434 protein-coding genes, 3 tRNA genes and 10 pseudogenes (2 of these 447 only partly in view) are annotated in these 447,045 nt (G+C 63.5%); 257 read left to right on the top strand and 190 right to left on the bottom strand.

What is annotated here, in order from left to right; genetic code table 11:
- Together AC3EMP_RS04495 and AC3EMP_RS04490 are read right to left on the bottom strand one after the other, a co-directional pair.
- Positions 1-815, bottom strand: the 5' portion of a protein-coding gene (locus AC3EMP_RS04495; protein ID WP_023673185.1) for a putative bifunctional diguanylate cyclase/phosphodiesterase. The gene continues 535 nt to the left of window position 1, outside the view; the window shows 815 of its 1,350 coding nt (coding positions 1-815); it begins with the start codon at positions 813-815; its stop codon lies beyond the left edge, outside the window.
- Positions 816-915: 100 nt separating this feature from the next.
- Complete coding sequence (locus AC3EMP_RS04490) at positions 916-2,715, bottom strand: hypothetical protein (RefSeq protein WP_023755347.1); 1,800 nt, start codon at positions 2,713-2,715, stop codon at positions 916-918.
- Between the two features lie 124 nt (positions 2,716-2,839).
- Here AC3EMP_RS04490 and AC3EMP_RS04485 point away from each other — a divergent pair, with 124 nt between their 5' ends.
- The 3 genes from AC3EMP_RS04485 (at position 2,840) to gshB (ending at position 5,256) form a co-directional block, all read left to right on the top strand.
- The gene (locus AC3EMP_RS04485) at positions 2,840-3,844 is read left to right on the top strand and encodes a glycosyltransferase (RefSeq protein ID WP_023710382.1); all 1,005 of its coding nucleotides are present in this window, start codon (positions 2,840-2,842) and stop codon (positions 3,842-3,844) included.
- 3 nt (positions 3,845-3,847) lie between these two features.
- Positions 3,848-4,222, top strand: coding sequence for a GtrA family protein (locus AC3EMP_RS04480; protein WP_023710381.1), 375 nt, complete (start codon positions 3,848-3,850; stop codon positions 4,220-4,222).
- 80 nt (positions 4,223-4,302) lie between these two features.
- On the top strand, positions 4,303-5,256 hold the full coding sequence (gshB, locus tag AC3EMP_RS04475) for a glutathione synthase (RefSeq protein WP_023687497.1): 954 nt from the start codon (positions 4,303-4,305) through the stop codon (positions 5,254-5,256).
- Positions 5,257-5,348: 92 nt separating this feature from the next.
- Here gshB and AC3EMP_RS04470 read toward each other — a convergent pair whose 3' ends face one another.
- Positions 5,349-6,422, bottom strand: a complete 1,074-nt coding sequence (locus AC3EMP_RS04470) for a glycosyltransferase family 2 protein (RefSeq protein WP_196814800.1) — start codon at positions 6,420-6,422, stop codon at positions 5,349-5,351.
- 184 nt (positions 6,423-6,606) lie between these two features.
- Here AC3EMP_RS04470 and AC3EMP_RS04465 point away from each other — a divergent pair, with 184 nt between their 5' ends.
- Positions 6,607-7,671 (top strand): glycosyltransferase, encoded by a 1,065-nt coding sequence (locus tag AC3EMP_RS04465; RefSeq protein ID WP_155929503.1) that lies wholly within the window; start codon positions 6,607-6,609, stop codon positions 7,669-7,671.
- 247 nt (positions 7,672-7,918) lie between these two features.
- Positions 7,919-9,451: a YifB family Mg chelatase-like AAA ATPase gene (locus AC3EMP_RS04460; RefSeq protein ID WP_023673178.1), complete on the top strand. Its 1,533-nt coding sequence runs from the start codon at positions 7,919-7,921 to the stop codon at positions 9,449-9,451.
- Between the two features lie 205 nt (positions 9,452-9,656).
- Here the strand turns inward: AC3EMP_RS04460 and AC3EMP_RS04455 are convergent, their stop codons facing one another.
- Both AC3EMP_RS04455 and AC3EMP_RS04450 read right to left on the bottom strand, forming a co-directional pair.
- Positions 9,657-11,828, bottom strand: a complete 2,172-nt coding sequence (locus tag AC3EMP_RS04455) for a malate synthase G (RefSeq protein WP_023744874.1) — start codon at positions 11,826-11,828, stop codon at positions 9,657-9,659.
- Between the two features lie 124 nt (positions 11,829-11,952).
- Positions 11,953-13,974, bottom strand: a complete 2,022-nt coding sequence (locus AC3EMP_RS04450) for a hydantoinase/oxoprolinase N-terminal domain-containing protein (RefSeq protein ID WP_023741340.1) — start codon at positions 13,972-13,974, stop codon at positions 11,953-11,955.
- A 193-nt stretch (positions 13,975-14,167) separates the two neighbouring features.
- Between AC3EMP_RS04450 and AC3EMP_RS04445 the strand changes: the two genes are divergently transcribed.
- The 3 genes and pseudogenes from AC3EMP_RS04445 (at position 14,168) to AC3EMP_RS04435 (ending at position 16,151) form a co-directional block, all read left to right on the top strand.
- Positions 14,168-15,145: a threonine ammonia-lyase gene (locus AC3EMP_RS04445; RefSeq protein WP_023673293.1), complete on the top strand. Its 978-nt coding sequence runs from the start codon at positions 14,168-14,170 to the stop codon at positions 15,143-15,145.
- Positions 15,146-15,153: 8 nt separating this feature from the next.
- Positions 15,154-15,534 (top strand): annotated as a pseudogene (locus tag AC3EMP_RS04440) (nuclear transport factor 2 family protein).
- Between the two features lie 17 nt (positions 15,535-15,551).
- Positions 15,552-16,151 (top strand): DNA-3-methyladenine glycosylase, encoded by a 600-nt coding sequence (locus tag AC3EMP_RS04435; protein WP_023681283.1) that lies wholly within the window; start codon positions 15,552-15,554, stop codon positions 16,149-16,151.
- Positions 16,152-16,155: 4 nt separating this feature from the next.
- On the opposite strand, the gene AC3EMP_RS04430 is transcribed toward AC3EMP_RS04435, so the two are convergent.
- Genes AC3EMP_RS04430 through AC3EMP_RS04415 form a run of 4 tightly spaced genes read right to left on the bottom strand, consistent with a single transcriptional unit; the run spans position 16,156 to position 19,860 of the window.
- A complete protein-coding gene (locus tag AC3EMP_RS04430) occupies positions 16,156-17,292 on the bottom strand; it encodes an ABC transporter permease (RefSeq protein ID WP_023681282.1) in 1,137 nt (378 codons plus the stop codon).
- The gene (locus AC3EMP_RS04425) at positions 17,289-18,209 is read right to left on the bottom strand and encodes an ABC transporter ATP-binding protein (protein ID WP_023673289.1); all 921 of its coding nucleotides are present in this window, start codon (positions 18,207-18,209) and stop codon (positions 17,289-17,291) included. The genes AC3EMP_RS04430 and AC3EMP_RS04425 overlap by 4 nt, the downstream gene beginning before the upstream one ends.
- Positions 18,206-19,159 (bottom strand): HlyD family secretion protein, encoded by a 954-nt coding sequence (locus AC3EMP_RS04420; protein ID WP_023739818.1) that lies wholly within the window; start codon positions 19,157-19,159, stop codon positions 18,206-18,208. The genes AC3EMP_RS04425 and AC3EMP_RS04420 overlap by 4 nt, the downstream gene beginning before the upstream one ends.
- Entirely contained in the window at positions 19,156-19,860 is a 705-nt protein-coding gene (locus tag AC3EMP_RS04415) for a CerR family C-terminal domain-containing protein (RefSeq protein ID WP_027048731.1), read from the bottom strand. Before AC3EMP_RS04415 ends, AC3EMP_RS04420 begins: the two co-directional genes overlap by 4 nt.
- A 92-nt stretch (positions 19,861-19,952) precedes the next feature.
- On the opposite strand from AC3EMP_RS04415, the gene AC3EMP_RS04410 reads away from it, so the two are divergent.
- From AC3EMP_RS04410 to AC3EMP_RS04400, 3 genes are all read left to right on the top strand, one after another.
- Positions 19,953-20,450 carry a CYTH domain-containing protein gene (locus AC3EMP_RS04410; protein ID WP_352710550.1) on the top strand — a complete coding sequence of 166 codons (498 nt, stop codon included), beginning with the start codon at positions 19,953-19,955 and terminating at the stop codon, positions 20,448-20,450.
- A gap of 86 nt (positions 20,451-20,536) precedes the next feature.
- Positions 20,537-21,475 (top strand): CHAD domain-containing protein, encoded by a 939-nt coding sequence (locus AC3EMP_RS04405; RefSeq protein WP_352710548.1) that lies wholly within the window; start codon positions 20,537-20,539, stop codon positions 21,473-21,475.
- 41 nt (positions 21,476-21,516) lie between these two features.
- Positions 21,517-22,344 (top strand): C40 family peptidase, encoded by an 828-nt coding sequence (locus AC3EMP_RS04400; protein ID WP_023687509.1) that lies wholly within the window; start codon positions 21,517-21,519, stop codon positions 22,342-22,344.
- Between the two features lie 50 nt (positions 22,345-22,394).
- On the opposite strand, the gene AC3EMP_RS04395 is transcribed toward AC3EMP_RS04400, so the two are convergent.
- Together AC3EMP_RS04395 and AC3EMP_RS04390 are read right to left on the bottom strand one after the other, a co-directional pair.
- Positions 22,395-23,771, bottom strand: a complete 1,377-nt coding sequence (locus AC3EMP_RS04395) for an adenylate/guanylate cyclase domain-containing protein (RefSeq protein WP_023687510.1) — start codon at positions 23,769-23,771, stop codon at positions 22,395-22,397.
- A 174-nt stretch (positions 23,772-23,945) separates the two neighbouring features.
- A complete protein-coding gene (locus AC3EMP_RS04390) occupies positions 23,946-24,746 on the bottom strand; it encodes a helix-turn-helix domain-containing protein (RefSeq protein WP_023687511.1) in 801 nt (266 codons plus the stop codon).
- Positions 24,747-24,861: 115 nt separating this feature from the next.
- Here AC3EMP_RS04390 and AC3EMP_RS04385 point away from each other — a divergent pair, with 115 nt between their 5' ends.
- Positions 24,862-25,719 carry an NHL repeat-containing protein gene (locus AC3EMP_RS04385; RefSeq protein ID WP_023687512.1) on the top strand — a complete coding sequence of 286 codons (858 nt, stop codon included), beginning with the start codon at positions 24,862-24,864 and terminating at the stop codon, positions 25,717-25,719.
- An 18-nt stretch (positions 25,720-25,737) separates the two neighbouring features.
- Here the strand turns inward: AC3EMP_RS04385 and AC3EMP_RS04380 are convergent, their stop codons facing one another.
- Together AC3EMP_RS04380 and AC3EMP_RS04375 are read right to left on the bottom strand one after the other, a co-directional pair.
- Positions 25,738-27,459 (bottom strand): SulP family inorganic anion transporter, encoded by a 1,722-nt coding sequence (locus AC3EMP_RS04380; RefSeq protein ID WP_352710544.1) that lies wholly within the window; start codon positions 27,457-27,459, stop codon positions 25,738-25,740.
- 79 nt (positions 27,460-27,538) lie between these two features.
- Complete coding sequence (locus tag AC3EMP_RS04375) at positions 27,539-27,808, bottom strand: helix-turn-helix domain-containing protein (RefSeq protein WP_023673276.1); 270 nt, start codon at positions 27,806-27,808, stop codon at positions 27,539-27,541.
- A gap of 79 nt (positions 27,809-27,887) precedes the next feature.
- Here AC3EMP_RS04375 and AC3EMP_RS04370 point away from each other — a divergent pair, with 79 nt between their 5' ends.
- The gene (locus AC3EMP_RS04370) at positions 27,888-28,079 is read left to right on the top strand and encodes a hypothetical protein (protein ID WP_155923589.1); all 192 of its coding nucleotides are present in this window, start codon (positions 27,888-27,890) and stop codon (positions 28,077-28,079) included.
- 16 nt (positions 28,080-28,095) lie between these two features.
- On the opposite strand, the gene AC3EMP_RS04365 is transcribed toward AC3EMP_RS04370, so the two are convergent.
- Both AC3EMP_RS04365 and AC3EMP_RS04360 read right to left on the bottom strand, forming a co-directional pair.
- Positions 28,096-28,806, bottom strand: a complete 711-nt coding sequence (locus AC3EMP_RS04365) for a phosphatase PAP2 family protein (RefSeq protein ID WP_352710541.1) — start codon at positions 28,804-28,806, stop codon at positions 28,096-28,098.
- Positions 28,807-28,810: 4 nt separating this feature from the next.
- Positions 28,811-29,152 carry a hypothetical protein gene (locus AC3EMP_RS04360; RefSeq protein WP_023673273.1) on the bottom strand — a complete coding sequence of 114 codons (342 nt, stop codon included), beginning with the start codon at positions 29,150-29,152 and terminating at the stop codon, positions 28,811-28,813.
- Between the two features lie 240 nt (positions 29,153-29,392).
- Here AC3EMP_RS04360 and AC3EMP_RS04355 point away from each other — a divergent pair, with 240 nt between their 5' ends.
- Positions 29,393-29,617 carry a hypothetical protein gene (locus AC3EMP_RS04355; protein WP_023736970.1) on the top strand — a complete coding sequence of 75 codons (225 nt, stop codon included), beginning with the start codon at positions 29,393-29,395 and terminating at the stop codon, positions 29,615-29,617.
- A gap of 118 nt (positions 29,618-29,735) precedes the next feature.
- Here AC3EMP_RS04355 and AC3EMP_RS04350 read toward each other — a convergent pair whose 3' ends face one another.
- The 3 genes from AC3EMP_RS04350 to AC3EMP_RS04340 all read right to left on the bottom strand — a co-directional run bounded on the left by AC3EMP_RS04350 (position 29,736) and on the right by AC3EMP_RS04340 (position 32,441).
- Complete coding sequence (locus tag AC3EMP_RS04350; RefSeq protein WP_023703859.1) at positions 29,736-30,416, bottom strand: GNAT family N-acetyltransferase; 681 nt, start codon at positions 30,414-30,416, stop codon at positions 29,736-29,738.
- A complete protein-coding gene (locus AC3EMP_RS04345) occupies positions 30,413-30,898 on the bottom strand; it encodes a MarR family winged helix-turn-helix transcriptional regulator (protein WP_023736971.1) in 486 nt (161 codons plus the stop codon). The genes AC3EMP_RS04350 and AC3EMP_RS04345 overlap by 4 nt, the downstream gene beginning before the upstream one ends.
- Positions 30,899-31,292: 394 nt before the next feature.
- Positions 31,293-32,441: a flavin-containing monooxygenase gene (locus AC3EMP_RS04340; protein WP_352710537.1), complete on the bottom strand. Its 1,149-nt coding sequence runs from the start codon at positions 32,439-32,441 to the stop codon at positions 31,293-31,295.
- 187 nt (positions 32,442-32,628) lie between these two features.
- On the opposite strand from AC3EMP_RS04340, the gene AC3EMP_RS04335 reads away from it, so the two are divergent.
- On the top strand, positions 32,629-33,660 hold the full coding sequence (locus AC3EMP_RS04335; protein ID WP_488494588.1) for a phosphatidylglycerol lysyltransferase domain-containing protein: 1,032 nt from the start codon (positions 32,629-32,631) through the stop codon (positions 33,658-33,660).
- Positions 33,661-33,693: 33 nt separating this feature from the next.
- On the opposite strand, the gene AC3EMP_RS04330 is transcribed toward AC3EMP_RS04335, so the two are convergent.
- Together AC3EMP_RS04330 and AC3EMP_RS04325 are read right to left on the bottom strand one after the other, a co-directional pair.
- Positions 33,694-34,455, bottom strand: a complete 762-nt coding sequence (locus AC3EMP_RS04330) for an ABC transporter permease (RefSeq protein ID WP_023681263.1) — start codon at positions 34,453-34,455, stop codon at positions 33,694-33,696.
- On the bottom strand, positions 34,452-35,378 hold the full coding sequence (locus AC3EMP_RS04325) for an ABC transporter ATP-binding protein (RefSeq protein WP_023687524.1): 927 nt from the start codon (positions 35,376-35,378) through the stop codon (positions 34,452-34,454). The genes AC3EMP_RS04330 and AC3EMP_RS04325 overlap by 4 nt, the downstream gene beginning before the upstream one ends.
- A 269-nt stretch (positions 35,379-35,647) precedes the next feature.
- Between AC3EMP_RS04325 and AC3EMP_RS04320 the strand changes: the two genes are divergently transcribed.
- Together AC3EMP_RS04320 and AC3EMP_RS04315 are read left to right on the top strand one after the other, a co-directional pair.
- Positions 35,648-37,009, top strand: coding sequence for a cytochrome ubiquinol oxidase subunit I (locus tag AC3EMP_RS04320; protein ID WP_352710534.1), 1,362 nt, complete (start codon positions 35,648-35,650; stop codon positions 37,007-37,009).
- A gap of 108 nt (positions 37,010-37,117) precedes the next feature.
- Entirely contained in the window at positions 37,118-38,122 is a 1,005-nt protein-coding gene (locus AC3EMP_RS04315; protein WP_352710531.1) for a cytochrome d ubiquinol oxidase subunit II, read from the top strand.
- Between the two features lie 166 nt (positions 38,123-38,288).
- Here AC3EMP_RS04315 and msrA read toward each other — a convergent pair whose 3' ends face one another.
- The 3 genes from msrA to AC3EMP_RS04300 all read right to left on the bottom strand — a co-directional run bounded on the left by msrA (position 38,289) and on the right by AC3EMP_RS04300 (position 40,191).
- Complete coding sequence (gene msrA / locus AC3EMP_RS04310; protein ID WP_023714439.1) at positions 38,289-39,014, bottom strand: peptide-methionine (S)-S-oxide reductase MsrA; 726 nt, start codon at positions 39,012-39,014, stop codon at positions 38,289-38,291.
- A 111-nt stretch (positions 39,015-39,125) separates the two neighbouring features.
- Complete coding sequence (locus tag AC3EMP_RS04305; RefSeq protein WP_352710528.1) at positions 39,126-39,410, bottom strand: hypothetical protein; 285 nt, start codon at positions 39,408-39,410, stop codon at positions 39,126-39,128.
- A gap of 79 nt (positions 39,411-39,489) precedes the next feature.
- The gene (locus AC3EMP_RS04300) at positions 39,490-40,191 is read right to left on the bottom strand and encodes a DUF1223 domain-containing protein (RefSeq protein WP_488494587.1); all 702 of its coding nucleotides are present in this window, start codon (positions 40,189-40,191) and stop codon (positions 39,490-39,492) included.
- A 194-nt stretch (positions 40,192-40,385) separates the two neighbouring features.
- Here AC3EMP_RS04300 and AC3EMP_RS04295 point away from each other — a divergent pair, with 194 nt between their 5' ends.
- The 8 genes and pseudogenes from AC3EMP_RS04295 to AC3EMP_RS04260 all read left to right on the top strand — a co-directional run bounded on the left by AC3EMP_RS04295 (position 40,386) and on the right by AC3EMP_RS04260 (position 47,437).
- The gene (locus AC3EMP_RS04295) at positions 40,386-40,757 is read left to right on the top strand and encodes an endonuclease domain-containing protein (RefSeq protein WP_023681256.1); all 372 of its coding nucleotides are present in this window, start codon (positions 40,386-40,388) and stop codon (positions 40,755-40,757) included.
- Positions 40,758-40,896: 139 nt separating this feature from the next.
- Positions 40,897-42,702 carry a translation elongation factor 4 gene (gene lepA / locus AC3EMP_RS04290; protein ID WP_023701927.1) on the top strand — a complete coding sequence of 602 codons (1,806 nt, stop codon included), beginning with the start codon at positions 40,897-40,899 and terminating at the stop codon, positions 42,700-42,702.
- Positions 42,703-42,959: 257 nt separating this feature from the next.
- Complete coding sequence (locus tag AC3EMP_RS04285; protein ID WP_352710524.1) at positions 42,960-43,616, top strand: hypothetical protein; 657 nt, start codon at positions 42,960-42,962, stop codon at positions 43,614-43,616.
- A 542-nt stretch (positions 43,617-44,158) separates the two neighbouring features.
- Entirely contained in the window at positions 44,159-45,010 is an 852-nt protein-coding gene (locus AC3EMP_RS04280; protein WP_352710521.1) for an NUDIX hydrolase, read from the top strand.
- A gap of 112 nt (positions 45,011-45,122) precedes the next feature.
- A complete protein-coding gene (locus AC3EMP_RS04275) occupies positions 45,123-45,635 on the top strand; it encodes a hypothetical protein (RefSeq protein WP_352710518.1) in 513 nt (170 codons plus the stop codon).
- A gap of 294 nt (positions 45,636-45,929) precedes the next feature.
- Positions 45,930-46,277, top strand: a complete 348-nt coding sequence (locus AC3EMP_RS04270; protein ID WP_352710515.1) for a hypothetical protein — start codon at positions 45,930-45,932, stop codon at positions 46,275-46,277.
- A 319-nt stretch (positions 46,278-46,596) separates the two neighbouring features.
- The gene (locus AC3EMP_RS04265; RefSeq protein WP_352710512.1) at positions 46,597-46,968 is read left to right on the top strand and encodes a hypothetical protein; all 372 of its coding nucleotides are present in this window, start codon (positions 46,597-46,599) and stop codon (positions 46,966-46,968) included.
- A 96-nt stretch (positions 46,969-47,064) separates the two neighbouring features.
- Positions 47,065-47,437 (top strand): annotated as a pseudogene (locus AC3EMP_RS04260) (endonuclease domain-containing protein).
- Between the two features lie 111 nt (positions 47,438-47,548).
- Here the strand turns inward: AC3EMP_RS04260 and AC3EMP_RS04255 are convergent.
- Positions 47,549-47,869 carry a hypothetical protein gene (locus AC3EMP_RS04255; RefSeq protein WP_023728762.1) on the bottom strand — a complete coding sequence of 107 codons (321 nt, stop codon included), beginning with the start codon at positions 47,867-47,869 and terminating at the stop codon, positions 47,549-47,551.
- Between the two features lie 164 nt (positions 47,870-48,033).
- On the opposite strand from AC3EMP_RS04255, the gene mbfA reads away from it, so the two are divergent.
- Positions 48,034-49,017, top strand: coding sequence for an iron exporter MbfA (gene mbfA, locus AC3EMP_RS04250; RefSeq protein ID WP_023728761.1), 984 nt, complete (start codon positions 48,034-48,036; stop codon positions 49,015-49,017).
- A gap of 159 nt (positions 49,018-49,176) precedes the next feature.
- On the opposite strand, the gene AC3EMP_RS04245 is transcribed toward mbfA, so the two are convergent.
- The 3 genes from AC3EMP_RS04245 to AC3EMP_RS04235 form a co-directional block, all read right to left on the bottom strand.
- Positions 49,177-49,521 (bottom strand): antibiotic biosynthesis monooxygenase family protein, encoded by a 345-nt coding sequence (locus AC3EMP_RS04245; protein ID WP_023825845.1) that lies wholly within the window; start codon positions 49,519-49,521, stop codon positions 49,177-49,179.
- Positions 49,518-49,874, bottom strand: coding sequence for an NIPSNAP family protein (locus AC3EMP_RS04240; RefSeq protein ID WP_352710509.1), 357 nt, complete (start codon positions 49,872-49,874; stop codon positions 49,518-49,520). Before AC3EMP_RS04240 ends, AC3EMP_RS04245 begins: the two co-directional genes overlap by 4 nt.
- A gap of 85 nt (positions 49,875-49,959) precedes the next feature.
- Positions 49,960-50,163: a DUF1127 domain-containing protein gene (locus AC3EMP_RS04235; RefSeq protein ID WP_352710507.1), complete on the bottom strand. Its 204-nt coding sequence runs from the start codon at positions 50,161-50,163 to the stop codon at positions 49,960-49,962.
- 69 nt (positions 50,164-50,232) lie between these two features.
- Between AC3EMP_RS04235 and AC3EMP_RS04230 the strand changes: the two genes are divergently transcribed.
- Positions 50,233-50,907: an ArsR/SmtB family transcription factor gene (locus tag AC3EMP_RS04230; protein WP_023687541.1), complete on the top strand. Its 675-nt coding sequence runs from the start codon at positions 50,233-50,235 to the stop codon at positions 50,905-50,907.
- Between the two features lie 219 nt (positions 50,908-51,126).
- Here the strand turns inward: AC3EMP_RS04230 and ligD are convergent, their stop codons facing one another.
- The gene (gene ligD, locus AC3EMP_RS04225) at positions 51,127-53,637 is read right to left on the bottom strand and encodes a DNA ligase D (RefSeq protein ID WP_352710504.1); all 2,511 of its coding nucleotides are present in this window, start codon (positions 53,635-53,637) and stop codon (positions 51,127-51,129) included.
- Positions 53,638-53,648: 11 nt separating this feature from the next.
- Positions 53,649-54,515, bottom strand: a complete 867-nt coding sequence (gene ku / locus AC3EMP_RS04220; protein ID WP_352710501.1) for a non-homologous end joining protein Ku — start codon at positions 54,513-54,515, stop codon at positions 53,649-53,651.
- 344 nt (positions 54,516-54,859) lie between these two features.
- Between ku and AC3EMP_RS04215 the strand changes: the two genes are divergently transcribed.
- From AC3EMP_RS04215 to AC3EMP_RS04205, 3 genes are all read left to right on the top strand, one after another.
- The gene (locus AC3EMP_RS04215) at positions 54,860-55,009 is read left to right on the top strand and encodes a hypothetical protein (protein ID WP_196813601.1); all 150 of its coding nucleotides are present in this window, start codon (positions 54,860-54,862) and stop codon (positions 55,007-55,009) included.
- Positions 55,010-55,188: 179 nt separating this feature from the next.
- Positions 55,189-55,614 (top strand): thiol-disulfide oxidoreductase DCC family protein, encoded by a 426-nt coding sequence (locus tag AC3EMP_RS04210; protein WP_352710498.1) that lies wholly within the window; start codon positions 55,189-55,191, stop codon positions 55,612-55,614.
- A gap of 61 nt (positions 55,615-55,675) precedes the next feature.
- Positions 55,676-55,930, top strand: coding sequence for a hypothetical protein (locus AC3EMP_RS04205; protein WP_023736991.1), 255 nt, complete (start codon positions 55,676-55,678; stop codon positions 55,928-55,930).
- Here the strand turns inward: AC3EMP_RS04205 and AC3EMP_RS04200 are convergent.
- On the bottom strand, positions 55,893-56,279 hold the full coding sequence (locus tag AC3EMP_RS04200; protein WP_023699214.1) for a RidA family protein: 387 nt from the start codon (positions 56,277-56,279) through the stop codon (positions 55,893-55,895). The genes AC3EMP_RS04205 and AC3EMP_RS04200 overlap by 38 nt on opposite strands.
- Positions 56,280-56,587: 308 nt before the next feature.
- Here AC3EMP_RS04200 and AC3EMP_RS04195 point away from each other — a divergent pair, with 308 nt between their 5' ends.
- Positions 56,588-56,956: a YciI family protein gene (locus tag AC3EMP_RS04195; RefSeq protein ID WP_023681239.1), complete on the top strand. Its 369-nt coding sequence runs from the start codon at positions 56,588-56,590 to the stop codon at positions 56,954-56,956.
- Positions 56,957-56,963: 7 nt separating this feature from the next.
- Positions 56,964-58,208, top strand: a complete 1,245-nt coding sequence (locus AC3EMP_RS04190) for an RNA polymerase sigma factor (RefSeq protein ID WP_286462506.1) — start codon at positions 56,964-56,966, stop codon at positions 58,206-58,208.
- Positions 58,209-58,216: 8 nt separating this feature from the next.
- Here AC3EMP_RS04190 and AC3EMP_RS04185 read toward each other — a convergent pair whose 3' ends face one another.
- From AC3EMP_RS04185 to AC3EMP_RS04175, 3 genes are all read right to left on the bottom strand, one after another.
- Positions 58,217-58,843: a glutathione S-transferase family protein gene (locus AC3EMP_RS04185; RefSeq protein WP_023698057.1), complete on the bottom strand. Its 627-nt coding sequence runs from the start codon at positions 58,841-58,843 to the stop codon at positions 58,217-58,219.
- A gap of 183 nt (positions 58,844-59,026) precedes the next feature.
- Positions 59,027-60,001 carry a cysteine synthase A gene (gene cysK, locus AC3EMP_RS04180; RefSeq protein ID WP_023698058.1) on the bottom strand — a complete coding sequence of 325 codons (975 nt, stop codon included), beginning with the start codon at positions 59,999-60,001 and terminating at the stop codon, positions 59,027-59,029.
- Positions 60,002-60,178: 177 nt separating this feature from the next.
- Positions 60,179-60,796: a LysE family translocator gene (locus tag AC3EMP_RS04175; RefSeq protein WP_023698059.1), complete on the bottom strand. Its 618-nt coding sequence runs from the start codon at positions 60,794-60,796 to the stop codon at positions 60,179-60,181.
- A gap of 178 nt (positions 60,797-60,974) precedes the next feature.
- Here AC3EMP_RS04175 and AC3EMP_RS04170 point away from each other — a divergent pair, with 178 nt between their 5' ends.
- Complete coding sequence (locus AC3EMP_RS04170; RefSeq protein WP_031355655.1) at positions 60,975-61,880, top strand: hypothetical protein; 906 nt, start codon at positions 60,975-60,977, stop codon at positions 61,878-61,880.
- Between the two features lie 24 nt (positions 61,881-61,904).
- Here AC3EMP_RS04170 and AC3EMP_RS04165 read toward each other — a convergent pair whose 3' ends face one another.
- From AC3EMP_RS04165 to hrcA, 3 genes are all read right to left on the bottom strand, one after another.
- Positions 61,905-63,254: a PQQ-dependent sugar dehydrogenase gene (locus AC3EMP_RS04165; RefSeq protein ID WP_023698061.1), complete on the bottom strand. Its 1,350-nt coding sequence runs from the start codon at positions 63,252-63,254 to the stop codon at positions 61,905-61,907.
- 109 nt (positions 63,255-63,363) lie between these two features.
- Positions 63,364-63,564 carry a hypothetical protein gene (locus AC3EMP_RS04160; RefSeq protein WP_023672050.1) on the bottom strand — a complete coding sequence of 67 codons (201 nt, stop codon included), beginning with the start codon at positions 63,562-63,564 and terminating at the stop codon, positions 63,364-63,366.
- Between the two features lie 36 nt (positions 63,565-63,600).
- Positions 63,601-64,686: a heat-inducible transcriptional repressor HrcA gene (hrcA, locus tag AC3EMP_RS04155; protein WP_023681233.1), complete on the bottom strand. Its 1,086-nt coding sequence runs from the start codon at positions 64,684-64,686 to the stop codon at positions 63,601-63,603.
- A 155-nt stretch (positions 64,687-64,841) separates the two neighbouring features.
- Here hrcA and rph point away from each other — a divergent pair, with 155 nt between their 5' ends.
- The 7 genes and pseudogenes from rph to AC3EMP_RS04120 all read left to right on the top strand — a co-directional run.
- Positions 64,842-65,558, top strand: coding sequence for a ribonuclease PH (gene rph / locus AC3EMP_RS04150; RefSeq protein WP_023672052.1), 717 nt, complete (start codon positions 64,842-64,844; stop codon positions 65,556-65,558).
- A 190-nt stretch (positions 65,559-65,748) separates the two neighbouring features.
- On the top strand, positions 65,749-66,159 hold the full coding sequence (locus AC3EMP_RS04145) for a VOC family protein (RefSeq protein WP_352710492.1): 411 nt from the start codon (positions 65,749-65,751) through the stop codon (positions 66,157-66,159).
- Positions 66,159-66,806 carry an RdgB/HAM1 family non-canonical purine NTP pyrophosphatase gene (gene rdgB, locus AC3EMP_RS04140; protein WP_023822354.1) on the top strand — a complete coding sequence of 216 codons (648 nt, stop codon included), beginning with the start codon at positions 66,159-66,161 and terminating at the stop codon, positions 66,804-66,806. Before AC3EMP_RS04145 ends, rdgB begins: the two co-directional genes overlap by 1 nt.
- Positions 66,806-67,963, top strand: a complete 1,158-nt coding sequence (gene hemW, locus AC3EMP_RS04135) for a radical SAM family heme chaperone HemW (RefSeq protein WP_023822353.1) — start codon at positions 66,806-66,808, stop codon at positions 67,961-67,963. The genes rdgB and hemW overlap by 1 nt, the downstream gene beginning before the upstream one ends.
- Positions 67,964-68,034: 71 nt before the next feature.
- Entirely contained in the window at positions 68,035-68,403 is a 369-nt protein-coding gene (locus tag AC3EMP_RS04130) for a hypothetical protein (RefSeq protein WP_155921660.1), read from the top strand.
- Positions 68,404-68,406: 3 nt separating this feature from the next.
- A complete protein-coding gene (locus tag AC3EMP_RS04125) occupies positions 68,407-68,712 on the top strand; it encodes a low molecular weight protein tyrosine phosphatase family protein (protein ID WP_031197422.1) in 306 nt (101 codons plus the stop codon).
- A gap of 205 nt (positions 68,713-68,917) precedes the next feature.
- Positions 68,918-69,052, top strand: a pseudogene (locus AC3EMP_RS04120) (EamA family transporter); the annotation flags it as partial.
- Between the two features lie 79 nt (positions 69,053-69,131).
- Here AC3EMP_RS04120 and AC3EMP_RS04115 read toward each other — a convergent pair.
- Positions 69,132-69,317 carry a hypothetical protein gene (locus AC3EMP_RS04115; RefSeq protein ID WP_023687558.1) on the bottom strand — a complete coding sequence of 62 codons (186 nt, stop codon included), beginning with the start codon at positions 69,315-69,317 and terminating at the stop codon, positions 69,132-69,134.
- Positions 69,318-69,490: 173 nt separating this feature from the next.
- Here AC3EMP_RS04115 and rsmI point away from each other — a divergent pair, with 173 nt between their 5' ends.
- Both rsmI and AC3EMP_RS04105 read left to right on the top strand, forming a co-directional pair.
- Entirely contained in the window at positions 69,491-70,399 is a 909-nt protein-coding gene (rsmI, locus tag AC3EMP_RS04110; protein WP_023816139.1) for a 16S rRNA (cytidine(1402)-2'-O)-methyltransferase, read from the top strand.
- Positions 70,392-70,768 (top strand): annotated as a pseudogene (locus tag AC3EMP_RS04105) (YraN family protein). The gene rsmI and the pseudogene AC3EMP_RS04105 overlap by 8 nt, the downstream one beginning before the upstream one ends.
- A 176-nt stretch (positions 70,769-70,944) precedes the next feature.
- On the opposite strand, the gene AC3EMP_RS04100 reads toward AC3EMP_RS04105, so the two are convergent.
- Complete coding sequence (locus AC3EMP_RS04100; RefSeq protein WP_023745885.1) at positions 70,945-71,751, bottom strand: undecaprenyl-diphosphate phosphatase; 807 nt, start codon at positions 71,749-71,751, stop codon at positions 70,945-70,947.
- Between the two features lie 169 nt (positions 71,752-71,920).
- Between AC3EMP_RS04100 and AC3EMP_RS04095 the strand changes: the two genes are divergently transcribed.
- The 9 genes from AC3EMP_RS04095 (at position 71,921) to AC3EMP_RS04055 (ending at position 80,963) form a co-directional block, all read left to right on the top strand.
- Positions 71,921-72,613 carry a glutathione S-transferase family protein gene (locus AC3EMP_RS04095; RefSeq protein ID WP_023672063.1) on the top strand — a complete coding sequence of 231 codons (693 nt, stop codon included), beginning with the start codon at positions 71,921-71,923 and terminating at the stop codon, positions 72,611-72,613.
- Positions 72,594-73,748, top strand: a complete 1,155-nt coding sequence (gene queG / locus AC3EMP_RS04090) for a tRNA epoxyqueuosine(34) reductase QueG (RefSeq protein ID WP_023816138.1) — start codon at positions 72,594-72,596, stop codon at positions 73,746-73,748. The genes AC3EMP_RS04095 and queG overlap by 20 nt, the downstream gene beginning before the upstream one ends.
- Positions 73,745-74,674 (top strand): SDR family oxidoreductase, encoded by a 930-nt coding sequence (locus tag AC3EMP_RS04085; RefSeq protein ID WP_023710340.1) that lies wholly within the window; start codon positions 73,745-73,747, stop codon positions 74,672-74,674. Before queG ends, AC3EMP_RS04085 begins: the two co-directional genes overlap by 4 nt.
- A 46-nt stretch (positions 74,675-74,720) precedes the next feature.
- Positions 74,721-75,803 carry a penicillin-insensitive murein endopeptidase gene (gene mepA / locus AC3EMP_RS04080; protein ID WP_460221917.1) on the top strand — a complete coding sequence of 361 codons (1,083 nt, stop codon included), beginning with the start codon at positions 74,721-74,723 and terminating at the stop codon, positions 75,801-75,803.
- A 152-nt stretch (positions 75,804-75,955) separates the two neighbouring features.
- Positions 75,956-76,975 (top strand): glucokinase, encoded by a 1,020-nt coding sequence (locus tag AC3EMP_RS04075; RefSeq protein WP_023752811.1) that lies wholly within the window; start codon positions 75,956-75,958, stop codon positions 76,973-76,975.
- A gap of 278 nt (positions 76,976-77,253) precedes the next feature.
- Positions 77,254-79,113, top strand: a complete 1,860-nt coding sequence (locus AC3EMP_RS04070) for an ABC transporter ATP-binding protein (RefSeq protein WP_023681221.1) — start codon at positions 77,254-77,256, stop codon at positions 79,111-79,113.
- The gene (gene dapB, locus AC3EMP_RS04065) at positions 79,110-79,931 is read left to right on the top strand and encodes a 4-hydroxy-tetrahydrodipicolinate reductase (RefSeq protein ID WP_023747442.1); all 822 of its coding nucleotides are present in this window, start codon (positions 79,110-79,112) and stop codon (positions 79,929-79,931) included. Before AC3EMP_RS04070 ends, dapB begins: the two co-directional genes overlap by 4 nt.
- A 27-nt stretch (positions 79,932-79,958) precedes the next feature.
- Positions 79,959-80,579, top strand: coding sequence for a 2,3-bisphosphoglycerate-dependent phosphoglycerate mutase (locus AC3EMP_RS04060; RefSeq protein ID WP_352669535.1), 621 nt, complete (start codon positions 79,959-79,961; stop codon positions 80,577-80,579).
- 299 nt (positions 80,580-80,878) lie between these two features.
- Positions 80,879-80,963: transfer RNA gene (locus AC3EMP_RS04055), tRNA-Leu, on the top strand.
- A gap of 101 nt (positions 80,964-81,064) precedes the next feature.
- Here the strand turns inward: AC3EMP_RS04055 and AC3EMP_RS04050 are convergent.
- From AC3EMP_RS04050 to AC3EMP_RS04040, 3 genes are all read right to left on the bottom strand, one after another.
- The gene (locus AC3EMP_RS04050; protein ID WP_023672069.1) at positions 81,065-81,409 is read right to left on the bottom strand and encodes a low affinity iron permease family protein; all 345 of its coding nucleotides are present in this window, start codon (positions 81,407-81,409) and stop codon (positions 81,065-81,067) included.
- Positions 81,410-81,609: 200 nt separating this feature from the next.
- Entirely contained in the window at positions 81,610-81,918 is a 309-nt protein-coding gene (locus tag AC3EMP_RS04045; RefSeq protein ID WP_352710486.1) for a DUF1236 domain-containing protein, read from the bottom strand.
- Between the two features lie 47 nt (positions 81,919-81,965).
- Complete coding sequence (locus AC3EMP_RS04040) at positions 81,966-82,196, bottom strand: hypothetical protein (RefSeq protein WP_033001362.1); 231 nt, start codon at positions 82,194-82,196, stop codon at positions 81,966-81,968.
- 206 nt (positions 82,197-82,402) lie between these two features.
- Between AC3EMP_RS04040 and AC3EMP_RS04035 the strand changes: the two genes are divergently transcribed.
- From AC3EMP_RS04035 to AC3EMP_RS04015, 5 genes are all read left to right on the top strand, one after another.
- On the top strand, positions 82,403-82,702 hold the full coding sequence (locus AC3EMP_RS04035) for a DUF1236 domain-containing protein (protein ID WP_023681215.1): 300 nt from the start codon (positions 82,403-82,405) through the stop codon (positions 82,700-82,702).
- 74 nt (positions 82,703-82,776) lie between these two features.
- On the top strand, positions 82,777-82,983 hold the full coding sequence (locus AC3EMP_RS04030; protein WP_023681214.1) for a hypothetical protein: 207 nt from the start codon (positions 82,777-82,779) through the stop codon (positions 82,981-82,983).
- A 928-nt stretch (positions 82,984-83,911) separates the two neighbouring features.
- Positions 83,912-87,055, top strand: coding sequence for an amino acid permease (locus AC3EMP_RS04025; protein WP_488494586.1), 3,144 nt, complete (start codon positions 83,912-83,914; stop codon positions 87,053-87,055).
- A gap of 234 nt (positions 87,056-87,289) precedes the next feature.
- Positions 87,290-88,957: an FAD-dependent oxidoreductase gene (locus AC3EMP_RS04020; protein WP_023710335.1), complete on the top strand. Its 1,668-nt coding sequence runs from the start codon at positions 87,290-87,292 to the stop codon at positions 88,955-88,957.
- Entirely contained in the window at positions 88,957-89,262 is a 306-nt protein-coding gene (locus tag AC3EMP_RS04015; RefSeq protein WP_023672079.1) for a UBP-type zinc finger domain-containing protein, read from the top strand. Before AC3EMP_RS04020 ends, AC3EMP_RS04015 begins: the two co-directional genes overlap by 1 nt.
- Before the next feature lie 29 nt (positions 89,263-89,291).
- Here AC3EMP_RS04015 and AC3EMP_RS04010 read toward each other — a convergent pair whose 3' ends face one another.
- The 5 genes from AC3EMP_RS04010 to AC3EMP_RS03990 all read right to left on the bottom strand — a co-directional run bounded on the left by AC3EMP_RS04010 (position 89,292) and on the right by AC3EMP_RS03990 (position 94,314).
- Positions 89,292-89,483, bottom strand: a complete 192-nt coding sequence (locus tag AC3EMP_RS04010; RefSeq protein ID WP_196814107.1) for a hypothetical protein — start codon at positions 89,481-89,483, stop codon at positions 89,292-89,294.
- A 131-nt stretch (positions 89,484-89,614) separates the two neighbouring features.
- Positions 89,615-90,796 carry a trans-sulfuration enzyme family protein gene (locus AC3EMP_RS04005; protein WP_023698084.1) on the bottom strand — a complete coding sequence of 394 codons (1,182 nt, stop codon included), beginning with the start codon at positions 90,794-90,796 and terminating at the stop codon, positions 89,615-89,617.
- Positions 90,793-92,226, bottom strand: coding sequence for a pyridoxal-phosphate dependent enzyme (locus tag AC3EMP_RS04000; RefSeq protein WP_023755923.1), 1,434 nt, complete (start codon positions 92,224-92,226; stop codon positions 90,793-90,795). Before AC3EMP_RS04000 ends, AC3EMP_RS04005 begins: the two co-directional genes overlap by 4 nt.
- Before the next feature lie 227 nt (positions 92,227-92,453).
- Positions 92,454-93,821, bottom strand: coding sequence for an FAD/NAD(P)-binding protein (locus tag AC3EMP_RS03995; RefSeq protein ID WP_352710480.1), 1,368 nt, complete (start codon positions 93,819-93,821; stop codon positions 92,454-92,456).
- 16 nt (positions 93,822-93,837) lie between these two features.
- Entirely contained in the window at positions 93,838-94,314 is a 477-nt protein-coding gene (locus AC3EMP_RS03990; protein WP_023672084.1) for an RrF2 family transcriptional regulator, read from the bottom strand.
- Between the two features lie 800 nt (positions 94,315-95,114).
- On the opposite strand from AC3EMP_RS03990, the gene tauA reads away from it, so the two are divergent.
- The 4 genes from tauA (at position 95,115) to AC3EMP_RS03970 (ending at position 98,192) form a co-directional block, all read left to right on the top strand.
- The gene (gene tauA / locus AC3EMP_RS03985) at positions 95,115-96,128 is read left to right on the top strand and encodes a taurine ABC transporter substrate-binding protein (RefSeq protein ID WP_023710332.1); all 1,014 of its coding nucleotides are present in this window, start codon (positions 95,115-95,117) and stop codon (positions 96,126-96,128) included.
- 152 nt (positions 96,129-96,280) lie between these two features.
- On the top strand, positions 96,281-97,072 hold the full coding sequence (locus AC3EMP_RS03980) for a taurine ABC transporter ATP-binding protein (protein ID WP_352710477.1): 792 nt from the start codon (positions 96,281-96,283) through the stop codon (positions 97,070-97,072).
- Positions 97,069-97,929: an ABC transporter permease subunit gene (locus tag AC3EMP_RS03975; RefSeq protein ID WP_023702434.1), complete on the top strand. Its 861-nt coding sequence runs from the start codon at positions 97,069-97,071 to the stop codon at positions 97,927-97,929. The genes AC3EMP_RS03980 and AC3EMP_RS03975 overlap by 4 nt, the downstream gene beginning before the upstream one ends.
- An 80-nt stretch (positions 97,930-98,009) precedes the next feature.
- A complete protein-coding gene (locus AC3EMP_RS03970; protein ID WP_023672089.1) occupies positions 98,010-98,192 on the top strand; it encodes a hypothetical protein in 183 nt (60 codons plus the stop codon).
- 136 nt (positions 98,193-98,328) lie between these two features.
- On the opposite strand, the gene AC3EMP_RS03965 is transcribed toward AC3EMP_RS03970, so the two are convergent.
- Positions 98,329-98,616, bottom strand: coding sequence for a GIY-YIG nuclease family protein (locus AC3EMP_RS03965; RefSeq protein WP_023710330.1), 288 nt, complete (start codon positions 98,614-98,616; stop codon positions 98,329-98,331).
- A 286-nt stretch (positions 98,617-98,902) separates the two neighbouring features.
- Between AC3EMP_RS03965 and AC3EMP_RS03960 the strand changes: the two genes are divergently transcribed.
- The 4 genes from AC3EMP_RS03960 to AC3EMP_RS03945 all read left to right on the top strand — a co-directional run bounded on the left by AC3EMP_RS03960 (position 98,903) and on the right by AC3EMP_RS03945 (position 102,679).
- Complete coding sequence (locus AC3EMP_RS03960) at positions 98,903-99,856, top strand: sulfonate ABC transporter substrate-binding protein (protein WP_352710475.1); 954 nt, start codon at positions 98,903-98,905, stop codon at positions 99,854-99,856.
- 69 nt (positions 99,857-99,925) lie between these two features.
- Positions 99,926-101,095 (top strand): FMNH2-dependent alkanesulfonate monooxygenase, encoded by a 1,170-nt coding sequence (gene ssuD / locus AC3EMP_RS03955; RefSeq protein ID WP_023672092.1) that lies wholly within the window; start codon positions 99,926-99,928, stop codon positions 101,093-101,095.
- Positions 101,092-101,868: an ABC transporter permease subunit gene (locus AC3EMP_RS03950; protein WP_352462797.1), complete on the top strand. Its 777-nt coding sequence runs from the start codon at positions 101,092-101,094 to the stop codon at positions 101,866-101,868. The genes ssuD and AC3EMP_RS03950 overlap by 4 nt, the downstream gene beginning before the upstream one ends.
- 7 nt (positions 101,869-101,875) lie before the next feature.
- Complete coding sequence (locus AC3EMP_RS03945; protein WP_352510733.1) at positions 101,876-102,679, top strand: ATP-binding cassette domain-containing protein; 804 nt, start codon at positions 101,876-101,878, stop codon at positions 102,677-102,679.
- A gap of 233 nt (positions 102,680-102,912) precedes the next feature.
- Here the strand turns inward: AC3EMP_RS03945 and AC3EMP_RS03940 are convergent, their stop codons facing one another.
- Positions 102,913-103,098, bottom strand: coding sequence for a hypothetical protein (locus AC3EMP_RS03940; protein WP_023710328.1), 186 nt, complete (start codon positions 103,096-103,098; stop codon positions 102,913-102,915).
- A 310-nt stretch (positions 103,099-103,408) separates the two neighbouring features.
- Between AC3EMP_RS03940 and AC3EMP_RS03935 the strand changes: the two genes are divergently transcribed.
- The 4 genes from AC3EMP_RS03935 (at position 103,409) to AC3EMP_RS03920 (ending at position 106,673) form a co-directional block, all read left to right on the top strand.
- Positions 103,409-103,768, top strand: a complete 360-nt coding sequence (locus tag AC3EMP_RS03935) for a septal ring lytic transglycosylase RlpA family protein (protein ID WP_023672096.1) — start codon at positions 103,409-103,411, stop codon at positions 103,766-103,768.
- 252 nt (positions 103,769-104,020) lie between these two features.
- Positions 104,021-105,298: a polyhydroxyalkanoate depolymerase gene (locus AC3EMP_RS03930; protein WP_023672097.1), complete on the top strand. Its 1,278-nt coding sequence runs from the start codon at positions 104,021-104,023 to the stop codon at positions 105,296-105,298.
- Between the two features lie 192 nt (positions 105,299-105,490).
- Positions 105,491-106,108, top strand: coding sequence for a transglutaminase-like cysteine peptidase (locus AC3EMP_RS03925; protein WP_023706944.1), 618 nt, complete (start codon positions 105,491-105,493; stop codon positions 106,106-106,108).
- 358 nt (positions 106,109-106,466) lie between these two features.
- Positions 106,467-106,673, top strand: a complete 207-nt coding sequence (locus AC3EMP_RS03920; protein WP_023672099.1) for a hypothetical protein — start codon at positions 106,467-106,469, stop codon at positions 106,671-106,673.
- Positions 106,674-106,768: 95 nt separating this feature from the next.
- Here the strand turns inward: AC3EMP_RS03920 and AC3EMP_RS03915 are convergent, their stop codons facing one another.
- The 4 genes from AC3EMP_RS03915 to AC3EMP_RS03900 form a co-directional block, all read right to left on the bottom strand.
- On the bottom strand, positions 106,769-107,137 hold the full coding sequence (locus tag AC3EMP_RS03915) for a helix-turn-helix domain-containing protein (protein ID WP_023672100.1): 369 nt from the start codon (positions 107,135-107,137) through the stop codon (positions 106,769-106,771).
- Positions 107,137-107,655, bottom strand: a complete 519-nt coding sequence (locus AC3EMP_RS03910) for a Smr/MutS family protein (protein WP_352710473.1) — start codon at positions 107,653-107,655, stop codon at positions 107,137-107,139. Before AC3EMP_RS03910 ends, AC3EMP_RS03915 begins: the two co-directional genes overlap by 1 nt.
- Positions 107,652-108,752: a murein transglycosylase A gene (mltA, locus tag AC3EMP_RS03905; RefSeq protein ID WP_488494723.1), complete on the bottom strand. Its 1,101-nt coding sequence runs from the start codon at positions 108,750-108,752 to the stop codon at positions 107,652-107,654. Before mltA ends, AC3EMP_RS03910 begins: the two co-directional genes overlap by 4 nt.
- 79 nt (positions 108,753-108,831) lie before the next feature.
- A complete protein-coding gene (locus AC3EMP_RS03900) occupies positions 108,832-109,536 on the bottom strand; it encodes a Tim44/TimA family putative adaptor protein (protein WP_023672103.1) in 705 nt (234 codons plus the stop codon).
- Positions 109,537-109,732: 196 nt separating this feature from the next.
- Between AC3EMP_RS03900 and AC3EMP_RS03895 the strand changes: the two genes are divergently transcribed.
- Both AC3EMP_RS03895 and secB read left to right on the top strand, forming a co-directional pair.
- Complete coding sequence (locus AC3EMP_RS03895) at positions 109,733-110,233, top strand: FxsA family protein (RefSeq protein ID WP_023747432.1); 501 nt, start codon at positions 109,733-109,735, stop codon at positions 110,231-110,233.
- A gap of 142 nt (positions 110,234-110,375) precedes the next feature.
- Positions 110,376-110,876, top strand: a complete 501-nt coding sequence (gene secB, locus AC3EMP_RS03890) for a protein-export chaperone SecB (protein WP_023672105.1) — start codon at positions 110,376-110,378, stop codon at positions 110,874-110,876.
- A 263-nt stretch (positions 110,877-111,139) separates the two neighbouring features.
- Here the strand turns inward: secB and dnaQ are convergent, their stop codons facing one another.
- The 5 genes from dnaQ to AC3EMP_RS03865 all read right to left on the bottom strand — a co-directional run bounded on the left by dnaQ (position 111,140) and on the right by AC3EMP_RS03865 (position 114,997).
- Entirely contained in the window at positions 111,140-111,844 is a 705-nt protein-coding gene (gene dnaQ, locus AC3EMP_RS03885) for a DNA polymerase III subunit epsilon (protein ID WP_352710471.1), read from the bottom strand.
- Between the two features lie 124 nt (positions 111,845-111,968).
- Positions 111,969-112,553, bottom strand: coding sequence for a dephospho-CoA kinase (gene coaE / locus AC3EMP_RS03880; protein ID WP_352710717.1), 585 nt, complete (start codon positions 112,551-112,553; stop codon positions 111,969-111,971).
- A 27-nt stretch (positions 112,554-112,580) separates the two neighbouring features.
- Positions 112,581-113,408 carry a shikimate dehydrogenase gene (locus tag AC3EMP_RS03875; protein WP_352710469.1) on the bottom strand — a complete coding sequence of 276 codons (828 nt, stop codon included), beginning with the start codon at positions 113,406-113,408 and terminating at the stop codon, positions 112,581-112,583.
- Positions 113,401-114,000 (bottom strand): Maf-like protein, encoded by a 600-nt coding sequence (locus AC3EMP_RS03870; protein WP_023685039.1) that lies wholly within the window; start codon positions 113,998-114,000, stop codon positions 113,401-113,403. The genes AC3EMP_RS03875 and AC3EMP_RS03870 overlap by 8 nt, the downstream gene beginning before the upstream one ends.
- Positions 114,001-114,058: 58 nt before the next feature.
- Complete coding sequence (locus AC3EMP_RS03865; protein ID WP_460221915.1) at positions 114,059-114,997, bottom strand: pyruvate, water dikinase regulatory protein; 939 nt, start codon at positions 114,995-114,997, stop codon at positions 114,059-114,061.
- A 283-nt stretch (positions 114,998-115,280) separates the two neighbouring features.
- Between AC3EMP_RS03865 and hemE the strand changes: the two genes are divergently transcribed.
- From hemE to yddG, 4 genes are all read left to right on the top strand, one after another.
- Entirely contained in the window at positions 115,281-116,312 is a 1,032-nt protein-coding gene (gene hemE / locus AC3EMP_RS03860; RefSeq protein ID WP_352710466.1) for a uroporphyrinogen decarboxylase, read from the top strand.
- Positions 116,312-116,854: a protoporphyrinogen oxidase HemJ gene (gene hemJ, locus AC3EMP_RS03855; RefSeq protein ID WP_352710464.1), complete on the top strand. Its 543-nt coding sequence runs from the start codon at positions 116,312-116,314 to the stop codon at positions 116,852-116,854. Before hemE ends, hemJ begins: the two co-directional genes overlap by 1 nt.
- 163 nt (positions 116,855-117,017) lie before the next feature.
- Positions 117,018-118,283: a transcription termination factor Rho gene (rho, locus tag AC3EMP_RS03850; protein WP_023672113.1), complete on the top strand. Its 1,266-nt coding sequence runs from the start codon at positions 117,018-117,020 to the stop codon at positions 118,281-118,283.
- A gap of 170 nt (positions 118,284-118,453) precedes the next feature.
- Positions 118,454-119,407, top strand: coding sequence for an aromatic amino acid exporter YddG (gene yddG, locus AC3EMP_RS03845; RefSeq protein WP_352710462.1), 954 nt, complete (start codon positions 118,454-118,456; stop codon positions 119,405-119,407).
- 247 nt (positions 119,408-119,654) lie between these two features.
- Here yddG and AC3EMP_RS03840 read toward each other — a convergent pair.
- Positions 119,655-119,779, bottom strand: a pseudogene (locus AC3EMP_RS03840) (DUF255 domain-containing protein); the annotation flags it as partial.
- A 36-nt stretch (positions 119,780-119,815) separates the two neighbouring features.
- On the opposite strand from AC3EMP_RS03840, the gene mnmE reads away from it, so the two are divergent.
- From mnmE to AC3EMP_RS03815, 5 genes are all read left to right on the top strand, one after another.
- A complete protein-coding gene (gene mnmE / locus AC3EMP_RS03835) occupies positions 119,816-121,138 on the top strand; it encodes a tRNA uridine-5-carboxymethylaminomethyl(34) synthesis GTPase MnmE (protein WP_352710460.1) in 1,323 nt (440 codons plus the stop codon).
- Between the two features lie 332 nt (positions 121,139-121,470).
- Positions 121,471-123,345 carry a tRNA uridine-5-carboxymethylaminomethyl(34) synthesis enzyme MnmG gene (mnmG, locus tag AC3EMP_RS03830; RefSeq protein WP_352710458.1) on the top strand — a complete coding sequence of 625 codons (1,875 nt, stop codon included), beginning with the start codon at positions 121,471-121,473 and terminating at the stop codon, positions 123,343-123,345.
- Positions 123,342-123,974 carry a 16S rRNA (guanine(527)-N(7))-methyltransferase RsmG gene (gene rsmG / locus AC3EMP_RS03825; protein ID WP_031197487.1) on the top strand — a complete coding sequence of 211 codons (633 nt, stop codon included), beginning with the start codon at positions 123,342-123,344 and terminating at the stop codon, positions 123,972-123,974. Before mnmG ends, rsmG begins: the two co-directional genes overlap by 4 nt.
- A gap of 65 nt (positions 123,975-124,039) precedes the next feature.
- The gene (locus AC3EMP_RS03820; RefSeq protein ID WP_023726720.1) at positions 124,040-124,837 is read left to right on the top strand and encodes a ParA family protein; all 798 of its coding nucleotides are present in this window, start codon (positions 124,040-124,042) and stop codon (positions 124,835-124,837) included.
- Positions 124,838-124,898: 61 nt separating this feature from the next.
- On the top strand, positions 124,899-125,786 hold the full coding sequence (locus AC3EMP_RS03815) for a ParB/RepB/Spo0J family partition protein (protein ID WP_023805865.1): 888 nt from the start codon (positions 124,899-124,901) through the stop codon (positions 125,784-125,786).
- Between the two features lie 273 nt (positions 125,787-126,059).
- Here AC3EMP_RS03815 and holA read toward each other — a convergent pair whose 3' ends face one another.
- Positions 126,060-127,103 carry a DNA polymerase III subunit delta gene (holA, locus tag AC3EMP_RS03810; RefSeq protein WP_488494585.1) on the bottom strand — a complete coding sequence of 348 codons (1,044 nt, stop codon included), beginning with the start codon at positions 127,101-127,103 and terminating at the stop codon, positions 126,060-126,062.
- A 510-nt stretch (positions 127,104-127,613) separates the two neighbouring features.
- Here holA and AC3EMP_RS03805 point away from each other — a divergent pair.
- The 5 genes from AC3EMP_RS03805 to AC3EMP_RS03785 all read left to right on the top strand — a co-directional run bounded on the left by AC3EMP_RS03805 (position 127,614) and on the right by AC3EMP_RS03785 (position 133,960).
- The gene (locus tag AC3EMP_RS03805; RefSeq protein WP_352713008.1) at positions 127,614-128,846 is read left to right on the top strand and encodes a 3-methyl-2-oxobutanoate dehydrogenase (2-methylpropanoyl-transferring) subunit alpha; all 1,233 of its coding nucleotides are present in this window, start codon (positions 127,614-127,616) and stop codon (positions 128,844-128,846) included.
- 2 nt (positions 128,847-128,848) lie between these two features.
- Positions 128,849-129,862 (top strand): alpha-ketoacid dehydrogenase subunit beta, encoded by a 1,014-nt coding sequence (locus AC3EMP_RS03800; protein WP_023672171.1) that lies wholly within the window; start codon positions 128,849-128,851, stop codon positions 129,860-129,862.
- A gap of 2 nt (positions 129,863-129,864) precedes the next feature.
- Positions 129,865-131,268: a dihydrolipoamide acetyltransferase family protein gene (locus AC3EMP_RS03795; RefSeq protein ID WP_023698106.1), complete on the top strand. Its 1,404-nt coding sequence runs from the start codon at positions 129,865-129,867 to the stop codon at positions 131,266-131,268.
- 235 nt (positions 131,269-131,503) lie between these two features.
- Positions 131,504-132,892: a dihydrolipoyl dehydrogenase gene (gene lpdA / locus AC3EMP_RS03790; RefSeq protein ID WP_352713005.1), complete on the top strand. Its 1,389-nt coding sequence runs from the start codon at positions 131,504-131,506 to the stop codon at positions 132,890-132,892.
- Between the two features lie 201 nt (positions 132,893-133,093).
- On the top strand, positions 133,094-133,960 hold the full coding sequence (locus AC3EMP_RS03785; protein ID WP_023707473.1) for a glycosyltransferase: 867 nt from the start codon (positions 133,094-133,096) through the stop codon (positions 133,958-133,960).
- 160 nt (positions 133,961-134,120) lie between these two features.
- Here AC3EMP_RS03785 and AC3EMP_RS03780 read toward each other — a convergent pair whose 3' ends face one another.
- Positions 134,121-135,224: a saccharopine dehydrogenase family protein gene (locus AC3EMP_RS03780; RefSeq protein WP_352713002.1), complete on the bottom strand. Its 1,104-nt coding sequence runs from the start codon at positions 135,222-135,224 to the stop codon at positions 134,121-134,123.
- A 149-nt stretch (positions 135,225-135,373) separates the two neighbouring features.
- Between AC3EMP_RS03780 and AC3EMP_RS03775 the strand changes: the two genes are divergently transcribed.
- Positions 135,374-135,802, top strand: coding sequence for an Lrp/AsnC family transcriptional regulator (locus tag AC3EMP_RS03775; protein ID WP_352597710.1), 429 nt, complete (start codon positions 135,374-135,376; stop codon positions 135,800-135,802).
- 298 nt (positions 135,803-136,100) lie between these two features.
- On the opposite strand, the gene AC3EMP_RS03770 is transcribed toward AC3EMP_RS03775, so the two are convergent.
- The 6 genes from AC3EMP_RS03770 to AC3EMP_RS03745 form a co-directional block, all read right to left on the bottom strand.
- The gene (locus tag AC3EMP_RS03770; RefSeq protein ID WP_352597636.1) at positions 136,101-137,075 is read right to left on the bottom strand and encodes an IS5 family transposase; all 975 of its coding nucleotides are present in this window, start codon (positions 137,073-137,075) and stop codon (positions 136,101-136,103) included.
- A gap of 78 nt (positions 137,076-137,153) precedes the next feature.
- Positions 137,154-139,187, bottom strand: coding sequence for an aldo/keto reductase (locus tag AC3EMP_RS03765; RefSeq protein WP_352597635.1), 2,034 nt, complete (start codon positions 139,185-139,187; stop codon positions 137,154-137,156).
- A 29-nt stretch (positions 139,188-139,216) separates the two neighbouring features.
- Positions 139,217-140,296 carry an ABC transporter ATP-binding protein gene (locus AC3EMP_RS03760; protein ID WP_352597634.1) on the bottom strand — a complete coding sequence of 360 codons (1,080 nt, stop codon included), beginning with the start codon at positions 140,294-140,296 and terminating at the stop codon, positions 139,217-139,219.
- A gap of 12 nt (positions 140,297-140,308) precedes the next feature.
- Entirely contained in the window at positions 140,309-141,145 is an 837-nt protein-coding gene (locus AC3EMP_RS03755; RefSeq protein ID WP_023672164.1) for a carbohydrate ABC transporter permease, read from the bottom strand.
- A 13-nt stretch (positions 141,146-141,158) separates the two neighbouring features.
- The gene (locus AC3EMP_RS03750; protein ID WP_023672163.1) at positions 141,159-142,019 is read right to left on the bottom strand and encodes a carbohydrate ABC transporter permease; all 861 of its coding nucleotides are present in this window, start codon (positions 142,017-142,019) and stop codon (positions 141,159-141,161) included.
- Positions 142,020-142,222: 203 nt separating this feature from the next.
- Positions 142,223-143,491, bottom strand: a complete 1,269-nt coding sequence (locus tag AC3EMP_RS03745; RefSeq protein WP_023685055.1) for an ABC transporter substrate-binding protein — start codon at positions 143,489-143,491, stop codon at positions 142,223-142,225.
- A gap of 106 nt (positions 143,492-143,597) precedes the next feature.
- Between AC3EMP_RS03745 and AC3EMP_RS03740 the strand changes: the two genes are divergently transcribed.
- Positions 143,598-144,467 (top strand): helix-turn-helix domain-containing protein, encoded by an 870-nt coding sequence (locus AC3EMP_RS03740; protein ID WP_023831916.1) that lies wholly within the window; start codon positions 143,598-143,600, stop codon positions 144,465-144,467.
- Between the two features lie 192 nt (positions 144,468-144,659).
- Here AC3EMP_RS03740 and AC3EMP_RS03735 read toward each other — a convergent pair whose 3' ends face one another.
- The 3 genes and pseudogenes from AC3EMP_RS03735 to AC3EMP_RS03725 all read right to left on the bottom strand — a co-directional run.
- Positions 144,660-146,048 carry a HAMP domain-containing sensor histidine kinase gene (locus AC3EMP_RS03735; protein ID WP_023692904.1) on the bottom strand — a complete coding sequence of 463 codons (1,389 nt, stop codon included), beginning with the start codon at positions 146,046-146,048 and terminating at the stop codon, positions 144,660-144,662.
- A 56-nt stretch (positions 146,049-146,104) separates the two neighbouring features.
- Positions 146,105-146,776, bottom strand: a pseudogene (locus tag AC3EMP_RS03730) (winged helix-turn-helix domain-containing protein).
- Positions 146,777-146,896: 120 nt separating this feature from the next.
- Positions 146,897-147,266 (bottom strand): annotated as a pseudogene (locus AC3EMP_RS03725) (hypothetical protein); the annotation flags it as partial.
- 56 nt (positions 147,267-147,322) lie between these two features.
- On the opposite strand from AC3EMP_RS03725, the gene AC3EMP_RS03720 reads away from it, so the two are divergent.
- On the top strand, positions 147,323-147,955 hold the full coding sequence (locus tag AC3EMP_RS03720) for a methyltransferase family protein (RefSeq protein ID WP_023687613.1): 633 nt from the start codon (positions 147,323-147,325) through the stop codon (positions 147,953-147,955).
- On the opposite strand, the gene AC3EMP_RS03715 is transcribed toward AC3EMP_RS03720, so the two are convergent.
- Both AC3EMP_RS03715 and AC3EMP_RS03710 read right to left on the bottom strand, forming a co-directional pair.
- A complete protein-coding gene (locus AC3EMP_RS03715; protein WP_023672157.1) occupies positions 147,949-148,164 on the bottom strand; it encodes a hypothetical protein in 216 nt (71 codons plus the stop codon). The two genes, AC3EMP_RS03720 and AC3EMP_RS03715, sit on opposite strands and share 7 nt — an antisense overlap.
- Positions 148,161-148,916, bottom strand: coding sequence for a COG4280 domain-containing protein (locus AC3EMP_RS03710; RefSeq protein ID WP_023692903.1), 756 nt, complete (start codon positions 148,914-148,916; stop codon positions 148,161-148,163). Before AC3EMP_RS03710 ends, AC3EMP_RS03715 begins: the two co-directional genes overlap by 4 nt.
- 59 nt (positions 148,917-148,975) lie before the next feature.
- On the opposite strand from AC3EMP_RS03710, the pseudogene AC3EMP_RS03705 reads away from it, so the two are divergent.
- Both AC3EMP_RS03705 and AC3EMP_RS03700 read left to right on the top strand, forming a co-directional pair.
- A pseudogene (locus AC3EMP_RS03705) lies at positions 148,976-149,161 on the top strand (ABC transporter permease); the annotation flags it as partial.
- A 90-nt stretch (positions 149,162-149,251) separates the two neighbouring features.
- Positions 149,252-150,253: a LacI family DNA-binding transcriptional regulator gene (locus AC3EMP_RS03700; RefSeq protein ID WP_023692902.1), complete on the top strand. Its 1,002-nt coding sequence runs from the start codon at positions 149,252-149,254 to the stop codon at positions 150,251-150,253.
- Between the two features lie 6 nt (positions 150,254-150,259).
- Here AC3EMP_RS03700 and ocd read toward each other — a convergent pair whose 3' ends face one another.
- A complete protein-coding gene (gene ocd, locus AC3EMP_RS03695; RefSeq protein ID WP_352712998.1) occupies positions 150,260-151,321 on the bottom strand; it encodes an ornithine cyclodeaminase in 1,062 nt (353 codons plus the stop codon).
- A complete protein-coding gene (gene rocF / locus AC3EMP_RS03690; protein ID WP_023754932.1) occupies positions 151,318-152,253 on the bottom strand; it encodes an arginase in 936 nt (311 codons plus the stop codon). The genes ocd and rocF overlap by 4 nt, the downstream gene beginning before the upstream one ends.
- A gap of 146 nt (positions 152,254-152,399) precedes the next feature.
- Here rocF and AC3EMP_RS03685 point away from each other — a divergent pair, with 146 nt between their 5' ends.
- The 4 genes from AC3EMP_RS03685 to AC3EMP_RS03670 all read left to right on the top strand — a co-directional run bounded on the left by AC3EMP_RS03685 (position 152,400) and on the right by AC3EMP_RS03670 (position 157,025).
- Positions 152,400-152,840, top strand: a complete 441-nt coding sequence (locus AC3EMP_RS03685; protein WP_023685065.1) for an Lrp/AsnC family transcriptional regulator — start codon at positions 152,400-152,402, stop codon at positions 152,838-152,840.
- Between the two features lie 579 nt (positions 152,841-153,419).
- Entirely contained in the window at positions 153,420-154,634 is a 1,215-nt protein-coding gene (locus AC3EMP_RS03680) for a glycosyltransferase family protein (protein WP_023672150.1), read from the top strand.
- A gap of 1 nt (position 154,635) precedes the next feature.
- Positions 154,636-155,880 carry a glycosyltransferase gene (locus tag AC3EMP_RS03675; protein ID WP_023692899.1) on the top strand — a complete coding sequence of 415 codons (1,245 nt, stop codon included), beginning with the start codon at positions 154,636-154,638 and terminating at the stop codon, positions 155,878-155,880.
- Positions 155,877-157,025, top strand: coding sequence for a glycosyltransferase family protein (locus AC3EMP_RS03670; protein WP_352712994.1), 1,149 nt, complete (start codon positions 155,877-155,879; stop codon positions 157,023-157,025). The genes AC3EMP_RS03675 and AC3EMP_RS03670 overlap by 4 nt, the downstream gene beginning before the upstream one ends.
- On the opposite strand, the gene AC3EMP_RS03665 is transcribed toward AC3EMP_RS03670, so the two are convergent.
- The gene (locus AC3EMP_RS03665) at positions 157,003-157,674 is read right to left on the bottom strand and encodes a class I SAM-dependent methyltransferase (RefSeq protein WP_081725482.1); all 672 of its coding nucleotides are present in this window, start codon (positions 157,672-157,674) and stop codon (positions 157,003-157,005) included. The genes AC3EMP_RS03670 and AC3EMP_RS03665 overlap by 23 nt on opposite strands.
- A 262-nt stretch (positions 157,675-157,936) precedes the next feature.
- Between AC3EMP_RS03665 and AC3EMP_RS03660 the strand changes: the two genes are divergently transcribed.
- From AC3EMP_RS03660 to AC3EMP_RS03650, 3 genes are all read left to right on the top strand, one after another.
- Positions 157,937-160,651: an ABC transporter transmembrane domain-containing protein gene (locus tag AC3EMP_RS03660; protein ID WP_023732839.1), complete on the top strand. Its 2,715-nt coding sequence runs from the start codon at positions 157,937-157,939 to the stop codon at positions 160,649-160,651.
- 34 nt (positions 160,652-160,685) lie between these two features.
- Positions 160,686-161,153 carry a cyclic nucleotide-binding domain-containing protein gene (locus AC3EMP_RS03655; protein ID WP_023672144.1) on the top strand — a complete coding sequence of 156 codons (468 nt, stop codon included), beginning with the start codon at positions 160,686-160,688 and terminating at the stop codon, positions 161,151-161,153.
- A gap of 111 nt (positions 161,154-161,264) precedes the next feature.
- Positions 161,265-162,116 carry an MBL fold metallo-hydrolase gene (locus AC3EMP_RS03650; protein ID WP_352520726.1) on the top strand — a complete coding sequence of 284 codons (852 nt, stop codon included), beginning with the start codon at positions 161,265-161,267 and terminating at the stop codon, positions 162,114-162,116.
- A 1-nt stretch (position 162,117) separates the two neighbouring features.
- Here AC3EMP_RS03650 and AC3EMP_RS03645 read toward each other — a convergent pair whose 3' ends face one another.
- On the bottom strand, positions 162,118-162,876 hold the full coding sequence (locus tag AC3EMP_RS03645; protein WP_023672142.1) for a polysaccharide deacetylase family protein: 759 nt from the start codon (positions 162,874-162,876) through the stop codon (positions 162,118-162,120).
- Complete coding sequence (locus tag AC3EMP_RS03640) at positions 162,873-163,961, bottom strand: glycosyltransferase family 4 protein (RefSeq protein ID WP_023672141.1); 1,089 nt, start codon at positions 163,959-163,961, stop codon at positions 162,873-162,875. The genes AC3EMP_RS03645 and AC3EMP_RS03640 overlap by 4 nt, the downstream gene beginning before the upstream one ends.
- 74 nt (positions 163,962-164,035) lie before the next feature.
- On the opposite strand from AC3EMP_RS03640, the gene AC3EMP_RS03635 reads away from it, so the two are divergent.
- The 7 genes from AC3EMP_RS03635 (at position 164,036) to AC3EMP_RS03605 (ending at position 173,669) form a co-directional block, all read left to right on the top strand.
- The gene (locus AC3EMP_RS03635) at positions 164,036-165,214 is read left to right on the top strand and encodes a DUF3095 domain-containing protein (protein ID WP_031196755.1); all 1,179 of its coding nucleotides are present in this window, start codon (positions 164,036-164,038) and stop codon (positions 165,212-165,214) included.
- 303 nt (positions 165,215-165,517) lie between these two features.
- Positions 165,518-166,858, top strand: a complete 1,341-nt coding sequence (locus AC3EMP_RS03630) for an adenylate/guanylate cyclase domain-containing protein (protein WP_023672139.1) — start codon at positions 165,518-165,520, stop codon at positions 166,856-166,858.
- Positions 166,859-167,009: 151 nt separating this feature from the next.
- Positions 167,010-168,905 carry an ABC transporter ATP-binding protein gene (locus tag AC3EMP_RS03625; RefSeq protein ID WP_023710305.1) on the top strand — a complete coding sequence of 632 codons (1,896 nt, stop codon included), beginning with the start codon at positions 167,010-167,012 and terminating at the stop codon, positions 168,903-168,905.
- A complete protein-coding gene (locus AC3EMP_RS03620; protein WP_023692891.1) occupies positions 168,902-170,800 on the top strand; it encodes an ABC transporter substrate-binding protein in 1,899 nt (632 codons plus the stop codon). The genes AC3EMP_RS03625 and AC3EMP_RS03620 overlap by 4 nt, the downstream gene beginning before the upstream one ends.
- 2 nt (positions 170,801-170,802) lie before the next feature.
- Positions 170,803-171,801: an ABC transporter permease gene (locus tag AC3EMP_RS03615; protein ID WP_023672136.1), complete on the top strand. Its 999-nt coding sequence runs from the start codon at positions 170,803-170,805 to the stop codon at positions 171,799-171,801.
- Positions 171,798-172,979 (top strand): ABC transporter permease, encoded by a 1,182-nt coding sequence (locus tag AC3EMP_RS03610; RefSeq protein WP_031196756.1) that lies wholly within the window; start codon positions 171,798-171,800, stop codon positions 172,977-172,979. The genes AC3EMP_RS03615 and AC3EMP_RS03610 overlap by 4 nt, the downstream gene beginning before the upstream one ends.
- A 210-nt stretch (positions 172,980-173,189) precedes the next feature.
- Positions 173,190-173,669 (top strand): class I SAM-dependent methyltransferase, encoded by a 480-nt coding sequence (locus AC3EMP_RS03605; protein ID WP_023726700.1) that lies wholly within the window; start codon positions 173,190-173,192, stop codon positions 173,667-173,669.
- 15 nt (positions 173,670-173,684) lie between these two features.
- On the opposite strand, the gene AC3EMP_RS03600 is transcribed toward AC3EMP_RS03605, so the two are convergent.
- A complete protein-coding gene (locus AC3EMP_RS03600) occupies positions 173,685-175,100 on the bottom strand; it encodes an adenylate/guanylate cyclase domain-containing protein (protein ID WP_023685078.1) in 1,416 nt (471 codons plus the stop codon).
- A 297-nt stretch (positions 175,101-175,397) separates the two neighbouring features.
- On the opposite strand from AC3EMP_RS03600, the gene AC3EMP_RS03595 reads away from it, so the two are divergent.
- From AC3EMP_RS03595 to AC3EMP_RS03585, 3 genes are all read left to right on the top strand, one after another.
- A complete protein-coding gene (locus tag AC3EMP_RS03595; protein WP_352712988.1) occupies positions 175,398-176,219 on the top strand; it encodes a hypothetical protein in 822 nt (273 codons plus the stop codon).
- A 136-nt stretch (positions 176,220-176,355) separates the two neighbouring features.
- On the top strand, positions 176,356-176,877 hold the full coding sequence (locus AC3EMP_RS03590; protein WP_023685080.1) for a GNAT family N-acetyltransferase: 522 nt from the start codon (positions 176,356-176,358) through the stop codon (positions 176,875-176,877).
- A complete protein-coding gene (locus AC3EMP_RS03585) occupies positions 176,877-178,250 on the top strand; it encodes a hypothetical protein (protein WP_352712985.1) in 1,374 nt (457 codons plus the stop codon). Before AC3EMP_RS03590 ends, AC3EMP_RS03585 begins: the two co-directional genes overlap by 1 nt.
- 20 nt (positions 178,251-178,270) lie before the next feature.
- On the opposite strand, the gene AC3EMP_RS03580 is transcribed toward AC3EMP_RS03585, so the two are convergent.
- Positions 178,271-180,034, bottom strand: a complete 1,764-nt coding sequence (locus AC3EMP_RS03580) for an adenylate/guanylate cyclase domain-containing protein (protein ID WP_023687631.1) — start codon at positions 180,032-180,034, stop codon at positions 178,271-178,273.
- 290 nt (positions 180,035-180,324) lie between these two features.
- On the opposite strand from AC3EMP_RS03580, the gene AC3EMP_RS03575 reads away from it, so the two are divergent.
- Both AC3EMP_RS03575 and AC3EMP_RS03570 read left to right on the top strand, forming a co-directional pair.
- On the top strand, positions 180,325-183,609 hold the full coding sequence (locus AC3EMP_RS03575) for an adenylate/guanylate cyclase domain-containing protein (RefSeq protein ID WP_023672128.1): 3,285 nt from the start codon (positions 180,325-180,327) through the stop codon (positions 183,607-183,609).
- A 19-nt stretch (positions 183,610-183,628) separates the two neighbouring features.
- A complete protein-coding gene (locus AC3EMP_RS03570) occupies positions 183,629-184,309 on the top strand; it encodes a redoxin domain-containing protein (protein WP_023672127.1) in 681 nt (226 codons plus the stop codon).
- Positions 184,310-184,329: 20 nt separating this feature from the next.
- On the opposite strand, the gene AC3EMP_RS03565 is transcribed toward AC3EMP_RS03570, so the two are convergent.
- Both AC3EMP_RS03565 and AC3EMP_RS03560 read right to left on the bottom strand, forming a co-directional pair.
- Complete coding sequence (locus AC3EMP_RS03565) at positions 184,330-186,357, bottom strand: SAM-dependent methyltransferase (protein WP_352712980.1); 2,028 nt, start codon at positions 186,355-186,357, stop codon at positions 184,330-184,332.
- 323 nt (positions 186,358-186,680) lie between these two features.
- A tRNA-Gly gene (locus AC3EMP_RS03560) sits at positions 186,681-186,755 on the bottom strand.
- A gap of 216 nt (positions 186,756-186,971) precedes the next feature.
- Between AC3EMP_RS03560 and AC3EMP_RS03555 the strand changes: the two genes are divergently transcribed.
- The 4 genes from AC3EMP_RS03555 (at position 186,972) to AC3EMP_RS03540 (ending at position 189,614) form a co-directional block, all read left to right on the top strand.
- Complete coding sequence (locus AC3EMP_RS03555; protein ID WP_352597629.1) at positions 186,972-187,469, top strand: prolyl-tRNA synthetase associated domain-containing protein; 498 nt, start codon at positions 186,972-186,974, stop codon at positions 187,467-187,469.
- Positions 187,470-187,549: 80 nt separating this feature from the next.
- The gene (gene trxA, locus AC3EMP_RS03550) at positions 187,550-188,557 is read left to right on the top strand and encodes a thioredoxin (RefSeq protein WP_023736734.1); all 1,008 of its coding nucleotides are present in this window, start codon (positions 187,550-187,552) and stop codon (positions 188,555-188,557) included.
- Between the two features lie 112 nt (positions 188,558-188,669).
- Complete coding sequence (locus AC3EMP_RS03545; RefSeq protein WP_023703197.1) at positions 188,670-189,341, top strand: LON peptidase substrate-binding domain-containing protein; 672 nt, start codon at positions 188,670-188,672, stop codon at positions 189,339-189,341.
- A gap of 30 nt (positions 189,342-189,371) precedes the next feature.
- Positions 189,372-189,614, top strand: coding sequence for a Trm112 family protein (locus tag AC3EMP_RS03540; RefSeq protein WP_023672122.1), 243 nt, complete (start codon positions 189,372-189,374; stop codon positions 189,612-189,614).
- Positions 189,615-189,734: 120 nt separating this feature from the next.
- On the opposite strand, the gene AC3EMP_RS03535 is transcribed toward AC3EMP_RS03540, so the two are convergent.
- The 3 genes from AC3EMP_RS03535 to AC3EMP_RS03525 are packed head-to-tail and all read right to left on the bottom strand — an operon-like array spanning position 189,735 to position 195,476.
- Positions 189,735-193,007, bottom strand: a complete 3,273-nt coding sequence (locus AC3EMP_RS03535) for an error-prone DNA polymerase (protein ID WP_023672121.1) — start codon at positions 193,005-193,007, stop codon at positions 189,735-189,737.
- A complete protein-coding gene (locus AC3EMP_RS03530; protein ID WP_023736736.1) occupies positions 193,004-194,482 on the bottom strand; it encodes a DUF6504 family protein in 1,479 nt (492 codons plus the stop codon). Before AC3EMP_RS03530 ends, AC3EMP_RS03535 begins: the two co-directional genes overlap by 4 nt.
- Entirely contained in the window at positions 194,424-195,476 is a 1,053-nt protein-coding gene (locus tag AC3EMP_RS03525; protein ID WP_023747409.1) for an ImuA family protein, read from the bottom strand. The genes AC3EMP_RS03530 and AC3EMP_RS03525 overlap by 59 nt, the downstream gene beginning before the upstream one ends.
- Positions 195,477-195,705: 229 nt before the next feature.
- On the opposite strand from AC3EMP_RS03525, the gene AC3EMP_RS03520 reads away from it, so the two are divergent.
- The 3 genes from AC3EMP_RS03520 (at position 195,706) to AC3EMP_RS03510 (ending at position 196,805) form a co-directional block, all read left to right on the top strand.
- A complete protein-coding gene (locus AC3EMP_RS03520; protein ID WP_023673918.1) occupies positions 195,706-196,128 on the top strand; it encodes a metallopeptidase family protein in 423 nt (140 codons plus the stop codon).
- A gap of 65 nt (positions 196,129-196,193) precedes the next feature.
- Positions 196,194-196,514, top strand: coding sequence for a type II toxin-antitoxin system RelE/ParE family toxin (locus AC3EMP_RS03515; RefSeq protein WP_023673919.1), 321 nt, complete (start codon positions 196,194-196,196; stop codon positions 196,512-196,514).
- 9 nt (positions 196,515-196,523) lie between these two features.
- Positions 196,524-196,805, top strand: coding sequence for a helix-turn-helix domain-containing protein (locus AC3EMP_RS03510; protein WP_023673920.1), 282 nt, complete (start codon positions 196,524-196,526; stop codon positions 196,803-196,805).
- 30 nt (positions 196,806-196,835) lie between these two features.
- On the opposite strand, the gene AC3EMP_RS03505 is transcribed toward AC3EMP_RS03510, so the two are convergent.
- Positions 196,836-197,042: a DUF1737 domain-containing protein gene (locus tag AC3EMP_RS03505; protein WP_023673921.1), complete on the bottom strand. Its 207-nt coding sequence runs from the start codon at positions 197,040-197,042 to the stop codon at positions 196,836-196,838.
- A 39-nt stretch (positions 197,043-197,081) separates the two neighbouring features.
- A complete protein-coding gene (locus tag AC3EMP_RS03500; RefSeq protein ID WP_023673922.1) occupies positions 197,082-197,963 on the bottom strand; it encodes an HpcH/HpaI aldolase/citrate lyase family protein in 882 nt (293 codons plus the stop codon).
- 614 nt (positions 197,964-198,577) lie between these two features.
- Here AC3EMP_RS03500 and AC3EMP_RS03495 point away from each other — a divergent pair.
- Genes AC3EMP_RS03495 through AC3EMP_RS03480 form a run of 4 tightly spaced genes read left to right on the top strand, consistent with a single transcriptional unit; the run spans position 198,578 to position 203,577 of the window.
- Positions 198,578-200,104 carry a DUF4153 domain-containing protein gene (locus AC3EMP_RS03495; RefSeq protein WP_352596789.1) on the top strand — a complete coding sequence of 509 codons (1,527 nt, stop codon included), beginning with the start codon at positions 198,578-198,580 and terminating at the stop codon, positions 200,102-200,104.
- 4 nt (positions 200,105-200,108) lie between these two features.
- Positions 200,109-200,804, top strand: coding sequence for a response regulator (locus tag AC3EMP_RS03490; RefSeq protein WP_352596791.1), 696 nt, complete (start codon positions 200,109-200,111; stop codon positions 200,802-200,804).
- Complete coding sequence (locus tag AC3EMP_RS03485) at positions 200,792-202,387, top strand: sensor histidine kinase (protein ID WP_352712976.1); 1,596 nt, start codon at positions 200,792-200,794, stop codon at positions 202,385-202,387. The genes AC3EMP_RS03490 and AC3EMP_RS03485 overlap by 13 nt, the downstream gene beginning before the upstream one ends.
- A gap of 23 nt (positions 202,388-202,410) precedes the next feature.
- Entirely contained in the window at positions 202,411-203,577 is a 1,167-nt protein-coding gene (locus AC3EMP_RS03480) for an NAD(P)/FAD-dependent oxidoreductase (RefSeq protein ID WP_031209772.1), read from the top strand.
- Between the two features lie 202 nt (positions 203,578-203,779).
- On the opposite strand, the gene AC3EMP_RS03475 is transcribed toward AC3EMP_RS03480, so the two are convergent.
- Together AC3EMP_RS03475 and AC3EMP_RS03470 are read right to left on the bottom strand one after the other, a co-directional pair.
- Positions 203,780-204,511, bottom strand: coding sequence for a DUF72 domain-containing protein (locus tag AC3EMP_RS03475; protein ID WP_352712974.1), 732 nt, complete (start codon positions 204,509-204,511; stop codon positions 203,780-203,782).
- A 144-nt stretch (positions 204,512-204,655) separates the two neighbouring features.
- The gene (locus AC3EMP_RS03470; protein WP_352712972.1) at positions 204,656-205,015 is read right to left on the bottom strand and encodes a GNAT family N-acetyltransferase; all 360 of its coding nucleotides are present in this window, start codon (positions 205,013-205,015) and stop codon (positions 204,656-204,658) included.
- A 229-nt stretch (positions 205,016-205,244) separates the two neighbouring features.
- Between AC3EMP_RS03470 and leuD the strand changes: the two genes are divergently transcribed.
- The 6 genes from leuD to leuB all read left to right on the top strand — a co-directional run bounded on the left by leuD (position 205,245) and on the right by leuB (position 210,476).
- Positions 205,245-205,850: a 3-isopropylmalate dehydratase small subunit gene (leuD, locus tag AC3EMP_RS03465; RefSeq protein WP_023730275.1), complete on the top strand. Its 606-nt coding sequence runs from the start codon at positions 205,245-205,247 to the stop codon at positions 205,848-205,850.
- 64 nt (positions 205,851-205,914) lie between these two features.
- Positions 205,915-206,838, top strand: a complete 924-nt coding sequence (locus tag AC3EMP_RS03460; protein ID WP_352712971.1) for an Ivy family c-type lysozyme inhibitor — start codon at positions 205,915-205,917, stop codon at positions 206,836-206,838.
- Positions 206,839-207,077: 239 nt separating this feature from the next.
- Positions 207,078-208,160, top strand: coding sequence for a transposase (locus AC3EMP_RS03455; protein ID WP_352712969.1), 1,083 nt, complete (start codon positions 207,078-207,080; stop codon positions 208,158-208,160).
- Between the two features lie 316 nt (positions 208,161-208,476).
- Positions 208,477-208,860, top strand: coding sequence for a RidA family protein (locus AC3EMP_RS03450; RefSeq protein WP_023683820.1), 384 nt, complete (start codon positions 208,477-208,479; stop codon positions 208,858-208,860).
- Positions 208,861-208,873: 13 nt separating this feature from the next.
- A complete protein-coding gene (locus AC3EMP_RS03445) occupies positions 208,874-209,224 on the top strand; it encodes a VOC family protein (RefSeq protein ID WP_023740123.1) in 351 nt (116 codons plus the stop codon).
- Between the two features lie 148 nt (positions 209,225-209,372).
- A complete protein-coding gene (gene leuB / locus AC3EMP_RS03440; RefSeq protein ID WP_023706813.1) occupies positions 209,373-210,476 on the top strand; it encodes a 3-isopropylmalate dehydrogenase in 1,104 nt (367 codons plus the stop codon).
- 8 nt (positions 210,477-210,484) lie between these two features.
- Here the strand turns inward: leuB and AC3EMP_RS03435 are convergent, their stop codons facing one another.
- The 4 genes from AC3EMP_RS03435 to AC3EMP_RS03420 all read right to left on the bottom strand — a co-directional run bounded on the left by AC3EMP_RS03435 (position 210,485) and on the right by AC3EMP_RS03420 (position 214,442).
- Entirely contained in the window at positions 210,485-210,883 is a 399-nt protein-coding gene (locus AC3EMP_RS03435) for a MarR family winged helix-turn-helix transcriptional regulator (protein ID WP_245259985.1), read from the bottom strand.
- A gap of 49 nt (positions 210,884-210,932) precedes the next feature.
- Positions 210,933-211,361: an SRPBCC family protein gene (locus tag AC3EMP_RS03430; protein ID WP_023694553.1), complete on the bottom strand. Its 429-nt coding sequence runs from the start codon at positions 211,359-211,361 to the stop codon at positions 210,933-210,935.
- A gap of 191 nt (positions 211,362-211,552) precedes the next feature.
- A complete protein-coding gene (locus AC3EMP_RS03425; RefSeq protein WP_023683826.1) occupies positions 211,553-212,275 on the bottom strand; it encodes a DUF805 domain-containing protein in 723 nt (240 codons plus the stop codon).
- Between the two features lie 325 nt (positions 212,276-212,600).
- Positions 212,601-214,442: a DEAD/DEAH box helicase gene (locus AC3EMP_RS03420; RefSeq protein WP_352712966.1), complete on the bottom strand. Its 1,842-nt coding sequence runs from the start codon at positions 214,440-214,442 to the stop codon at positions 212,601-212,603.
- A 422-nt stretch (positions 214,443-214,864) separates the two neighbouring features.
- Between AC3EMP_RS03420 and AC3EMP_RS03415 the strand changes: the two genes are divergently transcribed.
- Both AC3EMP_RS03415 and AC3EMP_RS03410 read left to right on the top strand, forming a co-directional pair.
- A complete protein-coding gene (locus tag AC3EMP_RS03415; RefSeq protein WP_023671698.1) occupies positions 214,865-215,899 on the top strand; it encodes an aspartate-semialdehyde dehydrogenase in 1,035 nt (344 codons plus the stop codon).
- Between the two features lie 180 nt (positions 215,900-216,079).
- Entirely contained in the window at positions 216,080-216,532 is a 453-nt protein-coding gene (locus AC3EMP_RS03410) for a GNAT family N-acetyltransferase (RefSeq protein ID WP_023671699.1), read from the top strand.
- Between the two features lie 3 nt (positions 216,533-216,535).
- Here AC3EMP_RS03410 and AC3EMP_RS03405 read toward each other — a convergent pair whose 3' ends face one another.
- Entirely contained in the window at positions 216,536-216,943 is a 408-nt protein-coding gene (locus tag AC3EMP_RS03405; protein WP_023671700.1) for an ACT domain-containing protein, read from the bottom strand.
- 356 nt (positions 216,944-217,299) lie between these two features.
- Between AC3EMP_RS03405 and AC3EMP_RS03400 the strand changes: the two genes are divergently transcribed.
- From AC3EMP_RS03400 to AC3EMP_RS03390, 3 genes are all read left to right on the top strand, one after another.
- Positions 217,300-217,710 carry a DoxX family protein gene (locus AC3EMP_RS03400; RefSeq protein ID WP_023687655.1) on the top strand — a complete coding sequence of 137 codons (411 nt, stop codon included), beginning with the start codon at positions 217,300-217,302 and terminating at the stop codon, positions 217,708-217,710.
- A 14-nt stretch (positions 217,711-217,724) separates the two neighbouring features.
- On the top strand, positions 217,725-218,252 hold the full coding sequence (locus AC3EMP_RS03395) for an SRPBCC family protein (RefSeq protein WP_023805919.1): 528 nt from the start codon (positions 217,725-217,727) through the stop codon (positions 218,250-218,252).
- A gap of 152 nt (positions 218,253-218,404) precedes the next feature.
- Positions 218,405-218,668 carry a YMGG-like glycine zipper-containing protein gene (locus AC3EMP_RS03390; protein ID WP_023683830.1) on the top strand — a complete coding sequence of 88 codons (264 nt, stop codon included), beginning with the start codon at positions 218,405-218,407 and terminating at the stop codon, positions 218,666-218,668.
- A gap of 87 nt (positions 218,669-218,755) precedes the next feature.
- Here the strand turns inward: AC3EMP_RS03390 and AC3EMP_RS03385 are convergent, their stop codons facing one another.
- The 7 genes from AC3EMP_RS03385 to AC3EMP_RS03355 form a co-directional block, all read right to left on the bottom strand.
- A complete protein-coding gene (locus AC3EMP_RS03385; protein WP_352712964.1) occupies positions 218,756-219,601 on the bottom strand; it encodes an acyl-CoA thioester hydrolase/BAAT C-terminal domain-containing protein in 846 nt (281 codons plus the stop codon).
- A gap of 87 nt (positions 219,602-219,688) precedes the next feature.
- Complete coding sequence (gene rpsP / locus AC3EMP_RS03380; RefSeq protein WP_023671705.1) at positions 219,689-220,090, bottom strand: 30S ribosomal protein S16; 402 nt, start codon at positions 220,088-220,090, stop codon at positions 219,689-219,691.
- Between the two features lie 104 nt (positions 220,091-220,194).
- Positions 220,195-220,521, bottom strand: coding sequence for a chorismate mutase (locus tag AC3EMP_RS03375; RefSeq protein WP_023671706.1), 327 nt, complete (start codon positions 220,519-220,521; stop codon positions 220,195-220,197).
- Between the two features lie 7 nt (positions 220,522-220,528).
- Entirely contained in the window at positions 220,529-222,091 is a 1,563-nt protein-coding gene (gene ffh / locus AC3EMP_RS03370) for a signal recognition particle protein (protein ID WP_352712962.1), read from the bottom strand.
- A 383-nt stretch (positions 222,092-222,474) separates the two neighbouring features.
- Positions 222,475-223,425 carry a CPBP family intramembrane glutamic endopeptidase gene (locus tag AC3EMP_RS03365; protein WP_023726016.1) on the bottom strand — a complete coding sequence of 317 codons (951 nt, stop codon included), beginning with the start codon at positions 223,423-223,425 and terminating at the stop codon, positions 222,475-222,477.
- A gap of 147 nt (positions 223,426-223,572) precedes the next feature.
- The gene (locus AC3EMP_RS03360) at positions 223,573-224,172 is read right to left on the bottom strand and encodes a DUF1236 domain-containing protein (RefSeq protein WP_023683834.1); all 600 of its coding nucleotides are present in this window, start codon (positions 224,170-224,172) and stop codon (positions 223,573-223,575) included.
- Between the two features lie 62 nt (positions 224,173-224,234).
- Complete coding sequence (locus AC3EMP_RS03355; protein ID WP_023730269.1) at positions 224,235-225,332, bottom strand: zinc-binding metallopeptidase family protein; 1,098 nt, start codon at positions 225,330-225,332, stop codon at positions 224,235-224,237.
- Positions 225,333-225,625: 293 nt separating this feature from the next.
- On the opposite strand from AC3EMP_RS03355, the gene AC3EMP_RS03350 reads away from it, so the two are divergent.
- Positions 225,626-226,423, top strand: a complete 798-nt coding sequence (locus AC3EMP_RS03350) for a lytic murein transglycosylase (RefSeq protein ID WP_023694544.1) — start codon at positions 225,626-225,628, stop codon at positions 226,421-226,423.
- A 100-nt stretch (positions 226,424-226,523) separates the two neighbouring features.
- On the opposite strand, the gene AC3EMP_RS03345 is transcribed toward AC3EMP_RS03350, so the two are convergent.
- The 3 genes from AC3EMP_RS03345 to AC3EMP_RS03335 all read right to left on the bottom strand — a co-directional run bounded on the left by AC3EMP_RS03345 (position 226,524) and on the right by AC3EMP_RS03335 (position 228,814).
- The gene (locus AC3EMP_RS03345) at positions 226,524-226,802 is read right to left on the bottom strand and encodes a hypothetical protein (protein WP_023671712.1); all 279 of its coding nucleotides are present in this window, start codon (positions 226,800-226,802) and stop codon (positions 226,524-226,526) included.
- A 215-nt stretch (positions 226,803-227,017) separates the two neighbouring features.
- Positions 227,018-227,440, bottom strand: coding sequence for a hypothetical protein (locus AC3EMP_RS03340; protein ID WP_245260090.1), 423 nt, complete (start codon positions 227,438-227,440; stop codon positions 227,018-227,020).
- Positions 227,441-227,590: 150 nt separating this feature from the next.
- Positions 227,591-228,814, bottom strand: coding sequence for an argininosuccinate synthase (locus AC3EMP_RS03335; RefSeq protein WP_352712960.1), 1,224 nt, complete (start codon positions 228,812-228,814; stop codon positions 227,591-227,593).
- Positions 228,815-229,041: 227 nt separating this feature from the next.
- On the opposite strand from AC3EMP_RS03335, the gene AC3EMP_RS03330 reads away from it, so the two are divergent.
- Positions 229,042-229,683, top strand: a complete 642-nt coding sequence (locus AC3EMP_RS03330; protein ID WP_352712958.1) for a LysE family translocator — start codon at positions 229,042-229,044, stop codon at positions 229,681-229,683.
- On the opposite strand, the gene AC3EMP_RS03325 is transcribed toward AC3EMP_RS03330, so the two are convergent.
- From AC3EMP_RS03325 to AC3EMP_RS03305, 5 genes are all read right to left on the bottom strand, one after another.
- Entirely contained in the window at positions 229,655-230,128 is a 474-nt protein-coding gene (locus AC3EMP_RS03325) for a hypothetical protein (RefSeq protein WP_352712956.1), read from the bottom strand. The genes AC3EMP_RS03330 and AC3EMP_RS03325 overlap by 29 nt on opposite strands.
- Positions 230,125-231,357, bottom strand: a complete 1,233-nt coding sequence (gene rlmN, locus AC3EMP_RS03320) for a dual-specificity RNA methyltransferase RlmN (protein WP_352712954.1) — start codon at positions 231,355-231,357, stop codon at positions 230,125-230,127. Before rlmN ends, AC3EMP_RS03325 begins: the two co-directional genes overlap by 4 nt.
- 110 nt (positions 231,358-231,467) lie before the next feature.
- Positions 231,468-231,971, bottom strand: a complete 504-nt coding sequence (locus tag AC3EMP_RS03315; RefSeq protein ID WP_023671718.1) for an invasion associated locus B family protein — start codon at positions 231,969-231,971, stop codon at positions 231,468-231,470.
- 314 nt (positions 231,972-232,285) lie between these two features.
- Positions 232,286-232,648 (bottom strand): YkvA family protein, encoded by a 363-nt coding sequence (locus AC3EMP_RS03310; RefSeq protein WP_023824371.1) that lies wholly within the window; start codon positions 232,646-232,648, stop codon positions 232,286-232,288.
- A gap of 119 nt (positions 232,649-232,767) precedes the next feature.
- On the bottom strand, positions 232,768-233,064 hold the full coding sequence (locus AC3EMP_RS03305) for a 4a-hydroxytetrahydrobiopterin dehydratase (protein ID WP_352712952.1): 297 nt from the start codon (positions 233,062-233,064) through the stop codon (positions 232,768-232,770).
- Positions 233,065-233,168: 104 nt separating this feature from the next.
- Between AC3EMP_RS03305 and AC3EMP_RS03300 the strand changes: the two genes are divergently transcribed.
- Positions 233,169-233,690: a low molecular weight protein-tyrosine-phosphatase gene (locus AC3EMP_RS03300; RefSeq protein WP_352712950.1), complete on the top strand. Its 522-nt coding sequence runs from the start codon at positions 233,169-233,171 to the stop codon at positions 233,688-233,690.
- On the opposite strand, the gene thpR is transcribed toward AC3EMP_RS03300, so the two are convergent.
- From thpR to AC3EMP_RS03285, 3 genes are all read right to left on the bottom strand, one after another.
- Positions 233,594-234,190 (bottom strand): RNA 2',3'-cyclic phosphodiesterase, encoded by a 597-nt coding sequence (thpR, locus tag AC3EMP_RS03295; protein ID WP_023683839.1) that lies wholly within the window; start codon positions 234,188-234,190, stop codon positions 233,594-233,596. The genes AC3EMP_RS03300 and thpR overlap by 97 nt on opposite strands.
- Before the next feature lie 42 nt (positions 234,191-234,232).
- Entirely contained in the window at positions 234,233-234,376 is a 144-nt protein-coding gene (locus AC3EMP_RS03290) for a hypothetical protein (protein WP_352712948.1), read from the bottom strand.
- 85 nt (positions 234,377-234,461) lie between these two features.
- A complete protein-coding gene (locus AC3EMP_RS03285; RefSeq protein ID WP_488494584.1) occupies positions 234,462-235,124 on the bottom strand; it encodes an arylesterase in 663 nt (220 codons plus the stop codon).
- An 86-nt stretch (positions 235,125-235,210) separates the two neighbouring features.
- Here AC3EMP_RS03285 and AC3EMP_RS03280 point away from each other — a divergent pair, with 86 nt between their 5' ends.
- From AC3EMP_RS03280 to AC3EMP_RS03265, 4 genes are all read left to right on the top strand, one after another.
- Positions 235,211-235,912, top strand: a complete 702-nt coding sequence (locus AC3EMP_RS03280) for an ABC transporter ATP-binding protein (protein WP_352712947.1) — start codon at positions 235,211-235,213, stop codon at positions 235,910-235,912.
- On the top strand, positions 235,912-238,461 hold the full coding sequence (locus tag AC3EMP_RS03275) for an ABC transporter permease (RefSeq protein WP_352712945.1): 2,550 nt from the start codon (positions 235,912-235,914) through the stop codon (positions 238,459-238,461). Before AC3EMP_RS03280 ends, AC3EMP_RS03275 begins: the two co-directional genes overlap by 1 nt.
- A gap of 239 nt (positions 238,462-238,700) precedes the next feature.
- Entirely contained in the window at positions 238,701-239,441 is a 741-nt protein-coding gene (locus AC3EMP_RS03270) for a Bax inhibitor-1/YccA family protein (protein WP_023742100.1), read from the top strand.
- A 117-nt stretch (positions 239,442-239,558) separates the two neighbouring features.
- The gene (locus tag AC3EMP_RS03265; RefSeq protein WP_023671727.1) at positions 239,559-240,149 is read left to right on the top strand and encodes a GNAT family N-acetyltransferase; all 591 of its coding nucleotides are present in this window, start codon (positions 239,559-239,561) and stop codon (positions 240,147-240,149) included.
- Between the two features lie 110 nt (positions 240,150-240,259).
- Here the strand turns inward: AC3EMP_RS03265 and AC3EMP_RS03260 are convergent, their stop codons facing one another.
- The 3 genes from AC3EMP_RS03260 to acnA all read right to left on the bottom strand — a co-directional run bounded on the left by AC3EMP_RS03260 (position 240,260) and on the right by acnA (position 245,146).
- Positions 240,260-240,646: a DUF2794 domain-containing protein gene (locus tag AC3EMP_RS03260; RefSeq protein ID WP_352497732.1), complete on the bottom strand. Its 387-nt coding sequence runs from the start codon at positions 240,644-240,646 to the stop codon at positions 240,260-240,262.
- Between the two features lie 609 nt (positions 240,647-241,255).
- A complete protein-coding gene (locus AC3EMP_RS03255) occupies positions 241,256-242,035 on the bottom strand; it encodes a DUF1223 domain-containing protein (RefSeq protein ID WP_352512819.1) in 780 nt (259 codons plus the stop codon).
- A 420-nt stretch (positions 242,036-242,455) separates the two neighbouring features.
- Positions 242,456-245,146 carry an aconitate hydratase AcnA gene (gene acnA, locus AC3EMP_RS03250; RefSeq protein ID WP_352512817.1) on the bottom strand — a complete coding sequence of 897 codons (2,691 nt, stop codon included), beginning with the start codon at positions 245,144-245,146 and terminating at the stop codon, positions 242,456-242,458.
- 285 nt (positions 245,147-245,431) lie between these two features.
- Between acnA and ccmA the strand changes: the two genes are divergently transcribed.
- The 4 genes from ccmA to AC3EMP_RS03230 all read left to right on the top strand — a co-directional run bounded on the left by ccmA (position 245,432) and on the right by AC3EMP_RS03230 (position 247,875).
- Complete coding sequence (ccmA, locus tag AC3EMP_RS03245; protein ID WP_352713012.1) at positions 245,432-246,040, top strand: heme ABC exporter ATP-binding protein CcmA; 609 nt, start codon at positions 245,432-245,434, stop codon at positions 246,038-246,040.
- Between the two features lie 229 nt (positions 246,041-246,269).
- Positions 246,270-246,935, top strand: coding sequence for a heme exporter protein CcmB (ccmB, locus tag AC3EMP_RS03240; RefSeq protein ID WP_023687678.1), 666 nt, complete (start codon positions 246,270-246,272; stop codon positions 246,933-246,935).
- Between the two features lie 122 nt (positions 246,936-247,057).
- Positions 247,058-247,297, top strand: coding sequence for a heme exporter protein CcmD (gene ccmD, locus AC3EMP_RS03235; protein WP_488494583.1), 240 nt, complete (start codon positions 247,058-247,060; stop codon positions 247,295-247,297).
- Positions 247,294-247,875: a DsbE family thiol:disulfide interchange protein gene (locus AC3EMP_RS03230; RefSeq protein ID WP_352713015.1), complete on the top strand. Its 582-nt coding sequence runs from the start codon at positions 247,294-247,296 to the stop codon at positions 247,873-247,875. Before ccmD ends, AC3EMP_RS03230 begins: the two co-directional genes overlap by 4 nt.
- Positions 247,876-248,061: 186 nt before the next feature.
- On the opposite strand, the gene AC3EMP_RS03225 is transcribed toward AC3EMP_RS03230, so the two are convergent.
- The gene (locus AC3EMP_RS03225) at positions 248,062-248,229 is read right to left on the bottom strand and encodes a hypothetical protein (RefSeq protein WP_023687680.1); all 168 of its coding nucleotides are present in this window, start codon (positions 248,227-248,229) and stop codon (positions 248,062-248,064) included.
- 286 nt (positions 248,230-248,515) lie between these two features.
- On the opposite strand from AC3EMP_RS03225, the gene AC3EMP_RS03220 reads away from it, so the two are divergent.
- Positions 248,516-249,436, top strand: a complete 921-nt coding sequence (locus AC3EMP_RS03220; RefSeq protein ID WP_023671738.1) for an SMP-30/gluconolactonase/LRE family protein — start codon at positions 248,516-248,518, stop codon at positions 249,434-249,436.
- Positions 249,437-249,598: 162 nt separating this feature from the next.
- Complete coding sequence (locus tag AC3EMP_RS03215; RefSeq protein WP_352538682.1) at positions 249,599-249,805, top strand: tautomerase family protein; 207 nt, start codon at positions 249,599-249,601, stop codon at positions 249,803-249,805.
- A gap of 83 nt (positions 249,806-249,888) precedes the next feature.
- Here AC3EMP_RS03215 and AC3EMP_RS03210 read toward each other — a convergent pair whose 3' ends face one another.
- From AC3EMP_RS03210 to AC3EMP_RS03175, 8 genes are all read right to left on the bottom strand, one after another.
- Positions 249,889-250,437 (bottom strand): NADPH-dependent FMN reductase, encoded by a 549-nt coding sequence (locus tag AC3EMP_RS03210; protein WP_023683853.1) that lies wholly within the window; start codon positions 250,435-250,437, stop codon positions 249,889-249,891.
- Positions 250,438-250,495: 58 nt separating this feature from the next.
- Complete coding sequence (locus AC3EMP_RS03205) at positions 250,496-251,116, bottom strand: pyridoxamine 5'-phosphate oxidase family protein (RefSeq protein WP_352626048.1); 621 nt, start codon at positions 251,114-251,116, stop codon at positions 250,496-250,498.
- 60 nt (positions 251,117-251,176) lie between these two features.
- Positions 251,177-251,848 (bottom strand): septation protein A, encoded by a 672-nt coding sequence (locus AC3EMP_RS03200; RefSeq protein WP_023687683.1) that lies wholly within the window; start codon positions 251,846-251,848, stop codon positions 251,177-251,179.
- Positions 251,849-251,909: 61 nt separating this feature from the next.
- Positions 251,910-253,901, bottom strand: a complete 1,992-nt coding sequence (gene ftsY, locus AC3EMP_RS03195) for a signal recognition particle-docking protein FtsY (protein ID WP_023671743.1) — start codon at positions 253,899-253,901, stop codon at positions 251,910-251,912.
- 12 nt (positions 253,902-253,913) lie between these two features.
- Positions 253,914-255,233, bottom strand: a complete 1,320-nt coding sequence (gene mtaB / locus AC3EMP_RS03190) for a tRNA (N(6)-L-threonylcarbamoyladenosine(37)-C(2))-methylthiotransferase MtaB (RefSeq protein ID WP_352713020.1) — start codon at positions 255,231-255,233, stop codon at positions 253,914-253,916.
- Positions 255,233-256,117 carry a diaminopimelate epimerase gene (dapF, locus tag AC3EMP_RS03185; RefSeq protein WP_023671745.1) on the bottom strand — a complete coding sequence of 295 codons (885 nt, stop codon included), beginning with the start codon at positions 256,115-256,117 and terminating at the stop codon, positions 255,233-255,235. The genes mtaB and dapF overlap by 1 nt, the downstream gene beginning before the upstream one ends.
- A gap of 73 nt (positions 256,118-256,190) precedes the next feature.
- The gene (locus AC3EMP_RS03180; RefSeq protein WP_023671746.1) at positions 256,191-256,352 is read right to left on the bottom strand and encodes a DUF1328 family protein; all 162 of its coding nucleotides are present in this window, start codon (positions 256,350-256,352) and stop codon (positions 256,191-256,193) included.
- A 98-nt stretch (positions 256,353-256,450) separates the two neighbouring features.
- Positions 256,451-257,017, bottom strand: coding sequence for a hypothetical protein (locus tag AC3EMP_RS03175; RefSeq protein ID WP_023671747.1), 567 nt, complete (start codon positions 257,015-257,017; stop codon positions 256,451-256,453).
- Between the two features lie 434 nt (positions 257,018-257,451).
- On the opposite strand from AC3EMP_RS03175, the gene AC3EMP_RS03170 reads away from it, so the two are divergent.
- Entirely contained in the window at positions 257,452-257,991 is a 540-nt protein-coding gene (locus AC3EMP_RS03170) for a protease inhibitor Inh/omp19 family protein (protein WP_023687689.1), read from the top strand.
- 30 nt (positions 257,992-258,021) lie between these two features.
- Positions 258,022-259,206, top strand: a complete 1,185-nt coding sequence (gene zapE / locus AC3EMP_RS03165; RefSeq protein WP_352713024.1) for a cell division protein ZapE — start codon at positions 258,022-258,024, stop codon at positions 259,204-259,206.
- Between the two features lie 207 nt (positions 259,207-259,413).
- Here the strand turns inward: zapE and AC3EMP_RS03160 are convergent, their stop codons facing one another.
- Entirely contained in the window at positions 259,414-259,842 is a 429-nt protein-coding gene (locus tag AC3EMP_RS03160; RefSeq protein ID WP_023670542.1) for a GNAT family N-acetyltransferase, read from the bottom strand.
- A 234-nt stretch (positions 259,843-260,076) separates the two neighbouring features.
- Between AC3EMP_RS03160 and mdh the strand changes: the two genes are divergently transcribed.
- The 11 genes from mdh to lpdA (AC3EMP_RS03105) all read left to right on the top strand — a co-directional run bounded on the left by mdh (position 260,077) and on the right by lpdA (AC3EMP_RS03105) (position 271,959).
- A complete protein-coding gene (mdh, locus tag AC3EMP_RS03155; protein WP_023670541.1) occupies positions 260,077-261,045 on the top strand; it encodes a malate dehydrogenase in 969 nt (322 codons plus the stop codon).
- 33 nt (positions 261,046-261,078) lie between these two features.
- A complete protein-coding gene (gene sucC, locus AC3EMP_RS03150; protein WP_023726041.1) occupies positions 261,079-262,272 on the top strand; it encodes an ADP-forming succinate--CoA ligase subunit beta in 1,194 nt (397 codons plus the stop codon).
- A gap of 6 nt (positions 262,273-262,278) precedes the next feature.
- Positions 262,279-262,650, top strand: coding sequence for a cupin domain-containing protein (locus AC3EMP_RS03145; RefSeq protein ID WP_023706740.1), 372 nt, complete (start codon positions 262,279-262,281; stop codon positions 262,648-262,650).
- A gap of 3 nt (positions 262,651-262,653) precedes the next feature.
- The gene (locus AC3EMP_RS03140; protein ID WP_352713027.1) at positions 262,654-263,145 is read left to right on the top strand and encodes a DUF1579 family protein; all 492 of its coding nucleotides are present in this window, start codon (positions 262,654-262,656) and stop codon (positions 263,143-263,145) included.
- 12 nt (positions 263,146-263,157) lie between these two features.
- A complete protein-coding gene (gene sucD / locus AC3EMP_RS03135) occupies positions 263,158-264,063 on the top strand; it encodes a succinate--CoA ligase subunit alpha (protein ID WP_023805930.1) in 906 nt (301 codons plus the stop codon).
- Positions 264,064-264,191: 128 nt separating this feature from the next.
- Complete coding sequence (locus AC3EMP_RS03130; RefSeq protein WP_023670536.1) at positions 264,192-267,179, top strand: 2-oxoglutarate dehydrogenase E1 component; 2,988 nt, start codon at positions 264,192-264,194, stop codon at positions 267,177-267,179.
- A gap of 48 nt (positions 267,180-267,227) precedes the next feature.
- Positions 267,228-268,520, top strand: coding sequence for a 2-oxoglutarate dehydrogenase complex dihydrolipoyllysine-residue succinyltransferase (gene odhB, locus AC3EMP_RS03125; protein WP_352713031.1), 1,293 nt, complete (start codon positions 267,228-267,230; stop codon positions 268,518-268,520).
- 16 nt (positions 268,521-268,536) lie between these two features.
- Positions 268,537-269,274 carry a DUF4241 domain-containing protein gene (locus AC3EMP_RS03120; RefSeq protein WP_050485860.1) on the top strand — a complete coding sequence of 246 codons (738 nt, stop codon included), beginning with the start codon at positions 268,537-268,539 and terminating at the stop codon, positions 269,272-269,274.
- Positions 269,271-269,777 carry a hypothetical protein gene (locus tag AC3EMP_RS03115; protein ID WP_023736766.1) on the top strand — a complete coding sequence of 169 codons (507 nt, stop codon included), beginning with the start codon at positions 269,271-269,273 and terminating at the stop codon, positions 269,775-269,777. The genes AC3EMP_RS03120 and AC3EMP_RS03115 overlap by 4 nt, the downstream gene beginning before the upstream one ends.
- A complete protein-coding gene (locus AC3EMP_RS03110; protein WP_023683871.1) occupies positions 269,774-270,529 on the top strand; it encodes an SDR family oxidoreductase in 756 nt (251 codons plus the stop codon). Before AC3EMP_RS03115 ends, AC3EMP_RS03110 begins: the two co-directional genes overlap by 4 nt.
- Before the next feature lie 23 nt (positions 270,530-270,552).
- Positions 270,553-271,959, top strand: coding sequence for a dihydrolipoyl dehydrogenase (gene lpdA / locus AC3EMP_RS03105; RefSeq protein ID WP_352597651.1), 1,407 nt, complete (start codon positions 270,553-270,555; stop codon positions 271,957-271,959).
- A gap of 861 nt (positions 271,960-272,820) precedes the next feature.
- On the opposite strand, the gene AC3EMP_RS03100 is transcribed toward lpdA (AC3EMP_RS03105), so the two are convergent.
- Both AC3EMP_RS03100 and AC3EMP_RS03095 read right to left on the bottom strand, forming a co-directional pair.
- The gene (locus AC3EMP_RS03100) at positions 272,821-273,885 is read right to left on the bottom strand and encodes a TraB/GumN family protein (protein ID WP_023736768.1); all 1,065 of its coding nucleotides are present in this window, start codon (positions 273,883-273,885) and stop codon (positions 272,821-272,823) included.
- 74 nt (positions 273,886-273,959) lie between these two features.
- Complete coding sequence (locus AC3EMP_RS03095; protein ID WP_352713036.1) at positions 273,960-274,898, bottom strand: tyrosine recombinase XerC; 939 nt, start codon at positions 274,896-274,898, stop codon at positions 273,960-273,962.
- Positions 274,899-275,016: 118 nt separating this feature from the next.
- Here AC3EMP_RS03095 and rimM point away from each other — a divergent pair, with 118 nt between their 5' ends.
- Positions 275,017-275,616 carry a ribosome maturation factor RimM gene (gene rimM / locus AC3EMP_RS03090; RefSeq protein ID WP_023814767.1) on the top strand — a complete coding sequence of 200 codons (600 nt, stop codon included), beginning with the start codon at positions 275,017-275,019 and terminating at the stop codon, positions 275,614-275,616.
- Positions 275,613-276,311: a tRNA (guanosine(37)-N1)-methyltransferase TrmD gene (trmD, locus tag AC3EMP_RS03085; RefSeq protein WP_023670527.1), complete on the top strand. Its 699-nt coding sequence runs from the start codon at positions 275,613-275,615 to the stop codon at positions 276,309-276,311. Before rimM ends, trmD begins: the two co-directional genes overlap by 4 nt.
- On the opposite strand, the gene AC3EMP_RS03080 is transcribed toward trmD, so the two are convergent.
- On the bottom strand, positions 276,293-277,045 hold the full coding sequence (locus tag AC3EMP_RS03080) for a sulfite exporter TauE/SafE family protein (RefSeq protein WP_023683874.1): 753 nt from the start codon (positions 277,043-277,045) through the stop codon (positions 276,293-276,295). The genes trmD and AC3EMP_RS03080 overlap by 19 nt on opposite strands.
- A 326-nt stretch (positions 277,046-277,371) precedes the next feature.
- Here AC3EMP_RS03080 and rplS point away from each other — a divergent pair, with 326 nt between their 5' ends.
- The 8 genes from rplS (at position 277,372) to leuC (ending at position 283,414) form a co-directional block, all read left to right on the top strand.
- A complete protein-coding gene (gene rplS, locus AC3EMP_RS03075; RefSeq protein ID WP_023670525.1) occupies positions 277,372-277,932 on the top strand; it encodes a 50S ribosomal protein L19 in 561 nt (186 codons plus the stop codon).
- Between the two features lie 154 nt (positions 277,933-278,086).
- A complete protein-coding gene (locus AC3EMP_RS03070; RefSeq protein ID WP_023694503.1) occupies positions 278,087-278,515 on the top strand; it encodes an organic hydroperoxide resistance protein in 429 nt (142 codons plus the stop codon).
- Positions 278,512-279,009, top strand: a complete 498-nt coding sequence (locus tag AC3EMP_RS03065; protein ID WP_023683877.1) for a MarR family winged helix-turn-helix transcriptional regulator — start codon at positions 278,512-278,514, stop codon at positions 279,007-279,009. Before AC3EMP_RS03070 ends, AC3EMP_RS03065 begins: the two co-directional genes overlap by 4 nt.
- A gap of 237 nt (positions 279,010-279,246) precedes the next feature.
- A complete protein-coding gene (locus AC3EMP_RS03060) occupies positions 279,247-280,047 on the top strand; it encodes a transporter substrate-binding domain-containing protein (protein ID WP_352713038.1) in 801 nt (266 codons plus the stop codon).
- A 169-nt stretch (positions 280,048-280,216) separates the two neighbouring features.
- Positions 280,217-281,032, top strand: a complete 816-nt coding sequence (locus tag AC3EMP_RS03055) for an amino acid ABC transporter permease (RefSeq protein WP_023710216.1) — start codon at positions 280,217-280,219, stop codon at positions 281,030-281,032.
- A 58-nt stretch (positions 281,033-281,090) separates the two neighbouring features.
- Positions 281,091-281,726, top strand: a complete 636-nt coding sequence (locus AC3EMP_RS03050; protein WP_352666545.1) for a class I SAM-dependent DNA methyltransferase — start codon at positions 281,091-281,093, stop codon at positions 281,724-281,726.
- Positions 281,723-281,932, top strand: a complete 210-nt coding sequence (locus AC3EMP_RS03045) for a hypothetical protein (protein ID WP_197031338.1) — start codon at positions 281,723-281,725, stop codon at positions 281,930-281,932. Before AC3EMP_RS03050 ends, AC3EMP_RS03045 begins: the two co-directional genes overlap by 4 nt.
- 72 nt (positions 281,933-282,004) lie before the next feature.
- Entirely contained in the window at positions 282,005-283,414 is a 1,410-nt protein-coding gene (gene leuC, locus AC3EMP_RS03040; protein WP_023670518.1) for a 3-isopropylmalate dehydratase large subunit, read from the top strand.
- 95 nt (positions 283,415-283,509) lie between these two features.
- Here leuC and AC3EMP_RS03035 read toward each other — a convergent pair whose 3' ends face one another.
- Positions 283,510-283,821: a hypothetical protein gene (locus AC3EMP_RS03035; protein WP_023670517.1), complete on the bottom strand. Its 312-nt coding sequence runs from the start codon at positions 283,819-283,821 to the stop codon at positions 283,510-283,512.
- A gap of 163 nt (positions 283,822-283,984) precedes the next feature.
- On the opposite strand from AC3EMP_RS03035, the gene AC3EMP_RS03030 reads away from it, so the two are divergent.
- Entirely contained in the window at positions 283,985-285,181 is a 1,197-nt protein-coding gene (locus AC3EMP_RS03030) for a GGDEF domain-containing protein (protein ID WP_352666543.1), read from the top strand.
- A gap of 37 nt (positions 285,182-285,218) precedes the next feature.
- On the opposite strand, the gene AC3EMP_RS03025 is transcribed toward AC3EMP_RS03030, so the two are convergent.
- A complete protein-coding gene (locus tag AC3EMP_RS03025; protein WP_023687709.1) occupies positions 285,219-285,590 on the bottom strand; it encodes a hypothetical protein in 372 nt (123 codons plus the stop codon).
- Between the two features lie 253 nt (positions 285,591-285,843).
- Between AC3EMP_RS03025 and AC3EMP_RS03020 the strand changes: the two genes are divergently transcribed.
- The 6 genes from AC3EMP_RS03020 to AC3EMP_RS02995 all read left to right on the top strand — a co-directional run bounded on the left by AC3EMP_RS03020 (position 285,844) and on the right by AC3EMP_RS02995 (position 290,805).
- Positions 285,844-286,314, top strand: a complete 471-nt coding sequence (locus AC3EMP_RS03020; protein ID WP_023687710.1) for a hypothetical protein — start codon at positions 285,844-285,846, stop codon at positions 286,312-286,314.
- Between the two features lie 240 nt (positions 286,315-286,554).
- Positions 286,555-286,974: a succinate dehydrogenase, cytochrome b556 subunit gene (sdhC, locus tag AC3EMP_RS03015; protein ID WP_023683884.1), complete on the top strand. Its 420-nt coding sequence runs from the start codon at positions 286,555-286,557 to the stop codon at positions 286,972-286,974.
- Positions 286,974-287,372: a succinate dehydrogenase, hydrophobic membrane anchor protein gene (gene sdhD, locus AC3EMP_RS03010; RefSeq protein WP_023710213.1), complete on the top strand. Its 399-nt coding sequence runs from the start codon at positions 286,974-286,976 to the stop codon at positions 287,370-287,372. Before sdhC ends, sdhD begins: the two co-directional genes overlap by 1 nt.
- Before the next feature lies 1 nt (position 287,373).
- Positions 287,374-289,203: a succinate dehydrogenase flavoprotein subunit gene (gene sdhA / locus AC3EMP_RS03005; protein ID WP_023687711.1), complete on the top strand. Its 1,830-nt coding sequence runs from the start codon at positions 287,374-287,376 to the stop codon at positions 289,201-289,203.
- A 40-nt stretch (positions 289,204-289,243) separates the two neighbouring features.
- Complete coding sequence (locus AC3EMP_RS03000; RefSeq protein ID WP_023670510.1) at positions 289,244-290,023, top strand: succinate dehydrogenase iron-sulfur subunit; 780 nt, start codon at positions 289,244-289,246, stop codon at positions 290,021-290,023.
- Positions 290,024-290,175: 152 nt separating this feature from the next.
- On the top strand, positions 290,176-290,805 hold the full coding sequence (locus AC3EMP_RS02995) for a YceH family protein (protein WP_023683887.1): 630 nt from the start codon (positions 290,176-290,178) through the stop codon (positions 290,803-290,805).
- A gap of 209 nt (positions 290,806-291,014) precedes the next feature.
- Here AC3EMP_RS02995 and AC3EMP_RS02990 read toward each other — a convergent pair whose 3' ends face one another.
- Positions 291,015-291,440 carry an OsmC family protein gene (locus AC3EMP_RS02990; RefSeq protein ID WP_023807689.1) on the bottom strand — a complete coding sequence of 142 codons (426 nt, stop codon included), beginning with the start codon at positions 291,438-291,440 and terminating at the stop codon, positions 291,015-291,017.
- 219 nt (positions 291,441-291,659) lie between these two features.
- On the opposite strand from AC3EMP_RS02990, the gene AC3EMP_RS02985 reads away from it, so the two are divergent.
- On the top strand, positions 291,660-291,875 hold the full coding sequence (locus AC3EMP_RS02985) for a hypothetical protein (protein ID WP_023698372.1): 216 nt from the start codon (positions 291,660-291,662) through the stop codon (positions 291,873-291,875).
- Positions 291,872-292,228, top strand: a complete 357-nt coding sequence (locus AC3EMP_RS02980) for a YciI family protein (RefSeq protein ID WP_023698373.1) — start codon at positions 291,872-291,874, stop codon at positions 292,226-292,228. The genes AC3EMP_RS02985 and AC3EMP_RS02980 overlap by 4 nt, the downstream gene beginning before the upstream one ends.
- Positions 292,229-292,240: 12 nt before the next feature.
- Here the strand turns inward: AC3EMP_RS02980 and AC3EMP_RS02975 are convergent, their stop codons facing one another.
- Together AC3EMP_RS02975 and AC3EMP_RS02970 are read right to left on the bottom strand one after the other, a co-directional pair.
- Entirely contained in the window at positions 292,241-293,848 is a 1,608-nt protein-coding gene (locus tag AC3EMP_RS02975; RefSeq protein WP_023742127.1) for a GMC family oxidoreductase, read from the bottom strand.
- Positions 293,845-294,435 (bottom strand): annotated as a pseudogene (locus tag AC3EMP_RS02970) (FGGY-family carbohydrate kinase); the annotation flags it as partial. The pseudogene AC3EMP_RS02970 and the gene AC3EMP_RS02975, both read right to left, overlap by 4 nt.
- A 197-nt stretch (positions 294,436-294,632) precedes the next feature.
- On the opposite strand from AC3EMP_RS02970, the gene AC3EMP_RS02965 reads away from it, so the two are divergent.
- Both AC3EMP_RS02965 and plsY read left to right on the top strand, forming a co-directional pair.
- Positions 294,633-295,163, top strand: coding sequence for a hypothetical protein (locus AC3EMP_RS02965; RefSeq protein ID WP_023698376.1), 531 nt, complete (start codon positions 294,633-294,635; stop codon positions 295,161-295,163).
- A 16-nt stretch (positions 295,164-295,179) separates the two neighbouring features.
- A complete protein-coding gene (gene plsY, locus AC3EMP_RS02960) occupies positions 295,180-295,818 on the top strand; it encodes a glycerol-3-phosphate 1-O-acyltransferase PlsY (protein WP_352713043.1) in 639 nt (212 codons plus the stop codon).
- A 22-nt stretch (positions 295,819-295,840) separates the two neighbouring features.
- Here the strand turns inward: plsY and AC3EMP_RS02955 are convergent, their stop codons facing one another.
- Positions 295,841-297,097 carry a ubiquinone biosynthesis hydroxylase gene (locus tag AC3EMP_RS02955; protein WP_023826894.1) on the bottom strand — a complete coding sequence of 419 codons (1,257 nt, stop codon included), beginning with the start codon at positions 297,095-297,097 and terminating at the stop codon, positions 295,841-295,843.
- A gap of 112 nt (positions 297,098-297,209) precedes the next feature.
- Here AC3EMP_RS02955 and tesB point away from each other — a divergent pair, with 112 nt between their 5' ends.
- The 6 genes from tesB (at position 297,210) to xth (ending at position 304,942) form a co-directional block, all read left to right on the top strand.
- Positions 297,210-298,085 (top strand): acyl-CoA thioesterase II, encoded by an 876-nt coding sequence (gene tesB, locus AC3EMP_RS02950; protein WP_023687727.1) that lies wholly within the window; start codon positions 297,210-297,212, stop codon positions 298,083-298,085.
- Between the two features lie 218 nt (positions 298,086-298,303).
- Entirely contained in the window at positions 298,304-298,642 is a 339-nt protein-coding gene (locus tag AC3EMP_RS02945) for a P-II family nitrogen regulator (RefSeq protein ID WP_023670499.1), read from the top strand.
- 31 nt (positions 298,643-298,673) lie between these two features.
- Complete coding sequence (locus tag AC3EMP_RS02940) at positions 298,674-300,104, top strand: ammonium transporter (protein WP_352713046.1); 1,431 nt, start codon at positions 298,674-298,676, stop codon at positions 300,102-300,104.
- 346 nt (positions 300,105-300,450) lie between these two features.
- A complete protein-coding gene (locus tag AC3EMP_RS02935) occupies positions 300,451-303,120 on the top strand; it encodes a DNA translocase FtsK (protein WP_352713049.1) in 2,670 nt (889 codons plus the stop codon).
- A gap of 138 nt (positions 303,121-303,258) precedes the next feature.
- Positions 303,259-303,939, top strand: coding sequence for an outer-membrane lipoprotein carrier protein LolA (locus AC3EMP_RS02930; RefSeq protein WP_023670496.1), 681 nt, complete (start codon positions 303,259-303,261; stop codon positions 303,937-303,939).
- Positions 303,940-304,135: 196 nt separating this feature from the next.
- A complete protein-coding gene (gene xth, locus AC3EMP_RS02925) occupies positions 304,136-304,942 on the top strand; it encodes an exodeoxyribonuclease III (RefSeq protein ID WP_023670495.1) in 807 nt (268 codons plus the stop codon).
- Between the two features lie 164 nt (positions 304,943-305,106).
- Here the strand turns inward: xth and AC3EMP_RS02920 are convergent, their stop codons facing one another.
- Together AC3EMP_RS02920 and AC3EMP_RS02915 are read right to left on the bottom strand one after the other, a co-directional pair.
- A complete protein-coding gene (locus AC3EMP_RS02920; RefSeq protein WP_023730228.1) occupies positions 305,107-305,562 on the bottom strand; it encodes a cyclic nucleotide-binding domain-containing protein in 456 nt (151 codons plus the stop codon).
- Positions 305,563-305,739: 177 nt separating this feature from the next.
- Positions 305,740-306,423: a response regulator transcription factor gene (locus AC3EMP_RS02915; protein ID WP_023670493.1), complete on the bottom strand. Its 684-nt coding sequence runs from the start codon at positions 306,421-306,423 to the stop codon at positions 305,740-305,742.
- A gap of 145 nt (positions 306,424-306,568) precedes the next feature.
- Between AC3EMP_RS02915 and AC3EMP_RS02910 the strand changes: the two genes are divergently transcribed.
- Positions 306,569-307,105 carry a L,D-transpeptidase family protein gene (locus AC3EMP_RS02910; RefSeq protein ID WP_196813612.1) on the top strand — a complete coding sequence of 179 codons (537 nt, stop codon included), beginning with the start codon at positions 306,569-306,571 and terminating at the stop codon, positions 307,103-307,105.
- Positions 307,106-307,232: 127 nt separating this feature from the next.
- On the opposite strand, the gene AC3EMP_RS02905 is transcribed toward AC3EMP_RS02910, so the two are convergent.
- Complete coding sequence (locus tag AC3EMP_RS02905; protein ID WP_023670491.1) at positions 307,233-307,472, bottom strand: hypothetical protein; 240 nt, start codon at positions 307,470-307,472, stop codon at positions 307,233-307,235.
- Between the two features lie 135 nt (positions 307,473-307,607).
- Between AC3EMP_RS02905 and gcvA the strand changes: the two genes are divergently transcribed.
- On the top strand, positions 307,608-308,528 hold the full coding sequence (gene gcvA / locus AC3EMP_RS02900) for a transcriptional regulator GcvA (protein WP_352713052.1): 921 nt from the start codon (positions 307,608-307,610) through the stop codon (positions 308,526-308,528).
- Between the two features lie 15 nt (positions 308,529-308,543).
- Here gcvA and AC3EMP_RS02895 read toward each other — a convergent pair whose 3' ends face one another.
- From AC3EMP_RS02895 to tsaD, 6 genes are all read right to left on the bottom strand, one after another.
- On the bottom strand, positions 308,544-308,963 hold the full coding sequence (locus AC3EMP_RS02895) for a DUF1761 domain-containing protein (protein ID WP_352713055.1): 420 nt from the start codon (positions 308,961-308,963) through the stop codon (positions 308,544-308,546).
- Positions 308,964-309,068: 105 nt separating this feature from the next.
- Positions 309,069-309,767: a class I SAM-dependent methyltransferase gene (locus AC3EMP_RS02890; RefSeq protein WP_023702382.1), complete on the bottom strand. Its 699-nt coding sequence runs from the start codon at positions 309,765-309,767 to the stop codon at positions 309,069-309,071.
- Positions 309,722-310,147, bottom strand: coding sequence for an EVE domain-containing protein (locus tag AC3EMP_RS02885; RefSeq protein WP_023670487.1), 426 nt, complete (start codon positions 310,145-310,147; stop codon positions 309,722-309,724). Before AC3EMP_RS02885 ends, AC3EMP_RS02890 begins: the two co-directional genes overlap by 46 nt.
- A gap of 87 nt (positions 310,148-310,234) precedes the next feature.
- Positions 310,235-310,531 (bottom strand): YciI-like protein, encoded by a 297-nt coding sequence (locus tag AC3EMP_RS02880; RefSeq protein WP_023687732.1) that lies wholly within the window; start codon positions 310,529-310,531, stop codon positions 310,235-310,237.
- Between the two features lie 24 nt (positions 310,532-310,555).
- Positions 310,556-311,572 carry an NAD(P)H-dependent glycerol-3-phosphate dehydrogenase gene (locus AC3EMP_RS02875; RefSeq protein ID WP_023730225.1) on the bottom strand — a complete coding sequence of 339 codons (1,017 nt, stop codon included), beginning with the start codon at positions 311,570-311,572 and terminating at the stop codon, positions 310,556-310,558.
- On the bottom strand, positions 311,569-312,654 hold the full coding sequence (tsaD, locus tag AC3EMP_RS02870) for a tRNA (adenosine(37)-N6)-threonylcarbamoyltransferase complex transferase subunit TsaD (RefSeq protein WP_196813717.1): 1,086 nt from the start codon (positions 312,652-312,654) through the stop codon (positions 311,569-311,571). The genes AC3EMP_RS02875 and tsaD overlap by 4 nt, the downstream gene beginning before the upstream one ends.
- 120 nt (positions 312,655-312,774) lie before the next feature.
- Between tsaD and hemC the strand changes: the two genes are divergently transcribed.
- The 8 genes from hemC to AC3EMP_RS02830 all read left to right on the top strand — a co-directional run bounded on the left by hemC (position 312,775) and on the right by AC3EMP_RS02830 (position 320,058).
- On the top strand, positions 312,775-313,698 hold the full coding sequence (hemC, locus tag AC3EMP_RS02865; RefSeq protein WP_023747363.1) for a hydroxymethylbilane synthase: 924 nt from the start codon (positions 312,775-312,777) through the stop codon (positions 313,696-313,698).
- 1 nt (position 313,699) lies between these two features.
- Positions 313,700-314,413, top strand: a complete 714-nt coding sequence (locus tag AC3EMP_RS02860) for a uroporphyrinogen-III synthase (protein WP_352713059.1) — start codon at positions 313,700-313,702, stop codon at positions 314,411-314,413.
- A 112-nt stretch (positions 314,414-314,525) separates the two neighbouring features.
- A complete protein-coding gene (locus AC3EMP_RS02855; RefSeq protein WP_352713062.1) occupies positions 314,526-316,016 on the top strand; it encodes a COG4223 family protein in 1,491 nt (496 codons plus the stop codon).
- 10 nt (positions 316,017-316,026) lie between these two features.
- Positions 316,027-317,628: a heme biosynthesis protein HemY gene (locus AC3EMP_RS02850; RefSeq protein ID WP_352713065.1), complete on the top strand. Its 1,602-nt coding sequence runs from the start codon at positions 316,027-316,029 to the stop codon at positions 317,626-317,628.
- A gap of 76 nt (positions 317,629-317,704) precedes the next feature.
- On the top strand, positions 317,705-318,184 hold the full coding sequence (locus AC3EMP_RS02845; RefSeq protein ID WP_023702389.1) for a tellurite resistance TerB family protein: 480 nt from the start codon (positions 317,705-317,707) through the stop codon (positions 318,182-318,184).
- A 14-nt stretch (positions 318,185-318,198) separates the two neighbouring features.
- A complete protein-coding gene (locus AC3EMP_RS02840; RefSeq protein WP_352713068.1) occupies positions 318,199-318,915 on the top strand; it encodes a glutamine amidotransferase in 717 nt (238 codons plus the stop codon).
- Between the two features lie 187 nt (positions 318,916-319,102).
- Positions 319,103-319,366, top strand: a complete 264-nt coding sequence (locus AC3EMP_RS02835) for a YMGG-like glycine zipper-containing protein (protein ID WP_023670477.1) — start codon at positions 319,103-319,105, stop codon at positions 319,364-319,366.
- Positions 319,367-319,422: 56 nt separating this feature from the next.
- Positions 319,423-320,058 (top strand): LolA family protein, encoded by a 636-nt coding sequence (locus AC3EMP_RS02830; protein WP_023828722.1) that lies wholly within the window; start codon positions 319,423-319,425, stop codon positions 320,056-320,058.
- Between the two features lie 30 nt (positions 320,059-320,088).
- Here the strand turns inward: AC3EMP_RS02830 and AC3EMP_RS02825 are convergent, their stop codons facing one another.
- The 9 genes from AC3EMP_RS02825 to AC3EMP_RS02785 form a co-directional block, all read right to left on the bottom strand.
- Positions 320,089-323,292, bottom strand: a complete 3,204-nt coding sequence (locus tag AC3EMP_RS02825; protein WP_352597696.1) for an efflux RND transporter permease subunit — start codon at positions 323,290-323,292, stop codon at positions 320,089-320,091.
- Positions 323,289-324,395, bottom strand: coding sequence for an efflux RND transporter periplasmic adaptor subunit (locus tag AC3EMP_RS02820; protein WP_050591550.1), 1,107 nt, complete (start codon positions 324,393-324,395; stop codon positions 323,289-323,291). The genes AC3EMP_RS02825 and AC3EMP_RS02820 overlap by 4 nt, the downstream gene beginning before the upstream one ends.
- Before the next feature lie 361 nt (positions 324,396-324,756).
- Positions 324,757-325,998 carry an MFS transporter gene (locus AC3EMP_RS02815; protein ID WP_023670472.1) on the bottom strand — a complete coding sequence of 414 codons (1,242 nt, stop codon included), beginning with the start codon at positions 325,996-325,998 and terminating at the stop codon, positions 324,757-324,759.
- 158 nt (positions 325,999-326,156) lie between these two features.
- Positions 326,157-327,257 carry an aminotransferase class I/II-fold pyridoxal phosphate-dependent enzyme gene (locus AC3EMP_RS02810; protein WP_023736801.1) on the bottom strand — a complete coding sequence of 367 codons (1,101 nt, stop codon included), beginning with the start codon at positions 327,255-327,257 and terminating at the stop codon, positions 326,157-326,159.
- A 133-nt stretch (positions 327,258-327,390) separates the two neighbouring features.
- The gene (locus AC3EMP_RS02805; protein ID WP_023687743.1) at positions 327,391-327,855 is read right to left on the bottom strand and encodes a Ros/MucR family transcriptional regulator; all 465 of its coding nucleotides are present in this window, start codon (positions 327,853-327,855) and stop codon (positions 327,391-327,393) included.
- 214 nt (positions 327,856-328,069) lie between these two features.
- Positions 328,070-328,774 (bottom strand): ROK family protein, encoded by a 705-nt coding sequence (locus tag AC3EMP_RS02800; RefSeq protein WP_023736802.1) that lies wholly within the window; start codon positions 328,772-328,774, stop codon positions 328,070-328,072.
- 117 nt (positions 328,775-328,891) lie between these two features.
- Complete coding sequence (gene zwf / locus AC3EMP_RS02795) at positions 328,892-330,265, bottom strand: glucose-6-phosphate dehydrogenase (protein WP_023736803.1); 1,374 nt, start codon at positions 330,263-330,265, stop codon at positions 328,892-328,894.
- Between the two features lie 23 nt (positions 330,266-330,288).
- Positions 330,289-331,302 (bottom strand): phosphogluconate dehydrogenase (NAD(+)-dependent, decarboxylating), encoded by a 1,014-nt coding sequence (gene gnd, locus AC3EMP_RS02790; protein WP_023683928.1) that lies wholly within the window; start codon positions 331,300-331,302, stop codon positions 330,289-330,291.
- A 41-nt stretch (positions 331,303-331,343) separates the two neighbouring features.
- The gene (locus AC3EMP_RS02785) at positions 331,344-333,764 is read right to left on the bottom strand and encodes a glucan 1,4-alpha-glucosidase (RefSeq protein WP_023736804.1); all 2,421 of its coding nucleotides are present in this window, start codon (positions 333,762-333,764) and stop codon (positions 331,344-331,346) included.
- Between the two features lie 204 nt (positions 333,765-333,968).
- Here AC3EMP_RS02785 and AC3EMP_RS02780 point away from each other — a divergent pair, with 204 nt between their 5' ends.
- The 8 genes from AC3EMP_RS02780 (at position 333,969) to AC3EMP_RS02745 (ending at position 343,584) form a co-directional block, all read left to right on the top strand.
- Positions 333,969-334,982: an ABC transporter substrate-binding protein gene (locus AC3EMP_RS02780; RefSeq protein WP_023736805.1), complete on the top strand. Its 1,014-nt coding sequence runs from the start codon at positions 333,969-333,971 to the stop codon at positions 334,980-334,982.
- 48 nt (positions 334,983-335,030) lie between these two features.
- Positions 335,031-336,548, top strand: coding sequence for a sugar ABC transporter ATP-binding protein (locus AC3EMP_RS02775; RefSeq protein ID WP_352597691.1), 1,518 nt, complete (start codon positions 335,031-335,033; stop codon positions 336,546-336,548).
- A gap of 1 nt (position 336,549) precedes the next feature.
- Entirely contained in the window at positions 336,550-337,521 is a 972-nt protein-coding gene (locus AC3EMP_RS02770) for an ABC transporter permease (RefSeq protein WP_023687749.1), read from the top strand.
- A gap of 2 nt (positions 337,522-337,523) precedes the next feature.
- A complete protein-coding gene (locus AC3EMP_RS02765) occupies positions 337,524-338,471 on the top strand; it encodes an ABC transporter permease (RefSeq protein ID WP_352597689.1) in 948 nt (315 codons plus the stop codon).
- 126 nt (positions 338,472-338,597) lie between these two features.
- Positions 338,598-339,623: a BMP family protein gene (locus AC3EMP_RS02760; protein WP_023670460.1), complete on the top strand. Its 1,026-nt coding sequence runs from the start codon at positions 338,598-338,600 to the stop codon at positions 339,621-339,623.
- Between the two features lie 174 nt (positions 339,624-339,797).
- Positions 339,798-341,309 carry an ABC transporter ATP-binding protein gene (locus AC3EMP_RS02755; protein ID WP_352597687.1) on the top strand — a complete coding sequence of 504 codons (1,512 nt, stop codon included), beginning with the start codon at positions 339,798-339,800 and terminating at the stop codon, positions 341,307-341,309.
- A gap of 281 nt (positions 341,310-341,590) precedes the next feature.
- Positions 341,591-342,643: an ABC transporter permease gene (locus AC3EMP_RS02750; protein WP_352597685.1), complete on the top strand. Its 1,053-nt coding sequence runs from the start codon at positions 341,591-341,593 to the stop codon at positions 342,641-342,643.
- Positions 342,640-343,584, top strand: a complete 945-nt coding sequence (locus tag AC3EMP_RS02745) for an ABC transporter permease (protein WP_352713075.1) — start codon at positions 342,640-342,642, stop codon at positions 343,582-343,584. The genes AC3EMP_RS02750 and AC3EMP_RS02745 overlap by 4 nt, the downstream gene beginning before the upstream one ends.
- A gap of 72 nt (positions 343,585-343,656) precedes the next feature.
- On the opposite strand, the gene AC3EMP_RS02740 is transcribed toward AC3EMP_RS02745, so the two are convergent.
- Positions 343,657-344,424: an SDR family NAD(P)-dependent oxidoreductase gene (locus AC3EMP_RS02740; RefSeq protein ID WP_352597747.1), complete on the bottom strand. Its 768-nt coding sequence runs from the start codon at positions 344,422-344,424 to the stop codon at positions 343,657-343,659.
- A gap of 233 nt (positions 344,425-344,657) precedes the next feature.
- Between AC3EMP_RS02740 and AC3EMP_RS02735 the strand changes: the two genes are divergently transcribed.
- Entirely contained in the window at positions 344,658-344,813 is a 156-nt protein-coding gene (locus tag AC3EMP_RS02735; RefSeq protein ID WP_023670454.1) for a hypothetical protein, read from the top strand.
- A gap of 158 nt (positions 344,814-344,971) precedes the next feature.
- Positions 344,972-345,928, top strand: a complete 957-nt coding sequence (locus AC3EMP_RS02730; protein ID WP_352597745.1) for an LLM class flavin-dependent oxidoreductase — start codon at positions 344,972-344,974, stop codon at positions 345,926-345,928.
- Positions 345,929-346,173: 245 nt separating this feature from the next.
- On the opposite strand, the gene AC3EMP_RS02725 is transcribed toward AC3EMP_RS02730, so the two are convergent.
- Positions 346,174-346,848 (bottom strand): cysteine hydrolase family protein, encoded by a 675-nt coding sequence (locus AC3EMP_RS02725; RefSeq protein WP_352597749.1) that lies wholly within the window; start codon positions 346,846-346,848, stop codon positions 346,174-346,176.
- A 344-nt stretch (positions 346,849-347,192) separates the two neighbouring features.
- On the opposite strand from AC3EMP_RS02725, the gene exbB reads away from it, so the two are divergent.
- The 12 genes from exbB (at position 347,193) to AC3EMP_RS02665 (ending at position 360,181) form a co-directional block, all read left to right on the top strand.
- Positions 347,193-348,170, top strand: coding sequence for a tonB-system energizer ExbB (gene exbB / locus AC3EMP_RS02720; protein ID WP_352597743.1), 978 nt, complete (start codon positions 347,193-347,195; stop codon positions 348,168-348,170).
- 6 nt (positions 348,171-348,176) lie between these two features.
- Entirely contained in the window at positions 348,177-348,635 is a 459-nt protein-coding gene (exbD, locus tag AC3EMP_RS02715; protein ID WP_352597741.1) for a TonB system transport protein ExbD, read from the top strand.
- Positions 348,632-349,591, top strand: coding sequence for an energy transducer TonB family protein (locus AC3EMP_RS02710; protein WP_023713408.1), 960 nt, complete (start codon positions 348,632-348,634; stop codon positions 349,589-349,591). The genes exbD and AC3EMP_RS02710 overlap by 4 nt, the downstream gene beginning before the upstream one ends.
- Before the next feature lie 171 nt (positions 349,592-349,762).
- Positions 349,763-350,857: a transporter substrate-binding protein gene (locus AC3EMP_RS02705; protein ID WP_023698725.1), complete on the top strand. Its 1,095-nt coding sequence runs from the start codon at positions 349,763-349,765 to the stop codon at positions 350,855-350,857.
- Complete coding sequence (locus AC3EMP_RS02700; RefSeq protein ID WP_023693236.1) at positions 350,854-351,453, top strand: ANTAR domain-containing response regulator; 600 nt, start codon at positions 350,854-350,856, stop codon at positions 351,451-351,453. The genes AC3EMP_RS02705 and AC3EMP_RS02700 overlap by 4 nt, the downstream gene beginning before the upstream one ends.
- The gene (locus AC3EMP_RS02695) at positions 351,431-352,333 is read left to right on the top strand and encodes an ABC transporter permease (RefSeq protein ID WP_023693235.1); all 903 of its coding nucleotides are present in this window, start codon (positions 351,431-351,433) and stop codon (positions 352,331-352,333) included. Before AC3EMP_RS02700 ends, AC3EMP_RS02695 begins: the two co-directional genes overlap by 23 nt.
- A 13-nt stretch (positions 352,334-352,346) precedes the next feature.
- Positions 352,347-353,267: an ABC transporter permease gene (locus tag AC3EMP_RS02690; protein WP_352712178.1), complete on the top strand. Its 921-nt coding sequence runs from the start codon at positions 352,347-352,349 to the stop codon at positions 353,265-353,267.
- Positions 353,268-353,343: 76 nt separating this feature from the next.
- On the top strand, positions 353,344-354,939 hold the full coding sequence (locus tag AC3EMP_RS02685) for an ABC transporter substrate-binding protein (RefSeq protein ID WP_488494722.1): 1,596 nt from the start codon (positions 353,344-353,346) through the stop codon (positions 354,937-354,939).
- A complete protein-coding gene (locus AC3EMP_RS02680; RefSeq protein ID WP_023668593.1) occupies positions 354,929-355,873 on the top strand; it encodes an acetamidase/formamidase family protein in 945 nt (314 codons plus the stop codon). Before AC3EMP_RS02685 ends, AC3EMP_RS02680 begins: the two co-directional genes overlap by 11 nt.
- Positions 355,874-356,060: 187 nt before the next feature.
- Positions 356,061-357,842 (top strand): ABC transporter ATP-binding protein, encoded by a 1,782-nt coding sequence (locus tag AC3EMP_RS02675; protein ID WP_023698727.1) that lies wholly within the window; start codon positions 356,061-356,063, stop codon positions 357,840-357,842.
- 127 nt (positions 357,843-357,969) lie between these two features.
- Positions 357,970-358,920: a hypothetical protein gene (locus AC3EMP_RS02670; RefSeq protein ID WP_352597738.1), complete on the top strand. Its 951-nt coding sequence runs from the start codon at positions 357,970-357,972 to the stop codon at positions 358,918-358,920.
- A gap of 49 nt (positions 358,921-358,969) precedes the next feature.
- The gene (locus AC3EMP_RS02665; protein ID WP_352597736.1) at positions 358,970-360,181 is read left to right on the top strand and encodes a hypothetical protein; all 1,212 of its coding nucleotides are present in this window, start codon (positions 358,970-358,972) and stop codon (positions 360,179-360,181) included.
- A gap of 48 nt (positions 360,182-360,229) precedes the next feature.
- Here AC3EMP_RS02665 and AC3EMP_RS02660 read toward each other — a convergent pair whose 3' ends face one another.
- The 3 genes from AC3EMP_RS02660 to AC3EMP_RS02650 all read right to left on the bottom strand — a co-directional run bounded on the left by AC3EMP_RS02660 (position 360,230) and on the right by AC3EMP_RS02650 (position 364,832).
- Positions 360,230-363,655 (bottom strand): acyl-[ACP]--phospholipid O-acyltransferase, encoded by a 3,426-nt coding sequence (locus AC3EMP_RS02660; RefSeq protein WP_023753216.1) that lies wholly within the window; start codon positions 363,653-363,655, stop codon positions 360,230-360,232.
- Between the two features lie 91 nt (positions 363,656-363,746).
- Positions 363,747-364,034 carry a YiaA/YiaB family inner membrane protein gene (locus AC3EMP_RS02655; RefSeq protein ID WP_023668598.1) on the bottom strand — a complete coding sequence of 96 codons (288 nt, stop codon included), beginning with the start codon at positions 364,032-364,034 and terminating at the stop codon, positions 363,747-363,749.
- Between the two features lie 111 nt (positions 364,035-364,145).
- Complete coding sequence (locus AC3EMP_RS02650) at positions 364,146-364,832, bottom strand: PspA/IM30 family protein (protein ID WP_023710178.1); 687 nt, start codon at positions 364,830-364,832, stop codon at positions 364,146-364,148.
- Between the two features lie 107 nt (positions 364,833-364,939).
- Between AC3EMP_RS02650 and AC3EMP_RS02645 the strand changes: the two genes are divergently transcribed.
- Entirely contained in the window at positions 364,940-365,548 is a 609-nt protein-coding gene (locus tag AC3EMP_RS02645) for a TetR/AcrR family transcriptional regulator (protein ID WP_352712181.1), read from the top strand.
- A 104-nt stretch (positions 365,549-365,652) separates the two neighbouring features.
- The gene (locus AC3EMP_RS02640; RefSeq protein ID WP_081839891.1) at positions 365,653-367,614 is read left to right on the top strand and encodes an acyltransferase family protein; all 1,962 of its coding nucleotides are present in this window, start codon (positions 365,653-365,655) and stop codon (positions 367,612-367,614) included.
- Between the two features lie 96 nt (positions 367,615-367,710).
- Here AC3EMP_RS02640 and AC3EMP_RS02635 read toward each other — a convergent pair.
- Positions 367,711-367,786 (bottom strand) — tRNA-Ala (locus AC3EMP_RS02635).
- A 148-nt stretch (positions 367,787-367,934) separates the two neighbouring features.
- Between AC3EMP_RS02635 and AC3EMP_RS02630 the strand changes: the two genes are divergently transcribed.
- The gene (locus tag AC3EMP_RS02630) at positions 367,935-368,225 is read left to right on the top strand and encodes a YggT family protein (protein ID WP_023668602.1); all 291 of its coding nucleotides are present in this window, start codon (positions 367,935-367,937) and stop codon (positions 368,223-368,225) included.
- A 13-nt stretch (positions 368,226-368,238) separates the two neighbouring features.
- Entirely contained in the window at positions 368,239-368,553 is a 315-nt protein-coding gene (locus AC3EMP_RS02625) for a DUF167 family protein (protein ID WP_023755958.1), read from the top strand.
- 3 nt (positions 368,554-368,556) lie between these two features.
- On the opposite strand, the gene AC3EMP_RS02620 is transcribed toward AC3EMP_RS02625, so the two are convergent.
- Genes AC3EMP_RS02620 through AC3EMP_RS02610 form a run of 3 tightly spaced genes read right to left on the bottom strand, consistent with a single transcriptional unit; the run spans position 368,557 to position 371,327 of the window.
- Complete coding sequence (locus AC3EMP_RS02620; protein WP_023681445.1) at positions 368,557-369,438, bottom strand: MurR/RpiR family transcriptional regulator; 882 nt, start codon at positions 369,436-369,438, stop codon at positions 368,557-368,559.
- Between the two features lie 48 nt (positions 369,439-369,486).
- Entirely contained in the window at positions 369,487-370,554 is a 1,068-nt protein-coding gene (locus AC3EMP_RS02615) for an ABC transporter ATP-binding protein (RefSeq protein ID WP_352712183.1), read from the bottom strand.
- 2 nt (positions 370,555-370,556) lie between these two features.
- Complete coding sequence (locus AC3EMP_RS02610; RefSeq protein WP_023688835.1) at positions 370,557-371,327, bottom strand: SDR family oxidoreductase; 771 nt, start codon at positions 371,325-371,327, stop codon at positions 370,557-370,559.
- A gap of 178 nt (positions 371,328-371,505) precedes the next feature.
- Between AC3EMP_RS02610 and AC3EMP_RS02605 the strand changes: the two genes are divergently transcribed.
- The 4 genes from AC3EMP_RS02605 (at position 371,506) to AC3EMP_RS02590 (ending at position 376,261) form a co-directional block, all read left to right on the top strand.
- Positions 371,506-372,738: an ABC transporter substrate-binding protein gene (locus AC3EMP_RS02605; protein WP_023736814.1), complete on the top strand. Its 1,233-nt coding sequence runs from the start codon at positions 371,506-371,508 to the stop codon at positions 372,736-372,738.
- A gap of 331 nt (positions 372,739-373,069) precedes the next feature.
- Positions 373,070-373,939: a carbohydrate ABC transporter permease gene (locus AC3EMP_RS02600; RefSeq protein WP_023681441.1), complete on the top strand. Its 870-nt coding sequence runs from the start codon at positions 373,070-373,072 to the stop codon at positions 373,937-373,939.
- Complete coding sequence (locus AC3EMP_RS02595; protein WP_023668609.1) at positions 373,936-374,760, top strand: carbohydrate ABC transporter permease; 825 nt, start codon at positions 373,936-373,938, stop codon at positions 374,758-374,760. Before AC3EMP_RS02600 ends, AC3EMP_RS02595 begins: the two co-directional genes overlap by 4 nt.
- Before the next feature lie 25 nt (positions 374,761-374,785).
- Complete coding sequence (locus AC3EMP_RS02590) at positions 374,786-376,261, top strand: M81 family metallopeptidase (RefSeq protein WP_488494582.1); 1,476 nt, start codon at positions 374,786-374,788, stop codon at positions 376,259-376,261.
- Between the two features lie 31 nt (positions 376,262-376,292).
- Here the strand turns inward: AC3EMP_RS02590 and AC3EMP_RS02585 are convergent, their stop codons facing one another.
- From AC3EMP_RS02585 to AC3EMP_RS02560, 6 genes are all read right to left on the bottom strand, one after another.
- Positions 376,293-378,347, bottom strand: a complete 2,055-nt coding sequence (locus tag AC3EMP_RS02585; RefSeq protein WP_023688838.1) for a M3 family metallopeptidase — start codon at positions 378,345-378,347, stop codon at positions 376,293-376,295.
- A gap of 88 nt (positions 378,348-378,435) precedes the next feature.
- The gene (locus tag AC3EMP_RS02580) at positions 378,436-378,849 is read right to left on the bottom strand and encodes a hypothetical protein (RefSeq protein WP_023688839.1); all 414 of its coding nucleotides are present in this window, start codon (positions 378,847-378,849) and stop codon (positions 378,436-378,438) included.
- Positions 378,850-378,916: 67 nt separating this feature from the next.
- Positions 378,917-379,561, bottom strand: coding sequence for a carbonic anhydrase (locus AC3EMP_RS02575; RefSeq protein ID WP_023668613.1), 645 nt, complete (start codon positions 379,559-379,561; stop codon positions 378,917-378,919).
- A 149-nt stretch (positions 379,562-379,710) separates the two neighbouring features.
- Complete coding sequence (locus tag AC3EMP_RS02570; protein WP_352712185.1) at positions 379,711-380,475, bottom strand: DUF429 domain-containing protein; 765 nt, start codon at positions 380,473-380,475, stop codon at positions 379,711-379,713.
- On the bottom strand, positions 380,472-381,356 hold the full coding sequence (gene pdxY / locus AC3EMP_RS02565) for a pyridoxal kinase PdxY (protein ID WP_023681436.1): 885 nt from the start codon (positions 381,354-381,356) through the stop codon (positions 380,472-380,474). Before pdxY ends, AC3EMP_RS02570 begins: the two co-directional genes overlap by 4 nt.
- 133 nt (positions 381,357-381,489) lie before the next feature.
- Complete coding sequence (locus AC3EMP_RS02560; protein WP_023681435.1) at positions 381,490-381,741, bottom strand: hypothetical protein; 252 nt, start codon at positions 381,739-381,741, stop codon at positions 381,490-381,492.
- A 163-nt stretch (positions 381,742-381,904) separates the two neighbouring features.
- Here AC3EMP_RS02560 and AC3EMP_RS02555 point away from each other — a divergent pair, with 163 nt between their 5' ends.
- The 7 genes and pseudogenes from AC3EMP_RS02555 (at position 381,905) to ppa (ending at position 386,955) form a co-directional block, all read left to right on the top strand.
- On the top strand, positions 381,905-382,537 hold the full coding sequence (locus AC3EMP_RS02555; RefSeq protein WP_023681434.1) for a LemA family protein: 633 nt from the start codon (positions 381,905-381,907) through the stop codon (positions 382,535-382,537).
- 239 nt (positions 382,538-382,776) lie between these two features.
- Entirely contained in the window at positions 382,777-383,547 is a 771-nt protein-coding gene (locus AC3EMP_RS02550; RefSeq protein WP_196813610.1) for a TPM domain-containing protein, read from the top strand.
- A 49-nt stretch (positions 383,548-383,596) separates the two neighbouring features.
- Positions 383,597-384,052 (top strand): annotated as a pseudogene (locus tag AC3EMP_RS02545) (TPM domain-containing protein); the annotation flags it as partial.
- Between the two features lie 35 nt (positions 384,053-384,087).
- Positions 384,088-384,978: a TPM domain-containing protein gene (locus AC3EMP_RS02540; protein WP_023824318.1), complete on the top strand. Its 891-nt coding sequence runs from the start codon at positions 384,088-384,090 to the stop codon at positions 384,976-384,978.
- Between the two features lie 6 nt (positions 384,979-384,984).
- Positions 384,985-385,623, top strand: a complete 639-nt coding sequence (locus tag AC3EMP_RS02535; RefSeq protein ID WP_023668621.1) for a TPM domain-containing protein — start codon at positions 384,985-384,987, stop codon at positions 385,621-385,623.
- 168 nt (positions 385,624-385,791) lie between these two features.
- A complete protein-coding gene (locus AC3EMP_RS02530) occupies positions 385,792-386,298 on the top strand; it encodes a GNAT family N-acetyltransferase (protein WP_023668622.1) in 507 nt (168 codons plus the stop codon).
- Positions 386,299-386,421: 123 nt separating this feature from the next.
- The gene (gene ppa / locus AC3EMP_RS02525) at positions 386,422-386,955 is read left to right on the top strand and encodes an inorganic diphosphatase (protein ID WP_023668623.1); all 534 of its coding nucleotides are present in this window, start codon (positions 386,422-386,424) and stop codon (positions 386,953-386,955) included.
- 219 nt (positions 386,956-387,174) lie between these two features.
- Here the strand turns inward: ppa and AC3EMP_RS02520 are convergent, their stop codons facing one another.
- The 3 genes from AC3EMP_RS02520 to AC3EMP_RS02510 form a co-directional block, all read right to left on the bottom strand.
- A complete protein-coding gene (locus AC3EMP_RS02520) occupies positions 387,175-387,768 on the bottom strand; it encodes a hypothetical protein (protein ID WP_023745364.1) in 594 nt (197 codons plus the stop codon).
- A 26-nt stretch (positions 387,769-387,794) separates the two neighbouring features.
- Positions 387,795-388,238 (bottom strand): hypothetical protein, encoded by a 444-nt coding sequence (locus AC3EMP_RS02515; protein WP_023681428.1) that lies wholly within the window; start codon positions 388,236-388,238, stop codon positions 387,795-387,797.
- 76 nt (positions 388,239-388,314) lie between these two features.
- A complete protein-coding gene (locus AC3EMP_RS02510) occupies positions 388,315-388,932 on the bottom strand; it encodes a TetR/AcrR family transcriptional regulator (protein WP_023681427.1) in 618 nt (205 codons plus the stop codon).
- A 73-nt stretch (positions 388,933-389,005) separates the two neighbouring features.
- On the opposite strand from AC3EMP_RS02510, the gene AC3EMP_RS02505 reads away from it, so the two are divergent.
- Both AC3EMP_RS02505 and AC3EMP_RS02500 read left to right on the top strand, forming a co-directional pair.
- Positions 389,006-390,289: an MFS transporter gene (locus AC3EMP_RS02505; protein WP_031198487.1), complete on the top strand. Its 1,284-nt coding sequence runs from the start codon at positions 389,006-389,008 to the stop codon at positions 390,287-390,289.
- A 273-nt stretch (positions 390,290-390,562) separates the two neighbouring features.
- Complete coding sequence (locus tag AC3EMP_RS02500; RefSeq protein ID WP_023704969.1) at positions 390,563-392,137, top strand: alkaline phosphatase D family protein; 1,575 nt, start codon at positions 390,563-390,565, stop codon at positions 392,135-392,137.
- 47 nt (positions 392,138-392,184) lie between these two features.
- On the opposite strand, the gene AC3EMP_RS02495 is transcribed toward AC3EMP_RS02500, so the two are convergent.
- On the bottom strand, positions 392,185-392,517 hold the full coding sequence (locus AC3EMP_RS02495; protein WP_023704968.1) for a hypothetical protein: 333 nt from the start codon (positions 392,515-392,517) through the stop codon (positions 392,185-392,187).
- Positions 392,518-392,660: 143 nt separating this feature from the next.
- Here AC3EMP_RS02495 and typA point away from each other — a divergent pair, with 143 nt between their 5' ends.
- The 3 genes from typA to AC3EMP_RS02480 all read left to right on the top strand — a co-directional run bounded on the left by typA (position 392,661) and on the right by AC3EMP_RS02480 (position 395,739).
- Positions 392,661-394,490, top strand: coding sequence for a translational GTPase TypA (gene typA / locus AC3EMP_RS02490; protein WP_352712187.1), 1,830 nt, complete (start codon positions 392,661-392,663; stop codon positions 394,488-394,490).
- A gap of 243 nt (positions 394,491-394,733) precedes the next feature.
- A complete protein-coding gene (locus AC3EMP_RS02485) occupies positions 394,734-395,480 on the top strand; it encodes a M48 family metalloprotease (protein WP_352712189.1) in 747 nt (248 codons plus the stop codon).
- 52 nt (positions 395,481-395,532) lie between these two features.
- Complete coding sequence (locus tag AC3EMP_RS02480; protein WP_352712190.1) at positions 395,533-395,739, top strand: hypothetical protein; 207 nt, start codon at positions 395,533-395,535, stop codon at positions 395,737-395,739.
- A 17-nt stretch (positions 395,740-395,756) separates the two neighbouring features.
- Here AC3EMP_RS02480 and AC3EMP_RS02475 read toward each other — a convergent pair whose 3' ends face one another.
- On the bottom strand, positions 395,757-396,383 hold the full coding sequence (locus AC3EMP_RS02475; protein WP_352712192.1) for a DUF1062 domain-containing protein: 627 nt from the start codon (positions 396,381-396,383) through the stop codon (positions 395,757-395,759).
- 339 nt (positions 396,384-396,722) lie between these two features.
- A complete protein-coding gene (locus AC3EMP_RS02470) occupies positions 396,723-397,757 on the bottom strand; it encodes an L-idonate 5-dehydrogenase (RefSeq protein ID WP_023815290.1) in 1,035 nt (344 codons plus the stop codon).
- A gap of 141 nt (positions 397,758-397,898) precedes the next feature.
- Between AC3EMP_RS02470 and AC3EMP_RS02465 the strand changes: the two genes are divergently transcribed.
- Positions 397,899-398,513 carry a LysE family translocator gene (locus AC3EMP_RS02465; RefSeq protein WP_023818262.1) on the top strand — a complete coding sequence of 205 codons (615 nt, stop codon included), beginning with the start codon at positions 397,899-397,901 and terminating at the stop codon, positions 398,511-398,513.
- Positions 398,514-398,538: 25 nt separating this feature from the next.
- Here the strand turns inward: AC3EMP_RS02465 and AC3EMP_RS02460 are convergent, their stop codons facing one another.
- Complete coding sequence (locus AC3EMP_RS02460; RefSeq protein ID WP_023736823.1) at positions 398,539-398,979, bottom strand: hypothetical protein; 441 nt, start codon at positions 398,977-398,979, stop codon at positions 398,539-398,541.
- A 3-nt stretch (positions 398,980-398,982) separates the two neighbouring features.
- Positions 398,983-399,546, bottom strand: a complete 564-nt coding sequence (locus AC3EMP_RS02455) for a peroxidase-related enzyme (protein ID WP_023736824.1) — start codon at positions 399,544-399,546, stop codon at positions 398,983-398,985.
- Positions 399,547-399,677: 131 nt separating this feature from the next.
- On the opposite strand from AC3EMP_RS02455, the gene AC3EMP_RS02450 reads away from it, so the two are divergent.
- Positions 399,678-404,468, top strand: coding sequence for an NAD-glutamate dehydrogenase (locus AC3EMP_RS02450; RefSeq protein WP_352712194.1), 4,791 nt, complete (start codon positions 399,678-399,680; stop codon positions 404,466-404,468).
- Positions 404,469-404,729: 261 nt separating this feature from the next.
- Positions 404,730-406,112 carry an MFS transporter gene (locus AC3EMP_RS02445; RefSeq protein ID WP_352712196.1) on the top strand — a complete coding sequence of 461 codons (1,383 nt, stop codon included), beginning with the start codon at positions 404,730-404,732 and terminating at the stop codon, positions 406,110-406,112.
- Positions 406,113-406,156: 44 nt separating this feature from the next.
- Here AC3EMP_RS02445 and purH read toward each other — a convergent pair whose 3' ends face one another.
- From purH to AC3EMP_RS02430, 3 genes are all read right to left on the bottom strand, one after another.
- Positions 406,157-407,773, bottom strand: a complete 1,617-nt coding sequence (purH, locus tag AC3EMP_RS02440; RefSeq protein ID WP_352712198.1) for a bifunctional phosphoribosylaminoimidazolecarboxamide formyltransferase/IMP cyclohydrolase — start codon at positions 407,771-407,773, stop codon at positions 406,157-406,159.
- Positions 407,774-407,879: 106 nt separating this feature from the next.
- Positions 407,880-409,604 (bottom strand): heparinase II/III family protein, encoded by a 1,725-nt coding sequence (locus AC3EMP_RS02435; protein ID WP_352712200.1) that lies wholly within the window; start codon positions 409,602-409,604, stop codon positions 407,880-407,882.
- Between the two features lie 217 nt (positions 409,605-409,821).
- Complete coding sequence (locus tag AC3EMP_RS02430) at positions 409,822-410,679, bottom strand: helix-turn-helix transcriptional regulator (RefSeq protein WP_444848998.1); 858 nt, start codon at positions 410,677-410,679, stop codon at positions 409,822-409,824.
- Positions 410,680-410,778: 99 nt separating this feature from the next.
- Here AC3EMP_RS02430 and AC3EMP_RS02425 point away from each other — a divergent pair, with 99 nt between their 5' ends.
- Positions 410,779-411,690, top strand: a complete 912-nt coding sequence (locus AC3EMP_RS02425) for a phytanoyl-CoA dioxygenase family protein (protein WP_488494581.1) — start codon at positions 410,779-410,781, stop codon at positions 411,688-411,690.
- A gap of 19 nt (positions 411,691-411,709) precedes the next feature.
- Here AC3EMP_RS02425 and AC3EMP_RS02420 read toward each other — a convergent pair whose 3' ends face one another.
- Entirely contained in the window at positions 411,710-413,095 is a 1,386-nt protein-coding gene (locus AC3EMP_RS02420) for an RsmB/NOP family class I SAM-dependent RNA methyltransferase (RefSeq protein WP_023827108.1), read from the bottom strand.
- Positions 413,086-414,111: a zinc metalloprotease HtpX gene (gene htpX / locus AC3EMP_RS02415; protein ID WP_352596774.1), complete on the bottom strand. Its 1,026-nt coding sequence runs from the start codon at positions 414,109-414,111 to the stop codon at positions 413,086-413,088. The genes AC3EMP_RS02420 and htpX overlap by 10 nt, the downstream gene beginning before the upstream one ends.
- Positions 414,112-414,216: 105 nt before the next feature.
- Here htpX and AC3EMP_RS02410 point away from each other — a divergent pair, with 105 nt between their 5' ends.
- Positions 414,217-414,423: a DUF1674 domain-containing protein gene (locus tag AC3EMP_RS02410; protein WP_023688862.1), complete on the top strand. Its 207-nt coding sequence runs from the start codon at positions 414,217-414,219 to the stop codon at positions 414,421-414,423.
- 126 nt (positions 414,424-414,549) lie between these two features.
- Here the strand turns inward: AC3EMP_RS02410 and AC3EMP_RS02405 are convergent, their stop codons facing one another.
- Positions 414,550-415,215: an HAD-IA family hydrolase gene (locus tag AC3EMP_RS02405; RefSeq protein WP_023684076.1), complete on the bottom strand. Its 666-nt coding sequence runs from the start codon at positions 415,213-415,215 to the stop codon at positions 414,550-414,552.
- A gap of 180 nt (positions 415,216-415,395) precedes the next feature.
- Between AC3EMP_RS02405 and AC3EMP_RS02400 the strand changes: the two genes are divergently transcribed.
- A complete protein-coding gene (locus AC3EMP_RS02400; protein WP_352596772.1) occupies positions 415,396-416,265 on the top strand; it encodes a transglutaminase-like domain-containing protein in 870 nt (289 codons plus the stop codon).
- 387 nt (positions 416,266-416,652) lie between these two features.
- Positions 416,653-417,921 carry an SAM-dependent methyltransferase gene (locus tag AC3EMP_RS02395; protein WP_023726117.1) on the top strand — a complete coding sequence of 423 codons (1,269 nt, stop codon included), beginning with the start codon at positions 416,653-416,655 and terminating at the stop codon, positions 417,919-417,921.
- 66 nt (positions 417,922-417,987) lie between these two features.
- Here AC3EMP_RS02395 and AC3EMP_RS02390 read toward each other — a convergent pair whose 3' ends face one another.
- Together AC3EMP_RS02390 and acs are read right to left on the bottom strand one after the other, a co-directional pair.
- Complete coding sequence (locus AC3EMP_RS02390) at positions 417,988-418,725, bottom strand: MOSC domain-containing protein (RefSeq protein ID WP_023726118.1); 738 nt, start codon at positions 418,723-418,725, stop codon at positions 417,988-417,990.
- A gap of 9 nt (positions 418,726-418,734) precedes the next feature.
- Positions 418,735-420,690, bottom strand: a complete 1,956-nt coding sequence (gene acs, locus AC3EMP_RS02385) for an acetate--CoA ligase (RefSeq protein WP_023726119.1) — start codon at positions 420,688-420,690, stop codon at positions 418,735-418,737.
- 305 nt (positions 420,691-420,995) lie between these two features.
- Here acs and AC3EMP_RS02380 point away from each other — a divergent pair, with 305 nt between their 5' ends.
- Positions 420,996-421,268: an usg protein gene (locus tag AC3EMP_RS02380; RefSeq protein ID WP_023668649.1), complete on the top strand. Its 273-nt coding sequence runs from the start codon at positions 420,996-420,998 to the stop codon at positions 421,266-421,268.
- Positions 421,269-421,328: 60 nt separating this feature from the next.
- On the opposite strand, the gene AC3EMP_RS02375 is transcribed toward AC3EMP_RS02380, so the two are convergent.
- Both AC3EMP_RS02375 and AC3EMP_RS02370 read right to left on the bottom strand, forming a co-directional pair.
- Complete coding sequence (locus AC3EMP_RS02375; protein WP_023736831.1) at positions 421,329-422,363, bottom strand: aldo/keto reductase; 1,035 nt, start codon at positions 422,361-422,363, stop codon at positions 421,329-421,331.
- 43 nt (positions 422,364-422,406) lie between these two features.
- Positions 422,407-423,588 (bottom strand): MFS transporter, encoded by a 1,182-nt coding sequence (locus tag AC3EMP_RS02370; protein WP_023749346.1) that lies wholly within the window; start codon positions 423,586-423,588, stop codon positions 422,407-422,409.
- A 127-nt stretch (positions 423,589-423,715) separates the two neighbouring features.
- Here AC3EMP_RS02370 and AC3EMP_RS02365 point away from each other — a divergent pair, with 127 nt between their 5' ends.
- Positions 423,716-424,624: a LysR family transcriptional regulator gene (locus AC3EMP_RS02365; protein ID WP_023736833.1), complete on the top strand. Its 909-nt coding sequence runs from the start codon at positions 423,716-423,718 to the stop codon at positions 424,622-424,624.
- A 51-nt stretch (positions 424,625-424,675) separates the two neighbouring features.
- On the opposite strand, the gene AC3EMP_RS02360 is transcribed toward AC3EMP_RS02365, so the two are convergent.
- From AC3EMP_RS02360 to AC3EMP_RS02345, 4 genes are all read right to left on the bottom strand, one after another.
- Positions 424,676-425,725 (bottom strand): aldo/keto reductase, encoded by a 1,050-nt coding sequence (locus AC3EMP_RS02360; protein WP_023736834.1) that lies wholly within the window; start codon positions 425,723-425,725, stop codon positions 424,676-424,678.
- 132 nt (positions 425,726-425,857) lie between these two features.
- On the bottom strand, positions 425,858-426,259 hold the full coding sequence (locus AC3EMP_RS02355; RefSeq protein WP_023728699.1) for a type II toxin-antitoxin system VapC family toxin: 402 nt from the start codon (positions 426,257-426,259) through the stop codon (positions 425,858-425,860).
- The gene (locus AC3EMP_RS02350) at positions 426,259-426,513 is read right to left on the bottom strand and encodes a type II toxin-antitoxin system Phd/YefM family antitoxin (RefSeq protein ID WP_023684084.1); all 255 of its coding nucleotides are present in this window, start codon (positions 426,511-426,513) and stop codon (positions 426,259-426,261) included. Before AC3EMP_RS02350 ends, AC3EMP_RS02355 begins: the two co-directional genes overlap by 1 nt.
- 89 nt (positions 426,514-426,602) lie before the next feature.
- Positions 426,603-427,265 carry a YggS family pyridoxal phosphate-dependent enzyme gene (locus AC3EMP_RS02345; RefSeq protein ID WP_023736835.1) on the bottom strand — a complete coding sequence of 221 codons (663 nt, stop codon included), beginning with the start codon at positions 427,263-427,265 and terminating at the stop codon, positions 426,603-426,605.
- A gap of 148 nt (positions 427,266-427,413) precedes the next feature.
- Between AC3EMP_RS02345 and leuS the strand changes: the two genes are divergently transcribed.
- Together leuS and AC3EMP_RS02335 are read left to right on the top strand one after the other, a co-directional pair.
- Positions 427,414-430,041 (top strand): leucine--tRNA ligase, encoded by a 2,628-nt coding sequence (gene leuS, locus AC3EMP_RS02340; protein WP_023737919.1) that lies wholly within the window; start codon positions 427,414-427,416, stop codon positions 430,039-430,041.
- Positions 430,028-430,624 carry an LPS assembly lipoprotein LptE gene (locus AC3EMP_RS02335; RefSeq protein ID WP_352596766.1) on the top strand — a complete coding sequence of 199 codons (597 nt, stop codon included), beginning with the start codon at positions 430,028-430,030 and terminating at the stop codon, positions 430,622-430,624. The genes leuS and AC3EMP_RS02335 overlap by 14 nt, the downstream gene beginning before the upstream one ends.
- Before the next feature lie 89 nt (positions 430,625-430,713).
- On the opposite strand, the gene fsa is transcribed toward AC3EMP_RS02335, so the two are convergent.
- Positions 430,714-431,370, bottom strand: coding sequence for a fructose-6-phosphate aldolase (gene fsa, locus AC3EMP_RS02330; protein ID WP_023698236.1), 657 nt, complete (start codon positions 431,368-431,370; stop codon positions 430,714-430,716).
- A 90-nt stretch (positions 431,371-431,460) separates the two neighbouring features.
- On the opposite strand from fsa, the gene AC3EMP_RS02325 reads away from it, so the two are divergent.
- The 4 genes from AC3EMP_RS02325 to AC3EMP_RS02310 all read left to right on the top strand — a co-directional run bounded on the left by AC3EMP_RS02325 (position 431,461) and on the right by AC3EMP_RS02310 (position 437,802).
- Positions 431,461-433,644 (top strand): primosomal protein N', encoded by a 2,184-nt coding sequence (locus AC3EMP_RS02325; RefSeq protein ID WP_023698235.1) that lies wholly within the window; start codon positions 431,461-431,463, stop codon positions 433,642-433,644.
- 280 nt (positions 433,645-433,924) lie between these two features.
- Entirely contained in the window at positions 433,925-436,129 is a 2,205-nt protein-coding gene (locus AC3EMP_RS02320) for a TonB-dependent receptor (RefSeq protein ID WP_352596764.1), read from the top strand.
- A gap of 15 nt (positions 436,130-436,144) precedes the next feature.
- Positions 436,145-436,519 carry a hypothetical protein gene (locus tag AC3EMP_RS02315; protein WP_155923829.1) on the top strand — a complete coding sequence of 125 codons (375 nt, stop codon included), beginning with the start codon at positions 436,145-436,147 and terminating at the stop codon, positions 436,517-436,519.
- The gene (locus AC3EMP_RS02310; protein WP_352596762.1) at positions 436,516-437,802 is read left to right on the top strand and encodes a RhtX/FptX family siderophore transporter; all 1,287 of its coding nucleotides are present in this window, start codon (positions 436,516-436,518) and stop codon (positions 437,800-437,802) included. The genes AC3EMP_RS02315 and AC3EMP_RS02310 overlap by 4 nt, the downstream gene beginning before the upstream one ends.
- A gap of 11 nt (positions 437,803-437,813) precedes the next feature.
- Here the strand turns inward: AC3EMP_RS02310 and AC3EMP_RS02305 are convergent, their stop codons facing one another.
- Positions 437,814-438,980: an MFS transporter gene (locus AC3EMP_RS02305; RefSeq protein WP_352596760.1), complete on the bottom strand. Its 1,167-nt coding sequence runs from the start codon at positions 438,978-438,980 to the stop codon at positions 437,814-437,816.
- Positions 438,981-439,100: 120 nt separating this feature from the next.
- Between AC3EMP_RS02305 and AC3EMP_RS02300 the strand changes: the two genes are divergently transcribed.
- From AC3EMP_RS02300 to AC3EMP_RS02280, 5 genes are all read left to right on the top strand, one after another.
- Positions 439,101-440,888, top strand: coding sequence for an IucA/IucC family protein (locus tag AC3EMP_RS02300; RefSeq protein WP_352596758.1), 1,788 nt, complete (start codon positions 439,101-439,103; stop codon positions 440,886-440,888).
- A complete protein-coding gene (locus AC3EMP_RS02295; protein ID WP_023824299.1) occupies positions 440,885-441,934 on the top strand; it encodes a GNAT family N-acetyltransferase in 1,050 nt (349 codons plus the stop codon). Before AC3EMP_RS02300 ends, AC3EMP_RS02295 begins: the two co-directional genes overlap by 4 nt.
- Positions 441,931-443,751: an IucA/IucC family protein gene (locus tag AC3EMP_RS02290; protein ID WP_352712207.1), complete on the top strand. Its 1,821-nt coding sequence runs from the start codon at positions 441,931-441,933 to the stop codon at positions 443,749-443,751. Before AC3EMP_RS02295 ends, AC3EMP_RS02290 begins: the two co-directional genes overlap by 4 nt.
- A complete protein-coding gene (locus AC3EMP_RS02285) occupies positions 443,748-445,082 on the top strand; it encodes a lysine N(6)-hydroxylase/L-ornithine N(5)-oxygenase family protein (RefSeq protein WP_352596756.1) in 1,335 nt (444 codons plus the stop codon). Before AC3EMP_RS02290 ends, AC3EMP_RS02285 begins: the two co-directional genes overlap by 4 nt.
- A gap of 110 nt (positions 445,083-445,192) precedes the next feature.
- The gene (locus AC3EMP_RS02280; RefSeq protein ID WP_352596755.1) at positions 445,193-445,888 is read left to right on the top strand and encodes an aspartate/glutamate racemase family protein; all 696 of its coding nucleotides are present in this window, start codon (positions 445,193-445,195) and stop codon (positions 445,886-445,888) included.
- 16 nt (positions 445,889-445,904) lie between these two features.
- On the opposite strand, the gene AC3EMP_RS02275 is transcribed toward AC3EMP_RS02280, so the two are convergent.
- Complete coding sequence (locus AC3EMP_RS02275; protein WP_023693181.1) at positions 445,905-446,093, bottom strand: hypothetical protein; 189 nt, start codon at positions 446,091-446,093, stop codon at positions 445,905-445,907.
- Between the two features lie 138 nt (positions 446,094-446,231).
- On the opposite strand from AC3EMP_RS02275, the gene AC3EMP_RS02270 reads away from it, so the two are divergent.
- Positions 446,232-446,627, top strand: coding sequence for an AGROH133_08824 family phage infection protein (locus AC3EMP_RS02270; RefSeq protein ID WP_023684099.1), 396 nt, complete (start codon positions 446,232-446,234; stop codon positions 446,625-446,627).
- A 246-nt stretch (positions 446,628-446,873) separates the two neighbouring features.
- Positions 446,874-447,045, top strand: partial view of a F0F1 ATP synthase subunit delta gene (locus AC3EMP_RS02265; protein ID WP_352596753.1) — the 5' portion only. It continues 389 nt past the right edge of the window; the window shows 172 of its 561 coding nt (coding positions 1-172); its start codon is at positions 446,874-446,876; its stop codon lies off the right edge, out of view.

The raw sequence follows: 447,045 nt of genomic DNA, 5'->3' as shown, positions 1-447,045 counted from the left end.
GGCCAGCTGCGCGCCGCTTCGGCCGCCTTGCGCAGCACCAGCTGCGACAGCGGGCCGATGATGCCGCGCTCTTCGGCGATCGGGATGAACACGGTCGGCGGGACGACGCCGAGGTCGCGATCGGTCCAGCGCGCCAGCGTCTCGAAGCCGATGGTGCGGCGGGTGGTCAGATCGACGATGGGCTGGAAATGCGGCTCGACCTCACCGGCCGAGACGGCGCGGCGCAGCGCCTGTTCGATGCGGGTGACGCGCTTGGCCGCCTCTTCCATTTCGCGGGTGTAGACGACGACGCGGCCACGGCCCGAACGCTTGGCGTGGTAGAGCGCCGTTTCGGCCTTGTTGACGAGGATTTCCGTGGTTTCGTCGCCGGAATAAAAGAGCGAGCAGCCGACCGAGGCCGAAAGCCTGGCGGTGCGTTCGCCGACATCGTAGGGCGCCGACAGGATTTCGATCATCATGCGCGACTTCTCGGCCGCCGCCTCCTCCGAGAACACCATCGGGTAGAGGAAGGCGAATTCGTCGGCGCCGATGCGGCAGACAGTAGAGTGGCTGTCCATCGAGGCGCGCAGCCGCATCGCCACCTGGATCAATATGTCGTCGCCGGCCTTGTGGCCGAACAGATCGTTGATCGGCTTGAAGCCGTCGAGGTCGAGAATGCCGACCGTGAACGGCGCGGGATCGTCTGCACGGTCGCTGATCAGGCGATCGACCTTGTCGAAGAAGCGGCGATGGTTGCCAAGCCCGGTCAGCGCATCGGTGAACGCCAGATCCGAGTTTTCCCTGCTTGCCTGCCCGGTGCCAAACGTCGTTTGCATCGGTATCCCTGTTTGTGACGCCCGAAATTTAGGCTGAGACTGGCAGCAAAGCGTTTAGGAAGCGTATCGCGAAATCGATTTTTCGCTGGCGAATGATGCTTTAGCGGACGCGGTAGAGTTCGACCGGGGTTCCGCGCGTTTCGGCCACCGGTTCGAGCCAATCGGGGACGCTTCCCTGCATCAGCCTGGCCAGGAAGCCTTGCGGCGCCTTGGCGGCAAGCATCTTGCTTTCGGCGCTGCCGCGGCAGAGCGCCATCAGGCCGACGTGGTGAGCCGCCGCGATCGTCCTCGCCTGGTCCGCCGATCCGAGGAAGGCATCGAGCGCAAGCAGGTCGCCGGCGATGTTGCGATGATAGGGGCCGGCAAAGACGCGGTGCCCGGAATAGGCCAGGATGGGCGAGCCGAGATTGGAAATGGCAAGCACCGTGGTGTCCGGCAGCCGGGCCAACGCCGCGAAGGAGGCCTTGCGCTCGCAGGACGGATCGCTGTCGGTGTCCTGTGCCTCGACCGAGACCTTGTTGGCCTCGAACACGCTCGACGTCGCGGCGGCAGCGCCGGCCCAGACGGCATTCACCGACACCACCCAGACCGCCGCCATGCGCAGCGATACGCTGCGCGCAGGGCTGATCCTCGCCCGTTCGCGCCAGCTTGCGATCCAGGCCGACAGCGGGATGACGGCAAAGGCGATCGAGAATGTCGAGCCGCGGACCTGCCAGGCGCTGACGATGAAGGCGCCGACCAGCAAGGCGCCGACGAGGCTGTCCTGGCGGCGCCATGGTCCGCGCAGGCGAAGCGCCATCAGCGCGATCGCCACCAGCGGCGTGACATAGCGCGCCGCCAGCGAGGCCGGCTCGCTGGCGGCAATACTGAACAGCGACTGCGCCTCGTCGATGTGATCGAGCCACAATTCCTTGAGGCGCGGATCGAGAGTTGCGTAGGGAGCCGCAAGGCATTGCGGAAACAGCGCCGCGACAACGGCGCCCAGCACAAGCGCGAGCAGGCCGAGCGAAATCAGGCGGCGTCCGGCCGTGCCGTTGGACACCTTGAGCGACGTCACGGCGGCAAGGCCCAGTCCGGCGATTGCCGCGACGACGAATTGTACGGCCGAGAAGGCATCGCACTGCGCCTGGCCCCACGCCGATGGCGGGATGGTGCTGACGAAGACCAGGGCTGAAACGCCGGCAAAGCCGAGACCGAAATCCCTGGCGATCCGGCGTTCGCCGCCGGGATCGACGACGAACAGCAAAGCGATGCAGGCGCCGATGGTGGCGACATAGGGCGCGGTTTCCATGCCGACGGCCAGCGTCAGGGCCGCACACAGCCCGGAAATCAGCGCCGCCCAGCGACGCGCCGGCGCCTCGAGCAGCAGGCTGAGGCTGGCCATGGTCAGCGTCAGCTGGACATTGTGATGATCGAGCGCACCCGGCAAGAAAATGCCGATGAAATGCAGCGCCGCCGCGCCGATAACGACCGCCGGCAGCACCGCGCCGACGCCGGCGAAGCTGCGCGCCGCACGGGCGAGGAAGAACACCGCCAGGCAAAACAGCAGCGCCGGCCACAGCACCTGCGCGATCGCTTCGGCCATGGCCATGCTGCCGGTCAGCGCCGAGGCGGCGAGGATGATGGCGGCGAGCGGTGCGTCGACCAGCCGCGACCAGTGCATGACGAAACCGCCTTCCGGCCCCATCCTGTACTGATGCAGGTCGAACCAGCCCTGGCCGGCCAGCATGTCGCGAACCTCGACCAGCCGCAGCAGGCTGTCATTGTCGCCGCCGGCATTGCTCAATTCGCGAAAGCCCGTGGCGGCATTGACGGCCAGCACCACCAGCATGGCAAGCAGCGCCAGCGTCATATCGGACTTCCAGGAGGAAGCACCCGCCTTGGCTGCGTTCATCATCATGACCTTCGTCGGAAAGACTGCGGCCTTAAACCTAGCCTTAACAGCTTCAATAAATAGTAAAGTCGCCTGAGCGAGGCCGCATATGAGCGCGGCCGGAGGCTCCGCCGGGCGTCGGGAGACGGAAATGCCGCACGAAGTCCGCCATGAGCCGGCCATTGCCGTGCTCCTGCCTTGTTACAATGAGGAACTGACCATCGCCGAGGTGGTGCGGCGCTTTCGCGAGACGCTGCCGTCGGCCGAGATCTATGTCTATGACAACAATTCCAGGGATTTGACCGCGCTCAAGGCGCGCGCAGCGGGCGCCATCGTCGTCCGCGAGCCGCGCCAGGGCAAGGGCAATGTCGTGCGGCGCATGTTCGCCGACATCGATGCGGACATCTATCTGATGGCCGATGGCGACGGCACCTATGCGCCGGAAGATGCCTCGCTGCTGATCAACATCCTGCAGACCGAGCGCTGCGACATGGTGGTAGGCACCAGGCGCGGCGTCACCGACGATGCCGGCCGTTCCGGCCATGCCTTCGGCAACCGCATCTTCAATAGCCTCTACAAGCGGCTGTTCGGCGCCGACTTCACCGACATCTTCTCCGGCTACCGCGTCTTCTCGAGGCGTTTCGTCAAGAGCTTTCCCGCGGTTTCCGGCGGCTTCGAGATCGAGACCGAAATGTCGGTGCATGCCTCGCAGCTCAAACTGCCGGTGAGCGAGATCGCGCTCGATTATGGCCGCCGGCCTGAGGGATCGTCGTCGAAGCTGTCGACCTATCGCGACGGCGCCAGGATCCTGTGGATGTTCGCCATGCTGATGAAGGAAACGCAGCCGCTGCGCTTCTTCGGCGCCTTCGCGATTTTCTTCCTGGCGTCGAGCCTTGCCCTGATGACGCCGGTGCTGATCGAATTCGCCCAGACCGGCCTCGTGCCGCGCATGCCGACCTGGGTGCTGTCGGTCGGCCTGCTGCTGCTCTCGATGCTTGCGATGGTGACCGGATTGATCCTCGATTCGGTATCGCGCGGACGCGCCGAGCAGAAGCGCATTTTTTATCTCTCGGTGCCGTCAGGCCGGGTCGAACGGCGCGAACGCACTGGTGAAATCCCGAAGGCCGAACCGGGCAAGACGCCCCGGGCCGCCTGAGCCGTGAGCCGGCTCGCCCGCTTCGTCCTGGCAGGCGGCGTTGGTTTCGTCGCCGATGCCGCGGCGCTCTGGCTGCTCTTGGCGCTGACGCCGCTCGGTCCCTTCGTCGCCCGTGTCCTGTCGATCGGCTTTGCGCTGTGCGTCACCTGGCAGATCAACCGGCACCTGACCTTTTCGCCGTCGAGCCGCGGCGTGGCGCAGGAGGGCGCGCGCTATGGCGGCGTCGGCATCGCCACCAGCATCGTCAACTATCTCGTCTACTGCGCCATCCTGTTTGCGCTGCCGGCGCTGCCGCCGCTGGCGGCACTTGCCGTCGCCTCGCCGGTCGCCATGGCGCTGTCGTTCCTCGGTTACTCCCGGCTGGTCTTCGACCGTTAAAGGTCTGGGCCAAGCAAGCGCGATTGGCAGAAGCCGCCAAGTTCCGTATATCGGCGACAGAGCCTGCTGGAGACCGGAAGATGCCCCTGAAGATCGCCGTCCAGATGGACCATGTCTCCACCGTCTCGATCGCCGGCGACACGTCCTTTGCGCTGTCGCTGGAGGCGCAGCGGCGCGGCCACCAATTGTTCCACTACACGCCCGACCGGCTGTCGATGCTGGGCGGCAAGGTGTTTGCCCGCATCGAAGAGATGAAGCTCCGCGACGAGAAGGGCAATCATTATACGCTGGGCGACAAGGTGCGCACCGACCTGTCGGAGATGGATGTGATCCTGCTGCGCCAGGATCCGCCCTTCGACATGAATTACATCACCACCACGCATATTCTGGAGCGCATTCACCCGAAGACATTGGTCGTCAACGACCCGGCCTGGGTGCGCAACAGCCCGGAAAAGATCTTCGTCACCGAATTCCCCGATCTGATGCCGGAAACGCTGATCACCAAGGATCCCCAGGAGGTCGCCGCCTTCCGCAAGGAGTTCGGCGACATCATCGTCAAGCCGCTCTACGGAAATGGCGGCGCCGGCATCTTCCATCTCAAGGAAGACGATCGCAACCTCGCCTCACTGCTCGAAATGTTCGCCCAGCTGTCACGCGAGCCGTATATCGTCCAGCGCTATCTGAAGGATGTGCGCAAGGGCGACAAGCGCATCATCCTGATCGACGGCGAGGCGGTCGGCGCCATCAACCGCGTGCCGGCCGACCACGATTCTCGCTCCAACATGCATGTCGGCGGCCGCGCCGAAAAGACTGAGCTGACGGAGCGCGAACGCGAGATTTGCGCCCGCATCGGCCCGTCGCTGAAAGAGCGCGGCTTCATCCTGGTCGGCATCGACGTGATCGGCGACTACATGACCGAGATCAACGTGACCTCGCCAACCGGCGTGCGCGAAGTGCAACGCTTTGGCGGCGCGGATATCGCCAGCCTGTTCTGGGACGCGGTGGAGGAAATGCGGCGCAATTCGGCCGCGTAGTGTGCGTTGCTACGGAGGACTTTGGTGGGTCCAGAGAAGCATCGAAGGATGCTCTTTATCGGGTAAGACTGCCGAGCAAGCGGCTCATCAAATCAAACTATGTCCCGGAAGCGCCGAGGCCTCAGTTTCGGAGGAAGGAGACCGATAAGTCTGGTCTGCAATTTTCGCTGTGGTGTTGCCCAGTCTTTCAGCAGAAAACCCGCATCGGAGTTCTTTTCCAGCAATGCGAAAGCCGCAGACAGTCCGATCAGGTCGACCAAGGTCCTGCGCATTGAGTGGCGGGAGATTAAATGCTCCAGTCCCGGCGCCACTTCGCACCAACGATTGGCCAGTGCCCGCCGTATCGCTATTTCAGTATCAGGCGACATCCTGCCGAGGCCAACTCCGGTACCCAGGATGCGCCCGTCCGCCCAGCCATTGCCGCCGTGAAGCCGATAACTGCCAAGAGCCCGCCCAATCCTCACGGTTCCGCCGATCATATGGGCGGCACGAGCCATATAACCATCGGCACATATCTTTATTTCGTCCGGATCGGATGGACGCATGATTTCAAGCGGAGCTCGACGAAACATCATCCCCGATGTGGTTGACCAAAACCAACCCACGGTGCCCCGATCAATAAATAATAATGTCGGGTCAGCTTCGGTGTCGACATGCAGGTAGCCGCTCATTTTCGGCATCGATCGCGGGTCATTCAGGTGGAATACGGGATGACCGCCCGCAAGCAGTTTGCCGGCCGTATCTATCACCACCTCATCGGAGCTCGACATCGCCGCGATACGGGTGTGGCTGAGATGGGCTCTCACATGGCATTCTATGAAGTCAGGATGCCATGCATCGTCACCGTCAAGAAAGGAGATCAGGGGCCCGGCTGTCGCGTCAAGCCCGGTCATCATTGCTGTCAACTGCCCGCCATTTTGCAGTCGGGGCAGAAAGCGGAAACGACTGTCGCCAAGCTGGGACAGACACTCTTCAATCCTTCGGCGGGAACCGTCGGTCGAAAAATCATCGACCACCACGCATTCGAACGCAGTGTATGTCTGCGCCGCTACGGATCGGATCGCAGTGTCGATGAATGCCTCTTGATTGAAACAGCCTACGCAAACGGATACGGTTGGTAGCGCGATGTGAGAACCAGCTCCGCTTGGGACGATGTTTTCTTTCAAGAGGCGCTTCTCCGTACACCAGATTTGATCGCCTGAGATATTCCGTCGATCAACTGGCGGTGTTTCTTTGCCAAATTTCTCTCTATCGAAGCGAGTTTTTCTCCGCACTCAAGATCGCAATTGCCGCATGTTGACCCTACAGCACGGGTATCGCCCTCCTACCAAATTCGAGATTGTCAGAGCCATGCTGCGTCATGGCCACAACCTCAGAAAAGGGCACCCTTCCGCGAAGTCGCAACCTGCTCTTCAGGCCAGTTTGCTGTCGGACGATCCGTTCATATCCTATTCGGGAATGTCCGGTACGCCGCTCGGATTAGCAAGTCATATGCCTTTCCGTCCACGCAGCCACCGCGCCTGGTTTCTCATCTCGCCAACCTGGTCCATCGAAAACAGTGCTAGCGTCAAAACCATCCGGACCTATGCCGTTCTGCATAGACTCAAGAACCCCCGTCACTCGCTAATCTTCCTTTCCAACACTCAGCCAGAGGCTGATCTGTTGAACCAGTCCGGCGAGGCCGCCGTCCTGCACAACAAGACGTCAACAACCTCCGAACACATATTCAGGCCTCTCGATGACGTCCCTGTAGAATTTGATGCAATCTACAATGCGCAGCTGGCTCCGTGGAAGCGCCATGACTTGTCGCTTGGCATCCAGCGTTGCGCATTTGTCTTCTATCGAGATTCAAGCGGATCCTCCACGACGGAGTCGGAAAGAGCGCGAATAAATCGGCATAGGGAGCTCGCGCCGCATCACGTCTTTATCAACGAGTTTGACGGCACCGGCAAGCCTGTCCGATTGGCACCGGCTCAGGTGAACACGCATCTAAATCGTGCAGCCGTGGGAATCTGTCTCTCTCACCTGGAAGGACCAATGTTCGCCAGCACGGAATATCTTCTCGCGGGCCTTCCAGTGGTCACGACGCCGAACCATGGCGGCCGAGACCTTTATCTGGATGACGACTATTCGCTCACAGTTCCACCCGATCCTCGATCCATCGCGGAGGCTGTCTTAGCGCTGAAGGAGCGACGAATTCCCCGGGATTACATTCGTTCGCAAACTTTGAAACGAATCGAACGAGACCGCGGGCGGTTCATAGACCTTGTAAACGAGATTTTTCTGGAGAGCGGCTCTTCGCGCCGGATCGCCCTGCCTTGGCCTTTCAGATATCCTGTCATGGAGTGGCTTCCACCGCAGGTCGCGATCGATCGATCGCTTTCAGGTTCGGTCGATGCCTTCATCACCGCTTAGAAGCAACACCCTCAGATCGCCGAAGGGCCTAGTCGCCCTTAAACGCGGTCGAGGAGGCGGAGCAGCCGTTCCATTTTGCTTGGCCATCTTCCTTTTTTGCAACCGGCACAGCGCGCTGCAGCCACCACGAATGCATGTTCCTGTAATGTTCTTGCCTTGGCCTGAAATCTATGGTTGTCTTGTCCTGACGTCGCTCGCGGTCTGAACCACAAGGCCGAGGCGAGCCGATATCCGGGGGCAGAGCAAGATGGTGGCGCGGGTTCGCACGGTTGCTTTCCAGGGCATCGAGGCCGTACCGGTCGATGTCCAGGTGATGATCGCGCCGGGCAAGGTCGGCATGCAGATTGTCGGCCTGGCCGACAAGGCGGTGGCCGAAAGCCGCGAGCGGGTGCAGGCGGCGCTGCACGCTTCGGGCCTGTCGATGCCGTCGAAGAAGGTGACGGTCAACCTGGCGCCTGCCGACCTGCCCAAGGAAGGGAGCCATTACGACCTGCCGATCGCGCTCGGCCTGATGGCGGCACTCGGCGCCATTCCGGGCGATATGCTGGCGTCTTATGTCGTGCTGGGTGAATTGTCGCTCGACGGCACCATTGCCGCGGTGGCCGGCGCGCTGCCGGCGGCGATCGGCGCCAATGCCGAGGGAAAGGGCCTGATCTGCCCGTTCGGCTGCGGGCCGGAAGCGGCCTGGGCGGGCAAGGATTTCGACATATTGGCGCCGCGCAGCCTGATTGCCATCGCCAATCATTTTCGCGGCACGCAGGTGCTGTCGCGGCCCGAGCCCGGCATCCATGTCTCGGCCCGCGACCTGCCCGACCTTTCAGACATCAAGGGCCAGGAAAGCGCCAAGCGGGCGCTGGAAGTGGCGGCGGCCGGCGGCCACAATCTGTTGATGGTCGGGCCTCCCGGCTCGGGAAAATCGATGCTGGCGCAGAGGCTGCCTTCAATTCTGCCGCCACTGGCGCCCAAGGAACTTCTTGAAGTCTCGATGATCGCCTCGGTGGCCGGCGAGCTCGGCGAAGGCAAGCTCACCGACCGGCGGCCGTTCCGCGCCCCGCACCATTCGGCTTCGATGGCGGCAATGGTCGGCGGCGGCATCAGGGCGCGGCCGGGCGAAGTATCGCTTGCCCATAACGGCGTGCTGTTCCTCGACGAGTTTCCCGAATTCACGCCGCAGACCTTGGATGCGCTGCGCCAGCCACTGGAGACCGGCGACTGCATGATCGCGCGCGCCAACCACCGCGTCACCTATCCAGCGCGCATCCAGCTGGTGGCGGCGATGAACCCGTGCCGTTGCGGCATGGCCGGCGAGCCCGGCTATCGCTGCCTGCGCGGTGAGCGCTGCCGCACCGACTACCAGGCGCGCATTTCCGGCCCGCTGCTCGACCGCATCGATCTCAGGATCGAGGTGCCTGCGGTTTCGGCCGCCGATCTGATCCGGCCGGATCGGGCGGAGAAAAGTGCCGCCGTTGCGCAGCGCGTCGCGCGCGCCCGCACCATCCAGCGCGAACGGTTCGAGCGGCTCGGCGTGACCAGCGCGACCACCAACGCGCATTGCTCGCCTTCTGTTATCGAGGACATCGCGATGCCGGATGCCGCCGGCCTGTCTCTGTTGAAGGACGCCAGCGAAAAGCTCGGCTTTTCCGCGCGCGCCTATCATCGGGTGCTGAAAGTGGCGCGCACGCTGGCCGATCTCGAAGCGAGAGAAACCGTCGGCCGCATTCACCTGGCCGAGGCGATTTCCTACCGCATGATGTCGGAGCGGGTGGCGCAGGCGGCGTAACGCTCCTCCTTGAGGGGAAGGTGGCCCCGAAGCGGCAGGGTGGGGGTCGCCGAAGAATGGTCGATCTTTTTGGAGCCGAGCCGAGAAAGGGCCTCTGCAATGACATTGCTTGTAGTGTCGTCCGAAGGGAGTCGCCGCACTTCACGCAGGACCCCACCCGGCCCTTCGGGCCACCCTCCCCTCAAGGGGGAGGGAAATGCAGGCGCTAATTCGCCCGCTCTTTCGCCTTCAGCTCCAGCCGCCGTGCGTGCAGCACCGGTTCCGTATAGCCATTCGGCTGTTCGCGGCCTCTAAACACCAGGTCGCAGGCGGCGTGGAAGGCGATGGAATTGTCGAAATCGGTGGCCATCGGGCGGTAGAGCGGGTCGCCGACATTTTGGAGGTCGACGATCGCTGCCATGCGCCGCAGCGAATCCATCACCTGGATCTGCGAGCACACCTTGTGGTGCAGCCAGTTGGCGATGTGCTGCGAGGAGATGCGCAGCGTGGCGCGGTCTTCCATCAGGCCGACATCGTTGATGTCGGGCACTTTCGAGCAGCCGACGCCCTGGTCGATCCAGCGCACGACATAGCCAAGAATACCTTGCGCATTGTTGTCGAGTTCGCGCTGGATCTCGTCGGGGGTCCAGTTCGGCCGCACCGCCACCGGCACCGACAATATATCATCGAGCTTCGCCTTCGGCCGGCTCTTGAGCGCCGCCTGGACGGCATGGACATCGACCTTGTGATAGTGCGTGGCGTGCAACGTCGCCGCCGTCGGCGACGGCACCCAGGCGGTGTTGGCGCCGGCCTTGGGATGCGCGATCTTCTGTTCCAGCATCGCCGCCATCAGATCCGGCATCGCCCACATGCCCTTGCCGATCTGGGCGTGGCCGGCCAGACCGCATTCCAGCCCGGTGTCGACATTCCACGCCTCATAGGCGGAAATCCAGGCGGCCTGCTTCATGTCGTCCTTGCGGATCATCGGCCCGGCTTCCATCGAGGTGTGGATCTCGTCGCCTGTGCGGTCGAGGAAGCCGGTGTTGATGAACACGACGCGTTCCTTCGCGGCGCGGATCGCCTCCTTGAGGTTGACGGTGGTGCGCCGCTCCTCGTCCATGATGCCCATCTTGATGGTGTTTGCCGCCATACCGAGCAGCGCTTCGACGCGGTCGAAAATCTCGACTGCGAAGGCGACTTCCTCCGGCCCATGCATCTTCGGCTTCACCACATACATCGAGCCCGCGCGGGAATTCATCCGACGCCCGTTGGCGCCGACATCGTGCAGCGCGATCAGCGCCGTCAGCGCCGCATCCATGATGCCTTCCGGCACCTCGTTGCCATCGCGGTCGAGGATGGCCGGATTGGTCATCAGGTGCCCGACGTTTCTCACCAGCATCAGCGAGCGGCCGGGCAAGCTCAGCGCGCCACCACTGGGCGCGGTCCAGGCGCGGTCCGGATTGAGCTTGCGCGTGAAGGTTTTGCCGCCCTTGCTGATTTCCTCCGCCAGATCGCCCTTCATCAGGCCGAGCCAGTTGCGGTAGACGATGACCTTGTCCTCGGCATCCACCGCCGCGACCGAATCCTCGCAGTCCTGGATGGTGGTCAGCGCCGATTCCAGGATCACGTCGGCAATGCCGGCCGGGTCGGTGCGGCCGATCTGGTTGGTGCGGTCGATGAGGATCTCGATGTGCAGGCCGTTCTGTACCAGCAGGATGGCTTCCGGGTTGGCGCCGTCGCCGCGATAGCCGGCAAATTGTTTCGGGTTGGCCAGCGTGGTGCCGCCGGCGCCGGCGCCGAGCCGCAAGGTGCCACCCGAAACCGTCAGCCCGTTCACGCCGGCCCATTTGCCCGAGGTGAGCGGCACGGACTCGTCTAGAAAACTCTTCGCCCAGGCAACCACCTTGGCACCGCGCACGGGGTTGAAGCTTTTGCCCTTCTCGGCGCCACCGGTCTCGGCAATGGCGTCGGTGCCGTAGAGCGCATCGTAGAGCGAGCCCCAGCGAGCATTGGCGGCGTTGATCGCATAACGCGCATTCATCACCGGCACCACCAGCTGCGGCCCGGCAACGCTGGCGATCTCGGGGTCGACATTGTCGGTCGACACGGAGAAGGCCGGCCCTTCGGGCACGAGATAGCCGATCTCACGCAAGAAGCTTTTGTAGGCCTCCATATCGATGGGCGCGCCATTGGCGCGGTGCCAGGCGTCGATCTGTTCCTGCATGGCGTCGCGTTTGGCCAACAGCGCTCGGTTCTTCGGCGCCAGATCATGCACGATGGCCGAAAAGCCGTTCCAGAAAACGTCCGCGGCAATACCGGTACCCGGCAGCGCTTCGCCGACAAAGTCATGCAGTTCGCGGGCAATCCGCAATCCGGCGATCTCGACGCGATCGGTCATCAGGGCTTCTCCAGATGAAAGGCTTTGCGGCCTTTGGCATGTCAGGGGTGAAGGGTCAATTCAGCTTAGGGTGAAGCCGGGGATTTTGAAGCTGCGGATCTCCCCCCTCGTGGGGGAGATTACCCTAAACCGCAATCCTCGGCCGACCCGATGCAACCGCCACCACATGCGCTTCGATAAACATCCGTTGGGCCTCAACCGTAGACACCTTGAACTCGGTCGAAACGTCGATCTCGGCATTATCCGTGCCGGCATCCTTCGCGCGCGCGGCTACGATCGCCCGCACATCAGCCTCCGCTGCCGCGATCGCCTCGGCCTCGTCCGTGAAGTCGCGCACCGTTTGCCCCGACGCCAAACGAAACAAACCTTCCTTAGGCTGGCTGACGCGGGCTTCGGCGGAGACGCGGACCTGGCCGACGACGGCGCCGAGCGCGTTGGCGACATCGGTATCCTCCGGCACCACGCACTCATTACCGACCAGCTCGGCCAAGCCGGCATAGTGCAGCGGCGCCGAGGCGCCGAGGCCAATGACCGGACGATCGAGCGCGACGCTGAGCCTTGCGATGCCGGGATGGGAATCGACGGCGCGCTGCACCAGCGCATGCGCGACGGTGGCGGCGCCATCCAGCCCATCCTCGGCAAAGGCTGTCTCCAGAATGTATTCGGCCGACCAGCGCGTGAGCGTCAGTAGCACGCGTTCGGAAATCACCTCCGGAGACGGCGCGATGTACTGGCCTCGCCCATCACGCTTGCGGGCAAACAGTTCGGCGGCGAGCCGGGCCGCAAGCGGGTCCCAGTTGGCCTGCTTGCCGAGCACATGGGCGGCGTCCGAGGGGGTGAAGCCCGAGATATGCACAAGACCGCGCGAGACCAGCCGGTTCAGCGTGGCGTTCTGGGCGTTCGAGGTGAGCAGCCTGTCGATGGCGAGCGGCACGGCACCAATCAGTTCATACAGTTTCGCCTCGGGCGCGGTCAGGCCGGCGGCGAGCCTGTCCGGCACGCCGGTGCGCAACGCAAAGCGGCCGTCCATGCGGCCGGGGTTGGGCGCCCTGAGCTGGCGCTCGAGCTCCGATGTCACGGAAACACCATGCATCATGCCGGCCAGCGCCAGTGGCACCAGGCGGCGCGGCCCGAGCAGGATTTTCGGGTTGAGCGCGCCATCTTCCAGCGCCACTTCGGAATCGCCGCCGAGGCCGAAGGTGCGCATGGCGACCGCCTCGACCATGGTGCGGAAGCCGCCGACAGTGGCGCCTTCGGGATCGAGCCGAGGACGGCCGCCGTCGAGCACGGCGACATCGGTGGTGGTGCCGCCAATGTCGGACACCATGGCGTTGTCCAGGCCCGTCATGTGGCGGGCGCCGACCAGGCTGGCGGCCGGGCCGGAGAGGATGGTCTCGATCGGCCGCTGGCGGGCAAACGCCGCCGAAACCAGCGCGCCATCGCCGCGCACCACCATCAGGGGCGCTGCGATGTTGCGGGCTTCCAAAAATCCTTCGGTTGCCGCCACCAGCCGGTCGATCATCGAGATCAGCCTGGCGTTGAGCAAGGTGGTGAGCGCGCGGCGCGGGCCGCCGAGCTTGGCCGACAATTCGTGGCTGGCGGTGACCGGCAGGCCGGTCTTTTCGCGGATGAAGTCGCGCGCGGCGAGTTCATGCGCCGGGTTGCGGGTGGCGAAATAGGCGCAGACGGCAAAGCCCGACACCGAGGCGCCGAGTTCAGGGATCGCCGCTTCCAGATCCGACAGATCGAGCTTGGCCGCATTGCCGTGCACGTCATGGCCGCCCGGACAAAACACCACCGGATCGGTGCCGAGCGCGGTCTTCAGCCCGTCGCGCGCAAGGTCGGCCCCGGTAAAGCCGATCATGATGAGCGCCACACGCCCACCCTGGCCCTCGACCAGCGCATTGGTGGCGAGCGTCGTCGACATCGACACGAGTTTGATGGCGGCCGGATCAGTGGCCGATTTTTCCAGCACCGCATCGACCGCGCCGGAAATGCCGACGGCAAGATCGTGCCGCGTCGTCAGCGCCTTGGCCTTGGCCAGCACATTGCCTTTTGGCCCGCCTTGTTCCGACCACAGCACGGCATCGGTATAGGTGCCACCGGTGTCAATACCGAGGAACAGGGGTTTTGGCTTGGCGGTCATTTCTGGCGGTCCGGAATTCTGCTCCCCGCCCTTAGCCGATACGGCCCGGCGGATAAAGGCGGGAGAGGTGGGCCAGTTTGACCTCGTCGCCGCTCATGCCCGCCAAACTTTGTAACGGTCACATTTTTTCATTGGTGCGTGGCCTGCCTTTGCGTGCACCATGCTCCGAACTCATCGCTTTCAGGACTTCGCCATGACCACGCTTCCCGGCATCGCCGACATCCATGCCGCCGCCGCACGGCTCTCCGGCCTGATCGCCGAAACGACCTTGATCGAATCGCTGGAACTCAACAAGCGCTTCGGCGGCCGCATCCTGTTCAAGCCGGAGACGCTGCAGCGCACCGGCTCGTTCAAGTTCCGCGGCGCCTACAACAAACTGTCTTCGCTGAGCGAAGAAGAGCGCAGCCGCGGCGTCGTCGCCTTCTCCTCCGGCAACCATGCTCAGGGCGTCGCCGCGGCGGCTGCCATGTTCGGCGTCAAGGCGGTCATTGCCATGCCGGCCGACGCGCCGGCGATGAAGATCGCCAATGTCCGCAAGATGGGCGCCGAAGTGGTGCCGTTCGACCGCTTTCGCGACGACCGCATGACGGTGGTGCGACCCTACATGGACAAGGGCATGGTGCTGGTGCCTCCTTTCGACGATCCGGCCATCATCGCCGGCCAGGGCACGATCGGTCTCGAACTGATGCGCCAGGCAAAAGCGCTCGGCGTCAGCCTCGACGCGGTCGTCATTCCCTGTGGCGGCGGCGGCCTGACGAGCGGCATTTCGATCGCCGTCAAGGATGCCTCGCCGGCCACGGCAGTCTGGGCCGTCGAGCCCGAGCATTTCGACGACACCCGCCGCTCGCTGATCGAAGGAAAAAGGGTTTCCAACGAGCCCGGCCACAGTTCGATCTGCGATGCGATCCTCACCGCAGAGCCCGGCGCGATCACCTTCGAGATCAACCGCAAGAACCTCGCCGGCGCCATCGCCGTCTCCGACAAGGCGGCCGCACAGGCGGTGCGCGACGCCATGGCCCATCTCAAGCTGGTGGTCGAACCCGGCGGCTGCGTGGCGCTGGCGGCGCTCTCGTCAGGCGAGATCGAACTGTCGGGCAAATGCGTCGCCGTCGTGCTGTCAGGCGGCAATGTCGATTTCACCACCTACGCCGAGATCATGGCCGCGGCCTGAGAACCGATATGGCAGACGCTGAGATAAGGGCGGCTCTCGATCGCCATTGGGCTGCCTCCGATGCCAATGATTTCGAGACGGAGCATCAGATTTATCGCGACGACGCGGTGCTTGACTATCCGCAGTCAGGCGAGCGCATCAGCGGACGGCACAACATCCAGTCGTCGCGCGCCACGCAGCCCAACCGGAAGCGCTTTGCCGTGCGGCGGATCACCGGGTCAGGCGACCTCTGGATCACCGAATATGTCCTGACCTATGACGGGATTCCGTCCTATACGGTGAGCATCATGGAGTTCGTCGATGGCTAGGTGGTTCGCGAGACCCAGTATTTCGGCGATCCGTTCGAGCCGGGGCAGTCGCGCGCGCAATGGGTCGAACGGATACCTTGAAACACGGCGGCGGTAGCATGACCGGCCACCATCCGCTCGATCGTGCCGAACTGCCTGATGATACGGCCGATCTCGCCCGCTATCTCATCGGCAAGCTCGTGGTGCGGGAGCTGCCGGAAGGCATCGTCAGCGGCCGTATCGTCGAGACCGAGGCCTATGTCACCGGCGACGCCGCCGGGCACGGCTATCGCGGCATGACGCCGCGCAACCGTTCGCTGTTCCTCGGGCCCGGACACGCCTACGTCTACCTCGCCTATGGGGTCTCCTGGATGCTCAATGTCTCGAGCGAGGGGCCGGGCACCGGCACCGGCGTGCTGATCCGGGCGCTGGAGCCGCTCGAAGGCATCGCCATCATGCGGCTGAACCGGGGCGTGGAGCGCCTGCGCGACCTGGCGCGCGGGCCGGGGCGGCTCGCCCAGGCATTGCGGATCGACCGTTCGCTGGACGGCCTCGACCTGTGCCGCCAAGGCCCGCTATGGCTGGCAGCCGACGAGCACGAGCCCGGCGACATCGGCCAAGGCATCCGCATCGGCATCACGAAGGATGCGGACCGCCCGCTGCGGTTCTATGTCAGGGGCAGTCCGTTCGTCAGCGGTCCGCCATCGCTCAATTCCTGAACGCTCAGTCGAGCGTGCGCCTGAACCGCACCAATGCGACGCCGGCAAACAGGGCCACGAACCCGACCAGCCAGGCGATCTCGCCCGCAACCGCCGGCAGTTCGGCGCCCTTCAGCATCACCGCGCGGGTGATGCGCAGAAAATGCGTCAGCGGAAAAATCTCGCCGAAGGTCTGCGCCCAGCCCGGCATGCCGCGATAGGGGAACATGAAGCCGGACAGCAGGATCGACGGCAAGAAGAAGAAGAAGGTCAGCTGCAGCGCCTGCATCTGCGTGCGGGCGATGGTCGAGATGGTGTAGCCAAGCAGCACCAGCGCCAGCACGAACACCAATACGGCTGTAAGCAGCAGCGACATGGAACCGGTGAAGGGGATGGCGAACAAGAGCTTCGACGCCGCCAGCACCACCACCACCTGGACGCCACCGACCACAAGATAGGGCAGCACCTTGCCCAGCATGATCTCGAACGGGCTGGACGGCATGGCGAGCAGGTTTTCCATCGTGCCGCGCTCGGTCTCGCGGGTCAGCGCGATCGAGGTCATCATCACCAGGGTCATCTGCAGGATGACGCCGAGCAGGCCGGGCACGATGTTGTATTGCGAGATGCCTTCCGGATTGTAGCGCTGGTGCACCACCACATCGAGCTGGCCCCTGGCGGCCTCACTCGCCGCCTCCTGCATGCCTTGCGCCCGAAGCAGCGCCTGGCTGGCCACTTTGCTTAGCGTCGAGATGGCGCCGCTGGCGGCGGCCGGGTCGGTGGCGTCGGCCTCGATGAGTATCTGCGGATTGTCGCCGCGCTCCACCCGGCGGCCGAAATCGGCCGGGATGGTGACGACGAAGGCGACATCGCCGCGCGCCATCAGGAATTCGGCAGCCTCGGCACTTTGCGCAACATGGTCGAAGCGGTAGTAGCCGGTCGTCTGCAGGGCCGCGACAATGGCGCGGGTGTAGGGGTCGTTGCTGGTCGCCACCAGTGCGGCAGGCAGGCTTTTGGGATCGTTGTTGATGGCGTAGCCGAACAGCACCAGCTGCAAAAGCGGCACGCCCAGCATCATGGCGAAGGTGATGCGGTCGCGCCGCATCTGGATGAATTCCTTGATCAGCAGCGCACCGAGCCTGGCGAAGGAGAAGACGCTGTTCATGCCATATTGTCCTTCGAGCCGGACATGAACTGGATGAAGACGTCCTCGAGGCTGGTCTCGCCGGGTTTTACGCTGACGCCCTTGTGCTCCTTCTCGACATCGGCGAGCGCCTTTTCGAGCTTTGCCTTGTCGGAGCCGACGACATGCAGCGTCGCGCCGAACGGCGCCACCTGGTCGACGCCGGGCCGGTCCCTGAGTGCATCGGCGACCTGGTCGAGGCGCGGTCCCTGCAGCACGAAGGTGGTCAGACCGGCATTCGTCACCACCTCGTCCACCGTGCCGGTGGCCAGCATCTTGCCGTAGGAGATGTAGCTGATTCGGTGGCAGCGCTCGGCTTCGTCCATGTAGTGGGTGGACACCAGCACGGTCAGACCGCCGCTCGCCAGCCGGTGGATCTCGTCCCAGAATTCGCGCCGCGCCTTCGGATCGACGCCGGCGGTCGGCTCGTCGAGCAGCAGCAGCTTCGGCTTGTGCATGATGCAGGCGGCCAGTGCCAGCCGCTGCTTCCAGCCGCCCGACAGCGTGCCGGCGAGCTGGTTGCGGCGGCTCGTCAGGCCAAGCTCTTCCAGCGTTTTCGACACATGCTCCTCGACCGGTTTCAGCCGGTAGAGCCGCGCCACGAATTCGAGATTCTCGCCGATCGTCAAATCCTCGTAGAACGAGAATTTCTGCGTCATGTAGCCGACTTCGCGCTTGATGCGGAGCGACTCGGTGCGGATGTTGAAACCCAGCACCGTACCTTCGCCCTCGTCGGGCGTCAGCAGGCCGCACATGATGCGGATGGTCGTCGTCTTGCCGGACCCGTTGGGCCCGAGAAAGCCGACGATCTCGCCCTCGGCCACCGTCATCGTCACATGGTCGACGACAGTCTTGTCGCCGAAACGCTTGACCAGGCCATGAACGTCGATGGCGTTCATTTTGCGGAGGCCGCCAGCTCGACATCGACGATCTGTCCCGGCTGCAGCGCTTGCGCCTTGCCCTCAGGCCGCGCCTCGACGAGGTAGACCAGCTTCTGCCGGTTCTCGAGCGAGTAGATCACCGGCGGGGTGAATTCCGGGTCGGGCGAGACATAGCTGACGCGCGCCTTCACCTCCGGCCCGCAGCCGTCGCAATGGACGACAAGCAGCGTGCCGACCTTGATCGACGAGAACGCACTTTCCGGGACATAGACGCTGAGCTTTACCGCACCGTCCGGCAACATCGAAATGACAGGCGCGGTCGGACCGGCGGTGTCGCCGGGATTGCGGATGACGTCATTGATGCGGCCGGGCGAGGGTGCCGCCAGCACGCGCTTCGATAGCCGCCACTCAGCCTGTTCCAACGCCGACTGTGCCTGTTTGACCTGATTGTCTGCCGCCTTGATCGTTTCGGGACGCGCAGGCAGACCGCCGACGGCGAGGTTGGCCTGCGCCTGGCCGACCTGCGCATTGGCGGTCTCCAGCGTCGCGGCGGCGGTGTCGTAGTCGGCCTGCGTGCCGGCGCCGCGCTTGAACAGGTCGGCGGCGCGGTCGTATTTGCGCTTGGCATCCGTGGCCTGGGCCTTGGCCATGTCGACCTCGGCCTTCAGCACCGCGATCTCCTCCGGCCGCTTGCCGATCTGCAGGTCGGCCAGCTGCGCCTGCGCCTGGGCGAGCGCGGCCTCTGCCTGGGCGACGGCGATTTTTGCGTCGGCGCTTTCGAGAGTCACCACCGGCGTGCCTGATACAACACGGTCGCCGCGCTTGACCGCGACGGTCTCGACCTGCGCCACTTCGATCGGCGCCAGCAAGACATAGTCGCCCTCGACATAGCCGACGGCAAGCGGCGCTGCCGGCGCGCAGGCGCCGAACAGCTGGGCTGCGAGCGGCAGGGAACAGAGAAAACTCATCGCTTGCTCTCCTTGCGGGCGACCGGATTTCGGGCCGCCAGTATGGCGCCAAGATTGCTTGTGACCGCCGCCACCACCTTGGCGGCTTCGGTGTTACCGATCTCGCGCCAGCCCATACGACGCATCACTGCTTCGCGGCCGATGCGGAAATAGATGACCTGGCCGATCAGCGTGAAGACCACGAGCTTGGTGGCCTCGCTTTCGGCCGGCTCGCCCGTCGCCTGTTCCCAGATCTGGCAGAGGCGGCGATGCGTCGGTTCGAACACCCCGTCATAGATGCGGTCGAGGGCGGCCGTCGGATGCGACAACTCTCTAAGTACGAATTGTACGATATCGCCCGCCTCCGGCCGGGCGACGATAAATCCTACCATCCGCTCCAATGCGGTCGTGAGCTGCGCCCGCGCCGTCTCTGAACTGGCTTGACCTTGCAGCTGCATGCCGCCGAGCGCCTGGCCGGCAACCGCCTGGATAGTCTCGACGATGTGGTCGGCGGCGGCCCCGCGGAGCCCTTCCTTGCCGCCGAAATGATAGGCGATGGAGCCGATGTTGGCCTTCGCCTCCGCCGCGATCTCGCGCGTCGAGGTGCCGTCGAAGCCCTGCCGCCCGAACAGTTTGAGCGCGGCCAGCACCAGTGCGGCGCGCGTCTGCTCGGCGGGCGATGTCTCCTGGCGGGGCATTTTGTCGGGCGCGGATTTGATCATGTCGGCGTGTTTAATCAATCGATTGATTAAAGTCAAATTGATTATCTACGGCCGCTTGCCATGTCGGGCCGCAGACGCTTTAGTGCGCGGCCATGGGCAAGGAAGTCGAACGCAAGTTCCTGGTCTCCACCGCCGAATGGCTAGAAATGGCCGAGGCGAATATACGCATTCGCCAGTTCTACCTTGCCGCAGCACCTGACCGCACCGTGCGCGTGCGCATCAGCGACGGCAGTTCGGCGAAGCTGACGCTCAAATTCGGCAGCAAGATCCGCGAGCGTGACGAATACGAATATGAAATTCCACTGGCGGACGCAGAGGAGATGCTGGCCTTCGCCGTCGGACATGTCATCGAGAAGACACGCCACCATGTTAGGCATCGCGGCTATCTCTACGAAGTCGATGTTTTCGGCGGGATTCTAGCCGGCCTTGTGGTGGCCGAACTGGAGACGCCGGAGGATGTACCTGACGAAATGCTGCCTGATTGGCTCGGCCGCGAAGTGACCGGCGAGCAGAGATTTTACAACGCGTCGCTCGCCCTAGAGCCGGATGATTTTAGGTCGGGTCGACCTAAAATCGGAATCCGGCTCTAAATCAAAAGAGATGGACCATGATGTCGTCCGAAAACCGCTTCACACTTTTCGGCATCATGCTCTAGGGGGATTCCGGAGATCGCCGCATGAGCTTTCGCATCGATCCGCGCCTGCCGCTGACCGGCGAGGTCAGGCGTATCCTTGGCGAGGAGATCGGCAAGGCGCTTGCCCATCTGGCCGTCGCGCGCGACCAGCCGGAGCAGGCATTGCACAAATGCCGCAAGCGGCTGAAGAGCGCGCGCGCCTTGCTGCGGCTGGTCCGTTCCGGAAATGAAACATTCTGTCGGACTGAGAACCAATGCTACCGTCAGGTGGCGGCGCTGCTTGCCGGGCCGCGCGAGGCGACCGCGCTGGTCGAGACCGTCGACCGGCTGGCAGCCGCCTTTCCCGAGCAGGTTGCCGGCGGCGGCCTCGACAGCGTGCGCGACCGGCTGATTGCCCGCCAGCATGAAACGCATGCCGGCGCCGGCCTCGACGCCGCCATAGGCGCGGCCACCGCCGCCTGCGAGGAAGGCCTCATCAGGATAGAGCGGCTGCTGCTCCCCGATCTGCCTGAGCATGCAGCCGATGTGCTTGCGGAAGGCGCTCGCAAGACCTTGCGCCGTGCCAGGAAGGCGCTGGACCGGGCGGGATCGCGCGGCGAAGCAGAGGATTTCCACGATCTGCGCAAGGCTGCCAAGACCCACTCGATACATTTGTCGCTGCTCGGCCGGCTGTGGCCGACGCCGATCAAGGTGCGGCGCAAGGCGGTCGACGAACTGGGCGAAAGGCTCGGCGAACTGCACGACGTCTTCGTCATGCGCGTGTTGCTCGAGGCCGACGGTGAGCCGCTCGGCGATGCGCAGGATACAAGGCTTCTTGGCAAGCTTTTGAAGCGCTCGGAAAAAAGCCTGAAGAAGAGCTGCCTCGCCGGAGCGGCCGAGCTGTTCGGCGACAGCCCCAAGCGCTCGACAAAGAAACTCGCGCGCAATGCGCGCGACGACCTCGCCGGCCCGGTATTGTCGAAAGAGGTCCCGGTCGGTTGATCATGGCCGAGGACGTCACCTCGTGCTAGTCACACTTTGCCATGACCGCGCCGCGCGACACGCTTCTCGACCGACTTGGCCGCTGGCTTGCCGGCCGGCTGCAGGACGAATCCTCGGGCTATGAGCCCTACACGCCGTCCGACGCCGAGACGTTGCGGCGCACGCTCGAACCCGGCGACATCCTGCTCATCGAAGGCAACCAGAAGATCTCCGCGGCCATCAAATACCTGACACAGTCGACCTGGTCGCATGCGGCCTTCTATATCGGCGATGCGTTGTCCGAACCGGAGGACGGATCGGAACGGCGTCGGCTGATCGAAGTCACGCTCGGCGAAGGCTGTGTCGCCGTGCCGCTGTCGCGCTACCGCACCTACAACACCCGTATCTGCCGGGCGAGCGGGCTGGCGCCGGAAGACCGCGACCATGTCGTCGCCTTCATGATCGGCAAGCTCGGCCTGAAATACGATCTCAAGAACATCTTCGACATGCTGCGCTTTTTCCTGCCGACGCCACCGGTGCCGGTGCGCTGGCGCCGCCGCATGCTGGCTTTCGGTTCCGGCGATCCGACGCGCGCCATTTGCTCGACGCTGATCGCCGAAGCCTATGGCGAGATCCGCTACCCGATCCTGCCCGAGATCACCCGCGCGCCCGGCCGCGCCTCGGCGCAGTCGAACTATTCGCGCCGCGAAATCCTGCACATCCGCCACCACTCGCTCTACACGCCGCGCGACTTCGACCTGTCGCCCTTCTTCCGCATCGTGAAACCGACGCTGGAATTTGGTTTCGACTACCGGGCGGTGACCTGGGAGGACAAGGCAGGCACCGACGCCGCAGCCGCGAAGGCTGGCGCAATCGCCTCAGACACGTGATGGCTTCGGCCTGAGTCATGAGGTGCAGGCGTCTCACATGGCGGCCTGCATCACGCCGAAACCGCAATAGCGCCCTGGTTTTCGGCTCTGTGTTCGACCCAGACATGGACCGGTTCGTCCCGGCCGCGGATGCTAACCGGTCCATGATCGCGCGCATTCAGCTGTGTCCCGAGCGATTCCGCCTTCGCGGCCTCGATCAGTCGTGACCCAAAGCAAATATTCGCCTGAAGCTCCCGGCAGAGCGCCTGCAAACGGCTGGCGACGTTGACGGTGTCGCCCACCACCGCGAAGGACAGGTTGCGCTCGCTGCCGACCGCGCCGAGGACGACGGCGCCATATTGTGCACCGATCCGAACGTCCAGCGGCGGATATCCCCTGGACACACGCTGGACATTCCAGTCTTCGATAGCGGCGATCATCGCTTCAGCGCACCGGATGGCCCGGGTTGCGTCGTCATGGCTGGCTTGCGGAACCCCGAAGGTCGCCATGATGCAATCGCCGATATAGTTGTCGACGGTGCCATGGTGGTCGAAAACGACCTGCTCCATGCGACGGTGGAACTGACGCAGTAGTTCGAACACTGCTTCGGCCGGATGATCCTCGGAATAGTGTGTGAAGCCGACGATGTCGGCGAACAGCACCGCGATATCCTGCCGGCGGACCGGACCGAAGGGCTCGTCATCCGAGGCGAGCTGGTCGACGACATTGGGCGAAAAATGCCGGGCGAGATTGGCGCGGGCGCGCTCCGCCTTGACATAGTCTTCCGACAGATGCCGGGAACGGGAGACGACCAGCGCCATGATCGCGCCGATAATCAGGACAACCAACACATTGGTCGCCTGCGCGAACGTATCGACGAAATTGGGGTTGAGATAGAGATTCAGTCGCTCTGTCATCGGCAGCGAATAGAGGTTCGTTGCCGGAATGACGGTTCCCGCATGAAAAACCACCCATCCCACCCCGATCGTCCACGTCAAGGCCGCGAGCGCGCCGAGATAGAGCGCCAATCGTGTCGAAAGGGTCAGCGCGCCAAGGCATACGAAAATCAGCAGGAATTTGAAGCTGCCCTCGCGCAGTTGCATCGCGGCCGGCGCGACCTCGAGGGAAAACGGGTTGGGCGTTACCAGCAGAACGGTCAACAGAATGATGTCCAGCGTACCGACGAGGTAACCGATCCACCATGGCGCGTTACGACGGCGCGCAAAGCGAAACTGGATCAGGCCGACGAGTTGGAACAGCGCGAGGCCCGCCAGCACGAAGAGCAGCGAGGCATCCCAGCGGCTGATCAATGAAAAGAAGCAGGAGATCACGGCGAGCGATGCCGTGCGCGCCCAGAACTGCAATGCAGCACCTTGGCGTTCTGCGCGCTCCCGCAAATTTTTCAGGCGCGAATAGCGGCGAAGTTCAAGTGTTGGCGCGGTCGGCATAGGATCACTTCGATTTTGCGGGGACGGTCACGCATTCGGCAAACCCGCCCCGTACAGTCTGGCAAATCAGCGCGCGAACTCTATCATGAATGTGGCTTCATTTTTGAAGCACCTCCGGACTGGAGCGCGACAAGCTCAGCCGCCAGATGCAATCCTGCTCGGATGATTGCCCACTCAAGCCGGCAAAGGACGGCGTCCCTTTGCAGCAGCGGTGGGCCGGTCTGACGCCCCGGCATCCCTGGGGTGCGGGCCGATCGGCATGATCGCCGGAAACGGGGTTGCGCCAAAAGCAAATGTCCATTTGTAGCCGGTCAGCCCGTCTTCCGGCGTCGTGTGCTGGTCGTGATGGGCGAGCAGTTTGGCGCGCTCGGCCAGTTCCTCTGCCTCGCGCTTCACCATCTCCGCCGTCTCCGGCCGCATCCGCCTGGAGAAAGAGACGAAGGTCGCTTCCCGCTCCAGATGGGTGATCGCCCAGCCGATGAAATTCTTGTTTGTCATCTCGAACAGCGGCCTGAGCGGCCCTTCGAAATTCCACTGGATCGGTGTGTCGACCAGCAGCCGTGCCGACAGCCCGCTGCCCAATGCGATCAGACCGAGCGCTTCGAGATCGCGCAGATAGAGGAACATCGAGGCTTCGCTCAAGCCTTGCGAGCGCATGACGCCTTCGGGCGTGAACTTCTCCGACAGCATGACGAAGATGAACAGCAGCGCCGGCCGTCCCGCGAGCTTGCGCTCGATCTCCGGCGCGATGCGATTGACCGGTCCCGGCCCCCTGTTCATCGATCCGAGCACGTTTTCCAGCTCGACGCCGGCGGCGGCGCAGATCCCGACGAGACGGTCGAGCTTGCAGTTGCGCTCGTGGAAGATGCGCTTCACCGTCGGCTCGGAAATGCCCATACGCCCGGCTAGCTCACGATAGGTGACGCCCTTGGCCTTCATCGTCCGCTTCAGCGCCTCGAAGATCAGGCCGTTCATGGAATGCACCTCTTTTGCGCCATTTCGTATCGAATTTCGATACTAGCTCGAATCGTCCTTCCGGAAAAGTATCGAAACTCCTAGCTCTCCGCTATCCATCACAGGAGACCTGGCCATGAAAACCCTCATCACCTCGATTTGCGTCGCCGCCTTCGCTATCGCGCTCGCACCTGCGGCCGAGGCCGCCGAACTCTGGCGCGCCTCGGGCTTCGAGCAACCGGAAGCGGCGCTGTTCGACGCCGCCAACAATCGCATCATCGTCTCCAACATCGTCGGCAATCCCGGCGAGGCCGACGGCAACGGCTATCTCTCGGTGCTGTCGCTGGACGGCAAGGTCGTTAGCCGGCACTGGACCGCCGGCATGGATGCACCGAAGGGCTCGGCGATCTCCGGCGGCAAGCTCTACGTCGCCGACATCACCAAGGTGCGAATCGTCGATCTCGCCAGCGGCAAGCTGGTCTCGACCATCGATGTGCCCGGCGCCGTCTTCCTCAATGACGTGACATCGGACAGTTCGGGCAAGGTTTATGTCACCGACATGCTGGCCGATGCGATCTACCGCATTGACGGCGACAAGCCGGAACTGTTCGTGAAGGATGCGAAGCTCGCCGCACCCAACGGCATCTTTGCCGATCGCGACCGGCTGATCGTGGCGTCCTGGGGCAAGGGCATCAAGCCGGACTTCAGCACTGCCGCGCCCGGGGGCCTGCTGTCGGTCGATCTCGCGACGAAAGCCGTGACGCCGCTGCCTGGCGCACAAAACTTTGCCGACCTCGACGGCGTCGTCGCCATCGGCGACAGCATCTACGCCACCGCCTTCATGACCGGCACGCTCTATCGGTACAAAGTCGGCGAGGCGCCGGAGGCTGTAGAGCAGTTCAAGCCGGGCAGCGCCGATATCGGCACAGACGGCACGCGGATTTTCGTGCCGCTGATGAACGAGGGCGAGATCGCGGTGCTGAGCCTGGACTGACGGCGCACACTTGCCGGCTCAGCCAGCGGGCGCGGCTTTGAGTTGCGCCCGCGAATCCTTGATCGAGGCGGCAAAGGTCACCAGCGGCCGCTTGACGCCGTGGTTGATCAGCATGCGCCGTGTCTGCGGCGAGGCACCGGCGATGATGAAACGCACCCCTGCGCGCTTCGCCTTGTGCGCCGCGCCCTCGATGACATTGGCCGCGGTGGAATCGAAGAACGGCACCGCCGAACAATCGAGGATGAAGTTCTTGCGCTGGTCGGCGATGCGGTCGAGCACCGTGCCGACAGTCGAGGCGGCGCCGAAGAAGAAGGCGCCGGAGATGCGATAGACGACGGTGTCGGCGTCGCTTGCCTCGCTTGCATCGTAGGCGCGGCCGCTGCTGTCGGCGACATCGTCCTGCACCAGCGGCAAATCCGCCTCCACGGCGATCGACTTGGCCATACGATCGATGAACAGGATCGAGCCTAGCGCGAAACCGACGACGATGCCTTCGGTGAGGTCGCGGAAGACGACGATCAGGAAGGTTGCCATCAGCACCAGGGCGTCGCCGCGCGAAGCGCGCAGCAACGTGGCGAAGGCCTGCTTCTCGAACATGTTCCAGCAGACAACCGCCAGCACACCCGCAAGGGCGGCAAGCGGGATGTAGCTGGCCAGCGGTGCGGCCACCAGCATGAAGACCAGCAGAAAAAGCGAATGCAGCATGCCGGAAACCGGCCCATGCGCGCCGGCCCGCACATTGGTGGCGGTGCGGGCGATGGTGCCGGTGGTGCAGATGCCGCCGAACAGGGCAGACGCGATGTTGGCAAAGCCTTGCGCCACCAGTTCGCAATTGGAACGGTGACGCCGCCCGGTCATGCCATCGGCGACCACGGCCGAGAGCAGCGATTCGATGGCGCCGAGCAGCGCAAAAGCCACCGCATCCGGCAGCACCGCAAGCGCCTTGTCGAGGTTGAGTGCCGGCAGTGCCGGCAACGGCAGGCTGCGCGGAATGCCGCCATAGCGGGTGCCGATCGTTTCCGCCGGCAGCGAAAGCAGCGCCACGACAAGGGAGGCCAGTCCGACGGCGATCAGCATGCCCGGCCAGCCGGGCCGCCAGCGCTTCACCCCGACGATGGTGGCGATGGTCAGCGCCGCCACCAGCGTTGCCGAGATATTGAGCGTGCCGGCCGCGTGGCCGATCGCCATCAGCTTCGGCAGCAGCGGCCCGGGCTCCGGCCCGGCAAGCCTCAGCCCGAACAGTTCGACGATCTGGCCGGAGAAGATGATGACTGCGATGCCGGCGGTGAAGCCGACCGTCACCGGGTAAGGGATGAATTTGATATAGGTTCCGAGCCGGAGATAGCCGATGGCGAGCAGGAAGATGCCGGCCATCATCGTCGCCAGCAGCAGTCCGTCAACGCCTTCGCGCTGCACCGTCGCCGCCACCAGCACGATGAAGGCGCCGGCCGGGCCGCCGATCTGGAAGCGGCTGCCGCCGAGCGCCGAGACGATGAAGCCGCCGACAATGGCCGTGAACAGGCCGCGCTCCGGCGTCACGCCCGAAGCAATCGCAATCGCCATCGACAGCGGCAACGCGACAATAGCGACGGTCAGCCCGGCCATGAAGTCGGCCTTGAACTGCGGCAGGCGGTAACCTTCGCGCCAGACCGTCACCAGCTTGGGCGTGAACAGCTCTGAAAATGTCGGCTTTGCCGACTTCTGGGCCGGTTGATGCACTGCCCGCCGGATCTGATCCATGGACTGCCTTCCGCTTGCGTGAAGGCGGCGGGATCGTCGGCAGGACTGTCGGCGGTCGCCGTCGCGACTATATGCCGGCTCAGCCTTGCGGGTTCGGCGGCGCGACCGGCTTGAGGCGCACGCCCCGGCCGCCGCGCTCGCTGGTCTGGTTCTCGCCGATGAGCTCCACCCCGGCCTCGTCGAGAGCCTGGATAACCTTCATCAGCGTATCGACCACACCCCTGACCACGCCGTCACTCGCTTCCATGCGCTGGATTGTCGGAAGCGAAACGCCGGCACGCTCGGCGAGCGTCTTCTGATCGATGCCGGCCAGCGCCCTCGCGGCGCGCATCTGCGCGGCAGTGATCATCGGTCGGAACCCCCGTCTGAGTCTGCGGAGACGACGTGTAATACAATCATAGTGATGTTTCAACCATCATAAAGCATACATGAAACATGATCTCTCCACAAAGCCGGATGGCGGGATACGGGATGAGCATGCTACGCTACCGCCTTGGCTCTTACTGGCGGGGAAATATCAGTTGAAGATTTTCAGGACCTTGACGACTTCGGCAGCCTTGCTGTCGGCGGTTTTTCTGCTGGCAGGCTGCGGACACGGGCTGATCAACCGGCTGATTTGAATGTCGCTCCGGATCGTCAGTCTTCGGGCTCGTTGCCATCGGCCACCGCCTTGTTCCGCTGCAGCATTCGCGCCGCCAGCCAGCACAGCGTCGCCCAGGTGAAGCCGGCGCACCATCCCGCCAGCACGTCGGAAGGCCAGTGGACGCCGAGATAGACGCGGCTGACGCCGACCAGCAGCGTTACCAGCACCGCCAGGCTGAGGACATAGATTTTCGTCGTTCGTCCCGGCAGGAAGCGCGCTGCCAGCGAGCCCAGCGTGAGATAGGTCACCCCCGACAGCATGGCGTGGCCGCTGGGAAACGACAGCGACGTCTCGTTGGCCAGGTGCGAGACAAGATCGGGGCGCGGCCGGTCGATGCCGGCCTTGAGCAAGGTCGACAGCAGCTGCCCGCCGGCCACCGCGACAAAGATCAGCAGCGCCGTCCTCGGCCTGCGGATCAGCAGGAGGTAGACGATCACCGCCGTTACGATCAGCACCAGCACGCTGGAGCTGCCGAGGCTGGTGATGTCGCGCATCGCGCCTTCCAGCCATGCCGGGCCGACGGGAACATCCGGCTGACCCACTTTTCGGAAAGCGAGCAGGATCTCAGTATCGAAAGCGTGCGGCGTGGTGGCCCGCGCCACCTCCATCAGTTCCTCGAAGCCCCACAGCCCGGCGGCTATCACCAGCCCGGCCAGCAGCACCGGAAATTCAAGCCAGTTGGTGAACGCACGCGGGGTCTTCATCGGATTACAGTCGCCCCTGCAGGTAAGGCCCGAGCGAGATCAGCACCACCGCCGCGATGGCCAGCACGATGCCGGTCGCTTGCAAGGCATTGACGCGTTCGCCGAAGAACACCAGCGCCACCACATTGACCGCCACCAGCTGGATCACCGCCGACAGGCTGAACGACACCGACATGCCGAACTCACGAACCAGCCGCAGCATCATCAGATTGCCCGCCGTATACAGCGCCAGTGTCAGCACGATCTTGCCAAGGCTTGGCGCCAGCCCCCATTGCTTGGCCGCGATTGCCGCCAGCAGGAAAATCACCGTCGAAACGACGAGCTGCGCCAGTCCCCAGAAACTCACTTTTGTGCCTCGCTGTCGTTTGTGGCAGCCCTTGTTTCGCAAGCGCGCCGACACGTCAAGCAGACTGCGGCGAGACAGGCCCGACGATGACGAGAGGTGGCTGAATGAATGGCAGCACGATCGCGGTCTGATTGCAACGCTCGGGCCGGATTAACGCAAACCCAGGCAGCTGCCCACCCAAGCCCCGGAAAAGAATGGACATTTAAACATGGCGCCCTACGTCTTCTGGAGGAGAGTGCCATGCCAAAGTCCGTCTATGACCGTGGCCTGCTGAAACCCGACGACATCGCCAGGCTGCAACGCGTGTTCGACGAAGCCTGCCGCAGGCGCGACGTGCATCCCGATTCGGCGGAGGCGCGGGAGATCGCGCTGAACCTGCTTGCGCTCCACAATGCCGGCATGATCGAGGAAGATATGCTTATGGAAACCGTGGGTTTCCGCAGGTTGGAGCCGAAATCAGCCTGAGGCCCGCAAGGCGGCCTGGAGCAATTCCAGGAAAAGTGTGAAGCGGTTTTCCGTCCGGAATTGCGTAAAAATAAAGGCCTAGGAGCGGTTCGCCGTTTCCGTGAAACGGTGAAACGCTCTAGCCGGCGCGCTGCACGACGGCCACATTCATCTCTGCCCGCAGCCTGAAGCCGATGGATTCGTACAACCCAACCGCGCCGGCATTGCTGGCATAGGCATGCAGGTAGGGAACTTCGCCGCGCGCAAAAATTCGGTTGGCCACGAACACCGACAGCAGCCGGCCGAGGCCGCTGCCGCGAAATTCGGGATGCGAGCAGACGCCGCTGAGTTCGCTGTAGCCGGGCTGCTTCATGCGCTCGCCGGCCATCGCCGCCAGCCGGCCGTCGATCTTCACGCCCCAGAACTCGCCGAGGCTCAGCGCCTTGAGCGTGAACGGGCCGGGCTTGGTCAGTGACGCCAAAGCAAGCATCTCGGCCGCGTCGTCCTGCGTCAGCTGCTGTACACGCTCGTCCGACACGGAAGGCAATGGCGCCTCGGCAACCATCTGAACGCCGAAGGCGGTCACGGTCGCGGTCAGTTCCGGCGGCAAGGCAATGGGGTCCGCCTGGAGCATGAACACGCTCTCACCTGCAGGAATGAGGCTTGCGAGCGCCTGCAGGCTCTCAGCGTCGTCTGCCCCGGAAGCCGCGAAGGGGACGATCGAGGAGGGATAGCGCCTGGCGAGCCTGTCGCCATACGCAAAGATCCGATGCCGCGTGTCGAGCGCGCTCCAGACCGGACGATCGAGGACATGGCTCATGGCGCGACATCCTGTTTCACACGACGGTCGAGCGGGGCCGCCGCCAGGCCGTCCTCTATTGCCGAGAGTTGTTCGAGAAGCGGCCCTGCAAGGTCTTTGCACAAGTCGGCAACGGCGTTCTCGATGCGCGGCCAAACGTCCCGCTTCGCCCTATCGACCAGGCGCTGGCCGTTCGCGGTCAGCGAGATCATCCTGCGGCGCTGGTCGTCGTTCGATGGCGCGGCCTCGACCAGCCCCAACTCGGCCAGCAGCGCCACGCTGCGCGTCACCCCCGGCTGGGTGATCCCCAGTGACTGCGCCAGTTCGCCGACAGGCAGCGGCCCAAGCCGGTCGAGCGCGGCCAGCAGAGGATACTGGCTGGACTGCACCGGCACCTCCAGCCCATCGAGCATGCGCTGCGTATCGGCCTGCAACTGCTCGCCGATGCGCTTCAGCCTGCTGCCGAGGGTGAGGTAGCCAAGGGATCGAATGATGTCTTCCATGGGTGGTCCGTCTCCTGGATAAGTATAACATGTTATATAATGATGCAATGAACGAGTTCAAGCGCCTGCTTTGGAGGTTGGCCGCAAGCATCTCAACTTCGTCGTCCTTGGGCGAAGCAGGAGCGAAGCTCCGTCGCGGAGACCCAGGGATCATGCCTTGGCCGTGGAAGCAGCGGAGCAGAACCTGCAACGCAGCGTAGTTCAGAAGTCACGGCATGGATCCTCGGGTCTGCGCCGTCGCTACGCTCCTTGCTTCGCCCGTGGATGACGACGGGATCGGCGTTTCAGCCAATCGCCAGGATATTCGATCCGTCTTGCAGATGCGTTGAACCACTAGTCCGCGCCATAGCAGCAGCCCGAAGTGCGCGGTGGTTCTCCGTCCAGAAGCGCTCGTCTACAACCCCTTGGCGATCTGACGGGCAATCGCTTCGGCCTGCAGGCCGGCGCTGTGAAAATAGCTGGTCAGGCTTGGCCGCATGCCGATGAACCACAGGCCGGGCTGGCCGCTCGGGGTGCCGCCATTGGCCTTCGGCACGCCCTTGGCGTCGAGCACGCCGAGATCGCCCAGCATGGCCTCCAGGCCGGTGCGATAGCCGGTTGCCGCGATCACCACATCCGGCTCGAGCACCGTGCCGTCGTTCAGCCGCACGCCGGCGCCTTCGAAAGCCGCCACCGGCGCCACCACCGAAATCCGTCCGGCCTTCAGCGCGGCGACGGCGCCGTCGTCGACGGCAATAGCGATCTGCTCGACGCCGAGCCGGCTGGCGCCGCCCTTCGGCGCCGGCGGCAGGCCGAAGCGGGCGAGGTCGCCGAACATCAGCCGCTGCGTCGCGGCAATCGCGGCATCGGCAATCCACGTCGGCAGCATCGCCATGAAACCGCCGAAGCGCGCCACGGCGACCTTGCCGATCCGTTTCGGCATCAGCGACGGACCCTGCCTGGCTGACAAGCAGATGGCCTTGGTGTCGGCGCGGACGAGGTGGTTGAGCACGTCGAAGCCGGAATTTCCGGCTCCGACCACCAGCACGCTTTTGCCCACATAGTCCTGTGCTGTGCCGAAATCGGCGGCGTGGACAAGTTTGCCGGTGAAAGTCGCCTTGCCTTGCCAGTCCGGCGTCCATGGCAAGCGGTCGCGGCCGGTGGCGATGATGACATTGCGGGCGCTCAGCGTTTCCCGGCCCGTATGGACGAGCCAGCCATTGCCTCTGCGTTCGATCCGCTCGACGGCGGTGCCGAATTCGACCCTTATGCCGCGCGCGCGGGCAAAATCCTCGAGATAACCGACGATGGCATCCTTGTTCGGAAAGGCGGCGGTGCGTGGCGGATAGGCAAGGCCGGGCAGGGCCGATAGCGCGCGATGCGTGTTGAGGGTCAGCTTCTCGTGCCGCCCTCGCCACGGTTCGGCGATCCGCGGCTCCTTTTCAAGCACGACGACTCGCACGCCGCGCCGGCCAAGCGCGTCGGCGGCCGCCAGCCCCGCAGCTCCGGCGCCGATGACGGTAACCGTATCGTCGAGTCCTTTCGGCCCCAGGACGATAGGCATCGTTTCGCTTGTCGTAGCCGCCATTCGGTCGAGATTTCCTTTTAGGTGCGCCATGGGGACCCGTCCAATATGGCACGTCCCATATGGCACAGGGGCGATATGATCGATAATGAGGTCGCGTCAATGCGACTGATTCGAGGCCTTGGGGGCAAGCCTCTGTTTATCATCGGCACGCGGAAGCTCGACCATGCCCTCCTTGCGCATCTTTCTCGACAGACTGCTGGAGGGCGCCGCAGCCAAGGTGCCGCGCCAGGATTTTTCGCATGTCGAGCGGCTGGCGCTTGTCCGCCAGCACGGCGACTTCTCGCTGGCCTATTCGACCGCCGTGCAGCAAAAACTGTCCTATTTCGGCGACGCCGACGGCTACATCGCCTTCGGCACCAAGATGAAGCACCATTTCGCGCTAGGTGACCCGGTGGCCCATCCGGCCGATCGGTCCGACTATATCAGGCGCTTTGTCGAAGCCGCCGACAGCCCGTGGTTCGTGCAGATCGGCGAACCGACGGCGCGCGTGCTGTCCGGGCTCGGCTACCAGGTCAACCGTCTCGGCGTCGACACGCGGCTGGAACTGCCGGCTCACGATTTTTCCGGCAAGCGCAACGAAACCGTGCGCTATTCCGAACGCTGGCTCTTGAAGAAGGGGTTTTCCTTTGGCGAAGGAGCGGTCTATCTCGACGAGGTCCAGCGCCTGTCGCAGAACTGGCGGGCAGACCGCATCGTCAAGCGCTGGGAGATGGCGTTCCTCAACAGGCCCTTTGCCGATCATCTCGGCATCGATATGCGCCGTTTCGTGCTCTACAGCCCGGAAGGCGAGCTCGTCGCCCTGCTCGATTTCGATCCGATGTTCAGTGGCGGCAAGGTGATCGGCTACACCACCTCGTTCAAGCGCAAGCACATCGATGCCTCGCCGCATGCCGAAATCGGGCTGACCAAATTCGCCGTCGACCGGTTTCGCAATGAGGGCATTTCTGTCGTCACGCTCGGCCTGTCGCCGATGCTCGACGTCGGAGCCAACGGCTTTGCCGAATCGAGCTTCTGGCGCAACGCCTTCGAGCGGGCCTATAAGTCGCCCTGGGTCAACCGCAGCAAGTTCAACCTCAAGGGCCAGGCGGCGTTCAAGCGCCGCTTCCACGGCGTCGAGGAACCCACCTACATCGCCTTCCGCCAAGGCAGGCTGATCGAGATGCTGGGGTTGCTGCGCCTCATCAAGGCGATCTAGCAAGAAAACGCGACGCGCTTTAGAGCGGCAGGGTCAGTTGCGCAGCCGGTAGCCGGTGCGGAAGATCCAGGCGACGATGGCGATGCAGATGGCGAGGAACACCATCGTCATGCCCAAGCTGACGGCGACCGAGACATCGGACTTGCCGTAAAAGCTCCAGCGGAAACCGCTGATCAGGTAGACGACCGGGTTGAACAGCGTCACCGTGCGCCAGGTCTCGGGCAGCATGTTGATCGAATAGAAGCTGCCGCCGAGGAAGGTCAGCGGCGTGATGATCAACAGCGGCACCAGCTGCAATTGCTCGAAGCTTTTCGCCCAGATGCCGATGATGAAGCCGAACAGGCTGAAGGTCACCGCCGTCAACACAAGGAAGGCCAGCATCCAGAACGGATGCTGGATGGTGAGCGGCACGAACAGCGAGGCCGTCGCCAGGATGATCAGGCCGAGGATGATCGACTTGGTCGCGGCGCCGCCGACATAGGCGATGACGATCTCCAGATACGACACCGGCGCCGACAGGAGCTCGTAGATGGAGCCGACGAATTTCGGGAAATAGATGGCAAAGGAGGCGTTGGAGATCGACTGCGTCAACAGTGAGAGCATGATCAGGCCGGGCACGATGAAGGCGCCGTAGCTGATGCCGTCAATCTCGGTGATGCGCGAGCCGATGGCCGAGCCGAAGACGACGAAATAAAGCGATGTCGAGATCACCGGCGAGACGATGCTCTGCAGCACGGTGCGGAACGCACGCGCCATCTCGACCCGGTAGATCGCCCATACTGCTCGCCAATTCATGGCTCTTGCCTCAACAAATTGACGAAGATCTCCTCGAGCGAGCTGTTTTGCGTGTCCATGTCGCGGAACTGGATGCCGGCCGTCTCGAGTTCGCGCAGCAGCGATGCGACGCCGGGGCGTTCGCTCTGATTGTCATAGGTGTAGGTCAGCTGTGTGCCATCGCCCGACAGCTCCAACGCGTAGTGCGAAAATGCATCGGGAATGGCGGGGAGCGGGTTGCGCAATTCCACGATCAGGCGCTTGCGGCCGAGCTTGCGCATCAGTTCGGCCTTGCCCTCGACCAGGATGATCTCGCCGCGGTTGATGACGCCGACACGGTCGGCCATCGCCTCGGCCTCTTCGATATAGTGCGTGGTGAGGATGATGGTGACGCCGTCGTCGCGCAGCCGTCGCACCATCGCCCACATGTCCTGCCGCAGTTCGACGTCGACGCCGGCCGTGGGTTCGTCGAGGAACAAGATGCGCGGCTCATGCGAGAGCGCCTTTGCAATCATCAGCCGCCGCTTCATGCCGCCCGACAGCGTGATCGCCTTGGCGTCCTTCTTGTCCCACAACGACAGGTCGCGCAGCACCTTTTCGACGAAGCCCGGATTGGGCGCCTTGCCAAACAGGCCGCGGCTGTAGGTTACGGTTGCCCAGACGCTCTCGAACGCGTCGATGGTCAGCTCCTGCGGCACCAGCCCGATCAGGCTGCGCGCGGCGCGGTAGTCTCGGTTGATGTCGTGGCCGTCGACGGTCACCGTTCCCGACGAACGGTTGACGATGCCGCAGACGATCGAGATGAGCGTCGTCTTGCCGGCGCCGTTCGGCCCCAGCAGCGCGAAAATCTCGCCGCGTTCGATGTCGAGGTTGATTTCCTTCAGCGCCTTGAAGCCGGTGGCGTAGGTCTTGGTGACCCCGGAAATCGAAATGATGGAAGGCAAATTAGTGGAAGACATGAGGCCGAAAACGACTGTTTGAAAGAGGCGGGGATTATTATTGCGCTGAATGTCGGTGCGCACGGCGGGAAGTCAATGCCGCTGCTGACAATTGTGGACAAACGTTCCCCTTTTGCCGTTTCGTCATGGGGTATCGGGGCACTGACGGATTGATCCCATCTGCTGCGACAACGCGCCCCGCGTGACGCCAAGCCGCTTTGACCGGACCGCATCCGCCGCCTATTCTGCGCCAACAAACAGCAGCCGGAGCCCGCATGGACCCGCTCATCCTGTCGCGAATGCAGTTCGGGGCGAATATCTCGTTCCACATCCTGTTTCCGACCATCACGATTGCGCTTGGCTGGGTGCTGCTGTTCTTCAAGCTTCGCTACAACGCCACCAATGATTCCGCCTGGATGCGCGCCTATCTCACCTGGGTGAAAGTGTTCGCGCTGTCGTTCGCCATGGGCGTGGTCTCCGGCGTCACCATGAGCTTCCAGTTCGGCACCAACTGGCCGGGCTATATGGAAAAGGTCGGCAACATCGCCGGGCCGCTGCTTGCCTACGAGATCCTCACCGCCTTCTTCCTCGAAGCGGCCTTCCTCGGCATCATGCTGTTCGGGTTCCGCCGCGTCTCCAACCGCGTCCACACGCTGGCGACGGTATTGGTCGCCGGCGGCACCACGCTGTCGGCCTTCTGGATCATTGCGCTGAACTCCTGGATGCAGACGCCGGCCGGCTTCGAGATGATCGATGGCAAGGCGCATCCCGTCGACTGGTGGGCGATCGTCTTCAACCCGTCCATGCCCTACCGTCTGACGCATATGCTGCTTGCCTCCGGCCTGACGGTGTCGTTCCTGATCGCCGGCCTGTCGGCGCTGCGCTATCTCACCGGCGACCGGTCGGAATCGATGTGGAAGGCGCTGCGCACCGGCGTCTTCACCGCCGCCATCCTGATCCCGATCCAGATCTTCGCCGGCGACCAGCACGGGCTGAACACGCTGGAGCACCAGCCGCAGAAGATCGCGGCCATGGAGGCGAACTGGAACACCGGCCCCAACGTGCCGCTGGTGCTGTTTGCGCTGCCCGACGAGGCGGCGAAGGAAAACAAATTCGAGATCGCCATTCCCGACGGCGCCAGCCTGGTGCTGCGTCACTCCACCAGCGGCATCGTGCCGGGGCTCAACGACTATCCCGGCCTGCATCCGCCGGTCTTCCCGGTGTTCTGGGGCTTCCGCATCATGGTCGGCACCGGCATTTTGATGCTCATCGTCTCGTGGTCGGCGACCTTCTTCCTCAAGCGCCGCCACAGCCTGCCGAGGCCGCTGGCCATGCTGATGGTGCCGATGGCGCTGTCGGGCTGGCTGGCGACGCTGGCCGGCTGGTACACCACCGAAATCGGCCGCCAGCCCTGGCTGGTCACCGGCGTGCTGAAAACCGCCGACGCTATCGGCCCGGTCGCCGGCAGCCATGTCGCGCTGACGCTCGCCATCTATCTCATCCTCTATGTGCTGCTGCTGATCGCCTATCTTGGCGTGCTGGTGCACCTGGCGCTGAAGGCCGCCAAGGACGGCGATACCTCGCCGCTGCCGGGCGTCATGAAGACGGCGATGTCGCAACCGGCCGCAGCGGAGTGAGGAATGGTCCGCGTAGCGGACGAAAAGCCAACGATTTGGCTTTCCGAATGACGAACGCCCGGAGCCATAGCGAAGGGCAGAACCGTTGATGAGAGGGATGACAGACCGATGAGCTTCGACTGGCCAACCGCGCTGCCCCTGATCTTCGCCGGCCTGATGGGCCTCGCCATCCTGATCTACGTCATTCTCGACGGTTTCGATCTCGGCATCGGCATCCTGTTCTCGGTCGCCGAAGATGCCGAGCAGGACACCATGATCGCGGCAATAGGCCCGTTCTGGGATGCCAACGAGACCTGGCTGGTGCTGGCCGTCGGCCTGCTCCTGGTCGCCTTCCCGCTGGCGCATGGCGTCATCCTCACCGCGCTCTACATTCCGGTCTTCGTGCTTTTGGTCGGCCTCATCCTGCGCGGCGTCGCCTTCGATTTCCGCGCCAAGGTGCCCGCCGGCAAGAAGCATCGCTGGAACCGCATTTTCTTCCTCGGTTCCGTCATCGCCTCGCTGGCGCAAGGCTATATGCTCGGCGGCTATGTGCTTGGCCTCGATGTCGGCTTTGGCGGCATCGCTTTCGGGGCGCTGGTGGCGCTCTGCCTGTCGGCGGCCTATGCAGCGATGGGCGCTGCCTGGGTCATCTACAAGACCGAGGGCGAATTGCAGAGGAAGGCGGTGGCCTGGCTGCGGACAGCCCTGGTGCTGACCGCGCTCGGCATGGCGGCGGTGTCGCTGGCGACCCCATTCGCCAGCCCGCGCATCTTCGCCAAATGGTTCGTCTGGCCCGAAATGCTCTTTCTGTCGCCGCTGCCGATCCTGTCGGCGCTGCTGTTCCTGTGGCTGTGGCGGCAGACCTTCCACCTGCCCAAGCCCGACGACCGCCATGCGCTGCGGCCGTTCCTGACGCTCGCCGCCATCTTCGCGCTCGGCTTTGCCGGGCTTGCCTGGTCGTTCTACCCCTTCGTGGTGCCCGAGAGGCTGACCATCTGGCAGGCGGCGTCGGCGACGGAAAGCCTGGCCATCATCCTCGCCGGCACGGTGGTCGTGCTGCCGGTGATCATCTTCTATTCGTTCTATGCGTATCGGGTGTTTGGGGGCAAGGCGACGGATCTGACGTATGATTGAAGGGGAGCTGATCTCCCCCCTTGAGGGGGAGATGGCCGGCAGGCCAGAGGGGGTCGCCGCGCGTGGAGCGCTAACCTTCTTCTGCCGCAGGAGGTCGCGTCCGGTCGGACCGACCCCCTCTGTCGCCTCCGGCGACATCTCCCCCTCGAGGGGGGAGATTAGGTGCTCAGCTCTTCCCCGCCAGCACGAGCACCGGCTTCTCGCTATACAACCCCGGGAACAGCGCCTTCAAATTCGCCACCTTGGGCAGGTCGTTGTAGACGATGTAGGGGTAGGTCGGGTTCAGCGTCAGAAAGTCCTGGTGATATTCCTCGGCCGGATAGAAGGTTTTGCCCGTCTCCAGCGTGGTGACGATGGGTTTTGAAAACACCTTGGCCTGGTCGAGCTGGGCGATGTAGCTCTGGGCGATCTTCTGCTGCTCGCCATTCTCGGCAAAGATGGTCGAGCGGTACTGGGTGCCCGAGTCCGGGCCCTGGAAGTTCAACTGCGTCGGGTTGTGGGCGACCGAGAAATAGACCTGCAGCAGCTGGCCGTAGGTCACCTTGGACGGATCGTAGGTGATCTCGACCGATTCGGCGTGGCCGGTGCGGCCGCTGCCCACCGTTTCGTAGACGGCGTCATCCTTGGCGCCGCCGGTGTAGCCGGAGACGGCCTTGGTCACGCCCTTGACGTGCTGGAACACGCCCTGCACGCCCCAGAAGCAGCCGCCGGCGAAGATAGCCTTCTCGCTGCCGCTGGCGGCCTTCTCGTCCACTGCCGGCGGCGGGATCACCACCGCGTCCTCGGCCGAGCGCGCCGGGCTCTGCCAGAAGGCGGCCGCGGCGGCGGCGACGATGAGCGCGGCAAGCGCGCTCTTGAAGATCGGCGTTCTCGTCCTTGCAATGCCGGTCATGTCTGATCTCCTTGATGGTGGCGAAGACTATACGACAGAACGTCCCGCCTGGTTTCTCAAATTGCCGTGCGCCGGCCCGGCCACTGTGCGGCCGGGCCATGGGATCAAGCCTTATTGCGCGGGCGCCATGGCGTCCGCCGGCTTCATCGCATCCGTTGCGGGCTTCATGGCATCGGCCGGCTTCATGGCGTCGGTGGCGGGTTTCATCGCATTCGTCGCCATCGGATCGGCTGGCTTCATGGCATCGGTCGCCGGCGCCATGGCATCGGTCGCGGGCTTCATCGCATCGGTTGCCATCGCCGGCTTCATGGCGTTGGTCGCGTCTTCGGCGCGGGCGCCAGCGGCGAAGGCGGTCATCGAAAGCGCAAAGGCGAGTGCGGTCAGGATCTTGGTCATGATGGTATTTCCTCCTTGAAGAGGGCGCGCGGATGCGGGCCCGGTTATGCCGCGCTAGCGGCGTTGCGTAGAAAAAGAATCAGTCGGCGGCTGCAGCCAGGATCGGCCCACCACCCGGCGACTGCACCAGCACCGCGGTGCTCAGCCCGCCGCTTGCCGCCGGCAGCGGCAGTGTGGTGGCGCCGCCGCTCCAGCTGCCGAGTTTCTCCAGCGAGTGCACGACATTGGCATGCGGCAGCGTGCGCCCGGTATTCTCGCCGCGCGCCACCGGCACTTCGATGACGCCCTTGTTGTAGCGGACCAGCCAGACATCGGCGCGGCCGGCCGGCGCGGAACCGGCGCCGATGCTGATCTTGCCGCCGTCGAGCGACAGCATCGGCCCCTTCGTGTGACCGCTCGCGGAAATCAGTTGCTCGATCTCGCCTGATGCCGCGCCCACCGCATCGGCACCGCCATTGACCACCACCTGCGGCGTGAACGGGCCGGAGCGGCCGAGCGACGGCTCATAGCGCACCTGGCGCTGGGTGAATTCCTCGCGGCCGAAAATGTCCTTCCAGCCGAGATAGTCCCAGTAGGTAACGTTGAACGACAGCGCCAGAACGCCCGGCTGGTCCTTGACCTTGATCAGATTGGCATTGGCCGGCGGACAGGACGAACAGCCCTGGCTCGTGAACAATTCGACCACGGTGAGCGGCTGGGCAAAGGCGGTGCCGCCAAGCATCATCAGCGCCGCGCCTGCGGCAGCCAGCATCGCGCTGCGTTTTGGGTTAAGTCCAGTCATCGGGGGTCTCCGTTGCGGCGGGTTCATCCCACACTTCGCCGCTGCCCGAGGCTTCGTTACATGGTTCACCGCTTCGTGATTGGGGGCCGACGCGTCGTTGCCTTCTCCCCTTGTGGGAGAAGGTGGATCGGCGCGAAGCGCCGAGACGGATGAGGGGTGTTCCAGCGGAGTGAGACGTTGGTTAATCTAACGTCATGCCACATCAGCCCGTCGCTCCTGCCAAACGAAACTTTGCCCGTTCGCTCCGACGTGAAATGACGGAGGCGGAAGACAAACTGTGGCACGAACTACGTGACCGCAGGCTCGATCGGATCAAATTTCGGCGCCAAGTTCCTGTTGGAAAATACGTCGCCGATTTCGCTTGTCTTGAATCACTCCTCATCATCGAGATCGATGGGAGTCAGCATGCGGACTCAGAGTCAGACCAGGCCCGTAGAACGGAACTGGAGGCGAGAGGCTTTCGTGTGTTGCGCTTTTGGAACGACGATGTCCTGAAAGACATGGACAGCGTCTGCACCACGATAATCGCTTATGTAAGGGATGTCAGTTTGCAGCCATGGCGGTGAAAGAACGCCGGCGTCAAGCTGGAACACCCCTCATCCGTCTCGGCGCTGCGCGCCGATCCACCTTCTCCCACAAGGGGAGAAGGCAAGGGCACCGCCACCCCGCTTGCCCCTGCAACCCGCCCCTGCTAAAGCGCGCGCCATGAGCACGCCTCTCGACCACATCCGCAATTTCTCAATCGTCGCCCATATCGACCATGGCAAATCCACGCTTGCCGACCGGCTGATCCAGTCCACCGGCGGGCTGGAGCTGCGCGACATGAAGGAGCAGGTGCTGGACTCGATGGACATCGAGCGCGAGCGCGGCATCACCATCAAGGCGCAGACGGTGCGGCTGAAATACCGCGCCAACAATGGCGAGGACTATATCCTCAACCTCATCGACACGCCCGGCCATGTCGACTTCGCCTATGAAGTGTCGCGGTCGCTGGCCGCCTGCGAGGGCTCGCTGCTGGTCGTCGACGCCAGCCAAGGCGTCGAGGCGCAGACGCTGGCCAATGTCTACCAGGCCATCGACAACAATCACGAGATCGTCGTGGTGCTGAACAAGGTCGACCTGCCGGCCGCCGAGCCCGAGCGCATCCGCGAGCAGGTCGAGGAGGTCATCGGCATCGACGCTTCCAACGCCGTGCTGATCTCGGCCAAGACCGGCCTCGGCATTCCGGATGTCTTGGAAGCCATCGTCCACCAATTGCCGCCGCCGCGCGAAGGCGATGCGTCAGCACCGCTCAAAGCCATGCTGGTCGACAGCTGGTACGACGCCTATCTCGGCGTCATCGTTCTGGTGCGCGTCATCGACGGCGTTTTGAAAAAGGGCGCGACCATCCGCATGATGGGCACCGGCGCAAAACATCTGGTCGAGCGCACCGGCGTGTTCACGCCGGCCCGCATCAATGTCGACGAGCTCGGCCCCGGCGAGTTCGGCTTCTTCACCGGCTCGATCAAGGAAGTGGCCGACACACGCGTCGGCGACACCATCACCGAGGACAAGCGCCAGACGGCGCATGCGCTGCCCGGCTTCAAGCCGGCGCAGCCGGTGGTGTTTTGCGGCCTGTTCCCGGTCGACGCCGCCGACTTCGAGGATCTGCGCGCCGCCGTCGGCAAATTGCGCCTCAACGACGCCAGCTTCTCCTATGAAATGGAGACCAGCGCCGCGCTCGGCTTCGGCTATCGCTGCGGCTTCCTTGGCCTGCTGCACCTCGAAATCATCCAGGAGCGGCTGGAGCGCGAGTTCAACCTCGACCTGATCGCCACCGCGCCGAGCGTCGTCTACCGGCTGCTGCTCAATGACGGCTCGGTCAAGGAACTGCACAACCCCGCCGACATGCCCGACGTGGTGAAAATCTCGGCCATCGAGGAGCCGTGGATCCGCGCCACAATTCTGACGCCGGACGACTATCTCGGCGGCATATTGAAGCTCTGCCAGGACCGGCGCGGCATCCAGGCCGACCTGTCCTATGTCGGCAAGCGCGCCATGCTGATCTACGACCTGCCGCTCAACGAAGTGGTTTTTGACTTCTATGATCGCCTAAAATCGATCTCCAAGGGCTACGCCTCCTTCGACTATCATCTGACCGACTACAAGGAAGGCGATTTGGTGAAGATGTCGATCCTGGTCAATGAAGAGCCGGTCGACGCGCTGTCCATGCTGGTCCACCGCACGGCGGCGGAAAAGCGCGGCCGCCAGATGTGCGAGAAGCTGAAGGAGCTGATCCCGAACCATTTGTTCAAGATCCCGATCCAGGCCGCGATCGGCGGCAAGGTCATCGCCCGCGAAACCATCTCGGCCCTGCGCAAGGACGTCACCGCCAAGTGCTACGGCGGCGACGTGTCCCGCAAGCGCAAGCTGCTCGACAAGCAGAAAGAGGGCAAGAAGCGGATGCGCCAGTTTGGCAAGGTGGATATCCCGCAGGAGGCGTTTATCCAGGCGCTGAAGATGGGGGACTAAGCGGTCCGGCCTTTTGGCCGGACGCAAGCCTGGGTGGGAAATGCCGGAGGCATTGCCGCAGCCAACGGACCACAAGCTGCACCAAGTTGATTGCAAAGGAAGGTTTGCGGACAATTTGACTCCTGAACGGCAGACCTTCTGTCGGACAGAGCAATGACAGTGTGGCCGACTGATGTGCATCTCATGTGGTTAGAATATCCGCCCCGTTCGCTTTCAGTTGCCTCGCCGAGGGCTGCGATCGAATTCGGCTAGTCCAAGTGAAAGGGCGTATCGGGGAGATAGCGCCCTCCATACTCGGTGACGTCGAGGAGAAGGTCGTTCATCCGAAAAAGCTAATTTACATCCTCAACCACATTGTTTATCTTGATTCACCTCAAGCGAACGCGAATCATATGGCAGAGTTGAGAGATTACAAGCGCCTACAACTGGGAATTAAAGGCGTTGTATTTCTATTCGGCTACTATGCCATTATATCAGCCGCCTCCTTCTACTATACAATTTGTTTCCTAAAATTGTTCTCTGGCGACGCCCAGTCACTCCTCCCCTTGTACGTTGCTATTTCAATGTCGGCTTTGGGATCTTCCATTTTTTATAGTAGGAAGCTGTACAAAGCGTGTATAGATGATAGTTATAGCTTCAAACCCGAGAATGGAGCCAGCTTCCAATACGTTGGCACATTCATGTTCTTTTTGCTTAGGCCAATATTTGCAATCGGATTATCTATGTGCTCTTTCTTTGTATGGAAGGTTGCATTGCTGGCTTCGTTGGAAACTCCCAGCAAGTTTTCGGACAGCCATATTTATATATCGGGCGCGTTAGGCTTTTTCGCCGGGTTTTTGGCGGGGCGGTTGATAGATCGGTTCGAAGAGACGGGTATGCAAGAAATGGATAGGCTCCGGGGCGGGCAGAAATGATATCCGATGCTGAGGTCGAACGACGTATCCAAAACCTTGAAAAACAAGCCAGCCAAGTTCTACGTTTAAAGCGAAGCACGCTTTCTAGGCGTCCTATTGTAATTGAGTTTGCTGGGGCACCAAAGTCTGGAAAATCTTCGTGTATATCGTCACTCGACATATTCTTAAGAAGAAATGACTTTGAAACACGAGTTCTCACGGAGCGTGCTAGTGTATGCCCGATAGAAAACAAGTTCGACCCTCTGTTTAACATATGGAATGGCTGCGCATCCCTTAATCAGCTGTCCGAAATTATCTCTAATCGACCACGCGAGTACGACATAGTCATTCTCGATAGAGGCTTTTTCGACACTCTTTGTTGGTTCGAGTGGCAAAAATCCGAAGGTTACTTGAGGGAAGAGGACTACGATCGATTTAACGGTTTCTTTACGTCGCCGCGCTTCCGTATGATGGTGGATTTGGTCATTTTGTTTGACGCGTCGCCTGCCACTTCGCTAGCAAGGGAATACAAGAACCTTTTGACCCGTAGAGGGGGGAGCGTCATGCGCGAATCCGTGCTTGTAGGATACCGGAACGCCGCCAAGGTCGTTGAGAAAAAAGCAGCGAAGATGTTCCGGCACGTTTTTAATTTCAATACCGACGAATTGGATCAGAATGAGGTTAGCTTCAAAGTAACTAAACTCTGCCTTGAAAAGTTGGAGAGCGTTGCCAAGGAGAAGATCGGGTTTCTACCAAAGAAGGAAATTGAAAAGTTTGATATCGGCGACGTATTTGGTTTTTCGAAGATCGAAAAGCTGGTAGAGTCGCACCTTCAGTTTGATGATCGCGACAAAGTCGAGAAGAATAAGCAGACGGTTCAGCTGATTCCAATAGCATTTATTAAAGACACGGATGACTTGAAGTTTATTGTTGCCAGAAAGCGTAAGGATAACTCACCAGCAGGCTCTCCTGAAGACGGAAAGATACTTCTCTACTTTGGTGGACATGTTAGAGAAGAGGATAAGACGCTTTTCGATAGCCCGAGTAGCATAGAGATACTAAAGCAATGCTTATACCGGGAGGTTAAGGAGGAGCTTGGTATTGACATAAATGGAAGCGACGAGGAGCCGATCTGCGTCTGGATACGAGATGGCAAGAAGTCGGAACAGCACATAGCCGTTGCTTTTTTTGTTGAGCGCGATTTGGACTACACGAAGGTACAGATAGACGATCGCGAGTTCGTTCGTCTTACGAAAAAGGAAAAATACGGCACGGGCTCGAAGATAGACGCAACGGGCATCGCCGAAAATATCGGGAAAATAGATCAATGGTCCAGGCACATTCTCAAAGAGCGATTTTCCCAGCAGCTTGAGTACAGCTCAGCCCAAAAGACATTGTGGGACGCGCGGTCGTGATGCTCGAAACGAACGCCACCATCCGCTTCGAGCCGGCCGCTACCCCTCTGAACAACTGGACCCTTAAGAAGGCTTCCACTCTAGAGTATCCTCCCATCTTGGGAGACACCACATGCGCACCACCTCAGACACCACCGCCGCAATCGGCCTTGCCATCGGAGGCGCCTTTGGCTTGGCCGGCACCTTCGTCGCCAGCGCTCCGCTCCGCGAAACCCTCTGGGCGATCGACGGCGTGGCGCTTGTGGTGGCAACCGCGCTGCTCACCATGAAGTACCAGCGGCTGGGCAATGACTGCATAGCTGCCGGGTTCCTCACCTTCCTCGTCGGCGAGAGCTTGATCATATCAGGCAATGCGGCGGGGCTGGAGGCCAGCGTTCCCTCCTATGTCGGCGGCATCTCGCTGTGGGCGGCGGCGCTCGTTCTGATCGGTGCGGCGAACACGTTTGCTCTGTGGATGCGACTCACCGGGCTCATCGCCGCCATCCTGTTTGTCGTGACCGTGGCCATGGTGCTGTGGGGCGCGCCCTTGCTGCCGACCTCGGCGCCGCTGCCCGCCGCCGGCTATCCGTTTTTGGTGCTGACCTTTGCCGGCTGGATATGGACGTTGCTGAAGTCGCCGAGGTGATTGACGCGATCCGACGGCTGGCGCCGCATGTGAAGTGGGGCAGTAGGGGGCGTAGGGTATCACGAGGCCGCCCCCTCATCCGGCCGCTTCGCGGCCACCTTCTCCCCGCTGGGGAGAAGAGGCGAGCACCAGCGCCGAGCGAGCTCCTCTCCCCTCGGGGAGAGGTCGGATTGCCCCGAATTGCCTTTCGCAATTCGGCTGGCAATCCGGGTGAGGGGGACTTGCCTAGCCGTGGCTCTAGGCCCGGCCCTCGCGGCGTGCGACCCTCGCATCTCCGATTCGGGACCGCCCATCATGCTCCGCCTCACCCTTGCCGCCCTGCTCCTCGCCACCCCCGCCCACGCCGCCGACATGGCGTTCTTCGTCAAGAACCTGCGCAAGCAGGCAGTCGCGGTGGAGCTGTTCAGCCGTGATCGCAAGATGTCGTGGCCGGGCGGCGACCAGGTGTTTCTGATCGAACCCAGCTCGCAGAAGTCGGTGCCGATCTCGTGCAATCCGGGCGAGAACATCTGCTACGGCGCCTGGGTGAATGGCAATGATGCGATTTCGGCCGGCGTCGGGCCGGATAATGACCAGCCTTGCGATACGTGCTGCTTCATCTGCGTGGAGAAGACGACCGAGACGATCGATCTGGTTGAGTGAGGGGCGGGGCGCCGAAGCTGCTGATCTCCCCCCTCGTGGGGGAGATGTCCGGCAGGACAGAGGGGGGCGCGAAGGATCGCCAGCGTACGGATCAGCAAGCCTAAAATTGAAATGGCGCGGCTGCAGGAATGAGAGGTCGGCGGGACAGCGTCCCCCTCTGCCTTGCCAGGCATCTCCCCCACGAGGGGGGAGATCAGCAGCTCCACCAACCTCTCCCAATCCCCCCAAAATCAGTCACGCCCCGCCCTTCAATCTCCGCCGCCATCATGCGATGCTGATTCCCTCGGCCGGGGGGCCGATTTGCCTCGGGGGAAACACCATGTTTTTCACTTGTCTGCGCCGCATCGTCGTTGCGCTTTCGCTTGCCGCGCTGTTTGCGCCGTCGGCCTACGCCGCCGACATCACCTTCGCCGTCAAGAACAGCCATCCCAACGCCATGCGCCTCGAGCTCTACAGCCAGGACCGCGACTATGTCTGGCCGGGCAATGACAAGGATTTCTATCTCGACGATGGCGAGACCAAGCAGATCCCGGTGTCGTGCGACGAGGGCGAGTCCATCTGCTACGGCGCCTGGGTCGACGGCGACGAGGGAACCTATTGGGGCGTCGGCCCCAACAACAAGGAAAGATGCGAGGATTGCTGCTACACCTGCAATGGCGGCGAGACGGAGGAAATTGAACTGACGCCGTAGGAAGTACAGCCAATCTCCCCCCAAGTGGGGGAGATGTCCGGCAGGACAGAGGGGGGCGCCGTAGAGCGCAAGCCTCGGCAACCGCCGAGCATCGTAATGCCGCACACGCCTCTACCGCCTCGACATCGCGCAAACGCCAGATCGATGCGCAAAGTCCTGACGCCAGCCGAACTCAAGCTCTGGAACGAACTTCGTGCCACCGGCTGATGGGGCTTGGCTTCCGGCGACAAATTTCCGATTGCCGCCTACATCGTCGATTTCGCTTGCCCGGAGAAGAAGCTGGTCATCGAAGTCGATGGCTCCCAGCATGCGGACGCCGGCGCGGCTGCCGGTGAAGAAACGCGGACATCGCACCTCGAACAAGATGGCTGGAACCGTCCTGCGGTTCTGGAATGACGACGTCATCCGCGACATCGACAATGTCTGTCAGCATATTGTGATTGCGGCTGGGCTTGGAGGCGCATCCTGAACGGTGCTGGGCTTTAGGGCAGGGAAAGGTCGGCGGGACAGCGCCCCCCTCTGGCCTGCCGGCCATCTCCCCACGAGGGGGGAGATCGGGTTCCGCCTTGGCTTTCGCCAATTATCCCAGCAATGCCCTCTGCCGCTTCGGCCCGCCCGCCTTGCGCCAGGAGTTGAACCGGTGCGTCGCGGCGGCAAACGAGATCTTCATCTGCTGGGCGACCGAGTAGCGCGACCTGCCTTCGTCGAACAGGCGGTAGCAGCATTCGACGCCCTCCTCGGTCAGCTTGCCGTCGGGCGCCTTGTTGTGCGGATTGGCGGGGTCGAATTTTTCGACTTGCTGTTCGACCAGGCCTTTCAGCCGCTGCAAATCGGCCTCGATGCTGGCGATCAGATCGAGGACGGGTTTCGGATCGAAGTGGTCATGCGGCTTTGCCGTCATCTCTTGGATACCTTTCGCTTTGCGTGTCGCGACAATATAGGTGAACATTTGCCGATAATGAAGGGCGCGTTGCAATCCGGCGCTTCAACATTTCTTGACCGGCGATTGACCGCGGAGACTGCAGCGCCTAGTTTAGAATTGTTCTAAACTGGGGTGAATTTCTCATGCTTTCCCGTGTCTTCGGTTTCGGCCGCCGTCCTTTCGAAACGCTGTCGGAACAGGAGATCCTGGCCCTGGCAATTTCATCCGAAGAGGATGACGGGCGCATCTACCGCGCCTATGCCGACGGGCTGGCGGACAGTTTTCCGCAATCGGCGAAAGTGTTCGAGGCGATGGCGGCGGAGGAGGACGGCCATCGCGATTCCCTGATCGAGCTTTACCGCAAGCGTTTCGGCGAGCGCATTCCGTTGCTGCGCCGCGAGCACGTGAAAGGCTATTACGAGCGCAAGCCCGACTGGCTGGTGCGGCCGCTCGGCATCGAGCATGTGCGGCGCCAAGCCGAAGAGATGGAGCGGCAGGCCTACCGCTTCTATGTCGAGGCGGCCAAGCGCACCGGCGATGCTTCGACGCGGAAACTGCTCGGCGACCTGGCCGCGGCCGAGCAAAGCCATGAAAATTCGGCGCATCGGCTGGAACAGAAACTTGTGCCGGGCGAGGTGAAGGACGAGGAAGCCAGCGCCGAGCAGCGCCAATTCATCCTGACCTATGTGCAGCCGGGACTGGCCGGGCTGATGGATGGCTCGGTGTCGACACTGGCGCCGATCTTTGCCGCGGCGTTTGCCACGCACGACACCTGGCAGACGCTGCTCGTTGGCCTCGCCGCCTCGATCGGCGCCGGCATCTCGATGGGCTTTACCGAAGTCGCTTCGGACGACGGCAAATTGTCAGGGCGTGGCTCGCCGATCAAGCGCGGACTGACCGTCGGCATCATGACGACGCTGGGTGGGCTGGGCCACGCGCTGCCTTACATCATCCCGCATTTCTGGACGGCGACGGCGGTGGCGGCCGTGGTGGTGTTCTTCGAACTGTGGGCAATCGCCTTCGTCCAGAACCGCTACATGCAGACCCCGTTCCTGCGCGCGGCGTTTCAGGTGGTGCTGGGCGGGGCGCTGGTGTTTGCGGCCGGGGTGCTGATCGGGAATGCATGAGCGCCAAGCGCCCCCTCACCCAGCCTCCGCTTCGCTCGGCTGACCTCTCCCCGAGGGGAGAGGAGGTTTTCGACGCCTGCGCCAGTCTCTTCTCCCCAGCGGCGAGAGGTGGCCGCGAAGCGGCCGGATGAGGGGGCCTGGCGCGACGCCGATACCTAGTCACCCATTCACCGCCCGGCTGTCGGCCGGCGCTTCATCCCGCTCCGTCAGCCCATAGTCCCGCAGCACATGCGCAATCCGCAACCGGTAGCCGGCAAAGATTCCGCCGCGACCGGCTTTCTGCGCCTGCCGGTGCTCTTCCGTGTTGCGCCAGGCTTTCACCGCTTCCTCGTCGCGCCAGAAGGACAGCGACAGGACGCGGTTCCGGTCGACCAAGCTCTGGAAGCGCTCGATCGAGATGAAACCGTCTATGCCGTCGAGCAGCGGCCGCAACTCGGCGGCGATACCGAGATAGGCATCGCGCTTTCCCTCAGCCGGTTGCACCTCGAAGATGACAGCGATCATATCTCCTCCTTGACCGCGGTCCGGAACAGCTGCCGCGGTCCATGCGGCCCCGACACCAGCTTCAGGAAGATGCGGTCCTCCTTCAAGATGAACTTTTCGCGGCGGGCGAATTCGTAATTGGCCTTGCCCGCCGGATCTGCGGCGAGACGGGCGCGATATGCTTCGTAGGCGGCGAGGCTGTCGATGTTGTAGGCGGCGTAGGCGGTGGTGGCCGAGCCCTCATGCGGGGCGTAGTAGCCGATCAGATCGGCGCCGCAGCGCGGGATGGCCTGGCCCCAGGCCTTGGCATATTGCTCGAAGGCCGGCTTGCCGAACGGGTCGATCTCATAGCGGATGAAGCAAGTGATGGTCATCGTGATCTCCTTGGGTTTCGCGTGGATAGTTCGAGCGGCGTCGAAACGTTGTGCCGCAGGGTCTGCTAAGCAAAAGCGCTGGCGGTCAGGCCTGCCAGAAGGATTTTGCGCATTCGCGGCGCACATCCTCACGGGTCAGGCCGAGATCGCGCAGCAGATGGTCGTCGACCTCCTCGAGGTCTAGCCGCTGCAGATGGCGGTCGTACCAGCGGGCGAGAAGCCGCCGTTGCAGCCAGGTGACGAACGGGAACGGCCGGCGGCTGGCGAGTGGGGCGGAAGCGGTTGGCATCGACGTTCTCCTTGATCCCGCCCGACAATAATGCTTATCTGACGAGAATGCTTCGATGAAGACCTAACTATGCGTGAAGGACCCGACATTGCCCGCATTGCCAGCCTGGTCGGCGATCCGGCGCGGGCAAACATGCTGAATGCGCTGATGGGCGGCACGGCTTTGACGGCGAGCGAACTGGCGCTGGAGGCCGGCGTCTCGCTGCCGACGGCGTCCTCGCATCTGTCGAAACTGATGGAGGGCGGGCTTTTAACTTTGGCCAGCCAGGGCCGGCATCGCTATTACGGCCTCGCCGGGCCGCAGGTTGCCGGCATGATCGAGGCGATCACCGGGGTGGCCGAAGCGGTCGGCCCCAAGCGGGTGCGGCCCGGCCCGCGCGACGGCGCCATGCGCGTCGCCCGTGTCTGCTACGACCACCTCGCCGGCGAACATGCGGTGGCGATGCTCGACCGCCTCGTCGCGCGCGGCATCCTGTTGCGCGACGACAATGAGATGAGGCTGGGGCCAGCAGCAGCCTCGCATTTTTCGGCCATCGGCATCGACGTCGGCGCCAAGCCGCGCCGGCCGGTCTGCCGCGCCTGCCTCGACTGGAGCGTGCGCCGCTCGCACCTTGCGGGAACGCTGGGCGCGGCTATTCTGGACAAGATCCTGGCGGAGAAATGGGCAAGGCGGGAGAAGGACAGCCGCGCGGTGGTGTTTTCACCGCCGGGGAAGCAGGCGTTCGAGCGGGTGTTTTTGGCGTAGAGGTTCGGCAGCGCTAATTGGGCGACGCTGGCGGGAACAGCACCCCCCCTCTGGCCTGCCGGCCATCTCCCCCTCAAGGGGGGAGATTACGCGCTCAACAGCTTTCGCCAATCTCGAACATCGTAAAGGTGAGCTGCGCCTCGAAGCTGCCAATCTCCCCCCTTGAGGACAGAGGGGGGTGTGACGGAACGCTTGCGTAGCAGGTGAGGCGCGCGACGCTCACCCCCGCTTCAGCACCTTCGCCTGCTCGAAGAAATCCGCCCACGGATCGGCCTTCTCCAATTCCTTCAGCGTCGTCTTGTCGCCGATCGGGAAGGAATTCGGCGCTAGCCCCTTCTCAACCTCCGCCCACGTCACCGGTACCGAGACCGTCGCGCCCTTCTTGGCGCGGGAAGAGTAGGGCGCGACGGTGGTCGAGCCCCTGCCGTTGCGCAGATAGTCGACGAAGATTTTTCCGGTGCGCGCCTTTTTCGACAGCGTCGCCGTGTAGCGGTCGGGCGCGGCCTGCTCCAGCGCCTTGGCGAAATCATGCGAGAAGGTTTTGACCGCCTCCCAATCCGCCGACGGCTTCAGCGGCACCAGCACGTGATAGCCCTTGCCGCCTGACGGCTTGACGAAATTCGGCAGCGACAGATCGTCGAGCTTGCCTCTGATGTCGAGCGCGGCCTCGCGCACCGCCTTGACGTCGACGCCTTCGTCGGGATCGAGATCGAAGATGATCTGATCCGGCTTTTCCAGCTCATCGATCTTGCAGCCCCAGATGTGGACCTCGACCACGCCGTACTGGACCAGAGCGGCAAGGCCGTCGAAATCGCGGATGAACAGGATTTCCTCGCCATCGGTCGGGTCCTTCATGCGGGCAATCTTGTCGCTCATGCCGGCCGAAGCATGTTTCTGGAAGAAGCGCGGACCGCCGATGCCATCCGGCGCCCTGACCAGGCTGAGCGGCCGGTTGACGATGAACTGCTCCATGCGCGGCCAGACCAGCGCGTAGTGTTCGAGCAAGTCCTGCTTGGATATTTTTTCCTCGGGCCACAGCAGCTTGTCAGGATGGGATAGTTTTACGCTGGTCGTGATCGTCGCGGGCGCCTTAGCCCCGGCGGCCTTGCCGGCGCCGCCTGCCGCCGGCTTTGCCTTGTTTGCCGCCTTCGATGGCTTTTCCTGCACGACTTCCTCCGCCGGCTTGTCCTCGCGCAGTCCCTGGAACGACGCGTGGCGTATTATACGGTCCGAGGTCCAGCTGCGGAACTCCACTTCGCCGACAAGTTCGGGCCTGACCCAGACCAAACCCTTGCCCTTTGGCACCGCGGCGGCAAACGGCGAGGCGTCTGCCTTCAGCGCATCGAGTTTTTTCTTCAAATCGGTGGCGCTCCTGGCTGTGAAGCCCGTGCCGACGCGGCCGGCATAGTGGAGCTTGCCGCCCTCGTGGTAGCCGACCAGCAGCGAACGCAGGCCGCGGCCGGTCTTGTCCGAGGGCAGATACCCGCCGATGACGAATTCCTGGCGGGCCGTGCATTTCGACTTCACCCAGCTTGGGCCACGGCCGCTGCGGTAGGGCGCATCGGCGCGCTTGGAGACGATGCCTTCAAGGCCCATGCGGCAGGCGTGCTGCAGCATGATCTTGCCGGGCTCGGCGAAATGGTCGCTGAAGCGGACGGCGGCATTTTCGGCCGTCTCGCCGAGCATCTCCTGCAGCGCCTGCTTGCGCTCGACCAGCGGCTCGCGGCGCAAATCCTTGCCGTCAAGCCGCATCAGGTCGAACACAAAGTAGGTGAAGCGGTCGGTTCGATTGGCGGAGAGATCCTGCTGAAGCAGCGAAAAAGACGAAACGCCGCTGTCGGCGAGCACGACGATCTCGCCGTCGATGATGGCGTCGCTGCATTTCAGCTGGGCCAGTTCCGCGACGATCTCAGGGCCGAATTTCTCCGTCCAGTCGAGGCCGGTGCGGGTCAGCAGCCGCACTTCCGTGCCGGCGATCTGCGCCTGCATGCGGTACCCGTCGAACTTCACCTCATGCAGCCAGTCCTCGCCGGGCGGCGCCTCGCGCTCCAGCGTCGCCAGTTGCGGCTCGACGAAGTCGAGGCGCTTGCCGGCTTTCGCCTTGCTGGATGCCGCGGGCTTGTTGGAGTGCCAGACCTTCGGCTTCTTGCCGTCGGCGGTCTTGCCTTCCGCGACCTCTTCGATGGTCAGGCCGGACTTCACCGATTTCGGTGCGTCCTTCAGGATATCCTCGCCGGGGCGGGCGGCGGCATCGTCGGATTTGATCAGCAGCCAGTTGTCGCGCTTTTCGCCCGGGCGGGGTCTTAACCTGACCAGATGCCACCGCCCATTCAGCTTCTGGCCGTTGAGTTCGAAGTCGATATGGCCCTTCTTCATCGCCTTGGCCGGGTCGATCTCTGGCGTCCATGTGCCTTCGTCCCAGACGATGACGGTGCCGCCGCCATACTCGCCCTTGGGAATGGTGCCCTCGAAGCCGGCATAGTCGATCGGGTGGTCCTCGACATGCACGGCCAGCCGCTTTTCGTGCGGGTCGAGGCTCGGGCCCCGCGTCACCGCCCAGCTCCACAACACGCCCTCATGCTCGAGGCGGAAATCATAGTGCAGCCTGGTCGCGTCGTGCTTCTGGACGACGAAGATGCCGCCGGGCTGCTTGCCGCGCGCCACCTTGCCCGCCGGCTCGGCCGTCTTCTTGAAATCGCGTTTGGACTGATATTGTTCGAGGCTGGCCACGGCGCCGACCCTCAAGCCGACTTGCGCTTGGGCGCAGAAGCTTTCGCCTTGCCGCTTTTTGCCGCCGGCTTGGCCTTCTTCGCCGGGCCTTCCGCCTGGCCGCCATCGGACAGGCTCTTCTTCAGCGCGTCGAACAGATTGACGACATTGGACGGCTTGGGCGCGGCCTGCGCTTTCGGCGCCTTCTTGCCGGCCTTCTTGGCGCGGATCAGTTCGAGCAGCGCGTCCTCATACTTGTCCTCGAATGTCGACGGATCGAACTTCCCCTTCTTCTTGTCGATGATGCGTTCGGCCATATCGGTCATCTCCTGGTCGGTCCTCACCGCCTTGATGTCGCCGAAGATGCTCTCCGGCTCCCGCACCGTGTTGCCGTAGCGCAAGGTGGTCAGCACCATGCCTTTGCCGCGCGGCTCGATGACCACGGGCCGCTCGCGGCTATAGAGCACGACGCGCGCCAGCCCGGCCATCTTCTTGTCCGCCATGGCATCGCGAATGACGGCAAAGGCCTCCTCCGACACCTTGTCGGCGGGCGTGACATAATAGGGCGTGTCGAGATAGATCTGCTCTATCGAGGCTTTGTCGACGAAGCCATCCAGCGCCATCGTGTGCGAGGACTCGATCTGCACCGCTTCGATCTCTTCGTCCTCGATATGGACGAACTCACCGGGGCTCACCTCATAGCCCCTGATCTCGTCGCCATCGCCCAGCGGCTTGCCGGTTTCAGAATCGACATAGATGCGCTTGACCGTGTTGCCGGTCTTGCGGTTGAGCACCCGGAACGAAACTTTTTCGGCGTGGGTGACGACGTTGGTCAGTTCGACAGCGCAGGTGACCAGCGACAGTTTCAGATAGCCCTTCCAGGCGGGGCGAGGTGCCATGGCGAACTCCTGCGCGATGCGGTTCAAGCGAGAACGGGCAAGGCCCGTTCCGGTTCCGGGCGCGCAACCAGGGGCATTTCGGCAGCGAGCATGGAAATTTCGAGAGGCTCGCCAATCTGAAACAGAACCGCGCCCAAGCGACATTCAGACGAAACATATGTGATGCAAAAGTCACAATGCCGGAAATGGCGACGAACCACACCGAAAGACCCCCAAACAGCCGCATTCCGGCCACGAAGCATGGGGTTTTCGACCAAAGATTAACATCGTGTTCACCGACTATTCACGCCTCGACGCTATGATCCCCGCAATCGGACGGGACATCCGAAAATCGGGACAGGGACTTGAGTAAAATGAAATTCTGGGGCCACATTGCCGGCTATGCCGCCGCCATCCGCGAGTTCATCGCGCCGACCTATCGGCCGGAGCGCTACTACATGCGCGGCCCGGGTCCGGCCTGCGCCCGTCGCGGCAGCTCGCTCGGCGCGCATTGATCATGACATTCGAAACGCGTCACGACAGCCGGATCTGCAGACCGGAGGCCGATCCCCGCGCAACCACCTATCGCGCCGAGCGCCCCGCGCTGGCCGCGAGAAGCCGTGCGACAACGCCGCGGCTTTGATCCCGCTGCCGGCGGGCTTAGTGTCCGAAGACACAAGCTGCCGGACGTCCCGTGACTTCTTCTCCTGAACCCTTCGATGCCAGCCAGCCATTGATCGTTTTCGACGGCGTCTGCGCGCTGTGCTCGGGCTTCGTACGCACGGTGGTCGGGCTCGACCGCAAAAACCGCTTCCGCTTCGCCACGGCGCAGTCGCCCTTCGGCGAGGCGCTGTTCCAGAGATACGGGCTGCGCACCGACAGCTACGAGACCAATCTGGTCCTTGTCGGCGGCGCTCCCTTCATCCGGCTGGACAGTTTCATCGCGGTGATGGCCGAACTCGGCTGGCCGTGGCGGGCGGCGAAGGCCCTGCTGCTCATCCCGCGCCCCTTGCGTGACTGGCTCTACGAACGCATCGCCAAAAACCGCTATGCCACGTTCGGCCGCAAGGACAGTTGCGAGATCCTGTCCGCCGCGATACGTGCGCGCGTGATCGGCTAATCGCATGTCACCCAAAAGTGACCTCGGTTCCGGGAACGACATACGCAAAAAGAGCGGCGCCATGAGGCTTCTGGTCGTTGGCGGCTATGGCATTTTCGGCGGCCGCATCGTGCAATTGCTGGAGAGCGAGCCCCGCCTGATCCTGCTCGTTGCCGGGCGCTCACTGGCCAAAGCCGAGGCCTGGTGCAACATCCGCACCGGCGCGGCGGCGCAACTCGTGCCGGCGCGCTTCGGTCGCAATGGCGACCTCGCGCAAGGCCGGCCTGTTCGTTCGCGCCTCAGTCCGGCAGCGCCGCGACGGCGACGATCTCGATGACGATGTCTGCCTGGGCAAGCGCTGCGACGCCGATTACCTCCGAAGGCGGCGGATTGTTGTCGCTGCAATGCTTCGGACAATGCTCGGCGAAAAACGCGTCCAGCACGTCGAGACGAAAATTAGGCGAGCTGAGGACGCCGCCGTCGGGAAATGGCCCTTTGACGAAAAAGGTCAGCCTGATGAGATGGTCGAGCCCGCTGCCAAGTTCTTCCAGATCCGATTTGATGTTGCCGAGAACTTCCCGCCACTGCGCCGCGGCATCGCCGGCGAAGCCGCCACCCTTCTTGCCGGCCGGATCGTAGTCAGCCGATGTCGCGGTGTTGCCGCAGATAGACGGTGCCTTTCGCACCGCTGACGACCGTGCCTTTGCCCCATGGCATCAACCGGCCGTTCTTGAATTTCTTGTGGGTCACGAGTTCCATTCTCTCTCCCATGCCTCGTGTGACGTGCCCGCCAACGACATAGGATAGTGCTGGGCGGAGCCACGGCCAGTCCGCTGCCGGTCATCCGCCAGCAGACGGAGGAACATCTGGTCCTTGCGAAATCTCCTGGCGGAGGCGAAAGTTTTTTTCTGAAGCCTGTCGAAATCGGCCGCCGCCGCGCGACATACGTCTGGCCCCGCTAGGACGCGGCCTTCGAAACCACGGGAGAAGACCCATGCGATACATGCTTTTGATCAACAGCGACGAAGCCGCGCAGGCGAACACGCCAATCGAGAAGGCTCAGCAGATGAGCGCAGCATATGCCGCCTATACCGAAGCGTTGAAGAAATCCGGCGCATGGCTCGCCGGCGAACGGTTGCGCCCGACCCAGGCGACCACCTCGGTGCGGATCACAGACGGCAAGACCAACGTGATCGACGGCCCCTATGCCGACACCAAGGAGCAGCTTGCCGGCTTCTACATGATCGAGGCGGCCGATATCGATACCGCCATCGACTGGGCGGCGCGCTGTCCGGCGGCGAGCGCCGGCACGGTCGAGTTGCGGCCGATCTGGGAAATGGCCGACTACATGCCCAAGAAATGACACCGTGATGGACAATCGCCCGGAGATCGCGCGGGCGGCGGCCGAAGCGGCCGCCCGGCAGAGTTACGGCAAGCTGGTCGCCTGGCTAGCGGCGCGCACCCGCGACGTGGCCGGCGCCGAGGACGCGCTGGCCGAGGCCTTCGCCGCGGCGCTGGAGCGCTGGCCACAGACCGGCGTGCCCGACAAGCCGGAAGCATGGCTGGTGGCTGTGGCGCGCCGGCGGCGCGTCGACGCGGTGCGCCGTCGGCTGACCAGCGAGGCGAGCCGCGACCATCTCAAGCTGATGGCCGAGGAGATGGAGGCGAGCATGGAAGACGAAGACCTGCCCGACGAACGTCTCAGGCTGATGTTTGCCTGTGCGCATCCGGCGATCGAAGCCAGCGTGCGGGCGCCGCTGATCCTGCAGACCATTCTGGGTTTCGACGCGGCGACGATCGCCTCGGCCTTCCTGGTTTCGCCGGCGACGATGGGCCAGCGTCTGGTGCGCGCCAAGAGCCGCATCCGCGAGATCGGCATTCCGTTCCGCGTGCCGGATCGCGCCGAACTCGGCGACCGGCTGGAAACGGTGCTGGAAGCGATCTACGCGGCTTTCGCCGAAGGCTGGACCGACCCGGCAGGGACCGAGACGAGAGCGCGCAATCTGGCGACCGAAGGCATCTGGCTCGGGCGGCTGGTGGCATCCCTGATGCCGGACGAACCGGAAGCGCTCGGCCTGCTGGCGCTGATGCTGTTTGCCGAGGCGCGGCGCCCGGCGCGGCGCGATGCGGCTGGAGATTATGTGCCGCTCGCCGACCAGGATTGTCTTCTTTGGGATCACGCGCTGATCGACGAGGCCGAGGCGCTGCTGGGCCACGCCGCCACCATTGGCGTCATCGGCCGCTACCAGCTCGAAGCGGCGGTACAATCGGTGCATGCGACGCGGCGACGGATCGGCCAAACCGATTGGGCGGCGATCCGTAACTTCTACGATGCGCTGTCGGCGATATCAGGCTCGCCGGTGATTTCGATCAACCGCGCCGTGGCGATTGCCGAGGGCGAAGGGGCGGCGGCAGGACTGGCGGCGCTCTACGTGCTGGGCGACGACAAGCGGCTCAACGACTACCAGCCCTACTGGGCCGCCCGCGCCGGCCTGCTGGCCAGGCTCGGCAATGCGGCGCAAGCGGTCGAAGCCTATGACCGGGCGATCGGCCTTGAACGCGACCCCGCCGTGCGCCGCTTCCTGCAGGCGAAACGGGCGATCCTGCGAAATTGAAGCGTCGTTCAGGCCGGCCACATCTCATGCGCGGTGTTGAGCCGTTTCATCAGCGGATGCGCGCGCAGCGCCGACCATAAGCGTTCGATGTTCGGCCAGTCGGCCCGCGCCTTGTCCATGTCGGGGTGCCAGGCCACCAGCATGACGAGGTAGATGTCGGCCAGCGACATCGCGTCGCCGACCAGCCAGCCGCGCCCCTCGAGGGCTGCATCGACAATGGCGAAGCCGCGGTCCATCTCGGCAATGGCTGCCTGCTTGACGGCTTTCTTGCCGTCGGCATCGGTGGTGTAGCGATGGGCATAGTAGAGGCGCAGGATGGCGGGGTAGAGCACCGACGACATGAACGCCATCCAGCGCAGGAAACCGGCGCGATCCGGGGATCCGGCGGCCGGTGCCAGACCCGCCTCCGGATGGCGCTCGGCAAGCAGGATGCAGATCGCCGCCGATTCGGTTATCGATTGACCGTTGGGCAAGGTCAGCACCGGAACCTGATTCAACGGGCTGATGTCGAGGAAAGCCGGGTCCGGCGGATCCTTCTTGGGCACATCGATCTGGTCGAATTGCGCGTTTGCCAGCGCCAATGCGGCCTCGACGACGAAACCGCCACTGCCTGGGCGCGTGTAAAGTCTGTACATGAATGTCCTCCCCGGCCCACGCGGGCCGTTGGAGATTTGCACCGGCAGAGCGCCGCGCTCAAGCGGGTCGGCCCGGTGCCACGCGGTATTTTGTGCGGTCCAGACGGAGCAAGTGCTGGAGGTGTCGGCGGGACAGAAGGAGGTACGGATCGCTACCTATCCGTCCTTCCCGCTCCGCGAAAACTAAGCGCCCAGCCCGTCGAACAGGATCGTCGACAGATAGCGCTCGGCGAAGGACGGGATGATCACCACAAGGTTCTTGCCCTTGTTCTCCGGCCGTGAGCCGACGACGATCGCCGCTTGCAGGGCGGCGCCCGACGAGATGCCGACCGGCACGCCTTCGAGGCGGGCGACGAGGCGGGCATTGGCGACCGAATCCTCGTTGGAGACCTTGACGATCTCGTCATAGATCAAGGTGTCGAGGATCTTGGGCGCAAAGCCGGCGCCGATGCCCTGGATCTTGTGCGGGCCGGGCTGGCCGCCCGACAGCACCGGCGAGGCCTCGGGCTCGACGGCGACGACATGCACCGAAGGCTTGCGCTGCTTCAGCACCTGGCCGACACCGGTGATGGTGCCGCCGGTGCCGATGCCGGCGACGAAGATGTCGACCCCGCCATCGGTGTCGTTCCAGATCTCCTCGGCGGTGGTGCGGCGGTGGATCTCCGGGTTGGCCGGGTTTTCGAACTGCTGCGGGATGACGGCGTCGGGCAAGGTGGCGGCCAGCTCGTCGGCCTTGGCGATGGCGCCCTTCATGCCTTTCGGCCCTTCCGTCAGCACCAGTTCGGCGCCGAGCAGCGCCAGCATCTTGCGGCGCTCCACCGACATGGTTTCGGGCATGGTCAGGATCAGCTTGTACCCCTTGGCGGCGGCGGCGAAGGCGAGCGCGATACCGGTATTCCCGGAGGTCGGCTCGATCAGCGTCGTCTTGCCGGGTTTGATCCGGCCCGACGCTTCCAGCGCCTCGATCATCGAAACGCCGATGCGGTCCTTGACCGAGGCGATCGGATTGAAGAATTCGAGCTTGGCAAGAAGGTTGGCAACGACGCCCTTCTCCTTGGCGAACTTGTCGAGCCGCACCAGCGGCGTGTCGCCGATCGTCTCGGTGATCGAGTTGTAGACACGGCCGCGGCCGGGCACGCGCGCGGAAGGCTTGTTCATTGGTTTCGCTCCCAAATCAGATCAGGCAATTGGCGTCGGCGGACAGAATAAGGCTTTCGCCCGCGCAAGATAGGCTGCCGGCCGAAAATATCGAGTGGGCCGCTTGCTGAAAACGCTTGCCTTCCGAAGCCGCATTTCCGGATGGACCGATCGGCGGAATGAATTGCCTGAACCGATCTACTGACGTGCGGCAATGGCTGCGGCCGCGCCCACCATGAAGCCGGCGGCCGTGCGGTTCAGCGCCTTCAGCGCGCGCGGCGATTTCAGGAACCAGCGCGCCTTGGCGGCCAGCGCCAGATAGGGCACAAGCACCACGAAGAGCACGATAACGGTGAGCGCGACCAGGATGCCGTAGTCGGCGAGCGTGATGGTCTTCAGGTCGACGATGGTCGGCGTGATGGCGAGGTAGAAGATCATCGTCTTCGGGTTGCCCAGCGTAACGGTGAGCCCGGCAAGGAAACTCGAAACCAGGCCGCCCTTGCCTTTCCTGGCCTCGACAGTCTCGGGCGTGATCCCGGCCGTCCAGAAACGCCAGCCGAGGAAGGCGAGATAGGCGACGCCCAGCCATTTGATGGCGAGAAACACCATGCCGAAGCTTTGCGCGACAAAGGCAAGGCCGAGCACCACCGCGGTGAGATAAATGAGGTCGCCGAGCATCAGGCCGAACGACATCGCCAGCGACGAGCGGAAGCCGGAGCCGAGCGCCCGCGCCACAAGCGCGGTGACGCCGGGGCCGGGAATGGCGGCGGCGATGCCCAGCGCAGCACTATAGGCAAGGAAGCCGGTGAGGGTCATGACGGTCGCACCTCGTGAAACGACTCTGATGCCATGAAAGCCTGCAACGGCAAAACGGATTCGATTGCGCCAAGCAGGACATGAAAGCCGGTCATCATCGCCTGAAAGCGAGAGATGGTTCACTTACGCCCCGAAGGCGGTCGGCTATCTCGCATGGCTCCGAACGGCAGGAGCACCCATGTTAGCCAAACGACTTCACATCCAGCTCATGAAGTGGATGCCCAACAACTATTCCGAAGCACGCGGTCACGTCCACGAGCTGGAATGGTATCTGTGGTTCGAGGGGCGTCAGGCTTTCAGCCTGTTCGACAAGGGCGATAGCGATGTCGTTCCGCAGGCTGGATATTTTACCGACAGCCGGAACCATGGCGCCCACCCCGTTCGTCCGATGATCTATCCGCTGGTCGTCAACAACCGCTTCAAGGTGCGGCTGGTGGCGATCGAGCGTGACGGACCGCAAAAGATAGACCCCGACGACACCGCCAAAGGCGAATTCTACATCGACCTCGACACCAAATATCCGCCGGTCTCGGACTGGCGCATCATTGCTGCCGATCCGCGCAATACCGACCTCAACGTGGAAGCGTCGTTCCAGCTGCAATGGCTGGACTATGTCGATACCGCCGAGATTGCCGAGGATGGCCCGCCACGCATCATCGACAAGTCCAACTATCCCTATCCCTGGGGCGCCAATGTGATGGTGTTCGAGCACTGGCTCGGGCTTGGCCGCAAGGCGCCGCTCAAACTCATCGACCCGAACCGCGCATCGCGCCGCGAATACTGGATGATCAATGGCAATGCGGCCCGGCGCATGGTGCAGGACCTCTATCGCTTCAACGTCAACCAGCTTGGCGTCGCCAACGACACCATCAGCAGTGTTTACGTGCCGAAGCTCAATGCCGGCCACGTCACGGTGACGCTTTACGAACACGATTTCAGCGACGGCCGCTTCGCGCAAGGGGCGAAGAAGTCCTTCGGCTCTGTCGGCCTCTTCAATCTCAGGGATACCGGTTTCGATGACCGCGTCTCATCGGCCGAGGTGATCCATACCTATCCCAAGGTGATCCATCGGGACGTGCATTAGGGCCGGATTGCGCTGTTCGCCGGCTCAGGATGGGCCATCGACATGAGTGATGCGCCAGATGGTGCCGTTGCCATCCTCGGTGACGATAAGCGCGCCGTCCTTGGCCACCGCGACGCCGACCGGCCGGCCCCAGACGGCGTCGTCGGAGAGGACGAAGCCGGTGATGAAATCCTGGTACTCGCCGGTCGGCTTGCCGTCGCTGAATCTCAGCCGCACCACCTTGTAGCCGGTCCTCATACCACGGTTCCAGGAGCCGTGCAGGGCGACGAAGGCGTCACCCTTGTACTCTGCCGGGAAATTGCCGCCGTCATAGAAGGCGACGTTGAGCGGCGCCGAATGCGCCTGCATCAGCACGTCGGGCACGGTGACGGAGCCGGCGAGGTCTGGGCGCGCGCCCTCGTGACGCGGGTCCTCGTTGGCGCCGATATAATACCAGGGCCACCCATAGAAGGCGCCATCCTTGACTGAGGTGGCATATTCGAACGGCACATCGTCGCCGAGACCGTCGCGCTCGTTGACGACACACCACAGCGCGCCGGTGGCCGGCTGCACGGTCATGCCCGAACAATTGCGCAGGCCGGTAGCGAGGATGCGGCCATTCTTGCCGTCGGGGCCGAAGGCCAGCACGTCGGCACGGCCATCCTCGGAACCCCAGGTGGCGCCGAGTGGCTGTGATTTTGCCCAGGCGCCAAGGCCGCCCTTCGGTGCCTTCTGCATGCCCTCCGCGACGTTCGATCCGGAGCCGACCGAGAGATACAGCGTCTTTCCGTCCGGCGAGAAGGCGATATCGCGGGTCCAGTGGCCGCCGGTAGGGATGTCGGAGACAATCGTCTCCGGTTCGCCGGAGGCTTTAAGGTCGCCGTCGCGATAGGCGTAGCGGACCACGCTGTCGTTGTTGGCGACGTAGACCCATTGCGGCTTGTCGCCAGGCGGGTAGAAGGCGATGCCATAGGGCTGGTTGAGATTGTCGGCAAAAATGCCCTCTTCGGCCGGCTTCGCGCTACCCTTGGCCAGCCGATAGACGCGGATCTGGTTGGCGTCACTGTCGGCGACGAACAGGTCGCCGTTCGGCGCCACGCGCACGACCCGCGGATTGGAAATGCCGGAAGCAACCAGTTCGGCCGAAAACCCAGGCGGCAGGACGGGCTTCGCGCCCTCGGGCCGATCGCCAAGGCCGGCGCTGTTGGAGGCGGATTCGGTGATGTTGGGCTTTTGCAGATCATCCGGCTTGATCAGCCGGCGCACACCTGGCTTGTCGGCCGTCCAGTCGCCGAAAGCGTCTTTGCCGGTCAGCAGCGGTTGATCGGCCTCCTGGGCGAAGGCGCTGGTGGCCAGAAGCAGGGCAAGGCCTGCCAAGCCGGCAATCCGGATCATGCTGTTCTCCTCGAACTCGCGCCGGTCGGCGCGTCATGCACAAGGGAGATATTGTGCGGCCGCCGCAAAAGAGAAGCGTGCGCGCGCGCAGATTCGACGAGAGAACCGCTCAACTTTCCTCTTCGACGTCGAGATCGTCGTCGAGACGCTTTTCCAATGCGACGAGATCTTCCGGCAGCGGCAAGCCCATGGCGCGCATTTCGCGCAGTTTTTCGCGCAGCTGCTCCTGGATTTCGTGCTCGTCCTCCGGCTGGTTGACCATTTCTTCGAGCAGCATGCTGATCTGGGCCTTGAACGATTCAAGCGCCATTCTGCGCCCTCCTTTACGGTGATCCCGGCTTTCGAATTATCTTAACATCCGGGTAATCAATTGCGCAGTGTAGTCGACCATAGGCACGATGCGGGCATAATTCAGCCTGGTCGGGCCGATGACGCCGAGCGCGCCGACGACGCGGGCGTCCTTGTCGCGGTAAGGCGCCACGACCAGCGACGAGCCGGAGAGCGAGAACAGCTTGTTTTCCGAGCCGATGAAGATCCGCACGCCGGGGCCGTCCTCGGCGAGGTCGAGCAGCTGGATCAGCCCGTCCTGCGTCTCCAGATCCTCGAACAGGTGGCGCAGCAATTCGATATCGGCCTGGGCGGTGACGTTTTCGAGCAAATTGGCGCGGCCGCGCACGATAAGGCGCGCCGGCAGGCCGCTATCGGCGCCGGCCCACACCGCCAGGCCTTTCTCGACCAGATCCTGCGACAGCGTGTCCAGCGCTGCCCTGGTCTCGTCCTTGATGCGGGCGATCTCGATGCGCGCCTCGGCGAGCGTGCGGCCCCTGATATGGGCGTTGAGGAAGTTGGAGGCCTCGTGCAGCTGCGAGACGGTGATGCCGGCCGGCAGGTCGACGACGCGGTTCTCGACATCGCCATTCTGCGACACCATCACCGCCAGCGCCTTGGTCGGCTCGAGCTGGATGAACTCGATGTGCTTCAGCGCCACCTCGTTCTTGGTGGCGAGCACCAGGCCGGCGCCGCGCGACATGCCCGACAGCATCTGGCTGGCCTCGGTCAGCATGTGTTCCAGCGTCGCGCCCGAGCCGGAGGCGCGCACCTGCGCCTCGATGACCCGGCGTTCCTCGTCGGAGAGATCGCCAAGCTCCATGAAGGCATCGACGAAGAAGCGCAGGCCGGTCTGGGTCGGCAGGCGCCCGGCCGAGATGTGCGGGGCATAGATCAGGCCGAGATGCTCGAGGTCGCTCATCACGTTGCGGATGGTGGCCGGCGACAGCGACGACGGCAGGATGCGCGACAGGCTGCGCGATCCCACAGGCTCACCGTCCTTCAGATAGGATTCGACGATGCGCCGGAAAATGTCGCGCGAACGCATGTCGAGCGATTGCAGCGCGGGCGCCAGCAGACTGGGTTCGGTGACTGCCTTGGTCATTCGAGCCAAAAACCTCCGGCTCAAGGATATAGACTTCCATCGCCCCCGCGCAACCCGGCGTCTGTGCCAGATCGCCCGGCCTTTTCCTTTGCGCCATGGGCTGCATGCGTCTACAAGCCGCCGACGCAACCGTAAAAGAACAGAAAGAGGCCTCGATGCGCCCTTCCAAACGCCAAGCCGACGAAATGCGCGCCATCTCGTTCGAGCGCGGCGTCTCCAAACACGCCGAAGGCTCGTGCCTGGTGAAATTCGGCGACACGCATGTGTTGTGCACGGCAAGCCTGGAGGAAAAGGTGCCAGGCTGGATGCGCAATTCCGGCAAGGGCTGGGTGACGGCGGAATACGGCATGCTGCCGCGTTCGACCGGCGAGCGCATGCGCCGTGAAGCCTCGGCCGGCAAGCAAGGCGGCCGCACGCTGGAAATCCAGCGGCTGATCGGCCGCTCCTTGCGCGCCGTTGTCGACCTGCAGGCACTGGGCGAACAGCAGATCACCGTCGACTGCGACGTCATCCAGGCCGATGGCGGCACCCGCACGGCCTCGATCACCGGCGGCTGGGTGGCGCTCTACGATTGCCTGCGCTGGATGGAAGCGCGGCAGATGGCCAGTGTTGCCAAGGTACTGAAGGACCATGTCGCGGCAATTTCCTGCGGCATCCATGACGGCCAGCCGGTCATCGACCTCGACTATATCGAGGATTCATCTGCCGGCACCGACGCCAATTTCGTCATGACCGGCAAGGGCGGCATCGTCGAGATCCAGGGCACCGCCGAGGGCGAGCCGTTCTCGGAAGGGCAGTTCGCGGAGCTGATGGGCCTGGCAAAGAAGGGCATTCAGCGGCTGGTGAGCTTGCAGCAGATGGCTGTGGCCTGATTGAATTTAACGTGATGACGTCGGCGATCCTTCACACCCCCCTCTGGCCTGCCGGCCATCTCCCCCGCAAGGGGGGAGATCAGAGGTCGCTACCGTTTTCGCCAACCATCAACGTTGAGACGCCGAAAGCGGAACTGCCAATCTCCCCCCTTGCGGGGGAGATGCCCGGCAGGGCAGAGGGGGGTGCCTGATGCAACCCTCCGCTATTCTTGAGTCAGCGCTTTACGTCACGGATCTCGCCGCTGCCGAAGCCTTCTACTCCAACGTCCTCGGCCTCCCTCTCCTCGGCAAGGTCGACGGCCGCCATCTCTTCTTCCGCTGCGGCCCGGGCGTGCTGCTGGTCTTCAACGCCGAAGCCACCAAAATCCCGCCGGCGCCCGATGCGCGGCTGAAAGTGCCGCCACATGGCACGGTCGGCGAGGGCCATCTCTGCTTTGCCGCAAGTGCGGATGAACTCGCACAGTGGAAGGCGCAACTTGAGGCGAAAAACATCGCCATCGAAAGCGAATTCGAATGGCCGCAGGGCGGGCGTTCGATCTACATACGCGACCCCTCGTGCAATTCGATCGAATTCGCCGAGCCAAGGATCTGGGGCCTTTGATGCATTCTCTCGATGGAAAGAAGATCGTCGTTGCCAGCCACAATGCGGGCAAGCTGCGCGAATTCGCCGATTTGATGGGTCCGTTCGGCTTCGAGGCGAAGTCGGCCAAGGACTACGGCCTGCCGGAACCGGAGGAGACCGGCACCACCTTCGAGGAAAACGCCTACATCAAGGCCTTCGCCGCGGCTAAGGCGACCGGCTTGCCGGCGCTGTCGGACGATTCGGGCCTGTGCGTCGACGCGCTCGACGGCGCCCCCGGCGTCTACACCGCCAATTGGGCCGAAGCTCCCGATGGCAGCCGCGACTTCAGCATGGCCATGCAGCGCACCGAAGTGGCCTTGCAGGAGGTCGGCGCCGCCAAGCCAGCGCAGCGCAAGGGGCGGTTCGTCGCCGTCATCTGCCTGGCCTTCCCCAATGGCGAAGCTGAATATTATCGCGGCGAAGCTGAGGGAACGCTGGTGTGGCCGCCGCGCGGCGAACTCGGCTTCGGCTACGACCCGGTGTTTTTGCCGGACGGTTTCGAAAAGACGTTCGGCGAGATGAGCGCTGAGGAAAAACACGGCTGGAAGCCCGGCCAGCCGACGGCGCTGTCGCACCGCGCCCGCGCCTTCCAGAAATTCGCCCGCGCCAGGTTAGGCTCAGCTTAATGTCGCTGGACCGCAGCCCGGGCTTCGGCGTCTACATCCATTGGCCGTTCTGCGCGGCCAAATGCCCGTATTGCGACTTCAACAGCCATGTCCGTCACCAGCCGGTCGACCAGGAGCGCTTTGCCCGCGCCTTCGAGACCGAGCTGAAGACCATGAGCGAGCGCACCGGGCCGCGCGAAGTGACCAGCATCTTTCTCGGCGGCGGCACACCGTCGCTGATGCAGCCGCAGACGGTGGCGGCGGTGCTGGACGCCGTGGCGAAGAATTGGACGGTGCCCGACGGCATCGAGGTGACGCTGGAAGCCAATCCATCTTCGGTAGAGGCCGAGCGCTTTCGCGGCTACCGCGCCGCCGGCGTCAACCGCGTGTCGCTCGGCGTGCAGGCGCTGAACGACAAGGATCTGCGCTTCCTCGGCCGGCTGCACAATGTCGACGAGGCGCTGCATGCAATTGGCCTGGCACGGGACATATTCCCAAGACTTTCCTTCGACCTGATCTACGCCCGCCCCGGCCAGACGCTGGACGACTGGCAGGCGGAGCTCGAACAGGCGATCGGCCATGCCGCCGACCATCTGTCGCTCTACCAGCTGACCATCGAGGAAGGCACGCCGTTCCATGCGCTGCATGCGGCGCACAAGTTTACCGTTCCCGACAATGACCGGGCCGCCGATCTCTATGCGCTGACTCAGGAGGTCACCGCGGCGCATGGCCTGCCGGCCTATGAGATTTCCAACCACGCCAGGCCGGGCGCCGAGAGCCGGCACAATCTGACCTATTGGCGGTATGGCGAATATGTCGGCGTCGGACCGGGCGCGCATGGCCGCTTTATCGAGAACGGCCACCGCACCGTGACGATCGCCGAGCGGATGCCGGAGACCTGGGCCAATCTGGTGGAGGCTAGGGGCCATGGCGTCACCGGCGGCGAGATCCTGACGCGCTCCGAAGAGGCCGACGAGTTCCTGCTGATGGGGCTGAGGTTGGCCGAAGGCATCGACCTTTCCCGCTACGAGGCGTTTTCCGGGCGCGGCCTGTCGAGCGCCCGGCTGACCGTGCTGCAGGATGAGGGGCTGGTGGCGCCGATCGGCAATGCCAGGCTACGCGCCACGCCAGCCGGCATGATCGTGCTCGATGCCGTGGTGGCGGATTTGGCGCGGTGAGCCCACAGGGCAAATGGCCGGGCTGTTGGACGATTTATCGGCTTGAGCAAGGATGCTAGAAAGTCGACTTGTTGAACCGCTGGCGTGCCAGCGCCGCATCCGAGGTGACTCCTGCGATGACGTTCCTGATCCACGAGACCTTGATGACATTGAACACGGATGATGTGTTCGAGTTTGGATTGACCGAAATCTTGAGACCTCCAGAGCAAGACGACCTCTTTGAGGCTCAGGCGATTTTCATCAGGAACGCAACGGTCACATCGAAACTAAAATTGACCCACTTGAGCGAATTCAGCGTTGTCCTCAGTTTCATAACATATATTGGAAATAAACTTCGCGGGATCGCCAAGGATGAGTTGCTCGAGTTTGATCTGAATGGACTCACATTTGATCAGTACATCCCTCTCAGCAAAAATCTGCGTAAAATCTGGGATGAGTAGTCGGTGAAGAACGTCCTGTTCGTCTGCAGCCAGAACCGCTTGCGCAGCCCGACCGCCGAGCAGGTGTTCTCCAAACGTAGGGATATCGAGGTCGAGTCGGCCGGCACCAATCACGATGCAGACACGCCGCTGACGCATGAGCTGGTCGCCTGGGCCGACATCGTCTTCGTGATGGAAAAGGCGCACCGCACCAAGCTGCAGAAGAAATTCAAGGAGAGCCTGAAGAAGGCCCGCGTCATCTGCCTCGACATCCCGGATGATTACGGATTCATGGATCCGGAGTTGGTGCGATTGCTGGAGGTGAGGTGACGCGATACCTGGGCTGACTGATGTGGTTGGGGCGTTCCACGCCCGCGTTCGCCATCCTCGGGCTTCACCCGGGATTTGCCGCGAGGTTAAGGCGCTGCAGCGGTTCAGAATTCTGCGCCGCTGCATCCTTCGGCAGAGGTCACGGAATGGATCATAGGGTCTGCGCCGCGTCACTTCGCTCCTTGCTTCGCCCTAGGATGACGATGTTGCACCGATCGACAAACTAAGCGTCGTGCTTGAAGCGGCGCTTGCCGCGGTGTTTCTCGGCATGCGCCTCTCCGGTCCGGGCCGGCTTGGCGTCGCTCTTGTCCCGGCGGACGCTGTTCTGGTCGTTCATCGGATGCGGCGGCGCGCCTTCGCGGGCGCTCTTCGTTTCAAGACGGGTGATGAAGATATCGAAACGATTGGGCATCGTACGGTCAGTGCTCCGTCGTGCTGTCCGGTTTGTTGTCCGAAAGCCTGACATTCGTCGGCAAGGCGGTGGCCGCCCGACTGGCCAGGCCGGTGTCGCTTTCGGCGAGCGCACGCTTGCCCTTTCGCGCAGTGAAGCGCTTGCGCTCGGCATAATAGGGCTCGAAAACGTCCTGCAATTCCAGGCTGTCCATCCTGTCCTCCTCCTCAAGAGACTCAGGTATTCAATCCGCCAGCCACGCTTTCGTTCCCCACTGTGGCAAAGACATGGCCGCCGGGTTACATCGGCGTCAGGTTTGGCTCGATGTTCGGGAGTTTTGCAACCCGGCGCGCGCCGTGCCAAACAGGGCGAAATGGAGAGACCCCGGTGACCGGCGAGAAGCGCAGCTATGTGATCGGGCAGACCGAGATCGCGGTCCGGTCGCTGGCGCCGGCGCTGTATCTGGTGGCGACGCCGATCGGCAACCTCTCCGACATCACGCTGCGCGCGCTGGAGACGCTCGCCGCCGCCGACATCGTCGCCTGCGAGGACACTCGCGTCTCGCGCGTGTTGCTCGATCGCTACGGCATCCGGCGGCGCACCACCGCTTATCACGAGCACAACGCCGGCGAGGCCGGGCCGAAGCTGATCGCGGCACTCGAGGCCGGGCAGAGCGTGGCGCTGATTTCGGATGCCGGCACGCCGCTGATCTCCGACCCAGGCTACCGGCTGGTCGGCGAAGCGCTGGAGCGCGGCCTGCGCGTGGTGCCGATCCCCGGCCCATCGGCGCCGCTGGCGGCGCTGACGGCGTCGGGCCTGCCGTCCGACGCCTTCCTGTTTGCCGGGTTTCTGCCGGTGAAATCAGGGCAGCGGATGACAAAGCTGGAAACGTTCAGGGCGGTGCCGGCAACGCTGATCTTCTTCGAGTCGCCACGCCGGCTGGCCGAAACGCTGGTCGCCATGGTCGAGGCGTTGGGCGGCGCGCGCAAGGCCGCCATCGGCCGCGAGCTGACCAAGACTTTCGAAGAGATGCGGACGGGAACGCTGCAGGCGCTGGCCGATTATTATGCGGCGGCCGATACGCCGAAGGGCGAAATCGTCATCTGCGTCGGGCCCGCCGAGATCAAGGCCGACCAACCCGCCGACATCGACAGGCTGCTGCTGTCGCTGGCCGCCGAAATGCCGGCGTCCAAGGCGGCGGCGGAAGCGGCGAAGATGACAGGCGGGCAGAAGCAGTCGCTCTACCGCCGGCTGCTGGAACTCAGGGATGCGGTTGGAGAAGGCGAAGGTGGCTGAGCGCCCGGCCGCCAGCCGCCAAAAAGCCTATCGGCGCGGCCATCGCGGCGAGTGGCTGGCGGCGGCGGCGCTGATGCAAAAGGTTATCGCATCCTCGCCCGCCGGCATCGCACCCGCTTCGGCGAGATCGACCTGATCGCCAGGCGCGGCGACCTGGTGCTGTTCGTCGAGGTCAAGGCGCGGCGCACGCTGATGGAAGCGATGGAGGCGATTGGCCACGAATTGGAGCGCCGCATCGAGGGCGCGGCCGACATCTGGCTGTCGCGCCAACCGGATTATGGCAGATTGTCGATGCGCTTCGACATGATCGCGGTGCTGCCCTGGCGCTGGCCTGTGCATGTCGAGAACGCGTTTTATGGGAGGAGTTAGCGGCCTTTACCCTCCCCCTTGTGGGGAGGGTCGGTGAGCAAGCGACGCGTCGTTGGCGAAACGGGGCGGGGGTGTGGCGCCGACCCCCACCCCGATCCGCTTTGCGGATCGACTGACCGGGGCGAGCCGCCTGTCTCGCCCGTCCTTCGGACCCCCACAAGGGGGGAGGGTAAAGCTCACCCCCAGATCATCAGCGCCACCAACCCCACAGTGCCCACCACCAGGCGCCACCAGCCGAAGAGCGAGTAGCCGTTGCGCGAGACGTAATCGAGCAGGAAGCGCACGACGATCAGCGCGGTAACGAAGGCGGCGACGAAGCCGATGGCGATGATCGGCAGATCGGCGCTGCTCAGCACGTTGCGGTTCTTGAACAGATCGAAGGCGAAGGCGCCGACCATGGTCGGTATGGCGAGGAAGAAGGAGAATTCCGCCGCCGCGCGCTTGTCGACGCCCAGCAGCAGCGCGCCGACGATGGTCGAACCGGAGCGCGACGTCCCGGGGATCAGCGACAGGCACTGGAACAGGCCGATTTGCAAATAAAGCCTTGTCGGGAAGCGCTCGACGTCGCGGTAGACCGGCTGCAGCTTCATGCGGTCGACGACCAGCAGCACGACGCCGCCGATGATCAGCATGATGCAGATCAGCCTTGGCGATTCGAACAGCACCGTCTTGATGAAATCATGCGCCAGCGCGCCGATGATGGCGGCCGGCAGGAAGGCAATCAGGATGCCGATGACGAAATGCCGCGTCAGCCGATCATGCGGCAGGTCGAGCAGCATCTGCCACAGACGGCGGAAATAGACGCTGAGGATCGCCAGGATGGCGCCGAGCTGGATCAGGATCTCGAACGCCTTGCCGGTGGAATGGAAGCCGAGGAAATGGCCGGCGAGCAGGATATGGCCGGTCGAGGAGACCGGGATGAACTCGGTCAGCCCCTCCAGCAGGCCGAGCAGCAGGGCTTCGACGATGGTGTGGCTATCCATGGCAACCTCGGCATTCAAGGGACGGAAGGAAACGGCTGGCAAAAGGGCTTGCTTGTCACGGCGCGGAAGTCCCCCTATAGGTCGCAGCACCGTGACGGCCGCATGACGGGCCGCCAAGACTTACCGGTGCGGACGGCGATTCGCCAGTGCGCCTTAATATCGCGGAATCATGCTGACGCTTTTCCATCACCCGATGTTCGCCACCTGCCGCTTCGTGCGCCTCGCCTTCGGCGAATATGGCGAGGAGCTGGCGCTGATCGAGGAAAAACCGTGGACGCGGCGCAAGGAGTTTTTGGCGCTGAACCCCGCCGGCACCTTGCCTATCCTGCTGGCCGAAGGCGACGTGCCGATCGTCGGCGCCATGGTGATCGCTGAATATCTCGACGAAACACGTGGTGTCCTGAAGCGCGACAAGCGCCTGTTTGCGGAAGACCCGATGCAGCGCGCCGAAATCCGCCGCCTGACCGACTGGTATCTCAACAAGGCCGAGAGCGAAGTGACCCGGCATCTGGTGCGCGAGCGCGTGCTGAAGCCGGTGATGCCGGAAACGGCGGGCGGCGGTTCCCCCGATTCGGCGGCGATCCGCGCGGCGCGCGCCAACATTCGCCAGCACATGAAGTACACCAACTGGCTGGCCGGCACCCGTCATTGGCTGGCCGGCAGCAAGGTCACCTATGCCGACCTGGCGGCAGCGGCGACGCTGTCGGTGCTGGATTATCTCGGCGAGATCGATTGGCGCGAGCATGCCGCGGCGCGCGAATGGTACACGCGGGTGAAATCGCGGCCGTCGTTCCGGCCGCTGCTCTCCGACCGGGTTCGCGGCCTGTCGCCGGTTTCGCATTATGCGGACCTCGACTTCTAGAAGCCAAACCCTGCGCGCGCTGATCGACGCCGAGGCGCGGCGCGCCGGCTTCGATGCGGTTGCCGTCACCACGCCTGACGCGATCCCGCTGGCGCCGGCCAGATTGGCAGAATTCGTCGCCGATGGTTTTCACGGTTCGATGGCTTGGATTGCGGAGACGCTCCAACGCCGCAGCGAGCCTTCGACGCTGTGGCCCGAGGTGCGCTCGATCATCGTGCTGGCAATGAATTACGGCCCCGACCACGATCCGCGTGCGCTGCAGGCAAGGCGCGATCGCGGCGCGATCTCGGTCTATGCGCAAAACCGCGACTATCACGAAGTGATGAAGGGCCGGCTGAAGGAGATCGCCGGCAAGATCGTCGCGCGGGCCGGCGGCGACGTGAAGGTTTTCGTCGATACGGCCCCGGTTATGGAAAAGCCGCTGGCTGAGGCCGCCGGGCTCGGCTGGCAAGGCAAGCACACCAATCTGGTCAGCCGCGAGCACGGCTCCTGGCTGTTTCTCGGCACCATCTTCACCACGGCGGAGCTCACGCCAGATGCGACCGACGTAGACCATTGCGGTTCCTGCCGCGCCTGCCTCGACGCCTGCCCGACCGATGCCTTTCCGGCGCCCTACCGGCTCGATGCCAGGCGCTGCATCTCCTACCTGACCATCGAGAACAAGGGGCCGATCCCGCAAGAATTCCGCGAAAAGATCGGCAACCGCATCTATGGCTGCGACGATTGCCTTGCCGCCTGCCCGTGGAACAAGTTTGCCCGCGCCGCTTCGGAAGCCAAGCTTGCTGCCCGCGACGAACTGCGCGAGCCGCCGCTGGGCGAGCTGTTGCAGCTAGACGACACGGCGTTCCGGACCTTTTTCTCCGGCTCGCCGATCAAGCGCATCGGCCGCGACCGCTTTGTCCGCAATGTGCTGGTTGCCGCCGGCAATTCCGGCGATGTTTCGCTGGCCGGCCCGGTGCGCGATCTGCTTGGCGATGCCTCGCCGCTGGTGCGCGGCGCGGCGATCTGGGCGCTGTCGCGGCTGGTGCCGGCCGCCGAATTCAACAGGCAGGCGGCGATCTACTCGAACACTGAAACCGACACGACAGTGCGGGGCGAATGGCTGTCCGTATTGCCAATTGAGGCGCACGCATGAGCGAAAAACAGGTTTTTATCTTCGGCGCCGGCTATTCGGGCAAAGCCTTTGCACGGGCCAATGCGGAGGCGATTACGATCTTCGGCACCACGCGCTCGGCCGAGAAATTCGAGGCATTGCGTCAGGCCGGCATCGCGCCGCTGCTGTTTCACGGCGCCCTGACACCTGAAATCGGCGAAACGCTGGAGACCACCACCCATCTTGTCATCTCCGTAGCCCCGGAGGAGGCCGGCGACCCTGTGCTTCTCGCCGCGCGCAAGGCGATCGAGGCGATGCCGGCGCTTCGCTGGATCGGCTATCTCTCGACCGTCGGCGTCTATGGCAATTATGACGGTGCCTGGGTCGATGAAACGGCCGAATGCCGGCCGGTGTCGAAACGCTCGTCGATGCGAGTGGCGGCCGAGCGGGGCTGGCTGCAGCTTGGACTCGAGACCGGCAAGCCGGTGGCCATCCTGCGGCTTTCCGGCATTTACGGGCCGGGTCGCAACGCGCTGGTCAATCTGGAAAACGGCACGGCCAGGCGGCTGGTCAAGCCCGACCAGGTGTTCAACCGCATCCATTGCGACGACATCGCCGGCGCGCTCTGGCACCTCATCGGTGGCAATAGAGGCGGCATTTTCAACATCACCGATGACGAGCCGGCGCCGCCGCAGGATGTCGTCACCTATGCCGCTTCGCTGATGGGCGTCGAGCCGCCGCCGGAGATTCCTTTCGAGACCGCCCAACTTTCGCCCATGGCGCGGTCCTTCTATGGCGAGAACAAGCGCGTCGCCAACGCCGCGATCAAGGCAGCGGGCTACCGGTTCCGCTATCCGGACTACCGCCAGGCGTTCGATCGGATGTGGGCCGACGGCAGCTGGCGCGACGGCGAGCCGCGCAGCCCGATGAAGGTAGATAATCGAAACGCGAGCCCGAGGGTGATATGATTCGATTGTGTTGCGGACTTTTGCAGTGGGGTTCATGACGATTTCGATGCGATCCTTGACCGGCAGACGGCCGTTCCTGACGGCGGCGCTGGCGATCGTGGCGCTGGCCGGGCTGGTGGCGGGCGCAATCACGGCCGAGCCACGGGCAAAAGACCTGTTCGGCGCCAAGAAGCTGCCGGCGGTGGCTGCGGCGCAATCCTTCGGCTTCTATTCAAAGGGCTGCTTCACTGGCGGCGTCGCCATTCCGATGGACGGCCAGAACTGGGAGGTGATGCGTCCCTCGCGCAACCGGCGCTGGGGTCATCCAACGATGATTGCGCTGATCGAGAAACTGTCGCGCGATGCCGCCGCCGACGGCTGGCCGGGGCTTCTGATCGGCGACATTTCGCAGCCGCGCGGCGGGCCGATGCTGACCGGGCACGCCTCGCACCAGATCGGCCTCGACGCCGACATCTGGCTGACGCCAATGCCCGACCGCAAGCTCACCACCCAGGAGCGCGAAAACATCAGCGCCACGCTGATGGTCGACGACAAGACGCATCTGGTGAAGGACAGGCTGTGGAAGCCGATGCATACCAAGCTGTTGAAGCGCGCGGCGAGCTATCCGGAAGTCGAGCGCATCCTGGTCAATCCAGGCATCAAGAAGAAGCTGTGCGACACCGTCACCGGCGACCGTACCTGGCTGAGAAAAATCCGGCCGTTCTGGGGCCATGACTATCATTTCCACATCCGCATCGGCTGCCAGCCGGGTTCGCCCAACTGCAAGGGACAGGAAGCGACGCCCGACGATGACGGCTGCGGCAAGCCGCTGGCCTGGTGGTTTACCGAGGAGCCGTGGCGCCCCAACAAGAACCCGGACGCGCCCAAGGCGCGCGACCTGATGACGATGGCGAACCTGCCGAAACAATGCCAGTTCGTGCTCGACCAGCCCGACGCGGACTCGGCGGAAGCCGTCACCTATCGCGGCGGCGGCGTGCCGATCGCCGCCAGGGCGCCGGAACCCGACGCGCCTCCGCCTATTGCGGGCAATGCGGGCGGCTTGCCAAACGCAGCCAACGCCTTCACCGCCACGCCGGAGATCGGCATTCCCCTGCCAAGGCGACGGCCGCCGGCAAACGTCGGACAGTGATGGCGAACTGACGCTTTCCCTTTCCGGGGCCATGCGCTAGTCAATCGATTGAACACCGGGCGATTGAACACCGGGCGATTGAACACCGGGCGATTGAAAAACCGGGCGATTGAAACGGTCGCAACGGCGCCGCAAAGGGGACGAGCAAGAGCATGTCAGGGGACGACGACACCGCGTTGCGGTTTCCAGTGCTGATCGGCGACATCGGCGGCACCAATGCGCGCTTTTCGATCGTGCTCGACGCAAATTCGGAAGCCGGTGAGCCGCATATCGTGCAAACCGCCAATTTCGCCACCATAGACGAGGCGATCCAGGCGGCGGTGCTCGACCGGTCGTCCATCCGGCCGAATTCGGCAGTGCTGGCGATCGCCGGACCAGTCGATGGCGACGAGATCCCGCTTACCAACTGTCCCTGGGTGGTGAAGCCGAAGCAGATGTTTGCCAATCTGGGCCTGGGCGACATCGTCGTGCTCAACGATTTCGAGGCGCAGGCGCTGGCCGTCGTGGCGCTCGGCGAAGAGCATATGGAAAAGATCGGCGGCGGCACGCCGGAGGAGAATGCCGGACGCGTCGTGCTCGGCCCCGGCACCGGCCTCGGCGTCGCCGGCTTGGTTCATGCCCTCCACCACTGGATCCCGGTGCCTGGCGAAGGCGGCCATATGGATATCGGTCCGCGGACGCCGCGCGATTTCGAGGTGTTCCCGCATATCGAAAAGCTGGACGGCCGCATTTCGGGCGAGCAGATCCTGTGCGGGCGCGGTCTGGTCAATGTCTACCGGGCGGTCGCCAAGGCCGACGGCAAGCCGGCGCCGTTCACCACGCCGGCCGAAATCACCGGGGCGGCGCTGGCCAAGACCGACCCGGTTGCCGAGGAAGCGCTGGCGCTGTTCGTCACCTGCCTCGGCCGCACCGCCGGCGACCTCGCGCTGGTGTTCATGAGCCGCGGCGGCGTGTTTTTGACCGGCGGCATCGCGCAAAAGATCGTTCCGGCACTGAAGGAAGGCAATTTCCGTGCCGCCTTCGAGGACAAAGCGCCGCACAGCGCGCTGATGGCCTCGATGCCGGTCTATGTCATCACCCACCCGCTGGCAGCGCTTCTGGGCCTTGCCGCCTATGCCCGCAACCCTTCGCTGTTCGGCGTCCAGACCGCGGGGCGGCGCTGGCGGGCATGATCCATTTCGTCCCGAAAACGGGTATTTTCTTGGAAATGGCTGCCGCTTTCGTGACCCCAACCTCGGGCCGCGACGAAGTTTCGCCATAGGCAAGCCGTAGCCGGGGCGCTAAGAGGGGGCCAAATTCCAGCCTGGCATCCCTAGATGCCGGTTGATTTCAGATCGAATCGACCTGAAATCATCCGGCTCTAAATCAAAGAGATAGAGCATGATGTCGTCCGAAAACCGCTTCACACTTCTCGGCATCATGCTCTAGCAAACCACGAAGCGCCCGCGATTTGACCGCTCAAAGTCCACTCAAACTGAAAGTCCAGCCAGCTGAGGTCACTGCGGTGCTGCGCCGCATCCTGGCCGAAAACGGTAGTGAATATCGCTGGACCTATGTCGTTGCCGTCGGCTGCCTGCTGATTGTTTCCGCCACCACCGCCTTCACGGCGTGGATCATGGCCCCGATGATCAACGAGATCTTCTACGAACGACGCGGCGACATGATCGTCTGGATCTGCGCCGGGTTCATGGCCGCCTCCGTGCTGCGCGGCTTCGCCGGTTACGGCCAGGCGGTCGCGTTGGCCAAGATCGGCAACAATCTGGTCGCCCGCTACCAGAAGCGCAGCTTCGACCACCTGATGAAGCTCGGCGTCGACTTCTTCAACGATACGCGTTCCGGTCGGCTGGCGGCACAGGTCAACGAGAATGTCGGCGGCGTTCGCGATCTGCTGTCGCTGACGCTGACCTCCATCAGCCGCGACGCGGTCTCGCTGATCGCCCTCGTTGGCGTCATGATCTACCAGGATCCGGTGTTGTCGCTCAGCTCGCTGCTGATCGGGCCGCCGCTGATCTGGGCCGTCGTCTACATCACCCGCCGATTGCGGCGCATCAACCGGGAATCGGTGCTGATCAACTCGCGGCTGAACGGGTCCGTACAGGAGGCCACGCAAGGCATCGCCATCGTCAAGGCCTTCACCCTAGAAGCCGAGCTGGCTCGCCGGATCGGCATCATGGCCGATACGGCCGAGCAGCGTAACAACAAGATCGCCCGGGTCGCGGAGCGGCTGTCGCCGATTTCCGAGATTTTGGGCGGTCTCGCCATTACCTCCGTCCTTGCCTATTCCGGCTACCGGGCGCTGGTGCTCGGACAACCACCAGGCGCTGTGTTTTCCTTCATCACCGCGCTGATCATGGCCTACGACCCGGCACGGCGCCTGGCTCGTACGCAGGTCGGTATGGAACGTGCCCTGGTCAACGCCCGGATGATTTACGAGCTGCTCGACCTGGAGCCTAAACAGGGCGATGCGCCCGACGCGGTCGAAGCCAGGATCACCACCGGCGAGGTTCGCTTCGACAATGTGACGTTCGGCTACAGCGCCGACATGCCGGTGATCAGGAACCTGAGTTTCACCGCCGCGGCCGGCAAGGTTACGGCGGTGGTCGGGGCCTCGGGTGCCGGCAAGACGACGCTCGTGGCGCTGCTGCAGCGATTCTACGATGTCGACAAGGGTTCGATCGAGATCGATGGCCAGGACATTTCCAAAGTCACCAAGCACTCGCTGCGCGGCTCGATCGCCTATGTCTCGCAGGCGCCCTATCTGTTCGAAGGCAGCATACGCGACAACATCCGTTTTGGCCGACTTTCGGCGACCGACGCCGAGATCGAGCGGGCGGCGGTGCTGGCGGCGGCCGACGAGTTCATCCGTCAGCAGCCGCAGGGCTACGACACGCCCGTCGGCGAGGGCGGCTCGACACTTTCCGGCGGCCAGCGCCAGCGCGTCTCGATTGCGCGGGCGATCGTGCGCAACGCGCCGATCCTTTTGCTCGACGAAGCGACCTCGGCGCTCGACAACGAGGCCGAGGCGCGCGTCCAGGAGGCGCTGACCCATGTGATGGAAGGGCGCACCACCATCGTGATAGCGCATCGCCTGTCGACGGTCGTCAACGCCGACCACATTATCGTGCTTGAAGAGGGGCGCCTGGTCGAGGAAGGCACCCATGCCGCACTGATGGCCGATCCAAACAGTGTCTACGCCCGCTTCCACCGCATTCAAGGCAAGAACGGACTGGGGCTTGTCGACGACTCGAAGCCCGTCCAAACTCCGGTCCGGCGCAGCCGCGCCAAGAAGGCGGTGGGGAGAACAGCATGAGCGAATCCAGCGAAATGGGCCTGGTGGTGGTGGGGGCGGCCGGCCGCATGGGCCAGACGCTGATCCGCGCCATCCATTCGATCCCCGGCGCCCGCGTCGTCGGCGCGGTCGAACGAACCGGATCGCCCTATCTCGGCAGGGATGCGGGCGAGCTTGCCGGCATCGGCATCATCAATGTGACGATCGGCGACGATCCGCTGCCGGTGTTCGCCAAGGCCGACGGCGTGCTCGATTTCACCATGCCGGCAGCCACCGTCGAATTCGCAGGCTATGCCGCGCAGGCACGCATTGCCCATGTCATCGGCACCACCGGCTGCTCGGCGGAAGACGACGCCAGGATCGAGGCCGCGGCGCGCCACGCGACGATCGTCAAATCCGGCAATATGAGCCTCGGCGTCAATCTTCTGGCGGTGCTGGTCGGGCAGGCCGCGCGCGCGCTCGGTCCAGAGGATTTCGACATCGAGATCCTCGAAATGCATCACAAGCACAAGGTCGACGCGCCCTCGGGCACCGCCTTGCTGCTCGGCGAAGCGGCGGCGGCGGGACGCGGCATTTCCCTTGCCGGCAACGATGTGCGGTCACGCGACGGCCATACCGGCGTGCGCAAGCCAGGAACGATCGGCTTTGCCAGCTTGCGCGGTGGCTCGGTGGTCGGCGACCACAGCGTCATCCTGGCCGGGACCGGCGAGCGCATCACGCTGTCGCACCATGCCGAGGACCGCGCCATCTTTGCCCGCGGCGCGGTCAAGGCCGCGCTCTGGGCGCGCGGTAAAAAGCCCGGACTTTATTCCATGCGGGACGTGCTCGGCTTGAGCTAAACCATCCATAATTTTGAAGGAGCAAACATGTCGGGAACTCTCGTGCTCGTGCGCCACGGCCAGAGCGAATGGAACCTGAAGAACCTGTTCACCGGCTGGCGCGATGTCGACCTTACCGAGCAGGGCCACAAGGAGGCCAAGGAAGCCGGCCAGAAGCTCAAGGCACGCGGCTTGAAATTCGACATTGCCTTCACCTCGGCGCTGATCCGGGCGCAGAAGACCTGCCAGCACATTCTCGACGCGGTCGGCCAGAGCGATTTGAAGACGATCCGCGACCAGGCGCTGAACGAGCGCGACTATGGCGATCTCTCCGGCCTCAACAAGGACGACGCGCGCCAGAAGTGGGGCGAGGAGCAGGTGCACATCTGGCGCCGCTCCTACGACGTGCCGCCGCCCGGCGGCGAAAGCCTGAAGGACACCGGCGCCCGCGTCTGGCCCTATTACCTGCACGACATGCAGTCGCATGTTCTGAAAGGCGGCACCGTGCTGGTCGCCGCGCATGGCAATTCGCTGCGCGCACTGATCATGGCGCTGGACGGCAAGAGCGGCGAGCAGATCGTCAAGCTCGAGCTCGGCACCGGCGTGCCGGTGATCTACGAGCTCAACGCCGATTCCACTGTGGCGTCGAAGGACGTGCTGGAGGGGTGAGGTTTTCGGCCAACGCATTCGCCGAGTCGGCGCTGCCCCTCATTGCCCTGCCGGGCAGTTCTCCCGGTGTAGTGACGGGGAGAAAGGGCTGGCCGCAGCCTCGGCGCTCTTCTTGTGACGCAGGTGACCGGCGAAAATCATCGATGAGAGCGCCCCTCTCCCCGTCACTGTGCGGGGAGAGGATGCCGGCAGGCAGGTGAGGGGCGGCGCTGACCCCCGGGAAACTAAGCCGGCAGGCAGCGGCCCTCGAAAAAGCGCGTTGACACATATCGTTTGCCCGCTTACATGAGCCCGCACCAGCCCAGATGGCGGAATTGGTAGACGCGCACGGTTCAGGTCCGTGTTCCGCAAGGAGTGGAGGTTCGAGTCCTCTTCTGGGCACCAAATTCCCGTTTCGGATAAGTCCGAAATGATTTAGACGCGAAGCAAAAAAGCCCGGTTCCCGGGCTTTTTTGCTGATGGATGACAGATTGTCCAGCGGAGGGTCAATGCGGCGGGCGAACCGCTTTCATTGCTTCTTCTTCGAGTGTCTGGAGCTTCTCCCGAATCTCCTCCGGCTCGGCATGCTCCAAGCCGACGACATCGTTTCTGGTCTCATTCAGCGAAACGATAATCTCATCAAGCTTGGCGTGAATGGCGGCCGTGTCGCGGTAACCCTGGATCAGCACAACGCCGGTGATCACGATGGCCGCTACCGACAATGCGTAGGTGACCACATTCGTCAGGCCGAATGGCACCAACGCAGTACAGAGCAGCATGGCTACAAGAAGGACATAGAAGCCCGGTGGCCGGGATAGAAAGTCGCCCATCACAAAGAGAAAGCGGTTCATATCCAGGCCGCGGTCAAAAATGCCACGAGTGCGGTGACGGCTACGCAAATTGGAATTGCCGCGAGTAAGGCAGCTTCCAGGACCCAAGTTTCCTTGTCGCTAAACATCAGACATCCTCCCGTTCAGAAAACGGCCGCCCATAGAGCCTTCACAGCGCAGCCAAAGCCCGCCGCTCCTGATCGGAGCGGCGGGCTCGCGCGTTACTCGATGATCTGCACGACCTTGCGCGTGTCGGGATCGACGAGAACCGCGTGATCTGCGACAACCGTATACTTGTAGCGGACATCCGGAACGTCGATTGCGTGGAGCTCGACAGTGTCGGGAAGTGCCGTGCCGACGTTGAGTTCGACGCCGAGCAAACTGACTGAGGCCAGCTTCTGCTTATGGATATATTCGCGAACGACCGTCTGTTGTTCGGGCTTGAGAACAATAACATCCTCGGCAAACGAGGTGCCGATGCCCGCCATAAGGACGAGGGCGCCGGCGGCGCTGACGAAATATCTGGTCATGGGAATTTCCTTTCATAGGTCAGTTCGGAAGCGTGGATACGAGCAGATCAGCCGCCACTCGCAGGGGCTGGGGCAGGTGCCGCAGGCTTTGCGGGTGCAGCCGGAGCTTCCACCTTTGGCGCTTCAACCTTGACGTTGATATCCTTGCCGCCGTCGCCGCGGATATTGATGACGCCGGTAAAAATAAGCAACACTACGACCGCAATAAGTGCAAGAACAACAGCAATCGCAGTGCCGCCGCCACCCCCAGAATTAACAACAGTTGGGCCGTCGGCCATGTGTTCCTCTCCTGTTTTATTTAGTTGCATTTGGGAAACGCCTGCCCCGCTTGAACGTTCCGCCTCGGGACTTGGGTCTTAGCTGATATCCGACTTTGGTCTGGTTCGCCGCGGACTGAAGTCACAGGAACAATCTGGCTGATCTCAAGTTCGGTCCCTCGGCGAACAGGCGTGGTGCCGTCGCCGGATTACGCGAGGAGAAAACCATGAAAATCCACTTTGCAAGTGCCGCTGCAGGCTTGTTGCTTTTGGCTGGGGTCGGCGCCGCCGCAGCTCAGGATGTCGTCATCACACCGGAGCAGGATACGGTCGTCCGCGAATACGTAAAAAAGCAGCCGCTGGCTTCGGTGAAGATCCCGGGCGTGGAGCTGAACGTCGGCAGTGCCTTGCCTGATACGGTCGAGCTGCACGAAGTTCCCAACGTCAAATACCGCTACGTCGTGGTGGACAACCGCACCGTCCTGGTCGATCCCAGCACCCGGAAAATTGTGAAGGTCTACGACTGATCGAATAGCTGCCGCCCGCCGCCGGCCATGGCGGCGGGCAGCGGATTTCACATTGCGCTCCAGGATGATCGAAGATGATCGATGACGTCGAGACATCGCCAGCCCTTGATACCCGCCTGGGTTCTCTCAGGGCGAGAATGCGCGATGCGCGCATAACAGAGGCCGACATGAAGACCTTTCAGAAAGTCGCATCCATCATGGTTGGCGGCAGTGGCCGCATCAGCGGCGATGACCTGATTGCAGCTTCGTTCGTCCTCGAGGACCAGCCGGAAGGCTTGTAAGGGCGAAGTACTCACGTGTGCAGGCTCCCGCAACGCTGATCCCAAGTGTTCTGGTGCTGAACACATTCCTGCTACGGGCCGGCGTCGAAGGCGTGCCCGCTGGCGAGGTCGCGTCGCGCTCAAGCATCGTCCAGAACACCATGTCGCCGCATGTGACGATACCCGGCCATGCTAGCCGATGCGGGCGCCATAGAAAATCACCGCGGCCGGCAGAACCGGGCAGGCCGGTCCAGAGCGTCGCCACGCCTATGGTCAGAAATGTCATCGAGGCCAGTTTGGTGCAGATCGGATGATGGTAGCGAGCGATCGCCATATCGACCGTACGGGCGCCGGCCTGGGAAGGACCCACCAGCGCGCCGAGGCCGACCGCCGCGCCCAGCGTGGTCGGCGCGCTGTTTGCCCTGCAACGCGGGGCTATGCGGCGTGCTCGCACAAGTTAGCTCCAACTTGAGGCACGGCGTGAAGTCTCGGTGCTTGCCCCCACGATGGCGAGGTACGAAGTCAAAAGCGGTCAATGTGATTAGCGATCTACAGTCGATTTCAGCCGCCTTCGGATGATAGCGCCGCAATCACGAGATTTGTCGATAATAATCGATATTAGGCTGTATTCGCGACTATCCCTCATAGTGGGCGATTAGATAAAATTGATATGATATCCCAGATCGGAGAGATCGATCCATTCGGGCCGGCATCAGCATGATTGAACCGCAGCCACCGCAAGTTGACAGTGATCATCAGGCGGATCTGGTTTGGTAGGAAGTCTTAATATGTCTCGCCTATGGTCCAACTTTGACTTGGGAGCGTGACGTTCGACAGACATATCTCCGCAGGTTACATTTCCCAGTCAGACAGCGCTCCGCACTCGAATGGATGTCTCTGAATGCCGGGCCTCACGCCTTCACGACCGCACCCGAGAACCTTGGGATGGATGGGCACGACAGCGCTCGCCATGGGTGGCAGCAATCAAAGCCTGTTTCTGATTGCCGCCCTTTTTGTCGGTCAGGGGAATATTCCCGGTCAAGGAAGCGCTGCGGTTCCTTTGCTCGTTGTTGGTCTGCTTCTAAGCTGGGCCGCCGCGCCTGCGTGGACCGAATTGGTTCTCATGTGGCCAAACCGCGTCGGCGGTATCTCTGCAGCGTGCGCCGAAGCCTTCCGACCTTACAGTCCCGTTCTCTCGGCTCTGACGGGCACCTGCTATTGGTGGGGTTGGGTGCCGACCTGCGGACTGACAGCGGTTCTTTCAGCGTCTGCAATACAGCAATGGTACCTGCCGGGCCTCCCCGTGGAGGCGGTCGCCTGCGGGCTCATCGCATTCTTTACGGCGGTCAACCTGTGTGGAATCAAGTGGGTGGTCCAACTGGCGATCCCGATCGCCACTGCCTCCGCGACGCTTGCGTTTCTCTCATCCCTCGTCCCGGTCATCAGTGGCTCGGTCGACTGGCGGCAGGCGACGGATTTTGCCCTGACCAGCCCGTTTACCGGCCTGTTCGGCGATATCACGTCGGTGATGGCGGGACTGTACCTGATCGGGTTTGCCGCACCGGCATTTGAGGCTGCAGCCTGCCATGTTGGCGAAACCATCGATCCCAACCGCAACATTCCTCTGGCGATGTGGGCCAGCGCCGCAATGGCCGGCGTCTATTTCCTGGTCCTGCCGGTTGTCTGGCTGGGTGTGCTCGGGCCGGAGCCGCTCGGCACCGACCTCGCCATAGCTCTCGGGCCCACCTTTGCGCCCTTGTTGGGGAGTTTCGGCAAGGCGGCCGCCATCTGGCTCATCATGCTGAACATGTTCCATGGAACGTTGCAGCCATTGGCAGGCGCCGCGCGGACCCTTGCGCAACTGAGCGAAGACGGCCTGCTGCCGAGCTTCCTGGCCAGGCGCACCTCAACAGATTGTCCCTGGGCGGCAACGCTGCTCACAGCTGCCGCGGCAATCGGCTTCATGCTGTGCGGGTATCCGCTCTGGATGATCGCCGCGGCCAATTTTACGTACCTGATCAGCATCTGCATGCCAAACATCGCAGTCTGGCTCTTGCGCCGTGATAGTCCCGAAGCCGAGCGACCCTTCCGGGCTCCCAGGGGAACGATCATCCTTGGCGTAGGCGCGGCTGCAATATGGCTGTTGACCGCCATACTGGGATTTCAGCAATTTGGCCTTCCTACCGTCCTGTTCGGTCTGGCTTTGGCATATTCGGGTGCTGCGCTCTACGCCTGGCGCACGATGGAGGATCGATACGCACTCGGTCTACCCTTGCTGCCACATACGCTTCACCTGAAGCTTACCGGAGCCATGCTTTTTGTGCTCGTGCTTGACGGTGCCGGCTATTTCCTGGCGATCGGCAGCGTTCCCCAAGGCGACACTTCATTGGTCGCCGCGCTGGAGGACATTTTTGTCGTTGTCGCGCTGCTGACCATCAGCGTTGGCCTGATCTTGCCGGGCATGATCACCCACTCGGCGACCGAGGTGAGCAACGCGGCAAAGCGTCTGACATCCGGAACGCTGAAGGACTTCTCTCTCGCCATGGTCGCCTTGGGGCGGGGAGACCTCGCGGCGGCGCACGCCTCCGTGAACATCATGCCGGTTACCGTAAACTCTCGTGACGAACTTGGAGAGATGGCCGAAAGCTTCAACCTGCTCCAGGACAAGGTGAGGGAAGCCGCCCACGGCCTGGACGACGCGCGCGAGAACATGAACGTAGCGCGCACCGAACTGATGGCACGGCACGAGGAAATCGCGCATCTCGCGCACCACGATCCGCTTACCGGCCTGGCGAACCGAGCCGCGCTTGCAGCACACCTGGCCACGACGCTCGAGCGCGCAAAAGCAACGCACGCCAGCTTTGCCGTCTTCAGCATCGACCTTGACCATTTCAAAGAGGCGAACGACGTTTTCGGGCACGCCGCCGGCGACGATCTGCTTTGCACCATTTCCCGGCGTCTCCAAACCGCGGCGCCTGAGGCCTTTATCGCGCGCATGGGCGGCGACGAATTCACGGTTGTCCTGGCCATGGATGACCGGTCCGCGAGTGCCAAGGACGTTGCGGACCGTCTGTTCGAATCGGCGGCAGGCAAATTCGAAATCCGGGGCCAGCACATTTCGATCGGGGTGAGCATCGGGGCGGCGATCTATCCGAAAGACGGAGAGAATGCAGCGGCGCTGATGGCAAATGCCGACGCAGCGCTCTACCGGGCCAAGGCGGACGGCCGTCGAATGGTGCAATTCTTCGATCCTGAGATGGATAAGCGGCTAAGAGAGCGCTACGCCTTGCAGCGAGATTTGCGCTCTGCGGTCGGCCATGGCGAACTTGTGCTTCATTACCAGCCGCAAGCCAGGATGGACGGCGAAATCTTCGGCTTCGAGGCACTCGCCCGATGGCACCATCCAAAGCATGGGCTCATCTCCCCAAACGCGTTTGTCTCGCTTGCCGAACAGGATGGCACGATCGTTGAGATAGGTGAATGGACGCTCAGGCAGGCGTGCAGAGACGCGGCCTCCTGGCCCTCACCGCTGCAGATCGCCGTCAACCTCTCTCCCGTGCAGTTCCGTTTCGGGGACCTGGTAGGCCTCGTTCATTCTATCCTCTACGAGACCGGCCTTGCTCCGGGGCGGCTGGAACTGGAAATCACGGAAGGGGTTCTCATCCGCGACCGGGCAACTGCCTTGTCGGTTTTGCGGAGGTTGAAGGCGTTGGGCGTCAGGGTCTCGATGGATGATTTTGGCACGGGGTATGCCTCGCTGTCCTCGTTGCAGGCGTTTCCATTCGACAAGATCAAGATCGATCGCAGTTTTGTTTCGGGTGTCGGTTCGAATGTCCAATCGGCCGCCATCGTGCGCACGATACTCAGCCTGGGGAATGCGCTGGCCTTGCCTGTCATCGCGGAGGGTGTCGAAACAGAGGACGAGCGTGCCTTCCTGATGAGGGAAGGATGTCCCGAAATCCAAGGATATCTGGTGGGGCGCCCGCATCCGATAGCGCTCTACAAAGATGTGACGAATGGGCTTTCGCCGGGATCTGCCTTCGGGGAGCCCGAGGATACCACCGCACCCCAGGCGCTTGGCGTAACGCGATAGCCCGGCGCCGACCGTCGGCGCGCTGCTCTTGCAGCATCCCGGTGAGCGAGGACTGCCGACGGTACTGCTCGGGCTCGCCCTTATAAAGGTCGCACTGGTCGGCGCGCTGTTTGCCTTGCAGCGCGGGGCCATGCGAAGCATCCGAACCAGCTGGCGCGGGAGCCACCTCCCCTTCCGGCCAGTCCCCCAACAAACCACTTCAAACCCGGCGGCCGTGGCGCTACGCTCGCACCTATGGCCCCACCCACCCAGCCGATCACCGTCACCCGCCGCGACCAGATGTTTCCCATCCTGGGCGACGCCGATATCGAGCGCATGCGCCGGTTCGGCGAGGCGAGTTCCTATGCCGCCGGCGAGCATATCGTCACCGCCGGCACCGTGGCGCCGGGGCTGATCGTCGTCCTGTCGGGCACGGTCGATATCACCCAGGATGTCAGGCCCGGCCGGCGCGAGACCATCGTCACTCATGGTCCCGGCAATTTCATCGGCGAGCTGGCGCAGCTTTCCAGCCGGCCGTCGCTGGTCAATGCGGAGGCGGCCGAGCCGGTCGAGGCCTTCGTCATCCCCTCGCAGCGGCTGCGCGACCTGATGGTGCAGGAGGCAAGCCTTGGCGAGCGGATCATGCGGGCGCTGATCCTGCGCCGCGTCGGGCTTCTGGAAAGCGGCTCGAGCGGGCCGGTCGTCATCGGCCCGGCCGGCAATGGCGACATGCTGCGGCTGCAGGGGTTTCTGCGCCGCAGCGGCCAGCCGCACCGCGCGCTCGATTCCGACAGCGACCCGTGCGCCAAGACGCTGATTGAGCATTTTCATGTCGACCCGCACCATCTGCCGATCGTGCTCTGCCCCAACGGCAAGCTGATGCACAATCCCGGCGAAACCGAACTTGCCCGCTGCATCGGCCTGCTGCGGCCGATCGATCCCGACATGGTCTATGACGTCGCCATCGTCGGCGCCGGGCCGGCGGGGCTGGCGGCCGCGGTCTATGCGGCATCCGAAGGGCTGTCGACCATCGTGCTCGATTGCCGCGCCTTCGGCGGCCAGGCCGGCGCCTCCGCGCGCATCGAGAACTATCTGGGTTTCCCCACCGGCATTTCCGGCATGGCGCTGATGGCGCGCGCCTACAACCAGGCGCAGAAATTCGGCGTCGAAATAGTCATCCCCGACGAGGCCAAGCTGCTCGGTGCAGCAGGCGAGGGCTACACGCTTACCGTCGGCGACGGTGAAAGCCTGCGCGCACGCACGGTGGTGATCGCCAGCGGCGCCCGTTACCGCCGCCTCGACATCGCCAAGCTGGCCGAGTTCGAGGGCACGTCGGTGCATTACTGGGCCTCGCCGATCGAGGCGCGGCTATGCACAGGGCAAGAAGTGGCGCTGGTCGGCGCCGGCAATTCGGCGGGGCAGGCGGCCGTCTATCTCGCCAGCCAGGTCCGCAAGGTGACGATGCTGGCGCGCCGCGGCCGCCTCAGGGAAACCATGTCGCGCTATCTGGTCGAGCGTATCGAGGCGCAACCCAACATCGAGGTGCTTGGCGAGACCGAGATCGAGGCGCTGGAAGGCGAAGGCGGCAATCTCACCCAGTTGCGCTGGCGCAACCCCGGCGGCGTCGAGACGCGGCCGATCCAACATCTCTTCCTGTTCATCGGCGCCGACCCCAACACCGATTGGCTGGCTGGGTGCGATATCGCGCTCGACGCCAGGGGTTTCGTGCGCACCGGCGCCGACATAGGGGCGGGCCAGATGGAGACCAGCCGCAGCGGCGTGTTCGCCATCGGCGACGTGCGCGCAGGCTCGGTCAAGCGGGTCGCCGCCGCCGTCGGCGAAGGCGCCCAGGTGGTGGCTGCCTTGCACGCCTATCTCGCGCGACCCAACGCAGCAGCGCCCGAACTGGACAGGAGAGCATAATGGATGAATGCAAACACACGCGCGACATTAAGACGGTGACGCCGAGCGCGCTCGGTTGCGAGGAGTGCCTGAAGAGCGGCTCCATGTGGGTGCATCTCAGGCTGTGCCGCACCTGCGGCCATGTCGGCTGCTGCGACGACTCGCCCAACCGCCACGCCACCAAGCATTTCCACGCCACAAAGCACCCGATCATCGAAGGCTACGACCCGCCGGAAGGCTGGGCATGGTGCTTTGTCGACGAGGCGTTCATCGACCTGGAAGGCGACGTGACGCCTCAGAACGGCCCGATCCCGAAGTTTTTCTGAGGCGGCCGACTGTCGGCCGACCGCTGCGCCTATTTCACCGAGCCAGTAACCGTGCGGTCTATGGCATTGGGATTGTGGTCGTTGCCGGCAAGTGCGGCAATGATCAGAAGACTGGCGACGACCGGGACGAACAGGATGGCCACGCGGGCCTGCACATAAAAAATGGCGCGCCATTCGCTGCGCTTTTCCGGGTTGTTGTCCATCACACTCACTCTCGCCATGCCTCCCCAGGCGGGACATAGCGGCGAAGGGTTAAGCAAAGGCTGCTGAATGTGTTAACGCGCGGCGGATTGGGATTTAATCTCGACGGTCAGCGCCGCCCCTCATTGTCATCGGTACGCATCTGGTACGCCTACCCCCGCAGCGCCTGGTCCAGGTCGGCGATCAGATCATCGCCATCCTCTATCCCCGCCGACAACCGCACCAGCGAATCCGAAATGCCGATTTCCGCGCGCTTTTCCGCCGGGATCGAGCCGTGCGTCATCAGCGCCGGGTGTTCGATCAGGCTTTCGACGCCGCCGAGGCTTTCAGCCAGCGTGAACAATTGCGTCCGTTCGAGGAAGCGTTTGGTGCCGGCGAGGTCGCGGTCGAGGTCGACCGAGATCATGCCGCCGAAGGCATGCATCTGTTGGACGGCGATGGCGTGCTGCGGATGGCTGGCCAGGCCGGGATAGACGACGCGGCGCACATCTTTTCGCGCCTCCAGCCACTGCGCAATCTTCAGGCCGTTCGTGGAATGCCGCTCCATCCTGAGCGCCAGTGTCTTGATGCCGCGCAGCGCGAGAAAACTGTCGAAGGGACCGGAGATGGCGCCGATGGCGTTCTGCAGGAATTTCAGCTGGGCGGCGAGGTCCTTGTTGTCGCCCACGATGGCGACGCCGCCGACCATGTCGGAATGGCCGTTGAGATATTTCGTCGTCGAATGCACGACGATGTCGATGCCGAGTTCCAGCGGCCGCTGGATGTAGGGGCTGCAGAACGTGTTGTCGGCGACCGTCAATACGCCCTTGCGCCTGGCGAGTGCCGCAACGCCTTCGAGGTCGACGATGCGCAGGAGCGGATTGGTCGGGGTTTCAACCCAGAGCAGTTTTGTCTCCGGACGGATCGCTGCTTCCACCGCCGCCAGATCAGTGAAGTCCACAAAACTCACCTGCAGATTGGCCGAGCGCTTGCGCACCCGCTCCATCAGCCGGAACGAGCCGCCATAGATGTCGTCGGTTGCAACGATATGGGCGCCGCTGTCGAGCAGCTCGAGCACGGTCGAGATCGCCGCCAGGCCGGAAGCAAAGGCAAAGGCGGCCGAGCCGCTTTCGAGATCGGCCACCGCGCGCTCGAAGGCGAAGCGGGTCGGGTTTTGGCTGCGGGCGTACTCAAACCCCTTGTGCACGCCGGGCGACTGCTGGCCATAGGTCGAGGTCGCGTAGATCGGCACCATCACCGCGCCGGTCAGCGGGTCATGGCTCTGGCCGCCATGGATGGTGCGCGTGGAAAAAGCCAGGCGGTTCTTGCCCGATGGGGGTGTTTCAGCAGTCATCGTGCGCGCCTCAAATGGTTGATCAGGTCGATACGGGTTATCAGGCCGACGAACTCGTCGCCATCGAAGATGATGGCGACCTCGTTGCGGTCGAACACCGGCAGCAGCGCATCCAGCGTCTGGCTGGCCTGCAGCGTGTGCAGATTGGAGGTCATGGCGGTGCGCACCGGAGCGTTGAAGCGGTCCCAGCGGCCTTCATAGGGGCCGTCGACCTTGGCCAATATATCGCCCTCATCGATAATGCCGACCAGCTTGCCATTGTCCAGCACCGGCAGCTGCGAGACATCGGAGCGGCGCATGCGGCCATAGGCGTTGAGCAGGCTTTCGTCGGGGCCGACATAAACGGTGTCGCCGGTGCGGTGCGAGCGCATGACGAGGTCGCGCAGATCGCCATGCTGTTCCTGTTCGGCCAGCCCCTGCTCGGCCAGCCAGAAATCGTCGAACACCTTGGACAGATATTTGTTGCCGCTGTCGCAGACGAAGGTGACGACGCGTTTTGCTGTCGTCTGCTCGCGGCAATAGCGAAGCGCGGCCGACAGCAGCGTGCCGGAAGACGAGCCGGCGAGAATGCCTTCCTTCGAAAGCAGGTCCCGCACGGCCAGCATGCTCTGCTTGTCTGGGATGGAATAGGCTTTCCTGACCAGCGACAGATCGGCATTGGGCGGCACAAAATCCTCGCCGATGCCTTCGACGGTCCAACTGCCGGCCTCTTCCATCTTGCCGGTCTTGATCAGCGGCGCCAGCACCGATCCGACGGGATCGGCCAGCACCATTTCGGTCTTCGGCGATGTTCTGGCGAAGTAGCGGCCAAGCCCGGTCAGCGTGCCGCCGGAGCCGACGCCGACGACCACGGCGTCGAGGTCGCCGTCGAGCTGGGCAAGGATTTCCGGTCCGGTGGTGGTCTCATGCGCCTCGGGGTTGGCCGGGTTGGCGAACTGGTTGGCGTAGAAGGCGCCGGGCGTTTCCGATGCGATCTTCTCGGCCATGTCCTGGTAATATTCGGCATGGCCCTTGCCGACATCGGAGCGCGTCATGCGCACTTCGGCGCCGAGCGCGCGCAGATGCTGAATCTTTTCGCGCGACATCTTGTCGGGCACGACGAGGATGATGCGGTAGCCCTTGGGGATGCCGACCTGGGCGAGGCCGAGGCCGGTATTCCCGGCGGTCGCCTCGACGATGGTGCCGCCGCGCTTGAGCTTGCCTTCCTTCTCGGCCGCGGCAATCATTGACAGCGCAATGCGGTCCTTGATCGAGCCGCCTGGATTCTGGCTTTCCAGCTTGATGAACAGCCGGCACTTGCCGGTGTCGAATTTGGTCAGTTCGACCACCGGCGTCTGGCCGATGAGGTCGAGCACCGAGGCGTAGGGCGGACGCAGGCGGGATAACGCGCCGTCCGAACTGCCTGGCGCAGCTTTTCCGTGCTCGCTCATATCGATGTGCTCCCTTGAACAAGCGACCGCCTCGGGGGCAGAGCGGCAGCGTAGCTTCTTTTCCGGCCGTTTGCAGTCGGAAAGAAGGTAGATCGTGCCAATCAACCGGCGGGAGGGGGAATGGAATTCCAGTTTTAGGCCGGCTTTGGACTCAAGCCCAACACCCTCCGTAGCGATCCTTCCCACCCCCCTCTGAGGGGCGTGCTATCCCGCCGACGTCAACAGCTTTACCCCAGCAGCTGCTTGCTCAGCCTAGCGCATTGCACGCGGATGTCGGGGATGGCGTCGATCTCGAAGAAGGTGCCGCGGGTCAGCGGCCCGACGGCGAGGATCTTGGCCGATGCGGTGCCGTCGCCGGCGATGATTTCGCATTTGGCTGTGACATCGAGACCAAGCCGCAGCGGGTCGGGCCGCGCCAGGCCGCGGTCGACCAGCGAGCGCACGACGCTGTTCGACGTCGTCGAGATATCGCGGGCGATGCCGGTGCAATCATAGATGCGGGCGACCTGCAGCGTTTCCAGCGCCTTTGTGTGGCGGGACTGGATGCCGACGGTGAATCCATCGCCGGCCTCGATGCCGACGACACGGCCGGCGACCGGACGGATGCGGCCGGTGCGCACCGCTTCGGTGACGCGGGTATGTACCTCGGGCGCCAGCCGATGGCGATGGATGTCCCACCAGGCCTTGGTGTGCTCGACGAAGCGGCGCTTGGCCGAGGACGGCCAGTTCTGCCAGATCTTCTGGTTGAAGGGTCGCAGCCCATCGACGACGTCGCGCCAGTCGATGCCGGCCTTCTGGTTTTCGCGGATCAGGTCGCGGAACCAGCCGACGAAATAGGAGAGCTGCGTGCCGAGCGGAATGTCGGCGACGTCGAGCTTGATCGGGTTGCCCTTGCGGTGCGGCGACGGCAGCAGGCCGCGCCGCGACACGGCGACGATCTCGCCGCGATGGCCGCGCTGCTCGAGCGACAGGAAGGCATCGACCATGCTGAGCCCGGTGCCCAGCACCAGCACGCGGGCTTCAGGATCGAGCGCGGTGTCGGCCTCGGTGCCCATGCGGATGGCGTGGCCCTGGCCGGCGCCGGGCTGCTCGTCATGGCCGGTGGCAAGCACCGCCAGATGCGCGACGACGCTGGTGCCGTTGGCCAGCACCACTTCGACGCCGGACGATGTCGGCGAGATCGACAGGCTTTCCTCGCGAATCAGCCTGAGACGGCCGGTTTCCTTTTCGCGCGCTTCGAGTTCGTCGAGCACTTCCTTGAGGTAGCGGGCATAGACGCTGCGCGGTGCATAGAAGGGTGTCTGCGGCGTCTGTTCCTGGCTTATCAGGCCGCGCCCCTGCAACCAACGCCAGAAATTCAGGGGATCGTCGGCATAGGCGCTCATCCCCGCGGCGCTGACATTCAGCACGTGCGCCGATAAGAGCGTCGAATAGGCGATGCCCTGGCCGAAATGCGGACGCTTTTCGATCAGCGTGACGCGAAGGTCCGGGTTGGGCGACTTCAGCAGATGCGCGGCAAGCACGACGCCGCTGGCGCCGCCGCCGACGATGATGATCGAGCTGCGGATGATCGAATTGGCGCGCGCGACGCTCATGCGAGCACGCTCAGGATCAGGCGGGGACCTTTTGCGCCGGCGCAAGCTCGTCGATGTCCCTCGCGACCGGAAGGTCGTCGAGGACGATGTCGCGCATCTCGGCCAGCGTGCGCTGGTCGAGCACCTCGGCGATCGCCTGCCGGACCTCGAGCATCAGATGTCGGACTTGGCATGTCGCCTCATTGCAGTCTTCACAGCGCTGATACTGGGTGCGGCTGGCGCAGGGGATGGGCGCCAGCGGTCCGTCGAGGACGCGCACGACATGGCCGACCTTGATCTCGTCGGCCGGGCGCGCCAGGCGATAGCCGCCATCCTTGCCCTTGCGGCTCTGGACGAAACCGGCATTGCGCAATTCGCCCAGAATGGCGTCGAGGAATTTCTTCGGGATGTTGTTGCCGCTGGCGATGTCGCCGACGAAGGCGAGCTGTCCCACCGGCAGATGCGCCAGATGGACCAGCGCCTTGAGGCCGTACTTGCCTTTTTTGGTGAGCATAGACCGAATGTTTCTCTGTCAGGCGATGGCCCAAACCATCGGTTGCGAAACGCCTGACGTGCCTCCCCGCCGCGTGCAAGCTGCTTCGACACATAAATTCTACTGACATGATATACAAGCCGAGAAACCTTGATTTTGCTTCGTTTTCACGCCGCAGGGGCCACTTTAGCAAGGCTTTGTGCCGTTAAGGTCACAGCCAGCCGCGAGCGATTGCGGCGATGAGCGGCGGCTCCTGCTCCCAATGTCGATAAGATTACTATACTTACCCTCGAACACGCGGAACGTGTTTTCAAATCAACCGTCTTTTACAGCATGGATTTGCGCCATTTGGGGCTTTGCCGGGAATTTTGGGTCGCAGCCCGCGGATCGGCGAAACATGACTCCCGACAACTCGGGCGCCGCCCTGCGCCCGATATCAGGACGCCGCCTTGCCGCTCTGAGGCCGGGCGGCCTTGGCGGCCACCGGCACGCCGCAGCATCCAGCGGTGGCCGTCGCTGCGGAAGTCGGTGAGGCTCAACGGCTCGACATCGATCCTGCGGCAGGCCGCAAGCGGCGCGCCGAGCACCAAATCAGGCCTCTTCCGTAGGAGGGTTGGCAGGACCACCAACTCTTCAGCACCTTGGGGGCGCCGTTTGCGTTTGCGCACGGTTCGGCACGGGCCGGTCACCGCGCCCGCATCAGCCGGTGGTTTTTTTCTAACAAGTGCTTCTTGCTTGGAAGGATTTAACTCTACAAGAATGATAGAATTAGCTGACTATGAACAGGCATCCGGTTTTTCTCATTTTTCATGGAGCCTTTCATGTCCAGCATTTCGCGACGCATTGTCCTCCTGTCGTCGGCAGCTTTGGCGGGTGCGGCCTTCCTCGGCCCGGCCCAGGCGCAGGACCTCAACATCACCATCGGCTACCAGACGGTGGTCGAACCTTCCAAAGTAGCGCAGGCCGACGGCGCCTATGAAAAGGCGACCAAGGCCACGATCGACTGGCGCAAATTCGATTCCGGCGCCGATGTCATCGCCGCCGTCGCATCCGGTTCGGTCGATATCGGCTATGTCGGCTCGAGTCCGCTGGCCGCGGCCGCCAGCCGCGAACTGCCGATCCAGACCATCTTTGTCGTCGGCCTGATCGGCCAGTCCGAGGCGCTGGTCGCGCGCAACGGATCCGGCATCGAGAAGATCGCCGACCTCGCCGGCAAGAAGGTGGCGGTGCCGTTCGTGTCGACCACGCATTACAGCCTGCTTGCCGCGCTGAAGCACGAAAACGTCGACCCGAAGTCGGTCGAAATCCTTAATCTCAGGCCACCGGAAATAGCCGCCGCCTTCGCCCGAGGCGACATAGACGCGGCCTATGTCTGGGATCCGGCGCTCGGCCAGATCAAGACGACAGGCAAGGTGGTGCTGGATTCCTCGCAGGTTGCCGCCTGGGGCGCGCCGACCTTCGACGCCTGGATCGTGCGCACCGACTTCGCCGAAAAGAACCCGGACGCCGTGCGCGATTTCGTCAAGGTGACCGGCGAATCCTATGCCCAGTTCCTGGCCAAGCCCGAGGCATGGTCGGTTTCGTCGCCGGAAGCGGCCAAGATCGCCAAGATCACCGGCGCCAAACTGGAAGAGGTGCCGCAGCTCCTCAAGGGTTACGTCTTCCCGACATTGGAAGAGCAGGCTTCCGACAAATTCCTCGGCGGCGGCACGGTCAAGGCGATCGAGGCAGCCTCGGCCTTCCTCAAGGAGCAGGGCAAGATCGACGCCGTGCTGCCCGACTATTCGAAATACGTGTCGTCGAAATACGTGACCGAGGCTCTGGCCTCGAACTGACAGCTGAGTTTTAGAGCGTCCTTTTCGTGCCCCAGCGGCACGCGGCGCTCTAGTGCCACGCGCGGTTCTTCTTCCCTGACGCCGCGTGCTGCCTGTCCCGGATCCGCTTAACCGGGCCGGGGCAGGCTGATTTTCTTCCGGAGCCCCTTTTCATGCCGCATCTCGTACTCGACCCGCATCTCGTACTCGACAAGGTCTCGGTTCACTATGACGGCCAAGCAGCGCCGGCGATCGACCGAGTTTCCATCGATGTCGCCAAGGGTGATTTCGTCGTGCTGGTCGGCCGCTCCGGCTGCGGCAAGACCTCGCTGCTCAATGTCGCCGCCGGCCTGGTCGAACCCGCGCGCGGGGTCGCCACGATCGGCGGCAGGCCGATCACCGGCCCAGGCTCCGACCGGGCGGTCGTGTTCCAGAACGATGCGCTGTTTCCCTGGCTGACGGCTCGTGAAAACGTCGCCTTTGCGCTCAGGCTACGCGGCGTGCCGCAAGCCGAGCGGGCGCGCCGCGCCGACCAGTTGCTGGCGCTGGTCAAGCTCGACAGCGTCGGCGACAAACGCATCTGGGAATTGTCCGGCGGCATGCGCCAGCGCGTCGGCCTCGCCCGTGCGCTTGCCGCCGAACCGGAATTCCTGCTGCTCGACGAACCGCTCGGCGCGCTCGATGCGCTGACGCGCGAGCGCATGCAGACGACGCTGCTCGACCTGTGGACCGCAAGCCGGGTTGGCGTGCTGATGGTCACGCATGGCATCGAGGAGGCGCTGGTGCTGGCCACAAGCATCGTCGTGCTCGCGCCGGGACCTGGCCATGTGGTGCGGACATTCGAAACCGGCTTCAGCCGGCGCTATGCCGCAGGCGAGCCGATCCGCGCCATCAAGGCCGATCCAGCCTTTGCCGCGGCGCGCGGCGAGCTGACCGATGCGATCTTCGAAGGAGAGGCGGCATGAGCGTAACCTCCTACAGCGAGCGGCCGGCCACCGGGACCGGCGAGGCCGATGCCATTTCGGTGCCGTGGTCGCGGCCGGTGCGGAAGCGGCGCGGGGTTTCCTCGCGGGCGATCAGCGCCGTCACCATCCTGGCCGTGCTGGCGGCATGGGCGCTGTCTGCGCGCCTGCAACTGGTGTCGCCGGTGTTCCTGCCGTCGCCCGCCGCCGTGTGGACCAAGTTCATCGTGGTGATCAAGGACGGCTTCGTCGACGCGACTTTGCTCCAGCACATCGTCGCCAGCCTCGGCCGCGTGTTCGCGGCGCTGGTCGCGGCCATCATCGTCGGCGTGCCCGTCGGTCTCGCCATAGGCATCAGCACCATTGGGCGCGGCATCTTCGATCCGCTGCTCGAATTTTTGCGCCCGATCCCGCCGCTCGCCTATCTGCCGCTGGTCATCATCTGGTTCGGCATCGGCGAGCCGTCAAAGATCCTGGTGATCGCAATCGCCATGCTGGCGCCGGTGGCGCTGTCGACGGCCTCGGGCGTGCGCGGTGTCTCAAAGGAGCGCATCGATGCGGCCCGTTCGCTTGGTGCGACGCAGCGCCAAGTGGTGCGCCATGTCATCCTGCCCAGCGCGCTGCCGTCGATCCTCACCGGCCTGCGCATCGCGCTCGGCGCCGGCTGGTCGACGCTGGTTGCAGCCGAGCTGGTGGCGGCAACGCGCGGCCTCGGCTTCATGATCCAGTCGGCCGCCCAGTTCCTGGTCACCGATGTCGTGGTGATGGGAATAGTGGTGATCGCGACAATAGCCTTCGTGCTGGAATTCATTATCCGCCGAATCGAGCGTCAGCTGGTTCCGTGGGCGGGAAAGGAATGACAACAAGTTCTGCCGGTTTGACCGGCTGCTTCCCTTCGCAGCACGGCGACCGCCGACCCCGGAACAGAAGGAGTGATGTCATGACCCAGTCCACCGCGGTGCTGTTCGCCCATCTCGGCAACTGGCTGCTCGCCTGGCGGGAGAACTCGTCGTCGCAGCCGCAACCGAAATCGCCGGCCCCGGTGCAACTCGACGCCGAACGCGACCGCCTGCCGCCACGCGACGAGGGATTTTACTGGGCCTGGCAGTATTGGTCGCAGTGAGGTGATGGTGATTAGCGCCAGCCTTCGCGATTTTGTCATCCTAGGGCGAAGCAAGGAGCGAAGCGACGCGGCGCAGACCCTAGGATCCATGCCGAGACGCTGATGCTACGCTCCAGGGGAGCAACAAACCGGGCGCCTACCACCCGGTTCCGCGAAACAGCTCAAACCACTCCGGATTGGCCTTCTCTATCAGTTCGATCTTCCACTGTCTCGGCCATCGCTTCAGCGACTTCTCGCGTTGAATGGCATCGGTGATGTCGAAGAATTCCTCATACCAGACCAGCCGTTGAACACCGTAGCGGCTGGTGAAGCCTGCGCCCTGGCCGGATTTGTGTTCAGGCATGCGGCGGGCGAGATCGTTGGTGACGCCGATGTAGATCGTGCCGCGTTTTTGGCTTGCAGTCATGTAGACGTAGCCGGTCATGGTTTTTTCAGGGTATCGAGCCTCGGTCCGCGCACAAGCGACATTCTGATCCGTTCCACTCTACGGCAAACGTCACGGCATGGATCCTAGGGTCTGCGCCGCGTCGCTTCGCTCCTTGCTTCGCCCTAGGATGACGAGCGCTGGGTTCTGAAGAAAATATTTCCACGTCAAGCAGCCAACTCGCAAAATCGTTTCTCTACTAAATTTATAGACCTACCTAGCCTTGTCTCTCATCCACGGCAGGGAGCCCTTCCCGGCGCCGGTTCGCAGCGAAGGAAGACGGATCATGTTCAGCCTGACCAGACGCGTTTTCGGCATCGGCCTGTTGGCGGCGGGCATTTCCGCCTCGCTCAGTGCCTCGGCGCAGGAGTTGAAGCAGCTCAACATCGGCTATCAGAAGACCGGCCTGCCGGTCATCGCCCGGCAGCAGCAGGTGATCGAGAAGGCGCTGAGCGACAAGGGTGTCGTGGTGAAATGGGTCGAATTCACCGCCGGCCCGCCGCTGGTCGAGGCGCTCAATGTCGGCGCCATCGATGTCGGCTGGACCGGCGACGCACCGCCGATCTTCGGCCAGTCGGCCGGCGCCAACATCGTCTATGCGGCGGCACTGCCGGCCAATGGCGACGGCGAAGCGATCTTCGTCAAGCCGGCATCGCCGATCCAGTCGCTCGCCGACCTCAAGGGAAAGCGCATCGGCGTCGGCAAAGGCACCAGCGCGCACAATCTGCTGGTCGCGGCACTCGAAAAAGCAAACATCCCCTTCGACCAGATCACCCCGGTCTATCTCAGCCCGGCCGATGCCGCGGCGGCTTTCGCCAGCGACCAGATCGATGCCTGGGCGGTCTGGGATCCGTTCTACGCCATCGCCGAGACACGCTACCAGCCGCGCGTGCTGGCGCGCTCCAGCGAGGTGCTCAAGGTGAACACCTATTTCCTCGCCAACAAGGATTTTGCCAAGGCGCATCCGGAGACGATCACCACGACGATAGCGGCGCTCGGCGTGGCGGCGAAATGGGCGGACGCGAACCGCGACAAGGTCGCCGCGGCGCTGCATGAGGTGACCGGCGTGCCGCTCGACGCGCAGACGATCGCCGCCAATCGCACCAAATTCGGCATCTTCCCGATCACCGACGAGATCATCGCCGGCCAGCAGGCGACCGCCGATCGCTTCTACAAGCACAAGCTGATCCCGAATGCGGTGCGCATCTCCGACGCCGTGTGGACCGCACCGGGCAATTGATTTTTCACGTGCGGCGGCGGGCGGAAACGCCCGGCGCCTTTTGCCGTTTCACGCTTCAGGGATTTCGTCATGACCGCTTCATCAAGCCCGCAAGCCGGCCCGCTCGATTTCTTCTGGTTCATCCCGACGCATGGCGACGGCTCCTATCTCGGCTCCGAACAGCAGCAGCGGCCGCCGGAGTTCGCTTACTTCAAGGAGATCGCACAGGCGGTCGACCGGCTCGGCTTTCCCGGCGTGCTTTTGCCGACCGGGCAGAATTGCGAGGATTCCTGGATCACCGCCTCCGGCCTTGCAGCGCTGACGGAAAAGCTCAAATTCCTGGTGGCGCTACGGCCCGGCGTGACGTTGCCCACCTTCGCGGCGCGCCAGACGGCGGCGCTCGACCGGCTGAGCAATGGCCGCCTGCTGCTCAATGTCGTGGTCGGCGGCAACCCGACCGAGCTTGCCGGCGATGGCGTGTTCCTGCCGCATGACGAGCGCTATGCGCAGGCGCAAGAGTTTCTGACCATCTGGCGCGCGCTGGTGTCGGGCGAGAGCGTCAACTTCAACGGCAAATATTACCGCGTCGACAATGGCCGTCTTGATCTTCTGCCGCAACAGGAGCGGCCGCCGCTCTATTTCGGCGGCTCGTCCGATGCCGGCCAGGAGCTCGCCGCCGATCTCGTCGACATGTACCTGACCTGGGGCGAGCCGCCGGCGCAGGTGGCGGAAAAACTCAGCGCGGCGCGCAACAAGGCTGAACGGCGCGGCCGCAAACTGCGTTTCGGCATCAGGCTGCATTTCATCGTGCGCGAGACCGAGGAAGAGGCCTGGCGCGCCGCCGACCGGCTGATCAGCCACGTCACCGATGCCCAGATCGAAAATGCCCAGGCCCGCTTCACCAAGGAAATGGACTCTGTGGGACAGCGGCGCATGGCCGAACTGCATGGCGGCCGCCGCGACCGGCTGGTGGTTTCGCCCAATCTGTGGGCCGGCGTCGGCCTGGTGCGCGGCGGCGCCGGCACAGCTTTGGTCGGCTCGCCCGAGCAGATCGTCGAGCGCATCCGCGAGTATCAGGCGATCGGCATCGACACCATCATCGGCTCCGGCTACCCGCATCTCGAGGAAGCCTACCGTGTCGCCGAGCTTCTGTTCCCGCGTCTCGGCCTGGGCACCAGGCGGGCACGGGCGCATGAGAACATCGCCAATGAATTCGCCGTCGGCTTCCACGGCGCCAACCGCCTGCAGGCCTCGTCGTGAGTTTTGCCCGGCGCGTCAAACAGAACGGCATCGGCTGGCTGCTGCCGGCGCTGGTCATAATTGGCTGGGAAGCCGCCAGCCGCGCCGGCGTGATGCCGGCCAATGTGCTGCCGGCGCCGAGCGCGGTGGCCGAGGCCTTCTGGCGGCTGACGCTGTCGGGCGAGCTGATACAGAACATCGGCGTCAGCACGCTGCGCGCGCTGGCCGGCTTTGCCATCGGCGGCTCGATCGGCTTTGCACTCGGCCTTGCCAACGGGCTGTCGGCGCTCAGCCGCGGCCTGACCGACACGACGCTGCAGATGATCCGCAACATCCCGCATCTGGCGCTGATCCCGCTGGTCATCCTGTGGTTCGGCATCGACGAGGAAGCAAAACTGTTCCTGGTGGCGCTCGGCGTGTTCTTCCCGATCTACGTCAACACGCTGCTCGGCATCCAGAGCGTCGACCCGCATCTGGTCGAGATGGGCCGGGTCTACGGCATGGACCGCCGCGCGTTGTTTTTTCAGGTGATCCTGCCCGGCGCGCTGCCGGCGATCTTCGTCGGCCTGCGCTATGCGCTGGGCATCATGTGGCTGACGCTGATCGTTGCCGAAACCATCTCGGCCAGTTCCGGCCTCGGCTACATGGCCATGCAGGCACGCGAATTCCTGCTGATCGATGTGGTCGTGCTGTCGATCCTGATCTATGCGCTGCTCGGCAAGCTTGCCGACAGCTTCGCCCGCCTGCTCGAGCGGCTGTCGCTCGGCTGGCATCCCGCCTTCCAGAACGCCTGAGGGTTCGATGCCAACCGCCAGCCTGACCGCCATCCGTTCCTTCGTCGCCGCGCCGGAACCGTCACGGCCGGAGGAGGCCGTCGAAAGGCAGCGCGCCTTTGCCTTCAAGGGCATGGAAAAGCGCTTTGGCGACAAGGTCGTGCTCGACTGCATCGATCTCGACGTGCCGGTCGGGCAGTTCGTTGCCGTCATCGGCAAGAGCGGCTGCGGCAAGAGCACGCTTTTGCGGCTGCTGGCCGGGCTCGACCGGCCGACGGAAGGATCGCTGACATTCGGGCCGGAAGCCAAGGCCGGCGCCGGCGAAGAGAGCCGCTTCATGTTCCAGGAGCCGCGGCTGTTGCCCTGGGCCAGCGTGGTGAAAAACGTCGAGGTCGGGCTGACCGGGCTTGCCACCGGTGCGGAAGCCAGGCGGCGCGCGCTCGCCATCCTGGGTGAAGTCGGCCTCGCCGACCGCGCCGACGAATGGCCCTCGGTGCTGTCGGGCGGCCAGAAGCAGCGCGTGGCGCTGGCGCGTGCACTGATCGGACAGCCAAAGATTCTGGCGCTCGACGAGCCGCTCGGCGCACTCGATGCGCTGACCCGCATCGAAATGCAGCAGCTTCTGGAACGCATCTGGCTGGAGCAAAAATTCACCGCCGTGCTGGTCACGCATGACGTCGCCGAGGCGGTTGCGCTCGCCGACCGGGTGGTGGTGATCGACGAGGGCCGCATCGCGCTCGATCTCGACGTGTCGGTGGCGCGGCCGCGCCGGCGCGGTTCGGTCGAGCTTGCCAGGCTGGAGGGAAGGATTCTGGATCAGCTGTTCGGGTAGTGCTGTCGCGGGCAGGGCATTCTATCCGAGCCGGATAGATAGGTAACAGAATGGACCGGCAATATGGGGTGGCTGTTTTCTTGCTCGCCGGGTTGTGCCTGTTTGCGACTGCGGGTTTGACCAGCGCCTTCCCCCACTCCGTCTTTCCTCTCCCCCGTCGATCGGGGGAGAGGTGTCGAGCGAAGCTCGACGGAGTGGGGGTCGATCTGTGTGGGTCGATTTTTCGTCGCAACTCACCCCCGCGAACGGCTCGCCCATACCAGCCCGGCGAAACCGACCAGCATGGTCACGATGCCGATATAGAGCCATTGCGACTGGCCGGTCATGAAACTGCCGCCGACCACGCCAATGCCCTGCAGCGACCACAGCGCGCCAATGGCGAGCACGATCAGCGCCAGCAGATATCTGAACAGTCTCATCGCCAAGATTCCTTTCCGAAGTCGATCGTCAACTGCGCCATGACCGTGATGACAGAGCGAAAGGACGGCGCCCAATCGCGCTCTCTTCTACTTGTACTATAACGTCCTGCCTTGCTCACGGAATCTGTGAAACAGCTCGCAATATCGCCGGAGATACGGCTGCGCCACACGAAAGACGCCTGACAAACTGTTTCCCAGCGACTCCAAACGTGTGCCGGTGCCACGGAACTGCCCGATGCTTGCCGCATTTCCTGCCTTATTCGACACTTAACGGCTGGGGTCTGTCGAAAACGGAGCCAATCCCCCCAACATGAAGAAAACAAACCAGACCGCGCTTGTCGCGGTAACGATCGCGGCTGGCCTAATGGTCGGTGCATCCGCCTCCTCCGCCGCTGGCCAGTGCGGCCGCGCCTCCTGGTACGCACTGCATTCCAGGACCGCCAATGGCGAACGCATGAACCCGTCGGCGCTGACCGCCGCGCACCGCAGCCTGCCTTTCGGCACCAAGTTGAAAGTGACCAACCAGAATAATGGCCGCAGCGTCATCGTGCGCATCAACGACCGCGGCCCGTTCATCAAAGGGCGCGTGCTCGATCTGTCCAAGGGCGCCGCCGGCCAACTCGGCTTCATCGGCTCCGGCCATACCTCGGTGTGCATGGCGCGCGTCTAGATCTGTCCAAGTCCGGCCCGATCGGGCCGGACACATCCTGCCCCGTTGTCCAACAGCCTTGCGTTTTGCAGTGCACATTGAGCCGGCTGCACCCGCCCAACGCGGTTTCTCAATGCCTTGGACGAAAGATTGGCATATGTCACGCCACGTGACGTATTGCATCGCAGCAATATCTTGTTAACCTCCGCGCGAGACATTCAAGGCTCGGCGCTGTCCGTCGTCCCTTCGGTCACGGCAGCTGCGGAGTACCTGATGTTCTACCAGCTCTACGAAATGAACCATGCCGCCCTGCAGCCCGCGCGGCTTTATGCCGATGCAGTGCGGCTGTTCTACACCAACCCGCTCAATCCGTTTTCGCATACGCCGTGGGGCCGCTCGGTCGCCGCCACGGCCGAACTGTTCGAGCGCACGACGCGCCGCTACAGCAAGCCGCATTTCGGCCTGAGCAAGACCGTGGTCGACTGGAAGAGCGTCGAGGTCAGCGAAAAGACCGTGTGGTCGCGGCCGTTCTGCAATCTCACCCGCTTCGAGCGGTCGGTGCCCGCCGGGCGCAAGGCCGACCCCAAGCTTCTCATTGTGGCGCCGATGTCGGGCCATTATGCGACGCTGCTGCGCGGCACGGTCGAGGCGATGCTGCCCTATGCCGACGTGCACATCACCGACTGGGTCGATGCCCGCATGGTTCCGGTGACCGACGGCCATTTCGACCTCGACGATTATATCGACTACATCATCGACATGCTGCATGCGCTGGGGCCGGACACCCATGTGATGGCGGTGTGCCAGCCTTCGGTGCCGGTGCTGGCGGCGGTGGCGCTGATGGAAAAGCGCGGCGATCCCTTCGTGCCCTCGACCATGACCTTGATGGGCGGGCCGATCGACACCCGCCGCAATCCGACCGCGGTCAATCTGCTGGCCAAGGAAAAGGGCATCGACTGGTTCCGCGACAACGTCATCATGCACGCGCCCTGGCCGGTGCCGGGCTTCGGCCGCGAAGTCTATCCGGGCTTCCTGCAGCTGTCGGGCTTCATGAGCATGAACCTCGACCGCCACATCACCGCCCACAAGGACTTCTTCATGCATCTGGTCAAGCATGACGGCGACAATGCCGAGAAGCACCGCGATTTCTACGACGAATATCTGGCGGTGATGGACCTGACGGCGGAATTCTATCTGCAGACCGTCGACACGGTGTTCGTGCGCCATGCGCTGCCCAAGGGCGAGATGACGCATCGCGGCGAGGTGGTCGACACCAAGGCGATCCGCAATGTCGCGCTGTTCACGGTCGAAGGCGAGAACGACGACATTTCCGGTCTCGGCCAGACCCAGGCCGCCCACGATCTCTGCCCCAACATCCCGGCTGACCGGCATGCGCATTACATGCAGCCGGCCGTCGGCCATTACGGCGTCTTCAACGGGTCGCGATTCCGCTCGGAAATCGTGCCGCGCATCGTCGATTTCATCACCAGCTACGGCCGCCAGAACAGGGTTGCGGTGAAACCAAGGCTGGTCCGCTCCGCCAAAAGCTGAGGCTCGATCCGGCTGCAGCGTGCATTGCCCGCAAAAGCGGGGCGATTTTGCGCGCCACAGGCGTTCTGTTGCACAATAGACGCTGTTGGGCGGGCGCGGGTAACCATGCCGAAGAATCTGGCTCCCCTTATAATTGACACGGAGTGTAAATCCCCTTTAACCTTTCGTTAAGAACAAGGGCGAACGGGGACAATGACTTCCTCACCGATGGCACGGACGCTGCGCTTGTGGGCGGCAGCAGGGCTGGCGATCTCTGTGTGCTGGGCAGTGCCGGCACTTGCAGGCGGCGCCATGGCGACGGGCGGCATGACCTCGCAGCCGATCGGCCACTATGATTTCTGTAAAACCCAGCCCGGCGAATGCTCGATCCGGCCGAGCAACCTCAACCCCGCCGCGATGACCGACGCCTTCATGCGCAAGCTGATCAACGTGACGTCAAGGGTCAACGCCGCCGTCAAGCCGATGAGCGACTACGACATCTATGGCAAGGACGAGGTCTGGGCCTATCCCGACAAGGGCGTCGGCGATTGCGAAGACTATGTGCTGGAAAAGCGCCGCCAGCTCTCGCGCTCTGGCGTGTCGCTGGCCGATCTCTTGATCACCGTCGTGCGCAAGCCGGACGGCGAAGGCCATGCCGTGCTGACCGTGCGCACCGACAAGGGCGACTACGTCCTCGACAATCTGACCGACAAGGTGAAGATCTGGGACGCCACCGGCTATCGCTTCCTCAAGCGGCAGGCCATCGACAACACCGGCCGCTGGGTCTCGATCCGCGGCGGCCAGCAGGTACTGGTCGGCGCGGTTCAGTAAGGACACGACGCTTTCGAACGAGCGGGATATCGGCCCGCGCGCCATCTTCAGGATGAGTCAGCGCCGCCCCTCATTGCCCTGCCGGGCATTTCTGCCCGTATAATGACGGGGAGAAAGACACCCTCATCAATAATTTCGACAATGGTCAACGCTGCGGAATAGGTGCCGGCGCAGCGGCTATCTCCCTTCTCCCCGTCACTACGGGGAGAAGGTGCCGGCAGGCGGATGAGGGCAGCGCTGCCCTCGAAATCTTATCTCTCGAAACGCCTCCTCAAAAAATTTCGCTACCTGCGTGAACCAAACCGTCTCCAGCGGCGACACACAGCCGTAAACAGAAACCCAACCATGGAGACTTCAAATGACTGCTTTCCTGCGTAATGCTTTCCTCGCCGCCATCGCGGTATCGTCCCTGGCCGGATCCGCTATGGCCGACCAGACCGGCTGCGCCAAGAACAACCAGTGGGGCAATCGCTGTTGCGATCTCACCTCGGACTGCCTGGGTGGCGGTCGCGGCGGCGATCATGACAGCACTGGCGGCCGTGGCGGCCAGGCCGGCGCGAAGTAATCTCACCATATGCCCGCTGGCTAACGGCCGGCGGGCATCGCCTTCAGGATGAAATGCCGGCGCTATTGATGAGCATTCGTGGCCTTGGCGCCGCCCTACTTACGCCGCTCCAGTGCCGCCCGGATCGAGCCGGTGATGCGGGCAAGCTCGGCTTCGTCCAGCTTCTCGATGTTTTCGGCCAGGAGATTGGCCAACTCGGTGGCGGCAGGACTGAGGCCGGACGTATCGAGTCTCACCCGCGGATGTGAGGCCTCGGCCAGACGCGCCAGCTCTTCGGCATCGTCCCAGATGACGTTGAAATAGCCGATGATCTTCTGGATCAGCGTCCAGGTCGGCGCGCCGCGGCGGCCATGTTCCAGCGCCGACAGATAGGCGGCGCTGACTCCGATCGCCTGCGCCATGTCCTTCTGGCGCAAGCCGCGCTCGGCTCGAAGCGCCCGCAGTTTTTCGCCGAACGGCGTCATCAGCGGGTTCGCCTGAGCCGAACGTAGAGCGCGCCCGAACCGCCGTGGTTGCGGGCGGCGTGATCGTGGCTGGAGACCAGCGGCCGGAAGGCAGGCGTCGACAGCCAGGCAGGCACGGCGCGCCGCAAGACGCCGTCGCCGCCCGACGACGACCCTTTTCCCGTGATGACGAGGACATAGCGGATGCCGCCGGCATGGGCCCGGTGCAGGAACGAAAACAGCAGCGAATAGGCCTCGTCCTGGGTCATGCCATGCAGATCGACGCGGCCTTCGATCGGCAGCCGGCCTTTCCTAAGCTTGTCCAGCGTCGGTTCGTCCAGCGCATGCGAAACATGCTGCGCCTTCGGCTTGGCGGCGAGGACCGGACCGACAGCGACCGGCGTCTGTGCCGGCTTGGGGTCGACGACGATGTCGGGAATGTCGACCGCCATTCTGCCCTTCAGCGGCCGCGCCGTGCGCGCCACCAGGTTCCACAGCACCCGGTCGTCTTCATTGAGTTTATCGGGGCGCTTGCTCATCGATTCGATTCCGAAACGAGAGCGCGTGGAACCAAGGCATAGAAATCGGCCGCGTTGCGAACGACGCCGGCGATCTCGCCGGCCGCATCGCCGGAGCCGGCGAACAGATCGCCCCGCGCCGGTCCGGTGATGGCCGAGCCGGTGTCCTGCGCAATCATCAGCCGCCGGAACGGTTTTCCGTCGAAGGCGGTCAGCGACGGAGCGTCGATGTAGAAGGGGGTACCGAATGTGTGCAGCAGCCGGTCGACCGCGAGCGAACGGCCGGGCGTCAACGGCACCTTGGCGGCGGCGACCGGACCGAGTGCGGCATCGTCGACATCGGCTTCGCGAAAGAAGATGTAGGAGCGGTTCTGCCAGAGGATCTCGTCGACGCGATCCGGATGCGCCCTGAACCAGGCGCGGATAGACTGCATCGTCACTTTTTCCAGTGGGATTTCGCCGAGTTCGGCGAGAATCTTCCCCGGACCGCTGAAACGTTGGCCGGATTTGGCGGCGTAGGTGACGCGGCAAAGCCGGCCGTCCGTCATTTTCAGCCTGGCCGCACCTTGCACATGGATGAAGAAGACGTCGACCTTGTCGGCAAGCCAGGCGATTTCCAGGCCTTGGCCGGCCAGCGCGCCTCTCTCGATCTCACTGCGGTCGAAATACTCCACCAGGCCCCGCGGCGTGTCGCGGGCGAAGGCGAGATAGTCGTCCATGCCCTTGGGGCGGTTGGCGTCATCGATGTCGACGAGGTCGGCCGGTCGCGCCAGAAGCGGCACGGTGAATTCATCCGTGCGCACTGGTGAGGCCTCGGCCTCGGGCTCGTAGAAGCCGGTGACCAGGCCGAGGTTTTCGGATCGAAACTGGACTGGGGCGAAATGGCGCTCGAAAAAAGCCTTGGCCGCCGACCAATTCGCCGGCGAAACGGTGCGCGCCTCGTCATAAGCGCCGGCAAACGCGTCGAACCGGACGCCCAACGAACCGGTGCGGTAGGGCTTGTTCAGGACATGAAAGGCCGAACGGCGGAAGGCTTCGAAAGCGGGCAGATGGTCATCGGAATTCCAACCGGGAAGATCATCGAAGGACTTTTCCACGAAAAGCGGCGAGAGCGACACCTCAGCCTCGCCACTGCCCATGTTTGCCTGCATGTCGCTATCCCAAAAAAGCTGCCCGCACCGGGCGACATGCATAGGCTCAGTCTTCTTCCTCGGTGGCGACCAGCTTCCAGTTCGGATCGCGCGAGCGTGTGTCGCGGGCGAAGGTCCAGACATCCTTGACCTCGGCCACCGTCTCGGGATCGCCGTCGATGACGGCACCCGCCTTGTCGCGGGTCGCCGAAATCAGTTCGCTCACGATGCGCAGCGTGATGTGGGCCTCGCCGCCCTTCATCTCGGCCGAGACGATGTCGGCCTTGTCGATGCCGACGAAGGAGGACTGGATCTTTTCGGCTTTCGCCTCGCGGTCGCCAATCGCGGCAACGAAGCCGTCAAAAACCTCGCGCGACAACAGGTTCTTCAGCGTTTTTCGGTCGCCATCGGCATAGGCCATGACAATCATCTCGTAGGCCATCTTGGCGCCGTCGACGAAGACTTTGGGGTCGAAGGAGGGATCATTATCCTTGATCGCGCGCAGGCCCTTGTTGAGGTCGGTGTCGGGCTTGGCGAAGGCATCGATGGCCGCGTAGGTCTCGGCAGCCGTCTCGCCCGGCATGCGCTTGCGTGGCAGCGAAACCACGTTTTCGGGCTTCTGGGTCGCGTCCTTCTCGGTGCGGCTGGCCGTGTACGGATCGAAGGGCGGGCGCTCGCTGCCCGTGCGGCGGCCAAGCACGTTGCGCAGCTGGAAAAAGATCACCACCGCCGCAATCAGAAAGAAAATGGTGCCGAAGTCGAAGAATCCCATATCTTTCGCCAATCAATCCCTGACCTGGCCGGGACCGCCAGCCAATCGGGCGGCGGTCGCATGGCGTTAAACATGCAAAGCATATAGAACGCATGGCGCAATCATTCAAATCAAAGGCAGGCATACCTATCTAACGGCCTCAGTGCCAGCGGCGATTATGCGCCGCCCGGCAAACATGGAAACGATCGGTCAAGATTTGCGCATTTCCTTCCTTCCTCTGTTCCTGCTTGCGCTGCCGCTGCTGGAAATCGCCGGTTTCGTCATTGTCGGCCGCGAGGTCGGGGCGCTGGCGACGGTCGGTCTGGTGCTGGCTTCAAGCATTGCCGGCGTGCTTCTGCTCCGGCACCAGGGTTTTGGCGTCATGGCGCGGGTCCGCGCCGAGATGGCCGGCGGCGGCGACCCCAGCCGCCAGCTCGCGCATGGCGCCATGATCGTGGTCGCCGCCATCCTGTTGATCATCCCCGGCTTCATTACCGATATTATCGGCCTGCTGCTGTTCCTGCCGCCGGTACGCGACCTTGCCTGGCGCAGGCTCAAGGGCCGCATCGTCGTCGCGACCGATTTCACCGCCGGCGGTTTTCGCCGCAGGTCGCGCGACAAGGTCATCGACCTCGACGACGGCGACTATTCGCGCGAGGACGATTTCAAGCGCGGTCCCGACCATAACTCGCCGTGGCGCCGCCTGAAGGACGACTGAACGTCGCCTTGAGGACGACTGAGGCTACATCGACCCCTTCGGCCTGAAGGCGGCAAACCTTGTCTTGTCATGCCGACCATGCTAGCCAACGCCCGATTTCAATTCGGTCAGCGCTGCTGTCCAGGCAAAAGGAACAAGGCTCATGGCCAGCAAAGATGACGCGCCGGTCGGCGCCGCCAACGGCAACGGCGAAACGGCGCAGCCGTCGCTCAACGTGCTTGCCCAGTATGTGAAGGACCTGTCCTTCGAAAGCCCCGGCGCGCCGAACTCGCTGCGCGGCCGCGACAAGGCCCCAGGCATTGCGATCAACGTCAATGTCAATGCCAACCCGCTCTCCGACAAGCAGTTCGACGTCAATCTGACCTTGAACGCCAAGGCGTCCTTCGACCAGGAAGTGCTGTTCAATGTCGAACTGGTCTATGGCGGCGTATTCGCCATCGCCGGCTTCCCGCAGGAACACATGCTGCCGATCCTGTTCATCGAATGCCCGCGGCTTTTGTTCCCGTTCGCCCGCCAGATCATCGCCGAAGCCACCCGCAATGGCGGCTTCCCGCCCCTGATGCTCGACCCGATCGATTTCGCCCAGATGTTCCAGCAGAAGCTGGCCGAGGACCAGGCGGCATCGAAGGTCAAGGTGAGCTGAAGGCAAGCGTCACGCGCATGAGTTGAAAGCCCGGCTTCGTGCCGGGCTTTTTGTATACTGAGATGCTGGCGGGACAGCACCCCCCTCTGCCTTGCCAGGCATCTCCCCCTCAAGGGGGGAGATTGGCCGTCATCGCGACCTTCGCCAACTTTAGACGTTGCAGGAATGGGCTGGAGCGGCGAAGCTGCTGATCTCCCCCCTTGAGGGGGAGATGGCCGGCAGGCCAGAGAGGGGTGTGACGGAACGCTACCTCCGCGATCCGTTCACCCCGCCGCCACCTTCAGCCACAGCGCCTTTTCGCCCAGCGTCGCCACCAGCCCCGCATGCGCCGCTCGCTCGCCCTCGGTCAGGCGCGGCGGCAGGGCGATTGGCCTGGCGGCGATCGAGATGTCGATGTCGGCAACGTCGCCATTGCTGTTGAGCTGCACCACGACCGCGTCGAGGACAAGTGCGGCCTGCTTGCCGCCGATGAGTTCGATGTAGACTTCGGCCAGGAGCTCGGAATCGAGCAGCGCGCCGTGCTTGGTGCGGTGGCCGTTGTCGATGCCGTAGCGACGGCAGAGCGCGTCGAGCGAATTGGGTCCCATAGGGTGCTTGCGCCGCGCCAGCGCCAGCGTGTCAACGACGCGCCCGGTGTCTATGGCCGGCTGGCCGAGCCGCCCGAATTCCGTGTTGAGGAAGCCGATGTCGAAATTGGCGTTGTGGGCGACGAGCTTGGCGCCGTCGGTGAAGGCGAGCCATTCCTCGGCGATTTCGGCAAAGGTCGGCTTGCCGACGAGGTCGGCGGCGCTGATGCCGTGCACGGTTTGCGCCTCGACATGGACGGCGCGCCCCTGCGGATTGATGAATTTGTGGAAGGTGCGGCCTGTCGGGAAGCGGTTGACCAGCTCGACGCCACCAAGCTCGATGATGCGGTCGTCGCGCATGTCGAGTCCGGTGGTTTCGGTATCGAAAATGATCTCACGCATAGAATCAACCCACTCCTGGAGGAGTAGAATCATGGAGCGGAACAAAATGGCAATCGGTAATGCGACAGCCTGCCGTCAGGAGCCTGATGGGCGCGACTTATCCCCCAGGAGTTAGCAGGCAAGCTCAGCGTCCTGAGAGCTCGGCAATGATCGCGCCGACCGCGGCGCGGGCGGCGTCCATGCCTTCACCGGTGTCGATGACGAAATCGGCCTGCCGGCGTTTTTCGGCATCGGGCACCTGCTTGGCCAGGATGGCCGCCAGCTTTTCCTCGCTCATGTCAGGACGCGCCAGCACACGGGCGCGCTGGATATCGGCCGGCGCGGTGACGACGACGACCTTGTCGACACGGTTGCGGCCGCCGGTTTCGAACAGCAGCGGTATGTCGAGCACGCCGAGCGGCGCGCCGGCGGCGCGGTGCCTTGCCAGAAAGGCATCGGCATCGGCCCGCACCAGCGGATGGACGATCGCCTCCAATGTCTTCAGCGCAGCAGCGTTGCCGAGCACGCGGCGCGCCAACTCGGTGCGATCGACCGAACCGGCAATCACGGTGCCGGGAAAGGCCGCCTCGACGAGAGGTGCTGCCTTGCCGGCATAGAGGCGATGTACGGTCGCGTCGGAATCATGCACCGGCACGCCGGCGTCGACGAACATTTTCGCCGTCGTCGACTTGCCCATGCCGATCGACCCGGTGAGGCCAAGCACGATCATCATTTGGCGCCCATCATTTGCGACCCATCATTTGGCGAGGATGTCGGCGACGATCATCTGTCGCAACTCAGGCGTGACCTGCGGCATCTTGCCGAACCAGCGTTCGAAACCGGGCACAGCCTGGTGCAACAGCATGCCGAGCCCGTCGACCGTCTTCAAATTTCTCGTGCGGGCAGCGGCAAGCAGCGGTGTTTCCAGCGGCACATAGACGATGTCTGCGACAATGGCGTGAGCTGGCAGGCCGGCCGGATCGGCGGCCAGCGTCGCATCGCCATGCATGCCAAGTGCCGTCGTGTTGATCAGCAAGCCGGCATCGCCAAGCAAGTCGCCGACCGCGCCATGCGCCGAGACGCCGGCCCCGAAGCGGTCGGCGAGTTCTTGCGCCCGCGCCAATGTGCGGTTGACGATGCGGATATCTTTGATGCCGCGCACTTTAAGCGCGTGGATGACCGCGCGCGACGCGCCACCGGCGCCGAGCACCACGGCCGGAGCGTTTCTCTCCCAGCCCGGGGCATGCTCGTCGAGATTGCCGGCAAAGCCGATCCAGTCCGAATTGCCGCCCCACAGCACGCCGTCGTCCAGCCACAGCATGTTGACCGCGCCGATCATCTCCGCCGCCTCGTCGCGGCGCTCGACCCGGGCAAAGGCGACTTCCTTGTGTGGAATGGTGACGTTGCCGCCCTGATAGCCATTGGCCTGGAGGGAAGAGAGGAACTCGGGAAAATCGGCCGGCGCGACATCGATCGCATGATAGCTGCCGTCGATGCCGTATGTGTTCAGCCAATAGCCGTGGATCTTCGGCGAGCGCGAATGCGCGATTGGATGGCCGGTGACGAAAGCTTTTTTCTCAACCATCGATGGCTCCGAGCGCACGCAATTCCGCCAGCACCGGTAACAGCGGCAGGCCGACAATGGTGAAATAATCGCCTTCGATCTTTTCGAACAGCTGGATGCCTTCGCCCTCGATCTGGTAGGCGCCGACGCTCGACAACGCCTTGGCGCCGACGCGGGCCAGGTGCCGGCCGACGAAGGCCGGATCGAGCTTGCGCATGGTAAGGCTGGCGATGCCGACGTGACGCCACAGCACCTTGCCGTTGCGGCAGAGCACGGCGGCGCTGTTCAGCTGATGCGTCTTGCCCGACAGCGCCAGCAGATGGCGGCGGGCGCCTTCCATGTCGGCCGGCTTGTGGAACACTTCATCTCCCAGTGACAAAGTCTGGTCACAGCCGAGCACCAGGGCGCCCGGTCTGCGTTCGCTGACCTCGGTCGCCTTGGCTTCGGCGAGTATCAGGGCGACATCTTCCGGCGACACACCGCTGTCCTGCAACGGCGCCTCGAGCGCACGCTCGTCGACATCGGCAGGCACCGCTTCGATGCCGAGCCCGGCATTGATGAGCATTGCTTTGCGGAACGGGCTGCCGGAGGCGAGGATGATTTTTTCGGTCATGGGTTCTGGGCCTGGTCGATAGTGGTTGATTGGGGCAGGAGGTCGCGTTGCCATCCCATCATCTATTCTTCCCCCGCAGGGCAACAATGGCTGCCGCGGTCTCTTCGATCGAACGGCGGCTGACGTCTATCATCGGCCAATTGTGGCGGGTGCAGATCTGGCGGGCATAGGCGAGCTCTTCGGCGATCGAGGCACGGTCGACATAATCGGTCGCTTCGTAGGTGCTGCTGTTGCCGAGCACGCGGTTCTGCCGGACATGCGAGATGCGTTCGGCGGTGGCGATCAGCCCGACGATCAGCGGCTTGGTGGCAGCGACCAGGCTTTCGGGCACCGGCACGCCGAGCACGATCGGGATGTTGGCGGTCTTGATGCCGCGGTTGGCGAGATAGATGCTGGTCGGCGTCTTCGATGTCCTGGAAATGCCGATCAGCACGACATCGGCGTCGTCCATGTTGAGCGGCAGCTGGCCGTCATCATGCTCCATCGTAAAATTGAGTGCGTCGATACGGTGGAAATAATCGGCATCGAGCACATGCTGGGCGCCGACGCGGCGGCCGGCCGGCGTGCCGAGATAGGACTGGAACACGGTGAGGACCGGCTCCAGCACCGAAACGCAGGGCAGCCCCATGGCGGCGCAGCGCTCGTCAATACCGCGCGCCAGCTTCTGGTCGACGACGGTGTAGAGGATGATGCCCGGTTCCTCTTCTATGTCCTCGAAGACTTTCGCCACCTGCTTTTCGGTGCGGATGAGCGGATAGATATGCTCGATGGCGCGCGCATCCTTGTATTGCGCCGAGGCGGCTCGGCCGGCCGCCAGCAGCGTCTCGCCGGTGGCGTCGGAAATCAGGTGCAGGTGAAAGAAGCTCTGGGGTTTGTTCACAGGGGGCGCCTCAGGCTGTGGGCTTGTGTGGATAAACCGGGGCCGCAAAGGCGACCGGCTGGAGGCGACTGTATCAGAAGGCCAGTTGTCCACAATTCGATGCGCTGTCAGCTTCACTGTGCGGTTGGGGACAAATCTGGGGACGGGCGTTTTTGCCAGCGCTTCATCCACAGAGGCGGTTTTTCAGCGGCTACGCCAAACCATTGACTCCAGTGATGGAATCCTGGTCATCCACACTCATTGCCAATCCCGCGGAAGAAACACGCGACAAAATGCTGGCTGGCCTTTTCCAAGGCAAAGCGGGACAGGTGACAACCACCGATACCAACAGACTCTTAGAATCAGAAGATTCTAGAAATAGACTATTTAATTATAGAGAAGGCAGGGAAGAGAGCGCTCAATGCCCGAGAACCGCATCGTGCTGGACGTGCTGAGAGGCGAGGCAGTGTTTCCGCCGCCGCTCTGGATGATGCGCCAGGCCGGGCGCTATTTGCCGGAGTACCGCGAGACCAGAAAGCGCGCCGGGTCCTTTCTCGATCTTTGCTACAATCCTGATCTGGCTGTCGAAGTGACGCTGCAGCCGATCGAGCGCTTCGGCTTCGATGCCTCGATCCTGTTCTCGGACATTCTGGTCGTGCCGAATGCGCTGGGACGCGATGTCCGCTTCGAGGAGGGCCGCGGGCCGCTGCTGACGCCAATCACTGCAGCTGAGATTTCGGCTCTCAACAGTGAAACGTTTCACGTGAATCTCGAACCGGTCTACGAGACGGTTCGCCGGCTGCGGGCAAGATTGCCTGACGAGACCACGCTGATCGGCTTCTGCGGCGCGCCGTGGACGGTGGCGACCTACATGATCGCTGGCCACGGCACACCCGACCAAGCGCCGGCGCGGCTGTTTGCCTATCGCGAACCGACGGCCTTCAAGCATCTCCTGAAAGTGCTCGCCGATCACTCCGCGGCCTATTTGATCCGCCAGATCGAAGCCGGTGCCGACGTGGTGCAGATTTTCGATTCCTGGTCCGGCGTGCTTGATGATGCGTCTTTCGAGCAGTTCTGCGTGCAACCGGTGGCGGAGATCGTCAGGCAAGTTCGTGCGGTTCATCGCGATGTTCCGATCATAGGCTTTCCCAAGGGCGCCGGCGCCCGCTACGAGACCTATCGTGAGAAGACCGGGGTGACGGGGCTGGGGATCGACTGGACCGTGCCCCTGTCGGCTGCGAACGAACTGCAGCATTCAGGGGCGGTCCAGGGCAATCTCGATCCCTTGCGGCTCGTGGCTGGCGGCAAAGCCCTGTCGGACGGCGTCGATGCGATCCTCAAGGCGCTGGGCGACGGACCGCTGATCTTCAATCTCGGCCATGGCATCACGCCGGAGACGCCGGTGGCACATGTCGAGGCGATGGTGAAGCAGGTGCGGAGCGCGACACGCTGATGGCTCAATCGGATAATACGGGCGGCAACAGCACTCGTGGGGCGATGATGCGCATGACCATCGGCATCGGAGTGCTGGTTGTTCTCACCGCACTTTTGTTTTTCTTTGCGCCTGAGGGTTTCTATCCCTGGGCGAAGGCAATCCATATCCTGGCCGTCATCTCTTGGATGGCCGGCATGCTCTATCTGCCGCGATTGCTGGTCTACCACGCCGACGCAGAGAAGGGGTCCGTCCAATCGGAGACCTTCAAGGTGATGGAGCGGCGTCTGCTGCGCGGCATCATCAATCCGGCGATGATCGTCACCTGGGTGTTCGGGCTTTGGCTTGCCTGGAAAGTGTTTGGCTTTCACGGCGGCTGGCTGCACGCCAAGATGGGCTTGGTGCTGTTGCTGTCGGGCGTGCATGGCTATCTGGCCGGTGCTGTCAGGAAATTCGCCGAGGACCGCAATGAAAAAACGGCGCGGCACTGGCGAATCGTCAACGAGATCCCCACATTGCTGATGATCGCCATCGTCATCCTGGTTGTCGTCAAGCCGTTCTAGGCCCATTTCGGTCGACAAAACGCAGCTTGCTCTTTCCCCCGACCGACGATAAAAGACGGGTCTTCCTTCCCGTCATGCGCCGCCCTTGATTGCTTTCGGCCGCGCCCGGCATTTATCGCATCCAGCCGATATATTTTCCCCAAAGCAGATTCAGAGTCCGTCTATGCAAGAAATGAAACTCGCAGAGTTCAAGAACAAGAAGCCGCCAGAGCTGATCGCCTATGCCGAATCGCTCGAAGTGGAAAACGCCAGCGTCATGCGCAAGCAGGAACTGATGTTTGCCATCCTGAAGAAACTGGCCGCCCAGGACGTCGAGATCATCGGCGACGGTGTGGTCGAGTTGCTGCAGGACGGTTTCGGCTTCCTGCGCTCAGCCAACGCCAATTATCTGCCGGGTCCCGACGATATCTACATCTCGCCCTCGCAGATCCGCCGCTTCTCCTTGAAGACCGGCGATACCGTCGAAGGGCCGATCCGCAGCCCAAAAGAGGGCGAGCGCTATTTCGCCCTTCTCAAGGTCAACACGATCAATTTCGACGATCCCGAAAAGATCCGTCACAAGATCCATTTCGACAATCTGACGCCGCTCTATCCGACCAAGCGGCTGAAGATGGAGATCGACAATCCGACCGGCAAGGACATCTCGTCGCGGGTGATCGACCTGGTGGCGCCGATCGGCAAGGGACAGCGCGCGCTCATCAACGCGCAGCCGCGTACCGGTAAAACGGTGCTGATGCAGAATATCGCCCACTCGATCACGGCCAATCATCCGGAATGCTATCTGATCGTACTTCTGATCGACGAACGGCCAGAAGAAGTGACCGACATGCAGCGTTCGGTGAAGGGCGAGGTCGTGTCCTCTACCTTTGACGAACCGGCGGTGCGCCACGTCCAGGTCGCCGAAATGGTCATCGAAAAGGCCAAGCGCCTGGTCGAGCATGGCCGCGACGTCGTTATTCTGCTCGATTCGATCACCCGCCTCGGCCGTGCCTACAACACCGTTGTGCCGTCCTCCGGCAAGGTGCTGACCGGCGGTGTCGACGCCAACGCGCTGCAGCGGCCGAAGCGCTTCTTCGGCGCGGCCCGCAACATCGAGGAAGGCGGCTCGCTGACCATCATCGCCACCGCGCTGATCGACACCGGCAGCCGCATGGACGAAGTCATCTTCGAAGAGTTCAAGGGCACCGGCAACTGCGAAATCCAGCTCGACCGCAAGGTCGCCGACAAGCGCATCTACCCGGCCATGGACATTTTGAAGTCAGGCACCCGCAAGGAGGACCTGCTGGTCTCCAAGCAGGATCTGCAGAAGATCTTCGTCCTGCGCCGCATCCTGGCGCCGATGGGAACCACCGACGCGATCGAGTTCCTGATCGACAAGCTGAAGCAGACCAAGACCAACGCCGATTTCTTCGATTCAATGAACACGTAAGCAGTTTCACTGGATCATCGGTCATGCATGAAACCCCGTTCCGGGAAACCGGGACGGGGTTTTTCATTGCGGGGGCAAACAGGTCGCATTTCCGACAGGGCGTGGCCTTGGGCGGCAATTTCCATCGCTGTCGTCATGCGAGTAATCCCGTCTGGAAGATCGGAGGCCGCATGAAGAAAACAATCCCGACCCTGATCGGCTTGTCGGCCATCCTGACATGGTCGTTCCTGGCGCTGCTTTCGACTGCGGCTGGACCGATTCCGCCCTTTCAGCTGGCGGCGATGACGTTTCTGCTTGGCGGGTTGATCGGCGCGTCGAGCTGGCTTGTCCGTCCGGCGGCGATCAAGTCGCTGCGCCAGCCGTGGCAGGTCTGGGCGCTCGGCACAGCGGGGCTGTGCATCTATCACTGCGCCTATTTCTTCGCCATCCACTCGGCGCCGCCGGTCGAGGTCAGCCTGATCGCCTATCTCTGGCCGTTGCTGATCGTCGTCTTTGCCGCCTTCCTGCCTGGAGAAAAGCTTAGGGCCCATCACATCGCCGGCGTCGTGCTCGGCCTTGCCGGCGCCATTGTGGTGATCACCAAGGGCGGCACGATCGGACTGGCCAATGGTGTGATGAAGGGGCATGTCATCGCGCTGTTCTGCGCTTTCATCTGGGCCGGCTATTCGGTTTTATCGCGCCGCTTTGGCAAGGTGCCGACCGATGTCGTCGCCGGTTACTGCTTCATCACGGCTGCGGTCGCCTTGGTGCTGCACCTGACGCTTGAGGCTACCGTCTGGCCACAGACGGCGACGCAGTGGAGCGCCATCGTCATCTTGGGCGTAATACCGCTAGGCGCCGGCTTTTACGCCTGGGACTATGGCTGCAAGCACGGCGACATCATGATCCTCGGCGCCCTCTCCTACGCGGCGCCCCTCTTCTCGGTCATCGTGCTTCTGCTGGCAGGCTTTGGTGTGTTTCACTGGTCGGTGGCTGTTGCTTGCATCCTGATCACGGTCGGAGCGGTGGTCGCGGCCAAGGATTTGCTGTTCGCGCCGCGGCCGCTATCCATTGATGTGACGCGGCTTCCTTCGGCCTTGGACGGAAACACGGTTCCTACGGATCCGGCCCCACGGGCAGGATAGCCGGTACATAGCTCCGGTCTGCCGGTCTGCGGCCGGATGCCACTGGCCAATGTTAAGTCGATTCGCATCCGTTCCGATCGCGGAGACGATCGGCGTGACGCGGGTCGGGATTTCCGATTCGCAACCGGAACGAGGCTTGCCTCATGGGGAGATGGGCTCCAGCTTCACGGTTCCGGCCAGGAACAGGCATTAACGATGCCGGCCTGCCGTAGGGCTTGCTGGCCCGCCCAGAACTGCTTGGCGTCGGACCCGCCTGCTCGCACATGGATGACCAGGCGGCTATACAGATTTGGTAATGTCCGGCCGCTCCTCGCGATCGACCTTGATATTGACGAACAGCCGGTTCATGACGGCCGCGACACTGTGGGATTGTCGACCGGACAGCTAGGCGACCGGTGAGAAGGGCAAATGATTTCAGGCGATTCGATCGTTGCGCTTTCCAGCGGGCGCCTGCCCGCCGGCATCGCTGTCATCCGCATTTCCGGACCGAAGACTCGATTCGTCGTCGAAACGGTTGCCGGTGGTAAGGTCAAGGACCGGGTTGCAACCCTGCGCAAGCTCCGAACGGTGGACGGTTCGCTTATCGACAACGGCCTGGTGCTGTTTTTTCCTGGGCCGAACAGTTTTACCGGCGAGGATGTCGCCGAGTTCCACGTCCATGGCGGCCGCGCCGTGGCCGGCAAGATGCTGGAGATCATTGCCGGGTTTGACGGCGTGCGTCATGCGGAACCTGGTGAATTTACGCGCCGGGCTCTTCTCAACGGCAAGCTGGATCTGGTTGAGACGGAGGCGTTGGCCGATCTGGTCAATGCCGAAACCGAAGCGCAGCGGCGCTTTGCCGTGCAGAATGCCGAAGGAGTGCAAAGCGAACTCTATCTTGGCTGGCGCCGTCGGCTGATCCATGCACGGGCGATGATCGAGGCGGAAATCGACTTCGCCGACGAAGACGACGTGCCCGGTTCGGTTTCGGACACGGTCTGGTCCGATGTGCGCGCAATGGTGGGCGAGATCGGCCGGCATGTCGATGGCTTCCATGCCGCCGAGATCATCCGTGACGGGTTTGAGGTTGTCATCCTCGGTGCACCGAACGCCGGAAAATCCAGCCTGTTCAACGCGCTGGCCAGGCGTGAGGCGGCGATTGTTACCGACGAGCCCGGCACGACGCGGGACTTGCTCGAAGTGGTGCTGGATCTCCACGGAGTGCGGGTCAGGGTAACCGACACCGCGGGCCTGCGCGAGTCGCCCGGCAAGATCGAAGCGATCGGCATCGAAAAGGCGCGGGCCAAGGCGCACACGGCTGACCTGGTGCTGTTGCTGGAAGATCTGGCGGACCCTACTGCGATCGGCAACATGCCTGTCGAGGCCCCGGCTTTGAGAATCGGCACCAAGGTCGATCTCTTGAAAGGTTCGCCGCGATCAGAGGCGTATGATGCGTTGATATCGACGGTGGACGGCACTGGTTTGGCTGAACTGCTGGCTGAGATCGGCAGGCGCGCCGCGGCTGCTATCGGCGACGCCGGGGACATCCTGCCGTCTCGGTTGCGGTATGTGGAGCTGCTCAATGAGACCAGGCGCTTTCTGATCTCGGCTTTGTCGGGGCAAGAGTGCGGCCAGGAGCTGCGGGCGGAGGAGCTGCGTCTTGCGGCGGACCGGCTTGGCCGGATTGTCGGCGCGGTGGATGTCGAGGACCTGCTGGACGTGATCTTTTCGCAGTTTTGCATTGGGAAGTGACTCACGTGAAACAGGGGGGCGCGCTGTGTGAGTGACTCACGTGAAACACAGGGGGCCGCCCAAGTGCGTGTTTCACGTGAAATGAGACGGTTGGCAAAAGGGCAAGTGGCCGAAAGCCTGCACCGCCCCTCATTGTCCCCGTTCATGGGGAGAAGATGCCGGAAGGTAGATAAGGGGCAGCGCCAAACGAGGCTTCGCTGCTCCTATGACTCACGTGAAACACCTCTGCGACTTTCAGCACTCCGGTCCACGTGAACGAATCAACCTGCAATCCTTGACAGCGTCCTCTCGTGGGGACATGTGTCGGGAAATCTCTGAATCTGGAAGGGACAATGATCGATCGCTATGATGTGGTTGTGGTGGGCGGTGGTCATGCCGGGTGCGAGGCTGCGAGCGCTGCCGCGCGCGCCGGTGCCAGGACCGCGCTGATCACGCTGCGCTTCGACACGATCGGTGTCATGTCCTGCAATCCGGCGATCGGCGGCCTCGGGAAGGGCCATCTGGTGCGTGAGATCGACGCCATGGACGGGCTGATGGGCCGCATCGCCGATGCTGCCGGCATCCAATTCCGCCTGCTTAATCGCCGCAAAGGCCCTGCCGTGCGCGGGCCGCGCACGCAGGCCGACCGCAAGCTTTACCGGCTGGCCATGCAGGAAGCGATTCGGCAGCAGAACGGTCTCGACGTCGTCGAAGGCGAAGTCTTGGATTTCGAGATCGAAGAAGGACGGATCGCCGCTGTGCTCCTGGCCGACGGGCGCCGGTTGGCGTGCGGTGCAGTCGTCCTGACCACCGGCACTTTTCTTCGCGGCCTCATCCACATTGGCGACAGGAAGATTGTCGCCGGGCGGATGAACGAGCAAGCGAGCCTTGGCCTGTCGGCGACGATGAGCCGCGCCGGTTTCGCGCTTGGACGGCTGAAGACCGGCACGCCGCCGCGGCTCGATGGCCGCACCATCGACTGGGCGTCGCTGGAAAGCCAGGCGGCCGACGAACATCCAGTGCCGTTCTCGCTGCTCACCGACACAATCAAGAATCCGCAAATCCATTGCGGCATCACGCGTACGACACCGGCGACGCACGAGCTGATCCGCGCCAATCTCGGCCGCTCCGCCATGTATTCCGGCTCGATAGAGGGGGTCGGACCACGCTATTGCCCGTCGATCGAAGACAAGATCGTCAAGTTCGGCGATCGCGAAGGCCACCAGATTTTCCTGGAGCCGGAAGGGCTGGACGATGACACCGTCTACCCCAATGGCATCTCGACCTCCCTGCCCGAAGACGTCCAGCTCGACATTCTGAAGACGATCCCGGGCCTGGAACGCGCGACCATGCTGCAGCCCGGCTACGCCATCGAGTATGACCACGTCGATCCGCGCGAGCTCGAGCCGACGCTTGAGACCAAACGTATTGCGGGGCTTTTCCTCGCCGGTCAGATCAACGGCACCACCGGTTATGAAGAAGCCGGCGCGCAAGGCCTGCTCGCCGGGCTCAACGCCGCGCGCAAGGCGGCGGCCGACGACCAAATCGTGCTCAGCCGCACCGAAGCCTATATCGGTGTGATGGTCGACGACCTCACCAGCCGCGGCATTGCCGAGCCCTACCGCATGTTCACTTCGCGGGCGGAGTTTCGCCTATCGCTGCGCGCCGACAATGCCGATGAAAGGCTTACGCCGCTGGCAAATCGGCTTGGTATCGTGTCGCCGGAGCGGACGCAGCGGTTCAATCAAGTCACACAGGATCTTGATAGGGCGCGCGAACTCGCAGTTGCGACGACGATGACGCCCAACGAAGCGGCGCGGCATGGGCTGGAGATCAACAGGGACGGCGTGCGCCGCTCCGCTTATGAATTGCTCGCTCATCCCGGCGTCGATATCGCCTGGCTGGCCCGTGTTGCGCCGGCCTTTGGCGCAATCGACGTCAAAACCGCCGAGCGGCTCGAAACGGAAGCGAAATATTCGGTTTACCTTGATCGCCAGCAGGCGGATGTCGGACAGATCCGCCGCGAGGAAAGCCGGTTGATCCCGGCGTCGGTGGATTTCGCCGATGTTCCCGGCCTGTCCAATGAGCTGAAGCAGAAGATGCTAACGCGTCAGCCGCGTTCGATCGCTGACGCGCAGCGTATGGAAGGCATGACGCCGGCGGCGCTGGCCATCATCGTCGCGCACGTCCGCAACGCCGAGTCGGCCGCCCAAAGGGCCGTTGCGTGAGCTCTGCCTCATGGGCGAGCCTGCAAGAGGCTGCGGGACCGGTTTCACGTGAAACATTCGATCGCCTGGTGGCGTTCGAACAGCTGTTCCTGAAATGGAACCGAAGCATCAATCTGGCCGCGCCGTCGACGCTGGACGACGTCTGGGGCCGCCACATTCTGGATAGCGCGCAACTGGCGCGAATCGCACCGCAGGCCAAACGCTGGGCCGATCTCGGCTCGGGCGGCGGTTTTCCGGGCCTGGTGCTGGCCTTCCTGCTGGTCGAACGCGAAGGCGCGTCGATTGATCTGGTCGAGAGCAACCGCAAGAAAGCATCGTTTTTGCAGGCGGTCATTGGCCAGTTCGGTTTGCCGGCACGGGTCGTCGCCCGGCGCATCGACGACAGCTATGCGCTTGTTTCCGCACCGGAAATCATCACGGCGCGGGCGCTGGCCGCGCTGCCGGCGCTGCTTGACCTGTCGGCGCCATGGCTGACCAAGGGGTCACGTGCGCTTTTCCACAAAGGCCGGGATTACCGCTCCGAGGTGGAAGAAAGCACTCACCGCTGGGCTTTCGATCTGGTAGAACATCCTAGCATGACCGACGCCCATGGCGTCATCCTCGAAGTGACCGATCTGCGGACGGCGTAAGCTCTCCTTCGCAACCTTGGCGACGCAATGAATACCTGGCCCACATGAATACCTGGCACAGACCCATGAAAACCGGACCTCGCATCATCACCGTCGCCAACCAGAAGGGCGGCGTCGGCAAGACCACCACCGCCATCAATCTGGCCACGGCGCTGGCCGCGATCGGCGAAAAGGTGCTGATCGTCGATCTCGACCCGCAAGGCAATGCCTCGACGGGTCTCGGTATCGACCGCAAGGATCGCACCGTCTCCTCCTATGACGTGTTGACCGGCGAACTGGGCCTGGAAGAGGCGGCCATTTCGACGGCGGTGCCCGGCCTGTCGATCGTGCCGTCGACGCTCGATCTGCTCGGCATCGAGATGGAAATCGCCTCGGCGCCGGATCGCGTGCTTAAGCTGCGCAACGCGCTGCGCGCCGCCACCGAGCGCGGTGCGCCGTTCGGCTATGTGCTGATCGACTGCCCGCCCTCGCTCAACCTTTTGACGTTGAATTCAATGGCGGCAGCCGATTCTGTTCTTGTGCCGCTGCAGTGCGAGTTCTTCGCGCTGGAAGGGCTAAGCCAACTCCTGGAAACGGTGGAGCAGGTGCGCCGTTCGATCAATCCGGACCTGATCATCCAGGGCATCGTGCTGACCATGTATGACGGCCGCAACAACCTCGCCAACCAGGTGGTGCAGGACGTGCGGGCACACATGGGCGACAAGGTCTACGAGACGATCATTCCTAGGAATGTGCGGGTGTCCGAGGCGCCGTCCTACGGCAAGCCGGCAATCCTCTACGATCTCAAGTGCTCAGGCAGCCAGGCCTATCTGCAGCTGGCGTCCGAAGTGATCCGCCGCGAGCGTAAATTGCGCGCCGCATGATTAGGCAGGGTCGATAAACAAAGCGATCCGGCACCGAAACGATCAAGAATCTGGAATTGAGATGAGCGAAGACCTTTCGAGAAAGAGACTGGGGCGTGGACTGGCGGCGCTGATCGGCGAGATCGACCGCCCGGTGGCAGCCGAAAAGCCGGGCTTGAATGCGGACGGCAAGGTGCCGATAGAGTTCCTGAGCCCGAACCCGAAAAACCCGCGCCGGCACTTTGGCGACGCCGACCTGACCGATCTCGCCCAGTCGATCCGCGAACATGGCGTGGTGCAGCCGGTGGTGGCGCGGCCTTCGCCGACGCAGGCCGGGCGCTATGAGATCATCGCCGGCGAGCGACGCTGGCGCGCCGCGCAGCGCGCCGGGCTGACCGAGATTCCGATCATCGTGCGCGACGTCAACGACCGCACGGCGCTCGAACTGGCGATCATCGAGAACGTCCAGCGCACCGACCTCAATCCGGTCGAGGAGGCGCTCGGCTACCAGCAGTTGATCGACGATCACGGCTACACCCAGGCCGATCTCGGCAATGTCATCGGCAAGAGCCGCAGCCACGTCGCCAACACGCTGCGGCTGCTGAAGCTGCCCGACGTCATCCGAGACATGCTGGTCGACGGCGCGCTGTCAGCCGGTCACGCCCGCACGCTGGTCACGGCGCAGGATCCAGCTGGGCTCGCCAAGCAGATTGTCGAGGAGGGGCTTTCGGTGCGCCAGGCGGAAGCGCTGGCGCAGATGCCGGCGGGCGGCACGCCGCCCAAGGCAAAACCATCACACGGCGTATCGGGCAAGGATGCCGACACGCTGGCGCTGGAAAAGCTGATGACCAACACGATCGGCATGATCGTGACCATCGAGCACAAGGGCAAGGGCGGCGCGATCCGCGTGGACTACCGCAGTCTGGAGCAGCTCGACGAGCTATGCCGGCGGTTGAAGGACGAGCGGTAGAAAGTTGAGGTTGCGCCATATTTAGCCGGCGAATGAAGTTCTGGCTTAGGATGAAGAAAGAGCTTGGCGGTTGCCGGCCCTTGTTTTTATTGGCGATTGCCGAAGGGATCGAACTGCTGATCTCCCCCCTTGAGGGGGAGATGGCCGGCAGGCCAGAAGGGGTCGTCTCGCATCAAGCGCCGACCTCGTTTGTCGTTGCGAAAGGCGCCAGCGCTCCACGCGCCGCGACCCCCTCTGTCGCCTTTGGCGACATCTCCCCCTCAAGGGGGGAGATCACCGCTGCGCCAGCCTCGCGCTCTCCACCGCAATGCCGAGCAGCGCCTGCCGCGCCAGCGCTTCCGACAAATCCGGCCTGCGCCTGGTCTGCAGCACGGCCGATTGCAGCCGGTTCAGCGCGCGGCTGAGCGCCTCGACGTTCCAGCGCTCCAGCGCCTTCTCCACCAGCTTGCGCCGCGAGAAAAACACCGGCGGACGGGCGCCGGCCATGGCCGAGGCGGCGTTGCGGCCGGCGGTGTCCATCTGGCCGCGCATGATTTGAAGCTGCTGCAGCTGCCGCATCGCCGAGGACAGCACCAGGAAAGGATGGCCGCCGGACAGGCAGTGGCGGGTGAAGGCGGTGTCGAAGTCACCGATCCTGCCCTCCAGCACAGCATCGACCGCGTCGTCGAAGGAGGCGCCGGAGACGTCGCCGGACATCGCCCTTACGTCGTCGAGGCTGATGTCCTTCTGGCCGTGGGCATAAAGCACCAGTTTTTCGATCTCACCGCGCGAGGCCAGCCGGTCGCCGCCGAGATTGCGGCGCAGCGCCTGGCGTGCGTCGAGCGCCATCGACATGCCGGCCTTGCGCAACTCGTCGTCGATGACGCTGTCGATGTCGCGCGCTTCATCGGCATAGCATGGCAGCGCCATGGCGTTGTCGGCCGCCTCGACCACGGCGCGCAGCCCGACGCCTTTTTTCAGGTCGCCGGCCTCGATGAGAATGATCGCGTCGCGCGCGGGCTCCGCGGTCAGCGCCTTGACGTCCTCAGCCAGCGGCTTCTGGCCGCTGGCGTTGCGCACCCACAGAAGCCGCCGGTCGGAGAACATCGGCACGGTCCGGGCTTCGTCCAGCAGCCGGCCCTGGTCGCGATCGACCTCCGCGCCATCGAGCCGGACGACTGAGAACGGATCGTCGAGCGACAGGCCGGTTTTCGCGGCAAAGGCTTTGGCCCGCTCGGCGACCAAGCCGCGGTCGGGTCCGTAAAGCAGGACGATCGATATGCGCGCGTCCGGCTTCGCCAGCCACGAATTGACTTCGTATCCTTTTTTCTGCGCCATTAGCGGTGGTTAGCATGGGGAGAGGGCGGAGTGAACGTTCTCCAGAGAGTTCGAGACCCTATTGCCTTCCTCTCCCTCCGGAGGGGGGAGAGGTGGCTCGGCGAAGCCGAGACGGAGTGGGGGAACCACCTGGCAATCGCCGCGAACGGACAAAGGAAGGGCACTATCTCAAGCGTTGCCTAGCGCCCAAGGGTCGACCCCCACTCCGTCGAGCTTCGCTCGACACCTCTCCCCCGATCGACGGGGGAGAGGAAAGCGCCAGTTCGCGTGCCTTGATGCGTTCATCTCTCCCGGAGGCCGTGAAGTGACTATCTGCCGGAAATCCTGCAAAACTTTGCGCCTAATTGCGCGCCGCTCCCCAACATCGACAAGAAATTTCGCCGACCTATCTGCATCTTGCGGTCGCCTGCCGGCCGTGACGCCGGATGGATTGCGGCGCCCCATGAATTGGCGCTGTGCCGGGCGCGCGGATGTGCAAATATCACCGCAGCAAATGGGAGGACCATGGTCATGACCGATGCTGGGATGTTGCGGTTTCATGTGCCGGAGCCGGAAGTGCGGCCGGGCGGAACGCCCGACTTCTCCAACGTGCCTATCCCCAAGGCCGGCTCGGTGCCGCGACCGGACATCGATGTCGATCCGCGCACCATCCGCGACATGGCGTTTTCGATCATCCGCGTGCTCAACCGCACCGGTGAGGCGGTCGGGCCGTGGGCCGGGCTGCTCACCGACGAGGAGCTGCTCGAGGGGTTGCGCCACATGATGACGCTGCGCAGCTTCGATGCGCGCATGCAGATGGCGCAGCGCCAGGGCAAGACCTCGTTCTACATGCAGCATCTGGGCGAAGAGGCGGTGAGCTGCGCTTTCCGCAAGGCGCTGGCGCCAGGCGACATGAATTTCCCGACCTATCGGCAAGCCGGCCTGCTCATCGCCGACGGCTATCCGATGGTCACGATGATGAACCAGATCTATTCCAACGAGGCCGATCCGCTCAAAGGGCGGCAATTGCCGATCATGTATTCGTCGAAGGAGCATGGATTCTTCTCGATCTCCGGCAATCTGGCGACGCAATACATCCAGGCGGTAGGCTGGGCGATGGCTTCCGCTATCAGCAACGATTCGAAAATCGCGGCGGCGTGGATCGGCGACGGCTCGACGGCCGAATCCGATTTCCATTCCGCACTGGTGTTCGCCTCGACCTACAAGGCGCCGGTCATCCTCAATGTCGTCAACAACCAGTGGGCGATCTCGACGTTTCAAGGCATTGCGCGCGGCGGTTCCGGCACCTTTGCCGCGCGCGGCCTCGGCTTCGGCATTCCGGCGTTGCGCGTCGACGGCAACGACTATCTCGCCGTTCATGCCGTGGCCAAATGGGCGGCGGAGCGGGCGCGCCAGAATCTCGGCCCGACGCTGATCGAATACGTGACCTACCGTGCCGGCGCGCATTCGAGCTCGGACGATCCGTCTGCCTATCGGCCGAAAACCGAATCCGACGCCTGGCCGCTCGGCGATCCGGTGATGCGGCTGAAGAACCATCTGATCCTGCGCGGGGTCTGGTCGGACGAGCGTCACGCCCAGGCTGAGGCCGAAATCCTCGAGACGGTGATCGCGGCGCAGAAGGAAGCTGAAGGCCACGGCACGCTGCATGCCGGCGGCAAGCCGTCGACGCGCGAGATGTTCGAGGGCGTGTTTGCCGAGATGCCGCCGCATCTCAGGCGCCAGCGCCAGCAGGCGGGAGTCTGACCATGCCGAGACGGACCATGATCGAGGCGATCCGCGACGCCATGGACGTGTCGATGGCGCGCGACGAACGCGTCATCGTCTATGGCGAGGATGTCGGCTTCTTCGGGGGTGTCTTCCGCTGCACGGCAGGCCTGCAAGCGAAGTACGGCAAGACCCGCTGCTTCGATGCGCCGATCAACGAATCCGGCATTGTCGGCTCCGCCATCGGCATGGCCGCCTATGGGCTGAAGCCATGCGTGGAAATTCAGTTTGCCGACTACATGTACCCGGCTTACGACCAGCTGACGCAGGAAGCAGCACGCCTGCGCTACCGCTCGAACGGCGATTTCACCTGCCCGATCGTTGTCCGCATGCCGACCGGCGGCGGCATTTTTGGCGGCCAGACGCACAGCCAGAGCCCGGAAGCGCTGTTCACCCATGTGTCGGGGCTGAAGACGGTGGTGCCGTCCAATCCTCATGATGCCAAGGGGCTGCTGATCGCGGCGATCGAGGATCCCGATCCGGTGATTTTTCTGGAGCCGAAGCGGCTCTATAACGGACCGTTCGATGGCCATCACGACCGACCGGTGACGCCATGGTCGAAGCATGAACTGGGCGAGGTCGCCGACGGCCATTACACGGTGCCGCTCGGCAAGGCGGCGATCCGCCGGGCGGGCTCGGCCGTCACCGTGCTCGCCTACGGCACCATGGTCTATGTCGCGCAGGCGGCCGTGGAAGAAACCGGCATCGATGCCGAGATCATCGATTTGCGGACCCTGCTGCCGCTCGATCTCGACGCGATAGTCGCTTCGGTGAAGAAGACCGGACGCTGCGTCGTCGTGCACGAGGCGACACTGACCTCCGGCTTCGGCGCCGAGCTGTCGGCACTGGTGCAGGAAAATTGTTTCTACCATCTGGAAGCGCCGGTGGCGCGCGTCACCGGTTGGGACACGCCCTACCCGCATGCGCAGGAATGGGATTATTTCCCGGGGCCGGCCCGTGTCGGCCGCGCGCTTCTCGAAACCATGGGAGCCTAGGGATGGGCGAACACATCATCAAGCTGCCGGATGTCGGTGAAGGCGTCGCCGAGGCCGAACTTGTGGAGTGGCACGTCAAGGTCGGCGACCTCGTGCGCGAGGACTCGGTGCTTGCCGCCGTGATGACCGACAAGGCGACGGTGGAAATACCTTCGCCGGTCGATGGCGAGATCCTGTGGCTGGGCGCCGAGATCGGCGACACGGTGGCGATCGGCTCGCCGATCGTGCGGCTGAAAGTGGCGGGGGAGGGCAATGTCGCCGAAGGCTCGAAATCGTCAGAGGTCACGGCGGCACCGACCCCCACCCCTGCCGGGGCGAGCCACGGGTTTCGCCCGTCCTCCGGACCCCCACAAGAGGGAGGCGTCTCGGCCACGAAATCCGACGCCAAGTCGCCACCACCTGCACCAGCAGCCAAAAGCGCACGGGCAGCTGAGACAGAATCCCCCTCCCCCTTGTGGGGAGGGGCTAAGGGTGGGGGTGCTGCGCCGACATCTAAAGGTGCGGCACCCTCCGGCGCGCCGCGCCCGGAGGGCGAAAAGCCCCTGGCGTCGCCCGCCATCCGGCTCAGGGCGAAGGAGGCGGGGATCGATCTGCGCCAGGTGTCGGGTACCGGCCCTGCCGGCCGCATCAGCCACGAAGATATCGAGGCATTCCTGGCACGCGGACCGCAGGTAGCGAAGGCGTCGGGTCTGGCGCGCAATGACAGCGTCGAGGATATCAAGGTCATCGGACTGCGGCGCAAGATCGCCGAAAAAATGTCGCTGGCGAAGTCACGCATCCCGCACATCACCTATGTCGAGGAGATCGACGTCACAGCACTTGAGGAGTTGCGCGCGGCGCTCAACAAGGAAAAGCGCAAGGGTGTGGAGAGGCCGAAGCTGACGCTGCTGCCGTTCCTGATGCGGGCGATGGTCAAGGCGATTGCCGACCAGCCCAACATCAACGCGCTGTTCGACGACGAGGCCGGCATCATCCATCAGCATGGCGGCGTCCATATCGGCATTGCCGCGCAGACGCCGTCGGGCCTGGTGGTGCCGGTGGTCAAGCACGCCGAGGCGCGCGACCTCTGGGATTGCGCGGCCGAGCTCAACCGCCTGGCCGAAGCGGCGAAGTCCGGCACGGCCAGCCGCGACGAGCTGTCGGGATCGACCATCACCATCACCTCGCTCGGCGCCATGGGCGGCGTGGCGACGACGCCGGTCATCAATCATCCTGAGGTGGCGATCGTCGGCGTCAACAAGATGATGGTGCGGCCGGTCTGGGACGGCACCCAGTTCATCCCGCGCAAGATGATGAACCTGTCATCGAGCTTCGATCACCGGGTGGTCGACGGCTGGGATGCGGCGGTGTTTGTGCAGCGGATCAAGGCGCTGATTGAGACGCCGGCGCTGATATTTGTGGATTGAGGGGCGGAACGACCGAGATGACGGCGGGACAGCGCCCCCCTCTGCCTTACCAGGCATCTCCCCCACAAGGGGGGAGATTGGACGTCACGCAGGGTTTCGCCAATCTCCATCGTTGCAGGAATGAGCGAAGCGAAGAAGCTGCTGATCTCCCCCCTCGTGGGGGAGATGTCCGGCAGGACAGAGGGGGGCGCGAAGGATCGCGACGGAACATTCCCTCGCATCAAAGGGTCACGCCATGAAAGAAATCTCCTGCAAGCTGCTGGTCATCGGCGCCGGGCCCGGCGGCTACGTCTGCGCTATCCGTGCCGGCCAGCTCGGCATCGATACGGTGATCGTCGAAGCTGGCAAACCGGGCGGCACCTGTCTCAATGTCGGCTGCATCCCGTCCAAGGCGATGATCCATGCGGCGGAAGAGTTCGAGAAGGTCGCGCATATGGCCGGCGGCAGCAGTCCGCTCGGCATTTCTGTGGCGGCTCCGGTGCTCGATCTCGGCAAAACGGTTGCGTGGAAGGACGGCATTGTTAGCCGGCTGACCGGGGGCGTTGCCGGGCTACTGAAGAAGGCCAAGGTCAAGACCGTCTATGGCTGGGCGACGTTCCGCGACGGCAAGACCGTCGCGGTCGAGACCGAGACCGGCACCCAGATCATCCGCGCCGAAACGGTTGTGATCGCCACCGGCTCGGCGACGGTGGAACTGCCGTTCCTGCCGTTCGGCGGCCCGGTGATTTCATCCACAGAAGCGCTGGCTCTCGGCGAGGTGCCGAAAAAGCTCGCCGTGGTCGGCGGCGGCTATATCGGGCTGGAACTCGGCATGGCGTTCGCCAAAATGGGCGCCGCGGTGACCGTGGTCGAGGCGCTGCCGCGCGTGCTGGCGCAGTATGATGCGGAACTGACCCGGCCGGTGGTGAAACGGCTGGCCCAGCTCGGCGTCGAGGTGATGCTTGGCGCCAAGGCCAAGGGGGACAAGGGCGACGCGCTGCTGGTCGAGACCGCGGACGGCAAGAGCACCAAAATCGCGGCAGACAAGATCCTGGTCACGGTCGGCCGCAAGCCGGTGACGGAGGGCTGGGGCCTCGATCAGATCGATCTCGACATGGCCGGCAAGTTCATCAAGATCGACGACCAGTGCCGCACCTCGATGCGCGGCGTCTATGCCATTGGCGACGTCACCGGCGAGCCGATGCTGGCGCACCGGGCGATGGCGCAAGGCGAAATGGTGGCCGAGATCGTCGCCGGCCACAAGCGCAGCTGGGACAAGCGCTCGATCCCGGCCGTCTGCTTCACCGATCCGGAGCTGGTGACGGCAGGGCTAACGCCGGAGGAGGCGAAGGCTTCAGGCGAAATCAAGATCGGCCAGTTCCCCTTCGCCGCCAACGGCCGGGCGATGACGAAACTCGGCGAGGACGGGTTTGTTCGTGTTGTCGCCCGCGCGGACAACCATCTGGTGCTGGGCATCCAGGCGGTCGGGCAAGGCGTGTCGGAACTGGCGGCGGCGTTCGGCCTGGCGCTGGAAATGGGCGCGCGGCTGGAGGATATCGCCGGGACCATCCATGCGCATCCGACGCAAGGCGAAGGCTTCCAGGAAGCGGCGCTGAAGGCGCTGGGCCACGCGCTGCATATTTGAAGTGCGCTTACCCCTTGTGGGGAGGGTCGATCCGCGTAGCGGAGCGGGGTGGGGGTCCTCGCCGACCGTCAGCGCTCACCCCCACCCCGTCTCGCCATCTCCGCTTCGCTCCGACCGCGAGCCGACCCTCCCCACAAGGGGGAGGGTGGCCGCTCAGCCGTTGGTTGTCGCAGATCAGCGGAATGTACTAAGTGTCGGTCCATGGACACCGGCCTGAAGAAATACATCGCCATACGCTACAACATCGCCGCTGGCTTCAAGCCAAGCCAGTGGGACGGAAAGGGCCGCGCCAATCTCGACCCGGTCTGGCTGGTCGAGCGCCTGGCGTTGTTCGACACCTATTGCGCGTCGTCGCTCGAAGGCCAGTCGCTGAAGGATTTTACCGTCCTTCTGGCGTTCGATGCCGATACGCACGAGAACTATATTCGCACCGTGTGCAGCTGCGTGGCCGGTGTCGACGTCAGGCCGATCCTTGTCGAGGCGGGCGAGGATTACAATGATCGCTTCAATGCCTTCGTCCAGGCCGATACCGATGCCGACTATGTTTCGCTCACGCGGCTCGACAGCGACGACGCGCTGGCGCCGACCTTCATGGAGCGCGTCGAGCACTACGCGCGCCGGGAGATCGAAAAGCGTGTGGTGGACCTGCAGCCGCTCTACATTGCCTTTCCGGACGGCCAGAATTTCGACACGGCAAGCGGACGCTACACGCACCACGACTATGTCACGTCGGCGTTCGGCACGCTGGTCGAAAGGAGATCGCCGGCGATGAGCGGCGTCTACAGCGAGCACCACGCAAAAATGGCGACGCGCTTCAACACCGTCGTGGCGGCATCGAAGGGCGCGCAATGGTGCATCGTCATCCATGACAACAACGCCGCCAACGTGTTGAGGGGGAAGCCGGTCTCGGGGCCCTCCTTCACGGTGGGCCGACCGGGTGTCGAACCCAAGGTGCCAGCGCGAAGGCAAAGCGCGCCACGACAGGCGACGCAGCCCCGCATGGCGCCGCGGACCGCAGGCAACTTCATCCGGTTTCTGCTCGGACGACCGATGGCTCTGCGGAAGTAGCGGGCGCTTCACCCTCCCCCTTGTGGGGAGGGTCGATCGCGGAGCGGAGCGGGGTGGGGGTCCTCGCCAACCGTCGGCGCTCACCCCCACCCCGTCTCGCCATCTCCGCTTCGCTCCGATTGCGCGCCGACCCTCCCCACAAGGGGGAGGGTGAAGTAGCTCAGCTTGCCAGCCGGCTTACCATCTCGTGCTGCGCATAAGCGCGCCCAAAACGATTGGCGAGAAACGCATCCAGCGCGATGTTTTCCTGCTTGACGAAGCCGGTCGCCGGCAAGGTGCCGTCGGCCAGCATGTCGAGCACGGCGCAGATGCCGGAGGCGGTGGTGATCTGGATTGCGCTGCGCACCTGGTTGCCGATGCGCTGCGAATAGATCTTGTTGGCGTAGGTTTCCTGCAGCAGGCGGCCATTGCGGCGGCCCGAGACGGTGACGAAGACGATGACCACATCCTGCAGCGTTGCCGGCAGGGCGCTCTCGAAGATATCCTTCAGCACGTCGCGGCGGTGGCGCAGGCCGAGGTCGTTGAGCAGCGCCTTCATGATCGCCGCGTGGCCGGGATAGCGGATGGTGCGGTAGTTCAGCGTGCGCACCTTGCCCTTCAGCGTCTCGGCCAGCGTGCCGAGCCCACCGGAGGTGTTGAAGGCCTCATAGGTGACGCCGTCGAGCGAGAACTCTTCGCGCTCCTCCAGCGGCGGCACTTCGATCAGCTCGCCCTCGACGATCGCCTCGCAGGGTTCGCAATATTCGTTGATGACGCCGTCGGTGCTCCATGTCAGATTGTAGTTCAGCGCATTGGACGGGTATTGCGGCAGCGCGCCGACGCGCATGCGAACGCTTTCCAGCGTGTCGAAGCGGCTGGCGAGATCATTGGCGACGATCGAGATGAAGCCCGGCGCAAGGCCGCATTGCGGAATGAACGCGCCCTTGCCCGAACGCGCCAGTTCCTTGACGCGGCGGGTGGAGATGACGTCCTCGGTCAAATCGAGATAGTGGACGCCGGTTGCGGCGGCCGCTTCGGCGATGCGTGTGGTCAAATGGAAGGGCGCGGCGCTCAGCACGGCGAAGGCGCCGGCAAGGGTGGCCTCGAGTGCGCCGGGAGTAGCGATGTCTAGCTCCCGCGACTCGACGCCGGTGGGGAGTTCGGCTGCTGCCAGCTGGGCGGCGGCGCGGTCGACGACAGTGACGTGGTAGTCGGCGGTGTCGGCGAGCATGCCTGCAATGGTCGAGCCGATCTTGCCGGCGCCGACGACGATGATTTTCTTCATGATCCGATCCCTCGTAAAAGCTCTTTGGCCCAGACCGCTGCAGGGTGGGCACCATGCTTCTGAGAATCGCAGCTTGCCTGGCGAAAGGAAGCGTGGAATTGTACGAAACGTACCCTGTCTTTGGCGATAAGACGACAAGGTTCGTCGAAATGCTTAGTGAACCCGAACAAAGACTGCTTTCCCTGCTGCGTGCCAATGCCCGGGCGTCGACCGCCGAACTGGCGCGCCAGCTCGGCGTGTCGCGCACCACCGTGCAAAGCCGCATCGAGCGGCTGGAACAGCGCGGCATCATCACCGGCTATGGCGTGCGGATGGCGCCGGACTACGAGCAGGGGCTGGTGCGGGCGCATGTGCTGCTCACCGTCACGCCCAAGCTCGCCGACAAGGTGGTGCGGGCGCTGCAGGCGCTGCCGCCGGTGAGGACGCTGCATTCGGTGAGCGGCAATTTCGACATGATCGTCATCGTCGACGCGCCGTCGATCAGGGACCTGGATGCGTTGCTGGACGAGATCGGCGCGATGGACGGGGTCGAGCGGACGTCGTCGTCGATTATTTTGTCGACACGGATCGATCGGTAGGTGGAACGCATGAGCCGCTAATCTCCCCCGTGCGGGGGAGATTAGCGGCAGGCCAGAGGGGGTCGGTTCGACTGGGCTCGGCCTACCTGCCGCTGCAGAAGGAGGTTAGCGCTCCACGCGAGGCGACCCCCTCTGGCCTGCCGGCCATCTCCCCCTCGAGGGGCCCGTTGCGTTATAGGTTTTGGGCGTGGAGAGAGACGGCAAGGGCAATGCGAGGTGGTTTCCGGCGCTGGTTTGTGGCCAGATGGGGGTAGGAGTTGGCGTATTCGGCGGATTTCGGGCGCAGTGCGACCCTAGATCAGGTCGCCAGCGTCACCCAGCGACGCATGTTGAAGGCTATGGCGGCGATGAGAACCTGTCCTGCCGCCTTGGCCAGACCGCGATAGCGGATGGCGCAAAGTCGCATGCGGTTCTTCAAGGTGGCGAAGGTCGTCTCGACGGCAAAACGTTGCCGGGCGATCAGTTGGTTGAACTGCTTCAGGCGCGCCGGCAGGCGCGGATGATGCTTGTTGGCCCGCCGCATCAGCCGCGGCTTGATCCCGCGCTGCCTCAGCGACAGCTCGCGCGCCTTGGTGTGATAGGCCGCATCCGCCAGCACCGCGCCTTCGTCGCCACAGATCAGATGATCCGCCTCGACCGTGTCGTTGACGTTGGCTGCTGTCGTCCTCACCCGGCGGATCAGACCAGAACCCTGGTCGACGCCGACATGGGCCTTGTAGCCGTAGGAGGAGCCAGGCTTGCCCTGCCGGCGTGTAAAGCCGGCATCGGGATCGCCGGCATCGCCCGCTTCGTGCGCGGCCCCACTGGGCGGCCGTGCCGCCGCCGTCTCGATCACCGTGGCATCGAGCATCGTGCCGCGCCGCAGGATCAGCCCGGCCTTGTCCAGTTGATGGTCCAGTTCGCCAAACAGCTTCTCCAGAAGCCCGGCCTCCACGAGAAGATTGCGAAAGCGGTTGAGCGTGGTGTGGTCGGGCACCGTCTCCTCGAGCGTCAGTCCAACGAAGCGGCGGAACGACAGCCGATCGGCGAGCGCCTCCTCCAGTTCGTTGTCCGACAGCCCATACAAGGATTGCAGCAGAAGCGCCTTGAACATCACCAGCGAATTGTACGCAGGCCGCCCCGGCCCAGTTGGCGAGCGCAGCCGCGCCAGGATCTTCTCGAAGCGATACCACTTCACCAGCGACGACAGCCGGTCCAGTCGTCCGCTCCGACCAAGACCCTGCGGCAGCAGAGCCTCTACAAAACTGAACTGACCGCTCGGCTTTGTCGTCATCGCAAAATCCCCGTTTCAAAAACAGGGAATCACATCCACCCAATTTTGAAACAGTCCCTCAAGGGGGGAGATTAGCTGCTAAGCCCGCCGCCTTTCCGGCCCGCTATCCAGCCACGCCACATCCTCCGCCGACAGCCTGATATCCAGCGCCTTCAAACTGTCCTCCAACTCGTCCAGCGTGCGCGGGCCGATCAACGGCACCGACGGAAAGGGCTGCGCCAGCACATAGGCGAGCGCGATATGGATCGGACTTTTGCCCAGGCGCTGCGCCAGCTCGATGGCGCGGTCGCGGCGGCCAAAGTTCTTCTCGGAATACCAGACCCGCACCAGCTCCTCATTGTCCTGCTTGTCGCGGCCGGCGCGGTCGGTGAAGAAGCCGCGGCCCTGGCTCGACCAGGCGAAGTTGGGCATCTGCCTTTTCGTCAGCCAGGATTTCCAGTCGTCGGTCGACGAGGTGATGCAGCCGGCCCAGATCGGCTCCAGCATCTCGGCCAGCGAGAAATTGTTGGAGAGCACGCCGGGCTTCTGCTTGCCGGTGCGCTCGGCATAGGCAATCGCCTCGTCCATGCGCGCCATCGTCCAGTTCGAGCCGCCGAACGGGCCACGGATGCGGCCGGCCTTGACCTCGGCGTCCATCGCATCGACGAATTCGCCGACCGGCACATCCGGGTTGTCGCGGTGCATGAAATAGAGTTCGACATGGTCGGTCTGCAGCCGGTCCAACGACTGGGCGAGCTGCTTGCCGATGACATCGGGATAGCAGAGCGGCGAGTGCGCGCCCTTGGCGATGATCACCGACTGCTCGCGCACGCCGCGATTCCTGAGCCACTGGCCAAGCAGCGTTTCGGTGTAGCCGGCGCCGTAGACATAGCCGGTGTCGAACAGATTGCCGCCGGCCTCGAAGAAGGCGTCGAGCAGGATTGCGCCCGACGAGAAGGTGCGGAAATCCTCGAAGCCGAGCGCCACCACGGAGGCCGGCTTCGACAGGCCCGGAATCTTGCGCTTGCCAATGGCCGTGCCGCCGGTGCGCAGCGGCCGGCCCGAAATGGTGTTGGTTCGCTTAGCCGGCTTTTCGATCTCATATTCGAGCCCGACGGCGGCGCGCCATCTGTCGAGGACGCGCAGCGTGCCGAGGCTGTCGGCCCAGCTCATGCCCGGCCAGGCGAACTCCTGTTTGCCGGCCAGGATCGCCTCGCCGGCGGCGTCGACCTCGAAGGAATAGAGATGGCGGGTTTCGTTGACGCTGATGGTATCGCGCGTGTCGTCGGCGAGGATTACATCGATCCGGCCAGGGCCGCCATCGCGGTTGCCGCCGCCGGCGAACCAGAAATCCGGCACTTCGATGCGGCCCTTGGTGCCGAGGATGCGCAGCACATTGTCCTGTTTGAGCGAGATGCTGCAGGATACCTCGGCGACGATGCCACCGGGAAAATGCAGCAGCGCCGAGGCCCATTCGTCGACGCCGGACTTGCCGAGATGGGCGGTGCCGACAACCTTGTCCGGCTCGGCGAAGGGTTTTCCAGTCGCAGCCCCGGCAATCAGCCGCACCATCGAGACGGGATAGCCGCCGACATCGAGGATGCCGCCGCCGGCGAGATCGTTGGCGTAGAGCCGGTGCTCGGGCATGAAGCCCGGCATGGCGAAGCCGAAGCTCGACTTCATCAGCCTGACATCGCCGATGACGCCCGACTTGATGAGTTCCACCAGCTTCGCCGTCTGCGGGTGCAGCCGGTACATGAACGCTTCGCCGAGGAAGGTGCCGGCCTTGCGCGCAGCATGGATCATGGCGTCGGCCTCGAAGGCGGTCAGCGCCAGCGGCTTTTCGCACAGCACATGCTTGCCGGCTTCCGCCGCCTTGATTGCCCATTCGGCATGGCCGGGATGCGGGATGGCGATATAGACGGCATCGACCTCGGGGTCGGCGAGCAGCGCGTCGTAACCGTCGAGGATGCGGGCGCCGGGAAACGTCTCGGCCAAGCCTGCCTTGCCGGGATTGCGGGCGCCGAGCGCCACGATCGTGCCGGTGCGCGAGCCTGCCACGCCGCGGGCGAACGCTTTGGCGATGTCGCCGGGCCCGAGTATCCCCCAGCGGATGGGCGCGGTTGCAGTCATGGTCATTCTCCTTGCAAGGCTGGAAGCGCTCAGCGCAGCCGCTGGCCATTTTCATCGAACAGATAGGATTTGCGGATGGACACGGTGATCTCCTGGGTGTCGGGGACCTTTGCCGCGTCGCGCTGGATCACCAGGTCTTCGCCATGGGCGGTCCTGGCATAGATGAAGCTGGTGCCGCCGAGATGCTCGACCACGTCGATGCCGACTGTGAGGTCGGCGTCGCCTTCGCCGCCATTGCCGAAATGTTCGGGCCGCACGCCGACAATGACCTTGGCTCCTGTTTCTGGCACGGCGCCGGTCAACGGTTGCATAATGCGGGTCTTTTCCTCGCCCACCAGCTCGACGGTGACGCTGCTCGTGTTGCGCCCGACGACGCGGCCCTTGATGAAATTCATCTTCGGCGAGCCTACAAAGCCGGCGACGAACTGGTTGTCGGGATTGTCGTAGAGATCGAGCGGCCGGCCGATCTGCTCGACATGGCCACCGCGCAGCACGACGATCCGGTCGGCCAGCGTCATCGCTTCGGTCTGGTCGTGGGTGACATAGATCATCGTCGTACCGAGCTCCTTGTGCAGGCGCGAGATTTCGACCCGCATCTGGACGCGCAGCTCGGCGTCGAGATTGCTCAACGGCTCGTCGAACAGGAAGACTTGCGGTTCGCGCACGATGGCGCGGCCGATGGCAACGCGCTGGCGCTGGCCGCCGGACAATTGCCTCGGCCGCCGCGCCATCAACTCTGTGATGCGCAGGATTTCGGAGGCCCGCTTCACCCGCCGCTCGGTGTCCTCCTTGGGGTTGCCGGTCATCCTGAGGCCAAAGCTCAGATTCTGCTCCACGCTCATGTGCGGGTAGAGCGCGTAGGACTGGAACACCATGGCGATGCCGCGCTCGGCCGGCTCGACATCGTTCATCACCTTGCCGCCAATGGCGATCTCGCCGCCGCTGATATCCTCCAGCCCGGCGATCATCCTGAGCAGCGTCGATTTTCCACAACCCGACGGGCCGACAAAGACGACGAACTCGCCATCGGCGATATCGATTTTGGCGCCATGGATGATCTCATAGACGCCGAAGCGTTTTACGACATTGGTGAGGGTGACTGCCGCCATATTCTGTTGTCCCTACTTGACGGCGCCGGCGGCGATGCCGGCGATGAAATGGCGCTGCAGCAGAACGAAGACGACCAGCATCGGCACGGTCAGCATGACGGCGCCGGCCATGATGCCGCCCCATGAGACCTTGGTCAGGCCGATCAGCGTGCCGAGCGCCACAGGGGCCGTCATCGCGCCGGGCTGGCTGTTGATCAAAAGCGGCCAGAGATAATTGTTCCACGAGGCGAGGAACAGGATGATGGCGAGCGCCGCCAGCATCGGCCGCGCCAGCGGCAAAGCGACGAACAGGAAGATACGCCATTCCTTGACGCCCTCGACACGTGCCGCGTCGAAAAGGTCGGCCGGCATCATCGAGAAAGCCTGGCGCATGAACAGCACGCCCAGCGAATTGAACAAGGGTGGCACGATCAGCGCAATCCAGGTGTTGGCGAGCTGGAAGTCGCGCGCCACCATGATGAATTGCGGGATCAGCACCACCGCATAGGGCAGCGTGATGGTGCCGAGGATGATCGCCACCACCGCGCCCTTGCCGAAGAACTGATAGCGGGCGAGCGCCCAGCCGGCCATCGAGGTCAGCAGCACCGAGAAGAAGGTGTAGGTCACCGCCACCGCCACCGAAATGCCGATAGCGCCGACGAAATTGGTGTCGCGCTGCAGGTTGTTGAAATTGTCGACGAAATTGCCGTGCGGCAGAAGCTCGATGCCGGGGCTGAAAATGCCGTTGTCGGGCATGGTCGAAAACACCACCATCATCCACAGCGGAAACAGCCAGATCACCGCCAGCGGTGTCAGGACCAGATGCAGCAGGACGCTGCGGCCGAGCCGGCGTTGCGACAGCGAACTCATTTCGGCTCCCCTCTCATTTCGGCTCTCGTGTCAGCCACAGCTGCACCAGCGTGATGGCGATTGCCAGCCCCGCCATGGTGTAGGCGACGGCCGAGGCGTAGCCGAAATTGAGCGAGCGAAAACCCTGGCGGTAGAGCAGCAGGCCAAGCGTCTCGGTGCCGCCGCCGGGGCCGCCGCGCTCCGTGATCAGGAACGGCTCGGTGAACAGCTGCATCGTGCCGATGATCGACAGCACGGCGCAAAACACGATGACCGGCTTGAGCAGCGGCAGCGTTATGTAGAAGAACTGCTTGAGCTTGCTGACGCGGTCGAGCGTCGCTGCTTCATAGACGTCCTCGGGGATCGACTGCAGGCCGGCGAGCAGGATGATGGCGTTGTAGCCGGCCCAGCGCCAGGTTACCGCGATCATGATCAGCGCCATGGCCGGTGTGACGTTGGAGAACCAGTCGATCTTGGCCAGGCCGACGCCGGCGAGGAGCTTGTTGATGATGCCGAAATCCAGGTTGAACATCAGCCGGAACACGGCGGAATAGGCGACCTCGCCGACCACCACCGGAGCGAAGAAGGCAAAGCGGTAGAGGCCACGTGCTTTCAGCAGCGGCGAGTTCAGCAGCACCGCCATGATGATCGCCAGCGAGATCATCACCGGCACCTGGATGACGAGGATGAGCAGCGTGTTCTTCAGCGCGTTGAAGAAAGCGGGGTCGCCGATCAGGCGGCCCCAGTTGAACGTCGGCGCAAAGCGCCAGGGCACCGTGCGCGTCGCCTGGAAGGAAATCATGAACGAGGAGATGATCGGCCACACCCAGAAGATGGCAAAGATCAGAAGGTAGGGCGTAAGGAAGCGATAGGCCGTGGCGTTCTGGTAGCGCATGGTTTCCTCCTCCTTCCTCTTTCCCGGTTGATATCCGGCGTGTTGTTAGCCGGCGGACGCCGCCGGCAATTGGCGAACTGTTGGGCGAGAGCGTCCCTTTCCCCGCCACTATACGGGGAGAGGATGCCGGCAGGCAGGTGAGGGGCAGCGCCAACAGTCCGGCAAATTGCCCTATATCTGGCCCGCCAGCATCACCGCCTTGGTCACTTGATCGGCAGTCCCGTCGCCGAAGCGATCTGGCTGGCGGCGTCGTCGAGGGCGGCCTTGGCATCGGGATAGCCGCCGCCGAGATATTTGGTCTGCACGGCGCGCATGATGATTTCGGCGTCGCTCTGGAACGGCGTGCCGCGGCTCGGCACCACCTTGGGCAGCGTGGCGAGAATGTCCTTCCACACTGCCTGGCCGCCCCAATAGGGCAGGCCCTGCGAGACGTAGGGGTCGTCGAGGGCCGAGATCAGTGACGGCACCAGGCCGAAATCCCTGAGCATGGTGATCTGGCCTTCATTGGTCTCGAGCGTGTATTTCAGATAGGCGTAGGCGGCCTCCTTGTTCTTCGAGGCTGAGGTGATGGCGAGCGACGAGCCTCCGAGATTGGCGGCGCGCGGGCCGTCGGCGGTCAGGCTCGGCATCAGATAGACACCCCATTTGCCGTTTTCGCCGGCGGATTCGGTGCGGATGGTGCCCTCATACCAGCCGCCATAGACCTGGGTGGCGACGGTGCCGGCGGTGTTGTTGGTGATCTTGGTGCCCCAGTCGGCCGACGAGATGATGCCGGCGTCCTTCATGTCCTTGATCTTGGCCAGCGTGTCGACGCATTTCGGCTGGTTGACGGTGATCGACTGCCCATCGGCGGCGAAATAGCCGCAGCCCTGTTCGTTGGAAATCATGCGGAAAAATTCGGTGTCGCCGTTGAAATCGGCATTGGTCATGGTGACGCCGGGATTGGCGGCCTGGACCTTCTTGCCGGCGGCGATGAAATCGTCCCAGGTCTTGATCGAGGCCGGATCGACGCCGGCCTTCTCGTAGAAGTCGCGGCGGTAGAAGGCGGCTACCGGGCCGGAATCCCACGGCATGGCATAGGCCTTGTCGCCGACCTCCAGTTCGGTGCGCTTGAAGTCCGGGAATTTCTTCTGGTCGTCGGCGGTGTAGCCCAGCGTGTGCAAATCGACGAAGCAATCGGGGAACTGGCTCCAGTAATTCTCGGCCTCGCCGTTTTCGATCGAGACGATATCGGGCAGGCCGACGCCGCCGGCCGCGCAGCCGGCGATCGACTTGTCATAGGTCGGCTGGTTGCCGAGATCCTGAACGGTGACCTTGACGTCGGGATGCTGCTTGTTGAAGCCGGCCACCGTCGCCTTCAGCGACGAAGCGGCGATATTCCAGCTCCAGATCGTGATTTCGCCGGACTGCGCCAAAGCCGGGGTTGAGCCCAGGCCAAGCGCCAGCGCGGCACAGATCAGTGTCGTGCGCATTGAAATCCTCCCATTTCATTTGCTCTCTCTTCGCGAGCATGGCTAGACTAGGCGGCGCGGAAGGCTTGTCCCTGACAACGGGAATAAAAGATGGGCGGAAAGTAAGATGCCGGAACGGCCGTTTTACCAGCCTGGCGCCAGCAGCGTCGAAGGCCTGCCGATGGCTTTGCAGATGTTTCACAACCATCCGCTGGTGATGCTGAAGCCGCATTGGCATGCCCAGGTCGAGGTCAATTTCATCGTCCGCGGCAGCGTGCATTACCGCATGAACGAGCACGAGATCGCGCTCACGGCGGGCGACATGTGCCTGTTCTGGGGCGGGCTGCCGCACCAGATGGACGATCTCTCCGACGACGCCATCTATGCCGGCGCGCATCTGCCGCTGGTGCATTTCTTCCGCCTGCATCTGCCGACGGATGTCCGCCACAGGCTGATGACCGGCGCCACGCTGGTGACATCGGCGACCGACCAGGCCGACCATCACAATTTCGAGCGCTGGAACCGCTATTTCCGCTCGGGCGATGCGGCGATAACCGAGCACGCCGTGAACGAGCTGCTGCTGCGGTTGGAGCGGGTGCGCTTCGAGCCCTACCGGCTGGTGCCGGAAACCGCCATCGGCCAGGAACCCGGCGGCCCGTTCGACCAGCAATCGCTGCGCAATGTCGGTCGCATGTGCGACTTCATCGCCGAGAATTTCCTCTACGACATAGACTGCGTCGACATCGCGGCGGCGGCCGACATCCATCCCAAATACGCCATGAGCATTTTCAAGAAATCGACCGGCATGACGCTCAACGAATATATGAATCTGCTGCGGCTGAGCTACGCGCAGGCGCTGCTGATGCATGAAGACGCCAATGTGCTGCGCGTCGCCATGGATTCAGGCTTCGGCTCGCTCAGCGCCTTCAACAAATCCTTCCGCAAGCTGGCAGGGATGTCGCCCTCGGATTTTCGCCGGGGTGCGGTGGGCCGATAGGTTCAACGGTCATCTTGATCAACCCGCAGCCGTTCCGGGTGGAAACATGTGCAAGGCTAATCGCGACCGCCTTTGTCGGATGCGATCATCAACTTGGAGAAAGTTGTCAGCGACTTGGCGTTTCATGAGCGCCTTCCCCCACTCCGTCGCTGCTTCGCTCGACGGAGTGGGGTCGACCTGGCTCTGGCGTTGTCATTTCAAGCCGGGACCGGTGCCCTCCGCCCGAGGAAACCCGACAATTACCGCCAGCCCAGGCCGGCGATCCTCCAGCGCAATCGTTGCACCATGCAGGTCGGCGATTGCCCGCACCAGGCTGAGGCCAAGGCCGCTGCCGGGCGTGGTGCGGCTGGAGTCGAGCCGGTAGAGCCGCTGGAACACTTTTTCGCGCTCCTGCGCCGGGATGCCGGGGCCATTGTCGGCGACCTCAGCCAGAATGCGGTCGCCTTGCCGCCGCACCGATAGAAGGATTGCCGTGCCATCGGGGCAATGCCGCAGCGCGTTCTCAACCAGATTGGCAAACAATTGCGTCAGCAGGTCGCGGTCGCCGTGGACCAGGCATGGGGTGCCGTGGACGATCGTGGCCGACAGCGACTTGCCGTCATCCTCGGCGACACCGGCGTAGATTTCGGCAATGGCATCGATGACGCCGGTGAGGTCGAGATCGACAAAGCGCGACTTGCGGGCGCCGGCCTCGATCTGGGCAATACGCAACAGCGCATCGAAAGTATCGTTGATCTGCAGGCTTTCCCCACGTGCCTCCGCCAGCTCATCGGCAACGGCCTCACCCCGCGCGGTCCTGTCGGCCGCAGCTTCCAAAATCATCTGCAGCCGGTTGAGCGGCGTCTTCAGATCATGCGCGATGTCGGCGCTGACCTGGCGCATGCCGTCCACCAGCGCCGCCAGCCGCTCCAGCGCGGCGTTGACCTGGCGCGAGACGCCGTCAATGTCGTCGCCATTGCCGAGCAGTGGAATGCGGGCGTCGAGCCGGCCGTTGGAGACATCGTCCATGGTGGTGGCAATGCCGTCGAGGCGACGCTGCACACGCGACGCCAGCAAGGCGCCGCCAGCCACCGCCAGCCCTGAAATGATCAGGGTGGCCCAGCCGAAGCTCATCAAAACGATGCGTTCCAGCTCCTCGGTTTCGGAGAGCGAGAAGGCGATTGTCAGGCTGTTGGGCCCGACCGAACCGGTCCAGGCGCGGTACATAGTGTCCGGCGCAACGCCTGGCAGGGAAGCGGCAAAATCCGAAAAGCCATCGGGAAGGTCGGCGGCGGTGAAATTCCCGGCCAGGCGATTGCCGGCGGGATCGGTGAGCGAGAACAGCTGTTCCTTGCTCGGGCTGAGCGCGGCGTGGCTGTCGACTGCCGAAACCAGATCCTCCCGGTCGTTTCCGGCATAGGTCACCGCCACGACCGAATAGGTCTCCTTGACCGACTGGTCGAGCTGCTCGGCAAGATCCGCGCTCATCAGCTGGTAGACGATGGCGCCTGACAGGATGAAGGCGAGCACGAACAGCAAGGCGAAGGTCAGGGCCAGCCGAAACGGCGTGCTGCGCAGCAGGCGAGAGCCTGTCTCAGTCATAGTGCGTTTCAGTCATGGCAAGCTTCAGTCATGGCAAGTTTCTGTCATGCCGCGCCTCAGTCGTGAACACTGTAGCCAGTGTTGCGCACGGTGTGGATCAACGCGGTTTCGAACGGCCTGTCGATCTTGGCGCGCAGCCGGCTGATATGGGTTTCGACGACGCTGGTCTTGGGGTCGAAGTGAAAATCCCAGACCCGTTCCAGAAGCATGGTGCGGGTGATGACGCGGCCCTCGCCGCGCATCAGCACTTCGAGCAGGCTGAATTCGCGCGGCTGCAGGTCGATCGCCTGGCCCTGCCTGGTGACGCGGCGCTGGATCAGGTCCATTTCGAGGTCTGCGATGCGCAGCGTCGTCTTCAGCTCCTGCACCGCAGGGCGACGGCCGAGCGCGTTGATGCGGGCGAGCAGTTCGGAAAAGGCGAATGGCTTGACGAGATAGTCGTCGCCGCCGGCCTAGAGCCCTTCAACCCTGTCGTCGACGCCGCCGACCGAGGTCAGAAAGATCGCCGGCGTGCGCACGCCCGCCGCCCGCACCGCCTTGATCATCGACAGGCCGTCGAGGCCGGGCAGCATGCGGTCGGCGACGATCACGTCATAGGCGTCGCGTGTCGCGGCAAACAGCGCGTCATGCCCGTCGCGCAGCAGATCGCAGACATGCCCGGCTTCGCTCAGGCCCTTGACGACATAGTCTGCGGTCCTGGGGTCATCCTCAACAAGGAGAAGTCGCATCTCTGTTCCGGTCTGTTGCCGAGGCTTTGCCAGAGCGGCATGCTAGCACCGGCGGCGGTCCGTTCCTAGAATATCCGCCGGCGCCTGGTCGCTCGTGGTCGTTGCACATGTCCATAAGTGTCATCCGACCGGATCGCGCGCAGGGACAAGCATCCTGCGCAGCACGGCGTCTTTCAGAATAAAATGATGGAAGAGTGCCGCACCGGCATGAATGCAGATCAGAACGATGAATACCGGCTTTGCCCAAGTATGGACATCGCCCAAGGCAATCGTGGTGGTTTGCAGACGGACGCCCAAATTGTCGACCAGATTGTCGGTGATCAAGGTGCCGACGACGCTGATCAGCACCACCGCCAGCCAATAGGCATGGCACATAACGCTTCTGCGCGAATTGCAGCGCCAGCGCGACGACAAGGATGCCGGTCATGATCAGCGAGGTGACGGTCAGTCCGAAGCCAAGATTGACGGCCAGATAGTCGGCCGCCGTCTCGCTAGTGGGTGGCGAGACACCGGCGCTATGAGCCCTGCCGGGGTGCAGGAACTATGATGAGCTACGCTCCCCCCAAGCCGGCAGCGAAGGCGTTCGACCAGCACAAGCGCCTGCTCGTCATACAAGTGGCGGCAGCCCTCGCCGTCATGCTGTTGCTGTTCACCAAGCCCTTTCTCGTCGAAGGCTCGGACGGGCACGGATACATTGAGGCGCTGGGCATCGGCTTCGTGCTGGTCTGCTTCCTTGGCCGTCTGTGGAGCATTCTCTATGTCGGCGGAAGGAAGAACGACGAGCTGGTCACCATCGGCCCGTTCTCGATGAGCCGGAACCCGCTCTACTTCTTTTCCACGGTCGGCGCGGCGGGCGTCGGGTTGATGTACGGCTCGGTGCTGGTGGCGGCGGCGCTGGCTCTGGTGAGCTACCTGGTGTTCCGGGTGACGGTGCGCAAGGAAGCCGAGTTCCTGTTTGGAAAGTTCGGCCCCGCCTACAGCGTCTATGCCGAACGCACGCCGCCTTTCTGGCCGAACCCGCTGCTGTTTCACGATCAAGCCGAACGCCGGTTCTCGACAAAGGCGTTGCGGCGGACATTCACGGACGGGCTCTATTTCCTGGCGCTGTTCCCGGCCATCGAGACGATTGAGCAGTTGCGGATCAGCGGCATGCTGCCGGTGTTTTTCACCCTCTACTGACCGGAGCGCCGTGCCGCGCGGCGCACGCTGTAGAGCAGGATGACGAGGCAGCCGGGCAGAAGCAGGACGCCGCCGGCAAGCGGCGGCAACGCCAGCAGCTTCACTGCCGCGGCAATCGCTACGATCAACAGCAGCGCCAGCGTCGCAAGGCTGCCGTCGTCGATGAACATGCCGACGAGCTCCTTTAGAATGAGGCGGACGACGTTCATCGAGCAACTCCTTGTGCAGCCTTGGGGTAGCTGGCGCGCAACCAGCGCACCATGGCGAAGCACGCGACGGCGATGATTGCGAAGATGGCCAGCAGCGCCAGATCGGCGCCCGGCCAGTCGGTGCCCAGGCCTTCGCCGGTCCAGAAAATGCCGAAGCTTGTCAACATCAGGCCGACGGCGAATTTGAGCGCGTTTTCCGGCACCCGCGCCAGCGGCCTGTGCACCGCAAGGCCGATGATCGTTACCAGGACGAAGGCTGCCAACGCGCCAAGGCTGGCATAGAAGGTCTGTGCATGCGCGGCGCCGACGGCAATGACGATGAACACCACCTCGACACCTTCGAGCAGCACCGCCTTGAAGGCCGCGAGCCCGGCCAGATAATCGGCGCGGCGGTCATTGGCCTGCTGCTGCAAAGCGGCGGTTTCCTTTGAAAAGGCCGCGTCCTCGTCATGCAGGGCGATGACGCCGACACTGCGCAAAATGGCCTTTCTCAACCAGCGCATGCCAAACAGGACTAGGAGCACGCCGACGACGAACTGCAGCACCGCAATGGGAATCAGCGCCAGCAGCGGTCCGAAGGCCAGCACCAGAGCCGCCAGCACCGCCAGCGCCAGCGCCGCGCCTGTCAGCGCTGGCCGCCAGCTGCGGGTGACGCCTACCGCCAGCACGATGGTGAAGGCCTCGACCACTTCGACGAAGGAGGCAAGGAACGAGGCGGTCACGGTGGAAAGTATGGGCGTCAGGCCGTTCATGAAGGTTTCCTGTCTGCGGGAATCACTAGCCTGAGAAGGATACAGCGCTCCGGCGGAAGGGAGAACGCGCCGGCATCGTCGCCATGGTCTATCTGTTGCGTCAACATCGGTGGCCCGGTCGCCGGCGTCGCTACGAGCTGCTCGGCGTCGGCGACAATTTCAAGCCGATCGTGCTAGGCCTTGTCATTGTGCTCGCCGTCATTCTGGATGCCTATCGGGAAAAGCTGTTGAGGGTGATCCGATAAAGCGCGTCGCGCTTTTTGGTTTTTGTTTTATGGATGTCATTTTCCCAGATCCGCCGGACACTCCGGGCGACATGCACTAGGGGACAAGAAATGACGACGATTGCCGATGTCGCGCGCCATGCCGGAGTGTCGGTCGCAACCGTCTCGCATGTGATGAACCGCACGCGCCATGTCGAGCCGGAGACGGCCGAGCGCGTGCATTCGGCCATCGCCGCCTTGCGCTACAGTCCGAACACGCTGGCGCGCAGCCTGAGGCGCGGCGAGACCAAGACCATCGGCCTGCTGCTGCCGGACAATTCCAATCCGTTCTTCGCCGGCGTGGCACGCCAGATCGAGGATGCCGGCTTCCTTGCCGGCTATACGGTGATCCTGTGCAACTCCGACGGCAGCGCCGAGAAGGAGGAGCGCTACCTCCAGGTGCTGATGGCCAAGCAGATCGACGGGCTGATCTTTGCCGGCTCGTCCGATCATGCGCGGGTGTTCTCCAGCCTTCTGCCCGGCGTCCCGGCGGTGCTGATCGACCGCGAGATCCATTCGGTCAATGTCGATTCCGTGCTGGTCGATCACGATTATGGCGGCTATCTCGCCGGCCGCTATCTGGCCGGGCTCGGTCACGAGAAGATCGGCGTCATCGGCGGCCCGCGCGATTCCAGCTCCAGCCCCGCCCGCCTGCGCGGCTTCGCCAGGGCGCTGCAGGAAGCCGGCCTCGACCTGCCGCCGGCCTCGGTGGTGGATTCCGACTACCACTTCGCCGGCGGCCGCATGGCGATGGAGCGGCTGATGGCGCAGGCGCCGGGGATCACGGCGCTGTTTGCCTGTAACGATCTGATGGCCATGGGCGCGCTGACAGTGCTGCGCGGGCGCGGATTGCGGGTCCCCGGCGACATGTCGATGATCGGCTTCGACGACATACCCTATGCCGTCACCACCTGGCCGCCACTGACGACGATCGCACAGCCGGTCGAGAAGATCGGCACCCGCGCCGTCAGCCTGCTGCTCGAGCGGGTTGCCGAGCCGGCGGCGCATTCGCGCCGCGAAGTGCTCACCCCGGTGCTCGTCGAACGGGAGAGCTGCGCGCCGTTGCGCGGCTGAAGCCCCTCAGGCGGCTGCCGGCTGCAGCGCTGCCCTGAGCAGCATGCCGAAGAGGTCGCGCGGCTCGTCGGGATCGGCGAGCAGGTCGAGCTCCTCGTAGAGGCCGGTGGCCTGAAGCTGGTCTCTGATATAGCGCAGTGCGGAAAAATCCTCGGTGGCGAAGCCGACGGAATCGAACAAGGTGATCTGTTCCGCCGTCTTGCGGCCTTCCGCCTTGCCGGTCATCACCTGCCACAACTCGGTCACCGGATGGTCGGCGTGGAGCTGCTGGATTTCGCCCTCGATGCGCGTCTGCGGCGAGAACTCGACGAAGATGTCGGAGCGCAAAAGGATGTCGCGGTGCAGTTCCGTCTTGCCGGGGCAGTCGCCGCCGACCGCGTTGATGTGCACGCCGGAACCGACCATGTTGTCGGTGAGGATAGTGGCGCACTGCTTGTCGGCGGTCACCGTGGTGATGATGTCGACGCCTTCGACAGCATCCTGGCCCGTTGTGCAGATGGTGATGTCAAAGCCTTTGCCGGCGAGGTTGCGGGCGCATTTCTCGGAAGCCGAGCGGTCGATGTCGTAGAGCCGCAGCCGGTCGATGCCGAGCAGCGCTTTGAAGGCGACAGCCTGGAATTCGGACTGGGCGCCATTGCCGATGATGGCCATCGAGCGCGCGCCTTTCGGCGCCAGATATTTGGCCGCGACAGCGGAGGTCGCCGCGGTGCGCAGCGCCGTCAGGATCGTCATTTCGGTGAGCAGCATCGGATAGCCGGAGCCGACATCGGCGAGCACGCCGAAGGCGGTGACGGTCTGGCGCCCCTCGCGCATGTTCTTGGGATGGCCGTTGACATATTTGAAGCCGTATAGCCGGCCGTCGCTGGTCGGCATCAGTTCGATGACGCCGTCATGGCTGTGCGAGGCGATGCGCGGCGTCTTGTCGAACAGCTCCCAGCGGCGAAAATCCTCCTCGATATAGGCGGCGAGTTCGGTGAGGAACCGCTCGACGCCGATGGTCAGCACCAGCTTCATCATGCGGTCGACGCTGACGAAGGGGACGATGGCAAGGCGGGAAGGCTGGGTCATGCAATGCTTCCGGAATGGCTGCGGGTCGGGCGGTCCATGATGCGCCGGCCCATCAGGCTGGCGGCGAGGTCGACAATCAGCGTGGCGGTGCGGCCGCGCTCGTCGAGGAACGGGTTGAGCTCGACCAGATCAAGGCTGGAGACCAGGCCGCTGTCGGACAGCATCTCCATCACCAGGTGCGCCTCGCGGAAGGTGGCGCCGCCGGGCACGGTGGTGCCGACGGCCGGCGCGATGGAGGGGTCGAGGAAGTCGACGTCGAGGCTGACATGCAGCAGGCCGTTTTCCTTTTCGACGATGGCCAGGAAGGCGCGCAGCAAAGGTGCGACGCCGTGCTCGTCAATGGTGCGCATGTCGTGCACGGTAACCCCCGCTTCGCTCAGCGCCCGGCGCTCCGCCGGATCGACGCTGCGCAGGCCCATGACGCAGATGTGGGCAGGGTCGACGGCGACAGGCAGGTCCGGGAAATAACCGTTGAAGCCCGGCCGGCCGCTGGCATAGGCGAGCGGCACGCCGTGCAGATTGCCGCTGACGGTGGTATCGAGCGTGTGGAAATCGGGATGTGCGTCGAGCCACAGCACGAAGAGCGGCCGGCCGCGTTCGGCGGCGCGGCGGGCTATGCCCGACACCGTGCCGGCCGATATCGCGTGGTCGCCGCCAAGGAAGATCGGCATGGCGTTCCGCGAAGCCGCATAGGCGGTCTCGGCTATCGCCGCCGTCCAGGCGGAAATCTCCGGTAGGGCCTTCAGCGCGAGATTGCCATGGACGATTGCGCGCACGGCGGCCGGTTGCACCGCGCCCCAGTCCTCGACCTCGTGGCCAAGTTCCGACAGCACCGAGACAAGCCCGGCCGTGCGCAGCGCGCTTGGCCCCATCTCGCATCCCATCCTGCCGGCGCCGTCCTGCACCGGCGCGCCAACGATCCTGCAGCGCATGTTTCTTGTTGTCCTTGTAAATTGATTGGGCGGTTGATGCGTGGAATGAACCATCCCGGCCCGGCAGTATGAACAGGCGAAATTGGCATTTCGAGAAGAATGATTTATCAATCCGATAAGTCAGTTTGGTCAAAGTGGATAGAATCATGGACTTGCTCGACGAAAGGCTGGTCACGCTGCTCAGGCATGATGCCCGGCGCAGCATCTCCGATCTCGCGGTCGATCTCGGGGTGTCGCGCGCCACGGTCAGGGCGCGCATGGAGCGGCTGGAAAAAACGGGCGAGATCATCGGCTACACGGTGGTGCTGCGCGCCGACGCGGTCGACCAGCGGATACGCGGCGTGATGATGATCGAGATCGAGGGCCATGCCGCCGACCGCGTGGTCCGGGCGCTCGGCGGCCTCGCCGAGGTTTCGACCATTCACACCACCAATGGCCGCTGGGACCTGGTGGTCGAACTCGGAACGGCGTCGCTCACCGATTTCGACGCGGTGCTTAGGCGGATACGGCTCATCCCGGGGATAACCGGCAGCGAGACAAGTCTGCTGCTGGCGACGCCGCGCACCACAAGGGCAAGGTTGGCGTAGCCGTCGTTCCGGCCGGCGTGTTCACGCAAAGCTTTGTGACGGATCTGGCGAATGGGTCGCCTGCCTGCGAAATCTCATTGAGGGCGGAGCTATCCTCCACGTGACGGAGGAAGCCGGCATGACGCAGCTTGAACGGTGCAAGGACCGGATGCTTGCCACAGGCCAAGGCTGATGGCAGGATAAAAGGCCGCCACGTGCGGCCTCTGGCGGCCGTTGTGTTTCGATGGATTATGAAGCATTTTCCCAAGGTGCGGGTTCTCCTCACAATGTGCGGCAGCCTCGTTTCGCCTTGGTCGCCCTTGATTTTTCGCAATGTGCGCTTTGCCTGCCTCAGGCGGCAGGGCATTTAATTCCACGGGGTCAAGCCTCATGACAGAGATTTGTGCTCGGGCCGTCTATCGTCGGCGAAGACAAGGCATGGCGCCACAATCAGCGCCCCTGGCATTCGTGACCTGGTGAAGAATGCCGTTGCGTACCTCTCGCCCCCATGTTTCAAAACAGGTCGATAGACCCGTGAGAATGGTTTCGAAGCCTGCGGGGTTGCCCACGGTCCGGCGAGAATTCTAAAAGACGTTCACAATGACACAGCACGCAAAAGACGCACGAATTCTCATGTACAGCCACGACACGTTCGGGCTCGGCCATCTGCAGCGCTGCCGAACGATCGCGCATTCGCTGGTCGGGGATTTCCGCGGACTTCAGGTGCTAATCATTTCGGGCGCCACCATCGCCGGCGCCTTCGACTACCGCGCCCGCGTCGACTTCGTGAAGATCCCCAGCGTCATCAAGCTGCGAAACGGCGAATACACCTCGCTGGAAAAGGACATCGATCTGCACGAGACGCTAAGGATGCGGCAGTCGATTATCCGCCACACGGCCGAGAGCTTCCGGCCGGATATCTTCATCGTCGACAAGGAACCGCTGGGGCTGCGCGGAGAGATCGAGGATACGCTGTCCTACCTCAAGACGCGGGGCACCACGCTCGTGCTTGGCCTGCGCGAGGTGATGGACGCGCCGCATTTGCTCGAAGCGGAGTGGGCACGCAGGGATGTGATGCGCAAGATCGGCCTGTTCTACGACAAGGTCTGGGTCTATGGCCCGCCGGATTTCTACGATCCGCTGACCGGCCTGGAGGTGCCGCCGGCGGTCAGGGCAAAGATGAAGTTCGTCGGTTTCCTGCAACGGAGCCTGCAGCAGAACCAGTTGCCCGGCCACCGGCCCGAGGGCGACTATATCCTGGTTACCACCGGTGGCGGCGGTGACGGCGCCGACCTGATCCACAACGTCATCGAGGCCTATCAGCAGGATCCGCGATTGCAGCACCGGGCGCTGATCGTGCTTGGGCCCTACATGCCGGCGCGCAAGCGCAACAAGCTGGTCCGGAAGGGGGCCAAGATCCCCTATGTCAAGATCATCGAATTCGACAACCGGATGGAAGAGCTGATTGCCGGCGCCAAGGCGGTGGTGGCGATGGGCGGTTACAACACCTATTGCGAGATACTGTCTTTCGACAAGCCGGCGCTGATCGTGCCGCGCGTCACGCCGCGCGAGGAACAGCTGATCCGGGCACGGCGCGCAGCCGAACTCGGCCTCATCGAGATGCTTTTGCCCGAGGAGGCCGAGGATGCCCAGCGGTTTGCCGATGCGCTGCAGGTTTTGCCGGGCCGGCCGCGCCCATCGCAGAGCAATGCGCATCTGACGCTGGAAGGGCTGCCTCATATTTCCGAAATCGTCGCGGAACTGCTCGACCGGCGGGCCGGCCATCACCTTTCGGTCATTGAAGGCATGAACTGAGTTGCAACACCGCAAGATCGTCGTGGTTCTGAAGGGCTACCCGCGGCTGTCGGAAACCTTCATCGCGCAGGAGCTGCTCGGTCTGGAGCGTGCGGGGTTCGACCTGATACTTTTCGCGCTCAGGCGGCCGACCGACGCAAAACGTCATCCCGTGCATGACGAGATCAAGGCCCCCGTCCATTATCTGCCGGAATATCTGCACAGAGAGCCGCTGCGCGTGGTTCGATCGCTGTTTGCCTGTCTGCCGCGGCCTGGCTTCTGGCGCGCGCTCAGATCGCTCGCTGCCGATATCCGCCGCGACTTTACCCGCAATCGCGCGCGGCGCTTCGGGCAAGCGCTGGTGCTGGCGGCCGAATGGCCGCAAGATGCCGGATGGCTGCATGCCCATTTCGCGCACACGCCGGCATCGGTGACGCGCTATGCCAGCCAGCTTCGTGGCTTGCCCTGGAGCTGCTCAGCCCATGCCAAGGACATCTGGACGTCGGCGGACTGGGATCTGGCCGGCAAGCTTTCCTCGGCGCGCTGGACGGTCACGTGCACGAAAACCGGCTTCGACCATCTGAAAAAACTCGCCAACGGCAGTTCGTCCGTGCATCTGAGCTATCATGGGCTCGACCTTGACCGCTTCGGCAGTTTCGGCGAGGCGCGAAAACAGCGTGACGGCTCGGCGCCGGCCGAACCGGTCATGATCTTGAGTGTCGGACGCGCCGTTGAAAAGAAGGGCTATGATACGTTGCTGGAGGCTCTTGCCCTCTTGCCTGGCGATCTGGCGTGGTGTTTCGAGCATATCGGTGGCGGCGAGGAACTGAAACGGCTGAAGGCGCTGGCGCAAAGGCTCGGACTGGAGGGGCGCGTCTCCTGGAAAGGCGCGCTGGCGCAGGAGGAGGTGCTTGAGCACTACCGCAGCGCCGACATCTTCGCTTTGGCCTGCAGGATCACCGCGGATGGCGACCGGGACGGCCTGCCGAATGTTCTGGTGGAGGCGGCCAGCCAGCGGCTTGCCTGCGTGTCGACCGATATTTCCGGCGTGCCGGAGCTTTTATCGTCGGATGAAACCGGGCTGCTGATTCCCTCGGAAAACCCGACTGCCCTGGCACAGGCGCTGGAGCGCCTGATCCGCGATCCCGTCCTGCGCGTCCGCCTCGGCGACGCCGCGGAGCGGCGCGTGCGAAGCAATTTCGATCATGTGGCAGGCATTGGACAGCTCAAGGAACTGTTCGAGCGGGAGTGGCGGGCCGCCGAATGAAGCGGCTGCGCGCTTTCTTCTATGTTCAGCACCTGCTCGGCATCGGCCATCTCGCGCGCGCCAGCCGCATTGCGGCGGCTCTGGTCGATGACGGGTTCGACGTCATCGTCGTGACCGGCGGAGCGCCGATCGCGGGATTTCCGGGATCGGGTGTAAAATCCGTGACCCTGCCGCCTGTCACCTCCGGTGACGAAGGATTTTCCGGACTTGTCGACCTGCAGGGCAAAGCCATCGACGATGATTTCAAGAGGCGGCGCTCAGAGATGCTGCTGCAGGCTTTCCGGGATTACAGGCCCGACATCGTCATTATCGAGGCGTTTCCCTTTGGACGCCGGCAGATGCGTTTCGAACTCTTGCCACTGATCGAGGCCATCGAAGCGACATCGCCCAGACCGCTGCTGGCGGCGTCCGTCCGCGACATCCTTCAGGAGCGCGTGAAGCCGAGCCGAAACGAAGAAACGGTCGATCTCGTCAACAGGCATTTCGATCTTGTCATGGTCCATGGCGATCCGGCTTTCGCAACCATCGACAAGACATTTCCGCTGGCTGGGGCGATCAGGGCCGAGGTCGCCTACACCGGGCTCGTTGCCGCGCCGCCGGCGCAAGCGGCCTCAGAGCGCTTCGACGTTCTGGTGTCGGTTGGCGGCGGGGCGGCCGGAAAGAGCCTTGTCAGATTCACCGTCGCGGCGGCGCGAAATGCCGACAACGCCTGGACATGGTGTTTGATCACCGGCCCAAACCTGCCGAAGGACGAGTTTGACGCGATTTCACGCGATGCCTCCCCACGCCTGTCCATCTTCCGGTTCCGCGAGGATTTCGCCAGCCTGCTGACCGGCGCCCGCCTGTCGGTCTCGCAGGCGGGTTACAACACGGTCTGCGATGTCATGCGCGCGGGGTGTCGCTCGCTGCTCGTTCCATTTGCAGCCGGCGGGGAAACCGAGCAGACGCGTCGCGCTCTGATGCTCGAAGAGCTCGGTCTTGCAACGGTGCTGACGGAACAGGACCTGACGCCTGAAGGTCTGGCGCATGCGATCGAGCAGGCGCTTGCGGGACCGCCGCCAGCCTCGCATCGTCTCGATCTGGAAGGGGCGCGGCGCTCGGCGCAAATCCTGCGCGAGCGCTTCAAACAGTTCCAATCAGCATGAAGCGTGTATAATTTTTTGTCGGCAATTCGCCGGAGAACCTGATCTGCCGCAGCGCCGCCATTGCTTCGAAGGCTGCAAGTGACGCCACGCAGTTGATGTGCGTCGGCTCGCTGAAATAGTCGTTCGACTGCAGCAGCACGTTCGTACCCCGCGGAAGCAGGGCAAGCCAGGCGCTGAGATCGGCTATGTGTTCGCAGCTCGTATTGACCACCAGGTCGGGTCGGCCGGCGCCATAGTCGAGTGCGTACATATCTGCCGTCAGTGCTTGAAACCGCTCGCCGGCTTGCCGGTTGAGTGTCCGGGCGACCGCGCCGACTTCGGGATCGATGTCGATGCTGTCGATCGCCCCGATGTCGAAGCGGGCGTCGTTGAAAAGCATCGCCGGCAATACGCCGTACCATCCACCCAGAACCCATATGCGTTCGAACCGGCCGCCGTCGCTTTCGAACAGCCTGTCGAGCGCCCACATCTTGCAGGCGACCTGCTTGTGGTTGAAGGCATTAGCGATATCGGCCTGCGGATGCTTGGCGATGACGCGCGCCAGCCCGGCCACGAGAGGGTGGTCGACGTAGGCGGCAATTCCCCGCGTGAGGTCCAGGGCTTGCTCATGCCCACCCATGCCGGCATTGCGTGGTTGCGTGACATCCATCATATTCGTCTTCTATGTTGGGATTTCCGGCGACACAACGCAATCTTGCCTCTTGCCTGTTCGACTTGCGGACGCGACTGTGCCGCAAGCCGTTTCGCCATTGCCCGGAGGAGGCCGATTGAATTTGTCCGGACCATCGGCGCCCATCCGCCTGGCGCGCAGCTGCCGCTTTGAGCTCGTCGTTGGCGGCGAAGACATGGCCGATACACCATTTGCCAGCAGGTGCCTTTACATTCCGCATCCTTCAAACTGACAATCGCATATGGAAACCAGCCTAGCCCGCTATATCTGGACGCACACCAGGAAGCAGCAGCTCTGGATATTGATGATCGTCGTGCTTTCGATGGTCCCGTATTTCATGTCGTTCGACCTGCCGAAGCTGATCGTCAACGGCCCGATCCAGGGCAAGGGGTTCGAGCAACCGGGCGCGACCCTGCCATTCATGCGGTTGCACTATAACCTGCCGTTCATCGGCGAGGTCCAGTTCTTCTCCGGTTTTCAACTGGACCGCACCTCGACCCTGCTTGCGCTCAGCCTTGTGTTCCTCTTGCTGGTCGTCATCAACGGCTTGTTCAAGCTCTACATCAACACTTACAAGGGCCGGCTCGGCGAACGCATGCTGCGGCGTATTCGTTTCGATCTGGTCGATCGTGTGCTGCGGTTTCCGCCGGTTTACTTCAAGCGGGTGAAATCCGCCGAAGTGGCGACCATGGTGAAGGACGAGGTGGAGCCGCTGGGCGGCTTCATTGGCGATGCCTTCCTGCAGCCGGTGCTGCTCGGCGGCCAGGCGCTGACGGCCATGCTGTTCATCATGGTCCAGAACGTCTGGCTCGGAATGATAGCGGTCGTGATCGTGGCGATCCAGATCGTGCTTATCCCGCGAATGCGGCGGCGGCTGCTCGTGCTCGGGCGCCAGCGGCAGTTGACGGCGCGCGCGCTTTCAGGCCGGGTTGGCGAAATCGTCGACGGCATCGGCGCGGTTCACGTCCACGATACGTCGAACTACGAGCGCGCCGACATAGCAGCCCGGCTCGGGCTCATCTTCAAAATCCGCTTCGATCTTTACCAATGGAAATTCATGGTAAAGTTCCTCAACAATTTTCTCGCGCAGCTCACGCCCTTTCTGTTTTACATGATCGGTGGCTATCTGGTCATCCAGGGGCGGTTGGATGTCGGCCAGCTCGTGGCCGTGATCGGCGCTTACAAGGACTTGCCCGGACCGATGAAGGAACTGATCGACTGGGATCAGGACCGGCAGGATGTCCAGGTCAAATATCAGCAGGTCGTCGAACAGTTCACCGTCGAGAATATCATCGCGCCGGAAATCGGAGCACTGACGGTCGACGATCCCGATCCGATGACCAAGCCGCTGTCGGCGGTCAGCCTGTCGATAGCAGACGATGGCGGCGCAATGCTCCTCAATCGCATCTCGCTCGAGGTCAAGCCGGGTGAGACGGTGGCGCTGGTCAGCACCGCAACAGGGGGAGCGGAGGCGCTTGCGGAAGCCTTTGCGCGGCTGACCTGGCCGGACAGCGGAAGGATCGTTTCGGGCTCCGATGACTTGCTCGATCTCCCCGAAGCCGTGACCGGCCGGCGCATGTCCTACGCTTCGTCGGATGTTTTCCTGTTCCAGGCAAGCCTGCGCGACAATTTGCTCTACGGGTTGAAGCATGCGCCGCTGACATCGGTGACATATGACGGCGCCGCGGCGGACCAGCACCGTTGGAATATCGACGAGGCGCGCCGGTCGGGCAATCCGGATCTCGATATCCGCAGCGACTGGATCAACTATGCCTCCGCCGGCGCCACCGGCCCGCACGACCTCTTTGAAGCCGTGCGCCGGGTGCTCGACGCGGTTCTTCTGTCGCGCGACATTCTGGATCTAGGCTTGCGCTCTTCGGCCGACCTCAAGCGCCACACGAAGCTTGCCGGGCGGATCGTCGAATTGCGTGCGGCGCTGCGAACCCGGTTGGAGGAAGAAGGCCTGAGCGCGCTGGTGGTTCCTTTTGAACCGGGCGCCTACAACAAGGAAGCGACGATCGGCCAGAACCTGCTCTTCGGCGCTGCGGCCGGCCCCGAACTGGCTCACAAGGCACTGGCGTCCAATCCCTATTTTGCTTCCGTGCTGAAGCAAGCCGGCCTCGACCGCACGCTCTACGAAATGGGCATGGAGATCGCCGAACAGGCGATCGAGCTGTTTGCCGACCTGCCGCCCGAACACCAGTTCTTCCAGCAGCTCGCCTTCATGAGCGCCGAGGAGATACCCGCCTACGAAACCTTGCTGCAACGGCTCAAGAATCGCCCCTACGATGCGGTTTCGGAGAACGACCGCGCCATGATGGTCACGTTGAGCTTTGCCTATATCGAGCCCCGGCATCGCTTCGGCCTCTTGACCGACGAGCTGATGAGCAAGATCATCGCTGCACGCAACCAGTTCTATGAAAACCTGCCGGCCGAGCTGGAGAAAGCTGTCGAACGGTTTGACCCTGCCAAATACATCGCCGCGGCCACCGTCATGGACAACGTCCTGTTCGGGCGTGTCGGCAACAACCATCCCGACGCGCCGGACCGCATTCGCTCCATCGTCTATGATATTCTTGACGAACTGGGGCTTTATGCCGAGCTTCTGGATGTCGGCCTGGACTTCAACGTCGGCGCCGCCGGCAGGCGGCTGACCGGCGGACAGCGACAGAAGCTCGATGTTGCCCGCGCCTTGCTCAAGCGTCCCGATTTCCTCATTCTCAATCGGCCGCTGTCGGCGCTCGACCAGCGCGTGCAGGACAAGGTGCTGCGGAATGTGCTCGACGAAGCCAGACGCGACGGCCATTCGCCGGCAATTGTGTGGGTGGTGACGAATCCGGCAATGGCGACGATGTTCGACCGGGTTGTGGTCTTTGACTCAGGCCAATTGGTGGAAGACGGAACACACGAGACACTCTTGGCGGGAAACGGTATCTTCAAGGAACTTGTGTCATAGTCTGGCAAACGCGAATTCAGGAAGGTTTGCGACAATGCTGCTCAAGGATGAAGTTGGAATGCTGCAACGCGTTCCCTTGTTCTCTGGCATCGAGCCGACAAAGCTCAAGCTGCTCGCGTTCACGTCCGATCGCGTGAACTACAGTGCCGGCCAGATTCTTTTCCGGCAGGGCGACGAGGCAGACGCCGCCTATGTCATCCTTTCTGGCAGCGCGGATATTCTGGTCGATTCCGACAATGGGCCGATCAAAGTTGCCGAATTGCTGCCAAATTCGATCGTTGGCGAGATTGCCATATTGTGCAACAGCTCCCGTACTGCCACCGTCAAAGCGGCAAGTGAGCTGGAGGCCTTGAGAATCCGCAAGGACCATTTCCTGAGGCTTATGAAGGAGTTTCCCGAAATGACCATCGAGATATTGCGGGTTCTTGCCGATAGGCTAAGCAGTACGACCGCGGACCTGATCGACGCACGAACGGCCGAGAGCGATTCACAGTTGCACTGAAGCGGCGAGCCGCTCTGTTTCTTTGTTTGGATGCAGTTTCCGGAACCGTGTCACACCTTTCCTGGAACGACTCTGGCAGCAGTTGGTTGGCTACGATGGGCGAAAGGGTGCATGGACGACGATTTCTTCCTTGTCAGGTTTTGGGGCGTGCGCGGCAGCATTGCGGTGTCGGGGCCAGAATTTGCTCGCTATGGCGGCAACACGATCTGCATCGAGATGCAATGCGGCAATCATACGCTTCTGTTCGACGCGGGCTCCGGCCTGCGGCCTGCCGGCAGGACGCTTCGAGCGTCGGGCGTCACCGATTTCGACCTGTTTTTTACCCATTGCCATTACGATCACATCATCGGGCTGCCGGCTTTCAAGCCTATTTATGAACGAGGCATCAAAGTTACGCTTTGGTCCGGGCATCTCGCTGGACGCATGACGACGCGGCAGATGGTCGATGAATTCATTCGGCCGCCATGGTTTCCGGTGACACTCGGTGTCTGCAAGGCGAGCCTCGACTGCCGCGATTTCGCATCCGGAGACCTGCTTCGGCCACGCGAAGGAGTTGTTGTGCGGACCGGTAGTCTTACCCATCCGGGCGGCTGCATCGGCTACCGGGTCGAATGGGGGGGCCGCGTCGTGGCGGTCATCACAGACACCGAGCACGAGCCGGGCAAACTCGATCCGGCGGTGCTCGGCCTGATCGAGAATGCCGACCTCGTCATTTACGATTGCACCTACACCGAGGAGGAAATGGAGCGCTACCGCGGCAACGGGCACTCGACATGGCAACAGGGCGTCAAGCTCTGCGAGGCGGCCGGCGCGCGCGGGCTTGCGCTGTTTCACCACGATCCGGCACGCACCGACGATGAGCTGGACGAGATGGAGAAACTGGCCAAAGACAGATTTGCCGGCGCTTTTGCGGCGCGGGATGGCCAGACGCTCACATTTCCAGTCTTGCACAAAAAGCGCTGAGCTATTTTCCGGCGCTGCGTTCTGTCAGTGTGCTGATCGGAAGCCATGCGCAGCCTTCTGCCCGCGCGGTGATCGTGAACAGCCGTTCGAGGAAAAGCCAGGCCGATTCATCATGGACGAGATGGTGGGTGAGCAGGCCGACCGGTTCGCCGCCGCCGAATGCACGCTGCAATTGCGCGACGATGGCCTGAACCAACAGACCATGATCGCGGCAGCCGCGCGTGCCATGCCAATCCATGATGTCGACATTGCTGTTGATGACCGCCAGGGAAGCCGGCCTTGGCGGCCCGAACACCGACAATGCCGCAAATCCTATCGATCGGAGGTCGGGTACCAGGCCGGCGTCGATCCGGTTCCAGGGCGGCACCAGCATCGGAACCGCACGTGCGCCGTGCAGGCCGCTTACACGCGACAGCCCGCCGGCCAGCTCATCCAGCACCACCTCGCGTGGCCGATGCGCGCCAAGCTCCTGCTTTTTTTGACCCTCGGGCGCATGATTTCGGTGCGCCCAGCCATGAATGGCGACCGTGGCATGCGGCGCCGCGTCAAGCCGGACGACAAGCGTCCCGTCGGTCCGGGCCGGAATGACGGCCAGAGTGACCGGCACCCCGAAGTCACCGGTGAGGTCGAGCAACCGATCGAGCGCCGGCGTCGGATCCACGGCGTCATCGTCGCGCAGCCAGAACTCTGCCTTGCGGCCCGCCCGTTGCCGGTGCGCCAGCTCGTCCACCAGGGGCTGCCAAATCGGGTCGGATGTCATGACAACGGGATCATCTTGAGAAGTTCCGCCAGACGGGCCTTTGCAGCACCGAGAGAGCGTTCTTCGAGAACGAAACGTCTGGCCTCTGCAGCCATGATGGTTCTTTCGTCATTGTTGGCCAGAAGCCTTGCAATTGCGGAAGCGAACGCCGCTACATCGCCTGGCGGGGTGAGAAACCCGGTCTGGCCATGCCGCACGACCTCCGGCACGCCGGCAATGTCCTGAGCCACCACCGGAAGGCCGGCGGCCTGTGCTTCAAGATAGGCAATGCCATAGGCCTCGCCGTAACCCGGCCAGACGTAGATTCCCCCGCGATAGAGGACATCCGGCACGGCGACCGGCTCAATAGCGCCAAGCCATTCGATACGGTCGGCGGGCAAGCCGGCGAATTGCGCCTTTACCTCGTCACGGGCAGGTCCGTCCCCGACGACCGACAGCGTCCAGGGGAGATGGCCGATCAACCCGAGCGCCTGCGCCAGCATGCGATAGCTCAAGACCTTGTCGCCCGGGCGCATCATGGCGACGGTCACGAGGCGCGTCGGATAATCCAGTACCGGCATTTCGTGGAATGCCGATGTGTCGATGAAGGGTGAAAGCATACCGAGAGCGGCGTGGGGAACAGCATCCGCCAGCCCCTGGCGATCCCTTTGCGTGAAGCAGATGTTCAGCGCCGCCTGCTCGATGGCTCGCGCCACCAATGCCTGGCTATCGGCCCACGAACCGGCGTTGCGCCGTTCGGAATAGGAGGCTTCGGCCGTCACATAGGGGATGGCAAAGGCCAACGCCAGCTCGGGCCCGATCAGGTCGGGCGCCTTGTAGTAGGGATGATAGGAGAACCAGAGATCGGGCTTGCCGTCACGGTCCCAAAGCCTTGTCAGTCGCGCGGCTTCGTCCCGGGCCTCGATCATGAGCGCATCGAAACTTTTCGGTTCCGGCTGGCGTAGATAGAAGCGCAACTCCGATGCCAGTTCGACGCTATGCCCGCCATGCTGCAGCGCCTGGACCAGCATCCGTGCCATCTGGCGGTCGCCGGAGACAACGGGATGATTGGGCGACTTCAGCGGGGCGTAGAAGGCAATTCGCATCGCGCGATCCTATCATCGCAAAGCCTGCCCAAGTCAATTTCGAGGCATGATCGACTTCACCTTCAAGCGCTGGAATGTGCTATCTGATGCTTATGGAAACAGCTGTCGCGTCCGACCCGTTCGTCGCTTCTTTGCCGGTCTTCGCAAAGTTCGAAAGCGTTGCCGATATCGACAACTATCGGCCTCTCCCCGATGGCTGGGCGCTGGCCACCGCCGACATCGTCGGCTCGACCAAGGCGATCGAGGCCGGGCGCTACAAAACCGTCAATATGGCCGGCGCCAGCGTCATTTCGGCGCTGCTCAATGCACTGGGCCGGCAAGATCTTCCCTTCGTCTTCGGCGGCGACGGCGCGCTCGTGGCGTTTCCCGGCTCGGCGCTGGAGATCGCCCGTAACGCGCTGGCTTCTGTCCAGAGATGGGTGGCGGACGAACTGGACCTGACCTTGCGTGCCGCAATCGTGCCGATAAAGGACATAAGAGCGCAAGGCCTCGACGTTCGCGTGGCGAGGTTCCAGGCCTCCGAAGCAGCCTTCTATGCCATGTTCGCCGGCGGCGGCGGCAGTTGGGCGGAAGCCGAAATGAAAGCCGGGCGCTACCGCGTCGACCCCGCCCCGGCCGGCGCGCGGCCGGATCTGACCGGCCTCTCCTGCCGCTGGAACCCGATCGAAGCCCGGCATGGCGAAATTGTCTCGATCATAGCCGTGCCGGGGGCATCGCGCGACTTGCGTGGTTTCCAGTTTCTGGCTTCCGACATCATCGCCCTTGCCGGCAGGCAGGAGCGCGATGGCCACCCGGTGCCGGTGGACGGTCCGGCCTACAGCCTCCTGCCCGCCGGCCTCGATGTCGAGGCACGGGCCACGGCGCCGCCAGGGCGGCGGTGGCTGGCCAAGCTGTGGGTGATCTTCCTGATGACGCTTACGGCCGTCACCGACAAATTGGGCTGGACGATCGGCGGTTTCGATCCGAAGGTCTACAAGCGCGAGGTGGCCAGCAATTCGGATTTCCGCAAGTTCGACGACGGCTTGAAGATGACCATCGACGTCGACGCGGATGTGTTGCAGCGGATCGAGAACCGGCTGAAACAAGCGGAAGAGGCCGGCATCTGCAACTATGGCCTGCACCGCCAGAAGTCGGCCTTGATGACATGCCTCGTCATCTCGCCGCTGCAGCGCGATCATGTTCACTTCATCGATGGCGCCGCCGGCGGCTATGCAATGGCTGCCGCAAGCCTGAAGGCGAAGGCGCCGGTCTGATGACGGCTTGGGGAATCGATTTTCCGCAATGCGCCGCGGCCATGGTTCTTGGGACCCGGCGAGCCCAACGGGGCCTGAGCCGACCAATTATTTGCGCGATGTCAGGATCGGGATTGCACTTCGCCGGCAGCCTCGCCACATAGTGTTGCAGGTGATTTGTGCGGTCGACGTCTGCTTGCTTCCTGCAAGGACAGTCATTCGGGATATTCTTCGCCGTCTTCTGCCCCCGAAGCCGGCTTCATTGACTTCGAGAATTTTGCGGATCAAAGGAGATGGCTCGTCTTCGACGGGTTTCGAGATAGCATGAGCACAGCGCAAGCAGAAATTTCCAACATTCTCATGGATAAGGTTGCCGATTGGCTGACCCAGTCGGCGCTGGCGGGCGACGACCTGGAAACATTGGTCAAGGGTTTTTGTGAACGGCTGGCTGCTGCCGGCCTGCCGCTGAAGCGGGTGCATTTGAGCTTTTCGATGCTGCATCCGCTTTATGACGCTCTCGGTTTCACCTGGATTCGCGGCCAAGGCCTGGAAGTGGAAGGCTTCCGGAGTGAGAACGGCGTCCATTCCGACAGATTCCTGACCAGCCCATACTACCATCTGCTCAGCAACAAGCTCGATCATCTGCGGCGCCGGCTCGACCCGTCGGTGCGGTCGGAGTTTCCTGTTTTCGATGAGCTCAGGCTTATGGGCGTCACCGATTACATGGCTTTCGTCCATCCCTTCAACGGCGATACAAGTCAGGGCATGTTGGGGTCCTGGTCCACCGACAGTGCTTCAGGCTTCAGCGACAGCATGATTTCGGCGCTGCTGCGGATCCAGAACCATCTCGCTATAGCAAGCAAGATGGCGGTGCTCACCAAGCTCGCCGACAACATGATGACCACGTATCTCGGCGGTGACGCCGGCAGGCGCGTGCTGGACGGCCAGATCAAGCGCGGCGAGGGCGACACAATCCGGGCCGCGCTGGTGATGGGCGATATGCGCGGGTCGACAAGGCTCGCCGAAACCTCCGGCCGCGAAGTCTATATCGATACGCTGAACCAGTTTTTCGATGCCATCGCAGCACCTTTCAATCGCAAAGGCGGGCAGATCATGAGTTTCCTGGGGGATGGATTCATTGCCGTCTACCCCTGCGAAAGGCACCGGGCGCAGTCAGAGATCGCCTGCCAGGCTGCTCTTGCGGCTGCGCACAAGGCCAGCATGCGCATGATGGAGCTCAATCTGCGCAGAAAAGAGCAAGGACTGGGCGATATAAAATTTGGTATCGGCCTGCATGTCGGCAATGTGATGTTCGGCAATGTCGGGCTTACCGACCGACTCACATTCTCGGTCTTCGGCTCGGCTGTAAACGAGGTCCAGCGTCTCCAGACCCTGACCAAGAAATATCCGCACAGCGTTCTCGCCAGCAAGGACTTCGCCGGTTATTGCGGGGCCAACAGCTGGCTGACGCTCGGCGAGGAGGAACTGGCGGGCAGCAAGCAGAAGCTGACGGTGCTTTCACCCGATCTGTCGGGTGCTCTCGCACTCGATGAAGACGCTGCGCTGCAGCCGTTTCACGATCGGATATCGGACGCCGAGCAGGTCATGCTACTTCATCGCGATGCCGCGCGGCTGTCGGCGGGCGACCGGAGGAAGCTCCAGTAGTCACCACCATCCGATCTGGACGCCCTGGTATGCTGTCCGGCGGCCGGTCGCCGGGGAATTCGTTTCGAATCCAAGTTGCTCTGCGCTGACAATGCGCTAGTCTTGCTTTTTGGGGCCGGTCGGGAGGCGCCAGATTGGGGCTGGTGTGGGAATGGATGCAGGCGTTGATCTGCTGCGGATCGAGGATGTTGGCATCTCTTTTGCCATTGTCGGGGGACCGTTGCATGCCGTCAGGCGGGCAAATCTTCGCGTCCTGCCCGGCAAGGTCACCGCGCTTGTCGGTGAGTCCGGTTCCGGAAAATCGGTTCTCAGCCAGGCCGTGATGGGCATCTTGCCGAACACGGCCCATGTTCGCGGCCGTATCCTGTTTTCCGATCCCAAAAAGCCCGGCACGACGCAGGATATCCTGCAGATGCCGCGAGACGGACCCGAAATCCGGGCGTTGAGAGGCAGCCGCATCGGCAAGATCTTTCAGGAGCCGATGACATCGCTGTCGCCGCTGCACACGATCGGCAACCAGGTCAGCGAATCCCTGCAGATTCATACGCACATGGACCGGACGGAGCGCAAGGCACGGACCGAGGAAATGCTCGGCCTCGTCGGGTTTCCCAATCCCAAGCGCGCCTACGACATGTATCCGTTCGAACTTTCGGGAGGATTGCGGCAACGCGCCATGATCGCCATGGCGCTTATCTGCCGGCCCGCTCTGTTGATCGCCGATGAGCCGACAACGGCGTTGGACGTCACCATCCAGGCGCAAATCCTGCAATTGCTTCGTGGACTCCAGACCAAGCTCAACATGGCAATGCTGCTGATCACACACGACCTCGGCGTGGTTGCCAATGTCGCCGACGAGGTGGTGGTCATGTATCATGGCGAGATCATGGAAGCGGGCCCTGTGGAGGCAATATTCCGCCGGCCAGGCCACCCTTACCTGAAGGGCCTGATGGCAGCCGTCCCGCATTTCGACCTGAAACCTGGCGAAAGGCTGAAGGCGCTCCGCGAGGTGCCGGTGAATGTCGGGACCCTGCTGGGCAAGCAGACGGCGCCGGAAGCGAAGGGGCCGGACGACATTCTGCTGTCGGTCAGGGATCTGAAAAAGGTCTACACCATCCGCAACTCCGGATGGTTCGGCGGGAGCCATCAGACCTCAGTTCGCGCCGTGGACGGCGTCAGCTTCGACATCAGGCGAGGTGAGTGCCTGGGCCTGGTTGGCGAAAGCGGCTGCGGCAAAACCACCGTCAGCAAGATCCTGATGCGGGCCGTCACCCCTACCGGCGGCTCCGTGATCTTCAACGGCCGCGACGGACCGATCGACGTCCTGGAAGCCGAGGGAGACGCCCTGCGCTTGCTGCGGGCGAAACTCCAGATGGTTTTCCAGGATCCGGTCTCGTCGCTCTCGCCTCGCATGACCGTGGAAAACATCTTGAGCGAGCCGCTGGAAATCCATCAACGTGGCAATGCCGCGTCCCGGCTAGCCACAGTCAAGAGCCTGATGCAGGCAATCGGGCTCGATCCGCGCTTCATCCAGCGTTATCCCCACAGCTTCTCCGGCGGGCAGCGTCAGCGTATCGGCATTGCGCGCGCCTTGGCGCTGGGGCCTGAACTGCTGATCTGCGACGAGCCGGTTTCGGCGCTCGATGTCTCCGTGCAGGCGCAGATCCTGAACCTTCTGAAGGACCTGCAGAAGGAACTGGGCCTGACCTACCTGTTCATATCCCACAATCTGGCGGTGGTGGACTACATGGCGGACCGCATCGCGGTGATGTGCGGCGGGCGTATCGTCGAGCTTGCACCGCGCGAAATTCTGCTCAGGAAACCGATCCACCCCTACACGCGCTCGCTGCTCGCCGCAGTGCCCTTCCCCGATCTCGACCGGCCGATGGATTTCAAGACGCTGAAGCTCGGCGGCGCTTCCGACACCAGCGCATGGGGCCCGCAATTCCGCGACGAGGGCGAAGAGGATATGCTGTCGCCGCTCGATCTCGGCGGCGGCCATCTCGTGCTGGCCCGACGTTCGGCCGATGTCAGCGAGTTACGCCATTGATCAGCCGCCGCACTGTCCTTGGTCTCATGGCTTCGGCATTTCTGCCGGGCACGGCGCGCGCCGGCGATCTGGAGCCGGATTTTCTTCAGCCGCAGCTGAAAGCCAGGGCTCTGCCGCCACTCGCGGAGCGCCTGCCCAAAAGCCCGCGCGCGTTGAACCTCGCGGCGATGGGCCGGCAGCCCGGCCAGTATGGCGGCACGCTGCGTACGATCATCGGCAGCCAGAAAGATATCCGGATGATGACGATCTACGGGTATTCCCGGCTGGTCGGCTATGACGAAAAGCTTAACTTTCAGGCCGACATTCTCGAAAGTTTCGACGTAAAGGATGATCGCGTCTTCACGTTCAAGATTCGTGAAGGCCATAAATGGTCAGACGGCAGCCTGCTGACGCCGGAGGATTTTCGTTATTGCTGGGAAGATGTCTGGCTGAACGATGAGCTTTCGCAAGGGGGGCTCGCCCCTGCCCTGCTGGCGGACGGCAAGCCGCCACGTTTCGAGATCGTCGATCCGTTGACGGTGCGCTACAGTTGGGACGCGCCCAATCCCGACTTCCTGCCCAAACTTGCCGCTGCTTCGCCGACACCGCTTGTTTTGCCAGCCGCCTATCTCAAGCAGTTCCACAAGAAATATCAGGATCCATTCCGGCTCGCCGGCCTGATGAAGGAGAACCGGACCGCAAAATGGACGCTGCTGCACATCCGCATGTCGCGGCAGTATCGCCCGGAGAACCCGGATCTGCCGACACTCGACCCCTGGCAGAACCGGACCAAGCCGCCGGCCGAGCAGTTCATCTTCGAGCGCAACCCGTTCTTTCATCGAACAGACGAGAACGGCCGGCAACTGCCCTATGTCGACCGGATCATCATGAATGTCAGCTCGTCGGCGATCATCTCCGCCAAGACCGGTGCGGGCGAGAGCGACCTGCAATGCATGGGAATCGACTTCAGCGATTACTCCTTCCTGAAGGACGCGGAGAAGCGCTACCCGGTGAAGATGCATCTGTGGAAACGCACACAGGGTTCGCGGCTGGCGCTCATGCCCAATCTGAATTGTGCCGACCCGGTGTGGCGTGGCCTTTTGCGTGACGTGCGCGTGCGCCGCGCACTTTCGCTCGCTGTAGACAGGCGCGAGATCAACATGGCCGTCTTCTACGGATTGGCGCAGGAAAGCGCCGATACGGTCTTGCCGGAGAGCCCGCTCTACCGGCCGGAATTCGCGAAAGCCTGGGTCGCCCACGATCCCGACCAGGCCAATGCACTGCTTGACGAGGTCGGGCTTCAGGCCCGTGACGATGACGGCCTGCGGCTACTTCCCGATGGACGCCCGGCGCAGATCATCGTGGAAACGGCCGGCGAAAGCACGCTGGAAACCGATGCGCTCGAACTCATCACCGATCACTGGCGCAAGATAGGCATCGCTTTGTTCATCCGGACTTCGCAGCGCGACATCTTCCGCAGCCGCGCGCTTGGTGGCCAGATCCTGATGTCGATGTCGTCGGGCATCGACAATGGCGTGCCGACCGCCGACATGAATCCATACCAGCTGGCCCCCACCATCGACGACCAGCTGCAATGGCCGCTCTGGGGCGCTTACTATCTGTCGCATGGCAAGATGGGTGAGGCGCCCGATGTTCCTGAAGTGGTCGAGTTGATGGCTTTGCTCAAGCGCTGGAACGGATCGACCCAATCCAGCGAGCGCGCCGAAATCTGGAACTCGATGCTGTCGATCTACACCGATCAGGTGTTCTCTATCGGTACGGTGAACGAAACACTTCAGCCGATTCTGGTATCCTCGCGGCTGCGCAACCTGCCTGACAAAGCACTCTACGGCTACGACCCGACCTCCTATTTCGGTGTCTACATGCCGGACACATTCTGGCTTGGAGGCTCCTGAGCGTGCTTCGATATCTTGTCTGGCGCATCGCCGTGATGGTTCCAACGCTGCTGGTCATATCGGCGCTTGTGTTCACCATCATCGAACTTCCACCGGGCGACTATTTCGACAGCTATGTCGCCGAGCTTCGGGCCCAGGGCGAAGCGGTGGATTCCGACCGCATCCAGATGATGCGCAAGGAATATGGTTTCGACCAGCCGCCGGTCATTCGCTACTTCTACTGGGTGGGCGGGATGCTGCACGGCGATTTCGGCTATTCCTTCGAATATGAGCTGCCGGTTCGCGACGTCGTCGGCGACCGAATGTGGCTGACCGTGCTGGTTTCCTTCGTCACGATCATCTTCACCTGGCTCATCGCCTTTCCGATAGGCATGTACTCCGCCACGCATCAATACAGCTGGGGCGACTACGGCCTGACTTTCTTCGGCCTTCTCGGCCTTGCCATTCCGAATTTCATGCTGGCGCTGATCCTGATGTATTTCGCCAACATCTGGTTCGGCACGTCCATCGGCCACCTCATGGACCAGCAATATCTCGGCGAGCCGATGAGCTGGGCCAAGGCGAAGTCGATCCTCGCCCATCTCTGGATCCCGGTCCTGATCATCGGCACCGGCGGCACGGCGAGCATGATCCGGCGGCTGCGCGCCAATCTGCTCGACGAACTGCACAAGCAATATGTCGTGACGGCGCGCGCCAAGGGCCTGCATCCGTTCAAGGCGCTGGTCAAATATCCGCTGCGCATGGCGCTCAATTTCTTCATTTCCGACATCGGCTCGATCCTGCCGGCCATCATCTCCGGCGCTGAGATCACGGCTATCGTTTTGTCTTTGGAAACGACCGGGCCGATGCTGATCAAGGCGCTGCAAAGCCAGGATATGTATCTGGCAGGGTCATTCCTGATGTTCCTTGCCTTCCTGACGGTTATCGGCGTGCTGATTTCCGACCTGGCGCTGGCGCTGCTTGATCCACGAATTCGTTTGCAGGGTGGCAGCACCAAATGAAGCAGGACTCGCCGCTGCCCGCTCCGGGTGCTCCACTGCAACACTACATTTCCGGCGCGCCCTTCGACCTGCAGTCGGTCGAGGCGATGACGCCGGAGCAATCGAAGGTCTTTCAGGCATCGCAGTTGCGGCTGATGTGGTGGAAATTCCGCAAACACCGGCTTGCGCTTATATCCGGCATATTCCTGGCAGTGCTGTATTCCGGGATACTGATCTGCGAGTTCCTGGCGCCCTACAATCTGCACTCGCGCAACATGGACTACATCTATGCGCCCCCGCAGCACGTGCATCTGTTCCACAATGGCGAGTTCGTCGGGCCGTTCGTCTATGGCCGCCAGATGACGCTGGATATGGACACGCTCAAGCGGAACTACATCGAGAAGCACGACGATGTTCAGCGGCTCCGTTTCTTCTGCAAGGGCGACACTTATCGGTTCTGGGGCCTGATCGAAGGTGACAGGCATTTTGTCTGTCCTGCCGAAAACGGGCAGCTGTTTCTGGCCGGCACCGACAGGCTGGGGCGCGACGTGCTCTCGCGCATGATCTATGGCGCACGCATTTCACTGACTATCGGCCTCGTCGGCATCAGTTTCAGCTTCCTGCTCGGCATCGTCATCGGCGGACTGGCCGGCTATCACGGCGGTATCTTCGACCTGATCGTCCAACGGATAATCGAAGTCCTGCAATCGATTCCCAGCATTCCGCTATGGCTGGCCCTGGCGGCGATCATGCCGATAACCTGGAGTCCGATCCTGATCTATTTCGGCATCACCGTCATCCTCGGGCTGCTCGACTGGACCGGACTGGCGCGCGCCGTGCGTTCAAAGCTTCTGGCCTTGCGCGAGGAGGATTACGTTCTGGCGGCGCAATTGATGGGCGCCGGAAGCAGCCGCATCATCAGGCGGCATCTCATTCCCGGCTTCATGTCGCATCTGATCGCGACGGCGACGCTCTCCATCCCTGGCATGATCCTGGGCGAAACGGCGCTGAGCTTCCTCGGGCTCGGCCTGAGAGCGCCGATCACCAGCTGGGGCATCCTGCTCACAGAGGCGCGCAGCGTCAGCGTGATCGCGTTCTATCCATGGCTGCTTTTGCCGATGCTGCCCGTCATCCTCGTCATCATGGCGTTCAACTTCCTCGGCGACGGCTTGCGGGACGCCGCGGACCCCTACAAGTGAGATCGCCATTCCGCCACGCATAGTGCCGCCGACGCCACCCGGAATGTCGCTTGCCGGCCTCCTGTACGGTTGTTGCACTGTTTATTGTCCGCCCCTATATGTGCCGACTCGCAATCGAGCTTAGCGCGTCAGCTTCGGGATTCACCCGTGAACAATTCTTGTCGCGGGCGTTACCGATCTCTTGATCTGGTTCAGGACACACAATCGCATATGAGTCGCCTCGATAATTTCATCAGCAGGATGACCGCGCAGCGCGACATTCTCAATCGAATCTGCCCCGAGGTGGCGAAGATGGAGGGGCTTGTGCTTGAGCTCGGCCTCGGCAATGGCCGGACATTCCACCATCTGCGCGAGCTTCTGCCCGGGCGCCGGATCGTGGTGTTCGACCGCGAAGTTGGCGCGCACACTAGCTCAATTCCCGAAGCTGAAAACCTCGTGCTCGGCGAAATACGCGAGACGGGCCGCAAGTTCATTGGCATCGAAGCCGCCCTTGTTCATGCCGACATCGGCACCGGCTATGACGATCGCGATGCAGTGACCGCTACCTGGCTTCCCGATCTGATTGCGAGCCTGCTTCGCGTCGGCGGCTTCGCGGTCAGTGGCACGCCGCTCGATCACCCGCTGCTGCAACAGCTCCCGGCGCCCACTTCGGAGCCCGCCGACCGTTATTTCCTCTGCAAGCGCGTGTGAGCGGTAGAGAACTCTTCAGGGGATCGTATAAACCGCAATCTCCCGCTCGATGCCGCGCAGCGAGACCTCGTGCGGCACGGGCGTCAGCGCGTTCCTGTGCAACAAATCGGCAGTGAGATTGTCGTCGACCACCGCACGCGTGGCGAAGATCGCCTGTGCGTTGGCGAGGTTCTGGACCCGCGAAGCAATGTTGACCGTCTGGCCGAAATAATCCTGCCGCTCGTTCATGGACACGGCTATGCAGGGGCCGGCATGAACACCGATCTTGAGCAGAAGGTCCTCGCGCCCGCTTTTGTCATTGAGCGCCCGCATGGCGTCGCGCATCCGCAGCGCCGCGGCAATCGCACGGTCAGGCGTCGCGAAGGTCGCCATCACCGCATCGCCGATCGTCTTCACAACCGCGCCTGCCTCCGCCGCGACGATCTCGTGCAGAACCTGGAAATGCTCGCGCACGAGATCGAAGGCTGAAAGATCGCCCACCCGCTCGTAAAGCTCGGTCGATCCGCGCAGATCGGTGAACAGGAAGGTCAGGCTGGTGATCTTCAGGCGCTGGTTGATGTCGAGCGTATCCGTGCGATAGAGATCCCGGAACGTCTGGTTGGTGAGCAGGCGCTTGGCGGTCACGAAGGGCCGGCGCTTGCCCAGGAAATCATGCAATACCGGGCAGGCGATGAAGACCGTCGGCAGCACGCGCGTGTCGGTCCTGTTTTCCAGCGAAATGCGCAATGGGCCGGGCTGCATCTCCAGCGTCTGGCTCTGGACATGGTCGCGGTCGAAGGCCAGAGAGAGGTTTCGCCGCTCTTTTGCCGGTTCGCCCTTCGCGTCGATGAACTGGGCCGAATGTGTGACCGGCTCGAAGACGATGATGAATTGGGGCGGAAGCTGGATGTGCAGAACCGCCTTTTCACCGGGCGCAAGCTCGATATCTTCCAACGAGAACGCTTCCATCTTTTCCGCCAGATCCTCGTCCGGCAGATCGGCCCCGGACGCCCAGTAGATCTGGCGGTAATATTCCACCAACGGCAGTTCGTGTGGATTGTGGGCGGCAATCCTGCGCACACGGGGACTGACGGTGAATGTCACCTCGACCATCTCGTCGAGTGTCGGCGAATAGCCCTGGGAGCACAGCGCGCAGGTGTATTCGTCCTTCTGCATGGTTTTCAGCGTGGCGTTGGTGTCGAGCACGCCGCCACAGCCGGGGCACAGAACATTCCAGGAAATGTCGAAGATGCCCACCCGCGCCGCATGGAGAAAGGCGCTTATGGTGCGTTCCTCGTCGAGGCCATGCTTGCTGGCGAAGGCGAGCGCATTGATGCGGCAAAGTTCGCGGTCCTTGCCCTCGGCGATGGTTTGCCGGATTGCGTCGATTGCCTGCGGATCGACATCGGTCGATTGCCGCAGAAGCGAGAACAGATCCTGAGCTTCGGTCATCGTGCAGGCTCCGGAAATTGCGCCGCTAGAGCATGATGCCGAAAAGTGTGAAGCGGTTTTCGGACGACATCATGCTCTTCCTGATTCAGAGGCGGATTCAGATTTCAGGTCGGACAGACCTGAAATCATCCGGCTCTAGGCGTGTTGGCCGGACCGATCTTCGACCCGAACGCTCCATCATACTGCTAAACGGACCGGACGGCCATTCGAATGGACAAGCCTGGTGACAGGTCAATTTCCATTTGTTGAATTCCAAACTATGATAGCCCATGGGGCATTCATCTCTGGGGTTTCTCCATGCCGATACGCGACAACCCGCCATTTCCGGCGGCCCTGCGCCTTTTCTCGGCGGGGGTCATCATCGTCCTGATCGTCGGGGCCGGCCTGTTTTTCGCGCCTGCGCTGGTCAAGCCGCGCTGGCCCTGGGCCGTCACGCCGTTCAATGCCCGCTTCCTCGGCGGCTTCTACACCGCCGAAATGGCAGTGATGGCGGCGCTGCTGGTCTGGAATCGCTGGTCGCCCGGCAGGCTCGTGCTGGTCATGGCCTTCATCTTCACCGTCATCGTGTCGGCGGCTTCGTTCATCAATCTCGGTTATTTCAACTTCGAGCGCAAAGCCCCCTGGCTCTGGTTTCTGGTCTATCTTGCGTCAGCCGCGGTATCCGGGCTGTTCCTGTGGCGGGCAAGGGCCCGCCCTTCTGCAAAAGGCGTGATCTTGAACCCCGCATGGCGCGCCTACCTACCGGTGGAAATGACGATCCTCGGGGCCTACGGCGTCGGCCTGTTGCTGTTTCCCCTGACATTCGGTGGCTTCTGGCCATGGCCGATCGATGCCTTCCACGCCCAGGTCTACAGCGCCATCTTCCTCGCGGGTGCAGGCGGCACCTATCTCGTCTGGAGAAGTGCGCCGCGTGAGGAATTGCTGGTGCTCGGCCTGGCGCAGTTTCTGGTTGGCCTGCTTGCCGTCCTTGGCCTCGTCATCACCGACGCCGCCGTGCACCGGATCGACTGGACGGCGGCCGGGACATTGTGCTGGCTCGCCCTTTTCGGCTGGATCGGCGTCAGCGGTATCCTCAAACTCTACGCCGCCCCCCGGCATTTTGCCGCGCAATCGGCATAGGTCGCAGAGACGGCTGGATTTTCAGGTGACGTCCGGTGCATCGTGCCGGGCATATTGCCTCTGTCCTTTGTTCTGACGCAATTCCGGACGGAAAACCGCTCACACTTTTCCTGGAATTGCTGTAGCCGGAAAAGCCATGACCAGCACGACCTCCTTATCCGAGAAAATCCAGCCGCAGCTCCGGGCTGTCCGGCCAAGCGATGCCGAGGCGCTGTGCGCTATCTTCAATATGCCGGGCTTCCGCTGGGGCACGCTCAGGATGCCGTTCGAGATGGTGGAGCAGGTGGAGCGGCGCATCGCCAAGTCCGGCCCGGAAACCACCTGGATCGTTGCCGAGTTGGACGGCAAGGTTGTCGGCCACGGCAGCCTGGTCGCGCAGGGTTCGCCGCGCCGCTCGCATATCGGCGAGATCAATATCGGCCTTGACGATGGTTTTGTCGGCAGAGGCATCGGCTCTGCCATCCTAGGCGCGCTGCTTGACGTGGCCGACAATTGGCGCGCCCTTAAGCGGGTCGAATTGACTGTCTATGCCGACAACGAACCGGCCATCCGTCTCTACACAAGCCATGGCTTCGAGGTCGAAGGCCGGCATGTGAAGGCCGGTTTTACCGACGGGCAGTACCACGACCTCCTGAGCATGGCCCGGCTGCGGTTCTGATGACCGCCGTCCCTGCCCTTGCCCCTCCGGTGGACATTTTGGCCGTGCTGTCGCTGCTCTGCCCGGAGGTCGTGCGTGACATCGAGCAGAACTGGAATGCACCGGTTTCCGATTATGCCCGCCATCTGTGGCGGCCGGTGGCAAGGCCTGGATCGGCCCCGTCGATTGCTGCCCGCTCGATCCTGCGCGACGTCCTGCAGCAGCGCCTCGGTGCGATCGTGCAGCCTGAAGCGATCGGCAAGGCCCTCGACGAATTCGACCACAGACCGGTTATCCAGTCCGGCCTGCACTGCCTGCTTCTGATGGATCGCATCACCTTCGATGCCCTGCTGCTTGCCTGGCTCGGCGCGGTCGAAAACGGGCTGTCGGCTTTTTTCGGCTTCATGGGAACGACCATGACCATGGAGACAACCGGCCGGGAAGGGCCGGGATGGCTCGATGTCGGCGACGACAAGGTCAATTTGTTTGGCATGGGGCGCCACAAACTGTGCCGCAAAAGCGCCTGCGCGGCCGGTCCCGTCGCCCTCAACGGGCGCGCGCTCGAAACGGTGGGCAATGAGACGGATGCCAGAAGCTGGCTGGGCACGCTGCTTGCCAGCCAGGACAAGGTGTTTGCAACCGCCGCCGATGCGCTGACAGAACTCAACGAGGATCTGGTCGCCGATTGGGATCGTTCCGGCATGGCTCGGCCGGTTTTCATCGATGATAGGCTGGCCGCGACTGTCGTGTCGCGGCATCTGGAAGATGAAGGCAGCCTTCTTTCCAGGCTGCTCCTCGAGCCCGCAAGGCGCCGGCGTCTCGACCATGCCTTGCAAGAAGCCGCATCGGGCCCATTTGGCAGGTTCCTGCCCAATGCCACGGACTATTTCTGGGGCATCCGCGAGCAGCGCGTGCGCAAGCTCGTCCTCGAGAACGGGCGGCTGATCGAGCCTGACAGGCCGCATGGTCTTTCCATCCCGTTCGAGCGGCCGCATCTCCAGCAGGCACTGCTGGACGGCCTGCTTTTGCCGGACTTGTTCCTGATGTTCCTTGCCCTTGCCATATTGCCGCGCGTGCGGGTTGTGGGCGGCCTGAGACAGATTGGCTATGTCGCGCTTTTCCACTCGATCCTGCTGGCTGCGCTTGATGAAAACGCGCCAGAAGAGCGCGATCTGGCCGCCGAGCTGCAGGTTCGGGAAAATGCCTGGGGCATGCGGGTCATCGATGAAAAGATCTCGGTCCGCGAGCAGCTTGCCGGACTGCCGGAAGGGGCGCTGTTCCCGGACCTGCTGCGGCAATACCGGTTGCGGACATTTGCCGAGACGACCGATGACCTGAAACCGGTTCGCGAAAACGCCCGATGGCGCAAGATCGGCCGGGCCTCGGGCCTCTGATCCGGCCGGGCTTTAGCCCGTCATTGCACCACGCCGGCCTTGCGGAGCCCCTCTACCATCAGTTCGAAATCGGCAGGGTTCTTGTAAGGCAAGACCTTGCGACGGTGTTCCAGCGAATAGGCGGGATTGACGCGAAGCAGGTCCTGCCATGCCGTATGGGCCTCCTCCAAACGGCCCAGATGGCCGTAGCATGCGGCCAGAAGCGCACGCGAGACGTCGGTGACAGCGTTGCGAGCCAGCCGTTGCAGCAAGAGGTCGACGGCCTCTTCGTACCTTCCCAGTTGAAACGATGTCAAAGCCTGGAAGTGCAGAAGCACATCCGGAAAGTATGGATTCAAGGTCTTTCCCCGGGCGAAACTCTCTAGCGCCTCCGCGGGTCTACCCGAATAATACAGCGCCTCGCCGCGGGCGACGTGCGCTTCGGCGAAGTTCGGATTGAGGGCTATCGCGCGCTCGACCTCGCCGATGGCTTCATCGTGCCGCCGTGTGTAAAGCTTGGCCGATGCCAGCGCCCAGTGCGCCCAGGGATCGCTGTCATCCAGCGTTACCGCTCGCGTTGCTGCCTCTTCCGCTTGCGCCATCGAGTCCGACGCACCCCACCTGTTGAGGTAATCGAGCCCGTACGTGAGGGCTAGGAAAGCGTGGGCAGAGGCAAATTTCGGGTCCAGTTCGATGGCCCGCTGCAAGAGCTCGCGGGCCGCGACGTTCGTGTCCTTCGTCAGCCGGTGCCACAGCTCCCGGCCCCGCAGGAAACAGTCATACGCCTCCGGGTTGCGCTGGTGTTCGGGCGCCAGCCGCAGACGGTCATCCTCGGTCAGATTGAGCGCCAGCGCACCGACGATGTGCTGCGTCACGTCATCCTGCACGGCGAATATGTCAGTCAGATCGCGATCGAACCGCTCCGCCCAAAGATGGCCGCCTGAGATTGCATCGATGAGCTGCGCGGTGATGCGTACCTTGTTCCCCGACTTGCGTACGCTGCCTTCAAGGACATAGCGCACGCCGAGCTTCGTGCCGACATCCTGCACATGGACGTTCTGGCCCTTGAAGATGAACGACGAATTGCGAGCGATGACGAAGAGCTGTGACAGTTTGGACAGCGCCGTGATGATGTCTTCGGAGATGCCGTCGGCGAAGTAGTCCTGTTCGGCATCACCGCTCATATTGGCGAACGGCAGCACGGCGATCGACAGTTTCGGCGGCGCTGCCGCAGCCGGAGGGCTCGTCGGGGTTTGCGAGGTCACGGCCACCTTGGCCCCGGCGCCGACCTGCAGCGAATACACCCGGATCGGCTCGGCGATGTTCTTGAGCTGTGTGCTGCCGAGATCGCTGACCGAGAGGTCAAGCCTGGCCTTGACCTGGCGATAGGCATCCTCGGACAGGCAGATGGCGCCGGGCGCCGCAACGCCCTCCAGACGCGAGGCGATGTTGACGCCGTCACCCATCAGGTCGCCATCGCTCTCTTCGACCACGTCGCCCAGATGGATGCCTATCCTGAACTCGATGCGGCGCTCCTGCGGTACGCCGGCATTGCGCTCAACCATACCGTTTTGAATCTCAACGGCGCAGCGCACGGCATCGACCACACTGCGAAACTCAACCAGTGCCCCATCTCCGGTACGCTTGATAACCCGCCCGTGGTGCACTGCAATGATCGGATCGATCAGGTCGCTGCGCAGTGCCCGCAACCGCGCCAAGGTACGATCTTCGTCCGCGCTCGCGAGCCGGCTGTATCCGACCACATCTGCAGCCAGGATTGCGGCCAGCTTACGGTTCTCGCTCATGGGTCGCCTCCTCATCTCCATCATAGCAGGAAGACGGCGGGACGAGGAAATTTTCGCAAATCACGGCCACGCAGCCGCCCGTATCGGCAGTGCTCCACCGCCGAACCCAGACCGATGCCCATTTGCGCTGCCGCTTGCCGGTTGACGACTATCGGTTCATCCTTGTGAATACCCCGGCCGTGACGAGCGTGGCGAGATCACGCGTCATGGCCCAAGGTCAAAGAGATAGAGCATGATGTCGTCCGAAAACCGCTTCACACTCTTCGGCATCATGCTCTGGTGAGGTGTCCATGAACTGCTCGGGCTGCGGTTTCGAGATCGAGGGCGGTTACGCCTTCTGTCCGAAGTGTGGCCGCCGCCAGCCCGTGCCATGCGCCAGTTGCGGCTACGCCTGCGCACCTGATTTCGAGTTCTGTCCTAAATGTGGGGCAAGCGTCGGTGCGTCCGCAAAAGCTGCCGAACGGCCTGCTCCGACACCAAGCCGCACCATTGCGCAGCCCTCTCGAGCTCCATCGCCGAACATCGAAAGCGAAGAGGGGCCGCATTCCGTCTCCGACGCCGATCGACGAACGGTAACGGTGCTGTTCGCCGATCTCTGCGGCTTCACGACACTCAGCGAGCAGCTCGACCCCGAGGTCATGCAGGCGCTGCAGAACGAACTGTTCAAGGAATTGACGGCGGCCGTGCAAGGCTTTGGTGGTTTCGTCGACAAATTCATCGGCGACGCTCTGCTCGCCTTATTCGGTGCGCCGGTCGCGCATGAGGACGATCCGGAACGTGCGCTTCGAGCCGCTCTCGACATGATCGCCCGGACGGCGCGGCTCGGTGAAAGCACCCGCCACTCCGGCTCGCCGCTGCTGCTCCACATAGGCATAAACACGGGTCCGGTCGTTACTGGCGGATTGGGCATCGGCACCGCCAAATCCTATTCGGTGACCGGCGACACGGTGAATACGGCGCAACGCCTGCAATCGCTGGCTGCACCGGGTGAGGTGCTGGTGGGCGAACTCACGCACAGGCTGACCCGGCATGCCTTCTCGTACGAGTCGCTGGGCGATGTCGTCTTTCGCGGCAAGGCTGGCAGTGTGCTCGTCCACCGACTGGATGCACCGCTTGCGGCGCCGCGTGCAGCGCGCGGGCTCGAGGCGCTCGGCCTCAGTGCGCCCATAATAGGTCGTGATGCGGAGCTCAACAGAATGCTGGCGAGCCTTGACTTGGCGTGCGGCGGCTCGGCCCAGCTTGTCCGCCTCGTCGGCGAAGCCGGTATCGGGAAGTCGCGGTTGGTGAAGGAGTTCGTCGCCCGCGTCGGCGACGAGGATCGTTTTCGCAACGTCGCCGTGCGGCAGGCCACGTGCTCACCGCTGGGTGAACAATCATTTGGCGCCCTGGGTGCAGTGGTGCGCAGCGCTGCCGGGATGATGCAAAACGACAATGGGGACGAAATGCGGGGCAAGCTCGCAGCCTTGCTTGCCGATCTCGGCCTGCAGGGCGAGGAGGCGAAGCGGCTGATGCCTTTGCTCTACCATGTGCTTGGCCTCGGCGACCCCGATGCCACCTTGCAGCATGTCGAGCCCGAGCAGCTGCGGCGGCAAATTCTCTACGCGGTCCGCACAATCATGGAACGGCGGCTTGCGTTGTCGCCGCTGTTGATTGTCGTCGAAGACCTGCACTGGGCCGACTCCGTCTCGCTCGAGGCACTGCGTTTCGTGATGGACAGACTGGAACGCACGCGGCTGATGTTGCTGGTCACGCATCGTCCGGCGTCGGACAACGACCAACTCGACTCAAGTCGGGTCAGCCACACAGCGCTCAGGCTTTCGCCGCTCGACAGCGATGACGGACGCCGCCTGGTGGCGGCGCTTTTCGGCGAGAGCTGGGTAAACGCCGCAGGAGGGCTTCTCGACCAGATCCTCGAGCGCGCGGGCGGCAACCCGCTTTTCTTGGAGGAGATCGTTCGCGGCCTTATCGATCGCGGTGTATTGGTGCGCGAGGGCCAGCAATGGCGGACCGTGGCAGGCGAAGTCGCAACCGGCATCCCCGCCACGATCCAGGCAATGTTGCTTGCTCGCGTCGACCGGCTGCCGCAAGAGGTGCGCCGGTTGGCCCAGGAAGCCGCGGTAATCGGCCCGCGCTTCGATGCCACGCTTCTGAAAGCCGTGGCAGCCGACCCCGGCCGACTGGAAGCGGGCTGCGAACTGCTTTGCGATGCGGAAATCATCGAGGAAGTTGCCGGATCAGGCTCGGTCTCGTCGCAAAGCTACCGCTTTACGCAAACATTGCTGCAGGACGTGATCTACCAGAATCTGCTCCTGCAACGCCGGACCGACATCCACCGCCGGGTAGGTGCCGCCCTGGAGCAACTGTGCGGCGACAAGCCGGAACGGTTCGAGGATCTGGCCGTGCTCGGTCATCATTTCGCTCAGAGCGCCGAGCGGGAGAGGGGCGCGCATTACCTGCAGGCGGCGGGAGATCGCGCTCGCATGATATACGCCAATGACGACGCCCTTCGTTTCTACGAGCGAGCACTGACTGCGTTGGGCGCGATCGGGCAAACACCGCTCAAACTGGCAATTGCAGAGCGCATTGCCGATTTGAGCGGCCCGGCAGGCCGCCGCGAGATTGCACACCGCCACTACGAGGCGGTGCTGCAGGCCTATCGCGAGTCAGCCGATCGTGTCGCGGCGGCGCGCGTTTTGCGCAAGATCGGTCGGCTGTTTTGGGACGTGGGCAAGCGGGACGACGCGGAATCGCGCTACGCTGAAGCGGCAGCGCTCCTCGATGGAGCGGATGCCCCGATCGAGCAGGCGCATCTCTGGCAAGAACGTGGCCGACAGGCGTTCCGCAGCGGAGATCACACTCTCGCGGCAAAATGGGCAGACGCGGCGCTGGATTGCGTACGCTCTCTGACAACGGAACATGTCTCCGATGATGCCACCCTCGTGACCGCCGAGGCACTTAATACCAAGGCTGTTGCGCTGGCTCGCCTTGGGCGAAACCATGAAGCCGTGCGTGAGGTTGAGCGCAGCATTGAATTGGCCGAAGCCGCCGGTCTGCTGGGCGCGGCCTGCCGCGGCTACACCAATCTCGGGGTGCTCTACACGACCATCGATCCGGCGAAGGCGATGGAGGTCTGTCGGCGCGGTCTTGAAGTGGCGCGCCGTATTGGCGATTTGGGTTTCCAGGCGCGCCTCCTCGCCAATCTGGCGGTAGCTTGTTGTACTTTCACGGATCGCTGTCCAACGGAGGGCGTGCCTGCTGCCGAGAAGGCCATCGAGATTGACCGGGCGCTCGACCAGCGCGAGCACCTGCCAGTGCCGTTGATCGTGCTTGGGCAGATCCACCAGTGCAACGGCCATCCGGAACTGGCGATCGGCTTGTTCCACGAAGCACTGGAGGTAGCCCGCGAAACGGGCGAGCCCCAACTGCTGTTTCCGTGCTATGATGGACTCGCAACGCTTAATCTCGACCTCGACAATCTGGCCGAGGCCGAACGCTACTTTTCCCTGGCGCAGGGTATATGCGCCCAGCACGGGCTCGACCCGGAAGCGCTTGTGGTGCTGCCTTTTCTCGACTAGCCGGGATAGGGGGTTGGACATGTCCGCGCCTAGTGGATTGATACCGCTTCAACCGGGCGACCGGGCGCCGAACCTGATACTCGACGCCATTACCCAGGAAGGCAAGATTGCGCTTGACGACTTTCGCGGGCAAAAACCGGTGCTGGTCGGCCTGTTTCGAGGTCTGCATTGTGCGTTTTGCCGGCGCCACATCGCCGCTCAGGCGCGTCTCGATCCGGAGCTGCGCGAAAAGGGCGTGGAGAGCCTGACGGTGGTCAACACGCCGATCGAACGGGCGCGGCTCTATTTCCGCTACCATCCAATGCCGAACCTGCTTGCGGCGTCGGACCCGGAACGCGCTTCACATCGTGCTTTTGGACTGCCCAATCTCGAATTCACCGAGAACGAGACGAACTGGCCGTACAAGGTCGCGATGGCAGCGGCACAGGACATGCGGGTCGACATACCTGGCGAATTGCCCGGTCCCATGGATCCGATGACAGCCGCCGCAATCCTCGACAAGAAGGACCACTACGAACTGACCGAAGCCGACGAGCAGATGATGGCCACGGGACACGGACAACTGGTTGGTCAGTTCCTGCTGGACCGGCAGGGGATCGTCCGCTGGAGCTTCACGGAGGTCCCGGAGGGTGGGCGATACATGTTTGGCGCCCCAAACCCGAAGGAGCTGATGTCAGCCGTGTCGCAAGTCGCCCAATAATGAACTGACAAGTTCACCGTTTATCCGAGCACGGCCTCGACAGTGGCGACAAAGTCATCGAGCGAGCGGTCGCCGCGAATCTCGATGCGCGGAAGGTCGATGAGATCGCTATGGAGGTCCGCCGGCCCGTGCCTGCGGCCGAAGCCTACTCGATAGCCGCACTCCCTAGCCAGCCGGCCAAGCCGTCGGTCGGTGACGGAGAAGGGGGCCGCGAACGCCCTGGTTGGCCGGCCGGTCCAGCGTTCGATGAACAGACGAGAGCGCAGGAGCTCGGCGGCCAGGTCAGCGCTCGACAGACCATCTATGGCGCGATGCGTCGCCATGTGGCTGCCGAAGAAGGCGCCTTCGGCAGCGAGGCGTCGCACCGTCCCGGCGCCCATAAGCGGCGTCGGCGGACCGATGTCGGTGTCCCACTTTGCACTTTCGCCCACCAGGTCCGTCACCAGGAACACTTCCGCGTTCAGGTCGTTGGCGCGCAAGATCGGCCAGGCATGGTCGGCGAAGTTCTGGAAGCCGTCATCGAAAGTGATGAGCACCGGGCGGCCGACGAAAGGCTGACGGTTGGCGATGGATGCTTCCAGCTGCTCGGAGCCAATGGCGTGAAAGCCATTGGCGCGCAGCCATCCCATCTGGCTGGCGAATGCGGCGGGCGTGAGCCGAAAGCGAGCGAGCGCGGCCGGACCTTCATCGGCAACGCCGTGATACATGAGGACAGGGATATGCCGGCGCTGCTCGTTACGTGCGACGTCGCGGCGCAAGGCTCGCGCCCCACCCCAGACGATATTTCGCGCGACGCCGATTTCGATGGGCGCGCGGATCGGCACATGATCGATCACCGGGTCCGTCGCCACATCGCCCGGCGATAGGCGGCGGAAGCGGTCTATGCGGTAGAGCTCGGTCTGGATCGATTGCTCGAGCACCAGGCCTTCGGTCGCTGCCAGCGTCTCGGAGATCGCCTGGGCACCGAATGTGTTCCAGTCGAAGCCCGTCTTTTCGACATTGTCACGCAGCACGAATGCGTGTGCGCTGATGAAACTACCGCCAGGCGCCAACGCCTCGGCAAATTTCTTGGCGATGCGCCGCAACTCGGCGAGATCGTCCAGATAGTAGAGCACCTCCGAACAGAAGATCAGATCCATCTCACCCGGCAGCGTGTCGGCAGCGAAATCGAGTACGCCGAACTCGACATTCGCCTGATTGTTGCATCGGGCGCGGGCTCGCTCGATGGCTATGGCGGAGATGTCGGTTGCGGTCAGATGGCCCACGCGCGGCGCCAGCTGCCGCGTGAAATGGCCCTCCGCACAGGCCAGCTCAAGCGCCCGGCCGATGGGACCGGCAGGCAGGATCTCGATCTGCCGCTCATATTTTTCCTGCTCATAGAGCGAGCTGTAGTTCCAGGGATCCTCGGTCGCGAAATAGCTGTTCCAGAACGCCGTGCGATCCTTGTCGTGCTTGTCCGCGACCCGTGCGCGGCGCGGCGTAACAGGCTCTGACGGTTCAGCGCTCGACCGAACCAGGTCATGCGCCTGTGCGGCCAATTGCGCGAGTTTGCCGAAGTGGCTGTCCTGATCGGGCTCGCTTCCCGCCATGGCAAACGATACCTCGGCTGCAGGCGTGTTTGACGTGGTCGCGCCGGCGCCCTTTTGCGGTGCAGGCGATCCTCCCGCAAGCCGCTCAGCAGGCACTACATCCAGGATCAATTCAATCCAATGATCGCTCGTCACCGTCCCGAGTGCACCGAACTGCACGACAGCCTCGATCCGGCCATCCAGCATCAGATGGGCATAGATCTGATCGATGCCTTCCGGCAGTTCGGTCGCGGTCGGATTGCGAGCGTCGACGCGAATTCCGAGCGTTCGCGCCAGCCTGCGCGGCGTGGCAAGATCGTCGGGTTCGAGAAGCATTTGCTCAAGCTGGTACTGGACGCGGCGAGCCGCTGCGGGATTGTCCCAGATCTTGCCGAGTTCGATGATCAACGCGGTGGTTGCGCTGCCGAACCTCGCCCATCCGGCAGCCAATTGCGCCGGCACCGACAGGCTTCCTGCCATGAGGCCATCGAAGATTACCTTGGCAATCTCATGCGCCCACTTGCGTCCCGCCGGGAGTGCGCCCAGGGGCTGCGGGTCGATCAAGCGCGAGCCTGAGCCGCATTCGGACGCGGCGTTCCGCAACGCCAGCCAAGCAAGCGCTTCAGATGCGGTGCCGCCGTTCGCCGAACTGGAAACCAAGGGATTATTCGCCACGCCGTACTACCCGCGCCTGGTTCTGAGGGAGAACAAGTGTCCCGCAACGCGCTTACATCGCCGGTCTGGAAAAAGCAAAAGGCGCCCCGAAAGGCGCCTCTTCATCGCTTGATTCCCCTAGAGGAAACTGGAGCGGGTGAAGCGATTCGAACGCTCGACCCCAACCTTGGCAAGGTTGTGCTCTACCCCTGAGCTACACCCGCTCACACGGCCCTTTGGCCGCAAGCCGGGCCTATATGGCTGAAGAGCGCGGCGATTGCAACAGGGAAATGACGGGCTTTTTGGTCGCGCCAAATCGGTTGGCGGAACCTTGTCGGCCACGCGGTTGGTTCATCGACTTCCCGCATGACGGTCTTGTCTCGGCGGCATCATTGGCCGTAAACGGCTTTGCCGCGCGCCGATACAGGGGAAGACCACCAATGCCGAAGACCGAAGCCGAGCTTCTCGCCTTTCTTGCCAATCTCGGCATAGACGTGTCGACCGTGCGTCATCCGCCGCTCTATACGGTGGCCGATTCGCAGTCGCTGCGCGGCGAGATACCGGGCGGGCACACGAAAAATCTGTTTCTCAAGGACAAGAAGGACAATTTCTTCCTGGTCAGCGTCGGCGAGGAGGCGGTCGTCGACCTGAAGCAGATCCACACGATGATCGGCGCCGCCGGCCGGGTGTCGTTCGGCAAGCCGGAGATGCTGATGGAGCTGCTCGGTGTCATTCCGGGCGCGGTCACCGTGTTCGGGCTGATCAACGACACCGAAAGACGGGTCAAAGTGGTGCTCGACCAGGATTTGATAGCACATGCGACAGTCAACGCGCATCCGCTGACCAATGAGGCGACGACGTCGATCGCGTCCGCCGACCTCATCAGATTCGTCGAGGCAACCGGACATGATGCTGCTATCTTGAAAGTCTCGGCTTGATCGCCACATGGATGGCGAAAACTGACCTCTAGTTAAGGACGTCGCGCTGCTCCGCTGGGCGCGATCGGAAGGGCGACGACATGAGCGACAACAACAATCCGTTTGGCGGCCAATTCGGCGGCAATTCTGGCCAGTACACCACGTCCGTGCAATATGGCGGCGCCGAGCCGGCCAAGTCGGCACTTGGCCCGACACCCGGCGCAGCACCTGCCGCTGGCGAGCTGATCAAGGACACCACGACCGCCACTTTCGCCGCCGACGTCATCCAGGAATCGCGCAAACAGCCGGTACTGGTCGATTTCTGGGCGCCGTGGTGCGGGCCCTGCAAGCAGCTCACGCCGCTTCTGGAAAAGGCGGTCAAGGCCGCCGGCGGCAAGGTCAAGCTGGTCAAAATGAACATTGACGATCATCCCTCGATCGCCGGCCAGCTCGGCATCCAATCGATCCCGGCGGTCATCGCCTTCAAGGACGGCCAGCCTGTCGACGGCTTCATGGGCGCCATCCCCGAGAGCCAGATCGCCGAGTTCATCACCAAGGTCGGCGGCAAGGGCAATGGTGCGCCGCCGGTGGCCGAAGCACTGGCCGCGGCGGCGGAAGCGCATGCGGCGGGCGATGCGCAGACCGCAGCCGACATTTACGACGCCATCCTGGCGCAAGCGCCGGAGACGATCGAGGCGATTGCCGGGCTGGGCGAGCTTCTGTTCGAGGCCGGCGACAGCGACGGCGCCGAGGCGCTGCTGGCAACGGCGCCGGAGGCCAAGAAAAATGCGCCGGCACTTGCCGCGCTGCGTGCCAAGATGACGCTGGCTGCGGAAGCGGCAGCACTTGGCAATCCAGCTGAATTCGAGCAGCGACTCGCCGCCAATCCCGGCGACCACCAGGCGCGTTTCGACCTCGCCATGATCCAGAACGCCAGGGGCGAGCGCCATGCGGCGGCCGACAATCTTCTGGCGATTATAAAAGCCGACCGGACGTGGAACGAGGACGGCGCCAGGGCGCAGCTGCTGAAACTGTTCGAGGCCTGGGGCATGACCGACGAGGCGACGCTGGCGGCACGGCGCAAATTGTCGTCGCTGCTGTTTTCCTGAGCCGTTTGCCGGCCAAATTGCCGGGGCCGTGGCTGTCGGGCCTTGCGGTCGGCGGCCGCCGCGCCAGATTAGGCCGATAACATCGCACCCGAAGCGGGTCGGAGGAGTGAAGGTGCAGGTCGGAAACGCATTTTACCGGGTCGGCAAGGATCTGCCGGCAACCATTCCGGTGTTTCCGCTTGCCGGCGCGCTGCTGCTGCCGGGCGGGCGCATGCCGCTCAACATTTTCGAGCCGCGCTATCTGCAGATGGTGGATGAGGCGATCGCCGGCGCGCGGCTGATCGGCATCGTCCAGCCCAGCCTCAATGGCGCGTTGCGCGCCGACGGCGAGCCGGAACTGTGCAATGTCGGCTGCGCCGGGCGCATCATCTCGATGGCCGAGAGCGGCGACGGCCGCTATCTGATTTCGCTGCAGGGCGTCTGCCGTTTCCGCATCACCAGCGAATTGCCGGTGAAGACGCCGTTCCGGCAATGCAAGCTGGCGCCGTTCCTCACCGATCTCGCCGAAGACCAGGCGGCAAGCGAGATCGACCGGCCGGCGCTGTTGAAAGCGTTTCGCGCCTATCTGCAGGCCAACGATCTCGAAGCCGATTGGGAAAGCGTCAGCCGCGCCGAGAACACCATGCTGGTCAATGCGCTGTCGATGATGGCGCCCTACGGACCGGCCGAGAAACAGGCGCTGCTGGAGGCGCCCGACCTGAAAGCCCGCGCGGAGACGCTGATCGCCATCACCGAAATGGCGCTGGCGCGCGAGAATGAGGACTTTGGTTCCAGCCTGCAATAAGGGCTGAGCCGATGGCTGAAGGGGGATCCAATGGCTGCGGATGGGCGTGACGGCAAGTCGGTCAATGTCGATCCAAAATTGCTGGAGCTGCTGGCCTGCCCGCTGACCAAGGGGCCGCTGGCCTGGGACCCGGTGCGCGGCGAGTTGATCTCGCGGCTTGCCAAGCTCGCTTATCCCGTGCGCGACGGCATCCCGATCATGCTGCCCTCGGAGGCGCGGACTATTTCGGCGGAAGACGTGCTGTCGCCGCCGCGATTGGGTGGGCCGGGCTGAAGGGCCAGGGGTGGTTCAAACGGACCTCAGCCTAAGAAGCCATTCTGTTGGCGATCCTTCGCGCCCCCCTCTGCCCTTGCCGGCATTAATGTCATGGGCTCCCGACCGCCCTGCACTTGCCTACTGAAAATTCCGCCCCTTGGGCATGACCCTTTCAGCTTTGTCCGAGAGGGTGGCAATGTCGGGCCGGGCAGCCGGCGTCATCTCTTCCAGCAGCACCGTCAGCCACGGCGTCAAATCCTCGATCTTCTCGGCGACGATGTGGATGACGTCGGATTCCGACTGCAGCTTGCCGGTGACCTTGACGAAGCGCGCGCCCATGACGATGGGCCGGAAACGGGTAAAGGTCCGCTCCCAGAAAATGACGTTGGCGACGGCCTTGTCGTCTTCCAGCGTCAGGAAGATCGCATTGCCCTTGCCGGGCCGCTGCCGCACCAGCACCAGGCCGGCGACCGAGACCCGCCTGCCGTCGCGCACCGAGCCGAGATTGGCATTGGGAATGACGCCGGCGCGGTCGAGCCGCTCGCGCAGGAAGGCGACCGGATGCGCCTTCAGCGACAGGCCGAGCGCGCGGTAGTCGTGGATGACGTGCTCGCCGAGCGGCATTGTCGGCAGTTTTGTCTCGGGCTCGAGTTCGCGCAGCCGGATCGCCGGCTGGTCGAACAGCGGCAGCCGTTCGGCGGCGCTCTTGCCATCCAGCGCGCGCACCGCCCACAAGGCTTCACGACGATCGAGGCCGAGCGAGCGGAAGGCGTCAGCCTGCGCCAGTCTTTCGATTTCGCCGACATCGAGGCCCGAGCGCAGCCAGACATCCCTGACGCTTGTATAGCCGGCGCCGCGCCGCGCGGTGAAAGCTTCCATACGCTTCTCGGCCAAGCCCTTGATCTGACGGAAGCCAAGCCGGACGGCGTACCGGGTCTTGATGACACCGCGCATTTCGGCATGGCGCCCCAGGATGCGGCCCGGATCGAATTGGGCTTTCTCCAGGGTGCAGTCCCAGTCGGAAAAATTGACGTCGACGTCGCGGATATCGACGCCATGGTCGCGCGCGTCGCGCACCAGCTGGGCCGGCTGGTAAAACCCCATCGGCTGCGAATTCAGGATCGCGGCGCAGAACACGTCGGGATAAAAGGTCTTGAACCAGCAGGAGGCATAGACGAGCAAAGCGAAGGAGGCGGCGTGGCTTTCGGGAAAGCCGTATTCGCCGAAGCCTTCGATCTGCTTGAAGCAGCGCTCGGCGAAGTCTTTGGTGTATCCCTTGCCGACCATGCCGTCGATCATGCGCTGGCGGTAATTGCCGATGGTGCCGGTGCGCTTGAAGGTGGCCATGGCGCGGCGTAGTTCGTCGGCTTCGCCGGGTTTGAAACCACCGGCGACGATTGCAATATTCATCGCCTGTTCCTGAAACAGCGGCACGCCGAGTGTCTTCTTGAGAATAGCCTCCAGCTCTGGCTTTTGATATTCAGCCGCTTCCTTGCCCTGCCGACGGCGCAGATAGGGGTGCACCATGTCGCCCTGGATCGGGCCGGGCCGCACGATCGCCACCTCGATGACCAGGTCGTAGAATTCGCGCGGGCGTAGACGCGGCAGCATCGACATCTGCGCGCGCGATTCGATCTGGAAGACGCCGAGCGTGTCGGCGCGGCAGATCATGTCGTACACGTCGTTCTCTTCCGGCGGCAGGGTGGCCAGCACATAGGGTCGGCCGTAATCATCCCGGGCCTTCGGATAATGGTCGGTGAGCAAGGTGAAGGCGCGCTTCAGGCAGGTCAGCATGCCAAGCGCCAGAATATCCACCTTCAGGATCTTCACCGCGTCGAGATCGTCCTTATCCCACTCGACCATCTTGCGCGCCTCCATCGCCGTCTTGACGATGGGGACGATCTCGTCGAGCCGGTCGCGGGTAATGACGAAGCCGCCGACATGCTGCGACAGATGCCGGGGAAAGCCCATGATCTCGTTGGCGTGGGCGATCACGTGACGGGTCGAGGTCTCGTTGCGGTCGAGGCCGCCGGCATGCGCCTCCTTCTCGCCGAGCTCCGAGGTCGACCAGCCCCAGATCGAACTGGAGAGCGCAATGCGGACATCGTCCGATAGGCCCATGGCCTTGGCCACCTCGCGCAGCGCCGAGCGGCCGCGATAGCTGATGACGGCGGCAGCCAGCGCGGTGCGCTTGGCGCTGTATTTGGAGTAGATGTACTGGATCACCTCCTCACGCCGCTCATGCTCGAAATCGACGTCGATGTCGGGCGGCTCGTTGCGCTCCTCGGAAATGAAGCGCTCGAACAACGTGTCGATGCGCTCGGGGCCGACCTCGGTGATGCCGATGCAGTAGCAGACGATCGAGTTGGCGGCCGAGCCTCTGCCCTGGCACAGAATGCCCTCATTGCGGGCGAACTGGACGATGTCGTAAACGGTCAGGAAATAGCGCGCATAATTCAGACGCTCGATCAGAGCGAGCTCCTCACTGATGCGCTGCAAGACGGAAGCGGGGACGCCCGCCGGATAGCGCGTGGCGGCCCCCTCCCTGGCCAGACGCTCTAGCTCGGCCTGCGGCCCAAGCCCTGATTGCGTCGGCTCGTCGGGATAATTGTACTGGAGGTCGCTGAGCGAGAAGGTCAGTTCGCCGGCAAAGCGCAGCGTCTCGGCCAGCGCCGGTGGATGGCGGCGGAAGAGACGGGCCATTTCCAGCGGCGGCTTCAGATGGCGCTCGGCGTTGGCCGTCAGCTCCAGCCCGACCTCGGCGACCGGCAAATTGAGGCGGATGGCGGTGAGCACATCTTGCAGCGAGCGGCGCTCGGCGCTGTGATAAAGCACGTCGTTGGTCGCCATCAGCGGCACGCCGGCGATGTCCGCCATGCCCGCCGCCTGCTCGATGCGGAAACGGTCATTGCCGCGATAATCCGGCGCCATGCCTAGCCGCAAATTAGCGCCGAAACGGTCTTTCAGTTGACGGACCAATGCCAGGGGATCGTCGGCATTCGCCGAGAGGTCCGGCAGCACCGCCAGCGACAGCAGGTCGCCCCATTCGAGCAGGTCGCTGCGCTGGAGAAGGGTCGCGCCCTTCTCGTTTTCATCGCGCAAATTGGCTTGCGTCAGCATGCGGCAGAGATGGCCCCAGCCCTTGCGGTTCTGCGGATAGGCGAGAATGTCCGGCGTGCCGTCGCCGAACACCAGGCGGCAACCGGGGTGATAGGCGAGCTTCTCGACCTTGGCCTGCTGCCAGGCGCGCACGACGCCGGCCACCGTGTTGCGGTCTGCCAGTCCGATCGAGGAAAAGCCGAGGAATTTGGCCGCCACCACCAGCTCCTCCGGCTTGGAGGCGCCGCGCAGGAAGGAGAAGTTCGACTGGATGCCGAATTCCGCATAGGGGATGACGGTCAGCGCGTTCATGCGAAGACCCCATGCATGAACCAGCGCGGCGGCACCTGCGGGTTGCCATAGAGGCCTTGCCGGTAGAGCCAGTAGCGGCGGCCGTCGGCATCCTCGATCCGGAAATAGTCACGCGTCGATGTGAGCGGATCGCTTGACGTTTCACGCCACCATTCCGGCGCGATGCGTTCCGGCCCCTCGGCGCGCGCGACCCGGTAGAGCGCGCGGCGCCAGCGGAAATTCATCGGCGGACCCTCAGGCATTTCGGTGGCCGGCACCTCGATCGGCTCGGGCGAACGGAACAGCCGGATCGGCCGTTCCGGCGGGAAGATGGTTGCGCGCGGCGCGTCTTTCGAGCCCGGCTTCCTGAGCGGTGTTTTGCGTTGTGGCGCTTCCGAGAACGGGATGGTGGCGATGGCGCGCTCCGGCAGATGGCTCTCGAGGGCGACCGGTTTCAGCACCGCACTGTCGCCGAGCCTGGCGCGGATGCGGTCGGCAAAGAGTGCCATGTCGGCGCCGTCATCCTCGGTCTCGCCGGTCAAATCGGCCTGCTGCATGTCGAAGCCGGCGGCCGCCAGCACCGAAAGCCGCACCAGGTCGAAGCCGTAGCCGGCATCGATGTCCTGTTCGAGCGCGGCCAGCCGCTCATGGAACAGGCGCTGGATAAGCTTGGGTTCGCGCAACGGTCGCGAGGTACCGACAGCGATGCGGCTGACGGCGCCGTCGACGCGAAACAAAAGCAGCGCCAGCATCCTTGCGCCCTCGCCGCGGCGTTCGAGATCGGCCTTCAGCGTCACCGCCAGCAAGAGCACCAGCCGTTCGATCTCGGCGGTCAGCACGACCGGCTCGGCCAGGTGGCGTTCGACCGAAAGCGGGGCCACGGGCAGGCGCGGCGATACCGCCTCGTCGAGACGGCCGAGCGCCTGGTCGAGCCGCAACAGCAAGGTCGCGCCGAAGCGACGGGCGAGCGGCGCGCGCGGCGCTGCCATGATCGCGCCGGCGGTCCGCAGGCCGACGCTTTCCAAGCTGGCGCGGATATCGGCTTCGATGCGCAGTGCCGCCAGCGGCAAGGGGGCGAGCAGCGCTTCCTCCTCGCCGGAGACAACGATGCGGTTGCCGCAGAAGCGCGCCGCCGCCCAGGCTGCACCCGGCGTCGCGGCCAACCCGGCGCGGACATCGAAACCCTGCTGGAAAAACCGCGCAAGGATGTCGTCCAGCATGGCGCGCTCGCCGCCGAACAGATGCGTGCAGCCGGTGACGTCGAGATAAAGGCCATCAGTACCGTCGAGCGCCACCAGCGGCGTATAGCGATCGCACCAGTCGGCGAGGCCTTCGAGCAGCCGGCGATCGGCGTCCGGATCGGCCTCGACGATGTCGATCGAGGGATGCATGGCGCGCGCATCGGCAATGCCCATGCCAGGCTTCAGATGCAGCGCCTCAGCCCGCTCGTCGAGGGCCGATATGCGCTGGGCGTTGCGGTCGCGATGGCTGATCACGAGCGGTGGGTGAGATGGCGGCAGATGATCCGAAGGCCGGGAACGCCACGACCGTCCCAGGCGCTGGCGCAGGATCCGTTCTGCCGCCAGATGCGGGAACCACAGCGACAGAATTCTCTGCCCGTTTTTCGCGGGGCTTTCTTTCTTCGAATGCGTGTTCATCGGGATTCCACTCCAGTGTGAATTGTCCAGGCAGAGCGGTGCGGCTCTTGCCGATGCTGACGGTGAAGGCAGGCCGGCCGATCGAGCCGGCGAGCGACCCGGCGATCGTCCGGCGGCTCGCCGCTGGTGCAGCCGACACGATGAGGCGCACCGGGGCGGCGGTCGGCTCGGCTTCGCCGGCCTGGCGCAGCAGGAACACCGGCCGGCCGGCGTTTTGGGCGCGCGCGTGCAGCCGGCGCGTCGCGGTGAGGTCGAGCCGCTGCGGGCTGCCACGGATTTCGAGGATGATTGCGGCGAGCGCCGTCATCTTCGCGGCCTCCTCGGCTACCCACAGCGCATCGGTGAGTTTCGGCGCCTCGGAAAACAGCAATTGCTCCGGTGCGATACCGAAAATGCCCTGCAATCCCCTGGCATAGGGAAAGCCGGCCTCCCGAAAAATCTCCGATGTGCCGATCCACAGCACGGGCAAGGGCTGGCCCTTGAGGATCAGGCTGACAAGCGACAGCACAAAGCCGGCGACGGCCCCGGCATTGCGGGTCTCAAGGCCATGGATTTCGCTCAAGGCGGCTTTCGGAAGGCCGCCGCTGAGGGCCGCATCGAGGCGCTCGACGCCGGTGGCCAGGAAAGCATCCGGCGAAGCCACGGCAAGCCCGCGCCGGATGATGGTGACATCGGCATCGGGTTCAGGCGCGGCGTCGAGACCGCCGCCAGGACCCGCGCGCAGCCCCTCGCCAGCCGGCGCGGCCAGGCGCTCGGGCAGCGTTCCCTCGATCTTCGCGATCTGGCGGCGCAGGGCAAAAACAGTCTCCCGCGCCACGGCTGATGTCGCCATGACGGTCAATTTCTCTCACAACTGTTCCTGTTATGTTCCTATAGATTCCAGAGGGTGCCGGAAGAGTCAAGCGGAGTCAGAAGGAATTTATTCCTTGATCAAAGGTGACGAGGCCAACCTTGGACTTTGGTCGCAGCCATTCGGCGCAAAGAAACAGTCATTGGCCAGGTACCCGGTCCATTTGCCGAGTCCGGAGGGAAAGCCTATATGCCGGATCAAAGGACAAAGCATGGCCCGCATCTACAAGACCCGCACCTGGCACGATGAACTCTCGCCTTCGATCGAGGAGATCGAGTTTCTGGCGCTGGAGGCGTACGCACATCTGCCCGACGATTTTCGCAAGCTGACCGGCGAGATCGTCATCATGATCGCCGAATTCCCGACCGACGAGATCATGGACGATCTGTCGCTGGAGACACCGTTTGATCTGCTTGGCCTGTTCGAGGGCCGCGGCATCGCCGAGCGCTGGAACCCGCAGACCGGCGAAGGCCCGAACCGCATCACCCTCTACCGCCGCGCCATCCTCGACTATTGGGCCGAAAACGAAGAGACGCTGGGCGACATCGTCACCCACGTGCTGATCCACGAGATCGGCCACCATTTCGGCCTGTCGGACGACGATATGGAAAAGCTTGAAGAGGCGGCGGAGTAAGGCTGTGCGATATTCAGGTGGCGAGCCTGCTTGTGAAATTATACAAGTTTTGATATAAAGTCTGTATGCCGACCAAGCGACTGGAGTTTCTTGGAGATTCTCTTGCCAAGCTCCGGGCTTTTCCAGAGGCGGTGCGCAAGGAAACGGGCGTTCAACTGCACAAGGTTCAACTCGGATTTGAGCCAAGCGATTGGAAGCCGATGACGACGATAGGCCTAGGCGTACGGGAAATCCGTGTCCGAGACGATGCTGGCGCGTTCCGGGTGCTTTACGTCGCCAGCATAGGTGACGCCGTCTTTGTCTTGCACGCCTTCCAGAAGAAGACGCAACAGACGGCGAAACGAGACTTGGCTCTTGCCGCATCGCGGTTCAGGCAAATTCAGTGAGACATGCTCATGGAACGTCAAAGCTTTGAAAATGTCTGGGATGCGCTGGAAGACACCCCGGCTCAGTCCGCCAACATGACTATGCGCTCCAATTTGCTGATCGCGATCGAACAGCGGGTGCGGAGTTGGGACGTTACCCAAGCCGAAGCAGCCAACCGGCTCGGGATTACCCAGCCACGCCTTAGCGATCTTCTGCGGGGCAGGATCGCGAATTTTAGTCTGGACACCTTGATCAATCTGGCCACACAGGCCGGACTTACAGTGCGTCTTGATATTGCCGAGGCAGCCTAGCGCTGTCTTAGACAGGCTGGCAAAGCTCGCCTACCAATCACTCAGCTTCGTATCCGGCCCGTATTCCTGGCCGTCGATATCCTTCACCACCGCCTGGCCGCAGCGCATCGATTTGGTCTTCTTGTCATAGGCGTAGGTCGGTGAGCCGTACAGGTGCCAGCCCTTGTTCAGCGCCGCGGTGACCTTGTGGCAGAAGGTTGAATCGTCGGGGGCGGACAGAAAGCGGTAAAGTCTCATGGGTCAGATCCTGTCGTGAGTTCGTCTTTTCGGGGCGGATCATGCGCCGATGGCGGCGGCCTTCGCCAGCAGTTTTTCGGCTTGCACCAGGTGCAGCCGTTCGACCATCCTGCCATCCAGCGCAATCACGCCCTTGCCGGCATTTTCGGGCAAGGCGAAAGCCTCTTTCACCGCGTGCGCCTCGGCCAAGGCTTCGGGCGCGGGCGCAAAGGCGCGGTTGGCGGTTTCGATCTGGGCGGGGTGGATCAGCGTCTTGCCGTCGAACCCCATGGCGGCGGCTTCCGTGCATTCGCGCGCAAACGCGTCGAGGTCGCGAAAATCGTTGGAGACGCCGTCGAGTATGTCGATGCCGCCGGCCCGCGCCGCCAGCACCATCTGCATCAGCCAAGGCACGAGGTAGCGCCGATCAGGCGTCGCCAGAATGCCGGTTTCCTTGACCAGATCGTTCGTTCCGGCAACGAAACAATTTAGCCGCGAAGCGCGATCGCGGCCGAGTTCGGCAATGGCGCCGATATTGAGCATGGCCTTGGGCGTCTCGATCATCGCCCAGAGCTTGACGCTGTCGGGGGCAAAATTGTCGTCGAGCACGTCGCCGACTTCGAGGATATCGCGCGGCGTGGCGACCTTGGACAACAGGATGCCGTCGGGCTCGAATTTCGCCGCGGTCAGCAGGTCATCGTTGCCCCATTCGCTGGACAGCGCGTTGACGCGCACGATCATCTCGCAGCGGCGTTTCGGTCGGCTGGCGAAAATGCCGGCCAGTTTGTCCCGCGCGGCGATCTTGTCTGAGGGCGCGACGGCGTCTTCGAGGTCGATGATCACGGCATCGCAGGCCAGCGTCGCGATCCTGGCCAGCGCCTTGTCGTTGGAGGCGGGGACGTAAAGCACCGAGCGGCGCGGGCGGTAAGGTTCGCTTGTCATGGCCGATCTATGCCGCGTGGGGGCGGGTGAGGCAAGCGTCCGACCGGTACCTGATGACGAGCCAACTGCGAAAGCTTGCGCTGCCCCGCCCGTCCCGCAGCAGTTGCGGAAGGGGGGCCTTTCCTCTCCCCCGTCGATCGGGGGAGAGGTGTCGAGCGAAGCTCGACGGAGTGGGGGTCGACCCATGCGCTCAGTGCCCTTCCGATGTCCGTTCGCGGCGACTGCCAGGTGGTTCCCCCACTCCGTCTCGGCTTCGCCGAGCCACCTCTCCCCCCTCCGGAGGGAGAGGAAAGGAGCCTGGCTGGGACAGCGCCAACGTCCGGAAAGATGGGGGGGGAGCGCCCCGGCCGTAAGCACAGGTCCTGCACGAAAACTGCACATCCCTGCGGAAAACCTCCTCCGCTCCGCCCCGCCGTTTCCATGCGAGCCCGCGACAACAGCGGCATGCAACAGCGAAACGCTCACCTTTGGTCCTTGCCCTATCGCCTGCGCAGCGAAAGCTGGTGGTTGGTCGATCCGCCCCGGGCGGCGGCCCGCCCTTACCTGGAAGCGAGCCTGCTCCCTTTTATCCGCCCACCGGCCGAGCGGACCCAGCCCATCAGGAAAATCCGCGCATGACATCGTTTGCAAGCTTTTCCAGCCGCTTCGGCATCGCCGTCCTGCTCGTGGCGCTGGCGGATTTTTTCTTTTACGGCCAGCCCGCCGGGATCACGGTGCTGCTGTTTGCCATCCTGATCGCCGGCGCGGTGGTCGCTGTGCATCCTGCCGCGCTGAAATCCACCCGACCCTGGCTCAAGCCGGCCGCTTTGTTCGTCGCGCTGCTGCCGCTGGCCGAGAACGTCAGCCCGCTGTCGGTGGCGATAGCTGTCGTGGCGCTGGTGGTGTTTGCGCTGTCCCTGTCCGGGCGGCTACGGCACGGCATCGCCCGCATTGCCGGCCAGGTGGCGCTGTTCCTGCTGGCGGCGCCGCTGCGCCTTATCCGTGACTTTTTCCAATGGCGCCGCACGGTGCGCCGGCTTGGCGGCCGCCGCATCCGCCTGGCGTCCATCATCGTCTGGGTCATGCCGGTGACGCTGGGCGCGGTGTTCCTGTTCTTGTTCGGCGCCGCCAATCCGGTCATCGAATACTGGCTGTCGCTGATCGACCTGATGAAGCTGCTCGATCTCATCCAACTGGCGCGGATCGTCTTCTGGCTGTTCGTGATCGCCGGCGTCTGGGCTTTCCTGCGGCCTCGCCTGCCGCGTTTCCCGCGCCGCCTTCCACCTTTGACGCCGCCTGCAGCCGTGGCCGCACCGGCCGCGACTAAACCAGCGACAACGATCGAGGCCGTCGTCTTCGGCAAGGCCGCGATCCTGCGCGCGCTGATCGTCTTCAACACCTTGTTTGCGCTGCAGACCGGGCTCGACGCAGCCTATCTCTGGGGTGGGGTCGCCCTGCCGGACGGGTTGAGCTATGCCGCCTATGCGCATCGCGGCGCCTATCCACTGATCGCCACCGCGCTGCTGGCCGCCGGCTTCGTGCTGGCGGCGCTGCGGCCGGGCAGCGAAACCTCAGGCGATCCGCTGATCCGCCGGCTGGTCTATGCCTGGGTGGCGCAGAACATCGTGCTGGTCATCTCGTCGATTCTCAGGCTCGATCTCTATATCGGCGTCTATGCACTGACCTACTGGCGCATCGCCGCCTTCGTCTGGATGGGGTTGGTGGCGTCAGGGCTTGCACTGATCATTGCCCGCATCGCGGTTGGAAAATCCAACGAATGGCTGCTCTCCGCCAATCTTGCGACGCTATCGGCGACGCTTTATGCCTGCTGCTTCATCAACTTCGCCGCAACGATCGCCAATTTCAATGTCGACCATTCCCTTGAAATGACCGGCGACGGCACGCCTATCGATACCGAATATCTGCGCTCGCTCGGCGCTGCCGCCATGCCGGCGCTGGACCGCCTCTACATGCACCAATTCGGAAACCAAACCACCTATCTGGCCGACCAAATGATGATCGACGACACTATCGCCGAGCAGAAGCAGTGGCGCGCCTGGAGCTTTCGCGGCTGGAGGCTCGTGCAGGTTCTCGACAAGAGAGGTCCGCTCGTGCTTCCTCCACCTACCCAGCCCTCGCAACCTTTAGTGCCGGACCGTTAGATCCATGCCGCATCAGATCCTGGTCGCCGACGACGATCCGCACATACGCGAGATCATCTGCTTTGCGCTGGAAAAGGCCGGGATGAAGACGCAGGCCGTGTCCGACGGCGCCGCGGCCCTGCAGGCGATCGAGCGCCGCGTGCCCGATCTCGTCGTGCTCGACATCGGCATGCCGGAGATGGACGGGCTGGAAGTCTGCCGGCGGCTGAGGCAGCGCTCCGACGTGCCGGTTCTGTTCCTGTCCGCGCGCGACGAGGAAATCGACCGCATCCTCGGGCTCGAAATGGGCGGCGACGACTATGTGACGAAACCGTTCAGCCCGCGCGAACTGGTGGCGCGCGTCAACGTCATCCTGCGCCGCGCCCGCCCGGTGGCGCCCGACCCCGCCGACGACAAGAACTTCGCGCATGGCAAGCTCAGCCTGGCGCCGGCCAGCCACGGCGCCAGTTTCGACGGCAAGGCGCTGGCGCTGACGGCGATCGAATTCTCGATCCTGAAAGGATTTCTGGCGCGGCCGGCGCATGTGCTGGGCCGCGACCTGGTGGTCGCCAGCGCCTATGCCGCCAACATCCATGTCGCCGACCGTACCGTCGATAGCCACATCCGCAACATCCGCGCCAAGCTGGCGGCGGCGGGCTGTCTCGACGCCATCGAAACCGTGCATGGCGTTGGTTTCCGGCTCGGCCGATGCGGCGCCTGAGCGACGCCAAATGGATCGGCACCAAATGGCGGCCAAGGCTGGCCACGGTGGTTCTCGCCATCCTCATCATGGTGCTGGCGCTGCCGCTGGTCGGCCTGTTCTTCTTCCGGCTTTATGAAAACCAGCTGATCCGCCAGACCGAGGGCGAGCTGATCGCGCAAGGCGCCGTCATCGCCGCCATCTATGCGCAGAATATCAGTGACGCCGCCATTGCCCCGGAGAAGCTTGGGGTGCCGATGCAGGCTGACAGCGGCGAAGCCAGCCGCGGCGACGACACGCCTTACCAGCCGATCGAGCCTACCCTCGATCTCGCCTCCGACTATTTGCTGCCGACCCGGCCCGCCGGCATTGCCGCCGCCACCGATCCAGCCTTCACGGCCATCGGCGCGCGACTGTCCGGCATTCTCGACACGACGCAAAAAACCACGCTGGCCGGCTTCCGGCTGCTCGATCCCAAGGGCGTCGTCATTGCCGGGCGCGACGAGGTCGGACTATCCCTGGCCAATGTCGAGGAGGTGCGCGAGGCCCTTGCCGGCCGCTATGCCAGCGCATTGAGGCAACGAATCCCCGATCAGCCGCCGCCGCCGCTCTATTCGGTCAGCCGCGGCACGAAAGTTCGTGTCTTCGTCGCCATGCCGATTGCGGTCGCTGGCCACGTCGCCGGCGTGATCTATCTCTCCCGGACGCCGAACAACATCGTCAAACATCTCTATGGCGAACGCGGCAAGGTGACGCTGGCGGCCATTGCCATGCTGTTCGGCACGCTGCTGATCGCGCTGGTCTTCCTGCGCACCGTCAGCCGGCCGATCTACGCGCTGATGGAGCGCACCAGGCGCATCGCCGCCGGCGACCGCGACGCGATCCGGCCGCTCGACCATCACGGCACGCGCGAAATGGCGGAGCTGTCCGCCGCCTTTCTCGACATGGCCGAAAAGCTGCAAGCGCGCTCCGACAGCATCCAGACTTTTGCCACCCATGTCTCGCACGAGCTCAAATCGCCGCTGACGGCGATCCAGGGCGCGGCCGAGCTGCTGCGCGATTCCGGCGAGGCGATGGATGCCGCCGAGCGCAAGCGGTTCTCCGGCAACATCGTCAATGACGCCGGCCGGCTCAATCTGCTGGTGCGTCGCCTGCTCGACCTGGCGCGCGCCGAAAATCTGGCGCCGAGCGGCGAAAGCACATCGCTCGATGCGGCGCTGGCATTGCTGCCGGTGGACGGCAGGCTGGCTGTGACCATCGAGACGGGCGGCGAAACCGGTCTGCGCATCTCGGCCGAGAATGCGGCGATCGTGCTTGCCAACCTGATCGACAATTCCGCCAGGCACGGCGCGACCCAGGTTTTGCTGGCGGCTGCCAGCGCCGACGGCAAAGTGACGATTGCGATCAGCGATGATGGCGCCGGCATTTCGCCGAGCAACAGGGCGCGCATTTTCGAGCCGTTTTTCACCACGCGGCGCGAGTCCGGCGGCACCGGCATGGGCCTTGGCATCGTGCTGGCCCTCCTGAAAGCGCATGATGGCACGATCGCGCTGGTTGACTCCGGGCGCGGCACGCGCTTCGAGATTTCCTTGCCAGCCGCGTGAGGGCTGGTGGATCGGAGAACAAAGTGCGCTACGACATCGTCATCATCGGCGGAGCCATCGTCGGCTCCTCGGTCGCCTACTACCTTCGCGAGGAAGGCTTTTCCGGCTCCATCGCGCTGATCGAACGCGACCCGCAATTCGCCCATGCGGCAACGACGCTGTCCATGGCCTCGATCCGTCAGCAATTCTCGATTCCGGAAAATATCCGGCTGTCGCAGTTCACGCTCAACCTGTTCCGGCGGCTGAAGGAGACCTTCGGCACCGACGCCGATATCGGTTTTCGCGAAGGCGGCTATCTCATCCTGGCCGGCGACGCCGGGTTGCCGATCCTGAAAGCCAACCACGAGGCGCAGGTCGCCGAGGGCGCCGACATTCTGCTCGAGGACGCCGACCAGCTGGCAAAGCGCTTTTCATGGCTGTCGACCGAAGGCATCAGCGCCGGCGCCTTCGGCCGTACCGGCGAGGGCTGGTTCGACGCTCATGCCATGTTGACGCTGTTTCGCAAGGCATTGCGTGACAGACAAATAGATTTCATCGCCGCCGATGTCACCGGCATTGAGAGGCAGGGCAACCGCGCCGCCGGAGTGGACCTCGACAATGGCGAAAGACTGCAAGCCGGCATCGTCGTCAACGCCGCCGGGCCGAATGCCGGCAAGGTGGCCGGCATGGCGGGACTCGTGCTGCCCGTCGAGCCGCGCAAGCGCAACGTTTTCGTCTTCGAGGCGCGGGAAAAATACGTCGACATGCCGCTGCTGGTCGACCCATCCGGCATCTATGTCCGGCCTGAAGGCTCGGTCTATCTCACCGGCGGCGCCGAACCGGAGGAGGGCGATGGCCCCGCCGACCCCAGGGATTTCGACGTCGACTGGCCGCTGTTCGAAGAGGTGATCTGGCCCGTGCTGGCAACCCGTATCCCTGCCTTCGAGGCGATCAAGCCGACACGCGCCTGGGCCGGCCACTACGACTACAACGCGCTCGACCAGAATGCGGTGATCGGCCCGCATCCCGAGGTCGGCAATTTCATCTTCGCCAACGGATTTTCAGGCCACGGCCTGCAGCAGGCGCCGGCGGTCGGCAAGGCGCTGGCGGAGTTGTTGGTGCATGGCGGGTATCGGACGGTGGATTGCTCGGCGTTTGGGTACGCCAGAGTGGCCGAAGGAAGGGCGTTCCGGGAATTGAATGTGATTTGAGGCGGCAAAAGCTCACTGTCGAGTTCCCGCCCACCCCTCTGCCCTGCCGGGCATCTCCCCCGCAAGGGGGGAGATTGGCAGCTTCGGCGAAGGCGCCATTCTTGCAACGTCGGCGATTGGCGAAAGCGGTCGCGGCATCTGATCTCCCCCCTTGCGGGGGAGATGGCCGGCAGGCCAGAGGGGGGTGCTGTCCCGCGAGCGTCTAAGCAACCATCGCGCTGACAGCCATCGCGTTGCCCAGTGCATGCCCGGCAGCCGTGTTGTCGAAAATGCCCCAGACCTCGGCACCGGAAGCGGCCGCTGCTTCAACTTGCCGCGCAAACCGGTCGAGCGTTTCGGCATCGTAACCCGAATAGTAGATGCGCGGCGCGCCGTGCCAGCGGAAATAGGCAAGGCCGGGCGAGCCACCCGGCCCTGCTGCCTCAGGGACCGGGGTCGGGTCAACGGCAACGCGCGTGATCCGGTTGTCAACAAGGAGTGCGTCGGCCTCGGCGCCGAACCAGCTGGGATGGCGCGGCTCGCATGCCAGCCTTGCCAGGCTACGCCTGCCCAACATGTCGAAGAAGCCGCCGGCGACCTCCGGCTCGAAGGGCAGGCTTGGCGGCAGCTGCACCAGAAGCACGCTCAGCTTTTCACCGAGACCTTCGACCTGCCCGAGAAAGTCCTCTGTCAGCCCCTCGCAATCGGCGAGGCGATGCTCATGGGTCATGCTCTTCGGTGCCTTGACCGCGAAACGGAAGTGCTCCGGCACGGCGTGCGCCCAGCGCTCATAGGTCTCGCGGCGGTGCGGTTTGTAGAAGGAGGTGTCGATTTCCACGACCGGAATGCATTTTGCATAACGTTCGAGATGCGACCCGGGCTGCGGAAAGTCAGCCTTGTATCGAGACGGAATTCCCCATCCGGCGGTGCCTATCAGAGATCGGCGATTTCCCATGCTGCGGATTTGGACCGGATGAAGCGCGGGTCAAGGGCGACAAGGAGGCGTTGCTCCGCGGGGTCCTGAACACCGTTCCGCATTGCCGAGAACCTTGCCCCGCCTTGACTGCCCAACCCGATCGGCAATTGCGCCCGACGCTCGTCAGCCCTCGCGGGAGAACCAGAACGCGTCGGCCATTCGCGTCATGCCAATACGCTCATAGAAGCTGACGGCGTCGGGCATCGAGATCAGGCTGATGGCGACCGAAGGCCCAAGCTGCCGGCGGGCCTCGTCCATCAGGCCCTTGCCGATGCCGACGCCTTGCGCCGATTGCGACACGGCGAGCTCTGAGACGTAGCACACCCAGGAAAAATCGGTGATGGCCCTGATAACGCCGATCAGCGGCCTGCCTTCGATGTCGAGCCGCGCCGTGAGCACCAGGTTCGCGCCCGAAAGCATCGCCTGCAGCCGGGCGTCGTCATCGACGGGGCGTGTTTCGCCGAGCGTGGATTCGACCAGCACGCGGCGGAACTCGGCGACGTCGAGCTCAGGCTCCCTGGCATAGATATCTTCGATTGTGCGGTCATGGGCGCAAGGTGCACCAACGGCAGCCGGTTTTAAAGACGTTTGCCGCCGATCTTTCGATCGGGCCGCGCACCAACAGTTGCCTTTTATTTGCCGGCGGCTTTGTGTAAACCGGGCGCAGCAAACCCTGACGCAACGAATTATCGATCAAGAACGGGCAAAAGCCATGGAAAAATTCACCAAGCTCACCGGCGTCGCCGCACCGATGCCGATCGTCAATGTCGACACCGACATGATCATCCCCAAGGATTATCTCAAGACGATCAAGCGCACCGGGCTCGGCAGCGGCCTGTTCGCCGAAATGCGCTACAAGGACGATGGCTCGGAAAACCCCGACTTCGTGCTCAACAAGCCAGCCTACCGCAAGGCGCAGATCCTGGTCGCCGGCGACAATTTCGGCTGCGGTTCGAGCCGCGAACACGCGCCGTGGGCGCTGCTCGATTTCGGCATTCGCTGCGTCATCTCGACCTCGTTCGCCGACATTTTCTACAACAACTGCTTCAAGAACGGCATCCTGCCGATCACCGTCAGCGCCGAAGACTTGGAGAAGCTGATGGACGACGCCTCGCGCGGCTCCAATGCGACGGTTTCGGTCGACCTCGAGGCCAAGGAAATCCGCGGCCCCGACGGCGGCGTGGTCACCTTCGACCTCGACGACTTCAAGCGCCACTGCCTGCTGAACGGTCTAGATGATATCGGCCTGACCATGGAGAAGGCCGGCGCCATCGCCTCGTTCGAGAAGAAGAACGCTGCCGAGCGTCCTTGGGCCTGAGTGGTACGAGATGGCCCGGCCGCCACAAAGCCGGGTTCGTGGCGGCTGAACGGAGGGGACAGTCATGACACGTTTTCTTCTTGCCGGCGCCTGCGCGCTGGCGTGGATGCTGATGCCGGTGGCCGGCGCGCAAGCACAGACCGACACGGTCCTCGTGCCGGCAGAAGATCCGTCCGCCGCCGATCCGGGCGCGTCGAGCAATGCGGCCCTGGCGGACGATGACAGCCAGGGGCCGGTCCCGTTCGAGGGCGGGCAGCTGACCATTACCGAGCCAGAGCAGGATGGCGAAAAGGTGCTGGCCTATGACGGCAAGCAGCTGGCCAGCAATTACGACGTGTTCTTCGACAGAACAGTCAAGGTCGGCGGCGTCAACGTGGCGCTGGTCGATGTCGGCGACGGCGGCAACCAGTGCGGCCCGGCCAAGGTCATCGTCTGGAAGCCGGAAGGCGGCGAGATACAAAGCCTCAAGGTCGAACAGGACGAATGCGGCGCGCCGCCGGCGGCGGTGGCCGACAACGCCATCTATTTCGTGCCGTATCTGTTGCCGGGCGATACGAAGCAAGCGCTGCAATGGTCACCCAGCGACGGGCTGACGATCTCGGGCGACCTGACCTACGCGCCGGAGCCGGGTACGGACTGGAAGGACGTCGATCCGGCCAAATACCAGAACATCATCGACGCCTTCCACAATGAGGCCGTCTACAAGGCGGCGCAGACGCTGCTCGGCGACACCATGCCCGACATGGCGACCAGCCTGCTGGTCGGCGGCGGCACCGAAAAGACGGCGTCGGGCGCCTTCTACGCCACCGGCTGCGTGCCGCACGCATGCGGCAGCAATGACGGTTTCATGGCGGTCGACCCGGCCAAGCACACGCTCTACTTCGCCCGCCGCGGCGACAATGGCGAGCCGCAGGCCTGGCCGCCGGTGGCGGACTGGCCGGCGGATGTGAAGGAAGCAATGGACAAGGCGCAGGAGTCGGGGAACTAGGGTTTGCGGCAGCGCGGCGAACACTCGGTGTTCATGCTTGTTCCGTCGCGATCCGTCACACCCCCCTCTGCCCTGCCGGGCATCTCCCGCTCAAGGGGGGAGATCAGACGTCACTCTGGCTTTCGCCAATCGCAAATGTGGAAAGCGAGAAAGGCGTCCGAACTGCTAATCTCCCCCCTTGAGGCATAGGCGCTAAGATAGGTATTGCCCTGCGGAATCGGGTGTGATTCTACACTGCGATGACACACGAATCGCTTGTTGATGACGGCTGGGCCGAGACGATTGAGCTTCTCGGCGGCGAAGATTTGCTCACGCAGAGCGCCCGCGAGACGAAGGCGTTCCTGCGCCCGCGCGGCGTCAGGTCGGCGAGCGACCTGTTGCGCCTGACACTGGCTTACTGCCTTGGCAAGGTTGGCATGCGGGGCGTCGTGGCCTGGGCGGCGGCGAGCGGGATAGCCGACATTTCGGACGTGGCGTTGCTTGGCCGGCTGCGCAATGCAGGACCATGGCTGCAGCAGTTGATTGGGCACCTTTTGAAGCGCGAGGATGCAGGTTTGGCCAAAGGCCGGCTGGTTCGCATCCTCGATGCGACAGCGGTTGCCAAGGCCGGTGCGTATGAGAAGAAGAACAATGGTCTTTGGCGCATGCACTGCGCCTTCGAGCTTGAGCGCGAGCAGTTCGACTTCATCGAGATCACCGACCAGAGCGAGGCCGAGCTGATCGACCGCGTGCCGGTGGTGGCGGGCGAGATCCGCATCGGTGACCGCGCCTATCTGCAGGCCGAGCGGATCGCCAAGGTGATGGCGCAAGGCGGCGATGTTGTTGTGCGCGCGTCGTGGAAAAACGCGCGATGGCTCGACGCCAACGGCAGGGCGTTCGATCTCATCGGCTACCTGGAGAGCTGCCGGGAGGAAGTCTGCGAAACGCCTGCCCGGCTGGCACTCAAGAAGGGCGAGCCTGTGAAGATGCGCCTGATCGCCTTGCGCAAATCCGAGGCCGCGGCACAAGAAGCGCGGCGCAAAATCAACAAGGAAGCCAGGGCCAAGGGCAACAAGGTTCAACCGCAGACGCTGATTGCGGCCGGCTTCGTCCTGCTTGTGACCTCGCTTGACCGGGAGGAGTTTCCCGCCGATACGGTCCTCAAGCTCTACCGCATGCGCTGGCGCATCGAACTCGCCTTCAAGCGCCTGAAGAGCCTGATCGGGCTGCGCTCTCCTCCCGCCAAAGACCCAAGGATCGCAAGGTCTTGGATCCTTGCACACTTCCTCATCGCGCTTGTGACCGAACCCCTCTCGCAGGAGTTGGGTGTCTCTCCCCCTTGAGCGACGGGCGCCCGCTACTGTGGCGCGCCACCCGCCAGATCGTCGCCTCTCTGATCGCGACCATCTTTACTCAACCTTCCTTGGCGGCCCTGCGCCAAAATCTCCATGCCTTGCGATATCGCTGGCGCGAACCACCACGAAAGCGCAAATTTCAGTCCATGCCAAAGCTATCTTAGCGCCTATGCCCCTTGAGGGGGAGATGGCCGGCAGGCCAGAGGGGGGTGCTGTCCCGCCGACGACCAAGATTTGCACCTGACTTGGCCCATGGCCTGGCCGGTCCTTTCCTGCAAAGTGTCCGAAACCACAGCGAGGCTCCATGCGCACACTCATCTCCACCGGTTCGCCCTTCGAAAAAACCGCCGGCTATTCGCGCGCGGTGGTGCAGGGCGACTGGTGCTTCGTGTCGGGAACGACCGGCTACGACTATGCGACGATGACCATGCCGGAAACGGTGGAGGCGCAGACGCGCAATTGCCTGGCGACCATCGCGGAGGCGCTGAGGGATGGCGGCTTCGACATGGCCGATGTGGTGCGGGCGCATTACTACATCACAGACCGGGCCATCGTGGACGTCGTCTTCCCCATCCTCGGCGAGGCTTTCGGCGAGATCAGACCGGCGGCGACGATGATCGTGTGCCAGCTCAACAAGCCGGAAATGAAGATCGAGATCGAAGTCACGGCGCTGCGGCGCACGGCTTGAGGAGGCCAAAGCCATGACGGTCCGGCGCATCGTAGCCAATATCGGGACGCAGGACGCGGCGGCGGCGAAACGCTTCTATCAGGACGTGCTTGGCCTCGATGTGCTGATGGATCAGGGCTGGATCGTCACCTACGGGTCCGACGAACGGATGCAGGTGCAGATCAGCTTCATGGCCCAGGGCGGCTCCGGCACGCCGGTGCCGGACCTCTCCATCGAGGTCGACGATGTCGATGCGGCGCTGCAAGGCATGAGGGCCGCCGGCTTTGCCGTCGAATACGGTCCGGCCGACGAGCCGTGGGGCGTACGGCGGTTTTATGTGCGCGATCCGTTCGGCCGGTTGGTGAATATTTTGTCGCACAAGTGATTTGTTCCTCTCCCCCGCCTCTGGCCACGGCGAGGAACCCAGGTCTTGAGAGGCGGGCGCCGTCGTAGCGTTCTTCATCCCCTTGCGCCGCAAGCTCTTGGCGTTTAGCAAGGCCGCGGTTTCTCCAAACAGCATCGGACGGTTCTCCATGGCTTCGAAAAATCTTCTCCTGCTCGCCGGCGACGGCATCGGCCCCGAGGCGATGGCCGAGGTGAAGAAGCTGATCGCGGCCATGAACGCAAAGCTCGGCAGCGGTTTTGCCACTGATGAAGGCTTGGTCGGCGGCTGTGCCTACGACGCGCATGGCGCGGCGATTTCGGATGGCGACATGGCAAAGGCGATGGCTGCGGACGCCGTGCTGTTCGGCGCCGTCGGCGGGCCGAAATGGGACAAGGTGCCTTACGAGGTGCGTCCCGAGGCCGGGTTGCTACGGCTGCGCAAGGATATGGAGCTGTTCGCCAATCTCCGGCCCGCCATCTGCTATCCGGCGCTGGCCGCGTCGTCCTCGCTGAAGCAGGAAGTCGTCGAGGGCCTCGACATATTGATCGTGCGCGAGCTTACCGGCGGAGTCTATTTCGGCGAGCCGAAGCAGATCATCGATCTCGGCAACGGCCAGAAGCGCGGCATCGACACGCAGGTCTACGACACGTTCGAGATCGAGCGCATTTCCGGCGTCGCTTTTGAGCTGGCGCGCACGCGCAAGAACCACGTGACATCGATGGAAAAGCGCAACGTGATGAAATCCGGGGTGCTGTGGAACGAGGTCGTCACCCAGACCCACGCAGCCAGATATGCTGACGTCAAGCTCGACCACATGCTGGCCGATGCCGGCGGCATGCAGCTGGTGCGCTGGCCAAAGCAGTTCGACGTCATCGTCACCGACAATCTGTTCGGCGACATGCTGTCCGACATCGCCGCCATGCTGACCGGATCGATCGGCATGCTGCCGTCGGCCTCGCTCGGCGCGCCCGATGTGAAGACCAGGAAGCGCAAGGCGCTGTACGAGCCGGTGCATGGCTCGGCGCCCGACATTGCGGGACAGGGCATCGCCAACCCGATCGCCATGATCGCGTCGTTTGCCATGTGCCTGCGCTACTCCTTCGGCATGGTCGATGAGGCCGACAAGCTCGAAGGCGCCATAGCCGCCGTGCTCGACGACGGGCTGCGGACGAAGGATATTATGTCCGAGGGCATGACCGAAGTCGGCACTGTCGCAATGGGCGATGCCATCATCGCCAAGTTCCTGGCTTAGCGGCCGACTCAGCGGATCTCGCCGGCCAGCCGTTTCAGCAGGCCGACGAGTTGCGCCTCATCCACGGCTGAGAAAAAAGCAGCGTCGGCGGCTTCGACGGCGACGATAGCGCGCTGGACTGCGGCCGTCCCCGTCGTGGAGACGCGGATCACCTTGGCGCGGGAATCCCGCGGGTTGGTGTCCCGCACAATCAGTCCCTTTGCCTCGAGCCGGGCGACGACGTCCGATGTCATCTTCACCTCGGTGCCGGCCTGGGCGGCGAGCTGCACCTGGTTGGGCGGCTCGCCATAGCGGCCGAGCCACATCGCCGAAGCCAGCAGCACGAACTGGACATGGGTAAGGTCAAGCGGGGCCAGCGCCGCCGTCATGACGCGCTGCCAGCGCATGGTGGTTCGCCAGAGCAGCAAGCCGGGGCTCTCGGATGGTCCGCTGAAGCGCGTGTTCAGATCCCCCCGATCAGCCACCGTTCGCCAACACCCTTGCCTGCTCGAACAGTTTGGCCATCGAAGTGTCGAAATCGCCGCTGATCTGCGGCCCGAGCTCTGGTCCGACCTCGGCGGCCGATGGGCCGGAAATCTCGAGGCGATGAGTCACTTGAGTGCCACCCTCGACCGGCGTCAGCGTATGCCTGAACAGCAGTTTCGTGTCGCCGAACGAGGTCTCGTCGGCATACGTCACAGTGTCGACAAGATCGACGATCGTCGATTCGAAGGTGTCCTGCCCGACGGGCGTTACAGAGACGCGGGTGCCCTTGGCGAACGGGCCGTGCAGCACGAACGTATCGGACCCTTCGTAGGTGAGGCGGCCTTCGTGCAGCGCCTTGAGCGCGTTCCAGATGGCCTGCGCCGAAAGGGGGGAAATTGCGGTGTACTCGTTGGTCCACATTTGTCTTGGCTCCATCATCCGTTTTCGATCGTCGATTTGATGAGTGCACAGATTATCTGTGCGCAGACTAAACGGCAAGAGAAATATTTTGTTCGTCCGGTCAAAACAGCAGCTGCCTTCCTGGCTGCGACCTAAGCCATTGTTAAATCGCGGCTGTCCGCAAACAGCCGGCAGTTCATTTCTGGTGCGGTCTAGGCTCCGCCTCCTCCAGGCACCGGCCCCCACTGGTTTTCGTGGGCCTGGGTCGGGATCAATCCGAGTATCAGCGCGAGGATCAGCGTAGCCGGAGCGAACATGAAGGTGATTGCGAAGTAAGGTATTGCCAGCCAGCCGGTCAGGCCGATGTCGTGCAAGCGGCGCACGACGAGCCCGACCCAGGGCAGGAACGTCGCTAGCCAAAACAGCCCCCAGACGCCGATCATCACAATCGGCCAGTTGCCGGCATCGAAATTGCCGACGGCCTGGTCGGCGAGGGCGCCGGCAATTCCGACCAGGATGAAGCTGACGGTCCAGAACAGGCAGTAGCCCCAGAATTCCTTGCGGCGGGCGCGTTCGGCGAAGTTGATGTAGTTGCGCGTCACGCCTCGCCAGAAATAACCCGGCAGTCCGCTATCGCGAACCGCGCCGTCTTCCGCCAGGCGGCCGAAATGCTGTGGGGCGGCTGAAGCGGCAGCCGCCTTGGGCGGCGCGGCGCTTGCCGCTGGCGCAGCGGTGGCGGGACTGGCGGGCTGGGCGCGGATTGAAAAAACGTCGCGCGCCTGACCGCTTGCCGGCAGAAACTCGACCACAGCGCCGTTCGCGATCACGGTATCACGGCGCAGATCCTCGCGCGCGAAGGTGTAGCGGTTGCCGTCCGCCCCGGTGATGAAGCCGAAACCCTGGGCCTCGTCATAGTGAAGAACTTCGCCGCGCATTTAGCCTCGCCCCCGTGCAGGCACAGACTGTTCAAAGTTGCGGCGGACTGCAAGGGGGTGGACGAAATGGAGGGCGAACGGTTCAGGCATGAGTTGCTTTATTTTCCGGTGCGTTGGCGCTGCCCCTCACCTGCCTGCCGGCATCCTCTCCCCGTATAGTGGCGGGGAGAGGGGTCGCTGTTATCGACGATTCCACCAATCGCCAACGTTGCAAGAAGAGCGCCAAGGCTGCGGTCAGCCCTTTCTCCCCGTCACTATACGGGGAGAAACGCCCGGCAGGGCAATGAGGGGCAGCGCCTACATCTGTAATTGGCCGATAAGAGCCTCAAACCGGCCGCTTCTTCGGTTTCTTGTTCTTCGGCGGTCCAGCCTTGTCGAATTTCGGTTTCCCGGCCCAAGGCTTTGCATCGCCGGGGGGCCGTTCCCGCTTCTCGAATTTCGGCTTGTGTGCGCTTTGCGGCGCCTCGAACGGGCGCTTGCCGCGATGCGGCTTCTTGTCGGGCTTCGGCGCCTGGTAGCCGGCCCGCGACAGGTCGGGCGTGCCGTCCAGGCGCTTCACCGCAATGTTGCCCTGCAATTTCTTGTCGGGGCCGACGGCGGCGAGGAAGCGATCGGCCCAGTCGGCCGCGATCTGCACGTAGGTCTCATCCTGCTGCATCTTGATGGAGCCGATCTCGCGCTTGGAGATGTTGCCGGTGCGGCACAGCATCGGGATCAGCCAGCGCGGCTCGGCATTCTGCTTGCGCCCGATCGACAGCGAGAACCAGACGCTGTCGCCGAAATCGTCGCGGCGGCTGGGCGCTTCGTCGCGGCGTTCGAATTTTTCGCCCGCCGGTCTGTCTCGCGACGGCGTGAAGGCCGCGACCTCCGTCAGTTCCTCGGGCGCCGAGCGGCTGGCGCGGCATTGGCGCACGAAGGCGGCGGCCACCTGTTCCGCGCCATGCTTGGCCAGAAGCGCGTCGATGAAGCCGCGCTCGTCCTCGGCAATCGGCTCTTCGAAGGCTGGATCGGCAAGGATGCGCTCGTCGTCGCGCTTGATGACGTCGTCGGCGGAGGGCGGGCTCGCCCATGTCGCCTTCAGCCCGGCATTCTGCAGCAGCCGTTCGGTGCGCTTGCGGGCGCCGTTGGGCACGATCAGCGCGCTGACGCCCTTGCGTCCGGCTCGGCCGGTTCGGCCGCTGCGGTGCAGCAGCGTTTCGGGATTGGTCGGCAGATCGGCGTGGATGACCAGTTCGAGATTGGGCAGGTCGATGCCGCGCGCGGCGACATCCGTGGCAATGCAGACCTTGGCGCGGCCGTCCCGCATCGCCTGCAGCGCGTGGGTGCGTTCGTTCTGGCTGAGCTCGCCCGACAGCGCCACGACGGAAAAATTGCGGTTGTTGAAGCGCGCCGTCAGATGATTGACGGCGGCGCGGGTGTTGCAGAACACCAGCGCGTTCTTCGCTTCGTAAAACCGCAGCACGTTGATGATGGCGTTCTCGCGGTCGGGATAGGCGACATTCAGCGCCCGGTACTCGATATCGAGATGCTGCTTTTCCTCGCCGCCGGCCGAGATGCGTACGGCGTCGCGCTGATAGCCTTGCGCCAGCGTGGCGATCGAGCGCGGCACGGTGGCCGAAAACATCAGCGTGCGGCGCTGAGCCGGTGCGGCATCGAGGATGAATTCGAGGTCCTCGCGAAAGCCGAGGTCGAGCATCTCGTCGGCCTCGTCCAGCACCACGGCTTTCAGCGCCGACATGTCGAGGGAGTTGCGGGTGATGTGGTCGCGCAGGCGGCCGGGCGTGCCGACGACGATGTGGGCGCCGCGCTCCAGCACGCGCCGTTCGGAGCGCATGTCCATGCCGCCGACACAGGACGCGACGGTGGCGCCGGTCGGCGCGTAGAGCCATTGCAGTTCGCGCATCACCTGCAGAGCGAGCTCGCGTGTCGGCGCCACGGCCAGCGCCAGCGGTGCGCCAGCCTGGTCAAAACGTTCGGCGCTGCCCAGAAGGGTCGGCGCCAAAGCGAGGCCGAAGGCGACGGTCTTGCCGGAGCCGGTCTGCGCCGACACCAGAGCGTCGGACTCGCCGAGCTCCAGCACCGCCTTCTGCACCGGCGTCAGCTCGGTATAGCCGCGTTTTTCCAGCGCCTCTGCCAGCGCAGGAACAATAGCTTCGAAATTGGACATCTCACTCTTTCGGAATTCAGGGTCTGGGCTCATCATGGAGCACATGCCGGGGCTGACGCACGCCAGCCAAACACTATTTGGGCGTTCGTACTTCTTGCGGCCGCTATTGTACAGAGCAGGCGTGTGCCTCCCGCAATTGACTCCTGACGCAAACCGCGTAAAAGCCGGCATCGAACGGGATCATTTTCGATGCGCGGCCTTCTGATGGCTCTTCTTGCATTCGACTTCCCCGGCCACAATCATGGGGCCGGGCGCGTTGGCGCGTCTTACCGTTCCAGCAAAACTATGGCCAAAACCACCACCAAAACGGTGTGATTCCCTTGGCCTAACCACCCTCTCCCGGGTCCGGCCTGGGGGACGAAACCCGCATTGGCCGGCGGGTTTTCTCCAAAAACCAAGCGGAGAGGGACAGGAGATTTCTGATGAGTTTCAAGGTTGCGGTAGTCGGCGCCACGGGCAATGTGGGTCGCGAAATGCTCAACATACTGGAAGAGCGCGGCTTTCCGGTAAGCGAAGTCGTGGCGCTGGCCTCGCGGCGCAGCCAGGGCACCGAAGTGTCGTTCGGCGACCGTTCGCTGAAGGTCAAGACGCTCGACCAGTATGATTTTTCCGACACCGACATCTGCATCATGTCGGCCGGCGGCAACGTCTCGAAGGAGTGGTCGCCGAAGATCGGCAAGCAGGGCTGCGTCGTCATCGATAACTCGTCGGCCTTCCGCTACGACCAGGACGTGCCGCTGATCGTGCCGGAAGTGAACCCGGATGCGATCTCGCTGTTCACCCGCAAGAACATCATCGCCAATCCGAACTGCTCGACGGCGCAGCTGGTTGTGGCGCTGAAGCCGCTGCACGATGTCGCCACCATCAAGCGCGTCGTCGTCGCCACCTATCAATCGGTATCCGGCGCCGGCAAGGAAGGCATGGACGAACTCTTTACACAGACCCGCGCGGTGTTCGTCGCCGATGGCGTCGAGGTCAAGAAGTTCACCAAGCGCATCGCCTTCAACGTCATTCCGCATATCGACGTCTTCCTCGACGACGGCTCGACCAAGGAAGAGTGGAAGATGGTCGCCGAGACCAAGAAGATGCTCGACCCCAAGATCAAGCTGACGGCGACCTGTGTGCGCGTGCCGGTGTTCATCGGCCATTCCGAAGCCGTCAACATCGAGTTCGAAAAGCCGATCACCGCCGACGAGGCGCGCGATATCCTGCGCGAAGCGCCGGGCTGCCAGGTCTTGGACAAGCGCGAGGATGGCGGCTACATCACGCCGCTGGAATCGGCCGGCGAGGACGCCACCTTCATCTCGCGCATCCGCGAGGATTCGACCATCGACAACGGCCTGTCGATGTGGATCGTCTCCGACAATCTGCGCAAGGGCGCGGCGCTCAACGCGGTGCAGATCGCCGAGCTTCTGGTCGAGCGCGGCCTGATCCAGCCGAAGAAGAAGGCGGCATAGCTTATTCGCTCACGGGCCGTATCGCCGCTGCCGCGGCGGGCCCTCCGCGGGGGCGCCGGAAAGCCGGCGGCCCGTAGTCGCGGGCTCGGCCTTCGGCCGAAGCCTTCCTTCTCCCCGTTCACGGGGAGAAGGTCCCGGCAGGGGGATGAGGGCAGCGCTGACCTCTGTTGAGAAACGCCTTTGAACGATCCCACCAAAATCGTGCTGCGCCCCGCCACGGCTTTGGATGCCGCGACCATCGCCATTGTCATGCGGGCCGCACTTGGCTCGTTCTCCTGGATGCCGGTCATCCACACGCCGGATGAGGATCTTGCCTTCATCCGCGAGATCGTGCTGTCCCGGCAGCAGGTGACGGTCGCCGAGGCCGGCACCGGCATTGTCGGCTTCATTGCCCTGAGCGGCGATTGGGTGGAACAGCTCTATCTCGACCCCGCCTGGACGGGGCAAGGCATCGGCAGCCGGCTGCTGGTGCAAGCGACCGCCGCGCTACGGATCGTTAAACTGCATTGCTTCCAGGCCAACACCGGCGCGCGTCGCTTCTACGAGCGCCATGGCTTTCGCCCCGAGGCGTTCGGCGCGGGCACCACCAACGAAGAAGGCCTGCCGGATATTCTCTACGTGCGTCGAGCTTGATATTCAGCCGGCGTTATCCTTGGCCAGTTGGCGCAATAACTCCATCGCTTCCTCGGCCCGCTCAGCGGGCACGAACAGATGGTCATGATAGAAAGCAGAGACCGGATTGACGCCCATGCCGGCGGCGGCCAGCCGGGCGGTGATGGCGGCGAGGAAGCCGACGGCTTCCAGCGAGGAGTGGACGTTCAGGGTGATCATGCGGCAGCGGAACGAAGCGGTCAGCCCGGCCGCCCGTGCCGCGTCCTCGGTCACGATCAGTGTCACACCCTCGCGCTCGCGAAAGACCATCACGGGATCGAGGCCTGCCTGCCGGCTGATTCCAGGTGTGAGCGTAGCGAACACGTAGACGTCCGGCAGCAGTTCCGGCGTCATCGCCGCCAGCAGCTTTTTCAGATCAGTCTCGCCGGCCATTCGCTCGTCTCTCGCCCAGCCCTATCAATAGCCGTGACTGGTGGATGTCGATAGTCCGTCAAGGTGGAGGGACAGCACCCCCCTCTGCCCTGCCGGGCATCTCCCCCGCAAGGAGGGAGATCGGCGGTTTCGATGCTCCGCTCATTCATGGAACATTGCCGAAGCGGTCGAGCGTGTAATCTCCCCCCTTGCGGGGGAGATGGCCGGCGGGCCAGAGGGGGGTGTGAAGGATCGCCACGCAGCGGCTTTTGCTTGCTGCTACCCAAAAAGAATCCGCACCCTGTAGGATCGCCGCCCCATCGCTCGTCCTTGGTCCGAAGCCAGCAAACGGCTCGAACCGCTTAGGAGGGAACACCGTGAGTATTTCTCAAACCATGCCCGTCTCGTCGGGCGCCCTGTGGACCGGCCGCGTGCTCAGCGGCCTCATCATCCTGTTCATGATCTTCGACGGCGTCATCAAGCTGCCGCCGCTCGATGTCGTCACCCAGACCATGGTGCCGCTCGGCTGGCCGGCCGATGTCAATGTCGCGCGCACGCTCGGCATTATCGGGCTGATCTCGACCGCGCTCTATGCGCTGCCCCGCACCTCGGTGCTCGGCGCCATCCTGCTCACCGGCTATCTCGGCGGCGCCATCGCCACAAACATGCGCGTCGGCAGCCCGTTGTTTTCGCACACGCTGTTTAGCGTCTATCTCGGCATCATCCTGTGGGGCGGTCTCTATCTGCGCGACCCAAGCGTGCGCGCCCTGATCCCGTTCAGCCGTTAAGCGAGGAGAAAAACATGCTCAGCACCATTCTCATCATCCTGGTCGTCATCATCGTCGCCGTGCTCATCTATGCGGCGACGAGGTCGAATGATTTCGTCACCGCCCGCACCGCCAGCATCAAGGCCGCGCCGGAAGCGATCTTTCCGCTGATCAACAATTTCAAGCACTGGCCGGAGTGGTCACCCTACGAAAAGCTCGACCCCGAGATGAAGCGCACGCTGTCGGGCGCTGATGCCGGCAAGGGCGCCGCCTACGCCTGGGAAGGCAATGCCAAGGCCGGCAAGGGACGCATGGAGATCGTCAATTCCGTGCCATCCTCGCTGGTGTCGCTGAAGCTCGACTTCGAGAAGCCGTTCCGGGCCAACAACAGCGTCGACTTCACCCTGAAGCCCTCGGGCGACACCACCGCAGTCACCTGGGCAATGCGCGGCAGCCGGCCCTTCATTGCCAAGCTTTTGGGCCTCTTCATGAATTTCGATACGCTGATCGGCAAGGATTTCGAGGCTGGCCTCGCCAATCTGAAGAAGGCCACTGAAAGGTAAAACGTCCTGCATTTCAACAAGCTCGGCGGCGGTCGTTACGAATGTGACAGGCACGCGCACCGGGATCTCTCACGTCTTCGGGATCAAATCAGCTGTCTGGGAGTTAGAGCCGTGGCGGCGAGGACGGCGATCCGCGTGAGAGAGGAACGACAATGAAAAAAGCGATGATCATTCTGGTACTGGCGACCGCACTGGGTGCGTGCTCGCAAACCGAAAAGGGTGCCGCGGTCGGCGGCCTCGGCGGCGCGGCGGTTGGCGCAGCTGTGGCAAATGATCCGGTTCAGGGCGCCGTCGTCGGCGGCGCCGTCGGCGCCGTGGCCGGCGCGCTGATCGGCCGTGCCAGCGAAAGCGGTCAATGTCGCTACCGCGGCCGCAACGGGCGCACCTACATCGCCAGCTGCCCCGACGGTTATTGAACACAGCCAGGTCCAACATCGGAAACCGGCGGCTATAGATCGCCGGTTTCGCTGTTGCCCAAGGCAGCTGGACCATGGCTGCCTGCGCTACAGCAATCCCCGGATATGCTCCCAAGCCAGGCGGCCCAGGCGCGTGTCGGCGTCGTCATTGCCGCCATGGGCATGCAGCCTCGAGCGCGGCGTGATTTCGCCCGGCAGCAGAATGCGGTGGCCGGCGTCGGGCACTGAGACGAGGCAGGTGGTCATTGCGGTGTCCTGGCGACGCCGAACGATCGACTGGGCAAAATCCAGCGATGGCCATAGCGCGTCGTCGCCGCCCCCAACCAGAACAATGTCCGCTGAAATAGCTTCGGCGGGAATGGCAGCCTTGGCCGCTGCGTCCTCGAAGGTTTGCAAGGCACGTAGGAAGAGCCGCCGGTAGGACACCAGACCATCGACATACTCGGCGTTCCAAGCGGGATTGCTTGGGACAAACGGCAAAGGAATCCCCTCGATCGTCCACGACGATCGTTCCGGCCAGCTGACGCCGTCGCGGCCCGGCCCGATATTGCCCCAGACCACCGATGTCGGGCTGATCGCAACCACGAGGCCGATGCGTGGATCGTGAGCCGCCGCAAGCAGGGAGGCCTCGGCGCCTTTCGAGGTCCCGACATAGACGATGCGCCGGCATCCCATCTGGACAAGATAGTCGGTCGCCGCGAAAAACGTTTCGAGCGGGATCTCGCAAATGCCGGGCACCTGACCTTCGCCGCCAAACCATTGCAGCGCGAGAGCGGATGCTCCTTCCTTGGCAAAGAGCCGGGCGCGGGTGACGTCGATGCGGCCGCTCGATCCGCTGAGCACGACGACGCCTGTCGTGGCGCCGGCGCATCGCAACAGCGTTCCGGCTACGCCGCCGAAAAGGGTCTCTTCCGTGACGGTCCGCTCAGTCATCTTTCGTTCGAACGCATATGACATCGCCGCACATTAGCAAAACGGCGGGCACAGGCCCGCCGTTTTGTCGATGCGATGACGCGATGCTTATTCGGCGGTGGCGGCTTCCGCTTCGGCCGGGGCTGCAGCAGCGGCGGCAACGGCGGCGGCAGCGTCTTCCTGGGCCTTCTTCAGCAGAGAGGCGCGTTCCTGCGCCTTCTTGCCGGGCTCGGCCTTCTTCGGGTTGGAGCGGGCTTCGCGCTTGAGGAGGCCGGCCTCATCGAGGAAGCGCAGCACGCGGTCGGTCGGCTGAGCGCCGTGCGACAGCCAATGCTTGACGCGGTCGGCGTCGACCTTGACGCGCTCGCCGTCCTTGGGCAGCAGCGGGTTCCACGAGCCGATCGACTCGATGAACCGGCCGTCGCGCGGCGAACGGGCGTCGGCAATGACGACGTGGTAGTAAGGGCGCTTCTTCGAGCCCGCACGGGCCAGTCTGATCTTCAAGGGCATTTCATTTCTCCTAAATTTCTGATTTCAGTGTTGGGTTAATGGCTTTGTCTGGTGCAGGTCGTTGTCCCAAAACCGCTGCGCACTTTTGGGCGACATGCACTTTGTTAGCCGGTTTTGCTTGCGCCGTTGGACGCGGCGATCTGCTCGTGATGGCGGATCACTTCGCGGACGACGAAGTTGAGGAATTTTTCCGCGAAATCGGGGTCGAGATGAGCGTCCTTCGCCAGCTGGCGAAGGCGGGTGATCTGCTCCTGCTCGCGCGCCGGGTCGGCGGGCGGCAGGCCATGCTCGGCCTTGAGCACGCCGACCGCCTTGGTGCAGCGGAAGCGCTCGGCCAGCATATGAATGAGGGCGGCGTCGATGTTGTCGATCGAGGCGCGATAGCCGGCCAGGATGGTGCGTGCGTCGGCCATGTCTTTTTCTTCGTTCATAGCGTCCTCACTTCTTCTTTCCGAGGCCGGGCAGACCACCGCCGCCAAGGCCGGGAAGCTTCATGCCGCCGGGCAGACCGGGCAGGCCACCGCCGCTCGGGGTGGGCGGGCCCTTCATGCCGCCAAGGCCGGGCATCTGCTTCTGCAAGGCTTCGAGCTGCTTGGGATCCATCTTGGAGAGGTCGGGCATGCCGCCACCCATCATGCCGCCGAGGCCCATCTTGGAGGCAAGGCCGCCCATCATGCCGCGCATCAGGCCGCCGCCTTTGCCCTTGCCGCCCATCGCCTTCATCATGTCGGCCATGCCGCGATGCATTTTCAAGAGCTTGTTGATCTCGGCCGCATCCGTGCCTGAGCCGGCGGCGATGCGCTTCTTGCGCGAATGTTTCAGCATGTCCGGATTGGCGCGCTCGGCCTTGGTCATCGACGAGATTATGGCGAGTTGGCGGCCGAACATCTTGTCGTCGAGGCCGGCGGCCGCCATCTGGTCCTTCATTTTGCCCATGCCGGGCATCATGCCCATGATGCCGCCCATGCCGCCCATTTTCGACATCTGCTGAAGCTGGCCGGCAAGGTCGTTCAGGTCGAACTTGCCCGACTGCATCTTTTTGGCCATCGCCGCCGCCTGCTCGGCGTCGATGTTTTCGGCGGCCTTTTCGACCAGCGAGACGATGTCGCCCATGCCGAGGATGCGGTCTGCAATACGCTTGGGGTGGAATTCCTCCAGCCCGTCCATCTTTTCGCCGGTGCCGATCAGCTTGATCGGCTTGCCGGTGACGGCGCGCATCGAAAGCGCGGCACCGCCACGGCCATCGCCGTCCATGCGGGTCAGCACCAGGCCGGTGATGCCGACGCGCTCGTCGAAGCTTTTGGCAAGGTTGACGGCGTCCTGGCCGGTCAGCGAATCCGCGACCAGCAGGATTTCGTGCGGGCTCGACATCTTCTTGATGTCGGCCATCTCCACCATCAGCGGCTCATCGATATGGGTGCGGCCGGCGGTGTCGAGGATGACGACGTCATGACCGCCGAGCTTGGCTGCCTGGACGGCGCGCCTGGCGATGTCGACCGGGTTCTGGCCCGCAATGACAGGCAGGGTCGCGACTTTGACCTGCTCGCCGAGCTGGCGCAGCTGCTCTTGCGCCGCGGGCCGCCGCGTGTCGAGCGAGGCCATCAGAACCTTCTTGTTCTGGCGCTCGGTCAGGCGCTTGGCGATCTTGGCCGAGGTCGTCGTCTTGCCGGAGCCCTGCAGGCCGACCATCATGATGACGACCGGCGCCGGCGCATTGAGGTCGATGGCGACGCCCTCGGCGCCGAGCATGTCGACCAACTCGTCATGGACGATCTTGACGACCATCTGTCCGGGCTTGATCGACTTGACGACGGCGGCGCCGACGGCCTTCTCGCGCACCTTGTCGGTGAAGGAACGCACCACTTCCAGCGCAACGTCGGCTTCGAGCAGCGCACGGCGCACCTCGCGCAACGCCGCCGAGACATCAGCCTCCGACAGCGCGCCGCGGCCTGTCAGGCCGTTCAGGATGGAGCCAAGGCGCTCCTGAAGTGATTCAAACATTGGTCAACCCGCCGCGCGAGAGCGCCTTGGATTCATGGTGATCCCTGTCGGGCCGATGGCCCTCCACGCCTCTTGTGCGCTCCTGCAGCGATTCAAACATTCCGTTTCCTTTTTCTCAGGCACCCCGATGGTGCCCGAGAGGTAGTGCGTTCGCGCCGCTCATCCAAGCAAAGCTCAAAACCAAAAAGCACCCGGGGGCGCTCAGCGCTGCCGGGTGTTGGCCTCCAGGATCTGTTTACAGCACCCACCTCAAAAGGTTTTGGCGTCCTGGTCGGCTTGCTCGGAGGGATACTCGTCGCGGATTTCGGGGCTGTAGACAGGAAATCGGCCGAAGAGTCAAGACAAGGGCGGCTTCCCGGTCTCTGGATCGGTCCCTGTTTAGTTCACCCTGCATCCCGAGGGTCGGCCGTAACCTTCAGCGGCGAGCGCGGGTGCAGAAGCAGCAGGATCGTCAGCAAGGTGCAGACGATACCGATGGCGGCGATGATGACGGCATCCGCCGTCGTCCAGCCCGGACCTTCCAGCGGCTTGGCGTTGAACAGGGCGAAGGAATTGTAGTTCTCCTGATGCGAGATCAGCAGGAAGCCGGTGAGATTGTTGCCGAGATGGGCGCCGAAGGCGGCGCCGAGATTGCCGGTGACATAAACCACCAGCGTCAACAGCAAGGCGAAGGCGGCGATCGAGGCCAGCACGCAGGCGTTGATGGCGGGGGTCGAGCCCGGGCTCCAATGCAAGGAGGTGAACAGCAAAGCGGGCAATAGCGCCCACACGTAAGGGCTCTCGAAGCGCCTGGCCAGGCCGCGCAGCAGATAGCCGCGAAACAGCATCTCCTCGGACGAGGTCTGCAGCAGGGTCAGCGCCACGATCGGGAGCAGGAACAGCAGCCAGGTCGACAGGTTGATCGTGCCGCGGGCGATTTCGGGCTGTAGCCAGTAGAGCAGGATTTCGGAAAGCGCCGATGTGATCAGCACCGCGACCAGGCCCTTGAGGAAGCCCGACAAGGACACGCGGCGACTGGCGCCGAAAAGCGCCGAGAGCGGCTCGCCATGGACGAAACGCATGGCAAGCCAGAGGCCGAGCCAGATGCCGGTAAACGAGGTGAGTGCGGCGAGTATGCCGATGGGCGAGGCCAGAAAGCCCTGAAGCGGCCCGCGCGGATCGTCCGGCAATACATGCCAGACGATCGCGACATAGGTGCCGCCAAGCACCACAACCAGGGTGATCGCCACCCAGAACAGGACGACGACCGCCGTTCCGATTATCAGCCGCGGCAGGTTCGTCTTTTCGGTGGCCGTGTTGCTATAGCGCTCGAAGGCGGCTGGATCTGATATCACGCGAGTTCCTCTGCCGAACGCATCGGGTCGCATGATCTAGGGGATCGTGGGCTCTCGCGCAATTGCTGCTGTTCAGCGACCCTTTTGCCGCCCTCAGCCTCGGCAGGAGGGCGGCACGAGTTCACTTGTCATTCTTTCCAGGCAAAATCAGCGCACGACGTACATGATGCGCCGTGTCTGCGGGTCGACCAGCGCCTGCTGGCCATTCACATAGACGTAGCGGTAGCGGTAGTCGGGGATTTCGCGCAGTTCGACCGTGTCGGGCAAGGTGGCACCGGTCACCACCTCGCCCTCGAGATAGACAGGATCGAGCCGGTGCGTGCTGACATAGGTGCCGACTTCCGCCGGTGGCCTGTCGATGGCGTCGACGGGGCCGTCGTCGGACAGAATCGCACCGGTATAGGTATCGGGATAATCATCCTGCGGCGGTGTAACCACGGTGATGGCGGCGTCGGCGGGGCGGCGTGTCAGAACGACCCGGTTGCCGCCGAAATCGGCCGTGACATAGTCGGAATAGACCCAGCCCTGGCCTCCGGCTTCGGCAATGGTGCACCATTTGCTGTTTTCGATGCAGCCATTGAGCGTCGCCGACTGGCCGGCGGCGAGCACGCCGATCACAGGATATTGCGGGCCGGGGCCGGCGCGCACATTAAGATCGGTGACGGCCGAGACGGCGGTATCGGCGAGTGCCGCACCCGACATCGCGACAAGCGCCCCGGCGACGGCCGGAAACAATATGCGTCTCATGGTTTCTCTCCCTTTCATGGTCCCTCGCGACACCAAACGAAACCAGAACGCATGCGTTCCGGCTAAAATACCGACGCCAGCTCACGATTTGTTCCGGTTTCTTTCGGCAAACCGGTCAAAAGCTCATGCACGAAGCTGAGTTTCTGCGCCGTCACGTCCGAAATGACGAAGGGATAAAGGTCGGGCAGGCCCATGCAGCGGTTGATCGAGTTGGAGGCTTCCGAGAGTACCAGCCAGCGGGCGAGAATCTTTTCGAAGGGCTCGGGCACGGCGTCAGGTTCCGCGGGCGCCGCCTGCAACCGGCCGCCGGTGTCGCCTTGCGGCAGCACATTGGTCTCCATCGTCTCAAGCTGGCCGAGTGGAAAATTCAGCGCGTGCACCATCTCCAGCGTGTCGGTGATGTGGAGATGGTGCGCCCAGGTCTCGGCCCAGTCTTCCCATGGATGCGACGTCGCATAGGCGGAGATGTGGTTCTGCTGCCAGTCGGGCGCAGCGCCATTGGCGTAATAGGCCTTCAGCGCCTGCTCGTAGTCGGGGCGTTCGTCGCCGAACAGCGCCCGGAAGGCATCGAGCCGTTGCGGCTCGTCGCGGATCAGCCGGTCCCAGTAGTAATGGCCAAGCTCATGACGGAAATGACCGAGCAGCGTGCGGTAATTTTCGCCCATCTCGACGCGACGCCGCTCGCGCTCGGCCGAGTCCGCCTCGGCGACGTTGAGCGTGATCAGGCCGTTGTCGTGGCCGGTAAGGATGCGTTCGCCGCCGGGACCGCCGCCGATCGGATCGGCAATGAAGTCGAAGGCGAGGCCGATTTCGTCGCCGTGCTTGTGCTTGGGCGCGACCGGAAGGCCGAAGGCGAGCAGCGAATAGACGGCGCGCTTCTTGGCCGCCTCGACGCGAATCCAGCGGCGGCGGTTGCCGTCGACGGAGAGGTCGGGGATCAGCTGGTTCAGCACGCAGGCGCGGCAGTAGGTATGACCCGGTTCGGCCATCCAGTTGCAGGCGCATTCATCCGCATTGGTGCAGTGGAAGATGCCGTCGACGTCAGACAAGGCAAAGCGCGCATGCTCAGGATCGTAAAGCACGAGACTCCCGCAATTCAGGCACTGCGCATTCTCGAAGTAGAGGCGGTGGCCGCAATGCGGGCAGTCGAACAGTTTCATGTCGATCTCGATGCGTCAGGCGTTGGCGTATGGCGTCAGAGGAGGAATATGGTGCGGAGCGGCGCCTCGCCCAAACGCCCGCCACGGGCCGCCGTTCCATGCCCCCGTCACCTCTTTTTACCCGAGCAGCGAATTCGCCTGCCCGGCGCCGGGCGTTTCGGCCACAATAAGCACTTGATCGTAAGCAAATTCCGCTGCATTGGCCAGGGTAGCGCCGGGGGTACGGTGACAATGGCGCGTTTCGCTGGCAAGTTCGCAACCGGGACGTGATTCAGGCAATCAGGAGAGAAAGCATGGCATTGCTTGCCAAGGGAAAGATTATTGCTGCCGCGGTGGTCGCGGTACTCGCGCTGGCGACGGGCGCGCAGGCGGCGGCCAGCTGCGGCAAGACCGGCGCGGGCTTCGAAGCGTGGAAGCAGGACTTTGCCGCGCAGGCCAGGTCCGAAGGTGTTGGTGGGAAGGGTCTCGCTGCTCTGGCCGGTGCCAGCTACGCGACAAAGACAATCTCCGTCGACCGCGCCATCCACAAGGCGTTCAGCGGTTCGGTGGACGCCTTCATGAAGCGCCGTGGCGGAGCTGCGATCATTTCCAGGGGCCGTGCGCTGAAGAAGTCGAATGCGGCGATGTTCGACAGGATCGAGAGCAATTACGGCGTGTCGCCGGGCGTGTTGCTGGCCATCTGGGGCATGGAAACCGGCTTCGGAGCCTCCCTTGGCAACCAGAACACGGTCTCCGCCATTCTGACGCTTGCCTATGATTGCCGTCGCCCGGGGTTCTTTTACCCGCATGCCATTGCGGCGCTGAAGCTGGTCGATCGCGGCGCGCTCAGCGCCTCGTCGGTTGGGGCTGCGCATGGCGAGATCGGCCATACGCAGTTCCTGCCCGGCAATGTCCTGAAGTATGGCGTCGGCAACGGAAATCTGCGCGACAAGGCAACGGCCTTGGCTTCGACGGCCAACTTCCTCAAGGCTCATGGCTGGCGGGCGGGTGCGAGCGCGAGTGCGAATATGGGCGCCATCGCCGGCTGGAATTCCGCCAGCGTCTACCAGCAGGCCATCGCCCAGATCGCCGACGCGATCGACGGCAGCTGATAGAAATATCCAGATCGAAGAACGGAAAGCCCGGCCATGCGCCGGGCTTTTCTGCAAGGACTGGAGCTTTTGGCGTTCAAACCGTTCAGCAGCCGAGCGGCTACCCGCCTTTTATGACCTTCCAGATGTCCGTGGACTGGTCGAACTGGAGGCGGTTTATGTCGGAGAAGGTCAGCCGGCCGGTCTTCATGGCATCGACAAGGCGGCGGCACAGCAGTGGCGGCATGCGCTCCAGGGAAACGCCCATAAAAGCGGCGATCTCGTGTTTGGCCGATATATTCGATATGGCCACCTTGCTGACGCAGCGATCGAATGCCGCCTCGGGATCCTGTCTCACTTGCTCCTGCCCAGTCTGGCAACCGGCCAGCATGACGACCATTGCAGGCAGGGCCACAAACCACGGCTTCATTGTCAGCTGCCCCCATCGATTGTGAGGAGGCTAGATAAGGGCCCGAAAAGATCAAGCAGGAAAAGCACTGAGTTCTTTGCCGCCGCTCTATTTCTTTGTTTTTACGCAGTTACGGACGAAGTCGGGCATGCTCTTTCTCGAATTGCTCGATCGTTGGCGCAAATGCCGGCTGAGCGACTGGGCTCTCAATAATGTGCGTAGCCGCTCAACGGGCACTTCTGGGAAATAGGAACCTCGAAGGCGCCTTCAGTACCTTTGCAGCTCCGGAATTTGGAGTTGCGCAGCACCGGCGCGGCCCTGGCAGCCGCCTTTGACTTGCCCTTGATGACCAGCCATATCTCGGTCGGCAGGTCTAGCTGCACTCTGTTCAAATCGGAGTAGCTGATCCGCCCGCTGCGTACACCTTCGGTGATGCGCTGGCAGAACAGGGCCGGCATGCGCTCCTGCGAGACGCCCATGAAAGAGGCGATTTCGTGCTTGAACGTGATGCTCCATAGATGGACGGCGGAGATGCACCCGTCCTGCTCGCGTTTTGCGGCCGCCTGCGAGGACTGGCACCCGGTAAAGACGATGGCCGCCGCAAGCAGGAGAAAAATGGCGTTTTTCACGATCAGAATCCCTCCGTCCCGCGAAGGAATTTAGATTAGGCTTTTAAAAGGTCAAACGGAAACCATGTCAGCCAGCTTGGCCTCTTATATTAGAGGTACCAAATAAAAACCCTGCGTGACCGCCGGGTTTTCCTGGAATAGTATTTGGGCTCAACCCTTGCGGTTGCGCGCGGCCAGCGTCCTCAGCCGCAGCGCGTTGAGGCGGATGAAGCCGGCAGCGTCCTTCTGGTCGTAGGCGCCGCGGTCATCCTCGAAGGTGACCAGCGCGTCGGAATAGAGCGTCTTCTTGGATTTGCGGCCGGTGACCATGACATTGCCCTTGTAGAGTTTCAGGCGCACCGTGCCTTCGACGTCTTCCTGGCTCTTGTCGATCATCGCCTGCAGCATCAGCCGCTCGGGCGAGAACCAGAAGCCGTTGTAGATCAGCTCGGCGTAGCGCGGCATGAACTCGTCCTTGAGGTGGCCGGCGCCGCGGTCGAGCGTGATCGATTCGATGGCGCGGTGGGCGACGATCAGGATGGTGCCGCCGGGGGTCTCGTAGACGCCGCGCGATTTCATGCCGACGAAGCGGTTCTCGACTAGGTCGAGCCGGCCGATGCCGTTGTCGCGGCCAAGATCGTTAAGCGCCGTCAGCATCTCGGCCGGCGACAGTTTCTTGCCGTTCAGCGCGATCGGGTCGCCCTTCAAGAATTCGATTTCGATCTCGGTGACCGCGTCCGGCGCGTCCATCGGCGAGACGGTGCGCTGATGGACGAATTCCGGCGGCTCGCTCCACGGGTCTTCCAGCACCTTGCCCTCGGAGGACGAGTGCAGGAGGTTGGCGTCGACCGAGAAGGGTGCTTCGCCGCGCTTGTCCTTCGCCACCGGGATCTGGTGCTGCTCGGCGAAGTTGATCAGGTCGGTGCGCGACTTGAACGACCAGTCGCGCCACGGCGCGATGACCTTGATGTCGGGATTCAGCGCATAGGCCGACAGCTCGAAACGGACCTGGTCGTTGCCCTTGCCGGTGGCGCCATGCGCAATCGCATCGGCCCCGGTCTCCCTGGCGATCTCGACCAGGTGTTTGGAAATCAACGGGCGGGCGATCGAGGTGCCGAGCAGATAGGTGCCTTCATAGACGGCGTTGGCGCGGAACATGGGGAAGACGAAGTCGGAGACGAATTCCTCGCGAACATCGACGACGCGGATATCCTTGATGCCCATCATCTCGGCCTTCTTGCGCGCCGGCTCCAGCTCGCCGCCCTGGCCGAGATCGGCGGTGAAGGTGATGACTTCGGCGCCGAGTTCGGTTTGCAGCCATTTCAGGATGATGGAGGTGTCGAGACCGCCGGAATAGGCGAGCACGACCTTCTTGACGTCTTTTGTCTTCGACATTGTTGGCGGTTCCGCGACAAGGGTTCTTCGCGGGCGAGGTATCACGGGCTTTCCAGCCAGCGCAAGGGACGAACGCCGATCAAGGCTGGACCAGATGCTGCGGCCGTCAGCGACTGGAAGGGACCCGGCGCCTGAGATATAGGACTGCGCATTCTTTTTGTTTAAGCATCGGATTCTCCCAAAACCGGCTTCCACTTTTGGGTCCGATGCTCTGCCAGGGGCCGCCAATGTCCTTCATTCCCGACACCACAACGCTGATCCAGTTCGCCGTCGCCACCATGATCCTGGCGATCACGCCGGGGCCGGACATGACGCTTTTCGTCTCGCGTACGCTGAGCCAGGGCCGCGCCGCCGGCTTTGCCTCGCTGGTCGGGGCGCTGTGCGGCACATTGATCCACACCACTTTGGTGGCGGTCGGCATCTCGGCGCTGATCGTCGCCTCGCCAATGGCCTTCCTCTTGCTGAAAATCTTCGGCGCCGCCTATCTCGTCTTCCTGGCCTGGCAGGCGCTCACCAAAGGCTCGGCGTTTTCGCCGCAGAAGAAGAGCGAACCGCAGATTTCGCTGTTCCGCAGCTGGGCCGCCGGGCTCGGCGTCAACCTGCTCAACCCGAAGATCATCCTGTTTTTCATGACCTTCCTGCCGCAGTTCGTCTCCGCCCACGATCCGAACGCGCCGGGAAAACTGTTTTTCCTCGGCCTCATGTTCATCGTGCTGTCGATCCCGGTGACGGCGCCGATGGTGTTTGCCGCGGAAAGGTTCTCGGCGGCGATGAAGGCCAGCCCGCGGGTGACGCGGGTGGTCGACTACCTCTTTGCCGGGGTGTTTTCGGCCTTCGCGCTCAAGATCCTGACCGCTCAGGCGAAGTAGCAGCCTGCCACCAGCTTCCGGCCCACCGGCCGGCGGCGAGCCAGTAGAAGATCCCACCGACCATGCCGCAGCCGATCACGGCGGCGATGGCGCGGGGCTCAGTGACGTCGAAATTGATGTCGGCACTCTGGTGGACGAAGCCGAGGAACACCGCGGCCACGATGCCGCCCGCAAGCGCATAGAACAGCCAGTCGCGCCGCCTGAGGATTTCGGAGATCAGGATGACGATCGCCGCCGGCATGAAGGCGAAATAGGCGACGAACAGGGCCACGAAGGGGATCGAAAAATACAGCGACGCGGTTGCCGTCGGGTGGGCGTGCTCCGGCGCGTAACCGAGCGAGGCCAGGAACAGCACGTTGAGAAAGGCGCTCGCCGCCAATGAGGCGACGACATAGCCGAACAGGATGACAGCGAAACGGAGGATATAGGCGAAGAGGCGGCTCACGCCTCGCCATGCCCCGCAATCATCATGGCTTCCAGCGCCAGGCGGTCGACCTTGCGCATGCGTTCGGATTCGGATTTGAGCTGCCCGCAGGCGGCCAGGATGTCGCGGCCGCGCGGCGTGCGGATCGGCGAGGCATAGCCGGCATTGTTGATGTAGTCGGCAAATTTCTCGATCGTCTCCCAGTCCGAGCACTGGTAGTTGGTGCCCGGCCACGGGTTGAACGGGATCAGATTGATCTTGGCTGGAATGCCTTTGAGCAGCTTGATCAGCCCCTTGGCGTCCTCGATGGAATCGTTGACGTCCTTCAGCATCACATATTCGAAGGTGATGCGCTTGGCGTTGGACAGGCCGGGATAGGCGCGGCAGGCCTCGATCAGTTCCTTCAGCGGATACTTCTTGTTGATCGGCACAAGCAGGTCGCGCAGATCGTCATTGGTGGCGTGCAGCGAGATCGCCAGCATGACCCCTATCTCCTCGCCGGTGCGGAAGATCTCGGGCACCACGCCGGAGGTCGAGAGCGTAATGCGGCGCTTCGACAGCGACAGTCCGTCGCCGTCGGAGGCAATCAGCAGCGCCTTCTTCACCGCCTCGAAATTGTAGAGCGGCTCGCCCATGCCCATCATGACGACGTTGGAGACTTTTCTGCCCTCGGCAGGGACGATGGCGCCGTCGGGTGTGTCGCGGTCGGGGAAATCGCCGAGCCGGTCGCGGGCGGTGAGCAATTGCGCCAGGATCTCTTCCGCCGTCAAATTGCGCACCAGCTTCTGCGTGCCGGTGTGGCAGAACGAACAGGTCAGCGTGCAGCCGACCTGCGAGGAGATGCAGAGCGTGCCGCGGCCTTCTTCGGGGATGTAGACGGTCTCGATCTCGACGGGACGGCCGGCACCGCGCGGCGGAAAGCGGAACAGCCACTTGCGCGTGCCGTCGGAGGAAATCTGCTCCTCGACGATTTCGGGCCGGGCGACGGTAAAATGCTTGTCGAGTTCGGCGCGCAGATCCTTGGAGATGTTGAACATGCCGGCAAAATCGGAGACGCCGCGCACATACATCCAGTGCCAGAGCTGTTGGGCGCGCATTTTCGCCTGGCGCTCGGGCACGATGCCGGCACTGATGAGGGCCTCGCCGAGCTCGGTCCGGGTCAGGCCGATCAGCGACGGCTTCTCGGGCGTGGCGCGAGTGCGCAACGCGTCGCGTGCGCCCTCATTGGTGAGATCGAAGGAAAGGGTCATATCAGCGCCAATATAAGCGAATTGCGGCCGATTTCATCCATCGTGCCGAAAAGAAGCGCGGCGCATAGCACAGGTTGCGGCGAGAGTCATGCGGCGGGAACCGCGCCAGCCTACTTGCACTTGGCGATCGACGTCAGCGCGGCCGAGATGCCTTTCAGCGAAAACACATAGGTCGTCGGATTGCCGCGGCCAGACTTCGCCGAGACCTTCATGTCGGTGCCGGTCTTCATGGCGGCGATCAGCACCGGCTCTTCGGCGGCGTTCTCGACCCAGGCCGACTTGCCGCGGGTGAACATCGAGAACGTCTTCTTGTCGATGGTGACGGTGGCCTTGGAGCCTTCCTGGAATGTGTAGCCGGCGATGAATTGCGGCTCGTAGGACACTTGCTGGCCCGGCCGCTGGCTGACGAAGAAGAACATGTCGCCGTGATCGAGCGTCGGCGGCTGCTTGTCGGTCGGCACGGTGAGCACATAGCAGACCTTGCCGCCCTGCGCCTGGTAGCTGTAGGTGCCCCAGGCATTGTGCTGGCCGATCTTGGTCGCCTGCTGCGCCAGCGCCGGCGCGGCAAAAGCCACCAGGACCAGGCTCGAGACTAGTGCAATCAATCCGCGCATCGCTTTTCCCGTATTCCGAATGGTGCGGGGCAGGCCGGCTTGGCGTCCTGCCCGTCGCTTCATTTTGATTTAATCTGGGTTACCAAACGGTGAATTTCCCTCGGAAAAGGACATTCACCCATGGAAACCACCGCCATTTCCGCGCCGCTTCTTGAAAAAACGGCTTTCGCAATGTCCCTGCGGCGACTTGGAGGCCACGAAAGCGGCAAGAGTTTGACTTTTCGAACGGCCGCAGCGGAACCCGAAGCCAAGCCGCTATCGTCCTGTTTGAGCGGAGGATTTCTTCTGAACCCAGTTGCCAACGCGACGCCGATTCAGCTCTTGTCGGCGATCGCCTCCTTGGCGGCCTTGCGGTGCGCAGGGGTGATATGGGCGCTTACCGCGGAGATCGCGGCGGTCAGCACGGCGATGTCGTCGGTGAAGCCGAGGCCGAAGACGAAATCGGGTATGACATCGACCGGCAGCACGAAATAGCCAAGCGCTGCCAGCAATATGCCCTTGGCACGCAAAGGCGTCTTCCTGTCGAGCGCGCAATAATAGCCGGCGACGACCTCTTCCATGAACGGAATCTGCCGGGCGGCCTTCTTGGCCGTGCGCCAGAATTTGGCGCGCACTTCACTCTCGTCGCCGAGCTCGCTGCCGAAGCCGAAGAAATCAAAACCGGGCTGCTGCGCCATCAATCCTCTCCTTGCCGGCCGTCGCGCTACGCGTTGCGCGCGGCCGCCACGGAAAATGTGGTGAAAGTCCCGGTCCACTGCAAGAGGATGGCGCCGATTTGGCGTTGCCGCCCCAGCGTTCAGCGGCCTGCATACCCATTCATCTTCTTGGCCAGCGCGATGTCGAGCGCGGTGACACCGCCGGCATCATGGGTGTTGAGCGTCACGTCGACAGTCTTGTAGACGTTCGACCAGTCGGGATGATGGTCCATCTTCTCGGCGGCCAGCGCGACGCGGGTCATGAAGGCGAAGGCTTCGGAAAAATTCTTGAAGACAAAGCTGCGCTTGATGGAGGCGCCATCGGCTGCCTGCGACCAGCCAGGCAGTTCGGCCAGTGCGGCGGCGATGGCGTCCTTGCTGAGTTTCTCTCTCGTCATGATGATTTCCCGTGCTATCCCAGTTATCGACCCTCACCATAATGCAAGTCGCCCAAAAGTCCTTTGCGTTTTGGGCTTCCAAATGCACGAACGGCGCATATCGAATGAGCGTAAAGCCGATAAATTCCATACTCTTCGTCTGCCTCGGCAACATCTGCCGCTCACCCCTGGCCGAAGGCGTGTTTCGCGCCCCGGAACGCGGCCGCGACATGGTGCTGGACGATATTGTGCTGGACTCTGCGGCGACCGGCGGCTGGAACCTCGGCGAAGCGCCCGACCCGCGCTCGATCGCGATTGCGGCCCGCCACGGCCTCGACATATCAGGGCAGCGGGCACGCAAGGTCAGGCCGGAGGATTTTTCGCGCTTCGACCTGATCCTCGGCATGGATCGGCAAAATGTCCGCGACCTCAAGGCGTTGGCGCCGGCCGGTGCGCGCGAACGTATTCATCTCTTGGCAGAGTTTGCGCAGGGCAAAACCCGCGACGTGCCGGATCCCTATTATGGCGGGGCCGAAGCGTTCGCTTCGGTCTACCGCATGATCCGCGAAGCGTCCGAGGCGCTGGCGACGAGGTTGGTGGCGCGGGCGTCGACGCCGGAGAGCGGCCACGCCTCCTCGACAATGTAGGGACCGCCGCCGACCGAATCGCGCGACGACATCAGCACGAAGCGGCCGACGCGAAACGGCAGCGTCGAAAAATTGCCGCGCGCCGACAGGTACTGGGCGACGTCGAGCGGGCTCGAATTGCGCAAGCGTGCCAGCGTAACATGCGGGGTGAACTTGCGCGGGTCGGCGGGCAGGCCGAGCCGCTGGCAGATGCGGTCGATTTCGCCTTGCAGCGCCGAAAGGTCGGGCGAGGCGAAGACGCCGGCCCAGACGGCGTGCGGCTTCTTCTGGCCGAACGCGCCAACTCCGGACAGGGTGAGCGAGAAGGATGGGCGGTGCACCCGGTCGAGTGCGTTGGCGATTTCGTCGGCGACATGGCCTTCGACGTCGCCGATGAAGCGCAGCGTCAGATGGTAGTTTTCGACATCGATCCAGCGGGCTCCGGGCAGGCCGCCCCTGAGCAGGGACAGCGAAAGAGCGGCGTCACGCGGTATTTCGAGGGCGGTGAAAAGACGCGGCATGGTGAGCCTCCCTTCCTCGAATCGAACTGTGCCCCTAGCGAATCATCGATAGTCAAACGGGGCAAGTGGTTTGTTGGTTGCAGGCATTTTTACGAACAGGCGACCCCGGGCCCTCTGCAGCCCGGTCTTTTGTTTCAAAGTTCGCGCGAGGCGAACAGCGTCCTCTCTCTTGATGATAATGGCCATATGACCCTCCTTTTGGAGGCTATATGTCCTTTTTGGCCACACCGGTCAAAATGATCGCCGCGTGTTATTCTCGTCACGCCGGCGTTCAACCGCCACCCTGAACTGCCGCAATCGCCTTCTCCACGGCGGGCAGGATGCGCTCGACCATCGCTGCGACGCCCTTCGGATTGGGATGCAGGCCATCCTCCAACTGCAGGCCGGACTGCCCGGCGACGCCATCGAGAAAAAACGGATAGAGCGGCACATCGTATTTCGCGGCAAGCTTTGGATAGATCGCATCGAAGGCGTTCTGGTAGTCGGCGCCGAGATTGGGAGCGGCGCGCATGCCGGCCAAAAGCACCGCGATCTTGCGCGCTTTCAGCTTCGCCAGCATGTCGTCCAGGTTCTTTTCCGTGATGCTGGGCGAGACGCCGCGCAGCATGTCGTTGGCGCCGAGTTCGAGGATAACCAGCCTTGTCCCATCCGGCACCGACCAGTCAAGCCGCGCCAAGCCGCCGCTCGAGGTGTCGCCTGAAACGCCGGCGTTGGCGACGGTGACGTCATGGCCTTTGGCGCGCAGCGCAGCTTGCAATTTGTCGGTAAAGCCATCGCCAGGCCCGAGGCCGAAACCGGCCATCAGGCTGTCGCCGAAGCCGACGATGGTGAACGTCTCGGCGCGCACGGACGAAATGGCGCCGCAAAGGGTGACGAAAAGGACGAGCCCTGCGGCATTCAAGCGTTTGAAAGATATCTTGCGTTTGAAAGACATGTGGCAGGCCCCATATACCCGAGGAATTCTTCCGGCGACGGCTTCCGGCAAGCAGAGCCTTCATCCTGATATAGGACGCTTTAATTGTGACAGAAGCCGTCATCGCGCTGAAAGACATATCCCTGACCCTGGGCCAAGGGGCTTCGTCCGTGCATGTGCTGAAAGGCGTCAGCCTTGACGTGACGCTCGGCGAGGCGACCGGCATTGTCGGCCCTTCGGGTTCCGGCAAGTCGACCTTGCTGATGGTGCTTGCCGGGCTGGAGCGGGTCGATTCGGGGACGGTGCGGATCGCCGGCGAATTGCTGAACGGCAAAAGCGAGGACCAGATCGCCTCTTTTCGGGGCCGAAACATCGGCATCGTCTTCCAGTCCTTCCATCTCATTCCCAACATGACGGCGCTCGAAAATGTCGCGGTGCCGTTGGAACTGGCCGGCCATGCCGATGCGTTCGGTGTCGCGGCGCGCGAGCTGGCGGCGGTGGGCTTGAGCGACCGCGTCACCCACTATCCGGGCGAGCTCTCCGGCGGCGAACAGCAGCGCGTGGCGATCGCCCGCGCGCTGGCGCCGTCGCCGCGCATTCTCATCGCCGACGAGCCGACCGGCAATCTCGACCAGGCGACGGGGCGGCAGGTTGCCGACCTTTTGTTCGCCAAGGCGGCCGAGCGCGGCATGACCTTGGTGCTGGTCACGCACGATCCGGCCCTTGCGGCGCGCTGCTCGCGCCAGGTGTCGATGCGCTCGGGCCGCATCGAGGATGCGCCGGTAGCGCAGGTCAAGGTGCCGGCCTGATGCCACTGTCGCAGACGCTGAAGCTCGCGTTCCGCTTCTCGCTGCGCGAGATGCGCGGCGGACTGTCCGGCTTCATGATCTTCCTTGCCTGCATCGCGCTCGGCGTCGCTGCAATCGGCGGGGTCAATTCGGTGGCGCAGGCGATCACCGCAGGCGTTGCAGACCAGGGCCAGACGCTGCTTGGCGGCGACTTGCGCTTCCAGCTCAACCAGCGCGATGCGACGCCAGCCGAAAGCACCTTCCTCGACCGCCTCGGCACTGTGTCGCACAGCGCCAATATGCGCTCGATGGCGCGGCTGGATGACGGCTCCGACCAGGCGTTGGTTGAGGCCAAGGCCGTCGACGACGCCTATCCGCTCTATGGCGCGCTCGAGACCGCGCCGCAGCTTGGCAGAGAGGATTTGTTCGGCGAGAAATCAGGCGTCTTTGGCGCCGCCGCGCCCGACCTGTTGTTCGACCGGCTGAATGTGGAGATCGGTGACCGGCTGAAGGTCGGCAGCGCGACATTCGAATTGCGGGCCAGGCTGGTGAGCGAACCGGATGCGGTGTCGGACGGCTTCGGCTTCGCGCCGCGGCTGATGGTCTCGACGCAAGGGCTTGCCGCGTCCGGCCTGATCCAGCCGGGCAGCCTGGTCGAGAATGCCTACAAGGTTCGGCTGCCGGCCGGCGCCAGCGAGGCCGATCTCAAGGCCATCCAGGATCGGGCGGCGAGCGATTTCCCCGAAGCCGGCTGGTCGATCCGCACCCGCTCGAACGCCGCGCCGGCGCTGTCCTCCAACATCGAGCGCTTCTCGCAATTCCTGACGCTGGTCGGGCTGACGGCGCTGGTCGTCGGTGGCGTCGGCGTTGCCAATGCGGTGCGCGCCTATCTCGACGGCAAGCGCGGCGTCATCGCCACCTTCAAGAGCCTTGGCGCCTCGGGCGGCTTCGTCTTCACCGTCTATCTCGTGCAGATCCTGATGATCGCCGGCCTCGGCATCGCGCTTGGCCTCATCCTCGGCGCCGCCATGCCGTTTGCTGCCAGCGCTGCGCTCCAGTCGGTCATTCCGGTGCCGGCTAAAGGCGGCTTCTATCCCGGTGCGCTGGCTCTTGCCGCGCTGTTCGGGCTGCTGGTGACGCTTGCCTTCGCGCTGTTGCCGCTCGGCCGCGCCCGCGATGTGCCGGCGACCGCGCTGTTTCGCGAAATGGGTTTTGAGGGCCGCGGCTTTCCACGCCTGCCCTATCTTGCCACGGCGGTCGGCATCGCGGTCGCTTTGGCGGCGCTCGCCATCCTGTTTTCCGGCGACCGGCGCATCGCCTTGATCTTCGTCGGCGCGACGGTCTTTGCCTTTCTGGTGTTGCGCCTGGTCGGTGCGCTGGTGCAGTGGGTGGCGCGCAAAAGCCCGCGTGTGCGCTCGGTCGCGCTCAGGCTCGCCATCGGCAACATCCACCGGCCCGGCGCGCTGACGCCGTCCGTCGTGCTGTCGCTGGGCCTCGGGCTGACGCTTTTGGTGACGCTGGCGCTGATCGACGGCAATCTCAGGCAGCAGATCTCCGGCAGTCTGCCGGGACGGGCGCCGAATTTCTTCTTCGTCGACATCCAGAATAGCGAGGTCGATGCCTTCTCGACACTGATCGGCAAAGAGGCGCCGAAGGGAACGCTGGTCAAGGTGCCGATGCTGCGCGGCCGGGTGATGGCGCTGAACGGCGTTAGTGTCGACAAGGCCAATGTGCCATCGGAAGGCGCATGGGTGCTGCGCGGCGATCGCGGCCTGACCTACGACGCCAAACAGCCGGCCAATGCGACACTGACCGAAGGCATCTGGTGGCCGGAGAACTACAGCGGCGAACCGCTGGTCTCGTTCTCCAACGATGAAGGCAAGGCGCTCGGCCTGAAGCTCGGCGATACCATCACCGTCAATGTGCTCGGACGCAACGTGACGGCCAGGATCGCCAATTTCCGAGAGGTGCAATGGGAGACGATGGGCATCAACTTCGTCATGGTGTTCTCGCCCAACACTTTTGCAGGCGCGCCCCATGGCTGGCTGGCGACGCTGACCGAAAAGGATGCCACGGCAGCAGAGGATGCCCGCCTGCTCAACGCCGTCACCCGCGCCTTCCCGGCGGTGACGACAGTTCGGGTCAAGGACGCGCTCGACGTCGTCAACCGGCTGGTCGGCCAGCTCGGCACGGCGATCCGGGCCGCGGCCGGCGTGGCGATGATCGCTTCGGTGCTGGTGCTGGCCGGCGCGCTCGCCGCGGGAAATCGCGCCCGCATCCACGATGCCGTGGTGCTGAAGACGTTGGGCGCCACGAGGCGCACGCTGATCGCGGCGTTTTCGCTGGAATACATGCTGATCGGCCTGGCCACCGCGGTGTTTGCGTTGGCTGCCGGCGGCATCGCCGCCTGGTACATCGTTGCCCGCATCATGACGTTGCCGTCGCATTTCATGCCGGAGGTGGCAGTGGCGACCTTGGTGTTTGCGCTGGTGATCACGGTCGGCATCGGCCTTGCCGGCACCTGGCGGGTGCTCGGGCACAAGGCGGCGCCGGTGCTGCGCGACCTCTAGGCCCAAAACGGCAAGGTTGGCCGAATTTGCCGTTTCCGATTAAATCTTGGTAATGTGCAGTCATGGAAGCCCAAGAAAACCGGCTTCCGGAGATTCACCAAGCGTTGCAGCCCGTTACGGTCTTGTTCTTGACGTCAAGAACCATCATATTTCGCCACAGGCATGCTGGAGCCCCGCCAGCGGCGCCCAGGTCCGAAAGGGCCTGACACCGTACGGGGCAGAAGCAACAGAGGATTCCAATGGCTGAGCCCATTCGCAACTACCAGACTTCGGCCGTGCCGGGCGCGCGCGCCGACATCGACCAAGGCCTGCGCACTTACATGCTCAAGGTCTACAATTTGATGGGGCTTGGCCTCCTCATCACCGGCGTCGCCGCCTGGGGCGCTTTCCAGCTCGCCGTCACCGGCGACGGACAGCTGACCGCTTTCGGCACGCTGATCTATGCCAGCGCCTTCCGCTGGGTGGTCATCCTGGCTCCGCTCGCCGCCGTCTTCTTCCTGTCGTTCAGGATCCAGTCGATGAGCGTGGCCGCGGCGCAAACCACCTTCTGGGTCTATTCGGGCCTGGTCGGCCTGTCGCTGTCGACCATCTTCCTGGTCTACACCGGCGCCTCGATCACTCAGACCTTCTTTGCCACGGCGGCCGCCTTCGGCGCGCTGTCGCTCTACGGCTACACGACCAAGCGCGACCTTTCGGCGTTCGGCTCGTTCCTGGTCATGGGCGTGGTCGGCCTGGTGATCGCCATGCTGATCAACATCTTCCTGCAGTCGTCGGCGCTCGGCTTCGCCATCTCGGCGCTCGGCGTGCTGATCTTCGCCGGGCTCACCGCCTATGACACGCAGACCATCAAGGAAATGTACTACGAAGGCGATCAGGCCGACGTTGCCGGCCGCAAGGCGATCATGGGCGCGTTGAGGCTATATCTCGACTTCATCAACCTGTTCATGTTCCTGCTGCAGTTCATGGGCGATCGCCGCTAGGCGGTCTTCCCATCAGGCAACTGGACCAGCTGATATCAAGAGGGCGGCCAACGGCCGCCCTTTTCTTTTGTGCCGGCCTTTGCTGTCATGGAGGCAGATGAATCGTCTGCATAAATCATGAGCACTATTTCCATCCGCGCGGCCTTGGAAGGCGACCTCGGCCGAATCACCGAGATCTACGGCGATGCCGTGACGCATGGCACCGCGAGCTATGAGCTCGAGCCGCCCAGCCGCACTGAGATGGGTGGGCGCTTCGACAGCCTGACGGCGGGGGGCTTTCCCTATCTGGTGGCGGAACGAGATGGCGCGCTGCTCGGCTACGCCTATGCCGGCGCGTTCCGGCCGCGCCCGGCCTACCGCTTCATCGTAGAGGATTCCGTCTATGTCGCGCCTGATGCGAAGGGCCAGGGCGTCGGGCTGCTGCTGATGCAGGCGCTGATTGAAGCCTGCCGTATGGCGGGCTTTCGCCAGATCGTCGCGGTGATCGGCGACGGCCATGCAGACAGCGCCTCGGTGCGGCTGCATGAAAAGCTCGGCTTTCGCCATTCCGGTCGCCTGGAAGGCTCCGGCTACAAGCATGGGCGCTGGCTTGACACGGTGTTCATGCAGCTGTCGCTGAATGGCGGCGTAACGGTTCCGCCCGATCCGCATTCGCTGCCGGAGCGGAAGTTTCGTGAGAGCCTGAGGAGGGGAATTGAGGAGAACTGAAGAGAACTGAAGAATTGAGGATCCGAATAGCTGAGAACAAATCCTGCGGTATTTCGACCGTTACATCCTCTTTTTTCAATTCTTCAGCTCTTCAATTCCCCAATTTTCAATTAGGCCTGGACAATCTTCAGCTTAGCATCGAAGACGTTGAGCACGCGACCGAGTTCCTGGCCGCGCTTGAGGATTCGGCCGCCGGCGGCGATGACGGCGAAGGCGCCTTGCCGGCGTGCCAGTTTCGGATCCTTGACGATCTGGAACAGCGGCACTTCGCTGGCCCGGCGGAAGACTGAAAACACAGCCCGATCAGACAGATGATCGATGGCATAGTCGCGCCATTCGTTGGCGGCGACCATGCGTCCGTACAGCTTCAGGATCTCGTCGAGTTCACGCCGGTCGAAACGGACCGGCTGGTCGAGGCGTTCGCGTCGCGCCTCGTGCAGCGGGATCAATATTGCGGATGCGTCCCCATCCTCCGTCCCACCGCTGCGATCGGTCATCCCGCGATCCCTTTGAAAATGAATCTCGCTTGCAGAAGTTGGCGTGTTCGCCGTGGAATTGCAAGGCCCGGCTAACCATCCCGGGACCGCGCTGTTTTCGCAACGTCCAGTCACTTTTATAAAACGCGGTGTTTGAATTGGTGATGCCTCGCCACATTTCTGCCTTTTTTTATCCGCGCTCATGCCCCAATGTCCGACGAATTTACCGGCGTTGCCTGAGACGGTTCGGTCCGGCACCGGCTCGTAAACCCCAAGCCCCCCGCCCACGGGTCTGCGTCGGATCGAACCAACCTCGGACTTTCCTCAGGGAGAGACCGGGTGCGACGATCCCAAAGCCTAAATGACCGACGTCAGAAGCAAGCTGACGTCGGTTTTTTTGTTGGGCGGCGCCAGACACTTGTCGTCGTGATCCTTCACACCCCCTCTGTCCTGCCGGACATCTCCCCGCAAGGGTGGAGATCAGATTTCGCGTTTGCTTTCGCCAATCTCAAACGTGGGACAGGATGGCGGATGTGGCGAAGCTGCCAATCTCCCTCCTTGCGGGGGAGATGGCCGGCAGGCCAGAGGGGGGTGCTGTCCCGCCGATATCAAAAGATATGGACCAGCCTCTTAAGGCTTGTGAATAAACGCCGCGCCCAGAATAGGCCCCGGCAGGCCGTCCTTGCCGACCGATTGCAGCAGCACGGCGCAGCCGCCTTTCTTGGCGATCTCGGTCATCGGCAATTCGTAGCGTTGCGCCTTGCCGTGCCACATGCCGGCGGTCTGGATGCCGGTGACGGCGTTCCAGTAGGTCATGCTGCGGCCGGTGTTCTCGCCCTTGGCGATGGTCACCGTCTGCGGTGGTTCGAAATAGACGATGACGACATGGGCGTCGCTGGGGCCGCTACCGGCGTCGCCGGCATCGATCATGACGCGATCGCTGGTGCGGCTGACCTTGACGCTGACCCGCATGCCTTCACCGGATTTCTCCATGCGGCCAAGCGCGCCGTCGACCTCCTTGCGGCTGGCGCCGTTGACATGGCTGCGACCATTGATGACGGCTTGCGGCGTGTAGACGGAGCGGGTGCCGAAGGCGCGCATATAGTCATATTGCCGGTCGGTATTGTCCTTGCTGCTCAGCGTGTCCTGCCAGCCGAGATAGTCCCAGTAATTGACGTGGTAGGCGAGCGCGACGACGTTGTCCTTGGCCGCCAGCTCGGCAAAGAAAGCGTCCGCCGGCGGGCAGGAATTGCAGCCCTGGCTGGTGAACAGCTCGACCACGCCCAAGGGCCTGTCAATCTGCGGTTTGTCGGTCTGGGTCGTTCCCGATTCCTCGGCGAACCCGGTCCCGGCAAGCGCCGAGAAGGCCAGCGCAAAAGCCGCAAGCCGGAGAGGGTGTCGAGGTGCCATGATCGTTCCGATTCCCGCCGGTGACGCCGGCCTTGTTCTGGTTGCCCAGATTTGTGGCAGAAGCGACAGTCAACGGGAAGTCACGTTGCGGTGAAATTTTTGCTGCCGCAACCATGGGTATGGCCATCACAGGGGGAGCACTTCACCGCCCGGTTCGATCGGGAGCATGGCATCAGGAGCGTGGGGCAGATCTTGCTGAGCCCAGCCGGTTTTTACTCCTGTCGTACAGGGCGGGGCTTCGATCGGGTCGGGCAATGCTTTGGAAAGACTGGGAGTAGGGAGTAGGGAGTAGGGAGTAGGGAGTAGGGAGTAGGGAGTAGGGAGTAGGGAGTAGGGAGTAGGGAGTAGGGAGTAGGGAGTAGGGAGTAGGGGATGTCGTTCCCCGCTACCGCCCAATCCCTACTGCCTAAGCCCTGGCCGCTACGCGGCCAGATCGCGCAGCACGTATTGCAAAATGCCGCCATTCTTGAAGTAGTCGAGTTCGTCCAGCGTATCGATGCGGCAGATGATCGGCACGTTCTTCACGGTGCCGTCGCCATAGGTCACCTTGGCGATCATCGTCTGGCGTGGCTTGATGGTGCTTATGCCGTCGATCTCGACCAGCTCGTCACCCTTGAGGTTGAGCGAGGCCCATGAGGTGCCTTCCTCGAAGACGAAGGGGATGACGCCCATGCCGACCAGGTTGGAGCGATGGATGCGCTCGAAGGACTGGGCGATGACGGCACGGACACCGAGGAGATTCGTTCCTTTAGCTGCCCAGTCGCGCGAGGAGCCGTTGCCGTATTCGACGCCGGCGAAGATGACCAGCGGCACGCCTTCCTTTTTGTATCTCATCGCCGCGTCGTAGATCGATTCCTCTTCCTTCGACGGGTAGTGGATGGTGTAGCCGCCCTCGCGGCCGTTCTCGCCCAGCATGTGGTTGCGGATGCGGATGTTGGCGAAGGTGCCGCGCATCATCACCTCATGGTTGCCGCGCCTTGTGCCGTACTGGTTGAAGTCGGCAACGCCGACGCCATGGTCGGTGAGGTATTTGCCGGCCGGGGAAGCGGCCTTGATCGAACCCGCCGGTGAGATGTGATCGGTGGTGATCTTGTCGCCGAACAGGCCGAGCACGCGCGCGCCCTTGATGTCGCCGATCTTGCCGAAACCGGAGGTCATGCCGGCGAAATAGGGCGGGTTCTGCACATAGGTCGAGTTGTCGTCCCAGGCATAGGTCTGGCCTTCCGGCGCCTTGACGTTCTGCCAGTATTCGTCGCCCTTGAAGACGTCGGCATATTTGCGGGCGAATAGCTCACGTGTGACGTTCTTCTCGATGAACTCCTGGATCTCGGCCGAACTCGGCCAGATATCCCTGAGATAGACCGGCTTGCCGTCGCGGCCTTCGCCGAGTGGCTCGGTGGTCAGGTCCTTGGTGACGGTGCCGGCCAAAGCATGGGCTACCACCAGCGGCGGCGACGCCAGATAGTTCGCCTGCACGTCAGGTGAAACACGGCCTTCGAAGTTGCGGTTGCCGGAGAGCACTGCGGCGGCGATCAGGCCCTTATCGTTGATGGTCTTGGAGATCGGCGCCGGCAGCGGGCCGGAATTGCCGATGCAGGTGGTGCAGCCGAAACCAACCAGGTTGAAGCCGATCTGGTCGAGCTCCTTCTGCAGGCCGGACTTTTCCAGATATTCGGCGACCACCTGGCTGCCCGGCGCCAGCGAGGTCTTCACCCACGGCTTCTGCTTGAGGCCGAGCCGGTTGGCGTTGCGCGCCAAAAGGCCGGCGCCGATCAGCACGCTCGGGTTGGAGGTGTTGGTGCAGGACGTGATGGCGGCAATGACGACATCGCCATGACCGAGATCATGCTCGGTGCCTTCGACGGCATAGCGCTTGTGGATTTCGGCAGCCTTCTTGTACTCGGTCTCCATCGCCTTTGCGAAGCCGGCCGGAATGCCTTCGAGCGGAACGCGGCCTTCGGGGCGCTTGGGACCTGCCATCGACGGCACGACGCTGTCGAGCTCGAGTTCGAGCAGGTCAGTGAAGACAGGGTCGGCCGAGCCGGCGTCACGCCACATGCCTTGCGCCTTGGAATAGGCCTCGACCAGGGCGATGCGGCTTTCCTCGCGGCCCGACATTGTGAGATAGCGGATGGTCTCGCCGTCGACCGGGAAGAAGCCGCAGGTGGCGCCATATTCGGGCGCCATGTTGCCGATGGTGGCGCGGTCGGCCAGCGTCATGTTGGACAGGCCCGGGCCGAAGAACTCGACGAACTTGCCGACGACGCCCTTCTTGCGCAGCATCTGGGTGACGGTCAGCACCAGGTCGGTGGCGGTGATGCCCTCCCTGAGCTTGCCGGTAAGGCGGAAGCCGATGACTTCGGGCAACAGCATGGAAACCGGCTGGCCGAGCATCGCCGCCTCGGCCTCGATACCGCCGACGCCCCAGCCGAGCACGCCAAGGCCGTTGATCATAGTGGTGTGCGAATCGGTGCCGACGCAGGTGTCGGGATAGGCGGTCGTTTCGCCGTCTTCCGTGTTGGTCCAGACGACCTGACCGAGATATTCGAGGTTGACCTGATGGCAGATGCCGGTGCCGGGCGGCACGACGCGAAAATTGCGGAACGCCTGCTGGCCCCATTTCAGGAATTTATAGCGCTCTTCGTTGCGCTCATATTCGAGCTCGACATTCCTGGCAAAGGCCAGTGGCGTGCCGAATTCGTCGACGATGACGGAGTGGTCGATGACGAGGTCGACCGGCACCAGCGGATTGATCTTCTGCGGATCGCCGCCGAGCGCCTTGAGGCCGTCGCGCATGGCGGCAAGGTCGACCACCGCCGGGACGCCGGTGAAATCCTGCATCAGGACACGCGCCGGGCGATAGGCGATCTCGACGCCGGCGGTGCCCTTGTCCGTCAGCCAGCCGGCCACAGCCTGGATAGAGTCCTTGGTGACGGAGCGGCCGTCTTCATTGCGCAAAAGGTTTTCCAGCAGCACCTTCATCGAATAAGGCAGCTGGGCAATGCCGGTGAGGCCGTTCCTCTCGGCCTCGACCAGATTGTAATAGACATAGTCCGCGCCACCCACGGTGAGGGTGCGGCGGCAATTGAAACTGTCGAGGGATTTTGACACGTGCGGTCCGTCCTTGTCTGTTCAGCCTGAAAGGGAACGGACGCCGATGGGCATGCAATCACGCGCAAAGGTGCGGGTACGGCCATTTCCGCTGTCCGTTCCCAGCCAACCCGAGCCGTTCAAGGCGGCGCGTGCGCTGGTTCGGCGCAAATTCTGTTCCCGTGCCGACCGCTGGCACGGATGTCCCGCATATAGAGAATTTTCTGGAATAGTTCTAGACAGTTGCGGAGCAAATTTGTGCGATGCGGCAGCTATCGCGCGGTAAAGTTTTCGGGACGGGCAGGCATGCGGCTGATTGCCGAAAATCTGGGCGGCGAACGCGGCGGCGAGACGGTCTTTTCCGGCATCGGTTTTGCGCTCGACAAGGGCCAGGTGCTGGTCGTCACCGGGCCGAACGGTTCGGGCAAATCGACGCTGCTCAGGGTCATCGCCGGGCTGCTGCCGAAGGCGCAAGGCGACGTGCGCATCGAGGGCGGCGGCGAGACGTTTCCGACGATCGCTTCGGCGGTCCACTATCTCGGCCACCTCAATGCAATGAAGACGGCGCTCAGCATGGCGGAGAATCTGCGCTTCTGGCGCGATTTCAACGGCGATGGGCAGTCGGGTGTCGAAGAGGCGCTGGAGACGGTTGGTCTCGGCGGCATCGCCCATCTGCCTTTCGGCTATCTGTCGACCGGGCAAAGGCGGCGCGCGGCAATTGCGAAATTGCTGGTCAGTCATAAGCCGCTGTGGCTGCTGGATGAGCCGACGGCCGGGCTGGACAAGGCTTCGGAGGCGCGGTTTGCGGGGCTGATGACGAGGCATTGCGCAGAAGGTGGAATCATTGTCGCGGCGACGCATTTGCCGCTCGGATTGGATGGGGCGAAGGAATTGAGGATGGGAGCAACAGGGTGATGTCGGCATTCCCGCCCACCCCCCTCTGCCCTGCCGGGCATCTCCCCCGCAGGGGGGGAGATCAGATGTCATGCCGGCTTTCGCCAATCACCGGCATTGAAAAAGAGGCGTCAGCAGTGGAGCTGCCAATCTCCCCCCTTGCGGGGGAGATGTCCGGGAGGACAGAGGGGGGTGTGAAGGAACGCCACCTTCGGCAAGATGGCGATCAAACCGCAGGCGCGGCTTGGCAATGCTAGCCCTCTTCCTGCGCGACATCCGCCTCTCCGTCCGCGCCGGCGGCGGAGCGCTCACCGGCGTCATCTTCTTCCTCGCCGTCATCGCCACCATCCCCTTCGGTGTCGGACCGGACCTGAAGCTGCTCGCCCGCATCGGTCCGGCGATCCTTTGGATCGGCGCTCTGCTCGCCTGCCTGCTCGGCCTCGACCGGCTGTTTCAGGCCGATCGCGAAGACGGGTCGCTCGATCTTCTGGTGCTGGGCAATGACCGCCACATGCTGGCGTTGACGGTGCTGGTGAAGTGCCTGGCGCATTGGGCGGGCAGCGTTCTGCCGCTGGTGGTTGCGGCACCTCTGCTGAGCCTGTTCATGAACATGGAGCCGCTCAGCATCGGCGCCACCGCGCTCACGCTGCTGGTCGGCACGCCGGCGATCACTTTCATCGGCGCGGTCGGGGCGGCGGTGGCGGTGGCGCTGCCGCGTGGCGGGCTGCTGATCTCGGTGCTGGTGCTGCCGCTGACGATCCCGGTGCTGATCTTCGGGGTGTCGGCGAGCTACGGCGCGGTGGCCGATCCTGATCCGTTCCTGCAGCCCTTCCTCATTCTTGCCGCGCTGACGCTGTTTCTTGCCGTGCTGGGTCCGGTGGCGGCAGCACTGGCGCTGCGGCATGGAACGGATTGATATGACCGCTGCGGCGCGACGATCAATTGCGAAGCCCCAGCCGCAAAGCTAAGAAAGCCGCAAAGCTATGGGAAGGCCATGATCGAGCACGACGAAGTGACGGTGGAAGGGGAGCGAAGCGCATGAGTGCACACGCACTCTATGTCGCGGCCGCCTATGGCATCACGGTGATCGTGCTGGCCGGGCTGATCGGCTGGATCCTGCTCGATCAGCGGACCCGCAAGCGCGAACTGGCAGACCTCGAAGCGGCCGGCGTGCGGCGTCGCTCGGACAAAGCCGGTACTGGGGCCAGCACTGGGGCCAGCACTGGGGCCAGCACTGGGGCCAGCACTGGGGCCAGCACTGGGGCCAGCAAGCCATGAGCACGGAAAGCGAAACGCCGGCGTTGCCGCGCCGCCGCCTGATCGTGCTGTTGCCGCTGCTGGTTTTTCTCGGCCTCGCCGGATTGTTCCTGTCGCAGCTTTTGTCGGGACGCGATGAGGCGGCAGTGCCGTCGGCGCTGATCGGCCTGCCGGCGCCGCAGACCAACCTGCCGGCGCTGGAAGGGTCAAACCTGCCCGGGCTGGATTCGAAAGCCTTCGCCGGCAAGGTAACGCTGGTCAACGTCTTTGCATCGTGGTGCGCGCCGTGCCGGGAAGAGCATCCGGTGCTCTTGCAGCTGTCGCAGGACAAGCGCTTCGTCATGGCCGCGCTAAACTACAAGGACCAAGCGCAAAACGCGCGCCGGTTCCTTGGTGATCTCGGCAATCCGTTCCAGGCGATAGGTGTCGACGAGGCCGGCCGCACGGCCATCGACTGGGGCGTCTACGGCGTGCCGGAAACCTTCGTCATCGGCAAGGACGGCAAGATTGCCTACAAGCATGTCGGGCCGCTGACAGGGGAGTCGGCGAGGGATGTTCTGTTGCCGCAGATTGAAAAGGCGCTCGCGGCACCGGGCTGACGTTGGCGCCATGCCCCCTCATCGGGCCGCTACGCGGCCCCCTCCTCCCCGTGGGGGAGAAGAGGGAAGCATCGGCACAGGCTAGCTCCTCTCCCCGGGGGGAGAGGTCGGATTGCCCGAATTGCTCATGCAATTCGGTTTGGCAATCCGGGTGAGGGGGCGGTGCCCCGCTGAGGTCTGAAATGCTCAGCCGTAGATCTGCCTGTGGACCTGGTAGAGCATTTCCGAGCGGTCGGCGCGCAGGTCGGCCAGATCGCGGCTCGTCAGGTTTTCGATTTCCGCGACGAGGCGGTTGTAGTGGCGGCGCTTGGCCATCGAGGAGCGCGCGCGGGAGAAGAGGTTGTCAAAAGCCATAGCAAGGGTCCTTTCGTGCCGCATATCAGCGGTGAATTTGTTCCTCCCTTGGTCGTTCGCACCATGACATAGGAATGGTGCGATGCAAAAATAAGATGTTGCAATGCACCATTGCACAGGGCGCATAGCGGGTTAATACAGCGCTACAGCACCATAAACGGCCGGACAGGCTGGCGGGCCATGCCGGCCAGGCACCTTTTGTCTTACAAATTGCGCCTGCGCCACCTTGCCATCGCGCCCGCAGGCTGGCTTGATCCGCGCGTCACGTGATGCCCGGAGGAAATGCATGGCGACCGCAGACTATTACGAAATTCTGGATCCGCGTTTCGCGCGGCTGTTCAACGGCAACGCCCAGGTGGAAAAGCTGTTTACCGGATGTCAGTGGGCGGAAGGGCCGGCCTGGTTCGCCGCCGGCCGCTATGTCGTCTGGTCCGACATCCCCAACAACCGCATGCTGCGCTATGACGAGACCGACGGCAATGTCAGCGTCTTCCGTCAGCCCTCCGGCAATTCCAACGGCAACACCGTCGACCGCCAGGGCCGACTGGTGACGTGCGAGCATTCCGGCCGCCGCGTCAGCCGCACCGAGCATGACGGTTCCGTCACCACCATCGCGGCCGAATGGAAAGGCAAGCGGCTGAATTCGCCCAATGACGCGGTCGTGAAATCCGACGGCTCGATCTGGTTCACCGATCCGAGCTACGGCATCGACACCGACTATGAGGGCGACAAGGCCGAAAGCGAGATCGGCGCTTGCAATGTCTACCGGGTCGATCCGGATACGGGCGAGGTCGAGGCCGTCATCACCGACATGGTCCGGCCGAACGGGCTTGCCTTTTCACTGGATGAAAGCCAGCTCTATGTCGTCGACACCGGCCGCACCCATGGCGCGCAGAACCCCGCGCATATGCGGGTCTTCAACGTCGGCAAGCACGGCAAGAAGGTCTCGGGCGGGAAGGTGTTCGCTGACTGCACGGCCGGCCTATTCGACGGCTTCCGGCTCGACGAGGCCGGCCGCATCTGGACCAGTGCCGCCGACGGCATCCATTGCTACGATCCCGACGGCACGCTGATCGGCAAGGTCAAGGTGCCGGAAGTGACCGCCAATTGCGTGTTCGGCGGCAACAAGCTGAACTGCCTCTACATCGCCGGCACCACGTCGCTCTACATGGTGCGGCTGATGGTGAACGGGGCGAAGACGTATTGAGGCTGCTGGAAACGCTTCTCTGGCGGCCCTTGATGGCGTTTCTGCGCATGTCCGCGGCGCCTGTTGCGCGGCGGCCGCCGGAACGACCGACAAGCGGTTCGCCGGAGCGGATTTCGGAGCCGCGGCGCGGCGCTATCAGACACAATTCAAGGGGAGGACATCATGCCATTCGTCAACATCCGCATCGTCAAGGAAGTGATCGCCGCTGATCCCGCTGGCAAGAAGGCCGACATTGCCAAAAAGGTCACGGCGGCCATCATGGACGCCACCGGGCTTAGCAATGACGACGTCTGGGTGGTGTTCGAAGAGGTCAACGCGCGCGACTGGTATGTCGGTGTGACCGATGTCGAGACGTTGCGGAAGAGGTAGCACTGCGGCACGTTGGGGTGCGCCGCACCCTTTCGTTCGTCATCCTAGGGTCTGCGCCGCGTCGCTTCGCTCCTTGCTCCGCCCTAGGATGACGAGGCAACGTTTGCGCGTATAAAACTCGCGAAAACCTGCACCGCTTCGCGCATGGCCCGCAGGTTCTCGTCCTCTCCCAGGATCGCTTCTATCTCCGGCGGTTTCTTGCCGAGCAAGGCAATCTCCAGAACCGCATTCTCACAAAGCGCGAACGACATGGTGCGCATGATCTCGGCCAGCGCGGCGCGGGCATAGAGCGAGCGCGCGGAGGCGTGGGCCAGCATGGCGGGCTTGCCGACGGCGGCGTCGCGCGAGACCAGCCAGTCGAGCGCGTTTTTCATGCCGCCGGGCACGCCATGGGCATATTCGGGGCAGGAGACGATGATGCCGTCGGCGCTGGTGACGGCCTCGATCAGCCGCATGGCCTCGGCCGGTGTGCGCTCGCCTTCGTCATCCGGGTTGAAGATCGGCAGCAGGCCGAGCCCGTCATAGACAGTTACGCGGCAATCCGAAGGCGCGTTCGCGGACAGCGCCGCCAGCAGCGCCGAATTGGTCGAGGCGGCGCGCAGGCTGCCGGAGATGGCGAGGAGTTCGATCACGGGGAAACAGGGCTAGGGAAACCAGCAAAGGACCGCAATGGCGAATCGTACGCGAAATTTACCACAGGGTCTTGCTGTAGGCCTCGTCCAGCGAGCGGTCGAAATCGTCGGCAGTTTCGGTATGCGCCATCTGATCGGACAGGATCTTACCCAGCGTCGGCAATGTGGCGCGGTTGTGCCAGCTGTCCGGCTTCCACAATTCGGAGCGCATGAACGCCTTGGCGCAGTGCATGTAGGCGGCCTTGACGCTGACCACGACGACGCTTTGCGGTTGCCTGCCGTCGACGGCGAGGCGATCGCGCAAGGCGGCGTCGACGGTGATGCGGGCATCGCCATTGATGCGCAGCGTCTCGTTCATGCCGGGGATGAGGAAAAGCAGGCCGACCGAAGGATTGAGCAGGATGTTCTCCAGCGTGTCCAGCCGGTTGTTGCCGGGCCGGTCGGGAATGGCGATGGTCCTGTCGTCGAGGACAAGGGCAAAGCCGGGCCTGTCGCCTTTCGGCGTCACGTCGGCATTGCCGGCGCCGTCGGAAGAACCGATCAGCACGAAAGGGCTCTTGCCGATGAAAGAGCGGCAGTGGCCGTCGAGCGCCCTGAGTTCCTTGCGCATCGAGGTGTCGGTCGGCCGCGGCGTCTTGTAGATCGTCCTCAGCTCGTCGCGCGTGGTGACGAATTCCATGGCCGTCTCCGTTTATTCGGACGCAATTCCGGACGGCTTCACACTTTTCCTGGAATTGCTCTACTTGCCGGCTTCTTCCACCTTCTCGGCCTTATCCTCGATCGAATGGTGCAGGATCAGCGGCATCTGGCTGAAGGTGAACAACAGGGTGATCGGCATGATGCCCCAGACCTTGAAGGTAACCCAGAAGTCGGTGGAAAAATTCCGCCACACCACTTCATTGGCAAGAGCCAGGAACAGGAAGAACAGGCCCCAGCGGAAAGTCAGCTTGCGCCAGCCTTCGGCATCGAGGCGAAAGGCCGAATCGAAGACATAGCCGAGCAGCGATCGGCCGAAATACAGACCGCCGAGCAGCACGCCGCCGAACAGGGTGTTGACGATGGTCGGCTTCATCTTGATGAACACGTCGTCCTGCAGATAGAGCGTCAGCGCGCCGAAGATGAAGACGACGACGCCCGAGACCATCGGCATGATCGGCAAGGTGCGCAGCAGCAGCCAGGAGGCGATCAGCGCGATCGCCGTCGCCGCCATGAACAGGCCGGTGGCGACGAAGATCGGCCCGCCGAATTCGGCCAGGACAGGAAATTTCTGCACCAGCCAGGCGCCGCGTGCATTGGCGAAGAAGAACACCATCAGCGGCCCGAGTTCCAGCACCAGCTTGAGCAGCGGATTGACGCTTTCTTTCTTCTTTCGCGGGTCGGACGGGTCGCGTTCGAGGATGGGAGGGTTCATGACTTCCTTCTGACGCATGATCTTGTCCAAAAAAGCCTGCAGCTCTTCGGGATCGTGCTTTTTACGCTACGCCCGCGATCGCCCTGGCGAATTCGCTGGCCGAGAATGGTTCGAGATCGTCGACCTGTTCGCCGACGCCGATGAAGTAGACCGGCAGTTTGTGCTTTGCCGCGATCGCGACCAGAATACCGCCGCGCGCCGTGCCGTCCAGCTTGGTCATCACCAGGCCGTTGACGCCGGCGACATTGCGGAAGATCTCGACCTGATTGAGCGCATTCTGGCCGGTGGTGGCGTCGACCGTCTGCAGCACGGTATGCGGCGCTTCCGGATCGAGCTTGCCCAGCACGCGCACGATCTTTTCCAGCTCCGCCATCAGTTCGGTCTTGTTTTGCAGCCGGCCGGCGGTGTCGATGATCAGCACGTCGGAGCCGGCCTCCTTGGCGCGTTCGAAAGCGTCGTAGGCGAGGCCGGCGGCATCCGCGCCTATCTTCGAGGCGATGACCGGCGACTTCGTCCTCTCGCCCCAGATCTTCAGCTGCTCGATGGCTGCAGCGCGAAACGTGTCGCCGGCGGCCAGCATCACCGACAGGCCACCATCGGTCAGTTTGGCGGCGAGCTTGCCGATGGTCGTGGTCTTGCCGGTGCCGTTGACGCCGACCACCAGAATGACATGGGGCTTGTGCGAGAGGTCGAGCTCCAGCGGCATGGCGACATGGGCCAGCACCTTCTCCACCTCGGCCGCCATGATGGTGCGGACATCCGCGTCGGAGACATCCTTGCCATAGCGGCTGGCGGCGAGCGCATCGGTGACGCGCAAGGCTGTTTCCATGCCGAGATCGGCGCGGATCAGCACGTCTTCGAGGTCCTGTAGCGTCTCTTCATCGAGCTTTCGCTTGGTGAAGACGCCGGCAATGTTGCCGGTGAGTTCTTTCGAGGAGCGGGCAAGCCCGTCGCGCATGCGCTGGAACCAGGAGCGTCGCGGCGCCGGTTCGGGCGCCTTTTGCGGCTCGGCTTTCTGCTCGACCTTTTTGGTGACGGTGACTTTGCCGACTGACGGTGTCGGCTGTGGTGTCGGCGGAAAACCCGGTTCAGGCATGGGCGCAACCCCTGCCGTGGCAGCCCGGACTTCGACCGGCGCGGGTGTGGCTTCGACCGGAGTGCGCTTTACCTCCCCCTCGATGGGGGAGGTCCCAAGCGAAGCTTGGGGGTGGGGGTGATTTGCGCTGGCGTCAGCGCTGTCACCCCACCGCGCCGCTTCGCGTCGACCCTCCCCATCGAGGGGAGGGTGGGTCGCCTCGTCCTTCTCCCCGTGGCTATACGGGGAGAAGGTGCCGGCAGGCGGATGAGGGGCGGCGCTGACCTCTGAGGTAGGCTGTGCGGGAGGCGCGGACGGTTGCGGCACTTCGATCGGGGCGGCCGGTTCTGCGGGAGTCTCGGCAGGCGTCGGCACTTCGACGGGAGCGGGCTCCAGCTGCGGTTCCGGACGCGATGGTTCGATCTCCGGCTCGGCCGGCGCCGGCGGCACTTCTTGGGGCTGCGGCTCGGGAGCCGGCTCCGGAACGGCTGGCGGCGCAGGAACTTCTTCCGGTGCAGGCGGCTCGGGTATCTCCGGCTCAGGCTGCGGTTCTTCTACCGGCGCGGGCTCCGGCAACGGTTCCGGCTCGGATGGGACGACCGGTTCCGGCGCGGGCGGGATGGTCGGCGTGGGTTCGGGCTTCGGTTCTTCTGGCGCCGACTGCGGCGCAGGCTTTACCTCCCCCTCGATGGGGGAGGCCCCAAGCGAAGCTTGGGGGTGGGGGTGAGTGGCGTCGGCGTCGGCGCTCTCACCCCTCCCCGCCACTTCGTGGCGACCCTCCCCATCGAGGGGAGGGTGGGGCGTCGGCGGCTCGGGCTCCTCGCGCTTCAAGAACTCCGGAACGACCTGCTCGGCCGCCGGCTTCAGCGCCTCAAGCGCATCCCATTTGATCGGCGGCAGGGGAGCGGTTTCGTCGATGCGCTCCTCGACGACTTCCTTCTTGCCGAACGAAAATATGTTCTTGAAAAAACCGGCCATGCTTCAATCGTCTCAGGCGGCGCGGGCAGTGAGCGGGGCCGCTATCAGGCGCACGCCGTCATGGCCGGTGATGTCTGCCTCGACGATCTCGCCCGGCGCGCCTGTGCCGAGCCCGGCAAGCGTGAACCCTTCGGTGCGGCCGACGCCGTCGCGCTCGATAAGGATCGTTTGGCGCGTTCCGGGAAGCGACGACAGATGGCGGCGATACGCAGCCTCACCAGCGGCGCGCAGCTGGGCCGCGCGCTGCTTGACCAATTCGCGGCGGACCTGCGGCATGCGCGCGGCGGGCGTGCCTTCGCGCGGCGAAAACGGGAAGACATGCAGGTGCGTCAGCCCACATTCCTCGACGATCTTTATCGAATTCTGAAACATTTCTTCGGTCTCGGTCGGGAAGCCGGCGATGATGTCGGCGCCGAAGACGATTTCGGGGCGCAGCTTGCGCACATCCTCGCAGAAGCGGATCGACTGGTCGCGCAAATGCCTGCGCTTCATGCGCTTCAGGATCATGTCGTCACCCGATTGCAGCGACAGATGCAGATGCGGCATCAGCCTGGGTTCGGTGGCGATGGCGTCGAGCAGATCATCGTCGGCTTCGATCGAATCGATGGAGGACAGCCGCAGCCGCTTCACATCAGGCACCTGCTTCAGGATGGTCTTCACCAGCTTTCCCAGCTTCGGCGCGCCCGGCAGGTCGGCGCCGAAAGAGGTCATGTCGACGCCGGTCAGCACGATCTCGGCATAGCCGTTGCCGGCCAGACGCTTGACCTGCTCGACCACGGCGCCCATCGGAACCGAGCGTGAATTGCCGCGGCCATAGGGGATGATGCAGAAGGTGCAGCGATGGTCGCAGCCGTTCTGCACCTGGACGAAAGCACGTGCCCGGCCCTCAATGGCGTCGACCATGTGGCCGGCGGTCTCGCGCACCGAGAAAATGTCGTTGACGCGCGCCTTCTCGCTGTCGTTGACGCCGAAATCCGGCAGCGCGCGGTAGGAGTTGGCCTTCAGCTTCTCCTCATTGCCAAGCACGAGGTCGACCTCGTCCATGGCGGCAAAATTCTGCGGTTCGGTTTGCGCGGCGCAGCCGGTGACGATGACGCGCGCCGCCGGATTTTCGCGGCGGGCCTTTCTGATCGACTGCCTGGCCTGGCGCACCGCTTCCGAAGTGACGGCGCAGGTGTTGAAGATGATCGCGCCGCCTTTGAGCGCGCCGAGACCTGCGCTTTCGGCCTCGCGGCGCATCACCTCGGATTCATAGGTGTTGAGACGGCAGCCGAAGGTGACGACGTCTATGCCTTGGGAGTTGGGGCCTTTGGTATCGGCAAGTGCAGACATCAGGCAGCGCTTTCGGTGTCGCGGGCCCAGGTGCCGGTCGACGGATCGAAATTGCCGGAAAACTCCCATTCAGCGGCACCGGTCAGGATGACGTGGTCGTCGTCGCGCCATTCCACATGCAGCGAGCCGCCGCCGGGCGTCATCAGCGTAACGCTGCGGCCGGTGCGCCGGGTGCGGGCAGCGGCGACGACGGAAGCGCAAGCGGCCGAGCCGCAAGCCTTGGTCAGGCCGGCGCCGCGCTCCCAGGTGCGGATGATCATCGTCTCCGGCGACGTTACCTGGGCGATGGTGATGTTGGCGCGCTCGGGGAAGATCGGATGGTTTTCGAGCAGCGGGCCGAAACGCTCGAGTTCGTAGGACCAGACATCGTTTTCGACCCAGAAGATGGCGTGCGGGTTGCCCATCGAGAGAGCCGAAGGCGAATGGAGCACCGGCGCGTCGATGGGGCCGATCTGCAACTCGATCATGCGGGTGTCGCGGAATTCCTCGGCCAGCGGAATGTCCTGCCAGCCAAAGCGCGGAGTGCCCATGTCGACCGAGATGGTCCCGTCGGCATGTTCGACGGCGTTGAGGATGCCGGCGCGGGTCTCGAAGGTGAAAGTCTTCTGGCCGGTTTCGGCGGCCAGCGCCTGGACGACACAGCGCATGCCGTTGCCGCAGGCCTGCGCGCCCGAGCCGTCGGAATTCAAGATGTCGATGTAAAAGGCGGTGCCCGGCGTGCGCGAATCGTGGATCGCCATGATCTGGTCGAACCTGGTCGCCGCATCGGCGTTCAGCGCGACAGCCGACGCCGCCGTGACCCTATCGGCACGGCCACGCATGTCGGCGACGATGATTTCGTTGCCGATGCCGTTCATCTTGGCGAAGGGGGCAGTGCCTGCCATGATCTGAGGTAATTCCTGTACGTTTCGCCGCTATATGGCGGAAACGGGCGGGAATTACCAGTGTGGGCTGCGTCTAGGTTACCGCGAAAACGCCGAGTACGATCAGCAGGAAGATGACGAGAACGATGCCGATCAGCAGGCGCGCGCCGGTGGCGGCGGCACCGGCCAGCGCCGGCATGCCGAGCAGGCTGGCGGCGGCAGCAACGATCAGAAGAATGATGATCCATTTGATCATGGACAATGCCTCGCAAATTGACTGGCCTGCAGCCGGCTTAAGAACGCATCTGCCGCGCTCTGGTTCCCTTGCCGCGAGGCTCTTTCCGCCTGGGCGCGCTATTCGGCAATCTCGAAGTCGGTCGTGAAAGGCGCCGTCTTTTGCGAGTTCTCGTCATGCATGAGGAAATCCGCGCGGTATTTGCCGGGGGGAACGCCATCCAGGGAGACGTTTAATTTGAAGAACATCTCTCGGTTATGCGAGCGCGAGGCGAGCTGGACCCGGCCAAGCTTTTCGACGGTTCCCAGCTTCTCGCCCGACTGGGAAAGCACGGTAAGGTCAACGTAAAGCGCGATCTGGTTGTTGCCGAGCCCATCCGAGCCGTAGCCGTAACCGACCGGCTCCATATAAAGCACAATCTCTTCGCCCGGCTTGTAGACATGGTTCGGGCGCTCGGCGTAGGCGCCGAACCCGCTGGCCGACAGGATATGCTTCACATTTTGCACGCCAAGCGGCATCGCTTGCCACAGAGCGTCCTCGGCGCTGCGGAATTTGTCCAGCGCGCCGGCGCCATCACCCGCCTGCAGTGCCTTTTCGGCTTCAGCGGCGCGATCGGAGATTTCGCCCGCGAAAGCGGCCGGCGTCGAAATTACCAGCGCGATCAAAACTGCCAAGATTGATTTCATCTGTTCCCCCTGTTGCGATAGAACATCGGCTAAAACGGCAGTGCCGTAAACGGCCAAATGCAGACTTCAGCCGCGCTCGATCTCGGGAACGTCCCAAAGCTCGCCCGGACGGAAGGCGCGAAACCGCTCACGCGCCAGGCCTTGCGCCTCAAGCGCTTCAGTCAGTTTTGCGCCGGCAGTTGCGCTCGACCGCCGATGCGCCGACCTGCTGCGGGCTCCGGTGCCGCTTTCGCAACCAATGTACCGGTTGGAACCGCGCTAGAGAGAAGACATGCCTTTTGTCCGCCAGCCATTTTGCGACAAATTTACAACAATTCGTGGTGCAAACCCTATTTTAACCATATCGGGTTGAAATTTCGCCACCTTCTCCATCTTGGTGAGGGGTGAGATTGTGCGGACGGCTTCCCCCCCAGCCGGATCCGACGGAGGTTTGAATGATTTTTTCGAGAAGCGGGCTGATGGCCGTATCGCTGGCAGCGCTCGTTGCGAGCGGCTGTTCGACCTCGCGTTTTTCATCGATGGATGACCAGCAGCCCGCCCCGCTGCAGCCCGCGCCCGCCGGCACGGTGAGCGGAAGCCAACTGCCGCCCCCGGCAGCGCCGGGCACCACCGACCCATCGCAATTCCCGACCGCGCCGGCAGGCGCGCAGGTCGCCTCGCTGCCGCCGGACGGATCGGCGCCGGCCGGAGCCTCCGACCTTACCGCTGCGAGCGTTGCCGGCGTTTGGAACGCCAGCGTGTCCGGACAGAGCTGCAAGGTGGCGACGCCGCAGACCAAATTCGGCGCCGGCTTCCGCGCCGGGCCGCTGCATTGCCCGCCGCCCATCGACGGCATCAAATCGTGGAACGTCGCCGGCAAGCAGCTGACGCTCTATGACGAGAATGGCGGCACGCTGGCGCGGCTCTATTCCTCGGGCGGTTCGAAATTCGACGGCCAGACTACCAACGGCTTGCCGATATCGCTTACAAGATAGGCTGCCTATCCCTAGACAGCGACGTGACCGATGCATCTGCGTGACGGCCTCCAGACCCATGCGACCGTCAGGCAGCGCTACGACCATCTGGTCGCAACCGGCGCCATCGAGCGCGATGCGGCGCAGGAGCGCATCGCCGCCGCGCTCGACCGGCTGACAGACGAGATCTCGGTCAAGCGGCTGGCGCACAAGTCGAGCGCGCTCGGCTGGCTGTTTGCCCGCAAGCGCGAGACGCGCGAGGTCGTCAAGGGCCTCTACATTCATGGCGGCGTCGGTCGCGGCAAGACCATGCTGATGGATATGTTCTTCGAGCTGTTGCCGGTCAGGCGCAAGCGCCGCGTTCATTTCAACGACTTCATGGCCGATGTGCAGGACCGCATCCAGAAGCACCGGCAGGCGCGCAAGAACGGCGACGTCAAGGAGGACGACCCGATCCCGCCGGTCGCGCTTCAGCTTGCCGAACAGGCCTGGGTGCTGTGCTTCGATGAGTTTTCGGTCACCGACATTGCCGATGCGATGGTCCTGTCGCGGCTGTTTTCGGCGCTGTTCGCCAATGGCGTGGTTCTAGTCGCCACCTCGAATGTCGCGCCGCAAGACCTTTATCGCGACGGGCTGAACCGCCAACTCTTCCTGCCCTTCATCAGCATTCTCGAGCGCCACGCCCATGTGCTGACGCTTGATGCCGACAAGGACTACAGGCTGGAAAAGCTTGCCCGCACGCCTGTCTATGTCACGCCGGCGGATGTCGAAGCCGATCGTATGCTCGACGAAGCCTGGCAGGCGATGACGCACGGGGCGGCAACGGCCGAGACCGCGCTGACGCTCAAGGGGCGGCAAGTGAGGATACCGGCTGCCGCCGGGGATGCAGCGCGGTTTTCCTTCGCCGACCTCTGCGAAAAGCCGCTCGGCGCACGCGATTTTCTGGCGATTGCCGGCCGCTTCTCGACCGTCTTCATCGATCACGTGCCGGTGCTGGGCGAAGGCAAGCGCAACGAGGCCAAGCGCTTCATCCTCCTGATAGACACGCTCTACGATCATCACACGCGGCTGGTGGTAAGCGCCGACGCCTCGCCGCCTGAGCTCTATACGGCCAGGCGCGGCGTCGAGGTGTTCGAATTCGAACGCACCGCCTCGCGGCTGATCGAGATGCAAAGCCGCGACTGGCTGGAGGACTGGGCGGAACGGCAGAAGGACAACGCGGAAGCGCAGGTCTGAGGGTTCCAAGAGGTCATTATGTAGTGATCCTTCGCCCCCCTCTGTCCTGCCGGAGATCTCCCCCACACGGGGGGAGATCGGCGGTTTCGGCGCTCCGCTCATTCCTGCGGCCATTGGAGATTGGCGAAAGGTCGCGTGACGTCCGGTCTCCCCTCTCGTGGGGGAGATGCCTGGCAAGGCAGAGGGGGGGCGCTGTCCCGCCGACGCCTAAAGCTCATACACATACATCTCAAACGACTCCGCCGGCCCATGCACCTCCCTGCGCGATTCATAAAGCGCCCGCGCTGGAACATTGTCCGGTTCGGTGCCGACCCAGGCTTCGCCGCATCCCTGCTCGCGGCCGAGCGCGAACATGGCGTCGAGCATCTTTCGCGCGATGCCATGGCGCTGGAAGGCCGGCGAGACGCCGACTTCGTCGATGTAGAGTTCGGTCACCTTGTCGGGATGGCGGTGGATGATGGCAGCGCATTGGCCGACGACGACGCCGTCTGCCAGCGCGACAATCATTAAATGACCCGGCGAGGCGAGGTAAGCGGCAAGCCTGTCGGCCCGCACCGGCTCGTCGAACACGTCTTCGGCGATGCGCTTCACAAGGGCGTCATCGCCTGGACAGAGTCTTCTGATTTCCACGTTCATTGTATAAAACCTCTCAAGTCGGCCTACAAACTTTGACGTTTACGTAAACCCCAATGTTTCTAACCGATTGAAATTATTCACTCGAAAATAATCGATTGAATATATTTTCCACCAGGGCTACTGGATGCGGCGAAATCTCGCTGAGACCACAGCATTCCGGCCTCTTCCTCGACGCCGTCAACCAGATCACCAGAGATTTGGGCGTCGTCACAGACAAAGGGAAAATTTCCTCACATGGCACGCAACAAGATAGCGCTTATCGGCTCCGGCATGATCGGCGGCACGCTCGCTCACATGATCGGCCTCAAGGACCTCGGCGACGTGGTGCTGTTCGATATTGCCGAGGGCATTCCGCAAGGCAAGGGGCTCGATATCGCGCAGTCTTCGCCGGTCGACGGTTTTGACTCCCGGCTGACCGGCGTCAATGATTATGCCGGGATCGAGGGCGCCGATGTCTGCATCGTCACTGCCGGCGTGCCGCGCAAGCCGGGTATGAGCCGCGACGATCTGCTGGGCATCAACCTCAAGGTCATGGAACAGGTCGGCGCAGGGCTGAAGAAATACGCGCCCAAGGCTTTCGTCATCTGCATCACCAACCCGCTCGACGCCATGGTCTGGGCGCTGCAGAAGTTTTCCGGCCTGCCCAAGACCCATGTCGTCGGCATGGCCGGCGTGCTCGACAGCGCGCGCTTCCGCTATTTCCTGGCCGAGGAGTTCAAGGTCTCGGTCGAGGACGTCACCGCCTTCGTGCTCGGCGGCCACGGTGATTCCATGGTGCCGATGATCCGCTACTCCACGGTTTCGGGCATTCCGTTGCCGGACCTCATCAAGATGGGCTGGACCTCGAAGGAAAAGCTCGACCAGATCGTGCAGCGCACCCGCGACGGCGGCGCCGAGATCGTCGGCTTGTTGAAGACCGGCTCGGCCTTCTACGCCCCGGCAGCCTCGGCCATCTCGATGGCCGAATCCTACCTCAAGGACAAGAAGCGCGTGCTGCCTTGCGCTGCGCATCTCTCGGGCCAGTATGGCGTCAAGGGCACCTATGTCGGCGTTCCCGTTGTCATCGGCGCCGGCGGCGTCGAGCGCATCATCGAGATCGACCTCAACAAGGCCGAGCAGAAGATGTTCGACGCTTCGGTGGCGACGGTGCAGGGCCTGACCGAGGCCTGCGTCAAGATCGCCCCGCACCTCGCCTCGAAGTAATCCCCCAAAGCAGCCGATCCGGAGACCGTCCAGATGAACATCCATGAATATCAAGGCAAGGCGCTGCTGAAGTCGTTTGGCGCGCCGGTGGCCGAAGGCGTGCCGGTGTTCAAGGCAAGCGAAGCGGAAGCCGCGGCACAAGCGCTTCCCGGTCCGCTCTATGTGGTGAAGAGCCAAATCCATGCCGGCGGCCGCGGCAAGGGGAAGTTCAAGGAACTGTCGCCCGACGCAAAGGGCGGCGTGCGGCTGGCTAAGTCGGTTGCCGAAGTCGTTGCCAACGCCAATGAGATGCTCGGCCACACGCTGGTGACCAAGCAGACCGGCCCCGCCGGCAAGCAGGTCAACCGCCTCTATATCGAGGACGGCGCCGACATCGATCGCGAGCTTTATCTGTCGATCCTGGTCGACCGCTCGGTCGGCCGCATCGCTTTCGTCGTCTCGACCGAGGGCGGCATGGACATTGAAGGCGTCGCCCACGACACACCGGAAAAGATCATCACCCGCGCCATCGATCCGCTGGCCGGCGTGACGACCATCGACGTCGACATATTGGTGGAAGCGCTGGGCCTCACCGGCGATGCCGCCAAGGATGCCGGCACGCTGTTCCCGATCCTCTACAAGGCCTTTGTCGAGAAGGACATGAGCCTGCTCGAGGTCAACCCGCTGATCGTGATGAAAAACGGCCGCCTGCGCGTGCTGGACGCCAAGGTGTCGTTCGACAACAACGCTCTCTTCCGCCACCCCGAACTGATGGAACTGCGCGACACCACCGAAGAGGACGAGAAGGAGATCGAGGCGTCGAAATACGACCTCGCCTATGTCGCGCTCGACGGCAATATCGGCTGCATGGTCAATGGCGCCGGCCTCGCCATGGCGACTATGGACATCATCAAGCTCTACGGCGCCGAGCCCGCCAACTTCCTCGATGTCGGCGGCGGCGCGTCGAAGGAGAAGGTGACGGCGGCGTTCAAGATCATCACCAAGGATCCGGCCGTCAAAGGCATACTGATCAACATCTTCGGCGGCATCATGAAGTGCGACATCATCGCCGAGGGCGTCATTGCCGCAGTCAAGGAAGTCGGCCTGGAAGTGCCGCTGGTGGTGCGTCTTGAAGGCACCAATGCCGAGCTCGGCAAGAAGATCATCAACGACAGCGGCCTGAACGTGGTGTCGGCCGACGATCTCGATGACGCAGCCAAGAAGATCGTGGCGGCGGTGAAGGGCTGAAGGCGAATGCCTCCGCGCAAGATAAACCTGGTCGAGGCGGCGGATCGAACGATCACCAAGGTCTTCGATCCGCATATCGCCGGCGACGTCAATGACAGCCAGGCGAAGGTCGCCAAGTTCGGCGAGACCTTCGACTGGCATGCACATGAGCATGAGGACGAGGCTTTTCTCGTGCTGCGGGGCAAGATCGCCATCGATTTTCGCGACGGCCCGGTCGAGCTCGGCGAGGGCGATTTCATTGTCGTGCCGAAGGGCGTCGAGCACCGGCCGCGGTCGCTGACCGCCGAGCCGGTGGTGCTGATGTTCGAGCCGGCAACGACGCTCAACACCGGCAACGCCAAGAGCGACCTCACCGTCTCCGACCTGAAGCGGCTCTGACCCATGAACGCGTTCTCCTTGCTCTCGGCCGATCACCAGCGCCTGCAGGCGCTGGTCGGCGCGTGGCGCGGCGAGGAAGAGGTGGCGGAAACACAATGGGCCGATGGTGGACCGGCGACGTCGGAAGTGCTGGGGGAGGCACAGTTCGGCGGCCTGTTCGTGGTGCAGCGCTATCGCCAGCGCCGCGACGGCACGGTCTCGTTCGGCTCGCACTCAGTGTTCGGATTCGATCAGCAAAACAGCCTCGTCACCATGCACCAGTTCGATTCCATGGGCTTTGTGCCGGCCTCGCCGGCCACAGGCGCATGGAACGGCAGCGAGCTCACTCTTGATCGGTCGTCGCCGCGCGGTTCCGCGCGGATCACATATATTTTCGACAATGCCGATGCCTACCGCATGCGATTGCATTTCAAACCTGCCGGCAGCGACAGCTGGCAAGACATGGTGAGCGGCGTCTACCGGCGCGTCTCGCCTTCCTCGATCAACGGTTTTTAGAAAAGGGCTCCGATGTCCATTCTCATCGACAAGAACACCAAGGTGCTGGTGCAGGGCCTGACCGGCAAGACCGGCACGTTCCACACCGAACAGGCGCTGGCCTATCACGGCACCAGGATGGTGGGCGGTATCCATCCAAAGAAGGGTGGCGAGACCTGGACCGGCGCCAAGGGCGAAAACCTGCCGATCTTCGCCTCGGTCGCCGAGGGCAAGGAAAAGACCGGCGCCAACGCCTCGGTCGTCTATGTGCCGCCGACGGGCGCCGCCGAAGCCATCCTCGAAGCCATCGAAGCCGAGATCCCGCTGATCGTCTGCATCACCGAAGGCATTCCGGTGATGGACATGGTCAGGGTCAAGGCGCGGCTCGACCGCTCGACCTCGCGGCTGATCGGCCCGAACTGCCCCGGCGTGCTCACCCCCGACGAATGCAAGATCGGCATCATGCCCGGCAACATCTTCCGCAAAGGCTCGGTCGGCGTTGTTTCGCGCTCGGGAACGCTTACCTATGAGGCAGTGTTCCAGACCACAAATGTCGGCCTCGGCCAGACGACCGCCGTCGGTATCGGCGGCGACCCCGTCAAAGGCACCGAGTTCATCGACGTGCTCGAGATGTTCCTCGCCGACGACGAGACCAAGTCGATCATCATGATCGGCGAGATCGGCGGTTCGGCCGAGGAAGACGCCGCGCAGTTCCTCAAGGACGAGGCCAAACGCGGCCGCAAAAAGCCGATGGCGGGCTTCATCGCCGGGCGCACCGCGCCGGCCGGTCGCACCATGGGCCATGCGGGCGCGGTCATCTCCGGCGGCAAGGGCGGCGCGGAAGACAAGATCGCGGCGATGGAATCGGCCGGCATTAAAGTATCGCCATCGCCAGCGCGTCTGGGCACGACGCTGGTCGAGGCGATCAAGGCCAAGTGAGTAGCGAGTAGTGAATAGCGAATAGGGAAAAGAGAGTAACGGCGCGACCCGGGAAAAATCCCTACTCGCTATTCGCTACTCACTATTCGCTTTTGAAAAGGAGACGGAGCCAGGCTCCGCGGACAAAAATGGCAAGACAAGATCAGGCCAACGACCAATTTTCGCTCACCTCTTTCCTCTATGGCGGCAATGCCGACTATATCGACGCGCTGTACGCGTCCTATGAGGATGATCCAGAGTCGGTAAACCCCGAATGGCAGGATTTTTTCGCCGGGCTGAAGGACGACGCCGGCGATGTGCGCAAGAACGCCAAGGGCGCTTCCTGGGCAAAGCCCTCCTGGCCGCTGCAGGCCAATGGCGAACTGGTGTCGGCGCTCGACGGCAATTGGGGCATCGTCGAGAAGCATCTGGAAAAGAAGGTCAAGGACAAGGCGGTCACCAATGGCGTCGTGCTGTCGGATGCCGACGTGCATCAGGCGACGCGCGATTCGGTGCGCGCCATCATGATGATCCGCGCCTTCCGCATGCGCGGCCATCTGCATGCCAATCTCGACCCGCTCGGCATCGCCAAGCCGCTTGAGGACTATAACGAGCTGTCCCCGGAGAATTACGGTTTCACCGCAGCCGACTACGACCGGCCGATCTTCCTCGACAATGTGCTCGGCCTCGAATTCGGCACCATCCGGCAGATGCTGGAGATCCTGACCCGCACCTATTGCTCGACGCTCGGTGTCGAGTTCATGCACATTTCCGACCCCGAGGAGAAGGCCTGGATCCAGGCGCGCATCGAGGGTGCCGACAAGGAGATTTCCTTCACCGCTACGGGAAAAAAAGCGATCCTGCAGAAGCTGGTCGAGGCCGAAGGCTTCGAGCAGTTCATCGATGTCAAGTACAAGGGTACCAAGCGCTTCGGCCTCGATGGCAGCGAAGGCCTGATCCCGGCGCTGGAGCAGATCATCAAGCGCGGCGGCCAGCTCGGCATGAAGGAGATCGTGCTCGGCATGGCGCATCGCGGCCGGCTGAACGTGCTGTCCCAGGTGATGGCCAAGCCGCACCGCGCCATCTTCCACGAGTTCAAGGGCGGCTCGGCCGCTCCTGACGAGGTCGAGGGCTCGGGCGACGTCAAGTACCATCTCGGCGCCTCGTCGGACCGCGAATTCGACGGCAACAAGGTGCATCTGTCGCTGACCGCCAATCCTTCGCATCTGGAAATCGTCGATCCGGTTGTGATGGGCAAGGCGCGCGCCAAGCAGGACTATCTGTTCGGCCGCAGCCGCGAGGAGATCGTGCCGCTGGAAGAGCGCGCCAAGGTGCTGCCGCTGCTTCTGCATGGCGACGCCGCCTTTGCTGGCCAGGGCGTAATCGCGGAAATTCTCGGCCTGTCGGGCCTGCGCGGCCACCGCGTCGCCGGCACGCTGCATTTCATCATCAACAACCAGATCGGCTTCACCACCAATCCGCGCTTCTCGCGCTCGTCGCCTTATCCGTCCGACGTCGCCAAGATGATCGAGGCGCCGATCTTCCACGTCAATGGCGACGACCCGGAAGCGGTGGTGCATGCCACCAAGGTGGCGATCGAATTTCGCATGAAGTTCCACAAGCCGGTGGTGGTGGACATGTTCTGCTATCGCCGCTTCGGCCACAATGAGGGCGACGAACCGGCCTTCACGCAGCCGATCATGTACGCCAACATCCGCAACCACAAGACGACGGTGCAGATCTATGGCGACCGGCTGATCGCCGAGGGCCATATCAGCCAGGCCGAACTCGACAAGATGAAGGCCGACTGGCGCGCCCATCTGGAGTCCGAATGGGAAGTCGGCCAGCACTACAAGCCCAACAAGGCCGACTGGCTGGACGGCGCCTGGTCTGGTTTGCGCACCGCCGACAACCAGGACGAACAGCGCCGCGGCAAGACCGCCGTGCCGGTCAAGGTGCTGAAGGACATCGGCAAGAAACTGACCGAGGTGCCGAAAGGTTTCGAGGCGCACAAGACCATCATCCGCTTCCTCGAAAACCGCCGCCAGGCGATCGACTCCGGCGAAGGCATCGACTGGTCGACGGCCGAGGCGCTGGCCTTCGGCGCCATCCTGCTCGACGGCAATCCGATCCGGCTCTCCGGCCAGGATTCAGAACGCGGCACCTTCTCGCAGCGCCATTCCGTGCTCTACGACCAGCGCGACGAGACCCGCTACATCCCGCTCAACAATCTCTCGGCCGCACAGGCCGGCTACGAAGTCATCAACTCGATGCTGTCGGAAGAGGCGGTGCTCGGCTTCGAGTATGGCTACAGCCTGGCCGAGCCTAAGGCGCTGACGCTCTGGGAAGCGCAGTTCGGCGATTTCGCCAACGGCGCCCAGGTGGTGTTCGACCAGTTTATCTCGTCGGGCGAGCGCAAGTGGCTGCGCATGTCGGGCCTGGTCTGCCTGCTGCCGCATGGCTATGAGGGCCAGGGGCCGGAACATTCCTCGGCCCGGCTCGAGCGTTTCCTGCAGCTCTGCGCCGAAGACAATATGCAAGTCGCCAACTGCACCACGCCGGCAAACTACTTCCACATATTGCGCCGGCAACTGAAGCGCGACTTCCGCAAGCCGCTGATCCTGATGACGCCGAAGTCGCTGCTGCGCCACAAGCGGGCAGTGTCGACGCTGCCGGAGATTTCGGGCGAAAGCTCGTTCCACCGGCTGTTGTGGGACGACGCCCAGCTGTTGCAGAACCAGGCGATCAAGCTCACCAAGGATTCCAAAATCCGCCGCGTCGTGCTGTGCTCGGGCAAGGTCTATTACGACCTGTACGAGGAACGCGAGAAGCGCGGCATCAACGACATCTATCTCTTGCGCGTCGAACAGCTCTATCCGTTCCCGGCCAAGGCGCTGATCACCGAACTGTCGCGCTTCCGCAATGCCGAGATGGTGTGGTGCCAGGAGGAACCCAAGAATATGGGCGCCTGGTCGTTCATCGATCCGTATCTGGAATGGGTGCTGGCTCATATCGACGCCAAGCACCAGCGGGTGCGCTATACCGGACGTCCTGCGGCGGCATCGCCGGCGACCGGCTTGATGTCGAAGCATTTGGCGCAGCTCGCCGCCCTGCTCGAAGACGCGCTCGGCGAATAGAACAAACCCGGCGAATAGAACAGACAGAGAAGAAACGGAACAGGCACAATGGCTACCGAAATCCGCGTTCCCACTCTCGGCGAATCCGTCACCGAGGCGACCATCGGCAAGTGGTTCAAGAAGGTCGGCGATGCCATTGCCGTCGACGAGCCGCTGGTCGAGCTCGAAACCGACAAGGTGACGGTGGAGGTGCCTGCCGCCGCCGCCGGCACGCTGGGCGAGATCACCGCCAAGGAAGGCGAGACCGTCGGCGTCGGCGCGTTGCTGGGTTCGATCTCGGCAGGCGTCGCCACGGCCGCCCCGGCGTCCAAGCAGGAGACCAAGCCGCAAGCGGTGTCGCAGGCTTCGAGCCCGGACGCAGCGCACACGACCAGGCAGGCTGCGGCTGAGACCGCCAAGATAGCCGGCGACGCCGGGCCGGTCGAGCCGCGCACCATGCCGCCGGCGCCAGCTGCCGCGAAGCTGATCGCCGAGAACAATCTGTCGGTCGACCAGGTTTCCGGGTCGGGCAAGCGCGGCCAGGTGCTGAAGGGCGATGTGCTCGACGCGATTTCCAAGGGCGCGCCGTCGCAGCCGGCCGAAATTCCGAAGGCCGCACCGGCTCCGGTCGCCGTGCGTGCGCCGTCTTCGGGCGACGATGCGTCGCGCGAGGAGCGCGTGCGCATGACCAAGCTGCGCCAGACCATTGCGCGCCGGCTGAAGGAAGCGCAGTCGACCGCCGCCATGCTGACCACCTTCAACGAGGTCGACATGTCGGCGGTGATGGCGCTCAGGACCAAGTACAAGGACATCTTCGAGAAGAAGCACGGCGTGAAGCTCGGCTTCATGGGCTTCTTCACCAAGGCCGTCACCCACGCCTTGAAGGAGATCCCCTCGGTCAATGCCGAGATCGACGGCACCGACATCATCTTCAAGAACTATGCCCATATCGGCGTCGCCGTCGGCACCGAAAAGGGCCTCGTCGTGCCGGTGGTGCGCGACGCCGATCAGATGTCGATTGCCGAAATAGAGAAGGATATCGGCCGGCTGGGCATCGCCGCACGCGACGGCAAGCTGTCGGTCGCCGACATGCAGGGTGGTACGTTCACCATCTCCAATGGCGGCGTTTACGGCTCACTGATGTCGACGCCGATCCTCAATGCGCCGCAGTCCGGCATTTTGGGCATGCACAAGATCCAGGACCGGCCGGTCGTGGTCGGCGGCCAGATCGTGATCCGGCCGATGATGTACTTGGCGCTGAGCTACGATCACCGTATCGTCGACGGCAAGGAAGCCGTGACCTTCCTGGTCCGCGTCAAGGATAGCCTGGAGGATCCCGAACGGCTGGTGCTTGATTTGTGATCGGAGCTGATCCGTCATGAGCGGCTGGCTGGCGCGGTTTGGGTTCAAGCTGGGTCGAGTAGCGGGTAGCGTATTGAGGCGTTCCCGGCCGGCGGCTTCCGCCGCCATCTCTCCGCCGGCGACCTCGACTGAATGGGATTCGGCGCCGGCGAGCAGCAATCTCGGTGTCTTCGCTCTCAGCGAAGCCGAAATGGCGGAGCGGAAGATCATCGTCACCGCGATCGGTGAGCTTGAGCTACCGACCGGCGAAATCATCGCTTGCGATCCACTGATTACCGGGCTGGAACGGCCTGTGTTTAGCCGTAAGGTCAGGCCGGGATGCTATCCAGTCACGTTGCTTGAGGCGCAAGGCCGTGTTGCTGCAGCGGTATTGCGGTTTGGCACTGGCTTGCCGGTGCGGTGGGAGTTGGCTGCCTTCGTCCGCGACGTCGGCACATCGTCCTGGAAGTCTGGATTTATTGTCGATGACAATGTTGCTTCGTTCATGGACAAGTCGGTTCTGACGCTGATGTCCGAGCAGGAGGAACTCGACAGCTATCTTGCTGACGTTGCATGCTCGTTCGACAAGTTCCGCATGGATAACCCGGTTGATGGAAATCCGCTTAATATAGCCATGTTCGACACTGGCTTCGGTGATGGGAACTATTATTCCTTCTGGGGACTGGATGCGGCCGGCGAGCCGCTGGTCTTGATGACCGATTTCGAGGTGCTCGAAAACGCCGACGGCCGCGAGAGCAGCCCGAGCAATTCATGACAAACATCGCTTCGCCAATGATCGGATTTATGGCCGGGCTGGCTGTTCTCGCAGCGGGTTACGAGGCGCATGCCGCCTGCCCGCTGGCGCTTGCTGTCTATGGCGATGCCGAAAGCGAGGCCGGCATTGATTTCCGGCCGACGACGGATGCGGTCACCGTCACCAACTCGTTCAAGATGGTGCTCGACAAGGGCATCGTTCTCGACGGCATTGTCATGTGGACATCCGGTGTTTCGCGACCGCAAGGGTCGCTGATGTACAAATGCCCGACCGGCGACGTCACCGGTGACGAGCTTGCCGCCTGCACGGTCTGGCATGGCGTCATCTACAGCGCCGACGACAAGGGCAACATCGCGCTCCTGGCGGCGGAAGGCACGGACGCGCCGCAGAGCCTGATCTTCCCCGATCTCGGGCCGTCGCTGCAGATGTCGACGGCCTTCGGCCCGAACGGTTTCTCAAAACTGCCATGGGACGTGTTTCTGCTGAAAGGTTGCCAGGAATGAGCGCGTCCAAGAAGGTGCTTCTGGTCACCGGCGGCAGTCGTGGCATTGGCGCGGCCACCTGCCGGCTTGCGGCAAAGGCGCGCTACCGGGTCGCGGTCAACTATGCCTCGAACGAGGCTGCCGCCAAGGCGCTGGTCGACGAAATCGAGGCGGCGGGTGGCGAGGCATTTGCCGTCAAGGGCGACGTCGGCGTCGAAGCCGACATCGTCGCCATGTTCGAAGCCGTCGATCGCGCCTATGGCCGGCTCGACGCGCTGGTCAACAATGCCGGCGTCGTCGACGTCAAGGCGCGCGTCGATGAGATGAGCCTGGCGCGGCTGGAGCGCATGATGCGCATCAACGTCATCGGCTCGTTCCTGTGCGCGCGCGAAGCGGTCAAACGCATGTCGAGCAAGCATGGCGGCCAGGGCGGCGCCATCGTCAACATCTCGTCCGCGGCGTCGCTACACAGCTCGCCCGGCGAATATGTCGACTATGCAGCGTCCAAGGCGGCGATCGACACTTTTACGCTCGGCCTGGCGCGCGAAGTCGCGACCGAAGGCGTGCGCGTCAACGCGATACGGCCGGGCATCATCGACACCGAGATCCACGCTTCGGGCGGCCAGCCGGACCGGGTCGAGCGGTTCCGCGACATGCTGCCGATGAAACGAGCCGGCACGGCGGATGAAGTCGCGCATGCCGTTCTCTATCTTTTGTCGGATGAAGCGTCCTACACGACGGGCGCAATCCTGAATGTAAGCGGCGGCCGCTGAGCCCCAAGCTAAGGGAAACGAACATGGCTTATGATGTCGTTATCATAGGGTCGGGACCGGGCGGCTATGTCTGTGCCATCAAGGCGGCACAGCTCGGGCTCAAGGTCGCGGTGGTCGAGAAGAACGCCACTTTCGGCGGCACCTGCCTGAACATCGGCTGCATCCCATCCAAGGCGCTGCTTTATGCCTCGGAGATGTTCGCCGAGGCCGGCCATTCCTTCGATGCGCTGGGCGTCGAGATACCGGCGCCGAAACTCAATCTGAAGAAGATGATGGCGCACAAGGACGCGACCGTTTCGGCCAACGTCAATGGCGTCGCCTTCCTGTTCAAGAAAAACAAGATCGATAGTTTCCGTGGCACCGGGAAGGTGGTTGCGGCCGGCAAGGTGTTGGTGACGGCTGAGGACGGCAAGGTCGAGGAGATCGAGACGAAAAACATCGTTATTGCCACGGGCTCCGATGTCGCCGGCATTCCCGGCGTCAAGGTCGACATCGACGAGAAGGTGATCGTATCGTCGACCGGCGCGCTGTCGCTGGAGAAAGTGCCGGGACATCTGGTGGTGGTCGGCGGTGGGGTCATCGGTCTGGAGCTCGGCTCGGTCTGGGCACGGCTCGGCGCCAAGGTCACCGTGGTCGAATTCCTCGACACCATCCTGGGCGGCATGGACGGCGAGGTCTCCAAGCAGTTCCAGCGCCTGCTTTCCAAGCAGGGTTTCGAGTTCAAGCTCGGCGCCAAGGTGACAGGGGTGACCAAGGCCAAAAAGGGCGCCGCCGTTGCGTTCGAACCGGTCAAGGGTGGTGCGGCCGAGACCATCGAGGCCGAGGCGGTGCTGATCTCGACCGGACGCCGGGCCTATTCCGACAGCCTCGGGTTGAAAGAAGCCGGCGTCGAGGTCGACGAGCGCGGCCGGGTCAAGACCGACGGGCATCTCAGGACCAACGTGGCCGGCATCTACGCCATTGGCGACGTCATCGCCGGGCCGATGCTGGCGCACAAGGCCGAGGATGAAGGCGTGGCGGTGGCCGAGACCATTGCCGGCCAGGCCGGCCATGTGAATTACGACGTCATTCCGAGCGTCGTCTACACCAGCCCGGAAATCGCTTCGGTCGGCAAGACAGAGGAAGAGCTGAGGAAGGCCGGCATCGACTACAAAACCGGCAAATTCCCGTTCACCGCCAACGGCCGCGCGCGCGCCATGCTCCACACGGACGGCTTCGTGAAAATCCTCGCCGACAAAGCCAGCGACCGCGTGCTCGGCGTCCACATTGTCGGCTTCGGCGCCGGCGAGATGATTCATGAGGCGGCGGTGCTGATGGAATTCGGCGGCTCATCCGAAGACCTCGCCCGCACCTGCCACGCGCATCCGACAATGTCGGAAGCGGTGAAGGAAGCAGCGCTGGCGACGTTCTTCAAGCCGATCCATATTTAAGGAAACGCTGGAGGGACAGCACCCCCCCTCTGGCCTGCCGGCCATCTCCCCCTCAAGGGGGGAGATTGGACTTCACCGCCGCGTCGCGAGCTTTCAAGTTTCTCACGTTTCTAACCTGGCGCTGTTCGTGAACTGCCGATCTCCCCTCTCGAGGGGGAGATGTCCGGCAGGACAGAGGGGGCGGTGAAGAATCGCGACGCTCGCCGATAGGTGCCCCAAACAAAACGGCCCGCTTTTCAGCGGGCCGTTCTTGGCTGGAATCAAGATGCCAGATCAGTTGGCCAGATTACGGGCTCGGCGCCGGAGCGGGCGCGGGTGCCGGGGCTGGCGCAGGAGCCGGTGCGGGAGCCGGTGCGGGAGCAGGGGCTGGTGCGGGAGCCGGTTCGGCGGGCTTCATCGGCTCAGCCGGTGCAGGTGCGGGCGCCGGTGTGCTGGCTGCCGGCGGCTCTGCGGGTGCAGGATGTTCGCCGCTTCTGCCGAAAACATAGTACGCGACAATCGCAAGGATGACGACGACCAGCGCAATCAGCCAGCCGCTGCCACCACCCGACCTGGGCGCTGGATCGTTAGGGTTCGCCATAAAAGTGTCCTCCGTGGATGAAAAGCATCAATCAACACCCCTCAACGCGCAACCGTTGAACGGGTTCATACTAGGCCTTCAAATTGACGAACGCAGGAAAATTCTGATTCGCAACCGCTTGTTGGCCTGTATTTCCCCCGCAAAATCAATCACGAACGAGGTAGAACGAGCTTAGCTGGCCTTTTCCGCCAAAAATAGGGCCAACCGCCTCCGCTTTGCGAATCAGTTGCGCACCGCACAGAGCCGGGCTTACGTGATTCGGTATTCAAGACGGGCGCTGCTCAGTCGACGGCGGTGACGGTATAGCCGGCCTTGCGAAAATCCTCGACCAGGCCTTCGGGGCCGGGAAGATGCATGGCGCCGACGGCCATGAAGGCATTGCCCTTGGCCAGGATCGGTGCGGCATGGTCGGCCATGACCTTGTTGCGGCCGGTGATCATCGTCCGGTCGAATTCGGCGTAACCTGCGTCGTCGTCTTCGTCGGGCGAGATCGAACGCAACAGCGGCCAGAAGGTGCCGGTGTCGCCGCGCTGGTAAAGCACGATCATGGTTTCGTTGATGTCGTTTATCTTGTCGCCGAGCTTCAGGGTCTCGACCAGCCCTTTGATGTGGAACGCAATCGGCAGCGAGGCTATGGCGCGCAGCTGGCTGGCAGCGGTCTCCAACCCTTCCACCGGCTTCCCCAAGGCCTTGGCGTCCTGCGCCAGCTTGACGTCCAGAACCGGTGCGCCGCCTGCCTGACGGGCGACCTCACAGACCGGCAGCGCGACCATGGCCGACAGCAGCCACGGCTTCATCTTGGAGACGCTCGCCGGCGGAATGCCGCGCGCATCGAGCCCTTTGTTCACCACCGCCGCATCCTCCGGCGACAACAGCGACGACAACGTCGTGTTGTCGGTGAACATCATCAGCTCGGGTTCCTTGAGCATGGCCTCCATCATCTTCTGCTTGTCGAGCACGTCGGTGGTCTCGATGATGATGGTGCCGGCAGCGTCATAGGCTTTCCTGGCTGCCGGCGGCAGAGTGGTCACGCGCGGGTCGGTCATGTGCATGGTGCCGAACAGGAAGGATGGCTTTTCGCCTGATTTCTCCAGCTTCCACAACAGGCCCTTGCCGTTCAGCGTCGCTGCTGCTTCCGTCTCGATCCTGGAATAGGTGGCGGGGTCTTCCTTCTGCAGGGCCGACAGCAGATCGGCGCCGGCGCAGGCCGGGGCTTCGGCATGCGCCCTGCCCATGGCAAGCAGCAGCACGACGAGAAAAGACAGGCAAAACACGGCGTTGAGCGCGACGAGCAGCTTCAGCGACACAAGGGCCGCGCGATCGGCAATGGCAAGGGCGCGTTTCATGGTGCGGTTCTAGGACTGAAAAGCGGCGAAACGGTTAACCGGCGTGGGGAAATTGTCCTGGACTTATACAGTGGTCACGCGCGGGGATGCGCGGATTCGTAAATCTCGAGCAGTCTTGCGGTGTCGACGCCGGTATAGACCTGCGTCGTTGACAGGCTGGCGTGGCCGAGCAGTTCCTGGATGGTGCGCAGGTCGCCGCCGCGCCCGAGCAGATGGGTGGCGAAGGAATGGCGCAACGCGTGCGGCGTCGCGGTGTCGGGCAGGTTCAGCGCCGAGCGCAGCCTGGCCATGTCGCGCTGGACGATGGCCGGGTTGAGCGGCCCGCCGCGGGCGCCGCGAAACAGCAGGCCCTTGGGATCAAGATGGTAGGGACACAATTTTCGGTATTCGGCGATTGCCCTGAGCGCCACCGGCAGCACCGGCACCAGCCGTGTCTTGCCACCCTTGCCGGTGACGCGCAGCACGGTGTCGGCTTCCGATGCCAGGTCGGCGGCGCTGAGGCCCAGCGCTTCGGAAATGCGCAGGCCCGATCCATAAAGCAGCGTCAGCACGGCGGCGTTGCGGGCGGCGATCCAGGGCTCTTCAGCCAGCTGGCCTTCCACCGACACGACATGTTTGGCATCGCTGGCGGTCAGCGGCTTGGGCAGCGATTTCGGCAGGCGCGGCGCGCGCAACGCAGCGGCACCGGCGGCATTGGCGAGACCGCGCCGTTCGAGGAAGCGCAGCAGCGAGCGGATGCCGGCGAGGCCGCGTCCGAGCGTGCGGGCGCCGGCGCCGGCGTTGCGCCGCGCGGCAAGAAAGCCGCGCAGATCGGCCGGGCGTAAGGTTGCGATGTCGGAAATGCCGGGCGAGCCGCCGCAATGTCCGGTCAGGAAATGCAGGAACTGGCGCGTGTCGCGCTCGTAGGCCTCGACAGTCGCCGGTGACAGCCGACGCTCGCGCGCCAGCATCTTCAGCCAGCTTTCGCGCGCTGCCTGGAGGTCGGGTTTTGCCGGGATGAGAAATTCCTGCATGCCGCCATTGTCAGGCAGCCGGGTTAGGAAGCGGTGAAGAACCTGTCATTGAAATGGCCACGGGCGATCATTGAAATGACGCCGGTAGGGCGTTAGAGCAGGGCAAAGGATATCAGCCATGTCGAAGCCCCAGAACCCCGTGCAAATGGCCGTGATCGGCGCCGCCCACGGCATCAAGGGCGAATTGCGGGTGAAAACCTTCACCGGCGAGCCGCTGGCGCTGGCGGATTATGGCCCGCTCTATGCCAAGGACGGCCGCGCCTTCCAGATCATCGACATAAGGCCGGCAAACACTGTCGTCGTGGTGCGTTTCAAGGGCATTGCCGACCGCAACGCCGCCGAGGCGCTGGCCGGCACGGAGCTGTTCGTCGACCGCTCGATGCTGCCGGACGATGGCGAAGAGGACGAGTTCTACCACGCCGATCTCGTCGGGCTGGAAGTCCGCGACGACACGGATGCGGTTGTCGGCAAGGTGGTCGCGGTACACAATTTCGGCGGCGGCGACATTCTCGATGTCACGCTTGGCGGGCGCAAAGGCGTGCTGATCCCGTTCACGCAGGCCGCCGTGCCGCAGGTGGTGGTTGCCGAAGGTTTTGTCCGTGTCGATCCGGCGGCGGCCGGGCTGGTCGAGGACGAGGATGGCGAGGCGCCGCGCGAAGAAGACTTCGACGCGAAGGGCCGGCCGCGCGGGCCACGCGACGCCGGGGGCAACCGGTGACGTTCAAGGCTTCGGTGCTGACGCTCTATCCCGAGATGTTTCCGGGCGGGCTAGGCCTGTCGCTGGCCGGACGGGCGCTCGAAGTCGGGACATGGTCGCTGGAAGCTATCCAGATCCGCGACTTCGCCAGCGATCGCCATCACACCGTCGACGACACGCCGGCCGGCGGTGGCGCCGGCATGGTGATGCGCGCCGATGTGCTGGCCAAGGCGATCGACCACACCTCGCCGTCCGGCGATCCGCGGCCAAAATTGCTGATGAGCCCGCGCGGCAAGCCGTTGACGCAGGCGCGGGTGCGCGAGCTGGCCGCCGGGCCGGGCGCCGTCATCGTCTGCGGCCGCTTCGAGGGTGTAGACCAGCGATTGATCGAGGCGCGTGGGCTGGAGGAAGTCTCGATCGGCGATTTCATCCTCTCCGGTGGCGAGCCGGCAGCCCTGGTGCTGCTCGATGCCGTGGTCCGGCTGTTGCCCGGTGTGATGGGCAATGCGGTATCAGGCGAGGAAGAAAGTTTTGAGAACGGTCTGCTCGAACATCCGCATTACACGCGACCGCAGGAGTTCGAAGGCAGGCCAATCCCCGACGTGCTGGTTTCCGGCAATCACAAGAAGATCGCCGCCTGGCGCCGCGCAGAGTCCGAGAGGCTGACGAAGGAGCGGCGGCCGGATTTGCTCGCCGCTCAGCCCTTGGCAAAATAGTAGACGGCGAGAAATAGGCCGACGGCGATGACGAAGCCGCGTACTGCGTTTTGCGGCACGCGCTTGGCGATCCAGACGCCGGCATAGCCGCCGAGCGCGCCGCCGGGGATCATGACGATTGCCTGAGGCCAGGCAACAACGCCGCCGGAAACGAAGACCAGTATGGCAACGGCGGCGATGACCACGGCCAGCATGTTCTTCAGCGCGTTCAGCCGGTGATAGTCGCCGGATTGCGTCAGGCCGAGCGTCGCCAGCATCATGACGCCCATGCCGGCGCCGAAGAAGCCGCCATAGATGGCGGTAGCGAACTGCGCCAGCGAACCGGCCAGAGAGCCGACCGTGGCTTCATGCCCAGGCTTCGGCGTTGGTTTCAGCCACGGCCCGGCGGCGAACAAGGCGGTTGCGGCCAGCAGCAGCCACGGCACGAGGGCGCGGAACGACGGATTTGAGAGCGCCAGCAGGATGAGCGCACCAGCCAGCGCGCCCAAAGCCGAGATCAGGCAAAGCAGCAGCGCGCCGCGCCAGAAATGCTTGATGTCGGTCCAGTAAGCCAGCGTCGAGGTGATGTAACCGGGAAACTGCGTTACCGAGGACGTGGCGTTGGCGACGATCGGCGGCAGGCCGGCCAGCGTCATGGCGCCGAAGGTTATGAAGGTGCCGCCGCCGGCAACGGCGTTGACGGCGCCTGACAGAAAACCCGCGAGGAAGAGCAGGACTGCGTCGAAAACAGACATTGTGAGGCCGCCGGACAAGTGTGCTGCTCCCGGATTAGGAAGCTTGAAGGGCCGGCGCAACCCTGCACTGGACGATTGCGTGGTGGCATGCGACCAAAAAAGACAGGGCCAAGGCGTGACAAGTCAGTGAAATAGCTGTATGTGCCCGCCCGTACTGGCGAGAAAAATCTCCCGGACCCGTCAACAATGACGGTGTAGTCGCCCCTGCCCAATGTTTCGAAGACAAGATGTCTCGGGGACAAAGGGCATAGCCGAGCGGTCAATGGAACTGCAAGGCGAGTGTCGGACGCTCTGACTGTCGGAAGAACAAGAAGTGGACTATTGAGATGGATATCATCCGTCAGCTCGAGGCCGAACAGGCCGCCAAGATCGAAGCCAAGCGCAAGCTTCCCGAGTTTCAGCCCGGCGACACCGTGCGCGTGCAGGTCCGCGTGACCGAAGGCACCCGCACCCGCGTCCAGGCCTATGAGGGCGTCGTCATCGCCCGCGCCGGCGCCGGCTTCCAGGAAAATTTCACCGTCCGCAAGATCTCCTACGGCGAAGGCGTCGAGCGCGTTTTCCCGGTCTACTCGCCGATGGTCGAAGGCGTCGAGATCGTGCGCCGCGGCAAGGTGCGCCGCGCCAAGCTCTATTATTTGCGCGACCGTCGCGGCAAGTCGGCCCGTATTTCGGAAAACACCGGCGTGCGCGCCCGCAAGCTGAACGATGAGGAGCGCGACGCGCTGAACGCTGAGAAGGCCCGCATCGAGGCCGAGAAGATCGCCGCCGTGCAGGCGCTGGCAGCCGAGAAGGCCGCGCAGGAAGCCGCCGAGAAGAAGGCCGCCGACGAAGCCGCCAAGGCCGCCGACGAGGCTGCAAAGGCCGCGGAAGCGACCCCGGCCGAATAAGATCTCGACCAAGGATTTTGAAAAGGCGGCTTCGGCCGCCTTTTTTCGTTTCACCAGACTGTGAACGATTGCCGGCCGAGAGTTGCGCCACGGCTGTTGACTCGAATTATCTTGTACACTAAATGATCGGATACAAAGCAAATGGAGAACTGACATGGCACTCTACACCACACAGGCTCGCGTCACCGGCGGCCGCGCCGGCCACGGCGAGACCAGCGACGGCCTGCTGAAGGTCGACCTCGCTTTGCCGAAGGAGCTCGGCGGACAGGGTGGCGCCACCAATCCCGAGCAGCTGTTCGCGGTCGGCTATGCCGCCTGCTTCGAAAGCGCCATCCGCTTCGTCGCGCGCAAGCAGAAGCTGCCGCTGGACGATGCGGCGGTGAGCGCCACCGTCAGCCTGCTTCCCAATGGTGAAGGCTTCAAACTTGGTGTCGCACTGGCCGCGGAGACCAAAGGCCTTGATCAGGCGGCGGCGGAAGCGCTTGTATCGGCAGCGCATCAGATTTGCCCCTATTCCAATGCGATCAAAGGCAATATCGAGGTGGCGCTTTCGACCGTGGCGCTTCCGGCAAAGGCAGCATGACGACGAAGACCGAAACCAGGGCCAGCGAAGTCCCGGCGGACACCGCCGGGAGGATCGCCGTTCCGCGCCTCGACCAGCAGCTCTGCTTCGCGCTCTATTCGGCGAGCGGGCTGATGACCAAGCTCTATCGGCCGCTGCTTGACCCGCTCGGCCTGACCTATCCGCAATATTTGGCGATGCTGGCGCTGTGGCAGCATGCGCCGAGCACGGTCGGCGAACTCGGCGAGGCGCTGGGGCTGGATTCGGCGACATTGACGCCTCTGCTCAAGCGGATGGAAGCGGCTGGTCTCGTCACCCGCCGTCGCGATCCGGCCGACGAGCGCCGCGTGCTGGTCGAACCGACTGCCAAGGGCCAGGCGCTGCGCGCCCGCATCAAGGACGTATCCGCAGGCCTTGCCTGCGCCATGCCGCTGGAAGTCGAGGAGCTGAAGTCGCTGCACCGGACCTTGACCGGATTTGTCGCCAAGCTGCGTGAGGCTACGTCACCATCCTGATCCGTCATCTGACGGGTTCCCGTGTCCAGGAGGGGCCTGGTTTGCCGGCGGCGCAATCACGGAATAAATTCCGACCACGGGGCGTTCTAAAACCGCGTTGGTTGAAGGCATTGGAATCCGCTTTCACCGGACGCTGAGCACCGGACCGGCTTGCAAGCCGTCTGCGGACGGCTAAAGTCGCGCCTGGATTTTCATGCGAGCCCGGCTGCAAGCGGGCTTCTCATCCTGGAGCGTGTCATGACCAAATCGAAGCTGCTGCTGGCCGCCCTCGCGGCCTGTTTCCTCGCGCCCGTCGCTGCATGGGCGGCCGATGCGCTGCCCGATCTCGGCGGCAAGAAGGTCGTGGTGGTGACGGAAAACGCCTATCCGCCGTTGCAGTTCATCGACGCCAAGACCGGCAAGCAGATCGGCTGGGAGTATGACGCGATGGACGAAATCGCCAAGCGGCTGAACTTCAAGGTGGAGTACCAGAACACCTCCTGGGACGCGATGATCCAGGCGGTTTCCGACAACCAGTACAACATTGGCATGACCGGCATCACCATCAAGGACGACCGAAAGGAGAAGGTCGATTTCTCCGACCCCTATATGCGTTCGGAGCAGTTCATGCTGGTGCGCGCCGATGAAAGCCGCTTCACCGACGCCAAGACCTTCGCCGCCTTCAAGGACGGGTTGATCGGCGCGCAGGCCGGAACGACGCCGTTCTACACCGCCGTCTACAGCGTGCTCGACGGCAATGAGCAGAACCCGCGCATCAAGCAGTTCGAGACCTTCGGCGCTTCGGTGCAGGCACTGAAATCCGGCGACGTCGATGTCGTCCTGACCGACGGCACCGCCGGCAAAGGCTATGTCGATGCCTCCGGCGGCAAGCTCAAGCTGATCGGCGGCCCGCTCGGCACCGAGGATTTTGGCTTCATCTTCCCGAAGGGCTCGGACCTGGTGAAGCCGGTCAACGCGGCGATCGCGGCGCTGAAGGCCGACGGCACGATCGAGGCGCTCAACAAGAAGTGGTTTCTCGACTACAAGATGGGGCGGTGATGTCCGACTCCTTACCCTCCCCCTTGTGGGGAGGGTCGATCCGCGAAGCGGAGCGGGGTGGGGGTGCCAGCGCCGGCGCTTTGTCACCACCCCCACCCCGGCTCACCAGCTTTGCGATGCAAAGCTTGTTCGCCGACCCTCCCCACAAGGGGGAGGGTGAAGCGCCCTGATGGCCACGCCCCACGCCTCAACCCCAAAATCCGATTTCCCCTGGTGGCTTGCCGCCGCGATCGCGCTCGCCGTCGTCGCTGCGCTCTCCATTGCCGCCAGCGATCTCTACGCCCAGGTTTTTGCCACCGTCGCCAAAGGCATCGGCATCACCATTCTTGTCACCGTGGTCGCCTTCGCGCTGGCTTCCGCCGTCGGGCTCGGCATTGCGCTGATGGGGTTGTCGGGGTCGCGTTGGCTCAAGCAGATCGCTCGTTTCTATGTCGAGATCATCCGCGGCGTGCCGATCCTGGTGCTGTTGTTCTGGATCGCCTTCGCCGGCGCGCCGGCCTTCGTGGCTGCGTGGAATGCGCTGACCGCGCCGCTGCAAAACGCCGGCTATCTCGGCGAGCTTTTGGTGCGCGACGTGTCGCTGTTGTGGCGTGCGATCATGGCGCTGACCATCGGTTATTCCGCCTTCATCTCCGAGGTCTTCCGCGCCGGCATCCAGTCAGTCGAGAAAGGCCAGATCGAGGCTGCCAAGGCGCTCGGGCTGACGCGCACGCAGCGCTTCCGGCTGATCGTGTTCCCACAGGCGATCCGCACCATCCTGCCGCCGCTCGGCAATGACTTCGTTGCCATGGTCAAGGATTCCTCGCTGGTCTCGGTGCTCGGCGTCGCCGACATCACGCAGATGGGCAAGATCTACGCCGCCGGCTCGTTCCGCTTCTTCGAGACCTATTCGATCGTCGCCTATATCTATCTCATCCTCACTGTCAGCCTGTCGCTGGCACTGCGGGGGCTGGAGCAACGACTGCGGCGGGCGCAGCAGGAATAGAAGTCCGACGCGGGCACGGCTACGATCGCGGAGGACAGGATTCCGGAGGATGCAGGCGATGACGATCGACAAGGCCAATGCGGCGCTGGGCACCGTCTATTCGGCCGACACGCCGGAAGGGCTGGCCAAGGCCTATGCGGACTGGGCCGCGACCTATGACAGCGAAACCGCTTCGCTAGGCTATCTGCTGCCGTTCCTGATCACCGCCTGGGTGGCGCGCCATGTGCAGGTGGGCGATGGACCGCTGCTCGACGCCGGCTGCGGCACCGGCCTGTCGGGCCCGTCATTGAAGGCGCTGGGTTATCACGACATTGCCGGGCTCGACCTCTCCGACGACATGCTGAAGATCGCCGGCAGCCGCAATGCCTATGGCGATCTGAAGCAGGCAATGCTCGGCGGGCCGCTGCCCTGGCCAGACGGGCATTTCCGCGCCTTCTTCTCGACTGGCGTGTTCACCATCAGCCATGCGCCGGCGTCCGGCCTGCGCGAGCTTGTCCGCATCACCAGAAAAGGCGGCCACGCCATCTTCACCGTGCGCGACCAGGTGTTTGACAGCGGCGGCTTCCAGGCCGTGTTCGACGGGCTGGAGCGGGCCGGGAAATGGCGGCCGGCCGAGCAAAGCCCATGGTTCCGCTGCTATGCGATCGCCGAGCCGGACGCGCTGGTGAAGACTTTTGTGTTCGAGGTGCTTTGAGCGCCGCCCTCTTCGCCTTCTCTCACAAGGGGAGAAGCGAAAACACGCCGCAATTGCCGAAAAGCCAAAACATTGGTATGAGCCACGCCATGGAAGAGCTTTTTGGCGATCCGGCCTATAAGGGTTTCGTGCTGCAGGACAGAAAACGCCTGCCGTCGCGTTTCTCTTCGCGCATTTCCGGCGCGCTCACCAGCCAACTTAGCTAAGCCGCTTTCGCCGGGCCGAAGGCTTCGGCGCGTCTGCCCTTCCCCTTTTTGCAAATCGACGGATTTACGCACATGAGCGCACCGCGCACCCTCTACGACAAGATTTTCGACGACCATGTCGTCGATCGCCAGGATGATGGCACCTGTCTGCTCTACATCGACCGCCATCTCGTCCATGAAGTGACCAGCCCGCAGGCCTTCGAAGGTCTGCGCATGACCGGCAGAAAAGTCCGGCATCCGGAAAAGACGCTGGCCGTGGTCGATCACAATGTCTCGACCTCGCCCGAGCGCAAGTTCGGCATCAAGAACGAGGAAAGCCGCATCCAGGTTGAGGCCTTGGCCAAGAACGCTAGGGATTTCGGTGTCGAATATTATTCCGAGAACGATATCCGCCAGGGCATCGTCCACATCATCGGGCCGGAGCAGGGCTTCACGCTGCCTGGCATGACGATCGTCTGCGGCGACAGCCACACCTCGACGCATGGCGCCTTCGGCGCACTGGCGCATGGCATCGGCACCTCAGAGGTCGAGCATGTGCTGGCGACGCAGACGCTGATCCAGCGCAAGGCCAAGAACATGCTGGTGCGTGTCGATGGCCAGTTGCCGGAAGGCGTCACCGCCAAGGACATTATCCTCGCCATCATCGGCGAGATCGGCACCGCCGGCGGCACCGGCTATGTCATCGAATATGCCGGTGAGGCGATCCGCGCGCTGTCGATGGAAGGCCGCATGACGATCTGCAACATGTCGATCGAGGGCGGCGCGCGCGCCGGCCTGATCGCGGCCGACGAAACCACCTTCGCCTATGTCAAGGGCAAGCCGCGCGCGCCGAAGGGCGCGTCGTGGGACGCCGCGCTCGAATACTGGAAGACGCTGCAGTCCGACGAGGGCGCGCATTTCGACAAGGTGATCGTGCTCGACGCGGCCAAGCTGCCGCCGATCGTCTCCTGGGGTTCCTCGCCCGAGGACGTCGTTTCGGTGCAGGGCGTCGTTCCCAATCCGGAAGAGATCACGGACGAGAACAAGCGGACGTCAAAGATCCGCGCGCTCGACTATATGGGGCTGACGCCGGGCACGAAGATCACCGACATCACGCTCGACCGCGTCTTCATCGGCTCCTGCACCAATGGCCGCATCGAGGATCTGCGTGCGGTGGCCAAGGTGGTCGAAGGCAAGACGGTGAGTGCGCATGTCGATGCGATGATCGTGCCGGGCTCCGGTCTGGTCAAGGAACAGGCGGAGGCCGAGGGTCTCGACAAGATCTTCATTGCCGCCGGTTTCGACTGGCGCGAGCCGGGCTGCTCGATGTGCCTGGCCATGAACGACGACCGGCTGAAGCCGCATGAGCGCTGCGCCTCGACCTCGAACCGCAATTTCGAAGGCCGGCAGGGCTTCAAGGGCCGCACCCATCTGGTGTCGCCAGCCATGGCGGCGGCGGCGGCGATCGCCGGCCATTTCGTCGACATCCGCGACTGGAAATAGCGCAGACTGGTTCAAGCCTGATCTACCCCGAACGGCAAAACCGTTCGGGGTTTTGTTTAAAGCGCACCGCTCTAAGACCCTTGGGGTATTATGCCCTAGCCGGCACGCCGGATGATTTCATGAAATTCCTCCCGGCTGCCGGGTTCGTCGGCCGCGACCACCAGCGCCAGTTCGCGCTCGTCGAAGATCTTGAACCACTCGTCCCATTCGACCAGCTCGTAGCCGCCTGCGTTGACCGGGCGTTCAGGTTGATCCTGGTCCTGATAGGCGTGCTGGCCGAAGACGAGCCTCAGCAACGGCTGCGTTCCGGTTTCGGGCGATACATCGACGATCGCCGGAAATCCGGCGCGCCCTGCGGCCCATGAGCGAATTGCTTCGTGGTCGGTCAGCGTGATCGTGTCGGCCATGAATAACTTCTCCTTGATTGCTGTCACGAAACGCCTGCCTCAGGTCCCGGTTCCGTGCAGCAGCTTCATGAGTGGCGACTTGCATATTCGTCCCGGCTTAACCGCTTGTTGGGGCTTGCGCTCTAAGGTCTTCCCTGACGTCAAGCGGGGAAGTCACCGTCCTTTGGACACCGGCCTGTTCATAGCGCTGCTCAATCCGACGATCGCGCTGGCGCTCGGCGCGGCGTTCCTCGTGCTGTGGTTCTACCAGCGCCACCGGCCCTATCTGGCTGTGCTCGGCACGAGCTATTGCGTGTCCGGGCCCGGCTTCCTGCTGCAGTATTTCACGCTGCCCGGCGGCATCGTGCTGACCAAGCTGGTCTCCAACCTCTGCTTCACGCTCGCCGCCTGCTGCCTCGTCGGTGCGATCATCTCGCGCTACGGCAGGCGCGTGCCCTATATCGCGATCGGCATTCTGGCGGGTGGCGGGATGGTCGCATTCTGCTGGTTCCTGTTCGTCCAGCCGGACTTAACTTGGCGCATCCTGTCGATCAATTTCGGCTTTGGCGGCCTCAGCGTGCTGGTCGCCGCCGAGCTGCGCGCCGTGCGCAAGAACGGCCCGACGGAAAAAATCCTGTTCGTACTGTCGCTGCTGTCCGGGCTGAACTTCATCGGCCGCACGCTGCTCGTCGTCATCTCGCACGGGCCGTTCACCAGCTATGACGGGTTTTATGGCTCGTCCTACTGGACGACGGCGCTTTTGACGCACGCGCTGCTGTCGTTGCTGATCGCGCTCTGCCTGTTCTCGGCAGCTGCGCTCGACGTGATGAAGGCGCTGAAGACCGAGACGCACACCGATCCGCTGTCTGGCCTGCTCAACCGCAGGGGTTTCGAGGAGCGCGCCTTGCTGGTGCTGCAGCATTGCGCTGTTACCAAGGTGCCGGTCGCGCTGGTGCTGGCCGATCTCGATCACTTCAAGGCGCTCAACGACAAATACGGGCATGCCGCGGGCGACCAGGTGATCGCCGACTTCGCCGCCAAGCTTCGCGCGGCCGCCGGCACGCGTGCGGTTGCCGGCCGCATCGGCGGCGAGGAGTTCGCCGTGCTTCTGTCGCTGAGCGATCTTGCCACGGCGCGGCTGTTTGCCGAAGCCGTGCGCACGCACTATTCGGCCGGCAGTGTCGACGGGTTGCCGCCGGGCACCAGGGTGACCGCGAGCTTCGGCGTCGCGGCACGCACCGGCGACGAAGGGCTGGAGCCGCTGATGCGGCGCGCCGACGAAGCGCTCTACAAGGCCAAGAAGAACGGCCGCGACAGTGTGCGATTGTCCTATGAGCGGGCGGAAACGGTGTTCGTCCCGGATACAGGCAGCGTCGGTTAGCGTCTCGCTTAAACGGCCTCTCGGCCGTGCCGGATCATCAGCGGCAAGGGCTGAGGTTGGGCATTTCGCCATCGGAGAGGCCGTACATATAGGAGCGGCCCTTCACGAACACCGGCGGCTGGTAGCAGCCACGCCTGGAGATGTGATCCGCCTCGTCTTCATAAAGGACTTCCGGTTCCGCTTCCGGCTGCCCGGCGCTGGTGTAGTCGGACAATTTCTTGGCCAGCCTGCCTTGGCCGACAATGATGCGCTTGTAGCCGGCGGCGCTGTCGATGACGAGATTGCCCAGGGAATCGGCATAGACGCGGTCATGATGGCGCGACCAGGCCATTGCCGGGGCGGCGAAGCCGAGACTGGCTGTCGCCAGCACAAGCGCCGCAAGGCGCGCTCTTCCTGAATTCGAAAGCATGGTGTCCTCTCTGCTGTGGACCCGATCGAATCGGAAATTAACCTTTTCTTAACCTTTGTTAAGAGGGCAGGCGCATCCGGCGGCGATCTCTCGCCAAACATGGTTAATATCCGACGGGATGGAAAACCCGGGCGTCATCATTCGGCCATGCTTGCCCGCACCATCGGCCGCGACGCACACAACTACGCTGACGTCGGGTGAGCTTGATCTTGGTGGAACATCGCGGCTAGTTAGCCGCGCAGGAGGACAGCATATGGCGTTACGCCGGACGTTTCGGGTGACGCTGTTGTCGATCCCCTTGCTGACTGCCGCAGCCTGCGTGCCGCAGAACGGCGCGCCGACGGCGGTGAATACCGTACCACCCACTGTCGCGCCCGCGCCGGCTCAGCAGTCCGCCGCACCTGTGGCGCCCCCGGCTTCCGCAACGGCTCCGACAGCACCTGCCGCACCTTCAGCCAAGATCGTCACCGATCTTACCGCGCCGCGGTCTGCTGTCGGCACGGCAACTTACAGATGCGGCAATGGCGGCATGATCACCATCCAGAACCTCGGCACGGCGTTGCGTGTTGTCAGGCCCGACGGCACGACCGAGGAGTTTGCCGCATCACCCGCCAACCAGTCCAGCCGCTACCAGGAAGCCGCGTCGCATGACGCAATCGTGATCGACGCGCGCGAGGCGCTGGTGATGAAGAGGGGCTCGACACCACAGACCTGCAAACGATAGCCTGGCGTCGATTGCAAAGGAAATGCCGCACTGCAGCGAACGGTGCGCCGGCTTTCGACGGCGGCCAAATCGATTGAAGCGAAACAGCAGCCTTTTGTCAGACTAAATGACGTTTTCAAAACGATTTTCCGGCTTTGACGCGGTGCAAAAAGAGCATTAGAAACCGGCTGTCTGAAGTCATATATCGAGGCGGTGAGTGCCGCTTTCCACCGCGGCTCCGGACATCGAACTGGGGCAGCCATGAGCAAATCACCAGCCACCCGAACCGCCAGACGTGAACGGCCGCTCTCGCCGCACCTGACGATTTACCGCCCACCGATCACCATGACGATGTCGATCATTCACCGCATCACTGGCGGGGCGCTGTATTTCGGCACGCTGCTGGTCGCCGCGTGGCTGATGGCGGCGGCGAGTTCGCAAGGCGCTTTCGATTGGATCAACTGGGCCTTCGGCACCTGGCTCGGCCGGCTCATCCTGTTCGGCTACACCTGGGCGCTGATGCACCACATGCTGGGCGGCGTGCGCCACCTCGTCTGGGACACCGGCGCCGGGCTGGAGAAACACACGGCATCGAAGATCGCCTGGGCGACCCTCGCCGGTTCCATCCTGCTCACGCTGCTGATCTGGGTCGCCGGCTACATGGCGCGGGGAACCTTGTGATGAGCGGCACGAACAACAACGATATGCGCACGCCGCTGGCCAAGGTCCGCGGTCTGGGCTCGGCCCGCGAAGGCACCGGGCATTTCTGGCGACAGCGGCTGACGGCCTTTGCCAACATCCCGCTGATACTGTTCTTCGTCGGGTTCCTGATCGCGCTCAATGGCGCCGGCTTCGCCGAGGTGCGGGCGGCGCTCGCCAGTCCGTTCGTGGCGCTGGTGTTGGCGCTGGTGCTCGTTTCCGGTCTCACCCATATGCGTGTCGGCATGCAGGTCATTATCGAGGATTACGTGCATGCCGAAGGCATGAAGCTGGCGCTGATCGCACTCAGCACGTTTTTCACCATCGCGGTCGGCGTCGCCTCGATCTTCGCCCTGCTCAAACTGGCATTCGGAGGCTGATTTGGCCAAGGACGCGAAATCGGCCACCGGCTATACCTTTGTCGACCACAAGTTCGACGTGGTGGTCGTCGGCGCCGGCGGCGCCGGCCTGCGCGCCACGCTCGGCATGGCCGAGCAGGGCCTGCGCACGGCCTGCATCACCAAAGTGTTCCCGACCCGCTCGCACACGGTGGCGGCACAAGGCGGCATTGCCGCGTCGCTGTCCAACATGGGTCCGGACTCCTGGCAGTGGCACATGTACGACACCGTCAAGGGTTCGGACTGGCTGGGCGACGTCGACGCCATGGAATATCTGGTGCGCGAGGCACCGGCGGCGGTCTACGAGCTCGAGCATTACGGCGTGCCGTTCTCGCGCACCGAAGAGGGCAAGATCTACCAGCGGCCGTTCGGCGGACACATGATGAATTATGGCGACGGCCCGCCGGTGCAGCGCACCTGTGCTGCCGCCGACCGCACCGGTCACGCCATCCTGCACACGCTCTACGGCCAGTCGCTGAAGAACAATGCACAGTTCTTCATCGAGTATTTTGCGCTCGACCTGATCATGGAACCGGACGGCACCTGCACCGGCGTCGTCGCCTGGAACCTCGACGACGGCACTATCCATCGCTTCTCCGCCAAGATGGTGGTGCTGGCGACCGGCGGATATGGCCGCGCCTATTTCTCGGCGACGTCGGCGCACACCTGTACAGGCGACGGCGGCGGCATGGCGGCACGGGCCGGCTTCCCGTTGCAGGATATGGAGTTCGTGCAGTTTCATCCGACCGGCATCTACGGCGCCGGCTGCCTGATCACCGAAGGCGCGCGCGGCGAGGGCGGCTATCTCGTCAATTCCGAGGGCGAGCGCTTCATGGAGCGCTACGCGCCGTCGGCCAAGGACCTGGCCTCGCGCGACGTCGTCTCGCGTTGCATGACGCTGGAGATCCGCGAAGGCCGCGGGGTCGGCAAGAACAAGGACCATATCTTCCTGCATCTCGACCATCTCGATCCGGCCGTGCTGCATGAGCGGCTGCCGGGCATTTCGGAATCGGCCAGGATTTTCGCCGGCGTCGACCTGACCAAGGAGCCGATCCCCGTGCTGCCGACGGTGCACTACAATATGGGCGGCGTGCCGACCAATTACTGGGGCGAGGTGCTGAACCCGACTGTCGAGAATCCTGACCGGGTGTCACCCGGGCTGATGGCGGTCGGCGAGGCCGGCTGTGCCTCCGTGCACGGCGCCAACCGGCTGGGCTCGAACTCGCTGATCGATCTGGTGGTGTTCGGCCGCGCCGCCGCAATCCGCGCCGGCCAGGTCATCGACCGCAATTCGGCGATCCCTTCGCCCAACGAAGCCTCGGTCGAAAACATCATGGACCGCTTCGACCGGCTGCGCCACGCCAATGGCTCGACGCCAACCGCCGTTCTGCGTGAGAAAATGCAGAAGGCGATGCAGGAAGACGCCGCCGTGTTCCGCACACAGGAGTCGCTCGAAAACGGCTGCAAGCGCATTTCGCAGATATGGACCGAGCTCAAGGACCTGAAAGTCTCCGACCGCTCGATGATCTGGAATTCCGACCTGGTCGAGACGCTGGAGCTGGAAAATCTGATGGCCAACGCCATCACCACGGTCTACGGCGCCGAGGCGCGCAAGGAGAGCCGCGGCGCGCATGCGCGCGAAGATTTTTCGGCCCGAGACGACATTATCTGGCGCAAGCATACGCTGGCCCGGCTAAGCGAGGACGGCCAGGTGAGCCTCAGCTATCGTCCCGTGCACACCGAGCCGCTGGTGGCGGAAAAGGACGGCGGCATCAGTCTTGCCAAGATCGCGCCGAAGGCCAGGGTATACTGACCATGGTGCCGAAGCCCGTCATCCGAAAGGATCTGAGGTAATGGTCGAACTCACGCTTCCCAAGAACTCCAAGGTGCAGCCGGGCAAGACCTGGCCGAAGCCGGAGGGCGCCACCAACCTGCGGGAATACCGCATCTACCGCTGGTCGCCCGACGATGACGAGAACCCGCGCATCGACACCTATTTCGTCGACATGGACGATTGCGGGCCGATGGTGCTCGACGCGCTGCTCTGGATCAAGAACAAGATCGATCCGACGCTTGCCTTGCGCCGCTCATGCCGCGAAGGCATTTGCGGCTCCTGCGCCATGAACATCGATGGCTCCAACACGCTGGCCTGCACCAAGGGCTGCGACGACATTTCCGGCGCCGTCAAGGTCTACCCGCTGCCGCATATGCAGGTGGTCAAGGATCTGGTGCCCGACCTCACCAATTTCTACGCCCAGCACGCCTCGATCCAGCCATGGCTGAAGACAGTGTCGCCAGAGCCGGCCAAGGAATGGCTGCAGAGCCATGAGGATCGCGAAAAGCTCGACGGGCTCTACGAGTGCATCCTGTGCGCCTGCTGCTCGACCTCGTGCCCGAGCTATTGGTGGAACGGCGACCGCTATCTCGGCCCGGCGACGTTGCTGCAGGCCTATCGCTGGCTGATCGACAGCCGCGACGAAGCCACGGGCGAACGGCTCGACGATCTCGAAGACCCGTTCCGGCTCTACCGCTGCCACACCATCATGAACTGCGCCCAGACCTGCCCGAAGGGGCTCAACCCGGCCAAGGCGATTGCCGAGATCAAGAAGATGATGGTGGAGCGGCGGGTTTAGTTGAGGCGAGTTCGCTCGCGGCAATCTCGAACGCGGCGATCCTTCGCGCGCCCCTCTGTCCTGCCGGACATCTCCCCCACGGGTGGGGAGATATCCGGTAGGACAGAGAGGTGGGCGCTGTCTCGCCGGCGCTAGAAAGGATACTCAACCCAATGAGCGAAGAGCTTCCAATCCTTAATCCGATCGAAGTCCGTGTGCTCGGCTGCCTGATCGAGAAGAAGGAGCTGACGCCGGATGTCTATCCGCTGACGCTGAATGCAGCACTTGCAGCCGCCAACCAGAAGACGGCGCGCGAGCCTGTGATGGCGCTCGAGCCGACAGAGGTGCATCGGACGCTGAAGCTGCTCGAGCAGAAGGGGCTGGTGCGTCAGATGTTCGGCTCGCGCGTCGAGCGCTATGAGCATCAGATGGCGCAGCGCTTCTCGCTGACGAGGCCGCAGACTGCGGTGATCGGCCTGCTTTTGCTGCGCGGGCCGCAGACGGCGCATGAGTTGCTGGCGCGAGCTGAGCGCATGGCGCGGTTTTCGTCGATCGAAGACCTGCGCGCTGAACTCGACATGCTGATCGGCCGCCGACCGCCGCTGATCCAGGAAATACCGCGCGGGCCAGGCCAGCGCGAGGACCGCTACGTGCATCTGCTCGCAGGACCGGTGGACGTCGCGGCGTTATCGGTGCAGCGGAGCGCGCCGGCCTTGCCTGCTTCCGACCTGGAAGCGAGATTGGAGGCTCTGGAGCAGGAAGTCGCAGCCCTTCGCGCCCGGCTTGATGCGCTGGGCGCCTAATAGTTACCCGAGACGTTGGTGGGACAGCACCCCCCTCTGGCCTGCCGGCCATCTCCCCCTCAAGTGGGGAGATCAGATGTCACGCCGGCCTTCGCCAATCACGAACGTCGAAAGAAAGTGCCAGCTACCGAGCTTCCAATCTCCCCGGGAGATGCCCGGCAGGGCAGAGGGGGGCGCGAAGAATCGCTACCCCGGGCAAAATCGGCGGATCACCCCAGCTTCGCGTCGAGCGACACTGCGATGGCCCCCAGTGCCTTCGAAACCGGGCACTCCGCCTTGGCCTTCTCGGCCAGTTCCTTGAACTTCGCCGCATCAATGCCCGGCACCTTGCCGATCAGGGTGATGGCGCTGCCGGTGATGCCGGTGCCGGGCACCAGCGTCACCACCGCCTTGGCGTCGAGCTCGGTGGCGGGCGTGCCGTTCTCGGCCAGGAAATGCGACAGCTGCATGGCGTAGCAGCCGGCGTGTGCCGCCGCGATCAACTCTTCGGGATTGGTGCCGGATTTGCCGCTCTCGTCCTCGAAGCGAGCCTTGAACGAATAGGGCGTGCCCTTCAAGGTGCCGCTCTGGCTGTCGAGCGTGCCCGTGCCCTCCTTCAGATTGCCTTTCCAGACGGCGTTTGCGGTACGGTCCATAGAATTCTCCTTGATTACAGCGACAGCGCCGGCCACGCGGCGTTCCCTCCAACTATAGCCCGGCGGCAGGGGAAGACCACCGCGCTGTTTCGGCCGGATGCGACGCCGGCGTGCCCTGCAAATTTTTCTGAAAAAATGTGCGTGCAAAAATGTCGACTTGCATCGGCGCCGGCCGTCCTGCGAGCGTCCACGGATTCTCGTGGCGGATGGAGATCCAAGATGAACAATCTGTTTTCTGCCCATTGGAACGACGCCGACAAAAGCGCGCGTCTACACGAGATCGAGTGCTCGCGACCTTCCGGCTTCGGCCGGCTGCTTGCTGCGGTCGCCGTGATCGGCATTGCGGTCTGCGTGCTCGACCACGCTGCTGCCGGCAAGGATGCCGCCGGCGCCGTGATCACCTATGGTTCGTCACAGCAAGGGAGCTGGAAATGAAATATGTCTGTCTGGTCTACGGCGAGGAAAAGGACCTCCATGCCATGACGCCTGAGCGTCTGGCCAAGCTCGACGCCGATTCGATGGCCTATGACCGGTCATTGGACCAGCAAGGCAAGCTGATCATCGCGCAGGCGCTGCAATCGGTGAAGACGTCGAAGACGGTGCGGCGGCGCCAAGGCAAGCGGCTGATCACTGACGGTCCGTTTGCCGAAACCAAGGAGCAGTTGCTTGGTTTCGTCATGATCGAAGCCGACACTCTCGACAAGGCGCTGGAGATCGCCGGCAAAATTCCGCTGGCTGAAATCGGCACCGTCGAAGTCAGGGCGATCTACGACGTGCCGGGGTCATAGGCGGCGGCGACGTCATGCAGGCCGGCGGATCATATCCGCCGCCTTCTCGGCGATCATCACCACTGGCGAGGCGGTGTTGCCGGAGACGATGCGCGGCATGATCGACGCGTCGATGATCCGCAGCCCCTCGATACCGGTCACGCGCAGGTCCGGGCTGACGACGGCGCGGTCATCGATGCCCATCCGGCAGGTGCCGACCGGGTGGAAGATGGTCGTGGCGATCGAGCCGATCTGGTGCAGCAGGTCCTCGTCCGACTGGTGGGCGAGACCAGGCAGGATTTCTTCCGGATGGAAGCCGGCAAGAGCCTTGGCGGTCATGATGCTGCGCGCCTGGCGCACCGAACGCAGCGCGATCTCGCGGTCGCGCGCCGTAGAGAGGTAGTTCAGCCGGATCTCCGGCTGCACGGCCAGCTCGCGCGTCGTAGCGTGCACCGAGCCGACGCTCTCGGGCCGCAGATTGCAGACCGACATGGTGATTGCCGGGAACGGGTGCAGCGGGTCGCCCAGCCGGTCGGTAGACAAGGGCTGGACGTGGTACTCCAGGTCCGGCGTCGCCATCGACGGATCGGATTTCGAGAACATGCCGAACTGGCTCGGCGCCATCGACATCGGTCCCGAGCGGCCAAAGGCATATTGCAGCGCGATCTTCGCCTTGCCGCTCAGGCTGTTGGCTAGCGTGTTGAGCGTCAGCGCCGACGACACTTTGTAGACAGTGCGGATCTGCAGATGGTCCTGAAGGTTCTCGCCGACATCGGGGCTGGCGTGAACCACATCGATGCCGAGCGCGGCGAGGCGATCCGGCTCGCCGACCCCGGAAAGCTCCAGCAGTTTCGGCGTGTTGATCGAGCCGGCGGTCAGCAGCACCTCGCTCCTGGCCTTTGCCTCGATGGTTTGGCCGCCGACGCGATAACAAACGCCGATAGCACGCTTGCCCTCGAACAACACCGTCTCGACATGCGCGTTGACGACCAGCCTGAGGTTCGGCCGTCGCAGCGCCGGGCGCAAGAATGCCTTGGCTGTGTTCCAGCGCACGCCCTTGCTCTGGTTGACTTCGAAGAAGCCGGACCCCTCATTGTCGCCGTCGTTAAAATCCTCGCGCGGCATGATGCCGAATTCCTTGGCCGCCTCCTGCACGGTGTTCAGGATCGGCCACGACAGGCGTTGCCGCGCCACTTTCCATTCGCCGCGGGAGCCATGCAGCTCGGTCTTGCCGCCATGATGGTCCTCGGATTTGAGGAAGTAGGGCAGCACATCGTCCCAGCCCCAGCCGACATTGCCCATCTGCCGCCAGCCATCGTAGTCCGCCGCCTGGCCGCGCATGTAGATCATGCCGTTGACCGAGGTGCAGCCGCCCAGCACCTTGCCGCGGGGATAGACCAGCGAGCGGCCGTTCAGGCCGGCTTCGGGGGCAGTCTTCATCATCCAGTCGGTGCGCGGATTGCCGATGCAATAGAGATAGCCGACCGGGATATGCACCCAGTGATAATTGTCGCTGCCGCCGGCCTCAAGCAGCAGCACGCGCGTCGCCGGGTTTTCGCTCAGCCGATTGGCCAGCACGCAGCCCGCCGTGCCTGCGCCGACGATGATGTAGTCGTAGTCGCCATCGAGCCGTTGGGTCATTGCGGTGGTTTACTCGGCGGTGTTCTACTCGGTTCTGCCGCCTGTTCGGCCCAGAACGATCGCAGCGTATCGGCAAGGCCGCAATAGGCGCGATAACGCCTGTTGTAATGGTCCTGCATGGCCGGGTTCGGACGGTAGGCGGCGCTTGACCGGGTCATGGCGTCAACGCCGGCCTCGTAGTCGGCGAACAGGCCGGCCGCGACCCCGGCGCCGATTGCCGCGCCAAGCGCGCCGGTCTCGCGTGCTTCAGGGACGGTGATCGGCACGCCAAGCCCGTCGGCGAAGATTTGCGGCCAGTGCTCGCTGCGCGAACCGCCGCCGGACAGCACCGCCTTGTCGAAGCTGACACCGGCGTCCTTCAGGACATTGATGTGGCGCCGGTGCTCGAACATCACGCCCTCGAACAGCGCGCGCAGCATATGGCCTTCCCTATGCCAGCCGGCGAGGCCGTAGAAGCCGGCGCGGAACTCCGCCCCTTGTCCCGACCCGTAGAGAAACGGGTGGAACATCGGATCGTCCCAGGTTGGCGTCACCGCGCCGACAGCCGCGTTGCAGTGGCCGAACGGATCGTCATAATGGGCACCGCGCTCGACGCGAAGTCGGCGTTATCGCTAAGCGGTTGCATCATTAGTGCCCGTGACGAGCGACCTGAACCCAGGACGCCCGATCTCGGCGTCTGGATGATTAGGGGGCCAGCTCTGTTTTCTCATCAGATACAATTCTTGCGTGTTGAAGCAACGCCGGAGTTCTCCTATCGTCGCCGCAATTTTCGGGGGAATTCGACATGCCTTTCCTGATTGCTATTCTCGGCGTGCTGGGAGCCGGGGCGTTCTGGTGGTATCGCATGAAGGCCATGAACGAAGCCGCGCGCGAGGTCGCCGACGTCGTCGGCCGCGTCCAGGGCAACATAAGGCGCAAGAAGCTGCGCAAGCAGGCGGCGCTGTCGCCGCTGACGGCGATCGACGATCCGGTGGTGGCGGCAGCAACGCTGATCATGGCAATCGCGGCGGAGCATGGTCCGATCCTGCCGAAGCGCGAAACGGTTATCCGCGAGGTGATCTCGCAGATTGCGGACAACCAGAAGAAGACCGATGAAGCCGTCGTCTACGCCAAATGGGCCGCGGCGCAGATCGACGACACGACGATCGTCATCGACAAGCTGGCGCCCTTCCTGCGCGAGCGCCTCGATCCGCATGAGCGCGAAGACCTGCTGCAGATGCTGGATCGTGTTGCCAAGAGCGGCGAGCAGAGTTTCAAGGTCGCCGACCAACGCATGCTGCGACTGCGGCAGAAGCTGGGGTTTGAGGTCAACTGAGAAACAGCCCGGGCGCATGTCATTCTGGATAGCGAGCGTGGTAGGATCGGCTGCCGCTTACCTTATCGGCTCTACGCCTGCCGGCTATCTGGCGGGGAAACTGTTTAAGGGCATCGATATCCGGGAGCACGGCTCCAAGTCCACCGGTGCGACAAATGTATTGCGCACACTCGGGAAATGGCCAGCATTGGTGGTGCTTCTGGTGGACGTGCTGAAAGGGGCGGCAGCGGTCATCTTTGCCCGTTGGTTTTGTTTCTGGTCTTCCGCAACGCCGCCGTCGGCAACATCTGATATGCCCGTTTGGGCTCCTTGGGTTGTATGCCTGGCCGGACTCGCTGTTTTGCTTGGGCATAGCCGTTCGATCTGGCTGAATTTCACCGGCGGCAAATCGGCTGCGACGGGGTTGGGTGTTTTGTTGGCGATGTCCTGGCCTGTGGGTCTAGGCGCGGCGACGGCATTTGCCGTGGTGTTGGCAGTTTCCCGAATTGTGTCCCTGAGTTCGATGCTGGCGGCGCTCACCGCGGTCGCCCTCGTCGGCGGCATGGAACAACCATTGCCCTACCGGTTGCTGGTCATTGCCGGCGGCATCCACGTGATCGTGCGCCACCGCGCCAACATTGCGCGGCTGATGTCAGGAGCCGAGCCGCGTCTATGACAAAGCGGCACTCATTCCCGGCCTAAATCGCCTCACCCTTGAGCAGCCGTGGTGTGCCGTTGGACAACCCCGATGCCTGGCGAATGAAGAACTCCTTCAGCCTGGGCATCCGTTCGACAAGGCCGAGGCCTATGTCGCGGAGCTGGCGCAGCGGGCCGATGTCGTTGGAAAACAGCCGGTTCAGCACATCTGTGGTGACGCCCATCTGCACCGTGTCGAAGCGGCGCCATTGCTGGTAGCGCTCGAGCACGTCGAGCGCGCCGATATCCTGTCCCAAGCGATCGGCCTCGACCACCACTTCGGCAAGGGCCGCCACATCCTTGAAGCCGAGATTGAGGCCCTGGCCGGCGATCGGGTGGATGCCGTGCGCGGCGTCGCCGGCAAGTGCTACGCGCGGGGCGACGAAGGCGCGCGCGATGGTCAGGCCGAGCGGCCAGGCGCGCGGCTTGTCGGTGACGCGGATTTCGCCGAGCTTCAGGCCGAAGCGCATTTCAAGCTCCTGCTCGAAGACGAGGTCGTCGCCCGAGACCAGCTTCTCGGCATCCTCGGAACGTTCGACCCAGACCAGCGACGAACGGTTGGTGCCGTCCTCGGTCGGCTTGAGCGGCAGCGTTGCAAACGGGCCGGCCGGCAGAAAATGCTCTTCGGCGCGGCCATTGTGCGGGCGCTCATGCGCCACCGTGCAGACGATGCCGGACTGGCCATATTCCCATTTCACCGTCTTGATGCCGGCCATGTCGCGCAATTTGGAATTGACGCCGTCGGCGGCGACCAGCAGCCGCGCCTTAATCGCCGCGCCGTCGGCCAGATGCACGGTGATGCCGGCGCCATTGCCGTCGAACGATGCGACCGCGACACCTTCGATGATGTCGATGCCGAGCTTTTGCGCGCGGCGGCGCAAGGCGCCGTTCAGGTCCTTGTTGGTGACCATGTGGGCGAACGGTTCGCCCGGCGCGACCTCGCCATCGAAGGTGAGAAACACCGGACGCACCGGATCGGCGGTGCGCGAATCGGTGACGATCATCTCGGTGATCGCCTGCGATTGCCCGACGATTTCCTGCCAGACGCCGAGCTGGTCGAGCATGCGGCAGGCGGCGGCGGCGATCGCCGAGGCGCGGCGGTCCTTCTGCCAGACGCCGGCGGGGGCAGCATCAACGACCGCCACGGCGAGGCCCGGCCGCGCCTGTTTCAGCGACACGGCGGCGGCGAGGCCGACATAGCCGGCGCCAGCGACCAGCACGTCGAGCGGGTTTTTTGCGTCCGTGTTGCGGTTCGCCATGTCAATTCCTTTCGAAGTCTCGACCATCCCCGCCCACTGGGGCATTCCGGCCTTGACTGCCCGCCATTCCTGTCGGAAACCGCCATAGCATCTTACGGCGAGGTCACGAAGCATGACGGCGGCCATGGACGAGCTTCTCAGCATTCTCGACCTCGAGCAGCTGGAACACAATCTGTACCGTGGTCGCAGCCCCAAGCTCGACTGGCAGCGCGTTTTCGGCGGCCAGACCATCGCCCAGGCGCTGGTCGCCGCGCAGCGCACCGTCGAGCCCGAGCGCCACGTGCATTCGCTGCACGGCTATTTCATGCGGCCCGGCGACACCAAGGTGCCGATCGTCTACGAGGTCGACCGCATCCGCGATGGCGGCTCCTTCACCACGCGGCGCGTGGTGGCGATCCAGCACGGCCAGGCGATCTTTTCGCTGGAAGCCTCGTTCCAGCAGGACGAGGTTGGCCTTGAGCATCAGCTGCCGATGCCGCGCGACGTGCCGCCGCCCGACAGCCTGTTGTCGCAGCGCGAATTGCTGGGCAAGTTCGGCGAGGCGGTGCCGGACGGCATCAAGCGCTACTGGGAGCGTGACCGGCCGATCGAGATGAAGCCGGTGATGCTGAAGCATTACACCAGCCGCGAAAAGCTGGAGCCGCAGCAGAACATCTGGATCCGCACCACCGGCCCGGTGCCGGCCGACCGCGGCATCCAGGCGGCGGTGCTTGCTTACCTCTCCGACATGACGCTGCTCGACACCTCGACCTTTGCGCACGGCCGCGCCATTTTCGACCGCGACATCCAGGCGGCGAGCCTCGACCATGCGATGTGGTTCCATCGCAGCCATCCGCTCGATGACTGGATCCTGTACACGCAGGACAGCCCGTCGACGCAGGGGTCGCGCGGCTTCACCCGCGGCTCGCTGTTTGCCCGCGACGGCACCCTGATCGCCTCGGTTGCCCAGGAAGGCCTGATCCGGCTGAAGCGGCCGCCTGCGGAATAGGCATTTTCGAAAAATTGCCTACTTTTTAATCAGTGACTGTCCGTTGACAGTGCGCACCGTGGCGCCGGGACTCGAGCGATCCGTTTATTTACAATGAGTTAACACCCTGCTTCCGCAACTGGCACGGAGCTTGAATCCTGTTGGGCACTCTCCGGGCTTTTTGGGATCGGTGAAGGTGTGCAAACGCGGGGGACCGCAACAGCAAAGGGTGAAACCTTATGAAAATCGTGATGGCAATCATCAAGCCGTTCAAGCTCGACGAGGTGCGCGAAGCGCTCACCGCCGTCGGCATCCAGGGCCTGACCGTCACCGAAGTCAAAGGCTACGGGCGTCAGAAGGGACACACGGAAATCTATCGCGGGGCGGAATACGCGGTCAGTTTCCTGCCGAAAATCAAGATCGAAGTCGCGGTTAGCACAGACCTGGTCGACAAGGCCGTCGAAGCCATCACGGCGGCGGCCAAGACCGGCCAGATCGGCGACGGCAAGATCTTCGTCTTCGGCATCGATCAGGCGGTGCGCATCCGTACCGGCGAAACAGACACCGACGCACTTTGAGCGGCGAACACGTATTCCAATGGAGAGTTCAATGAATATACCTTCCACCTTGAAGTCAGTGGCGCGCTCCGCGCTGCTGGGCTCCTTAGCGCTCGGAGCATTGGGCACGGTTGCTGCCTTCGCGCAGGAGGCGGCTCCCGCCGTCGCGGCGGCAGCGCCAGCAGCGCCGGCTTTTACCGTCGACAAGGGCGACACCACGTGGATGATGATTTCCACCGTGCTGGTGCTGTTGATGACCATTCCCGGCCTTGCGCTTTTCTACGGCGGCCTGGTTCGTACCAAGAACATGCTGTCGGTGCTGATGCAGGTCTTCACCATCACCAGCGTGGTCATGATCATCTGGGTCTTCTACGGCTACAGCCTCGCCTTCACCCCGGGCAACGCCTTCGTCGGCGGCCTTTCGAAGATGTTTCTCTCCGGCGTCAACGTATCAACGCTTTCGGAAACCTTCAGCAAGGGCGTCGCCATTCCTGAACTGGTGTTCGTCGTCTTCCAGATGACCTTCGCCTGCATCACGCCCGCCCTGATCGTCGGCGCATTCGCCGAACGCGTCAAATTCTCCGCCTTGATCCTTTTCGTTATCCTATGGGTGACGTTAATCTACTTCCCGATCGCGCACATGGTCTGGTTCTGGGGCGGCCCGAGCGCCTATGCCGACCCGTCCGGCCTGATCTTCAGCTTCGGCGCCATCGACTTCGCCGGCGGCACGGTCGTTCACATCAATGCGGGCATTGCCGGTCTCGTCGGCGCGCTGATGATCGGCAAGCGCATCGGCTACAAGAAGGACATCATGGCGCCGCACTCGATGACGCTGACCATGGTCGGCGCTTCATTGCTGTGGGTCGGCTGGTTCGGCTTCAACGCCGGTTCGAACCTCGAAGCGAACGCCTATGCGGTGCTGGCGATGATCAACACCTTCGTCGCCACGGCGGCGGCGGCAGTGGCCTGGATCGTGCTTGAATCGCTGCTGCGCGGCAAAGCCTCCATGCTCGGCGCTGTTTCGGGCGCGGTCACCGGCCTCGTCGCGATTACGCCGGCTGCAGGTTTTGCCGGCCCGATGGGCGCTATCGTGCTTGGCATCGTTGCCACCTTCGTCTGCTACTTCTTCGTCTCGGTGGTGAAGAACACGTTCGACTATGATGACAGCCTCGATGTCTTCGGCGTCCACTGCGTCGGTGGCATCATCGGTGCGCTAGGCACTGGCATTCTGGTCAATCCCGCCCTCGGCGGCGCCGGCATCGTCGACTATTCGACGGCCGACTTCGCCGCCGGCTATGCCGGCACGGCCACGCAGCTCCTGGCGCAGGGCAAAGGCGTCATGGTAACCCTGCTGTGGTCGGGCATCGGCAGCGCAATCCTCTACAAGGTCGTCGACTTGATCATCGGTCTGCGTCCGACAGCCGACGCCGAGCGCGAAGGCCTCGACCTGACTTCGCATGGCGAAGCGGCCTACCACTCGTAAGCCTTGCGGGGCGGCTCGGCCGCCCCGCATTCTCCCATCCCGTCGTGACGCTCCCGAAAGGAGTTCACGCTTTGAGGCCCGGGTCATTCCGGGCCTCTCTTTTTGGCAACCGTGCTGGCAGGCCTCGGTCCCTGCGCAATCACGTTCTAGTGATGGCCGCCGGCGGGGAGACGTCGACCGGATTGGTTCTGAACTGTTGAGACTGCCTACAGTGGAGTGAGCAAGATCCGTGGCTCTGGGTGCGTATAGTTAATGCGGCCTTAACCTTCCCCCCGATAGTCTGACATCCGAATCTGCCGGAGTGCGTCATGCGCCCGGCCAGTCCATGACAGACGGGGAACGAAGCATGCGTTCAGGGGCTTCAGCACCGCTCGCGCTGACCGATACGGGGCACGGCATCCAGGCATTCGCGCGGCGCCAGGTCGGGCGGCTGGTCGGCGCCGGCCTGTTTGCGCTGGTCGCCTTTGGCGTCGCGGCGCTGGCGACCTGGAACGTCGCCGATCCCAGCTTCTCGCACGCCACCGCCAACATCGTCACCAACGCCATGGGTTATGCGGGCGCGGTATTCTCCGACCTCGCCATGCAGTTCTTCGGCCTTGCCGCGGTCGCCGCCCTGGTGCCGGCGGTGATCTGGGGCTTTCTCCTGTTTTCGGCGCGCGGCGTCGACAGGCTGCCGAAGCGCGGCCTTGCGTGGTTCGGCTTCGCGCTGCTCGCGGCGGCGATGGCCGGCTGCGTGGTGCCGCCCAAGACGTGGCCGTTGCCGACCGGCCTCGGCGGTGTGTTCGGCGACATGGTGCTCAATATTCCGGGCGTGGTCATTGGCGGCTACCCGACCGGCATCGTTGCCAGCATCATTGCCATGGTGCTCATTGCGCCGGCGCTGTGGCTGTTTGCCTATGGCTCGGCGCTGATTGCGCGCAAGAACGGCTTTGCCGTCATGGAGCGCACCGCGGAGCCCGATCCCCGAGAGGACGATCTGCTCTTCGACGAAGACGAGGACGAGGGCGACGAGGGGATACTGGCGCTCGGCGCCGTTACCCACTGGTGGCTGTCTTTCCGCGCCTGGATGCATCGCCGGGCTGTGCGCCGCCAGCAGGAGCGCGACGAGTTCGAGCCGGAGATGGAGCAGCGCTCCACCGCATGGCGCCGCGCCGCCGAACGGGTCGAATCGGCGGAATTCGCCGAAGCGCGGATGAGCCCGGATGGCCGCGCCCGCGTCGAGCCGGAATTCTTCGCCGCCATGGTCAATGACCGCAGCGTTTCCGTCGATCCGGACGATGACGACGTCCTCGATGCCGGTTTCGACAATGGCGACGAGGAGGTCGAACTCGACGACGAGCCGGTCCAGCGCCGTGCCGCGCCGAACGCCAAGGTGCAAAACTTCCGGTCAGATGCGGCGACCCGCGTCGCCGCACCTGCGCCGCGTCCCGCTCCCGGCGCGCGCGTCCAGCGCGAGGCGCAGACCTCGCTGATCGGCTCGGAAACATTCGAAATGCCGTCGCTGCATTTCCTGTCGGAGCCGAAGAACGTGGTGCGCGACGCCAGCCTGTCCAAGGACGCGCTGGAGCAGAATGCGCGCCTGCTCGAAGGCGTTCTGGAGGATTTCGGCGTCAAGGGCGAGATTATCGCGGTACGGCCCGGCCCGGTGGTCACGCTCTATGAACTGGAACCGGCGCCCGGCATCAAATCGTCGCGCGTCATCGGCCTGTCCGACGACATCGCCCGCTCGATGAGCGCCATTGCCTGCCGCGTCGCCGTGGTGCCCGGCCGCAACGCCATCGGCATCGAATTGCCGAATGCCAAGCGCGAGACCGTCTATCTCCGGGAGATCCTGGCCAGCCGCGATTTCGAGACGACCAAGTCCAAGCTGGCGCTGGCGCTGGGCAAGACCATCAATGGTGAGGCGGTGATCGTCGACATCGCCAAGATGCCGCATGTGCTGGTCGCCGGCACCACCGGCTCCGGCAAGTCCGTCGCCATCAACACCATGATCCTGTCGCTGCTCTACAAGCTGACGCCGCAGGACTGCCGGCTGATCATGATCGACCCGAAGATGCTCGAACTCTCCGTCTATGACGGCATCCCGCACCTGCTGACCCCGGTGGTCACCGACCCGAAGAAGGCCGTGGTGGCGTTGAAGTGGACGGTGCGCGAGATGGAGGACCGCTACCGCAAGATGTCCAAGGTCGGCGTGCGCAACATCGACGGCTTCAACGCGCGCGTGCAGTTGGCTGAAAGGAAGGGCGAAAAAATCTCGCGCACCGTGCAGACCGGCTTCGACCGCCAGACCGGCGAGGCGATCTACGAGACCGAGAACCTCGATCTCGAGCCGATGCCCTACATCGTCGTCATCATCGACGAGATGGCCGATTTGATGATGGTCGCCGGCAAGGACATCGAAGGCGCGGTGCAGCGCCTGGCACAGATGGCGCGCGCGGCCGGCATCCATGTCATCATGGCGACGCAGCGTCCGTCGGTCGACGTCATCACCGGCACCATCAAGGCCAATTTCCCGACCCGTATCTCCTTTCAGGTGACGTCGAAGATCGACAGCCGCACCATTCTGGGCGAGCAGGGCGCCGAGCAGCTGCTCGGCATGGGCGACATGCTGTACATGGCCGGCGGCGGCCGCATCCAGCGCGTGCACGGCCCGTTCGTCGCCGACGACGAGGTCGAGAAGATCGTCGCCCATCTGAAGCTGCAGGGCGTGCCCGAATATCTCGACGCCATCACCGAGGATGACGGCGAGGACGATGACGAGCCGTCGGGCAGGGGCGGCGCTGGTGGTGGCGGCAACAGCAATTTCGAGGATTCCGACGATCCCTACGACCAGGCGGTCTCGGTCGTGCTGCGCGACGGCAAGGCGTCGACCAGCTATATCCAGCGCCGGCTCGGCATCGGCTACAACCGCGCCGCCTCGATCATCGAGAAGATGGAGAAGGAAGGCATTGTCGGCCCGGCCAACCATGCCGGCAAACGCGAAATCCTGGTGCCGACCGAGGACGACAAGTTCTGATCAGCCGATACGGCCCGGCGGCAACCTTGAACCTTTTGGCGCGTTACAGCGACTGAGCGCTGTCCGGCCCGCCAAACTTAAGTCTAACTGGGGGTCCACGGACTGCAACGAGACACACACCACACGAGAGTGACCGGCATGAAAAACGATCTTTCCGCGATCAGCGATTTCGCTCCAAACCGTCGCCAGTTGCTCGGCCTTGGCCTGATGCTTGCCGGCGCCGCGGCCATCAACGTCGTGCCGGGGTTCCAGCTCCTGGCCTCGGCGCAGGCGGCGGTGCCGCCGACGGCGCAAAAGATCGCCGACCATTTCTCCTCGGTCAAATCGATGAGCGGCGAGTTCGTCCAGTTCGGCCCCAACAACCAGCAGACCGGCGGCAAGTTCTTCCTTGAGCGGCCAGGCAAGATTCGCTTCAACTATGACGGCAAGTCCAATTTCCGGGTGATTTCCGACGGCAAGTCGGTGGTCATCCTCAACAAGCGGCTGAAAACGTCCGATCTCTATCCGTTGTCGAAGACGCCGCTGAAGCTGTTGCTCGACACCAAGATCGACCTCTCGGGGGGCCGCGTGAAATCGATCAAGGAAGAAAGCGACCTCACCACCATCCAGCTTGCCGACAAGTCGGTGTTCGGCAATTCGAAGATCACTATGATGTTCGATCCGAAATCCTATGATCTGCGCCAGTGGACCATCACCGACGCGCAGGGCAAGGACACCACGGTGATGATCTACAACACCAAGGAAGGCGTCAGCTTCCCTGCGGACACCTTTGCCATCGACTATGCGGCGAACCGCGAGCTGAACACCAACCAGCGCTAGATGCGGTGAGGCCGGCCTGCCAATGGCGATCTCCTGCGCTTCCGGTGCTCACGTGGTTTAAGTACGCTCCGCTCCGGTTCTCGGAGACCGCCATTCGACTCGGCCTGATCTGAATCAGAGCCGCCGCCCGCAAAGGCTGGCTTGTGTTTGTGGCGCTAGGCTGGCAGTAGATCGGCGACCTTGTTCGGACCGCCGCATGCCCTTCTCCATCGCCACCTGGAACATCAACTCCGTGCGCCTGCGCATGCCGATCGTCGAGCGGCTGCTGACGGAGCAGGCGCCCGATGTGCTTTGCCTGCAGGAGACGAAGGTTCCCGACGAGCTGTTTCCGGAAAAGGCGTTCCGCAAGGCCGGCTACGAGCACATCGCATTCCATGGCCAGAAGGGCTATCACGGCGTTGCGACGGTGGCGCGGCGGCCGATCGAGATTGTCGAGAAACGGCGCTTCTGCGAGATCGATGACAGCCGGCATCTGTCGGTCAAGGTGCAGGCCGGCGGCAAGGCAATCCTGGTCCACAATTTCTACGTGCCGGCCGGCGGCGACGAGCCCGATCCGGAGATCAACCGCAAGTTCCGCCACAAGCTCGATTTCGTTGCCGAGATGAACGCCATCCGCGCCGCGCATGACGAGGTGTCGGCCTCGATCCTGGTCGGCGACCTCAACATCGCTCCGCAGGAGCACGATGTCTGGTCGCACAAGCAATTGCTCAACGTCGTCAGCCACACGCCGGTCGAGACGCAAAATTTCGACGCGATGCGGATCGCCGGCGACTGGGTCGACCTGATGCGGCTCGACGTGCCGCCAGAGCAGAAGCTCTACACCTGGTGGAGCTATCGCGCGCGGGACTGGGAAGCCTCGAACCGCGGCCGCCGGCTCGACCATGTCTGGTCGTCACCGAACCTGGTGCCGAGCTTTGCCGGCTATGAGATCCTGCGAGAGGCGCGTGGCTGGGAGCGGCCCTCGGACCATGTGCCGGTGATTGCGCGGTTCGACCTGGATTAGGCGGGCCGATATTCAGGTGAGGCCGGCCTGCAAATGGCCGATACCTGCGCTTCCGGTGCTCGCGTACTTTGAGTACGCTCCGCTCCGGTTCTCGGTATCAGCCATTTTCGACTCGGCCTGACCTGAATCTCGACACACCCAAGCGTGAGCGCGGTCGCGGGGACCTACCCGCCAAACCTTGGCGCCAGCTTCTCGATGCGGGCGATCATGGCCTGGAAATCATCGAGGATGCGCTGGTGCAGTTTCACCGCCACCTCGGGATATTCCTCCAGGATGCGGCGAAACATCTTGCGGCTCAACCTTATCACTTCCGAATCGGTCTCGGCCGAGGCGCTGGTCAGCCGTCTTGAGTCGGCGATCAGCGCCAGTTCGCTGAGGATCGTGCCGGGGCCGGCGGTGCCGATCGGGATGCGGTCGCCATCCTGCTCCCGGTAGAGCACGATGCGGCCACTGACCACGATATAGGCCGAGTCGGCTTCGTCATCCTCGCGGTACAGCTTGCGGTCGGCCTGCAGATGGGTGGCTTCGGCGCCGAAGGCGAGCAGGCGCAGCTGTTCCTGCGTGAAACCCTCAAAGAGCTTCACGGCGGACAGGATGCGGATGTCGTCATCCAGCGCCATCTCTAGCTGCGTCCCCGAACGGTCAGTCCAATCCCTCCCTTAGAGCGCCGCGTGTCCAATTGAACGCGCAAAGGACGCTCTAACACTTCAATCTGCGCAGCGGGCCGATCCAGGCTCCCCCAGCCGGATCCTCCCCGAAACAGTCCCGCCCCGACCGCTTATTGAACAATGAAAAGTTTAAGGAACCAGCTTGTAGCCGCCGCTTTCTGTCACAAGAATTTCAGCATTGGAAGGATCGCGCTCGATCTTCTGGCGCAGCCGGTAGACGTGAGTTTCGAGCGTGTGCGTTGTGACGCCGGAATTGTAGCCCCACACTTCCTCGAGCAGGACGTCGCGCGTCACCACCTTCTGGTCGGCTCGATAGAGATATTTGATGATCGAGGCTTCCTTCTCGGTCAGCCGCACCTTGCCGCCGCGCTGGTCGATCAGAAGCTTCTGGCTGGGCTTGAACGTGTAGGGCCCGACCGAAAAGGTGGCGTCTTCGCTTTGCTCGTGCTGGCGCAGTTGTGCGCGTATGCGGGCGAGCAGCACGGCGAAGCGGAACGGCTTGGTGACATAGTCGTTGGCGCCGGCCTCGAGGCCCAGAATTGTGTCGGAATCGGTATCGTGGCCGGTCAGCATGATGATCGGCGCCTTGTAGCCGCCCTTGCGCAGGATCTTCACCGCCTCGCGGCCATCCATGTCGGGCAGCCCGACGTCCATGATGAGCAGGTCGATGAGCCCGCCGCGCGCCGCGGCGACGCCTTTGGCGGCGGTCGCTTCCTGCAAGACGTCGAATTCTTCGTAAAGGGCCAGTTGCTCGACGAGGGTTCCGCGCAGGTCGTCATCGTCGTCAACGATCAGAATGGTACGTGATGTCATGGATCAATCCATTGTTTTGAAAAGAATTTTCAGTTGACCGCCCCCCATTTATGCGGAAGCTGACCGGCGCAACAGTCCGATCACAGTGATTTGTTCCGTGACACGATCATACAAGAAAAAACGCGATCGCAATGCAGCCGGCGCAATTTTGCCGAAAGGGCTGCGTGTGCTGGTGGTTCGGGCGAGGCCGGGCAACCCCAGCCAGGGGATATTGCAGGCCGGCAGCAAGGTGTTTGCCTGCGCGCTCGGACGCGGCGGCATCTCAGCCAACAAGCGCGAAGGCGACGGTGCGACGCCGCTTGGCGAGATGCGGATTTTGTCAGGATATTTTCGGGGCGATCATTTCGCGGCCGGCCGCAAAACCCGGCTGGCGATGGCGCCGATCGGCGCCGATCTCGGCTGGTGCGAGGTGCCGGACGACCGCAACTACAACCGGCCGGTGAAAATCCCCTATGGCGCCAGCCATGAGCGAATGCGGCGCGACGACCGCCTCTATGACGCCTGCCTGGTGCTCGACTGGAACATGGCGCCGCGCCGGCGCGGCCGCGGCAGCGCCATCTTCTTCCATCTGGCGCGCCCAGGCTTCACACCGACGCAAGGCTGCGTGGCGGTGACAGCGCGGACAATGGCGCGGCTGTTGCCGCTGGTGTCGGACCGGACGGTGGTGAGGGTGGTGAGGTAGGGAGTAGGGAGTAGGGAGTAGGGAGTAGGGAGTAGGGAGTAGGGAATAGGGAATAGGGAATAGGGAATAGGGAGTAGGCTGGTGTCGGCGCCGTTTCAATCCTTCACTACTCACTACTCACCATTGCCTAACGCCTTCTCGGCTTCTGCCACCCAGTGTCCAGCAATCCAAGCCGGCCGAGTTCCCGGTCCACGGCCCGCGTCACGTCCTTGCGCTGCGCGCCGACGTCGCGCAACTGGCGATCCGACAGATCCTCCACGTCCTGGCGCGGCAGGTTGATGGCGACTTTCGCCTGGCGAAGCCAGTCCGTTACGGCATGCAACCAGTTCGAGCGAGCTGCTGGCGAGTTCAAAACGAAGATGGACATGATGCGCTCCCGTGTTCCGCCGGATATCAAATCCGGCTTGATGGTGTTTCGATGGATGCATCATGCCGCATTGAAATCCATGAGAGAAACGAGTAGTTCTTTTCGGATCGTGAAGTTTTATTTGAGGATACGTTGATGTCCCGTCTGTTGCCCGGAACGCGCGCGCTGAGGACTCTGGAAGCCGCCGCCCGCCACCTCAATTTCACCCGCGCTGCCGACGAGCTCGGGCTGACGCCGGCGGCGGTCAGCCACCAGATCAAGGAAATCGAGGATCAGCTCGGGCTGGTGCTGTTCACGCGAACCAGTCGTACCATCCGGTTGACCGAGGCAGGTACGGTGCTGTTCGAGGCCTCGATCGATGCGCTCGACCTGCTCAACCGGGCGGTGTCGCGGGCGCGCAAGCTGACGCGCGGCACGGCATTGCTGAAGGTAACGCTCGACGCGCAGTTCGCGTCAAAATGGCTGATGCGGCGCGTCGATGATTTTCGCAAACTTCAGCCCAATATCGAACTGAGGTTCGACATCGGCTACGAAGTGCGCGATTTCGAACTCGACGATGTCGATGTCGGCATCCGGTTCGGGGTTGGCAAGTATCCGGGGCTTCGCGCCCATCGCCTGTTCGACAACATCCTCATTCCGGTGTGCAGCCCGAGCCTGCTGACCTCCGGCCCGCCGCTGCGCGAACCGCGCGACCTCTTCAACCACACGCTTGCCCATATCGAATGGTCGCGCCAAGGCGTGACATGGCCGAACTGGCGCATGTGGATGGCCGCGGCCGGCATCAACGATTTCGACGACAGCCGGACTATCGTGTTTGGAACCTCTACCGATGCCGTGCAGGCGGCGCTCGACGGCAATGCCGTGGCGCTCGCCGAGTTCGCCATGGTGGCAAACGACCTTTCCCAGGGAAGGCTGGTGCAGCCCTTTGAACTCGGTCTGCGCGTGGGGCCGGAGTTCGGCTACTTCCTGGTCTATCCCGAGAGCACTGCCAACGATCCGCGCATCATCGCTTTCCGTGAATGGATCCTCGAGGAAGTCGCCAGGACGCAGACCTGACGACTTCTGCAGGCCTCAGCCGGCGACCGGCGTCCCGAACCAGCCGATCACCGCGCCGATGATCAACAGCACGCCGAGCCAGTGGCCGCCGTCGATGAGGGTCAGGTCCCAGCCGAAATTCTCATAGCGATGGTTGGCCGTCAGCGTCGTGGCGACGAAACCCAGCCAGAGGACGAAGCCGAAGACCAGCCCTGCGACAAGGACCGGCTCGCCGCCGGTCATCGCGCCGACGACCAAGGCTAAGACCAGCGCCATGATCAGCTCGGCGATGAAGGAGATGATGAAGGGCAATATCGATTTCTTTGACGTTGACGGATCGATCCTGGCCGCCCTCATCCAAAGCTTGCTGAGGGCCGTGTACCAGACGGCGCCAAACAGCCACGCCGCGACGGCCGCGACAACCACCGCCAGCCAGTTCACCACTGAAAAATCCATAAAGTCCTCCCCTCAAGCATGCAGCCCAAAGCCTGACGGTTCTGGGATAACGACATGCGTATTCTTCAAATCAATGCGCGATGGAACGCCTGTTCGGCAATGCCGTCAAGCGAAGCGCCACACCGTGGTGCGCTTGACCAGGGCGTCCTCCAGCGCCCGCGTCACCGCCACTTCGTAGACTGCGAGCGGCTCCAGTCCCGCCTTCGGCATGTAGGAGCGGCCCGGATCGCCGACGAGGATGTCAGCGCCGCGCGCCTTCAGTGTCGAAAACCACGGCATCAGCGTGTCGGCGAAGGATTTGTCGTAGAAGACGTCGCCGGCCAGCACAACGTCCCAGCCGGCGTCGGTGCCGATGCAGTCCGTGCCGCAAAAGTCGATGGCAACGCCATTGGCCTCTGCGTTGAGGCGGATCGCCGTTTCGCAGAACGGGTCGATGTCGGCGGCGATCACGTGCGCCGCACCCGCCTTGGCGGCGGCGATGGCGACAAGGCCGGAGCCGGAGGCGAAGTCGAGCACGCGTTTGCCCCGCACATCCGACGGATTGTCCAGCACGTAACGGGCAAGGCCCTGACCGCCGGCCCAGGCAAAGGCCCAGAACGGCGGCGGCAGGCCGATTTCAATCAGCTCGTTCTCCGTGCGCTGCCAGAGGTCATGCGCTTCGTCGGCAAGATTGAGGACAATCTCCGGCACATGCGGCGGCGACATAAGCGCCGTGTTGTCGAGAATGAACTTTTTCGCGCTGTTCGGCGTGAGGACCGTCACGGAGCCGGCGTCAGGCCGCCCATGCGGCAGACTTCCTTCCATTCGGCCGGCGTCACCGGCTGTACGGAAAGCCGTCCAAGCCGCACCAGCGCCATCTCGGCAAGCTTCGGATTGGCCTTGACCTGCTCCAGCGTCGGCGGGTTCGGCACGTCCTTGAAGGCGCGGATGTCGACGCATTCCCAGCGCGGATCGTCGGTGGTGGTATCCTGATGGGCAAGCGCGCAGACCTCGGCAATGCCGACGACGTTCAGCCCCTCATTGGAGTGATAGAAGAAGCCGAGATCGCCGATCTGCATCGCCTTCATGTTGTTGCGCGCTGCATAGTTGCGCACGCCGTCCCACTGCGTGCCGGCCTTGCCCTTGGCCTTCAGCGCCTCGAAGGAGAAGACCGAAGGTTCGGATTTGAACAGCCAGTAGTTCATGTCTTTGCTCCAACTACTATTTTTGCGCAATTCCGGACGGAAAACCGTTACACACTTTTCCTGGGATCACTCTAGGCGCCGCCGGAACTAACTAGCCGCCGGCTTGTTGAAGGTCCAGTTCCACTGGCGGATTTCGACACTTTCGAACAGCCCGGCCTTGGCATAGGGGTCGGCAGCCGACAGCGCCTGCGCACCGGCGAGGTCGGGCGCTTCCACGACGACGAGGCTGCCATTGGGCTTGCCCTCGGCGTCGAGGAACGGGCCGGCAAAGGCCAGTTTGTTGTCGGCGTTCAGGCGTTCGAGAAAGGCGACGTGGACCGGCCGCGTATCGACCCGCACCTGCAGGCTGCCCGGCTTGTCCTTGCAAATCAACGCAAACAGCATGTTAAACTCCGGTTTGTTTGGGGATCAGAGGTCGGTTTCGGTTTTCAGGGGTCGCGTCATCAGCGCGGACACAGCCTGCCGAATGGTGATCGTGCCGTCCAGTATCGCCGACACCGCAGCGATGATCGGCGCGTCGATGTGGCGCTCGGTGGCGATGCGGGCGGCGATCGCCGCCGTCGGCACGCCTTCGGCGAGCGGCAGTCCGGACAAGGGCTTACCTTGCCCCAGCGCCAGCCCATAGGCGAAATTGCGCGACTGGGCCGAAGAGCAGGTGAGCAAAAGGTCGCCGAGGCCGGAAAGCCCCATCAGCGTCTCCGGCTTGGCGCCGAAGGACGCGCCGATGCGGCGCAGTTCGACGAAGCCGCGTGTCACCATGGCGGCCTGCGCGCTGGCGCCGAGCCCAGCGCCGGTGACGGCGCCAGCGGCAATGGCGAACACATTCTTCAAAGCACCGCCGATCTCGACGCCGATCAAATCGTCGCTGGAATAGCAGCGCAGATTCTGCGCCGAAAAGCGCGAGGCAAGCTCGGCCGCCAAGGCGTCGTCGCGTGCAGCAACCACGACAGCGGTCGGCAGACCCCTGGCGACGTCGGCGGCAAAGCTGGGACCGGACAGGGCCGAAACCGGAGTTTCGGGCAGAATCTCATCAACGATCGCCGACAGCAGCGCGCCGGTGTCGCGCTCAATGCCTTTGGCGCAGAGAACCAGCGGGATGCCTTTCGGCATATGGGGCTTTGCCGTCGTCAGCATGGCGCGCAGCGCCTGCGCCGGCGCCACGGCCAGCGCGCAATCGGCATCGGTCAGGGCCGTGCCGATATCGCTCGTCGCCGCAATGCCTGTTTCAATGGCGATGCCGGGGAGATAACGCGGGTTCTCGCCGCGGCGGATCGCGGAAACAGTCTCTTCGTCGCGGGCGTAGAGCCGGACATCGTGACCGGCGCGCAGCATCGCCAGCGCTAGCGCCGTGCCCCAGGCGCCGCCGCCGAGCACGGCGACGCGCCAGCCGGTTCTGTCCCTGCCGCTTGTGTTGCCGGCGCTCATGCTTTTGCTCCGCGCCGGCCGGAGCCGACCATCGGGGCCGAAATGCTGTCCAGCGGCCAGCGCGAACGCGGCACGAAATCGAAGCCGTTCTCTTGAGACAGGCCTGCCCGCAACCGCTCGATGCCGGCCCAGGCGATCATCGCCGCGTTGTCGGTGCACAGTTTGAGCGGCGGCGCGACAAAGGCGAAGCCGGCCTCGGCGCACTGCTTCTGCAGCGTCGCCTTGATCGCTCTGTTGGCGGCGACGCCACCGGCAACGACCAGCGCCGGCTCGGCCTTGTCCGGAAATTCGTCGCGGAAGCGGGCCAGCGCGCGGGCCACGCGGTCGCCAAGTGCGTCGGCTACCGCCGCCTGGAACGAGGCGCAGATGTCGGCGACATCCTGCTCGCTTAGCGGCTGGATGGCGGTCGCCGCCTGGCGCACGGCGGTCTTGAGGCCGGAGAAGGAGAAATCGGGCTGCGCCGAGCCCCTCATCGGCCGCGGAAAGGCAAAGCGCGTCGCATCGCCCGACATTGCCGCCTTTTCGACGTTCGGGCCGCCGGGATAGGGCAGGCCGAGCATTTTGGCCGTCTTGTCGAAAGCTTCGCCGAGCGCGTCGTCGATGGTCGTCGCCCAGCGCTGGTAGTCGCCGACGCCGCGCACGGCGACGATCTGGGTGTGGCCGCCGGAAACCAGCAGCAGCAAATAGGGAAAGTCGAGCCCGTCCGTCAGCCTTGCGGTCAGTGCGTGGCCTTCGAGATGGTTGATGGCGATCAGCGGCTTGCCGGCGGCCGCTGCAATCGCCTTGGCTGTCATCAGGCCGACGATCAGCCCGCCGACTAGGCCGGGGCCGGCAGTGGCGGCAATGGCGTCGATGTCGGCCAGGGCTACGCCCGAATCCGCAAGAGCGGCCTCGACAATGCCGTCCAGCGCCTCGACATGGGCACGCGCGGCGATCTCCGGCACGACGCCGCCGAAGGCGGCGTGCTCCTCGATCTGGCTGAGCACGATGTTGGACGCAATCACCGGCACGGAATCGCCGTCCAGCGTCACCACGCTGGCGGCGGTCTCGTCGCAACTCGTCTCAATGCCCAGAACGCGGATCAATTCGTCGCTGTCTCCAGAGATTGTGTCGCCGGACTTTCCTAGTTAGTAGAGGCGGGCCTCGCTAGGGAGAGCGCCGGAAACGCAAAGCCAGCCGGGGGTTATCACGGACCGCGCGCCATGCAAACTTTGAAAATAGGAACACGCGGCAGCCCGCTGGCGCTCGCCCAGGCGCATGAGACGCAGGCGCGGCTGATGGAAGCGCATGGCATGCCGGCAGAAGCCTTCGAGGTCGTCGTCATTTCGACCAGCGGCGACCGCATCCAGGACCGGCCGCTGTCGGAAGCCGGCGGCAAGGGGCTGTTCACCAAGGAAATCGAAGACGCGCTGCTGGCCGGCACGATCGATATCGCCGTGCATTCCTCCAAGGACATGCCGACAGTGCTGCCGGTCGGGCTGGAGCTGTCCGCCTTCCTGCCGCGCGAGGATGCGCGGGACGCCTTCATCGGCAAGGCGGTGAAGCGCATTGTTGATTTGCCGCAAGGCGCCAAGGTCGGGTCGTCTTCGCTCAGGCGCCAGGCGCTGATCCGGCGCATGCGGCCGGACCTAGACGTGGTCATGTTCCGCGGCAATGTGCAGACCAGGCTGCGCAAGCTGGAGGAAGGCGTCGCCGAAGGCACGATCCTCGCCTATGCCGGGCTGAAGCGGCTCGGGCTCGGCCATGTCGTCACCGATCTGATGCCGCTCGATGCCTTTCCGCCGGCGCCGGGACAAGGCGCAATCGGCATCGAAACCCGCATCGGCGACAGCGAGGTCGAAAAGATGCTGGTGGCCATCCATGATGTGCCGACAGGCCAGGCGCTGGCCTGTGAGCGCGCCTTCCTGGCGGCGCTCGACGGCTCCTGCCGCACGCCGATCGCCGGCTATGCGACGATCTCGGGCGGCAGGCTGGTTTTCGCCGGGCTGATCATTTCGCCCGATGGCACGCAATCGCATGAGGTCAAAGCCGAAGGCTTGGCGCTGGATGCCGCTGACATCGGCACGGACGCGGCCAGGATGGTGCGGGTCAAAGCGGGCGAAACCTTCTTCGACGGCTGGGTCTGATATGCGTGTCCTGGTGACGCGGCCGCAACCTGGGGCGTCGCGAACCATGCGGCGGCTGCAGGAATTGGGATTTGAGCCGCTCCTTCTGCCGCTGACCGAAACGGTGACACTGCGGGTTGGCGCCGATGCTGCGAGCGACAATGCCGTGGCCGTCGCTGTGACCAGCGCAAATGCGGTGCGGCATGCGCCGAAAGAACTCATTCGTGCGCTCGCCGCCTTGCCTTGCCATGCCGTCGGACGCAGGACGGCTGAAGCGGCACGTTCGACAGGGTTCTTGTCGGTCAGCGAAGGGGCGGGCGACGCCGAGCGGCTGGCCGAGGCGATTGCTGCCGGCCTTTCCGGCAAGGCGGTCGTCTATCTCACAGGGCGCGTGCGGTTTCCGGCCTTCGAGGCGCGGCTGCGAAAGGCCGGCGTCGAGGTCCGCACCGTCGAAACCTACGACACGATTTCGCTCGATTATTCCGATGATGAAATCCGTGCACGCCTGTCCCATCAGGCGGTCGACGCGATGCTGCTCTATTCAGCCAAGGCGGCGGCAGCGTTGCAGGCCTTGACCGACCGGGCGGGGCTGCGCGATCTCTTTGAAAACATGCAGGTTTTTGCGCTCTCCGAGCGCGTGGCAGCGGCGTTTGACAATGCCGCCGGCAAAAAAATACGCATTGCGCGGGAACCGCAGGAGGAGGCGCTGCTTGAGCTGTTGCACCGCGGCGACTGAGCCCCGTGTCATCACGCCGCCCCTTTTCACCTGACGATGATGTGCTAGACCATTTTTCAAACCATCACGCGCCGTCGGGCGCCCAGACGAAGCAGGATTGCGGAGCCCAGGCATGGTCAAGACGCCGAAGATGCGACATTCGAAAAGCCACCGCGAGCCGGTGACCATCGAACTCGAACCCGGCGCTGTCTCGCGCATTGCCGATGCGGATGCCGCCAAGACGGATGTCGCCAACTCGGACGACGTCGAGGCCCCGGCAGGGTCGGTTGCGGCCGAGGATGCGGCTGCCATGGCCAATGCGCAGCCGGAGACGCCTGACGAGCCCGTTCACGCCGATCAAGCCGATCTCGAGCCGTGGGAGCACTCCGATGCCGCGGCGCAGGCCGCTCCCGAAAGCGCCGATGCCAAGGCGTCCACCCAGGCGGAGCAGCCTTACCCCACCGCTTCGGATGCGCCACCGCGCGCCAGAACCTCCGACTACAGTTTCGAGGATGCCTCGCCCAAGCCGGGTGCACCCAAGGAAACCCCAAGGACAGCCGGGAACCAGCCCATGGCCGCGCAACCGAAGCGCACGAGCGGCATTGCCGCCGGCATCATCGGCGGTGTCATCGCGCTGGCTGCCGCCGGCGGGCTGCAGTTTGCCGGCGTGCTTGGCGCTCCGGGCTCAGGGGCGGGCACGGTCTCGCTCGACGGCGTCAATGGCGAGATCGCTTCGCTGAAGCGCGAAATCGCCGACCTCAGGGAAGCCAGCGGCAATAGCGCCGCAACCGCCAAGGTCGACGGGCTGTCTTCGGCGCTGGATCAGGTCAAGGCCGATGTCGCATCGCTGAAATCGGCGGTCGAAAAGGGCGGCGCCGGCGACAATGCCGGGCTTGCAGCGCTTGGCGACAAGGTCAAGCAGATCGAGACGGCGGTTGCCGCCCTTGGCCAGGCCGGTGGTGCAGCGCCCGTCGATCTCGCGCCGCTCAATGAAAGACTGGCGGGCCTCGACGCACTGGTGAAATCGGCCGGCGAGGCAGCCAAGGCGCAGGAAGGCAAGATCGCCGCGCTGGAGCAGTCGGTGACGCAGCTCGCCGGCAAGGTCGATGCGCAGGCCTCGCAGCCAAAGATTGCGATGGCCATCGCCGCTTCGGCCTTGAAGGCGGCGCTTGACCGCGGCGCGCCGTTCGCCGCCGAGTTGGAGACCTTCGCAGCGATCTCGCCCGATGCACCGCAGATTGCGGCGCTGCGCCCCTACGCTGAAAAGGGCGTCCCGACCCGCACCGAGATCGCCGGCGAGGCCGACGCCGCGGCCAATGCGATGGTCGCGGCGGCGACGCCGGTCGATGAAAATGCCGGCTTCTTCCAGAACCTTTTGTCGAGCGCCGAATCGCTGGTCAAGGTCCGGCCGATCGGCGCCGTCGAAGGCGCCGGCGCGCCGGAAACCGTGGCGCGCATCGAAGTGGCGGTCAACCAGGGCGACTACGCCAAGGCGCTCAGCGAATACGCAACGCTGCCGGATGCGGTCAAGGCTGCCGGCGCCGACTTTGCCGGCAAACTGAAGGCGCGCATCGACGTCGAGACGCAGGTCGACGCGCTGATTGCAGGTGCGATGAAGGCATGAGGACGACACGATGATCCGCATTCTCATCTTTCTCGCCGCCGTCTTCGCGCTCGGCCTCGGCTTTGCCTGGCTGGCCGATCGTCCCGGCGAGATGGTCGTCACCTTCAACGGTTACCAATACCAGGTCAGCCTGATGGTGGCGGCGGTGGCGATCGTTGCCGTCGTCGCCGCGGTGATGATCGTCTGGTGGCTGATCAAGTCGCTGTGGAACAGCCCGTACACGATCTCGCGCTATTTCCGCGTCCGCCGCCGTGACCGCGGCTACCAGGCGCTGTCGACCGGCATGATCGCAGCCGGCGCCGGCGATGGCGCGCTGGCCCGCAAGAAGTCCAAGGAAGCCGCCAAACTGATCCGCTCCGACCAGGAGCCGCTGATCCATCTGCTCGAAGCGCAAGCCTCGCTGCTCGAAGGCGACCATGAGGGCGCGCGCGAAAAATTCGAGGCCATGCTCGACGACCCCGAAATGCGGCTGCTTGGCCTGCGCGGGCTCTATCTCGAAGCCGAGCGGCTCGGCGACCGCAACGCCGCGCGTCACTATGCCGGCCGCGCCGCTTCCGTCGCACCGCAACTGGCTTGGGCCGCCGAATCGACGCTGGAGGATCTGACCGGGCGCGGCGACTGGGAAGGCGCGCTGAAGCTGGTGGAGGCGCAGAAGTCGACCAGGCAGATCGAACGCGACGCCGCCAATCGCCGCCGCGCTGTGCTGTTGACCGCCAAGGCGCAGGCGCTGACCGACAGCGATCCCAATGCAGCCAAGGCAGCCGCACTCGAGGCCAACAAGCTCGCGCCCGATTTCGCGCCGGCCGCGGTTGCAGCCGCCAATCTTCTGTTCAAACAGAACGATGTGCGCAAAGGCTCGAAGATCCTTGAGGCAGCCTGGAAGGCGGAGCCGCATCCCGAGATCGCCGAGCTCTACACCCATGCAAGGCCGGGAGATGCCGTGGTCGATCGTCTCAACCGGGCGAAGAAGCTGCAGGAGCTGAAGCGCAACAATGCCGAATCGTCGATGACGGTGGCGCGCGCCGCGCTCGATGCGCAGGATTTTTCCACCGCCCGCCGCGAGGCGGAAGCCGCGATCCGCATGGATCGCCGGGAAGGCGCTTACCTGCTGCTGGCCGATATCGAGGAGGCAGAGACCGGCGACCAGGGCAAGATCAGGCAATTACTGTCCAAGGCGGTCAGGGCGCCGCGCGATCCGGCCTGGGTCGCCGACGGCGTCGTCTCCGAACGCTGGGCGCCGGTATCGCCGGTCAGCGGCAAGCTCGACGCTTTCGCCTGGCGCGCACCGATGGAGCGGCTGGGCCAGCTCATCGACAGCCATGAAGACGAAGCCGATGTGCCGGTGCTTGCGGCACCCGCCAAGCCGGCAAAGGAAGCCGAAGTGATCGATCATCCCGCCGTTGCCAAGACGATCAGCGAGGCGCCGACCGAGCCGAAGCCCGCTGTGGGCGACGACCAGGTCACGCCGGTCACCGCCGCCGCTTTCGCCGCAATACCACCCGATGCCGAACCCGTCGAACCTGCCGAGGAACTGGCGCGGCTGCCCGACGACCCCGGCGTCGACCCCGATGACGAAGCGGAGAAGTCACCGCGCCGCTTCCGCCTGTTTTGATCCCTGAAGCATGATCCCAAAAAGTGGATACCGGTTTTTGGAAAAGATCATGCTCCAATAAAGTGAAGTGAGCACCATGTTCGAACGCGTCCTGGCCTTTCTGAAAGACCTGCCCTCCGGGGCTGGGGCTCGCGCCAATGCGGACGATCCGCGCGTTGCGGCGTCGGCTTTGCTCTATCATGTGATGAATGCCGACGGCGTGCGCCAGGATGTCGAGTGGGAGCGGTTCAAGCAGGTGCTGGCGCAGAGCTATTCGATCAGCGGCGACGAGCTCGATGCACTGGCTGCCGCCGGCGAGCGCGCCGACAATGAGGCGATCGACCTCTATGCCTTCACCAGCGTCTTGAAGCGCCATCTCGACGCCGAGGCGCGCAAGGCTTTCATCGGCCTGATGTGGGAAATCGTCTATGCCGACGGCGAACTGCATGAACTGGAGGACAACACCGTCTGGCGCGTTGCCGAACTGATCGGCGTCGAGCGCCAGGATCGCGTCGAGGCGCGCCGCAAGGCGGCGGCCGCCGCGCCCGGCGCCAGCGGAACGTCGAGCGACGAATAGGATTCCGCCTTTCCATGCCGTCCAGACCGAGCTCGAAACCAAAAATCCTGATCGTGCTGCATCAGGAGACTTCGAGCCCCGGCCGGGTTGGCCACATGCTGCTCGAGGAAGGTTTCGACCTCGACATCCGCCGGCCGCCTCTCGGCGACAGCCTGCCGGAGACGCTGGAGGGACACGCCGGCGCCGTGGTGTTCGGCGGGCCGATGAGCGCCAATGACGAAGATGAGTTCGTCCGCCGCGAGACCAACTGGCTCAATGTTCCGCTAAAGGAGAACCGGCCCGTCCTCGGCATCTGCCTTGGCGCGCAGATGCTGGCCAATCATCTCGGCGGCAAGGTCGAGGGGCATGGCGAGGGGCTGGTCGAGATCGGCTGGTATCCGCTGAAGCCGACCGAAGCCGGCAAAAAGCTGCTGCCCTGGCCCGACATGGTTTACCAGTTTCACCGCGAAGGCTTTTCGCTGCCCAGGGATGCGACGCTGCTGGCCACGGCGGAAACCTACCCCAACCAGGCTTTTCGCTATGGCGACAATGCCTGGGGCATCCAGTTCCATGGCGAACTGACCCAGTTGATGATGCAGCGCTGGGTGGTGCGCGGCGCACACCGTTTCGAATTGCCCGGCGCGCAGCCCGGCCGCGACCATCTCGGCGGCCGGCTGATCTGGGATATGCACCTCAAGCGCTGGCTGAGCGAGTTTTTGAGCCTGATCTTCGGCAAGCCTACTGAGGGATAGAGCAAATCCAACTACTCTGAACGGCCGAGCTTGCCCAAAGACGACTTACCTCTGGGAGGCGTGTACGATGGATCCGGGACCTTAGCCCGTTCCCGCAGATTTGGATTGCGCCCCAAACACTCCGATGGATCGAAAAACTCCGTGGCGCATTTAAGCTTCGGCTAATAACGGCCCCAGGAGAGAACCAATGAAGAAGACGCTGCTCATTTTAAGCCTACTCATTCCGCTCGCGGCATGCTCCCGCACCGAACAAGGCGCTGCCGTCGGTGGTTTGGGTGGCGCAGCTGTAGGCGCAGCAGTGGCCGGCGACCCGGTAAAAGGGGCGGTTGTTGGCGGGGCGGTCGGAGCGCTGGCCGGGGCGGTCATCGGGCACGCCAGCGAAGCCGGCCAGTGCAGATATCGCGGTCGGAACGGTCGAGTTTACGTTGCTCAGTGCCCGGACGGCTACTGATCTCAAAGGCGCGTGATCTCTTTCGATCACGCGCCTGCTCGGGGTAGGATAACTGAATGGCATATAACAGCAAAAGACTGCTGGCTTTCTGGTTCGCCGTTGTCAGCGCTGTCGCGATAAACGCCGAACTTTCGACCGCGGCCTTGGCCGCACCTGTAGAAGCGAAGACGATTGCCGATCACTTCTCATCGGTAAAGTCCATGTCCGGGGACTTTGTCCAGTCGGGCCCAAGAGCGGAAAGGACCAAAGGGAAATTTTTCCTCCAGCGGCCGGGCAAGATCCGGTTCAACTATGCAGGCCAATCAGGGGTCAGCGTAATTGCAGATGGAAAATCCTTGGTGGTCTATAACAAGAAGCTCAAGACATCGCGGCTTTATGCTCTCTCGAAGACGCCGCTCAAGCTGCTCCTCGACAATCAGGTCAACTTTTCCGGCAATCGCCTCAAAAGTATCAGGGACGATGGCGCCCAGGTGATCATCAGGCTGGCCGACAAGTCGGCCTTCGGCAATTCGAATATCACTATGGTGTTTGACAGGGAATCGCTCGATCTACGCAGATGGACCCTGACTGACGAGAGGGGCCTTACCTCGACAGTCACCATATCCAACGTGAAGCAGGGCGTTCGCGCTCCTGCGGGCACCTTCACTATCAACTATGCTGCAAACCGTGAATTCAACACCAAAACGAAATAGTCGGCAGCGCCACGAACTGCCCGTGTAACACTACTCGGCGGCCGTCTCGGACGGCACCTCTGCCGGTGCCGAAGACTCGGCCTCGGCATGCGGCTTGCGCCGTGAGAACAGCGACCTGAGCGTGACGTAGAACACCGGCGTCAGGAACAGGCCGACGAAAGTGACGCCCAGCATGCCGGAGAACACCGCGGTGCCGAGCGACTGGCGCATTTCCGCGCCCGGGCCCGTCGCGATCATCAGCGGCACGACGCCGAGGATGAACGAGAAGGCGGTCATCAGGATCGGCCGCAGCCTGAGCCGGCAGGCTTCGACGGCAGCCTCGGCTGCCGACAGGCCGCGTTCCTGGGCCTGCCGCGCGAACTCGACGATCAGGATCGCGTTCTTGGCGGCAAGCCCGATCAGCACGATGAGGCCGATCTGCACGAGGATGTTGTTGTCCAGCCCTCGGAACGACACGCCGAGCAACGCTGCGAGCACGCCGAGCGGCACCACCAGCACGATGGCGAACGGCAGCACCCAGCTTTCATATTGCGCCGCCAGCGCCAGGAACACGAACAGCACCGACAGTCCGAAGATATAGACAGCGGCATTGCCGGTGTTGCGCTCCTGATAGGCGAGTTCGGTCCATTCGTAGGAGGTACCGGCCGGCAACGTCTGTGCCGTGATCGCTTCCATCTTGGCAAGCGCATCGCCGGTGGAAACACCGGGCGCGGCGTTGCCCTGCAGCGGCACGGAGACGTACATGTTGTAGCGCTGGACCAGCGCCGGGCCGGTGACGTCGCGGATCTCGATCAACGTGCCCAGCGGAACCAGCGCGCCGGTCGCCGAGCGCACCTTCAGTTTCAAGATGTCGGCGCGATCGAGGCGGAACGCCTGGTCGGCCTGCGCGCGCACCTGGTAGACGCGCCCGAAAGCGTTGAAGTCGTTGACGTAGGCGGTGCCCAGATTGATCGACAGCGTCTCGAAGATGTTGGGGATCGGCACGTTCAGGATGCGCGCCTTGTCGCGATCGATCGCCAGGAAGAATTGCGGGCTGGACGCGGAGAAGGTGGTGAACACGCCGGTCAGCCCCGCCGTCTTGTTGGCCTTGCCGGCAATTTCATAGGCAAGCGCCAGGATCTGCCGCATGTCGGCGCTGTTGCGCTCCTGGATCTGCAGCTTGAAGCCGCCGGCATTGCCGACGCCGCGGATCGGCGGCGGCGGCAGTGCGATAATGAAGGCTTCCTTGATGCTTTGCAGGCTGCCGAACAAATTGCCGATGACCTGGGTCGCGGACTGGCCGGCTTCCAGTCGCTCGTCAAACGGCTTGAACCTGGCGAAGATCACGCCCGCGTTGCTGGCATTGGTAAAGGTGGCACCGGAGAAGCCGGCGAAGGCGACCGCGTAGTCGACGCCCGGCGTTTTCTGGATGATCTGCGACGCCTGCTGGATGACGGCATCGGTCCGCGATAGCGAGGCGCCGTCCGGCAACTGGACGACGACGATCGCATACCCCTGGTCGAGCGACGGAATGAAACCGCGCGGCACCGTCTGAACCATATAGACCGTGGCGTAGATGAGGGCCGCGAAAACGGCCAGCGTGGCGGCCATCGCTATCCGCGAGCCGACCAGCACGCGCACGATGCTCGAATACCAATGGGCGACCTTGTCGAAGCCGCCATTGAAGCCGTCGGCGAGCGCCCGTCCGAACCGCGCCAGGAAAAAGCGCGGCGGCGCCGCAGCAGTGTGGTGCGGCTTGAACAGCAGCGCGGCCAAGGCCGGCGAGAGCGTCAGCGAATTGAATGCCGAGATCGCCGTCGACACCGCGATGGTGATCGCAAACTGCAGGTAGAACTGCCCGGAAATGCCGGGAATGAAGGCTGTCGGCACGAACACCGCTATCAGCACCAGCGAGATCGCGATGACCGCCGTTCCGACTTCGTCCATGGTCAGATGCGACGCCGGATTGGGCGCCAACCCCCTGGCGATATTTCGCTCGACGTTCTCGACCACGACGATCGCATCGTCGACGACGATGCCGATGGCCAGAACGAGGCCGAACAGCGTCAGCATGTTGAGGGAGAAGCCGGCGGCGTAAAGCACCGCCAGCGTGCCGATCAGCGACACCGGGATGGCCACGATCGGCACGATCGCCATGCGCCACGATTGCAGGAAGACGATGATGACGATGATGACCAGCACCATCGCCTCGAGGATCGTCTTGTAGACCTCCTGGATCGACTCGGCGACGAACTCGGTCGGATTGTAGACGATGTCGTAGCTCAATCCCTTCGGGAAGTCCTGGGAAAGCTCCTTCATCTTGTCCTGGATCTCCGCGGCTGCGGCGAGTGCATTGGTGCCTGGCCGCTGGAAGATGGCGAGCGCCACCGCCGGTTTGCCGTTGAGATAGGAGTTGGTGACGTAATCCTTGGCGCCGAGCTCGATGCGCGCCACGTCCTGCAGCTGGATCAGGCGGCCGTCTTCGGCCGATTTGACGATCACGTATCGGAAGTCGCGTGCGTCGTTGAAGCGGCCTTGCGTGGTGACCGTGTACTGGAACGCCGTGCCGGTATTGGTCGGCGGCGCGCCGATGGAGCCGCCCGACACCTGGACATTCTGGTCGCGCAGCGCCTGCACCACATCGCCCGAGGTCATCCCCAGGGCGGACAGTTTTTCCGGATCGAGCCAGATGCGCAGCGAATATTCGCGTTCGCCGAAGATGATGAGGTCGCCGACGCCGTCCAACCTGAGCAGTATGTCGCGCACCCGCGAGCGGGCGTAGTTCGAGACGTAGAGCTGGTCGTAGGTATTGTCGGGCGACAGCATGTGCACGACCATCATCAGGTCGGGCGAGCTCTTGATGGTGGTGATGCCGAGGCGGCGGACTTCTTCGGGCAGGCGCGGCTCGGCGACCGACACGCGGTTCTGTACCAGCACCTGCGCCTGGTCGAGATCGGTGCCTAGCTTGAAGGTGATGGTCAGCGCCATCGCCCCGTCGCCGGACGAATAGGACGACATGTAAAGCATGCCCTCGACGCCGTTGATCTCCTGCTCGATCGGCGTTGCCACCGTCGCTGCGACCGTCTCGGCGTCGGCGCCCGGGTACTGGGCGCGAACGACGATGGTCGGCGGCGCGATCTCGGGATATTGCGCGATCGGCAGCTGGGTATAAGCAATCCCGCCGAGGATCAGCAGGACGATCGAAACGACCGATGCGAAGATCGGACGGTCGACGAAGAAATGGGCGAACCTCATTGCTGCAACCCGGCGGTGTCGACCTTGGGCGGCAACGTCACCATCTCGACTTTCACCTTGGTGCCGGGCCTGGCGTGCATCAGCCCATTGACGATGATCGTCTCGTCGCCGGTCAGGCCCGCGCGGATCACCCGGTAGCCGTCGAGAAGCGGGCCGGTGCGCACGGGCTTCGCCGACACCATCCCAGCCTCATCCACCAGGTACACGATGCGGCGATCCTGATCGGCGCCGACCGCCTCGTCGGGCACCAGGACGCCGCTATGCGGCAGCGACCCCGGCACGTTGATGCGCCCGAACATGCCTGGCTGGAGAACGCCGTCGGCGTTGGCAAACCTTGCACGCACCCGCATGGTGCCGGTCGCGTTGTCGATCCGGTTCTCGGCAAAATCGAGCTTGCCCCTGAATACCGCCTCCGCGCGGTCGGCGACGCGAACCACCACCTCGAGCCCGCCGGCGCCTTCCTGCATGCTGCCGCCGCGCTCCTTCGCGTCGCGGGCGTAGCTGAAATACAGGCGCTCATCGACGTCGAAATAGAAGTCGATCGGGTCGCGCGTGACGATGGTCGTCAGCAAGGTGGAATCCGGCTGCACGAGGTTGCCGACCGACACCAGCCGGCGGTCGATGCGGCCGGACAAGGGCGCCTTGATCTCGGTGAACTCCAGGTTCAGGTTGGCCGTCGTCAGCGCCGCCGTCGCGCCCTGCATCTGCGCCTGCGCCGAAAGGTATTCCCGCCGGCGGTCGTCGACCGTCGCGGCCGAGATATTGCCGGTCTTGGCGAGTTCATCGGCGCGATCCAGCTGCATCTTGGAGAATTCGAGCAGGGACTTGGCGACGTCTACTTGCGACTTGGCGGCATCGTAGGCCGCCTGGTACGGACGCTGGTCGATGGTGAAGAGCAGGTCGCCCTTGTTGACCAGTGCGCCGTCCTGGAAGCTGATCTTGTCCAGATAGCCGCTGACGCGCGAACGGATGGCGACCTCGTCGACGGCTTCGAAGCGCCCGACGAACTCGTCGTCTTCGACGATTTCACGCACCACCGGCTTGGCCGCCGTCACCACCGGCAGTTGCTGGTCCTGCGCAAACGCGTTGCTGCTGAAAGCCATGCCGAGCAGGAATGCCACTGGGACGGCGGAGCGGGCCAGCCAGCCGACCGATCGGCTGGGTCGCCCGCTTGCGTCGCGATGCGATTGCCGATTCCCTGAAGTGTCCATTTGCGTCCCCGCTAGCTGGACCCGGAGGTCGGGTGGTTCTCTTCTATATTTAAGGTTTCTCGTCGAGACCAGAGCACTGCAGTATTGTGCATGGCAACATAATCATTTTCCATATGGACTGAAATGTCCACCCTGTGGCTGCCCCGCCATCTGGCTAGTTCGCCCAGAACCGGCCCATCCGCTTCCGGCCCATCTCAGCCGTCATCGGCGCAAGCTGATTTGGACCGAGCGCCGGATCCTGCGGCTTACTCGATCAGTTGCGGCTGTTGAGATGCCGCACCCTTCGCAGTTGCGGAAACAGCACCGCCCACAGTCCGGCGACGGCAATCGCACCGACGCCGCCGATCACCACCGCCGGCACGGTGCCGATCAGCGCCGCCATGGTGCCGGCGCGGAACTCGCCGACTTCGTTGGAGGCGCCGACGAAGACCTGGTTGACGGCGTTGACGCGGCCGCGCACCTCGTCGGGTGTCCACAGCTGGATCAGCGTCTCCCTGATATAGACGCTGAACATGTCGGTGGCGCCGAGGCCGGCAAGGGCCAGGATCGACAGCCAGGTGATGGTCGAGACGCCGAACAGCACGGTGAAGGCGCCGAACCCGGCGACGAAGCCGAGCATGATCTTGCCGGCACTGTCGCGCAGCGGATGCCCGGCAAGCCAGACCGCGACACAGATGGCGCCGATGCCGGGCGCCGAGCGCAGCAGGCCGAGGCCCCACGGGCCGAGTTCCAGAATATCGCGGGCATAGACCGGCAGCAGCGCCGAGGCACCGGACAGAAGCACGGCGAAGAGGTCGAGCGAGATGGCGCCCAGGACGATCTTCTCGCTCCAGATGTATCGGAAGCCGGCAAACAGCGTCTCCATCGTCGGCTTGTCGGTGGCGCTCTGCTGGGCCGGTTTCGGAATGGTGAAGATCAGCAGACCGGCCACCAGCATCAGCACGGAGGCAACGGCGTAAGCGGCTTCGGCCGAGACGCCATAGAGCAGGCCGCCGGCGACCGGGCCGACAATGGTCGCCGTTTGCCAGGCGGACGAGTTCCAGGCGATCGCATTGCCGAAATCTTCCGGCGGAACAAGGTTGGCGAACAGCGACGACGAGGCCGGCCCATAAAAAGCGCGCGCCAGGCCGAACATAGCCAGCACGATGAAGATCGGCAGCGGGCTGACGAGACCGCGCAGCGTGAAGTACAACAGGACAAGCGCACAACCTGCCTCGACTACCGTCGCCAGCGCCATGATCAGGCGGCGGCCGAAACGGTCGGCGACAACGCCGGTGACCAGTACCAGCAGCAGCGACGGCAGGAACTGGACGATGCCGACAATGCCGAGATCGAAGGGATCGCGCGTCAGATCATAGATCTGCCAGCCGACGGCGACGGACACGATCATGGTGGCGAAGGTGGTCAGGAAACGCGCCGCCCAATAGCTCAGGAAGGAGCGATGGCGGAAGGCGGCGTAACGCCGGTCAGGCGGTGTATGGGAATGGGATGTCATGGATACAGGCCCCGTTGCTTGCATTGGCCGGCGGGGCACTTCCCGGAAATGGGCGCTGTTCCGGCCAATGAAACTTATCAAAGTTCGGGGCGCGTATGCGTGAAAATCGGGCCTGGATCAAGTGGTTTTCCAGCCGCTCGCCCGATTGCACGCGGACGTTACTGCCTCAGCGCGGCGGTGATGGCGTCGAGGCCGCCCTGTAATTCCGCCTCTTTCGGCCAGCCGAAACCGACGCGGAAGAAGCGCTTGGGCATATCGAACCAGTGGCCGGGACCGACATAGGTGCCGTGGTTTTCCAAGAGATTGACGTAGAAACGGTCGAGGTCGAAGTCTGGACTGACATTGAGCCTTGGAAATCCGACGACGCCGCCTTGTGGCCGCACCCAGTCGACCAGCGGCTCGCGGTCGATCCAGTCTTGCACGATGTCGCGGCGTTTCGCCATCTCGGGCAGCAGCGCGCCCAAGAAAGCGTCGCGGCGCCCCAGCATGCCGCGCGCAATGCCTTCGTCGATGACGCTGCCGCAAATGCCGATCTGCTCCTTGGCGGCGAGGAAGCGCTCCTGCAGTTCGGCATCGCTGGTGATCAGCCAGCCAATGCGGATGCCGGGAATGCCGAAGGCTTTCGACAGCGACGAGACGCTGATCGCTTTGGGGCTGAGAGAAGCCGCCGCCGGCAGGCGCTGTCCATAGGAGAGGTCGCGATAGGTCTCGTCGACCAGCAGATGGCAGCCGCTCGCTTCGGCCAGCGCAATCAGCGCGTCGAGATCGGCCCGGCCCATCATCGTGCCGGTCGGGTTGTGCGGGCAGGTGACGCTGATCAGCTTGGTGTTCGGTTGCATGCTGGCGGCGACGCGGCCGAAATCGATGGCAAAGCCTGCGTCGAAATCGAGATCGACATAGGAGATGGCGCAGCCGATCGCCTTGGGGGTCTCGATGTTGGTGGCGTAGTTCGGCCGGACGACGACAAGATGGTCGCGCTCCGACAGAAGCGAGGTCGAAATGATGAAGAGCGCGCCCGCCGCACCGGCGGTCACCAGAACATCGTCAGCGGAGATGCCTTTGTCTTGCGCCGCGATCAGCGCCCGCAACTCCTTGTCGCCGCGATGCTCGCCGTAGAACAGCGTGAGATCCGGCAGCGACAGGCCGACGTCGGAGAGTTTCTGATCGGCGATCGAGCTTTCGGAGAGATTGAACCGAATGCGATCGTAGCCGTATTCCTCCGGCGCCTCTTTCTCGATCACCATTCTGGCGTAGTTCATCGCTGCTCCCCCAAAGCAATCTCTGTGGTGTATCCAAGCCACAAAAGCACGAAGCCTGCCAAGGCTCATTCGCCGGCAGGCTTCTGTTCCAGTCGTCCAAACGATTGGCTCAGGGCCGAGGCGCTGATCCCACTCAGGCCGGAACTTTGGCCTTCCGACCCTTGGCTTTCGCCGGCGCGGCCACTGCAGCCTTGCGGCCGAGGCCGATCGACTTGGCCAGCTCGGAGCGCGACGCCGCGTAGTTGGGGGCAACCATCGGATAGTCGGCCGGCAGGCCCCATTTGGTACGATAGGCTTCCGGCGTCAGGTTGAAATGGACGCCGAGATGGCGCTTCAGCGATTTGAATTTTTTGCCGTCCTCGAGGCAGATGATGTAATCCGGCGTCACCGACCGCTTGGGATTGACGGCCGGGATCTGCGGCGCCGCCACTGGGGCTGGCGGCTGGCTGAGCCCGCCGATCGACGCCGCAACGCTGGCGATGAGATCGCTCAGGCCGGCAACGGGCAAGCGGTTCTTCTCGACGTAAGCGGACACGATATGGGCGGTAAGCTCGAGCAGGTCGATGTCCTTGTCAGAGTCGTTGCTGTCGTCGGCCAATTTATCTCTCCGTCGCTAGGGGGGTGGCGGAAACTCCCAGAGTGGTCCCAGCGGAGCCGGAAATCCGCTCTAGTCATTTGTCTTGCCGCATATGTGCGGTTGCGCCAGATGATTCCATCCGGTGCCACCGATCTAATCGCCAAATCTGCGTAACGCAATGACTTCGTATCGCGCCACACGTCATTTTGAACAACTATACTGAATTTTAATACTATCAGACGATCAGCGCCTTGTCGCGCCATAGTCGAAAACCGCCCTCGAAAGCGCGCGTATTGTCGCCGCGCCTGGATGTGGCGGGCAATTCATCCAGTCTGTCGACATTGCCGCCGCCGATGACGACATAATCCGGCTGCAGCGCCGCACGCAGCCGCTCGACGACGTCGACAACGTATTTGCGCCATTTTTTCTTGCCGTATTTCTCCAGGCCGCGCTCGCCGACATAATCTTCGAAACTGCCGCCCTTGCGGTACGGCAGATGCGCCAGTTCCATTGGCTGGCCGACATTGTTGAGGATCATCGCCGCGCCCAGGCCGGTGCCGAGGCCGAGGAACAGCATGCGCCCGCCATCGTAGCTGCCGATCGCCTGCAGCAGCGCGTCGTTGACGACCTTGACCGGCTTGCCGAAGGCGGCGGCAAAATCGTAGCCGTCCCAGCCCTTGCCGAGATTGGCGGGATCGAGCGAAGGCCTGTTGTGCCTGACCGGGCCGGGATAGCCCATCGAGATCACGTCATAGGGCAGCCCTTCGGCCAGCGTCTTCACCGTGGCGACCATCTGCTGCGGCGTCAGATCCGGTCCGGAATCGGCCCGGCGCATCTCGCCGCCTGCGCTGGTGAGGATTTTTACGTGCGAGCCGCCGACATCGATCGTCAGCACGATCGGTTCCGCCTTGGCCTTCGCGGGCCTGGCTGCCTTGGCCATGTCGTTTCCTCCGCTCACTTGGCGCGTTCCCCGTTTCAGGGAAACGGGGGAATGCTCCAACTCTTTGTTTTTACGCAATTCCGGACGGAAAAACCGCTCGCACTTTCCTGGAATTGCTCAAGTCGGATTGATCCAGCCGTTGGGCGGCCCGAAGCTGGCCATGGCGTCGGCAGGCCCCCAGGTCTTCGGCTCATACATATGCGGCGGCGTGGTGTCGCCCAGCACCGGGCCGACGATGCGCCAGGCAAGCTCGCTGGCATCCTGGCGGGTGAACAATTGGCCATTGCCGTTCATGGCATCGCCGATCAGCCGCTCATAGGGCGGCATGTCGCCCTTCGAATCGTCGAGCGCGGTGAGCTCGACCTGCTCGCCGACCATATCGTCGCCGGGCGCCTTGCGTTGCGCGCCGATCGAGATCGCCACCTGCGGGTCGATGCGGAAGCGCACGTAATTTGCGTCGCTGGGCTTGATCGGATCGAAGACGTCGAGCGGCGGCCGCTTCAGCCGCACGATCACTTCGGTCACATGCACCGGCATGTTCTTGCCGGTGCGGATGAAGAACGGCACGTCCTGCCAGCGCCAGGTGTCGACCATGAAGCGCACGGCAGCAAAGGTTTCGACCGGCGAGTTCGGCTTCACGCCGGGTTCAGCGAGGTAGCCGGTGAACTGGCCGCGCACGACGTCGTCCTTGGTCAGCGTGCGGATGGCGCGCAGCACCTGCACCTTCTCGTCGATCAGATCGTCGGCCGAGCGGCCGACCGGCGGTTCCATGGCGAGCAGCAAAAGGATGTTGAGCAGATGGTTCTCGATCACATCGCGGATAGCGCCGACATCGTCATAGAATTTGCCACGGCCTTCGACGCCGAAGTCCTCGGCCATGGTGATCTGTACGCTTTCGACGAAGTTGCGGTTCCAGATCGGCTCGAGAAAGGAATTGGCAAAGCGGAAATAGAGCAGGTTCTGGATCGCCTCCTTGCCGAGATAGTGGTCGATGCGGAAGATCGACTGCTCTTCGAACACCAGATGCAGCACGCGGTTCAGCCAGCGCGCCGATTGGAGATCGTGGCCGAACGGCTTTTCCACCATCAGCCGCGCGCCATGCGCGGTACCGGATTGCTCCAGCCCCTGGACAACGGTCTCGAACATGGTCGGCGGCACCGCCATATAGTGCAGCGGCCGCTGCGCCGAGCCGAGCGCCGTCTTCAGCTTCTCGAAGGTCGCGCCGTCGCGGTAGTCGCCGCTGACATAGCGCAGCAGACTGGCGAATTTGGCGAAGATCTTTTCGTCGATCTTGCCGAGAGCGTTGACGATGCCGTCGCGGGCCCGCGCCTGCAATTGGTTGATGTCCCAGGCATCGAAGGCGACGCCGATCACCGGCTCGGTCAGCGTCCCCTTGGCTACCATCTGGTAGAGGGCCGGAAATATCTTCTTGTGGGCAAGGTCGCCGGTTGCTCCGAAGAGCACCAGCGTGTCGGACCGTTCCGGGCTCATCTTGCGCGTCTCCCCTGCGGCCTTCACTTGCCGGCCTTCGGCTTTTCGACATGGCCGCCAAAGGCATAGCGCATGGCCGACAGCAGCTTGTCGGCGAATTCGGATTCGCCCTGCGAGGAGAAGCGGTCGAACAAAGCCGAGGACAGAACCGGCGCCGGCACGCCGGTGTCGATCGCCGCCTTCAGCGTCCAGCGGCCTTCACCGGAATCGGAGACGCGGCCGCCGAACTGGGCCAATGCCGGGTCGCTCTTCAGAGCGCCGGCGGTGAGGTCGAGCAGCCAGGAGCCGATCACACTGCCATGGCGCCAGACCTCGGCCACCTGCGGCAGGTCGATGTCGAACTGATAGTATTGCGGGTTTTCCAAAGGGCTGGTCTCGGCGTCGGCAGTGCGCTGTCTTTTGCCGGCATTGGCCGATTTCAGGATGTTCATGCCTTCGGCGTAGGCGGCCATGACGCCATATTCGATGCCGTTGTGGATCATCTTGACGAAATGGCCGGCGCCGCTCGGTCCGCAATGCAGGTAGCCAAAGGGTGCGGTCCCGCCCGCCTTGTCGGGCGTGGCGCCGGCATCGGCGCCGGGCGCCAGCGTGGCGAAGATCGGATCGAGGTGTTTGACCGCCGTATCGGGGCCGCCGATCATCAGGCAGTAGCCGCGCTCCAAGCCCCAAACGCCGCCGCTGGTGCCGACATCGACATAGTGCAGGCCCTTGGCCGCAAGCTCGGCCGCCTGGTCGACAGCGTCGTGATAATAGGAATTGCCGCCGTCGATAATGATGTCGCCGGGCTCCATCAATGCTGCCACCTGGTCGGCGATCTTGCCGGTGATCGCCGCCGGCAGCATCAGCCAGGCGCTGCGCGGCTTGGAAAGCTTGCCGACGAACTCCTCCATCGATGCGGCGCCGATGGCGCCATCGGCAACCAGGGCGGCAACGCTTGCCGGGTTGATGTCGTAGACGACGCATTGATGGCCGTCGCGCATCAGGCGGCGCACCATGTTGGCGCCCATCCTGCCCAGTCCCATCATTCCGATCTGCATGGTGTTGTCCTAGTCGCTTGAGGAAAGAAATTGCTGGCGAGTTAGTTCTCAATGCCGACGGTGAAGTCGACATTCTCCCAACGGTCGCCGTCGGGCCAGAAAAAAGTGAAGACGATCGTATTACCTCGCGGAATATCGGTCACCGGCAGATCCGCCATATGGACGCCAAAGACATTCACGGACGTGTTGATTTCATGGCTGGTCTGCCACTGGTCGCCGCTCCAGCGGATCAGTGCCGGCTGCAGCAGTTCAACCCGCAGCGTCTTGCCGGCTTCCATGGTGCGCAGCCTGTTGTTGAAGCGCCATATCCTCAGCGGCGAGCCGGTCTTGTCCCTGACATAGCGCTTGACGCCTTGCGGCGGCATGTCGAAGACGGCGCCGTCGCGGAGCGAGCGCAACAGCTTGATGTGTTCCGAATGCGCCCAGACCAGCGGCATGGCGCTGCCCGACGGCTTGCCCAGCCACAATTCGCGCTCCGGTATGTCGGCGCCGTCCCAGACCTGTTCCGGCAGCAGACCGCCCACCCCAGCCGAAGCCTCGAATGTGTCGAGCAGGCTTGCCGCCTTGTCCTTGCGGCCGGCGGCCAGCTCGTAGTGAGCGCGTTCGCCGGCCAGCAACGGCCAGGGTCGGCCCTGGCCGTTGCCGTCGAAGGGGGCGCCGTCGGCGTGTTCGCCATAACCGTCGCTGGTGTAGCGGTACCATAGAGGCCCTTGCGGCAGGTCGCAGCGCAGTTGCGCGTCGATGATCTTGACCGTGCCGACGATGCGCGGATCGTCCGCGGCCCTGAGGCCGAAGCGGACCAGCGCCAGCGCGTCCGGGCTGACAATCGCTTCGGCCGGCTTGTCGGTATCGCCCGGCGGACGGTTCTTGATCGGTACGAAGCCGTCCTTCGGCGATGCGGCGCCTGAAGCGTCGGCCGGCGCGATGCGGATGTAGTACCCGTCGACGCCAGCCTCGTGGCACTCCGGTGTGCCGCTGACATAGGTCCAGCGCTCGATCTGGTCGTTCCAGCAATCTGCGACCTCGCGCAAATAGTTAGCCGGCTCGGGTTTGCCGTTGACGTCGAACAGATCGGCGGCGCCAAGCAGTGCCGATATTTCGACGGCGAGCGTGAATGGGCTGTAGCCCGCGTCCTCTTCCCAGCGGTCCTGCCCGGTGACGGGGCCATTGCGCACGATATAGGACGCTGCTTTCTCGACCATCGGCATGAAGGCGGCGAGCTTTGCGCGCGGCAGGTGGCCGGCGCGGTGCAGCGCATCGGCAAGCAGCAGCGGGAAGGCGCATTCGTCCATCTGGATGCCCGGCCAATAGAGCGAGCCGTCGAGCCACACATTTTGTGGCCAGTGGCCGTCCGGCTGCTGGATGGAACGGAGATAGGCGAGGATCTCAAGCGCCTGCGCCGGATCGCCGGCGGCGAGGAAGCCGCCCGCAGTTTCGACGAGGTCGCGCGGCCAGACCAGATGATATCCGCCAAGGTCGTCGTCGCCCTTGCTGAACCCCCAGGGGATCGACAGGCTGGCGACGGCCGCACCGGGCCTCGCCAGCGACAGGTGTGTCGCCAGCACCGCTGTGCTGACGCGGTAGGTGTTGAGGCCGGATGCATCATGGTGGTCGAGCGCCGTCAGGCCTGCCTGCCATTTCCGCCATTTCGCGACATAGACCTTTGCCGCCGGCTCAAACCCGCGTTTCAGGCTGGCGGCGGCGTTTTCGGCCGCTTCATCCGGCGTTGCCCCAAACCCAAGCGCAAGCAAGGCTTTGCTGTTGCGTAAGGAAAAGCCGATCTCGCCGGTCAGCGCGACATTGCCGTCCTCCGCCCTTTGGCAGGCCGGATTGAGCCGGCCGGCGCGGCTGAGTTGCTGCCAGCCGTCGGAAAAGCCTGCATAGCCGGCCGAGCAATCACCCCAGGGCAGCGAGGATGCAAGCGCCAGGCAGGTGCCGCGCCCGGACGCGAACAGCATCGGCCTCCCCTTGTGCTCGTCGGTCCAGGCGGTGTTGCCCATGCCGGCATTGACCAGATGCGGCGCCAGCAGGGCGTAGACGCGGTAGTCCGTGGCCACGCCCTCGAGTGCCGTGAAGCTGGTTTCCTGCAGCAAGGCCGGGCGCGCCGGATCCGCCAGGATGCGCTTTTCGATCTGGTAACGCGCCGTCGCGTTGATCAGCCGGTAGGCGGGCACGCCGTCCTCGAACGGCTCGATGGCATGTGTGGCGTCACGCTTCTCCTCGGAAAACCAGCCGCCGGGACCGGTGACCAGCAGTCCCATGTCGCGCGTGCAGGCGCTGTCGAGGCCGGGATAGTAGACTTCATTGACGATGCCATGGCTGAGCGTGAACCAGACGCGGCTCGCCGTCGAAAGCGCGGCACCTACGCCGCTCTTGGCGCTTGACGTCCAGCGCGCCGGAATTCCGGGCGCGCCCATTCTTTTGGGTGCACTGGGGGGAAGGGTCGGCGGCGTCGCTGCCATGCATGGTCTCCTGGGCCCTTCCCTAGACCAGCAGGCGAAGGCTTTTCAATCATCGCACCTGAAGTTGATCGCCAAAGCGTAACCGATCGCAGTTGACAAGCGAGCTCATCTGCATTTGTCTGACAATAGATAAAAAACAGGCAGCCAACGCCAAAACCATCAGCAACAGTCGGCGGGGCCGACAATCCATGGGAGGATTATGACATGAAGAAACTGCTCGTCCTGAGCGCTCTGGCGGCGATGCTCGCCTCGGGCACGGCGCTTGCCGACACCAGCGGCAAGAAGATCGCCTTCTCCAACAATTACGCCGGCAATTCGTGGCGCCAGGCGATGCTCGACAGCTACGGCATCGTCACCAAGAAGGCGGTGGAGGACAAGATCGTCGGCGCCGCCGACATCTTCACCACCGCCGACAAGGAAGTGCCGACGCAGGCTGCCCAGGTGCAGAACCTGATCCTGCAGGGTTATGACGCCATCGTCATCAATGCCGCATCGCCGGATGCGCTGAACGGCGCCATCAAGCAGGCCTGCGATGCCGGCATCGTCGTCGTCTCCTTCGACGGGACGGTCACCGAACCTTGCGCCTACCGCGTCGTCGTCGACTTCAAGGACATGGGCAAGCAGGAAGTCGAGCAGATGGCCAAGTTCCAGCCCAAGGGCGGCAATTTGCTGGAAATCCGCGGCCTTGCCGGCACCTCGATCGACGATGCCATCCATGCCGGCATCCTCGAAGGCGTCGCCGCCCATCCCGAGTTCAAGATCGTCGGTTCGGTGACCGGCGACTGGGACCAGACGACGGCGCAGAAGGCGGTCGCGACGATCCTGCCTTCGTTGCCCGACATCGTCGGCATCGTCGACCAGGGCGGTGACGGTTATGGCGCGGCACAAGCCTTTGCCGCCGCAGGCAAGCCGCGTCCGACCATCATCATGGGCAACCGCCAGGACGAGCTGAAATGGTGGAAGGAGCAGAAGGACAAGGATGGCTACCAGACCTGGTCGGCCTCGATCGCGCCCGGCGTGTCGTCGCTGGCCTTCTGGGTGGCGCAGCAGGTGCTCGACGGCCGCACCGACATTCCGCATGACCTTTTGGTGCCGTATCTCGCCTTTACCCAGGACAATTTCGAGACCGAGCTGCCGAAAATCAAGGAGGGCGGCGTCGCCACCCACGAATACAGCCAGCAAGACGCAATCGCGGCGATCAAAGCCAATATCAAGTGATGCATTGCATTCATTGCCAGCGGCATGACCGACCGGATATCGTTGAGCATGCCTGAGGCCAATACGGACATCATCAGACTGGGCGGCGCCGAAAAACATTTCGGCGCCGCCCATTTGGACATCATCAGGCTTAACGGCGCCGAAAAACATTTCGGCGCCGTTCGGGCGCTTAACGGCGTCGACTTCCATGTTGTATCAGGCGAATGCGTCGGGCTGGTCGGCCACAACGGAGCCGGCAAATCGACGCTGATGCATATGGTGGCCGGTACGCTGCAGCCCGATGGCGGTGAGATCGCGGTGCGTGGCAATGCCGAAACCGACTACTCGGTGGCGCGCGCGCTGAAACTCGGCATACGCTGCGTGTTCCAGGAACTGTCGCTCTGCCCTAACCTCAGTATCGCGGAGAATACGTGCATCAACCATCCGGCGCTCACCGGCTTCGGCTGGCGACGCAAGGCGGCTGCTCTCATTGCCGCCAAGCTGGACGAAATCTTTCCGGATCACGGCATCTCGGCAGACGACATTGCCGGCGATCTCTCCATCGGCCGGCGGCAGATGGTCGAGGTGGCGCGCGCCTTCACGGTGACGCGCGATCCGCTCGACTTGGTCATTCTCGACGAGCCGACCTCTTCGCTGGACGCGCATACTGCGGGCCAGCTGCTTGCCTTCGTGCGCCGTTTCGTAGCCACCGGGGGCAGCTGCATCCTGATCTCGCATGTGCTGGGCGAGGTGCTGCAGAATGCCGACCGCATCGTGGTCATGCGCGACGGCAAGGTGGTCGCCACGGACGTTGCAAAAGCGTTCGACCGCGACCGGCTGGTGGCCACCATGGGCGGCGCGGAAGCGCGCGAGAAGATCGCGGCGGAGATCGCCGCCAGGCCGGCGGCGGGCCCGCTCAGGGTGCGGGCGCGGCCCGAGCGGCAGCAGGACGGCAAGGAGCTTGTCGCTCGCGCCGGCGAGATCATCGGGCTTGCCGGGCTTGCCGGCCATGGCCAGACCGACCTGTTGCTGGCGATCTTTGCCGCCGCGACGCGTAGAAGGCTTGATATCGAGGTGACCGCCCCGGTGGCGCTGGTGGCCGGAGACCGCCAATCGGACGGCATTTTCCCGCAATGGTCTATTGCCGAAAACATCGGCATCCGCTCGCTGGCGCGGCTGCGCAAAGGGTTGCTGATCTCGCCGCAGCGCGAGGCCGAGCTTGCTGAGTTTTGGAAGCAGAAGATCGGCATCCGCACGCCTGACATGACCAACAACATCTTCTCGCTGTCCGGCGGCAACCAGCAGAAGGCGCTGTTTGCCCGCGCACTGGGTTCCGATGCGCAGATCGTGCTGATGGACGATCCGATGCGCGGCGTGGACATCGGCACCAAGCTTGAGGTCTACGATCTCTTGCGCGAGGAGGCGGCCAAGGGCCGGACCTTCCTCTGGTACACCACCGAGACCGAAGAGCTCGACAATTGCGACCACATCCATGTCTTCAAGAACGGCCGCATCGTCGCCAATCTCACGCGCGACGAGCTGACCGAGGAAAAGATCATCCAGTCCTCATTCGGCGACGCGGCCTGAGATGACGGCAATCGCTCCCGGCCCGACGACCTCGCCGCGCAGCAATGCCGCCCGCGCGCGCCTGTTGCGCAGCCTGTTGCCGGCGCTGTCGCTGGCGCTGGTGGTTATCGCCATCGCCTGGCTCAACCCACGCGCCATCAGCTATTTCGGCTTCAGCCTGATGTTGAACCTGGCTATCCCGATCGCGCTGGCGACGATCGCCCAGATGTTCGTCATCGCCGGCAATGAGCTCGATCTGTCGATCGGCACTTTTGTCGGCTTTGTCGGCTGCGTCACCGCGACCTGGCTGAAGGACGCGCCGCTGCTCGGCGTGGTCATCCTGCTCGGCGCCATCGGGGTCTATGCACTGCTGGGCGCATTGATCCATCTGCGCAATCTGCCGTCGATCGTGGTAACGCTGGGCATGAGCTTCGTCTGGCAGGGGCTTGCCATTCTGGTGCTGCCCAAGCCCGGTGGCAAGGCGCCGGACTGGCTCTTGTCGCTGATGGCCTTCAAGCCGCCCTTCATTCCGTTCCCTATCATCGCCGCGCTGGCGATCGCAGCGGTGGTGCATTTTGGGCTGATGCGCACCTCTTATGGCGTCATCCTGCGGGGATCCGGCGGCAATCCGGCGGCGCTCAGGCGCGCTGGCTGGTCGCTGCTTCGAACCAAGATCGTGCTGTTTGCGCTGACCGGCCTATTCGGCGTTCTGTCCGGCATGGCGCTGATCGGCATCACCACCTCGGCCGACGCTAATATCGGCAATGGCTACACGCTGCTGGCGATCGCCGGCGTCATCCTCGGCGGTGGCGAGTTCGTCGGCGGCCGGGTATCGCCGATTGGCGCCGTGCTCGGCGCGCTGACACTGGCGCTGGCGGCATCGCCTCTGCTCACCTTCATGCACATTCCGCCGGATTGGCAGGTCGCCGCCAACGGCGCCATCCTGATCATCGTGCTGGCAGCCCGCGTCCTGATCAGTCGCAGGGAGAGATAGCGATGACATTTGTGAAATCGCTGGCCGCCAAACCCTGGATATGGTCGTTCATCGGCGCGATGTTCGTCTGGCTGGCGACCATCGCTTTCACCGGCGGCTATGGTGGCGGTGGCATGGTCACGGCGGCACTGTCGCTGGCGGTGTTCACCGTCATCGTCGGAGTCGGCCAAATGTTCGTCATCACGCTCGGGCCAGGCAATGTCGACCTGTCGCTGCCGGCCAATATCGGGCTCGCCAGTGCCGTCGCCATGAAGGTCATGGGCGGCAGCGATTCCATGATCGTGGTCGGGCTGCTCGCCGCGCTCGCCTGCGGCGCCGCCATCGGTGCCGTCAACTATCTCCTGATCTGGGCGCTGAGGATCCCGCCGATCATCGCCACTCTGTCGGCCAGCTTCATCATCCAGTCGATCGACATCAGCTATGGGCGTGGCCTGCAGATCAAGCCGCCGCCCGGCTTTGCCGATTTTGCCAACTGGCAAATCCTGGGCATTCCAGTGCTGGCGATCCTTACCGTATTGTTCACCATCGGTGCGGCCATCGCCTTGCAGCGCATGATCTATGGCCGCTCGGTGCTGGCGATCGGCCAGAACATCCGCGCCGCGTGGCTTGCCGGCGTCAATGTCGGCCGCACCCGCTTCCTCACTTACACGCTGTCGGGCGCGCTCGGCGGCATGGACGGGGCGCTGCTCGCCGGCTATTTCCGCGGCGCCAATGTCGATATCGGCAACGAGTACCTGCTGGCCTCGATCGCCGTCGTCGTCATCGGCGGCACCTCGGTCGCCGGTGGCAAGGCCAATGTTCCCGGTGTCTGGGGCGCGGCGCTGTTCCTGGTGCTGCTTCTGACCATGCTCAACACGTTCGGCGTCAGCGCCGGCGTTCGGCTGTTGCTGACCGGGCTGATCATCGTCGGCGTCATCACCGTAGCCGGTGGCGAGAAGGCGGTACGCTAGCGCCCGCTCCTGCCAGCGACACCGCCAAATTTGACCATGTGGACAAAAGTCCGCACCCGTTCCATAGTTCCGCGTCTGATTTCGGAACAGCCGGCTCGACACGGCTGTCAAACAGAGGGGCACTAGATGGAAAACCGGAAAAACAAATCGCAATCGACCGGCCTGTCGCGGCGCGACGTGCTGGAACTCGGCGCACTTGGCCTGGCCGCAGCCATGCTGCCGGGTGCAGCCTTCGCCAAGGACAAGAAGCTGAAGGTGGCGGCGATCTTCGCCACGCCGATCGAGGAGCCGTGGGACAACCAGATTCACGTCGCCCTGCAGAAGGCCGAGAAGGAACTCGGCATCGAATACAAATGGTCGGAAAAGGTGCAGACCGCCGATTTCAGCCGCGTCATGCGCGAATATGCGCAAGGCGGGTATCAGCTGGTGCTGGGCGACGCCTTCGCCGCCGAGCGTGAATCGCGCCGCACGGCAAAGCAGTTCCCGAAGACGGCATGGCTGTTCGGCTCGGGCGCCGGCCCGGCCGAGCCCAATTTCGGCGTCTTCGACAACTGGATCCACGAGCCGGCCTATCTCTCCGGCATGATCGCCGGCAAGATGTCGAAGTCGGGCACGATCGGCGCGGTGGCGGCCATGGGCATTCCGGAAGTGAACCGGCTGGTCAACGCCTTCTTTGCCGGCGCCAAGGAGGTCAATCCCAACATCAAGAAGAAGGTCGCCTTCATTGGCTCGTTCTTCGATCCGCCCAAGGCCAAGGAAGCGGCGGTCGCCCAGATCGATGCCGGCGTCGATGTCATCTATGCGGAGCGCTTCGGCGTCATCGAGGCGGCGGTGGACAAGAAGATCCTCGCCATCTCCAACATGTCCGACCAGTCGAGCCTCGGCCCCGACACGGTCATAACCGGGCCGGTCTGGGACATGTATCCGACGGTCGAGCAGGCGATCAAGCTGGTCAAGGCCGGTGTCTTCACCGCGCAGGACTATGGCGATTTCTCGCGCATGGCCAAGGGCGGGTCGTTCCTGGCGCCCTACCATAAATTCGACAAGACGCTGCCGGCGGATGTGAAGGATCTGGTCGAGAAGAAGAAGGCCGAGATCCTGGAAGGCAATTTCCGGGTGGATGTCGACGAGAACACGCCGGTTTCGGATTAGCTCGGCGTACCCCTCCCCCTTGAGGGGAGGGTGGCCCGCAGGGCCGGGTGGGGTCCTCCGCGAAGTGCTCCATCCTGCTAAGTCATAGGTTGAGGCAGTTGAGGTGACCCCACCCGCCTCGCTTCGCTCGGCACCCTCCCCTCGAGGGGGAGGGGTATCTCCGCAGGAGCATCCTTGTCCGCCCCTCTCATCGAAATGCGCGGCATCACCAAGAGCTTCGGCGCCGTCACGGCGAATGAGGCTGTCGATCTAAGCGTCGCCCCAGGCGAGATCCTTGGTCTGCTCGGCGAAAACGGCGCCGGCAAGACGACGCTGATGAATGTGCTGTTCGGCGCCTATGCGCCGGATGCCGGCGAGATTCTGATCCGGGGCAAGACCGTGCGGATCACCAGTTCGGCGGATGCGCTGGCCGCCGGCATCGGCATGGTGCACCAGCATTTTCATTTGGCGCCAAGGCTGACGGTCCTGGAAAACCTTCTGATTGGCATTCCCGGCAAATCCGGCCGCATCGACCGCGCCGGCGGACTTGCCCGGTTGTCCGACATCAGCCGTCGGCATGGGCTGACGCTGGACCCCAACCTGCCTGTCTCCGCGCTGTCGGTCGGCGAGCAGCAGCGGCTTGAAATCGTCAAGGCGCTGTTTCGCGGCGCCAGGCTGTTGATCCTTGATGAGCCAACCGCGGTGTTGGCGCCGGGCGAGGTCGACGGGCTGTTTTCGGCGCTGCGCTCGATGGCGGCGCAGGGGCTCGGCATCATCTTCATCTCGCATAAATTGAACGAGGTGCGGGCGCTCACCCATCGCTGCACCGTATTGCGGCACGGCCGCGTCGCCGGCCGTGTCGACGATCCGGCGAACACGACATCGGCAGAAATGGCGCAGCTGATGTGCGGCCATGAGATCGTGCCGCCGGCAAGAGGACCTTCGACCCCAGGCGCGGCGGTGCTGACGCTCGACGGTATTTCCACCTCACGGCATTCGGGGACGCCGCTGCGCGATGTATCGCTTGCCGTTCGCGCGGGCGAAATCCTCGGCATTGCCGGGGTCTCCGGCAATGGCCAGCGGGCGCTGGCCGAGGTGATTTCCGGCACGCGCGCGCCCGACGCCGGCGCGATGACGATAGCCGGCAAACCTCTTACGCGGTTCTCGCCGCGCGAGGTGCAGGCGCTCGGCCTTGGCCGCATCCCGGAAGACCGTATGACGACCGGGCTGGTCACCAATCTGCCGCTCGCCGATTCCATGGTGTTGCCGCGCATTGGTACTGCGGCTTTCAGCAGCCGGGGCCTGCTCAAGCCAGATGCGATCCGCGCCTTCGCCGAAGAACAGATCAAGGCCTATGACATCAGGTGCCCCGGGCCGATGACCCGCGCCGGCGCGCTGTCGGGCGGCAATCTGCAGAAGGCGCTGCTGGCGCGCGAACTGGCTTTCGACCCGAAGGTGCTGATCGTCTCGCAGCCGACGCGCGGCCTCGACATCGGTGCCGCCCGCTTCATCCACGAAAAATTCCTCGACATGCGTGCCAAGGGCTGCGGGATCATCGTCATCGGCGAGGATCTCGAAGAGCTGCTGGTGCTCTGCGACCGCATCGCGGTGATGTATGAGGGCCGCATCGCCGGCACGCTGGACAGCGCCGATGCGACCATCGCGCGGCTTGGGCTGCTGATGACCGGGGCGGAGGGCAGAGCCTAGATGGACTTTCTCACTCGGTTCCTCGCAGAAACCTCAAATAATACTGCCCGCTTTTGGCTGACTTTAAGCGTCAGCGCTGCCCCTCACCTGCCTGCCGGCATCCTCTCCCCGTATAGAGACGGGGAGAGGGGCTCTCACCCATGGTTTCGCCAATCACCACAGCTGCAAGAGGGGAGTTGCATAGGGCCCAGATCCCTTCTCCCCGTGTCTATACGGGGAGAAGGTGCCGGCAGGCGGATGAAGGGCGGCGCGACCGTCTGGGCGGCGGAGGGGCATAGCTGATGTTCCGCCTCGAAGCCCGCAGTTCCACCCCCGCCTGGTTCAATCTCGCTTTGCCGCTGCTGGCCATCGGCGCAGCGCTGGTCCTGTGCAGCGGCCTCATCGCGCTGGCCGGCGCCGGCGTGCTTGAGGCCTATGGCGTGATGCTGTCGGCCTCGTTCGGCGACAGCTATGCCATCACCGAAACGCTGGTGCGCGCCGCCCCGATGATCTTCACCGGGCTGGCTGTGGCCGTCGCCTTCCGGGCCAAATTCTGGAACATCGGCGCCGAGGGCCAATTGCTGGCCGGCGCCGTGGCCAGCTGCTTCGTCGGCGCCATCCCAATGCCGGGCGCGCTGGCGATCCTGTCGATGGCGCTGGCGGGCGCTGCTGCCGGTGCCGGGGTAGCGCTGGTGCCCGCGACGCTCAGGGTCAAATTCAAGGTGGATGACGTCGTCAGCTCGCTGCTGCTCAACTCGGTCATCTACTATGCGCTGATGGCGCTGATCGAGGGGCCGTGGAAGGACTCGTTCAGCGGCTATCCGATCTCGCCGCCGATCGAGGATTCGGCGAATTTCCCGGTGCTGCTCGAAGGCACAAGGCTGCATCTGGGTGTCATCGCCGCGTTGATCGCAGCACCGTTGATCTGGTTCCTGATCGTGCGGACCACGCTCGGCTTCCGGATCAGGGTCACCGGCGAAAGCCCGGAAGCCGCCCGCTATGGCGGCATCCACGTCGAGCGGGTGCTGATTTCGACGGCGCTGCTGTCGGGCGCGCTGGCCGGGCTTGCCGGCGTAGGCGAGGTCGGCGGCGTGCATTTCCAGGTGATGAGCGACATTTCGCCGGGCTATGGCTATTCCGGCATCGTCGTTGCCATGCTGGCCAGGCTCAATCCGCTCGGCGTCGTACCGGCGGCGATCTTCCTGGCCGCCGTGATGACCGGCGCCGAAGCGATGTCGCGCGCCACCGGCGTGCCGGCGTTCCTCAGCGATGTCATCCAGGGCACGGCGCTGCTCGCCATGCTGGTGGCGCTGCTGTTCACGGCCTATCGCATCCGCCGCGTCGGCGCCTTATGAGCGCGGTGTTCGAACAGATTTTTCAGGTCGGCTTCCTCGCCGCCATTATCCGCATCGCCACGCCGTTGGCATTTGCCACGCTGGGCGAGATGTTCTCCGAGCGGGCCGGCGTGCTCAATCTCGGTATCGAAGGCATCATGCTGCTCTGCGCGATGACCGGCTTCACCGCCGCCAGCCTCAGCGGCAGCCTGTGGCTCGGCGTGCTGGCCGCGGTGTTGACCGGCATGGCGATGAGCGCGCTGCATGCGCTGTTCACGGTGGCGCTCGGCCTCAGCCAGCATGTCTGCGGCATCGGCGTTACTTTGTTCTCGTCCGGCCTTGCCTATTTCCTCTACCGTCTGACCTTCGGCCAGCAATCGGTGCCGCCCAGCATCAAGGGTTTTCAGACGGTGCCGATCCCGCTGCTGTCGAATATTCCGGTTCTGGGGTCAGCGGTTTTCAACCAGTTTGCGCTGGTCTACTTGGCAATCATTGCCATCCCGCTCGCTGCTTTCGTGCTCTACCGCACGCCTTGGGGGCTGTCGGTGCGGATGGTCGGCGAGAACCCGCGCGCCGCTGATTCCGCTGGGGTCAGCGTCATCGCCACGCGCTTCCAGGCGGTCATCCTCGGCGGTGCGCTGATGGGGCTTGCGGGCGCCTTCCTCACCATGGCACAGTTCAACGCCTTCACCTTTGGTGTGGTGTCGGGCCGTGGCTGGGTGGCGATCGCGCTGGTCGTGTTCGGCCGCTGGGACCCGTGGCGCTCTGCGGGCGCGGCGCTGCTGTTCGCCTTCGTCGATGCGCTACAATTGCGCATGCAGGCGAGCGGCCTCGGGCATATTCCCTATGAGGCGTTCTTGATGCTGCCCTTCATTTTCACCATCGTCGCGATGGCCGTGATGTCACGCAACGCGGTTGCGTCGTCGGCGCTGCTGAAGCCGTTTCGACGAGAAGAGCGGTAAGGCGAGTAGGACTTGGCGCCCTTCCTCTCCCCCGATCGACGGGGGAGAGGAAGGGCGCCAAGCCTGGGATACTCACATCGCCGTAAAACCATTATCGACAAACAGATGCGTCCCGTTAACGAAGCTGGACTCATCGCTGGCGAGGTACAGCGCTGCCTTGGCCACTTCCTCCGGCTCACCGATGCGGCCCTGCTGTGCGGCCAATGCGGCGTCCGACACGTCGACGCCGAGCTTGCCGAGATCGGCGACCTCGCGCAGGCCGTGCGGCGTGCGGATGAAGCCGGGACAGACGGCGTTGCAGCGTATGTTGCGGTCGCGGAATTCGACTGCGATGGCGCGCGCGAACATGTGGCAGGCGCCCTTGGTGGTGTCGTAGAGCACCTCCATGGGTGTGGCCGCCACAGCCGAGATCGACGAGGTGCAGACGATCGAACCGCCACCGGCAGCGATCATGCCCGGCAACACGGCGCGCGTCATCAGGAACATCGAGCGGACATTGACCGCATGCAGCCAGTCCCATTCCTGCACTGTCGTCTCCAGGAACGGCTTTATCACGATGGTGCCGGCATGGTTGAACAACACCGTGGCCGGGCCGAGCCTGGCAGTCGCCGCCTTCACTGCGGCCTCGACCTGCGCCTCGTCCGAGACGTCGGCCACCCAGTGTTCGGCGGTATGTCCCCGCGCGCGTATCGCCGCCGCAGTGGCTGCCGCCGCCTCGCCATTGCGGTCGATGATCGCCACCTTGGCGCCTTCGGCGGCGAACAATTCCGAGGCCGCTCCGCCCATTCCGGTCGCGCCGCCCGAGATGATTGCAATCTTGCCGGCTAGTCTTGTACCCATGTTCTGTTCCCCGTTCCCGATCGAAATAATCCGCATTTACGCCGGAATGGCGATGCTATCGCCTATGCAGACGTCGGCCAAGCTTGTCGCTCGCTTGTCTCCAACAGGGGTCTCCCAGCAATGCCAAACCAAATAATAAGGAATACTGAGAAAATCATTCTACATATCTCCAAAAAATAGCACTCGACAAAGTCTACTGATTTTATAGATTAATCCGCAAGACGGAGGTCGATATGTCCTATATCCAGAACGCCGAGACGGACCGCACCAGCCAGAGGCTGGCCAATAGCCAGGCTTTCCGCCCGGCCTATGCCGGCGCTTTCGCCTATCTCGTCTTTGCCCTTGCGTTCGTGTTCACCGGGGCAGTCGTGCTCGGCTTGATTCCCTGACCGATCAGGCCGAAAGGGTGGCGACCTAGCGCTTTCAGTGAGTGACCGGAGTTGATGAACCGAACGCGGACGCGCTTTGGCGCTGATGCTTGTTTTTACGCATGTCGTCGTCTCAAAACCGGGGGCGACATACATCCAACGTGATGGAGGAGATGGCAATGCCGATCGAGTTCACGCATGTTCCCGGTAAAACGCACGCCGCCGATGCCGGTTCGGCCGTACCGTTCTTCTATGATTTCGTCGAGACGGCGACCAAGCTGTCGCTGATCGAGGATTCCGGCTTCCAGAACATCGTCGTCGACGACCCGGCCGGGCTGTTGACCAATATGGACATCGCCGCCCAGGCGCTGGACCGCACCTCGTCGCTGGAAGTGGTGCTGACGCACTGGGCCGGCGTGATCGCGCCAGCCGTTGCGGCGCGGCAACTGGCGGCGCTCGACGCCAGGAGCGGCGGCCGGCTGGCGCTGAGGATGCTGAGCGAGCCGCTGGATGACGACGATGCCGAGATGCGTCCGGTCGGCCACACCGTGGTCTGGCAGCGCATCGACGAATATCTGGTGCTGCTGAAGCGGCTGTGGTCGAACGACCGGCCCTTCGACCATGAAGGTGCATTCTACAGCATCAAGGGTGGCTATGTGCCGCGCAAGGGGCCGCATGGCGTCGACGTGATCATCCGCATGGGTGGCCAGTCCGGCACCGCGCTCAAGGTCGCCGGCCGCCATGCCGACGTGTTTGAACTCACGGCTGGTTCGCTCGACGAGATCCGCCAGCTGATGGAACGGGCGCGCAGCGCCGCCGCCGAGCATGGCCGCGCCGGCAAGCTGCGTTTTGCGCTTCCGGTCCGGGTCCGCTCGGAGGGTGGCGCCTCTACCGTCGGCCACAAGGCGGTCGAACTTTCCGGACCACCGGCGCAGATCGCCCTGTCGCTGCTGCCCTATGCGGCGCTGGGCATCAGCGAGTTCATGATCGTCGGTGTCGACCGGCCGCGCGAGATCGCCAGCGTCGGCCGCGAGACGATCGCGCTCTTGCGCAACTCGCTGGCACGCCGGGAGGCGGAGGTGCCGCAGCCCGGCGCGTTTGCCTCGCGGGGCGGGTCGGATATTCACGCAGGGTGAATTTGCGGGTGGAATGAAAGCTATTTCGTAGCGTTCCTTCACACCCCCCTCTGCCCTGCCGGGCATCTCCCCCGCAAGGGGGGAGATTGGCAGCTTCGAGGTATCGCTCAGCTCTTCGACGTTGGAGAGTGGCGAAAGCGGTTGAGCACTTGATCTCCCTCCTTGCGGGGGAGATGGCCGGCAGGCCAGAGGGGGGTGCTGCCCCCCCAGCGTCAAATGGTTCCCAACGCCTTCGCTTTGGTAATCTAACCAGCTTTCCCACTCGACCGCTCCAGCGCCTCCAGCACCGCGCCAGATTCCGTCAGCGCACCAAACACCCCGTCCTCCACCGTCACCATATGCAGCGCCGCGTCATGCGCGTATTGGTCGCCGCTGGCGCAGGCGTCGGCGATGGTCAGGCACTGGAAATTGCGGTCGCAGGCCTCGCGCAGCGTCGTGTGCACGCAGACATCGGTCGTGCAGCCGGAAAAGATCAGATGGGTGATGCCGCGTGCGCGCAGCACAAGCTCCAGATCCGTATAGGTGAAGGCGCTGTTGCAGGTCTTGTCGACGATGATGTCGTGCGGCGCGACGTCGATCTCGGCGACGATCTGAAAGCCGTGGCCGGAGCGCAGCAGCACGTCGGTGCCTTCTAGACCCGCCCGCTTGCGGCGCCATCTCTCGTACGGCGTCATGTCGGCCATGTCGCCGCGATATCCCTGCCTGGTGTGAATGATGGTGAGGCCGGCCGCGCGTGCCGCTGATATCAGTCGGTTGACCGTAGGCAGGATGGCGCGCAGCGGCGCGGGGTCATAACCCTTCCTGGCGAAATAGCCGGTCGGCGAGAGGAAATCCTCCTGCAGGTCGATGACCAGCAGCGCGGTGTTTGCCGGCACCAGCCGGCCGTCATAGGGGAAATCGAACGGTATCGCCTTGATCATCGCAGCCTGCCTCAATTGCTGCTCGGCATCGTGGCCCAGCAACCCTGGGCCGTCCATCCCTCGGTGCGACGACACCAGGTAGACCGATGCCAGGACGATGTGCCGTTGAGACATCGCGCCCACAATCGTCGGCCAAAAAGCCATCTTGTTTGTTGACTACAAAGCTCATGTTTTATAGTCAAGCAGGGGCACTCGGCCGCCTGAATTGTTTTCCAGCGGCGGTGCCGCGTTTGAGAGAAGCCAGAATCCGTGGCTGGAGTTTTCGGGGTCGAGATGGGGGTGTTCCCGCATCCCGTCACCGGCCAGCCGATCGGTTACGTGCAATGACGAAGCGAGGACGAAGCGTGTCCAGAAATGGTTTGTTGGCGGCGCTGGCCGCGGTCATGCTGTCGGCCGGCAGCGCTGCTGCGCAAGAGCAGCCAAACACGCAGCCCAGGGTGACGACGGTGCCCGCTGCAGATCCCCAGTCGGCGCCAACCGTAGTCGAACAGCCCGCACCGGCTGCGCCTGTCGCGCCGGCTTCGCCAACTGCCGGGCAGGCGGCGCCGACCGCGCCCCAGCCGGCAAACCAGCCCGGTGCATCCGCGCAGGCCGAGCCTTCGGCAATATCGCTGACGCTGCCGCACGATCTGTCGCCCTGGGGCATGTTCATGGCCGCCGACATCATCGTCAAGGCGGTGATGATCGGGTTGGCCTTCGCCTCGCTCGTCACCTGGACGGTGTGGCTGGCCAAATCGCTGGAGATTCTCTTCGGCAAGCTCGGCGCCCGGCGCGCTGCGCGCGCCATCGGCAATGCCGCCACACTGCGCCAGGCCGGGCGCTCGCTTGGCAACAGTGGCGGCCCCGGTGCGCTTTTGGTGCGGGCAGCCGAGGAAGAGACTGCCCTTTCGGCCGGTGCGCTCGGCCATGTTACCGGCGACGGGCTGAAGGAACGCGTGACGTCGCGCCTGTCGCGCATCGAGGTGGCGGCGGCGCGGCGCATGTCGCGCGGCACCGGCGTGCTGGCGACGATCGGCTCGACGGCGCCCTTCGTGGGCTTGTTCGGCACCGTCTGGGGCATCATGAACGCCTTCATCGGCATCTCGCAGGCGCAGACCACCAACCTCGCGGTCGTCGCGCCCGGCATCGCCGAGGCGCTGCTCGCCACGGCGATGGGCCTGGTCGCGGCTATTCCCGCAGTGGTCATCTACAACCTCTTTGCAAGGTCGATAGCGGGCTACCGGCAGATTCTTGCCGATGCCTCGGCCGGGGTCGAACGGCTGGTCAGCCGCGATCTCGATTTCCGCACGGTGCCGCAGGCGCCCGCGCTGGCGGCGGAGTGATGGGCCATGGCGGCTAGTATTCGCGAGACTATCGACGGCGATCTCGAGGAAAGCCACGAGATCAATGTCACCCCGTTCATCGATGTCATCCTGGTGCTGCTGATCATCTTCATGGTCGCTGCACCCTTGGCGACAGTCGACGTCAATGTCGATCTGCCGGGTTCGACGGCGACGCCAGCACCCCGGCCGGAAACGCCGCTGTTCCTGACGCTGAAGGACGATCTGACGCTGGCGATCGGCAATGACAGCGTGCCGCGCCAGGCTTTTGCCTCCGTGCTCGACGGCAGAACCAAGGGCGATAAGCAGACCCGCATCTTCCTGCGTGCCGACAAGGCGGTCGGCTATGGCGAGTTGATGGAGGTGATGAACCTGCTGCGCGGCGCCGGTTATCTGAAGATCGCGCTGGTGGGGCTGGAGACGGTGCCGGCGGACGCATCCGCGGCGCACCGGGGCGCCGCCCCGTGACGCAACTGGCCGCCGCCGCACCCGCGGCCGACCCGCCACGCGCCGGCCTGCGCGAAATTGGCTTGTGGGCGGCTGCGGCCATTGTCATTGTCGGCGCGCATGTCGCGATCGCCTATGCCGTCCAGAGCTTCAGCCTGGCCAACATGGCCGATGGCGGCCCGCCGCCGGCTGTGGCTATCGAGCTGTCGCCGATGATGGTGGCGCCGGCGGTGCAGGAGGACTCGATGGCCGACGTGGTGACGCCTGAGCCGCCGAACCAGATCGAGGAGGCGGTTGCCGAACTGAAGCCCGTCGTGGAGCCCGAGCCCGGTCAGCCGGGGCCGGTCGCCGAGAAGACGGAAGCGGTTCAACCCGCCGCTCCGATCGAGACGGCAGCGGCCGAGCAGCCCGATCAATCGCCGCCGCTGGATGAGGTGGTGCCCGACATCGTCCCGACCATAGCGCCGGATGTGGTCATTCCGCCGCCCCAGACCAAGCCGGCGGAGACCAAGCCGGCGGAGACCAAGCCGATCGAGAAGGCGAAGAAGGCTGCCGAAAAACCCAAGCCGAAAGCAAAGAAAGAGAAGAAGGAAAAGGCCGCGCCGGCGAAAGCGGTCGTGACCGCCAGTGTCGATCAAAAGGCAGCGGCGAAGGCGTCGGCGCCGAAGGCTTCGCAATCGAGTGGATCATCAGTCAGTGCAAGCAAATGGAACTCCCAGCTGATCGGATGGATCAATCGGCACAAGCGCTACCCGAGCGCGGCAAGGTCGCGGCGCGCCGTGGGTACCGCAAATGTGACCTTCGTCGTCAGCGCTTCGGGCAAGGTGACCTCCGTCCGGCTGACCCGATCTTCGGGGGACGCCGATCTCGATCGCGCCGCGCTCGGCATTCTGCAGGGTGCGACGGTGCCCGCGCCACCGCCTGAGAAGGCCGGTACGGCTGTCGTGGCGCCTTTGATGTTCACGCTGCGGAACTAGAAGCAGCCGGACAAGGCCGATCCCATGACCACGTACTTTCCCGCTTGACTGACCCGCCGGACCGAATACGCTAGCGCAAAATACCGGCCTTGGTCGCCGGGCGGCAAATATGCCTCGTATGCCTCGCCCTCCGGCGCTGGCTGCGGGGCATTGTCATTTCTGAGGATCGGTTTGAAACGGCGTATCGAGATCGGCATCCTGTATTCCCGCTCGGGCAGCTACCAGTTGGTCTCCGATGCGTGCCGGATGGGCGCCACGCGCGCCATCGCCGACATCAATCTCGATCGGAGCTATGGCATCGAACTGGTTCCGGTCGAGCGCGATCCGCAAAGTAATGCCGATCGCTACGCGACTTTGTGCGAGGACATTTTCAGGACCAGCAGCGCGCGCCATGTCGTCGGTTGCGTCACCTCGTGGAGCCGCAAGGAAACCATCCCGGTGCTGGAGAAGGCCGGCGGCATGCTCTGGTATGCCTGCCCCTATGAAGGGTTCGAGGCCAACGAGCATGTCGTCTACATGCACGCCTGCCCCAACCAGCATCTGGTTCCGCTGATGGCGCATGTCGTGCCGCGTTTCGGCGCCAACGGCTTCCTGCTCGGCTCGAACTACATTTGGGGCTGGGAGATGAACCGCGTGGCGCGCGACCTGATCGCGGATGCCGGCGGCAAAGTGCTGGGCGAGCGCTATCTGCGCATCGGCGAGACCGACGTGTCGCGGTTGATCGCGGAAATCCGGGCGACGAGGCCGAGCTTCATCCTCAACAATCTGATCGGCACCTCGTCGTATGCCTTCCTGGCGGCTTACCGCGAGTTGGGCGATGAGGATGCGGCATTCAGGCCGGAAAACTGCCCCGTCATCTCCTGCAACCTCACGGAAGGCGAGTTGCCGGCGATCGGCGAGACAGGGAAAGGGCATCTGTCGGTCGGGCCCTATTTCGCGCCCCGGCCGGCTGCCTTCGCTTCGTCCTTCGAGGCCTCCGCCTATGCCTCGGTGCAGGTGATGGCCGACGTGCTGTCGCGCAACACTGATGCCGGCCCGGCGGAATTTTCCAAGGCCTTCGCCGAGCGGCGCTTCTCCACCCGGCTCGGGCCGATCGCCATCGACGCCCACTCCCAGCACGCGACGCTGCCAGTGATCATCGGCCGGATCGCCGATGGCTTCTTCGAGGTCGTCAGCCAGGAGGATGAGGTCGCGCCGGATCCCTATCTGTCGCGCTACGACCCCGCCAAGACATTCGGCCGTCCGCGTCTGAGGGTGGTGTCATGACGCGGACGCGCATCCCCAATCTCGGCGGCGCGCGGGCTTTCATCCTGCATCGCCCGCATCCGACGGTGCAGGCCATCACCAGGCAATTGTCGGCCATCGGCCTGGCTACGATCGACTGCTGGCCGGAATTGCCGCCGGAAGCTCTCGCCGCCGATTTCGTCTTCTTCGATGCCGATCTCGGTTTCGACGAGCAGTTCCCGTGGGAAGCCGGTGAGGCGCCGATGCCGCTGGTGGCGCTGATCGGTTCCGAGGCGCCGGGGCGTATCGAATGGGCGCTGTCGCACAAGGCCGATGCGCAGCTGCTGAAGCCGGTCGGCAATGCCGGTGTGTACAGCGCATTGCTGATCGCAAGGCAGAGCTTCGAGGCACGCAAGCATTTAGCCGGCGAGATAGCGTCGCTGCGCCAGCGCGTCGCCGAGCGCCAGACCATTGTGCGCGCGGTGACGGCGCTGTCGAAAGGCAGCGATGACGAGCGTGCCTATGCACAACTGCGATCGCTGGCGATGAGCTGGCAGATCAGCGTCGAGGATGCCGCGCGCAGGATCGTGGCAATGACGGATGAGGAAGGCGGCGATGACCAGTCCCATCGCGCCTGATCTCCCGGTACGCATGCCGGCAAAACCGCGCGCCGGCGTCTGGCGTCGGCTGGTCAAACGCCGCCTGGCGCTGCTCGGGCTGGTCATCGTCGCCATTGTTGTCGCCGGCGCCGTGCTGGCGCCCCGGCTGACCGGCTACGATCCCAACGAGCAGATGTTCGACGGCCTGACCATCGAGGGCTCGCCGCTGCCGCCCAGCGCCCAGTATTGGCTCGGCACCGACCTGCTCGGACGTGACCTCTTGACCCGCATCCTCTACGGCGCCCGCACCTCGCTGATCATCGGCATCGTCGCCAATGGCGTGGCGCTTTTGATCGGCACTTTGGTGGGCGTCACCGCAGGCTATTTCCGCGGCTGGATCGGCAGTGCGCTGATGCGCTTCACCGATCTGATGATGGCGTTCCCGGCGCTGCTGCTCGCCATCTGCCTGGCGGCAGTGTTTCAGCCGAGTCTGTGGATCGTCGCCATGGTCATCGCGCTGGTCAACTGGGTGCAGACGGCGCGTGTCATCTACACCGAGACCTCATCGCTGGCCGAGCGCGAGTTCATCGATGCCGAGCGCAGCATCGGGGCGAGTGCGCCGCGCATCCTATTTCGCCACATCCTGCCGCATCTGCTGCCGACCATCATCGTCTGGGGCACGCTCGGCATCTCGACCACGGTTCTGCTCGAGGCGACGCTTTCCTTCCTCGGCATCGGTGTGCAGCCGCCGACCGCGTCGTGGGGCAACATCATTTTCGAGAACCAGACCTATTTCCAGGCCGCCCCCTGGCTGGTGTTCTTCCCCGGCGCCGCAATCCTGGCGTTGGCGCTGGCCTTCAACCTGATCGGCGACGCATTGCGCGACATCCTCGATCCGACGCAAAGGGGCCGGGAATAATGGGGGGCCGGTCATGATCGCCTATCTCGGTCGCCGGCTGATCCAGTCGCTGCTCATCCTGGTTGGCGTCTCGCTGATCACTTTTGCGCTGCTCTACCTCTTGCCGGCCGACCCGGTGCGGCAGATCGCCGGCCGCAGTGCCACGCCGCAGACGGTGGAAAACATCCGCCAGCAACTCGGCCTCGACCAGCCTTTCGTGGTCCAGTACTGGCACTATCTGACGAAGCTACTCAGCGGCGATCTCGGCCGCTCCTACATCCAGCGCTCGGAGGTCACCGAACTCATCGTCTCGCGGCTGCCGGCCAGCCTGCTTTTGATGGTCGGCGCCATCCTTTGCGAATTGCTGATCGGGCTCTCGATGGGGCTGATCGCCGCCGTCAAGCGCGGCTCCGCCACCGACCAGACCCTGATGGTGGCCTCCTTCGTCGGCGTCTCGGCGCCGCAATTCGTCGTCGGCTTGTTGCTGCTCTACGTCTTTGCCGTGCGGCTAAGCTGGTTTCCGATCGGCGGCTACGGCACATGGCGCCATCTGGTGCTGCCGTCGCTGACCATGGGCATACTCGGCGCCGGCTGGTACGCGCGCATGATGCGCTCGTCGATGATTGACGTCCTGCGCCAGGATTATGTCCGCACGGCGCGGGCCAAGGGCCTGGCGCGCAGCGCCATCATATTCCGCCACGCACTGCCGAATGCCATCCTGCCGGTCATCGCCATGATCGGCATCGACATCGGCATCTTCATGGGCGGCATCGTCGTCGTCGAAAGCGTGTTCGGCTGGCCGGGTATCGGTCAGCTGGCGTGGCAGGCGATCCAGCGCGTCGACATTCCGATCATCATGGGCGTCACGCTGGTCTCGGCCTTCGCCATCGTGCTCGGCAATCTGCTCGCCGACATCATCGCGCCGTTCATCGATCCCCGCATCAAGCTCAGATGAAAATGAAACAGAGAAAGGGAACACAACAATGAAAAAGTTTCTCGCATCCACAGTCGCGGCATCGGCCTTGGCCCTCATGCTCGGCATGACAAGCGTCCGCGCCGAAGACACGGTCGATCCCAACGCCAAGCAAGGCGGCGCCATCACCATCACCTACAAGGACGATGTTGCGACCCTCGATCCGGCGATCGGCTATGACTGGCAGAACTGGTCGATGATCAAGAGCCTGTTCGATGGGCTGATGGATTACGAGCCGGGCACCACCAATTTGAAGCCCGATCTGGCAGAAAGCTACGAGATTTCGCCCGACGGCCAGACCTTCACCTTCAAGCTGCGCCATGGCGTGAAATTCCACAATGGCCGCGAGATGACGGCCGACGACGTGAAATATTCGCTCGACCGCGTCACCAATCCGAAGACGCAGAGCCCCGGCGCCGGCTTCTTCGGCTCGATCAAGGGCTATGACGATGTCGCCGTCGGCAAGGCCGAAGGCCTTTCCGGCGTCACCGTCGTCGATCCCTACACGGTGAAGTTCGAGCTGACCCGGCCCGACGCCACCTTCCTGCATGTCATGGCCATCAATTTCGCCCATGTCGTGCCGAAGGAAGAGGTCGAGAAATATGGCGCCGATTTCGGCAAGCATCCGGTGGGCACCGGCGCCTTCAAGCTCGCCGAGTGGACACTCGGCCAACGCATCGTCTTCGAGCGCAATGCGGATTACTGGCACAAGGGCCTGCCACATCTCGACAAGATCACCTTCGAGATCGGCCAGGAACCGATCGTGGCGCTGCTGCGCTTGCAGAAGGGCGAGATCGATGTGCCCGGCGACGGCATTCCGCCGGCAAAATTCCAGGAGGTGATGGCCGATCCCGAGCAGAAGGCGCGCGTCGTCGAAGGCGGTCAGCTGCACACCGGCTACGTCACCATGAACACCACCATGGCGCCGTTCGACAATGTGAAGGTGCGTCAGGCCGTCAACATGGCGCTCAACAAGGCGCGCATCATCCAGATCATCAACGGCCGCGCCGTGCCGGCCAACCAGCCGCTGCCGCCGTCGATGCCGGGCTACGACAAGGAATACAAAGGTTATCCCTATGACGTAGCCAAGGCCAAGGCGCTGCTGGCCGAGGCCGGTCATCCCGATGGTTTCGACACGCAGCTGTTCGCCATGAACACCGATCCCAACCCGCGCATTGCCCAGGCGATCCAGCAGGACCTGGCGGCCATCGGCATCAAGGCCAGCATCCAGTCGCTGGCGCAGGCCAATGTCATCGCCGCCGGCGGTGACAAGGCCGGCGCGCCGATGATCTGGTCGGGCGGCATGGCCTGGATCGCCGACTTCCCCGATCCGTCGAATTTCTACGGCCCGATCCTCGGCTGCGCCGGCGCGGTGCCGGGCGGCTGGAACTGGTCGTGGTACTGCAACAAGGACCTCGACGCCAAGGCGGCCGAGGCGGATTCTGTGGTCGACCCGGCAAAGGCCGGCGAACGCGACAAGATGTGGAGCGCCATCTACGACAAGGTGATGGAAGACGCGCCCTGGGCGCCGGTCTTCAACGAACAGCGCTTCACCATGAAATCCGCCCGAATGGGCGGCGCCGACAACCTCTATGTCGACCCGGTCCATATCCCGATCAACTATGACAATGTGTACGTAAAAGATGTGCAATAGCTGCGACTACACCATCCATGGGCGCCATCACCATTTCGGCTGGGACAATTCCTTTGTCCCGGCCGAGCGGGTGGCGCCCGGCGCGACCATCGAGTTCCAGTGCCTCGATGCCGCCGGCGGCCAGCTGAACGCCGACAGCACGGTCGCCGAAATTGTCAAGCTCGACTTCGCCGGGGTCAACCCGGTGACCGGGCCGATCTTCGTCGAGGGCGCCGAGCCGGGTGACGCGCTCAAGGTGACGATCGAGATGTTCAAACCGTCCGGCTTCGGTTGGACGGCGAACATTCCCGGTTTCGGCCTGCTCGCCGACGACTTCACGGAACCGGCGCTGAACATCTGGAAATACGATGCAGCCGCGCTCGAACCGGCGCTGTTCGGGAAAAACGCGCGCGTGCCACTGAAGCCGTTCGCCGGCACCATCGGCAATGCGCCGGCTGAGATGGGGCTTCACTCGGTGGTGCCGCCACGGCGGGTCGGCGGCAATCTCGACATCCGCGATCTCGCTGCCGGCACGACGCTCTATCTGCCGGTTGAGGTGGCCGGCGCGCTGTTCTCGGTCGGCGATACGCACGCCGCACAAGGCGATGGCGAGGTCTGCGGCACGGCGATCGAGAGCCCGATGGACGTCGTGCTCAAGCTCGACCTTGTCAAGGACGCCAGGCTGAAGACGCCGCGCTTCACCACGCCGGGCCCGGTGACGCGCCATCTCGACGCCAAGGGTTACGAGGTGACGACGGGGATTGGGCCGGATCTGATGGCGGGCGCGAAGGAGGCGGTGGCGCAGATGGTCGATCTGCTCGCTGGGCGTTACCAGATCGATCCGGTCGAGGCCTATATGCTGGCCTCGGTGTGTGGTGATCTGCGCATCAGCGAGATCGTCGACATGCCGAATTGGGTGGTGTCGTTCTATTTTCCGCGTTGCGTGTTTGAATGATGTCAGGTCGGCGCTGCACCCCCACCCCGCTGCTTCGCAGCGACCCTCCCCACAAGGCGGAGGGTAAAGCGCTGCCGCCCTACCTCCCCCTTGTGGGGAGGTCGGACCGGACGTCCGGGTGGGGGGCAGCGCCAAGGTTTGTGCGAATGGTGCGACGGAACCAATCCGTCGCAGGGCTCCACCCACAATGACCCTCGCCGACACCCCCGTCCTCTCCATCGCCAACCTCTCCGTCAGCGTGCGCGGCGAGGACGGCGAGCGCAATGTAGTCTCCAACCTGTCGCTGACGCTGGCGCGCGGTGAGACGCTTTGCATTGCCGGCGAATCCGGCTCCGGCAAGTCGATGACCGCGCTGGCGATCATGCAGCTTTTGCCGCAGCCGGCGGCGCGCATATCGTCAGGCATGATCCGTCTTCGGGATGGGAATCGGGGCGACACCGACCTAGCAACCCTCGACGAACGCCAGATGCGGCGCATTCGCGGCGACCGCATCGCCATGATCTTCCAGGAGCCGATGACCTCGCTCAATCCGGTGCTGTCGATCGGCCGGCAACTGACCGAATCCATCGAAGCGCATACCAGCCTGTCGTCGGCGCAAGCCCGCCAGCGCGCGATCGAGGCGTTGAAGGCGGTGCGCATTTCGGAGGCGGAAAGCCGGCTAAAGCAGTTTCCGCACGAACTCTCCGGCGGCATGCGCCAGCGGGTGATGATCGCCATGGCGCTGGCGCTCGAGCCCGACGTGCTGATCGCCGATGAGCCGACGACGGCGCTCGACGTCACCGTGCAAGGCGAAGTGCTGGAGCTGTTGCGCGACCTGCAGCGCCAGCATGGCACCAGCGTCATCCTGATCACCCACGATATGGGCGTGGTTGCCGAAATGGCCGACCGGGTCATCGTCATGCGCGACGGCCGCATGGTCGAAGAAGGCACGACATCGGATATTTTTGCCCGCCCGCAGGCCGACTATACGCGCGAACTGCTGGCTGCCGTGCCGCGCATCGGCAGTGGTGTCGGTCGACAGAAATCCAGGGATGCGATTGACGTCTTGAAACCGGCCAATGTCGCCGAGGTCAACGACCTGCATGTCCGCTTCGATCTGCGTGGCGGCATCTTTGGCCGGGTCACCCGCCGCGTCCACGCCGTCGAGGGCGTCAGCTTCTCGATCGCGCCCAACGAAACGCTTGCTCTGGTCGGCGAATCCGGCTGCGGCAAGTCGACGACCGCCAAGGCGCTGGCCGGACTGGCGCCGTATAGCGGCGACATCGTCATTGGCGGGCGCAATCTCTCCGGTCTTGGCCGCGACGAGCGCAAGGCGGTGCGCCGTGACGTCCAGATGATTTTCCAGGATCCCTTCGCTTCGCTCGATCCGCGCATGCGCGTCGGCGAGCTCGTCGCCGAGCCGCTGGTGATCCATGGCATCGCCTCCAAGGACGAGCGCCGCGAACGGGTGGGGGCGCTGTTCGAGCGTGTCGGCCTGTCGGCCGACCAGATGGAGCTTTACCCGCACGAATTCTCCGGTGGCCAGCGCCAGCGCGTCTGCATCGCCCGAGCGCTGGCGCTACGACCAAAACTGATCATCGCTGACGAAAGCGTCTCCGCGCTCGACGTCTCGGTGCAGGCGCGTGTGCTCGATTTGCTGAAGGAATTGCAGCGCGAATTCGGCGTCGCCTATCTCTTCATCTCGCACGACATGGCGGTGGTCGAGAACATTTCCGACCGCGTTGCCGTCATGTATCTCGGCCAGATCGTCGAGATGGGCACGCGCGACCAGGTGTTTTCCAACCCGCGCCATCCCTACACCAGGCGGCTGATCGACGCCGTGCCGGTGCCCGATCCGGCGCAGCGCAGAACGCGCTTCGCGCGCCTCGACCAGGAAATCCCGAGCGCCACCCGCAGGATCGGGGAGGCGCCGCTGAAGCTGGCGCTGAACGATGTCGGCGGCGGCCATCTGGTTGCTGCGGAAAGCTGAGCCCGCACTGGCTGGCAGCTGTTCTTTTACTTTGTTGAGTACAACCAAGAACTGCCGTCTCGGGTTTACCGCGTCTTAGGTGGACGGCGGCCACTATACGGTCGGCGTTCTTGCCACGGGGAAAACAGTGCTCAAGGCGGTTCTGCAACTGCTGCCGGGTCGGTTCATGGATGTGCGCATGCGCGTGTCCGAGGGCTACGAGACGCGCGTGGTGGAGCGGCCCGGGCGCTGGATGAAGGCTGCCGAACTGGAGCAGCTGAGCAGCGATCTGCGGCTGGTAGCGTCCAAGACACTGAAGTTCGGCAGCCTGACCTATGGCGTGTTTTCCGGCGACCGCAGCCGGCTGGAACATTCCATCATCACCATTGTCTACCGGCGCAGCGACCGGCAGCCGATCGCCTTCAACTCGCTGGCGCTGATGGAGACATCGCTCGCCGGCAAGCCCTATGAAGTCTTGCACCTCGGTTTGGTCATGATCGATCCCGACGAGCGCAGCCGCGGGCTGAGCTGGATCCTCTACGGCCTGACCTGCTTCCTGATGTTTTTGCGCAATCAACTGCGGCCGATCTGGATTTCCAATGTCACCCAGGTACCCGCTGTCGTCGGCATGGTCGCGGAGGCGTTCAGCAATGTGTTCCCAGGACCGCATGCCGGCGCGCGCCGCTCGCTTACCCATGTGCTTCTGGCGCGGCAGATCATGGCGCGCCATCGCCATGTCTTCGGTGTCGGCCCCGAAGCTGGTTTCGACGAAGAGCGCTTCGTCATCACCAACGCCTATACGGGCGGCTCGGACGATCTGAAGAAGACCTTCGACGAGGCGGCCAAGCACCGCGTCGAGACCTTTAACGAGTTCTGCCGCAAGGAACTCGACTACACGCGCGGCGATGATGTGCTGCAGATCGGACAGATGAGCTTTCAGTCGGCGCGCACCTATCTCGCCGACGCGGTTCCGCGCGGCTCGCTTGCCGCCCTTGCGGTAGCAGGTGCGGCGGCCACGCTGCAGCGGCTGGTTTTGCCGGTGGTACACTGGGCGGATAGCAGCCGCCAATGGAATGTGCTGAGACCATGGACACGCTGATGGCTTCATCCGTGATGATGCCTGGGTGTGAGCTGATGGGCGCTGACCGATGAACCTCGACGACACGCTCGTGGCCGACACCATCACCTCGCTGGCGGCGCTGTTCGGGCTGCTGATCGTGATATCGGTCGTCAGCGGGCGCGACACCGGCGATCCGCTGTCGCGGCGTTTTCTGTTCGGTTTGCGGGTGCTGGCGGTTCTGCTCGCCTGCCGCATCCTCGACTGGACTACCGGCCTCGCACTCTTCCGCTTCGTCACCATCGCGGCGGCGGGCCTGCTGCCGCTGGCCGCACTGCTGCTGACCGAGGGGCTGTTGCGCCGGCATGCGCCGTTTGCGCTAAAGTTCTTTGCCGCCGGCGGCGCCCTGCTGTTTCTACTGCTGGCGCCGATCCCGGAACGCTTTGCCGAGCCATGGCGGATGGCGGTACTACTTGCCTTCCAGTTCGGAGGTTTTCTCGCCGTCGGCTGGCTGGTGATGACGCGCGATCGCGACAGCCTGTCGGCGGCCGAAAACCGCACGGTCGAGCGCATGGCGCTGTCGCTGCTGTTGATCATTCCGTTCATGGTCACCGACTACCGGCCCGGCCTGTTCGAAGTGCCGGTTCGGCTTGGCGGCATCGCCATCCTGTTCCTGTGTTGGCTGACGATCGGCCTTGGACGCGCGAGCCTCGGCCATCGCGACACGATCGGCGCCTTTACCGTGATTACGCTGAGCTCGGTTTTCGCCGGGCTGGCGCTGGGCGGCATCGACGATCTCGGCTGGCGCGGCAGTGTGCAGGGCGTGGTGATCGTGCTGTCGGCGACGCTGCTGGCAGTCATCTACAATGACAGCGTCAGCCTCACCGCGGAGAAGCGCCGCGACTCGTTGCTGAAGCATATGGCCGAGGGCGACCTCACCGATTCGGCGCGCTTCCTGCGCGGCCTGCAGAGCCATATTCTTGTCGACGGTGCGCTGATCCTGCCGGCAGCCGACCTCGGTGATTTCGACCTGAAGGTGCTGGCCCGTGCACTAGAGCAGGAGCCCGTGCGCTCGCTCGCCGATACGCAGCCGGGGGCGCCAGTCGACCAGGATATACGCGAGCAGCTGGCCTGGCTGTTCGAGAAATTTGAGGCGACCCATGTGCTGCTGGCGACGCTCGAGCCGTTGACCGTGGTGGCGCTCAACATGCCGGCGCTGGCATCGTCGCCGGGCGTGGAAATGGAGCTGCGGGCAGTCCAGCGCATGGCGATGCTGATCTCGCAGCGGCATGCGAAGGGTTGATCATACTGAACGGGCCGGCTCTTGCGTCGGCCCGTTGCCGTAGCCGGGTCAGGCGGCCTTGGTCTTCAAGGCCTCTTCGTCGCGCACCATTTTTGTCACGGCGGCGAAGTCGAGCTTGCCGGAGCCAAGGACCGGTACCTTTGAGACCACCCGCACTTCGGCCGGGACCATCAGGTCCATGGCGCCGTTGGCCTTGGCGTAGGCGAGGAATTCCGCTCGTGTGGCGCCGGATGCCTCAGTGATGAGGATCAGCTTTTCGCCCTTGCGCGCGTCGGGCACCGTGGCGACCGCCGACAGCGAGCCCTTCCACAATTCGCCGGCCAGCGCTTCGACAGCGGCGAGCGAGATCATCTCGCCGCCGATCTTGGCGAAGCGCTTGGCGCGGCCGCGAATGGTGATGAAGCCGCCTTCGTCGATAGCGACGACGTCGCCCGTATCATGCCAGCCGTCCTCCAGCGGTTCGAGCACGCCGGGCTTCTCGGCCCGGAGATAACCGGCCATGACATTGGGGCCGCGCACGAACAGCCGGCCGCCTTCGTCGACGCCGGGGACGGGATCGAGGCGGTATTCCATGCCGGGCATGATCTTGCCGACGGTTCCAGAGCGATTGTACATCGGCGTGTTGATGGAGATCACCGGCGCCGTCTCGGTGACGCCATAGCCCTCGAGTATGCGGACGCCGAACTTCTCCATATAGGTCATGCGCGTCGCTGTCTTGACCGGCTCCGCGCCGGCAAAACAATAGCGTATCGAGCGGAAGTCGTAGGGGTGCGCGGTGCGGGCATAGCCGGAGAGGAAGGTGTCGGTGCCGAAGATGATCGTCGCGTTCGAGCCGTAGATCAGTTCCGGCACGAGGCGGTAGTGCAGCGGCGAGGGGTAGAAATAGACCGGCACGCCGGAGATCAACGGCAGCACCGTGCCCGCGGTCATGCCGAAGGAGTGGAAGATCGGCAGCACGTTGAACACCTTGTCGCCCGAATGGAAGTCGATACGCGACGCCGCCTGGGCGGCGTTGGCCAGGATGTTGCGGTGGGTCAGAACGACGCCCTTCGGCGTGCCTTCCGAACCCGAGGTGAACAAGATCACCGCCGCATCGCCGGGCTTGCGTTTCGCGCGCGGCGTCGACTTGCGCAGCAAGCCGAGCAGCTTATCCTTGAGACTGATGGTCTTTCTGAGATCGTCGAGCCACACGATGTCGACCGAGCGACCGAGTTCCTCGACTACAGCGCCGAGCTTTGCCTGTTCGACGAACGCGCGGGACGTCAGCACGGTGCGGACTTCGGCGGCCTTGCAGGCGGACAGAATATTGGCAGCACCTGCGGTGAAGTTCATCATCGCCGGAACCTTGCCGGCGGACATGACGCCGAGCAGCGTCGCGCAAGAGCCGTTGGCGTTGGGCAGCATGATGCCCAGCGTCTGCTGGTCGGCATAAAGGTTCTGGAACTTCTCACCAAGCACGGCGGCAGCCGTGAGCAGCTTGCTGTAGCTGAGAGAACCGGTGACCGGATCCTGAACTGCGAGCTGATTCATGCCGCGTTCGTTCGCCGTCTCGATGATCTTTTCCAGTACGGTCTTGTCGATGTCCTGGGTGCGGAAAACGAGATCCGACATCACCTGGTAGAGCGCGGAACCCGCCGCGGCGCGGCGCTTGCGGCCCTTCAGCTCCTGCGGCACCTCGAGCTTGACCGGTTCCAGAATGGTCACCTTGACCTTCGGGAACAGGCGGCGGCGCACATGCTGCGAGCTCAGTCGCGAGAAGTAGGTCTTCTCCAGCCCGTCGATGCGCACCGGCACAACCATCGAGCCGGTCTTGTCGGCAACCATGGCGGCGCCGTCATAGACCTTCATCAGGCCGCCGGTCACGGTGATGCGTCCCTCCGGGAAGATCACCAGCGGGTCGCCGCCCTGCACGATCTTGATGAGCGTGCGGGTCGACATCGGCTTGGCCGGGTTGAGCGGCAAAGCGCGGGCAAGTTTCATGAACGGCTTCATCCACCAAGCCTGGGCAATGGTGTAGTCGATGGCGAAGACCGGTTCCTCATCGGTCAGCGTCAAGGCGAGCGGACCGTCGAGGAAGCTGACATGGTTGAGCGCCAGGATCGGCGCCTTGCCGGCCGCCTTGAGGTTTTCCATGCCCTCGACTTCGAGGCGCAGGAAAGCGCGAAACAGGATGGAGACGAAGTCACGGAAGGGGTTCGTCGGCAAATATTTCAGCATCAGCCAGGCGGCAATCGCATTGGCCGCGACGAGGCCGAACAGGATGCCGCCGGTCGAGACCTTCGTCTGGATCAGGGCCATGATGATGCCGCCGCCAGTCATGAAGCCGGCATTGACGATACTGACGGCGGCGACGACCCGGGCGCGCCGCGCTTCGGGCGACCAGGCCTGCACGGCGGCGAAGGTCGGCACCACCAGGAAAGCGGCTGCAATGGCCATGCCGGCGAGGTCGATGGCGACGCGGACCGTGTTTGGGCCGGCGAAGAACGCGCCAAGGGTTTCCGCCTGGGGCGACGGCGTCATGCCGGAGATGGTCCAGGCGAGATGCAGGCCGAACAGGGCGAGCAGCGCCGTGCCGACCGGTGCCGGCAACAGCACGATGCGGCCCTGCGACATCCAGGCGGCGATGGCCGAACCGATGGCGATCGAGACGGCGAACACGGCGAGGTAGACGGTGACGGCCATTTCGTTGCCGCCGAGCGAATCCTTGATCAGCACCGGCAGGAGCGAGAGCACGATGGCGCCGATCAGCCAGAACCACGACGTCATCAGGCCGGCGCGCCAGATGCGTGTGTCGGTGCGCAATTCGGCGACCTGGCGCCAGGTCGAGCGGAAGATGTTCTTGTCGATGACAAGGTCGGGCGCCGCCGAACCGGTGGACGGGATGTAGCGGCTGACGAGCCAGCAACCGACGGCGAGCGCCATCATGATCGGTCCGAACACCGCGACACCGATGCCATCGGCGGAAACGACGCCGCCGGCTATGGTGCCGCCGAGAATCGCGGCAAACGTAGCTGACTCGATCCAGGCGTTGGCCTTGGGCAGTTCCTTGCGTTCGAGGTGATCGGGCAGGATGCCGTATTTGATCGGTCCGAACAGCGCCGAGATGATGCCGAACATCAACAGCGCCGTCATCAGCACGGGAATCGACGACAGGGCGATGCCGACGACGGAGACACCCGCCGCGGCGATCTCGGCGAATTTCAGACGCTTGGCTATGAGAGCCTTGTCGAAGCGGTCGGCGAGCTCGCCGCCGAGCGCCGACAGGAGCAGGAAGGGGGCCATGAAGACGGCGCCCGCCAAGGTGACCAGTGATGCCGCCTGGTCCGCCGCCAGCGTGAACAGAATAAGGAACACCAGCGTGTTCTTGAGGAAATTGTCGTTGAAGGCGGACAGGAACTGCGTCCAGAACAAGGGCGCAAAGCGCCTGGACGTCATCAGATGAGCTGTCGGTCGGTTGATCGGGGCGATTTCCATAGCGGCGACTTCCATTGGGCAAGACCGATTAAAATCCTGGCTGGATTGATCAGCGGTCTTGCGCGTTGAGCCTTGTTTAGCGGGAACCCGGTTACACTTCGTTACTGCGGCTGACTTCCATCAGCAACTTCTCGGTCTTGGCGTCTTCCAGCCGGTTGATGAAGCGGCTTGCCTCTTCCGAGTCGCGCAGTGTCTTGGTGATGGTGATCGAGGTGTGCACGAGCATGATGGCGGCCATGGCATAAAACCCCTTGGCGGCGAAGCTCGCCTCCATGAAGTAGATGCCGCCGGCCATCATTGTGGCGGCAACGGCGAAACTGGCCATGGTGAAGGTCTTCCAGGCGCTTGAGTCCTTGGGGGAATAGGTGTTCGGGGTCATCGATATGGTCCTTTCGTTTCAAGGTTAGGTTGGTTGGGCGTGGGTCTGTTTCAGGCTGGATACAATCAGGCTGGATACCATCAGGCCGGATACAATCAGACTGGATAACAATCAGGCCGGCTTGGTCATGGTCTTCGTGAGCCGTTCGAGCACGGCGTCGGCGCTGCTTCTCAGCGGCGCACCGCAGCCGGCGGCCGCAAGCTTCTCTGAGACGGCGGCAGGATCGCCCGACTGTTCCATCTCGGTCATGGCGGCCGCGGTGGCGTCGATCTGCTTTTGCCTGGTGCGCAGGCGCAGCAGCGTCTCCTCGGCGTCCCTGAGCGCCGACAGGCTGGAGCCGGGCGCGCTTTCTCGCAGGCGCTGGGTCGAGTCGACCGCGGCAACGATGCGCTGGCCGCGCTGCAATTCGCGCAGGCGCATTTCGGAGACGCGGATGATCCGCTTGAGACGCTCGATCTCGGTGTCGAAGCTTTTCTGCGCCTCGGCGGAGGCGTCGCGTTCGGCTTCCAGCATGGCGATGGTTTCGGCGGCTTCGCGGGCCAGTTCATTCTGTCCCTGCTCGATGGCGGCGATCGTGCGCTTCTCCAAATCGTCGATGCGGAGGACAAGCTTCTTGAACTGCGCGACTTCCTGTTCGTTCTGGGCGATGGCAATTGCAACCGCCCGGCGGGCGGCCGCGATAGCGTCGGCGCAATCGCGGATCTGCTGGCGCAGGATTATCAGCGCGTTGCGGTCGACGACCGCCTCGGCGGCTTCGTAGCTTCGGCCGCGAACGAGAGCAAAAAACTGTTTCAACATTTCCGTTTCTCCTCTATGAACGTTGTTCATGAGGCAAAGTAGCACATTGTGAACGGCGTTCAAGGAGAAAATGAACGGTGTTCATGATTGCGCATAAGAGAAGGTTAATGACCGCAAAACGGGACGCCAAACGCGAGGACCTCAAAGGCAGGCTGATCGAGGCCGCGCAAGCGCGCATCCAGTCCTCGGGGCTCGCCGGTCTGCGTGCGCGCGACATCACGGCCGATGCCGGCTGCGCGCTGGGCGCGCTCTACACCGCCTTCGCCGACCTGGACGAGCTCATCCTGCACGTCAACTCGATCACGCTGGCAAGACTTGGGGCGGCGTTGGAACAGGAGGCGACCGGCGCGGCCGAGCCAAGGGCCAAGCTGAGGGCTCTGGCCAAAGCCTATCTCTCTTTCGCGCGCGACAATCGCATGGCGTGGAAGGCGCTGTTCGAGCATCGCATGGCGCCAGGCGTGGCGGTGCCCGGATGGCATCTGGCCGAACATGCCGTGCTGATCCAGCATCTCGTCGAGCCGCTGGCGGCGCTGCTCCCGGCGGCGGCAACGCCGGAGCTTTTGGCCCGCGCGCGCACGCTGTTCTCCGCCGTGCATGGGATCGTCGCCATCTCGCTCGAAGACCGTTTCATTGGCCTGGCGTCCACCGATCTCGAAAGTGAGCTGCTGGGTTTCGTCGACACGCTGGTGAGCGGGCTGGAGACGGAAAGGGAATGAACTGCTGCGATCGGCTCTTGCCTCACGGCACTCTGCCCTTATGAAGATCGTGGCGGGGACTGGCCGGTTGATCCAGGCCGGCTGAGACTGTTGGGGGATACCCGGTGACAATCGATCAGAACCGTCGGTTTCAACCCGAAATACAAGGGTTGCGCGGACTGGCCGTCGCTCTGGTCGTCGTCTTTCACCTGTGGCCCCATGCTCTTCCCGGCGGATATATCGGCGTCGACGTCTTTTTCGTCATCTCTGGCTATCTGATCACCGGGCTGCTGGCGCAGATGGCGCTGCGCGGCGGCCGGATCTCGCTGATCGAATTCTATTCGCGACGAATCCGCCGGCTCCTGCCAGCAGCGATCCTGGTGCTATTGGTGACGCTGCTCGGTACGCTGCTGTTCATTTCCAAGGCGCGCTGGGAGGAAACGGCCAACCAGATCATGGCCAGCGCTCTCTATGTCGAGAACTGGCGTCTGGCCCACGAGGCAGTCAGCTATCTCGACGCCGACAATCTGCCGACGCCGGTGCAGCATTACTGGTCGCTTTCCATAGAAGAGCAGTTCTACATCGTCTGGCCGGTGCTCATCACCGGCGTGATCTGGCTGGCGCGGCGATGGCATCTCTCCTTGCGACGATGCTTGGCGACGACATTGTCGCTCGTTTTCCTGGCATCGCTGGCCGCCTCGGTCATCCTGACGAAAACGGATTCGGCACAGGCCTATTTCGTCAGCCATACACGCCTGTGGGAATTGGCGTTGGGCGGCCTGCTGGTGCTTGGCGAGCACCGGTTCCGCCTGGGCGCGGGTGCCAGCCGGGTGATGGCGCTTGCCGGCACCGCCGGCATCCTTGCCTCCGCTCTTCTGTTTTCAGCGGCGACACCGTTCCCTGGCCTCAGTGCGTTGCTGCCAACCCTGGCCACCGTGCTCATCATCCTGGCTGGCGAAGTCCAAGCCGGTCGGTTTCGTGGGCTCGATTTGTGGCCGCTTCGGTTCATCGGCGATAGGTCCTATTCGATCTATCTCTGGCATTGGCCGTTGATCACATTCTTCCTAGGACAGGGCTTTTCGCTGACCTTTGCCAGTGGTGCCGGCCTGATTGCGGTGACCGTGGTCCTGTCGGACCTGTCTTATCGCTATGTCGAACAACCCTGCCGGCAATCCCGGGGTGCCTGGTGGAAGCCGCTGGGGTACGGCACCATCGCTGTCCTGGCATGCGTGGCGGCATCGGAGGGGCTGCTGTATTTCGTGACGACGCAACGCACCGACATTACGCTGATCGGCACGCCGGCCTATCCCGGGCCTGCCGCCTTGCTGACCGGCGCCGCGGTTCCGGACGATGTGGACCTCCTGCCGCCGCTGGCCAGGCTAAGGCGGGATGTGTCGAGGTTGTTCTCGGCGGGATGTCAGCAGAACCTCAAAGGCGCAAAACCGGTGGGATGCGTGCTGGGCGACCCCGCCGGCCCGAAAACCATCGTCCTCGTTGGCGATTCCCACGCTGCCCAATGGGGTCCAGCCTTGAACAAGATCGCCAGGGACCGCAAATACAAGCTGGTTTCTTTCTCGAAATCCGCCTGCGCATTCGCGCGTGCGCCCACCAAGTCGGACGGCAAGCCGTATCCATCTTGCTACGAGTGGAGGGAGAAAGTGCTGGCTGAGATTTTAAAGCTCAGGCCGCTCGCCGTCATCACCAGCCAGTCCAACGCCGGATCGGTTCCGGATGACCTGATGATCGAGGGGCTGCGCAATGTCTGGAGCGAACTGACCGAGGCAGGTTCGCAGATCATCGTCATCCGCAACACGCCCTTGATGCGATTCGAACCCGGCGATTGCCTGAGCGCCACGCCCGCAAAATGCTTCACCAAAAGAAGCGACGCCGAGCTCAACAACCTGTTGGCGCTTGCCGCGGAGGGTCAGAAAAACGTGCGCGTCGTCGATATGACTGACGCTTTGTGCGGACCGGAACTATGCCCGGCGGTCGTCGGCAATATGATCGTCTGGCGCGACACCGGTCATTTGACGGCCACCTATTCGCTTGCGCTCGCGCCTTATCTCGCCCCCAGGCTCGGCCTCTGATGCGATTCCCAAAGCGGGCCACGCGCTTTCCCAAGTTGCTCCAGCAGGCACAGAGTCCAGATATTTTTCGGGACGAGCAAGAAATGGAAATTCCGCTGGTGGAGCTGAGGAGGATCGAACTCCTGACCTCGTCATTGCGAACGACGCGCTCTCCCAGCTGAGCTACAGCCCCGTCCAGCGGATGGCGCATTTATCGAAGGCTGCGGTTTCCTGTCAAGGCGGGGTTTTGCTGAAATCCCTTGTGCCTGGTGCTTGCAGGCGACCGGCCCTTGCCGGTTTCGCGCGCAATGGCTACATGTCGGCAACAATCGGAGACCGGCATGCTCGCCCTCATTCAAACAATCGTCATGGCGCTGGACCTGTACTGGTGGGTCATCATCGCCTCGGCGATCTTTTCCTGGCTCTATGCGTTCAACGTCGTCAACTCGCGCAATCAGTTCGTCGGCAGCATCGGCAACATGCTCTACCGGCTGACCGAGCCGGCGCTGCGTCCGATCCGTCGGTTCATGCCCGACCTCGGCGGCGTCGACATTTCGCCGATCATCCTGCTTCTGCTCCTGTTCTTTCTCAGGCAGCTCATTCTCACCACGATAGCGCCGCTGGTCCTGTGAACCTGACGATGGCATGAGCGCGCCATTCCGCTTGCGCGCCGACGGCATCGACCTGTTTATCCGGCTGACGCCGAAGTCTTCCGTGGACAGGCTCGGAGGCGCCGAAAAATCGGCCGACGGGCGCAGCCATTTGAAGGCGCGCGTGCGCGCCGTGCCGGAGAATGGCGCGGCCAATGCGGCGCTGGAACGGCTGGTGGCCAAGGCGCTGGGCGTTCCGGCATCGGTCGTGTCGGTCATTGCAGGCGGCACGGCGCGGCTGAAGACGGTGCGTGTGGTTGGCGAACCATCGACGCTGGTGAAGAGCATCGAGGCACTGGCCGCCGGATAATCCTCAATCCCCCAGCGGCAACTTTGGATCGTCGACCTTCAGCGTGTTCACGCTCTGCTTGATGCGGCGCAGGTTTTCGAGAACCCTGGGTCCGCGCGTTTCGGCCACGGAGGTGACGATCATGTCGACGATCGACAGCAGCGCGTAGCGCGAAGAGGTCGGCTTGTAGATGTTGCCGTCTTCCAGCGACTGGAACTGGATGACGGTATCGGCGGCCTTGGCCAGCGCTGATTCCGGCGGGGTTACGGCGATGGTGGTGGCGCCATATTGCTGGGCCACCTGAACGGCATCGATCACCGAGCGCGCATAGCCGGACACCGAGAACGCGATCAGCGTCGTCTCCGATGTGGCGACCGCGGCATACATGCGCTGCAATTGCCCGTCGATCTGCGCCAGCACCGGCACGCCGAGCCGAAACAGCCGGTTCTGCATCTCGGTCGCCATCATCGAGGAAATGCCGCCGGAGCCGATGCACAGCACATTGCCCGAACTGACGATGCGCGCGGCCACGCCCACCAGCGTCTTCATGTCGAGGTTTTCGCTGGCGCGCTGGATGGCGGCGATTGCCGCTTCGGTGATGGCCGACGCAATGCGCTGCTCGCGCGCGTCGCGGTTCAGCGGTTCGGGCGACAGATACTGGCCGCCAATGGCAATCGCCTGCGCCAGGTAGAATTTGAAGTCGCGCAGACCCTCGCAGCCGAGATTGCGGCAGAAGCGGGTGACTGTCGGCTCGCTGACGCCGACGCGCGCGGCAATCTCGGAGATTGCCGCCTTGGAGGCGAAGTCGAGATCGGTCAGCACGAGGCCGGCCAGGCGGCGGTCCGATTTGGTGCCGTCCTGCGACATCAGTTGCAGCCGCGTGATGATGTCGGCCGGCGTTTTCATTTCTGGGTTGTCGTCTTCATCGTGGTATTTTCGTTTTCATGCCGGCGCTCATAGCGGCAGGCCTGTCGCCGTGTCGAACAGATGGATGTTGCCCGGCGCTACCGAGACCGGCAGCAGTTCACCCGGCTTGACCTGGATCCGGTCGCGGAACACGGCGCGCACCGTGTCGGCACCGATCGCACCATAGACATGGGTTTCCGAGCCGGTCGGCTCGACGACATCGACCTTGATCGCCAGGGCGTCGACAGCCTCGCCGATGACGAAGTGTTCGGGCCGTATGCCGGCCTCGACCGTGCTGCCAGCCGGCACCGTCTTGCTGCCGAGCGCCAGTCGCCCTCCGCCGGCCGATTCGAACCAGCTTTTCTCGGGCGTCGTCTTCAGGGCGCCGGAGACAAAACTCATCGACGGCGAGCCGATAAAGGAGGCGACGAATTTGTTGGCGGGACGGTCGTAGAGCTCCAGCGGTGCGCCGACCTGCTGGATCTTGCCGCGGTCCATCACCACGATGCGGTCGGCCATGGTCATGGCCTCGATCTGGTCGTGGGTGACATAGACGATGGTCGATTTCAGCCGCTGGTGCAGCGCCTTGATCTCGGTGCGCATCTGCACGCGCAATTGCGCGTCGAGATTGCTGAGCGGCTCGTCGAACAGGAACACCGAGGGTTCGCGCACGATGGCGCGGCCCATGGCGACGCGCTGGCGCTGGCCGCCCGACAGTTCCCGGGGATAGCGGTCGAGATAGGAGAACAGGTTGAGGACGCCAGAGGCCTTTTTCACCTTGGCGTCGATTGCCGTGCGGCTTTCGCCGCGGATCTTTGGGCCAAAGCCGATATTGTCGGCCGCTTTCAGGTGCGGAAACAGCGCATAGGACTGGAAGACCATCGCGATGTTACGCTGCTGTGGCGGCAAATCGTTGGCGCGCACGCCGCCGATCAAGAGGTCGCCTGCGGTGATCGGCTCCAGCCCGGCCAGCATGCGCAGCAAGGTCGACTTGCCGGAGCCGGAAGGGCCGACCAGCACGACGAACTCGCCGCTCTTGATGTCGAGGCTGATGTTTTCGAGGATCTTGTGGCGTCCGAAAGATTTCGACAGGTCGCGGAACTCGACATCGGTCATGGTCAGGCTCCCAATATGTCGTCGATGAAGGGCAGGAAGCCGGCGGTCAGTCCGGCGTCGACCGGCACCACCGCGCCGGTTATCCCCGATGCGCGATCCGAAACAAGGAAGGCCACCGCTTCGGCCACTTCCGTGGCGTCGACGATGCGGCCGAGCGGATAGAGCCGCTTGAGCTTGCCGAGAACATCCGGGTTCTTGGCCAGCCGATGGTCCCATGCGGCGGTGCGGATCGAGCCGGGGCAGACGACATTGGCGCGCAGCCCGTTGCGGCCGAGTTCCACAGCGACCGCTTTGGCATAGGCATTGATGCCGGCCTTGGCCGCGGCATAGGCCGGGTTGCCGAAGTGGGCGATGGCGTTGACGGAAGAGATGAAGACGACGCTGCCCGAACCGCGCGCGGCCATTGCCTTGATCAGCGGATCGGCGAACAGCATCACCCCGGTCAGATTGAGGTCGAGTTCATGCGTGATCTTGTCGGGGGTCAGCGCTGCAAGAGTCTCGGCGCGCGTCCAGCCGGCATTGTTGATCAGGATGTCGGGCACGCCGTCTTTCTCGAGGATCGCCGTGATCGCGGCATCGGTGGAGATCCGGTCGAGAAGGTCGAAGACGTGGCGCGACGCCAGATGCGGACTGCCGAGCTGGTCTTGCGACTGGTCGCAGCCGACGACGCGCGCGCCTCGTTCGGCCAGCAGCGCCACAATAGCCGAGCCGAGCCCGCCGCCGGCGCCGGTCACCAGCACGGTCTTGCCTGCGAATTCGGCCGTTGAAACCACGCTGCGCGCCTCCCTGGGATCTACGATAATCGGAAAACGCTATTTTAAGAAATGTAATTAAGCAACAGGATAATCCGCTTGCACAGCGCGAAATCATGGATAATGTAGGAAAGTCACATAAAGCCGTGGCCGCCTCAAAGCCGCAAGAGTGCAGACGCAATCAAATGGGAGAGATCGAATGAAGCTTGCAAAATGGACTGTCGGCGTGATGGCCGGAATGAGCCTGCTCGCCCTGGCCGCGCAGGCAGATGCCGGCGAGGTGCGCGTAACCGTCGCCGAATACAGCGCCAAGACCGGCCCGTATTTCGAAGCGGTGAAAAAGGAATTCGAGGCAGCCAACCCGGGTATCACCGTCAAGTTCGAAGTTGTGCCGTGGGACGTGCTGCTGCAGAAGCTGACCACCGACATCACGGCCGGTACCAATGCCGACCTGTCGATCATCGGCACCCGCTGGCTGATCGATTTCGTCCAGCAGGATGTCGCCGAGCCGCTCGACGCCTACATCAAGCCAGACTTCAAGGACCGCTTCATCGACACCTTCCTGTCGCCGTCGATCATGGAGGGCAAGACCTATGGCCTGCCGATCGCGGCCTCGGCGCGCGCCATGTACTACAACAAGGAATTGTTCGAGAAGGCCGGAATCGCCAACCCGCCGGCAACCTGGACCGAGTTGCAGGAGGATGCGCGCAAGATCAAGGCACTGGGCACCGGCACGTTCGGCTTCGGCCTGCAGGGCAAGGAGATCGAGACCGACGTCTATTATTATTATGCGATGTGGTCGCAAGGCACCGAGATTCTCAACAAGGATGGCACGTCGGGCCTCGGCACGCCGGGCGCGCTCGAAGCCGCCAAGCTCTACAAGTCGATGATCGACGAAGGCCTGACGGAACCCGGCGTCACCTCCAACAACCGCGAGGACGTCCAGAACCTGTTCAAGCAGGGCAAGGTCGGCATGATGATCACCGCGCCCTTCCTGTCCAACCAGATCAAGGACGAGGCGCCGAACCTGAAATACGGCGTGGCCGCTATCCCCGCCGGACCGACCGGCGCGCGCGGCACGTACGGCGTCACCGATTCCATCATCATGTTCAAGAATTCCAAGAACAAGGATGAGGCCTGGAAGCTGCTCGACTTCCTGTTCACCACCGAACAGCGCGCCAAGTTCACGCAAGGGGAAGGCTTCCTGCCGGTGAACAAGGAAGAGGCCAAGATGGACTATTACGTCAACAATGCCGATCTGGCAGCGTTCACCGCGCTGCTGCCCGACGCCCGCTTTGCGCCGGTCATCCCCGGCTGGGAAGAAGTCGCCCAGATCACCTCGGATGCCATGCAGAAGATCTATCTCGGCGGCGACCCCGAGGCAGGCTTGAAGGAAGCGGCTGCCAAGGCCAACGCCGTGATCAAGAAATAGGGCGTATCTCCCTGCGCCCGGCGCGCCCCTGAGATCGGGGCGCGCCACACTTTCCTCTCCCTCCGGAGGGGGAGAGGTGGCTCGGCGAAGCCGAGACGGAGTGGGGGAACCACCTGGCAACCGCCGCGAACGGACATAGGAAGGGCAATAGGGGCAAACATCACCTCGCCTTGCGCCCCAAGGGTCGACCCCCCGAGCTTCGCTCGACACCTCTCCCCTGATCGACGGGGGAGAGGAAAGGCATTCTTCTGAAGCGCTGCTAAAGACCGATATGCAAGATTGATCCGAGCTGGCGTGCCAGCGCCACAGAACCACGGTACAAAACCGGCCGATGCAAAATCGCTTCTTGCCCTATCTGCTGACCTTGCCCAGCCTGTTGCTGGCGGCGGTCGTCATCTTCTGGCCGGTCTGGGACCTGATCCAGATCTCGACGCATGACGTCAGCCGCTTCGGCCAGCTACGCGACTTCAACGATTTCGCCAATTATTCAGCCTTCCTCGCCGATCCCGATTTCCTGGCGGCACTCTGGCGCACCGGCCTGTGGACGTTGCTGGTGGTCGGCGGCGCGCTGCTGTTGTCGGTGCCGGTGGCGATGATCCTCAACACCGATTTCTACGGCCGCGGCATTGCCCGCGTCATCATCATGCTGCCCTGGGCGGTGTCGCTGACGATGACGGCGGTGGTCTGGCGCTGGGCGCTCAACGGTGAAAGCGGCATGCTGAACTCGGCGCTGATCGGGCTCGGCCTGATCCATGAAAACATCCAGTGGCTGGCGCGCGCCGAGACGGCATTCCCGATGCAGGTGCTGATCGGCATATTGGTGACGGTACCGTTCACCACGACCATCTTCCTCGGCGGCCTGTCGTCGATCCCCGACGACCTCTACGAGGCGGCGGCCCTGGAGGGGGCGACGCCGCTGCAGCAGTTCCGCGAGATCACCTTTCCGCTGCTGAAGCCGTTCATCAACATCGCCATCGTGCTCAACACCATCTACGTCTTCAATTCCTTCCCGATCATCTGGGTGATGACGCAGGGCGGGCCGGCCAACTCGACCGACATATTGGTCACCCATCTCTACAAGCTGGCCTTCCGCATCGGCAAGCTGGGCGAAGCATCGGCGGTGTCGCTGCTGATGTTCGCCATCCTTTTGATCTTCACCATGATCTATGTGCGGCTTGCCATGCGGGAGCAGCGCACATGACGCCCAAGCTGAAGCGTACGATCATCGCCTGGCTGCTGCTTTCGCCGCTGCTCGTGGTGACGATCTTCCCCTTCGCGGTAATGTTTTTGACCGCGGTCAAGCCGCGGCAGGAGGTGCTGTCGCCGACCTGGTGGCCAAGCGAATTCCACTGGTCGAATTTTGCCGACATGTGGGTGGCGACCGGCTTTGGCCAGGCGCTGGCCAATTCGCTCTATGTCTCTGTTATCGCCACCGTCGGCGCCATCCTGATCTCGGTGCCGGCCGCCTATGCCATGTCGCGGTTTCGCTTTGCCGGCTATGGCGCCTTCCGCCAGTTCCTGCTGATCTCGCAGATGATCTCGCCGATCGTGCTGGTGCTCGGCCTGTTCCGGCTGATGGCGGCCTGGGGTCTGATCGAATCCACGACCGCGCTCGGCGTCATCTACATGGCTTTCAACGTCGCCTTCACCGTGTGGATGCTGCAAAGCTATTTCGACACCATCCCGCGCGATCTCGAGGAAGCAGCGTGGATGGAAGGCGCCGGCCGATGGCTGACCTTGCGAAAAGTGTTTCTGCCGCTTTGCCTGCCGGCAATAGCGGTGACCGCCATCTTCACCTTCATCAACGCATGGAATGAGTTCGTCGTTGCGCTCACAATGCTGCGCAGCCAGGAAAGTTACACGCTGCCTATCCAGGTGTTCTCGCTGGTCGCCGGCCGCTACACGATCGAATGGCACCATGTAATGGCGGCGACGCTGCTGGCGACGCTGCCGGTGGCAATCCTGTTCATCTGGCTGCAGCGCTATCTCGTCCGCGGGCTGGCGCTCGGGGCGGTCAAATAACGGCGCCATTCACAACGGAGCTTTCATGCGCATCTTCACCGCCTCGCTGGCGACCGAAACCAACACCTTCTCGCCGGTGCCGACCGACCGGGCGTCGTTCGAGATGGCGTTCTATGCCGGGCCGGGCAAGCATCCAGACACGCCGACCTTGTGCTCCTCGCCGATGGTCGCGCTGCGCCGGCGTGCGGCTGCCGAAGGGCTGACCGTCATCGAAGGCACCGCCACCTGGGCGGAGCCGGGCGGGCTGGTGCAGCGGCAGACCTATAAGTCGTTGCGCGACGAGATTCTCGGCCAGTTGAAGGCAGCCTTGCCGGTCGACGCCGTCATCCTCGGCCTGCACGGCGCCATGGTGGCGCAAGGCTATGACGATTGCGAAGGCGATCTGCTGGAACGGGTTCGCGCAATCGTCGGGCCCGACGTGGTGATCGCGGTCGAGCTCGACCCGCACAGTCATCTGACCCCAAAGCGCGTCGCGGCATGCAATGTCATGGCCTATTTCCTCGAATTCCCGCACACCGACTTCTATGAGCGCGGCGAACATGTCGTCGAGCTTGGATTGGCGGCGGCGCGCGACGAGATCAAGCCGGTGATCTCGACGTTCGACTGCCGCATGATCCAGGTGCTGCCGACCAGCCGCGAGCCGATGCGCTCCTTCGTCGACCGCATCAAGGCGCTGCACGGCAAGGACGGCGTGCTGTCGGTCTCGGTCATCCATGGCTTCATGGCCGCGGACGTGCCGGAAATGGGCACGCGCATCCTGGTCGTCACTGACAATGACAAGGCCAAGGGCGATGCGCTGGCGGAGAGGCTAGGGCACGAGCTTTACGCCATCCGCGAAAGGACGGCGATGACGATGCTGAACACCGAGGACGGCATCGCGCGGGCACTGGCCGTGCGCAAGGAAAATCCCGGCAAGCCGGTTGTGATTGCCGACATCTGGGACAATCCCGGCGGTGGCGTCGCCGGCGACGGTACGGTCGTGCTGCGCGCCATGCTGGAACAGGGCGTGGACAATTTTGGCGTGGCGACGATCTGGGACCCGATCGCTGTCACCTTTTGCCAGGCGGCAGGCGAAGGCGCCGTCATCGACCTGCGCTTCGGCGGCAAGGCCGGGCCGCTGGCCGGCGAACCGATCGATGCGCGCGTCAAGGTGTTGAAAGCCGTCCCCGAGGGCTGGCAGAGCTTCGGGCCGAGCCGGGTGACGCTCGGACCGACGGCGCTGGTGCGGCTCGAAGGCACCGAAATCGACATCATCCTCAACACCAACCGCACGCAGACCTTCGAGCCGGATGTCTTCTCCAACATCGGTGTCGATCCGTTGTCGAAGGACATATTGCTGATCAAGTCAACCAACCATTTCTACGCCGGCTTTGAACCGATCGCGGCGGAGATCATCTATGTCTCGGCGCCGAGCTCGTATCCGAGCAATCCGGCGGTGACGGATTACAGGAAGCTGACGCGGCCGGTGTGGCCACGGGTGGCGGATCCTTGGCGCTGGTGATCTCCCCCTCGAGGGGGGAGATAAGGCGGCGCTATAGCAATCCCCGCTTCACCATCATCGCTTCCGGCGAAGGCATCTTGCCGCGGAACGCCGTGTACAGCTCCTCCGGATCCTTCGACCCGCCAGCGGCATAGATATTCTTCCGAAGCCGTTCCGCCAGCGCCGGGTTGAAGGGATCGCCGGTCTCCTCGAAGGCGGCGAAGGCGTCGGCGTCGAGCACTTCCGACCACATGTAGGAATAGTAGCCGGCTGAATAACCGTCGCCGGAGAAGATATGGCCGAAATGCGGGGTGCGATGACGCATGGCGATGGTGTCGGGCATATCAAGCTTTTCCAGCGTTTCGGCTTCGAAACGCAGCGGTTCCGCCGGCGCATCCGGCCGCGCGTGATACGCCATGTCGATCAGCGCCGACGCTGTGAACTCGACCGTGGCGAAACCGGCGCCGAACGTGCGGGCGGCCAGCATCTTGTCGAGCAGCGACTTCGGCATCGGCTTGCCGGTCTTAACATGCAGCGCATGCTTTTCCAGCACTGCGGGCACCGTCAGCCAGTGCTCGTAGAGCTGCGAAGGCAGTTCGACGAAATCGCGGGAAACCGAGGTGCCCGCCACCGACGGCCAGGTGACGTCGGTCAGCATGCCGTGTAAAGCATGGCCGAACTCGTGGAACAGGGTCTTGGCCTCATCGACCGACAACAGCGCTGCTTCCCCGGCCGGCGGCTTGGCGAAGTTCATGATATTGTAGATCACCGGCTTGGAGCCATCGCCAAGCTTGTAGCCCGACTTCAGCGCGCTCATCCACGCGCCGGAGCGCTTCGAGGACCGGGCGAAATAGTCGGCGAGGAACAGGCCGCGCTCGCTGCCATCGGCGTTCTTCACCACGAAGACGCGCGCGTCGGGATGCCAGGCGGCGATGCCCTTCTTCTCCTCGAAAGTGATGCCGAACAGTTTTGTGGCGACGTCGAAGCAGGCGTCGATGATGCGGTCGAGTTGCAGATAGGGTTTCAGTTCCGCCTCGTCGAAGGCGAATTTTTCGGCGCGCAATTTCTCCTGGTAGAAGCGCCAGTCCCAGGCGGCGAATTTTTCGTTGCTGCCTGCCTTGGTCGCCAGCCGCTCCAGCTCCTTCTGGTCGGCGGCGGCCTTCTCCAGCGCTTTCTCCCAGACCGGGTCGAGGAGGTCGTGCACCGCCTTCGGCGTCTTGGCCATGGTGTCGTCGAGTTTCAGCGCGGCGAACGAGGCATAGCCTAGCAGCCTGGCCTTTTCGGCGCGCAGTTTCAGCATGTCGCGCACCACTGCGGTGTTGTCGCTGGCGCCGCCATTCTGGCCGCGCATGGTGAAAGCGCGGAAGGCGCTCTCGCGCAGGTCGCGGCGTTCGGAGAAGGTCGTGAACGGCTCATAGATAGAGCGCGACAAGGTGACTGCGTAGCGGCCTTTCTGGCCGCGCGTCTCGGCGGCTTCGGCCATCGAACTCTTCACGAAGTCCGGCAGGCCCGCAAGATCAGCCTCGTCGAGGAAAAGCGCCCAGTCGCGCTCGTCGGCCAGCACGTTCTGGCCGAAGGTCGTGCCGAGCGAGGACAGCTCCTCGCTGATGTTGGCCAGCCGCTTCTTGCCGTCGGCGTCGAGTTTTGCGCCCGATCGCACAAAGCCTTTCCAGGTCTTCTCCAGCACCCGCAGCGTCTCGGCGTCGAGTTTGAGCGTCTCACGGCGCTGGTAGAGATCGTCGACGCGGGCAAACAATTTCTCGTTCATCGAGATCGCCGAGAAATGCCTCGACATTTTTGGCGAGATATCGCGCTCCAGCGCCTGGATCGCATCGTTGGTGTGGGCGCCGGCCCGGCACCAGAAGATCGACGAGACATGGTCGAGCGGCTCACCGGCGAGCTCGAGGGCTGCCAGCGTATTCTCGATGGTCGGCGCATCCTTGTTGCCGGCGATCGCATCGATTTCGGCCTCATGTGCCTTCAGCGCCGCGTCGAACACCGAGGAGAAATCGTCGTCGCCGATGCTGGCAAAATCCGGCAGGCCGAGCGGCCCTTGCCATTTGGTCAGCGGATGGGCGGCGAGATCGACGGTTTTCGTGGACGGCATGGGGGATCTTTCGATGATTGGCGGAGCTTGCTGACCGATGTAGGGCGATGACTGGCGCGGCGCAACAGCGCGGCCGTTCAAGCCCGCGTCAGAAGCCGTCGCAATTTTCCGCGATCGCCGCTTGCGAACTGGCGGTGATGCGGTTGCCGGTGACGGCGAACGTCTCCTGCATCAGCATGTCATTGTTGGGGAAATCATAGCAGGCGATGACAGTTGTGACGCCGGCCTCGCTCTTTTCGACGCGATGCCGGATTGCGGCGCCGGCGACCGCGCCCTTCCATTCGTCGATCGACGCGATGAACTCCTGCTTCGACTGTACGACGCCGAGATCGTCGAGCTTGATGCGGACATCGTCGGCGAGCAGGTCCGACAATTCGGTGCGATCGGCGACCAGCAGCGCCGAATACCAGCGGTCGATAATGGCGCCGTCATCGGAGCGGGCAGGGACGAGCGAAATCAGCAGCGCCGCTACGGCGAAAGCGATCGCAGGCCAAACCCGCATTCTTGCCTCCTCTTATTTGACCATGCCCTTATCCGAAAACCGGTTCCCACTTTTCGGGATCATGGGTCTACGTCAAATCCGGCCGCTCGAAGTCGCCGGTGTCCTTGTTCATCACCCAGAGCTCGCCGGTCGAGATGTCGAACCAGGCGCCATGCAGCGACAGCCGCCCCTTGCCTTCGAGGATGGAGACGCAAGGGAAGGTCCTGAGATTGGCGATCGAATAGCGGATGGAAATCCGCTCCAGCGCCGTCTGCCGTTCGGTTGTCGTCATGAACGTGCTGGACGAAACGGTTTCGGCCGCCGGCGCGATCAGGCTCATCCATTTGCCGATGAAGTCGCCGGGCGACAGCGGCGCCGAATTGGTGTCGAGCGCGGCGCGGATGCCGCCGCAGCGGCCATGGCCCATCACCACGATGTTTTTCACCTTCAGGCTCTGCACGGCGAATTCGAGCGCGGCCGAGGTCGAGTGGAACTCGCCGTCCGGCGCATAGGGCGGCACCAGATTGCCGACATTGCGCAGGACGAACAGTTCGCCCGGACCGGCGTCGAAGATCGCCTCGGGGGCAGAGCGGGAATCGCAGCAGGCAACGATCATGGTTTCGGGCGCCTGCCCTTCGCGGGCGAGCTCGCGATAGCGTCCGCTCTCGGTGAGATAGCGGCCATTCATGAAGTTGCGGTAGCCGGTCCAAAGATGTTCGGGGAGATGGGGCATGGGCTAGGGATGAAGCCTTTCGGGGTTAGCGACGGCAGCTCATTTCAAGTTAGAAAGGCTCTAACGGCAAATGCCCGTCGCGGGCAATGCCGAATTGCGGATGGCTTCGTCGCAAATCGCCATGCCGCACGCATGGCTCGCCGCTTGCCTCACGCCCAGATCGCCAGGGGAATGCCCAAACGGTCGGCAAGCGGCGGGTCGGGAAACGGCTTTGCCTCGCCGCCGGCAATGCGTCCGGCAATCAGCATCATCGCTGCGGCGTCGAGGAAATCGTCGGCGGCAGCACCGCGTTGCGGCGGCTGGTCGAGGAAAGCTCTGGTATAGCCGTGCCGGCAGAGCAGTGCCTTGCGCTCTTCCATCCCGGCAGGATTGACTGCGCCCTTGATCTTCTTCGGCAGCGTCATCGGTTCTTCGCCGTTCAGCCGGCAGAAGGCCACTTCGGGGTGCGATTCGAAGACGCGGCGGCGCAGTTCCGGACGCATAATCAGCAGCGCGTCGATCTCGCGGATCTTGGCAAAGATGCCGAAGGCCTGGATCGAGACGCCGCGTGGCGGATCGGAGGTCGCCTTGGCCACCTCGCTGGCGCGCCGATGCGCCTCATACCAAGCCTCGACCGTGGTGAAGTCGCTGATGTCGGCGTAGAGGGCCGCGCGGGACGGGATAGAGAAGATGCTGGATTGCCGTGCTCCGAGCATTGGCCGTACCAAGGTCTCCGGCCCGCGCCCGCCTCTTTGCGAGACGTCCGGCAGGCCGATCGGCATGTCGACGGCCACTGTCGCATCGGCGGGCAAGGCGTCGAGCAGGGCCGCAAAGCTGGGAAAGACGCGGACTGACGGCGCGGCATCCAGATCGCGGCGGACGGCGATCCAGCCGGCCTTGCAGCCGTCTACGCCGACGACCACGGTCGAGGTCACGCCCGGCGGTCCCGCCCCGGATGCGTGAGGTGGCGCAGCTGCACCATCGCCATCGGATGCGACAGGCTCTGGGCATCGGTTTCAAGCTGCAACTCGTCGCCGCCACGCTTGGCGGTTCGCGCCAGGATTTCGTAGACGGCGGCGGTGGTCGATTGCAGCGCCTTGATCGGCGGCTGCCCCGACAGGATGCGGGCGAGGTAGACGGCCGCAGTCAGGTCGCCGAGGCCATTCGGCGGCTTGTCGATGAGGCGGTGTTCGGCCAGCAGCGCCTGGGTGCCGTCAAGCAGCAGATTGCCGGTGCCGCCGGTCATCATCGACTGTGCCGACGTCACCAGCATTGTTGACGGTCCGGCATGGAGGGCGGCCGAGATCACCGATTTCAGATCGGGCAAAGGCGCGCCGGCCATCCACTCCAGCTCATAGCGGTTGGGGGTGGCGATGTCGGCGATCGGCATCAGCCGGTCGCGTATCGCGGCGGCCGTCGGCTCGGGCACATAGAGCCCGCCGGAATCGCCCATCACCGGATCGCATATATAGATCGCGTCCGGCGTCTTGGCCTTGACCGCCGCAACCAGCGAGGCGACGGCCTCGGCCTGGCCGGCCTCGCCGAGATAGCCCGACAGCACCGCGCCCACCTCGCCCAGCCAGGGCGCGCGCTCGAGATCGGCCATCAGCGCCTTGAACTGGTCGAGCGGCGGCACGATGCGCGTGGCGCGGCCATGGCCCGGATGCCAGGGCAGGATGACCGTCGGCACCGCCCACACCGGAAAGCCCAGCGTCTCCAGCGCAAACACGGCGGCGCGGTTACCGACCGAGCCGCGGGCGACATGGCTGGAAATGACGATGACCGCGCGCGGCGCGTCGGCTTTTTCGCTGTTCATGGAAAATCCTAGATACGGATAATTTTTCGTTGAATCGTCATCCTGATCTATCTCTTTGGTTGGAGCATGATCTCCGGACAAAACGGTTCCCGCTTGTCCGAGAAAACCGGTTCCCACTTTTCAGGATCATGCTCTAGCTGCCCCGGGAGACGTAGTACACGAGCCAGATCAAAAGGCCGAGGGCGACGATGAGCCCAAGTGCGCGACCGATGCGGGTGCCCCAGACCTCGATCGGATCGGATCGGTCGGCCTCGGCTGCGGTAACATGATCGCGCGCGCCTTTCGCTGCCCGTGACACCAGCGATGCGCCGCCAAGGCCGCCCTCGTTCGCCACGCGCTCAATAATGCGGCGCGATTCGCTGTCATCGTCGCGGCGTTCCGCCATGATCCTGTCCTGTTTGCCGGCAACCATATCGTGTTCGCGCGATCAATCACAGGGCCTCGCCGGCGCATGAATGCGCGCCAGGAATGCGCGCCAGCGGCAGACATTTTCTTGAGCGCGGATTGTGCTAATGCTTCGCATGCAACTTCTGTCGAGGGACCTCACCATGTTTGCCCAGCGCCTTGCCTTCCCTTTCCGCAGTCTGCCGGCCGTGCTGATGATGGCCGTCGTGCTGCCTCTGCTCGCCGGCTGCGGCTTCAATACCATCCCGACGGCGGAGGAGAACGCCAAGGCGGCATGGAGCGAGGTGCTGAACCAGTATCAGCGTCGGTCCGACCTCATTCCCAATTTGGTCGAGACGGTGAAGGGCTATGCTTCGCATGAAAAGGACACGCTCGATGCGGTGGTCGAGGCGCGCGCCAAGGCAACGCAGATCACGGTGACGCCGGAAACGCTGAAGGACCCCGAAGCGCTCAAGAAGTTCCAGGATGCGCAATCAGGGCTGACCAGCGCGCTGTCGCGGCTGATCGCGGTGTCGGAGGCCTATCCCGACCTCAAGGCCAACCAGAATTTCCTGGCGCTGCAGGCGCAACTCGAAGGCACCGAGAACCGTATCGCCGTGGCGCGGCGCGACTACATCCTGGCGGTCAAGGATTACAATCTGACGCTGAGGACCTTTCCGTCGGTGCTATGGGCAACCTTCTGGTTCCGCAGCAACGAGCCCTTCGCCAACTTCACCGTCGAAGAAGACAAGATGCAGCCGCCGAAGGTCGATTTCGGCACGAAGCAGGGCGGGTGATGACGTCTGGGTGAGCTTGGCCTTTGCCAGCCTTGCGTTCCTTCACACCCCCCTCTGTCCTGCCGGACATCTCCCCCTCAAGGGGGGAGATCAGCTGTCTTCTGTCCTTGCGCCAAATATCAGCGTTGCCGGCTGAGCGTCGGCAGCGAGATTGCCAATCTCCCCCCTCGAGGGGGAGATGTCCGGCAGGACAGAGGGGGACGCGAAGGAACGCCAACCTTGGTGTTCTTCTCGCCTTTCTGGCCGTCTTCCTGCCCCTCACCGCCTTCGCCGCCGACCTCCCCGCGCTGACCGGCCGCGTCGTCGATAACGCCGGCATTATCGACGCGGGAACCAAAGCCGCGCTCACCCAGAAACTCGCCGACTTCGAGACAAAAGGCTCCGACCAGATCGTCGTCGCCACCATCCCCAGCCTCGACGGCGAGGAGATTGAGCCTTACGCCAACCGGCTGTTTCGCTTCTGGAAGCTCGGCCAGGCCAAGGAAAATAACGGCGTGCTGCTGCTGGTGGCGCCGAACGACCGCAAGATGCGCATCGAGGTCGGCTATGGGCTGGAAGGCACGCTGACCGATTTGCACACCAAGCTGATCATCGAAAACGACATGGTGCCGGCGTTCCGCGCCGGCGATTTCTCCGGGGGCATTTCCAAGGCCGTCGACGACATGGTGATGGTGCTGGAAGGCAATCCGGAGGAATTGGAGGCGCGCGGCGAGCGCAACCAGAAGCCGCCCATCAATACCGACAATCTGTTCTTCGGCGTCTTCATCAGCATCTGGGCAATCATCTTCTTCGGCAGCATGGCCGCCTCCATCCTGCCGCCGATCTTCGGCCAAAAACTCGGTCCCGGCCGCTATCGCTGGCTCGGCATGACATTCGAGCCGGGCCGGCGGTCGTCCAGCGGCGGCTGGTCTTCGGGCGGGGGCGGCTGGTCGTCGGGTTCAAGCGGTGGTGGCGGCTTTTCCGGCGGCGGCGGTTCGTCCGGCGGCGGCGGCTCCTCGGGAAGCTGGTGACGAGATGACAACACGCATCGCCAATCCCTGGCATGGCCGCTTCGCCACGATGACCGGCGCTGCCTTGCTGGTCTTGCTCGTCAGCTTCGCGGCGCTGGCGGCGGAACTGCCCGCCCTCACCGGTCGTGTCGTCGACAATGCAGGCATCATCGATGCCGCGACCGAGGCGGCGCTCACCCAAAGACTGGCCGATTTCGAGACCAAAGGCTCCGACCAGATCGTCGTCGCGACGGTTCCCAGCCTCGACGGCGAGGAGATCGAGCCTTACGCCACCCGGCTGTTCAACGCTTGGAAGCTCGGCCAGAAGGCCAAGAACAATGGCGTGCTTCTGCTGGTGGCCGTGAACGACCGCAAGATGCGCATCGAGGTCGGCTACGGGCTGGAAGCCACGCTCACCAACCAGCACGCCACACGGATCATTGAAGGCATGGTGCCGGCCTTCCGCGCCGGGGATTTCTCCGGCGGTATTTCCAAAGCGGTCGACGACATGATCATGGTGATTGAGGACAGTCATGGTGGTTGAGGGGAACTGGTGACGGCATGACAGTACGCGTCTTCAATCCGCCAAGACCTGGCCGCGCAGCCGCGACGATCGGCATCGCGCTGTTGACGATGCTCACCATGCTGTTTGTAGCTTTGGCGGCAGACCTGCCGGCACTCACCGGGCGGGTGGTCGACAATGCCGGTATTATCGACGCCGCGACCAAGGCGGCACTGACGCAGAAGCTCGCGGATTTCGAGACCAAAGGCTCCGACCAGATCGTCGTCGCCACCATCCCCAGCCTCGACGGCGAGGAGATCGAACCCTACGCCAACCGGCTGTTCCGCTTTTGGAAACTCGGGCAGGCCGGCGAAAACAACGGCGTGCTTCTGCTGGTGGCCAAGAACGACCACAAGATGCGCATCGAGGTCGGCTACGGGCTGGAAGGCACGCTGACCGACCTGCACACCAAACTGATCATCGAAAACGACATGGTGCCGGCGTTCCGCGCCGGTGATTTCTCCGGCGGCATTTCCAAGGCCGTCGACGACATGGTCATGGTGCTGGAAGGCAACCCGGAAGAGCTGGAGGCGCGCGGCAAGCGCAACCCGGCCGACCGCAGCACGCCCATCGATCCCGTCGTCGCGGTCTTCCTGATCCTGTGGGCGGCGATGTTCTTCGGCGGCCTGGCGATGGCCTTCCTGCCGCCGATCTTCGGCACCAAGCTGTCGCCGGGCGTGTATAAATGGCTGGGCATGACCTTTCGCTACGGCCAGGGGCCGAGCGGATCGTCCTCGGGCTCCAGCAGCTGGACAACAAGTTCGTCGTCGGGCAGCGGATGGTCATCGGGAAGTTCGGGCAGCAGCTGGTCTTCGGGCTCAAGCAGCGGCGGCGGGTTTTCAGGCGGCGGCGGTTCGTCTGGCGGTGGCGGGTCTTCAGGGAGCTGGTGAGAGAAGATGGCAACACGACCGATCAGCCCACAGGACCATGAGCGCATCGCCACCGCGATCCGCGCGGCCGAGGCCAAAACCGACGGCGAGATCTACTGCGTCGTTGCGCATGCCAGCGACGGCTATTTCTTTCCCGCCGCCTTCATGGCGACATCAGGCATGCTGATTGCCAGCCTCGCCGTCGCTTATGGGCTGGAAGCCTGGTGGCTGTCGATCCGGCTGCCGCATTTCGTCATTGTCCAACTGCTGGCACTGGCCTCGGTGTTGGTGCTTTTGTGGGCGCTGCCGGGCTTGCGCATCCATCTGGTGCCGCGCCGGCAGCGTTATCAGGCGGCACATCACAATGCGCTCAGGCAGTTCCTCGCCCGCAATGTCCACCGCACCACGGCGCGCACCGGCGTGCTGGTCTTCGTGTCGATCGCCGAGCGTTATGCCGAAGTGGTCGCCGATTCGGGCATCGACAGCAAGGTCGGCCAGCATGTCTGGGACGGCGTGGTGCGCGATCTCCTGCAGCATGCCGGTGACGACCGGCTCGCCGACGGCTTCGTCAAGGCGATCGGGCAGGTCGGCGCGGTGCTGGCCGAGCATTTCCCGGTGACGTCGGGCGACGCCAATGAACTGGACGATCATCTGGTCGAGATCTGAAAAGCCAGCAAGCGCTACCCGGACGGACGCCTGATCGCGCCGGCTGGGCGCGTTTTCCAGGCAGGCTTTGCCCATTGTCAGCAGTGTCGCGATCGGCTGTGAGAAAGCGGTCGGCGGGCTGACCTCGAGTCTTGCAAATGGCCGATGCGGGTTTATGGTTAACAAATCATGAATACGCTGAGCATCGACATCAGGAAAGCCGAACCGCGCGACGCCGGCGCCATTGCCGACGTGCACCAGCAGGCTTGGGAGGGCGCCTATTCCGGCATCATCCCGCATCGCTCGCTGACCTCGATGATCAACCGCCGCGGCGCCGACTGGTGGGCCAACGCCATCCGCCGCGCCGCCACCGTTCTGGTGGTCGAGATCGGCGGCACCATCGCCGGCTATGCCACGATCGGCAAGAACCGCGCCCGCGAGCTGAAGCAACAGGGCGAAATCTACGAACTTTACCTGCGTCCGGAATATCAGGGCATCGGGCTCGGCAGCCGGCTGTTCAAGGCGGCGCGGGCGCGGCTTGCCGACCACGGGCTGAAGGGAATGGTGGTGTGGGCGCTGGAAGACAACCAGAACGCACTTTCCTTCTATGCCGGCGCGGGTGGCCGTGACGTCGCCGAAGGCGTCGAGATTTTCGAGCAGAGGGCGCTCAAGAAGGTCGCCTTCGTCTGGGAATGACCGGCCTCGGTTACAAATCATCATAAACCGTGCGCTTCCGTTAGCGCTTCGCACCAATCGCCGCATTGCACCATGCCGCGCCGCCCGCTATCGATCTTGGACATCGAGAGAGGGATTTAAGCCATGCGAATCGAAGCCATTGCCATCGGAAAGAACCCGCCCGAGGACATCAACGTCATCATCGAGGTGCCGATCGGCGGCGAGCCGATCAAGTACGAGATGGACAAGGAGGCCGGCACGCTGTTCGTCGACCGTTTCCTGCATACGTCGATGCGCTACCCCGGCAATTACGGTTTCGTGCCGCACACGCTGTCGGGCGACGGCGACCCGATCGACGTGCTGGTCTGCAACACGCGCGCGCTGGTGCCGGGCTGCGTCATCAATGTGCGGCCGATCGGCGTGCTGGTGATGGAAGACAATGCCGGCCAGGACGAGAAGGTCATTGCCGTGCCCTCGCCGAAGCTGACGCTGCGCTACGAAAACGTCACCGAATACACGCAGCTGCCCGAGATCACCCGCGACCAGGTCCAGCACTTCTTCGAGCACTACAAGGATCTCGAGCCCGGCAAATGGGTCAAGATCGAAGGCTGGCACGATTCGAAATACGCCAAGAAGATGATCGTCGACGCGATCGCACGGGCGAAGGCGGCGAAGTAGCGCCGAGAGAGGCCTGCGTCTCGTTCAAGTAAGCGGCAAACGCCAGCGCGAGGCACCCCCCTCTGGCCTGCCGGCCATCTCCCCCTCAAGGGGGGAGTCGCAACGGCTTTCGTCAATTTTCAGCGCCGAAAGAAAAGCGCCGCCAGCGAAGCTGCCAATCTCCCCCCTTGAGGGGGAGATGCCCGGCAGGGCAGAGGGGGGTGCCTTGCACCCACGTGGCTAGTTATCCACCCGACCAAACGCCGGCACGTTGCCGATGACGGTGTGCTTGTCCTTGCCACAGGCGAAACTCTTCGCCTTTTCGTCCGCCAGCTTGCGCGCCTGGTCGTTGGCCTGAGGGTTGCCGGTGGCGAGCACGAGGCCGATGGTGCAGCCGTCGCGGGCTTCCATCTGGGCGACCTTGGCGACGAGCAGCACTTCGGTCGGCTTGTTCTCATCCTCGGGATTGCTGATCGAGCGGCGGTGGATCACGGCAAAGGGAACGGCAACGTCGCCCTTGGTCTCGATGCGCCATTCGACTTTGGCGCCGGACGAGTTGAAGCCGGAAAAGCTCTCCCAGACCGAGGTCATCTCGCCGCCGGGCGGAAACCCGTAGAATAGCGATTCACGCGCATCGTCATAGGCGATCAGCACGGGATAGCCGCGATAGCCGGAGCAGGCGAGTTCGGCCCAGTCGCCATCGCCTTCCTCGGCCTGCGCATAGGTGACGCAATCCTTTTGCGAGTCGAGGTCGGTGTAGACGCTGGATATTCCGTCGGCATGGGCGACCTGGCAGAGGCCGGCAAGGGCAAGCGAGAGCAGAAGAGCGCGCATGGCGAATAATCCCTGTGGTTATTTCGCTATCGGGCTCTGAGCCTCGCAAAAAAATATAGCGCGTACAAAGCGGAAAACGAAGCGGCTGCAACGAACGCCTGGTAGTCCATCCAGCAGATTGCGAGGAGTGACGCGCAGGCGGCAAGCAGGACGACGGGAACAAAAACATCCAGGTATAAAAATACCAAAGCGACTGCGCTTATCGACGCGATCAGAATGCGCGCCGTTTGGGTAATGCCGTGTGCCTTGCCGTCGAAATACATCCCAACATACATCGCAACCGATGCGACCAAAAACAGAAAAAGCACTCTGCGCAGAACGGCCTCCTTGACCCTGTGCTCGTTCAGGTCGAAGACCGTGGCAATATCCCTCTTTTCCTCGTGCGAGATCAACGCCAGGTCGCCCCGCTTCATGTAATTGATCCCGAACATTTTTTTGAGATCGTCCAAAATCGTCTGAGCAATGTTCAAGTCGTTACCTGCGATTCTGTTTTGATCGCTGACATGACAGCGATATTGCTTGCGGTTGGAATGGATCGCAAGAGGTCTATTTCTTCAAGCTCGCCTCGATCAGCAGGTCGGCGTTGCGGGCGACCGCTGCCGCCGGGCCGCCGAGGCCGAAGAGCTGGCCACTGATATAGGCGCCTTCGATCAACAGCAGCAGGCCGTCGCCGAGCGTCTCAGGGTCTTTAGCGCCCATCGCTGCGGCCATCGCGCGCAGGCGGTGGCGCAACTCCTGCTTGTTGGCCTCGCTGACGACGCGCGCCGGATGGCCATGTTCGGGATATTCCACCGCCGCGTTGGTCATGCCGCAGCCGCGATAGTCCGGCCTTTGCGTGCGCTTGCCGACGCGAGTCAGGAAAGCCCTGAGCTGTGCCCGCGGGTCGCCGGGATGGGCAGCCACGGCTTCGTCGAAACGCTCCCAATACTCACGGTCATATTGCCTGAGATAGGAAGCGGCGAGCTCGTCCTTGGAGGGAAAGCTGCGGTACAGGCTGGGCTTGGTGACGCCGGCGCGCTTGACGATCTCGTCGACGCCGATCGCCCGGATGCCGCGGCGGTAGAACAGGTCGTAGGCCACGTCGAGGATTTTCTTGGCAGCCTTGGGCGGTGCGGCTGCATGACCGTCCTTGATGGTCAGTTCAATATTTTTGTCCGTTGGCATGGTATGACTCGATTGACGTGTTACCGATCGGTACGTATACATGTCCTCACCCTGCAACGTACCGGTCAGTAACATGATAGCTCAATCCCGTCCCTTTGGCCAGCGCTACGCTTTCGTCGTGGTTGGCGTCATCTTCCTTTGCCTGTTGATCGCGGCCGGGCTTCGTTCCGCACCCTCGGTGATGATGCTGCCGTTGGATAAAAGCTTCGGCTGGGGGCGCGATACGGTTTCGATTGCCGCTGCGATCGGCATCTTCCTTTACGGCCTGACCGGGCCGTTTGCCGCCGCATTGATGGAGCGTATCGGCTTGCGCCGCACGCTGCTTGCCTCGCTTGTGATCATGTCGGGCTCGACCGCGCTCAGCCTACTGATGACCGAGCCCTGGCACCTGTTCCTCACCTGGGGCGTGTTTTCCGGCATCGGCTCCGGCGCGGTCGCCACCGTGCTCGGCGCCACCATCGTCAACCGCTGGTTCAAGACCAATCGCGGCTTGGTGATGGGGCTGATGTCGGCCTCCAGCGCCACCGGCCTGTTGGTGTTCCTGCCGCTGCTGGCATCGCTCGCCCAGTCGGGCGGCTGGCAGCCCGTCGCTATCGCCGTCTCGATCGCCACCGCCTGTCTTCTGCCGCTGGTCTGGCTGTTGGTTCCGGAGCGTCCCGCTTCGATCGGCATGGTGCGCTATGGCGCCGGGGCGGATGACGTGCCGCCGGTATCGCCGGCATCGCAAGGCAATTTCCTGGCGCATACGCTGAACACGCTACGCCGCGCTGCCCGCACCCGCGTCTTCTGGTATCTGTTCGCCACGTTCTTCATCTGCGGCTTCACCACCAACGGGCTGGTCGGCACGCATCTGATCTCCTTCTGCGGCGACATGGGCATCCCCGAGGTACAGGCCGCGGGCCTGCTGTCGCTTATGGGCATTTTCGACCTGATCGGGACGACGCTCTCGGGCTGGCTCACCGACCGTTTCGACCCGCGCAAGCTGCTCGGCGTCTACTACGGCATTCGCGGCCTGGCGCTGATCTATCTGCCCTATTCCGGCTTCTCGGCGACCAGCCTGATCATCTTCGCCGTGCTCTACGGTCTCGACTGGATCGCCACCGTGCCGCCGACGCTCAGGCTCGCCAACGAGGCCTTCGGTGACCGCAGCGGCCCGATCGTGTTCGGCTGGATCGTAGCCGGCCACCAAGTCGGCGCCGCCACCGCCGCCGCCTTCGGCGGCACCATGCGCGAATTGCAGGGCAATTACGAACTGGCCTTCCTGATCGCCGGCATGACGGCGATCGTGGCCGCGTGTCTGTCGCTGCTGATCAATACGAGCAGGCCGGCTTTCGATCCGGAGCCGCAAGCGGCGTAAGGCGCTGGGCGCTAATCTCCCCCCTTGAGGGGGAGATGGCCGCAAAGCGGCCAGAGGGGGTCGGTCCGACGGGGCTCAGCGTTCTTTGTGACGAAAGAGGAAGTCGGCGCTTCACGCGCGGCGACCCCCTCTGTCGCCTTCGGCGACATCTCCCCCTCAAGGGGGGAGATCACTCGCCTGTTCACTGTTATCAAAACTTCATCTTTCCGAGATGCGGCTGAAACATTGAAGCAGGACGCTGGTGGCGAACGTTCAAGCCATCAGGAGACAGCCATGAACAAGCTTTCGTTGACCCGCCGCGCTTTCGTCACCTCTGCCAGCGCCGCCGGTCTGCTCGGCGCATCGGGGCTCGCTTTGCCCTATTATTCGCGCGCCAGCCAGCGCCCGGCCTTCACCCATGGCGTCCAGTCCGGCGATGTCGATGCCTCGAGCGGCATGGTGTGGACGCGCACCGACCGGCCTTCGCGCGTCATGTTCGAAGTGTCGTCGACGGAAAACTTCGCCAATGCGACGCGGCTGGCGCCGCTCGATACCTCGCCGGCCAGCGACTTCACGGTCAAGCGCCTGCTTACCGAACTCGCCTCCGACCAGGATATCTTCTACCGGATGACTGCCGCCGACCTGTCGGATATCAACGCCGTTTCCGAACCGATCGTCGGCCGTTTCCGCACAGCACCCGCCTCGAAGCGCGACATAAAATTCGCCTGGTCGGGCGACACGGCCGGCCAGGGCTGGGGAATCGATGAGACCGGCATGAAAACCTACGCCACCATCGCCAGGCACACGCCGGATTTCTTCCTGCATTCCGGCGACACCATCTATGCCGATGGCGCCATGAAGGACGAGGTAGACCTGCCTGGCGGCGGCAAGTGGAAAAACGTCGTCCTGATCGACGGCAAGCGCAAGGTGGCCGAGACGCTGGATGAGTACCGCGACCAGTGGAAATACAACATGATGGACAAAAACGTTCTGGCCTTGAGCGCCATCTGCCCGACCTTCTACCAGTGGGACGATCACGAGGTGCTGAACAACTGGTCGGATTCGAAGAATCTCGGCGCCGACAGCCGCTACACCGAAAAATCCATCCATGTGCTCGCGGCGCGTGCGGCGCGCGCCTTCCATGAGATGACGACGATCCGCTACGAGCCGTCCGAGCCCGGCCGCGTCTACCGCAAGATCGCGCATGGGCCGCTGCTCGACGTGTTCTTCCTCGACATGCGCTCCTATCGCGGCCCGAACGGCGCCGACATGCAGGAGGACATGACGCCGCAGTCACGCATGCTGGGCGAACAGCAGACGAAATGGCTGAAGCGCGAGCTGACGAATTCCAGGGCGACCTGGAAGATCATTGCCGCCGACATGCCGCTCGGCCTCGTCGTCTGGGACGACGGCGCCAAGAAGGTCGGCGCGGAAGCCATCAGCAATGGCGACAATGGCCTGCCCAAAGGCCGCGAGCTCGAGATCGCCGACCTGTTGCGCTACATCAAGACTGCCGGCATCACCAACACGGTCTGGTTGACCGCCGATGTCCACTACACGGCGGCGCACTATTACAACCCCGACAAGGCGCGGTTCCAGGATTTCAATCCTTTCTGGGAATTCGTCTCGGGCCCGATCCACGCCGGTACCTTCGGTCCCAATGATTTCGACATGACCTTCGGCCCGGAGCTGAAATTCATCAAGGCGCCGACCACCGAACAGGGCCAGAACCTGCCACCCTCGGCCGGCCTGCAGTTCTTTGGCCTGGTGGACATTTCAGGGGCGACAGAGCAGCTGACCGTGCGGCTGATGGATCGCGACGACATCGAGCTTTACAAGGTGACGCTCGATCCGGTGCGGTCGGCGTAAGCCTTTGGGCCGGTGCGAAGGATCGCTATGCCTGGAATGGGCAGCCGTCAGTCCGGGTAGCAAACCGTCGGAATCTTCGGCCACACCGCGCTGTCGCAGCCTGCAACCCGCTGCCTCTGCTTGAAAGAGGCGCTGACCGGGCCGGTGACCACGGGGTCGACGCCATCAGGGGCGTCGGCAAACATCTGCTCGGCCGTCCGGTCGGGCGACGAAGCCGGATTGGCTTCCTTCACCGTGGCGGCCGATTGAGCGGCATTGGCCGCCAGCACGGCAGCGAATGCGACCGAAGCGATGAGGGGCCAAAATCGGTTGAGTTTGTCGGTCATGAATTTCGAACTACCCGGGCCCAGAAAGGTTCCCGCCTTGGTTAACAAAACCATCTCACACCGAGATGCTTAAGATTTGATGAGTATTTGGTGGTGCGCCTCCTCTTTCGCAATTGCGAAAAACCCTGTATGAGCCGCGCAACCGAAAGAGGCGGCGCCTTCTGGCCTGCTGCCTGCAACGCTCCCGAGACCACAAAATGAAAATTCGTAATATCGCGATCATCGCGCACGTCGACCATGGAAAAACCACCCTCGTCGACCAATTGCTGCGGCAATCCGGTTCCTTCCGCGACAATCAGCGCGTCGCCGAGCGCGCCATGGATTCCAACGACCTCGAAAAGGAACGCGGCATCACCATCCTGGCCAAGGCGACCTCGGTCGACTGGAAGGACACCCGCATCAACATCGTCGACACGCCCGGCCACGCCGATTTCGGCGGTGAGGTCGAGCGCATCCTGTCGATGGTGGATTCGGCGATCGTGCTGGTCGACGCCGCCGAAGGCCCCATGCCGCAGACCAAGTTCGTCGTCGGCAAGGCGCTCAAGGTCGGCCTGAAGCCGATCGTCGTCATCAACAAGATCGACCGTCCGGACGCCCGCCACGTCGAAGTGGTCAACGAGGTGTTCGACCTGTTTGCAGCGCTTGACGCCACCGACGAGCAGCTCGACTTCCCGATCCTCTACGGTTCTGGCCGCGATGGCTGGGTCTCGGAAAATCCGGAAGGCCCGAAGGACCAGGGCCTGGCGCCGCTGTTCGACCTCGTCATCAAGCATGTGCCGGAGCCGACCGTTCATCCCGGCCCGTTCCGCATGATCGGCACCATCCTGGAAGCCAATCCATTCCTCGGCCGCATCATTACCGGCCGTATCGAGAGCGGCACGCTGAAGTCCAACCAGGCGGTCAAGGTGCTGCACCATGACGGCACCCAGATCGAAACCGGCCGCATCTCCAAGATCCTCGCTTTCCGTGGCCTCGAGCGCCAGCCGATCGAAGAGGCGCAGGCGGGTGACATCGTCGCCATTGCCGGCCTGTCCAAAGGCACCGTCGCCGACACGTTCTGCGACCTGGCGGTGACCGAGGCGTTGCATGCGCAACCGATCGATCCGCCGACCGTGACCATGTCTTTCCTGGTCAATGATTCGCCGCTCGCCGGCACTGAAGGCGACAAGGTGACCAGCCGCGTCATCCGCGACCGCCTGCTGCGAGAAGCCGAAGGCAATGTCGCGCTCAAGATCGAGGAATCGCCCGACAAGGATTCGTTCTTCGTTTCCGGCCGCGGCGAATTGCAGCTGGCCGTGCTGATCGAGACGATGCGCCGCGAAGGCTTTGAAATCGCCGTGTCGCGTCCGCGCGTCGTCATGCAGAAGGGCGAGAACGGTGAATTGCTGGAGCCGGTCGAGGAAGTCGTCATCGACGTCGACGAGGAGCACGCCGGCATCGTCGTGCAGAAGATGTCGGAGCGCAAGGCCGAGATGGTCGAGCTGCGGCCTTCGGGCGGCAACCGTCAGCGCATCGTCTTCCACGCGCCGACGCGCGGACTGATCGGCTACCAGTCGGAACTGTTGACCGACACGCGCGGCACCGCCGTGATGAACCGGCTGTTCCACGCCTACCAGCCCTACAAGGGCGAACTGCCGGGCCGCACCAACGGCGTGCTGATCTCCAACGAACAGGGCGAGGCAGTGGCCTATGCCATGTGGAACCTCGAAGACCGCGGCCCGATGGTCATCGACCCGGGCGTCAAGGTCTATCAGGGCATGATCATCGGCATCCATAGCCGTGACAACGACCTCGAAGTGAACGTGCTGAAGGGCAAGAAGCTGACCAACATCCGCGCCGCCGGCAAGGACGAGGCGGTGAAGCTGACGCCGCCGATCCGCATGACGCTGGAGAAGGCGCTGGCCTGGATCCAGGACGACGAGCTGGTCGAGGTGACGCCGAAGACCATCCGCCTGCGCAAGCTCTATCTCGACCCGAACGAGCGCAAGCGCTTCGAGAAGTCGGCCAAAGTGGTCGGCGCGGCGTAACGGTTTTTGTTTTGGCGAGATGGGGACGACCCAACCCATCGTCTCGCCGAATGGGACAGGCTTCCCACTGGGAGCAGCCTGGCGCCCAGCCAGCCCAGCGGTGTCTCTTCAAAGGACCACAGCGGAAGCTCACAGTGTCATGATATTCTCGTTCCTCTCACTCCTCCGCACGGTATGCTAGCTGTGGGTGGAGGCGAGGAAACGGGTGTGCGAAATGCCGTTCGGGATTTCGTGCGGAGTCTTATGCAAGACGACACGCGGCGAAGGCTCGCAGCCCACAAAAAGCTTGTTGGATTTGGCAACGCGGCACTGCCGGCGATCGAGTATGAGCTGGCAAAGATCGATCTGGGTAAGGTTTCCCATCGCGAAGTTTCAACGGTTGTGGCGGGCCTCGCTACTGCCCTGCACGATATTAACGAAGATGCATCTCGACGATATATTTCGGATTCGCTTGCAGGACCGATAACTCCCCTTATGCGCGCTGCGCTCCGCAGCATCGTTCGCTTTGCGATGGACGACTGGCTGCGGTCTTCAGTTGGCGACATCACTGTTCTGGAGCATGGCAAGCTCGACAGTGGTTTGGAGGCGGCGCGGCACATTGGCCACTGGCTTGCAAATGTACCTGCAGCCGATCTGATTGGCATTTCGCGAATCTATATAATCCCGGAAATCCCCGAACCCGAGTTCGCCGGCACTTACCTCCAGACAGTATCGGTCATCGAGATTGTCTGGCGACGCCCATCCAAACATTGGATTGGCAACGCATTTCGCAGATTCATGATCGAGAAAACGCTCTATCACGAAATAGGCCACCATGCGCTGCAGCATGTCGAAATGGGACAAGACCCCGATCAGGAAAAGCAGGCAGACCGCTACGCATGGAAAATGATGCGCGGGGCACATCCCAATCTATGGATGCTTACTTTTCCTCTGCGGTTCCTTGGCGCGTCTGAACGACGGAAAAATGCCAAGGATTTGGAAGCCGTATAGGATGCGTTTCGAAAGGTCGGCCAAGGTGGTCGGTGCAGCTTAAGGGCGCGCAATGAGCGACAAACTGGTCACGGCTGCGGTATTCGACAATCGGCCCGAGGCCGCGGTCTGCATATCGATGCTTCAAGCCAACGGGATTTATGCATTTTCGGCGCATCTCGATACGAGCGGGCAAAGCCTGACCCATGTGCAGGTCGCCGACAGCGATCTCGAAGCGGCCAAGGGTTTGATCGCTTCGACCTCTGAAGAGAGCGATTAACCCCTGGCCGCAGCGGCTCATCCTCCGGCCGCCGAGATGATGAATTCGCGATCCGCTTCGCCGGCTAGGTCGATGCGGATGGTCGTCCCCTCGCGAGCCGGCTTGCGCAAAGCCTTGGCTCCCTCCGGAAAGACGGTCAACACCAGCTTCTCCTCCAGTGCCTGAAGCCGCGACCGCGAGATGCCGAGTTCGCCGGCGAGCAGACGGTCGAGCCGCAGCGATGTCGGCATTTCCAGCCCAAGCCTGATTTCAAGCGCGGCTGCGGGTCGGCCTTCGCCGCCGAGCCGGTGTTTGTGAACGGCGACATCGGGAAACTCCTCGACGCGACCGACCCGGTTTCGCAAAGCCACGACATCGAAGGCATGGCGGCGGGCGAGGGCCGGATCGTTGCTTTCGAGCGCTGCCAGCAGCGCGGGTTCGATGTCGCGGCGGTTGCAGCGTTCGAAAATGCCGAAATTCCACGAATTGTCGCAGTCGATGCAGCGATAGATCAGCCAGACATCAATGCGTTTGCCATTGGCGTTGACGCGGAATTTGTCGCTGCAGCGATAGGCTTTCACGGCGCTGCAGCGGTTGCAGTGGACCAGGGGTCGAGGCGCGATTTCGGGCGTGATTGCCCAGTGGATAGCGAGATGTTGGGACAAGCCGGAAGACCTTCCAGTGTGGAAGTTCTTCAGGTCGGCAATGGCGAGATGCCCATGCGGGCACGGCGTGGCGAGAGCTAGCTATGTCGGAAATCAGCTGTCACGGGCGGCAAAGCGCGCGACAACGGTTCAGCAGTGCCAAACCGGTCTCGAACCGCCGCCTGAGGAACTCGTGAAATGGAGCAGGCACCGCTTAATGCGGCGCCCTGCCAAGTGTGATCAGGGGAGTTGGCGAGACCGGCGGTTACTGAGGCAAAATGAAGCTCGAAATGAATGTCGGGACGGTTCTTCTAGCGGCAAGATGCCGAGCGGCAAGGTTCATAGGGTGTCTCGCCCTGCTCAGGCGAAGGCGATCTGTACCTTCATCGATTTGTTGCGGTCGCCGGCGATCTCGAAAGCCGCAACCGCCTCGTCCATTGGATAGATGCCGGTCAGCAGCGGCTTAACGTCGACGCGACGGTTGTTGATCAGATCGACGGCCAGCGCGAACTCGTCGTGGAAACGGAAGGAGCCGCGCATTTCGATCTCCTTAGCGACGATGAGATTCTGAGGCAGCGACATGTCGCCGCCTAGGCCGAGCTGCACGAGCACCCCGCGCGGCTTCAGCACATCGAGCCCGGCTCGCACCGCGCGCTCATTGCCGGAGCATTCGAACATGACGTCGAAACTGCCCTTCTCGACATTGTAGCCAGCGAGCTTGTCGGCATCTGTGGCGACATTGATGGTGCGGTCGGCGCCGATCTCGTTGGCCTTGGCCAGAACCGCGTCCATGACATCGGTGACGACGATCTCACGCGCGCCGTGGACACGTGCGGCAAGGATGCTGAGCGCACCGATCGGCCCGCTGCCTGTGACCAAGACCCGCTTGCCGAGCAGCGAGCCGGCGCGGTTGACGGCATGCAGCGTTACCGCGAACGGCTCAGCAAAGGCGGCTTCGTTGATGGAGACATGGTCGGCTATCTTGTGGCACTGCCAGGCCTCGGCGACGAGGCACTGGCGGAAGGCGCCCTGTATATGTGGCATCGGCATGGCGCTGCCGTAGAATCGCATGTCGAGGCATTGGTTCTGCACGCCCTGCAGGCAGTAGCGGCACGCATTGCAGGGCCGGCTGGGCGAAATCGCGACGCGGTCGCCGACGGCGAGGCTGGAGACGCCGGCGCCAAGCGCCTTCACCGTGCCGGCGACCTCATGTCCGAGGATCATCGGCTCGCGCAGGCGCACCACGCCGAAGCCGCCATGATTGTAGTAGTGCAGGTCCGAGCCGCAGATGCCGCCGGCCTCGACCGATATTTCGACCTGTCCGGCGCCAGGCGCGCCCGGATCGGTCTCTTCGATGCGCAGGTCTTTTGCGGCGTGGATGACGATTGATTTCACGGCCGCGATCCTTTCTCAAACCGCTGGCACGGGCAAGTCCGATCTCCGAAATGTGTTGCGTTCGTTGGCCCATCAGGCCGAGGGGTGCCAAATCGCCACCGATCGGATATCATTTGCCATCCAACGCTCGAAGGCTCCGCCATGCACCTCACCTCGCTGCTGATCTTCGCCGCCGCTCTCTTCGTTGCCGCCGGCTCGCCCGGCCCATCGATCGCGGCACTGGTTGCCCGCGTCATCTCGAAGGGCTTTCGTGACGTGTTTCCGTTCCTGCTCGCCATGTGGATCGGCGAGGCCATCTGGCTGTCGCTGGCGGTGTTCGGGCTGGCGGTCGTGGCGCAGACCTTCCATTTCGCCTTCGTCGTCGTGAAATGGATCGGCGTCGCTTACCTCACCTACCTCGCCTTCAAGATGTGGACCGCACCTGTCGACGCAAAAGAAGGCGAGATGCCGCGCGAGGATTCGGCGACAAAGCTGTTCTTTGCCGGCATGGCGGTGACGCTCGGCAATCCCAAGATCATGATGTTCTATCTGGCGCTGCTGCCGACGATCATCGACCTCGCTTCGGTGAGTGTCATCGGCTGGGTCGAACTGACGGCGACGATGGCGGTGGTTCTGATCGCCATCGATCTCGCCTGGGTCGTCGCGGCCTCACAGGCGCGCAAACTGTTGAAGAGCAAGCGTGCGATGAAGATCGCCAACCGCATCAGCGCCACGACGATGGCCGGCGCTGCCGGGGCCATCGCGGCGCGATCCTGACCGCCTTTCTATGGGAACCTCAAAGCTAGACTTTGTCCAATAGATCCATGCTATCAGACGTGCCAACTTTCCAGCCGGCGAAGCATCCCAAAACGCCACAGGCCGCGCATCGTACGCCAACATACAGCCAGCGAACGCCGTCACGTTCCGGGTAGATGGAAAACCCGACGCCGATGTTTGCAGCTTCGGAGCCGCACTCGGTGCACGCCCATCGTTCCGGCTGGGCTTCGTCCCAAAATTCCGCACTGTCGCAGATAAGATGCTCGGATCCGCAGACCGTGCACGTTCGTCGCGCCACACCCTCGTCATCGTCGGCATCGAGGAGAAACGAGATGGAACCGCACTTGCAGCGGGCGAGCCTGAAGTCATGAACCTCGGCGTTGTCGGCGCCATAGGCTTCCAAGTATTCTCCGATGTCAGTGGGCTCGCTGCCAACCCACCACTTGCCTGACGTATCTATCGTCATTGGTCACCTCGCCATGGCGTGGTATTCGTCGTTCGGGCGCATGTCGATGGCCGCCGCCACGCGGTTCGACATGTTGAAGAAGGCGGCGGTCGAGGCGATGTCCCAGATGTCGCGGTTGGTGAAGCCGGCGTTGCGCAGTGCTTCCCTGTCCGCCTCGACGATCTTTGCCGGCTCTTCCGTCAGCTTGACGGCGAATTCGAGCATCGCCGTCTGTTTCGGTGAAAGATTGGCAGCGCGGAAGTTCATCACCATCATCTCGCCGAGAGCCGGATCGCCGGAGATCTGGCGCACCGCCGCGCCATGCGCGGTCAGGCAATAATAGCAATGGTTGATCGAGGAGACGACGACCGCGATCATCTCCCGTTCCAGCTTCGACAGGCCGGATTCACCCAGCATCAGATCATTGTAGGTTTCGGTAAAGGCGCGCAGCTTCTTCTCGTCGAAGGCATAGGCAAGAAGCACGTTGGGAACCAGGCCGAGCTTTTCCTCGCATTTGGCGAAATAGGCTTTTGTCGCCTCGCTCAGTTCCGCGATACCCAAGTCAAGTGCGCTGATTTTGCCGGACATGGGGTCTTCCTCCTCGTTCACCGCCGCCTGACCGTCGAATTCCTGTAATTCTTATCGAGCCGTCAAACCTTTGTCGCCAAACAGCGGTCATCTGCTACCATAGTCGTAAAAGCATGTGACGGGAGGACAACATGGCGAGCGTGAAATCCGCAGCTAAGCCGAAGAAAACAGCCACTGCCGGGGTGAAACCCGACGGGAAGCCGGCCAGGCTCGCCGACTATCTGCTGGCCCGCGCGCCGGCCGAAGACATTGCCGCCTATGACGCCGCCGACCTGGAGCGAGCCGCCGACCTGGCAGGACGTGCGGTCGCCGCCCACAAGAAGGGCCAAAGTGTCGTCGCCGTCGATGCCGGGTCGGGCGTCTCCCGCGAGGGCCGCCCGATGACGATCATCACCGTCGTCAACGACAACATGCCGTTCCTGTTCGATTCGATCCTCGGCGAGATCACAGAAACTGCCGGCGAACCGACTTTGGTCACCCATCCGGTCATCGTCGTGCGTCACGGCAAGGCCGGCGTCGACGAGATCCTCGGCGACGGCAGCGCCCTCAAGGACGATGGCAATCACGACCGCCTGAGCGTCGTCCATGTCCATATTCCGCGCCTGACGGCGGAGCAGGCCGACGCGCTGGCCGACCGCCTGCGCAAGATGCTCAACCAGGTGCGCGCCGCCGTCAGCGACTGGAAGCCGATGCTCGCCCGTCTCGACCAGGCGATTTCCGAATTCCGCTATTCCGCCGTGCCGCTCGACAAGAAGAGCGTTGCCGAGGCCATCGCCTTCCTTGAATGGCTGCGCGACGACAATTTCACTTTCCTTGGCATGCGCGAGTTCAAATATTCCGGCGGCGCGGAGAGCGGCAATCTAGAGCGCGCCGACAAACCCGGTCTCGGCATCCTCGCCGACCCGGATGTGCTGGTGCTCCGGCGCGGCACCGAGGCGGTGACGACGACGCCCGAAATCCGCGCCTTCCTGCATGGGCCGGAGCCGCTGATCGTCACCAAGGCCAACGCCAAGTCGCTGGTGCACCGCCGCATTTATCTCGATTATATCGGCGTCAAAACCTACACCGCCAAGGGCACGCTTGCCGGCGAGTTGCGCATGGTCGGCCTGTTCACCTCGACTGCCTACACGCGCTCGGTGATGAAAATCCCGTATCTGAGGTCAAAGGCCGAGACCATCATCGCCAAGTCCGGCTTCGACCGGCACGACCATTCCGGCAAGGCGCTGATCAACGTTCTGGAGAGCTATCCGCGCGACGAACTGTTCCAGGTGCCGGTGCCGATCCTGAAGAAGCACGCCTCGGCCATTCTCGGCCTGGTCGAGCGGCCGCGGGTGCGGGCGCTGGTGCGCGCCGACCAGTTCGACCGCTTCGTCTCGATCCTCGTCTTCGTGCCGCGCGACCGCTATGACAGCGTCGTGCGCGAGAAGATCGGCACCTATCTCAAGACCGTCTTCGAGGGCCGTTTGTCGGCTTACTATCCGGCTTTCCCCGAGGGCGGGCTGGCGCGTGTGCATTTCATCATCGGCCGCTCCGGCGGCAAGACGCCGAAGGTCGAGCAGGCTGTGATCGAAGCGGCGATCCGCGACATCGTGCGAACCTGGGACGACGCGCTGGCCGAAGCCGCGGAAGCCGTCGGCGGCGATCCATCGCTGAAGGCGATCGCCGCGCGTCTGCCTGAGAGCTATCGCGATTCCTTCAGCGCGGCCGTCGCGCTGAAGGATGCGGGGCGCATCGCCGGCATCAGCACCGCCAACCCGATCGCCATCGACTATTACCGCCATGCCGAGCAGAAACCGCATCAGGCAGCGCTGAAGATCTACCACCACGGCAGCCCGGTAGCGCTGTCGCGTCGCGTGCCGGTGCTGGAAAACATCGGCTTCCGCGTCATCAGCGAGCGCACCTTCGAAGTTGGCGAGGACGGCGGCGACACCGTCTTCGTCCACGACATGGAACTGGAGAACAGCTACGGCAAGCCGATCGACCTCAGCGATGGCGGCGCGCTGTTCGAGGACGCGTTCCTGTCGGTCTGGCGCGGCGACATCGACAATGACAGCTATAACGGGCTTGCCCAGACCGCCGGCCTGTGGTCGGGCGAAGTCAGCATTCTGCGCGCCTATGGCCGCTACCTGCAGCAAGCCGGTATCCCGCAGAGCCAGGATTTCATCGCGGCCGCGCTCAATCGCTATCCCGACATTGCGCGCGGCCTGCATGCACTGTTCGTCGCTCGTCTCGGCCCGACCGCCGAGACGGAAGGCGTGATCGCCGCCAAGCACCTCAAGGCCAAGATCAAGGACGCGCTGGAGGAAGTCCCTAACATTGATGACGACACGATCATCCGCCGCTATCTCAACCTGATCGAAGCCTCGTTGCGCACCAACCATTTCGTTGCGGGAACGAAGGCGCGGGGCCAGTCGCTGGCGATCAAGCTCGATTCGCAAGCGGTCGAAGGATTGCCAGCGCCGCGGCCGTGGCGCGAGATCTTCGTCTATGGTTCCGAGGTCGAAGGCGTGCATCTGCGCTTCGGCCCGGTTGCGCGCGGCGGCCTGCGCTGGTCGGACCGCGCCCAGGATTACCGCACCGAGGTGCTCGGCCTGGTCAAGGCGCAGCAGGTCAAGAACGCCGTCATCGTGCCGGTCGGCGCCAAGGGCGGCTTCTATCCGAAGAAGCTGCCGATGAGCGCCGGCCGCGACGCCATCTTCGAGGCCGGCACCTCGGCCTACAAGAATTTCGTTTCCAGCCTGCTGTCGATTACCGACAATATCGGCCTCGATGGCGTCATACCCCCAGCCGGCGTCGTCAGGCGCGATCCTGACGATCCCTACTTTGTCGTCGCCGCCGACAAGGGCACGGCAACCTTCTCCGACACCGCCAATGCCATTTCGGAGAAACACGGTTTCTGGCTCGACGATGCCTTCGCCAGCGGCGGCTCGGCCGGTTACGACCACAAGAAGATGGGCATCACCGCCAAAGGCGCCTGGGAAGCGGTCAAGCGGCATTTCCGCGAGATCAACCGCGACATCCAGGCCACCCCCTTCACCGTCGTCGGCGTCGGCGACATGTCGGGCGACGTGTTCGGCAACGGCATGCTGCTGTCGCCGCAGACCAGGCTGATCGCCGCCTTCGACCATCGCGACATCTTCATTGATCCCGATCCAGACAGGGTAGCGTCGATGGCCGAGCGCGAGCGCATGTTCGCGCTGCCGCGTTCGTCCTGGCAGGACTATGACAAGACCAAACTGTCGGAAGGCGGCGTCATCGTCTCGCGCAGCCAGAAGTCGATCACGCTGCCTGCGGCAGCGGCGGCGGCGATTGGCCTCGCCAAGACCACCGCGACACCGGCCGAGATCATGACCGCCATCCTCAAGGCGAACGTCGACCTTCTGTGGTTCGGCGGCATCGGCACGTATTTGCGGGCCTCGGGCGAAACCAATGCCGAAGTCGGCGACCGCGCCAATGACGCCATCCGCATCACCGCGCTCGATGTGCGGGCCAAAGTGATCGGTGAGGGCGCCAATCTCGGCGTCACGCAGCGTGCCCGCATCGAATTCGGCATGAATGGCGGTCGCTGCAACTCCGATGCCATCGACAATTCCGGCGGCGTCAACTGCTCCGACGTCGAGGTCAACATCAAGATCGCGCTGGCGTCCGCCATGCGCAAGGGATCGCTGACCCGGCCGGCGCGCAACAAGCTGCTGGCCGAGATGACCGACGAGGTCGCCGGCCTCGTGCTGTCCAACAATTACGAACAGACGCTGGCGCTTTCCATCGCCCGCAAGCGCGGCCTTGCCGACATCGCGCACCAGAGCCGGTTCATGGCGGCGCTGGAGGCTCGGGGCCTGCTCGACCGCGCTGTCGAGACGCTGCCGTCGCCGGCCGCCCTTGCCGAGCGCGAGGCGCGTGGCGAGCCGCTGACCCGGGCGGAGCTTGGCGTGCTGCTCGCCTATGCCAAGATCGTGCTGTTTTCCGACATCGTCGCCAGCGACGTGCCTGACGACGCGCATTTCGACCGCGATCTGATGGGCTATTTCCCTGACCGGATGGCGAAGAAATATGCGGCCGAGATCCATGGCCACCGGCTGCGCCGCGAAATCATCGCCCGCGTCGTCGCCAACGATCTCGTCAATCGCGGCGGACCGTCATTCGTCAACCGGCTGCAGGAAGCCACGGGGCGCAGCGCGGCCGACGTGGTGCGCACCTTCGCCGTGGTGCGCGACGGCTTCGCGTTGCCGGCGCTCTATCGGGAGATCGATGCGCTGGACAGCCACATCGACGGCCAGGCGCAGCTCGACCTCTACCAGTCCGTCAGCCGGCTTATCTTCGTGACCAGCGGCTGGTATCTGAAGAACGATGCCGGCACCGCAGCGCTCGGCCAGCGCATTGCCGAACTGCAAGAGGCGCGCATGGCGCTGGAGCCGAAGCTGCTCTCGCTGCTACCGGCCTTCTCGCGCGAGCGGGTCGAGGAGCGGCGGCACGGCCTCTTCAAGGCCGGCGCCCCGGAAAAGCTCGCCGGGCAGCTGGCAATGGCCGATGTGGCGGGACTGATCCCCGACATCGCACTGACGGCGCGGACGGCCAATGCCGACGTCGTCGCCTCGGCCAAGGCGTTCTTCGCCGTCAGCGATGCCTTCCGCATTCCGCGCGTCGAAGAGGCGGCGCGTTCTATCACGCCGTCGGACTATTACGACCAGCTGGCGCTGTCGCGCGCCACCGACACGATCGGCGCGGCGCGGCGCGGCATCGCGGTGGCGGCTCTCGCCGGCCATGCCGGGACGGCGGATCCTGTGGCGGCCTGGCTGGAAGCCGGCGGCGAGCGCGTGGCGCGCATTCGCGAGCGGCTGCAGGCGCTGACCGAAGGCGGGGATATCACCGTGTCCAGGCTGTCGGTGGCTTCGGGGTTGATGAGCGATCTGACGGGGATGTGAGGCTCGGGACTTTACCCTCCCCCTTGTGGGGAGGGTCGCTGCGAAGCAGCGGGGTGGGGGTGCGGCACCGACCCCCACCCGGACCTTCGGTCCGACCTCCCCACAAGGGGGAGGTAGGGGCGCGGCGCCTTTCTTCGCGTCTCTATGCAGGTAGACAGCGGCGACATCCAGGTGAGGAGCAGCGCGAATCTTTGGCGGTTTGCATGAGCATTCGAAACATGCAGACATGGCGTCCGACAAGCGCGGTGTCCCGGGGGAATCATGATGGCGGCGGTAGAAACAGTGCAGCGGGCATCCGGGCGCGGCATCTGGGGATGGATGTTCTTCGACTGGGCGGCGCAGCCGTTTTTCACGGTTGTCACCACCTTCATCTTCGGGCCTTATTTCGTCTCGCGCATGGCGAGCGATCCGGTCTCAGGCCAGGCGGCCTGGGGCTACGGCATCGCTGTTGCGGGCCTGGTCATTGCCGTGCTGTCTCCCATCCTCGGCTCGATTGCCGACCAGACCGGGCCGCGCAAGCCGTGGATTGCGTTCTTCGCCTCGATCAAGATCATCAGCCTTTGCCTGCTATGGTTCGCCGCTCCCGGCTCGAACCTTTTCCTGGTGGTGCTGTTCTTTTCTCTCGCTTCGGTCGCGGCGGAATTCTCGACCGTGTTCAACGATTCGATGATGCCGCGCCTGGTGCCGAAGAGCGAGATCGGCCACGTCTCCAACATTGCCTGGGGACTTGGTTATCTCGGCGGCATGATCGCGCTGATCTTTGTCGTCGCCTGTCTGGCGGGTTCGCCGGAGACCGGCAAGACGATCATCGGCATCGACCCGCTCTTTGGGCTCGACCCGAAACTCGGCGAGGACGCGCGCGCCACCGGGCCGCTGTCGGCTGGCTGGTATTTCCTGTTCATCCTGCCGATGTTCTTCTTTACGCCGGACGCCATCAAAGGCATTCCGATCGGGCCGGCGGTGCGCGAGGGGCTGTCGGAACTGAAGTCGACGCTGACTGAAGTGCGCCGGCGCAAAGGCATCTTCCGCTTCCTTGTCGCCCGCATGATTTATCAGGACGGCGTCAATGCGCTGCTCGCTTTGGGCGGCACATTTGCGGCAGCGATGTTCCACTGGTCGATCACCGAGATCGGCATGTTCGGCATTATCCTCAACGTCGTCGCCATCGTCGGCTGCCTGGTTGCCGCATGGCTGGACACCGCGCTTGGCTCCAAGACCATCGTGATGATTTCGCTCGTCCTGCTCAGCATCGCCACCATCGGCATCGTTTCGACCGGGCCAGGCTACACGTTGTTCGGCGCCTGGATGATGCCGGGAGCCGATAGTGGCGGCCTGTTCGGCACGGCGGCGGAAAAGGCCTACATTTTCTATGGCCTGTTAATCGGGCTGGCGTTCGGACCGGTGCAGGCGTCGTCACGCTCCTACATGGCGCGCAGCGTGACCGCAGCCGAATCCGGCCGCTATTTCGGCATCTATGCGCTGGCCGGAAGGGCCACGAGTTTCCTGGCGCCGTTCATGGTGGCGTCGATCACGCTCGCCAGCGGCTCGGCGCGGCTCGGCATGGCGGCCATCGTGCTGTTCCTGGGCGTTGGGATCGCGATATTGATCTGGACGCCGTACCCGGCGGATCAGCCGGTGGAATAGCGACGCACTTTTCCTTCTCCCCTTGTGGGAAAAGGCAGAGGCGCTCAATGCCTGAAATGCCTCACGCCGGTAAACACCATGGCGATGCCATGTTCATCCGCGGCGGCGATGACGTCGTCGTCGCGCATCGAGCCGCCGGGCTGGATCACCGCCGTGGCGCCGGCTTCGATGGCTGAGATCAGCCCGTCGGCGAAAGGGAAGAAAGCGTCGGAGGCGACCACCGAGCCCTTGGTCAACGGCTCCGCGAGGCCAGCTGCTTCCGCCGCGTCGAGCGCCTTGCGGGCGGCGATGCGCGAGGAATCGACGCGGCTCATCTGGCCGGCGCCGATGCCAACCGTGGCGCCGTCCTTGGCGTAAACGATGGCGTTCGACTTGACGTGCTTGGCGATGCGGAAAGCGAATTTGAGGTCGGCCATCTCGGCCGCCGTCGGCGCGCGCCTGGTCACCACCTTGAGCTCGAGATCGTCGACCACCGCGTTGTCGCGGCCCTGGACGAGCATGCCGCCAGCGACGGATTTCACAGTGATGCCGCCGGCGTGCGGATCGGGCAGACCGCCGGTGACCAGCAGTCGCAAATTCTTTTTGGCGGCGATGATGCGGACAGCGTCCTCCGACGCGTCCGGCGCAATGATCACCTCGGTGAAGGTTTTTACGATCTCCTGAGCCGCTTCGGTATCGAGGATGCGGTTCATGGCAACGATACCGCCAAAGGCCGAAACCGGGTCGCAGGCCAGCGCTCTCGCATAGGCAGCAGCCAGCGAAGCGTCCTCGGCGACGCCGCACGGGTTGGCGTGCTTGATGATGGCAACGGCGGCGCAGCGGTTGGGATCGAACTCGCCGACCAGCTCGAAGGCGGCATCGGTGTCGTTGATGTTGTTGTAGGACAGCTGCTTGCCCTGCAACTGGCGAGCCGTGGCGACCCCGGGCCGCTTGTCGCCATTGACGTAGAAGCCGGCGCTCTGATGCGGGTTCTCGCCATAGCGCATGACGCTTTCCAGCCTGCCGCCGAAGGCGCGCCAGGTCGGGTGCTCGATCTCAAGCGTTTCGGCGAACCAGCCGGAGATCGCCGCATCGTAGCTGGCGGTGCGGGCAAAGGCCTTGGCCGCCAGCTTCTGGCGGAAATCCAGCGACAGCGAGCCGATGTTCATCTCCAGCGCGTTCAGCACCGAGGCGTAGTCGCCGGGATCGGTGACGATGGCGACATAGGCGTGATTCTTGGCCGAAGCGCGGATCATCGCCGGGCCGCCAATGTCGATGTTCTCGACAACAGCGGCATAGTCGGCGCCGGAACGGCGGACCTCCTCGAACGGGTAGAGATTGCAGACGAGCAGATCGATCGGCTCGATGCGGTGATCGTGCATCGCCTTGGCGTGTTCGGGATCGTCGCGCACGCCGAGCAGTGCGCCATGCACCGACGGGTGCAGCGTCTTGACGCGGCCGTCCATGATCTCGGGAAAGCCTGTCAGTTCCGAGACGTCACGCACCGCCAGCCCCGCCTCGGCGATCGCCTTTGCCGTACCTCCGGTCGAGACCAGCTCGACGCCGGCCGCGACCAGCCCTTTGGCGAAGTCGGTCAGGCCGGTCTTGTCGAAGACGGAAAGCAGGGCGCGGCGGACCGGAACGAGGTCGGGTGCCGGAATGTTCTTAGCGGCGACGGCCATGGGCTGGCGGCCTTTCAGGGCTGATTGGAGAGCGTTGCCGGGCCGTAGCACATGAGGTCAGGAAATCAAGCCGGAAGCTCGATCAAGCCGGCGCCGGCACCGGCGCTCAGCTGTTCTCGGGATAGCCGGCGATGCCGGTGCGCGTGAGCTGCCAATGCACCTCGGCGATCTCCGAGGCCTTGAAGGCGAGCACGATCTGGCGGCTGCGGCGTGGGCCGCCAAGGCCGGCGAAATAGATCGATTCCTCGACCTCCGGCACCACTTCGGTGCAGGTGAACACCCAGGTGTCGGCCTGGTCGGCGGTCAGCACCAGGCGGTCATGCTCGTCCTGCAAAAGGTTGATATCAGGGTGGATATGGAAGCGCACCACGACGAAGTCGCGGCCATTGTTGCGGATCGCCGCACCGCCCGGGCGGAGGAAGCGATCCCTGCCGGCGAGCACATTGCCCTCGCTCGACAGTTTCAGCTCGCGCTCATGCAGGAAGCCAAAGCGCTGCATATAGCCGTCATGGCGGGCGATGAAGCCTTGCGTGCCCTTCTGGTCGATGCGCTTGCAAGGCACATGCTGCGGGCCGCCGAGCAAGGGTGAGCCGAGCAGGTCGTTGACGCGCAGCGAATGGGAAAACCGCGCCGACGAGGTGTCGTTGATGGTGGCGGTCGAATGCGCCGCGGTGGCACGGGCCAGCGGCCGGAATTCGGCGGCGCCATAGGTGTCGATGCCGGCATTGACGATATAATGCTGGCGGCCGGACGAGAGTTCGAAGGCCAGGCACCCGGCATGCGCGGCGTTGGACACATCGACGGCCGGCGACGGGCCGGTATCGGCAATCACCGTGACGCCGCCCATACACAGCCGCTCATAGCCGGAATGCGGCGCGTGCAGCAGCGGCGCGCCGGCGGTGTCGTCGTGGCGCAAGATGGTGGCTATACGGTCGTGGATGGTGGCGCCCATGCCGTTGAAGCGGGCCAGGCTGCCATCCTGATGGCGGAAGAAGCGCAGCGCCGGCAGCATGCGGTCGATGGCGCCCATCAGGGCTGCCGGTGGCGTTTCGGCCTGGTTAGCATAGGTCTGGCGCAGCGGCAGGAGATCGGCGAGCAGTTCGAGAACCGCCATCGGGTTGCGCGAAATATGGCCGCCGTCGGGAAGGATCTGGCGGTCGAGTTCTTCCGCCAGGTTGCGGGTGGCGCCGCGCAGTGCCGAGGCCGGCGCCGGCAGCGACAGCGCGGCGAAGGCAAGCGCGATGCGAGCGCGCAGCCTGTCCTTGCCGTCCGGCATTTCGCGCGCCATCGAGCGGAGATAGCGGATCTGCACGGCGAGCGATTTCAGGAAGGCGCGATAGAACGGAAATTCGGCCCCTTGTAGGACAACCGAGGAGTGTTGCAACCAGGCAATGACTCGCTTGGCGGTGATGCCGGGCTCCCAGGCTATGCCGGAAATCTGGTTGCCATGCATGGCGATCCAGTCGGAGACAAGCGCGCGTGCATTGGCGGCGGCCAGCTCGGTGCCGGCGGCGCGCATATGGCGCAGCCAACGAAAGCCGTGCAGCGTCTTCACCCAGCCGCGATTGGCGACATCGATCTGGAATGGCGATTTGCCGCCGGTCTCGACGAGGTGTCCCGACAGCGGATAGCGGCCATAGTAGATCTCGAGCGCGATCTGCGGATCGGCGAGCCTGAGGTCGGGCGGTGCAATCAGGACGCGTTCGGGCGTGCGCCCGGAATAGCGCCAGCGATAAACTGGCCCCGCGCGAAGGCGCCGGCGCGTCTTGCGCCAAAACTCCTTAGCGACAAGCGTCCACAGACGTGTCGTGCTGCCGGCAGCCAGTGCCAAAACCCCTCCTCGTCGCCTGGAGATAGAGCATGCTGTCGCCCGAAAACCGCGTCACACTTTTCGGCATCATGTTCCGGTACCCCAGCACAAGCTTATATGATTCAAGAACTTATGCGAAGTCGAATTCCGCCGACGTGAAGCGCCTCACGCTGCCGGCCACCGACCCACCCCGAAAAAAGTCAAGCGCTTCGCGGGTTTAAGCCCGGCAATCCTGCACTCACTTGCGGTTGTGGCGAGACCGAAATTCGCTGGGCGAACAGTTTTCGCGGTCGCGAAACAGACGGGAGAAATAGAAGGCGTCGTGGATGCCGACGGCGGCCGCAATGGACTCGATGGGCGAATCGGAGGCGGCCAGCATCTGTTTGGCGCGGTCGAGCCTCGTGCGCAGTTGGAAGGCCTTGGGCGACATGCCGGCTGCCCGCGCAAATCTGCGCCGCAAGGTTGCCGGCGACATCGAGAATTTCGCGGCGAAGGCATCGAGATCGACCGGGTCGCACGCGCAGCGGCGCAATTCGTCGACGATGGGCTGCATGTCGGCGGCATCCTGGAGGCTGGGGTTTCGTTGACGGTTGTTCCAATCCATTGCCTGGCGGGCGGCACGCACGACGATGCGATGCATCGTGGCGGCGGCTTCTGCCTGGCTCAGCATCGTATCGAGCGACAGCTCACCATGCAGCCTGTCGAACAGCCGCTGCATTTTGCCGAGGTCGCGCAAGGGGACGACAGGGGCGTCCTCGGCAATCAGCCGCAGCCGGGTGAAATCGCGTATCAAGGCGCCGTCGAAGAGCGCCCAGCGTTCGAGCCAGCCCGATGCGTCCGGCCCGTAGGAATGCATCCTCCCGGGAAGCAGCCAGAACAGGGCCGGCGCTTGGATCGTCTGCATGCCGGCAGTCCTGGTTTCAAGCCAGCCTTGACCGTTCTCAATCAGCACCACGGCGAATTCCGGCAATTTGCGCGCTTGGATCGCCTGCGTGACGCGATGCCGACCAATCCCTGTAACCGACAGGCCGCCGGCCGCGGCCGGTGCGGATCTGTAGAGTGCGTAAGAGAGATCGTTCATGAGCGAAAAGTCCATGGCTTCGTTACGTCCATGGGCGAGTGTGCAAACAGTATGGCATTTCCAGCTAAGGATGGAAAATCGCAGGTGGCTGAAATGTCAAGCTCAACAGGTGGCATGCAACGACGGAGTCCTGTTGCGTCAATCGATCTGAACGCCAACGGCAAGACATTATCGATGGCGCCGAACCGGTTGGGTCATCTCGTGCCAACCGACGCCGGGATCGGCATCGATGCCATTCGAGGCCTCCTTGCCGAGCAAGGCTATGTCTGGCTGAAAGGTATCCTGCCGCGCCGCGACGTCATGGATTTTCGCGGCTGGGTGTTTTCGTATCTGGCCGACACCGGCTTGCTGCAGCCCGGGTCCGATCCCGCGCTTGGCCTGGCGGCCGGCACGTTCGACCGTCAGCTCGCCGATCGCCGGTTGATGGCGCTGGTTCGCTCCACCGCCTATGAAGGGTTCTGCGCACAGCCCCGGATGGCCCGGCTGATGGATGCGTTCGTCGGCGGGCTGTCCTATTTGCACAAGCGCAAGATCATGCGTTTCACCCAACCGGGCACCACTGTGGCGACGCCGGCGCATTACGACCTCGTCTATCTGCGCGGCGGCACCAGCCGCATCGTCACTGCCTGGATCCCGATCGGCGACGTTCCCGTCGACATGGGCGGCCTCGTCTATCTCGAGGGATCGCACCCCATCGGCCTCGACATGGAGGCCCGGTTCGCCAGGGAAAATGCCGGGCTGAGCCCGCAGGAGCGCATCAGCGCCTACAACAGGAACATGAGCGAGGGCGGCTGGGTGTCGAAGGACCTGCCCGACATGGCGGAGCGGTTCGATACACGCTGGCTGATCGCGGATTTCGAGGCCGGCGATGTCGTCCTCCACTCGCCCTACATGATCCACGCCTCGACGACCAACCAGAGCGCGGAGGGGCGTATCCGGCTCTCCACCGATATCCGCTACCAGAATGTCGATGATGAGATCGATGCAAGGTGGGGGAAGCACTGGTCCTTGGACGACATGCTTTAGGCATGTCGTCGCGTCGGAGTCAGGCCAGTCGTCGCATGCGGGCGGCGAAGAAGCCGTCCAGGCCGGAAACCCCTGGCGAACCAAGGTCAAGATCGGCGGGTGTGGTGCGCAGCGTGCCTTGCGGGGTCAGGAAGGCGTCGATTCCAGCGATTTCGCCGGGCTGCAGCGGATCGTCGGCGACGGTCTTGTTGCCGGCCAGAAAGGCGCGATACAGATCCTCGCCTTCGATCGGGTCCAGCGAACAGTTGGAAAAAACAATCCGGCCGCCCGGTTTGACCAAAGTGACGGCGCGGGCGAGCAGCTTTGCTTGCAGATCGGCTAGCTTTTCGACGTCGGCTAACGTCTTGGTCCATTGCACGTCCGGGTGGCGCCGAACCGTGCCGGTGGAAGAGCAGGGCGCGTCGAGCAGGACGGCGTCGAAAAGCTCCGCCGGCTGGTATTTCAGCAGATCGGCCTGCACGATCTCGGCGGACAGCCCAAGCCGTTCGAGGTTCTGCGTCAGCCGCGCCAGCCGGTTCTTCGAGGTGTCCAAGGCGGTGACTTTGGCGCCGGCAAGGATAAGCTGAGCGGTCTTGCCGCCGGGGGCGGCGCAGAGGTCGGCGACGCGTAATCCTTTGACATCGCCGAACAGCCGCGCCGGAAAACTGGCGGCGGCGTCCTGGACCCACCATGCGCCTTCGCTGAAGCCCGGCAGTTCGGTGACGGAGGCGCTGAGCTTTTCCACTCGCACCGTGCCGGTCGGCAGCACGATGCCGCCGAACTTTTCGGCCCACAATTCGGGATCGGCCTTGACCGTGAAATCGACCGGCGCCTCAACGCGATGCGCCGCCAGGATCTGTCTGGTCATCTCGGCGCCATAGGCGGCCTTCAGCCGGTCGGAGAACCATTTTGGCGCCTCGTCGGTGGCGGCAAGAGCTGCCGGCAGTTCGGTCTCCTTGGCGCGCACCAAAGTGCGCAGCACGCCATTAACGAGGCCGGAAAAGCGCTGCGTGCGTGGGTCCGACTTGGCGTGGGTCACAGCCAAATCGACGGCGGCGCTGTCGGGGATGTCGAGGAACAGGATCTGCGCCGCCGCAACATGCAGGATGTGCGACAAAGCTGTGGCGTTGGGCGGCAGCGGCTTTTCAAGGCGGCGGGCGAGGAGCCCGGCAATGGTCATGCGGTAGCGCAGCGCGGTCACCAGTATGGCGCGCACCAGGCCGCGGTCGCGCAGGTCGAGCACCTTGTATTGCGGATGGCCGTTCTCGTGGTCCGTCAGCCCGTCGAGCGGCGTCTTGGCGTCGATAACGGCGGCCAGCAGCCGCGCCGCTGCCTTGCGCGCGGCGAGGCCGGCGACGAATTCGTCCGAGCTGTTTTCGCGATCGCCTGAATGTGCGGGCCGGGATCTGGCGCCGCTCACGACCACGGACCTTTGGGTCCGGTCGGATTGCGGCCCCACGGATTGGCTTTCGGCTTGGCCGGTCTGGTCGGCGGAGTGGGGCGTGCTGCCTTGCCCCACGGGCCTTGCACGGCATCGGCCGGGAATTCTTCTGTTTGCCCGGGCGTCGGCGCTTGGCGCGGCGCCGGCTGGCGGCCTGCCATGTCGCGCGCCATCGCCTGCAGCGCGGCGATGCGGTTGTCGGTATTCGGGTGGGTCGAAAACAGGCTGTCCATGCGCTCGCCGTGAAGGGGATTGATGATGAAGAGATGCGCGGTCGCGGGATTGCGTTCGGCATCCGGGTTGCGGATGCGTTCGGCGCCGCGGGCGATCTTGTCAAGCGCTGATGCCAGCCAAAGCGGATTTCCAACGATTTCGGCGCCGCGCCGGTCGGCTTCGTATTCGCGGGTGCGGCTGACCGCCATCTGCACGATCATGGCGGCGAAGGGCGCGACCAGCATCGCCACCAGCACGCCGACAAAGCCGAACGGGTTGTTGTTGTCGCGGCTACCGCCGAAGAAGAAGGCGAAATTGCCGAGCATCGAGATGGCGCCGGCGAGTGTCGCGACAATGGTCATGGTCAGCGTGTCTCGATGCTGGATGTGGGCCAGCTCATGCGCCACGACTGCCGCCACCTCCTCATGCGACAGGCGCTCCAGCAGCCCGGTCGAGGCCGCGACCGCGGCGTTCTCGGGATTGCGGCCGGTGGCGAAGGCGTTCGGCTGCGGATTGTCGATCAGATAGGTCTTGGGCATCGGCAGGCCGGCCTGCTTGGCCAACGCCTCGACGATGGCGTGGAATTCGGGCGCGTTCCTGGCATCGACCTCGACGGCGTGGTTCATCGACAGCACCATCTTGTCGGCATTCCAGTAGCTGAACAGATTGGTGCCCGCGGCGACCAGGAAGGCGATCATCATGCCGCCGGTGCCGCCGATCAGAAAACCGACGCCCATGAACAGCGCCGTCATCGCGGCCAGGAGCATGGTGGTGCGTAGCGTGCTCATCATCTGCTCCCTGTGCGGCCGTGGCAAAAAAAGGTCGATCGGGGTGAACTCATGGCTATATGATGGGAAACGCCGCCCTTCGTTTCAATCCGCCCGGACTATCGCATGACCGACCAACCCAGCAAAGCTGATGCCGACCGGGAGAAGGACCTGACGCCGGCGGCCAGCCGGGCGCTGGCTGAAGCCGAGGCGCGCCGTGAAGCGTATCGCCAGAAGGAAGCTGCGTTGCCGAAGGAAATCGGCGGCCGCGGCGGCAAGGAACCCGGCCGCTACGGCGACTGGGAAGTGAAGGGACTGGCTAGCGATTTCTAGGGGTTCAGGAACGGAAGAACTGGGGAACTGGTGAACTGAAGAGTTGAAGAAAAAGGCGCATAGCAGTCCTCCAGTCCTCCAGTCCTCCAGTCCTCCAGTCCTCCAGTCCTCCAGTCCTCCAGTTCCTCAGGCCGCGCTGCGCTGTGCCCCCAGCGTCATCCAGCCGCTGTCATCGATGGCGATGGAGACGGTTTCGTAGCCGCCAATCGAGTTGTGCTGAGTCGTCATTGGATGCTGGTGAGTGGCGCTGATCACCATCACCGACGCGCCCGCTGCTTCCGCCGCCGCGATACCGGCCGGTGCGTCCTCGAAGACCAGACAGTCGCCGATATCGACGCCGAGCCGTTTTGCCGCCAGCAGGAAACAGTCGGGCGCCGGCTTGCCGTGCGACACATCCTCGGCCGCGACCACCAAGGCGGGAACCGGGATGCCGGCGGCCCGCATGCGCAGCAGCGCCAACGGGCGCGGCGCCGAGGTGACGATCGCCCAGCGCTCTGGCGGCAAAGCGTTGAGGAACGGCACGGCGCCGGCGATCGGCAGCACGCCTTCGACATCGTCCGACTCCGCCTGCAACAGCACAAACGCCTCATGCACCGGGTCGACGCCGGGAAGCGCCAGCCTGGTGATGGTCTCGACCGCCCGCACGCCATGGATCGTCGGCAGGAAGGCTTCGACGTCGAGACCGTGCTTAAGCGCCCACGCCGCCCAGACGCGCTCGGCCGAGGCGATCGAATTGAGCACCGTGCCATCCATATCGAACAGGAACGCGGCGAATTTTCTGCCTGCAAACATCAGATTTTCCACGGGGTTAGGGATCGTTTCGGGAGGGTCGAAACATGTCGTGCGACCGTAACGTCGCCACGGCTGCCTGGGAAGCCGCGGGAGAGCCTTTTCGATAGTTCCAGGGAACCATGGTCCCGCCTCTGGCGTTTTGAGCATACTGTTTTCCACGGGATCGAAGGGGCAATCATTGTGCTGATCCGGCTCGGCTACGAAATCGCCATTGAATGCGTCGGCGCCACGCCGGTCATCTCGCTGCTTGATATCCACAGGGATCGTCAGGCCGACATCAAACGGCAGACGCGCGTGCTGACGTCGCCTTCAGTGCCGAGCAAGGTTTATCACGATCTGTTCGGCAATACCTGCCGCCGCTTCACCGCACCCGCCGGCAGTTTCCGCATTCTCTATGACGCAGCCGTCGAGGACAGCGGGGAGCCTGACGCGGTCAACACGCTGGCCAGGGAAGTGCCGGTGGCGGAACTGCCGGACGATGTGCTCGGCTACCTCCTCGGCAGCCGCTATTGCGAGACCGATCATCTGAGCAGTCTGGCCTGGCAGCTTTTCGGCCATGTTCCCTCCGGCTGGGCGCGGGTGCAGGCGATCGTCGACTATGTCCACAACCGGCTGTCCTTCGGCTATGGCTATGCGCGGTCGACGCGCACCGCAGCCCAAGCGCATGAGGAGCAGGTTGGTGTATGCCGCGACTTCGCCCATCTGGCGATCACGCTCTGCCGCTGCATGAACATCCCGGCCCGCTATGTGAACGGTTATCTCGGCGACATCGGCGTACCGGCCGACCCGGCGCCGATGGACTTTTCGGCCTGGATGGAAGTGTTCCTCGACGGCAAATGGTACACGTTCGACCCCCGTCATAATCGTCCGAGGATAGGCCGCGTCGTCATCGCGCGCGGTCGTGATGCCACGGATGTGCCGCTGCTGCACAGCTTCGGCCCACACCAACTCTCGCTGTTCAAGGTCTGGACCTATGAGCAGGAGGGCAAGCTGTTCAATCCGCCCTATCACGGCGTCGACAAGACGGTCAGCGCGCGGATGCTGGCGTGACCGGATTCTGATCCGCTTCGACACACAATCCGGAAATGGAAAAGGCCGCCGCTTCTTGACGAAGCCGGCGGCCTTCCGTGTTTCCGTCCGTGGCGCGGCCAATGGCGGCGACCGAGGTCACCCGCCGCGCTTATCGCGCCTTAACGGGAAGACTGCTTCCCGAAAGTGCAATCCGCTGAGGCCACGTTCTGGAAAACGAAATCACTCGACATCGGATCACCTCCTTTCGATTTGTTGAACACGTACAGATGATGGGGTGCGTTGCAGCAAAAAACAAGATGCCGGTTTGAAATAGCTGGCGAGCCGCCTTTTGCGCCGGGTTGCGAAGAGCCGCGCGGGCGGGCAAAATCCATGCAAGGTGGATTGTCAGGACTCGGGAGGATGGCCATGGAGGCAGCCGAGAAGGCCGCGCGCATCGTGCGAACGGTGATCGAAACGCTGAAGCCGGGTTTTGCGGTCAAGCTGTGGACCGGCGAGCGGATCGGTCCCGCCACCGGGCCCGTGCTCACCATCAACGACCAGGACATCGTCTGGCAGGTGGTGAAGCGGCCATCGTTGTCGACGCTGATCGAGATGTGGATTTCCAAGACGATAGACATCGAAGACGGGACGATTTTCGATTTTTATGCACTGCCGTCGCAAGGCAAGCTCAGGACCAAGCTCAAGTCGCTGCCGAAGCTGGCGATCCTGCGCGACTTGCCGGCGGTGCTCCTGTCACGCAAGCAGATGAGTGCACGCACCGATCTGTCGGGTCGCAACCCCTATGTCAGCGGGTCGAGCCAGGAGGCGATCCAGCATCACTACGACATTTCGAATGCCTTTTACCGGCTCTTCCTCGACGAGCGCATGGTCTACAGCTGCGGCTACTTTAAGGATTTCGCCGATGGCATCGACCAGGCGCAGGCCGACAAGCTCGACCATATCTGCCGCAAGCTCAGGCTGAAGCCGGGCGAAAAGCTGCTGGACATCGGCTGCGGCTGGGGTGCCATGCTGATCCATGCGGCCAAAAATTACGGCGTCGTCGGCCATGGCGTGTCGCTGTCGCAGGCGCAGACCGATCTCGCCCGCGAGCGCATCCGCGCCGAAGGGCTGCAGGACCGCATCACCATCGAAATCAAATCCTATACGGAGCTCAAAGGCTCCTTCGACAAGATATCGTCGATCGGCATGTTCGAGCATCTCGGCCTCGCCAACCACGCCACCTATTTCAAGACCATCCATCGCTTGCTGAAGCCCGGCGGCATCTATCTGCACCACGCCATCACCAGGCGCAGCAAGGGCGACTTGAAGAAAACCTTGCGCAAGGGGCCGGAGTTCAAGGCGCTGCTCAAATACATTTTCCCAGGCGGCGAACTCGACACGATCGGCATGACGCTGGGCAATCTGGAGGCGCATGGCTTCCTGGTCTACGACGTCGAGAATCTGCGCGAGCACTATGCGCGCACCTGCCGGCTGTGGGCCGAGCGGCTACAGGCTCGCTTCGACGAGGCGGTCGCCGAAGTCGGCGAGGCCAAGGCACGGCTGTGGCTGCTTTATCTCACCGGCTGCTCGATCACCTTCGAGCGCGCCTCGGCGCAGATTTTTCAGACCGTCGTCACCAAACGCGCACGCGGGCCGAGCGGGCTGCCGCCGACACGGGCGGATCTGTATCGGTAGGGATAGGATTCGGGGCCGAACCCCACGCTTTCCAAGGTCTGCGATTCGCTGCCTCGCGGTAGAGGCCTACACGAACCGCATCGGCGCGCCGATCTCGACACGGGCAGGCCTGTCCACAGTGCAATAGACGCCAAGATTATGGGCGTTGTGGCGGACCAGATTGCGCAGGATGCCGGGATCGTGGTCAAAGCCGTCCTGGCTGATGATGGTGAAGCCGCAGCGGCGGCACGGCTCCGAGACGGTCACCAGCAGGTCGCCGATGGCAAGCTTGCGGCCAATCCATTCGGTCTCGGGAAACGAGCCTTCGACCGCCGCCATGTCGACGACGATGTTGGGGCGGAAGCGGCGCGGATCGGGAATGCCTTCGGGGTGCAGCGCCTTGAGCCGGGCCAGCGATGCGGTGGTCAAGAGATGGATCGGCGCTTTGCGGTAGCGCGCCGCGGTCAGCGGGCCGGTGTAGCCGGGAGCGTTGTCCTGGCTGAACGGCCGGATCGAGGCGGCGAAGCCGAGATAGGTCGAGACGGCGCTGTCGCATTCAGCGCCCGGCGCTACCAGCCAGTCGCCGTCGGGAACGGCGATCTCCAGCTTGCGGTCCTTGCTCAGCCGGGTGCGGATGCGCGGCACCTTGTGCCACTTGGCGTCGCGGTCGGGCCGCGCGATCTCATTGTCCGAGACATCGACAAGGCCGAACAGCCGGTCGCCGTCGATGGTTTCAAGGCCGACCGAAATGGCGTCCTGGCGTTCGCCGGCAAGCGAACTAGCGGGGTAACGCCAGAGCTCCGTGACTGCGCCCAGTGCAGCCATCAAATCCCCTCAGCCCTTCTTGTTCTGGCGGTTGGCGATCAGATCATCGACCACGGCCGGATCGGCCAGTGTCGAGGTATCGCCGAGCGCGGAAAAATCGTCCTCGGCGATCTTGCGCAGGATACGGCGCATGATCTTGCCGGAGCGGGTTTTCGGCAGTCCGGGCGCGAACTGCAGCTTGTCGGGCGAGGCGATTGCGCCGATCTCCTTGCGGACATGGGCGACAAGCTCCTTGCGCAGTTCCTCGCTCGGCTCCACGCCTTTCATCAAGGTAACGTAGCTGTAGATGCCCTGGCCCTTGATGTCGTGGGGATAGCCGACGACAGCTGCTTCCGACACCTTCTCATGGCTGACGAGCGCCGATTCGACCTCGGCCGTTCCCATGCGGTGGCCGGAAACGTTGATGACGTCGTCGACGCGGCCAGTGATCCAGTAATAGCCATCGGCGTCGCGGCGACAGCCGTCACCGGTGAAGTATTTGCCCTTGTAGGTGGAGAAATAGGTCTGCACGAAGCGGTAATGATCGCCATAGACGGTGCGCATCTGGCCGGGCCAGGAATCGGCGATGCAGAGATTGCCGTCGGCCGCCCCTTCCAGCACCCTACCTTCGCCGTCGACCAGCTGCGGCCTGATGCCGAAGAAGGGCCGCGTCGCCGAACCAGCCTTGAGGTCGGTGGCGCCGGGCAGCGGCGTGATCAGGATGCCGCCGGTCTCGGTCTGCCACCATGTGTCGACGATCGGCACCTTGCCGTTGCCGACGATGTTGAAATACCACTCCCAGGCTTCCGGATTGATCGGTTCGCCGACTGAGCCCAGCACGCGCAGCGACTTGCGCGAGGTCTTCTTCACCGGTTCGTCGCCGGCGCCCATCAGCGCGCGCAGTGCCGTCGGCGCAGTGTAGAAGATGTTGACCTTGTGCTTGTCGATGACTTCCCAGAAGCGCGACTGCGAGGGGTAATTCGGCACGCCCTCGAACATCAGCGTGGTGGCGCCGTTGGCGAGCGGGCCATAGACGATGTAGCTGTGGCCGGTGACCCAACCGACATCGGCGGTGCACCAGTAGATATCACCATCATGGTAGTCGAAGACATATTGGTGGGTCATCGAGACATAGACGAGATAGCCGGCGGTGGTGTGCAGCACGCCCTTCGGCTTGCCGGTCGAGCCTGAGGTATAGAGGATGAACAGCGGATCCTCGGCCTTCATCTTCTCCGGCTTGCAGTCGCCTTTCACCGTGGCGATCTCGTCATGGTACCAGATGTCGCGTCCCTGAACCCAGCCGGTCTTGCCGCCGGTGCGGCGCACGACGACCACCTTATCGACCTTGGTGCCGGCCTTGGCGGCGATTTCGATCGCTCTGTCGGTGTTTTCCTTCAGCGGGATCGGCTTGCCGCCGCGCAGGCCCTCGTCGGCCGTGATGACGAAGGTCGACTTGCAGTCATCGATGCGGCCGGCCAGCGCGTCCGGTGAAAAGCCGCCGAAGACGATCGAGTGGATGGCGCCGATGCGGGTGCAAGCCAGCATCGCGTAGGCCGCTTCCGGGATCATCGGCATGTAGATGGTGACGCGGTCGCCCTTCCTGACGCCGTGCTTCTTCATCACATTGGCGAGCCGGCAGACATGCTCGTAGAGCTCGTTATAGGTGATCTTCTTGTCGTCGTAGGGATTGTCGCCTTCCCAGATGATGGCTGTCTGGTTGCCGCGCTTCTTCAAATGGCGGTCGATGCAGTTGTAGGAGACGTTGGTTTCGCCGTCCTCAAACCATTTGATCGAGACCTTGCCCTCGAAGGAGGTGTTCTTGACCTTGCTGAACGGCTTGAACCAGTCGATGCGCTTGCCGTGCTTGCCCCAGAACTTGTCCGGATTCTTCACGCTGTCGGCATACCATTTGAGGTAGGTGTCGTTGTCGATCAGCGCATTCTTCTTCCACGCCGGCTGGACGCGGTGGATCTTCACCTCGGACATGTCTTCACTTTCCTCCCAAACCACCCCGCCGGCTTGACCTCAGCCAGGATCACGGCGACGCAGCCGCGAATTCGGCGGCATTATTAACAGTTCCGCGCTGACGGCAACATTAGACGTTGGATTCGCGTGGCGGGATGCCGCAGCTCCCGTTTCGGTTGCATCAGCACTCGGCAGCGGTCGCTGCTAACTGCATGTTTTCGTGCATAAAACCCGACTGGGATCAGGAAAATCATAGACAGTTAAGGAACGGCGCGCACAATTCGGTGTTGGGAGGAATGGAGAATCAACTAGGCCAAGGGGCTGTCATGCGCGATCATTCCGAAATGGACCTGATGCTCAAGGGGTATGGCCTGACCACGGCCAAGATTCTGTACCATTTTCCCGACCACCCGCATCTGCTGCAGAGCTTCATCTGGCAGGATTACGATCTGGCGCCGAAGTTTCCGGTGCTGATCAAGTTCATCGAGTTCTGGAAGGCCAGGCTCGACGGGCCGCTGCATTCGATCAGCTACACGCACCAGAAGCTGATCGCGCCGAACGAATGGCGGAAGGTGGATGGGGAGTTCGTGCTGCACTGAGCGGCAGTATAGCTGATCTCCCCCGCAAGGGGGGAGATTGGCAGCTTCAACGTCGTGTGATCACACCGCAGGCGGGTTCAGCCGGGCGAAACCTTCCTGGCGGAGATAGGGGAAGTACGGGTAGGGCGCGGTCACTTCGCTTGCCATGTCGAGCTTTTTGACCTGCTCCGGCGTCAACGCCCAGCCGACGGCGCCGAGGTTCTGGCGCAGCTGTTCCTCGTTGCGGGCGCCGATGATGACGGAGGACACGGTCGGGCGCCGCAACAGCCAGTTGATGGCGATCTGCGGCACGGTCTTGCCGGTCTCTTCAGCCATCGCATCAAGCGCATCCATGACCCGGTAGAGATGTTCGTCCGCGACCGGCGGGCCGAAATCGGCGGTGTCGTGCAGCCGGCTCTTTTCCGGCAGGGGCTGGCCGCGGCGGATCTCGCCGGTCAGGCGGCCCCAGCCGAGCGGGCTCCACACCAGCGCGCCGATGCCCTGGTCGATACCGAGCGGCATCAGCTCCCATTCATAGTCGCGACCGACCAGCGAGTAGTAGACCTGATGCGCGGCGTAGCGCGGGTAGCCATGCTTGTCGGCTTCCGCCAGCGATTTCATCACCTGCCAGCCGGAGAAGTTGGAGACGCCGACATAGCGCAGCTTGCCGGCGCGCACGAGGTCGTCCAGCGTCGACAACACCTCCTCGATCGGCGTGCCGGCATCGAAGGCGTGCAGCTGCAACAGGTCGATGTAATCGGTGCCCATGCGCTTCAGGGCGGCGTCGACGGCTTTGATCAGCCGCGAGCGCGACGAGCCGTAGTCGGCCGGTCTGTCGCCCATCGGCAGCGAAGTCTTGGTCGAGATCAGCACCGCGTCGCGGCGGCCTTTGATGGCTTCGCCAAGCACTTCCTCGGAGGCGCCGTTCGAATAAACATCGGCGGTGTCGAACAGATTGACGCCGGCCTCGAGGCAGATGTCGATCAGCCGCCGCGCTTCCTTGGCATCGCTGTTGCCCCAGGCCCCGAACAGCGGCCCGGAGCCGCCGAAAGTGCCGGCGCCGAAAGAGAGTGCGGGCACTTTCAGGCCCGATGCGCCGAGACGTCGATAATCCATTTTATGCTCCTTGATGATGTCGAAGAAGGATTGCGCGTGATGCTCATGACTGGGCGCAGACCGGCGCCCCGATTGTGGGGGCGCGATCGAGGCGCAGCGCCAGGGCAGCGACGCCAAGAGCCGCGACCGGCAGCAAAGCGGCGATCCAGGTTAGTGAGCCGAGGCCGAGGCCATGGGCAATCACCGCGCCGCCAAGCCAAGCGCCGGCGGCATTGCCGAGGTTGAAGGCGGCGATGTTGAAGGACGAGGCGAGGCTCTGGCCCGCGCCTTGCGCCTTTTCCAGCACCCACATCTGCAGCGGCGCCACGGTGGCGAAGGCGGCGGCACCAAGCAGGCCGACATAGATGACGGCCAGGATTTGGCTGTGGACGGCGAAGGTCATTGTGGCCAGCACCAACGCCAGCACCACGAGGCTGCCGAGCACCGCCGGCACCAACCAGCGGTCGGCGACCTTGCCGCCAAGCAGATTGCCGGCGATAAGACCGCCGCCGAAGACGAGCAGGATCGGCGACACGGCGGCTTCCCTGAAGCCGGTGATCTCGGTGAGCAGCGGGGCGATGTAGGTGAAGACGGCGAAGACGCCGGCGTAGCCGAGCACGGTGGTGGCGAGGCCGAGCAGCACCGGCGTGCGGCGCAGCACGGCGAGATCGGCGCGCAGGTTGGTCTTCTCGGGCGCCGTCTGGCTGCGTGGTACCAGAAGCAGGATCACTGCGAAGGCAGCGAGACCGACCAGAGCTACCGCCCAGAAGGTGGCGCGCCAGCCGAAGGTCTGGCCGAGCCAGGTGCCGAAGGGCACGCCGAGGATGTTGGCGATGGTCAGGCCGGTGAACATCAGCGCGATCGCCGAGGCTTTCTTGTTGGGTGCGACCAGGCCGGTGGCAACCACCGAGCCGACGCCAAAGAAAGTGCCATGGGCAAGGGCGGTGATGATGCGGGCGCCCATCAGCGTCCAGTAGTCGGGGGCGATCGCACAGGCGAGGTTGCCGAGCGTGAAGATCGCCATAAGGGCCAGAAGGACGGTCTTGCGGGGCCAGTTGCCGGTGGCGATGGTCAAAAGCGGCGCGCCGATGACGACGCCCAACGCGTAGCCCGAAATCAACTGGCCGGCGGCCGAGATCGAGACTCCGAGATCTTTGCTGACATCGATCAGCAGCCCCATGATGACGAATTCGGTGACACCGATGCCGAAGGCGCCGGCAGCGAGGGCGTAGAGAGCAAGAGGCATGGCGGTTTCCAGTTCGAACTCGAATGAGCGCGCTGTCCAGACCCGCGCCCCGACCGCAGAGATCGTGTTGCCATGCCTTGTGAACCAGACTTGCTTTGGGCATATTTCCTGTGAAATAGATTCACAAATGGCCAGACCCGATATCAACCGTTCCGGCGAGATCGAAGTGTTCGTCCGCGTCGTCGAGGCGAGCAGCTTCTCGGCTGCGGCTCGTTCGCTGCGTATGACACCGTCGGCGGTGAGCAAGCTGATCGCGCGACTGGAGGCAAGGCTCGGCGCGCGGCTGGTCACCCGCTCCACGCGCAAGCTGCAGCTGACGCCGGAAGGGACGGCGTTCTATGACAGCGGGGTGCGCATCCTGGCCGATATGGCGGCGGCCGAGCGCGAGGCGGCCGTGGGTGCCGCGCCGCGCGGACGGCTGCGCGTCAACTCCTATGTGCCCTTCGGGGTGCATCGGCTGATCCCGCTGCTGCCTGAGTTCCTCGAACGCTATCCCGAGATTTCGGTCGATCTGGTGCTTACCGACAGCGTCATCGATCTGATGGCTGAACGTGCCGACGTCGCCATCCGCGCCGGGCCGCTCGGCGAGTCGCGGCTGGTGGCGCGCAAGCTCGGGCAAACCCGGATGACAGTCGTTGCCGCACCGTCCTATCTCAAGACGCATGGCACGCCGCTGATGCCGGCCGATCTCGACCGGCACAATCGCATGGCTTTCGGCTTTGTCCGGCATGTCGATAGCTGGTCGTTTGTCGATGCAACCGGGAACGCCGTCATGGTGCCGATCACCGGAAACACGCTGGTCGGCGATGGCGAGTCGATGCGGCTGATGGCTGTTGGCGGCGCCGGCATCGCCCGGCTGGCGCACTGGCATGTGGCCGATGACATCGCGGCGGGCCGGCTGACGGCGCTGCTGGAGGATTTCAATCCGGGCGACGAGGAGCCCACCCACGCCGTCTATGTCGGCCAGGGCCGGCATTTGCCCGCACGGGTGCGGGCGTTTCTCGACTTTCTGGTCGAGAGCGTGCGGATGAGCTGAAAAGACGTTGGGGAGCCAGATGACCCCCCAAGCATCAGGCGACAGCGATGACTACTTCTTCGGGGCGAACGGAGCCGGGCGACGGCCGGCGCCCTGGCGCTCCAGCATCCAGCCGGGATATTCGGCCGGCAGCGCACTGACTTCGTCCAGTTTGGCAAGATCGTCGGCGTCGAGCTTCAGCTCGGCCGCGGCAAGGTTCTGCTCGAGCTGCTCCATGCGGCTGGCGCCGATGATGACGCTCATGACGAAAGGTTTGGCCAGGACATAACCGAGCGCGACCGTAGCGACGCTGACATCGTGCTTTTTGGCGATGTCGCGCATGACTGCGACGGCTGCCCAGGCGCGGTCCTCATTGACCGGCGGGAAGTTGAAGGCGGCGCGGCGGCCTTCGCCATTGCCGGGCGCGCCCGGTCCGTACTTGCCGGACAGCAGGCCACCGGCCATCGGCGACCAGACCATGAGGCCGAGCTTCTCCTCGTTGATCAGCGGCACGATCTCGCGCTCGAGGTCGCGGCCGGCGATCGAATAATAGGACTGGATGGTCTCGAAGCGGGAAAATCCCTTGCGCTCGGCTATGCCGAGGGCCTTAGAGATGCGCCAAGCCGCCCAGTTGGAGACGCCGACATAGCGGACCTTACCGCTGGCAACGAGATCGTCGAGCGCCCGCAGCGTCTCGTCGATGGGGGTCACCGTGTCGGTGCCGTGCAGCTGGTAAAGATCGATATGGTCGAGCTGCAGCCGCTCCAGGCTGCCCTCGACCGAATCCATGATGTGGCCGCGCGAAGAGCCGCGCTCGTTCGGGCCCTGGCCCATGGCGCCATGCACCTTGGTGGCAATGACGACGTCTGAGCGCTTGACGCCAAGATCCTTGAGCGACTGGCCAAGCAGGCGTTCGGACTGGCCGAATGAATAGACGTCGGCCGTGTCGAAGAAATTGACGCCGGCGGCGACGGAACGGGCAACGATGTCGTTGACGCCCTTCTGGTCGAGGCTGGCGATCAGGCCCCATTGGGCATTCTCGCCGGCGGCGCCGAAGGTCATGGTGCCGAGGCACAGTTCGGAGACGAACATCCCCGTATTTCCGAGTTGATTGTAGCGCATGGTGGCTCCAGCAGATTGGTGATGACTCCAAGCAAATAGGAACGGCGCGTTTCGTTTCCAGTCGTGGCGCAATGATGGGCCGGCTCTGGCTCAACCTGCGGCCGACCCCAACACCGGATCAACACAGGCGGGTCAGGCTTCCCAAGGGTTGAACATTGTGACGCCAGTATCGTCGAAATCGGCGACGTTGCGTGTGACCAGTATGAGGTCGTGGAAGAGCGCCGTCGCGGCTATAAGCCCATCTGCGTCGCCGCGCGTGCGGATCGCGGAGATGCGACCCCATTGGGCAGCGATGCTCTCGTCTATGCCGAGAATTCGGTTTTCGTAGCTGTGGCGCAGACCGTGGAACCACGCTGCTAAATGGTTTGCAGTGTCGGGGTCGTTTCGCCGCTTCATTTCGATTCCGCGTGCGATTTCACCGAGCGTGATGACGCTTAGAAACAGAGACTGGCGCTCTTGCTTGATTATCCAATCCGCCACTGGCCCCTCTCGCTTTCGCGCACCCGACACGACGTTCGTGTCCAGAAGAAACATCAGAGGTCCACGTCTCTGCCGGGCCCCTTGGAGCGGCGATTGACCTCTTCGACGAAGTCGTCGTCCCACTCGGGACCGGAAAGAAGGTATTCCGCAAGTGAGGGCTTAGAGCCGACGAGCCTTTCGTATTCTTCAGCGGCCAACACGACAGCAGCGGGCTTTCCACGCAAGGTGATGGTCTGCGGGCCCTTTTCACGAGCCTGCTGAACCAGCTTCGAGAGATTGTTTTTTGCGTCCTGCAGATGCCAGTTCATGGAAGATACCTAGCTAGCTTGGCTAGATATAGCATCGCTGCAGCGATGCAGCAACAAATGCTACTGTTAGGGCCGCGAGATCACCGAGGTTATCGGCCGCCAAAAATCGCCGAGCCGACGCGGACGCTGGTGGCGCCGAAGGCTATGGCGGTCTCGAAGTCGCCAGACATGCCCATCGACAGTTTTGCCACGCCGGCCTCCATGCCGAGCTTTTCCAGCAGGGCGAAATGCGGGCCGGGGTTTTCGTCGGCCGGCGGGATGCACATCAGGCCTTCGATGGCGAGGCCATGGACATCGCGGCAGCGGGCGACGAAGGCGACGGCGTCGCGCGGCTCGATGCCGGCCTTTTGCGGCTCCGAGCCGGTATTGACCTGGACGTAGAGTTTCGGCGTGCGGCCCTGGCGCACGATTTCCTTGGCGAGTTCGGCGGCGATCTTTTCGCGGTCGACGGTCTCGATGACGTCGGCGAGAGCTACGGCTTCCCTCGCCTTGTTCGACTGCAGCGGGCCGATCAGATGCAGTTCGATATCAGGGAATTCCGCTTTCAAGGCCGGCCATTTGCCTTGCGCTTCCTGCACGCGGTTTTCGCCGAAGACGCGCTGGCCAGCCTCGATGACCGGGCGGATGACGTCGGCCTCAAAAGTCTTCGACACCGCAACCAGCGTCACCGAACCGGCGTCGCGGCCGGCCTCGCGCTCGGCGGCAGCGATCCTCGTCTTGACGGCGAAAAACTGTTCGACGGCGCTGGCCATGTCCATATCCTGCCTGTCTTTAATCGTCTTGGCCGGCTCGCCGCAGTTGACGGGTCCGGCAATCCATGGTGAACACCGCGACGACATTTACCTTGGCCACCGGGCCTTGTCCGGCGGTCTGCGCCTGCTTTTAAGTGAAAATCATCCGATGGCAACCGAACGATACAATCCGCGCGCGTCAGAGCCCAAATGGCAGAAGGCCTGGGCCGAAAAGAAGCTGTTCGAAGCGCATAACAACGATCCAAAGCCGAAATACTACGTGCTGGAGATGTTCCCCTATCCCTCGGGGAAGATCCATATCGGCCACACCCGCAACTACACGATGGGCGATGTGGTGGCGCGCTACAAGCGGGCCAAGGGTTTCAACGTGCTGCATCCGATGGGCTGGGACGCGTTCGGCATGCCGGCCGAGAATGCCGCGATGCAGAACAAGGTCCATCCCAAGGAATGGACCTACGCCAACATCGCTGCCATGCGCGAGCAGCTCAAGATGATGGGCCTGTCGCTGGACTGGTCGCGTGAATTCGCCACCTGCGACGTCGACTATTACCACCGCCAGCAGATGCTGTTCCTCGATTTCGTCGAGAAGGGGCTGGTGACGCGCAAATCCTCCAAGGTCAACTGGGATCCGGAGGACATGACGGTGCTCGCCAACGAGCAGGTCATCGATGGGCGCGGCTGGCGTTCGGGCGCGCTGGTCGAACAGCGCGAGCTGACGCAATGGTTCTTCAAGATCACCGACTATGCGCAGGACCTGCTGGATTCCCTGAATGGTCTCGGCGAGTGGCCGGAAAAGGTCAAGCTGATGCAGCAGAACTGGATCGGCCGCTCGGAAGGGCTGCTGATCCGCTGGCCGCTAGCAGAGCCTGTTGGCGACACGAACGAGCTGGAAGTCTACACGACCAGGCCCGACACCATCTTCGGCGCCTCCTTCATGGCGGTCGCCGCCGACCATCCGCTGGCCAGGAAGGCCGCGGAGAGCAATGTCGAACTGGCCAAGTTCATTGACGAAATCAGACATATGGGCACCTCGGTGGCCGCACTTGAAACGGCGGAGAAAAAGGGCTTCGACACCGGCATCCGCGTCGTGCATCCGTTCGACGACACGTGGACGCTGCCGGTCTTTGTCGCCAATTTCGTGCTGATGGAATACGGCACCGGCGCCATATTCGGCTGCCCGTCCGGCGATCAGCGCGACCTCGACTTCGCCAACAAATACGGCCTGCCGGTCATCCCGGTGGTGATGCCGGAAGATGGTGACGCAAAGACTTTCCAGGTCACGGAAGAGGCCTATGTCGACGACGGCGTGATGATCAATTCACGTTTCCTCGATGGCATGAAGCCGGATCAGGCATTCGACGAAGTCGCAAAACTGCTGGAGCAGAAGGCCATCGGCGGCCGGCCGATGGCCGAGCGCAAGGTGAACTTCCGCCTGCGCGATTGGGGCATTTCGCGCCAGCGCTACTGGGGCTGCCCGATCCCGATGATCCATTGCGAGGATTGCGGCGTGGTGCCGGTGCCGAAGGCCGACCTGCCGGTCAAGCTGCCCGACGACATCGAATTCGACCGTCCCGGCAATCCGCTCGACCGTCATCCGACCTGGCGGCATGTCAAATGCCCGCAATGCGGCAAGGATGCGCGACGCGAGACCGACACGATGGACACGTTCGTCGATTCGTCGTGGTATTTCGCGCGCTTCACCGCGCCCTGGACCAACGAGCCGACGGAGCCGAAGGCTGCCGATGACTGGCTGGCCGTCGACCAGTATATTGGCGGCATCGAGCACGCGATCCTCCATCTGCTCTATTCGCGCTTCTTCACCCGCGCCATGCGCGCGACCGGGCATCTCGACCTGGCCGAGCCGTTCAAGGGCCTGTTCACGCAAGGCATGGTGGTGCATGAGACCTACCGCGTCGGCGGTGCGTCGAACAATGGCCGCTGGCTGTCGCCGGCTGAGGTCAGGATCGAGGATGTCGGCGGCAAGCGCCGCGCCATCGAGATCGCCACCGGCGAAGAGGCGGCGATCGGCTCACTCGAAAAGATGTCGAAGTCGAAGAAGAATACGGTAAGCCCGGAAGACATCACCGACGGCTACGGCGCCGACACCGCACGCTGGTTCATGCTGTCGGATTCGCCGCCCGAGCGCGACGTCGAATGGACGGACGATGGCGCCGCCGGCGCACATCGCTTCATCCAGCGTGTCTGGCGCCTGGTGTCCATTGCCGCCGAGACGCTTGACGGCGCCAAGCCGCAGGCGGCGCCGGAGGGCGAGGCGGGGGCCGTTTCCAAGGCCGCGCACAAGATCCTGAAGGCTATCGGCGAGGATATCGAGAAGCTCGGCTTCAACCGGGCCATCGCCCGCATCTACGAACTGGCCAATGCCTTGACCGCGCCGCTCAACGACGTCGCCGAGGGCAAGGCCGACGCGGCGCTGAAAGGCGCCTGCCGCGAGGCGGTGGAGATCCTTGTGCATGTGGTCGCGCCGGTCATGCCGCATCTGGCTGAAGAGTGCTGGCACACGCTCGGCGGCACCGATCTGGTCGCCGAACGGCCTTGGCCGGTCTACGATCCGGCACTGGTGGTCGACAACGAGATCGTGCTGCCGGTCCAGGTCAACGGCAAGAAGCGCGGCGATTTGACAATTGCCCGCGACGCGGACCAAGGTGCGGTCGAAAAAGCGGTTCTGGCTCTCGACTTCGTGCAGAAAGCGCTGGAAGGTAAGGCGCCCCGCAAGGTGATCATCGTGCCGCAGAGGATCGTCAATGTCGTTGCTTGACTTCAGAAGGATGGGGCCCGATCTGGAAAAGACGACGCGCTTGCTGCGCCGCACAGCGCTGTGCGGCATGGTCGCCTCGATGGCGCTGGTTTCGGCCTGCACCGTGCGTCCGCTCTATTCGAGCGCGCCGCTGAGCGCTGGCTCCACGGTCAGCGCTTCGGCGGAACTGGCGTCGGTCGCGGTCAAGCCGGTCAAGACCCGCTACGCCCAGCAGGTCCGCAACAATCTGATCTTTGCCTTTGGTCAAGGTGCCGGCGAGCCGCCGGCGCCGGTCTACATGCTCGATCTCGGCGTCACCGAACTGGTCGAATCGGCCGCGGTGGTGCAGATCCAGACCGACGAAGACGAGCCGACGGCAGGCACGGTGACGCTGACCGCAAGCTATGTGCTGACCGATGCCACGACCGGGGTGGTGATCGCCACCGGCAAGCGCTCGATCCCGTCATCCTTCGACAAGCCGACGCAGGAGTTCGCTTCCTACCGGGCGCAACTCGACGCCGAGAACCGCGCCGCACGTGAACTGGCTGAAATGGTGAGCCTGTCGGTCGCCCAGGATCTCGTCAGGCACGGCAAGAAGGCCTGAGCATTTCCCGGCCTTGCCAACACGACTTTAGCAGTTCGCAATAAAAAGGCCGGTTTCCCGGCCTTTTTTCGTTTGTATCGAACCCGATCTCAGCCGATCTTCTGGCCGGTCTTGGCCCAGTCGGCCGCGAACTGATCCAGGCCCTTGTCGGTCAACGGGTGCTTGACCAGCGCCTTCAGCGTCGCCGCCGGCGCGGTAACGACATCGGCGCCGATCAGGGCTGCCTGCTTGACGTGGTTCACGGTGCGAACCGATGCGACGAGGATCTCGGTGTCGAAATCGTAATTGTCGTAGATCTGCCGGATCTCCTGGATCAGCTCCATGCCGTCCGCGCCGGTATCGTCGACGCGGCCGACGAAGGGCGAGATGAACGAGGCGCCGGCCTTGGCCGCCAGCAGCGCCTGGTTGGCCGAGAAGCACAGCGTTACATTGACCATGCGGTTCATCTCGGTGCGGATCGTCTTGCAGGCGCGCAGGCCGTCGAGCGTCAGCGGCACCTTGATGCAGACATTGTCGGCGATCTTGGCCAGGATGTTGGCCTCGGCCATCATGTCCTTGTATTCGACCGCAACAACCTCGGCCGAAACCGGGCCCCTGACGATGTCGCAGATCTGCTTGGTGACCTCGGCGATCTTACCGCCGGATTTCAGGATCAGCGAGGGATTGGTGGTCACGCCGTCGAGCAGCCCCAGGTCGTTCAGTTCCTTGATGTCCTTGATGTCAGCGGTGTCGACAAAAAATTTCATGGGGGTCTCCTGAAAGATTTTCATGTGCATGCCATGCACATTCGGGGTTGCCCTTTGATCTAGACCAAAGTCGGGGCAAGGTCACGCCCGATGATCGAAGATTCGCCCTTTGTCGCAGCCGCGCCGGTGCTGGTGCCGATGCCGGCCGAACGGCCCTACACCTACGCTGTGCCTGCCGGCGTGCGCGTGGTGCCGGGCTCGATCGTGCGCGTGCCGCTCGGTCCGCGCCAGGTTGCCGGCATCGTCTGGGATGGTGCGGTCGAGAATATCGACGCCAAAAAGCTGCGCCCGATCGAACAGGTCTTCGACTGCCCGCCGATCGACCGCGGCATGCGCCGCTTTGTCGACTGGCTGGCGCAGTACACGCTGTCGCCGCCCGGCATGGTGGCGCGCATGCTGTTGCGCGCGCCGGAGGCGTTCGATCCCGAACCATGGATCGAGGGCCTGCAGCGGACCCTCGTCATGCCCGACCGGATGACGGATGCCAGGACGCGCGTGCTGGAGACGGCGGAAGGGGGGCTTGCCTGGACGCGATCCGGCCTGGCGCACGCGGCGGGCGTGTCGTCGACGGTGGTCGAGGGGCTCAAGGCGCAAGGCGTGTTCGAGACGGTGATGATCCCGCCTCGACCGGTGGTCGCCGCGCCCGATCCTTCCTACGCCATGCCGGAGCTGATGCCGGACCAGGCAGACGCGGCCGCCATGCTGCGCGCCAATGTCACGGCCGCTGCTTTCAACGTCACGCTGCTCGACGGCGTCACCGGTTCAGGCAAGACGGAAGTTTATTTCGAGGCGGTGGCGGCAGCCCTCGACCAGGGCAAGCAGGTGTTGATCCTTTTGCCGGAGATCGCGCTGACGCATGCCTTCCTCGAACGCTTCCAGCAGCGCTTCGGCGCCAAGCCGGCGGAATGGCATTCCGACCTGCCGCCCCGAATGCGCGAAAAGGTCTGGCGACAGGTGGCGGAAGGCGGCGCGCGCGTCGTCGCCGGCGCACGCTCGGCGCTGTTCCTGCCGTTCCGCGAGCTCGGGCTGATCGTCGTCGACGAGGAGCACGACCCTGCCTACAAGCAGGAGGACCGTGTCTTCTACAATGCCCGCGACATGGCGGTGGTGCGCGGCCATATCAGCGGCTTCCCGGTGGTGCTGGCGTCGGCGACGCCGTCGGTCGAAAGCCGGGTCAATGCGCAGCAGGGCCGCTACAGCAGGGCGGTGCTGTCGGCGCGCTTTGCCGAAGCCGCGCTTCCCGATCTCAAGACGATCGACATGCGGCGCGCGCCGCCGGCCCGCGGCGGCTTTCTGTCGCCGCTGCTGATCGGTGAGATGCAACGTACGCTGGAGAAGAAGGAGCAGTCGCTGCTGTTCCTCAACCGGCGCGGCTATGCGCCGCTGACGCTGTGCCGTGTCTGCGGCCACCGCTTCGGCTGCCCGGTCTGTTCGGCCTGGCTGGTTGAGCACCGCTTTCGCGGCCAACTCGTCTGCCATCATTGCGGGCACAATGAGAAGCGGCCGGAGGCTTGTCCGGAATGCGGCACGCTCGACCATCTGGTCGCCTGCGGGCCTGGCGTCGAGCGGATAGCTGAAGAAGTCGTGGCGCATTTCCCCGACGCGCGCACGATCGTCCTGTCATCCGATTTGATGGGTGGAGTGCGCCGGCTGCGTCTGGAGCTTGAGGCCATTGCCAATGGCGAGGCCGACATCGTCATCGGCACGCAGCTGGTCGCCAAGGGCCATAACTTTCCCAACATGACGCTGGTCGGCGTCGTCGATGCCGATCTCGGCCTCGCCAATGGCGATCCGCGCGCCGCTGAGCGCACCTTCCAATTGCTCAGCCAGGTTACTGGACGCGCCGGCCGCACCGGCAAGAAGAGCCTCGGCCTGCTGCAGACTTTCCAGCCGGACCATCCGGTGATGCGGGCGATCGTCTCGGGCGATGCCGAGGCCTTTTACGAACGCGAGATCACTGAGCGCGAACGGGCAGCCCTGCCGCCCTTCGGCAGGCTTGCCGGCGTCATCGTCAGTGCGGTAACGCGGGCCGAGGCCGAAGGCCACGCGCGCGGCCTGCGCCGTGCAGCACCCCAGGCCAGCGACCTGTTCGTGCTCGGTCCGGCCGAGGCGCCGCTGTCGCTGCTTGGTGGGCGCCATCGTTTCCGTTTGCTGATCCAGGGTGAAAAGCGCGCCGACATCCAAGGCTTCATCCGCACCATGCTGGCCGAAGGGCCGAAGCAGCGCGGCTCGGTCCGCGTGCAGGTCGACATCGATCCGCAGAGCTTCTTGTAAGCACAAAGGCTGACGCCGCCGCCGGCCGCCCGTAAGCCGTTTGTCAAGAAAACTCAGCATCTTAGTGCCGGCTAAAATGCGCGCCGTTCATGTACCCGGCTCCCATCCGTTCGCTGACTAATCCTGATTTGAAAAGCCACAAAATAAATGTTGACTCTTTTTATCATGAATTATAACTGGGCCTTTCCGCTCTGGCGCTGGGGACCAGGGCATGGATGGGGACAGCATGCGCAGATTTTTCAGTACGCTTCTTTGGTCATCGGCTTTGGGTTCGTCGATTATGGCAGGCGCGGCATTTGCCCAGGAAGCCGCTCCGACGGACCAGCAGGGAGCCACCGTGCTCGATCAGATACTGGTCACCGGCCGCAATGAAAGGTCGATTTCCAGCGTCGCTCAGTCTGTCCAGGTCGTGGAACGGCAACAGGTCGAGGAAGCCGCGCAGGAAAATATCGACGCCGCGACCCTGATCAGCCGCATCGTCCCCGGCTACGCGCCACGCAACCAGACCATTTCCGGCGCTTCGGAAACCTTCCGCGGGCGCAGCGTTCTCATCATGGTCGACGGTGTGCCGCGCAACACACCGCTGCGGGACCTCTCACGCATCCTGTCGATGATCGACCTGAATGCGGTCGAGCGCATCGAAGTCATCAATGGCGCGTCCAGCCTTTATGGCGCCGGCGCCACCGGCGGCACGATCAACTTCATCACCAAGCGCGGCGATAGCGACAAGCCGAAGGTGACGGTGCGCACCGGCGTCACCGCCTTCACCGAAAACCCCGGCAAGTCGGCCGGGCCAAGCACCAGTGTCTCGGTCGAGGGCAAGAAAGGCGATTTCGACTATTTCTTCTCGGCGTCCGGTGATCTGTCGCGCCGCACCTATGACGGCCACGGCAACGAGGTTGCTTCGGACGCCATGCTTGGGCAAGGCGGCGGCGACCGCACCGGCACGGGCAATCTCTTCGGCGTGGCCGGCTACCAGTTCGATTCCAGGCGCTTCGAGGCCAGCGTCGACTGGACCTATGCCAACCAGAAGCCGGACTGGTTCACCGATTACACGACCAATCCCGTCTCCCCGGATTTCGGCGATCCCTATGAAGGCAAGCCGCTGAAGGAAGATTCGAAATATCTGACCGCCAAATACACCGACAGCGACTTCGCGCTCGGAAACCTCGAGGTCAAGGCGTTCTACAACGACATCTTCAAGCAGTCGCCCTTTACCAAATTCTCGGCCGTCAACAGCCAGGTGTATTTACCGACGAACCCGACGCGGCCGGTGATCCTGCCGCCGGGTACGGACCCGACCGCCGACTTCAACCAGACGGCGCTGCAATCGCGGCGCAGCGGCGTCAACCTGACCGTCAACACGCCGATGGACTTTATCACTCAGGGCAGCACACTGACCTGGGGCGCCGACTACGTTTTCGATGCCACCGATCAGCAGCTGACCAACGGCCAGGACGCCATCTCGCCCACGACCCAGAACTCGGTTGCCTTGTTTGCGCAGGGCGAAATTCCGGTGACGGATCGCTTTCGCATCAGCGGCGGCGCGCGCTACGACCAGTTTTATCTCAACGTTGAAGACTTCACCCGGCCTGCCGCTGCCGTTCTGCTAGGCCGCAACATTATCGGCCTGCCGGCGATCCAGGTGACCGGCGGCTCGTTCGACTACGACGCCGTCACCTTCAACGCCGGCGCCGTCTACGATCTGACCGAAAGGATGCAGCTTTTCGGCAATTTCTCGCAAGGCTACAGCCTCACCGACATTGGCGGCTTCACCCGCCGCGCCGGGTTGAACTCCAACGCCGAGACCTGCGACGCCTATGGCACGGCGATCCGGCCGCTGCTGCCGTGCACCAACGCGCCGGACTATGCGATCAGCTATGCCGATATCGCGCCTGAAACCCAGCTGGTGAACACCTGGGAAGCCGGTCTGCGCGGCGATTGGGGCGACTATCGCGGCGGCGTCAGCACCTATCTGTCGACCTCGGACAACGGCGTCAGCTACGACATCGTCAACAACCGGGTATCGCAGCAGAAGGAACGTATCTGGGGCGTCGAAGCCAATCTCGAGGCAGACCTCAGCGGCATGTTCACGCTGGGCGGATCGGTCGGCTATGTCGAAGGCAAATACGACGCGGATCGCGACGGCCACATCGAAGCGAACGAGTATCTGCCGAACAACCGTGTCCCCTCGACCTACAAGGGCCTGGTCTATCTCACCACCCGTTTCGAGAACGAGCTGACCCTGCGCAGCGAGTTGGAGCTGTTTTCCGGACGCGACCGCATCGCCACCCAGGAACTGGACGGTGCAGCACTGGTCAATCTCGCCGTCTCGAAGACGTTCGGCAATGAAAGCGTGCTGAACCTTGCCGTGCGCAATGTGTTCGACACCTACTACATCAACCCTTCCGCATCGGCGACCCGCGGCGCCGACGTTCCGGGTCTGGGACGTTCGGTCGCTCTGTCCTACCAGATCACATTCTGAGGGGCGGCGGTGGCGGTGTCTCTCCAACGAAACGGTGCATTGGTCTCGCTGCTGGCAGAAGCGCCAGCCGATCCGGCGGATGGCGCGCGCTATATCGAGGCGCTCGGCCGCCTTTCGCAGGAACGGGAGCCGTTCGTGCTCCTGGTCGATATCCGCATCGAGATCGCGCTGAGCGACGCCCAGCGCAAGGCGCAAAACCTCTGGTACAAGGCGGAACGCGAGCAGCTCGAAAAAGCCTGCCGCGCCTGTGCGCTGGTGCGCCCCGCCGCCGACGAGAACATGCAGCGCGTCTGGCAAAGCCTGTTCGGCTTTCCAGTGCTCGTCACCCGCAGCCGGGCGGAGGCCGGCGCCTTCCTGAACGGTTACGCACCGAAGGACTATGTCAAATGAGCGCCGACGCAGACCGGCCGGCGCCAGCCGGGCTTTCGCGCCTGCGGCTTTTCGTCGTTCTCGCCTGCCTTTATCTGGCGCAGGCCATCCCGAGCTATCTGTTTGCCGCGGCGATCCCGCCGATCCTGCGCGAGCAAGGCGTGTCGCGCACCGCCATTGGCTTGATGGCGCTGCTGATGCTGCCGCTGGTGCTGAAATTCCTATGGGCGCCGCTGGTCGACCGCTTTCGGCCAATGGCCCGCGCCCATCGCGCCGGCTGGGTCATCATCACCCAGATCGGCGTCATCGCCGGCATCGCCGCCATGCTTTGGATCGAGCCGACCGATGTCGCCGGTATCTTTGCCGTCGGCCTTGTCGTGAGCCTGTTGATGTCGACCCAGGACATCGCCACCGACGGCTACGCGGCCAAATATCTCGACCCGAAGGACAGGCCGATCGGCAATGCGATCCAGGGCGGCGCCGTCGCGCTCGGCGTCGTTCTCGGCGGCACGCTCGGCCTGTTGGCTTATCATCATGCCGGCTGGCAAACCATGGTGGCCATGGTGGCCGCGCTGTCCATCATCCCGCTGGTCGCCGCCTTCGCCATGCGCGAGACCGATCCCGTCGCCAGCGCGCCGCAGGCGGCCATCGACCGCCCCTCGATCCTGCGCTTTCTGCGCCGGCCGGAGGCACGCCAGATCCTGTGGATCGCGCTCATCTACCGCGCCAGCGAGGGGCTGGTGAAGTCGATGGAAGGCTCCTATCTCGTCGATGCCGGCGTGCCGCTCGATATCATCGGTTATCTCTCGGGCGGTGCCGCGCTCACCGTCGGGCTCGGCGGCTCGGCGCTGGCGGCGTGGCTGCTGCACAACAGGGGCGCCGCCTCGGTGCTCGGCCTGCTCGGCGCGCTGCGAACCATCTGCTTCCTGATCTTCGCGCTGCACGCTTTCGGCGCTATCGCCGGCTTCTGGCCGATCTTCGGCGCCTCGTTCCTGCAGACGCTGGTGCGCTACATGGAGATCGTGGCGCTCTACAGCCTGTTCATGGCCGTGACGTCGTCGGACCAGCCGGGCACCGACTTCACCATCCTGTCCTGCGCCCAGCTTATCGTCTACCTCGTCGGCTCCATGCTTGCCGGGCGCCTCGCCGACATGCTCGGCTACTCCGCGCTGTTCACCCTGGCGACCGTGCTGTCGGGCATCGCCGTGGTGGCGACCTATCGCATGCTGAATGCCCATTTCGCCGATGCCGCAAAAGCCCAGCCGGGTACTCCGATGCAGCCGCTGCCGGAGGTCGCCGAATGAGCGCGGTTTGGCTAGTGCTTGCGAACCATGGCAGCGAGACAGGCAGCGGCCAGCGCCAGCGCCGCGCAGTCGGCCAGCGGCGCAAAGGGCCAGAGCGTGAAGGCAAAGCCGCCGGCCAATGCGCCGATGCTCTGGCCGAGCACATGGGTGCTGGTGAGCCAGCCGGCCGCCGCGCCCTGCTCGCCGGGCTCCAGGCGCTTCATCAGCCAGGCGGAGTAGCCGGGTGTCGCCAGGGCAATGCCGGCCGCCGCCACCACCAGAGACGCTGCCGAGGCAACATGGCTGGCCGTGACGGCCAGCGCCGTCATGCCGACGCAAACCATGAGACAGCCGACGACGACGCTGTTGCGCTCCGCCAGCCGCAGGCGCGCCATGAGCAGTCCCTGGACCAAAACCATGACGATGGCGACCAGCATCAGGGCCAGGCCGGTCACCGTCGTGGCCTGCGTCGCACCAAGGCCAAAACGCTGCTGGGCCATCGGGCCGAGCATCATCTGCACCTGTCCGAAGCCGAGCGTCAGGCACAAGCCCATCGCCAGGCAAGGCAGAGCGCGGCGATCGAAGGGCGATATTCCACGGCCGACGTCGGCTGCCTTGCCGTCGCTCCGTCCGCCGGCTTCCCCTTTGCCCGGCGCGAGCCACAGCAACAGCGGGCTGAGCAGGAACAGGATGGGCGGCAGCAGCGGCGACAGGACGGCAGCAGTTGCCGCCAGCACGCCGGCCAGCCGCCCCATGCTGACGCCGGCGCCAAGCAGTCCCAGCGCGGCCTGTCGCCTGTCATCGGCAACCGAGCGGCTGGCCCAGACCTGCGCCGTCGGCATGACGCCGGACGCGGCAAAACCGTACACGGTTCGCGAAAGCATCAGCAAAGCGATGCCGAGCGCGGCTCCCATGCCGGCTATCAGCAGAATGGCGAACACCGCCTGGCCGGCCAGCATGGCGAGGCCGAGCAAGCGCAGCAGCCTGGCATGGCCAAGCCGCTCGCCCATGCGGCCCCACAGCGGCGAGCCGACCAGAAAGGCCGCCGCGCCGACAGCAGTTGCCGCGCCGATGGCAAACGTATCGAGCCTCAGCCGCTCCATCACCAGGGGAACGAGCGATACGAAGGCCGACTGGCCGAAGCCGATTGCCGAGACCGCGATCGCCAGGCGGCGCAGAAGCGAAGATCGATTTTTCATACCGGTCGTCATAAGACCAAGCTTATTTCTTGTTTAGAACAGATAATCAACACAAATGTTTAAGGACGACAATGTATAAACGTAATGCATTCAGTATTATCAGGATTTATGGGGATGCACTTGGAACAAGTAAAACCTGAATCGTCCTCTGCATTAAGCCCGTTACTCAACGCGTTGCTGCGTGAATGGGATGGCTGGGAATTCGTCGACGCCAGGCAAACCGGGCTGTTTCGGCCGCAGGCAGCCGTGCTGCGTCTGAATTTCCCTGCCTCGCGCGCGGCGGTGCTCGTCGAGGCGCGGCATCGCTCGAAGGTTGGTTACCACGATTTAGCGATGCCGCTCTGGCGCCTCGATGTTAGTAACGAGGGGGCCGATGGCGAAGCGACCGAGATCGACCTTTTCAGCCTTTTGGCGCTGATCCTGGCGGATCCCGACATTGCCGGCCGGGCGACAGCGAAAAGCCGACTGACCTTCCTGCGCCGCAGCCTGGCCAGCATCGCCGCAATCGCTGACGCGACTGCGGCGCGTGGATCGTCGCGGCCCTTCTCCGAAGGCGATCCTGATTTCATCGATGCCGAAAGCGCCCTGCGCTTCGGCCATGCCGTGCATCCGGCGCCGATGAGTCGCGAAGAGTTCACGCACACGGATTCCGCGCGCTTCGGGCATGAATACCGCAATGCGTTCAAATTGCGCTGGTGGGCCGTCGACCCGACCATCCTCACTGGGGGCAGCGTCGAGCCGCTAGATGTCACCGAGATGGTCCGCGGGCTTGCCGCCAGCGATCCGCAGCTGCTTGCTCGGGCTGGCAAGCAACAGGGCAAGGTTCTCGTTCCGATGCATCCGTGGCAGGCCGTACGGCTCATGCTGGAAGACCGCGTCGAGCGCCTGTTTTGCGCCGGCCGTATCGTCGATGTTGGGCTCGGCGGACCAGCGTGGCGGGCCACGACCTCGCTGCGCACGGTTCATTCAGCTGAAGCCGAGTGGATGCTGAAATTTTCGCTCAGCCTGCGCCTGACCAATTCCAGGCGCATCGTCGAGGAGCATGAGTGCCGGCGCGGCCTTTCGGTGCACCGGCTGGTCAAGGGCAAGCTCGGCTATGCCTTGCAGCGGCGCTGTCCGACCATGACGGTGCTGGGTGAGCCCGCCTGGTTCGGCCTGCGTGGCGAAGACGGCCGGCTGATGACGGATACCATCGTCTCGTTTCGCGAAAATCCGTTTCGCGGCACGGGCAATCCGCCGGCTGCCGTTCTCGGCGCGCTTTGCGAGCGCCATCCCGGCCGTACCGAAAGCCATCTGTCCGACCTGGTCCACCGTATCGCCCGCGACGAGAAGCGACCTGTCGAGGAAACGGCGCGTTTGTGGTTCGAGCGTTTCCTTCATGCCGCCATCGAGCCGTTTATCGTTGCCTTCTCGGAATTCGGCCTGCTGTTCGGCGCCCATCAGCAGAACCTCGTCGTCGGTCTTTCCGGAGGCTGGCCGAATGCGCTCTATTTTCGCGACTGCCAGGGCACCGGTTATGTCGAGGAATTCCTGCCCAGGCTGCGCAAATTCGCGCCCGAGGCCGGTCAGGCGGGCGATCATGTCTTCCCAGCGGAAGCGGCCGCGAAGCTGTTCGGCTACTATCTGGTCGTCAATGGCGCTTTCGCCGCCGTCGCAGCCCTTGCCGCCGCTGGCCTCACCAACGAAGACGATCTGCTGGCGATATTCCGCCGCTCGCTCGAGCGGCTGGCCGCCACGCCCATGGCTGACCGGTCCTGCGTCGACTATTTGCTTAACGCGCCGACGCTCGCCGCCAAGGGCAATTTCCTGATCGCGCTGCGCGACATCAATGAGAACACCGAAGTGACCGACCCGCTGGCAGGTTACGTCGAGCTTCCGAACCCCCTGCATGTGAGAGAATACGCATGAACATCGAGGCTGCGAAAAACTGGTCACCCGCCACCGTCGCCGGCAACGAAGGATGGCAGCATCTGGCCTCGGCCGCGGAGCCGCTCGCCATCCGTGCCGGCGATGGCCATGTCAGCCTGGTCAACGCTGAGGGAACAGCGGTGGGACAGGCCCGCATCTCCGACGCGGATGGCCGCCTGCTCATCGACGATGTCGCGTTTATTGGCGGCCGCCTCGACCAACCGCAAATCCTGGCAGGTCTCGTTGACGCCGCGCTGCGCCTGCATCCTACCTTCGACCGCGCCTTCCTGCCGGCGGCCAAGACCCTGTGGCCGGTTTCGGCGCTGGCCACCGAGACGGTTCCGGGTGAACCGGAACGCGCCGTCATCCATCGCTCGGTCCTGCGCCAGCTGCCGCTGCTGTGGCGCAGCCAGGCCTCGCATGTCACCTATCCGGCATTGATGACCGCTATCGGCCCGCCATTGCGCCAACCGCGCCCCTGCGGCCCGATGTACGAACGCTGGATTGCCGAGATTGGTCTCACCGTGTCGTTGCGGCCGATCGACCGCCGGACCGATCTCGACCTCTTCCATCGCTGGATGAACGATGGCCGCGTCGCCTTCTTCTGGGAACTTGCCCAGAGCCATGAGGATCTCGACAAATATCTCGCCGAGCAGGAAAGCGATCCGCACATCTTCGGCGTCATCGCCAGCTTCGATGGGGAGCCGACCGGCTATTTCGAGTTCTACTGGGCCAAGGAGGACCGGCTCGGACCTTATTACGAGCCGCTCGACTGGGATCGCGGCTGGCATGGGCTGATCGGCAATACGCGCCATCTCGGCCGGCCGAAGACGCTGGCTCTGTTCCGTTCCGTCACCCACTATTTGTTCCTCGACGAGCCGCGCACGCAGCGCATCGTCGGCGAGCCACGCGCCGCGCACCAGAAGATGCTGAGCTATTGCGCCGACGCCGCCTACGACAAGGTCAAGGAGTTCGACTTCCCGCACAAGCGCGCGGCGCTGGTCTGCTGCGAACGCGAGCGCTTCTTCCGCGAGGTGCCGCTGTGACGGTGCAGCAACCGATCGCCAAAGCGGAGGAGGCGACACGCTGGGCTGCGATCAACCGCGACGCCGTCGCTAAGGCCATTTCCGAACTGACCTTCGAGGAGTGCCTGTCGCCCCGCGAGCTTTCGCCCGGCCGATGGAAACTGACGCTCGGTCCCGGCGTGACCTATCGCTTTGCCGCGACGCGGCGCCTGTGGGGCCAGATCGCCGTCCGTCCGGAGACGCTGACCCGCGATGCCGGCATCGAGCTGCCGGTCGACGATGCGGTCGCTTTCTTCGCCGACGCGCGCGAGACGCTCGGCATGCCGCCGGCAACATTCTGCACCTATGCGAAGGAGCTTTACAATACGCTGATGGCCGACATGCGGATCGCCAAAGCCCGCGGCAATCGACCAGCCGCCGAACTAGCCGCGCTGCCGGATACCGAGTTGCAGGCATTGCTCGACGGCCATCCGAAGGCGCCCGCCAACAAGGGACGGCTTGGCTGGGGACGGGACGACTTCGAGCGCTACGCGCCAGAATCGGCTGCCGCATTCCAGCTCTTCTGGCTTGCCGCCGCCAGCGATCGCTGCCTGCTGGCGCTTGACTGCGGGCCCGACGAAGAGGCGCTGCTGCAGGCCGCACTCGGCGACTACGAACGCGCAAGGCTCGAAGCGGCCTTCACTGCCGCTGGGGCCTCGCGATCGACGCATAGGCTGCTGCCGGTCCACCCCTGGCAGTGGCAGGCGATGATCGCCTCGCAATATGGTAGCGAGATCGCCGCCGGCCGGCTGGTGCCGCTTGGCCAGTTCGGCGATCCGTTCCTGCCCTTGCAGTCGCTGCGCACGCTTGCCAATGTGGCACGGCCCGAGGCGCTGCACGTCAAGCTGCCGCTGACCGTCCTCAACACCTCAGCGTGGCGCGGCGTGCCGGGCAAATACATGGCGATCGGCGCCGATCTGTCGCGCTGGCTGGCCACGGTGGCGGCCGCGGACCCGGTGCTCAAGGACGTCAAGGTGCTGAAGGAAGTCGCCGGCGCCTTCTATCCGCATCCGCACTATACCGGCGTTGAAGGCGCGCCCTATCAGTTTTGCGAGATGCTGGGCGCCATCTGGCGCGAAAGCCCCGAAAAGGATCTGACAGCGGGCCAGCGGCCGATGATGATGGGCGCCTTGCCGCAGCGCGACGCCCATGGCAGGCCGATCGCCAGCGCCCTGATGGAGCAGTCCGGCCTTGGTCCGGAGGCATGGCTCGATCGCCTGTTCTCCACGGCCTTCGTGCCGCTCTACCACTTCATGTGCCGTTACGGCGTCGGCTTCATCGCCCATGGCCAGAACGTCACCATCATCCTCGACGGAGCGGCGCCTCTCGGCGTGGCGGTCAAGGATTTCCAGGGCGACCTCGATCTCGTCGACCAGCCGTTTCCCGAACTGGCCGGCCTCGACCCCAAAATCCTGTCGACGCTGAAGCGCCGGCCCCCGGCACATCTTCTCCAGCATCTGCAAACGGGACACATCGTCAGCGTTCTGCGTTTCCTGTCCGAGGCGCTGGCCGCCTATGACCGCTTCGACGAGAGGACTTTCTACGCCATCCTGGCCGGCGCCATCCGGCGCTACCAGGCGCAGAACCCGGATCTGTCGGAACGGTTCGCGCTCTTCGATCTGTTTGCTCCGAAGATCCCACGCATCGCCATCAACAAGGTGCGCTTCGCCATCGGCTACGGCGACAGCGGCGAACGCCCTCTGCCCGACCTTGGCACGCCGCTCGACAATCCGCTTAACCCCGAGTCAGCCCGGCGATCTCCCATCAGCCCAGCCAGCTCCATAAGGAGTTCGCCATGACCCATACGCTTGACCTCGCAGGCATCGGCATCGGGCCGTTCAATCTCAGCCTCGCCGCCCATCTCGATGCGGTGGACGGCGTCGAAGCGCGCTTCTTCGATCGGGCGACGCGGCTCGAATGGCACCCGGGCATGATGCTGCCGGGCGTCGAACTGCAGACATCCTTCCTCAAGGATCTCGTCACCGCGACGCATCCGACCAGCCCATGGTCGTTCATGTCCTATCTGGTCGCGCAGAAGCGGTTCTACGAATTCCTCAACGCGGATTTCTCGGCCATCCCGCGGCCGGAATTCGCCCGCTATCTCGGATGGGTCGGCGAGAACTTGTCTTCGCTGCGGTTCGCCAGCGCCGTCGACCGGATCGACTTCGACGGAACGAATTTCAGGCTGCGTATCGGCCGCGAGCAGGTGATCGCGCGCAATCTCGCCATTGCCGTCGGGCTGGTGCCCAACATCCCCGCCTGGGCGCGGGCGGCGGCCTCCGATCAATGCTTCCACAACGCCCAGGCCGCCAACCGCCTCGATCGCCTGAGCGGACAGCGTGTCGCCGTGATCGGCGGTGGCCAGAGCGGCGCCGAAGTGCTTCTGCATCTGATCTCCTCCGACCGCTTCGCCGGCCGCGAAATCGAGTGGATCTCGATGCGGCCGAATTTCCTGCCACTGGACGACTCGCCCTTCACCGACGAACTCTTCACGCCGGGCTATGTCGAAAACTTCCATCGGCTACCGCAAGGCCGGCGCGAGACGATCCTGGAACAGCAGCTGCTTGCCGGTGACGGCGCATCGACGAGCACGCTGAAGGCGATCTATCGCCAGCTTTACACGCTGCGGCACCTCTCGGAGGAAACGACGGCGGTCAACATGACGCCGCACCGCGAAGTGCTGAACGTGACGCGGGAAGGCAGCGAATACCGGCTGATCATGCGCAACGGCTTCGACGGCGCCATCGAGACGCGCACCGTCGATGCGGTGGTTCTGGCCACCGGCTATGCCTTTGCCATTCCTGATTGCATGGCACCGCTCATGAACAGGATCGCGCTGGACGAGCGCGGTCATTACAGGCTCAACGCCAGCTTCGAGGTCGAATGGGACGGGCCCGACGACCGCCGGATCTACGCACTCAATGCCGGCCGGCTCAGCCATGGCATAGCCGAACCGCAGCTCAGCCTGATGGCTTGGCGCAGCGCCAAGATCGTCAATTCGCTGCTCGGGCGGGCACAGTTCGATCTCGATCTGCCCGATCCGCCGGTTGCCTGGAGTTCAAGGCACACGACACAAAGCCTGCATCATCTCGGCGCCAATGCGAGGATGACCGAATCGGGCGCGCGGTGATGTTTGTGGAGGCGGGCCGAAGAGCGTGGTACGGCGCGCGTTAAGATTGACATCGACCCGTAAAGCTTTTCTGTGAGAGAGATCGTTCGGTCCTGCTGGAGGCTCAGCGCATGAAAACCCTTGGCCTCATCGGCGGCATGAGCTGGGAATCGACGGCGATCTATTATCGCCTGCTCAACGAGATCGTGCGCGAGCGGCTGAGCGGGCTGCATTCGGCAAAGCTGTTGCTCTATTCCTTCGACTTCGCCGAAATCGCCGACCGGCAGCATCATGGCGACTGGGACAGTGCGGGCGTGCTGCTGGCGGATGCGGCGCGCAAGCTGGAGGCGGGCGGCGCAGAGGGGCTTTTGATCTGCACCAACACCATGCACAAGCTCGCCGACCGGGTGCAGGCGGCGGTGCCGATCCCGCTTATCCACATTGCCGACGCCACGGCAGTCGCGGTCAAGGGCGCCGGCGTCAAGCGGCCGGCGCTGCTGGCGACCCGCTTCACCATGGAGCAGGATTTCTACAAGGGCCGGCTGACGGAGAAATACGGGCTGCAGCCCGTGGTGCCGGACCAGGCCGGGCGCGACATGGTGCACCAGGTAATCTACGACGAGCTTTGCCGGGGCATCGTCAGCGCGGCATCGAAGGCGGCCTATATCGACGAGGTCGCCCGTCTGCGGCGCGATGAGAAGACCGATGGCGTCATCATGGGCTGCACCGAGATCACCATGTTGATTGGCGAGCGCGATTTCGACATTCCGGTGTTCGACACCACGCGCATCCATGCCGAGGCGGCGGTCGCATTCATGCTGCCCTGAAGGGTCAAAACAAGGATCAGGGCTGGGCAGCCACGGCGACATTGCCGCTGCCGGCCACTTTCAGCTTCCATCGATCTGCTTCCGTGCCGGCCAGATTGAGGTGCCCGGTCAGGAAATAAAGGCGACCGGTGTCGGGGCCTTTGGCTGTGCAAAACCGGTCCTGCAGATAGGAGGGAGGCGTCGCCTGACAATACAGGTTGGCCACGATGCTGGCCGGACGCGTGCGCGGCCTAAACAGCCTTCCGCTCCTTCACGAATTGCGCGCCGAAACTGCCGCGCGCTTGACTTCTTTTTGCAGCGACATTCAATGCATCCGGCATTGCTGTGAGGGGATGAAAGCAAGATGGAATTCGCGTTTCCTTGGCCGACCAGCCAGGGCGAATGGCTGGCTTGGTCCAGCGCCGTCGTCACCTTGGCGCTCGGTCTGCTGTTTTTCCTCGCGCCAGGGCTGGCATTTCGGATTCTGCGGCTGCAGGTCCGGCCCGAAAGGGCAGCGGCAATCGCGGAAGGGCGCGGCCGCATGTCGGGCTTCTATCTCGGCGTCAGCCTGTGCTGCATTCTGTTGGCGCAGCCGTGGCTCTATATGGCACTCGGCTTTTCCTGGCTGTTCACCGCTTTTGGCCGTTTGCTGTCGATGATGTCGGACGGCGCCAACACGCCTTTCAACTGGGCGTCGATCGTCGTCGAACTCGTCCTGGCCGCGTTGCCGCTTGCCTTCGTCTTCGGCTTTCTGCCCTGAATCGGCAGCCAATCCAAAGGCTTCAGTTGAACTCTGCGGCCGGATGCGACAATAGTGCCCGAAAAGCATGCGGGACGACGCATTGCGGTCTTAAAATGCCTGTGCTAGACGGCAATCGACTTTCGGCCGGGGATAGCGGAAGCCGCGCCTCCGTGCTTGGAAAAACTTAGTAAGGTCAAAGATTTAGCCAGAGTTTTTGCTCGCGCCAACAATCTGCGGCCCCTCAGACAAGAGAAAAGACGGTCCGTGGCTCAATCGTCATCGCCAATCTCAGGTGTCGCAGAACGCTACGCGGGTTCGCTGTTCGAACTTGCGCTGCAGTCGAATTCGGTGGCCAAGGTCGAGGCCGACCTCAACAGTTTCGCCAGGATGCTGGATGACAGCGCCGACCTGACGCGCCTCATCAACAGCCCGGTGT

This window comes from Mesorhizobium sp. P160219 (assembly GCF_057786095.1).
Note: the sequence above shows the minus strand (reverse complement) of the source record. Positions and strands in the feature narration are given on the sequence as shown.

Excerpts from the sequence above, each read along its gene's own strand:
- AC3EMP_RS03745 (WP_023685055.1), bottom strand. The coding sequence starts at position 143,491 with ATGCGCACGACACTGATCTGTGCCGCGCTGGCGCTTGGCCTGGGCTCA.
- AC3EMP_RS04230 (WP_023687541.1), top strand. The coding sequence starts at position 50,233 with ATGCGTGAAGGACCCGACATTGCCCGCATTGCCAGCCTGGTCGGCGAT.
- AC3EMP_RS03450 (WP_023683820.1), top strand. The coding sequence starts at position 208,477 with ATGCGCACACTCATCTCCACCGGTTCGCCCTTCGAAAAAACCGCCGGC.
- ffh (WP_352712962.1), bottom strand. The coding sequence starts at position 222,091 with ATGTTTGAATCACTTCAGGAGCGCCTTGGCTCCATCCTGAACGGCCTG.
- AC3EMP_RS04375 (WP_023673276.1), bottom strand. The coding sequence starts at position 27,808 with ATGATCACTGCCGCGCAGATGCGCGCCGCGAGGGCGCTGGCCGGCATC.
- ppa (WP_023668623.1), top strand. The coding sequence starts at position 386,422 with ATGCGAATCGAAGCCATTGCCATCGGAAAGAACCCGCCCGAGGACATC.
- cysK (WP_023698058.1), bottom strand. The coding sequence starts at position 60,001 with ATGAACAAGCCTTCCGCGCGCGTGCCCGGCCGCGGCCGTGTCTACAAC.
- AC3EMP_RS02575 (WP_023668613.1), bottom strand. The coding sequence starts at position 379,561 with ATGCCCCATCTCCCCGAACATCTTTGGACCGGCTACCGCAACTTCATG.
- mepA (WP_460221917.1), top strand. The coding sequence starts at position 74,721 with ATGCGATCCTTGACCGGCAGACGGCCGTTCCTGACGGCGGCGCTGGCG.
- rlmN (WP_352712954.1), bottom strand. The coding sequence starts at position 231,357 with ATGACCCTTTCCTTCGATCTCACCAATGAGGGCGCACGCGACGCGTTG.
- AC3EMP_RS03510 (WP_023673920.1), top strand. The coding sequence starts at position 196,524 with ATGGAACGTCAAAGCTTTGAAAATGTCTGGGATGCGCTGGAAGACACC.
- AC3EMP_RS04295 (WP_023681256.1), top strand. The coding sequence starts at position 40,386 with ATGCCACATCAGCCCGTCGCTCCTGCCAAACGAAACTTTGCCCGTTCG.
- rpsP (WP_023671705.1), bottom strand. The coding sequence starts at position 220,090 with ATGCCCTTGAAGATCAGACTGGCCCGTGCGGGCTCGAAGAAGCGCCCT.
- sucD (WP_023805930.1), top strand. The coding sequence starts at position 263,158 with ATGTCCATTCTCATCGACAAGAACACCAAGGTGCTGGTGCAGGGCCTG.
- AC3EMP_RS03215 (WP_352538682.1), top strand. The coding sequence starts at position 249,599 with ATGCCATTCGTCAACATCCGCATCGTCAAGGAAGTGATCGCCGCTGAT.
- AC3EMP_RS03580 (WP_023687631.1), bottom strand. The coding sequence starts at position 180,034 with ATGAGCGAGAACCGTAAGCTGGCCGCAATCCTGGCTGCAGATGTGGTC.
- AC3EMP_RS02505 (WP_031198487.1), top strand. The coding sequence starts at position 389,006 with ATGATAGCTCAATCCCGTCCCTTTGGCCAGCGCTACGCTTTCGTCGTG.
- AC3EMP_RS02395 (WP_023726117.1), top strand. The coding sequence starts at position 416,653 with ATGGAGGCAGCCGAGAAGGCCGCGCGCATCGTGCGAACGGTGATCGAA.
- AC3EMP_RS02465 (WP_023818262.1), top strand. The coding sequence starts at position 397,899 with ATGCACCTCACCTCGCTGCTGATCTTCGCCGCCGCTCTCTTCGTTGCC.
- zwf (WP_023736803.1), bottom strand. The coding sequence starts at position 330,265 with ATGAGCCCGGAACGGTCCGACACGCTGGTGCTCTTCGGAGCAACCGGC.
- xth (WP_023670495.1), top strand. The coding sequence starts at position 304,136 with ATGCCCTTCTCCATCGCCACCTGGAACATCAACTCCGTGCGCCTGCGC.
- AC3EMP_RS04020 (WP_023710335.1), top strand. The coding sequence starts at position 87,290 with ATGGCCCCACCCACCCAGCCGATCACCGTCACCCGCCGCGACCAGATG.
- hemW (WP_023822353.1), top strand. The coding sequence starts at position 66,806 with ATGTCGCTGGACCGCAGCCCGGGCTTCGGCGTCTACATCCATTGGCCG.
- AC3EMP_RS04275 (WP_352710518.1), top strand. The coding sequence starts at position 45,123 with ATGCGCACCACCTCAGACACCACCGCCGCAATCGGCCTTGCCATCGGA.
- AC3EMP_RS04045 (WP_352710486.1), bottom strand. The coding sequence starts at position 81,918 with ATGACCAGATATTTCGTCAGCGCCGCCGGCGCCCTCGTCCTTATGGCG.
- AC3EMP_RS02280 (WP_352596755.1), top strand. The coding sequence starts at position 445,193 with ATGAAAACCCTTGGCCTCATCGGCGGCATGAGCTGGGAATCGACGGCG.
- AC3EMP_RS03275 (WP_352712945.1), top strand. The coding sequence starts at position 235,912 with ATGCCACTGTCGCAGACGCTGAAGCTCGCGTTCCGCTTCTCGCTGCGC.
- AC3EMP_RS02370 (WP_023749346.1), bottom strand. The coding sequence starts at position 423,588 with ATGCCTCTTGCTCTCTACGCCCTCGCTGCCGGCGCCTTCGGCATCGGT.
- AC3EMP_RS02455 (WP_023736824.1), bottom strand. The coding sequence starts at position 399,546 with ATGTCCGGCAAAATCAGCGCACTTGACTTGGGTATCGCGGAACTGAGC.
- AC3EMP_RS02285 (WP_352596756.1), top strand. The coding sequence starts at position 443,748 with ATGACCCATACGCTTGACCTCGCAGGCATCGGCATCGGGCCGTTCAAT.
- odhB (WP_352713031.1), top strand. The coding sequence starts at position 267,228 with ATGGCTACCGAAATCCGCGTTCCCACTCTCGGCGAATCCGTCACCGAG.
- AC3EMP_RS04395 (WP_023687510.1), bottom strand. The coding sequence starts at position 23,771 with ATGCCGACCGCGCCAACACTTGAACTTCGCCGCTATTCGCGCCTGAAA.
- AC3EMP_RS02985 (WP_023698372.1), top strand. The coding sequence starts at position 291,660 with ATGAACAATCTGTTTTCTGCCCATTGGAACGACGCCGACAAAAGCGCG.
- AC3EMP_RS02800 (WP_023736802.1), bottom strand. The coding sequence starts at position 328,774 with ATGGCCAAGGCAGCCAGGCCCGCGAAGGCCAAGGCGGAACCGATCGTG.
- AC3EMP_RS02845 (WP_023702389.1), top strand. The coding sequence starts at position 317,705 with ATGTTCGAACGCGTCCTGGCCTTTCTGAAAGACCTGCCCTCCGGGGCT.
- AC3EMP_RS03050 (WP_352666545.1), top strand. The coding sequence starts at position 281,091 with ATGACGATCGACAAGGCCAATGCGGCGCTGGGCACCGTCTATTCGGCC.
- rocF (WP_023754932.1), bottom strand. The coding sequence starts at position 152,253 with ATGCGCTGCAGGATCGTTGGCGCGCCGGTGCAGGACGGCGCCGGCAGG.
- AC3EMP_RS03065 (WP_023683877.1), top strand. The coding sequence starts at position 278,512 with ATGACGACGAAGACCGAAACCAGGGCCAGCGAAGTCCCGGCGGACACC.
- AC3EMP_RS03585 (WP_352712985.1), top strand. The coding sequence starts at position 176,877 with ATGACCGCCGTCCCTGCCCTTGCCCCTCCGGTGGACATTTTGGCCGTG.
- thpR (WP_023683839.1), bottom strand. The coding sequence starts at position 234,190 with ATGCCGCGTCTTTTCACCGCCCTCGAAATACCGCGTGACGCCGCTCTT.
- rimM (WP_023814767.1), top strand. The coding sequence starts at position 275,017 with ATGTCGAAGCCCCAGAACCCCGTGCAAATGGCCGTGATCGGCGCCGCC.
- AC3EMP_RS03425 (WP_023683826.1), bottom strand. The coding sequence starts at position 212,275 with ATGCGCGGCGAAGTTCTTCACTATGACGAGGCCCAGGGTTTCGGCTTC.
- hemE (WP_352710466.1), top strand. The coding sequence starts at position 115,281 with ATGCCCGAGAACCGCATCGTGCTGGACGTGCTGAGAGGCGAGGCAGTG.
- AC3EMP_RS02460 (WP_023736823.1), bottom strand. The coding sequence starts at position 398,979 with ATGACGATAGATACGTCAGGCAAGTGGTGGGTTGGCAGCGAGCCCACT.
- AC3EMP_RS03285 (WP_488494584.1), bottom strand. The coding sequence starts at position 235,124 with ATGTCTTTCAAACGCAAGATATCTTTCAAACGCTTGAATGCCGCAGGG.
- AC3EMP_RS03655 (WP_023672144.1), top strand. The coding sequence starts at position 160,686 with ATGCTGCTCAAGGATGAAGTTGGAATGCTGCAACGCGTTCCCTTGTTC.
- AC3EMP_RS03960 (WP_352710475.1), top strand. The coding sequence starts at position 98,903 with ATGTTCAGCCTGACCAGACGCGTTTTCGGCATCGGCCTGTTGGCGGCG.
- AC3EMP_RS03935 (WP_023672096.1), top strand. The coding sequence starts at position 103,409 with ATGAAGAAAACAAACCAGACCGCGCTTGTCGCGGTAACGATCGCGGCT.
- AC3EMP_RS04175 (WP_023698059.1), bottom strand. The coding sequence starts at position 60,796 with ATGACCCTCACCGGCTTCCTTGCCTATAGTGCTGCGCTGGGCATCGCC.
- AC3EMP_RS02915 (WP_023670493.1), bottom strand. The coding sequence starts at position 306,423 with ATGACATCACGTACCATTCTGATCGTTGACGACGATGACGACCTGCGC.
- AC3EMP_RS03180 (WP_023671746.1), bottom strand. The coding sequence starts at position 256,352 with ATGATCAAATGGATCATCATTCTTCTGATCGTTGCTGCCGCCGCCAGC.
- AC3EMP_RS03515 (WP_023673919.1), top strand. The coding sequence starts at position 196,194 with ATGCCGACCAAGCGACTGGAGTTTCTTGGAGATTCTCTTGCCAAGCTC.
- AC3EMP_RS02365 (WP_023736833.1), top strand. The coding sequence starts at position 423,716 with ATGGCCAGACCCGATATCAACCGTTCCGGCGAGATCGAAGTGTTCGTC.
- AC3EMP_RS02880 (WP_023687732.1), bottom strand. The coding sequence starts at position 310,531 with ATGCTGTTTGCGTTGATTTGCAAGGACAAGCCGGGCAGCCTGCAGGTG.
- AC3EMP_RS03355 (WP_023730269.1), bottom strand. The coding sequence starts at position 225,332 with ATGAAACTGTTCGACTGCCCGCATTGCGGCCACCGCCTCTACTTCGAG.
- AC3EMP_RS02380 (WP_023668649.1), top strand. The coding sequence starts at position 420,996 with ATGCGCGATCATTCCGAAATGGACCTGATGCTCAAGGGGTATGGCCTG.
- AC3EMP_RS04320 (WP_352710534.1), top strand. The coding sequence starts at position 35,648 with ATGGACCCGCTCATCCTGTCGCGAATGCAGTTCGGGGCGAATATCTCG.
- AC3EMP_RS03330 (WP_352712958.1), top strand. The coding sequence starts at position 229,042 with ATGTCCTTCATTCCCGACACCACAACGCTGATCCAGTTCGCCGTCGCC.
- sdhD (WP_023710213.1), top strand. The coding sequence starts at position 286,974 with ATGAGCGGCACGAACAACAACGATATGCGCACGCCGCTGGCCAAGGTC.
- AC3EMP_RS03770 (WP_352597636.1), bottom strand. The coding sequence starts at position 137,075 with ATGACGACAAAGCCGAGCGGTCAGTTCAGTTTTGTAGAGGCTCTGCTG.
- AC3EMP_RS03230 (WP_352713015.1), top strand. The coding sequence starts at position 247,294 with ATGAGCACGGAAAGCGAAACGCCGGCGTTGCCGCGCCGCCGCCTGATC.
- AC3EMP_RS03685 (WP_023685065.1), top strand. The coding sequence starts at position 152,400 with ATGGACTTGCTCGACGAAAGGCTGGTCACGCTGCTCAGGCATGATGCC.
- AC3EMP_RS04185 (WP_023698057.1), bottom strand. The coding sequence starts at position 58,843 with ATGTACAGACTTTACACGCGCCCAGGCAGTGGCGGTTTCGTCGTCGAG.
- AC3EMP_RS02930 (WP_023670496.1), top strand. The coding sequence starts at position 303,259 with ATGAAAAACGATCTTTCCGCGATCAGCGATTTCGCTCCAAACCGTCGC.
- AC3EMP_RS02305 (WP_352596760.1), bottom strand. The coding sequence starts at position 438,980 with ATGAAAAATCGATCTTCGCTTCTGCGCCGCCTGGCGATCGCGGTCTCG.
- lpdA (WP_352597651.1), top strand. The coding sequence starts at position 270,553 with ATGGCTTATGATGTCGTTATCATAGGGTCGGGACCGGGCGGCTATGTC.
- AC3EMP_RS03145 (WP_023706740.1), top strand. The coding sequence starts at position 262,279 with ATGCCTCCGCGCAAGATAAACCTGGTCGAGGCGGCGGATCGAACGATC.
- AC3EMP_RS02860 (WP_352713059.1), top strand. The coding sequence starts at position 313,700 with ATGCGTGTCCTGGTGACGCGGCCGCAACCTGGGGCGTCGCGAACCATG.
- AC3EMP_RS04385 (WP_023687512.1), top strand. The coding sequence starts at position 24,862 with ATGAAAACCCTCATCACCTCGATTTGCGTCGCCGCCTTCGCTATCGCG.
- ocd (WP_352712998.1), bottom strand. The coding sequence starts at position 151,321 with ATGACCCAGCCTTCCCGCCTTGCCATCGTCCCCTTCGTCAGCGTCGAC.
- AC3EMP_RS03910 (WP_352710473.1), bottom strand. The coding sequence starts at position 107,655 with ATGAGCAAGCGCCCCGATAAACTCAATGAAGACGACCGGGTGCTGTGG.
- AC3EMP_RS03390 (WP_023683830.1), top strand. The coding sequence starts at position 218,405 with ATGAAAAAAGCGATGATCATTCTGGTACTGGCGACCGCACTGGGTGCG.
- AC3EMP_RS02725 (WP_352597749.1), bottom strand. The coding sequence starts at position 346,848 with ATGATCAAGGCGATACCGTTCGATTTCCCCTATGACGGCCGGCTGGTG.
- rph (WP_023672052.1), top strand. The coding sequence starts at position 64,842 with ATGCGCCCTTCCAAACGCCAAGCCGACGAAATGCGCGCCATCTCGTTC.
- AC3EMP_RS02430 (WP_444848998.1), bottom strand. The coding sequence starts at position 410,679 with ATGGACTTTTCGCTCATGAACGATCTCTCTTACGCACTCTACAGATCC.
- AC3EMP_RS02345 (WP_023736835.1), bottom strand. The coding sequence starts at position 427,265 with ATGGCCAGCGCCGTCGAACAGTTTTTCGCCGTCAAGACGAGGATCGCT.
- AC3EMP_RS04380 (WP_352710544.1), bottom strand. The coding sequence starts at position 27,459 with ATGGATCAGATCCGGCGGGCAGTGCATCAACCGGCCCAGAAGTCGGCA.
- AC3EMP_RS03750 (WP_023672163.1), bottom strand. The coding sequence starts at position 142,019 with ATGCGCTACCAGAACGCCACGGCCTATCGCTTCCTTACGCCCTACCTT.
- AC3EMP_RS03405 (WP_023671700.1), bottom strand. The coding sequence starts at position 216,943 with ATGGCCGGCGAGACTGATCTGAAAAAGCTGCTGGCGGCGATGACGCCG.
- lepA (WP_023701927.1), top strand. The coding sequence starts at position 40,897 with ATGAGCACGCCTCTCGACCACATCCGCAATTTCTCAATCGTCGCCCAT.
- AC3EMP_RS04085 (WP_023710340.1), top strand. The coding sequence starts at position 73,745 with ATGAGCGAAAAACAGGTTTTTATCTTCGGCGCCGGCTATTCGGGCAAA.
- AC3EMP_RS02500 (WP_023704969.1), top strand. The coding sequence starts at position 390,563 with ATGAACAAGCTTTCGTTGACCCGCCGCGCTTTCGTCACCTCTGCCAGC.
- AC3EMP_RS02375 (WP_023736831.1), bottom strand. The coding sequence starts at position 422,363 with ATGGATTATCGACGTCTCGGCGCATCGGGCCTGAAAGTGCCCGCACTC.
- AC3EMP_RS03080 (WP_023683874.1), bottom strand. The coding sequence starts at position 277,045 with ATGTCTGTTTTCGACGCAGTCCTGCTCTTCCTCGCGGGTTTTCTGTCA.
- AC3EMP_RS02535 (WP_023668621.1), top strand. The coding sequence starts at position 384,985 with ATGGCAACACGACCGATCAGCCCACAGGACCATGAGCGCATCGCCACC.
- AC3EMP_RS04245 (WP_023825845.1), bottom strand. The coding sequence starts at position 49,521 with ATGATCGCTGTCATCTTCGAGGTGCAACCGGCTGAGGGAAAGCGCGAT.
- leuB (WP_023706813.1), top strand. The coding sequence starts at position 209,373 with ATGGCTTCGAAAAATCTTCTCCTGCTCGCCGGCGACGGCATCGGCCCC.
- AC3EMP_RS03120 (WP_050485860.1), top strand. The coding sequence starts at position 268,537 with ATGAGCGGCTGGCTGGCGCGGTTTGGGTTCAAGCTGGGTCGAGTAGCG.
- AC3EMP_RS04160 (WP_023672050.1), bottom strand. The coding sequence starts at position 63,564 with ATGGCGCTTGAATCGTTCAAGGCCCAGATCAGCATGCTGCTCGAAGAA.
- AC3EMP_RS03055 (WP_023710216.1), top strand. The coding sequence starts at position 280,217 with ATGGCCACGCCCCACGCCTCAACCCCAAAATCCGATTTCCCCTGGTGG.
- AC3EMP_RS03175 (WP_023671747.1), bottom strand. The coding sequence starts at position 257,017 with ATGAAATCAATCTTGGCAGTTTTGATCGCGCTGGTAATTTCGACGCCG.
- AC3EMP_RS03225 (WP_023687680.1), bottom strand. The coding sequence starts at position 248,229 with ATGGCTTTTGACAACCTCTTCTCCCGCGCGCGCTCCTCGATGGCCAAG.
- gnd (WP_023683928.1), bottom strand. The coding sequence starts at position 331,302 with ATGCAGATCGGAATGATGGGACTGGGCAGGATGGGCGCCAACATGGTG.
- AC3EMP_RS03260 (WP_352497732.1), bottom strand. The coding sequence starts at position 240,646 with ATGACCGATCGCAGCGGTGGGACGGAGGATGGGGACGCATCCGCAATA.
- AC3EMP_RS04460 (WP_023673178.1), top strand. The coding sequence starts at position 7,919 with ATGGTGGCGCGGGTTCGCACGGTTGCTTTCCAGGGCATCGAGGCCGTA.
- AC3EMP_RS03475 (WP_352712974.1), bottom strand. The coding sequence starts at position 204,511 with ATGGGAAATCGCCGATCTCTGATAGGCACCGCCGGATGGGGAATTCCG.
- AC3EMP_RS04435 (WP_023681283.1), top strand. The coding sequence starts at position 15,552 with ATGACCGGCCACCATCCGCTCGATCGTGCCGAACTGCCTGATGATACG.
- AC3EMP_RS02295 (WP_023824299.1), top strand. The coding sequence starts at position 440,885 with ATGAACATCGAGGCTGCGAAAAACTGGTCACCCGCCACCGTCGCCGGC.
- AC3EMP_RS02360 (WP_023736834.1), bottom strand. The coding sequence starts at position 425,725 with ATGCGCTACAATCAACTCGGAAATACGGGGATGTTCGTCTCCGAACTG.
- AC3EMP_RS03700 (WP_023692902.1), top strand. The coding sequence starts at position 149,252 with ATGACGACGATTGCCGATGTCGCGCGCCATGCCGGAGTGTCGGTCGCA.
- AC3EMP_RS04025 (WP_488494586.1), top strand. The coding sequence starts at position 83,912 with ATGGGCACGACAGCGCTCGCCATGGGTGGCAGCAATCAAAGCCTGTTT.
- AC3EMP_RS04305 (WP_352710528.1), bottom strand. The coding sequence starts at position 39,410 with ATGACCAAGATCCTGACCGCACTCGCCTTTGCGCTTTCGATGACCGCC.
- queG (WP_023816138.1), top strand. The coding sequence starts at position 72,594 with ATGCGGACCTCGACTTCTAGAAGCCAAACCCTGCGCGCGCTGATCGAC.
- AC3EMP_RS02480 (WP_352712190.1), top strand. The coding sequence starts at position 395,533 with ATGAGCGACAAACTGGTCACGGCTGCGGTATTCGACAATCGGCCCGAG.
- AC3EMP_RS03100 (WP_023736768.1), bottom strand. The coding sequence starts at position 273,885 with ATGAAACGCGCCCTTGCCATTGCCGATCGCGCGGCCCTTGTGTCGCTG.
- AC3EMP_RS03070 (WP_023694503.1), top strand. The coding sequence starts at position 278,087 with ATGGCACTCTACACCACACAGGCTCGCGTCACCGGCGGCCGCGCCGGC.
- AC3EMP_RS03940 (WP_023710328.1), bottom strand. The coding sequence starts at position 103,098 with ATGAGACTGTTCAGATATCTGCTGGCGCTGATCGTGCTCGCCATTGGC.
- AC3EMP_RS04000 (WP_023755923.1), bottom strand. The coding sequence starts at position 92,226 with ATGAGCGAGCACGGAAAAGCTGCGCCAGGCAGTTCGGACGGCGCGTTA.
- AC3EMP_RS04455 (WP_023744874.1), bottom strand. The coding sequence starts at position 11,828 with ATGACCGATCGCGTCGAGATCGCCGGATTGCGGATTGCCCGCGAACTG.
- AC3EMP_RS02590 (WP_488494582.1), top strand. The coding sequence starts at position 374,786 with ATGCGCATCTTCACCGCCTCGCTGGCGACCGAAACCAACACCTTCTCG.
- dapB (WP_023747442.1), top strand. The coding sequence starts at position 79,110 with ATGAGCGAATCCAGCGAAATGGGCCTGGTGGTGGTGGGGGCGGCCGGC.
- AC3EMP_RS02740 (WP_352597747.1), bottom strand. The coding sequence starts at position 344,424 with ATGGGTACAAGACTAGCCGGCAAGATTGCAATCATCTCGGGCGGCGCG.
- AC3EMP_RS04050 (WP_023672069.1), bottom strand. The coding sequence starts at position 81,409 with ATGAACCGCTTTCTCTTTGTGATGGGCGACTTTCTATCCCGGCCACCG.
- AC3EMP_RS02700 (WP_023693236.1), top strand. The coding sequence starts at position 350,854 with ATGACGCGGACGCGCATCCCCAATCTCGGCGGCGCGCGGGCTTTCATC.
- AC3EMP_RS02270 (WP_023684099.1), top strand. The coding sequence starts at position 446,232 with ATGGAATTCGCGTTTCCTTGGCCGACCAGCCAGGGCGAATGGCTGGCT.
- AC3EMP_RS02555 (WP_023681434.1), top strand. The coding sequence starts at position 381,905 with ATGTTTGCCCAGCGCCTTGCCTTCCCTTTCCGCAGTCTGCCGGCCGTG.
- AC3EMP_RS03610 (WP_031196756.1), top strand. The coding sequence starts at position 171,798 with ATGAAGCAGGACTCGCCGCTGCCCGCTCCGGGTGCTCCACTGCAACAC.
- msrA (WP_023714439.1), bottom strand. The coding sequence starts at position 39,014 with ATGACCGGCATTGCAAGGACGAGAACGCCGATCTTCAAGAGCGCGCTT.
- AC3EMP_RS04255 (WP_023728762.1), bottom strand. The coding sequence starts at position 47,869 with ATGACGGCAAAGCCGCATGACCACTTCGATCCGAAACCCGTCCTCGAT.
- ssuD (WP_023672092.1), top strand. The coding sequence starts at position 99,926 with ATGACCGCTTCATCAAGCCCGCAAGCCGGCCCGCTCGATTTCTTCTGG.
- AC3EMP_RS03930 (WP_023672097.1), top strand. The coding sequence starts at position 104,021 with ATGTTCTACCAGCTCTACGAAATGAACCATGCCGCCCTGCAGCCCGCG.
- AC3EMP_RS03305 (WP_352712952.1), bottom strand. The coding sequence starts at position 233,064 with ATGACGAGAGAGAAACTCAGCAAGGACGCCATCGCCGCCGCACTGGCC.
- AC3EMP_RS03020 (WP_023687710.1), top strand. The coding sequence starts at position 285,844 with ATGGCGTTACGCCGGACGTTTCGGGTGACGCTGTTGTCGATCCCCTTG.
- AC3EMP_RS03270 (WP_023742100.1), top strand. The coding sequence starts at position 238,701 with ATGGCTGAGCCCATTCGCAACTACCAGACTTCGGCCGTGCCGGGCGCG.
- AC3EMP_RS02325 (WP_023698235.1), top strand. The coding sequence starts at position 431,461 with ATGATCGAAGATTCGCCCTTTGTCGCAGCCGCGCCGGTGCTGGTGCCG.
- typA (WP_352712187.1), top strand. The coding sequence starts at position 392,661 with ATGAAAATTCGTAATATCGCGATCATCGCGCACGTCGACCATGGAAAA.
- AC3EMP_RS03350 (WP_023694544.1), top strand. The coding sequence starts at position 225,626 with ATGGCATTGCTTGCCAAGGGAAAGATTATTGCTGCCGCGGTGGTCGCG.
- rho (WP_023672113.1), top strand. The coding sequence starts at position 117,018 with ATGCAAGAAATGAAACTCGCAGAGTTCAAGAACAAGAAGCCGCCAGAG.
- AC3EMP_RS02560 (WP_023681435.1), bottom strand. The coding sequence starts at position 381,741 with ATGGCGGAACGCCGCGACGATGACAGCGAATCGCGCCGCATTATTGAG.
- AC3EMP_RS03345 (WP_023671712.1), bottom strand. The coding sequence starts at position 226,802 with ATGGTCGTCATGCTGGCCGGTTGCCAGACTGGGCAGGAGCAAGTGAGA.
- AC3EMP_RS02940 (WP_352713046.1), top strand. The coding sequence starts at position 298,674 with ATGAATATACCTTCCACCTTGAAGTCAGTGGCGCGCTCCGCGCTGCTG.
- gcvA (WP_352713052.1), top strand. The coding sequence starts at position 307,608 with ATGTCCCGTCTGTTGCCCGGAACGCGCGCGCTGAGGACTCTGGAAGCC.
- AC3EMP_RS02665 (WP_352597736.1), top strand. The coding sequence starts at position 358,970 with ATGAACCTCGACGACACGCTCGTGGCCGACACCATCACCTCGCTGGCG.
- fsa (WP_023698236.1), bottom strand. The coding sequence starts at position 431,370 with ATGAAATTTTTTGTCGACACCGCTGACATCAAGGACATCAAGGAACTG.
- AC3EMP_RS03205 (WP_352626048.1), bottom strand. The coding sequence starts at position 251,116 with ATGGAATTCGTCACCACGCGCGACGAGCTGAGGACGATCTACAAGACG.
- AC3EMP_RS02520 (WP_023745364.1), bottom strand. The coding sequence starts at position 387,768 with ATGCGCGCTCTTCTGCTCTCGCTTGCCCTTGCCGGCCTCTGCCAGGTC.
- AC3EMP_RS02595 (WP_023668609.1), top strand. The coding sequence starts at position 373,936 with ATGACGCCCAAGCTGAAGCGTACGATCATCGCCTGGCTGCTGCTTTCG.
- ku (WP_352710501.1), bottom strand. The coding sequence starts at position 54,515 with ATGGCACCTCGCCCCGCCTGGAAGGGCTATCTGAAACTGTCGCTGGTC.
- secB (WP_023672105.1), top strand. The coding sequence starts at position 110,376 with ATGGCCAGCAAAGATGACGCGCCGGTCGGCGCCGCCAACGGCAACGGC.
- AC3EMP_RS03625 (WP_023710305.1), top strand. The coding sequence starts at position 167,010 with ATGGATGCAGGCGTTGATCTGCTGCGGATCGAGGATGTTGGCATCTCT.
- AC3EMP_RS02650 (WP_023710178.1), bottom strand. The coding sequence starts at position 364,832 with ATGTTGAAACAGTTTTTTGCTCTCGTTCGCGGCCGAAGCTACGAAGCC.
- AC3EMP_RS03915 (WP_023672100.1), bottom strand. The coding sequence starts at position 107,137 with ATGACGCCGTTCGGCGAAAAACTGCGGGCGCTTCGAGCCGAGCGCGGC.
- mnmE (WP_352710460.1), top strand. The coding sequence starts at position 119,816 with ATGATTTCAGGCGATTCGATCGTTGCGCTTTCCAGCGGGCGCCTGCCC.
- AC3EMP_RS02830 (WP_023828722.1), top strand. The coding sequence starts at position 319,423 with ATGGCATATAACAGCAAAAGACTGCTGGCTTTCTGGTTCGCCGTTGTC.
- AC3EMP_RS03645 (WP_023672142.1), bottom strand. The coding sequence starts at position 162,876 with ATGACATCCGACCCGATTTGGCAGCCCCTGGTGGACGAGCTGGCGCAC.
- AC3EMP_RS04400 (WP_023687509.1), top strand. The coding sequence starts at position 21,517 with ATGACCGCGCCGCGCGACACGCTTCTCGACCGACTTGGCCGCTGGCTT.
- AC3EMP_RS02485 (WP_352712189.1), top strand. The coding sequence starts at position 394,734 with ATGCAAGACGACACGCGGCGAAGGCTCGCAGCCCACAAAAAGCTTGTT.
- AC3EMP_RS04145 (WP_352710492.1), top strand. The coding sequence starts at position 65,749 with ATGCAACCCTCCGCTATTCTTGAGTCAGCGCTTTACGTCACGGATCTC.
- AC3EMP_RS02765 (WP_352597689.1), top strand. The coding sequence starts at position 337,524 with ATGACATTTGTGAAATCGCTGGCCGCCAAACCCTGGATATGGTCGTTC.
- AC3EMP_RS02955 (WP_023826894.1), bottom strand. The coding sequence starts at position 297,097 with ATGGCGAACCGCAACACGGACGCAAAAAACCCGCTCGACGTGCTGGTC.
- AC3EMP_RS02625 (WP_023755958.1), top strand. The coding sequence starts at position 368,239 with ATGAGCGCGCCATTCCGCTTGCGCGCCGACGGCATCGACCTGTTTATC.
- AC3EMP_RS03665 (WP_081725482.1), bottom strand. The coding sequence starts at position 157,674 with ATGGATGTCACGCAACCACGCAATGCCGGCATGGGTGGGCATGAGCAA.
- AC3EMP_RS02990 (WP_023807689.1), bottom strand. The coding sequence starts at position 291,440 with ATGGACCGTACCGCAAACGCCGTCTGGAAAGGCAATCTGAAGGAGGGC.
- hrcA (WP_023681233.1), bottom strand. The coding sequence starts at position 64,686 with ATGACCAAGGCAGTCACCGAACCCAGTCTGCTGGCGCCCGCGCTGCAA.
- holA (WP_488494585.1), bottom strand. The coding sequence starts at position 127,103 with ATGGCGCAGAAAAAAGGATACGAAGTCAATTCGTGGCTGGCGAAGCCG.
- AC3EMP_RS02310 (WP_352596762.1), top strand. The coding sequence starts at position 436,516 with ATGAGCGCCGACGCAGACCGGCCGGCGCCAGCCGGGCTTTCGCGCCTG.
- AC3EMP_RS03760 (WP_352597634.1), bottom strand. The coding sequence starts at position 140,296 with ATGGCGGCAGTCACCCTCACCAATGTCGTAAAACGCTTCGGCGTCTAT.
- AC3EMP_RS02905 (WP_023670491.1), bottom strand. The coding sequence starts at position 307,472 with ATGTCCATCTTCGTTTTGAACTCGCCAGCAGCTCGCTCGAACTGGTTG.
- AC3EMP_RS02770 (WP_023687749.1), top strand. The coding sequence starts at position 336,550 with ATGACGGCAATCGCTCCCGGCCCGACGACCTCGCCGCGCAGCAATGCC.
- AC3EMP_RS02825 (WP_352597696.1), bottom strand. The coding sequence starts at position 323,292 with ATGAGGTTCGCCCATTTCTTCGTCGACCGTCCGATCTTCGCATCGGTC.
- ftsY (WP_023671743.1), bottom strand. The coding sequence starts at position 253,901 with ATGGCCGGTTTTTTCAAGAACATATTTTCGTTCGGCAAGAAGGAAGTC.
- AC3EMP_RS03995 (WP_352710480.1), bottom strand. The coding sequence starts at position 93,821 with ATGAGCGTCGCGCGCGCCAATTCGATCATCCGCAGCTCGATCATCATC.
- AC3EMP_RS03060 (WP_352713038.1), top strand. The coding sequence starts at position 279,247 with ATGACCAAATCGAAGCTGCTGCTGGCCGCCCTCGCGGCCTGTTTCCTC.
- AC3EMP_RS04040 (WP_033001362.1), bottom strand. The coding sequence starts at position 82,196 with ATGGCCGACGGCCCAACTGTTGTTAATTCTGGGGGTGGCGGCGGCACT.
- AC3EMP_RS02445 (WP_352712196.1), top strand. The coding sequence starts at position 404,730 with ATGATGGCGGCGGTAGAAACAGTGCAGCGGGCATCCGGGCGCGGCATC.
- AC3EMP_RS02745 (WP_352713075.1), top strand. The coding sequence starts at position 342,640 with ATGAGCGCGGTGTTCGAACAGATTTTTCAGGTCGGCTTCCTCGCCGCC.
- dnaQ (WP_352710471.1), bottom strand. The coding sequence starts at position 111,844 with ATGCGTGAGATCATTTTCGATACCGAAACCACCGGACTCGACATGCGC.
- AC3EMP_RS04265 (WP_352710512.1), top strand. The coding sequence starts at position 46,597 with ATGTTTTTCACTTGTCTGCGCCGCATCGTCGTTGCGCTTTCGCTTGCC.
- AC3EMP_RS02450 (WP_352712194.1), top strand. The coding sequence starts at position 399,678 with ATGGCGAGCGTGAAATCCGCAGCTAAGCCGAAGAAAACAGCCACTGCC.
- AC3EMP_RS02945 (WP_023670499.1), top strand. The coding sequence starts at position 298,304 with ATGAAAATCGTGATGGCAATCATCAAGCCGTTCAAGCTCGACGAGGTG.
- AC3EMP_RS03130 (WP_023670536.1), top strand. The coding sequence starts at position 264,192 with ATGGCAAGACAAGATCAGGCCAACGACCAATTTTCGCTCACCTCTTTC.
- AC3EMP_RS03385 (WP_352712964.1), bottom strand. The coding sequence starts at position 219,601 with ATGACTGAGCGGACCGTCACGGAAGAGACCCTTTTCGGCGGCGTAGCC.
- AC3EMP_RS02660 (WP_023753216.1), bottom strand. The coding sequence starts at position 363,655 with ATGGAAATCGCCCCGATCAACCGACCGACAGCTCATCTGATGACGTCC.
- AC3EMP_RS02975 (WP_023742127.1), bottom strand. The coding sequence starts at position 293,848 with ATGACCCAACGGCTCGATGGCGACTACGACTACATCATCGTCGGCGCA.
- trxA (WP_023736734.1), top strand. The coding sequence starts at position 187,550 with ATGAGCGACAACAACAATCCGTTTGGCGGCCAATTCGGCGGCAATTCT.
- AC3EMP_RS02530 (WP_023668622.1), top strand. The coding sequence starts at position 385,792 with ATGAATACGCTGAGCATCGACATCAGGAAAGCCGAACCGCGCGACGCC.
- hemC (WP_023747363.1), top strand. The coding sequence starts at position 312,775 with ATGCAAACTTTGAAAATAGGAACACGCGGCAGCCCGCTGGCGCTCGCC.
- AC3EMP_RS02750 (WP_352597685.1), top strand. The coding sequence starts at position 341,591 with ATGTTCCGCCTCGAAGCCCGCAGTTCCACCCCCGCCTGGTTCAATCTC.
- AC3EMP_RS02695 (WP_023693235.1), top strand. The coding sequence starts at position 351,431 with ATGACCAGTCCCATCGCGCCTGATCTCCCGGTACGCATGCCGGCAAAA.
- AC3EMP_RS03395 (WP_023805919.1), top strand. The coding sequence starts at position 217,725 with ATGCTCAGCACCATTCTCATCATCCTGGTCGTCATCATCGTCGCCGTG.
- AC3EMP_RS04280 (WP_352710521.1), top strand. The coding sequence starts at position 44,159 with ATGCGCGAATCCGTGCTTGTAGGATACCGGAACGCCGCCAAGGTCGTT.
- AC3EMP_RS03635 (WP_031196755.1), top strand. The coding sequence starts at position 164,036 with ATGTGCTATCTGATGCTTATGGAAACAGCTGTCGCGTCCGACCCGTTC.
- AC3EMP_RS03565 (WP_352712980.1), bottom strand. The coding sequence starts at position 186,357 with ATGGCAGGAAGCCTGTCGGTGCCGGCGCAATTGGCTGCCGGATGGGCG.
- tesB (WP_023687727.1), top strand. The coding sequence starts at position 297,210 with ATGACGGCGGCCATGGACGAGCTTCTCAGCATTCTCGACCTCGAGCAG.
- AC3EMP_RS04365 (WP_352710541.1), bottom strand. The coding sequence starts at position 28,806 with ATGAAGACCCCGCGTGCGTTCACCAACTGGCTTGAATTTCCGGTGCTG.
- AC3EMP_RS04270 (WP_352710515.1), top strand. The coding sequence starts at position 45,930 with ATGCTCCGCCTCACCCTTGCCGCCCTGCTCCTCGCCACCCCCGCCCAC.
- AC3EMP_RS04315 (WP_352710531.1), top strand. The coding sequence starts at position 37,118 with ATGAGCTTCGACTGGCCAACCGCGCTGCCCCTGATCTTCGCCGGCCTG.
- AC3EMP_RS03485 (WP_352712976.1), top strand. The coding sequence starts at position 200,792 with ATGCGGCGCCTGAGCGACGCCAAATGGATCGGCACCAAATGGCGGCCA.
- AC3EMP_RS02580 (WP_023688839.1), bottom strand. The coding sequence starts at position 378,849 with ATGCGGGTTTGGCCTGCGATCGCTTTCGCCGTAGCGGCGCTGCTGATT.
- AC3EMP_RS03920 (WP_023672099.1), top strand. The coding sequence starts at position 106,467 with ATGACTGCTTTCCTGCGTAATGCTTTCCTCGCCGCCATCGCGGTATCG.
- AC3EMP_RS03445 (WP_023740123.1), top strand. The coding sequence starts at position 208,874 with ATGACGGTCCGGCGCATCGTAGCCAATATCGGGACGCAGGACGCGGCG.
- AC3EMP_RS02780 (WP_023736805.1), top strand. The coding sequence starts at position 333,969 with ATGAAGAAACTGCTCGTCCTGAGCGCTCTGGCGGCGATGCTCGCCTCG.
- AC3EMP_RS03795 (WP_023698106.1), top strand. The coding sequence starts at position 129,865 with ATGGGCGAACACATCATCAAGCTGCCGGATGTCGGTGAAGGCGTCGCC.
- AC3EMP_RS04010 (WP_196814107.1), bottom strand. The coding sequence starts at position 89,483 with ATGGCGAGAGTGAGTGTGATGGACAACAACCCGGAAAAGCGCAGCGAA.
- AC3EMP_RS04415 (WP_027048731.1), bottom strand. The coding sequence starts at position 19,860 with ATGATCAAATCCGCGCCCGACAAAATGCCCCGCCAGGAGACATCGCCC.
- AC3EMP_RS03310 (WP_023824371.1), bottom strand. The coding sequence starts at position 232,648 with ATGGCGCAGCAGCCCGGTTTTGATTTCTTCGGCTTCGGCAGCGAGCTC.
- AC3EMP_RS02425 (WP_488494581.1), top strand. The coding sequence starts at position 410,779 with ATGCAACGACGGAGTCCTGTTGCGTCAATCGATCTGAACGCCAACGGC.
- AC3EMP_RS03300 (WP_352712950.1), top strand. The coding sequence starts at position 233,169 with ATGAGCGTAAAGCCGATAAATTCCATACTCTTCGTCTGCCTCGGCAAC.
- AC3EMP_RS03375 (WP_023671706.1), bottom strand. The coding sequence starts at position 220,521 with ATGAACGAAGAAAAAGACATGGCCGACGCACGCACCATCCTGGCCGGC.
- AC3EMP_RS04335 (WP_488494588.1), top strand. The coding sequence starts at position 32,629 with ATGCCCTCCTTGCGCATCTTTCTCGACAGACTGCTGGAGGGCGCCGCA.
- AC3EMP_RS02630 (WP_023668602.1), top strand. The coding sequence starts at position 367,935 with ATGCTCGCCCTCATTCAAACAATCGTCATGGCGCTGGACCTGTACTGG.
- AC3EMP_RS03220 (WP_023671738.1), top strand. The coding sequence starts at position 248,516 with ATGGCGACCGCAGACTATTACGAAATTCTGGATCCGCGTTTCGCGCGG.
- AC3EMP_RS03000 (WP_023670510.1), top strand. The coding sequence starts at position 289,244 with ATGGTCGAACTCACGCTTCCCAAGAACTCCAAGGTGCAGCCGGGCAAG.
- AC3EMP_RS02350 (WP_023684084.1), bottom strand. The coding sequence starts at position 426,513 with ATGAACTGGCATCTGCAGGACGCAAAAAACAATCTCTCGAAGCTGGTT.
- AC3EMP_RS03735 (WP_023692904.1), bottom strand. The coding sequence starts at position 146,048 with ATGACTGAGACAGGCTCTCGCCTGCTGCGCAGCACGCCGTTTCGGCTG.
- dapF (WP_023671745.1), bottom strand. The coding sequence starts at position 256,117 with ATGGCAGGCACTGCCCCCTTCGCCAAGATGAACGGCATCGGCAACGAA.
- AC3EMP_RS04095 (WP_023672063.1), top strand. The coding sequence starts at position 71,921 with ATGCTGACGCTTTTCCATCACCCGATGTTCGCCACCTGCCGCTTCGTG.
- AC3EMP_RS04465 (WP_155929503.1), top strand. The coding sequence starts at position 6,607 with ATGCTGCGTCATGGCCACAACCTCAGAAAAGGGCACCCTTCCGCGAAG.
- AC3EMP_RS03715 (WP_023672157.1), bottom strand. The coding sequence starts at position 148,164 with ATGAACGTCGTCCGCCTCATTCTAAAGGAGCTCGTCGGCATGTTCATC.
- AC3EMP_RS03990 (WP_023672084.1), bottom strand. The coding sequence starts at position 94,314 with ATGCTCACCAAAAAAGGCAAGTACGGCCTCAAGGCGCTGGTCCATCTG.
- AC3EMP_RS02890 (WP_023702382.1), bottom strand. The coding sequence starts at position 309,767 with ATGGAAGGAAGTCTGCCGCATGGGCGGCCTGACGCCGGCTCCGTGACG.
- AC3EMP_RS03555 (WP_352597629.1), top strand. The coding sequence starts at position 186,972 with ATGCCGAAGACCGAAGCCGAGCTTCTCGCCTTTCTTGCCAATCTCGGC.
- sucC (WP_023726041.1), top strand. The coding sequence starts at position 261,079 with ATGAACATCCATGAATATCAAGGCAAGGCGCTGCTGAAGTCGTTTGGC.
- AC3EMP_RS03025 (WP_023687709.1), bottom strand. The coding sequence starts at position 285,590 with ATGCTTTCGAATTCAGGAAGAGCGCGCCTTGCGGCGCTTGTGCTGGCG.
- AC3EMP_RS03755 (WP_023672164.1), bottom strand. The coding sequence starts at position 141,145 with ATGAGTTCGCTGTCGCAACGCCGGCTCGGCCGCAGCGTCCTGCTGCAT.
- ccmA (WP_352713012.1), top strand. The coding sequence starts at position 245,432 with ATGCGGCTGATTGCCGAAAATCTGGGCGGCGAACGCGGCGGCGAGACG.
- AC3EMP_RS04115 (WP_023687558.1), bottom strand. The coding sequence starts at position 69,317 with ATGGACAGCCTGGAATTGCAGGACGTTTTCGAGCCCTATTATGCCGAG.
- AC3EMP_RS02655 (WP_023668598.1), bottom strand. The coding sequence starts at position 364,034 with ATGACCCCGAACACCTATTCCCCCAAGGACTCAAGCGCCTGGAAGACC.
- AC3EMP_RS03965 (WP_023710330.1), bottom strand. The coding sequence starts at position 98,616 with ATGACCGGCTACGTCTACATGACTGCAAGCCAAAAACGCGGCACGATC.
- AC3EMP_RS03980 (WP_352710477.1), top strand. The coding sequence starts at position 96,281 with ATGCCGCATCTCGTACTCGACCCGCATCTCGTACTCGACAAGGTCTCG.
- AC3EMP_RS03710 (WP_023692903.1), bottom strand. The coding sequence starts at position 148,916 with ATGAACGGCCTGACGCCCATACTTTCCACCGTGACCGCCTCGTTCCTT.
- AC3EMP_RS03925 (WP_023706944.1), top strand. The coding sequence starts at position 105,491 with ATGACTTCCTCACCGATGGCACGGACGCTGCGCTTGTGGGCGGCAGCA.
- leuC (WP_023670518.1), top strand. The coding sequence starts at position 282,005 with ATGAGCGCACCGCGCACCCTCTACGACAAGATTTTCGACGACCATGTC.
- AC3EMP_RS04300 (WP_488494587.1), bottom strand. The coding sequence starts at position 40,191 with ATGACTGGACTTAACCCAAAACGCAGCGCGATGCTGGCTGCCGCAGGC.
- AC3EMP_RS04485 (WP_023710382.1), top strand. The coding sequence starts at position 2,840 with ATGCCGCACGAAGTCCGCCATGAGCCGGCCATTGCCGTGCTCCTGCCT.
- mbfA (WP_023728761.1), top strand. The coding sequence starts at position 48,034 with ATGCTTTCCCGTGTCTTCGGTTTCGGCCGCCGTCCTTTCGAAACGCTG.
- AC3EMP_RS03415 (WP_023671698.1), top strand. The coding sequence starts at position 214,865 with ATGAGTTTCAAGGTTGCGGTAGTCGGCGCCACGGGCAATGTGGGTCGC.
- AC3EMP_RS02980 (WP_023698373.1), top strand. The coding sequence starts at position 291,872 with ATGAAATATGTCTGTCTGGTCTACGGCGAGGAAAAGGACCTCCATGCC.
- AC3EMP_RS03035 (WP_023670517.1), bottom strand. The coding sequence starts at position 283,821 with ATGGCCGACACGATCACGCTGACCGACCACGAAGCAATTCGCTCATGG.
- AC3EMP_RS03815 (WP_023805865.1), top strand. The coding sequence starts at position 124,899 with ATGAGCGAAGACCTTTCGAGAAAGAGACTGGGGCGTGGACTGGCGGCG.
- AC3EMP_RS03140 (WP_352713027.1), top strand. The coding sequence starts at position 262,654 with ATGAACGCGTTCTCCTTGCTCTCGGCCGATCACCAGCGCCTGCAGGCG.
- AC3EMP_RS03500 (WP_023673922.1), bottom strand. The coding sequence starts at position 197,963 with ATGACAAGCGAACCTTACCGCCCGCGCCGCTCGGTGCTTTACGTCCCC.
- AC3EMP_RS04015 (WP_023672079.1), top strand. The coding sequence starts at position 88,957 with ATGGATGAATGCAAACACACGCGCGACATTAAGACGGTGACGCCGAGC.
- AC3EMP_RS04205 (WP_023736991.1), top strand. The coding sequence starts at position 55,676 with ATGAGGCTTCTGGTCGTTGGCGGCTATGGCATTTTCGGCGGCCGCATC.
- AC3EMP_RS02935 (WP_352713049.1), top strand. The coding sequence starts at position 300,451 with ATGCGTTCAGGGGCTTCAGCACCGCTCGCGCTGACCGATACGGGGCAC.
- pdxY (WP_023681436.1), bottom strand. The coding sequence starts at position 381,356 with ATGAACAGCGAAAAAGCCGACGCGCCGCGCGCGGTCATCGTCATTTCC.
- AC3EMP_RS03660 (WP_023732839.1), top strand. The coding sequence starts at position 157,937 with ATGGAAACCAGCCTAGCCCGCTATATCTGGACGCACACCAGGAAGCAG.
- AC3EMP_RS04190 (WP_286462506.1), top strand. The coding sequence starts at position 56,964 with ATGGACAATCGCCCGGAGATCGCGCGGGCGGCGGCCGAAGCGGCCGCC.
- rplS (WP_023670525.1), top strand. The coding sequence starts at position 277,372 with ATGGATATCATCCGTCAGCTCGAGGCCGAACAGGCCGCCAAGATCGAA.
- leuS (WP_023737919.1), top strand. The coding sequence starts at position 427,414 with ATGGCAACCGAACGATACAATCCGCGCGCGTCAGAGCCCAAATGGCAG.
- AC3EMP_RS02835 (WP_023670477.1), top strand. The coding sequence starts at position 319,103 with ATGAAGAAGACGCTGCTCATTTTAAGCCTACTCATTCCGCTCGCGGCA.
- AC3EMP_RS03290 (WP_352712948.1), bottom strand. The coding sequence starts at position 234,376 with ATGGCCATTATCATCAAGAGAGAGGACGCTGTTCGCCTCGCGCGAACT.
- AC3EMP_RS03535 (WP_023672121.1), bottom strand. The coding sequence starts at position 193,007 with ATGAACGCGCTGACCGTCATCCCCTATGCGGAATTCGGCATCCAGTCG.
- AC3EMP_RS04060 (WP_352669535.1), top strand. The coding sequence starts at position 79,959 with ATGTCGGGAACTCTCGTGCTCGTGCGCCACGGCCAGAGCGAATGGAAC.
- AC3EMP_RS03680 (WP_023672150.1), top strand. The coding sequence starts at position 153,420 with ATGACACAGCACGCAAAAGACGCACGAATTCTCATGTACAGCCACGAC.
- AC3EMP_RS04340 (WP_352710537.1), bottom strand. The coding sequence starts at position 32,441 with ATGCCTATCGTCCTGGGGCCGAAAGGACTCGACGATACGGTTACCGTC.
- AC3EMP_RS03255 (WP_352512819.1), bottom strand. The coding sequence starts at position 242,035 with ATGGCACCTCGACACCCTCTCCGGCTTGCGGCTTTTGCGCTGGCCTTC.
- hemJ (WP_352710464.1), top strand. The coding sequence starts at position 116,312 with ATGGCTCAATCGGATAATACGGGCGGCAACAGCACTCGTGGGGCGATG.
- AC3EMP_RS03495 (WP_352596789.1), top strand. The coding sequence starts at position 198,578 with ATGACATCGTTTGCAAGCTTTTCCAGCCGCTTCGGCATCGCCGTCCTG.
- AC3EMP_RS03590 (WP_023685080.1), top strand. The coding sequence starts at position 176,356 with ATGACCAGCACGACCTCCTTATCCGAGAAAATCCAGCCGCAGCTCCGG.
- AC3EMP_RS02895 (WP_352713055.1), bottom strand. The coding sequence starts at position 308,963 with ATGGATTTTTCAGTGGTGAACTGGCTGGCGGTGGTTGTCGCGGCCGTC.
- AC3EMP_RS04100 (WP_023745885.1), bottom strand. The coding sequence starts at position 71,751 with ATGGATAGCCACACCATCGTCGAAGCCCTGCTGCTCGGCCTGCTGGAG.
- AC3EMP_RS02645 (WP_352712181.1), top strand. The coding sequence starts at position 364,940 with ATGACCGCAAAACGGGACGCCAAACGCGAGGACCTCAAAGGCAGGCTG.
- AC3EMP_RS03740 (WP_023831916.1), top strand. The coding sequence starts at position 143,598 with ATGCCGGAACGGCCGTTTTACCAGCCTGGCGCCAGCAGCGTCGAAGGC.
- AC3EMP_RS02390 (WP_023726118.1), bottom strand. The coding sequence starts at position 418,725 with ATGGCTGCACTGGGCGCAGTCACGGAGCTCTGGCGTTACCCCGCTAGT.
- AC3EMP_RS02730 (WP_352597745.1), top strand. The coding sequence starts at position 344,972 with ATGCCGATCGAGTTCACGCATGTTCCCGGTAAAACGCACGCCGCCGAT.
- AC3EMP_RS03360 (WP_023683834.1), bottom strand. The coding sequence starts at position 224,172 with ATGAGACGCATATTGTTTCCGGCCGTCGCCGGGGCGCTTGTCGCGATG.
- AC3EMP_RS04355 (WP_023736970.1), top strand. The coding sequence starts at position 29,393 with ATGCCAAAGTCCGTCTATGACCGTGGCCTGCTGAAACCCGACGACATC.
- AC3EMP_RS04450 (WP_023741340.1), bottom strand. The coding sequence starts at position 13,974 with ATGACCGCCAAGCCAAAACCCCTGTTCCTCGGTATTGACACCGGTGGC.
- mtaB (WP_352713020.1), bottom strand. The coding sequence starts at position 255,233 with ATGTCTGCACTTGCCGATACCAAAGGCCCCAACTCCCAAGGCATAGAC.
- AC3EMP_RS03970 (WP_023672089.1), top strand. The coding sequence starts at position 98,010 with ATGACCCAGTCCACCGCGGTGCTGTTCGCCCATCTCGGCAACTGGCTG.
- AC3EMP_RS03575 (WP_023672128.1), top strand. The coding sequence starts at position 180,325 with ATGAACTGCTCGGGCTGCGGTTTCGAGATCGAGGGCGGTTACGCCTTC.
- mnmG (WP_352710458.1), top strand. The coding sequence starts at position 121,471 with ATGATCGATCGCTATGATGTGGTTGTGGTGGGCGGTGGTCATGCCGGG.
- AC3EMP_RS03335 (WP_352712960.1), bottom strand. The coding sequence starts at position 228,814 with ATGTCGAAGACAAAAGACGTCAAGAAGGTCGTGCTCGCCTATTCCGGC.
- AC3EMP_RS03570 (WP_023672127.1), top strand. The coding sequence starts at position 183,629 with ATGTCCGCGCCTAGTGGATTGATACCGCTTCAACCGGGCGACCGGGCG.
- AC3EMP_RS02855 (WP_352713062.1), top strand. The coding sequence starts at position 314,526 with ATGGTCAAGACGCCGAAGATGCGACATTCGAAAAGCCACCGCGAGCCG.
- AC3EMP_RS04165 (WP_023698061.1), bottom strand. The coding sequence starts at position 63,254 with ATGATCCGGATTGCCGGCTTGGCAGGCCTTGCCCTGCTTCTGGCCACC.
- AC3EMP_RS03490 (WP_352596791.1), top strand. The coding sequence starts at position 200,109 with ATGCCGCATCAGATCCTGGTCGCCGACGACGATCCGCACATACGCGAG.
- rdgB (WP_023822354.1), top strand. The coding sequence starts at position 66,159 with ATGCATTCTCTCGATGGAAAGAAGATCGTCGTTGCCAGCCACAATGCG.
- zapE (WP_352713024.1), top strand. The coding sequence starts at position 258,022 with ATGCATCTGCGTGACGGCCTCCAGACCCATGCGACCGTCAGGCAGCGC.
- AC3EMP_RS04170 (WP_031355655.1), top strand. The coding sequence starts at position 60,975 with ATGTTAGCCAAACGACTTCACATCCAGCTCATGAAGTGGATGCCCAAC.
- AC3EMP_RS04005 (WP_023698084.1), bottom strand. The coding sequence starts at position 90,796 with ATGACTGCTGAAACACCCCCATCGGGCAAGAACCGCCTGGCTTTTTCC.
- AC3EMP_RS02920 (WP_023730228.1), bottom strand. The coding sequence starts at position 305,562 with ATGGCGCTGGATGACGACATCCGCATCCTGTCCGCCGTGAAGCTCTTT.
- AC3EMP_RS03315 (WP_023671718.1), bottom strand. The coding sequence starts at position 231,971 with ATGCGCGGATTGATTGCACTAGTCTCGAGCCTGGTCCTGGTGGCTTTT.
- AC3EMP_RS04405 (WP_352710548.1), top strand. The coding sequence starts at position 20,537 with ATGAGCTTTCGCATCGATCCGCGCCTGCCGCTGACCGGCGAGGTCAGG.
- AC3EMP_RS02875 (WP_023730225.1), bottom strand. The coding sequence starts at position 311,572 with ATGAGCGCCGGCAACACAAGCGGCAGGGACAGAACCGGCTGGCGCGTC.
- AC3EMP_RS02785 (WP_023736804.1), bottom strand. The coding sequence starts at position 333,764 with ATGGCAGCGACGCCGCCGACCCTTCCCCCCAGTGCACCCAAAAGAATG.
- AC3EMP_RS03160 (WP_023670542.1), bottom strand. The coding sequence starts at position 259,842 with ATGAACGTGGAAATCAGAAGACTCTGTCCAGGCGATGACGCCCTTGTG.
- AC3EMP_RS03720 (WP_023687613.1), top strand. The coding sequence starts at position 147,323 with ATGAGCTACGCTCCCCCCAAGCCGGCAGCGAAGGCGTTCGACCAGCAC.
- AC3EMP_RS02775 (WP_352597691.1), top strand. The coding sequence starts at position 335,031 with ATGCCTGAGGCCAATACGGACATCATCAGACTGGGCGGCGCCGAAAAA.
- AC3EMP_RS03800 (WP_023672171.1), top strand. The coding sequence starts at position 128,849 with ATGCCGAGACGGACCATGATCGAGGCGATCCGCGACGCCATGGACGTG.
- gshB (WP_023687497.1), top strand. The coding sequence starts at position 4,303 with ATGCCCCTGAAGATCGCCGTCCAGATGGACCATGTCTCCACCGTCTCG.
- AC3EMP_RS03455 (WP_352712969.1), top strand. The coding sequence starts at position 207,078 with ATGACACACGAATCGCTTGTTGATGACGGCTGGGCCGAGACGATTGAG.
- AC3EMP_RS02540 (WP_023824318.1), top strand. The coding sequence starts at position 384,088 with ATGACAGTACGCGTCTTCAATCCGCCAAGACCTGGCCGCGCAGCCGCG.
- AC3EMP_RS04445 (WP_023673293.1), top strand. The coding sequence starts at position 14,168 with ATGACCACGCTTCCCGGCATCGCCGACATCCATGCCGCCGCCGCACGG.
- AC3EMP_RS02405 (WP_023684076.1), bottom strand. The coding sequence starts at position 415,215 with ATGTTTGCAGGCAGAAAATTCGCCGCGTTCCTGTTCGATATGGATGGC.
- AC3EMP_RS04420 (WP_023739818.1), bottom strand. The coding sequence starts at position 19,159 with ATGAGTTTTCTCTGTTCCCTGCCGCTCGCAGCCCAGCTGTTCGGCGCC.
- AC3EMP_RS03765 (WP_352597635.1), bottom strand. The coding sequence starts at position 139,187 with ATGACTGCAACCGCGCCCATCCGCTGGGGGATACTCGGGCCCGGCGAC.
- AC3EMP_RS03630 (WP_023672139.1), top strand. The coding sequence starts at position 165,518 with ATGAGCACAGCGCAAGCAGAAATTTCCAACATTCTCATGGATAAGGTT.
- AC3EMP_RS02685 (WP_488494722.1), top strand. The coding sequence starts at position 353,344 with ATGCTCGGCATGACAAGCGTCCGCGCCGAAGACACGGTCGATCCCAAC.
- AC3EMP_RS03420 (WP_352712966.1), bottom strand. The coding sequence starts at position 214,442 with ATGTCCAATTTCGAAGCTATTGTTCCTGCGCTGGCAGAGGCGCTGGAA.
- AC3EMP_RS02815 (WP_023670472.1), bottom strand. The coding sequence starts at position 325,998 with ATGACATCCCATTCCCATACACCGCCTGACCGGCGTTACGCCGCCTTC.
- AC3EMP_RS02675 (WP_023698727.1), top strand. The coding sequence starts at position 356,061 with ATGACCCTCGCCGACACCCCCGTCCTCTCCATCGCCAACCTCTCCGTC.
- AC3EMP_RS02320 (WP_352596764.1), top strand. The coding sequence starts at position 433,925 with ATGGCAGGCGCGGCATTTGCCCAGGAAGCCGCTCCGACGGACCAGCAG.
- AC3EMP_RS02620 (WP_023681445.1), bottom strand. The coding sequence starts at position 369,438 with ATGAAAACGCCGGCCGACATCATCACGCGGCTGCAACTGATGTCGCAG.
- AC3EMP_RS04030 (WP_023681214.1), top strand. The coding sequence starts at position 82,777 with ATGATCGATGACGTCGAGACATCGCCAGCCCTTGATACCCGCCTGGGT.
- coaE (WP_352710717.1), bottom strand. The coding sequence starts at position 112,553 with ATGATCGTGCTTGGCCTCACCGGGTCGATCGGCATGGGCAAGTCGACG.
- AC3EMP_RS03110 (WP_023683871.1), top strand. The coding sequence starts at position 269,774 with ATGAGCGCGTCCAAGAAGGTGCTTCTGGTCACCGGCGGCAGTCGTGGC.
- AC3EMP_RS04035 (WP_023681215.1), top strand. The coding sequence starts at position 82,403 with ATGAAAATCCACTTTGCAAGTGCCGCTGCAGGCTTGTTGCTTTTGGCT.
- AC3EMP_RS03870 (WP_023685039.1), bottom strand. The coding sequence starts at position 114,000 with ATGACCGAAAAAATCATCCTCGCCTCCGGCAGCCCGTTCCGCAAAGCA.
- AC3EMP_RS02690 (WP_352712178.1), top strand. The coding sequence starts at position 352,347 with ATGATCGCCTATCTCGGTCGCCGGCTGATCCAGTCGCTGCTCATCCTG.
- exbD (WP_352597741.1), top strand. The coding sequence starts at position 348,177 with ATGGCGGCTAGTATTCGCGAGACTATCGACGGCGATCTCGAGGAAAGC.
- yddG (WP_352710462.1), top strand. The coding sequence starts at position 118,454 with ATGAAGAAAACAATCCCGACCCTGATCGGCTTGTCGGCCATCCTGACA.
- AC3EMP_RS03170 (WP_023687689.1), top strand. The coding sequence starts at position 257,452 with ATGATTTTTTCGAGAAGCGGGCTGATGGCCGTATCGCTGGCAGCGCTC.
- mdh (WP_023670541.1), top strand. The coding sequence starts at position 260,077 with ATGGCACGCAACAAGATAGCGCTTATCGGCTCCGGCATGATCGGCGGC.
- AC3EMP_RS03805 (WP_352713008.1), top strand. The coding sequence starts at position 127,614 with ATGACCGATGCTGGGATGTTGCGGTTTCATGTGCCGGAGCCGGAAGTG.
- AC3EMP_RS04430 (WP_023681282.1), bottom strand. The coding sequence starts at position 17,292 with ATGAACAGCGTCTTCTCCTTCGCCAGGCTCGGTGCGCTGCTGATCAAG.
- AC3EMP_RS03200 (WP_023687683.1), bottom strand. The coding sequence starts at position 251,848 with ATGAACCCTCCCATCCTCGAACGCGACCCGTCCGACCCGCGAAAGAAG.
- AC3EMP_RS03820 (WP_023726720.1), top strand. The coding sequence starts at position 124,040 with ATGAAAACCGGACCTCGCATCATCACCGTCGCCAACCAGAAGGGCGGC.
- AC3EMP_RS03595 (WP_352712988.1), top strand. The coding sequence starts at position 175,398 with ATGCCGATACGCGACAACCCGCCATTTCCGGCGGCCCTGCGCCTTTTC.
- lpdA (WP_352713005.1), top strand. The coding sequence starts at position 131,504 with ATGAAAGAAATCTCCTGCAAGCTGCTGGTCATCGGCGCCGGGCCCGGC.
- AC3EMP_RS04345 (WP_023736971.1), bottom strand. The coding sequence starts at position 30,898 with ATGGAAGACATCATTCGATCCCTTGGCTACCTCACCCTCGGCAGCAGG.
- AC3EMP_RS02820 (WP_050591550.1), bottom strand. The coding sequence starts at position 324,395 with ATGGCTTTCAGCAGCAACGCGTTTGCGCAGGACCAGCAACTGCCGGTG.
- AC3EMP_RS03600 (WP_023685078.1), bottom strand. The coding sequence starts at position 175,100 with ATGACCGAAGCTCAGGATCTGTTCTCGCTTCTGCGGCAATCGACCGAT.
- AC3EMP_RS03670 (WP_352712994.1), top strand. The coding sequence starts at position 155,877 with ATGAAGCGGCTGCGCGCTTTCTTCTATGTTCAGCACCTGCTCGGCATC.
- AC3EMP_RS03505 (WP_023673921.1), bottom strand. The coding sequence starts at position 197,042 with ATGAGACTTTACCGCTTTCTGTCCGCCCCCGACGATTCAACCTTCTGC.
- AC3EMP_RS03605 (WP_023726700.1), top strand. The coding sequence starts at position 173,190 with ATGAGTCGCCTCGATAATTTCATCAGCAGGATGACCGCGCAGCGCGAC.
- AC3EMP_RS04350 (WP_023703859.1), bottom strand. The coding sequence starts at position 30,416 with ATGAGCCATGTCCTCGATCGTCCGGTCTGGAGCGCGCTCGACACGCGG.
- AC3EMP_RS03095 (WP_352713036.1), bottom strand. The coding sequence starts at position 274,898 with ATGCAGGAATTTCTCATCCCGGCAAAACCCGACCTCCAGGCAGCGCGC.
- AC3EMP_RS02495 (WP_023704968.1), bottom strand. The coding sequence starts at position 392,517 with ATGGTTTTGTTAACCAAGGCGGGAACCTTTCTGGGCCCGGGTAGTTCG.
- ccmD (WP_488494583.1), top strand. The coding sequence starts at position 247,058 with ATGAGTGCACACGCACTCTATGTCGCGGCCGCCTATGGCATCACGGTG.
- AC3EMP_RS04235 (WP_352710507.1), bottom strand. The coding sequence starts at position 50,163 with ATGCCAACCGCTTCCGCCCCACTCGCCAGCCGCCGGCCGTTCCCGTTC.
- AC3EMP_RS04240 (WP_352710509.1), bottom strand. The coding sequence starts at position 49,874 with ATGACCATCACTTGCTTCATCCGCTATGAGATCGACCCGTTCGGCAAG.
- AC3EMP_RS03650 (WP_352520726.1), top strand. The coding sequence starts at position 161,265 with ATGGACGACGATTTCTTCCTTGTCAGGTTTTGGGGCGTGCGCGGCAGC.
- AC3EMP_RS04490 (WP_023755347.1), bottom strand. The coding sequence starts at position 2,715 with ATGATGATGAACGCAGCCAAGGCGGGTGCTTCCTCCTGGAAGTCCGAT.
- AC3EMP_RS02605 (WP_023736814.1), top strand. The coding sequence starts at position 371,506 with ATGAAGCTTGCAAAATGGACTGTCGGCGTGATGGCCGGAATGAGCCTG.
- tauA (WP_023710332.1), top strand. The coding sequence starts at position 95,115 with ATGTCCAGCATTTCGCGACGCATTGTCCTCCTGTCGTCGGCAGCTTTG.
- AC3EMP_RS03520 (WP_023673918.1), top strand. The coding sequence starts at position 195,706 with ATGGCCCGCATCTACAAGACCCGCACCTGGCACGATGAACTCTCGCCT.
- plsY (WP_352713043.1), top strand. The coding sequence starts at position 295,180 with ATGTCATTCTGGATAGCGAGCGTGGTAGGATCGGCTGCCGCTTACCTT.
- AC3EMP_RS02615 (WP_352712183.1), bottom strand. The coding sequence starts at position 370,554 with ATGACCGATGTCGAGTTCCGCGACCTGTCGAAATCTTTCGGACGCCAC.
- AC3EMP_RS03900 (WP_023672103.1), bottom strand. The coding sequence starts at position 109,536 with ATGGGATTCTTCGACTTCGGCACCATTTTCTTTCTGATTGCGGCGGTG.
- AC3EMP_RS03875 (WP_352710469.1), bottom strand. The coding sequence starts at position 113,408 with ATGGTTGAGAAAAAAGCTTTCGTCACCGGCCATCCAATCGCGCATTCG.
- AC3EMP_RS03460 (WP_352712971.1), top strand. The coding sequence starts at position 205,915 with ATGACACGTTTTCTTCTTGCCGGCGCCTGCGCGCTGGCGTGGATGCTG.
- acs (WP_023726119.1), bottom strand. The coding sequence starts at position 420,690 with ATGTCCGAGGTGAAGATCCACCGCGTCCAGCCGGCGTGGAAGAAGAAT.
- AC3EMP_RS03115 (WP_023736766.1), top strand. The coding sequence starts at position 269,271 with ATGACAAACATCGCTTCGCCAATGATCGGATTTATGGCCGGGCTGGCT.
- AC3EMP_RS03265 (WP_023671727.1), top strand. The coding sequence starts at position 239,559 with ATGAGCACTATTTCCATCCGCGCGGCCTTGGAAGGCGACCTCGGCCGA.
- AC3EMP_RS02965 (WP_023698376.1), top strand. The coding sequence starts at position 294,633 with ATGCCTTTCCTGATTGCTATTCTCGGCGTGCTGGGAGCCGGGGCGTTC.
- AC3EMP_RS02850 (WP_352713065.1), top strand. The coding sequence starts at position 316,027 with ATGATCCGCATTCTCATCTTTCTCGCCGCCGTCTTCGCGCTCGGCCTC.
- purH (WP_352712198.1), bottom strand. The coding sequence starts at position 407,773 with ATGGCCGTCGCCGCTAAGAACATTCCGGCACCCGACCTCGTTCCGGTC.
- AC3EMP_RS02410 (WP_023688862.1), top strand. The coding sequence starts at position 414,217 with ATGACCGACCAACCCAGCAAAGCTGATGCCGACCGGGAGAAGGACCTG.
- AC3EMP_RS03640 (WP_023672141.1), bottom strand. The coding sequence starts at position 163,961 with ATGCGAATTGCCTTCTACGCCCCGCTGAAGTCGCCCAATCATCCCGTT.
- AC3EMP_RS02510 (WP_023681427.1), bottom strand. The coding sequence starts at position 388,932 with ATGCCAACGGACAAAAATATTGAACTGACCATCAAGGACGGTCATGCA.
- leuD (WP_023730275.1), top strand. The coding sequence starts at position 205,245 with ATGGAAAAATTCACCAAGCTCACCGGCGTCGCCGCACCGATGCCGATC.
- AC3EMP_RS03540 (WP_023672122.1), top strand. The coding sequence starts at position 189,372 with ATGGCTGCGGATGGGCGTGACGGCAAGTCGGTCAATGTCGATCCAAAA.
- AC3EMP_RS04195 (WP_023681239.1), top strand. The coding sequence starts at position 56,588 with ATGCGATACATGCTTTTGATCAACAGCGACGAAGCCGCGCAGGCGAAC.
- AC3EMP_RS02355 (WP_023728699.1), bottom strand. The coding sequence starts at position 426,259 with ATGTTTCTTCTGGACACGAACGTCGTGTCGGGTGCGCGAAAGCGAGAG.
- AC3EMP_RS03785 (WP_023707473.1), top strand. The coding sequence starts at position 133,094 with ATGGACACCGGCCTGAAGAAATACATCGCCATACGCTACAACATCGCC.
- AC3EMP_RS03780 (WP_352713002.1), bottom strand. The coding sequence starts at position 135,224 with ATGAAGAAAATCATCGTCGTCGGCGCCGGCAAGATCGGCTCGACCATT.
- AC3EMP_RS03945 (WP_352510733.1), top strand. The coding sequence starts at position 101,876 with ATGCCAACCGCCAGCCTGACCGCCATCCGTTCCTTCGTCGCCGCGCCG.
- AC3EMP_RS04370 (WP_155923589.1), top strand. The coding sequence starts at position 27,888 with ATGAAACATGATCTCTCCACAAAGCCGGATGGCGGGATACGGGATGAG.
- htpX (WP_352596774.1), bottom strand. The coding sequence starts at position 414,111 with ATGAGCACGCTACGCACCACCATGCTCCTGGCCGCGATGACGGCGCTG.
- AC3EMP_RS02995 (WP_023683887.1), top strand. The coding sequence starts at position 290,176 with ATGAGCGAAGAGCTTCCAATCCTTAATCCGATCGAAGTCCGTGTGCTC.
- AC3EMP_RS02810 (WP_023736801.1), bottom strand. The coding sequence starts at position 327,257 with ATGAACTACGCCAGAATGGTGATCGAGAAAGAGGCGCCGGAGGAATAC.
- AC3EMP_RS02885 (WP_023670487.1), bottom strand. The coding sequence starts at position 310,147 with ATGAACTACTGGCTGTTCAAATCCGAACCTTCGGTCTTCTCCTTCGAG.
- AC3EMP_RS02735 (WP_023670454.1), top strand. The coding sequence starts at position 344,658 with ATGTCCTATATCCAGAACGCCGAGACGGACCGCACCAGCCAGAGGCTG.
- AC3EMP_RS02585 (WP_023688838.1), bottom strand. The coding sequence starts at position 378,347 with ATGCCGTCCACGAAAACCGTCGATCTCGCCGCCCATCCGCTGACCAAA.
- AC3EMP_RS02600 (WP_023681441.1), top strand. The coding sequence starts at position 373,070 with ATGCAAAATCGCTTCTTGCCCTATCTGCTGACCTTGCCCAGCCTGTTG.
- AC3EMP_RS03775 (WP_352597710.1), top strand. The coding sequence starts at position 135,374 with ATGCTTAGTGAACCCGAACAAAGACTGCTTTCCCTGCTGCGTGCCAAT.
- AC3EMP_RS02335 (WP_352596766.1), top strand. The coding sequence starts at position 430,028 with ATGTCGTTGCTTGACTTCAGAAGGATGGGGCCCGATCTGGAAAAGACG.
- AC3EMP_RS02680 (WP_023668593.1), top strand. The coding sequence starts at position 354,929 with ATGTGCAATAGCTGCGACTACACCATCCATGGGCGCCATCACCATTTC.
- AC3EMP_RS04410 (WP_352710550.1), top strand. The coding sequence starts at position 19,953 with ATGGGCAAGGAAGTCGAACGCAAGTTCCTGGTCTCCACCGCCGAATGG.
- AC3EMP_RS02840 (WP_352713068.1), top strand. The coding sequence starts at position 318,199 with ATGCCGTCCAGACCGAGCTCGAAACCAAAAATCCTGATCGTGCTGCAT.
- ccmB (WP_023687678.1), top strand. The coding sequence starts at position 246,270 with ATGCTAGCCCTCTTCCTGCGCGACATCCGCCTCTCCGTCCGCGCCGGC.
- AC3EMP_RS03430 (WP_023694553.1), bottom strand. The coding sequence starts at position 211,361 with ATGTGGACCAACGAGTACACCGCAATTTCCCCCCTTTCGGCGCAGGCC.
- sdhC (WP_023683884.1), top strand. The coding sequence starts at position 286,555 with ATGAGCAAATCACCAGCCACCCGAACCGCCAGACGTGAACGGCCGCTC.
- AC3EMP_RS04075 (WP_023752811.1), top strand. The coding sequence starts at position 75,956 with ATGTCAGGGGACGACGACACCGCGTTGCGGTTTCCAGTGCTGATCGGC.
- AC3EMP_RS04425 (WP_023673289.1), bottom strand. The coding sequence starts at position 18,209 with ATGAACGCCATCGACGTTCATGGCCTGGTCAAGCGTTTCGGCGACAAG.
- AC3EMP_RS03525 (WP_023747409.1), bottom strand. The coding sequence starts at position 195,476 with ATGGCGACATCAGCCGTGGCGCGGGAGACTGTTTTTGCCCTGCGCCGC.
- AC3EMP_RS04390 (WP_023687511.1), bottom strand. The coding sequence starts at position 24,746 with ATGAACGGCCTGATCTTCGAGGCGCTGAAGCGGACGATGAAGGCCAAG.
- AC3EMP_RS04330 (WP_023681263.1), bottom strand. The coding sequence starts at position 34,455 with ATGAATTGGCGAGCAGTATGGGCGATCTACCGGGTCGAGATGGCGCGT.
- AC3EMP_RS03975 (WP_023702434.1), top strand. The coding sequence starts at position 97,069 with ATGAGCGTAACCTCCTACAGCGAGCGGCCGGCCACCGGGACCGGCGAG.
- AC3EMP_RS02760 (WP_023670460.1), top strand. The coding sequence starts at position 338,598 with ATGGAAAACCGGAAAAACAAATCGCAATCGACCGGCCTGTCGCGGCGC.